Genomic DNA, 461373 nt, shown 5'->3' with positions numbered 1-461373 from the left:
GAGAAAGCTTCATAATATTTCATTCCTCCACCCCACACCAATCGAGAAGCATGCAGGCGATTATTTCAGCTGCTTCTACCATTTTATCAATTTCTATATACTCATTATTCTGATGTGCAGTCTTCGTTTCTCCCGGTCCAAATACAACGACTGGCATATTCGCAACTTGCGTGAATAATCCGCCGTCTGTCCCCCATGGGGAGGCTTCTACAAGGGGCTCTTCTCCTCGCACAATCGTAAAATTTTGCTTGAGCGTTTGCACAAGCGGATGCTCCTCCCCAAGAGATCCAGGTACCCATCTTGCACCAAACCACTCAATTTTAACAACATTCTCAGAAAACCAAGCATCTGCTTCGCTCAACGTATGAAACCAATTTTCAAACTCCTGCTTTGCCTCCTCAATCTTCTCATCCGGTGCTATACCGTATCTCCCTTCTAATACAAGCAGATCTGGTACGGATGAAGGCCAATTTCCACCTGCAATTCTGCCAATATTAATCGGAACCGGAATCGGAATAGATTGATAGAGAGGCTCTCGTATACGGTCATTTCTTACTTTTTCTAATTTTCTCACATGCTCAATGACAATTACACCCTTCTCAATCGCGCTTACTCCCTCATAGCGTGTACCGCCATGCGCAGACTGTCCCTTTACAGTTAGACGAAACCACATGGAGCCCTGCTGCTTCGGAAAAATTTTCATATTTGTAGGCTCTGGAATCAGAACGCCATCGGCTTTATATCCTCTTACAATCGCAGCAAGAGACCCTGCCCCTCCGCTTTCTTCCTCAATTACACTTTGAAAGCATATATCTCCCTTCAAACGAATGCCGCAGGCAATAATCGCTTCCATTGCCATAATAAGCGCAGTACTTCCTCCCTTCATATCGGTAGCACCGCGTCCATAGAGACGATTACCATCCACCTCTCCTCTATAAGGATTGTACTTCCACTGCCGTACATCTCCTTCTGGTACTACATCGATATGACCGTTTAAAATAATCGACTTCCCTCCGCCGCTTCCCTTTAATACCGCCGCGACATTCGGACTATCAAGGAAGCTGCTTCGAGGTGATACAAAATAGGGATGCTGCTCTAATTTACGAAAAGAGGGCTCCCAAATGTCAAGCTGCAGCCCTAGCTCCCTCAATTTCTCAATCATGATTGCTTGTGCGCTGCTTTCATTTCCTGAGACACTTTTTTCCTGAACGAGCCGTTTTAATAGACGTACCCCTTGTAGTTGGTGAGCTTGAATATAGTTTCGGACAATTTTTTTATACTGTTCCAAGCGCTTCACCTCATTTTAGTCGATTGTACCTAGAGAAGGACTAACAGAAAAAGAAGCTCCTGTATATGTTTGAACATCCGATATCGTATACGGAGACATCAGTTCTGTTACAAGCAGACCATTCTTCGTGACCTCCATAACAGCCATATCCGTAATAATTACATGAACACAGCCCTTTGAGGTAAGCGGCAGTGTACATTCCTTTACAATTTTCGGCTTTCCGTCTTTATCAACATGACTCATAACCACGATTACCCGCTTTGCCTTTTGCGCCAAATCCATCGCACCACCAATACCTGGAACACGGCGTCCTGGTACAATCCAGTTTGCCAAATCACCTGTTTCGCTCACCTGAAGCGAGCCAAGAATTGTAACATCAAGAAGCCCTCTCCGAATCATACCAAACGCCGTACAGCTGTCAAAATAGCTTGCACCTGGTATAACTGTTGTCGGAAAACCAGCAGCATTACATATATGCGCATCTTCCTCACCCTTTGCCGGACTCGGTCCTAAGCCAAGAATTCCATTTTCCGCGTGGAACATTACCTGAAGGTCAGCAGGTAAATGGTTTGGAACAAGGGAAGGAATACCGATTCCTAAGTTTACAATCATTCCATTATGAATTTCCTTTGCCGCTCTCTTTGCAATCCGATTGCGAACATCTACTCCCATGCCCACTTCCAGTTCACCCCTTCCGAAGGTACAACATAGTCTACGAATACACCTGGTGTTACAATCTCATCTGGAGCTAATGAGCCTAGCGGTACAATTTCCTCTGCTTCAGCGATTGTAATCGCTCCTGCCATCGCTACATGCGGATTCATATTTCGTGCACTTTTATCAAACACCAGATTCCCAAACGGATCTGCTTGCTTAGCATATACAATAGCTACTTCTGCTGTTAGAGCGGTCTCTACAAGGTAGCGGCATCCATCCACAACAACCGTTTGCTTATTTTCCTCCACTATTGTATCCATGCCAATATCAGTCAAGATTCCACCTAGCCCGACTCCGCCGGCACGGATCCGCTCCGCAAGGGTCCCTTGCGGACAAAATTCAATCTGTAGTTTGCCTTCATGAAGAAGCCGGCCTGCATTTGGATTCGAGCCGATATGAGAGGTAATAATAGAACTTATACGCTCGTTTGTGATTAGAGGACCAATACCGATTTCAGGGAATCCTGTATCATTTCCTATTAGATGCATGTCTCGTATTCCTTCTGCTAAAATAGCAGAAATAATTGTAGGGGGCGATCCAACCCCTCCAAACCCACCAAACATAAGTGTCATCCCATCATGAAATAGAGGCATCACTTGTTTTACAGTTGTTATCTTTCCAAACGGATTTTGTATCTCCATTACCGTATCCCTCCCATCACTTCCTGCAGACTCGCATACAACAGCTGCAGCAGTTCATCAATCTCCGCATGCATAACTGTCAGCGGCGGTGCAACAAGTACAGCTATCTCCTCCTTTCCATTTCTTCCTGCGACTGCCGGATATAAAAGCAACCCGTATTTTGCCGCTGCTCCAATAAGATTGGAACATGGAACAGAAAGCTCTAGTCCTAAGAGAAGCCCTTTTCCACGTACATCTATAATAATAGGAAACTCCTTTTTAAAGTCATGCAATTTTTCTAATAAGTATGCCCCTTTTTCAGCAGCATTTTCTACGAGATTATAACGTTCAATATACTCTATAACCGCCAGTGAAACTGCTGCTGATAGGGGATTCGCACTAAAAGTGTGCCCAGCCATTACAAGCTTTGACCCTTGCAAAATCGGCTCCATCACCCGATCACTCACCAATGTCGCTGCCATTGGTGCATATCCCGCTGTTAATCCTTTCCCAAGAGCAATGAGATCAGGAACCACTCCCCAATGTTCCATCGCAAACCACGCTCCGGTTCGACCAAGACCAGTCATGACCTCATCAGCTATAAATAAAATATCGTAGCGTTCACATATGTTTTTTATAATTTTGTAATAATCATCAGGCGGGGTAATCGCTCCGCCAGCTGCGCCAACAATTGGCTCGGCTACAAACGCGGCAATATGCTCGGAGCCAATTCTCTCTATTTCATCCTCTAACTGTGCGGCACACGCTGTTTGGCAGGAAGGCTGCTGCAAACCAAACGGACATCGAAAACAATATGGAGGTGGTAAAATGGGGTAGTCTTCAAGCAAAGGAGTAAATCTTTGGCGGCGCAGCGGATGACCTGACATCGAAAGCGCACCGATTGTAATACCATGATAGCTCATGTGACGTGATATAATTTTTTGCTTGCTTGTTATACCACGTTCTTGGTAATGCTGAATTGCGATCTTCATAGCCGTCTCCATCGCTTCCGTACCACTGTTTACAAAAAAGCTCCAATTCAAATCCCCCGGACTTTTATCGCTTAACGTTTTTGCTAACTGCTCCGCCGCTTCACTCGTAAATTGAGAGCGGTATACAAAGGATACTTTCTCAGCCTGTTTCGTCATCGCTTCAATTACTTCTTGCACACCATGACCAATACTTGCGGTAATCGCTCCAGAAGAACCGTCTAAATACCGTTTGCCGTTCGTATCATACAAATATATGCCGTTGCCGTGAGAAATAGTCGGATAAGGCTGTCCGACCAGCGGCTTAATTAAATGTTCACGCATCCATTCCTCTCCCCCTCACCCTTCTTCTATCATCTTATGAGGGAAATGTTTTTTTCTTTCATATAAAAAGCCTCCTAGGATCATGTTTTCATAGTCCTAGAGGGCTTTTGCTTTTTAATTCAACGTAATGTCTTCGCGTGTTGCTTCTGTTCCTAACGTACTCATAATATCCCTTTCTATCCAAGCACCGCACGTACTAGCTTGTGCTAAACCGCGGGTCACACCTGCACCGTCACCGCTAACGAACTATAAAAAATAAAAATATTTTAACGTTCGCTTTAAAAGCATTTTCTAACTATTTTTTATTAATACATACTTTTATAACAAAGAAAAACCGATTAACATGAAGTTAATCGGTCAATAGTGGTTGACGCTCTGCTCAGCAAGACATTAGCGAACCCAAGCTGCTCCGATGATAATTAAAAGGATAAACAATACAACGATTAACGCAAAACCGTATCCGTAACCGCCGCCGCCATAACCTCCGCCATAACCATAACCGTAACCATAACCTGGATAACCATATCCATAACCGTATCCGTACATAGTTTTTTCACTCCTTACATCATTTTGAATTGGTTTACATTCACAAAATATGTAAAACAAGCATAAAACGGTATGTGCATTCGCCTAGAAAAAGAAAAAATCTCTTTGAAAGCTAAAAATTTATCTCCTTATGTTTGTTAGCAGCAACTGGTATAACTGTAATAAGGATGTAATTACAGAGCTTTGTGCATATACATTTCATTCAAAAAGGAATTGTTACGTCAATAGAATTTATCGTAGAAATGAAGGGAAGTTTTGAGGGAAGACAAAGGCCAAAAACGAGCATAAGCCTCATCCATCTTCGCATATAGTGTAAAGACAAATTAGGAGGTGAAAAGGTTGCTCTCATCAGCAGCATATACATATGCATCGAAAGCATGGATGTATGACCAGCTTGCTCATTATTATAAGTACTCTAATCCACAAAAGCATATAGAGTTTTACATGAAACATTATAAAGAACTCCAAAAATTCATAGCTATATATGAGCAAGAACGATCTCAATCCGCCTCTCCAAGCATGCAGCCAGCAAAGATCCGCATCCTGCATGCTTCGCCGAATACGCCTGCAGTCGACATATACGTAAACGGCCAGCGTATTTTACAAAACATAGCTTTTAAGCAGCACAGCAGCTATATTTCACTGCCGCAAGGTCAATATCGCATTGATGTGTATCCGGTCAGTACACACTCTTCTCCTTTATTTTCGGCTATTATTCCAATCATGGGCGGCTACACTTACACAATCACAGCTGCTGGTAATATCACTAAGCTGCAACTTCTGTCTTTTGTCGACAGCACATATTTACCGTACGGAGAGGCAAAGATTCGGTTCATTCATCTCTCACCAGATGCGCCGGCAGTAGATCTTGCAATGCAGGACAGCGATATCCTGTTCCCGAACGTTCCGTTCAAACAAGCAACAGAATTCTTTCAGGTAAGTCCTGGCACCGCTCATTTAGATGTATGTGTGACGGGAATGAAGGATGCTATTTTATCGCTGTCTGATGTCAAAATTGAAGCAAACAAAATCTATAGCATATATGCGATTGGTTTCACCAACAAAGAACCAAAGCTGGAGGCGCTGTTTTTAACAAACTAATGTGCCTCCAGCGTATTTTTCTTAAATAGAATCATAAACTTTGTCCAATCATCTGTAGATTCACATTGTATTGAACCATTGTGCTTTTCCACAATCTGTTTACAAACGAATAATCCAATGCCTGTACCAAGCTGTTTTGTTGTGACAAACGGCTCAAAAATCGTTTCGAGCTTCTCGGAAGGAATCACAGGCCCGTTATTCCGAATCAAAATATGAATATAGTCTTTGGTTTGCGAAACATCAATGACAATCTGCCTTTTTCCCGAGATAGTTTGCAGCGCATCAATAGAATTCATAAGTATGTTTAAAAAAACTTGGCGAATCTCACTCCGATATCCATTGAAAGGAACTGGATCTTCTATATTTTCTTCGATTGAGACATTCGCATTTACGAGACTCGGGTAGAGAAAATGGATTGTATCATGAAACAAATCATTCAAAAAGAAATCTGTCTTTTCATCCCACATTTCTTTACGCGAAACGAGCAGAAATTGTGAAATCCGAAAGTTAAGCTGATCTAACTCATGCGAAATAATATCTAAATACGGCAGTTCTGGATTGTCTGCACATAATAATTTTACAAATCCCATAATTGATGTAAGCGGATTTCGAAATTCATGTACAAAGCTCGCTGACATCTGACCTAATATTGTAAGTCGTTCCTTATGGGTTTCCTTAATAAAGTGTTGTTTCTCCTCTAAATTCTTTCCGATAATCTCAGAATATATGAGCACTGTATAATAAATAAGATAATCAAAACAAAGATGAATTTTTGAAGCGACTGGCTGCAGTTCGCAAGCCTTCACATCCATCTTAAACATTGCTTCAAACAACTCATGGCGACCCACGTTTGTATTATACACGAAGTTCCCTATATTCTCGCCCGCCTGTGCCCGTTCCGTCGCAATCTTCTTGCATATTGAATGAATATCCTCAATTTGCTTTTCTTCCGTAATAAGAGAAATAATAAGAGATATAACTTGCTCCCCATTGATGATAATCTCTTTTTTGAAGGGATCGCTTTGAGACACAATAATTTTTTTATTCCAATTCTCTACAATTGTATCTTTATTTTTTACTAAGTATGTACAAAATTGCTGCTCAGCATAGCTCTTAATTGTAAACCCCCCCTTCTAAAAAGAAACAATACAATATATTTTGAATACTATCATAAAAATAACAGTTCGTTAAGACCTCTGCAATCTCTATATAAAGTTTAATATTTTATTATTAATTACTATATTTTCATATACATAAATAGAATCTTTTTTGTTAAACATACAAAAGCATTTATCATAAAGGAGAGTGAACATGATGACTCCAAAGAGTGTTGATGATTATATACAAGAAGGAATCTACGGGACAAAAGAAATTAAACGCGAAGAACGAGGTATGTTTTTAGGTACATTTCGGGAACGAATTGAACTAGCTCTTACGACCGGACAGGTCATAGCTTCCGATATATATTCACAAGTCGAGAACACCTTAAAAACCACGCCAGGTTTGGAAATGCTTCTCAACGGCGACATTGCTTACCTCCATCTTTCTAAATACATAAAGTTGGCAAATCAGTATAAAACGCCCTTTATGATTGTACAAAATGAGGAAAAAGAAACCTCAATAGGCTTATTACTTGCTCACAAAACATCTGTAGATAAAGAAGAAATTTTTATACAAGATAAGGCATTCCAGCAGGAAATGAAGCATTAGCTTCATTTCAATGCTATCGTTAGTATAGGCCGTAACAAAGGAAAAACCCCTGTTTATCACAGAGGTGATGAACCCATCTGTCTAATTAGTTTTACAGCCTGCGGTTGCTGCGGAGAAAATGAGGATGGCTGCTTTGTAATCTCTATTTGTTTAATGGAATGACCATCCATTTGCAGCACGCAGAATGTATATACATCAATCTGAATACTATCCCCTTGCCTAATATTGAAATATTCAGTCAAAATCCAACCCCCGATTGTATCTACATCACTATCATTAATGGCAAGACCAAACAATTCGTTTACTTCTGCAACAAGCACTTTTCCTTCCACGATTGTCCGGTAATCATTGATATGCTGAATTTCAGGCTGCTCATCTGTATCAAATTCATCTTGGATTTCTCCCACAATTTCCTCAAGTATGTCTTCAATAGTTACTAACCCAGATGTACCCCCATATTCGTCAACAAGAATGGCCATATGTGTTCTTTCTTTTTGCATTTTTAAAAATAAATCGCAGATTGGAATGGACTCAATAACCTGAATAATCGGCCGAACGTATTGCTGTACGCTCCTTTCGTTTCCTTTAGGGAAATCCGTAAACACATCCTTAAAGTTAATCATCCCGATGACATGGTCCTTATCGCCGTCAATAATAGGATAGCGCGTATATTTTTCGGTCGACATCATTCTCATTACATCCCTAAGCTGCTGCTCTTTTTCGATGGTCACCATCTCAGTACGCGGCACCATAATCTCCTTTGCCAAACGGTCGTCAAACTCAAAAATTTTGTTTACATACTTATATTCCGACTGATTAATCTCTCCATTCCTATAGCTTTCAGAAACAAGCATTCTTAATTCTTCTTCCGAGTGTGCTCCTTCATAATCAGCCTCTGGATTTAAACCAAACAAGCGCGTAATGCCTTGCACAGACCGATTTAACAGCCAGATAAAAGGATACACCATTCGGTAAAATAGTATGAGCGGCTTTGCTACTGCCAAGATAATGACTTCAGCTTTCTGAACTGCAAATGTTTTCGGTACCAGCTCTCCAACTACAACATGCAAAAAGGTAATGATGGTAAACGATAGAACTACCGACAGCACAGAGATGAATGAGGGAGGCACCTCTAATCTCGTAAAAATCGACTCGAGCAGCCGTTTCACGGCGGGTTCACCTAACCATCCAAGCCCTAAGGCAGTTGTAGTAATACCTAACTGGCAAACCGGTAAATACTTATCCAAATTCGATAGTACCATTTTCGCAGCTAGAGCCCGTCGGTTTCCCTCTGCCACTAAAAAATCAATGCGAGAGCCCCGTACTTTCACGATAGCAAATTCAGCTGCGACAAAAAATGCAGTCCCGGCAATTAAAACCGCAAGCATACTTATATTTAATATGTCCAAATACGTTTTCCCCACTTAGCTTTGTAAGTGAGGAAGCCACCTCCTACAATTTAATTTATATGAACATAGTAAAAGAAGGAAACTTGCTTCTATAAAGCTCGTATATTGCACAATTTCTATTTCGATGTTTATACACTATATGCATGAATAAATACAGATATTTCCTTTTATCATACCGAAAGTTACACTCTTCGTCAAATAAAGAAAGGATCGTATTTTCAGCTATGTTACCAGCAACTTTCGTCATTTCCCTACAATCACTGCATCCCCTTTACGTCTTTTAGGCGTTTTTTTCTTTCTTTGCCGATTCAACACTTCTTTTGTCACACAAGAAGGGAACGTATTATTTCGAGCGAAAACAAATATAACAAGAAAATCAAGGAGGGTGTCAAAATGGAATATAAAACTCCGATGATTGCAGAGAAAATGGGTGTCAGTTCGAAGGTTGTAATGCGAATTGTTCAACAATTGAATTTGGAAATAAAAAAGAACAAATTTGGTCATTACGTGTTCAATGAAGAAGATGTACAAAAAATTATGGCGAACTATTCTGCCAGTCAGGAAACTGCGGCAACAGTTAGCCCTTTCCAAGAAAGCCAGGTTTCCTCCAGTACTCGCGAGCAGTTCCATTCAGTAAATAAGCAAGAGATTTCCTCCAGTACGCCGGACTATGTTCATGTATTAAAGAAACAATTAGATGAAATGGACCACCGTCTCCTTCAAAACGAAGAACGCCTACGTCAAAAAGCTGACAGTGTTGTACAATATCAGCTGTTGCAGCACCGAAATGAAATTGAGGAATTACAGAAAAAGGTGGAAAGGCTCGAAGCTGCGTTGCAGCAGTTGGAGACACGAAAGCAGCCCCTAGCTGTCATACCTGAATACTCCGCCAATAAACCAAAGCGACGAAATGTGATTTTTAACATATTTGGATTATAGTGATATTAGGTGCAGCTCCAAAGAAAAGGATCCTCCTTCTTCTTTGTGCGAGCACCTTTTTCTTTTTTATTCGCTACATGAAATTTAAAGCATGTTACTTGCATCCTTTTCTTTACTTGCTACAATAGAAGTATCTACCTTTCAAAAGCTATGAGCCCTTCTTTACCTTCCATACATGTTTTATAGCTTGTAAGCTGTGTAAGGCCTATCGGCCCCCTCAGCACAATATACTCCATTGACCACTCTTGGAAGCTTTTGAAATATAGCTGCTTTTTATTTTGATTGCGTCAAATAATATCATTCGCTCTAGTAAACGTACGCTAAAAGGAAGACCAGCGCGGCAAATACTAGGGCGGCCAAAAAGGATAGGTGAGATGATGTATCGAAAACAATTTTATCTTCCCAGCGAAAAAGGATTTGTACAAGCAGTCATTCGAAATTACATAAAGGAAGATTTTGATGAGCTTATCGCTATTCAAAGTGAGAGTTTTCCACCGCCTTTTCCATCCGAATTATGGTGGAACAAAGAACAGCTAACAGAGCATGTCACGCGCTTCCCACAGGGTGCCCTTTGCATAGAAATAAATGGTACACTTGCAGGCTCTATGACAGGACTTATCGTGCAGTTAGATCGTCATGACACCCATCATACATGGGCAGAAATTACGGATAATGGCTATATCCGTAACCATAATCCAAATGGAAATTCGCTCTATGTAGTCGATATTTGCATTCGTCCTTCCTTCCGAAAACTCAAGCTTGGAAAGCATCTTATGCAGGCCATGTATGACGTTGTATTACACCTTAATTTAGAGCGTCTTGCGGGCGGTGGTCGTATGCCAGGTTATCATAAAGTCGCAAACGAACTAACACCAGAACAATATTTACAACAGGTTGTAAAAGGAGAATTATACGATCCTGTTATTACATTTTTACTTCACTGCGGCCGGACTCCGGTCGGAATAGCACAAAACTATCTTGAAGATGAGGAATCACAAAATTATGGAGCCATTATGGAGTGGCGCAATCCATTTTTCTCAATATAAAAACTAACTTTTAGGAAAAGACCTGCAAATATCATATTTGAGCATGATGCGTCTTTACATAGTGTTCTAAGGAAAGCAACAAAGCCCCAGAATGATTTTTCTGGGGCTTCGTTTTATGCCAGCATAGCAGCCATATCTTCCGCTGCCGTTGTAATCAGTTGCAGATTAAAGGATTCTTGTAAAACCTCTAGTACGCCTGGAGAAATAAACTCCGGCGCTTTCGGCCCGATACGGATATCTTGAATGCCGAGACTAAATAAACCAAGCAAAATAGCGACCGCTTTTTGTTCAAACCATGATAGAACAATACTAACTGGAAGATCATTTACTTCGCAATTGAACGCCTGAGCCAAAGCCCCGGCAATTTTGATTGTTGAAACCGAGTTATTGCACTGTCCTAAATCAATGTAACGCGGAATGTTTGTGCCTGGTACAACACCATAATCCACATCATTAAAACGGAACTTGCCGCATGATGTTGTTAAAATAACAGCTTCTGGCGGAAGCGATGTCGCAAGCTCGCGATAATACTCTCCCCCCTTGCCAGGAGCGTCACAGCCAGCAATTACGAAGAAACGATGAATTTTCCCTTCTTTTACCGCCTCTACAATCTCAGGGGCAATGGATAATACTGTTTCATGATGGAACCCTGTGAGTAATTTCTCATCTGATTCCATGTTTGCCTCTGGCAATTCCAACGCTTTTTCAATCAACGGCGTAAAATCGTCATTTTCAATTTTACGCACGCCTTCTAATCCTGCTAGATCATAAGAAAAGAAACGGTCTGCATATGTCCCTTTAATCGGCATTACACAATTTGTTGTCGCCAAAATAGCCCCTGGGAACTTCTCAAATAAACGGCGCTGATCATACCACGCCTTACCGATATTTCCCTTTAAATGCTCATATTTTTTCAGTTGCGGATACCCATGTGCCGGGAGCATTTCGGAATGCGTATAAATATTAATTCCTTTACCCTCTGTTTGCTTTAACAACTCCTCTAACGCAAACAAGTTATGCCCGGTCACAACAATAGCTTTTCCTTCTACCTTATTTTGCGTAATTTTTACAGGTTCAGGAATACCAAAGCGATCTGTATGAGCTTTATCAAGCAATTCCATCACGCGAATCGCCGACTGTCCAACCTTCATTGCCATGTCAATATGCTCTTGCTCATTAAAGTTTGAATTGGTAAGTGTCATATATAAAGCTTCATGCGTCGTTGCATCAACAAATTCATCTGTATATCCGAGCTGCGCTGCATGTGTACGATAAGCAGCAATTCCTTTTAAGCCAAATACAAGTATATCCTGTAAGCTTGCAATTGTTTCATCTTTGCCGCAAACTCCTATTATCTTACATCCACCTGTTGGCGTTTGTTCACACTGGTGACAAAACATAATTCCAGCTCCTCTCTATTCATCTTAACATCTTTAGAATAGAGGAAAACAGCTAAAGAAACTGTGATGGAAGTCACAGGAATGTGCGTTATTTCGTTACAAACAAGTGAACAAATTTCTTGTTTGTTGAGCAAATGCTCAATACGTTAGCATAATTCTTTTTTCACTCTCCTGTATCAGTTGCTGCGCTTGCGGTGTTGCATGAATCACATCTCGAAATTCCTTCAAAGAATATAAATACTTCATTCCTTGCCAAGCATGCAGGCGAACAGGAACCCCCATTAATGTTTCATGGAACGGGAACGGTTCATCGATTGGTTCAATTTGAAAACCAAGTGAACGTAAATACATGTACATTCGTTTTGTCACAACTGCAATATACCAATCTACCTTTTGTTCAAGCGCGTGAATAAATAAAATAACCGCAAGCCGCTTAAAGTGCCCCATTCCCCGAAAGTGTTTGGAAATACTAAGTTTCCCAATCTCAAATACCCTTTTTTTATTCAACTCTGTAACGAGCCTATTCTGCGAGAATGGATAAAAAAATTCAGAATTAGACTCTTCAGGCTTTTTGTAACGAGCACACTCTACTGTACCAATATAGCGCTCTCCCTCACCGATAAGTAAGTAACGAGACGGATTTAAGTTTCGTTCAACAAACATCAAATTGCGCTCCTCACAAAAATCTCCCCACAATTGCTCAAACACAAAATGCTCCCTTTTCGTTTGAACATGCCGAAACATATTTTTCCACCTTCCTCTTCTCTACATTAATCTATGCCCTATATTACATCCATATTTATCCTTGTTAGCGTTTTCATAACCTATCATATATAACTTAAACTATAAATTGCAATGAAAAAGCTAGCTATTTTATGAAATTTTAATTCTATTATTGATAGATTTTTACTTTCAAGATATACTTTTTACATTCATATATAAAGAAAAATACAATTATTTGACACTGACGTACTGCCTCACTATATTATTGCTTAAATCGTAGTATCCTTCTCACCCAAAAAGCAAGGCTGGTTATCTACGTCTAGAAATTCTTCAATTGCATTCGGGGAGAGATCACTGTGACATATACATTAACAACTTATTATGCGTATGGAGTTTATGTAATACGCGCTAAGCAAGAAAAGTGGCTGGAATGCTATTTTATTGGTCACCAAGGTGCTGATGTACTAATGGAATCAAACATGCTTGTGAAAATGGACGAGCGTATGCAAAGGCTTGACAAAGAAGTAGAGCGCTATGGGTGTTTTGAAACATTAGGTTTACAACCGCATCGCCTCCGATTCGTTAGAACGATTACTGAAACAGAGAAGGACGACTGGGATAAATGGCATTATCTCTACCGCGAATTAAAATGGAAAATAAAATCTATTCAGCCGCATCAAACTGCCATCGTTCAAGAATGTAAGAATGAGTTCTCCCATGTGCAACAACTCGCGGAACAGTTGCAAAAAAACTATCCTGTATCACCAGGAGAACGGAAGGCACTTCACTCTTTACTTGACGATATGTATTGCATGATTGCAGAATTTCATCTTGAAGAGGGGACTGACAAAGCACAATGGCTTGTTAAGCCTATAGAAGCTCATGCCTCGGCTCCTTTAAACAGGCATGACGCCATCACTCTTATTGAAGCAGATGATTCCAATCCAGAAAATGAGGGCATAGACACATGTTCCACATTATTAGTACAAGACACTTTAAGTAAACATGGACTAACTGAAAATAGTCACCAAGAAACGCAGCTTACTTATCGTGAAGAGCGGGAGGACAACGGTATGAAATCTGAAAACACAGTATTAATGAACCCGATTCAACATACAAAAGAAGAATATGCACCGCTTCTTCCAAATGTATATGAAAATAAGGATGTAATTGAATATTTCCGCCGCTTCTATCAGCTTTATAATGCTATCACACCGCTCGCACATACTGAAGATGCAACGGTACAACCATTACTTATGCAATTGCATATAGAGCTAGCTTGGATTAAAACAAAAATTCTCCGTTCATTAGGAATCCACGCCGTTCATAGTGAAAATAAAGTTGGAGAAATGGAATTCATTCGACTAAAAGAAGGAGTCTATGCCAATACATTTCAAACGCTGATGCTGCACTCCTTATTTGACAACTTCGGGAAAGCTGTCAAAGACTCCGCTGCCGTATTTGAAATACAAAAAAATGTAATGATTCGTATGATTCTTGAACTGTTTCGTGACGAGCCAACTTCATTCCAAACGGGGACTCAGGAGAATTAAAAGTTTGAAACAAAGCATGGTTGCATAATCAATCATGCTTTGTTTTTTATACTGTAACCTTCATGAATAAGATCATCCATCTTCAATTTACCAGATTATAGCTGCAACCAGTCACGAAACAAACGAATACATTCCCCTTTTCCAACGAGAAATTCCCCTCGTTGTTTAGTCTTGTGTGGATAGAATTGTAGAAATATACCGCAGCCGGCTTCAATTTTTTTTGCATGCACTTGACTTCCCGGATACACGCATATAACTTCATAAATAGCACGTCGTTGAAACACACGCTTTCCATCCTGCTCTTCTACATATTTAATTGACCAATACTTATACATTTGTTCTGTAGCCTTTGTGTTTCCCACAGGCTGAAAAATATTATACATCGGGCTGTATTTAACTTCCACAATAATAGAAGATTGATAACGCTTGACACCATGTTCTGTCCTGTAATAATCAATGCGAATGTCTGGTTTTTTTGTATCCTCTCCATTATAAAAATTGCTCCCCTTACTTAAAGCAACGATTGGATGAGTCTCAATTAGCTCATTAAAAACAACATGGAGCGTTACATCCCCTAATTCTAGTACTACGGTTGTTCCATCTTGCAGGCCATCAAGGTAAAAATATGATTGAATCTGTTCGCGGACAGGAGCAATAGGCCGAAATCCGATTTCCTCCAAAATAGAGATAATAGCAAAATATGAATAATATTCATATATCAGAAATGTCGGTTTATGCACAAATAAAAAGGTTAGTTCATTCGTGTGAGTACTGCTTTTTCTATAGACTGTTTCTAAAATCTTCAGCAACTGACGCCGAGGAGGAGTCAAAGTATCCGGTACTCTCGCTACTCCTTCATCAGAAATTCCGCTCCAAAAACGAGAATGAAGGGATGCCGACAACTCACGATGCATACCCCGAACAATTTCATATAAAACCTTGTACTCCTGACGCTTCATCAATACTTTTCTCATATCTGTATCCTTTAAAAGATTCATATTTCGATACTTTTGTTTATCTCGATCTGTGACAGAACCGTTTTTTTCAATTGCCTGCAAAATTGTTTGAATGGCCTGCTTTTCTCGTTTACTGCTCTCTTCCAATCTCCCGAGTTTCTCTAAATGATCCTGTAAAAAATGGAGCAGTTGATGTACAAGCTTCTCGAATTCCTTCAACTTTCTCTTCATATAGCGGTTTGATGCACTATTGCGATCTTCAAAAAAGCGGAGGTTGCAGTTTTTCACTTCTCCTCGTTCTGCAAGTAAAGCACTTTTTCGAGCAGTATACTTTGTTTGTTTGCGTATACGCTGCTCTGTTCGATATTCCTTTCCATACTGTACTTCGTGTTCAATTTGTGCATATAGCTGCTTAATTCGCGCTGTATGCTGGGAAAGCCAGCGTATTGTTTGCATATAGGAATGATCCTCAATCTCAGCAAGCGAAGAAAAGGTTTTTTTATAATGACCTCGATCCACAATAAGGCTGCTCAAAATAGACATGACCTTCTCCTGAATAAGCCGCATTCCATCGTCAGAAAAATTTTTGGGTGTAATATGAAAGGCGCCATAATAACAATTTCCTGCAACCATCACTTCAAAATGATACATACCACAACGCCACGGATATAGATAGTCTGTCTTTCCATGTTCATAAATTAAAACAGTCGTTTTTTCGGGTCCAATCTCATATTTCCATTCCTTTTCTCCTTTTTTCCCCTCATATACTTTATTCCAAGTAAACATAACCTTTTCTTTGCTGTTTTGGATAGAAAGGCGAATTGGCTTCAGCTCTTGTACTTCATAGATGCACCGCGAAATAAAACGCGGTGATTCGCAAAGCCGGTCAAGAAAAATGACATCTCCCTTTTCCCCTCCCCCAACCATAAGCTGCAGTACAAACGAAAGCTTTTCACCGGTGTCAATAATATCTGTCCCGTTATCGAACATAGCCATACAGCTCCAGCTCTCTTGCTTTTTCTTTTAAAAAGGAAATGCTATGAGTAAATGCTGATACTTCCTTTGCAAGCGGAGATTGAAAAAGAATAAGAAGCGAATTCCCTTTCCTGCTATCCTCTGTAAGAAGCGGGCCGATTACAGCTTCTATACCCCGCAGCTTAGTAAAAACTCGCTGCTTCAGCTGTAAATCAAATGCCTCCTCTCTGCTAATAAGAGGAGTTCCATCTTCATCCTTTGGAATGTTAGCTATATAGTTTGCAATTGCTGCCACAACCCGAAACGAGAGTCCTTTCGATGGGTCGTGCGCTTGCAGCGCTGCATGCAGAGCATCAAGAATTTCAAGCTCTTCCTCAGAAAATACAGAAAATACGTCTTCTTCCTTCCTCCACTGCTTACAGTACTCTAATGCTGAAACAGAGAGTATGCGTCCCTTTGTGAGCGGTTGTTCCCTCATCAAAGCGGCCTCTCGAAAAGGTATCTTCCGAAAAACCACAACAGGGACACGATCAAGAAGTCGATCAGATAATTCCTTCGTCGTTTCATCAAAATTAACTGTACCAATAAAAAGAAGATTTGAACCAATTTTGATAAATGGCGGAATTTCTCCCTTCTGCTCTCCTGCGTATAAAGAGAGCAATCGTTCCTCTTCGCGCAGCTCTAACAATGATAAAAACGGGGTAAACCAATGTTCAATATGTGACATGTTCATCTCATCAAAGACAATCATATACAGCTTCTCAGGATTTTTTTGCGCTTCTAACAATGCACTTACTAAGCCTGAATCACTCTCCATATAACCCCCGTTCGGATGAAGATAGCCAAGCAAATCCTGCGGCTCTTGAAAAGAAGAGGAAATTGGAATCCAAACAAGTTCTTTCCCATATTGCAAACCAAGCGCTTCTGCGTACAGCTTCACAATTTGTGATTTTCCAATCCCGGACATACCTGCAACAATCGTAATAGGACTGGTTTTTAAACAAATGTGGAGGTTGTATAAATCAGTATCCTCAACGTATAGCTTCCTTTGCAGCGCCTGCATTTTAACATACTGCAAAAATGCGATTTCTTTCTTGTGTCCCTTTTGTCTTTCACTGATTGGAGGTGAATCCGACGCAATCAATTTTTCTCCCGTTTCCGCAAGCTGTCTTTTTAGTAGGTTATATGTTTGTTCGCTTACAAAATATAAATGATTCTCAATAAGAATATCATTTTCACCTTGCCAATCGATTACATCACAGTATAATACCTCCCGTTTTTGTTCCGAATACATAATAGAACTAATAGATGACTTTAAGGATAAGTTTCCGTATAATCGACCTTCATACATTAAAAGCTCAGGTGCTCCAAAGTCGCTCGGATGCTTTCTAAGCGCAAACGACACATATCCCTTTGCGAGCTTTTTTTCAAGAACTTCTCTCGTTTGACCGGCTTCTAAATAGGGGATTGGGATAATGCGATAAGAGTCACACGGTTTTTCCGCCTTCACCTGCAGCAATTCAGCATACAAGGAACCGTTAAAATACCGAAGATGAAAAATAGCTACATGTTGCTGTTCCATTTCTTTTGTCAGGAGAGATAACAGCTTCTCATTACGCTTTATAGTGGATAGTCCCTCAAACAGCACACTTTGCTCTAGCAATGCCTCAGAAATAGCCTTGGGAATTGGCGATAAACACTTTACGAAAAAGCGGGGATTGTCTGCCTCTCGAGGCATTACGATACCGATGAACATCATATGCTGCAATCGCTTCACCAAACTTGGATGAAGAGCTTGCTGGAGCTTCACGTTTTTGCCCTCCTTTTTCAATGCTTTTATCATTGTATGAATGCTTTTGAAAAACTAGAATGAAACTCCACATACTCACATGCTTCACACTCTCAAAATTAAACTTTCCTCAGCTATAAGAATAAGCAACCCGCTTAGCGAGGACAGATAAACAAACAGCGCACAAAACGTACGGTTCTGGAAAAGCAAATTCATAAAAGCTTTCCGTGTGTTCTTCACCATGAAAGGTATTTTTTTCTTTTGCGGTAAAGGTTATTGAACTGCGAGAGGCTGGGCGTTAGAGCTGGACAACACCCGAAAGTTATACTTTCTAATCTAAAATAAAAACACCTGATGTGTGATCAGGTGTTATACAAGTTCTCTTATGCTCTTATGCTCTTATGCTGCTTTTCCTTCTCCATTGCATTGCGCGCAATGCGCATTTTGGTCACGGTATAACGAAGAGTGTCTTCAATATTTTCATCTTCGTTCAACTGGATTTTGGCAAGAGCGGCCACTGTATTAGCGAGATGCTCCACCGAATGACGCATTTGTGTATTTTGGTCAAAAAAGGCTTCCTGCAGCAATGTTTCTACAATCTCTTCTGCTAAACCTTGGATACGACGCAATTTCTCCTCCATATCTCCAACCCCCCGGACCAAATGTATACAAAATAAGCCTAATCAGAAGCTTTCTGCTTATATAATAGTATTCTGCTGCATTATTTATATTCCTGCTGCATCTAGAGCAATTTTTTACCATATAAAAAACCGTCTGTTCCCAAAAAAACAGGCGGTTTATCTATCTTTTTAACCAGTTTAAAATAAATATATAGGATTGATAATGAACCTGCCGGATAAAAGCTAGCAGGAGTAATACGCCAGCTGCAATCATACAGTAAAGCATCCCAAATTGAACAATGACTCGTAAAGTTGGAGAAAATAAAGCAACTTTTTCAATACCATATAGTGCTGAGAAGGTTAGAAGAAGTACTGGAATATGCGGTATTTCATAAGGCACTCCTTTTTTGCTAAGCCGCTTCATGACTATAAAGCCAATCGCTTCGCATAAAACTAAACAAACAACAGCACTTACAATCCCCCATACAGCTGACATCATACCCCTGCCTTTTCTTTAAGATTTTAAAATAAGCTGATAAAAGAGCACATCCTGCCATTCGTTGAACTTATAGCCGGCTTCACGGAGACAGCCGGCGAAGGTAAAGCCAAAATCCTCATGAAGCCTAATGCTAATATCATTTCCTTTTGTAATGCCCGCAACAATCATGTGAAAATCTTTTTCTGGTGCCAAGTCGAGAATTGTTTGCATAAGTTTACGAGCAATTCCTTTGCCGCGCGCATCTTTATGTACATAAACGGAAATTTCAGCCGTCGATTTGTACGCCTCTTTCTCACGAAACGCAGAAAGTGAGCAATAACCGAGTACATGTCCGTTTTCTTCTGCTACAAGAAGTGGATAGGTGTCTCCATATTTCTGAAACCATGCTTGTCTTTCCTCCAGCGTTTGCTCCTGCAAGTCAAAGGTAGCTGTTGTGTTCAAAATAGCATCATTATAAATGTCTAAAATACCTGGTACATCTTCTAGTACAGCGCAGCGAATATTCATTAGTTTTCCTCCGTTACGACAATTGTTTTTCAAAGCAATCGATTGTGATCCCTTTAGAGGTTTGCTTTTCTCCCGAAAACACAAACCCGAGTCCTTCCCAAAACCGTCTCGCTTTTTTATTTTGCTTCAGGATGCCAATCCCTAGACCCGTTATCCCTTTTTCTTTGAACATGCCTTCAATTAAAAAGTACGCATTTGTTCCATATCCATATCCCTGATAAGCGCCGTGAATCATAAGTAAATTAATCCAAGCATACCCGTCTCTTTTAGAACTTTCCATATAATCAAGCAAACCGATATAAGTGTCGTCTGCTTTAATGAAATATACATCATGATTGGGAACCAGACGAAAAAACTGCTTTTGCAAGTCTTCATCCGTACACGCAGGTTCCCCGTTTTCCCATTCGTTATAGGTAGGATTAGAATGAATGATTTCTCTCATTACATCTAAATAAGCTTCCGTAACGCGTTCCAGTGTGAACATATCATCTCTCCAAGCTTTCTCATAATATAAATGTATTACGCGGACAAGTATTTATGAAAAAAACCTTAAAGCAGCAGGCCGCTTTAAGGTTTTTTTTCATACTCTGGCATAAGCCTGTACGGTTGCTTTATGAAATGCTTCTGTATTATATTTATGCTCAATAAAAATTTGATGCCATACCATAAAGGTAAGAACCGTCCAAATTTTACGGCTGTAATCGCCTTTGCCAGCGCAATGTGCTTCTAGCAAGTCTAATACATATTGCTTATCAATTAGGTGTTCCGTTTCGCTATTTTTTATAATCGCAACAGCCCAATCATACATCTCATTTTTCAACCAATGACGAATTGGAACAGGGAAGCCAAGCTTTTTACGACCTAGTACGTGATCTGGTACAATTCCCTTTACTGCCTCGCGCAAAATAGCCTTCGTTGTGCCGTCGGCAATTTTAAGCTCAGTCGGAATTTCCGCAGCAACGGCAAATACTTCTTTATCAAGAAACGGAACGCGGAGCTCAAGGGAATGCGCCATCGTCATTTTGTCCGCCTTCAATAAGATATCGCCGCGCAGCCATGTGAACATATCAATATACTGCATTTTACTTACATCATCATACGTGCGGATTTCATTATACAATGGCTTTGTAATGTCTAAATAGCTAATCGCACTATTGTAATTCTTCATCAATTGCTGTTTCTCAGCTTCTGTAAAAATTTTGGCATTTCCGTAATAGCGTTGTTCGATTGGCGTACAGCCACGTTCCAGAAAGCTTTTTCCTTTAAAGCCTTCCTGAAGAGCTCCACTTAGCGCCTTGAGCACACGTTTTCCTGGTTCTGGAATGTAGGAAAACAGCTTTAAGGAATTTGGTTCGCGATAAATATTATAACCGCCAAACAATTCATCAGAGCCTTCTCCCGAAAGCACAACTGTTACATGTTTACGAGCTTCCCTAGCAACAAAATATAAAGGAACAGCTGCCGGATCCGCAAGCGGATCATCCATATGCCAGATAATTTTTGGGAATTCCTTCATATACTCTTCCGGTGTTACATTAACGCTATAATTTTTTACCTGCAGCTTTTCTGCTGTTTCCTTCGCTACATCTACTTCACTAAAGCCCTCGCGCTCGAATCCAACCGAAAATGTTAGCAGGTTCGGGTTAAACTCCTTCGCGATTGATGCGATAATAGAAGAATCGATTCCCCCTGACAAAAAGGAGCCAACCGGTACATCGCTGCGCATATGTACTTGAACCGAATTATACAGAACATCACGAATTTTTTGGATATGCTCATCCTTCGTCACATGAGATGCCTTAAAATGCGGCTTCCAATATTGATGGAAAGAAATAGGTTTTCCCGGCTTCTTTACAAAATAATGACCAGGTTCAACCTTACGAACATCGACGGTGAGCGTTTCTGGCTCAGGACCGTATTGATACGTAAAATAATGCTGCAGCGACGTCGGATTCACACCCTTATTGTGAAGCGCGTGTAAAATGCTCTTCTTCTCCGAAGCGAAATATACTGCATCCCCATCCTCGGCAAAATGAAGCGGCTTGATGCCAAAATGATCACGCGCACCAAAGAGCACCTTCTCTTCGCGATCCCAAATCATAAATGCATACATGCCTCGTAAATAATCCACACACTTTTCTTTCATATGTGCATACAGCGCAATAATAACCTCTGTATCACCGTGTGTAGCGAATGTTGCACCTTTTTCAAGAAGCATTTCCCGCAGTTCTAAATAATTGTAAATTTCCCCATTAAAAATAATGACGTATCGCTCATTTTCATATGTTAACGGTTGATGACTCGCTTCTAAATCAATGATGCTCAAACGCCGAAAGCCAAATTGCACGTATTCATCGCGGAAATATCCCTCATCATCCGGACCGCGGTGATAAATTATCGTATTCATATTTTCAAACTGCGTAATTTCTTCGTTGGAAAGTGCTTTAGGTTTCTCGTACAAACAACCTACAAAACCGCACATAGCTCTTACCCTTCTTTCTTTCAATTTCCATTATTTTTTCTATACTGCCACATTGACCTTATTAATACTAGCATAAGAATGACAAGACTGCGAGAAAAAGTATGATAAAAGCGTTTTCATTCCCAGGACAGCATCACCTTTGGGCAAATGTATCATATGATATTGCAGAGTCATTTTAGGGAGGTTATGATAATGAGCGAAAATAACAAAAATGAGCTCAATCGTTCTCAAGTAAAAAATTACTTAAAGCAAATTGACAGCTTTTTTGAGCAAACTCCTTTACGAGGTCTCATAGCGGAAATGAACCATTTGCTTCAAAAGGGAAATCGGCTGCTAACATTTCCTGTCGATTTATATGAATCGGGCGATTTTCTTGTGATTCAAGCTGAGTTGCCGGGCATAAACAAAAATCAAATTGTTGTAGAAATACAAGGTGATTATTTACGTATTTCCGTAAAAGATGATGTGCTAGAGGAGGAACAAAACGATACCGATAGCTATTACCGCCGTGAACGCTCCCTCACAGAAGCTACTCGTCTCATCAAGCTGCCGTACCATATTAACAAGAAAAATACAAAAGCATCTTATCAAAATGGGGTTTTAGAAATCCGTGCACCACGAGCACCATACACAAACGATATTTTATCGATCGAATAAACAAATATTAACTCTCCCAGAAAGGGACTGCATATATAATGCGTAATATACTGCCCAAGCTATCAAAATCTCCTTGCTAGGAGACACTTTTCTTCTAAAAAGGGAACCCTAAAAGCGCTTCAATGCTTAAGGTTCCCTTTTGTACGCTAACACAATCTCCTTACTGTTCTAACGGTCTTTCGTAATCCCCCCTCACGTCGCAATCTATTTGGCCATCCGTTTTTCCGGTTATATAGGAACTGTCATCCGATGCTAAAACTAAAAGCACATAGAGCGGGCAAGCTCATACAGCTATCTCGAACACTTCATATGAAAAACTGCTCTGAAAGGAGCCGTTCTATAGCCCATAACTTCCTGAAGCAGGCGGAACGCAACCGCCTGCTTCAGGAAGAAAATCGAAATAAATACAAAAACCCCCGCAGACAATTTTAAAGTCTTTGCGGGTTAGGATTACTTTTATTTCAAGAGGCTTTTGGGACAGCTCCTGCCAAATATATACTTATACTTTAAACTGTCTTACTACTTGTTGAAGTCCTTCGATTTGTTGCTGTAATGAGTGTACGGCTTGATCCCCTGTTTCTAACGTTTGTACTTGCTGATTGGATGCAGCAGCAATCTCATCAGAAATGAAAGAGACCTCTGAGGACGCAACAGCAATATCTTGTATGGAAGCAGCTACATCTGTAGCACCACTATTCATCTCATGTAAAGCCATTGAGATATTAGCAACTGTTTGATGAATATGATTCATCTCAGCACGAATGCTTTCAAAATTTATGCTCGTCTCCTTTGTCAAATCTACACCTTTTGTAACCGCTGCTCTTGTTATATCAATAGAACGAACCGCATCTTGTGTGTCCCGCTGTACATTTGCAATAAGACGAGAAATATCGTCCGCCGACCCTGTAGCTTGCTCAGCTAATTTTTTCACTTCATTAGCAACTACTGCAAAGCCGCGACCGCTCTCTCCTGCACGTGCCGCTTCAATACTTGCATTTAGGGCTAAAAGGTTAGTCTGTTCCGCTATATCCCGGATTGCATGTGTAATTTCCGTAATCTGTTGTGAATGAGTTTCCAGAACACTTACACATTGAGCTGTGTAGTCAATACTTTCATGAATCCTTCTCATTTGGTCAACTGTAGCTTCCATCAATTCGGTTCCAGTCTGACTGCTTACTGTTGCTGTTTGCGCTGCTTGTGCCACACTTTGAGAGCTTTCAGCAACTGTCTGTAAACTCGCTACAGTTTGCTCTATCGCTGCAGCGCTCATTTGGGAACGAGCTTTCTGTACATTTGCTTGTTGAGCCAACTGCTGCATATGCGCATAAATTGCTTGTCCGCCTGCTGCGATTTCTTGAGAAGTTGTTGAAAATGTATTAGCTGATTTTAATACGTGGGAAGTAGCTTCTTGTACTCGACTAATTAATTGACGTAATGTTTGCAAGAAGCTATTAAAGGACATTACGACTGTTGCAAGCTCATCCTGAGAGTGTATCTCGAGCTCCTTTGTCAGGTCACCTTTTCCGCTAGATAATTGTGTAATCTGTGCGTTTAAGAGTGTCAAAGGACGCATGATCGAACGAATAAGAACAAATCCAAGAGCGATAATGAAAACAATGACCACTCCAGTTACAATCAGCTGAACTTTTAACATCTTTTGTTGCTGCTGTGCTAGTTGATTTTGCCAAACCTGTACATCTTTATCAACATACTGTGTTAACTGCTCGATAGCCGGATATAAAGTTTGCTTTCGTATGCTGCGTTGTTGTTCGAAATGAATTTTCTTAGCCGTATCTATCTTCCCCGCCTTATAGGCCTCAACCATATTCTCGTATGCATCCATATAAGCAGTTAACGAGTTTTGTACAGTTTTAAGCTTTTCTTTTAAGCCTGGATCATCATTAAGGGACGGAATCATCCGCAATACATCTTCTGCTTCTTGCTTCTTTTTATCAATTTCCTGAAGATACTCTGAATCCCCCGTAACAAGATAGCCGCGTTCATCGTTAGAAAGCCCGGCCAACAAATAATTAAAATTTTTCATCAAAATCTGTGCTTGACGTCCATGATCCATCCGCTTATAAGATGTTGAACTTATTTTACTCGCATATAACATGCAGGCTAAACCTATGATCAATCCAATTGCAGCTAAGCCTATTAATGTAGAAATTCGTTGTTTAATGCCCCATTTCACCTTCATAATCCACCTCTCAAAAAATCAGAATATTAATTATACATATATATTAACATATGGTAATTAGGAATTATAAATGTTAACAGATTCTTTACAAAACAATTTATTCCATTATCGGCTCTGTCTTCATCGATATTTCTACTATTTATGAAGAATGACTGCCTACCAATACTTCTGTTAATTCCTATTTTGATAGGTAAAGCAATTTCAGTACATTATTTAATATCTTTTATATCATCATTCCTTCTAGTTTCTTCATTTTGCATGAAAGGATATATACATATACATACAGGAATTTCGTTGCAAACATACCTCGCTTATAAACAAACTATCAACTTTGTAAATGTTATTATGTAAACACGAAAGACCATAAAAAAGAGACTTCTCAAAAGTTCAATGAACTTATGAGAAGCCTCTTTGAAAATGGCTCATTTAGAAGTTTCGGCATTAAATTAGCATCAAAAATGTGAATTACTGCTTAAAAAGCTTGATATATCAAGGCTGCTCCCTCTAGAATGCAATACTATACATATAATACAGGCCGTATAGCATGCTAAGCACAGATGACATCGTCGCAACAGAAGATTGTACCGAACGGCGAGCAGCAGTCCATATAAATGGCAGCCCAAGAGCCGTTGTAAATAAAAGCATGCCGGCGATTGTTCCTACTCCAAAAATTAGAATAAACTGAAAGGCTTCTGCTGTCGTGTCCGCTGATGTTAAAGTTAACAAGACCATCGCCGCACTTCCGGCTAATCCGTGAATGGAGCCAATCGCAAACGACTTTGCATGAAAATGCTTCATTCCTTCGTGCTCATACACTCTTTGTTGTTTGCCTAGACGAAATCCATTGACACCTAGATATACCAGCATAATTCCAACAAAAAATTCTAGCAATGCAGCGGCCTGTTCAGGAATTTGCTGCTTTAAGCCAATCACAATCATACCGACCGCCAAAAGCGTTGCACTATGACCAAGCCCCCAAAATACTCCTGTCATAGAGGAACGCGATAGCTTTCTTGTTCGACTTGCAATGGTTGAAACAGCAATGATATGATCCGGCTCAGTTGCATGCTTTACTCCTAATATAAATCCTAATGCCAATATAGATAAAAAACCGCCACTCATGTACCAATCCTCCTGTGTTTCCCTAATACTTTCTTAAATCAAGCGGCACCTGCTGCCATTGACTTCTCACTAGATCCGTACATGCTTGAAACATGCGTTCAATTACCTGCGTATGATAAGCGAGTACACGAACAACAACACCACTTGTTTTCAAAGAAGACCATCCAATTCTTACCTCACTGCTGCAAGTCTTCAATATTTCCTCTAGTACCTTCACCCATTGCTCGGTAACAAATGGGGAAATGAGGACCCATGATCCGAAATGCGTATAGCCTTCCATTTGCATAAAGGAAGACATATCATGACCGTTAGGCTGTAAAAAGAGATGATCATATACTTGAAGCTTTTCATCCTCATAGATTTTAAGCTTGGAACGAACCCAATCATATTGGAAGGGTTCCCCTGTTGTGGACCAACCCGGCGTAATAATATCGCTATATAAAAGAGTTGCCCCGCTCTCCATATGCACCGTCGTTTCCTGCACAAATCGAGAGTTTTCATACGCGATAAGAGGGTCAGGCAAAAATTCGAGTATACTTCCTTTCTTTAAGAAGATGGAAGTCATCTGCCGAACCGGCTTGTCTGGTGTTCGATATACCTTTGTAGAAGCCTGCGTTGTGACCGTCAGTCTTGCATCCTCCTTTAAGGAAATGCTAGTCTTATAGGAATCGCCGTTTACATACCCGCCCCCTACATGAATGCAGTAAATCGTAGGGTGAGAGAAGTCAAGGTATATAGGCCGCGTCACTTTAAACGCCCCTTCGAACCAACAATCAGAAATGATGGTCTGCCCGTCCTTTTGGACCGCTTCTAAATACAGAGAACCAGTTTGTTCCATATTTACAGTCCTACAAGCAATGTTTGTTTTTTAACCCACTCGACTACCTCGTTCAATCCTGTTTCGTCCTTTAGATTCGTAAAGAAAAATGGCTTATTTCCGCGTGCTGCTCTCGTATCGCGTTCCATTACCTCTAAGCTAGCGCCGACATAAGGTGCAAGGTCGATTTTATTAATAATGAATAAATCGGATTTAATCATCCCTTGTCCACCCTTTCGAGGAATTTTCTCCCCTTGCGCAACATCGATAATATAAATGGAAAAATCCACAAGCTCCGGGCTAAACGTCGCAGCTAAATTATCACCACCGCTCTCTACAAAAATAATCTCTAAATCAGAGTGGCGTTCCTTTAATTCATCAATTGCGGCAAAGTTCATAGACGCATCCTCGCGAATCGCAGTATGCGGGCATCCTCCTGTTTCAACACCAATAATGCGATCCTCTGGAAGGATACCGTTTTTCATTAAAAACATCGCATCCTCCTTCGTATAAATATCGTTTGTTACAACGGCCATGCTGTGCTCCTTATGCATCGCTCTTGTCAGCTTTTCTACAAGCATTGTTTTACCGGCGCCTACAGGCCCGCCTACACCAATTCGTACTGGTTCCATCTCTCTCATCCTTTCTTATCTATCGTTATGACATGAACAGTCTGACAGGTAAATGTTCATGTCTCATCTGAGCAATCTCAAGCCCCGGTGACATCATACCGAGCTCTTCTGGATCGGCTTTTTCAATCATCTCTACAGCCTGGTTTATAAGAGGATGCATAAACAGCAGCAGCCTTTGTCCATCCGTTTGACCAAGCGGAATAGCTCGAACCGCGTTTTGAACCAGCGATTGTACAACCGAGTATACATATGCTGCGATTGTTTCTCTTTGGTTAATTTCCAGATGATACGAAACAAGCGCAAATGCAATTGCAGAATGGCCGTAGGCTTCTTTCTTTCTCATGCGCTTCTCGTACTCAGAAAGAAAAAAAGAATCTGAGTATAATGCACTACAAAGCTTTACCATCCGCTCTCCAATCCGGCGGTTGCCCTCTCTCGTCTCCCTCGCAAGTGCGAGCGCAGACAGCAAGGTATCAAGCTCCCACAATTTTTCTATATTTCCATTTCTTATATACTCATAAGCAAGACGGCATGCCAATCCATCTGTATATGTAACCTGCGTGTCAATATACGTATGAAGCGCATCCTGAAATGTTTTTGTATTGTGGATCCCTTGTTCATATATGTACGTCTCTAATCCAAAGGAATGCGAGAACGCACCTGACGGGAAATTCGAGTCACACAGCTGCAGCAAGGACAGCAGTCTGTTAATCATGCTTATGCCCAATGTGCCGGAACGCCTGTCTCACCTTTCTCTCCTCCCGACGATATGGAATGGTAAGCTGCTGCAATAGCTCCTCTACAAGATAATCATACTGCACAAGCATTTCTCCTTCTTCAAACTGCGCCGGCAGGTGACGATTGCCGAGTTGGTGAGCGATTTCTCCCATTTGTTGCAGCGAGGTTGGTGAGATGACAAGCAAATCATCCGCCAGCACGCTGATCACAATCATGTTCTTTTCGTCTTGATATAAAATGTCTCCATCTTGCAGCTCCTTTGCGTCCTTCAAGCGAATCCCAATCTCTTTTCCATGATCGGTTGTAACGCGCTGAATTCGTTTCACAAGATCACTGCTCTCCATGTATACCTTTTCCTTATGAGGAGCAAGCTTCTCTGCCGTGTCAATGTTTCCAACAATACGTTCGATAATCATACAATTCACCTCAAAATAAGAAATATCGCTGAGCCATCGGTACAACCTCCGCAGGCTCGCACGTAATCAACTCTCCATCTACCTTCACTTCATATGTTTGCGGATCTACATCAATATGAGGCATTTCACCATTGTGAATCATGTCCTTCTTCTGCAGCGTCCGAACACCGCTCACCGGTTGAACCATCTTTTTCAAGCCAAGCTTTTCCGGGACACCGCTTTGCATCGCTGCCTGCGATACGAACGTAATAGCCGTTTTATGAAGTGCTTGCCCGAAGCTTGCAAACATAGGGCGATACAAAACAGGCTGCGGCGTTGGAATAGAAGCGTTTGGATCTCCCATTAAACTGTTGGCAATCATTCCGCCTTTTACTACCATCTCTGGTTTCACTCCAAAAAAAGCAGGCTCCCACACAACTAAATCAGCAAGCTTGCCAACTTCTATCGAGCCAACATACTCCGAAATCCCATGCGCTAATGCCGGGTTAATTGTATATTTGGCAACGTAGCGTTTTGCCCGGAAATTATCTCCATTTCCTGTATCTCCTGCCAGCTTCCCACGCTGCTTTTTCATTTTATCTGCTGTTTGCCACGTACGGGAGATGACCTCTCCAACGCGCCCCATTGCCTGCGAGTCAGAGCTAATCATGCTAAATACGCCTAAATCATGCAAAATGTCTTCGGCAGCAATCGTTTCCTTACGAATACGAGAATCAGCAAAGGCAATATCCTCAGGAACGGCAGGGTCCAGATGGTGACATACCATAAGCATGTCTAAGTGCTCGTCAAGTGTATTTTTTGTATACGGGCGTGTTGGGTTTGTAGAGGAAGGCAGCACATTCGGAAAGCTCGCAGCCCTCATAATATCAGGCGCGTGCCCTCCCCCTGCTCCTTCCGTATGATATGTATGAATGACACGCCCATTAATCGCAGCAAGTGTATCTTCTAAAAACCCGCCTTCATTGAGCGTATCTGTATGAATCGCCACTTGAATATCGTACTTGTCTGCCACGCGTAAGCTTGCATCAATTGCTGCTGTTGTTGTACCCCAGTCTTCGTGAAGCTTTAGACCAATGGCACCCGCTTCAATTTGCTCAATAAGCGCATCCTCCGCCGAAGCATTCCCTTTTCCTAAGAAACCAATATTTATCGGGAATGCTTCTGCTGCCTCAAGCATCCGAAATATATTCCATGCACCTGGCGTACACGTCGTTGCCTTTGTACCAGTTGCCGGTCCCGTTCCGCCGCCGATCATCGTTGTAATCCCGGAGGAAAGTGCAGTATCAATTTGCTGCGGACAGATAAAATGAATGTGAGCATCAATGCCGCCTGCAGTCACAATCATTCCTTCAGCAGCAATAATTTCGGTAGAAGCGCCAATGATCATATCTACATAATCCATCAATAACGGATTACCCGCTTTTCCAATGGAAGCAATTTTCCCATCCTTTACCCCGATATCTGCCTTATAGATGCCTGTATAGTCGAGAATGACAGCATTTGTCAGTACAAGATCCATCGCTTCTTCACGTTTTGCAAGCGGATGCTGCCCCATTCCATCGCGAATCACCTTTCCGCCCCCGAACTTCACTTCATCTCCGTATACTGTATAATCCTTTTCAATCTCAATAAACAAATCGGTATCTGCTAGACGAATACAATCACCTGTTGTCGGACCAAACATATCCGCATATTGCTGTCGTGACATACGAAAGCTCATCCTTCTTCCTCCTTATCCAGTGCTCCGTTTACACCGTTATTTAAACCGTATACGTGTCGGGAGCCTGAAAACGGAACAAGCTCTACTTCCTTCGCATCTCCCGGCTCAAAACGAACAGCCGTCCCTGCCGGAATATTTAAATGCATACCATATGCCTTTTCCCGCTCAAATGCCAGCGCTGCATTGACCTCATAAAAGTGAAAATGTGAACCAACCTGTACAGGACGGTCACCCCGATTGGTTACAAACATCGTTAGCCCCTTCTTACCAGCGTTGCAAATAATCGGCTCTGCTTGTAATCTGTATTCTCCTGGTATCAAAACAATCCCTCCTATCGAATTGGATTATGAACGGTAACAAGCTTTGTCCCATCTGGAAATGTTGCCTCAACTTGAATATCCGAAATCATCTCAGGAATCCCTTCCATTACATCATCCCTCGTTAAAATGGTTGTACCGTAACGCATAAGGGAGGTAACCGATTGCCCATCACGTGCTCCCTCTAAAATTTCGTATGTAAGTATCGCGACAGCTTCCGGATAATTTAGCTTTAGCCCTCTTGCCTGCCGACGCCTTGCCAAATCTGCTGCTACAACAATTAACAATTTCTCCTGTTCACGAGCTGTCAGCCTCATGTGAACCACCCTTTCCATTTCTTGTTATACGACTATCCTCCCAAGAGGTTCTAGAACTGTTTTCTCATTGTCTTGAAAAAGCTTTTTTCAGAAGCATCTTCATCGTAAGGAGATGTACCAATACACGTTAGATTTTATAACATAATTCGATATTCCTATTATATATAATTTTCTGATAATTACAACTATATTTGGAAAAATCTTATAACAAACGCTAAAATCCCTAACAAATCTGATTGAAACCCATATTAATATTCGTTTTCTATCCCCTTCCTTCTTTAACAAAAAAAGAGACCCCTTATATCGGAGTCTCTTAAATCAACATATTTGTCATATTTTCTTACATGAATTATACAATCTTGGCAAGTGAACGTTACAGCTTATCGTAACAATCTTTTCATATCCCGAATGATATCCTCGTATGGAGTATTCGATACACCGCTATATTTCTTCATCACTTTCCCATTTTGATCAACTAAATAAAAGGAAGTGCCGTGCAGGACTTGGCTTGTTGTATCCGGCTTATCAACAAGCGTTTGAAAACTCTCTTTTGCAAACCGTTCGATCTCATCTTGTGAATAGCCTGTTAAAAGTGTCCAATTGCTTATATCTGTCGTATATTTTTGTATGAACGCCTTTAAAACTTCCGGCTTGTCCAAGGCTGGATCGACACTAAAAGAAACAAATTGAACATCCAACCTCTCCTCCTGCGCCATTTTTTGCAGACGTGCCATATTCGCTGTCATCGGCGGACAAACCGTTTCACAATTCGTAAATATAAAATCCGTAATCCATACCTTGCCCTTTAAATCTTTTAGACCATAAGGCTCCCCGTTTTGATTTATGTACTCAAAGTTCCCAACCTCCCAATTTAATGCCTTGGGGATTTTCGACCCTGTACCGCAGCCGGCCATTATAACAAAGCAAAGGAATATCACGGCTGTAAACTTCATCCGAGTTATTTTCATAATACGTAAGCTCCTTTCCAACACACTCCTCTTCATTGTAACAAACAGGCGCAAAAAGAAAAATGGAATCGCTCGTTTTGTTCACAAAACATACAAATTTATATAACAGCACAGAGAGTAAAATACCAGAAAAACGCTCCTCTTATGTATAACATATAAAACCTCCTGAACATTCTATATATAAAGACGTTTAGGAGGTTTTATCGTGAATTATTTACAAACACGCCTTTGCATAAGTTGTGCTGCTTTACTGGCGCTCACTGTATCTTATTTCCTGCAGTAGCCAACCTTTTATTTTTACAGTCACGCATAAAAATAAAAAAAGCGGGTGATGGCTCCGCTCTTTTTACACCTGCTGCTATGCATTTTTTTCGAGCGAATTGATTTCATATACTTTAGAGTAGTCCGCCCATGAAAGACAATTACGCAAATATTCTCGGAACGAATAAGAAAATCTCGGACTGCTATGCTTTTGAATTTTGGAGACAAACAATTGAAGACGTGACTGAATTTGGAATGTTAAAGGATGCTGTACTTCTAGCACGGGGATATCAACAATTTTAATACAATTTCCAGACGAATGAGTAAAGTAAAAGCTTTTCGTTATCACAATATCAATCCTTCTTTTGGGATTTATTTTTAGTATAAACGAATAGATTTAAAAAGTTTGTCTAATTTTCGGGAGAATTATGAATTTTCTTCAAATTTTATGGGACTTCTTCTCTTTATTGTATGCGCTTTCAAATATATTATAACAAAAAAAACAAAAAGTGCCTACTCATATAAGGCACTTTCTACCGAGTTCTCCATATCTCGCTTTAACCTGCGTTTATATACAAGCCTAGAGACAGAAATACTGATTTCATAAATAAACAAAAGCGGAATCGCTACAGAGAAATCTGAGATAAAATCCGGCGGCGTAATACTAACCGCAATGACAATTAAAACGAAATAAGCATATTTCCTCATCTTTTGAAGGGCAATCGGGTTTAATAAACCAATGCTTGTTAAAAACATAGCAATTACCGGCAATTCAAACAAAACCGCAAACGGAAGTGTCATATTTAAAACAAATTCAAAATACTTTTCTGTTGTAAACATCGATTGGAACATCTCTTCACCAAGACTGACTAGAAACTGCAGCACAAACGGCAAAATAACAAAGTAACCAAAGCAAAGTCCACCAACGAACAATATAAATAACCCCGGAACGTACAAAAGTGTCATGCGTCGCTCATTTGGAGATAATGCAGGCTTCACAAACAACCAAAGCTGCAGGGCAGCAACAGGAATTGTACAAACAATAGAAAAAACGCTGGCAATGATAAAATAAATCCATAAAATATCGCTAGGCCCGAGCACTGTAAGCTTCATCGGTAAATCCTTCACAATAAAGGAATAAATTTCCTTCGTATATATAAAGCCTACTGTCAAAAAAATAAAAAAGAACAGCATCGTAATGATAATACGTTTACGCAGTTCACTCAAATGGTCTACCAAACTCATCTCTTGATCATTCATTCTTTCCACCACACTTTTCGTTCCGCACTCACGTAAAAAAGATGCAAGAGAATTGTCTCACCTTACACCTTTTATGCAGCTTTTATTTTTTGTCCTTGCTGTCCCCTTCAAACACGTCATCACGCAAATCCTTTGTAGATTTCTTAAACTCCTTTAATGTTTCACCGAATGCCCGTCCAATCTCCGGAAGCTTTTTCGGTCCAAATACAACAAGGGCAATAATTAAAATTAAGATTAATCCCGGAAACCCAATGTTTGGCATGTTTTCTCCCCCTCAGTACGGCATGTTACTACTATTTATATTGTGACAAAAAAAGGTATAACCGTCAACGACAAGGACTATTTTGACACAAAAATGTGCTGAGTGAGATACTTAACGTTCAAACGTTCCCTTCACAACAGGAATACCGCCCTCTACCATCAACCTTCCTCTTGCAAATACCGAGGTAATTTGCAGTGTGTGTCTATCTAGCAGCACGACATCAGCATCCTTACCTTCCTTTACATAACCCTTTTCTGACAGCTTTAACATGTGAGCAGTGTTAGAAGTAATGACTTGCAACGCAGTTTCGAGGGAGACCCCCTCCTGCAACACTGCATCACGCACTTCTTGAAAAAGCGAAGATACACTTCCAACCTGCAGGCCAAGAAACTCTCCATCATCGCTAAACGCTGGCAAGCTTGCTTGACCGTCGGAAGAAAATGTGATGCAGCCAATCGGCACACCCCTCTCCAGCATGACCCGAAGCCCGCGCGAGCATTTCACTTCTCCTTCTTCCAAAAACTGCGGAATTGTACTCGTTGTAAAATCGACATAGCCGCCTCGTTTTGCATAGCTGATGCCCGCTTCAAATAATTCCGGATTACGGTTAATATGAGTTGGATGAAACTGACGAATTGGAATCTCTGTTTTATCGATAATCTCCTCAAGAAGCTGCAGCTGTGCCGCACCATCACCGACATGAATTTCCACTATACCAGCCTTTCCTGATAAAATGCCGCCATTTCGAGCTGCTGCTGCTACCTTTGCCAATTCTTCAAACGCAGGCTGCGAAGAACGGTGATCTGAAATGGCAATCTCTCCAACACCAATAATTTTATCAATCAAAATAATATCATCCTGAATGCGATTCGTTAGTGTTTGCACAGGTATGTGGTACGAGCCGGTATGAATATAGCACGTAATTCCTTCCTCCTCAAGCGCGCGTGCCTTTGCCAATAAGCTCTCCATCCGCCTTGTTGTTCCGTCTGTACCGAGCACGCCAACGATCGTTGTAATCCCTGAAGTTGTCGCATCTGTTAGCTGCAATTCCGGTGTACGCGTCTTAAAGCCGCCTTCACCGCCACCGCCGATAATATGAACGTGCGGATCAATAAACCCAGGTACAATATATGTATCTGAAGCATCTATGACCTGAACATCCACAAAATTATCAGGGACTGCAATAGTGTCCTGTATATATCCAATTTTATTACCTACAAGCAAAACATCTTTTTTTCCTATATAATGCGGAGCATACACTTCTCCATTTTGAAGCAATGTTAACACAATAGCCACTCTTCCTTCCGCAGTAATATGTACAACGAAAAACAAACGAGTTTGAAATCGAATGTATAACAGTTTTCCATTCGCTTGATATATGATATGGTAGAATTAATGTTTTTTCAAGAATGAGGCGAAGGAACCACTGCATTCCTTTATACGCCTCCTCGCATTCGAAAGGAATGATACGGATGGCAAATACACATACGTTTTCTAAAGGAGAGGAAGTCGCAAATTCGATTACACATGGAATTGGGGCGCTGCTGAGCATCGCTGCCCTCGTTCTGCTCATCGTATTCTCCTCCTTACATGGTACAGCCTGGCACGTTGTGAGCTTTACATTATTTGGAAGCACAATGGTTATTTTATACCTGTCGTCTACACTCGTCCATGCTCTTCCACATGGAAAAGCAAAGGATGTATTCGAAATACTTGACCATTCCTCTATTTATTTTTTCATCGCCGGCACATACACGCCATTTTTATTCATCGCGGTAAAGGGGTGGCTTGGATGGACGTTATTCGGGATTGTGTGGGGACTTGCGGTCGCTGGGACAGTTTTTAAATCTTTTTTTGTAAAGAAATTCCTTCATATCTCCACTTTACTATATGTATTAATGGGATGGCTGATTGTCTTTGCCTGGAAGCCCCTCGTACAAAGCGTTCCGCATAACGGAGTAGTTCTGCTTGTTATCGGAGGCGTTTTATATACCGTAGGCGCTATATTTTATGTTTGGCGAGGCTTTAAATTCCATCATGCAATTTGGCACTTATTTGTCGTTGCAGGCACGGCAATGCACTTTTTTTCTGTTTTGTTATATTTGCTATAAAAAATGGTGCTATCTCAAAACTCTTTCACATGAAGTAACCCCACAGAGTAATAGAAATATTCTCTGTGGGGTTTTTATATTGGCTTCTCTTCCTTCCTGAGACTACGGCACAGATAGATTTTTTACATATATGCGTAAAAAATCTATTTTTCCATTATATGACAATCCGACTATTTGCATGCTGTAAAGAACCTCTTATTTATAATTTAAGCAAAAAACTTATTTTTTAAACAAATATAAGTTTTTTGCTTGATTATTATTTGTGAAAAGGTTACTCTTAATACAATGGTACTCATTGGAAGATGGAGGTGAATACATGTCTCAGAAACAACGCATCGAACAGATTAAAGAATTACTTCATGCCCGCAACGAAATTAGCCTTGAGGAAATTATGGAGCAATTCCAAGTCTCGCGCGATACTGCAAGACGGGACTTAGTGAAACTTGAAGAAGATGGGGATATTGTGAGAATAAAAAGAGGCGCCATCCTCTCCTCCCAGCATTCTCGCGTTACTCATTATCGGGAGCGAGGTATATCCAAAGCAAAAGAACACATTGCTCAAAAAGCGTGTTCATTTATTCATGATCACGATACTATCCTCTTCGACACTTCCACTACTGTAGAGCTCACTGCTCGCTATATGAGGAACAGCGATGTGACCGCCATTACTAATTCAATCGATATTATTACAAGCTTGAGCGAGCGTCCAAACGTTACTGTTTATATGGTCGGAGGAAAATTCAATCCCCATAACCGGAATTTTGTTGGCCTGCATACTGTTGAAGAGCTAGCAAAATATCAAGCTAACACGTTATTTATTGGAGCATGCGGTATTGGAATAGGAGGTCTTACCTCTCCTGACGAAGATGAAGCCTATGTAAAAAAAGGCATGATTCAAGCATCCCAGCGAGTGATAGTGCTTACCGAACATACAAAATTTCAAAAAGTATTTCTTCATAAGGTGTGCGGGCTGGAGGAAATTGACATTGTCATAACTGATCAAGCTCCTCCTCCAGAAATAGAACAACAGCTGCACAATTATAATATTGAATTGATTGTAACAGACAAAAACATAAGAGGTGATTACCAATGAATGCAATTAAAGTAGGCTTAATTGGATACGGATTCTCTGGAGCAACCTTTCACGCTCCTCTTCTGCAAGCATTAACGGAATATGACATTGTCAAAGTTATGTCTCGTAATCCTAACAAGGTAGCAAAAGATTTAGGAGCAGTACAAGTAGTAGAAACTATAGAAGCTGTACTACAAGATGAAACGATTGAATTAGTTGTTATTACAACACCAAATACACTCCATTATGAAATGGCGAAACAAAGCTTGCTGGCCGGAAAAAATGTTGTAATTGAAAAACCAATGGTCATAGATCCCAAAGAAGCGGAAGAGCTGATTCAATTAGCAAACGAACGGCATCTCATGATAAGCGTATACCAAAACAGACGATGGGATAATGACTTCTTAACTATTAAACATTTAATTGCAGAGAACACACTCGGAGAGATTAATACATACGAAGCACACTTTGATCGATTCCGGCCGCACGTACAAGATCGATGGAGAGAGCAGGAGGGAAAAGGATCTGGGATGCTGTATGACTTAGGTTCCCACTTAATTGATCAGGCGCTGCACTTGTTTGGCAAACCGCAATTTGTACTGGCTGACGTATTTGCACAAAGAGACGGAGCACAAGCAGATGATTATTTCCACATCATTATGGGTTATGACAAGCTGCGGGTTCTTTTACACTCCGGCTCAATTGTCGCAGAACAGGGACCGAAGTTTAAAGTACATGGCAGTAAAGGCAGCTTTATTAAATACGGAATTGACGGACAAGAAGCTGCATTAAAAGAAGGCAAAAATCCAACAGCTGACGATTGGGGCAAAGACAAGCCTGAGTGGTACGGTACATTAGTAATCCACGAAGACGGACAAGAAGTTGTAACAAGATTGGAAACCCTTCCTGGTTCCTATACATCCTATTATAAACAAATATTTGAACATATTCGCCAAGGACAGCCATGCCCGGTTCGTGCAGGAGAAGGCTTGCAAACTATTCAAATCATTCATGCTGCACTTAAGAGCAGCGCGGAAAAACGGGCTATCTTTATCGACAAGTAAGGAGAAAACAATGGAAATCAATTCGATTGAAAACAAGCTAAAACTTATCCAAGCTCAAGAAGAGGAATTACAATTCACAACATTTACCAATGATACAGCTTTACAGCTAGGATTATTAATTATTGAATTAGCAAAAAAAGAAGGAAAGAGCATCGCGGTTGCTATTACAAGAGGGGGACAACAGCTTTTTTATCATGCAATGAACGGAACAAGTCCTGACCAAGAGCATTGGATTAAGCGAAAATCTCGAGTTGTCGCAAGACATTACCATAGTTCCTATTTCATGAGGCTCTATAATGAGTCTAAAAACCGTTCATACTTTGAAACGTATTCTATTAGTCCCGAGGAATATGCTGTTCATGGCGGATCCTTTCCGCTCACGATTAAACATGTCGGGGTGGTTGGTACGATTACAGTATCTGGGCTATCTCAAGAAGAAGACCACCAATTGATCGTGACTGGAATCCGAATGTTGCTTGAGCAAGGAAACTAGATGCCCCCCACCTGCGCTATACGTTGAGGAAGGGGACTTCTTTTGAAATTATGTTAAAAAAGAAAAGGCTGTCCCAAAAGATCACTAAGCATAATCTTTTGGGACAGCCTTGTTTTTTACGATAATTTAGACTGAATAATATTTTGTGTATAGCTAGCAAGTTCCTTTAAATCCATGTCTTTGTACTCTTCCTCATAAATCGGCTCAGAGATCGTAAGTGTAACACGAGCAGGACGAATTCTATTCCCATTTCCTTCTAAAATATTATACGTTCCATTAATCGTAACTGGTAAAATCGGAACACCCGACTTTGTTGCAAGGTGGAAGCTGCCTGTTTTAAACTCTGCCATTTTACCACTTTTGCTGCGAGTACCTTCCGGAAACACAACAAGTGAATGGCCTGCTTTTAAATTCTCTATCCCCTCTTTAATTGCCTGCAGCGATTGACGCCGGTCACTACGGTCCATAAATACACTATTCATGAGTTCCATCCAGTGCGCCGCAATCGGAATCTTCTTCATTTCTGCTTTCGAAATAAAACCAATTGGTTTGTTTAAATACCCCATTAACACTGGAATATCAAAATTACTTTGGTGGTTGGCAACTACAAGAACAGCTCGATCTTGCGGTATATGCTCTAATCCTTTTACTTCCACTGTAGAACCAGTAATGCGAACCATTCGTTTGCCAAACCAATCAGGCGTTTTATGTACGAGCCGATCCTTTTCCTCAGGTGCAATCGTTTCTGCTAGCTTCTGCATGCGAAATAATCTTGGTGCGGTTCGAAGAACAAGAATAAAAATATATACAGCAGAAAAAATAGTACGAATCATAGAAGACCCCCATCTAAAGTACATTCGTATTCATTATACAGGACAAGCCGAAGAAAAAGAAGAAGAGAAACAGAAAATGAGGGAATAGACAGAAAATAGAAGACAACAACAAACGTGAAGGCCCGCCTCATGAGCAGACCTCCATCGAATCGTATTATCTTATATCCCCTAACGCTTTTCATACACAACAAAGCGATAATGATATGGATTTTTTTCATCTGTTATTCCTGGTTCCTCCGATATCACTTTCCACTCGTTATCATTTATATTAGGAAAATAGGTGTCACCTTCAAATTCTTCATCAATATACGTAACATATAGTCTGTCCATCATCGGCATCACCTCTTTAAAAATTTCTGCCCCTCCAATGACAAACACTTCTTCAGTACCACTGCCCACTTTATAAATGTCCTCAATAGAATACAGCACCTCACATCCTGGCTGCTCATATTGCTCATTTCTCGTTATAATGATGTTTCTTCTTCCCGGCAACGGCTTGCCTATAGCTTCAAATGTTTTCCGTCCCATGATGATTGGATGCCCCATCGTTACTTTTTTGAAATAGGCTAGGTCCGCAGGGAGACGCCAAGGTAAATCATTATCTCTGCCGATTAATCTATTTTTGTCCATTGCGACAATACCGGAAAGCATAGTAGGTTTCCTCCCTTATACAATTTTTAGAGTATACAAATTATAACCAAACGAATTAAAATTTCCAAAAGTAAAGACCACTTTTACTCTTTACCTTGAAATAAAATCAACTATCTGTGTTTCTCGTTACATATGTTAACACCTTACAATATTATTCTCTATGCAGCAAAATTTAATCAAATCATCATATTGATTCATTCTACCTTTCAAGGTCATGTTCTTAAAACGATTGAAAAGCTTACACATTCCTTATTGTTACATATACGATTTTAGTAACGTATGATAAGATACAGGGAGCGTCGTCTACAATAAATATTCAATAGATTTCCTAACAATCATTGGATAAACATGCAACTAATACAACCGAACACAACAAGTACATTTTATAATTTAGAAAGGGGCCATTAAACATGTTTTCATTAATTGTTGCAATGGATCAGAATGGCGTCATAGGAAAAGACAATACCTTACCTTGGCATCTACCTAACGATTTAAAGCGAGTGAAGGAATTAACAACTAACAATGTTATTATTCTAGGCAGAAAGAACTTTGAGTCTATTGGAAAACCTTTACCTAACCGTTTGAATGTAGTATTAACGAGAGATAAAAGTTTAAAGATAGAGGGTTGTCAAGTAAGTCATTCTTTGGAAGAAGTAATTTCGGAATTTAAAAATGATTCGAGAGAGATTTTTATATTTGGAGGAACAGAGATTTATCAGCTTTTTCTTCCTTACGTTCATAAAATGTACATAACACAAATTCACCATGAGTTTGATGGTGATACATATTTCCCATCTTTCAACAAAGAAGAATGGACTACGGTTTATCAGGAGGAAGGACGGGTAGATGAAAGAAATATCTACCCTCATACTTTCTATGTACTCCATAAAGATTCATTGAATTAACAGCTAAAGAAGAATCTTTAGCTGTTTTTTACATCTTAGTGAAAAAGGATCTATACTAGTTCCTCCGTATACATATCACATGTTCTATAACATAAGACTTCGTTCAGCCTTTGAGATTGATGAGATAAAAAGATCTCTACAATTTAGAGATTAAGAGTCTATATGATTTAACATAAAAGCAGTCATGGAGAATCTCTGGTTTCTCAGCTGATCTTATCTTGCCAACCTGTGTTAAGCTTAAAGGCTAACTAGATTTTGGCTGGGATTGAGGCCATGCACATGATCAAAAAGATCGTCGTTTTATGGACCTTTCAAGCTAAATCCCTGTTACTGACATAGAACGTTTTCTGGAGACTATCAGAAAGCAGACGATACGCGACTACTTTCTTCTTGTACTGTTTGACTACATCAACGTGGTCGTTGTAAATGTACACAAATAACCTAACATCCTTTTTGCCTCTTTTCGTATCAATGACCACTGAAGTCCCTCTGTTCTCTGGATGTAAATACGATTGCTCATAACCTGGAAATATAGGGTACCGTTCTATAAATGCAGCTTCGTTAAAATAACGAATCACTTGAATTTTGTCTTCACCTTCCAAGCATTTTCCGTCAATGGTTACGATGACATTCGCTTCACTAAGTTTTGAATGTATTTCAAATTTGCTGATAAGCCATCCCACGGTACTGTTTGGAAGAGAACTCACTACTACTTTAATAATACCCATGAGAATGATCGGAACTAAAACAGCCCATGTCATATTTCATCATCTCCGTTACGTTCTAAATTAACATCATTATATTACGTTAAATATTTTTTAAAGTATCCGCGAATCTCGAAATACCTTCCCGAATTAAGTGAGTTTCTCCTCGGCCAAAGGTAAAGCGTACATACCCTTTTTCTGAACCAAAAATACTTCCTGGAACGAAGGCTACACCTTTTTCCATAGACTTTTCTAACAAGTCATACTCATTAATAGAACTCTTTAATTTACACCATAGGTGAATCCCGCCCTCAGGAATGAAGCAATCCATTTGATCAGCTAAATATTCTTTAATACTTGAGGTCATCTCATCTCTTCGTTGTTTAAGCTGCTTCCGAAGCATACCAATGTGCGGACTAAAATGTTCGGATCCTAGAAATTCATTTGCTACCCATTGCGGGAACACACTATGTCCAAAGTCAATCTGCTGTTTTGCATCTGCCAGACGCTGAATTACCTGTGAAGGACCGATAATCCAACCAATCCGCAAGCCAGATGCTACAATTTTTGATAAAGAGCTAATGTATAGAACGTTACCGTTGGAGTCCATAGACTTTAAAGTTGGATTTATCTCCTCATTGAAGGAAGTTAAACTATACGGATCATCTTCAATAATTGGAATACCGAACTCAGATGACAATTCTAACACCTGCTTTCGGCGTTCCAGCGAAAGGACAGTTCCTGTAGGATTTTGGTAATCCGGATTTAAGAAAAGCATTCGGATTCGATGCTTTTTGTGTAAGGATATAAGATCATCTGGGTTGATACCATGTTTATCCACAGGCAAAAGAAATGTTCTTAACCCAGCGGACTGAAATATCGGCAAGGAAAAACAATAAGATGGATCCTCAATCGCAACAGCATCTCCCGGCTTAAGCAAACATTGGACAATCAGGTGCAAAGCTTGTTGAGCGCCTGATGTAATTAAAACAGATGCAGGGTCAGTATCTATATTCTTATACTCCTTAACATGCAAGGAAATGGTTTCCCTTAACATCGCATTTCCTTGTGGATGATCGTAACCTAATTGTCCCTCAAAAGGCTTCTCAGAAAAAATCGTGCGGAACTGATTGCTTGGAAACAAATCTGGTGATAATTCACCGCTGGCTAAATTGATTAAATCGTTCTTTTGGGTTTCCTTACGAATTCGTTGCACCAAAGGTAAATTAGGAAGGAACGAGCCATCCTCCACATATCGCCCCCAGTTAGGTATACGTTTATGCGATAGCCCCCATATATCTGTACTTACCCGTGTTCCGCTTCCTTTCTTCCGCTTTATGACCCCAAGCGCTTGTAATTCTTCGTATGCAGCTACTACTGTGCTTCGGTTAACTTGTAACTCATTTGCTAAAGCACGCTCCGAAGGCAAAACACTGTCTGGCGGAAATTCCCCTGACGAAATTCCTTGTTCAATATAATCCACAATCTGTTTATAAATAGGTTTCTTATCTTCACGATTCGGCTTCCATTCCATATCGGTTTCATCCTTACTATCGTTTCTTCGCTAGCATTATTATAGTGAAATGGCTAGTACAAGTAAAATCTCGCCACATCTTACACACAGCTTTTATTGATGCCGATAAAAGCAGTAAAATGTTAAAAAGCACGTTATCAACTAAAATAGATGCAAGCCAAAGAACTGCTAATCTTTATAGCTCATCTATCCCTGCCTGTTGCTGCGTTGAAAGAAACTACAAAACCACAACTATATACCACGTGATTCCTACAATAAGAATCAAAAAAAGTATAAGATAGATAACGGACAAGTTTGTTACATTTCGTTTAACAGACTTGCCATAGTCTGTCTCCACATTTCTTGCAGCCATTATTGTACTTAAAAGCGATACAATGCTTATAATTACGACTAAGATAAGAGCAAATTTCATTAGCTCTCTCCTTTCTAAAGTTGGCAGCTAGTTGCCCGTAATTGTTTTTCATACCAATTATCATCATAGATTCCCAATCATATAAAACTTTATTTTAGCTATGTTTTCATCTATCTTCTATGCTTCAATAGCGACTTCAATTGCCTTTTGTAGACTAAAGATACATGTAGAGAAAACAATCATAGAACTTTCTTTTCTTCTTAATCATAATGATCGTACAAAAAAAGTAACCATCCAATTCAGTGATTTTCAAACCAACCACTTTATAAAAAAGATGGTGATCCTTATATTTTCATAAACATATCAATATCTACTGTTTAATCAGTACCTGTTAGTTAATGAATATACAAACCAGCACAAAAAGCTAGGGAATTCCATTCTCATCTGGAATTCTCTAGCTTAAAACAAATTCTCATACCTACAGCATTTAACAAATTCTTAATTAAGCAGTTTATTATAGAATAAACATCGCTGTACCAATAGTGATCACAGCACCGCCAATCATTGTATTTTTAGAAGGTCGCTCTTTTAAGATGATGAAACTGAGAATCATTGTAATAACAGCACTGAACTTATCAATTGGTGCTACGATAGAAACTTTTCCGACTGCGATTGCTGCAAAGTAGCATAACCATGAGAGCCCAGTCACAGCACCGGACAAAATGAGAAATAGGAAAGATTTTTTCGTAATGTTTTTCATTTCTGTATGTGTTCCCTGAAAGAAAACAATTGTCCAGATAAAAATAATAATTACTAAAGTCCGAATCAATGTGGCCGCATTAGAATCAACCTTTTCAATCCCGATTTTCGCTAATATAGTTGTGACAGCAGCAAATAACGCTGCTAGTAAGGCTAATATTATACTCACGTTTTGTTCACCCCTTTTTCCTTTTTATTAAGAAGTTCAGTTTTTTTTAATTCACAGAAGGTAATATAATTACGAACCTATATGTATGCAATGAATTCCCCTCACCGCCTGTCCTTCTGCGACCTTAACTTCCTCAGTCTTATTCCCCTTCTGAGGCCCCGTCGACAAAACCTGGATATGTGTGTTTTATTGGCAGAACCCCATAGCCATCAACCTAACAAAAATAAACTACCCCAAAACGATAAAATTAAGCAATTTGTGCAAAATCTTTGTTTTGGGGTAATTTTGAATTCTTAACTTGATGGACATGTGACACTACCCCTATATAGATGATTTTTTAAAAATTTTTCGAGGGGCAAGATGGTCTATACGAAAGGGTTTGAGTGGAAGAGTCGCCCCTCAAGGTTTTGATTTTTGCTATAATAACCACTATGTAGGTTTAATTTTTAATAAATAGGGAAGCTGAGTGGAAGAATCGCCCCTCAAGGTTTTGATTTTTGCTATAATAACCACTATGTAGGTTTAATTTTTAATAAATAGGGAAGCTGAGTGGAATATGGAAAATAACGTTTTTGAACAGATGGCAAAAAGATATGATACAGAAGAAAGAATTGAATTAGCTAAAGTTATAGTTAAGGAAGTAAGACCAGAATTACGAAATAGTAAATCAAAATCTTTAATAGACTATGGGAGTGGTACTGGTCTAATTAGTTTAGAATTATCAGATTTAGTAGATTCTATTTTATTGGTAGATTCATCAAAACAAATGTTGGAGGTTGCGAAAGCTAAAATTTCTCACAAAGGAATTACCAACTCAAAAGTACTTTATTCAGATTTTACTCAAGAAACTCCTGAACTTAAGGCAGACATAGTTTTAATGTCACTAGTCCTTCTTCATATTCCGGATACTAAAAAAATTTTACAAGAATTGTTCAACATTTTAAATAATGGTGGCAAGCTAATTATTATTGATTTTGACAAAAACGATAAAATAAATCATCCGAAAGTTCATAACGGTTTTTCGCATGAAGAACTGAAAAAAAGATTATCTGAGGTTGGATTTCAATCAATTGAAATTAAGACATTCTATCATGGCAATCGTATTTTTATGAATCAAGATGCCTCAATGTTTATATCCAGTAGTATAAAGTGATTTCTTGTTTTTTTATTTCTTAGTTCACATAATCTCTAAAAAGGAACCATTCATATCAAGGGTGTTGGCCTTTGACATTGTAAAATGTCATTGGTCTAGTTTATTCCCTGTTGATGTGACTGGTTCTTTTGACATTTTTGGTTAGTTAAACTTTCTATTGTTGATCGTTTCTTGATGTTATTTTTATTTTTTTGGATTAAGGTTTAGAAACGAAATTTCGCGGGGCGAAAATCGAGTTTCCTCTTTTCTTGATACGTTATAGCATATAACCTTTTATATTCACAGATACATAGATTGTATATAGCCTTATAAAGCCGTATAAGGCTTATACAAGGCTTTTAAGACATTATAGGGGACTATATATACTATATATACATCCCCTATACGCAAGAAATACGCTATCCTTTTATTAGAATCATTGATAAGGATGACGTTTTTTATGGATCTCTCACTTTCAGAGGAATTACATCTCTTCTCTCAGGAACTACGGCGGTTTTTATCACCTCAAACTCTTCAGAAAATCGCTAAAGAAGTAGGGTTTGTCCGTCGAACCAGCAAATACAGTGGACAGGACCTTGTGTCACTTACATCTTCTAGAGCATTGCTTCAAATATATTTTTTCTTCTTTCTCTAGATAGGATAAATTTCAGACAATTAACCTTGCCTATTCACTACTTTCTCTTCTTTCTTGCTATTCTCTAGTGGTGCAGGAGCGATACTTTGATCGTTTGCTGTCAAATCTATGCCATAATCCCTAGCGAAAACCATGTAGGTTTCAACAAGGACATTTTCCGTATTTTCATCCAGATTGAATACGCGTGCACCACGCAGTCTATTTCTTTCGGCACCTGGAAGTCCGTAGGCGCCAAATCCAACACTGCCAGCATAGCCGAGCATGATTCCGTAGTAATTACCCGCGTATGTATTCACATGGTCGTGTCCGCAAAAAACACCTTTAACGTCCCCCCTCGCCAAGATGGCCGAAAACATTCCGCTGTTAATCGGACCTGGGCACTCTTCCTCATTTCTTTCTCCTGTGATATTGTGTTTTTGCATGGCAATCGCATGATTCTCGTCCGTTCTTCCTTCTACACTCGCAAACCACATATATCGGTGTTCCCATAGGGGAATATGAATGAACATGAGTGAAGGAATTTTTCTTCCAAATTGTTTCTCCAGCCTTTTAGATGTTTCATAATACCAGCTCACTTGGTCAAAACGGAGCCAATCCCAGGTTGGATATCCTTGAAAATCCTGTCCCGCGATCGTATTCGGAGCATATCTTCCACTATCAAGCAACCATAGATTGAATGCCGGACTCTTGCCCTTGGAATCCTTAATAATTAGGTTCATGTTGCCGGTACCGGTAATGCCTTTTGCACCGGGTTGGTTCACGTTATATTTGTAAGACATATAGATTTCGAGCATAGCTGCCTCATCAAGACCACCAACTGGGGTAGAATCCTCATCATGGTTTCCGAAGGTAATAGCCCACTTTATACCCCGTTTTTCCATCGGCTGGGCGACGTTGTTAATGGCTTGTTTCATCTCAGCCGGCGTATCACAGCCCCCAGTAATATTGTCTCCGTTGAGCACAACAAAATCCGGTTTCTCTTTGTCAAGCACTGCTTCCATGAGCTGCACAGTCCGGCGATCAATGTTCTCATCATCTTGAGCATCATTAAACTGTACGATTTTGAACTTTCCATCCGGATTAAACTGGATTTTTGCATCATCATTTGCTTCGGTTATATTCTCATTTGTTTCGGCATGAGCTGTACTGCTGAATACATCTGTTGAAACTCCAGCAGATCCAATTGTTAACGCAAGTGCTCCCATTCCTCCTATTTTTATAAATTCCCGTCTGTTCAACTCTTTCCTTGAATCCTGATTGCTCATAAAAAACCCCCATTTCTTCCAATAAATGTTTCAAAAGTAAATCTATTAACAGATTAGCAAATAGACTTTGAGTATTTATTTCTTTTTTGTAAATGTATGGTTTTAATTTAGTAATTGTGAAACGGGAGATAGTAGGTTCTGACGCAAACATGACCTGTTAGGAACATAGAAGCTTAGCATCTGAATTACGAGGCCACCAAATCATTTATCAAAAGATAGGCAAGATAACGCACATTTTATAATAATATGGGGGAATTACTAATGATCTACGGATATTCTAGGGTAAGTACCTATGGACAGGCGAGGGATGGGAACAGCTTAACAAGCCAGCTTAGAATATTGGGAGGGTACAACTGTAATGAGATAGTACAAGAAGCACTTACAGGTAAAACTACAGATAGATCAAAGTGTAATGAATTACAGCGATACTTTGGTTGTAACTAAGCTTGACCATTTTGCTCGTACATTAATCAAGGGCGAAAAGATAGTTCTGATGCAAATCTCGAATTCCGTCAAAATATTAACAAAAACATAAGACCAATCCCGAACATTAAATCCTTTCATACCACTAATATTCGAGTTTGAGTTTTTCATCCCAAATAAAAATTGCCCGCGGAGCAGGCAATATTCATGTTGGGTTAGTTGTCTCAGTCCTTTTGCACCAGAACCCTTTTTCTGCTATTTTAAAGAGGCGATTTCCTCTTTTAACTTTGTAAATTCGGCTTCATATCTATTTTGGGCTTCAATTGCTTTTTTGTTTAGTTTCTTAATTTCTTTCTCGTAATTGTTTTTTGTTTCATCTGCATCTACTGTTTGTTGCTGAATGATTCGGTTTAACTCTAAAACTGTATTATTCAGTTCTTCTCTTTTCTCAACTTCTTTTGATAGTTCCTCTTGATGTTTAATTAACAGTTTTTGTTGCAACTCTAACATTTCATCTTGTTTTTCTAAGTCTTTTTGTTTAGAAATTTGTATCAGTTCATTTTTGTGGGTTTCAAGAGCAACAGATAACTGTTGTTCCAATCCGATTTTTTCACGTTCTAACTCCCCTATTTTTTGCAATTCTTTCTGTGCTGCATGTAATTGATTTTGTAAATCCGCTATCTTTTGTAGAGATTCCTGATTTTCTTTCGTTGCTACCTCTGCTTTAAGGCGCAGCTTCTTTTTATCAGCTTCTAACTTTGCTTTATCGGAACGGAGTTTCTCAATTGTTGCATTTAAGTTTTCAATAGAAGCTTTTTGCGTCCTTGTTAATTCTTCTAGACGTGCTTCATTCTCTTCTAATCCAAGAATTTGCTTTGCTTGAGAGTTCGCAATTTCTTCTTCAGAATTTAGTTTAGCTGACAGAGCATCTATCTTTCCTTGCAATTTCTTTTTATCCAGTTCAAAACTAAACGGATTTTGTTCTATTCTTTCTCTCGATGTTGTAATAACAGAAGTGAAAATATCCTGCAGCCGAAACATCAAGTTGTTTGTCATTTGGATTTGAGCGCCAAAGGTTTCAATGCTTTCTAATGAAGTAGCAAAATAGCGGGCTGTTAGTGTTTTCATCGCTTCATTAAAGTTAGCAACACTCTCTAACTCTATAATTTTATTAACCTTCGTTTGCTCCTCATCCGGTATACGTATTGATTTGTTATGTATGTCCTCTTTCTTTTTAAGCCTCTTTCCTTCTGCTGCTTCAACCGGAAACACTTTTGTTTCATCAGCCATGATTTTTCCCTCCTTGAAATTACCAATTCGTTGTACATTTTTATTTTATTCTTTTTTTATTAAGAAAACAAATGCATCGTACAACAAATTACTTAAATTACAAATGAGGAGAGAAAATATGAAAGTCAAATTTGGTACAGCACCAGATTCTTGGGGAGTATGGTTTCCGGAAAATGAAAAACAGACACCGTGGGAAAGATGCATAGATGAAATGGCTGCAGCTGGATATGCAGGGATTGAGTTCGGACCATGGGGATATCTTCCCAATGAATATGAGAGATTACATGAGGAACTTGAGAAAAGAAATCTTGAGCTGACCGCAACAATCCTTGTGGGGATCTTACATCCGATCGTAAGACAGAGGAACTGATTGCTTTACTGGATGAGATGGCTGGGCTTCAGTTACGGTTTGAAAGTGCAAAATATGTGGTTTTGATCGATGATTGCTATACCGATCTTTTTACCGGTGAATTGGTAAGACCACAATTCTTAAACGATGCTGAATGGGACAAGTTTATCACCAATATCCTAAAAATACGAGACCACGCGAAATTCAATTACGGCTTAGAAGTGGTTTTTCACCCTCATGCCCAAAGCCATATTGAAACGGAAGAGCAAATTGAAAGACTCTTGCATGATACGGATATTAATCTCTGTCTGGACACAGGTCATCACGCGTACGCGGATGGAGATCCGGTTGCCTTTATGAGAAAACATTACAAACGAATTCCGTATCTTCACTTGAAAAGCTGTGATCTAAAGGTAAGAGAGAAAATGCAAGAAGAGGGCTGGTCCTTTGCGAAAGCGGTCAGTGAGGATATCATGTGCGAGCCTGAACTAGGTGTGGTGGATATGAAAGCCTTCGTGAAAGTATTAGAAGATATCGATTTTACCGGTTGGGCCATCGTGGAACAGGATATGTATCCTGAGCCCTTCGAGAAACCATTCCCGATCGCGAAAAGCACAAGAGAATACTTAACAAGAATCGGCATGGGTTGATCATTGATTGTTTAAGAGACTGCTTGAGAGCCTGTTCGAGAGGCTCTCAGCAACTCTGAATCTAAAATTATAGCTGTATTAAAGAATAGTGTTGTTTTGTAAAGAGTCCTTATAAATTTGATAAGTGCTAGGAAGGAGTAGCAAGGAAAAATGATATTAAAAAAAGCACTAGATTTAACAAAGAGTATAAATGAATATCGTCGGAATATGAACGATTTATCAATAAATAAAGGACTCACTAATCCAAATGAAGGGCGTTGTTTAGTGCTAATTCTCTTATCCAGGTTTGATCGTAGCTAAAGCAAAAAAGATGTAAAATCATTTGCTTACTTAACAATAAAATCAAATGAGTTTCTTACTGCACCATTAATAATAATGGATAGTGAATGAACTCCCTCGTAATGTTTCCTGGTAGTCAAATCTTTAAAGGAATGTTTTCTTGAATAAGATTTGGTCTCTCCGCTTTTTATTTCCGTTTCCGTTATCTGAAATACTTTTTTGCTCCTATGCCCTTTAGATTTAACATAGTCGATTGCATATTCAACCCTTATTTTAGTGTGCTTTTCAGATTTGACCTGAAATGAGAAGCGAATCTCTTCTCCAATTGAAATACTATCAGGGCTACAAGCAAAATGACGTAATTGAATGGATTCATCATCCTTGTAACCAAAAATAGACAACACCCGTCTATTCCCTTTTTTCAACAAAGTACGGCAGGCATGCTTTACAATCCAGTCTGTATATTCATGCTTCCCATACCAACCCAAGGTAATTTGGATAACCAATTCCGGATGTGTTTTTGAGATGTCATTTAGATTATTGGCAACACTTTTGCGAACATAGAGTGATGAATCTGTCTTTAATTGCTCAAGTACAGGAAGAATTGGAGTGGGATCTTCCTTAAATTGCGGCAATGCTTGCCCCCAAGGAAGACTTGGTCTGCATCCCTCACTTGCAAGCCTTCGAACATGTTCATTAGGATGTTTCGCCCAAGCATTCATCTGACGCATCATCCTCTCTGGATCACGAATTAGGAATGGCCTTACAGCAAATTCAGCTGATGACCTCTGCGTAAACCGTTCCAAAGCTTTCATAGAAAGCTCCCAATGCTCCTGATTTTGCCCGTACACTTCCACAAAATCAGGAAAGAACAGGTAAGGAAATCCTATGCATTCCTCATCAACTTTAAATAGAACATTCAATGCCTCTTCGTATTTCTGGGGCAGGTACTTTCCAAGAGATAAACTTATCCGACGTATTCTAGTTTTTAGTTCCAAAATACCCCAATCATCACCTAAAACAGCGGCAACAAATCCCTCAATATCGAAAGCACTATATGCCTCCCTGACCTTCCTGCCAAATTGATAAAGAAATTCCTTATTATATATAGCTTTAAGCGGTTCTGCCATGTGTATTCCCTCCTATTAAGTTCAAGTATGTCATCTTTGTACATCTCCTAAAACAAGAAATCCCGCTAGTATACAAATATTTAAACATGGAACCAGGATCATCCCGATTCCTTTTAGGTTAGAGACCTATGTAGAAGTTCCGCCCTGTACCTATCAAACTAAAATCCTATCGAAATTTATCTTAACCCAATGTCGTGGTAAAATAATAGGTAACATATTATCTTAGTAAAGGGATGAACTAACATTAATCTACAAGAAAAGGTAAAAAAACTGCCCTTATCCCCTGGAGTTTATCTTATGAAAGATTCCCTTGGTCAGATCATTTATGTGGGAAAGGCAAAAAATTTAAAGAATAGAGTTCAATCTTATTTTCGAAACTCAAAAAGCCATTCTCCAAAGGTTAAAAAGCTTATAAACCACTTAAAGGATTTTGACTATATACTTACAGATACAGAATTTGAGGCTTTTATGCTGGAATGTAAATTAATCAAGGAATTAAAGCCCACATATAACAGGATGATGAAAAATCCACAGTCCTTTACCTATATAGCAATAAATATGGACGAGGATTATCGCGATATCGAGATTACTTATGGCCCCATTGAAAATGATGGCAAGCTTTATTTCGGTCCATTTACAAGCAAGAACACAGTAGAAAGAGCAATCCAAGGTGTAAAAGAATGCTTTAAAATAAATTGCAGTAATCCTTCTCGAAAGAATACCGCATGCTTGAATTATTCTTTAGGCTTGTGCATTGGTATGTGCCTTGGGGATTCTGCAGTGAAACAGTACAATAAAATAATAGACAAAATTATCGCCTTGCTTACAGGTACTGACATGAGTATTCTTGAAGAAATGAAGCAATTGATGTTAACTGCTTCTGAAAAGTATGATTTTGAAGCCGCCTCAAAATATAGGGACAATATAAGTGCGGTAAACTCCCTATTATCTAAAGAAAAAGTTATAGAATTCACCGAAGGAAACAATAATATTGTCATCATAGATTACTTAACCGATTCCACTATTAAACTTTTTCTCATTAAGAGGACCAATGTGCTTTTTAGTCACAAATATTCACTAGAAATCCAATATATTGAACAAATCGGTGAAAAAATAAAAACAAACATTTTAACTTATTTTAAAAGTAATAACCTAAATTCATCAATTGCTGTTAGCAGAAGTGAAATCGATGAAGCGCAGATTATTTATAGTTATTTACAAAGCAACAACTGCTCCTATCTAATCATTCCAGACAAATGGCTTGAATCTGAGAACCATTTCAACATAAATCTAGCACTTAATAAATTATTGAGAAATCAAAAAAAACACAGGTAAATAAAATGGGATCTATGCCAAAACATATTCTTGACTCATTCTAGGACAGAATTCCCTCTTCGCCGCACTCCAGAAGAATCCATTGTTTGTACCCTAACGGATTGTGCGCGAAATAATGTCTTCATTTTAGAGCAAACAACAAATTGATACAAAAAATTTAAAACCTTCCATTGGATAGATGGAAGGTTATTTGGCATGTCCATTTTTAGTATAACACCTGATGATACAATTAGTAGTCTGAATTTAAGGCATTGAAGTTAAAATTGGAGGAGCTGTCGCTGAACTTCGAAAAACGATTTTTGGACATAATACAATCTGTTTCTTTGTTTCCTTATTTTCTTCAATTCTTTGAATTAATAAATCTATCCCCTGACGTCCCATTTCTTCAATAGGCTGAGCCACTGAGGTAAGCAGAGGATCAATACTTCTGGATAAAATCGTATTATCGAACCCAATAATAGATAAATCATAAGGTACCCTTAGGCCGCGTTCCTTTGCCCCTTGCATGATACCGACTGCCAACAAATCATTACAAGCGAAAATAGCAGTTGGACGATTGATGAGACCCAATGTTTGTTTTGTAAGTTGTTTACCACTTACAGTAGAATCACAAACAAAAACCAAACTCTCATTATATTCTAAGCCTGCATCCTCTATGGCCTGCCGATACCCTTGTAGACGCTCTTTACTACTCCTTGTGTTCTCGGCAAAAACAGCAATGGTTCGGTGTCCTAGTAATAAAAGATGTTCAGTCACCTGGTAACCACCTAAAAAGTCATCAACACGTACACTGTCTGCAACAAGAGAAGGGATATCTTGGCCAATTAAGACAACGGGCAGTCTCTCATCCACTAATTCCTGCAAAATCGCATCATTTTCAAACCCGCCTGCCAAAATAAGCCCATCGAGATTTTTCTCTTTTAAACGAGTAATATACTTTACTTCCTTTTCTGAATCATTTTCCGTGTTACATATGACAACGGATAATCCCAATTCATGTCCACGCCGACAGACATTTCTTGCGACCTCTACAAATAGCGGGTTATCTAGATTTGGAATAAGCAATCCTACCGTATAAACGGATCTCTTTTTCAATACAATGGATGACCTACTGGACATGAATTGTAATCCTTCCAAGATTATCCAGGATGAACAAAAGCACCCTTATCATGCTTGACAAGGGTGCTTTAAATATATTTAATATCAAACCGCAACCGGAGCCTTAATTGTCGGATGCGGGTCATAACCAATAATTTCAATATCCTCTACATCAAAATCAAATACAGATTGAACATTTGCATTTAACTTTAATTGCGGCAGAGCTCGCGGCTCGCGCTCTAATTGCGTTTGGATTTGCTCCAAATGATTTGTGTAAATATGCGCATCGCCGATTGTGTGTATAAATTCGCCTACTTCTAGTTTACATTCATGTGCAACTAAATGTGTAAGCAGCGCATAGCTTGCAATATTAAATGGAATACCTAGGAAAATATCCCCGCTGCGTTGATACAGCTGACAGGAAAGCTTCCCGTCGGCCACATAAAACTGAAATAGCGTATGACACGGCGGAAGTGCCATCGTCGGTACGTCCTCAGGTGACCAAGCTGATACAATTAAGCGGCGGGAATCTGGATTTGTTTTGATCATTTCGATCACATCTTTAAGCTGATCAATTGTTTCGTCTGTTGACGTTTTCCACGCCCGCCATTGCTTTCCGTACACATCCCCTAAATGTCCATACTTTCTGGAAAACTCATCGTCTGTCAGAATATTAGTTTTGAACAACTCCATCTGCTCTTCATATTGAAGACGAAATGCCTCATCCTGCTGTGAGCGTAACCCAAAGTTAGTCATATCAGGTCCGCTGTACTCGCTGCTTTCCACCCATTTTCGGAAGGCCCATTCATTCCAGATGTTGTTATTGTGCTGCAGCAAATAACGAATATTTGTATCACCCTTAATAAACCAAAGAAGCTCGCTGACAATTAAACGAAATGGGATGCGCTTTGTCGTCAGCAGCGGGAATCCTTGTGATAAATCAAACCGCATTTGGTAACCAAAAATTGAATACGTTCCCGTTCCGGTTCGATCTTCCTTCTTCGTTCCCTTATCTAAAACATGTTGGCACATATGTAAATATTCTAAATCTGCGTGTCTCATCTTAACCCTTCTTCCTTTATTTTCCATATCATATCAAGCGAATAGTACATACCTATTCTATTTTCTTTTATGAAGTTTAGCAACATGCCTGGTGAATGAAGAAAGTAAAAAAGACAGCGTATCACACGCCGCCTCTCGATTCCGTCAGCTATCCCACAAACTTTTGCGTTACATAGCGGAAGAGCACAGATTTCCCAGCCCCGCCTGCAAGCCCGGCTGCGGTTCGTCCAGCTCCGGTTGTGTATAAAAATTTCCGCAAAAATGTTGGGCTCATCAAACAAAATGCCAGAAATCCGAAACCGACAATAAAGTCCTGCAGACCTTTTGCATCCCCAATATTGTTGAATGCGAGCCAAATGACCATAATTTGAAAGCTTTGTGTAAATACAATGGAGATCGCTTCACGCCACCAAATGCTCCAAATATTTAAATCCTCATTAAGAATAGACCAAGCAGCAAGCGGACTCATAATCAAAATAATGAGAAGCTCTGCTGTTCGAATAATATATTGAATGGCAAGAAGAAGAAAAAGCAGCGCCATTGCAAAGCCGGCGATTAGCACAGCCGTCGTCGCCCCTGGTACAACGATGAAGGTAGCAAATGTTTCAACCCGTAAGCCTTTATCCAAAAATATTTGCACGATGGCATTGTTAATAGGGAGAAGTACATCTTTTAATATAAATGGAGCAAGCACGGCAAGTGTTCCGCCTATAACCATGCGAACAATAACCTCTTGCATACGCCGCTGCTGGTAGCCGCCCATTTTCTCAATGATAAGCTTAAATATGTTATAAACGAAAAAAACACCGCCCAGCGTAACCGATAACACAAATATAATATCGTACGCTTCTGAAACATATTTATATTTCTCTAAATCCGTAGGAGCAAACAAATAGATTTTCAGCCAATCAAAAGCAGCATTCGCAATCTCATTCATAAGATTATAGATAAGCTCATTTAAGTACTCAATCGGACTTTTAAACATGCTGGTTTCCTCCCTTATGATGTTGTGCCCGATATAATACAATCATCGCTTAGACGGCGTTTCACCGATTACTGCTCCTGTATCAACGAGCCATTTGTTCTTCTTTACAAGTTCAAGCCGAATATAGCTCGTGCTCGTTGCTGCAGTCCCATTAATTGTAGTCGTTCGTTTTACTGCTGCAATTACCTCAGCCTGCTTTTCTTTCACAATACCGGAATACACGGAGATATTATGAATCTTCATCCGAATCTCTACTTTTGAATTCGCCGCCTTGCCCTCAGGAGGCAAAAATATTGATTTCCCGCGTGCTGTTGTGTAGTTAGCAATAAGAGTACGATCTGAATGCGGCCCGTAAAGCGCCTTACAAAATCCTTCTACGGTCTTAAGCAGCGTAGTGTCTATTTCCTTTTCTGCCGATAGCATCACGGTCTGCTTTGTATCTTGCAGCTGCCGCCTCGCTTCATCTCGATCTGCAAGGCTATTTAAATAGAGAGCAAGCAGCCAAACAATCCCGATTGTAAGAATAAGAGATAGAAAAAACAAGGATTTGATCCACCTCACTATTTTCCCTCCGCAGGTACGCGTCCGTACCCGTAAATTTTGCTGCGCCATGCAGGTACTGTTAAATCACTATATTGCACACCACTGCTATTACTGTTATACATTTTACCGTTCCCGACATAAATACCAACATGACTAATAAAAGCATGGTCGCTTGTTCCTGTGAAAAAGACAAGATCACCCGGTCGTAACTCCTGTTCACTTATCCTTCTTGTATACTTATATTGCTCCTGAGCTGTGCGGGGCAGGCGAACCCCGGCAGCAGCAAAAGCCCATCTCGTCAAACCGCTGCAATCAAAGCTTGTATTTGGAGTTTCTCCTCCCCACTGATACGGCCATCCTTCAAATTTAAGCGCTTCTGCCATGACTTCTTGAAACAAAGCATCTCCACCTGCAAGATTCGGCTGCGTCAGGCGGTTCCAATAGTTTATGACCTTTTGTGAGTACGTATAATCTCCATAGCAATACGGACTTCGCCAGCCGCAGCTGGCTGTTTTTGCATGTTCTCTCGCAAATTGCTTACGAAGCTCCTCCGTTCCCACCTTACCGTAATCATTGATATAATATAGCCAGCCAGGTCCATAGTTGTAGCTTTGAACAATGGTCGGTAAATCCGTAATTCCAAGCCCTGCTGCTACATTTAACATACGTTTCCAATGGATGACTCCTTGATGAATGCTCGCTGCCGGATCCGTAATTGCTCCCGGGGGCAGCCCTGCGGATTCGCTGCTCTGCATCACATCCGCTGCCGTGCCGCCGCTTTCCTGCATCATAACAGCAAGCAAAACCGGAACATACTTTTCATCTACACCCTCCATCTGCACATACGCCCGGACTACAGGCTCCCAGCGCGACACCTCAGGGGTTATATTGCTTTGCAGACTGTATGTTCCACTATCATGCGCTCCGCCAGAGAATATAAGAAACAACAAAAAAAAGAGAAATATACAAAAAACAAGAAACTCCCGCCAATACCTCACTCCCAGCAACGCCGTTTTCACGTACAAGCTAAAAGGCTCCCTTGTATCGTTCGGCATATTGCTTCGGGTCAATGAGCTGAAGCTCCTCCGGCGTCACATCAACCCGTATGTACACCCGATGATGACCGGCAACATAAATACCCTCTCCTTGCTTTCTGCGCGCGATAATCGCTTCCTCCTCTTCAGAAAGCCGAAGCACATCATGCTCCTTTAAATCACGAATATCATTATCCTGCAGACCTAGCAGCAGCATACTAATGCTGTTATTTAAAATAGCTTTTCCGACATTATGACTTCCCTCAACCGCCCCTAAGAAGTCGATTGGCTGCTGCGAAGCAACTAAAGCCTCTCCCCCATACTTTCGAATACGTTTGTATACATCCAGCAGAAAGAGGGCGCTTTTTGAATTCCGCATAAGGAGATGGGCTTCATCTACATACAGCTTCTTTGGTGTGAGCGTGTCACGCGTAATTTCTTCCCATAAGAATGAAAGAATATTAAACATTGCAACAGGCTGGCTATCGCCGTCCTGCTGTAGATCTTTAATATCAAAGCAGATTACACTGCTGTGTAAATTTACATTTGTAGCACCATTAAACAGCTTTGAGTTTGTACCCTCCGTATACATTCGCAAAACCTCGCGAAAATCCCGCAAGCTGTCATACTCCTTATCGCCAATAAGTTGATATAAATCTCCCACTGTCGGGAATTCATCAGCGCTGCGTCCTGCAAATATCGTTTGATCCGTAATACCATATTGCTGGTAAACAGCAAACAAAGCACGTTCTAGCATAGCGCTCTCGAGCACGGTCATATCCGGATAAATAAGCTTGCAAAATGTCTTTAATCTCTGCATCTTTAAAAATAGGACACTTCCTCTTATATCCTCATCTGTTGTGTCATGCAGAATATGAAATGGGTTAATAATATGCTCTGTATTATTACTGATCCGAATAACCTGGCCCCCAATTTGGTCAATGAGACGGGCAAATTCCCGCTCCGGATCTACAATATAAAAACGAGTATCCTCGCTTTCAAGCACCCACTGGCGCAGTAAATGCTTTTGCATAAAAAAGCTTTTGCCCATTCCTGTCGTACCGAGAATCAACATATTTCGTGATGGAAACACATCCCTATCATTCATATCAACAAGCACAACATTATCAGTATGCAGATTTTGTCCAATGATAACACCGCTTCTCATAAACAATTCACTTTCATCAAATGGAAGCATAGACGAAACAGCAGCTGTGTGCATATTTTGATACGTGTAATGAGGCAGCGTAATTTCTCCGATCGGTAGCACACTGCGAAACGCCTCAAGCATATTATCTCTTGCCGGTACAACAGACAGGCCCGTTTTCCAAATAATGCTTTGCAGCCGCTCTGTGACGCGATTTAATTCCTCTAAGCTGGCTGCTTGTAAATGAATATACGTGTGTACAAGAAAAATGGTCTTATGGTTATGGTGAAGCAGCGCATCAAGCATACTCTCCGCACTTATTTTCTTGCGCTCTGTTTCCTTACGGCGCACCGGCGACAGCGGCTGATTTAAACGTGCATCATACTCTTCAATAGACTGATTTAAATGCCGAATCATTTTCTCGCTTGAAATCGGAACGAGGTGTGTACTTACATTCATATTGCCAGAGAAGCGGTACAGCTTTGTAAGCCAGTTGCCCCTCACGCTGTTTGGATAATCAACAACTAGGAGTGTACGAGCATAGTTTCTTCCAAATTGCACATAATCCCGCGTTTCTTCAATGATTCCTGGTGCCCACTGATTTTTCAGTGCGCCATATGTCTCTATATACAATTCCAGCTCTGATGGCTGTCTATTCCTTTTCGAAAACACCACAAGCATTTCCCCCTGTTGTATAAGGATATAAGAGATGGTCGGCAAGCGGTCTATGCTGGGAGCCTTCATAATCATATAAAGTATGAAAATATCGAATTACGTCCAAGCTGTCCGTGTCTTCAACGCTCAGACCTATTTCCTCCAATCCGCTTTTCACATGCTTTTTCTTTTGTTCAAGCTGCATCATACTTTCTTCATATGCACGTTTGGTTGTTCCTTGGATTTGCTCCGACACTATGATATATCGCTGCCGCTGGATCATCGTTACGCTCGTTTCAATCCCCTTGGCATAAGCAATATAACCAGTAAGGAGTCTTTGTTTAATTGTAGACTCCCCGGTTCGTCTTGCTTCAAGTCCTCTTATATACCCCCCTAAGTCTACAGGCTGAGACATAATTGTTGTCTGTACCGGAAAGTACAAACTGCGCAAAAACAGCTCGTATCGCTCCATCGCTTCGTTCAGCTCACGATGGCTCATTAAATCAAGATTTAACGAAGATACACGAAGCAGCTGCACAAGACGAAAATCTTCCGTAATCACTACTCCGCCATCAATTCCCCGAACTGGAATTAACCGCTGCACAGATAATTCGCTCCGCTTCTGTTCTTCCTCCCTCTTCGGCCATTTGAACTTCATGGTATGCATCCTCCTTATAGTAATAGTACACCTTTGTTCGTATACTAAACCGAACAAAATCGCGGGCATGCTGCCAAAACGGGATATTCTCCCGTACCGGTCTTAAGTAAACAAGTACAGCTGAAACAATAAGGCAGATTGTTGAAATCGGAATTTTTACATAGATAGAAATAGGCATAAGCAAAACCGGAACTACAACAAGCAGCGCAGGAAGAAAACAAAGAAGATCCTTCACCGTTACATTTTGTACAACTTCAAAATCGCTTCTAACATTATCCGGGATAATATATTCCTGTTTTTCCTTCATAGCATCACCCAAGCAGCCCTAAAAACCATTTCATAATACCGCCCGTACTCATCACAATAGCTACGATAATAAACGTTTCTTTCATATTGTGCTTATACTCGCTTTTTTTGCCTGGCTGATTCGTAAGCTTATACATGACACCAAGCGTCATAATAGCTGCTGTTCCAATAGATGGTGAAACAATCATCAGAAAATTAATAATACCGTTCGCTACATTCTTTACAAGAACGGCCGGATCATCGCTTGCCGCGAAGACAGATTGCGGGAGACATAATATTGTGAAAGCAGTCAAAAGGATATATGTACGTTTGCGTCTATTCATCGCTTCGTCCCCTTTCTGAAATGTATCCTATGATTTAGGCACGTTTTTCCGATCTAAATACTCCTCCAGCGCCTGCGTCACAACGTGGTAAATGAAGCAATCGTTTAGGCTGCAATACACATCAAGCCGCTTTTTTAGTGCAGCTGGAATTTCCGCATTGAGCTTTTTCGTCTCCTCCTGCGCCATAGCTTCTCCCCTTTCCGGAAGAAATCTTCTTTCCTTCTTTTTTTCCACAATCTAATATATCGTCAGATTTTCAGAAACAAAACCAACCTGTTAGAGCTTTTGTTCTTCAAATTTTGACAAAAAAAATAGGACAAGCATGACAGGCTTGTCCTTTAAGATAACCATTGCGGCGGTTTATTTTTTCCCCAATACATATTGCCAAGATCATAATGCGTCGCATATTCGTCCTCAACACTATGATAATGAAAATTAAAATAGTATCCCTCTAACGGCGGACGATCCCGTCGAACGTGGAATCTGAGTAAATCCTTTCCTGTACGCTCATCGTACACATGGAAAATCTTTTCATTCTCCCCTCCCGCCGGCTTTTGCGACAGAGCCAAATGCTGCAGTGCGTCAGATGGAAGCATCTCTGCAAACGCTGATAATGTCTCTTCTATGCGCGGTAGAATTACTTCCTTAAACTCATCTTCTATAACGGGAGCAATTTTCGTTCCAAACTTCATAACCGACTGCCGCTCCGCTTCCTCCATTGCATATGTAACAAAAAGAGCTGGGGTAACTTGCTCATCACTTTGCTCATCGAGCAAAACTTCTGATGCTTGTCCAACAGCAGAACTGGAGGCTTGCTCAACATCCGGCCTGGAGGACTTATGCGCCTTGGCGTTATCAAGCAAAGCAGACGGCGGCGTAACAAGTCCAAATGTAAAGACAGTAATAAATGTGACTAAAGCTTTCTTCAGCCAATTTGGCATATGGTCCCCCTTTCTTCTGCATTTGCAGAAACTAGATATATTTTACTTTTATTATACAAAACTATCGCATTGAAAGCTGTTACATTTTGATTAAGCCCATGAATATTTTTTATGAAAAAGTCATAAAATTGTAATAGTTATACATTCTCATCTAGGAGGAATACATCTTGGATTTGGACACACTTTATTTTGGGGTGAGCATCATAACGATTGTGTATTTTCTATATGAAATGATTACACAACCATGAAGGGAAAGAGACAGGGGCTGCTCTTTCTTTTTTAATTTGCCAAAAATAAAAGCGTAACGGACAAACAAAGTCAATATAAGCCCGATCTATATAATACAAGAGTAGATACGAGAACATATCTCTGTGCCCCTTCTTCTGCCAACAACATTTTCTATCCTGACTCTAGATGAAGAATTCGCTTATCGTTATCCCCTTTCCAGTGATCCCTACGCAAACGAAAAAAAGCAGAAAATTGAAAGCTTCAATTTCCTGCCTTTATACCTCCAAAATGCCAAAATGAAATTTCGCACTTTTACGCCGATGCACTGAAAAACCAAACCGTTCAAATCTTGTACTGCGAAAATGATCCTTAAGCACAACGCGTTGCTTCGCAACACGCCGCGCTTCCAGTATTGCTTCTTCTGACAAATCGTCATATAAAGCAAAGTGCTTTAGGCCGCGGATGCCATCGGCTTCCAAAATACTTTCTTCAAACATTGGATCCATGTAAACGACATCAAAGGAGGCATCAGGACATTGACGCAAAAATGCTAAATGATTGCCTTGTACAACCTGAATACGCCGCATCGCCGCATTCATCTCCGGCATTCCTGAATCCCACTGCTCGAGTCCCTTTGCTACTAAATACGCCATATATTTGTTGTCTTCTACTCCCACAATTTTTCCTTCTTGCCCAACCGCATAGCTCGCCATAATACTATCCGATGCCATACCAAGCGTGCAGTCTAATAGCTTCATTCCTTCCTTTAGAGCAGCTGCCTGCAAAAATGGATCATGCTCACCTCGCATGAAGCGCTTTAACCGAAAACTAGATGAGTTCGGATGGAAAAAAAATGATTCTTCACCGCCGTAAGGATAAATCTCTAAACGATTTTTCCCGGCAACAAGCACATCATCTTGAAATCTCCTTTGTATATCTTGTACAGAATTGTCTTTTCGTGCGACAAATGGACTATCTAAATCGAGAGCAACACTTTTTGCATATTCTGTCATTTGTGAATTTGTTCTTCCTGCTGTTGTCACAATCATCGGATCACCCATAAAGAAAAAAGGGAGAAGCTCCCCCTTTTTAGCAATGCTTATCAAATGCATCCAGCAAATTGCTCATAATTCCTTCCATCGAGTTCCCTTCAATTTCATGACGATGAATAAAGTGCACAACCTCTTTTCCCTTAAGCAGCGCAATGGACGGAGAAGACGGTGGAATATCATCGAAGTATGATCTCATCATCGCAGTTGCTTCCTTATCCTGCCCGGCAAATACCGTAACAAGGTGATCTGGTTTTTTATCCGTACGCAGCAACGCTTGTGTCACAGATGGACGAGCCAATCCCGCTGCACAACCGCAGACAGAATTAATGACAACTAAAGTTGTTCCTGTCGCATTCTCGACATAGTTTTCTACCTCTTCTGCAGTTGTAAGTTCCTTAAATCCAGCTATTGTCAGTTCTTTGCGCATTGGCAAAACCATTTGTCGCATATATTCTTCGTAAGCATTCATCGTGTGTTCTCTCCTTTAAAAGTTACTCCGCTGTTATCATATCATGTACATATACAATAGGGAAGGGAAGGAAAGCAATCTATTTTCTTCCTTTATTACTACTACCGCATTCAAATTTATTCAGCGTTTCTGTATTCTGTCATTTGCTTCCATACGGATCCCTTCGCCTCTTCGCCGCCTTCGATACGCTCAATAGCAAGACGGGCTTGCATAGCGACCTCGAACTCCGGATCATTTTGTGCTTCTCTCAATGCCGGAAGTGCACTTTCATCTCCCGATTCGTATAAAAACATAGCCGCTCTCCAACGAACAAGCTTGCTCGTATCCTTAAGCGCTTCGATCATAACCGGTATGGCCTGCTCATCTCCGATATCGGACAAGCAATCTCCGGCTGTACGGCGCACCGTCACCGATTTATCCTTCATCGCCTCATATAAAAGCGGAAGCACACCTTCTCCTTTTATCATTCCTAAATATGCGACAGCGAGACGACGAATAGAAGGCTTTTCATCATGAAGTGCTTTCTGCAAAACAGGCAAGTCCTCTTCCTTTGGGTCCATTTGCTCAAGCGCTGCATAACGCTTTGTCCAGTCTTCCTCCTCCAGCATTTCCTCTGTCACTCGATAAGGGGTGCGTCGCTTAACGGTGATCTCCTCCGCGCCTCGCTGCTTCATTATGTCTTCTACTAATACGTTCACACGATCTTCCGGATAGGCTGCAGCTAATTCCTCTACAACCTCGCTGCCAATCTCAGAAAAATCACCGTAGCGTGTACTCTGTTCCACCCATTTCCGATCCATTACAACATTGGGAGCCGCCATTTGCAGCTTCATAATGGCACCTTTAAAGCGCTCTGGCAATGCGAAGCGCGCTTCATTTGTACCATCCGTTAGCTTCACCTGCATCGGAATGCCGTAAAACATTTGCACGTACACCTTTATTTCTCCAAAAGGCGCGGCTTCACCCTGGCTTTCACCAGCATCCGCTCCTTCCTCACCAAACACAGCCCGTACCTTCTGTAAAATTGCCTTCCAATCATACTTTGCATTTCTCTCCACCGCAAGAAAATCAGCTACATGATACACACCCTTTACGCCTTCAATATGCAGTATATGCTGCACCGTTTCCGGAGCCTGTGATGCATTATCCTTTGTATAGTTATTGCGCTTTCCTGCAGGCAATTCTTCATATAAAATCACCTTCATCGTATTCGGACTCGGTGTTGGTTCAATTGCCTTAATCTTCAAGTAAAATCTCTCCTTTGTTTATCTGTTTCTATTTATTGTAGCACGTTGCCAGTAATTGATACTACTGTCGTGCCTGCTCCTGCCTCCTCTCTAAAAACGTAACACTTTGCGCAAACACTTCCGTCCTATACACACGTTTTCCCTCAGCATTATCATAACGGCTCGTTCGAATTGACCCGGTAACTCCAATTAATGATCCTCTTTTACAATATGCAGCAACATGCTCTGCAGACTTATTCCAAACCGTGCAATCAATGAAATCAGCTTCCCGCTCTCCCATACTATTTCGAAACCCTCTCATAACTGCAATACACATTTTCACATACGGTGTTTTCTGTTTTGTGTAAGCTAGCTCTGGGTCCCTAGTCATTCTTCCAATTAGCATAACACGATTCATTACAGCCCCTCCTTTTTTCTTACATTGTAGAAAAATGAAGAAGGAGCGTAAAATGAACAAAATCTGCGTTTCAAAACGAGATTTCTCTGCTTCTTTCAGTTAACTTTTAGAAAAACGTTTAAGATAAAACGTAACTTTTAATATTGAAGAAATTTTTTCGTGTTAGAAATATTCCGTGTGTCCTTTACCATGAAAGGCGCCTTTTTTCTGTGGTGGTGAAGGTTATTTTGCGGAAGGGAGCAGGCCGGCAATCCAAAAGTTATACTTTCTTCCCTTTTCAAAAAAAGACCAATCCAAAGGTACATTGTGCCTTTGGATTGGTCTGCCTTATTCATTGCGGGCAAAGTAAGAAACAAGACGAAGAATTTCGAGGTACAACCAAACAAGTGTTGCCATGAGTGCAAATGCACCGTACCATTCCATATACTGCGGAGATCCGTAACGAGCACTGCTTTCAATAAAATCAAAGTCAAGCACGAGATTTAAAGCAGCAATCACAATGACAACAGCACTCACAATAATCGCAATTGTGCCGCCGTCATGCAAAAACGGAACCGGAACATGAAATAATTGCAAAATCATAACGATTAGGTACATAAAAAACACACCGAGCGTTGCAGACATCACACCTAAGCGAAACTTATCTGTTACCTTTATAACTCGCGTTGCATATAAAATAAGCATTGCCAGCATAATAGAGACCGTTAATAGCACTGCCTGCAAAATCACGTAATCTCCAAACTGCTGCGTATACAGCCCCGACACGGTTCCTAAAAACACACCCTCCACTGCAGCGTAGATTGGCGCAGTGATAAAGGAAGCACGCGGGGCAAATGATGTAATAAGCGCGAATACAAAAGCAATTACAACTGCACCGATTGCAACCCCAAGGTTCATTTTATTTTGCATGACCTGCACATAAGAGTATACAGATGTCCCTAACAGGAGCAAAAGCATGATCAGGGCTTTTCCTACCGTGCCTCCTACAGTCATAACGGAGCCGCCTGTATTCGCTTTACGAAACACATCATTTTTTAACATTGGATTATTTGTTCTCATATAATCTACCTCCTAGCAGGTTCTTACTCTCAGTGTAAAAGTTTTCCTCTTACATTGCAATATTAGCAACATTACGATTTCAAACCTTCCATAAGCTCTGAAAGCTCACTCCATCTCTCAATAGCAGCTTCTAGCTCTTGCTCTGCACGCTGCTGCTCATTCGAAAGCTGCTGTGCCCTCTCATAGTCCGCACCTGCTGCTTCAAGCTCTGCAGCAAGCTGCTCCAATGTCTCTTCTAGCTTTGCAATTCTTTCTTCGATTGTATCCCAGTCGCGCTGCTCTTGATAGGATAGCTTTCGCTTTTTCGGCTTCGGTGCTTCCTCCGATTTCTTTTCCTTTACCGCCGCCGCTTTTAAAAGGCTCTCACTTTGTTGTTTCTCTTCTAAATAATCGCTATAGCTTCCGAAAAATACACGAACATGTCCGTTTCCTGTAAATACGAACAGCTCCTGTGCGACCTTATCCAGAAAATAACGATCATGGGATACCGCAATTACAACACCAGGAAACTCATCTAAATAATCCTCTAGCACCGTTAACGTTTGCGTATCGAGGTCGTTTGTCGGCTCATCCAAAAGAAGGACGTTCGGCTCACCCATTAAAATACGCAGCAGATACAACCGTCTTCGCTCCCCGCCGGATAGCTTTGCAAGCGGTGTGCCATGCATATGAGGCGGAAACAAAAATCTCTCCAACATTTGAGAAGCAGAAATTAGCTTGCCGTCTGTAGTATGAATCACCTCAGCTATTTCCTTCACATACTCAATCATTCGTTGATTTAAATTCATATCCTCATTTTCCTGCGTATAATACGCAATTTTCACTGTCTGACCAATTTCAATGTCGCCGCTGTCAGGAGTGATTTTGCCAGTTAACATGTTTAATAAAGAAGATTTACCGCTTCCGTTTGGTCCAATAATACCGATACGGTCACCCGGCTTCACGATGCGGCTGAAGTGATCCAGAACAACCTTGTCGCCAAACCGCTTCGTAACATCCTGCAGCTCTAACACCTTTTTGCCAAGGCGGCTGCTGCCAATCGCGATATCAACATTTTGCTTAGCAGAAGGTCCTTCTTTCTTTTCTAGCTCTTCAAATCTTTGAATACGCGCCTTTTGCTTTGTTGTACGTGCCTTGGCACCGCGGCGCATCCAAGCAAGCTCACGCCGATAGAGATTTTGCCTCTTTTCCTCCTGTGCCATTTCTTGTTCTTCCCGCAGTGCCTTTGCCTCTATAAAGGCAGCATAATTTCCTTCATAGCTATAGATTTTACCTTTATCAAGCTCCAAAATACGATTTGTTACACGATCTAAAAAATAACGGTCATGCGTAACAATCAGCAGCGCACCTGTATAGCGTGCTAAATACTCCTCAAGCCACTCTACCGTTTCATGATCAAGATGGTTTGTCGGCTCGTCTAAAATGAGAAGATCAGGCATTTGAATAAAGCATTGCGCCATCGCAACTCGTTTTTTCTGTCCCCCTGAGAGCTCTCCAACTTTTGCAGAAAAATCAACAATGCCCAGCTTCGTCAACAACGCCTTTGCGTTTGCATTTGCGTCCCATGCATCCATCGCATCCATTTGCTGCTGCAAACGAAATAACTCTCCTTGCACTTTCTCATTCGTTGCATCCTTCTCTAACCTAAGAAGCACCGTCTCATACTCACGAAGCAAGCGAATTAACGGTGTGTCCCCGTAAAAAACCTGCTCAAGCACTGTTAAGCTCTCATCAAACTGCGGCTGCTGTGCCAAATAGCTAATTGTATATCCACGCGTATGCGTAATTTCTCCTCCATCTGCTTGCTCGACACCCGCAATAATCTTCAGCAGCGTTGATTTTCCCGTACCGTTTACACCGATAATGCCAATGCGTTGTCCTTCCGTCACACTAAATGACAAATCTTGAAACAACGGCTTTTCTCCATACGATTTGGATAAGCTTTCAACCGTTAACATTTTCATATCTTAACATTCCACTCTTTCATAAATTGTTCAATAAATTGCTCCATATAGAGATGGCGCTCCTCTGCTAATCGTTTCGCGCACTTCGTATTCATTAAATCCTTTAATTTCAATAACTTTTCATAAAAATGGTTCAATGATGGATCATTTGACTTACGGTATTGTTCTTTTGTCATTGCTTCACGCGGCGGAACCTTTGGGTCGTACATCAGCCGCCCCTTCGCTCCCCCATAGGCAAACGTACGCGCGATTCCGATTGCACCAAGAGCATCGAGACGGTCTGCATCTTGGACAATTTTCCCTTCCAGTGTCTCTACCTTGCCGCCGTGTCCCCCTTTATAAGACATATTCATAATAATATGTAAAATATGCTTCTGTTCCTCAGGAGAAACACATAAGTCTGCCAACCAGTTCTCTACCCGTTTTAGGCCGGCTTCTTCACTTTCATTCAACTTTTCATCAGCCACATCATGCAAAAGAGCAGCCATTTCAATAATAAAACAATCGCCGCCCTCTTCCTTGGCAATTGTCTGTGCCAGTTTATACACCCGTTCAATATGATACCAATCATGTCCGCTTGCATCGACTTCTAATATGCTTTTTACAAAAACTATAGTTTTTTCAATCATTTCGTTTCTTGTCATCATTCTTCACCTAGTCATTTATTTTACCATCTTTATGCGCAACACTGCTATCCCTTTAGGGCAATGTATCTTCATACTCTTATTACTTCCTATCATATTTTTCCAGAATCCTTCATCATTATCATCAATCAACACGAAAATGTCTCTTTATCTGCGAATGAAAAAAGAGAGATTCTGCGCCCCCTCTTTTTAAAAAGAATAATTGATATTTTTAAGGATGATAGTTTCTCTTACCGCACCAAGGCTTTTGTTCAGGCGCGCAATGCTTTTTCAATATCCCCTTTTAAATCCTCCGGAGATGCTTGCGGTGCATACCGCTCTAGAACTGTCCCGTTTCTGTCTATTAAAAATTTTGTGAAGTTCCATTTAATTGCCCGCGACCCGAGAAAACCCGGTGCTTGTTCGCCTAGGTAACGATACAAAGGATGCGCAGTTTCACCGTTTACGTCAATTTTAGCAAACATCGGAAAGGTCACACCATAATTCAATTCACAAAAGCTTGCAATCTCTTCATCAGTCCCCGGTTCCTGGCCCATGAATTGATTACACGGGAATCCAAGCACCTCTAAACCTTCTTCTTTATACTGCTCATATAATGCTTGCAAACCTTTGTACTGCGGCGTAAATCCACATTTGCTTGCCACATTCACGATGAGTAGCACTTTGCCTTTATATCGCTGCAGCGACTCTTCTACACCTTGAATTGTTTGAACAGTGAAATCATAGATAGACATTTGATCCCCCTTCCTTCATATTCTCATCATAATGTGAACAACATGGAAAGTCCAATGTTCAGCCATCGGAATGTTTGAAAAATTATCACACTTGATTGAATGGAAGAAAAGCACAATGTTCCAGAGAATACGAGAGCATATAAGGCGCAGCAGTTCGATATGAGATCCTGTTGATTACTGATACTTACAGAAGCTAAATAATGCAAACAAAGCCTTCAGCTTGTGAAATGAAGGCTTCATTTGCATTAATACTCACGATCTCGTCTTTTTTCTTCCCGGAAAAGATGATTGCTTCTTTTTTGGTGCTGGCGGCTTCTTTGTCACAAAGTTCCCTTTATAAATTTCCATCTTCTCAAACTCAATTCCAAGCTTCCTTGCAAACTGCAGCAACTTCTGCTCTTCGCCTGCCGTCACAACTGAAATAACCGTTCCTTCCTTGCCCATACGTCCAGTACGCCCAGAGCGGTGAATGTATTGATCAACTGTATTCGGAAAGTCTAAATGAATTACGTGCGTCACACCTTCTATATCTAAGCCGCGCGCCGCTACATCCGTCGCGAGCAGCACTTGAATCTTTCCATTACGAAAATCGCGCAGCGTAGCAGCCCGCTCTTGTTTGGTTGCCTCAGAATGAATTACACCGGCTGCTACCTTTCGAAATCGCAGCTTTGATGCCATTTCATCCAGACGAAACGGATCATTCAAAAAAGCAATTGCCTTTACGCCGTCCATGTGTACAATTTTACGTACATTCTCAAGTTTTTCTCGATACTCTCCAGAAATGTACAAATGCTTTACACGTTCTGCCGCTTCCAGTGCCTGCTTAATACGAACTACCTCTGGATTAACTGTAAATGCACGCGCTTTATCTTCAATCGCTTTTGGGACGGTTGCCGAGAAAAAAAGGAGCTGCCGGCTACGTACCGTTGATTTGATAATATCTGCCAATAAAGGAGACATCTCCTGCTTTATCATCTGATCAAATTCATCAAATACAACGGCTATAACCTCATGCATTTTCAGCTTCTTCATACGAATAAGCTCCTGCACCCGGCCGGGAGAGCCAGTAATCACTTGCGGATGCTTCTTCAGCTTCTCAACCTGCCGTTTTATATCAGCTCCCCCGATTAAAGAAGCTCCTGTAATTCCGCTGCCTTCTGTAAATTTTTGTACCTCGCTATGTATTTGCATGACAAGCTCGCGTGTTGGCGATAAGATAACAATTTGGGGATTTTGAATAGCAGGGTTTACCTTATGTAAAAGCGGAAGCAAATAAGCTAATGTTTTCCCCGTACCTGTCGGTGATTCGGCAATCACATCTTTCCCCTCTAAAATAAGCGGAATCACGCTTTTTTGTACATCAGTGTATTGCTGAAAGCCCGCTTTTTCCCATGCGGTTTGCAAAAAGGGCTGTAAATTTGTAATCATGCTACTTCTCCTTTAATTCAAATTTGTAAGAAGCTCTTGTAATCGCTCGAGCGTTTCGACCATATGATCCACTACTGCCGGCAAGTCCTCAGCATGCTCTTCCGTTATAATCTTTTGAAACAAAACCGTTGCAGTATTAGAGTAGAAAAGAGGCTCCTTATTGTACTCGTATGAAATGATTTGTGTAATACTTCGCTCTTTCCCCCAAATAAAGCGAAGCTGTGCATCGACCTGCTCTACAAACGGCTCTGGTGACGGAATAGGGAATAAAAACTGCAATTGCAGACCGCATCCAGGAGAAAATAATGTATCCTCTAGAATCTCTCCAGCCAAATTTTTCACGTCCGCCGTCAAGCTAAACAGAGCTGTTATATCATATTCTGCTTCCCTAAGCACAAATGAAATACTGTATGTACGGCTCATAGAAGCTAAATCCACAATATCTCTTCGATTTGTCACCAAAATAGCGCCTGCCAAATCTAAATCATATACCGCACCTTCCGCCACAACCTTCAAATTTTCAAATACAGTCGGATCAAACATATTTCTCCTCCGAAAAATGGAGCGCCTTTCAAACGAAAGGCGCTGTCAATAATCATTCTTCAGTGTACTCATTTTCACGAATAAAAGCAATATTAGAATAAGCCCCCTGCCAAATACCATAAATTTGCTGCCTAAATACGAAATTTAACTATTTTGTCAAGAGAAGCTGCCCAATTTGTAATGAGCTTTTAATGAATCTTTAATAAGTAAATACTGTTCAATTTCTTGTACTAGTTGAAACAATTGGGCTCTTGCCTCAAAAGCTTCCCATGTTTGCGGTAACGGCCTATTTTTAAATTCTTCTTTTAAAATTTTTAATTTGCTCAAGAATAATTGTGCAGTATTTCCAGGATGAATACATAAACTTAACTCTTCAATGAAATCCGCAATAAGATAACGCTGCTCATCCATCGTCCGAACCAATGTAACAATTGGCAATAAACGCTTAATAACCTCCAACTGTTTTTCTCGAATAGTAAAATAGCGGTAATAATAGTTTTCTGTCTGTGAAAGATGATTCTCTACATCCCGGAGAGCAAGGATCTTGGCTGTTGTTAATAGCTCCACAGCTTCTGTTACTTCGTTGCCTGTCCAAAGTTTCTCATTTGTTCGCAGGTACTCTACTATTTCTTCCAAAATCATTTTAAAATTTGTTTCCACTTGCTTTTGATACATTTTTAATTGTTTATCAAGACTTGGCATATATAAATTAACAAGCAGTGCGGTACCGATTCCAACGATAATTAAACCAATCTCGTTTAAGATAACACTCCATGTTATATGCTCGGTTGAATAAATGTGCAAAATAATAACCGAACTGGTAACAACTCCTTCATTTGCTTTTACAATAACGGTAGCCGGAATAAAGAATAGCAACATCAAACCAATAACAAGCGGATGATAGCCAATTCCTTCAAAAAAGACATAGGAGAAGGGAATTGCCAGCATACAAGCTATAAAACGTGCAGATGCACTCCTCAATGATTTTTTCTTTGAGTTTTGCACACAAAGAATGGTAATAATAGCGGCTGATACAAAAAAATTCAAATGACAAAGCTGTGCAATCATAATGGCTAACGATACAGCAACCCCCGTTTTAAATGTTCGATAACCAATTTTGTATTTCATCATGTTTACGTACTCCTACATTTTAAATTAATAAAGACAGCTGTTCTATTTATTGAAAATCTTTCTGATCTCCTCTGCAATTTCGTCATTTTTTACGAACAATTGTAAAATCAAAAAAACAACCCTTCATTATTCTGCTAGACTATTTTCCTAGTCTATAATAAAAACTACACAATCACACAAAAAACTACAAATTTTTAAACAAGCATGTTTTAAGAGCAATTTAAGTTTTAAAACACATATTTATATAAATCTACATAAAGAATTGGACATGGGTAAAAATTTTCCATGTTCAATTATCCACAAGAATTCTTACAGGTGAATATTATGAAGTTTTATTATTTTTTTATGGACTGCTTTATTATTTTTATTAAACTTTCCTATTTCGATATAACAGCGGCTGCTAGTGAGTTTTCTATTATGTTTACAACAGTTCTTGCCATATCTAAAAGACGGTCAATACGAGCCCTTCTACAGGGATTCCAACTGTACCGAGTATTGCCAATAATACACGAATGATACACCTGAAACACCGGCAATTCCTTTAGATGTCATCATGAGTACAAGTACTAAAGAAATTTGTGCTCCAATCGATAAATCAATACCATACAGCCGCTAAAGCTTGATATAAGATGGAACATCCAGGCATATTTTAAAAAGAGGTATGTGCCTATGTTTCATTTATTTTTCCAACAGCTATTTTTTCTTATACAGCATTATGGATGTTGCTTTTATTAAACGCAGTATGATAATTACTGGAACTGAAACGCTCATGTGCAACTTCCTTGAACTGCGAATAGATACAGCAAAAAACATCCGCTAGGTACGGATGTTACTTCTTTTTCAGCATGAATATCCATAAAAAGGTTAACGACTGCTTGAGTTCCTCCGGTAAGCCATGCAGGTGCTGCTCCTTTACCTCCCTCTTATATACTCCCTGTCCATCTAAAGAAACAAAGCCATTCTCTGTTGCAAGCTTCTTAAATTCCCATGGCATCATCGTGTTGCAAATTACAGCCTCACCGTACAAGCGGCGGTAGCTATTGATGCGCGGCATTGCAGTCGGACCTAAAATCGCAACGCAGGCATAACCGCCTGGCTTTAGCACCCGTCCTACTTCCATCCATGCTTGCTGCGGCTGCTCGGTCCACTCTAGGGAATTGATCGCCATTACAGCATCAAAGGCCTCCGTTTCAAATGGAAGTCCTGCCAGGTCGCCTTGCACAAACGATAGCTGCTTCGTTTCTCCACGCTCTTTTGCGATTTCAATCATTCGTTCCGATAAATCTATTCCGCATGCTATGTATCCTGCTTGGCTGAGTTTATATGTGCCATATCCATCCCCGCAACCAACATCAAGAACCGATGCCCCGCTTGGAACATGCTTTTGAAAAAACGGAAGAATGGTGCTTCTGCTCCCGCTATCCCACATATTTTGACTGCTTTGATTCCAGCTGCCGGCCCTTTCATCCCATTGCTGCCTAGCCGCACTATGCCAATTGAAATCGCTCATGGTTTCTCCCACCTTTTGCTTTTATCACTGCAATATTCTACATCATAAGAATAAATCCCTATTCAAAATTCCTGCAGCATTGTAATTGAGCGAAATATACCAGATAGGCAACATGCTCATACAGAAAAAAATGGAAGTTATCGTCTGCATATAAACGTGCATAATAAAAATACCTCTACTTGAAGGTGAGGGATTTCCATTGAGAAAACGCACACACCATTTTAAAAGCGGAGAGAAGCAGGAAGAATATGCCGTTGAACTAGCGCCGCAGCATGTGCAGCGCGGTGAAGAAGAGCAGGCGAATACAGGGGTTATCGTAGGATATATTGGACTGTTTCTAGCACTGTTTTCTATTGCACTGTATCCGATTGTTTTTGGTTCTCTTTCCATCATTATGGGACTATTAGCTGTTAACTACGGCTCCAAAACACTCGGCTATACAGCAATTGGCTTTGGCTCCTTTTCTGTATTGTTCAGTATTTTATATCCTCTTCTTTCATCCGTTTGGTAAACAAAAACACACCAAGCATATCGCTTGGTGTGTTTGTTGAGTCAATAGTCTTTCTAGCAAAAGGGACATAATTCGGGCTGCCTGAAAAACAAAATATCATATTATCTTGTGCATATCAAAAACAATATCTAAAGTAATTATTCAACTTTGTCAACAGACGTATGAAAAAACATATGAAGCATTCCAAATGCACGCGCTATTGTTTTCGTATTCCCTTCCCCTTGAAATGTTTTTTCAATTACTATGAAAAATACACGATTTTGCAGCTTTGTTTCGATCAATTCCAGCTTTTCCCCAGTACCCTCTTGCACGCAAGTAAAGTCTTTCCCGCTGCATATAATCCTCTCTTGTTTCTCCAAATAACGATTGTAATCCGCTTCGGTTGGACGCGTTAAAATTGTGACAGCAACAAGAAAAAGCGTGACGAAACCGACATACAAAAAAACCTTATTCATTCCATTTCTCCTTTGTCAGACGAAAAATAAAACTTGACCCAACAGTCAAGTTTCTAATCGACAATCCATTTCCATTCTTGGTCTTTTTTATCAAACAAAAGGACTCCCTGTTCAGCAGCCTCTTCTCGAAGCTGTACTACATTTTCAAAAATTTCGTCCATATTCTCATATGAACCTACAACGTACACCGGGATCTCCAGTCCTTGCTTTGATTCCTCTTTATGTACAAGATCAATCAGCAAGCCGTCTTCCGTTAACGGTATAAGCTGCTCCATTACTTCTCTTGCAATGGCCGGGTACATTTTAGTCTTTTGAAATAACATAAATTTTCTTTTTCCGAACAAACCCAGCTTGTACGGAACAATTTTGCTTAGTGCCGCTGCAAAATCAGGAAGTCTTCTGTAATATACTTTGTTGTACCAGCCATCATCGTGAGACAAGTATGCATACCTGTTTTTCAACAATGGAAAAAATGGTTTACCAATAGGTTCTTTTTTATGCGCTAAATATAAAAGCTCGGCAATTTCCGTCGGATCTAGTTCATCTAGGTCATGTATGTCATGAAAATCGACCCAGCAAAATTCCCCGAATTGCTCTACATCTGCCGAGATAAGCTTTGGAATATTCTCCTCTTCTACAAACTCCAAAAGAGTATGGTAATTTAAATCCGTCCATTCGAAGTCGTGCTTTAAAAGAAGAAGATTATGGAGAGGAGAAGGAATATTGCTCGCAAATTCCCTAAAGGTAATGCCAGATGTTAAAAAGCAATGATTACGTCGATCTCCGTTAATATAAATAATGTCTTTTCTTTGGTCAGATCCTCCAGACAAAGCACCTAGCCACCTTTGTGTAATATGTTTCAATTCATCTTCTTATTTTATCATGAAAATTTTTTGAAACATAGAAAAACTGCCGTAAAGAGTTGAATTTCCCTATTACGTTTTCATGATATTTATTACATTATGATTACAAAAAAAAAGCCTGTGAACTTCACAGGCACTGTTACATAAACTCATTTCCGTTTGTAGGCTGCGATTGTGTTCCAGTTGTTTGCGAGGCTTGATTTCCTTGCTGTGATGATGAGCTGCTTTGGCTGAACATCGTTTGTAACTTATCTAATGTTTGCGGAGCTAAGTCAATTACTTTCTCTGCAAGATGCGTTGTATTTTGCAAATGTAAAATGTTAATACCGTCACCATTTACAACAAGAAAAGCAACTGGAGTGATGGATACCCCTCCGGCACTTCCTCCGCCGAACGCAGCCTCAGGTTCACGCGTTCCGTTTCCATTAGCAGAAAAATCGCTTCCCCCCGCTCCAAAACCGAACGCTAGCTTTGAAACAGTCAATACGACACCACCGTCTGCTGTTTGCACCGGTTCTCCTATAATTGTATTTACATCCACCATTTCTTTTAAGTTTTCCATTGCCGCCTTCATAAGTCCCTGAATCGGATGTTCCATACGTAAACCCCTCCTTCTGTTCATTCTTCTCATAGTTTTTCCTAAAAAATTGGAAGTAAACATATATTTTACAATTGCTTCTTCACTTTTTATATCTCACAATTTCAAAAATATATAGAGTAAAGGGAATACAATATGCTGCGAAAGCTTACAGAACAAGACCATCAACAAGTATTCGCATTTCCAAAACAGGAGCCTTCCTAAAAAAAGAGAACCCGTAATCTTGGGTTCTCTCATCCATCCTTACTTCCCCTTCTCCTTAAACAATTCTCCAAGCGCTCCTAGGCTGCCCAAAGTTTCAACCGCATTAGACGGAATAAATACTTTATTAGCAGGACCTTTTGCGACTTCATTTAATGCCTCGAACGATTTATAAGCGAGAATTTGCTCTGTCAAGCCAGCTTCCTTTAAGAGACGAATCCTATTTTGCTCCGCTTGGGCAATCGCTTCAATCGCCCTTGCTTCACCAAGTGCCTCGAGCTCCTTCGCCTGACGAATCCCCTCTGCCTCACGAATACGCGCTTCTCGATCCCCCTCGGCGATCAGAATTTTACTTTGCTTATCCCCTTCTGCACGCAATACCATATCTTGTTTGGCGGCCTCTGCTTCTAGGATGATGGCGCGCTTGCTGCGCTCTGCTTTCATTTGCTTTTCCATGGCGGCCTGTACATCCTTCGGGGGGTTTATATCGACAACCTCTACGCGCTCAATACGAACGCCCCATTTTTCTGTTGCTTCGTCTAAGGCAATGCGAATCTCTGTAGAAATTTTTTCCCGTCCAGACAGCGTTTCATCAAGCTCCATATTACCGATGATTTGACGCATGGTAGCTGTCGTAATATTACGAACGCCGTTTACATAATTAGAAATACCATATGTTGCTTGTTCTGGATCAATCACTTGATAGAAAATAATCGTATCGATTTCCACTTGTACGTTATCCTTCGTGATAACCTTTTGCGGTGGAACATTCGTTTGTTGAATACGTAAATCGTGATACACACGCACGCGGTCGATAACGGGTACAAGAATATTTAATCCTGGATTCATTAAGCGATTAAACTTACCAAGACGCTCGACGACCCCAACCTGCTGCTGCGGAATAATTTTAACAGAGAGCGCCGCAAATACAACAACGACAATAATAAGTAATATGGATAGAATCATTCCAACCATTATGAATCACGTTCCCTTCTGACATATAATACAGTGCTTCGTCTCTCGACGACTTTTACTTTTTCTCCTTTACTGATAGATTCATCTGCTGTGGCACTCCATACATCACCGCCGATTTTCACAATGCCGTTTGACTGAGCTGTAATGTCCTGCATCACAACTGCTGTTTTTCCAACTAGGGCATCTACCGCATCCTTATATCCCCTTCCCGCCCGAAAATGCTGCGAAATGCGTTTCGAACCTAAGGTAAGCAGCAAGCTGACAATAGAAGCAGCAATAACTTGTACAAGCAGCGATTCTGGCGCGACAAGGGCTGCTGCTGCGCCGACGAGCGCACCTACACCAAGCCAAAGCAAGTAAAAGGTAAGTGTCAGCATTTCTGCAATAAATAGGCAGCCCGCAATCATAAGCCATACGACCCATCCTGCCAACCTACATCGCCCCTTTCCCTTCCAAAACTTTTCTCCCTTTTTTATGTATATGAATCTCACAAACAAGAAATTTACGAACAGTGAAAAATGTTATTCTATCGATTTAAGCCATGCTTCTTACTCGCGTATTAAGAAAATTGCCCTTTTTATCAACAAGTAAAACATTAATATTCTTCACATTTCGTCAAACTCCTCTATTTTTTTCTTTTTTTCGCAAAAAAAAAAAAACAAGCAACACCTCTTCGAAAAGGTATTGCTTGTTTTTTTATAATTTTAAGTATACACTCTGATCACTGGTAGGTTAGCGCGGAACCGCCTCCATATATTGCTTTTCCACTAAATGAATGTAAGACCTCTGTCTTTCCACTAAAAAAGGGCATTTTTCAATATTCGTCCACGTATAGGAAAGTACACACCCGTTATTTTCTCCATCATGCCCTAGCGAATGCTCCCATACATCCACAGAACTTTCCGGAAGTGTAACGTGATAGAAATGCCGCTTCTGATATTCATTTTTGTCCTTCATATATACAAGCTCTTCGGCAACAAGGTGTCCGAGAGAGACCTGCTGCAAACCAGATTCTTCCCGAATTTTGCGAAGCAACGCATACTCAAGTGTTTCCCCTTGTCTAACCGTTCCACCTGGTACCCGTACACCTGCTCCTGGGACGCCACGCTGTGTGCAGATGAGCAATTGTGTTTGCCCTTCCTTTTCTCGCGTAATGTAAGCATATACCTTCTTTTTGTACAATTCCTTCATCCCCTGCTTCTCCCCCTTTTGCATATGTGCCATTTACTGCTTCGGCATAACTTCCTCCAATGTAAGACTATGCTCATACAAATACGTCGCATGTGGATTCCCGACGTATCGGATGTGCCACGGCTCATATGTATAGCCGGTTACAGAGGTTTTGTTCTTCGGATATCGAATAATAAATCCGAATTCATGAGCATGACGAGCAAGCCATTGCCCTTCCTTCACCTTTTCGAAATCAGGCGTTACCTCAAACTTAACAGATTCTGCCGTAAGATCGACAGCTAGTCCGGTCTGATGCTCACTTGTTCCTGGTGAAGCACTAGATGCCGCAGCTGCAGCTTCCCCCTCTGTTCGTCTGTACATCGTATGCAAAGCCTTCTGCCGATCATAAGAGCGAAATGCAGATACAGCAAATAAATATATACCATCCTGCTTTGCTCCTTTAAATAAATTCTCCAAAGAGGCTGCCGCTTCCTTTCTCATCTTCATTTTTTCTTTATCTCCATCAAAAGAAAATCGTACCTTTGGAATCGTTAAATCCTTTGGAACATAAAAATCTGGGAGCCTTCTTTCTTTATTCACAAGAACGAGGATAGAATCAGGATTGTTGACTACATCTATTGTCCCTTGACGCTTTTCAACTGTAGACCAATAGCTTGGAAACAGCTGCTCTGATGCATCTTCATTAGAAGTATGGAAATAAATAGCAGGATTCTTCCACAGGGTAAGCGCAATTGCGGTTATAAGCAAAACTCCGGATATTGAAAATAGATAGTGCTTTCTCATGAATCCTCCTTGACTTTTGTTTACATAATAAAATTATTGTTCATTTAAAAACCTTCTCTTTTCTAAAATTCGGTTTTCTTAACACTATACCTTCCTATATATTTCCAATTAAAAAGACATTAAACACCAAGGTTCGATATTTCACTAAGAAAGCGCCCATAGCTCGCCTTTGCTTCTGCGAAAGAACACCCCCGCGCACAAGGCGCTTTTTTCCTTTTGTACCGAAGCTTATTCTGGAGTCTGGAGCAGACCGCAGGAGCTAAACAATTCTCCAAAACAGGAAGCTTTCTTATCTGCCCATAAAAAAAACGCAAACCGTTCGTTTGCGTTTACCCATTCACCTTCTCTGCTTTCCAATAATATTCACTGAACGCTTCAGCTAGCGCGTCGATGCTCCTGTTCAGTTCCTCCGCTGTGTTATCTACGCCGCCGACCTCAATTAAAATAGCCTGCCCTGATAAGTCTTGATTATAGATTCCGTTTCCTGTACTAAAATCCTTGTATACGACCCCTCTGCTAATATTCGGATATTTTTTACTCAAAATGTCATGAAGGGCACTTGCAACCTCAAGATTTTTCTTATAATTTTGATTGCCTGTCCCAATTACAAAGATTAGCTTTGCGTATGGCTTGTTATTTATCATTGCGGTTGTAACAGGTTTTCTAGCGCTGTCACGGTGTAAATCAAACATAAACTGTAAATCATGATTACTTGCCATCGCTTCCTTTACAATCTCTCTTGAAACCTTGTAAGAACTGTTAGAGTTCAATCCTCTGCTTACGAGCAGCTTCCCAACATCCGTTTTATCATTCGTCGTTCCGATTCCGTAATTTTCAAGCTGCTGCTTTAGTCGATCTCCATAAATCGAGATATTGGAAACAGAGCTGGATGCTTTGTTTGGATTCGGGTCCCCAGTCAGATTCAACTGCGGTAAATACGATTCCCAGCTATGCGTATGGTATATGAAAACAACTTTTTTATCACCCGTTGTTTGAGCAGGCGGTTTAATTGTCTCCGAAGTTTCTGTTTTTGGCTGCTGCGTACTCTCTCCCTTTCGTTCCTGCAGCAGTTCCTCTAGCGGGATGTTAGATTCAATTGGTAGATTTGAATAGTTTGTCCCTTCCCCGGCAATGATAATCTCCATGTCATATTTAGCAAGCCCAGGCAATTCTGTTCCGAGAAGACTTCTTACATCGTTAAAGCGAATATTTGTCGCAGTAGAAAGCAGTAATGATGACACGGAAAACTCTGCATTCAGGTTTCTATATTCCTGCGTAAAGTAATGATTTTCCATTCCAAATGCATACATATATCCCCCCATAGAGAGCTCACTCATCCAGTTGTATAGATAGGAGGACTTTGCTTGCTTGAGCGAAGTGACCATTACCCCTGTAAACAAAAAAGCAGTCAATACGCCAACGAAACAGAATGCTATAATTTTTATGAAGTTTGCTTTTTTCACATAAAAATAGCTCCGGCTCATCCTATCACCCTTTCGTTGACAATATATGTACAAGCTATTTGGAATAGAACACAGGCTGATAGATTAGCGATAAATAAAAAAAATCCCTTCTTACAAAGGAGATTTCCATTCAAAATGATAGAATAACTTAGAGCAATAAAAGGCCTAGAAAAAATATTCATTGAGTCCTTTTGAACGCTAGGAAGGAACGAATATAGAGCAAATCATGAACAAAACCATCGCTTAATAGCTAACATAGCTTCCTCTTCATCGTATCCTGATGTTCGTACCTCAGCCTCATCACCCGGACGGAGCATAATTGTACATAAACCAAGAATGCTTTTCATATCTACTATTCTTCCTTTTACAGATAATAGAGTATCCGATTCAAAGCTGCTTACAGTATGCACCAATCCCTGCAACTTTTCTACATCCAGTTCTGTTTGTACAATAAATGAAAAAACACGCATTTTATCGCCACCGCCTTTCCATCCCTCTCTCTACACCTCTATTATTCTACAAACAGGTTATGCTGTCTATTTCCTAAAACTCTTATCCCTGTGTTCTTTAAGGTAAACTACCTTCTCTTTCTGATCATAGACACCGCCATTGCCTTCCTGTTTTCCCTTTTGCATAAATGCACCGAGAGCAGAAGCACCTTTCCCAGTGTGTATATAAACTCCCAGTAACTATCCATGGCTCTCTCATTTTCTTTGACTCCTCCTATCGGTTAACCTTATGATGAAAGAAGAAAAATCAGGAGGTGTATTATACTTGAGTATTTTGCTATGGGTTCTTGTCATTGCTTGCTTCTTATTAGCGTTTGCTGCCCTCGTATATCCGGTCATTCCTGGTATACCTCTTCTCTGGGTCGGATTTTTGCTGTATCAGTTCGGTATAGACAGATCTGATCTAATCTTTTCCTTTTGGAGCCTGCAGGTACTGTTTACTATATTTTTATTTGCAGCCGATTTTCTCGCAAACAGCTACTTTTTAAAAAAATACGGCAGTACCAAATGGGGTGAGCGTGTTGGTATGATTTCCATTATCATCGGCTCTTTCTTTTTTCCGCCCTTTGGCTTACTGATTATCCCGTTTTTATCAGTATTTTTAACAGAGCTGTTACATAAAAAGGAAACAAAGGATGCTTTTCTCGTAGCATTGGCCACGGTCATCAGCTTCTTAAGCAGTGCTGTTGCAAAGGCGATTATACAGTTCATTATGATTGCCATCTTCCTTCTATACATATTTGTGTAAGAGAGCCCCCGTTCATAGACGGGGCTTTTTTGTGAATGTAATACACAATACCCGCGTATATATGTAAATTTATTGTGATAAGAAGCGCAAAGAGATACAACCTCTTTCCATAACTTCGAAAGGAGAGCATAGCTTATCGTTATCTGCTCCTTTGGTTAAAATATATATATCGCTATACTGCGACTCTCACTTCTCCTTTTCTATAAAAACCGGACAAGCGTCTGGAAAGTACGTGCGTTGTAAATTAAAAAGAATTGAAGGTGTGCTTCCATGAAACGAGCTTACCAAGCAGCAGAATTTCTACCCGCTATCAGGGAAATAGCAAAAGGACCACTCATAAAAGAACAACTGCTTCATCCTCGTTTTTTGCTTGATAAAGAAAAAGAGCTGGAAATCTATTATGCACCGTTTGATTATATAAATGCTCAGGCGAAGATTATGATTGTCGGCATCACGCCTGGCTGGACCCAAATGCAGCTTTCTTATGAAGCAATCATACATGCTTTAGAAAACGGCGAATCATTGGAGGATGGGGTAAAGCAGGTGAAACAGCACGCAAGCTTTGCAGGTTCCATGCGTATACATTTAACCTCCATGCTCGATACGCTTGGGCTCCCTGCCTGCCTAGGGATTCAAACAACAGCATCGCTGTTTGGAGAAGACAAAGCGCTTATGCATCCATGTTCTATGCTAAGATATCCCGTATTTATCTCTCAAAAAAACTATACAGGCCATAATCCGCTTATGATGCGTTCTGATATTTTAATGGAATGGATTTCCGCCATCTTTTTACCCGAACTGCGCTCCGTCCACCCTACTCTCATTATCCCGCTTGGAAAGGCGGTTTCTGATACCTTGCTCGCATTGTCAAAAGAACATGCAATTGATGAACAAACATGCCTGTTTGGCTTTCCCCATCCTTCAGGTGCAAACGGGCATCGTCATAAGCAGTTTCAAGAAGGAAAAGCAGCATTTTTAGAAAAGGTACAGCGCTGCTTTTCTAAATAGCTGTAGGATTGAAAAAGGATTTATCACCACCTCCTCACAGGTGGTCCTTGCTGCTTACCTGGAAATTTGTTAAAAATAGACATTCGCCCAACATATACCCAATGTCAAAACGGGCAAAACGACATACGTTATATTGTAGATGCAGGTAAGGAGGAAAAAACATGAGCTATAGCCACTATAACGGGTTTGCTTTAATCGTTGTGTTGTTTATTCTTTTAATTATTATTGGAGCAGTTTGCTATTGCTAACTCATGCACGCAGTAGCAGCATATGATGAAAAAGCGCCCGGCACGGGGGCTTTTTCCCATTCATCTTCAAACATAAGTGCTCTTTTTGAAAGAATGAAAAAGCCTCCCATACGGAGGCTTTAAAAATATCGCTTCTTCCAAAAAATAATTGCCGTTGTGCAAGACAATGCAGCTGCAATCACCATAATGAGCCCAAAGGCATGCTTGTATCCTGCAAATGGAACAGTGACATTCATCCCAAAAAAGCTCGCTACCATTGTTGGAAGCGATAAAATAATAGTAATGGACGTTAACAGCTTCATCACACTGTTCAAATTATTGGAAATCACAGAGCTGAATGTTGTCATCATACCATTTAAAATATTGCTGTAAATCTCAGCCATTTCAATGGCCTGCTTGTTCTCAATAAGTACATCTTCAAGTAAATCCTGATCATCCTCATACATCTTTAAATACTCGCTTCTACTTCGCATAAGTTTTTGGATCACGACTTTGTTTGATTTTAAAGAGGTTGTAAAATATACTAAGCTTTTCTCTAATCCTAACAGTGTAAAAATTTCTTTATTCTTCATTGACTTATTAAGCTCTTTTTCCAAATCCACTGTCTTGCGGCTAATTTGTTTCAGATAACGCAAGTAATAAGTAGAAATAATATATAAGAGCTGCAACGCAAAACGTGTCTTTTTAAAAGTATAAAATCCTTTGATGCGTTGGTTTGTAAATCGTTCAAAAATAGGATTTTCCTCCAAACAAATGGTAACAAAACATTCTGGCATAATGATCATACCAATTGGAATCGTATCATACGTTGAGTTGCCATCCTCGTCATGACGAACGGTCGGGATGTCTATAATAATAAGCGTCGTATCATCTTCTTTTTCAATACGGGAACGCTCTTCATCATCAAGCGGGTCTCGAATAAAATCAAGCTCTACATTTAATGTTTCAATTAAATATTGAATTTCCTCTTCCGTTGGATGAAGCACGTTAATCCAACAGCCCTTTTGAATAGAATTAACTTCCTGTAGTTTGCCGTTTTCTTCTGACAAATAAATGTTTAACATTCTGCTCACCCCAATTCTCCTGCGTGTCAGAATCGACCTACCTTATTGTAATATAGGATCGTTTCACGTACCATTTCAAGCATATGCAACAAATAAACAGATTTCAATAGAAAAATACACGTCACACATAAAAAATGCGTAGCCCTTGCACTTTTGTCACATATAAGACGGATGACACGTTTACTGCCTCACCTTGACGAACCTCCAACATATTTTTGCAGCATCCACAGATTAAATAATACCGAAAACGTATACCCAATATATGTAGAAATAATCGGTCCGACAAAATCGAAGTGCGCAACCAGAAGAACATTCAGTATCACTTTTAAAAACAAACCAATCAGCAGCCCAATCACTGTTTTTCGTTGCTGATTAATCCCTTGGAGCATCGCTGCAGAAACAGAAAACAAAGAAAATAAAATACATGCCGCTGCATAGTAACGCAGCATTTCACTTCCTAGCGCCGGATCATTGTCTAATCCAAACAAAATTGTATAAACAGGCTCTGCAAGCAAAATGAATCCGATTGCGGCAGGCAATGTTACAATTACTACAAATACATTCGTACGGGTAAAATGCTTGTAAAGCTGCTGTTGATTTCCTGCAGTAAACGCCTTCGTCATTTCAGGTATAAGCGACATACTAAATGCAGTTGCAAGTGATACAGGAATCAGCACCACCATTTGCACCAGACCAAGTATAGCATTCACTTTTTCTGCCTCGACTTGCGTATAACCAATATGCATAAGCAACTGATTTACCGTAAATGTATCCACTGTCTGATACATCGGAATGGCAAGGCCAACGATAACAAATGGAATAGAGGATGTAAAGAGTTCTTTATATAAGGAACGAAACGATTTCATTGTTGTCGGTATACTGTTTTTTTCCCTTTGCTTCAAATAACGTCTTCGCTTCAGATAAAAGGTAAGCAAGACAGAAATTCCTGCTGCCGCCCCGACAAACGCACCAAACGTAGCAGCCCCTACCGCCATACCAATGTCTCCATTATATAGCTTTAGCATTGCATAGCTGCCAATTAAAATCGTTAACACACGAAAGATTTGTTCCACAACGACGCTGGCCGCCGATGGCCCCATCGACTGAAAACCTTGAAAGAAGCCGCGCAGCAAGCTCATCACCGGAACAATGAGTAAAGCGGCACTGACAACTTGGATATTGTACGTAACGGCCTGCACGCTGTTTCCTGTCTGGTCTTTCGCATCAATAACAATATTAGCTAGCATAGGCGCCAATGCATATAAAAGCAAAAATGAAACAATCCCCATTGCAATCATCAATATAACACCGCTTCGTAATACCCGTTTTACTGTATGATAATCGTTCAATTGATCATACTTTGACACCATTTTAGAAACCGCAAGCGGTAAGCCCATCGTCGCAATACTGAGCATAATAGTGTAGGGACGATACGCATATGTATAAAGCACATAACCACTCGTCCCAACCATAGCTGTAAATGGAATTACATACACAAAGCCAAGCATTTTAGAAATAAGCGTTCCAATTGTTAAAAACAACGTTCCTCGTAAAAAAGGCGATCCTTTCATATTATCCTCCGACAGCTTTTTATACAAAGCTATGGACAACCGTTTCATTTTAGAACAAGCAAAAAGCCGCACAAGGCGGCTTTTATACAGCTTTTTTCTTTTTAAATAAGGAATAGAAAATGTACAATGCAATAAATAAAAGAGCACCTGTTATAAAGTATGGCATATAAGGAGCTGCATACTCCTCAATATGACGCCAGTTCGTACCGAGCTGCTCTCCTAAGTAAATGAAAAAAATAGACCATGGAATAACAGCTAGTACTGTGTAAAGCGTGAATTTGCCAAGCGGCATTTTTGCAAGACCAGCGGGAATCGAAATAGCATGGCGTACAACTGGAATAAAACGTGCTGAAAAAATAACACCAACACCGTAGCGCTGAAACCATTCTTCCGATTTATCGAGATGGCTCTTCTTAATTAATAAATATTTCCCATACTTCTCAACAATTGGACGTCCTCCATAATAACCGAGCCAATACAGAAAAATCTGCGCTAGTGTCCCGCCGATGGTCCCTGCGACGACTGCGCCAATAAAATTGATCTCATCCTTAGCTACTAAAAAGCCTGCATATGATAATACAATTTCACTTGGAATAACCTCAATCATGAGACCGAGAGCCACTCCGAAATAACCTAAGTCCATAAAAAAGTTTAATAATGTTTCTACAATATTTGAAAGCATGAAATTCCCCTCAATCTTACGTTCTTTCCTGTATCCATTTTCCATTATTCCATGAAATGCTCATCTTGCCAAGTCTTTCTTAATTTAATACCTACATTACGGTGCGTGAAATTACAAAAGAGATTTATAGTTTAAAATGCCCTATCAGGATGATGATGGGTACTTTTAAGCAGTTCCACCAGAATATAATGACAAAGAGAACTCCTTTTAGTGCCAAAAAGAATAGACTTGCCCTCTGAGGCTGTCTTTCCCCAAACGTTTTCTTGTTCATTTCACTAGATAAATCTGATTATTTTCATAAAGTGAAGCAAATTCCTGTATTGACAGTAAAAAAACGCAGCTTTTATATCTGCGCTTAATCCAACTCAATAAGGCGTTCTCTCAGAAAACGATTTCGGTTTTCAATATATTGTAAAATGATTTCTTGCTCTGTATCAAAAGTATCTATCTTGTCTTTCATATACGGGTCCTTTTGTACATACGGACGAAGAAGTGCATGAAGCTGCTCCACCTTAGGTTTCATATATGCAACGGTAAACTGTTCATCTAAAACTCTCTTCATCAAGGCTGCATACCGTTTTCGAAAAGCTGGTACATCAAGCAAACGAGCACTTAAGGTATTGTATCCTTGAATTCGGATATAATCATACTCCAGCACACGACCTTGTATATCACGTCCCCAAGTTGCATCATAATCCCATGGAATTATATAAAATAAGCCTGTCTCGCTATTTCTATAAAGTGCATAATTGTGTACAAAGCCATCAAAGTTTTGTGTACAAACAATTCCAGCAAGCCACTTTAAATAATGATCAACATCTACATACTTCACAATCTCTTTCTCATAATCGGCTCGGGAAATTGTATTTACTTTATACATAAAATCTATAAGATAGCCCTCACTTTGCGCATCTCCGCATTTCAATTCGTATCCGGCAGACAATGTCTCCTTCACATCTTGGTCCAATTCACTTAGCAACGAAAAATTCGCATCGTCATCTACCGCATAATGAATACAGCCTTTCGGCAAATTACGTTGCCGTAAGAACTGCTCATCTACTGATTCGAGCTGCAAATATACGCCATGAAATTTTCCATTTATTGTTAACAACACATGTTGGGATTTCGGAGATAGCGTTCCAATATCTTGAAAAAAATCAAGCGATAGCTTATTGCGAATAAGCGAAGCATCCTTGAATTCGGAATTTACATGGATTTCATTTACTCCATAAAACGATCTCGGTTTATGGAAAACAATATGGTAGGATTTTTTTTCAAACTCACGGATATGAGAGCCGCGATACACAATATAAATATTGTATTTCTTCTTCTCATACGTAAGCTTTCCCGGAACAGGTTCATCATCCCAAACGTCTCTTCGAAGTTCAACTAAATTCATAGGATGGATAAACACATCGTAAGAAGGCAGCATCTTCTTCCTCCCCTTTTAGTAACATCTATTCCTAATGTATGTGCCCTGCCGCCTCGTTGACACTATACCCATTCTTAATAGGTAGGAAACTATTTTCAAAGAATATTGAAACAACTTGTCATGGCTGTACATATCTTAATATTGAAAGTTTGCCAATCAATACATTCGACAGGCAACACTCATAACAAAAATCATTTATGGAGGATTTTAGATGAAATATTACAACAAACAAGACATCCAACGTGCAGTTGAACAAGTACAAGCTGCAGGTATGGGAGAATTTTTAAGCCAAGAGCCAGGCTCATCTAACAGTTCTGGCAACAAAAGCTCTAACAGATCAAACAAAAGTTCTGGCAACAAAAGTTCTGGTAAATCAAACAAAAGTTCTGGAGGAAAAGGCTCCAATCGTTCTTACTACCGTTCCCACAAATATTCTTACAAACGCTCCTACGGCCGCTCTTATAAACGCTCTTATAAACGCTCCTACGATCGATCCTACAAACGTTCTTACAAATATTCTTATAAACGCTCCTACGATCGATCCTACAAGCGTTCTTATAGTCATTCCTGCAAATGTTACTGCAAACATTATGACGATTACGATTACAAAGATTCCTATAAAAAATATTACAACCCTTATAACAAAGAGAATAGCACTCACTGGTACAACCCGCAGCAAAAGCAAAGCAATGACTGCGATTGCGGCTGCAAAAAGTCCAAAACTAATGACTACTTCTCATGGTAATACAAAAAGCTGCCGGGATTCCCGACAGCTTTTTATATTAAAATGCATTTTTTTCGCTATCTTTGTCTAGACCATCGTCTAGCTCAAATGGATTCTGCACGCTGTATACCGAATCCATTAATTCATAGAAGGCCGCTTCCTCCTGTACAACACCATTTATTTCAAGGGAATAGGGTTCAATCTCTTCTAAATGATAGTCGATGAGAAACTGAATCACCACCTGCTCTCGCTCCGTTCCCGCCGTAGAGCCGTGGAATTCAACGAGCTCTAATCCATCAGGCGCACGGCGATAATGCCATGACACCTGATGAAAATATTGCTCAAACGATTCACCAATAGAGTACAAAGGGTAATTGTATAAAGAGCCGTTTCTCACCGCATTGACAATATCAAGGTCTGTTGGAAATAGCCTGTGGCTAACAAGGGATAAGACAATGCCAACTGCTAGCAGTAAAGCGGCACCTGCTTTGCGTGTTCCCCCTGCGTCCTTTAGCAAGTATATTTCCGCTGCCTCATCCGCAATCCCTTTTGCTTTTAGCTTGTAAATGCGGCGGAGCGCATGTTGATAATACAGCTGATTAGCAAAGAAGCCCAAGCCAATAAAACCAACAAACACCAATAGCAAAGCAGCAAGTGTTGTGTTGATAATCGGAACCCCATAGTTCCAGCCTGTATAGTACGAAATAGCGTTCGCAGTTAATACAAAAAACAGAAACAACAGTGCTGTCTTGTACTGCCTTCGGTATCCTAGCCAAAGAATATTAAAAAAAGCAGCCCACCCATTCCAACTCCACTTTAGCTTTCTTGTCTGCTCTAATCCCCATTTGCGCTTATAGAACGGATATTGTTCGCCGACAAACAGCCCAAGCTCTCGTTCCAGCTCTTGTGCTCCCTTATATAGCTGCTGCAGGCATTGTTCACAGTTCAGCGAAGAACGGTCACACGGCTTTCCGCAATTAATACAAAACACCCTCATTCAACTCCTTTTTACTGCAGGTGTTTCTTATACATAAAGATAGATTATCTTAATATGCACGTTGCTTTGTCAAACTTCCCTCGTGCTCCAATAACCATTCTTTTCTCCAAAGGCCTCCCTCATACCCAACAAGCGCACCATTTTTCCCGATAATTCTGTGACAGGGAACAATAATTGAAATGGGATTTTTGCTGTTTGCACCGCCAATTGCTCTTACAGCCTTTGGATTTCCAATCTCATTAGCCATATCTAAGTACGAAGCAGTTTTTCCATATGGAACCGTTCGCAGGGCCGCCCACACCCGCTTTTGAAAATCAGTCCCGTTCGCACATAACGGAACTGTAAACACAGTTCGCTTCTTTTGAAAGTACTCCTCCAACTCCTCCATACATTGTGCAACAAGTGGATTCGTACAAGACAAACCTGGCTCATCCACAAAGAGAACAGATAGAATCCCAAGGTCATTTCCCTTTACTTCTATCCAACCTAACGGGCTTTCGTAATACGCAGAATATTCCATACTCTCACTCCATTTTCATTCATACTGCTATTGTAACACAAAACGAACAACAGAGTGGGTAGAGTGCAGCCCTGTATGACTCGCCTATGCAACAACGAAACTCATAAGAAGGCTTTTTCATTCAGACACATGAAGGCGAGTTAGCATGTGGAAATCAAGTAATATGTCTAACGAAATAACTCGTCTACCTCCTGTTTCAGCAGGCTGTACAGCGGAAAGTCCGGCACCCTTTTTCCAAGTACAGTTACTACGCTGCGATAATACCATTCTTGCTTGTCCTTTCCGCGATTAAATCGCCTCCAAACATTTTCTCCATTCGCTTCAAATTCGCGAACAGTAGCACGGATATTATGAAGCTTATCAGCACACATGACCATGCATGCTTCTAGCGAGATCGTATGGAGGTGGTCGATTGTATGCTGCTTTCTTTCCTCCCATTCCTTGCTTTTATCATGCTCGGAGCACTCTCGTACAATGTGAGCGATTTGTTGTCCGAATTTTCTTTCAATTTCCTCGAAAGAAAGGTTCGTATCCTCTATTGTGTCATGAAGCAAGCCCGCAGCAACTGTTTCTTCCGAACAGCCTGCTTGCAGCAAAAGAAGCGCCACTGTAAACGGATGAGTAATATACGGTGTTCCATTTCCTTTCCTCGTTTGTTTGCCATGCGCGACGGCAGCAGCTTCAACTACCAAACTAAACAAATCTAATATATACCTATTCATACTTTCACTCCCTTATAGTAGTAAACGAAAAGCCAACATTATTGCATGTTGGCAATGTCATTAGATTCATATATATGTACACCGCTTGTGTCTCGTAATGCAGCATTGTACATCCCCTTGGCCACCTGCTCAGCAGCAATCGGTCTATATTTCAGCAACGGACCCGTAAAGAGAAAGGGCATAATACCGAAAATCTTCTCTGCTATTCGTTCTCCTAATCGAACTTCCTCACGCTCTCCTAAAAGCAGAGAAGGGCGAAAAATATGGAGACCTTGCGGGGAAAGTTTCTTTAAGTCTTCTTCCACTCTTCCCTTTACTTGTGAGTAAAAAAGCATAGATCTCGGATTCGCTCCCATGGAGGAGATTGTTAAAAAGTTACGCACACCCTTTTGTTGAGACAATCGCGCAGCACTTATCGTATACTCATAATCGACCTTCCAAAAATTTTCCTTTGTTTTTGCTTTTCTGATGGTGGTTCCTAGACAACTGTACACATCATGTACGGAAAAAACGCTTTCGTACTGTTCTAGAACAGTAAAATCAACGAGTTGCTGCCGCAGTTTCTCATGCTCCCACTCTAATTTCTTTCTAACCAGTATCGTCACAGATTGATAATGAGAAGAAGCAAGCAGCAAGCTTGTCACCTCTTGTCCAACTAAACCGCTGGCTCCAAGTACTAAAGCAGCTCTTTTTTCCATGTTTTTACCTCTTTACGAATCAAATTGATACTTGAAGTATACTGTACGGAAAGAACAGGAAGCAACCTGCTTTTTAATAAAAGAGCCTTTCTTTTTTTGACATTTGAAAAGGAGCGCCCTTTTTATGAAAGGCACTCCTTTATTTTTACTGCGTCTCTTCATCCTGAAGAGGCGTAATCGTACCTGCATCTCCTAAGCTTTCGATTAAGTCTCTTAAAAACCAAACAACACAGCCTAAAGGGAACAATACAGCCAGCAAAATAGCAAAGGCTTCAAACCAATACTCCATATCCTCTCCCCCTTCTCCCTCCTTGTTTCACTATATGAAGAGGGAAAAGGCTTCTATGCTCATATTGAGGGAGATGCTATGAGAATTTCTGATAGACATACGGCGTCTCCGGTGCAGCAATTTTCTTGATAGATTGAATCGACACGATAGGGAGCAGTGTATCTATATAAACCGTATCTCCCAACGTACCCGTGATTTGGACCCACTCTCCTTGCTCCAATGAAGAAACGTTCTGTCCCGTAGCCATCATCCCGAGTACGGAAGCATCTGCAGTGCAGCATGTAATACCATAACGCGCAAGAATAATTGTATTTTGATTAAGATCTGGCTCACGATGTACAAAACCAACAAATGTAATTTGTTTCCCTTTAAAACCCATTACGTCTTTTCCAATGACATCCATAACAGAAATGTATTCTGTATCGTTCACAGTAATATGCTGTTCGCTAAGTAATTTTTTTTCTAGCTCCTCGTAATAGCCGGGAGGTGCTGTTTGCTGTAATAGCTGAGGATTCTCTTCTGCATCTGTCAACAAACTGCTTACGGCGTCATTTCCATCGGCTGGCTTTTGTGAAGACGTTGTCCCTGCTAAGGTTACCCCTCTCTTTGCAGCAACACTTCCATCTAATACAGCATTAGAAAAAAGAAACCCGCTTAAAATCGGAAAAAGGAACAAAGCATACATCAAACCTTTACTGAGCCTCGTTTTCTCCTCGTGATAATGCCCACAATCACAACTTTGCTGCCTTGGATGATTCCACACTTGAAACACACCTAACACAAAGGAAACTATAAGTGTAAAATAGGTAAATACACGCATCTTCGGAGCAATAAAATTCTCAATGTTTCCTGTTACAAGCAGTTTGAATAGAAGCATACCAAAGCCAATTAGCAAAAGGCCCCGTATGTACTGATGGAAGGATTCTTGATCGCTCGTTCTCATTCTCGCTCCTCCTTTCTATAATCTAGCAAATTGAACAACAGTGTATACAACAACAATTACAATAACGAAAAAAACTGCAACAAACCGCTTATTAAAATAAGCAAGCAGCATAAGGGTATTTTTAATGTCGAGCATAGGACCGAAGACAAGAAATGCAAGCAAGGATTGAGCTGAAAATGTATGATTAAACGAAGCTGCAATAAAAGCATCTGCTTCTGAGCAAAGCGACAGAACATACCCCAATCCCATCATAACAAACGGGGATAACACTTCATTGGAAGCAATCTGCTCAAGAAGCTGGCGATCAAGAAACACTTGGAATAAACTGGCGATAAAGGCTCCGATGAGCAAAAACTTTCCTGTGCTAAAAAATTCATCCGCAGCATGATGCAACATTTGCTTCCATCTACTTTCGGATGCTAAATGTCTATGCGCAGCCTCAGAAGTCTGGTCCTTCAACACGTTTTGATTACGATACAAACAGTATACAGCTAACCCGATGATAACTGCTGCAACAAAGGCTAGACCAAGCCGGTAGTATGCGATATATGGTGTTGCCCGAAATGCATAGTATGTCGATGCAAATACAACTGGGTTAAGAATAGGTGTGCTTACTAAAATAACCATACCAATATGCAGCGGCATCCCCTTTTGAATAAGACGTCTAACGACCGGAATGATTACGCATTCGCACATTGGAAATACAAGCCCGGCAAGCGCTGCTGGTATCACCGCCAAAAATGGATTGCGAGGCATTGCCTTTTTCAGTTGATCCTCCGTTATAAATGTTTGAATGATAGAAGAAACAAATACACCGATAAGCACGAATGGAGCAGCTTCAAGAAAAATACTTAAAAATATTGTATTCACATTCAGCCAGTTCTTTGGAACAATGTCCTTCATATGTGCTAAGCTAGTAAAGTCTACAAAGAAAAATAAAAATAAAAACAGAGCAATGAGTACAAAGCCAACTGTTTCCCGCAAAAAGCGCGACAAAATCATAATAATCCCCCTAACATAAAGGTTGCCTATACTAGCAATATATGCTTGTCCAAACACTCTATGACTTGCTTCTTTCTACGCTATAACAAATTGAAATCGTAATGATTTCGAACATTGCACATACACAGATTTCATAGTATACTTTAAATCGAAACTGTTACGATATAATTTAAATTAGAAACTAGTAATAGAAAGGAAGAATTATGATGAAAAAATATGCTATGCTCCTTTCTCTTCTTCTTGTCATCTCGGCTTTCTTCATGGGATGCAGTAAAGAGAGCGGCGCAGCAAAGCAGCAAAGCGGAACTATTACCGTTTATACAACTATTTTTCCACTAAAAGATTTTGCACAAAAAATTGGAGGCAGCTATGTAGATGTACAAGCTATTTACCCTTCAGGCGCAGACTCACATACATATGAGCCTTCGCAAAAGCAAACGGTCAGTATTGCAAAAGCAGATTTATTTGTATACAACGGAGCGGAATTAGAACCATTTGTAGACAAGCTTGAGACATCTCTTAAGAAAGAGAAGGTGAAAATTGTAAATGCATCCAAAGGTCTGCCGCTGATTACGGCGTCTGCAGAAGATGAGGATGAAGACCATGGTGAAGAGGAAGAACATGAAGCAGAAGAGCACCATCACGATCAGGATCCGCACGTTTGGCTTGATCCTTCTTTAGCTGCTCGTCAGGCAGAGGCTATTAAAAACGCACTTATAGAGTTACAGCCAGCACATAAAGACGAATTTGAAAAGAACTATGAAGTCCTCAAAAAACAACTAAACGATTTAGACAAAGAGTTCCAAGCTGCGGTAGACAACGCAAAAACGAAAGAGCTGCTAGTATCTCACGCAGCGTACGGCTACTGGGAACACCGCTATGGTATTAAACAAATCGCAGTTGCAGGCCTATCAGCTTCTGAGGAGCCTTCACAAAAAAAGCTGATAGAAATTGCAAAAATAGCAAAGGAACATCAATTACAGTATATTTTATTTGAAACATTTGCGACTCCAAAAGTAGCAGAGGTTGTACAGAAGGAAACAGGAACAAAAGTTCTCCGCTTAAACCATCTAGCAACTATTTCTGAGGAAGATGCACAGAAAAACAAAGACTATATTACGTTGATGAAAGAAAATTTAGAAACCTTAAAAATAGCTATGAACCCATAGAAACAAGGAGCGCTTTTCGGCGCTCCTTGTTGCATAAAGATTTAAAAAAAGGCTTACATTATGCGTAACAAAGCAAGGAGGTGCAAATGATGGCAAAGGGAAAAAAGAAACGAGCACGAAAGCAAGCGACAAATCATGTCCCAAAGGATACACCATCGCCAATGACGAAAAAAGAGCAGCGCGGTGTACAGGCATCCTTGGATTATGTAGAATGAGCCTTAAAAAATAGTATATATTTTTAAGCTGCTCGCTGCGAAAACACATTCGCAGCGAGCCCAACTAACTCTCATCTACCTTTATACCGTCTGCAACACAATCGTGAAAATGCTCCTCAAACCAGGCCTTATTTAATCCCTTCCCGATAAACACAATCTCGCTCTTCCGTTCCTCCTCCTGCTTCCACGGACGATCATAGGAAGCCGCAAATAACGTATGCACGCCTTGAAAAACAACACGTCTGTCCATTCCTTGTGCAGCTACAATTCCCTTATAACGATATAAATATTCCCCTAGCTCCGACACAACTGCAGTCATCCATTCGTTGAGCTTTACCATGTCCAACGGACGCTCTTCGCGCAGCACAAACGCCTGCACCCCCGTCAAGTGATCTTTAGAGCGATGAGGCTGTATGTCAAGAGTGTCACGTGTCCGAAATGTTTTTATACCAAATAACAAATCAAAATGGATTTCGCTATTTACAGTTGGCACAATCCGGGCGGTTGGGTTTAAGGATTGGATCCAGTGCTTGACTTCCTCAAGCTGCGGAATGGTCACTAAATCCTGTTTATTCAATATAATAAGATCGGCAAAAGCTATTTGCTCTTCCGCTTCAACGCCTTTCTCAAAATGCTGCTGAATATGATACGCATCCACCACCGTAACAATGCCATCTAGCTCGTACGATGACTGTATTGTTTCATCAAGAAAAAATGTTTGAATAATCGGTCCAGGATTTGCAAGACCTGTCGTTTCAATAAGTAATCCTTCAAACCCTGCTTCTCCCTCTTTCCTGCTTTGTAATAACTTTTTCAACGCTACAAGCAAGTCTTCCCGTACGGTGCAGCAGAGACAGCCATTCGTCATTTCCATAACTTCCTCTTCCACATTTACGATCAACTCATTATCAATCCCGATTTCCCCAATTTCATTCACAATAACAGCAAATCGATGGCCGTGACGCTCTGATAAAATGCGGTTTAGCAACGTTGTTTTTCCAGAACCGAGAAAGCCTGTTACAATCGTCACTGGAATTTTTTGCTTTATACCCAAATTCTTTACATCCCTTCTTTGCCTGTTCTATTTCGTTATTATAGCAAATCCCTGCCTTTGTTTCGATTTTGTTTGCACTCAAGCTTACACCGAAGTGTTTCAAGAATGAAAAACTGTCCCTTATATGAAGGAAGGGCATACCTTTTCTAAAAAATCACAAATTCCACCGAATCTTCAAAAGGTACTTCTTCCTATTTTCCATCATATACCTAATAATACAGGAGAAAATCGTCAATCCAAATGTAAAGGGGCTGCACAGCATGAAGAAATCCTATAATTATAAGGAAATTAAAGAGCTGTTGGAAAATGAAAAGCAAAAGCTGCTTCAACAGCTTCAGTGTCAAAACCTCACTCCAAAAGAACAACAGACCATCCACATGTCAATAGACAACTATGAATATATTTTAGAGCTAGTCGATATGAATCATTTTAACCGCGGCATGCAACGTCCCTCCCCAAGAAAACTAAAATAGCTTCTAAAAGAGTTTCATTCAACTCATCGATTTCTATGTCCTATTACATTTATCCTTATGTTCAGAGCGTTACAATCTTAAATGAGTTTACTTTGACTTCCACTTTAATACTTTCATAAAATTGAGATGGCAAGTCGCCATCTCTTGTCCAAAAGCAATTCATCCCCCACCTATCATTGAGCTGCGTCCTTCATCTGATTAATGAAGGGATGTTCTCGCCTATTTTCCAATAAAAATTCCCATTGAACTTTCAATGGGAATTCACAACTATTCAGCAAAGGCACTTAACATCCATACGTGCTTTTCCAGTGCCGTATGAATAGCTAGCAGCATGTCTGCTGTTGTTTCATCTTCTGCCTGCTGCGCCGCCTCCATTCCCTCTTTCAGGTCGGAAATTAAAGCTGTATAATCATTAATCAATGTACGTACCATATCTTCTGCCGTTTCATTCCCAGTGCTTTCCTGAACGGTAGATACCTCTAAATACTCTCGCATAGTCGCCAGCGGTGCACCCTTTAATGCGAGAGTACGCTCCGCCAATTCATCAATATATGTATTTGCCTCTGTATATAACTGTTCAAATTTATCATGCAACGTAAAAAACTGCGGTCCTTTCACATACCAGTGATAATTATGGAGCTTAACAGATAATACACTCCAGTTTGCTATTTGCTTGTTTAATGCCTGTATTACATTTGAATGACTCATTTTTCCATAACATCCTTTCATCTGTATTATACAGCCTATATAACTTTCTTAGTATAACATACCCCACCCAAAAAATACCTATGATAAAACACATATGTCGATAAGACTTTATATTTTACTTGAGTCAACTGACCCACTACCTACTCTCTTATGCTCCTTGAGGCGGGGTATCCTGCACGAAAAATCAGATGAAACCTACGATATACTCCTTTCCCCCCTACATGTCCGTCTATTTGTCCATACTCACTCATATGTATATAACAAACCCATAAGGGGGGAGGATTGTATGGATCAACAACAATGGAAAACGGCGAAGCGTATTGCCGCTACGTATATTGGTACAATTGTCGGTGCAGGATTTGCGACAGGACGCGAGATTGTTGAGTTTTTTACAGTACATGGTACGTACGGAACAATCGGTATTTTGGCAAGCGGCATCCTGTTTATTTGGCTCGGAACAAAGATGATGCTCCTTGCCGCCCGCATCGAAGCGTACTCAGCGCAGGAATTTAATAAATATTTATTCGGGGATGTATTCGGGAATATCGTGAATGCCACGCTCCTCCTATTTCTGCTTGGTACAACAAGCGTTATGCTTTCCGGTGCAGGTGCTGTATTCGAGGAGCAGCTTCGTTTGCCCCGACAGTTTGGGATTTTGCTTACTATTACAGCTTGCATTTTAATTTTAACAAGGGGACTGCAAGGTGTATTTGAGGTGAACTCCCTTGTTGTACCTATTATGATGATTTTCATTATCGGACTATACTCTACTACCTTTTTGCAAACATGGCCTACCCTTTTAACAGCTATTCCAGAGGAAAGCTGGAATTGGCGTTGGATCACCAGTCCGCTAACGTACGTTTCCTTAAATATTTCACTTTCGCAAAGCGTTCTTGTCCCGCTTGCGTACGAAATCAAAGATGAGAAGGTTATTACAATGGGAGGTGTACTTGGGGGTGCAGGCTTATTTCTTATCCTGTTATGCAGTCAATTTGCTATTTTATCCGTGGAGGAATTTTATCAATATAGCATACCAATGGCAGAAGTTGTACGGCGCCTAAACCCAACATTTCATTTTTTCTTCGTGCTTATTATCTTCGGGGAAGTATTTACAACGCTCATTGGCAATGTATTTGGTATGAGCAAGCAGGTGCATTCAATGACCGGCTGGAAAAGCTACAGTGTTGTACTAGTCATTTTATTTATGAGCTATTGTATCAGCTACATCGGCTATGGCCAGCTTCTTCATACACTCTATCCGCTTATCGGCTGGGTAAGCATTATTTTTCTGCCTCTCATTGCACTGCGAAATAAAACCAAACTGTGAGATAGTGACTCGAAAGGGGTACAGCATCCCATTTTGAGTCACCTCATGTATCACAGTAGGATTTTTAAAGCCCGGTAAAGTTAAAGGTGTTTGTAAGGTCTTCATACAGTAAAAATAGACTCCTGATTCAGTCACATTCCTCACATGTTTCCCAGTACATACCCATTTCTACCGCAAAATACGGCTTAAGCTGCACCTGCAGCATTCGGCTCGGCCATCGCTCGAATACAAACTGCAGTGTCTCCTCACCGTCTTCCTTAGAAGCAACGACTTGTTGCACGGCAAAACGCTGAATAGTCACAATTGGATGATGGTTTTGGTGCCAAACGATCCATACTTCCTGCTCATCATTATAACTAATTGAAATCGATCCTTTTCCGACATCCTCCATATCGCAAACGGAGGTACAAACCACATATTCTTTTTCTTGTTCGATTATAATATATCGATACCCTTTCGGATCAGCTTTCGGACTCATCCCGAAAAAGGACTGTAACACATCATGAACCATCTCTTTATCTCTCCATTTCTATACTAACTAATGAACACTTTGCATACAAGCCTCGCTATGTTGTCAAATCTATAACAAACTGTATACCACATAGTCTAATCCTTACAAACCATTCCTTCATTATATAGTAACCCATATACGATTATATAAAAAGAAAACGGAAATTCTATATAAAATAAAAGCAGCGGGGCCATGGGACCCGCTGCTTTTATTTTATACTTCTCTTCAATGTCCACGCCTCTAAAGAGGACACTTCTACTTGTCCTTCCTTTGCAAAGAAGCGGATACCTGTACTTTCTTCACTTGGGTAAATCCGGCTCGTCATAACCTGTTCGCCACCGTTCACAAACAATTCTACACTGGAGCGATCTATGAAGAGATGAAGCTGAATCTCCTCCATTCCGCTCATATCCAAAGAGGTGCGTCGTATACCTCCATCTCCCTTTCCAGATCGGCTTCGGTCGAAAATCAGCTTTCCTTCTTTTTTCTGGATTGCTACTACTGTCTCTTCTTCTTCGGAACAACGAATCTTCAGACCAAATTCCTCAGCTGTACAATCTAAAAGCGAAAATGACGTTATAAGTTCCAGCACATCACCGGACACCTCTGTTACTGATTGCTCTCCTGTTACGCGAAAGGCAGGAACAGAAATATGCTCGTTACGAAGCGCCTTCAGCTCTTCTACAGGCTTCATCACTAGTCTTCCGTTTTGTATATAAAGCTCGCGGGGCAGCGTCATCGCTCCAGCCCAGCCATCCTCCTGCGTAGGCATAGCGGTGCGCCACATATTCATCCAGCCGATAACAATGCGGCGTCCTTTGTCATCCAAGAACGTTTGCGGCGCATAAAAATCAAAGCCCTTATCCAATTCTTCAAACTCGCCGTGCGTAAGTACTCCCGTTTCATAGTTAAATGCGCCAAGCATATATCCAGACTGGCTATTATTGTGGTATCGATCTCCTTCTGCTTCCATTCCTTCCGGTGAAATAATTAACACATCCTGTCCATCAAGATGAAACAAATCTGGACATTCCCACATAAAGCCGAGTTTCCCTTCACTTTGTGCCACTACACTTACATACTCCCAGCTTCGTAAATCAGCGGAGCGATATAATACTACTTTTCCAAAATCCTCATATCGCGTCCCAAGCACCATATACCATACATCGTCATGCTTCCAAACCTTCGGATCACGAAAATGGGATGAGCCAACAGCAGGAGGCTCCGCTATAATAGGATTTCTTTCATCCTTCGTAAATGTCACACCGTCGGTACTCGTTGCTAAGCATTGCATTTGCTTGAGTTCACTCTTGTCTTCATTCATCCAAATATTCCCTGTGTAGATCAAGGTTAAAACACCATTATCATCCACTGCACTTCCTGAGAAGCAGCCATCCTGATCGTACGCTTCGCCTGGCGCAAGCGCCATCGGAAGGTGTTCCCAATGTACAAGATCTTTACTTGCCATATGTCCCCAATACATTGGACCCCACTCAGGACTAAATGGATGATGCTGATAAAACAAATGATATGTACCCTTCCACTGAATCAAGCCATTCGGGTCGTTCATCCAATAAGCAGGCGGCATTGGATGATACTGCAAACGATGATACGTTTTTTCAACCTCCTCTGCAGCCTTCTGTACAGCTTCATTAGCTTCTTGTAAACGTTGCTCATGAGATAACATATTCGCTTTCCCCCTTCTTCACTACACAGCATATTTCACAAACTGATGTTTCTTTCAATTTAACCTTACTACTGAAAAAAACTGAAAGTAGAATGCAAGATATAGACTAACGCGAGTAACAAGCCGTATGTATAACATAAAAACCTATGTGGTACCGCTAAACATGCGCAAACGCTTTCTTAAATACCCGCTTCAAAGCGAGGTTCTTTTCCATCCGTTCCCCTCGCATCGAAGCTATTATATAAGAAAACCTGATTCGATACAATCGAATCAGGTAAAAAATCCGCTATTTGTCAAATAAAAACTGTATCTTGCCGTCTCTCCATTCTAACCTCGCATCAAATGTCTTTTCACCCTTTTTGAATCCCTTTATTACATCGGTCTTCCCTTTCTCAAGAAGCTTTTTTACATTCGTCGCCGATAATTTTTTTCCTAGTATTTTTTTGGAAATTGTAAAGCTGCATTTTGTTTTTGCGTAATGAGAACAACCATAAAAATCGCCTTTATCAATAATATTTCCTCCGCACAATTTACAAGGCCCGACCGTCTTGCCAAGCGACGATTTCGATGCGGTTCGCTCAATCGCTGCCGTATCAATGCCAGCAAACGTCCACTGCACAGACATTTGCACAGCATCTTCAATAATTTTAGCGGAAAGCTTTTTTACTTGTTCCATAAAGCTTGCAGCAGACGCATTTCCTTCTCCAATTTCAGCAAGACGCTGCTCCCACTTTGCTGTCATTTCTGGAGATGCTAAAATTTTATTACCTATCGCTTCGATTAAAATCTTTCCTTTGTCCGTTGCATACACTTGATTTTTCTTTACCTCAATATACTTCCGGTCCTTTAGCATCGTGATAATGCCAGCCCGCGTCGCCTCCGTACCGAGCCCTTCCGTTTTCATCAGCACCTTCTCCAGCTCTTCATTATCAAGATGCCGGCCTGCTGTTTTCATAAGAGTAATCATTTGTCCCTCCGTATATCGCTTCGGAGGCTGTGTTTTCCCTTCTTTTACCTGTACATCACGAACTGTTCCCAATTCACCATTGTGCAAAGGCGGCAGAAGCTTTTCGTCGTCTTCATCCTTTATTCCTTCAGCAAACAACACCTTTCGCCAGCCCTCCTGGACTTGCTGTTTTCCCTTTGATAGGAAAGCGGCACGGCCATCTACCAATGTTGTAATGGTTGTATAATCAAAGATAGCAGCTTCATAATGAGCTGCAATGAGGCGCTTTGCTATTAAATCATATATTTTTTGTTCATCTCCGCTTAGTTTCGTTACATCAGGAACCTGTTCTGTCGGAATTACAGCATAATGGTCCGTTACCTTTTTTTCGTTTACATAGCGCTTATTATGAAGAATAGATGCAACCGGCGTTGGAAAAAAGCTCTTATAGGCATTTTGTTTGCTCAGTTTTTCCAATATATCCAAAAAATTGGCTGCTTCTTCTTTTGTCACAAAGGTCGAATCGCTGCGCGGGTACGAGATATAGCCCTTCGTATATAAGCTTTGTGCAAGATCGAGCGTCTTTTTTGGTGAAAATTTAAAAGCTCGGTTTGCTGTTGCCTGCAGAGCTGATAAGTTAAAGAGCTGCGGCGGCTGAAACTCCTTTCGTTCCGTTTGGGCCTCAGTAATTTCCGCATTCTTCCCGTAGCAAAATGCTGCAATTTTCTGTGCTAGCTCGGGATTGTCAAGGCGCGATTCTCCATCCTTATGCCACTTTCCTTCATACTCTTTTCCGTTCATAGAAAATGTTGCTATTACTTCCCAAAACGGCTTGGAGACAAAGTTTTCGATTTCCTTCTCGCGTTTCACCACAAGAGCAAGCGTAGGTGTTTGCACACGCCCAGCTGAAAATACATCCGAAATTCCCTTTTGCTTTAATAAAATCGTATAAACACGCGAGGCATTCATACCGATAAGCCAATCGGCACAAGCACGACTATATGCCTCAAAATATAAATTGCGCGTATCCTCCTCTCGCAGTAAATTCCGAAACCCCTCACGTACGGCATTTTCAGTCAGAGAGGAAATCCATAACCGCTTCATCGGCTTGGAAATACGTGCTGTTTGCAAAATAGTCCGGATAATGAGCTCACCCTCACGCCCAGCATCGCCTGCATGTATAATCTCCTTCACTTCTGGTCTTTTAACCAAATCCCTTATTGTAAAAAATTGCTTTGCTTTTGACTTGGTCACTTTATATTGAAACTTATTAGGAATAAGCGGTAAATTCTCTAGCGTCCATCGTTTCCAAGCTTCATTGTACTCCTCCGGGGACAACAGCTCGCAAATATGGCCAACAGCCCATGTAAAATAAGCACCATTTGGAAATAGCTCACACTTCCCTACTTCTATATAGCCGTCCCTTTTCCGAAACGAGAACGGCGCGGCCAGCTTCATTGCTTGGTCCGGTTTCTCCGCAATCACAACCTTCAATTCTGATATCTCCTTCCACATAGACAAGAAAGGCTGAAACAATCCACCTCTTACCTAACTTACGATCCATCTCCCCCGATAGAGCAGTGACGCAATCTTCTTCCTGCAGGTAAGCAAAATGTAGAATTTCGACGCCCTCGTGAGAAAAGTTATAGTTTCTTTTCTTCCAAAAAGAAATTTATGCTTTTTCTCTTTGTATCCTCATTTTATTATATCGTTTTCAAGACTAAGCTTCCAACTGTATAGCTGCAGCAACAATAAAAAACCCATCTCTGCTAAAAGAGACGGGCTGCTTGCTTCCTGGCATCTTACTATTTTCCTAGTTCATTTGCTTCTTTTTCATATATTTTATCAAAGCTTAGCATCACGCGCTGTGATGCTTTTAGTAAAGACTGATTCATCATCATATCAGACATTTCCTGTGTTATATCTACATTGGAGCTTTCGAGCATATAATTATGAACCTCTGCCGTCCCATTTGGTAATGCAGCAATATTGCTTCCTTGTACTGTAAAGGTACTATTCTCGTGCCTTTCAAGAGATGCAGCTGTTTCTTTGTTTACCATTTTTGTTTGCAGTACAGCGATTGCCTCATTTGTGTTCGCATCATACAATTGTCCGTTGCCTCTAACACCAATGCTCGTCCCCTGCGCAATCTGAATCGGGTTGTTATTGACATCAAGCACAAGTGCTCCTGACGTTGTTTGCAAATACCCGCTGTCATTCACGGAAAACTGCCCGTTTCTCGTTAAAAATGTTTGCTCGCCCTGCTGAACAACAAAGAAAGATGCTTCCTCAGCATTTGCATTTTTTAAATAAAAATCTGTACTGCTATTTGTAATCTTCATCGTTCCAGGCATTAAATTGACGTGATTTGCCTTAGGCGTTACAGCGTAATCCATCGTTCCAATCCATGTCCGTTGCATGGCATCATTGCGATATGTCTTTTCTGTCTCTAATACCTTGGATGTAAGCTTATCCGCTTTAAATCCTACCGTTTGTGTATTTGCAATATTATTGGCAGTTACATTTAAATGCTGCATATAATTAATTATTCCGCTAGAACCAATATACAGTCCGTTCATGTAAGGCGAATTCGGTTATAAGACAATCCGAACTCTTCTCTCCTCTCTCACTCATCTCTGCGTAAGTCAAATATTTCTCCCTGAAGCGGCGCATCCTTTGAAAGAACACGTTCAGCCAACCATTCTTTTGTTGGAATATGAATATGCTTTGTAATATTTTGCCCATTTGTTACAAATAAAATTGGCACATCCGAAGCTTCCGAAACGCTGAGCCAATCCCCAATGGACTCTGTTTCGTCTAATTTTGTCACAATTAAACAGTTTGCCTTAACTGGTTGAAATCGCGTTAAAACCGTTAACACATCTTTTTTCCTCATAGATGCAGAAAAAGTTAGGCATGCTATATCCGGATGTAAAATCTCCATATACTCCTGTACCTCTTCAACAGAATCCTCATCCATGTAATTACGCCCAGCAGTGTCAACGAGAATATGATCCACACGCTTGACATTTCGGAAATATTCCACCGCTTCCAAAAGCTCCTCTTTTCCTGCAGCAACACGAAGCTCGCTTTGCATCAGATCCGCATACCCTTGCAGCTGCTGAATGGCCCCGGAGCGAAATACATCGGTCGTAATAAAGCCGAAGCTTCGCTTCTTTTTATAAAACTGCCAGCCAAGCTTTGAAATAGTCGTTGTTTTTCCGACCCCTGTCGGTCCAAACAACACAATAATCTTGTTTTCATCCGCATCGAGCAAAGGGGCCGTTTTAAATTGCTTTGCCATTTCATGCAATAATCGGGTACGTACTTCCTGCTCAGTCAGCATTTGTACATCTGTTAGTTTTTCTTGCAATGCTTTCGTATACGTCTGTATAAGCTTATCATCTACATCATTTTCCTTCAGTAAATCAGAAAATTGTTCAATCATATCTGGAAGGAGGCCCTTCTTCTCCCCGTCATCCACGTCATCCGCCGGTCCGTTAATCATAGCAATGGCCGCCTTGAGCTCTTCAATATCCTTACTGCTTTGCTCCAGGCTTTGTTTTTGGATTTGCTTCTCCGCGTTTTGCTCTACCTCTGCCTTTTTCACAACGGTCTGTTCTACCTCGTCGTACATGGAAAATCCTGTTTTGAGCAGCTTCAATAATTCTTTTTTCTTGGCTGCCTCAGCAGCCGGGTCAAAGGAGGCAGTTCGGCTCTTCCGATGTAACTCACTCGTTTTCATTTCTAAATTCTTGAGCACATTCTGTATGCCTTCATCCCTCGGTTCCCGTGCCTCCGGTTTGAATGCATCCTCTTTAACGTTGCTCTCACTGTTGGCTTTTTCATCTTGATGCAGCACCATCACCTTTAATTCATATTCCTTCTTCCAAAAAAGCGGGAATTTTCGTTTTGTCTTTTGATCAATAATGTGGTAATACTGCTTACCATATTGCTCAAAAAGCTTCTGGTACAGTTCATCCTTGGAAGCTGCCCGTACAACCTCTAATTGTGTTAGCATTTGGTTGTCCAGTGTATGCAATATTCACACCTCCTTTTGGTCTATATCAAGCGCAGCTTTTTCATAGCATCGTTATTCGATAACCGCAATTTGTTCTACAATCGTTTCTGGGGAAAGCTCCGTGATCGCGAGAACCTTCATATCTAGCTGATAACGCTCAAGCAACCGGACAACACCGAAACGGAAATCCTTACGACGCGTGAGCAAAACAGGTTCTCGGCCCGTAAGACGCGCTTTTTTCATCACATGCTGCACCTGCTCCATTACACGCATCTCCTGATCCAAATCCCAGTTGAGCAAATATCCTTGATAGCCGTTGTTCATTACCTCTGTCCCAAGCTCAATGTTATCATTAAACAACGCACCATAAATTTTACCGTCATAGTTTTTCGCATTTTCGCAAATTACTTTAGAAATACATTCACGGACATAAGATGTCACGCCGTCCACGTGATTTTGATATACCTCCTTGCCATCAATAATGCCTTCCATAATCGTCGGCAGCTCACGTATGGAAATCCCTTCCTTCAACAGCTGCTTAATTACGTTTTGAATGAGAGATAAATCAATTTCCTTCTTCTTAATCTCATCTAGCAGCACTTCATGCTCTCTCTCCAGCGATTGAATCAAATCTTTTACGTGCTGGCGCTGAATGAGCTCATGTAGATTTTTACGAATCACAACATCTAAATGTGTAATCAGAATGCTTAACGGCTCGAGCACTTGGTAGTTTTTCAACTGCGCATCCTGTACCATATGCTCCATAATCCAATAGCCGTCTTCTCCAAATATCGGATCCTTTGTCGGCTCCGCGTCTAGATCCACCATAACATGCGGTGTTTTTAAAGCTAATAAATAACCGGATTTTAACACACCCTCCGCCGCCTTTGCGCCTTTGATTTTAATCACGTAACGACCTCGCGGCTTAAAGCTCGTATTATCCTTAAAGTTAATACCAGGAATGTTAATGCCCAAATCATTGATAATAGATTTACGCATTAGCACAACTTTATCACGGGCGGTTTCTCCGTCAATTTTTTGTTTAATGAGCGCGGCCAAATCAAGGCCGAGTTCGACAATAATTGGATATTTATCAGTAAAAACACCAAAAGAATCGTCTAGCTGGCCTGCGCCTGCCTCTGCTTCGTTTTTCATCATGTTTAGTTCTTCTTGTAGTTTTTCTTCTTTTTCCTGATTTAACCGTTTTTTATTACGGTATCCAAAGAAGATAATACCTATTCCAACCAATAAAAACGGAATGAGTGGCAGCGGTGTAAAAATGCCCATTACAATAAGCATCCCACCGAGCGCATATACAATAATCTCATGCGCCATTAATTCTTTAAAAATACCTTCGCTTAAGTTATCCTCAGAGCCGTCAAATACACGCGTGACAATGATACCTGTTGCAATCGCCAGCAATAATGAACCAATTTGCCCAACAATCCCATCGCCAACTGTCAACATTGTATAATGATAAGCTGCTTCCTGGAAACTCATTCCATTCTGCATCATTCCAATAATCAAACCAAAAATAACGTTAACAAAGACAATTACGATACTGAAGATAACGTCACCTTTAACAAACTTACCAGCACCATCCATCGCACCGTAAAATTCTGTTTCCATATTTAATTTTTTGCGTTTTTCCTTCGCTTCATCTTCGGCAATAATGCGTTGATTTAAATCTGCATCAATCGACATTTGCTTGCCGGGTAAGGAATCGAGTGTAAAACGTGCTGCTACCTCCGCAGTACGGGAAGCACCGTTTGCTACGATAAATTGGAAAATAATTAATACGATAAAAATAACAATTCCAATTAATATATTGCCACCAATTACAAATTTTCCAATTTGCTCGATAACATGCCCCGCTTCTCCATGGGTTAAAATAGCACGTGTGGTCGAAACGTTTACGGAAACACGAAAAATTCCTATTAACAACAGCATCGTCGGAAATGATTTCAACTCATCCCACTCTTTAATCGTTGTCGCTCTCATATATACAAGAACAGCTAGTCCAAGCAGAAAGACAAGGACTAGATCGAGAATAAATGGTGGGAGCGGAACAAGCAACGCCACAACAAACGATACAGCCAAAAAAATTGAAACATATGTTTTCGCAGAATTCAGACGAGACATATGAACTTCCTCCTACTCCACTCTTGTTGCACTGAATCTATATTTCTATTTGTTTTGTTCGAATTAAATATCTCATCACTTCAATAACAGCGACATATAAATCCTCAGGAATGTGCTCTCCCTCTTCTACATTATAATACAAAGCACGTGCGAGCGGTTTATTCTCTACCATTGGTATTTTATTCTCTTTCGCTAGCTGCCTCATATACATCGCAAGCTCGTCTTCTCCTTTTGCAAGAACAACCGGAGCTGCATCCTCATTTTTCCGATAGCGAAGAGCTACTGAGAGATGGGTCGGATTATTCAAGATGAAGGTTGCATCATCCATTTTTTTCGCCATTGCTCCTTGTATAATGGCGTACATAAAGCTTTTTTGCTTATGTTTTACCTCCGGGCTTCCCTCGTTATCTTTATGCTCCTGCTTAACCTCTTCCTTTTTCATCATGAGATTTTTATTATGCTCCCATCTTTGGTATACATAATCGACTATGCCTAAAACTAAGCTAATCATGAGAATGATCAAAAAGACTGACTTCGTTCCTTCAAATACTTCGATTAAGGAACCGACCCAGTTTGAGCCAATGCTCGCAACGTAGCCCTCTATCCCTCTTCTTAAAACAATATATGCTGCATATCCAAGTAAACCGGTATATAGCAACGATTTCAAAAGATCGACAAGACTTTTCTGGCTAAATAAATGAGTAAAATAATTTTTGGGATTAATACGAGAGGCTTTGGGCTTAATAATTTTTGCCGAGAATAAAAACCTCACCTGCACTAAATAATTCATAATGTGAAAAGCATATACAAGAATGACAATAGGCAATAAAATTTTCACAAGCAATGAGCCCATTAGAAAAAAAAATTGCTTTGGTTCTGTCGAGGCATCAATGCTGCTTAGCAAGATGCTAACTGCATTGGCAATCTCTATTGCCAGTCCATCACCCCAAAAGAGCAATACAGCAGCGAAAGCAAGAAGCGTAAATACATTATTTAGATCCTTGCTTTTCGCAATATTTCCTTCCTCACGCGCTTTTTTGATTTTTTGCGGGGTGGCTTTTTCTGTTTTATTATCCTTTGCCAAACGACTCCCCCCTTTTCAAACACTTACTTTGTTAGGAAAAAGTTAAATAAACGTGTATATTCCTCTAACAACATCTCTGTCAAGTTTTTAAACACGTATGCAAACATCGGTACACTTATCGCAATAAAAAGAATTCCTACTGTAATTTTTACAGCTGAGGCATTCATAAAAATATTGAGCTGCGGCGCGTTTTTTCCGATTAACATAAGCACAAAATTAATAATAAACAAGCTCCCCATAATAGGAAGCGCAATTTCTACTGCTGATGTCATCGCAAAGAGAAGCGTTGCCATCACGACTTTCAAAAAATCAGCTTGCAAGAGCGCCGCTGCTGTTGCTGTATAATCGAAAGACTTCATAATCGTTAAAACAAGATAATCTAATCCTCCAAGCGCTACGAAAATGGTCACAAAGAAAATATCAAGAAGCGTCGATATCAGAGTGGATTGAGACCCGGCATTATAATCCAGTAAACTTGCCTGCGCAAGGCCTAAATCGAGATCCATAATATGCCCAGCCATTTTCGGTATACTTAAGAAAAATTCAACAATTTTTGCGAGCGCAACTCCTATTAAAATTTGCGTCACTGCATAAGCAATTAACCCAGGTATCGTCTCAATTCCGGTAATGTCAATTTTATCGGCGACTGATATGGATAATGCCAGCCCGAATGTCACTTTTACCATTGCAGGAACGGCTTTTCCAGAAAAAACAGGCAAAAAATATAAAAATGAACCGATTCTACAAAAAGCCAGCAGCATTGCTGTCCATATATCCATACTAATCATATATTGCCCTCTTATTTCTATTAATTTTGTTATTGCAATAATGTTGGAATACGATCAAACAGCTCTGTAATGGCTGATGCAATTTCTTGAAACATCCACGGTCCAAGCACCACCAAAATAACGATAATACTAGCCATTTTTGGTAAAAACGTAAGTGTTTGCTCTTGAATTTGCATCATTGCCATGATAATGGAAATGATCACTACAACCACGGTACTCACCGCTGCAATCGGCAGCAGTACCTCAAAACCTTTATAGAAAAACGTTTGAAAAATATCAAAAATCGGTGATGTATTCATCGCGAAAGCGCACGGAAGGAATCCCCTTATTCCACAAGCAACCCTCTCCGTACTCCCTCCTCTCGTCTCAGATTCTCTTAATCACGCAAGCTAGGATACTGTTTTAAACATAATGTCGACAACTTTCGTATAACCGCCTACATAAATAAATACCAAAATCTTGAATGGCAAGCTAATCATCATTGGAGGCATCATCATCATCCCTAAATACATCAACACAGTACTAACAATTAAATCGATAAAGACAAAGGCCAAATAAATAAACATACCCGTCAACAAGCCCTTTTGAATTTGGGTTAAGGTGAAAGCCGGAACCATTGAAAATAAAGAAACTTCCTCTTTCTTTTCCGGCAATTCCTCATTCCGCACCTTGAGCATCATCTTTAAATCATGCTCGTACGTATGCTTTGCCATATATGTTTTTAATATAGGCTCGCTTTTCTCAATCACCTGTGCCGTTGTTAAATTTCCTGCCTGCAATGGATCCCAGACTTGTCCTTTTAACTCAGACAGCACGGGCTGCATGGTAAATAGTGATAAAAATAACGCAAAGCCGACAAGCACCTGGTTAGGCGGAAGACTCATTAATCCCATTCCTTGTCTTGTTATCCCAAGTACAATTGCAAAATACGTAAAATGTGTAAACATTAAAAAAATGGAGGAGGACAACGACAACAGTGTAACTAACAAAAACAGCTGCACACTCGAATTTGATGAAAACGAGCCATTTCCGGATAAGTCAAGCAGCCCATTTGTTGCATTCGTTGCGGCATATGCGCTTTTTCCAAAATAAAAAATATTTAACATGAAAGTCAACGTTGCAATATAGAAAATGCGAAAAATCATTGTTTTCGTTATATTGTCTTTTTTAATTTGCGGTTTCTGCATTTTGCGCTCCTTCCGCTTGTTTTTTTTCTTCTAAGCTCGTTTCTAAAATTGCCGAAAAACTTTTTTCATTTAACTGAATGGAATGAACACCATGATTGCTTAAAACTGTAAAAATGTGTTTTCCCTCTATTTCAAATAAAAAAGCGCTCGTTTGCTGATTCAAATAAACGCCGTCTTTTACACGAATAATGCCATTTTCGCCGTGTTTATATAATTGATGCTTTCGCGTTTTTTTCATCATGTAAAAGGCACCGAAGCCTAACACACCAAGAAACACTGAAATTTGCAGCAAAGTCGTTACATATGTCATATGCCCAGATTGTGCAGCCTCTACTGTATAGCTGCATCCTCCTTCCTAGTCCATGATTGCTTCGTCACATTAAATTGAAGCAAATCATTTCATAACACAGATTATCATATTGCGAAATGATAGCCAATCCGATTTTCTTTCCAAATTCGCCTTGCCACGCCTTTCTTTCCTTATCTTTCTTTACAGCTGCATTTTCTTTTTCAAATCCGTATTAACTTCAGAAATAATAATCCCAAAATTATTGTCTATCAATACAGCTTCTCCAATTCCTACCTTCTTCTCTCCTAAATAAATATCGACCTTATGTCCAGGTTTCTTCTCTACCTCAAGTATATCGCCAACCTTTAATTTCTGAACATCGCCTACTGTTACAGATTTTTTCCCTAGCTTAACAATCAGATCAACATATATATCAGAAACAGTTTCAAGCGTACCTTGCTTGTTTCCCTCTCCGCTAACTTCTTTTTTCGAATTAAAATCCACCAGTTCTACTGTTGATACAGTGTGCTTAAAGCGTTCGTCCATTATTTTCGCTCGTGGCCGAGCTTCCCCCTTTCATATGCGATAAGCACAGGGAGTGCCTGTGCCTATCGCATGCTTCGTTATTCTATAAACTCCTTAAATAAAAATGCCTTTCGGGTTCCTTCTCTTCCGATTAGACAATTAAATTTATGCTTGCCGCCTACATATCCTTTTAGCTTATCTGTTATCTTTACATTAAGCGGAACAATGTCGCCTTCCTCGATTTGCAGCAATTCATCAATCGTAACCTTTCGTTCACCTATTATAACGCGAACGGACTGTTTTACTTTCTTTAGTTCATGCTCTACCTCTTCCACATAATTCTTACGATTATGGGAGGAGTGCTCCACGATATTTTCCGATGTGAGCTTGTCCATAATAGGTTCCACAGATAGGAACGGAATACTGATACGAATTGTCGTGTTCCAATACTCTGTTTTAATATTCACGTTCATCAACGAAATTATGTCGCTTGCCGTTGTAATTTTCAAGGCGGTCGGCGTAGTTTCCGTCAACACCAGCTTCGGTTGAATAGGAGTTACCCCTTCAAATGCCTGCTTTAAGCTATCGTTTAATGCATTAAAAAAATTATTCAACGTAATAAACTCAAAATTTGTTAACGGCCGGCGCAACGTAAAATCCCGCTTTGGCTCTCCGCCAAGCCAACATTCATGAAGATAAATAATAAACGCTAAATCCACATCGACAACAATCTGCCCTAAAGAAGGATCTCCTAAATCCAGAACACAATATAAATAATAGTCCTTTGGCATCTTTTCAACGTACTCGCTCATAAACGGAACTTGTTCTACTGTGGACGGTTCCAGTTCGATCGGGAGACGCAACCGTGCGGACAATGACTGTGTAACCTGTTTTCCGAAATTGGTTGCAATTGTTTGCAGGCTCCGTAAATGCTCGATTCCGAACTTCTCCGGTCTATTAAAGTCATACTCCTGAAATTTCCCCTGCTCCTCCAGTTCTTCTTCATAATTCGGGATTTCATCCCCCTCCTGCATCGCTCTTAGCAGGGCATCTATTTGTTCTTGACTTAGCTTCTCGCCGCCGCTCATGGACATCCCCCCTCACTTCCATCTACATCATATAACGTTTTTTATTTTTGACTGGTTAAGTCTGTGATTTCCACATACATTTTCCCGCTTTTTGTTAAAATTCTACCCGTACCAATTTCTTGATTTTCAAGCATAATCCGAACAACATTTTTACGGGAATTCTCGAGCCGATACAACGTCCCTTTTGTAATACTAAGCAAATCATCAATTTGTTTTCGTGTGCTTCCTAACTCAAAATAAATAGTTAAAGGAATGTTTTCATTTATTTTCATAAATAACATCTCCCTGCAATGTAAACAATGGATAAAAAGAACTTATCCTACATTCACATTTAAGATTTTTTGGATATAACGCCTAGTTTCGCCAAATGGAGGTACACCGCCATACTTTTTCACATTTCCTGGTCCTGCATTATAGGCCGCAAGCGCCATAACAAGATCACCGTGATAACGTGATAAGTGGCCGCTAAGCTCCTGCACACCAGCTTCAATATTTTGTCTTGGATCGTACGCATTTGTAACACCATGCGCTTGTAAATTAGCTGGCATAAGCTGCATCAAGCCCTTCGCCCCAGCTGACGACACAGCTTTCGGGTTGAAGTTTGATTCTGTTTCAATTATTTTTTGAATCAATGCAGCCGGAACTTTATATTTTCGGCTCATTTCTTCAATAATATCTATATACGCGCCTTTATACTTTGCCTGAATCGGCTGAACAGTATAGTTGCCCATAATATTCCATGCATCATTACTTCCTGTTGCAGCGCTGCTTTTGTTCGCAGGTTCAATAATAGAAGAAAAGCGACGTGCCCATTCGTTATTTGTGATAGTTGCAGCCAGTTGATCTCCAACCTGCTTTACTGATGAACTCTCCTGTGTTGCGGCTGCCTGCTCATTCTCTAACTGCTGCAAAAAGCTGCTCGGTTCACCTGCAGTTTGCGCAACAAACGAACGCGCATTACTCATAATAGCCTCAAACTGCGCTTTTTTATATGACAACACTTGTTTTACAATATTATTTATCATATCCTCACCTTTTAAACGGAGATATGTTTATCTTAAGTTGTTTTATAATAGTTTTCAAGATAATACGTATAGGAATATTTAAAAATCTCTTCCTAACAATATAAAAATTAAATGAAAATTAAATAAAAATCTATTAAAAAACAAAAAAACGCCCTATATCGTACTATTTTACTATACGAAACTTAATGAGTACTAATTGACATTGCCCCTGCTACCGCCTACAATAAGGGTGTAAGTTGATTTTGCTAATGTTTTTCATAAAATCGCTTTTACTTATTATAAAAATATAAAAAATAAAAAACATTGGCAATCAATTATAAAATATAAAAATAGTGGGGGGCCACAATTATGAGAATTAATACTAATATCTCTAGTATGAAAGCACAAGAATCCTTACGTCAAAACCAAGCTCAAATGGACAAAGCAATGAACCGTCTTTCCAGCGGTAAGCGCATCAACTCTGCTTCTGACGATGCTGCAGGTCTTGCTATCGCAACTCGTATGCGCGCAAAAGAAAGTGCATTAAACGTAGGTTCTCGTAACACGCAAGATGCTATGTCTTTAGTCCAAACTGCAGAATCTGGATTGAGCTCTATTTCTAATATCTTAGTTCGTATGAAAGATCTTGCAACTCAAGCTGCCAACGATACTAATAACGCTGGTGATAGAACTGCACTGAATTCCGAATTTACAAAATTACAGGCAGAAATTACGCATATTGCTACTAATACTAACTTCAACGGAAAAACGTTGCTTGATGGTTCAGGCGGCACTCTAAAAATTCAGCTTTCTGATAAAGCTAACGATACATTGGATTTGGATTTGACTACAATTAACTCTTCATTAACTACACTTGCAATTGACGCAAGCGCTATTGACACTCAAGGTAATGCTACATCAGCAATTACTGCTATTGACAATGCTATTAATACGGTAGCTGGCTACAGAGCTGACCTTGGTGCTACATTAAACCGTTTAGACTACAACGTAGAAAACGTAAACAACCAAGCAACAGCAATGGCAGCTTCTGCTTCTCAAATTGAAGATGCAGACATGGCAAAAGAAATGTCTGAAATGACAAAATTCAAAATCTTATCTGAAGCAGGCATCAGCATGCTGTCTCAAGCAAACCAAACACCACAGGCAGTGAGCAAGCTTCTTCAATAATAACTACTCGCTCGCTTTATAGATTGAAGAAAAACGCCCTGCATAGCAGGGCGTTTTTCTTATTTCCTTTTCCATACTAGTCAATCCATTATCTAGTGTGTTGACAGCATCAATATTCATTTTTTACAATTATATTAATATACAGTATAACTGCTTTACTATTCTAAACAATTCAAGAGAATCATTGTTAAATAACGGGGGCGCTATGTGATGAAAATAGATTCTATTGTATCGGTTGCCATAACAAAGGCACAGCAATGCTTGCTCCAACACGATGCATATATGGCGCAGTCTATGCATCGTATGGATCGCCAAACAAGCGACGCTAATGATCTTATTTTTACTGTAGGTTCACACGAACTGCAAAAGCAGCATTCTGTTCTGCAAGGAAATCCTCCTGCTCCAATAACGGATACAGCACTCAGTGCCATCACAAGCACACTACTCAATATGCGTGATATTCTTGTACAAGCAATTGCTGAAGCAAATGATACACAAAAACAAAGCATACCATTAAACGAAGAAGATTCGCAGCACACAAAAAAGCTTACTTTTGACCATGTGCATAGTACGCTGTTGGCTGGCCATTCTAAATCGGAGGAAACGTCTTCCTATCATGGGACAAATGCTGTTAATTCCAAAAATTCTGCAGTCGATCCTGTGAGTATGGCGTACGCTGCTGTGAGCAATATTAATGCTGCCCTTCAACAAATCTCAAAAAGCCGGATGACCTTACATAGCATGCATGAACAGACGGACATTTTATCAGCACTGCCATCTTCTTCGATTTCAGATGCTGGTGCTGCAAAAGAACGAAGTGAACAGACGAAGGTGCAAATTTTAGATGAAGCAGCTAACAGCATGCATTCGCAAGCCCATCAAAATCCGATTGCACTCTATTCTCTTTTTCAATAGTGGCAGCTTCCGCTGTCACTATTATTCTGAAACAGAAAGCACCTGTCCGGAACGATCCACAACTATTTTTAGGTTTCGTTCACTTGCACCGTTATATAGTCCAAGTTTGCTTAATTCACGCTTGCATGTACTAATAAAATGCGATAGTCCACGCAATTGATCTACATCTGAGCTTTCAATAAAACTATTAATGTAATCCGTCATATTGCGAATATCCTTAAGCAGCTCCACCTTCTCCTGCTTGAGCTTTTCATTTTCTGCACGAAGCATATTCAACTCTGTTTTTAGAGCTTCTACATCTTGATGAATTTTTGTTCGTTCCGCAGACATGCTTGACAGCTCGTAAATCCCTTCAATCAGTTGATAAAGCTGCCTTTCTCCCTCTGTATTATGATCACATAGAGCCTGGAAGTTATTGATCATTCCTGATAAGAGCTGCACTAGATTTTTTTTATGGTTCGCACCTTCGTCCTGTTGTTCCTGTTGTTGCATCGGTACTTCTTGTAGCTTCTTAGGCGCTTCCTCTTTCTTAGTTTCAAACGGAACGAGTATCTCTTGTGTACGTTTTCGTCCTGGTTTTTGCTTCCACGTTGTTTCAAGAGAAATTTGTCCATTGCGCAATTTATAATATGTATTTTGTAACTGGCTTTTCGTTTTTGGAAAAACGTTTAAATGGTCCTTGCTTAAGGATGTAGATATAAGAGCAACGCTCGCGCCGATTTCCTGAAAAATACGATAACATTCTAGCAGCAACTCCAGCTCAGATTGCAGCCATAAAATATCAGACTTCAGATATGCCTCTTCTCCCCCCGCTCTTTGTACATCCATGCGGAATAGAGACATTTTATTATATAAGTTAATTAAATCATCATAATTCAGTTCATATTCTGTGCTCAGCTGTTTCAAGCTCTTTTCTGTTTTTTCATGATTAGGCCGCCCGGAAATAAGTTTTTCCAACGCAAGAACGATATCTGAAATCGAATGCTGATCTATAAACATAATGCCGCTCCTTTTCTCTTAATTTTTATAATTTTGAATATTTTCATACGAAACACAACTATTTTAAGATGTCTATACATTCCTTTACGACAGGAATTATGAAAACTACTATACTTTTAATTTTATACTATAAAAACCTGAAAAAACTAGGAAACACCATTTCAATTTATCTATTTTACATAAAATTCAATTTGTGTGTATTTTAACTTATTTTTTCTTAATACGTCAAATATTTTAGGGTTTTTGTTATTTTTTTATCTTTTGAATAATATTAATTTATATATAGAGATCATACGTACTTTATATGATAAAAAAACCCTTTCTTTATGTCGCATTTCATAAAGAAAGGGCTGATTTTTATTTTTTGAAAATAAGGTTGTCCACAAGGTCGATTAACTTTTGAATATCAGGCTTACTTACCTGCGCATCAGCACCTACCGCTTCCCCTTTATGGTACAATTCACTTGTAATAAGAGAAGAGAAAATGATAACCGGAAGCTTTTGCATAACAGGATGTTCCTTAATTACCTTTGTTAAATGGTGACCATCCATTTTCGGCATTTCAATATCTGTAATGAGCAGGCTAATATAGTTAAACATGCTCTCTCCCTGCTCCTTGGCAAGCTTTTCGATTTGGGATAGAGCCTCTGCGCCGTTACTGAAAAATTGCAGCTTTGTATATCCGGCGGTAGTTAACGTTTCTTCTAAAAATTGACGGAGCATGGCTGAATCTTCTGCAATATAGATAACTTTCGATGCACGTTCTGGATTCACTTCAACATTGTTCACCTTTTTCATATATCCAGAGTCACTAATTTCGCAAACAATTTTTTCATAATCGAGCAATAAAATAATTTTTCCGTCCAGCTTTACAATACCAGATGTTGTTTCTTCGAGTCCCATGGATAAAGAAGCCGGCTCATCAATTTGCTCCCATGAAATACGTTGGATTCTATACACTTCATCTACTCGGAAAATGACCTTCATTTGGTTCAACTCTGAAATGATAAACTTCGTATCTTCAATCGGCTTTCTTGATTTCAGTTGTAAAGAATGTGCCAAGTTAATAACAGGAAGAATTTCACCGCGTACCTGTACCACCCCTTCTACAGAAGGATGAGATTGCGGCACAACTGTCACAGGCATCGGATTAATAATTTCGCGCACCTTCATTACATTAATACTGAACAAATTATCACCAATTGTATATGTCACAATTTCCAATTCGTTCGTGCCACTCTCCAACAAAATACTTTGTCTCTCTGTCATAGTTCTATCTTCCCCTTTCAGTCAGTTACACAGATTATACAAACTTGCCTTCTACTCGCTTTATTTATATCGATCATTAATAATTGTAATGATTTCATCGAGCAGGATTTCCTGCGCCTTATACATTTCTAATTCAGATGCTTCCCAAAGTGTATTCATCTGCTTTTCAACTTCTTCTCTGAAATTTGGATCCATCTCATAAAGCAATAAGTCCTTTGTTTCTTGATCTACCCCCAGTAGAGCAAGAGCGTACATTTCTGCATTTCGTACTGTTTTTACCAATGTCGTGATGATTTCAGGTGCAATATGTTTAATTTTTTCAATATTTACTTCTTTATCAGAAAATAAGAGCTCGTACTGAATATAAGCAATATTCTCTTTTATGACCTTAAAATACGTATTATTTTTTTTGTCATTTGTAAAATATCCCGCAGGATCAGAGATGATGCTTTCTACTCTCCTGATTAAATCCGGCAAACTTACGGCAGATAAAATGGTTCGCTGCTCTACTCCTTGCGGTGAGATGAACGTAATGCGATATTTGTTCATTTTAGCATTGCTCATCGTTCAGACGGGAATTCCTTTTCCCTTCTCTCCCTTCGCGCCTATGTTTTGCGATTGCCTACTGTGATAGCAACTCAATATTACTTAACCAAAAGGCTAGCTGCTTATCATTTATGTGGGGTAGCTGAATAAAAAATTCCTTGCATTTCATTTCATCCTCGAATGCTTGATATTTCCATTCTGATTGTGAGTTTGAGATGCCGATAAAGTAAAATTGATGTATTTTTCCGATAACCGCTTTTTGCTCACCGAACTCATACGGCGGAACCCGCTTAATTTCAAATTCATTCGGCAAATAGATATGCCGCTCCCGCTCAAATGCAAGTATTTGATCTGCCAGCTGTCGCTTATCCTGGAAAAAAGGCAAGTTATAAATTCTTTCCTCTCTTGCAGTCATATTTTTAAATCCTTCCTTGAGTATTTGTTTATCTTTTATCATATGGACTGCAACCACGTTTTATGAATTGAAAAGGGAACGTGGAACGTTCCCTATTTTAATCCTGTTAACGGATCAGGTTGATAACGTCATTTAACACCTCATCTGCAACCTTTACAGATTTAGAATTTCCTTGAAATCCTTTTTGATATATCATTAAGTCTACAAACTCTGCCGCTAAATCAACGTTAGACGCTTCAGTCATGCCGCCGCGTACAATTCCCGCACCATTTTGGCCAGATGTGCTGAGTACAACAGTTCCCGCAGCAGGAGCTGCATTATAATTACCGCTGCCCATCTTTAGCAGCCCCTTTTCATTCGGAAATGTTGCGACTGCAAGCTGTCCGATAGAGCGGAATGTACCATCAGAGTATTGAACTGTAACATAGCCATCATTTGTGATTGTGTAATCTGCCGATTTTACAGTATCATCTCCCTCAACAAGCGGTTCACCCATCTTGATTTGAATTGGCTGAGGTGTGCCAGTAGTATCAGTTTTTCCATCTGCACCAGCAGGATAAGCCAGCACATATTTCCCTTCATCGTTCACAAGATAGGAATCCTCGGAAAGTCTGAACGTTCCTTTACGTGTATATTCATTCTTTACTCCAGCAGTTTTAGGGTCGTCCCCTTGTGCATCACTAAGGACGAAGAAACCACTTCCTTCTAGCGCAACATCTGTCTTGCCATTCGTAACTACCAAAGAACCTCCTGCATAGTCTGTGCTAACACCGCTCAGTTTTACGCCGCTTCCGATGCTAGTTGGGCTTGTGCTAGCATATTGTTCATTCCCCTGTGATCCTGTTGCGTTTTTATATAGCAAATCATCAAATATCGCCTTTTGCTTCTTGTAGCCTACCGTTTGTGCGTTAGCGATGTTATTGGATGTCACACTTAGCCCTTCTTGAAACGCCTTCATTCCTGTTACACCTGTGTAAAAAGATTGAATCATGTCTTTCCACTCTCCCTATATAAATCCATTATTTATTTTTGCTCTGAAACGCTAGTCACCTGCTGCATTGGAATTACACTATCCCCTACAAGCAATTCGACAACACCTGATGAGACGCGAACTTGATCAACAACTCCCGTCACGGCATTCCCGCTTGCATCTGTTCCTTGTACCTGCTTGCCAAGAAACTTCATACCGCTATCGAGCGCAGTCGATTGTGCAGCAGCTGTAAATGATTCTACTGCCTTTGACATGTTCTGTACCTGCTCAATAAGTGTAAGCTGCGACATTTGGCTCATCATCTCGTTCGTATCCATCGCACTCATAGGATCCTGATATTGCAGACTTGTTAAAAACAGCTTCAAAAAATCATCTTTCCCCAGTGCACCTGCTGCTGTCGCAGCAGGTGATGCAGAGCTTGCGGATGTCACCGCAGCCGCTTTGTTTACTAAACTACTTAAAGAAGCAGGGCTTACTGCATTAGCCATTTCCTATCCCCTCCAATAGCTGTATAAATGGGTCTTCTTGCTTTTCTTGCTCTTGGTACTGTTGTTGCAGCGTATATGCACGCTCACGCTGCCCGCCGCGCTGCTCCTGCTGCTTTTGCTCTCTTTCTGTATACGTAATTTCAATCTGAATATCTTGTTCCTTCAGCTTTGTTTTTATATCCTCAAAAATAATATCCAGCTGCTGTTTATTTTCCTCTTTACTCGTATGCACATGAACATGAATGGAATCCTGCTGCTTCTTCAAATACACCTCAACAGTGCCAAGCTTTTCTGGATTTAACTGTAAAAAGATACGCTCATTTTTCACAACAAATTTTTGGATTTCCTCTACTTTTTGCTGTAATTTTTTATTTAAATCCGAAAATAAAACATTTTCATGCTTTATAGATTCATGTCCTTGTACTCGCGCTGCTTTTGATGTATGCTCTAACACTCCAGATAAGGATTCTGTAAAAGAGTGGGATAATGTTTCTTCTTTTTTCTTAACCTTTATACTAGCCTCATCTATTATTTTTTCCGTTCTTTCGTTCATAAGTATCTCTTTACTATACGGGAAAAGATTTACTTGTTCAGTTTGAACTTGAGAATCTGAAACATCAGCTGTCCACTGACTGAGCATTTGCCCTATACTTGTATTACCATTAACTGTAAGATGTCCAGCGCTAACGCTTTCCAACCATGTGACTAGCTTTTGTGTCTCCTCCAATGGAAGCTCCTGCAATTGAATGTTTCCGTAGTGAGAAAGCAATTGTCCAAGTATTTGTGAAAGCTCCTCAAAAGAAGCAGGGTTTCTTTGCAGTTGCTGCAAGGCAAGCACCTGATCTGATAAGGTTAAGAGCAATGCTGTTGTTTCTTTCGCTTCATCCTCGGGCGGGGGATTTTTGTCTACCTTTCGCTGCGATATTATCATGCGTTCTGATGGAGAAAACACGGTTGGTTTTATAGCTTCAACCGCTTCGTTCTTTCCTTTCTCCATCATGCCCTCTCCTAAGAAACTCTGCAAATTGGGCGAAATTTGCCCCCGCTGGATCGCTGCTGCTTCACCATTGGCAACAGAGATACCTTTCATCTCTTGCAACAGCTGCGTTGGTTTCGCCTGCTTAACCGCATCTCCTAAGACTCCCTCTTCGGATTCATTTTCTAAAGGGCGTCTCTGCTGATGAGACAGGACTGGTCCCAGCTTGCTCTCTCCCATTTCAACACCTGCAATCAGCTCCGATTTGATTTTCCCTATCGAGCTGTCCTCTAAAGGATTCTCTAGATTCGACGGGACAGACTGCAGCTTTCCCTCTGCCGCTTTATCCAGAGTGAAGATGAAACGATTCGTATTTTGGGACAATACTGTCCCTTTCATCTCTTGAAGCAGCATGGCCGTTTTTACAGGCTGCTTCAGCGACTCGCTGTCTTCCTGTTTTATTTCCTCCACTGGAACTTTTTCTAATGAATTTTGTAGATTATTTTGTATTTTTTCTGAAAAAGAGGAATTGTCTTGTTGTATCCTCTCTCCTTTCTGATGAGTCGGCCATCTTCTAGGTATAGCTTCCTCGATCTGTAAAGGATTTACCATTGTATTAGGTCACCTGCCTGACTATGTTACAATCATCGATTTGCAATGCACATTTTCAAATCTAAAAGAGCTTTTTCTTCCCGCTTGTCCTCTTCCTTTCGACACTGCTGTTGCTGTTCCTGAAACATAGTATCAATCGTTCGCTCTTTTTCTTTTATATTCTCTAGCATATATTCATTTCGTTTTATAAATTCATCAATTTTTTGAATTTTTTTATTAAATTCCTCCATTTTTTCTGGAGAAAAGGTAGTAGCTGATAGAAAACCGGCAGCAACACTCCCTGTTTCACCTATCAGCTTGCTGCGCGATTGAAATACGTGAATTTCATATAGTTTCTTTTGTTCCACATGCTTTCGTTCCTGAAGCAACAGGCTAATTTCTAGCATCAGCCTTTCTTTTTCATTATCAATTTGTAATTTAATAGTTTTATATTGTTGGATATTCAAATTCCTATCATATCCTCCTTCAACTATATCGTAATATACCTCTATTATATATTATTTTTCTAAAAAGTTCGTGTTAAATATTCGTATTTCTCAATAACGGAAAAAATTACAAAAACGAATAAGAAAATAAAAAAGTGATTTAACTAAAAACTATACTAGCTAAAACATTTTAGTCATAACAAAAACACATCCTTACTGAAATGACTACTCTGTAATCCCCTTCATCAGCTCGAGTGTTTCTGTGAAACTATATACATCAGAACGTCCTTGTTTTAGAAACTGGTTAATAAAATCAATATTTCTCTTCGCATCAAAAATATGCCGGTTTTCTTCATTTTCTTGAATCGTTCCAAGCTTAAAGTACAGCTCATTTTCTTTATAAATCGACATACTTCTTCGTATTTCATTTGCTTTTCTCCAATGTTCCTTGCTCACAATTTCCTCCATTATACGACTAACTGAATCAAGCACAGAAATAGCAGGATAATGATTTAAAGTAGCAAGATCGCGTTTTAGTACAATATGTCCATCTAGAATACCGCGTGCTAAGTCAGGAACGGGACCGTTCATATCATCACCGTCTACGAGAACTGTATAAATACCGGTAATCGATCCTTTATCCGTTTTCCCTGAACGTTCAAGCAGCTTTTTCATATAGCTTTCCATAAGCAATGTTTTACCGCCAATCGGCAGCTCTTTAATCGCAATATCAACGCTTCGCCGTGCGTCGGCAAAACGGGTTACGGAATCCATCATAAGAAGGACATTATTTCCTTCATCTCGGAAATATTCTGCAATAGAGGTGGCCAGCTTCGCGCAGCGGAGCTGCATTAAGTGACTTTCATCCGACGTGGCAACAACTACAACGCTTTTTCTCATTCCTTCTTCCCCAAGCTCACGGCGAATAAAGTCCTTTACCTCACGACCGCGTTCTCCCACAAGTGCGATTACGTTAACATCTGCCTTTGCATTTTTTGCGATCATGCCAAGCAAAGTCGATTTCCCGACACCCGATCCTGCAAAAATTCCGATTTTTTGCCCAAGGCCAATAGTTAGCATCGCATCAATAGATTTGATACCGGTCTCAAATACATCTGTAATCTCCTGTCGCTCAAATGCATGGATTGGCGGTGAGTCGAGGTGTATTTTCTGATATGGGATGGTCCCTGGCTCTATATTCATTACCTCTCCATTTGCATTTAACACCTTGCCAAGCATATGATAAGCTCGTGGTACTTTCACTGCTTCATCCACAACTGTAACCGCATCGCCGTAATTTACTTTTTCCGTCTGATTGAATGGAAGAAGCATATTGTTTTCCTTCTCAATGGCAATCACTTCACACATCACCTTTTTATCGCCAACAATACAAATGTCCCCAATTTTTGCCTTTGGACCTTTTGAAATAAAAAATTGCTCCTGTACGCTATGAACTTTCCCTTTTTCTAAATATAAAGGTAAAGAAATAAATTCATCCCACTTTTTTCTTTCTGCAGCAAAATATAAGTTCATTCCTCTCGCCCCTTTAAATCCCTCTCATATTCAAGCCGCTCTTTTAGTTGATCGAAAATGGGTCCAAATCGATATTCAAAATAACCTTTGTCCTCTTCTATCACAAATTCCCCAAATACAAGGGAAAAATCAAATTTCCACTCTATAAGTTCAAGAAGCCACATTTCCTTTGTTTCATCTTTTTCCTTTTTTAACTCCTCATATGTTTCAGGATGAACGGAAACATGCAGCTTCTCAAATGCCATCGGAAGCGTTTGAACAACTCCTTTTAAAAGGGAAATCATTGACAATTGCCTCGTGTCAATCGCTTGCTGTACAACCTTTTCCGCAAGTGCAAGAGATTGGTCCCAAAGCAGCTCATTCATTTGATAATATAGCTCTTTCTTTTCCTTCTCAAATTGCTGCTGCTGCTCCTTCATATAGGCTTCAAATTGCTGCTGCATGAGAGCGAGCCGTTCTGTTTCCTGCTGCACATATAGCTCTTTCTCTGCCAAAGCTGCTGCTTCCTTTTCTAGCCGAGCCGCTTCCTGCAAAAGACGCATCCTCTCCTGCGCATATGCTTGCGCATCTGGAAACAGCTCATCAAATATAGCTAATTCCTCTTCCTGCTTAGATTCCTCCTGATCCATTTCCTCCTCATACGTCAGCACATAGCTATCATTAGAAAAAGAAACAGAATTCTTTAGAATTCTGTTTTTAGATAAGGACATCTTCTTCACCTCTTTGAATCACAATTTTCCCTTCTTTTTCAAGACGCTTTACCGTGCTTGTAATCGCCTGCTGCGCTTTTTCTGCATCTGTTACCTTTAATGGTCCGAGCGTGTCTAGTTCTTCAAGGATCATATCCCTACGAGAACTTGACATACACGTAAATATCTTTTCCTTCATTTCTTCCTTCGAATTTTTTAGTGCTTTAGCAAGAAGTAAATTATCTTTGATTTCTTCAAGCACTCTTCGCAGCGCCAAATCATCAAGACGAAGCAAGTCCTCAAATACAAACATATTTTCTTTAATTTTCTCTGATAAATCATAATCCGTTTCATCAAGCTTTTCAAATACTATCTTTTCAATACCGCGTGATACGTTGTTTAAAATATTCACAATTGTTTTTAAGCCGTCTGTTTTATTTGTAGCGCTAAATGACATATTCATCATCTTCGATTTTAATAATTCACCAATTTGGTTGATAAGTCCGCTATCCACCTGCTCTAGCTTGGCAATACGCATCACCGTTTCCACCATTTTACGTTCCGGCAGTTTCTCAATAAGGCGCGATGCGAGCTGCGGCTTAATATGCGATGCAACGATAGCAATTGTTTGAGGTGTTTCCTCATTAAGGATCGTCAATAATGAATCAATGTCGTCAATCGTATTTAAAAAGTCAAATGGATTATCTTTCGCAAATGACATATCCTCCAGCATCTGAAATATTTCACTCTCAGGCATATTGCGAAAAATCCGTTTGATATAATCTCGGTCTGTTGCCCCCAGCATAAGCTCTCTTGTGTGCATTTCCAGTAAAAAGTGCTGTAAAACTGACTCGAGCGTATCAGGCTGATGCGCTCGAAGCCTTATGATTTCTCTTGCCAATGTCTCTTTTTCTTCATCGTTCAATAATTCGATTACTTGTGCTGCAACATCCTCATCTAAGAAGCGAATGAGGATGGCAGCTTTTTCTTTAGAAGAAATACTGTCTGTGGTAGATTGTGACATACTCTCCCCTCACTCTCGCTATCCATTTAACCATTTTTTCAAAACCTTTGCTGCTTCTTCCGTGTTCTCTCTTACTGTTTGCTGGACTTGTTCGTCTAGTGGAACAAAGTCCTCCGATACCTCTAAAATACTCGAAGCAGCTTCTCTATGTGCAGGAAGCTCCTCTACATTATCAGGTGGGAAGCTTTCTTCTTCTTCTACTTCTTCCTCTACTTCTTCCTGCTTTTTCTTACGTTTTCTGATCATAAATATTGTCAAGCCGACACCTGCTAACAATACCGGCACGCCAATTCCTAAAATCAGCCACCAATTTAGACCGCTGCTTGCCTGTTCTGTCTCATCTGTCTCATCTGCTTCAGTTGTATCAAATGGAACCTGCATAATGCTTACTTGTCCATTTGCGAATGTACCGTCCGGGTTCATTTGTAAACCAGCCGCAGTTGCAATAGCTTGCTTAAAGGCATTCATATCAACATTCGCCTTCATAAGCGCTTTTTCATCCACCCAGACTACTACGTTTGTATTCGCCAATTCCGGATGCTTTTTAATTGTTTCTACAGTTTTATCAATTTCGTAATTTTCTGTTTTAGAGCCATTATTTTGATCATACAGTTCATTACCCTCGATCGTACCATCTGCATTATAATTTGGAACCTCGGTATTGGTAGCAACTCCGGCCTCCGTAGCTGCACCGTTGTCTACTGCTACAGATCGTTCTGTTGACTCTTGCTTACTGCGAAGCACTCCTTCTTTTCCATATGTTTCTGTTTGGCGCGTAACCTCATCGTAATTCACATCTACCTTTGTATTGACATGGAAATTGTTCAGCTTGAAGATATTAACAAGAGTGGATTCAATATCACTCTTGATTTTCCCTTCTATTTGCTGCGACATTTCCAGTTCTTTCTCATACGACGATGATGTGACCGCATTATCTGCTCCAACTCCCTGAGAGATAACGCCTTTCTTGCTATCAATAATACTTACGTTCGCCGTCTCCACACCTGATACAGCTGAACTCACCATATATTGAATACCAAGAACTTGCTGCTCCGTTAACGCTTGATTACGGCGTACCCCAACTGTAACAGCAGCAGATCCTTTCGATTCGGTAGAATCAAAAATACTTTCCTTCTCAGGCAGCGTAATCTGTACATTTGCTGTTTCAATCGCATCAAAATTTTTCACAATATCCTGCTCAAGCTGCTTACGGATTCCGACGATTTGTTTCATCTTCTTATCTTGCTCGCTTGCACCAAGAGAGCTCTGTAACAAAATATCTTCCCCGCTCATACCTCCGCTTGGAAGTCCCATTCCAGTCAATTCACTACGCACCCATGCCGCATCCTGCTTCGGAACAGTAATTGAACCATCTTGTTGAACGTTATAATTTACGCCCATTTTAGATAATTCTACTAAAATTTCCTGCTTATCTTCGTCAGTTAAGTTTTGGTACAAAACAGTATTATTATCAGGCAGGGTAAAGTATAAAGAGACACTTGTAAGGACTGCAAGCAAAACTGCTGCAATGACCATCTTATGCCATGGCTTGAGTACATGAAGCATTCCTTTTAGTTTATTCATTTAGAACACATCCGTCCGTTATACTAAATTTGCATGTTCATCAGTTGCTTATAGTTCTCGATTATGTGATCCCTTACTACAGCAGCTGTTTTCATTTGGCTTTCTGCTTTTTGCTGTTGAATTAATACATCATGCACTTCGCCTTCTCCCTTTGTTAAGAGATTATATACAGCGGTTTGTGCGGCATTTTGCTTTTCATCCATACCTTGAAGCAAATCGATAAATGCCTTTCCCTCTGTCGCCTTTGCTGTTTTTAGCGACTCTGTTTGTGTGGATGGCTGCATGATTGGTGTAAAAAGAGAACGAGTTGATAAATTTGTGTTAATATTCATATCCGCACACTCCATTTCTTGATTTCAGATTATGCTCTTCCAATTTCTAATGCTTTTTCAATCATTTTGTTATTTGTATTGAGTACATTCGTATTTGACTCATACATTTTTTGAGCAACCATCATATTTGTCATTTCTGCCGTCAAATCAATGTTCGGCATACGTACATATCCATCTTTATTAGCATCAGGGTGTGAAGGATTATACACAAGCTTTTCTGATGCATCTGTCTTAATATTAGAAATTTGAACGCCCGCCCCTGTTTCACTGCTCAGCATATCGCCAAAAGACCTTTTGGATTCAAGCGCAATTGTACGTCGTGCATATGGTGCCTGATCCGGGCCGTTTGTTGTATTCATGTTCACAATATTATTAGAAGTGACTTCCATCCACTTTTTAGCTGCTGTTAATCCCGAACCGCTGATATTAATAGCATTAAACATAAACTTTCCTCTCCCTAGCCTTATTTCCCTCTTGCAGAATTATTGATGCTAGACTGCGTATTTAACGCGTTGACTGATACTGCATACAACTGATTTGCTTTAATCAGTTCAATCATCTCTGATGTTACGTCAACACCGTTACCATCTCGATTTGTACTTCCTACTTTTGTAATTACCTTAAAAGATGTATTTGTTGCATTTGGGAACGGCAAATGATTCGGCTGTGTCCGAAACACAGCTGTCCCATTAGCTACAGGTCGCAATCTAATTGTGCCTCCCTCTAACTGCTCTAAAAAAGACACATCCTGCGCTTTATAATTTGGGGTATTTGCATTCGCAATATTATTCGAAACAACATTACGCTTGGCAGCTACATAATTCATGTAATGATTGATTTTCCCAATAAAATTTTCCATCTCGTATCCCTTCTTTATTGTACTAACAAGAGAATAATTTCTTATATTTATTTATTATACTTTCCGGATTATTTTCCCGCAATCTATGAATCTAGCTATTTCTCGATGGATTTATAAAAAAGAAAAAAGAGGTGATAGGATGCTTCACTCCATCACTATCACCTCATATTTTAAGGCATTTTTTCATTTCTGTCTGCATAAATCGTATCAATTTTATAAATGAAAGTATTAGCAATTTTATGTACTGACTGCCATAATAACCCTCATTTAAAAAAACAAAGCGAAAATATTATAGAAAAGGCAAGCTTGCAGGCTCACCTTTCCTTTTTAGTATTTTTCGTAGTGTGAATTAGCCTTCATCTGTCCGCTGTTTGTCAGGATTATTTCTTCTAATACTTCCTGCTTTTTTCGAATAACCTCTTGTGCTTTTTGAATATAAGAAGCCATTCTATTTGCTGCGGCGTCCCTTTCAGTCCCCTTTAAAGTCATTAACCAGCTGTTCACTTCTCTCATGCTTCTTTGCAGTTCCTCGGTTGACACGATAATTTCAAATGAAGGATTAAAACAGGCTAAAAACGCATTGTATGGATTATCATCCTTCATTTCCGAGCACTCCCCGATAGCCTTCAATGAGTTGATTTAATACATAGATAATCGAGTCAATTTCCTTTCCTTCCCTCGTTATCTTCATTTTAGCTATTTCTTTGAGCACCCACTCATATAACGAAGATAGGCTTTTATATAAATCCTCGCTTGCATCTGGATTCAACTGCAGTTGCAGCTCCTCAAAAATATTTTCAAGCTTTTCTAAACTCTCGTCTGCTTCTTTAAAACGAAAATCGGTGAAAAGCTCTTCTAATTTTTTTAATTCCACAATACAACGTTCATATACAAAAATTGTATTTTTAATTGGATTACTTGTCATGATGCTATTTTGCATATATCTTTGCCACGCTTGCATCATTGATCCTCCTATACTTTATTAATCATCACTGTCTGACTTTGTTAAAGCTTTAATAGATGCCAATTGAGTATTTAACAAGGACATTTGCTGTTCAAACAGTGCATATTTCGCCACAATCGCTTCTTGCTTCGCTTGATTCTGCGCATCAATGTCCTCAAGTTTTTGGCTAATATCAGATAATTGCTCGTCAATACCCTTTAATTTTGTTGTCGCCAGTCCTGTTTCCCCAAATATTTTGTCTAATTCTGTATTCATTGTTTTGGCAATCCCGTTCGTTCCAAAGAAAAATTCCTTTGCCGCATCCGGATCGTTTTTAAATGCTTCCTCAAGCTTCTTTGTATCGACTGATAAATGGCCTGATTTGTCTACTTGAATTCCGTACTGATACAAATATTGTCCAGCATTCGACTTAAACATTACCATATTGTTCAGCGCTTTTGAGGTTGCAAGCGCAATGCTGCTCGCTTGCATATACGTACCTTCAGCAGTATAACTTGCTAATTTAGTTGCTGCCGCATTAAATGAGTTAACCATCTCTTTAACCTTCGCAACAGAGTCATCAACGGATCCTGCTTCCACCGTTACCATAACATCTGAAGTTGTCACATTCTCAAGCTTCAGCGTCACGCCCGGTATTACACCGTCAATCGTGTTAGAAGAACTTGTAAGCATATTTGTGCGTCCTGCATCATTGATATAGTATTGTGCATCTTGGGCAGATGTTATTTCATTACTAAATGTAGTGCCTGTCGCGTCTAATAGTCCAAGTTTATTGATTAGTACGTCCTGATCACCGCCAAGTGTAATGTCTCCATTTGCGCCTGTTTGCGTGGAAGCCATAAATAACCTTCCGCCCACCGTATACATGGTCGCCCCATACGAGCTATCCGCGTTTACCTTATCAATTAGCTGCTTATACGTCATACCGTCCGTAATAAGTACATCCTTGCCATTAATCTGGATAGTAGCTGTTGAGCCGGCAGCTAATATAGGCGTGTTTACGTCTGATATGATGCTCCCTGAAATTTGATGCCGCGTTGCTAACTGCTTTACACTTATACTGTATGTCCCGCCAACAGCATCTGCACTTGCAGTTGCTGTTACAAACCCGCTTTGCGATACGGCCGTCGCCTTATTGCTTCCTTTAAACGATGACATCTCCTTCATAAACGTCACAAAGGCATTAAAATCTTCCTTAAACCCGCTGTATGCCGTTTTTTCATTATTTAGACGCGTTTGTACAGTTTTCAGTGGTGACTTTTTTAGTTCAAGTGTTTGCATCTCCAAAGCAACAAGGTTTGACGTATCAACTAAATTATTATTTAAGTTCCAAATTTGCGTATTGCCATTATAGCTTGTGATGGTTCCTGCCATACTATCCTCCCCTTACTGGCCGTATATTTCTGTCCGCCATTACATATAATTTAAAATGCTTACCTTATTCACCATGGCTGTTGCCTGCATCATTGCTTGATATGTCGTATTCATACGAGCTAAATCAGATACAGCTTCTACCACATCAACATCTTCTACCGAGGATCGGCGCTCCTCAAGCCCAAGCTTTTGCTCATTCAAAATATCGGTAAGAGATTGCAGTGTGCTGAGTGTTGCTCCAACTCCCGAAATGGAATTTATGATGTTATCGTTGTTTTGTTGGTTTTCTGTGAAAGACATCCTCAAGCCTTCTGTATCTCCAGCCCGCAATTGGTCACGAATTTCTGTCAGAGTGCTAATAACGGGTGTGATTATTTTGTCTCCGCTTTGGAATACGGAAACAGAGTAGCTATCACTTATTTTCCATGATATATCTCCTGAGCCGCCCTGAAATGTTCCTTCTTCCGTAAAGGGTTGTGTTGAATATTCATTTCCGCTGAATATATAATTGCCATCGTGCTGCATATTGCCAAGATGGATCACTTGCTTAATTAAACCGTCTATCTCTGTTGCAGCCGCATTCAAATTTTCCTGTGAGTTGGTACCATTTAAGGATTGCGTCATTAGTACATTGACTCGGTCAAGCACTTTCTGAACACCTTTTAACGCCACCTCGGTTGTATCCAGAACTGCCTGTGCACTGCCTATATCCTTCTTCATTTTCTCAATGCCTCGAATCGAGTGTTGAAACGCTAATACTTGACTTGCCGCCATTGGCTCCTCGCTCATGCGAACATATTTCTTTCCAGAGGAAACCTGCTGCTGATGATACGCAACCTTTGTCTGTGTTTTTCCTAACTCCTGCTTCGTCCAGTTTGCCTGCTGATACGTGGCGATTCTCATACATACTTACCTCTTTCTCAAATTAAATTAGGGCAAAGAGCGAATCGTACATCTCATCTAACGTACGAATAGCCTTTGAATTCGCTGCAAAATAATTTTGATACATCATCAAATTAACCATTTCTTCATCCATATTCACACCTTCAATCGAAGTCAGTTTCTGCTGCAAGTCAGTGAGCAAATCGTTGTGCACAGCTTGATAGGAAGTTGCTAGATTTACATCTGCTGCTATACCCACAACAAATCCGTCCAAATACTTCGAATACGTTAAACCCTCCCCATTTGGAAGCACTTCGTCTGCAATCCCTGCTACCGTATTAGCTGCATCTGCCGTTACAGTAAAAAGACCCATATTACTTTCAATATCCGGGTTCACCTGAATATCTCCCGCTCCGTTTCCTGTTAAAAAAGCAGGCTGGATTACTTCATTTATCCGATTCATCAGTGACGTTGCAAAAAAGTCTAACTTCTCCTTATATCCAGGAATCGCTGTTTGCGATAGCTCAAGAGCAGCTTGTATTGTACCCTGTCCCATTTCCACATCAGTACCATTTAGCTGAAGCTTTGATTCTCCATTTGCTGTTACAAGCGCTAGGTTATAGAAATCGTTACCTGAGACAACAGGCTTACCATCGATTTTTACGGTCGCAACATTTGCATTTGGTGACTCATACGAAATATCAATTTTTACATATTTGGACATTTCAGAAAGCAACTGATCTCGTTTATCCAATAAGCTATTTGACGTAGTCAGGCCTGACTGTACGATTTGTTTATTCGTTTCTGCGAGCAAATCAGAAAGACTATTAAACTTATCAACATTTCTCTGCAAATCTTCCATAACACCGCTTTGCAAAGAAGTTAACCCATCAGTGATACGGTTCAGCTGCGTTGTAAATTTTGTCGTATTTGAAACAAGCGTATTATAAAGCGTTCGCTGATTCGGGGTTTTTGCAACATCACTCCATGACTGGAGGAAACCATCCATCAATGCAGAAAGGGAGCTATCTCCAGTACCTCCAAGCAAGGATTCTACATCGGCTAGATTCATCGCTTTATATTCATAGTACGAAGAAGTAGATATCGCGCTATTATATTGCTCGCGCTTTACTGTATCCGTTACTCGTTCAATTCCCGCAACATTTACACCATATCCAATCAACTGCAATGAATCCATGCCCTTGCTTGGAGCTAACTGCTGCAGATTGACTTTTTGGCGCACATATCCTTCCGTCTGCATATTTGCTATATTTTGCTTCGTTGTTGCAATCCCTGATTGTCCAGCTATCAATCCCGATAATGAAGTACCATAGTCACTTAGCCTCATCATTTTTGGTGCCCTGGCACCTGTCCCCCCTCTTTTTGCAATTACAGCAGCTCGTTCATAAACAGCTGTGAATTATGCATTTTTTCCATGTTCATTTCTGCTACAAAATCAATCATGCTTTCTGTGGTTTTCATGATAATCTCCAAATAATACTGATTTTGAAGCAGTGTCTTTTTTGTTTTTTCTTCGATTTGTTGAATTCTCTCTAATAGGACCATTGTCTTGTCTCGCTCTTCTTCTGTAAACAATGGAACCACAGAACGGATCTTGACTTCTTGAATGTGGTGCTCCTGACAAAACGTATGCAGTGCCTTCTCCAAGGACAGCTTTAGCTCTTTGAGCTCCTCTAGCTTCTTCAATTGCTCCACATGCAAAGGCTGCATTTCTCGCAATTTCCTGTTCTTTAGCAATTCATAAATTTGTTTACCCGATTCATGCACCGACGCATAGCAATTGTAAATAGATACTAACGTTTCATATAGCATCTTATACACGCACGTTTCCTCCTCTCTTAAGGCTACAGCACAAGATTTAAAATTAACCCGTGGATTTCGCCGATCTTGTTCAACATTTCTAAATGGCCCGTTTTTGTATTAATGAGCCCCATAATGTCTTCCAAATCCTTCACTCCATCTTCAACCTGCTTCACAATCGTCATTTTCTGAGGATAACCGAAGCGCGGATGACGTGATAATACATCTTTATATTGCATTACGTTATCTACATAAAAATTCAAAAAAGATGTAATAACACTTTTATATTCAGTAATATTTTCAAGAGTCAATTCTGATTCAATTTTCGTTTTGATTTTTCCAATGGTTTCAACAAACTGATTCATTTTTTCTAATATTTTTTCTTTTTTTTCGTCCGTCTGCAAATTCGTATGAAAATCCTTCACAACCTTTGTAGTTGATTCCCTCGAAGAGGCAGAAGAAGAGGACATATGATACAATTGATTTAGAGAAACCGAACGTAGCATAAGTTATCACCTGTTCTGTCTATATTTATTTTCATAAATAAGGGTAAGCTTATATATAAAAACATAAATAAAATTCCTATACAAGCAAGCGCGACAATTCAAAGCATGTTTGTTATTATTAGTATACCAGTTCGGTAATTAAAAAAAAATGCCTTTCTGTATTTCACAATTTTCTAGTGCATCTCTGTGTGCAACATGGTAACATTTATTGTCTTTATTGGTAAAATACTTAATAAAGCCCTGCCAGTTCCCCTTTTTTATATAAGTATTATACAAGCGGTTATGTACTTTTTTCTATTTTTTTATTGCAAATATGTTAAAATTCTATCGAGGTGTTTTAGAGATGAACATATTTATTTGCGGGTCGAGCCGTTTATCTACACTTGATCAAAAAGAAATTCAAAAATGGTTATCACAATATGCACGGAAGCATCATATCTACCTTTTATGTTATAAATCGCTTGAAAAAGAAATACTCCGTTTTTTTGTAGAAAATGAGCACCTAGCTTCCAATTTGTTTTTATACACGATTCAGCCATTGCATATGTTATCAAGCAGCTTTCAACAAATTACAGAATTTTTAGTCGAGCACGGCACTACATACACCTCCTTCGGATATTCGCATGATGCTATTTATCGCTCAGACTATATTTTGTATATAAAATCCATTTTAGCTGACATGGATTTAGTGCTATGCTTTTATAACGGTGATACGCATATTTCCGTCATACCTATTGATGTAGCTAAAGAGAACGGAATTGATGCCGTTATCTATGACTTGCCTGGCAAGGATAAAGAATTAGCAAACCGCGTGCTTGAGGATAAGCTTCGTATTGTATAATATCTCTTGGGCGCTGCCTATCAGACGTATAAATAATATAAGGGAGGGGGCGTGAGATGTCTTCACTGCAGCGTGAAACATCTTGTACAGCTTATTATGAATGAACAAGACTATACCATTTTTTTAAACCGCTTTAAAATACAATTTGGCATTGACCTTTCACTTTATAAACAAGAACGTATGAAGCGACGAATCGACTCTTTCGTATCAAAAAATGGCTGCGGTACATATATAGAACTTTTGGCGATGATTCAACAAAAAAAAATGCTGGATGAATTCATTGACTACTTAACAATTAATGTATCCGGCTTTTTTCGCAATCAGATTCGTTGGGATATATTAGAAAAAAAATTTCTTCCTGGCTTGATTGCACGCAATCCAGGAAAATTAAAAATTTGGAGTGCAGCATGCTCATCGGGAGAAGAGCCGTACACACTATCCATGATTTTGTCACGATTGCTGCCAAAGCATCGATACGACATACTGGCTACCGATATTGATGCACATATTATTGAAAAAGCATTGCAGGGGAAATACGATGCTCATGCGATCAATGAGGTGCCTCCACACCTAGTTACCGCGCATTTTTCAAAAGAAGGAAACTATTACCTTCTTCATGATGATATCAAACAAAATGTTCGCTTTAAGCAGCACGATTTACTCCTTCAGCCATACGAACATCATTTCGATTTGATTGTATGCCGCAATGTAATGATTTACTTTACAGAACAAGCAAAGGATCTAGTATATAAGAAATTTAGTCATGCATTACGAAAAGAGGGTATTCTTTTTGTCGGTAGTACAGAACAAGTGCTGGCTCCCGAGAAATATCACTTTCGAGTTGCAGATACATTTTTTTATGAGAAACAATAAAGAATACACCTCTTCTTGTCACGATATACAAAAAGGCTAGGATCATCCCTAGCCTTTTTATTATAGGCGTTACTAGAGCTGTAGGAAGTATGTAGTACGAGCTCTACGAAACAGAAAAATAAATGATTACAAATACAAGAAGAAACAATGCTGTGATTAAAAGCAGCATTGTTTTTTCATCTTTAAGACGAGGCAAGATCTGCTTGGAATAAAATGCAGCGATTTGCGATGCAATAATGCTCATCCGTAACGAATCCCATTGCTCAGCAGAGATTTCCGCATTTCCAGTTAACAAAAGATTTTTCTTCTGTATATCAGCATACACAGTCAGCTTTTCGATAATAGAATTTATATCTGTTATATATGCTGCCATTACTGCAATCGAGGCATGAATAGATGCTAATTCTTCTCTTATGCCCGCTCCAAGCGCTGCTGCGTTTAAAAGACGCGTTTGAAATTCTAGATGACGTTTGGCAGACACTTCAATCCAAACAGTAGTATAGCTGCCATCAAGCAACGGAATCTCCTTATAATGGGCAGCTTGAGCAACTCGCTGTAGTTCGTTCAAAAAGGGTTCAACTGGCTTGTTTTGCAGCGCTGCATCACGTGCCTGCTGCAGAAGGTTAAGCATAGTGCGCAGTTGGGCTTGTGCTGTTTGCAACAGCAGCAATCCCTCCTGCGCATTACGAATTGTGATTTCCGCCTGATTTCCCTTTTGTACAGTGTATGCATGAATAGAAAATGCCACATCCCGAACTGCTTTTGTTTTGCTGGTACGCTTACCTGTCTCCGTCTCTGAAGGCACAGCCTTCGCTTCATTGCCTTTCATGCGCCCAGCTGGTTTGATTATCGGAGCATTCCGTTCAATTTTCATATAGTCTTCCCTCCTAAAATGAACATGACTACATAAACAAAAAACCGCGCTTTTTTAGGGAATACATCATCCCAGCACGGCGAATCACTCGCTCCATTCCTTATTGCTTCGCAGCACCGATATAAGTAACAACGCTCCTGCTGCATAAAACAACAAAGACGACTGCTTGCTCTGTTGAACAGGTCCTTCCTTCGTTTCTTTCTTAGGTGGTAAGGGCGGCGTTCCCTCTTTTTTTGCTTCCTTCTGTACAACTGGTGTTGTAACCACCTTGGCTACTTGTGGAGCTGCTTGCTCCACAACAGGAGTGTTAGGCATTTTTTCTGATTCACTGCCTATTGGCGTCGGTGCTGGTGCGGCAGGAGGCTGCTCTACAGGAGAAGCGGGAGGAATTTCTTCCTTTATGTCCTGCAGCGGCTCCTTACCCATAACTACAATCTTGCTTCCAGTTCGTTCTGCTGTCACGTTGCCCATATAATCTTTCATCTCTAAAACAAGTTCATACTCTCCTTCAGTTACCGTAGCTATATCAAACACACCTATCCATTCCGATGTTTGAACATTATACAGCAAGGGCATAACGATATGCTCCTCATTCGGAGAGCTTTTTAATTCTTCTTGCTTTATCTCTTCTTTTGTTTCGCTGCCTCCAGCGCTCTCTCCATCCGCTGTTTCACTTTGTATGTCTGTTTGTTGTTTCAGAAGCTTTGCTGTTACTGCATGGATGCCCGATGCATCGTCAAATGCTTGTACGTGTACAGCCAACAAACCTTCTTGTTTCACACTGGAAGCATCTTGAAACGGTTCATTATTGTATAAAAGCGTATAAGCTTTGAGACGCGGCGCTTCCTCGTCCTGTAAAGGATTGGAATTGTTCAAAGCAAAAGAGACAGCATTTTGTGTTTTATACAACGTATCGCTAAAGCTCCACAGCTCTAACGTCCAATCTCCAGTCACATCATACGGCGTTGCTGTGTACTGTGCAATCCAGCCTTTCTTTTCCTCGCTATAGAAGAACCGAAGCAACCGCTCCTGCTGAATTTCCCCGCTCTCATTTACCGGCGAACGAAGCCACCCATACACCTCTGTTACAGAAGGTGCGATAGCCTCAAAAACTGCATGAAAATTAACCGTTTCACCAACTTGTATTGCTGGTTCACTTGCTGTTACTTGCACAGTCCAAGATGCAGCAGGTAAAGAAGGTGCCTCGGAAGGAACTGTTACCATATGAGGGACTTCTAAAGCTGATTCTGCTTGGGCCTGCAAGGGCATACCAACAGTCAAATAAGCGGAAATAACCGCTCCTGTAAAAGTTTTCATTTGTCAATCCTTCCTCCTTCCTTTCCATTACATCTAGCAGCAAGGTTATGCAATGCGATATTCCTCTCTCATTGTACACACTTCTCGCACTGTTTCATAGAGTAAAAGATTGTATATAAAAAGCGAAAAGAGCGGAAGAAAATGTCTACTTCCCGCTCACAACGCTTCAATGATCCGAATTCCAAAAAAACCGTCTACATTTACCAATTCTCCGTATGCAATTAATACTCCATTTGCATATATCTGAACGGGTTCATCAATCGCTTCATCAAGCAATTCTACTTCGTTTGGTCTCATACTTAATACTTCATCAATCATTTTAGTTGTACTACCGAACATAAACTCAATTTGCACTTCTACCCCTGATAATAAAGAGGAATTCGTTGCTTGAGGCGCATGAGGCTGCTGCTCCGTCATAATATTTTCAAATTGAAAAATACCATCTGACGATACATTTTGAACTTCGGAAGCCTCCTCCACATCCGATACAGATACAGAGTCCACCTCATACGGATCCTCCTCGGCACCAGTCACCTGCAGCAGACGCTTCACAATTTCTTTTCCTTCTGGAATAGAGAAAAATTGATACATAGTGGAACTAATAAAGTTGCCAATTTCTAAATGAAAGGCGATTTGAATTAACTCATCTGATTCACTTGAACCGCCTATATGTTTTAACTCTTCACTAAGGGAAACAACCTTAACCGTAGGCGGCGTGATATCCACCTTCTCCTGGAACATTTCGGAAAGGGCAGTGGCAGCATGCCCCATCATTTGGTTCATAACTTCCTTTACCCCGCTTATCTCTAACTCATCAAGCTCTTTATCAGGGTTCACCTGCCCCGTTCCCATCATCATTAAGTCAACCATTGTGAGTGCGACTTCCTTTGAAATGACAAATACATTTTCATGATGAAATCCTTCTGTAAAATCGACATTTAATACGAGGTACGGAAACGAAACACCTTCATACTTTCGAGCATTAATGACCTCAACATTCGGCACGCTGATAGTGACAGTTTGGTTTAATAAAGAGGATAACACAGTTGATGCGGACCCAATTGAGATATTAGAAATTTCCCCCAATATATCCTTTTCTTCCTGCGTCAACGGTTCCACAGCTGGAGGTGCCGGCACTTCAGCCTGCAGCGGTTCGGACATCTTTATTAATTTTTTGGCCATTTGTCGTGCATTCTCCATCGGCACAATTTGCACAAGTTTTGAGTTGACTAACGTACCAATTTGCAGATCAAACGAAACCGTCACAATAGAAGTCTGATGGGAATGAGCAATCTTCTCTATTTCTTCCACTAAATTGACAACCTTAATGCTCGGAGGCGTCATATCAACTGTATCCTGAAAAAAGTCTGACATAGAGGTGGCAGCAAACCCCATCATCTGATTCATTGCCTCTTGTACAGCACTCAAATCAAGCTCTGTAAGTTCCTGGTTCGGGTCAACCTCACCCGTCCCCATCATCATTAAATCGGCCATCGCTAATGCAACCTCTCGCTTTAAAACGAGCAGGTTTTCCATTTCCAACCCTTTTATAAATTGAATGTTTAACACAACATGCGGTATTGTCATCTCACTTGTGTCGAATAAGTCAACAACCTCAACATGAGGAGCCGTAATGCTGACAGGTTTATTCAATAAGGTTGACAAAACGGTTGAAGCAGAGCCAAACGCTATATTAGCAATTTCTCCAATAATATCTATTTCTTGCTGCGTCAGCGTATCAGATATGATCTCATCCTTCATCGTAGCGTTACCTTCCTGCACATGATTTTCTGCCATACCCATATCCTCTCCATTCTAATGAAAACCCCGCCTCTTTTGTACAGGGCGGGATGACGTTCTTCCCTCCAAATAGGCAAGGACATTTAAGGTGAGGTAATCTAGAATCCCTCTGGGTTCAAAATAAGAACAACTCTACCGTCGCCTAAAATAGTTGCTCCGGAAAAGTACTTAGAGCTGTTCGCAAAAAAATCACCCAGTGATTTTAACACAATTTCCCGCTGTCCAATAATATTGTTTACGATAAGGCCATAGCTGCGGCGATTATTTCTGACAATTAATAAAGGAACCATTTTATCCGAAGAGTTCTTAAATAAAGAAGCAGCTTCTCGTTCTCCAAAAATGCTCGCCAAATCGAGGATCTCAATAATTTGGTTGCGATAATTAAGTACATTTCGCCCCTGCAATACTTGAATATCTTCGTGCTGAACACGAATGGCCTCTACAATATTTCCTAGAGGAACTGCATATCTTGTATCATTTGTTTTTACCAGCATAGACTGAATAATAGATAAAGTAAGCGGCAATTCGATTCGGAATGTACTGCCCTTACCTTCTTCTGACTCAATCATTAAATGACCGCCGAGCGAATTAATGGTATGTTTTACAACATCTAGCCCGACACCTCTTCCAGATAAATCCGATACAGCCTCCGCTGTACTAAAACCTGAAGCTAAAATCAACTCATATACTTCGCGATCGGACAACTTTGCCGCTTCAGCATCTGTAATAATACCGCGATCAATTGCTTTACGCATTACCTTTTCCTTATTGATTCCGCGCCCATCATCAGATACTTCAATGACAATATTATTGCCGCTGTGGAATGCCTCTAACCGAATGAGACCGGTTTCGCTTTTGCCGCTTCTTTTTCTTTCTTCTATAGTTTCTAGCCCATGATCAACAGAATTTCGGAGAAGGTGCACTAAAGGATCTGCAATTTCATCAATTACAATTTTATCGACCTCAGTATCCTCACCGGTAATCTGCAAATCAATTTTTTTCCCTAAGTCTTTTGCTAGAGAACGAACCATTCGCGGAAATCTGTTAAAGACCGTCTCAATAGGAACCATTCGCATGTTTAGAAGCAAATTTTGGATATCCTTCGAAATATCTCCAAGACGGTTTAAATGCTCAAGCAGTTCTTTATTGTTGATAGACTCTGCTAGCTCATTAATCCTTCCTCGCTCGATTACACTTTCTTCAAACATATTCATAAGATTTTCGATTTTTTCTAACTGGACACGAATAGAACGGCTTTCAACCTTTGCTCCTTTTACATTTTTAGGGGCTTGTTCCTTTTTTGCCGCTGCTCCGGTATTTTCAAGAGAAGCAGTTTGTTGCTCTTCCTTCTCCTGCTCTGCCTCTTCAAGTTTAATGCTCTCAATATCCGATATATTCATGATAGTTGCAGAAATTACCTCGTCTGATTCTTCGGTGAGCAAATCAACAATAAACGTATATCCGAAGTCATCTGCTTCAATTTTTGCGATTTCGGGATGTGTACACACAACTTGTCCAATTCCTGATAGAGCTTCTATACACATTACTGCACGAACAGCCTTGAGCATTGCCTGTTCGTTAATCGCAATACTTACGCGATGAGAGTAAGCAGCATTCGGTTGTTTTATTTGCTCAGATTTAGCTTCATGAGCGGTCGGCATTTCCTTATCGCCATTCATAATTGCCTCTAGCTTCTCAATGGTTCCGTCTACATTAAGACTTCCAACTCCGCCTTGCTGTACATCCCCTACCATTTTCTCCAAATTATCAATACATTCAAATATAACATCGATAACATCGCCTGTAACCATCAGCTTCTCAGTACGGATGCCATCGAGCACATTTTCCATTTTATGCGTTAAATTCGCAATATCTGTAAATCCCATTGTTGCAGACATACCTTTAAATGTATGTGCAGAACGAAAAATCTCATTTACTACACCCAAATCCTTGGGGTTATTTTCCAAATTCAATACGTTTTCATTCAGGGCCTGCAAATGTTCTTGTGCTTCCTCCAAGAAAATGTCTAACAATTCATTTGCCATATAAATCCCCCCTTCTTCTATTTTTGCACTGTATACAAATTGTTTATTTCAGTATTTTGAAGGGTATAAACAACAGACTTTACTACATACAGGCGGGAGGTATTCTGCAGTCCCTGCCATCAACATTTGTTCAAACACTGCACCCCCGCTCTGATTGAAAACAACCTGCAAAGTCCATTTCTATTTCACTTATTTTTCTATTGTTTTTTTATTATTGGTTGGAAACCTTCGTTAAAGCTTCTACAACACGATCAGCTTGAAATGGTTTTACAATAAAATCCTTTGCACCGTTTTTAATCGCATCAAGCACCATTCCTTGTTGTCCCATCGCCGAACAGATTACAACCTTTGCACTCGGATCGATTTTTATAATCTCCTTTAATGCCTCTAGTCCATCCATTTCTGGCATTGTAATATCAAGTGTAACAATATCAGGACGCAATTCCTTATATTTTTGGATTGCATCTCTCCCGTTCTCAGCCTCGCCAACAACCTCAAATTGTGTATGACCCTTTAATAAATTTTTAATCATCGTTCTCATAAACATCGCATCATCTACTACTAAAATTTTATGTGCCATCTAATACTCGCTCCTTATTTACTAAATTTAAAAAACAATTGAGGAATACCAGTTAATAGAACTCCTCATTTTTTGGAAAAATAACACTCCACTCAAGTATCGTGTATAGTAAAAATAAGAAAATCGGACACGGCAGGTGCAACTAAGGATTAGGATTATATACTAGCCGCCACTGCAGACGAAAGCAGGCTGTTAGTATGCTCCTATAAATGATTATACGTTTCCTATTATATCGTGACAATGAGAGTATATAACCATTCTTTATTCCTCAATTATTGTTATTGCTACGGAAGGAAATAGGGCATACGTACTATATTCATCTTGAACTACTGCAAAATATCCTTTTCTTTATTTTTCATTTTTCAAAAATAAAACATTGTATTTCCTTAATAATTCATTATTATACAATTTCTTTTCTTATTAGAAAACCCGTTCTCCATATCCTAAAATAATTTTTTTATTTTTTGTTTATATTTTAGCAAATTCTTCTAAACAAAAGTATTTTATTTTGTGTCCAACATGTTCCCCGCAGGCTTACATTTTTCCTACCCGATATAAGAATATGACAAACAGCACCGGGAATACAATTCCTTGAGTATATATTCTTGGAGGGAGGAACAGGTGTGGGAAAACGCGCATGGATTAGCTTGCCTATTATTATTATATTGCTCGCCGGCATAGCTGCATCATTTTTATTTATGAACACAAAAGTGGATTCTTCAACAGTAGATACTGGCAAACGCATTGGTGCTTATACAAAGCCTGCCGTTGTTCGGGTTCTTGACTATGCGGTTGTAAGTTGGGATTATTCGAATGTAGATAACTATGATGTGTATGAGTATCTGATCCAGCAAGAGGGGATTTCCGTTTTGGGTGGTTCCGGCTCTGGAGCCATTATAAGTTCAAATGGCTATATCGTAACAAATGCTCACGTCGTTGATGCAACAAGAAAGAGTGACGAGGAAATTGTAACTACAGCTTTAGTAAATATGGCCTATGATATTGCAGAGCTGTATGGCTATAACGTTGATAGCGTTATCAACTATTTGTACGGCACCCTCTATTATAACTCTGTTGAGAAAGTGCAAAAGGTAATTTTACCAAGCGGAGAAGAATATAATAGCGACGTTAAATCCTTTGGGGCTCCCTTTTATGAAGAAGGGAAAGATGTTGCAGTTCTCAAAATTGATGCAAAAAATTTACCAACGCTTCAGCTTGGGGATTCCGATGCGGTAGAGCTGCAGGATAATATATGGGTTATTGGCTATCCGGGTCTTGCGGATCTTATGGGAACCTCTGAAGAATCACAGCTTATATCCACGATAAACGGTGGGCAAGTTTCCGCAAAAGATAAGAAGTTCGGGCAAGGAAGCCCACTGATTCAAATTAATGCTGCAGCCCTGCCTGGAAATAGCGGCGGCCCAGTTGTTAATACAGACGGGAAAATTATCGGCCTACTCACGGGCGGTCCAACTGAGCAACTTAACTTTATTGTGCCGGCCTCTACGGTACAAGAATTTATTGCGCAGTCTGGTGCCAAAACTGCTCCCGGTCCTGTAGACACTCTGTATAAAGAGGGATTAGAATTTTTCTGGGCTGGTTATTATGAGGAAGCGTTGGATCGCTTCCAAAAAGTTCAGCAACTATATGATAAGCATTCTGAGATCAAGCATCTCATTAGTGACTCACAAGCAAAAATGAGCCAAAGTAAAACCTATTGGCCAAAGTACAAAACCTATTTCTATGTATATGACGGCGTTGCTGCGGTCATTATTATCTTTCTCATTATTTTTGCATTTGTCCTCAAACCGAAACAAGTACCGCAAACACCAGCGTCCTCCGAACAGCAGACGGAAAAAGGAACAGAATAAAAAAAGCGGGATGTCTTGTGCAAGACATCCCGCTTTTTTAACAGGTAAGAAAACATAACTTTTTGCGATGGCACTATCTAGCTCCCACGGTCTGCTCACTGTGGAGAAACCCTCCCCTCCGCCCACCGAGGCAAAAAGCGCCTCAATGTGCGAAGAACTGTCTCCTTTGGGAGCATAGCAGACCATGTCCACTGTTCTTAATGACCAGATACGCCGCTCACACCGTGACCTGTATTCGATTTTACAAGAATTTCATCAAATTTCTCCTGACTTGCTTTTTTACTTGATAATACCGTACCTAAATACGCTGCAGCAAATCCAAGAGGAATAGAGATAATTCCTGGGTTTGTAAGCTGAATTAGCGGCTCGCCAACAAGAATTGCCTTTCCTGCCACTGGGTCCCATACATTGGGACTCAGTGCTACAATAATGATGGCAGAAATGAGACCTACAAGCATGCCAGAAACCGCTCCTGCTGTATTAAAACGTTTCCAATAAATCGTAAACAAAATAACAGGTAAATTAGCACTTGCTGCTACTGCAAACGCGAGAGCAACTAGAAACGCGACGTTTAATGTCTGAGCAAAAAGTGCTAATATAATAGATAAAACAGCAACACCTATAGAAGCATAACGAGCCATTACAACCTGCTCTTTTTCAGATGCTTTACCGCGTCGTATAATTTCATTATAGAAATCATGTGCAAACGCCGATGCAGCTGTTAATACAAGGCCTGCTACTACCGCAAGAATCGTGGCGAATGCAATAGCAGAAACAAACGCGAATAGGAAGTCTCCGCCTAACTCTTGCGCCAATAACGGAGCCGCCATGTTTCCTGCCGGGTTTGCCTTTACAATTGCTGCATTCCCTACAAATGCTGCCGCACCGAAGCCAAGGAACATCGTCATAACATAGAAGGCACCGATTAACCACGTAGCATACACAACAGATTGACGCGCTGTTTTAGCGTCTTTCACGGTAAAGAATCGAACGAGAATATGCGGCAATCCAGCAGTTCCAAGTACAAGTGCCATGTTCAAAGAAAGCGTGTCGATACCGTTTTTGTATTTCACGCCTGGGTTCAAAAACGCTTCTTTTAATGGAGTTGCCGTTTTCATTTGAGCAAACATCTCCGTAAGGCTGAAGCCAAATTTCGCGAATACAATAATGGAAATCACAAGCGTTCCACCCATAAGCAACACAGCTTTTACAATTTGTACCCAGCTCGTTGCTGTCATCCCTCCAAAAATAACATAGACAGTCATTAACGTTCCTACAATTAACACAGCAGTAGTATACTCTAGTCCTAATAATAGCTTAATAAGTGCACCTGCTCCTACAAGCTGTGCAATCATGTAGAAAATGGAGATCGTCATCGTATTCAAGGCCGCAACGCCGCGTACTTTTCTTTCATCGAATCGTGCTGCAATCATGTCAGCTAGTGTATATTTTCCAAGATTTCGGAGAGGCTCCGCTACTAAGTATAGAACAACAAGATATGCAACAAGAAAGCCGATGCTGTAAAAGAAGCCATCAAATCCAGCTAGTGCGATTGTGCCTGCAATTCCAAGGAATGATGCAGCAGACATATAATCACCTGCAATAGCTAATCCGTTTTGCCAGCCTGTCAAGCCTCCGCCAGCTGTATAAAACTCGCTTGCATTCTTTGTTTTCTTCGATGCGAAGTATGTAATTATGAGTGTACCAAGCACAATTGCTAAGAATAGTACAAAAGCTGTAACGTTCACAATTAGCCCCTCCCCTTATTCATCTTTTGTAAAATGTTGTTGGATAGCTTATCGAACGACTGAGCCTTTTTGCTGTAAAGGATACAAAGTGTCCATGTCATAACGAATTGGGCAAATGCGAAAACCCAAGCCCATGTAATCTCTCCAATAGCGGGCGTGTTCAAAATTGTAGAATAAGACGTCATAATTGGAAGGATAAAATAAAATGTGAAGAAGAAGATAGTCATTGGAATAATAAATTTCTTTTTCGCTTGCAGCAGCTGTTTAAACTCAGAGGATTGTACTATCTGCGTGTAATCGGTTCCACTTTTCTGTGAGCGAGCAACATTTTCTTGTTTAACCTCCATTGTTACACTCTCCTTTCAAATCATATAACGTTATGATCGTGACACATGCATGAGACAGATGAAACGGCACCTCCTTAATCCTAATGAATAAAACGCTTACAAATTTCCAAATATTGAAAACATCCGGAAATCTATGTTTAATTTTATTAAATATATCCTCACATGGAAAGTATTTTAAATAGACATTTTTCGACAATTACACAAATTTTCTAAAATCCCCTAGGAAGCAAAATATATTTTTTCTTGATGTTTCATTGGCATGCCATTGATTTAAAGCACATATTCTGTAAAGCACGGTTATTCTATAGTAGAAACAACTAGACAAGGCCTAAGCCTGCCCTATTTTTCCCATAAAAAAACGCCGCTTTTTTCAGCGACGTGAAGGAGCGCTTCCTACATACAGCTATTTATTTTTAAAAATTGGCTCCTTTCTCAAAAGAACGGCTGCTTATGTGCTGTTGAAATATATTTTGCTGATCTACAATATGCTCTACAGAAAATACAATCACTTCTCCTCTATGCACCTCACCTATAATTAACCCGATATTCTTATGATGTACCGCAAAATTGCACTGGTTTTCTCGCGGAAGAACGCGCTCAACGACCGATAGGACTGCTTCATAAATTGGCGTACGATCTTGCACTTCTTTCCCTAGCTTTGTTGAGAGTTTAACAATTACTTCTTTTCCATTTATCATCGTTCGATACATACCTGTATCCTCCCTTTAGAGTAATAACCAGTCTTACTTTTTTAGCCAAGAAGATATTGTACCCGCGTATACAAAAACAGGCCAGCTTCATTTTGAAGCATTTGCTTCTTTCAACATTATTTACATGCAAGCAATCTCCAAGGGCTGCCTAACCCTTTTCAAAAACCTGTTTCCTACTATCTATATTCCATTTTAACCATAAAAAACCCTTGTTTATCACTCACGAAACTTGCAGCAGAAATAAAATTTTCAAATAGGAGACCTAAAATATATACTCTGGCTTTATTTCTTTTCTCTAGCATTTCTGCTTTGTATCAAAATCAAACATGAAGTCACATATCTACCTTCATCATTCTGCAAAACGTCCCGTTCTGCTTGTGCTAGGTGATATGCATAAATGTCTCTATTGAATAATGGATACGGTTGGTTGGATAGATGGTAGAACAAATGCGAGCGAAGCGCTTTGAATGTCCTTGTCAAAACATAAAACATGCTAGGCGATTGTCTAGCCGACATTCATCGCCCACTTACCACTGGGCTACGCCCATCACGTGCTTGAAGTGAAGATCTTCTGTCAGAAAGTGATAAATAAAACGCTTACTTGACTATATTCTGCTGACTGGTGTATAGTTAATAATGTCATAAGACAGGATAATTCTGAATATTGTAGTTTCTTATTAAAGGTTGCAATGGTTCAAGTTCTGAAATGACAGTAACAGTTTTTAGGAGGAAATGTAACATGCAAGGAAAAGTAAAATGGTTTAACAACGAAAAAGGTTATGGCTTCATTGAAGCAGAAGGTGCTGGAGACGTATTCGTACACTTCTCTGCGATTCAAGGAGAAGGTTTTAAATCTCTAGAGGAAGGTCAAGAGGTTTCTTTCGACATCGTAGAAGGTAATCGCGGACCGCAAGCTGCTAACGTTGTGAAATTATAATATGTTTAAATATAAAGAGCCTGCTCCATTGCAGGCTCTTTTTTTGTATATCTCCGTATGCCGCGTTCAACAATATAGACGATGTACCTATCGACCACGATTCATATGCATTTCACCATACAAAACTGTATCCAATTTTCTAAGATTAAAAAACACCTCCTATGCGCAAGCTACATGTAGTAACTCATAGGAGGTGTTTTATTCTATGGCACAAGATATACGAGGTACGGGAGACCCGCATCACGCCTCTCATAATGGCTTTAACGGTTTCGAAGATGTAGGAATGCGAGTAGCATCCGCGCAAAAAATGGTCGGCTCTGCCACTATGAGCATGGATCCCGCTCAGCTGCAGTATGCGGCAAAAACAGTGGAGGAAGCACGCCGTCAGCTTACGCGCATGAAGGAAGTAGCAACTGATCTCGACGACGCCTTTATTTCAAAGCAGGAAGAAATGCTCGAGCAGTGTGAACACCAATTAAACGAAGCAATGCGATAAGCAGCAAAAAAACCGCCGACACTGGCGGTTTTTCATGTTTCACGATAACTTTTTACCGTACTCCTTCAGCTTTTCCCCAACGGTACATTGCTTAATACAAAACGATTGTGCATATCGCGGACCGTTCTCCTTCCGAAAATGGCTATTCAGAAAGCAGCCGTCGCAATACGTGTCAAGCAAATGATGAACCTCTCCAATCCACTGCTTTCGATTTAACGACTTACTCACTCTTTCACTCCTCCACCGCCGCATGGCTATCAATAACAATTCCCTGCAGTGCCTGCGATGCCAGCTGATGTGCTTCTTTGTTCGCCTTTCTTGAAACCGGCTCATATGAAAAGCGCAGCTGCATATCCTTTGCCTTTTGTTCTACACGGTCAAGATAGCGATTTAAATTTTCCTCATAGCACGGCCACTCGCCGGATAGCTGCTTTAACACAACCTGCGAATCTCCCTTTAGCGCTACTCCCTGATACCGCACCCCAAGCTCCTCCAAAAGCTGCATGCCGTATAATAGGGCAGCATATTCAGCCTCATTGTTATTCTCTAGACCTGTTAATTGCTCATTACGGCGCATGCGATATGTTTTTCCATCCTTAACGTAATATATGCTAACTCCAACACCCGTTTCCCTTGTTTGTAAATCATATCCTCCATCAAAATACATCACAATATCGTGAGGCTCTTCCTCTACCTTTCTCGCTAGCTTTTCCGCCTCTTTCTTCGTCCAATGCGTTCCGATTTCGTCGTAAAAATGCAATTCCTTGGCTCTTCCCGTCTTTTCAAAATCATTTGCAAAATGTAATGCCTCCTCTAACCGAAGAAAATCCGTCGTTAGAACCGTCTCACTTCCATTCTTCACCTTATACGTCCACTCAATTTTATATTTCATGAACCTTCTCCTTTATTTCGAAATAAGTATTTTAACAAAAAAAGGACCTATTTCCTTTATTTTATAATAACTTTTTCATTTCATGCATGCGGGATTGAAGAACCCCTGCTCTCTATACTTTCTTTAATTATGCAAATTACTGAACAAATGTAAAAAACTACGGATCTTTATTATATCACAAACATGATAAACCTCTCGATTTATGCCAGTAAACATGATACAGTTATAATCGCATAAAGCTTCGTTGCAGCTTTTTGGCAAAATAATTATATTTTCCTAGTGTGAAAATGGGGGGAAAGCTTTGATTGAAGTATATATTGATGGGGCCTCAAAAGGAAACCCGGGACCATCCGGAGCTGGTGTTTTTATAAAAGGGATTCCACAACCGGTACAATTGTCTATTCCACTCGGAGTTATGAGCAATCACGAAGCAGAATGCCGTTCGCTGCTCATTGCTTTGCAGTATTGTCTCGAGCATCACTTGAAGGTTGTATCCTTTCGCACTGATTCGCAGCTTGTAGAACGGGCACTTGAAAAGCGATATGTAAAAAATAAAACATTTCTGCCGCTGCTAGAAGAAGCATTTCGGCTCGTTGAACAGTTTGATTTATTTTTCATTAAGTGGATTCCAAGCAGCCAGAATAAAGTAGCAGATGAGTTGGCACGTAGAGCAATTCTGCAAAATAAACAGGGGTGATCGATATGTTACACAAGGAATGGATTGCTCACGTATCGCTTTTGTTTACCGCTCTTATATGGGGTGCTACGTTCGTCATTGTACAGCATGCCATATCACTCGTACAACCGTTTACATTTAATGCTATCCGTTTCCTCATTGCCGGGCTTATCTTACTTATTGTTCAAATGGTATATGCCAGACGAACAAATGTCTCTATCTCACGCAAAAGCATTGCATCCGGTGCACTCATCGGTTTTTTCTTATTTGGAGGCTATTTATTCCAAACATTCGGCTTACTGTATACTACCTCATCAAAGGCTGGTTTTTTAACAGGGCTGAGCATTGTGATGATTCCCGTTTTTTCATATATATTTTTGAAGCAAAAAACAGGGATATTTGCCTTAATTGGTATCCTTGCGGCAACAGCTGGACTATTCTTACTAACAGCGGTGAATTCCTTTCGTTTCAATCAGGGTGACGTCCTCGTACTATGCTGCGCAGTTTCCTTCGCGCTTCATATACTCATAAACGGAGCTTATTCACATACGCTTTCACCGCTCTTTTTAAGCACTGTGCAAGTATTAACAGTAGGAGTTCTCTCTACAATTTGTGCGTTTGTATTTGAGGATTGGGAACATGCGCTATCTAACGATTTATGGAAAAATGGTTCATTTCTATTTGCGCTCTTTATAACATCCATCTTTGCGACCGCCCTTGCTTTTTTTATTCAAACAGCAGCACAAAAAATCATCTCACCGACTAAGGTAGCGATAATTTTAGTAATGGAGCCAGTATTTGCTGCTTTAACAGCGGTAATCGTAGACAACGAACGGCTATCTGTCACAACAATAATCGGCTGCGCTTGCATCTTTCTCGGTATGATCTTAGTAGAACTGCCGAACAAACAAAAAGAAAAAAACGCACAGGCCGCGTAAACTCATGACTCGAGCTTACGCACATATGCTTGTGCGCTTTTTTCATCCTCAATACGATCTCGTCTCAATCCTTCTAGCAGGGCAATAAAATAACTGCCGTCAAAATCACGCTGATGCTTTAGCGTTGCCTCAATCGCTACCTTCACAATTTTGTCCGAAGTGCCTGTATATTTTTGTCCGAACGCAATAAATCCGAGCGCTTCCTCTGAAAGCTTAAATCCTTTTGTTTGCAGGTAGAAAAGATAGTCTTGTACTATGTTCATAATGCTGCTCCTCTAGAAATTTCATTCTTATTCTATCATACCTTGTTTAAGGAGCGCTGAAAATAGAAAAGAGACTATACTACTAAATAGCAAAACGGTGCGTATTCATGTTGCTTACCGGCGTACGAACGGATCCCGCCACTCCATCGCTCTATATACCGTTTGTATACGCTGTTCATTCCAATCAAGCAGCGCTTCATCTAGAGAACAAACAACTGGTACTTCACAATGTATCGCTGCAAGCTGAAGCGATAGCTGAAGGCTTTCTAAATCATTCTCTATTTTTGTTTGCTGCGCTTTTGTAAGGTGTGCTAGATTTTGTAATACACCCTCTGTTGTACCGAATTGCTGAATAAGCTTATACGCAGTTTTTTCCCCAATTCCTTTTACACCGGGATAATTGTCGCTTGTGTCACCCATGAAGGCTTTGACATGGACAATTTGCCACGGCTCTATGCCTTTCTCCTCAAAAATCATTTCTGGTGTATAATATTTATAATTGCCTATTCCCTTTTGCAACAGCATAATGGTAACCCTCTCGCTAGCGAGCTGCAGAAGGTCAGTATCACCTGTTAAAATCATTACCTCCGCTTCAGATGCATACTGCTTTGCAAGCGTTCCAATGCAATCATCTGCCTCGTAGCCTTTTAATCCTATATTTGGTATACCTAGCATCGCTGACGCTTCCTTCACCAAATCAAATTGCGGAATGAGTTCATCCGGGGGGGCTGCCCTGTTTGCTTTGTAATGCTCATACGATTCCGTTCGGAAGGTTGTACTTCCCATATCCCAGCAAGCAACCGCATGAGTCGGCTGCACAGCTTGAACAGCTGCAGTTACATGCTTTACAAAACCATTCACACCATTCGTCGGGACACCGCTCGCTGTCTCCATATATCGGCCATATACACTTGTCGCATAAAAGGAACGGAATAAAAGCGCCATCCCATCTATTAATAGTACCTTTTTCATTCTTCTCGTCTCTCCCACAAAAAATAAAAACCTCACGCGTAATTACGTAAGGTTAGGAAACCCCGCTTGTGCCGTTGCTTGAGTATGTCCGTAAACCCGCTCTCGCAGGGGGATGCTCTCACAAGTGCCTTCATCTTCCTTTTAACAAGGCATGATGGCAGCACTTAAATATCGAACTTCCGTATTTACACCGTTGGTTTAAGACATAAATAAGCTACGTACACGGCAGGATGTTTCTTTTAATTGCTATAGTAACATACTCGCTTCGTAATGTAAAACCGTTTTCAAAGCGCTTGTTTAACTCTGTGTAACTTATTGTAATACAAAGATGGCGCATGCGCAACAGCCTAATTCACTTTATCTTTTGCGTTTTTTCTACAATATTTTTATCGTATGAAATCCAATCGCTCCAGCTTCCCGCATAGAGCTTTACATCGTGAAAGCCAGCCATCTTAAGCGCGAGCACATTCGGGCATGCTGTTACACCCGATCCACAGTATACAATTGTTTCCTTTTTCTTATCAAACGTGCAAAAGCGCATTTCTTGTTCTTTTTGACTGCGAAATAACCCGTCTGCAGTCATACCTTCCATCCAAAAACTGTTTACAGCTGTTGGGATATGTCCGGCCTTATGGTCAATCGGCTCCTCAATCCCTGCATAACGGTTCGGTTCACGTGAATCAATTAATAAGAAATCTGCACCCATTTCAATTTTATTCTTAACATCTGTCATGCTAACAAGCATATCTGGCTGCGGATGCGGGAGGAATGTTTTTTTTGTAAAAACAGGGACGAAATCTGTTGTCGGCAATCCAGCTTGCTTCCAAGCTGTAAAGCCGCCGTTTAAAACATATACCTTTTCATGGCCGAGATACATGAGTAACCACCAAAGACGGGAAGCCATGGCTCCATTTTGACTGTCATATGCAATTACGGTTGTATGCTTGTCAATTCCAGCTGCACCTAGTTTCTTTGAAAACTGCTCGATCTCAGGCAGCGGATGACGCCCGCCGTGCACGCCGACTTCACCTGACAGGTCCTCGTTTAAGTCAAAATACTGAGCATGCGGAATATGCTCTTTTTCATATTGTTTTCTTCCCCAAGAAGGATCACCTAATTGAAAACGGCAATCAATAATGCGAATCGTTTCATCATTGTAATGCTCAGCCAACCAGCTAATCTCCGCTATTCCATTCATCCCGTTTCCCTCCGTTTATGAATGTTTTAAACGACTTACATACTCTTCGACCATCTCTGGCGTTACATATTTGCGAGTCGGCACAATACCATATTTCCCCGCAAGCTCGTTGATTTGCTGCGTCACACCATTAATGCCGTCTGTCGAAAACGGCTTGCCGTTTGTGCAAAGCGCAACAGCTGCTTCAATAGCTGCTTCACGCTGCGTCTCAAGCCGCAAAAATGTTGTAACAATTTCATGTTGTTTCTTTGAGTGAGCTGTAATTGCTTTATGTACTTCTGCCATTTCTTCCACCTCTTCATAAAATCAATAGAAAGACAATTTCCGATGCACTTATGCATAGGAGAGCACTTGCTAACGCAATGCAGCATATGAATTTGATTACGTTCTGTACAAATGCTCCCCATCGTTGTCCTTGACCTATTGTTTCCTTATTCTACTTCATCCTTACACAAAGATGTATTACAGGACAGATAGCTCCTGCTTCACATCCTCTATTGAGCATTGTACTGCATGCTTTACCGATTTGTATACTGAAACATCAATTTGCTCGGATAGCGCAGACAACACACCCGCATAATATTGCATCGCCTGCTCCTCCATATTTCGTTTGGCATGCCCCCACGCACGTCGCCATTCATTTTCGTAGTGACGACCAAGCAGTTGCTGCTCTGCTTCTATATAGGACGAAACAAGCGGCTCTAACACCTTTTTCATTTCTTCCTGCATACGAGCCTTATCATTATGCTCGAAAAAGCTTTTTGCATTTTTAAAAATGCTCCACGCTTTTTTGAACTGCTGTAAATCAAGCTCAGTAAATGGCTCAATATGCATAGCAGACGTATAGGAAACGCCTTCGATTGGAACGAATGGAAGCTCTTCATTATATAATAAGCATTTTTTTTGCAGCTCCCCTTGAGAAAAAAGAAGCTTTTCATTCATCCATTTTTCAAGGCGAAGCGAGGTTGCTCGCATTTCCTGCAGCAAATCGTGCTTAAGAAAATCAGTTAACTCGCTCGTGCATTCAAGCAGCCTTTGCTTCATATCGCCTCCGTCAGTGCGGAGAACAGCCGGGTTAAAGATTTCGGTAAACACATCTTGATAACGAAAAAAGACACGCTGCTTAACATAAAACAACAATTCACGCACTTCCTTTTCAAGTGCTTTCTCCACCGTTAAGACACTATAAGCAGACATTTCCTTTGAAATATGCAGCCGCTCTTCTTCATAACGTTTTTTCTTTGCTTCCTTTTGTTCGTTCCCTTCAAGAGCGTTAGCAATAATATTTGCGAGCAAGCTGTTTGCTCCTTCTACGGAAGCTTTAAGCGATGTTAAAGATACAGTCATTAAATCGCGCAGTGTGAAGGACGTGAACGCCGATTCAAATGCCGACATACCCGATTGCTGCAAAATACCATACTGACCCTCCAGAGCAGAACATCCCTTCTTTTCATCGAGCGCAAACAAGCTCGATAAAGCAAACAGACGCGGATGACGAATACCATACTGCAGCAGCTGATCGGCGATGTAATGCTTGACCGTTTGCAGCTCCTCTGCGGACTTTGCAAGATCGGCAGCATTAATTAAGAAAAACATTTTATCCATCGCAAAGGAATCCTTTACACGGCCGAGTTGAATTAAGAATTCGCGGTCGGCTTTGGAAAATACATGATTGTAATATGTTACAAACAAAATGGCATCAGCATTTTTAATATACTGAAACGCGACATCTGTATGGCGAGCATTCACAGAATCTGCCCCCGGTGTATCAACAAGTGTGATACCCTTCCGCGTAAACTCACAATCGTAATAGAGCTCCATATATTCGACAAAGCACGATTTTTCTTCATTTGCCACGTATTCGCTAAATTCTTCAAACGTGGTGCGTATCATTTGACCAAGCTGATCTTGAAACGCGCTATATCCCCTTTGCAGCGCCCGCAGAAAGCTAAATGTTGTTTTTTGGCGTCCGCTCGGAGACGAATGCTGCAGCAATTCCTCAATGCGTGTAACCCCTTCTTCAATTGTTGCTGCATGTTTTCCAAATAGCTTATAAATCTCCTGTAAATCTTGCAGAAGCGTTTCCTTCGACTTAAGCTGTATCAACACCATACCATGTGGATATTCAGCAGTGGTCGGCAAAATTTTATTAATCGTTGCCGTTGTTGGATTAGGTGAAACAGGAAGCACCTTCTCACCGAGCAGCGCGTTAGCAAACGACGACTTCCCGGCACTAAAAGCACCGAACAATGCTACAGTAAATCGCTTCGTTTCAATCCGGTTTCGTTTTTCAACAATTTCATCATATACATGACGAAGTGTGCTAATTGGTCGAATAGCTTCCTCCGCACGCTTCACAGAAGCAAGAATTGTCTGAATGCGTTCTTCCGCTGTAATCTCTGTATCCACTACAGATAGTTCTTGCTCTGCTTCAGCATGCGGCTCCACCTCTTCAAATACCATCGGTTTATCAGCTGTAATTTCCTGTTCCCTGCTCATTATGTCCTTGAGCCGAATATTTGAATGCACCTCTATATTTCCGTTCCAAACGTTATCCAGCAGCTGTTCATATTGTTTTATATCCTCATCAGTAACAGCAGCTTGCTCCCACGCCGCCTTATACTGCTCGTATTGCTGAATATCTTTATGCAGCTTCGTTAATTCCTGCTGCACATGCTCCCTTATCAATGGGAGCTGCCCTTCAAAAAATGTATTCGCTGCATCACGATATATCTTCTTCAATGCTTGCGCCACATCATTGGTGTAATTTAATACATAATCGCCGGTCAATCCGGCTCCTTGTTTTACAGCAGACGTTAACAACGCCGGCTCAAACGAAACCTGTAACTGATACACCTCTTGCGCCAAGGTCTCTGAATATAAGTTCTCCATTTTCAAAAATGACAGTATCTGCTCTTTTACATGAAAATCAAGCTGCGTCTCTACAATTCCTTTCAGCTTCTCATAAAATGCATGTAAGCGGTCTTCCTTTTCTTTTTTTGTTTTCGATTTCGAAAAGAAAAACCCAACCTTAAAGCTGGACAGCTCTGTCTCCAAATAGCGCTCCGCCAAATCCCGCACTTCATACGGCATTAAATATGCGTTGTGCAAAATCTGCTCGATTTCCTTTGTAAAAGCATTTCTAACAGCGGATTCCTTTCGCTCTGCCTCTTCCCTCTCTGCATACAATCGCTGTAAATTAGCATTAATCTCCGCACGCGAGGACGGTCCTTCAGACAACGAACGTCGAAGCGGTTCCGTTTCTTCCTCCGCTCGTTTGACGATAAAGCGTACATGCTCCTTAAGCAAATACTCTGTTTCGTTTTGCATACTTTCTTGCATATACATTGTTCTTTGTGCAACAAGCGATTCTAACAGCTTCTTAAGCTCGGGCAGCTCATTCTCAGCGTGGTCCTGCCTACGCAGCGATGTATAGTAAATCCCGTCCGTCTCAATATTCCAATTAGCAAAAGCCTCCCCCACGCTCTGGCGATATGAAGCAAACGAAAGCTCTTCTTCCTTATGTTTGTCAATTTGATTCACAATTAAGTAAACACGCTTGTTTCGCTGCTTTAATTCCTTTACGAACTGCAGATTCACTTCTGACTGTACATGATTATAGTCCATCATATAGAAGATTACATCTGCTAAATGAAGAGTGGATTCAGTTGCAAGCTTGTGTGCATCATCGGTGGAATCGATTCCCGGTGTATCGACGAGTATGACTCCTTCCGGCAGCGGAGCATCATGCCGATAAATATGTACACCGATTACTTCGTCACCGTTTTTGCATAGCTGCTTTAACTGTGTATCCGTATACATCCCTTCATACGAATGCTTCTCTCCTGATTGGAGCGTTATTACAACACGGTCTCTTCCCTTTTGGATTTGAACAACGTTCGCACTCGTCGGAATTGGACTTGTCGGCAGCAGCTCCTGACCGTACAAATAATTCATCATCGTTGACTTGCCGGCAGAAAAATGCCCGCAAAATGCAATCATAAACTCCTGCTCTCCGTACTTCCGAATAACATCTAGCAGCTTCATGCTATGCTGGACATCTCCCTTTTCTTTCCACGTTTCGTACAGAAAAAGAAGCGGCTGCAATGAACTGACAGGCAAAATTTCAATCATCTTCCACGTTCCCCTTTATCCAAAGATGTAACCATTCTTATCTTACTAAATTTTCACTCTCTTCACAGTATAAAAATAAAAAATCCCTTTCATTTTGCTCATATGAAAGGGATTTTTATAATACTACATTCATTATGCTTCTCCTGCCGCCTTATTTAATACTACTTTCGCTAATACTGTATACAAAGCAATTGTACCTGCTATAAAAGCATATACCATCGTTTTCACCACACCTATCTTGATAATGATTATCATCTTTATTTGCATTGTAGCACGGTAGAGAATGATTATCAATATACATTTATGGAATAAATCGCGAAATATTTTGAAATGAATGTTTATAGTTTGTTAACTCCTGCAGTGCCCGCTCTTCCTCACGAATGCGGATTGAGAGCACAAGCACATTCAGCATACTGCACACAATGGCAGTCATATAAGCTTGAAACAAAAGCGGAACGAGCAAAAACTCCAGCATGACGACTATGTAATTCGGATGGCGCATAAACTTATACGGTCCCTTTGGAACAAGCTCGCTATCAGGCAAAACGAGGATCTTTGTATTCCAGTATATCCCAAGAGAGGTGATCGCCCAAATCCGAAGGAGCTGTGTACCGATAAAAAGAATGAGCAGTACAGGCCACATAGGAGAAGGTGTTTTTTTGAAAAAGACAACCTCTACAAATATTGAGGCTAAAAATGACACATGAAGCAGCACAATATACTTATAATGCCTCCTCCCAAACTCAAGCGCTCCTCTCCTTTTCATCTGCCGTTCATTTCGCCTTGCCAACAGCAGCTCCGAGAGACGCTGCACAACTAAAAATACAAAAAAAGAAAAAAATGTCACTGTATGCCCTCCCAGCGCACAAGTATTAGCTCAGAGCTAAACCCTGGGCCTAAGGCGGCAATCATCCCTATTTCCCCCGCCTGCCTCACACGCTGCATATATTGTTCTAGCACATAGAAGACAGTAGCCGATGACATATTGCCGTTTTTCTTTAATACATCGAGTGACACCTCTGTTTTCTGTACAGACATATTCAACGCCTCTTGATATGCTTCCAACACTTTCTTGCCTCCTGGATGCGCGATGAAATGTGCGATATCAGAAAGTGTTAGTCCCTGCTTAGTTAAAAATGGCTCTATATTCGGTCTAAGCCACGTTTTAATTAATGTCGGGATATGTTTTGAAAACACAACATACAAGCCTTCATTTTTCACATCCCACCCCATAACATCCTCCGAATCTTTTAATAAAGTAGACTGAGCATCTAGGTAAGCCGGCAAAACAGGAAGGAGAGATAAGGAGCATACGTCCGCCTCGTCTCCCGCAACAAGAATGCAGGCGGCCCCGTCCGCAAACAGCGATGTTCCAATGAGGTTGCTTTTCGATACATCATGGCGCTGAAAAGTAAGACTGCAAAGCTCTACTGCAAGAACAATTACCTTCGCGTGCGGAAACGCTTTACAATACTCAAGCGCCCGCGCCAAACCGGAAGCACCGCCAGCACAGCCGAGACCCCAAATCGGAATACGCTTCGTATGCGGGGAAAACGACAGCATATTCATAATTTTCACGTCAATTGTAGGTGTAGCTAGACCCGTAGATGAAATAAAGAAAAAAGCATCTACTTCCTTCTCCTTCACATATCGACGCAAAAATGTATGATTTTGCAAGCACGCCTGTATGGCCTTTACCCCCAGCAAAGCAGCGCATTCTATATAAGCATTATTTTTCTCTTCCCAAGAATGCTCATGCTCAAACCATGACAAATCTTTAGCAAAATGCCTCGTCTCAATTTGACCATTTTGAAACACCTGCAGCAGCCGGTGAATATCTTGAAATGCCCCGTTAAACATCTCTTTTGCAAAGGTAACTACTGTTTCCTGCGTCATACTGTATGGCGGCTTACAAATTCCGACTGAAACAATTTTCGGCACAAATTCCCACTCCATGTTGTCTAATTGTCTATAACTTCCCCGCCATTTGCTAAACTATGCATTGATATGAAAAAAGCCCCTTTACATAAGGGGCTTCCATTTGAACTGCCTTGTTTGAAAGGAGTGGTTTCAAACTGTTGTGCATTTTTATTATAACGCACTCTCCTCATGTTAACAGTAAAAAAAATTGGAAATGCCGCTAGGTGAAGATGGATTTCTTTCTTCCTCTCCTTCTATAATGGAGAAAGCAACTGGCAAGGAGTGATAAAGTGGGTATCGAGGCAAATGAAACAAAACGAATCCAGACGCTAGATGTGATTCGAGGATTTGCGGTATTTGGCATTTTTCTTGTAAATTGGCCCTCAATCGTTGGAATCGAAACACTTGATGGAACAAAAACATATATGGGGGCTGATGCATTTGTTCGGCTTATATACGACCTATTCATTCAAACAAAGTTTTATACGATCTTTTCCTTTCTCTTTGGTCTTGGCTTCTTCATCTTTATAACGAATGCTATAGAAAAAACACAGCAGCCGAGGTTTCTCTTCTTCCGCCGTCTTGTCTTTTTATTTCTATTCGGCACCTTGCATTATGTTTTGCTGTGGAGCGGAGATATTCTTCATAGCTATGCCCTCTCAGGACTACTTCTCCTATTTTTTTACAAACGGAATCCTAAAACAATTTTGATTTGGGCTATTTTGCTGCTGGCGCTATTTCAACTTCTCATGCTTCTTGTATTTGCTTTTATTGATACTTCTATTAGTACGGTACATGAAATAAAAGGAGTAAATCCTCTTCAGGATTGGACAGAGCAGACTGCAAACAGATGGAAGCGATTTTCAGGAGACAATATAGCATTAAATCTGCTCTATGTACCTGAAACATTAGGACTGTTTCTGCTCGGATTGTTTGCTGGTAAGATTCGCTTATTTTATCGAGCTAAAGAATGGGATCAGCCGCTTCGCAGGCTGCAGATCATTGCAATTCTCCTCACTCTGCCAAGCTGGTATATGATCGTACGCTATTACGCTTACACAGACGCATACAATTCTGCAAAGATTTATATCTATGTGCTGCTGAGCGGAAAAACGTTGTTCATCTTCTATATAGTTACTCTTGCACGGCTTATGCAGCATAGAACTTGGCAGCAGATTCTTCAGCCTCTTCAATACACGGGGCGCATGGCATTTACAAACTATCTTACACAAACGATTTGTACCGTCGTCTTATTTGGAGCTTTTGTTCCTAATAGCCCTAAGCTATCACTGCTCACAGGCCTCGTATTCTGTATAGCATTGTATAGTCTGCAAATCCTTTGGAGCAAATGGTGGCTGTCCCGCTTTCGACATGGACCTTTTGAATACGTATGGCGTCTCGGTATATACGGAAAAAAAGCAATGCACAAGAAAAAATGACTGTATGAAAAAATCACCGGAAGCTAATCGGTGATTTTTTCATTCTTCACAAAAACGGCCTCTTATCCCTTTGTAAAAGTATTCTTCCCAAGATAATCGGTACACATTTTAAACATCCCATTTTAGCGATCTTTGTTTTTTTAACTCATAGCTGAATTCCTTTAAATACAAAAGGGAAACCTACCTCTGCACTCAAAAAAGCAAAAGAGAGGTAGGTTTAACATGAAGCAACACAATATTCCACTAACATCAGCTGAAATGTCATGCTTATGGAGTACCTATGTCGCTGATAGTATGTCCATTTGTATACTCAAGTATTTCCGAGAAATCATTGAAGACAAAGAAATTAGACAGGTTGTGGAACACGCCTTAGACTTATCTCAACAACATATTAAAACTATACAAGGCATTTTTACACAGGAAAACATACCTGTTCCTCAAGGTTTCACGGATGAAGACGTTAACCTAAAAGCAAAACGTCTATTTTCAGACTCCTTCTGTCTGCACTATGTGAAAAAAATGACTAAAGCAGGGCTCATGGTTAACTCGTCTGTTTTGCCTAGCATTTACCGAAATGACATTCTTTCTTTTTATTCAAAAATGCTTACGTCCATTGTTGAATTAAACGCAGAAACAATTCAGATGCTATTAGAGAAAGGACTCGCTTCTCGTCCTCCTCAAATTCCAAAACCAAAGCAAGTTGCATTCATTCACAAGCAAGCATTTCTGTTTGATTTTCTAGGGAAGAACCGCCCACTTACTGGACTCGAAGTTACAAACCTTTGCAACAATCTTGAGACTTCCGTACTTGTAGCAGCATTAGGAACTGCATTCGCCCAAACAGCGAGTTCTGAAAAGGTTCGTGAGTATATGCTAAGAGGAAGAGACATAGCAAAGAAACATATTGATGTGTTCAGTTCTTATTTGAAGAACGCTGACCTCCCTGCTCCTGCGTCACATGGTCATGAAATAGAAGATACAACAGAAGCCCCTTTTTCAGATAAATTAATGATGTTCCACTTTTCCTTCATGAGTGATACTGGTATAGGCAACTACGGAATGTCCATTTCCCAAAGTCAAAGAAGCGACTTAGTTATAGACTTTTCACGTTTATTAATCGAAACCCTAAAATACGCAGAAGACGGAGCAAACATAATGATTAGCGAAGGTTGGCTTGAACAACCTCCAATGGCTGCAGACAGAGAGAAGCTAGCAAGAGAAAAATAAAAAGGGAAGGTTTCCCCTTCCCATGTCACCAGAGTCGCAACAAGCCTTACTGTAATTAAGTTTGATGCCTAGTATTTTTAGAATCTTTAGTTTAACATCTCTTCTTTACCTAATCACAGCTATTTTAATGACAGTAAAAAGAAATCATTACTTAACGAAAACACAGTAATCTCCGTTTATTAGCATCACTAATTTTTCATCAACATATTATCATTTTTTCCATAACAAAACGTTGGATACTCACAGTGAAAATTCCTCCCCAGGAATTACTAAGCGATTTCAGCCTTTTTCCCCGCCACTTTACTTTGCTTTACAGCTTTGGCAGGAACAAGATTGAAGACTGCATTTAATACAACTGCCGTTAAGCTTCCTAGCACAATGCCGTTGTCCGTCAAAATACGAACACTTTCCGGAAGCTGTGAAAATAAAGTTGGAACAACAGTAATCCCTAATCCCATTCCGACTGAACAAGCTACGATTAACAGGTTTTCCTGCTTAGCGAAATCTGCCTTGCCGAGCATTTTCATGCCATATGCCATGACCATACCGAACATCGCAAGCATAGCTCCTCCAAGAACTGGGGTTGGGATAATCGTTGTCAGAGCAGCGATTTTTGGAATAAAACCTAGCACGATAAGCATACCGCCGCACGTATAAATAACCACGCGGTTTTTCATGCCTGATAATTGTACAAGGCCAACGTTTTGCGAATATGTTGTATACGGAAAAGCGTTAAATAAGCCGCCTAAAATAATCGCAATTCCTTCCGCACGATATCCTTTTGATAAATCCTTTTCTTCTAGCCGTTTGCCGCAAATATCAGATAAGGCAAAATATACACCTGTTGCCTCTACAATTCCGACGCAAGCAACAAGAATCATTGTTAGAATCGGTGTTAATTCAAAGGTTGGTGTACCAAAATAAAAGATCTTCGGAAGATGCATCCAATCCGCCTGTGTGACTGCCTGAAAATTCACTTTTCCCATAAAGGAAGCTGCGATGGTACCAAAAATAAGTCCAAGTAAAATAGCAATCGCGCGAATAAATCCTGTAAACAGACGGTACACGAAAATGATAAATACAAGAACGCCAAATGAAAGAGCTAAATTTTCTAAGCTGCCGAAATCCTTGCTTCCCACGCCGCCTGCCATATCATTAATGGCAACCGGAACAAGCGTGACGCCAATGATTGTAACAACCGAGCCTGTTACAACTGGCGGAAACAATTTGATCAGCTTTCCAAAAAAGCCAGCCAATAACACGATAAATAAACCAGCTGCGATAATCGAGCCGTACACGGCAGAAACGCCATACTGCTTGCCGACCGCAATCATTGGCCCTACTGCAGTAAATGTACAGCCAAGTACAACAGGGAGACCGATACCGAAAAAGCGATTGCTTAAAGCTTGCAGAATAGTCGCAATCCCACACATAAGCAAGTCGATAGATACAAGATATGTTAGCTCTGTTTGACTTAAGCCAAGCGCCCCGCCTACAATAAGCGGAACAACAACAGCACCAGCATACATAGCCAGCATATGTTGAATTCCAAGTGAGAAGATTTGAAATGGATGTTGCTTCATAACGTTGTTCCTCCTGCTGTATATTCTAAAAATGTAACTTCTCCACCCTCAAGCGCTGCGATTCTCGCTAGCGATTCAACACGGACGCCAGCTGCTTCAAGCTTATTTCGCCCTTCCTGAAACGATTTTTCAATCACAATACCGATACCAACTACAGAAGCTCCCGCTTGCTGTACAAGCTCCAGTAATCCGAGCGCCGCCTGTCCATTTGCTAAAAAGTCATCAATAATTAGGACACGGTCATCCTTAGACAAATGCTCCTTTGATATCGACACCTCGTTTGTTTCCTGCTTTGTAAAGGAGTACACCTGAGCTACATGAACGTGATCTGTCAGCGTGAGCGATTTTCGTTTTCTTGCAAACACAACTTTAACCCCCAGCTCTAGGGCCGTCGTTAGCGCTGGAGCAATACCTGATGACTCAAGTGTTACAATCTTTGTGACGTGATCATCCTGAAAACGGCCGGCAAATTCTTTGCCGATTTGAACCATCAAAAGCGGATCTATTTGATGATTTAAAAAGGCATCCACCTTTAAAACACCCTCTGACAATACTTTTCCTTCTTCTCGTATTTTCTCTTCCAATACCTTCATGCTGTTTCCTCCCTTTGCTGCACATAAAAAAGCTCCAAAAGCACCCATCTATAAGTGAGGGAATACTTTTGGAGCTCCAGCAAATCATACATGTAAATACATAAAGTGCTATCTATAATCCATCCTCACTCATAGTCAAGTCATTTACGGTGACTAGGTAGAAACTTGCAGACCATATTTCTGCGATTATATGAGTTTCGTTATGTAATTTTATACTCGGATTATACATGCATTTTTTACTTTTGAAAAGGATTTTTCAAACAAAAAGCGTACAATTAGAAAAAAATATGATTTTTTGTTCGCCTTAAATACTAAACATGAATTTCCAAACCCCATTTAAGACCACAAAAGAAAGTTTTTCCGAATTTTCTTATCTTTCCTTTCTAACTACAAGGAGGGAATGCATGATACGTTGGTTAATTACCTGAAAAGCAGCTTATCCCCACCGGTTCTTCACATTTTTTCACAATTCCAATAATAGAAAGTTCTTTTCTTATGATATATTGTAAATGCTTTTATATTTATCTTCTAAGTATGTTGCTAGATAAACTGCATTCAATCCTTCCCCTGTTACATCCTGTAAGATCTCAAGGGGCTTCTTTAGTTTTCCGTACTGATGAATGTGCTCTGTCAACCATCTGCGAATAGGTGCGATATTTCCGTCAAGCAACAATTGGTCGAAGTTCGGAATATCCTTCAACATTGCATGTTTAAACTGCGCCGCATACATGTAACCGAGCGCATATGACGGAAAGTACCCGAAATCTCCTCCGGACCAATGCACATCCTGCAGAACGCCGGTCGCATCACTCTGCGGACGAATCCCTAGATACTCTTCCATCTTCTCATTCCAGACGCGCGGCAAATCCTTCACTTCTAAGCTGCCGTCAAACAAGTTTTTTTCTATTTCGTACCGAACCATAATGTGAAGTGCATATGTTAATTCATCTGCCTCGATGCGAATCAATGATGGCTTCGCTTCGTTAATCGCATCATAAAACTCGTCAAGCGTTACCTCATCAAATTGTCCATTTGCATATCGCTTCAGTACATCGTAGTTCTTTTTCCAAAACTGTTTATTGCGACCAATGAAATTCTCAAAGAATAACGATTGTGATTCATGAATACCCATAGATGTTCCGTCACATAGCGGTGTGCCAATTAAGTTCTTTGAAATATTTTGCTCGTATACAGCATGACCGCATTCATGAATAGTTCCAAATACAGCTGTACGGAAATCAGACTCATCATATTTTGTTGTGATGCGTACGTCACCTGGATTCAATGTAATCGCAAACGGATGCACTGTTTCATCTAAACGCCCTGCGTCAAAGTTATAATCGAGCTGCCGCAGCAACTCAAGACTGAGAGCACGCTGCTGCTCCTTTGGAAAATGCTTCGTTAACGGCTCCGTTTTAAGCCGCTTGCCAGATGAGGAAATTTGCTTAACGAGCGGCACAATACGCTCACGCAATTCACCAAATACACGATCCAGCACATCTACAGTCATTCCCGGCTCATACATATCAAGGAGCACATTATAGCGATTTTCCTCATAACCCCAATAGGAAATGAACTTCTTTTTATACGCGACAATTTCCTCTAGATACGGCCGAAACATCTCGAAATTCGATTCTGCCTTTGCCGTTTCCCATATGCTCTCAGACTTCGCTTGCAGCTTCACGTATGCTGTATATTCTGCTTCCGGAATTTTTGTATTGCGGTCATATTCTTTCCGGCATTCCTCTACCGTTTTCTTCGTCTTTTCAGAAAGCTTCCCATCCGCTGCCAAACGTTCCAACTTCTCTAAATAGCCCGCCATCTCATCGGATATAGACATGTTAAATACATCGGTCGACAGCTGGCTGATTACCTCTGAACGCTGCTCTACACCGTCTTTTGGAGCTCCAGTGCGCAAATCCCAAAACATTACATTCAGCGCTTCTTCATAATTCATCATCTTTTTTACATAATCCAAAAATCTTTTCTCCGCTTCATATGTAACAATTGTCATGCCTAAACCTCCTCTTCCCTTCTTGTCTAACACACTCTTATTGTTGCAGTTAGCGGATGATTTCACCTTGCACAGGCAAAGAGCTGAATACAGCATCCGCCACCTTCGGGTCCTCACCCTCTGTCAAGAAAATAGAGACATAGCCGTTGTCCTCGCTCGTACGGATCAAGCGGCCGATACCTTGACGCAAACGTAAAATCATGTAAGGCAAGTCCACCTGCGCAAATGAATCAGATGCATGCTTTCGCTTTGCCTCAAATACCGGATCGTTCGGAGGAAACGGCAGCGACCAAATCATGACATGTGACAGTGACGCTCCCGGAATATCGAGACCTTCCCATAAATGAACGGCGCAAAGAACTGTTTCTTCTTCATTTTGAAATTGTGACACAAGACGGCTAATTTCTTGATCTCCTTCATATAAAAACGGTATTTGTAAGTCCGTTCCTTGCATGCACTGTTTAAATTCCGCAAGCTCTTGCTTTGTTCGGAATAAAATGAGCGTTCGCCCCTGCAGCCTTTCGATTTCTCCAAGTGTATATGCAACCTTTTTCTCAAACAATTCATCTATACTGTACGTCGGCAAATATACCTTCATTTGCTCTTCATAATCAAACGGCGATGCCACAGAAAATGAAAGATAATCCTGTACTCCTAGGCTGCTTGCTATAAACGAAAACGATCCATTCTCCGATAATGTAGCAGATGAAAAAATGAATGGAATTTGCTTAGAAAATACCTTTTCCCGAAGCACTTCCTCTACCGCACGCGGCATAATAACGAGCGTAAGTACTCCGTCTCCCTCTTCCGCCCAGGAAATTACATTTCTCTCATGCAAAAACAGCTTCAAGGAATGATCTAAAATATCGAGATGCTCGTCCGCAATCTTTAAATCATATTCTTCAATTGTATACAGTTCACTTTCAAACACGAGCGCATCACCAATTTCCTGCACTTTTCGGTAGAGGCGCTCTCCCTCTTTGCGCACCTCATTTGTGATGGCAATTTCCAATCGATCTGATCCCGGCACTTCCTTGGCAGCATCCTTAATTGCATGAAAAAACTGCTCCGATTGCCAAATCGCATCTTCGATTAGCTGAGCAAACTCCTCACGAATATCATTTTGAAGCAGTCTAGATAGCAATTCCTCCATCATACTTTGCTTCAATCGATATGTAAGCGCCTTTTGTGCTGCATACTCTACCAAATGCCCTTCATCAAATACAACACAGCTGCCTTCTGGCAAGAGAGGAAGCTGCCCCTCGCGCTTTCGTGCCTCGTATGTCCATACATGCTCCATATAAAAATCTTGTGAGCAAATAATAATATCCGCAGCTTTTCGGTAATGCTCACGAGATAATGTTTGTCCACAGCGGTGACGCTTCTCGCACGCAAAGCAATCTTGAAAATAGTCCCACGAAATTTGTGACCACTGTTCATCGCTTAAGGATGGATATTCCTTGCGGTCGCCATAATGATGAAATGTTTGCAGCGTGCCATGATCAAAAACAAATTCAGGCAGCTCATAATATAAGTCCTCAATCTCCTCAGACGCAGCACCGCTCATCACATCATCTAGCTTCTTCAAGCACAAATAATTGTCCATTGATTTTGCAAGACGAACATCAACCTGTAGATCAAGCGCGCGGGAAAGCTTTGCAATATCTCCCTCTTCTTTTACGAGCTGTTCAATTAAAGTTTCGTCCGCACAGGCAATAATAGCCGGTTTTCCTGTATAGCGTGCGTAACAAATCGCATATAGCAGGTACACAATCGTTTTTCCCGTTCCAACCCCTGCTTCAGAAAACATAACCTTTTTCTCTCGAAACGCGCGGTCCAGCTGAAATGCCATAAAAATTTGCTCGTCGCGCAGTTCAAAGCCGGCATCCGGTAATATGTCATAAAACACGTCACCGATCCATTCATTCAATTTGTCATAAAAATTATCTTGCTTTCCTACTTCAAACGGCAGTTTTTCTCTCGTCAAAATATTCTCCTCCAGCACACGATAACTGCAAAAACGTAAAAAGTTTTCCGAAAAGGAAAACTTTTTACTCCATCATCGCTTTTAAGTAATTCGTATCAATTAATGTTTTATGAGACAGCGCCAACAAGTATTGTTCTTGTGCCGCCCGCAAGCCATCGACTGCCATACTAGCAGATTCATCATTTTCAAGCATATGGTACGTCCGGTGAATCGCTCTTTGAATAATATCAAACTCCGGAAAATTCCTTGTCATCTTCCGATCCTCCTTTAGAGCAGTTTACATAATAAATAGTATATGTGCTCTAAAGAATGTTTATTCATGCTACTTCAGCACTCGTCCCATTTCCCTGCTACAACTGCGGACGCGGTGGTCTTTTGCCAAAATATTGATAATAGTCTGTTCGAATAAATCCGTTAAATAGTTTTCTTTTTTTGGAAGCTTCGGCTCCGTACCACTTTTCAAACTCTGGATAGCTCGTGAGTACATAAATTGACCAAGTATCCATTGCGCGGAATACTGTGCCCATTTCTGCATATAGCTTTTCAACCAGCGGCTTTTCACTTAAACGCTCTCCATATGGAGGATTCGTTACAACATAGCCGTATTCCTCTTTTGTCGTAAAATCTTTTACCTGCATTTGTTTAAATGTAACTAAGTCAGCAAGACCAATTTCCTCTGCATTATCCTTTGCGATTTGTACCATACGGTGATCAATGTCAGAACCAATAATATGAAGCTTTTGGTCGTAGCGTGCCAAATCCTCCGCTTCCTCTCGGGCACGGCGCCATCTATCTCTCCCAATCCACTCCCAGCCATCGGATGCAAATTCACGATTAAAGCCTGGCGCAATATTCTGACCGATAAGAGCCGCTTCAAGCGCAATTGTGCCAGACCCGCAAAACGGGTCAACGAATGGACGGTCTGGCTTCCAGTTTGTCAACATAACAAGCGACGCTGCTAATGTTTCCTTTAGCGGAGCCTCTCCTTGTGCTACACGATAGCCTCGTTTATGAAGGCCGGCACCGCTTGTATCAAGCGTAATCGTTGCAATATCCTTTAAAAGAGCTACTTCAATACGATATAACGGTCCTGTTTCTTCAAACCATGTTGTACGTTTGTATGTACTGCGCAGCTTCTCTACCACCGCTTTTTTCACAATGCTCTGACAGTCTGGGACGCTAAATAGCTTCGATTTTATCGACTTTCCAATGACAGGAAATTCCGCATTTTCCGGTATGTACTGTCCCCAGTTCAGCGCTTTTGTTTTCTCAAATAGTTCGTCAAATGTAGTGGCTTTAAATTCCCCAACTTGAATTTTCACTCGGTCTGCTGTTCGCAGCCATAGATTCGTACGGCAAATGGCATCTGCATCTGCCTGAAAGGTCACCTTTCCGTTATCAACTTGACACTCGTAACCAAGATTCCGCACTTCCTTTGCAACAAGCGCCTCAAGTCCCATCGCCGCCGTCGCAATCAATGTTAATTTGCCCATTTTCATTCTCCTAACAACAGTAGCTTTCTTTACCATTTTAACTCGCTAGTATGAAAGTCATACAGTTTTATGTACAAGCAAAAAGCTCCCCTTCACAAAGGAGAGCTGTTTTCTTTAGTTACTGGTTCATAACGTTCTGTAAGCCATGTTCTGTACCATCGTACTGCAAGTGGCTCCCGCCTCGTACTCCGGTGGCGATTATCTATCTACAGACAACTTGCCTGTCCTTTCCCCTCGTTCATTTCCTTAGGAAAGGTGCCCCTACCATAATTTGGGTTTCTCGCTCGTGGGGTTTACCGCGTTCCACTCCCGGCATTTCTTTCGGGACTCCGTCACTGTGGCACTTTCAAAGTATTCAAACCATATCCCGCAGGACTTAGGTTCTTTCCCTGCCGTTAGCCTTTTCAGACTACCCTAGCTTATGACTTCGCTAGGCACGAACACTACGACCATCTCAGGCCGTGCGAGCATGGACTTTCCTCTACAACACACGTTGCAGCAATCACCCAAACGTTACGATACATCTGAGTATAATAAAAAACGACGCATGATGCAATATTTTATATGTAAGTTTTCACAGATTGTACCGATATTCATTTATTCATATAGCTTACTTCCAAATACAGCCTTTTCCAAATTGGATAATCTTTTTAAAATATCCGTATTTGCGCTTGTGTAGATTGGCTGCTGCATTGATGGAGCAGGCTGCTTTGTCTTTTGCTCATCCATCATTCGCTTTAAACGAGCATTTTCCTGTTGCAATCCCTCAATTTCCTTATGAAAGGTTTCATAATCCTTAATAATCAAATCTAAAAACTTATCAACTTCCTCCTGTTGATAACCACGAAGACCTGTTTTAAACTCTTTTTCTAAAATATCCTTTGCTGTTAATTTCAGTTTATCGGAAAGCATTTCCTTCACCTCAAATCTTTACCATAACTTTCAACACTTAAATTTTTTCACAAAAGACGGTATTTTGTCAATACGAACTACAAATGCATTACTCTCTGCTCCACTGTTCCTCATCCATTAAAAGCTGCAAATCAGAAAAACCGATAGGGTAATACGCATATTCTCCCTGCTCTACTCTTCTTTTTGCTAACTCAACCAAAAATTTTGGACTTCCTTCTTTTTCTTCATCGTATACAGCTAGTAAAGCATCACTTTTTTCAATCAAAAACAGATTTTTCAAACGAAATTGCTGTGGACTTTCATACTTTCGCTTCGTAATACTATCAACATGATCAGCTTGCGCTAGAATGAACTCATAGTACTCCTTGTTGGCTTCATTCCACTTTTCTTCTTGTTCAAGAAACGGAGTAAACACCGCCAGCTTTAAATCCGGATACTCCATCTGCAGTTCAAATACAACCTCGGCTGCCCATAGCTCTACGCCAAGCTGTCCGCTGATCAGCACCCACTCTAAGCCTTCCTCCAAAAAAGCAGTCAATTGCCTCAAGATAGCTTTTTTTATGTAAGACACGGCAGGATGATCCTTGGAGAATATTCCTATTTCAAACGGTTTATATCCTGTCACTGTTACAATACGCATTACATCACCCATTTGTAGCATATCATAAAAATCGGAAACATGCGGAGCCCTCGAAAATGCATATTGCAATGCAGCTGCTGTTCCGCAATACTGCTGTCACCGCAAAAGCTAAGCCCTGTTTCAAAAGAATACGCATCCTCATTTTATAAAAAAAGAACCGGCACCATAACCGGTTCTTACAACTTATTTTTTAAACATTCCGCCAACCATTGGGTTTGCATTCGCAGCTGCAGGTCCTGCCGCAGCTCCTGCTACCATCCCAGGCATTCCAGGACCCATCATTCCAGGACCCATCATTCCAGGAGCTCCCATTGGACCTGTCATTGCGCCGGCCACCATCGGCGATGGATAACCGCCGTAAGGACCAGGACCATAAGGGGAAGGGCCTGTCATTGCACCGGCTACTTGCGGCACGGGACCATATCCTGGAACATCAGTTTGGGAAACAGTGTTCAACACAGATTGCGTTTGTGGGAAATAGTGTTGATTTTGAATCATTTGATGGTTAACCAAAGTGTTGTGTGTTGGATGAATGTGTGGAACTACTGTTGTAGAAAATGTGTGTGTATCACAATATTTTGTTGGATGCACCACTGGAGGTGCTGTAAAAACCGGACCTGTTGCTGCTGGCGCCACAAAATTAGGTCCTCCAAAACAAGGCTTACAAAACATAGTTTTTCTCCTCTCCATCATTGAGAATGAATTTACACTTTACAATATGACAGAGGAGTGGTACATGACTATTACAAATACCTATTTCATGAGAAAATCGTGTACAAAACATGCTTAAAGCTCGTAAATACTAAAAAAGTTAACGTAATCATCGCAAAGAACATATACAGAATTGCCTTTTTCACGGTCTCCCTCTCCATACTTCATAATAATACAAACAAAGTCATTCCTAATTTTAAAACCTATCGAAAGGAGAGACAACCATTTTATAGCACATAAATAAATTCTTATTTTTCAGAATATTTATTCCGCATCTTATAAAGAAAGAAAAATATAAAAAGCAACATGGCCTGCTTTTACTCCCGTAGTAAAACAACCCTCGCACAAAACGCGCAGTTCGGAGGAGGTTTATTTTACGCAAGGGAGCAGACGGCGGAAGCAGGACAGACAACCCAGCTCTCAAAAGAAATACTTTCTTATCTTCTGAGAAAGCGCCTGCAACCGTCTTTGCTTCTGTAGAAGAAACTTCTCCGACATACAAGGTGGTCCTGTTTGCCTTTTGCGGGGGAGGTGATTCTGAAGACGAGAGCGGGTCGTGGAAGCTAGACAATACCCTTAACAGTGATACTTGTTTATCTTCCAAAAAATCCTCCAACTTGTTTAACGAGCCCTGTGACCTGATTCATCGCGTTCATCACTTGCCCTGCAGTATTCATCATTTTGTTAATATCATAGTTGCCATCTGCTGTTTTAAATTGCGACATCACGCCTGCAGCTTGCCCTTTTGACTGCTTTTTATAGTTTTGTTTGTTTGTTGCCGGATACATCGTATACGGATTCATTTGCGGCAGAATAGGAGACTGCGCTGGGTAAAAGGGTGGCTGGCTCATCCCATTCATAAAGGAAAGCTGAAATGGCTGAAAATAATTGGACTGTGTTCCGTAATACGGCTCAAACGGATACATATTGTACATCATGTACGGATTTCGTACGTCTGTATGCATAGGTTGGTTTGGAAACAATAGAATCCCCTCCTCTTTATCGATGTCTACACATTAGAATATGAAGAAACAAGGGTAGATGTGTAGCCGCAATTCCCTTACAATCTGTCTATTCTTGTCGGAAGTTTAAATTTTTAGAAATCGGTGAAACCGCTTTTTTTTATGCTACGATAAAGATGTAAAAAGTGATTTCTTCTCAAGGGGGAAATGGGGATGACATTAGGGGAATTGCGCACGATCTTTGTTGGGATGAGGCAATATGAGCCAGAGGATTCAAATGAATTACTCGATTTTGTGCAGCAACGCTATTTAATGGGAGAAATTTGCATTTTACAGTATCGAAATTTAATTCGTGAACTTGAAGCAATTGGTGCAAGAAAGCCAGATTACCTTGTAGAAGAGGGCATTGTGCAAAAAAACGCTTAATTGAGAGGGAAACCTCTCATTTTTCATTCTTAAAGTATAAAATAAAAAAGCAGCAAGTACCGCGTCCTGCTGCTTTTTACATATGTCTGTGCGTTAAAATACCACATAGCACATACTCTATAGCTTTATGTCTTTCCTTAAAACGTCTTGGCTTTGCAGTTCCAAAACACTCCACAGCATTTACTTTTATATTCTCGTATACCTGCTCGATTTGTAAAAGATGTATGTGCTTAGGTCGTTCCTCCTTAACCCAAGATTCCGCTGCGAGCTTCCACTCCTCTAGCACCCGATCCACCTTTTCTACAAAGGGCAGAATTTCCTCCTGAAAATCTGCATCCTTTGTTTCCTGAGCAAATACTCGATATGTCTGCTCATTCCAATACAGCAGCTGTTTCGTCAGTTCTACCAGCATATATTACCTCTATTCTATATTATATGACTGCCAGCGTCTCTAGCTTATGCAGCCAGCTCCCCTTCTCTAAATGATGCTCAAGCTTAGAATCCAAATGCGTCAAATGCATGTTCACAACCTCTATATCATCCATTACCTCATCCTCTTTATATTTAACAGCATGATTCACACGTAGCGTTACATTCATTTCCAGCAAATCAAGAGCGCTCAGCAGACGATCCATCCCATTCAAAACGTCATCCATCGGAACTATCTTCATTATAAAACCTCCTTCATTGCTTTCATGTTCGTCTATTTCGACGCCCCTATTTTCCCTCCCTTCCTGTCTGACAAAACTAGTTTTCATTCGGCAAAGAAAGCGTTTTTTCTCCTTCATTAAAAAAATTTTTGTACATCGACCAATACATGCAGCTGCCTTTGCTTTACCACAAACCAGTCCGTTATATCAAACGGCTGTTTAGGCGGTTCAAAGGAAAATAAACTCTCCAAATCTACATCTGCATGGTACCAATCGCTCCCCTCATGTCTTTGGTGCGGAATTACTGGAAATACATCACGTAAATAAGGGGTATCCTGCTCCTTAGCAAAAGGGAAATATTGCTCATAGTCCATACGCGAACCTGTATGGACGGTTTCATCAGAAAATCGCTGAAATTCCTCTTGATACTTTGGATGAAACAAAAGCCACGCTAACTGCTTCCCAAGTTCAACACGTTTTGAAAGCCTTTCAAAGCTATGTACAGAAAAACCGTATAATCTCCCGCGAATGGTCGGAAACAGCACAGCACTAAAATGAAATAGTTCCTGCACCTTAAAAAGGAGCGAATGAAACACGTGCTTTTGAAAAAATGGATATTCGATAACAGGCTGCTGAATCATATTTTGCTCATTTATAATAAGTGCTGTCATAAGCCGGCTGCCGTCCTGCCCGCACCAATAGCGTTCCCACTCAGCCTCCATAAAGACAGATACAGAAAAAGCTCGCAGGAGATGAAACAGTGGTTTTCCAGCCTGTTTGCTCTTTTCATATACTAACAGCTGCGGGTAAGCATCAGAAAAAATATACCAGTTCGCACGTTCATATGTTAAAAATAATTGCTTTCGCATCTGTTCAGTTAATATTTTCGGATAATACTTTCCTTCTAAATCTGTCATATTCCACCCTGCATTACGTGATACCATACTTGCTAAGAAAGACCAACGAATCTCACAATTCCGCAAATAATACTCCTTATATGCATGTGTGCGTGAAATATTATCTCTGTTTTCAAGAATAGTGCCTCTCTTTATTTCTTTAATCAACCTTTTTTCTTGCTCTGTATATACTATTTCTTGCCTTCGCTTGCTTATTTGCTCATATTTCGCTCGAATGATCTCCATTTTTCCCACCTCATTTCTATTCTTTACCTTTTCTATGAAAACTTTATAGTCTATTCTCCTATTTTTTTTGATATAATCACCTTTGTAAGTGATTTTTGTCTGGAGTGAGTACATGATGTCCATCCGTTATCCGAACGGTAAGCCCTATGCAAGCGAACAGGAGATTCATAATCCCTACGTAAAGAAACATACTTATAGTAACAGAGGAATGTCCTTGGAAGAAGAACTGAACGAAACAAACGAATACTATTCCGTAAACGGTATTGCCTGTATACATAAAAAACCGACCCCGCTGCAGATCGTAAGGGTAGATTATCCACAGCGAAGCGCAGCAGTAGTACGAGAAGCATATTTTAAACAGCCTTCTACGACAGACTACAATGGTGTATACAAAGGGAAGTATATCGATTTTGAAGCAAAGGAAACAAAAAACAAAACGAGTTTCCCCCTGCAAAATTTGCATCTGCATCAAATCGAACATATGAAACAAATACTGCGGCACGGGGGCATTGCCTTTGTAATTATTAAGTTCACATTTCATAATGAAATCTATTTCCTTGATGCAAAGCATATGATTGAATACTGGGACAGGCAAATGAATGGTGGACGAAAGTCAGTAACAAAGCAGGAAATTGAAACGCAAGGATACCTAATTAAGTACGGTTATCGCCCGCCAATCGATTACCTTCACGTACTAGACACGCTGTATTTTTCGTGATAAAGTCAACAATAAGGCTCATTTTTCGACATTTCTTGGAAAGGTGAAAGGTAGGAGAAAGAATAATGTCAGACACATATCGTTCTCGCGAAGAACGAAAACAAGCAGAAAGAAAAAAACAAGAAGGACAAACATCGGAAAAACCGAAGAAATCGGGAAAACCGAAGAAAAAAGGGTCGTTCTTGAAAAAGTTTTTAATCGCCTGCTTGCTTACCGGCATTGTCGTTCTCGGAGCCGGGGTTTCCACTTTCTTTGCCATGGTAAAGGATGCTCCGAAGATCGACGAGTCGAAATTAGCAGACCCGCTCTCGACAAAATTTTATGATCGAAACAATGTTTTTCTTCATGAATATGGTTCACAAAAACGCACAAAAATTACGTACGACCAAATTCCAAAAGTGTTGGAGGATGCCTTTTTAGCAACCGAGGATTCGCGCTTTTACGAACACCATGGCATTGACATAAAGCGTACAGCTAAAGCTATTTTCGAAAACGTAACAGAGGGATTCGGTTCTCAGGGAGGCAGTACAATTACACAGCAAGTTATCAAAAATTACTTCCTGTCACCAAAAAAGACCCTTGAGCGTAAAGTACAAGAATGGTATTTAGCTTATAAACTTGAGCAAAAATACTCTAAGCATGAGATTTTAGAAATGTATATGAACAAAATCTTCCTTGGTAACCAAGCATACGGTGTAGCCGCAGCAGCCAAGGCATATTATGGTATTGACAACCTGAAGGATTTAACACTCCCTCAGGCAGCAATGCTCGCAGGCCTTCCACAAGGTCCAAGTATATACGACCCGTCTAATCCTGAAAATGCAGAAAATGCCAAAAAACGACGTGATATCGTTTTAGCTGCTATGTATAAGCAAAACTTTATTACAAAGCAGCAAATGGATGATGCAATGAAGGTGCCTGTAACAGAAGGCGTGCTTCCGCGCCAGAATAACCCAATGCCATATCAAGCATTTCTTGATGCAGCCGTTAAGGAAGTAGAAAGTCAACTCAAGGATGTTGATATTAGCACAGACGGCTTACAAATCTACACAACGCTTGATACGAAACAACAAGATTATGCTGATAAACTACTGGATACAGAGGACATTATTAACTACCCGAATGATCGTTTTCAAGCAGCATTTGTATTTATGGATACAAATACAGGAGAAGTACGCGCGATTGGCAGCGGCCGCAAAGAGTATAAAGCGACGTTCCGCGGCAGCAACTTCGCGATTGATATGAATCGACAGCCCGGTTCAACATTTAAACCAATTTTTGATTACGGTCCGGCAATTGAAAATTTCAAGTGGGCTACTTCTCACATCGTAATGGATGCACCAACAACATATTCAAACGGAACGCCGATTAAAAACTGGAATAATGACTACAAAGGAGCTATATCCATTCGTACAGCCCTGCAATGGTCATACAATATTCCGGCATTAAATACGTTGAAGGAAGTTGGATTAGAAAAGGCTCGAACATTTGCAGAAGGACTCGGCATTACATTTGACAAAGGGGTTGTATACGAATCATATGCGATTGGAAGTAATGCAGTGAATCCGCTGGAGATGGCCGGAGCATATGGCGCGTTTGCAAATGATGGTGTGTATACAAAGCCCCACTTTATTCGTAAAATCGTATTTCCAGATGGCAAAGAAATGAGCTTTGAGCCAAAGCCGCAGCGCGCAATGAGTGACTATACGGCTTATATGGTGACTGATATGCTTCGCACAGTTGTAGACTCTGGTACAGGTACGGCTGCTAATATTCCAAACCTTGACGTGGCTGGAAAGACGGGAACAACAAACTTTGAAGACAACGTAATCGCGAAGTATGGCTATCCAGGCAACGCAACAAGCGACAGTTGGTTTGTCGGCTACACGCCGCAATATACGATGTCTGTTTGGACCGGCTACACCAAAAATGGCCCAGGAAATTATATGGTTGGTAACACGCAGAACATAGCAAAATATATTTTCAAAGAAATGATGAGGCAATTCGGAGACGATACTTCCGCATTTGCACAGCCATCAAGTGTTGTCCGCAGGGATGACAACGAGCTTTATGTAAAGGGCGAAATGAGCGACTATGTTCCAGTAAAAGTAGATACACCAAGCGGATTACAAGCGAAATATAATCAAGCGAAAAACGAGATTACTCTGTCGTGGTCATACCCGCAGGATAAAATACAGAATGCAACCTTTAATGTGAATTATTCACTTAATGGCGGGCAAAGTACTCCAATTAAAACAAATACAAAGGATGTCACACTTACACTGGGTAATGCAAAGGCTGGAGGACGCTACACATTCTCTGTTACTGCAACATCAAGAGGAAAAACTAGCAGCGCAGCTACTATAACAGTTGTTGTTCCAAGTGCTGCCGTTTCCAATAAAAAGCAGGAAGAAGCTACTACGCCAAACAATAATGCTTCTAACAACGAGAATACCGGCACTAACAATGGAAATAACGGGAATACTGGAAACACTGAGACTGGTAACAACAATGGAAGCAACACCAATAATGATAATACAAACGGTAACAGTACAAATCCACCGGCAACACAAGAACAGCCTACTATTAATGAAGAAGACGTAGGAATTCCCAAAGTTCCTTAATAAAAAAACATCTCCTTACAAGGGAGATGTTTTTTTTATAGCTATTTGCTTAAAAAACTGCTTTTCAGCTTCCTCATACAGCTCAGACAGTTGGACAAACGAATGATAATGATTAGGTTCCTCCAAAATAAATAAAATTCGTTCTCCCGCGTTTATAGGCTTTACTTGTAGATGGCGTACGTTTTGCCCTATACCCTGTAGAGACGAGATCCCCACTCCATTCATCCAATGCAGAATGGATAAAAAATGAGCTATAAAATGAACCATCGGCTCGCCTGCTTCTTCTCGTTTACGCTGGCGGAAGAGAAGGCTAATCTCCTCTTTTTTCTCCTTCCAAAGAGAAAGTACGGCTGGAATTGCTTCTTCTGGATTTTCCCAAGGCCTGTACACTTCTAGTAACTGAACAGCAGCAATATCATACACAAAATAAGCCTGGCGCATGACATCTGTAAAAGGAGATTTCTTATTATACGTTATTTCTCTTTCTCCATTTCTGAAAAAGGGCCGCAGGAAAAATGAATCTGGAATCGTTATCTGCTCCATCATCATTTATTCTTCTCCTTCATGCGTTTCTTCCCCTCACGACATAATTCCAAAAGCGGACAAATCTCACATTGCGGACGTTGTGCTTTGCAATGATAACGACCGAAGAAAATCATACGATGATGCGTAACACTCCATTCCTCCATCGGTACCTTCTTCATTAACGCTTTTTCCACCTCTAATACGGAATCCTTCCAACGACAGAATCCGAGACGCTTACTAACGCGCTCAACATGTGTATCAACCGCAATGGCTGGTACACCAAAAGCAACGGATACAACAACGTTCGCCGTCTTTCTTCCAACACCTGGAAGATTTGTTAACTCATCCCTGTCACGCGGAACCTCTCCACCGTACTCATCTATAAGCAAGCGACACAGCTTTTGAATGTTTTTTGCTTTGTTTCGATATAAGCCAATAGAGCGAATGTCGTTTTGGAGTTCTTCAAGCGAGACACCCAAATAGTCCTCGGGTGTTTTATATTTTTGAAACAAATCTTTTGTAACTTTATTGACAAGCGCATCTGTGCACTGTGCTGATAAAGAAACAGCAATAACCAATTCAAATGGATTGGAATGTATCAGTTCACAATGCGCGTCTGGAAACATCTCTCCCATTGTGTCAAGACAATAACGAATTTGTTTAACTGTTAGCATTTCTTTCACTCCTGGTGCAAGTCCGTTCTTTTACTGCTCGAGCCAATTATAAAATGGAACTTTCCCTGTATACTTCGTTTCCTGCCGTACGTGCGCGTTATTGCGCGTTTGATGAGCTCTAAACTTTTGTCCATATTGCTGTGCCTGTTCGACTGTTTTAATACCGTTTTTTTTCCATTCAAATAAAATACGATCGATATACCGAAAATTGAGCTTACCACTAAGCACAGCTTCACGCAGAGCGGTCTGAATGATAACCGGTGTGTGGTGGTCTTGATCCTGCCACATTGCTAACGTCTCGCATTCAAACGGTGATAGCGGACGACCAAACTCTTTTTCAAATATGCTATACAAGCTGCTTTCTAGCTGCTGCTGCATTTCCAGCTCTTCTGAGATTGTTTCCTTCATAAGCAATTGCAAAATTTTCTCCCATAGTGGTTGTAATGAATAACTCTCACATAGGGCCCCATCTTTTTGGCTTCCTTCAATCGTCAAAAAGCCGTTTTGTACAAGAGCACGAAGCACTTCCATGCATTGTACCGATGAAATCGTCATTCGGTCCGCAATTTCATCCGGGGTTGGAAATGTCTTTCCTGATTCTAAAAATGTATGAACATGAAGAAGAACCATAAATTCTATTTCATTTAATCCAAGCTTTTGATAATGAATCATGAGAAGCTTCGGAATGGCAATGCTGCCTTGCTCAAACCATTGAATCATAACTTTCTTTTTCATCCACCTAACACCTCGCCTTCTAGTATACCACATTCGACTATATTTGCCCGGGCCGGGAAGCTTCTCTTCCTTTATACCTCTTTTCTAAAACACAAAATCTCTCCATTACAGCTGCTTTGAAACATCCTCTTTTTATCTTGCTTCTTAAGGGAAAGAGGATAAAAAGACCTTCCCTGCAGATGGAAACGAAATAAGTACCATCTTAGGAAAGGCCGTATGATTCATTGTATTACGGATATAGACGATTGAGCAGACGCGGGAATGGAATCGTTTCGCGCACATGCTCTGTGCCTGAAACCCAAGCAACGGTACGCTCTAATCCAAGTCCAAACCCTGAATGAGGTACAGAGCCGTATTTACGAAGGTCCATGTACCACTTGTACGTCTCTTCACTTAGACCATGCTCATCTAATCTTTGCTTTAAAAAATCATAGTCATCAATACGCTGCGAGCCGCCAATTAGCTCACCGTAGCCTTCTGGTGCAATTAAATCTGCACACAATACAACATCCGGGCGGTTTGGATCCGGCTTCATGTAGAATGCTTTAATTTTTGCCGGGTAGTGCGTAATGAATACCGGTTTTTCAAAGCTTTCTGCAATCGCCGTTTCATGCGGCGCACCAAAATCATCGCCCCACTCAATGTCGTTGTAGCCTTTATCATGAAGCAATTTAATTGCATCATCATACGTAATGCGCGGAAACGGTGCTTTCACATTCTCCAGCTTAGCAATATCTCTTCCTAATGTTTTCAGTTCTAATGAACAATTCTTCAGAACAGATTGCACAAGATAGGATACGTAATTTTCCTGCATACGCAGGTTATCCTCATGATCCATAAAGGCCATTTCCGGCTCAATCATCCAAAACTCAATTAAGTGACGGCGCGTTTTTGATTTTTCCGCACGAAATGTCGGTCCAAATGAAAATACTTTTCCAAACGCCATTGCTGCAGCTTCCATATACAGCTGACCGCTTTGTGATAAATACGCATCCTCATCAAAGTATTTCGTATGAAAAAGCTCTGTTGTTCCCTCAGGTGCACTGCCAGTCAAAATAGGCGGGTCTATCTTTACAAATCCATTTTCATGGAAAAATTCATACGTAGCGCGAATAATCTCATGGCGGATTCGTAATACAGCATGCTGACGCTTAGAACGAATCCAAAGATGGCGATTGTCCATCAAAAATTCCGTACCGTGCTCCTTAGGTGTAATTGGATAATCAGTCGCAGCATGAATCACTTCCACATTTTGAACTGCAAGCTCATATCCAAATGGAGAACGCTCATCTTCACGTACAACACCTGTTACGTATAAAGAACTTTCCTGCGTGAGCGCCTTTGCTTTTTGGAATATCTCTTCTCCTACCTCTTCTTTTACGACAACTCCTTGAATAAAACCTGAACCATCACGAAGCTGTAAAAAGGCTATTTTCCCGCTAGAACGCTTATTAGCAAGCCAAACTCCAATTGTCACTTCTTGATTTACATATTTATTTACTTCGGCAATCGTTATTTTCACTTCTATAGTCCCTCCAACAGAACTCTCAGTCCAAATCTTCTCTCTATTATACAAAATGATTCCCTTTTCTGTAAAGAAAAGGGAATTTTATATTAGCGATTCATTTTCTTTTCCATAAATGCTTGAATACGCTCTAATGCTTTTTCTAATTGTTCAAGCGATGTTGCATAGGATAAACGAACGTTATTAGGCGCACCAAAACCTGAGCCAGGTACAAGCGCAACCTTTTCCTCTTCCAAGAGAGCTTTTGTCCACTCGTCTACTGTTTCGTAGCCCGCTAACGCAGCTGCCTCTTTCGCATTCGGGAATAAGTAAAATGCCCCTTGTGGTTTAATGCAAGAAAATCCAGGAATTTGGATCAATTTATCATAAACAATATTTAAACGGCTTTCAAATGCTTGACGCATTTCTTCTACTGCATCCTGCGGCTGCTGATAAGCTGCAATCGTCGCATATTGTGCAATGGAAGTCGGGTTGGACGTGCTGTGGCTTGCTAAATTTGTCATTGCTTTAATCAAAGTTTTATTTCCAACTGCATAGCCGATGCGCCATCCTGTCATAGAGTGCGATTTAGATACACCATTAATAATTACTGTAAGCTCCTTTAATTCTGGGGAAAGCTGCGCGATTGAAACGTGCTTTGCATCTCCATAAATAAGTTTTTCATAAATCTCATCGGAAACAATAACTAGATTGTGCTCTAGGCATACCTCTCCAAGCGCTTTTAGTTCATCCTCAGTATAAATCATGCCTGTTGGATTGCTCGGTGAGTTAATGATAACCGCTTTTGTTTTCTCCGTAACAGCTGCTCTTAACTGCTCCGGTGTAATCTTAAACTCATTCTCCTCCTTGCCTTCTACAAAGACAGGCACACCTTCTGCAAGCTTAACCTGCTCCGGATAGCTTACCCAGTATGGCGTAGGAATGATCACTTCGTCCCCTTCGTCAAGAATAACCTGGAACAATGTGTACAGCGCATGCTTTGCCCCGTTGCAGACAATTACTTCAGCAGGCTCATACGATAGCTGTTGATCACGCTCTAATTTAGAAATGATTTCCTTTTTCAAAGTAGCTAAGCCGCCTGTAGGCGTATACTTTGTATGTCCTGTTAACATTGCCTGATAAGCCGCATCTATGATGTGCTGCGGCGTATTAAAATCCGGTTCGCCTGCGCCAAGACCGATTACATCGTAGCCTTGTGCTTTCAATTCCTGTGCTTTTGCTGTAATTTCTAATGTTGTAGATGGTGTTAAAGCAGATACACGTTTTGCCAATTTCATGATTCAGTTCCCCCAACATCTATTTTTGAAGTGTGTATAAGCGTAAAACTCTCCCAGTCTTCAAGTCAACATAACAAAAACTATAACGGCCCTCTACATCTACATATGTAATTTCCCAAAACGAAACGTTTTTTTCAGCACCCATCTTCATTTTGACGATCTCCTTCGGTTTTTCGTTGCTTCCGACTACCTCTGAATCCTTCATTATGCTCTGCAGGGCTTGCTGCGCTGAAATTGCATCCTTTTGTTTGACCATTAACATTTTTTCATCATCTTCTTCTGGCACAAGTACAATCCACTGCTTCCCATTCTCATCAGAGCCTTCTACAACGTTGTAAGACAGCTTTTCCTTATAGCCATGATAATAGTCTGTTCTTGTAATGCTGACCAAATTCGCCTTTTTCTTTGCCATTTCGATTGCGCGAGCTTCGCCATGGGTCATTCCATTCATCGCTTCCTTATAAATATACAAACCCAAGAGGAGAAGCAGGACGAGCAACGCAACGACTCCGAGTAGCCACTTTCTCATTGTATCACTACGTTCTATATATAGTAAATACAGCTATTTCTTTCTCTTTCTCATCGAGAGCCAGCCCGAACATTAAATCCTTTTCCTTAAGAGTTCGGTTAAGACTGTCTACAATTTTATACAAATCGCTTGTATATTGAAGACGCGTTGTAGCAAGCACCTCAATCTTCTTATCCATCTTGACTCCTCCGTTACACAAAATTTCTAATCATAGAAGCGAGCAACGAGGTTACAATAAAGGTACATTCTTTATAACCCCTGCTGCATTACCACTTATTATAGCAGGTCATTACACGGGAAAAAAGGTTTAGACTCATATCGTCTCGCCTTTTTATCGCACAATATTTGATGAATGAACGAAATGGAAAATCGTACAATAAAATTTCTTCTAACCCACATGAACGCCTGCGGATTTCTCTGCAGGTTTTTTTATACTTTAAGAAAGCATAAATTTCCAGCTAGAAGCTGATTCAACGCAACAGGAAATTTTAGGAATAAAGTATCAGTGCACTACGCCTCTGTCTTCGCCTAAAGGCTCGCCAATCGGCGAGTTTTCTTTATTAAAACAGAGATTAACCTATCCGTTCTCCATCAACTCCAACAAATTCTGTAATGGCTGCTCGTATAGAGGAACCTCAGGAATAGATGTAATAAATCGTTTTCCGTAAAAGGTAGTTGTGATGCGGCGGTCTAGCACAAAGAACGTACCTGTATCACTATTTGTACGGATTAGTCTGCCAAAGCCTTGCTTAAATCGAAGAATAGCCTGTGGCAGCGCTAATTCCATAAAGGCATTGCCTCCATCTTTCTCTATTTGTTCTGCCTTCGCCGCCATAATAGGATGATCCGGCGGAACAAATGGAAGGCGGACCATTACAAGACAGCTTAAACTTTCTCCAGGTATATCAATTCCCTCCCAAAAGCTGCTTGTGCCAAACAAAATCGATTTCTCGAACTGTTGAAATTGCTTCGTCATTCGCATACGGCTGCTGCTCACCCCTTGCGCAAGAAGCGCAAATTCCTCCAACGCTCCCGTTTCTTTGATTGCTGCATGCGTTTGCCTCAGCATCTCATAAGAGGTAAACAAAACGAGCATACGGCCGTTTGTCACTTTGGCAATTTTCGTAATATGGCTGGCAACCGCCTCTACATACTCATCCTGCGGTACACGTTTTATATACGGTAAGTCAGTCGGAATCATCATCCGAACTTGCTGGTCATATTGAAACGGAGAGGAAACAACCATAGTAGATGGGCAAAAATCGGAGAGCCCAAGCGCTCGGATTATATAGTCAAACGTATGATTAACCGTTAACGTTGCAGACGTAAGAACAACACTTTTCTTTTTCGCAAAGAATTGATCTGCTAGCAGATCGCTTACATCAATTGGCTGCTTATATATAACGGTAGAGTGAATACTCCCCTTCGTTTCTGCTTCGAACCATGTTACACCATCCTGCTGCTCCTGCAGCAGCAAATGAAGCAGCGTCTGTCTCATCATGTCAAGCGAGTCGACAAGCACGGTAAATTGCTGCACGATCGCATGTTCTGCAAACTTCTCACTCTTTTGCACTTGCCCTTGTAACAGAACATGCAGCTCTGCCAGCATATGTATTAAACGGTCTGCCCCTTCTGTAATAGCGTTCCAAAGCTTTCCCTTTTCTGTCTTTCGTTCGTATCGGTACAGAACCCTCACATTACTATCAGCCTGTTTGCTTTTGTTCTTTTCGAAAATGAAGGAACGAAGCAAACGAAATAACTCATCACTTTCCCACTTTACTTCTTTTAACAAATGATGAGCTTTCTTCCACCCCGCGTCCAATGTATCTTCTAGTATGTCACGTGTTTTTGAAAGGATATCGTCTGTTTCAAGTGTACCCATTCTTGACAACCAAAGCTGAAACTGCATACATGAAAACTGTTCACCAAGCATATGGCTCGCTGCTTCTTCAATATGATGCGCCTCATCCAGCACCACATATCCGTATGAAGACAATAGAGAATCTTCATTCGTTACATCCTGAAGCAGTAGTGCATGGTTTGTAATAATGAGATCGGCAAACAACACGCGGTGCTTCGCCTGCTGATAAAAACAACGGCTGCTCCATGGGTTGCTCGTTCCAGTGCTATCTCCACCGCTGCAAATTCGTTCCCATAGCAGTTTTCCGCCAGTCGGCAAATTCAGTTCATCTACATCTCCCGTTTCTGTTTCGAGGAGCCATATTAAAATTTTTGCCTTCGTTAACACAGTATCATAATTTTGGTCTTGCTCTTCTAGTGCATGTTCAAATTTATGTAAACATATATAATGCTTTCTCCCTTTCATTACGGCTGCTTGAAAGGAAAAAGGAAGCATCTCTCTCAAAACCGGGATGTCCTTTTCTATAATTTGCTGCTGCAGCTGTACTGTTTGTGTGCTAATGACAACAGGCTGTTCTGCTTTTCTAGCATGAAACAAGCTCGGCATTAAATAGGCAAGCGTTTTTCCTGTTCCTGTACCTGCCTCAATTAAAGAAATGCGTGCCGAAGAAAAGGCATCGTACACTTCCTCGGCCATTTGCATTTGTCCTTCTCTATATTCCAGTCCATATTGATAGCCATTTTCTTTCAGCATCGTTTTCCATGCAGAAAACTCCATAGGGCCAGCTTCTTCCGCAGGTGCTTCATAGCTGCGTTTACGGAGCGCAATATTACGGTAAATGTCGTACTCCTCTTTTTGAGAGCCGCTTACCAGTTTATCCAGAATGAGAGCGGACAATAATTCTCCGATATGACTCTTAAAGGAGCGGCTGAGATCATATAATGACTGAAGCGTAACAAGCGGCAAGGCAGCTAACTTATTGCGCAGCAGCAAAAATAACTCTGCTGTTACCATGGCATCACTATCGGCTCGATGCGGATTTTCATGTTCAAGCGCAAAAAGCTTGGCTAAGTCACCCAACTTATGGCTTTCAGCAGTCGGAAGCAAAATGCGCGCAAGTTCTACTGTATCAATAGAAGGACATGCAACTGAAGAAAAGCCAGCTAGCTTCATTTCCTCCTGTAAAAATCCCCAATCAAAATGAACATTATGAGCAACGAAGCAGGAGTTTTCTAAAAGCTCTGCAATCATCGGAGCCACGTCTTGAAAAGACGGAGCATTTCGAACTAGGTCATCGTCAATTCCCGTTAGCTCAGTAATGAAAGCGGGAATTGGCTTACCTGGGTTCACAAACGTTGAAAAGATTTCTGTGACCTCTCCGTTCTCGATGACAACAGCTGCCATTTGCGTAATTTTATCAACGCCGCCTTTGAATATGTTTCCTGTCGTTTCAATATCTACCACAACATAGCGGTTATACATAACGAACACCTCTTTACCTTTCCCAACACCAAGACATGGTTACTGTTACTATACCACGTTTCCATCAATCTTACTGAAACAAAAGAAAAATCCCCGATTCTTGGGGATTTTTCTTTTTCGTAAAACATCAGGATTTATAAGATTCCACGTATTGTTTAGCTCTCATAGCCTACTCGCTGCAAGGAAAAGCCCTTCCGCCTAAATGAAGCAAGGATGCCTCCCTTGTGAAATAAACCGTGTCTGCTTTTCTTATTTAACAGTTGCAGCTGGTTCCTGCCCTAGCATTTCCACAATCTGATTCCGTTCATCCAAAACAGCGATTTTCGGCTTGTGTTCGTGTATCTGCTCCTCTGGTACAAATCCGTAGCAAATGATAATAACCTTATCTCCAGGCTGTACAAGACGTGCCGCTGCACCGTTTAAGCAAATTACACCGCTGCCGCGTTCCCCTTTAATAATGTATGTCTCAAAACGCGCGCCGTTATTATTGTTTACAATTTGCACCTTTTCATTTTCTACAACGCCGACTGCATCCATTAAATCTTCATCAATCGTGATGCTGCCTACGTAGTTTAAATTTGCTTCCGTTACGGTTGCACGGTGCAATTTTGCTCTCATCATCATGCGATACATAGCTGCTCCCCCTTATTCTACTGTCAGTACAAGATTGTCAATCAGTCTTGCTTTCGAAAACTTCACTGCGATCGCTACTATCACCGTTCCCCGTAGCAGATCCAGCTCCTCAAGCTCCGGATACGAATATATGCTCACATAATCAATTTCACCGTCTGTATGTGTTACAATCTGCTTCTCTACGATAGAGCGAACCACCGAAGGATTTCGCTCGCCGTTTGCAATCGCCTGCTCTGCAAGCTGCAATGCTTTATACAGATGCGGCGCTTGCGTACGCTCTGCTTCGGATAAGTAAACGTTACGAGAACTTTTTGCCAGTCCGTCTTCTTCTCGTACCGTGTGAACTGGAACAATGGTCACCGGAATATTATAATCCGAAACAAGCCCCTGTACAACAGCCACTTGCTGGGCATCCTTCAGACCGAAATAAGCTCGGTGCGGCATAGTAATATTGAACAGCTTTAAAAGCACCGTTGCTACACCATCAAAGTGCCCAGGTCGCTTTTGTCCGCATAGCACATCCGTACGGGATATCACCGTAATATTTGTTGTCCGCTTCGATGGATACATCTCCGTAACGCTCGGATAAAACAAATAGTCGGCCCCTGCCTCCTTCGCCACGCGTTCATCACGTTCTATATCGCGCGGATATCGATCAAAATCCTCGTTTGGGCCAAATTGCAGAGGGTTTACAAATACACTTAAAACAACAATATCATTTTCTTCTCTTGCTTGTTGGAGCAGCGCTGCATGCCCCTCATGTAAATACCCCATTGTTGGAACAAATCCAATTGTTTTTCCTGTTTCGCGCAGCTTCAGTACCGTTTGCTGCATTTCTGTAATATGTGAAATTATTTGCATGAAATACTTCCTCCGTACAGTGCAAGCAGTTCTTCTTCCTTCATTGTGAAAGATTGTTCCTCACTTGGAAATTGTCTTGTTTTTACCTCTTTCGTATATTGCGAAATCCCGCGTACAATTTCATCCTGAACAGATGCAAATTGCTTTACAAACTTTGGTACGCGGCCTACGCCATATGTGATAACATCATGATAGACGAGAACTTGCCCGTCTGTGGCATTGCCTGCGCCGATACCGATTGTCGGAATGTTCAACTGCATGGATACTTCCGCTGCCAGCTGCTTCGGCACACATTCTAACACAAGCGCAATTGCCCCCGCTTGTTCGCATTTTTTCGCGTCCTCCAGCAGCTTGCGAGCACTTTCCGCATCCTTGCCCTGTACTTTGTAGCCGCCTAATACACCAACTGACTGCGGCGTTAAACCGAGATGTGCAACAACAGGCACACCGGCACGCGTAAGAAGGCCTATGATGTCAACCACCTCATCTGCCCCCTCAACCTTTACTGCATGCGCGCCGCCTTCTTGCATAATGCGTCTCGCATTTTTCATCGCTTCTTCCTTAGAAACGTGATAAGACATAAATGGCATATCCGTTACAACAAATGTTTGGGTAGCGCCACGGCGAACCGCTTTTGTATGATGAATCATATCCTCAACTGTAACCGGTATTGTAGAATCGTATCCGAGTACAACCATACCAAGCGAGTCCCCGACTAAAATCATATCCACACCGGCTTGCTCCGCCAGCTTAGCGGACGGATAATCATACGCCGTTACCATTACAATTGGTTCATCATGCTGCTTCATTTGCAAAAAATCCTTAGAACTTTTCATCATTCTCCTCCTCATTTGCAGGAAGAAGGAAAGTGCCATCCGAAAAACCCTCTTTCCAATAAAGAAAGAAGGATATGCGACAGCTGTTCTCATCCTTCTGTCCCAGTCCTAGTTTGCGGATCAAGGCAGAATCCTTTTTCTTACGTGTAATATGGCGGTGCAGTTCTTTCGATACTGCCCTTGTTCAGTAACCATTATAGCAAACTTCCTTTTTCGGTACTAGATTTCAATATCGGCAGAGTGAATATAATGAATGACACCATTTCGGTCCTCTAGCATTAACACTCCATCATCGGTAATCCCTTTTGCTGTTCCAGTAATGGAATTCGTCATGGTTCGGGCTGTAATTTCCTTTCCAATACTTACCGCATAGCTCTCCCATAGCAGCTTAATAATTCCGAATCCTTCTGCTATATATTGCTTATATAGCTTTTCTAGCTGCAAAAAAATCGTCTGCATTAATTCCGCTCGTTTTTGTTCTTGTCCTGTTTCGATAAATAGAGACGTGGCAATCTGGCGGATATCTGCTGCAAAATGCTCTCGATGCTGATTTACGTTCATGCCAATCCCGATAATCACAGCATGAATCTTATCCGGATCTGCCTGCAGCTCCGTTAAAATACCAACTGCTTTTTTACCGCCAATTAAAATGTCATTCGGCCATTTAATGCCGACAGAAAGATCCGTGCATTTTTCAATAGCCTGTGCAATGCTGACAGCTGCCAAGAGCGTGAGCTGGGGAGCTTTCTGCATCGGAATATCAGGACGCAAAATAATGCTCATCCAAATGCCAGTTCCCTTTGGAGAATGCCATGTACGGCTTAAACGACCTCGTCCTGCTGTTTGCTCTTCCGCTACAACAACAGTACCCTCAGGAGCTCCTTCATAGACGAGGCGAGCAGCAATCTTTTGTGTAGACTCCACCGTCTCCTCAAAATGAATATTCCTTCCAATACAATCTGTTTGTAATCCAAGGTGGATTTCGTTTTCGGTTACTTTATCCGGCTTACGGGCAATTCGGTATCCAAGTCGGCGCACTGCCTCAAGCTCGTAGCCTTCCTTCCGAAGATCCTCCATATGCTTCCATACTGCCGTTCGGGAACAGCCTAATTCATCGCTAATCATTTGTCCGGACACAAACTCTCCATCCGACTTAGAAAAAATTTCAAGCAATTGTTTTCTTATAGAAGATTGCATTGTTTCAGCCACTCCTTCATGCTTTCCTTTGAATTAGCAAGCCTGCCGCATACAACCTCACGCTCCATTTGCTCAAGGATAGCAGCAAGCCAAGGACCTCCTTGTTTGCCTGTCCATTGCAGCAAATCTGTACCGGTCACCGCTAAATCCTTTCGACTGTGAATGGGCAGCTTTTTATATAGGCTATGTACATACTCGATATTAGGCTGCTTCCCTTTTAAAGCAGACACGACGCGCTCTGTCATCACAGATATTTCTTCTCCGCTTCGATATAGAAGCATGTCATTCCATTCAGTTTTCTCCCGCTCCGTTAAACAACGGAGAATAGACGTAATCATATGAATTTTTTTGTTAGACAGCTTCCACTTTCTAAGCAAAGCTTCCGCATTCTCAGCCTTCACAGAATGCAAGAGCAATGCCCACGCCTCCGCGCTTGATTGAATGGCGCTCCAATTATATGCAGCAGCGCTCGCTAGCTGCTCTCGTTTTTGTTCAAAATAAGGTAAATATGCATATAAGCCCGTTTCTGCCAGAAGCAAGAGCGCCTGTCGGACGCCATTTCCAAGCAACAGCTTTTCAAACTCAACAGCAATACGTTCAATTGCAATATATACAAGCAGCTCTGTATGTTCCTGTATGGCTCGCTTTGTGTCATCCGACAAATTAAAGCCAAGCGTACTTACAAAGCGAACACCGCGCATCATACGAAGCGCGTCTTCCCTAAATCGTTCATGAGGATTTCCGACAGTCTCAATTTGTTTACGATGTATCGCTTCTTGCCCCCGAAACGGGTCAATCATATCACCGTTTGCCGTCATAGCAATCGCATTCATCGTAAAATCCCTTCGCTTTAAGTCTTCCTCAAGGGACCGTACAAATGAGACATGGCTCGGCCGGCGAAAATCGTCATATCCAGCCTCAATTCGAAACGTCGTGACCTCATAAGGAATGTCTTCATACAACACGAGCACAGTTCCATGCTCTAGACCAATTGGAACATGATGAGGAAATATCCCCATGACTTCATCTGGAAGCGCTGATGTCGCAATATCTACATCACTAATTGGCTTTCCAATGATAAAGTCCCGCACGCTTCCTCCTACAAAGTATGCTTCAAAGCCGTGCTTCTCCAGCTTCTCTATAATGGCAGCAGCATGTTTAAACGATTGCATTTCGCTCAGTCCCTAGCAGTTTATAGTACAAATCTTCGTACTGGGAAACAATTTGGCCCGAACGGAAGCGCTTCTTCGCCATATCCATTGAACGTGCTACCATCTCTGCATGTAATGCTGGATTTGTTAAAATACGAAGAGCTTTTTCCGCAACGTCCTGCACATCTCCCACTCTACAGATAAATCCTGTTTCGCCATCTTGAATCACCTCAGGAATACCGCCCACATCCGTACCGATGCATGGTACGCCGCAAAACATTGCCTCAAGCAGCACAAGACCAAAGCTTTCCTTTTCAGAAAGCAGCAGCAACATGTCGCTCATGGACAAGAGCTCTTCTACATTATCCTGCTTTCCTAAAAACAACACATCTCCTTCGAGACGGAGCTGCTTCACAAGCTTTGTCATCCCGCACAATTCTGGTCCATCTCCTACTAGCAGCAACTTGGAGGGGGCTTTTTCCCGAATGAGTGCAAACGATTGAATAACATCTTCTACCCGCTTCACTTTACGGAAATTTGAAATATGGATAATAACCTTCTCCTCTGATCCAATGCCATATTCATTTCGTAACTGTGACATATCACGTTTGTAATATACGCGTTCATCTACAAAATTATATACTGTTTCAATCTCTTTATCGGGCTTAATTAAATCATAGGTCTCCTGTACAAGCGAATCAGAAACAGCCGTTACGATATCTGACTTTTCAATTCCGAACCGAATTAAGCTATTTAAAGATGTATCGTAGCCAAGAATTGTGATATCTGTGCCATGTAGAGTAGTAACAATTTTCAAGTGATCTCCCGTCATTTGTTTTGCTAAATATGCACATACAGCATGTGGAATTGCATAATGCACATGAAGCAAGTCAAGCTTCTCTCTCTCTGCCACCTCAGCCATTTTATTTGCAAGAGCCAGATCATAAGGAGGGTATTGGAACACAGAATATTGATTCACTGCGACCTCATGAAAGTAAATATTCGGGTAAACACGATTCAGCCGAAATGGCATGCCTGAGGTAATAAAATGAATTTCATGTCCGCGTTCCGCTAACAGCTTCCCTAATTCCGTCCCGACAACACCCGAACCTCCGACAGAAGGATAACATGTAATTCCAATTTTCAACTTCATTCTATCCCTCCTAGTAAGCCATGTCTGATGATAAGCGGCTTTTTACTCATAAAGCCTTCCGCATACATCGTGCCCACTTCTTTTCCAAATAATTTATCACGTGCAACGACCGTTTCGAGATACCCTTCCGTCAGCGGAGTGCTAACACCATTCTCCCCTTTTACAAATTGACTTTTATATGCTTGTAAGGAATGGATTTTTTTATCCATTTCTTCGCTTATATCCACGCAAAAGGACGGTTGATGAAATCCATTGATCATGTAATAATGCAGCGCTTGCACACGGTGTACTTCACGTTCTGGCATATACTTGCGGATACTTGCTGAAAATACTGCCTCCTCTACAAGATGAGCGCAGTTTGTATGATCCGGATGACGATCCTCCCAATATGGTGCAAATACAAGCTGCGGCTTATACAAGCGAATAACCTCTATCAATTTTTGGATACGTTCCTCCTGCATATACAATCCCCTATCCGGCATATGCAAATTGATGCGCTGGACGGCCCCTAATATACGGGCCGCTTCCTCCGCTTCTTTTCTTCTTCCCTCTACAGTGCCGTTAGAGGACAATTCAGCCTCTGTCAAATCGCAAATACCGACTTTATATCCAAGTCGCGCATACTTGGCGATTGTACCAGCCATCCCGATTTCTACGTCATCCGCATGTGCGCCAAAGGCTAATATATGTAAATTGCTCATGGTGCTTCCCTCATTTTCTTAACTTTCGATAATCTAAATCTCCCCGTTCTAAAGCATGCATTAATAGTTCAGCACTTGCCATGTTTGTAGCGAGCGGAATCGAGTATACATCACATAACCGAAGCAATGCATTGACATCCGGTTCATGCGGTTGCGCCGTAAGCGGATCGCGGAAAAAAATAACCATATCCATATCATTTTTTGCGATCATGGCACCGATCTCCTGGTCACCGCCTAGCGGACCAGATTGATAGCGTGTTACCGCCATTTCCGTCGCCTCCATAATCCGAAGACCTGTCGTTCCTGTTGCAAATAATTCATGCTGCTCTAGTATTGGTTTATATGCATACGCAAACGAAACCATATCTTGTTTTTTCTTATCGTGAGCAATTAAAGCAATTTTCATATCCGTCTCCCCTTTAATATTGTATTTATTTCCCCTTTTAATCTACGATATGTTCTAATCCGTACACAAGTCCGTCTACCTTCATAACCGTTTCAACAGCAAGCTGTACACCAGACATGAAGGAAACGCGGTTAAACGAATCATGACGGACTGTAAGCATTTGGCCGTCACCGCCAAATAGTACTTCTTGATGGGCAATTAGCCCCGGCAAGCGGACGCTGTGAATATGAATGCCATCTACCTCTGCGCCTCTTGCGCCTTGCAGTTGCTCTGATTCGTTCGGATGACCTTGCTTTTTCGGCTCGCGAACAGAGCGGATTAAGTCTACTGTTTTCACCGCAGTTCCTGATGGAGCATCAAGCTTTTGGTCATGATGAAGCTCAATGATTTCAACATCCTGAAAATACTTTGCCGCCATTTGTGCAAACTTCATCATCAAAATGGCCCCAACAGCAAAATTCGGAGCAATAATCGTTCCTACACCTTTCTCCTTAGCTGCTGTCTCGAGATCGCGAAGCTCCTGCTCTGTAAAGCCTGTCGTTCCAATAACCGAACGTACGCCATGCTCTAAAGCGATATATACATGATTTTTTCCGATTTCTGGTGTCGTTAAATCAAGCAGCACATCCACCTGTACCTCTGATAAACATACGTTTAAGTCCTCGTAGATCGGGGCAGTCAAGGACGGAAGGCCATCGATGTCAGAAATCATTTTCCCGCCATTTGTGCGATCTACAGCCGCGACAAGCTGAAAGTGCGGAGTCCGTTCAATCAGACGAAGCGCCTCCTGTCCCATTCTTCCTCTTGGTCCAGCTACTGCAATACGAATTGTATTCATTGTTGTTCCTCTCCCTCTTCCTTGCGTGTCCAACGATTTTTGTCACGCGTTTGAAATTTATCCATCACTACATTATGAGCCGTTTCAAGGTCAATGTTCAAGCTGTTTGCCATACAAATCATAACAAAAAGTACATCTCCCAGCTCTTCCTCGACTGTTCGCTCTTTTTCTGTCGATTTTTTCGGCTTTTCTCCATAGTAATGGTTGATTTCCCTTGCTAATTCCCCCATCTCTTCTGTTAATCTTGCCATCATCGCAAGCGGACTGAAATAGCCCTCTTTAAATTGGCTAATATATTCATCCACCTCTCGCTGCATCTCCTGCATCGTCTTATGTCCCATTTTGTTCACCTCAATTTTCTTCCTGCTTTCATGTTAGCCAATTCTGCTACATTTGACAAATTTCTTTTCACTTGTACATAATTTTCCACTGATAAACAGATAAACTATAGTATTATGATATTGTACTATGAAACAGGGGGAATAGCATGAGCTTCGGTTTAAAAATCAGTAATATTATCTTTATTATCATCGGCTCCGCCATCTTCTCATTTGGCGTTGTCAATATTAATATTGAAAATCATTTGGCAGAAGGCGGGTTTACAGGGATTACACTGCTGCTGTACTTTTTATTTCAATGGGATCCTTCTTATACAAACCTGCTTTTAAATATCCCGCTCTTTTTTGCCGGATGGAAGCTGCTTGGCCGCACAACATTTCTGTATACATTAATTGGAACGTTCAGCGTTTCTGTCTTTCTTTGGATTTTTCAAAGATATGAGCTATTTAATCTTCACTTAAACCTACAAAAGGATATGACGCTGGCCGCACTGTTTGCAGGTTTGTTTATCGGAGTAGGGCTTGGGATTATTTTTCGTTACGGCGGTACAACAGGCGGCGTTGATATTATCGCACGACTCGCGCATAAATACGCAGGATGGAGTATGGGAAAAACTATGTTTTTGTTCGATGCGGTTGTAATTTCCGTCTCGGTCATTACATATCTCTCCTATCGCCAAGGAATGTACACACTTGTCGCAGTATTTATTGGTGCGCGCGTAATTGATTTTATGCAGGAAGGGGCTTACGCCGCGAAAGGAGCGACAATCATTTCAGAGAAAAATGAAGAAATTGCAGAGAAGATTTTATCAAAAATGGATCGCGGTGCTACATTTTTACGGGGAATTGGGACTTATACGAAGACGGAGCGGCACGTATTATACTGCGTAGTGGCAAGAAATGAGCTCATCAAGCTAAAAAGTATTATTACATCAGTCGATCCGCATGCCTTCGTTGCTGTTAATGATGTGCATGACGTCATTGGAGAAGGATTTACGCTTGATGAAAATAAAAATCCTCTCCATAATTAAGGAGAGGGAAAGAGATCTGCATACTTATTTGGTTATATATGCTGAGATTAGGCTCTCGATGGACGATGGACAATTACAAACTGCGCTCTTTAAGAAGGAGCCGACAAAAAAGCTACCGAATCATCGGTAGCTTTTTTGTTTAATCATCGCTTCGCTGCATACCTGTGTAGATAAGAAGCAAGCGCAGCAATTCGAAGACAGCAACAGCTGCTGCTGCTACGTATGTAAGAGCTGCCGCGTTCAATACTTTGCGCGCCTGTGCTTCCTCACTGTGGGATACAATGCTGAGGGAAGAAATTTGCTTCATTGCGCGGCTTGACGCATCAAACTCTACAGGCAGCGTAATAATCTGAAATAGCACCCCGGCTGCCATGAGAACAATTCCAAGAAGAAGCATGTTAGAAAGACCTGCAAACATGCCAATCATAACAAAAATCCAAGACATATTAGAACCGAAGCTAGCGACGGGTACAAGCGTATGACGAACGCGCATAAAACTATAATTTTTCGCGTCCTGAATCGCATGGCCGACCTCATGAGCTGCTACCGCTGTTCCTGCAACTGACTGACCGTAGTAATTATTTGTAGATAGGCGAACTGTTTTCGTGCGCGGATCATAATGATCTGATAAATGTCCTGGTGTTTCCTCCACCGCTACGTCGTACAATCCGTTAGCATCCAATATTCTTCGGGCAACCTGCGCACCTGTCATCCCAGATGTAGAGTATACTTGCGAATATTTGCTATAAGCGCTGCGAACTCTCATTTGTGCATACAGTGGAATGAGTAAAATGATGATGAAGTAGATTAGGTAAAGCATCGTCATCCTCCAATTTTGAAAAGCTTCCATCTTCGCTTTACGGTCTACATAAGCAAGAAATGAAAGCCACACAATGGTATTATCCTATTTTTATTTTATTTTGCCGCTATTTTCTTGTCAACGAAAAACCCCGGATATCCTACCCATTCTTAGACTTCATCCGATTTTTCCGCTTTTCTTGTTCCCCTTTATATTTTCTCCAGGCAACGTAAGTTAATGTAAAAATAATAATACCTCCTGTAGAAATCATAACCCAAATTAGCGAGGGGGTTGCTTCATCCTTGTTTGGATTCTGAAATGCTGTTTCTAAATCTTGGCGAATCACCTGCATTTGCTTTTGTCCGCTTTCGTTTTTCGTCATCATGTTCCGAAACTCATCTAAATAAGACAGATGAGCGTTCAGGCGCTGCAGCTCTTCCTTCGGCAAGTCTACCACTAAGCTCGGATAAATAATATCAAATTCATATAAAAATGTATTAAGCGTTCTTTGGAACTGCTCGTCATCTTTTTTCTTCACTGCTGTTTCCATTTCCGAAAACGCACCCATAACTGCATGCTCACGGCTGAGCCATAATGGCTGAAATTTTGAAGATTCCGCATCGATCACAAGTCGAAGCGCTATCACATCATCCTCTTTTTCCTTTTGAGTCATCGTTTCTTCCTTCATAGCCTGCACCGCTTTATCATAAGCCATAGAAATAACGCGAATGTGCTCCGCCGAAAAATCATCCTCTTTATTATTTAAATTCGCGAACTCGGTTGAGAAATACGTCAAAACTTGTTCTGCTTTCGTATATTCCTCCTGCTTCACGAGCTGCAGCGATTCGTCAAGCAGCCGATTTAATTCGTTCCAGTCGGCAGCATAAATACGAGCCGGTGCGACCAAGAAAAAAAATGATATTAGAAAGGTAATGATTTTTTTCATTCCTGTCCCCCCTACACCTTCTAGTTACAATGTATGAAGGGGTGGACAAGAAAATACCAAAAATGATATCTCCCTTACTGCAGAGGTAGCTTGAAACGCTTCGCCCGCAAACAGAAGAAATAGGCAGCAGCAATACAAAGTACGCTCAGCCAAAATGTAAAATAGCCGATAGGCTGATAATACTGGTCTAATACGCCATATCTAGGCATTTGCTTGTAGACATAATCAATGACCACATCATGCAGCGTCCAAACAGACGCTGCAGCAAGATGCCAACGCTTCATTCGATAAAAAGGAGCATACAGCACTCCTTGTATCGCCATTGCAGCGTGTGAAAACATGAGCATATATCCTGTCCAATCCAGGGTTCCTTCCGCCAAAAGCAGCAGGATATTCATGCCGACAGCCCATATCCCATACTTTAATAGCGTTACAATTGCAAAAGCCTCCAGCAGTCCCCAATTCACTCTAAGTAAAAAAGCAATTAAGACGAATGAAAAAAATAAACTGGCAGTGGGACTGTCCGGTACAAATAGAAGGAATCTCGGTTCAGTTTCCACTAACTGATATCCATACCATAAATATCCATAAATTGTTCCAAGTACATTTATAATGAGAAGGAGGAGCAAAAAAGATCGACTGCGTAATAAATGATACAAATACATCACATGTTTTCCCTCAGCTTTCATACAAATACATATATACCTATCATACCAAATTTTTTTCTCATAAAGAAAACTCGCCGATTGACGAGCCTTTAGCCGAAGACAGAGGTGCAGCTGCACTTATACTTTATTCCTAAAGTTCCCTAATACGCCGAATTAACTTCTAGTTGCACATTTATACTCTTAAATTATTAAGAAAAGCCGACTACAACCCGCAGTCGGCTTCCCCGCTATTTCTTATTGTATTGAGCAATATATTCAGACAGCTTTTTCAGTTCCTCATCCGTGCCTTTAAATACGCCTTTTGGCATTGCCCCTTTACCGTTCTTAGCGATTTTAGCGATTTCTTCCGGCGTTAATGAAAGATTTTGCAGCGTTGGAGCTGCCGCTCCACCTTGCAAATTATCGCCGTGACACGTTAAGCACGTATTTGTCTGTAGTAGCTTGTAGCCTTCTGCCTCTTTATCAACAGCTACCGTTTTCACAATCGCACCTTGCTTTTTCGCAGCTTCCCAGTCATGATTCACAACAGACTCCCATGTTAAGAATACGATAGACGCAAGTGCAAGGAGCATAAAGCCGGTTGCGAGCGGACGCTTAACAGGTCTTCTCTCCGGTCCACGATCGATAAATGGTGCCAGCAGTAATCCGCCAGCGGCAATTCCCGGCATAATAAACGCCCCAATAATTGTATATGGACCAGATGCATATGAATACTTCAGCAATTGATACAAAAATAGGAAGTACCAGTCTGGAAGCGGTATGTAGCCCGTATCTGTCGGATCTGCAATACGTTCAAGTGGAGACGGGTGAGCAACCGTCAAGCTTAAATAGCCAATTAAAAATACAGCTCCAACCATCCATTCCTTCAATAGGAAGTTTGGCCAAAATGCTTCTGTTTTTCCCGGATATTCCGAATAATCCTTCGGAATATTTGAATGCCGGACAGCCTGTACACGCGAATCTCCGACAAACTTCATCCCTTTGCCCCGATGCATAATCTCCCTCCTTTAATACGGTTCCTATAACTCTAGCAATCTTTTATAGAGGACCGGAAATACCTTGTTTACGAATAATTAAGAAGTGTGCGGCCATAAGACCTAGTAGTGCGCCAGGCAAGAAGAAGACGTGAATAGCAAAGAAGCGAGTTAAAGTCTGAGCGCCGACAATTTCAGAATGCCCTGCAAGCAATGTTTTGATTTGCTTTCCAATGAGCGGTGTTTGTTCCGCAATTTGCAGACCTACTTTTGTTGCAAACAATGCCTTCATATCCCAAGGCAGGAGGTATCCTGTGAAGCCAAGTCCCATCATAACACCGAAAATTAAAACCCCGATAATCCAGTTTAATTCACGAGGCTTCTTATAGGAACCTGTAAAAAATACGCGAAGGGTATGCAAAAACATCATTACAATAACAAGACTCGCTCCCCAGTGATGCATGCCGCGCACAATTTGTCCGTACGCTACCTCGTTTTGAAGGTAATACACAGACTCCCAAGCGTTTTTAATATCCGGCACATAGTACATTGTCAAAAACATACCAGATAAAATTTGGATAACCGTAACGAAAAAAGTAAGTCCTCCAAAGCAGTATACAAAGGCAGAAAAATGGTGCGCAGGATTTACGTGCTCAGGTACCTCATGGTCTGCAATATCACGCCATAACGGTGTGATTTCAAGACGCTCATCCACCCAGTCATAAATTTTATTTAACATCTATTTTGCACCTCCCCGCGGCTTCGCTTTACCTAGATACAGTGTGCCATCCTTTACTTCTGATTCATACACATCAAGCGGTGCAAGCGGCGGCGTCCCAGCAATATTCTTGCCGTCCTTTTCATATCGTCCCGCATGACAAGGACAATAGAATTGGTTTGGATGCGCCTTATCTCCGTTCCAGTTCACCGTACACCCTAAATGTTTACAAATCGGAGAAAGCGCTACGATGTCGCCGCTTTCATTTTTAAATACCCAAGCTGATTTCGGCTCGTCAGATTTGTGCCACCCATCCACTTGCTTCACCTTGTAATCGAAACGCTTCGGCTCTGTTGTAATGTCCTTAACTTGCGCAACGGCTACCTTATCTGTGCCCGCTTCCTTCTTCAAAACAGGATCAAGCGCAAAACGCGCCATCGGCATAATAATACCCGCTGCCATAAACCCACCTACACCTGTTAACGTATAGTTGAGAAACTGGCGTCTTGAAACCCTATGTTCTTTCTCGCTCATGAAAATTTCCCCCCTCTATCAAAAGTTATACCCCTTAGGATAATACAAGAAACAATGGAAAAACTAGGACACTATCATGATATAATAAGCACTCTCATTGGTCAATATCATACTACTCATAATGATGCAAACAATCAATTTATTCTGTATTTTCCCATTTTTCAGTCAAAATCGACATGATTTCACGAATTTGTGATTGAATGACTTCGCGCTTTGCCTTGTCATCAAGTTGTTCGAGGGGGATTGCAGGCAGCCAAAACAGGTTGCCGTCTAAAGAAGCATGCTTCCATTCGTAATCACTTGTTACATACACAATGTGGCGCATCCCATTTTGCTTGGCGAGATCAGCCCATTCTTGCAGACGACTCTCTTCTTCTTTTTTTCCAGCCATATAAGTAAACGGAGGAAATAAGAGAAGCCGTCCTCTATATTCTCTCTCTAGTGCTTCAGCAAAAATAGAGATGAACTCCCCTTTTTGCACAACGCTTTGCATATTGCTTCCGAAAGAAAGCGGAATGAGTGGAATAATGGCCGTATCAACATATTCCTTTGCCTGTTCGTATAGCTGTATATCTTTAACAGTCCAATTCATATACAACCTCCTCCAAATTACTTCCTTCTTCTATTAAATCATAGAATTACAGGAAAAAAAAAGAAAAACCCTTGAGAATCAAAGGTTTTTCTTTTCGACTCATCATAATCTTGACAAAATTATGACAATATCATCAATTTCATTATAGTCTCTTCAACTGCTCCGTTAGCTGCAAAAAGGCAGCTTCATTTTGCGCATCAAGCGCCTCGTCAATTAAGGCCATCAGCCTGTCGCGTTGAAACTTGGACACGCTCTCCTCCAAAAATCGTTCTGCCAAAAGACGATCCTTCTCGTTCACTTCCATGCTTTTCGGGACATATGGATTTTCTTCCAGTACAGCAACATAGTTTGCATTTTGAAAAGAACTTTTAAAATTGAGTTGAATATATATGTCCTCGTCCCGATTTAGCCGAATGTCATGAAAGGACTTTTCTGCATCCGTTGTCATAACATTTTGTTTATAAAAATGAAACGGGGCTTCTTTTACGCAGCTCGTAGACATGACCAATCCGCGCGGGCAATATTTCGCATGCTCTACGAAATGCACCTTTCTCATGAGCTGGTCATGGCTCATCAAATAGTTCAAAATCCATACACATTCTCGCTGCTTAAGCTGATAATTGCTTAGAAACCATTTGACGAAATCTTTTTTTTCATTCACAGAAACAGGGGTATTCATCGCGCGCCGTCCCTCCTCTGTCTTTCTTTTCTTTACCTTTTTACCCTCTTTCCCCTTTACATTCAAGAAACAAGACCGAGTTTCCTTCCTGATTACTGGAAATCCTCTAAATTATATAGTAATTCCTCAATGTGTACTTGCGTCGGGTCTAGTTGCAACAAACGCTGAAATATTTCCTTCGCTTCTTGACGAAGCCCTTCCTCCAGCAAAAAGTAACCGTACTCTTCCAAAAAGGAAGAATCATCCTTAAAAGAAGTATATGCATCACGATAATGGTTTAATGCATCTGAATAGAGCTCGAGCTGTTTTTTTGCGTATGCTGTCTCCCATATTAGCTGCGGGTCATCTTCTCCATATTTCATCGCATCTGCTGCTACCTCAATTACTTCTTCATACTTTTCCTGCTGCTTAAACACATGAATAAGTTGTAAAACTGCCTGCAGATGAGACGGATCTATCGCAACAGCTTGTTCAAGTTCTATCTGTGCTTCATCTATTCTGCCGAGCTTGGCTGCTGCTTCTGCCACTTGGACATGCAAGTCAGCAGAGTATTCATCTGTTTTCAATCCCTCTCTCAGCATATCATAGCTTTCCTGAAGCATCCCCTCTTTATCGTAGCACTCCGCCAAATACAAATAAAGCGACGCATATTCCGGATCCTCTTGCTTTACCTCTAAAAAAGCAGCAATCGCTCTTTCATATAAGGCAGCCTGATAAAGTGTAAATGCATAGCCAAACAACGAATGAATATCACGCTGCTCCTGCAAGCCCGATTCATAATAGAGAACAGCTTCCTCCCATTGTCCGAGTGCGCTTAAACATTCTGCCAATCGAAGTGAAATATTGACTCCAGCCATATCATCATGCTCAGCAAGCACTTCTCTATAATAGGGAATGGCCTCCGCATAATTGCCACGGCTGCTATACAATTCCCCCAACCCGAACGCAACGACAGGTTCATCAGGCATCAAACGGCGTGCGGTTAACAGCTTCTGCTCTGCAACCTCTTCTAAACCTTGCATTTGATATAAATCGGCAAGCGTTAATAGCGCCTGCACGTACAAATCATCATCTTCCGTAACTTCATCGAGGACCTCAATAGCCTCATCTTCTCTGTCCAAATCGATATACAGCTCAGCTAAAAACAACGCAAGCTCACTGTCGGTTTCATAGCGCATGCGTAATTCCTCAGTCACCTTAAGCGCTTGTTCTACAAAGCCTAATGTATGATAATAACGAGCGATATTATATTTTTCTTCATCTGTACCTTCCTGAACACAAGCATCGAGCAGTTCCAAACCTTCCTCAATCTTTCCTTGTTCTATGTAATCAACAGCCTGATTTAACTTATTCATCGTATATAGTACTCCTTTTCCGCAATACTCCCATTCTTATTATGATAAACAATCGAGAAGAATAGAGCAACTGTAAAAGACGTTGGCCATTATTGCCTCGTATGCACACACAATACACCATAGAAAAGGGAGCTGGCAGCGTACACTTTAACTTAAGATCGTAAAAAAAGCAGATACAGTCCGACCTTGTTCCTGCGAAAGAACAACCCGCGCACAAACGCGTGCTCCAGGCGAAATTTATTCATTGAAGCTTCCCGTGTGCTCTCCGTCACACAAGGCACTTTTTTCCTTTTGCGAAGGAGGCTATTCTGAAGATTCGAGCAGGCCGCAAGAGCTAGACAACACCCAGAAGTTATACTTTCTCTAAAAAAAGAATCCCCCAAAAGGGAGATTCTTACTGTTTCAATTCGTTCAACTGTTCAAAGAAATTTGGATAGGATACAGCTGCCGCTTCGCTATTTTCGATAACTGTTTCTCCATCAGCCAAGCATGCTGCCACCGCAAGCATCATGCCGATACGATGATCGCCGTGGCTGTTTACCTCAGCGCCAGAAAGGTCTGATTTGCCGTATACAATCATGCCGTCTTCTGTTGCTTCCACGTTTGCGCCCATTTTGCGCAGTTCATGCACAACCGTATCAATGCGGTTTGTTTCCTTTACCTTTAATTCTGCCGCATCTTTAATGACCGTTACCCCTTGCGCTTGCGTTGCTGCCAAAGCAAGAATCGGAATTTCGTCGATTAGACGCGGAATCACATCCCCACCAATTTCCGTTCCTTGTAATTGAGACGTTTCTATTGTCACATCACCGAACGGCTCGAACTCTTCGTTCTGGATGTTTTCAATGGTAATAGATGCACCCATTGCTTGTAACACATCTAAAATACCTGTTCTTGTCGGATTCAGCCCGACCTTCTTCAATGTAATTTTGCTGTTTGGCACAATCGCACCCGCTACTAGGAAAAACGCAGCTGAGGAAATATCGCCTGGCACCTCAATATGAACTGCCTGCAGCTCCTGCTGTCCCTGTAAGGAGACAGTGCAGCCCTCTGTTTGTACACTGCAGCCAAAAGCGCGCAACATTCGCTCTGTATGATCGCGTGACTGCAACGGCTCTGTTACAGAGGTAACGCCTTCTCCTTTTAAACCAGCTAAAAGTACTGCTGATTTTACCTGCGCACTTGCAACAGGAGAATCATAATGCATTCCCTTCACTTGCCCGCCGCGAATGCTAATTGGCGTAAATTGACCGCCGTCTCTTCCATCGATTCGCGCTCCCATCTGCTTTAGGGGCTCTGTCACACGTTTCATTGGACGTTTGCCAATTGAACTATCTCCTACTAAGCAGGAATGAAACGGGGTATTTGCCAAAATGCCCATCATTAAGCGAATCGTCGTACCTGAGTTGCCGACATCCAGTACTTCCTTCGGCTCCTGCAAACCATCAATTCCATTTCCATGTACTTCAACATAATCACCATTTTGTTCAATTGTTACGCCGAGTTTTTGAAAGCATGAAATCGTGCTTAGGCAATCTTCACCTGGCAAAAATCCATTAATTGTTGTCTTTCCTTTTGCAATTGCTCCGAACATAACCGCTCGATGGGAAATAGACTTATCCCCCGGCACCTGTAACGTTCCGCGCAATCCTTGCTCTGCTTTCGTCAATTTTGTCATCATTGTCACTCCTACATCGTGGTATAGGTTTCGTATCCATGCTGCTCAAGACACAGCTTCGCGTTTGCCCTGTCTGCTTCTGTTTGAAAGCTAAGCCGCAGTACGCCGTATACGTCCTCACGCGTCTCAAGAATTCTAATATTCGTAATGCTTATGTTTTTAATAGCCAGCAAGGTTGTAACATGCGAGACGACACCTGTACGATCGAGTATATCCACATATAAATCATAAAAGGATGGAATGGCACCCCTTGAGCGAATCGGAAGTGCATCGCGAAATTGCTTTGCGCTGCGGAAATAATCGTATAGCTGTTCCTCATTTCCTTGTTCGACCATGCTGCGCACCTGGCGCATTTCCTCCATCCATTCATCGAGGAACAAGAGAATATTCTCCTTGTTATGGGTGATAATATCACGCCACATAAACGGGCTGCTGGACGCAATACGCGTAATATCACGAAATCCGCCTGCTGCAAGTCCGTTAACAAGTTCATCCCTCTCAGCATGCTGCTTTACCTGGCGTACGAGACTTGCTGCAATTACATGCGGAAAATGGCTCACAATACCCGTTAACATATCGTGCTGCATCGCATCCATCGTTAAAAATCGCGCTTTCGTCCCCTTGAGCCATTCCTTCAATCGCTCAACTTTCTCATTCTGCGTATCTGCAAACGGAGTGAGAATATAAAAGGCATTTTCGAATAGATGAGCCTTTGCACTTCCAGCACCGGTTTTATGAGAACCGGCCATCGGATGTCCGCCGATAAATGTGATTCCCTTCTCATGCAGTGTTTGCGCACGCTCCATAATTCTTTTCTTTGTACTTCCTACGTCAGTGACAATCACATTTTTCTTTAAGGAGCATTGCCCTAGCTGCACGAGAAGCTTTTCCGTTTCTTGTACAGGAGCGGCAAGCAGGATCAAATCTGCCTGCTCTGCTTCCTCCACAAACTTATCTGTAATTTCATCAATAATATTCAATGATTTTGCGAGCCTGCAATGCTCCTTGTTAACATCCTGTCCGATAATGATCACATCATGCTCCTGTTTGATAGCAAGCGCTACCGAGCCGCCGATGAGACCGACACCGACAAGCAAAACGCGCTGTTTCACGAAACTGTCTCCTCACGGCTGCTGTTTAAAAAAGAAAGCAATAACTGCATCAATTGCTCGTTATCTTCTCGTTTTCCAACAGTTACGCGAACACCTCTTCCAAGCCCTAGACCTGCGCCTGAACGAACAATAAAGCCTCTTTGCATCAAATACTCAAACACATCGTCACCTGTTTTGCCAATCTCCATAAACACAAAGTTTCCTTGAGATGGATAATACGGAATTTCATGTGCTTCGCAAAACTTGTAATATTGCTGACGCCCTTCTTCATTTACTTTCACACAATATTCTAAAAACTCCTTATCGTCCAATGCCGCAATAGCCGCTGCCTGTGCAACTGTGGATGTATTAAACGGCAGTCTTGTTACTTCAATTTTTTGAATGAGGTCTGCATGACCCACCGCATAACCCATACGAAGCGCAGCAATACCGTATGCTTTCGAGAATGTGCGCAGCACCATTAGGTTTTCATAGCGAGGAAGGAGCGCCAATGTATTCGGGTAATCTGCTGCCGTTGCGTATTCATAGTACGCCTCATCCATAATAACCAGCGCTGTTTTTGGTACGCGCTCTAAAAAGGAGACAACATCTGCCTCATTTACGTATGTTCCTGTCGGATTGTTCGGATTACAAATCCACACGATTCGCGTATTTTCATCTACTTGTCCAAGCATGGATTCTAAATCATGAGTGCCATCTTTCAGTGGTACTTCACGAATTTGCGCATTTTCAATCACCGCGTGGTGGCGATATTGCGAAAATGTTGGCGATGCCATAACAACATTTGTTGTCGCATCCAAAAGCGCCCGGCTAACAATTTGAATCACTTCATCCAACCCGCTTCCGAACAACAATTGATTTCGCTCTACTCCGACATGCTCTGCAACCCTTTGCCTTAATACTGTTGCAGCACCATCTGGGTATAACGCAAACTGTGAGGAAAGAGCAGCCAACGCCTCCGCAACCTTCGGAGAGCAGCCAAATGGATTTTCATTTGATGCAAGCTTTACGATCGTTTCCAATCCATATTGCTTTTTCACTTCTTCAATCGTTCTTCCAGGCGAATAAGCTTTTAACGATAATAGCTGTTGTTTTACGTTCATAGAAACTCCCTCGCTTCCTATCAATCAATTTTGTAAATCAGGACGCAGCTGAACAGCCTTTTCCTTATATACGTGTATAACTTCTTGCTGTGTTAGCGTCGTTTCTGCCGTCATCATAATGCGAATGCATTTCTGAAGCGCTCCAGGTACGTCGATTTCTTGCATGCACATAACAGGCACATACATCCACCCTTCTATTTTACGCAGGGCTGCTGCCGGAAAACACGCATTTATATCCGTAGTAGCAGAAATAAGTACAGACACAACATCGGTAGGAGAAAGATTATTTTTCTCGATCATTTCTCTAAACAGCCGCTCCGTCGCCTCTAAGATGACCTTTGTTTCATTATGCTCAACCGTTGTCGCACCGCGGATCGCACGCATCACAGTGACCACTCCCTATTCATAAACTCCTCAATTGTCGATGCAATGAGTTCATCGGACACTGGTACAACTTCTACTTTGCCAATCTCCTTCATAAGTACCATACGGATTACACCGCTATTAGCTTTTTTATCCTTTTTCATCAGTTCAATCAGACGCTCTGTCGATAGGCCAGCCGGAAGCTTAGGGAAGCCGTAGGAGCGGAATGTTTGTACAAATGACTCATATTGTAAATCCTTATGATACACGCGTTCGCTCAGTAAAATCGCATATAACATACCGATGGCTACGGCATCACCGTGCGTCACCGTTCCGTATCCTAGCTCAGCTTCAATCGCATGCCCAAGCGTATGACCAAAATTCAAATAAGCTCGCATGCCCTTTTCGGTCTCATCCTGCGAAACGACCGCGGCCTTTACGCCGATAGCTTTTTCTAATGCGTAAATCAGCTTATCTCCGCGCAGATCTTCCAATGTGCGAACCTCTCTGCAAAGCCAATGATACAGCTCTGCATCCCAAATGAGCGCATGCTTTAGCATTTCAGCAAAGCCGGAACGCCATTCCTGTACTGGAAGCGAATCTAAAAATGAAATATTGTATAAAACAGCTTCCGGCTGATGAAACGCTCCAATCATATTTTTTCCGAGCGGATGATTAACAGCTACTTTCCCGCCAACCGCACTGTCATGAGCAAGCAGGGTTGTCGGTACTTGGATAAACCGAATGCCGCGCATAAACGTCGCAGCAACAAACCCAGCTAAATCACCAATCATTCCCCCGCCAAGTGCAATTACAAGAGAATGCCGATCAAGTCCGATTTCGAGAGCGCATGTTTGGGCCTTGTAATAGTTTTCAAAGGATTTTTCCTTTTCCCCACTCGGAACGACAAATGAATATACAGACAAATCGAAACGAATTGCCGATTTAACGTCTTCTAAGTAACGAGAAGCAACCGCTTCGTCTGAGATGATAAGCACAGAGGAGACGGCCGGCTTCATCGCCGCCATCGTTTCCTCCAGCTTTTCCAAGGTGTTTTGTCCTAAATACAGCGGATATTGCTTCGATTTCGTTGCAATATGTACGCGTCTCATTAAAACTCCCTCGCATATCTTTTATGCTTTTCAATGTTTTCTTTCAATAAATCAATACGGTCCTGACCAAATTGCTCCACTAAGGCACACGCAAGCTCCCAAGCAACAACTGCTTCCGCAACTACACTAGCCGCAGGAACCGCGCAGCTATCAGAGCGCTCAATGCTCGCTTGGAATGCCTCTTTCGTGTCAATATCCACGCTTTGCAATGGCTTGTACAGAGTAGGAATTGGCTTCATCACACCACGTACCACAATTGGCATCCCCGTTGTCATTCCGCCTTCTAATCCACCTGCATTATTTGTTTTACGTGAAAAACCAACTTGCTCATCCCATGTAATCTCATCATGTACAACACTTCCAGGCTTATGAGCCGCTTCGAAGCCGATGCCAATTTCCACGCCTTTAAAAGCATTAATGCTCATGACTGCTGCCGCCAACTTCGCATCCAGTTTGCGGTCATAGTGTACGTAGCTGCCCACGCCAACTGGCATGCCTTCCACAACTACCTCCACAATACCACCGATGGAATCGCCGTTTTTCTTCGCATCATCAATCGCCTGCATCATCTTCACTGCTGCTTCTTCATCTAGGCAGCGTACAGGTGATGCTTCTGTAACTTTCTTTAACTCATCAATAGATGCATAGGAAGTCTTTTCAGCTGTTATACCGCCGATTTCAATAACATGCCCTGCAACCTTTACCCCGAGCTCCTCCAAAATACGTTTTGCTACAGCACCAGCTGCGACACGTACTGTCGTTTCGCGCGCCGAGGAACGCTCAAGGACATTTCTCATATCGCGATGACCGTATTTAATCGCGCCATTTAAATCAGCATGACCTGGGCGAGGTCTTGTAATTTGGCGTTTCACTTCACCTTCTTCTTCTTGCTCTAATGGAGCTGCCCCCATAATCTTTGTCCAATGCTTAAAGTCACGGTTTTCTACCGCAAGCGCAATTGGTGATCCAAGTGTCACGCCGTGACGCACGCCGCTTAGGATTTGTGCTTCATCCTTTTCAATTTGCATCCTTCTTCCACGACCGTGACCTTTTTGTCTTCGTGCTAATTCCTCGTTGATGTGTTCAGCCAGTAGCGGCAATCCGGCTGGCACGCCTTCTATTATTGTTGTTAGTTGCGGTCCATGTGACTCTCCCGCTGTTAAGTAGCGCATGGCGATACCTCCTTATGCAGTATTTATGTATCAATATAACACATCGTCTTCTCTTTCGTAACTAGTTCAAACAAAAAAGACATGAGCCCGTTGTAGTGAGCCCCTGTCTTTTTACGCTAAAGCGTTTTCAATTCCAATTAGTAAATCCATTGGTTTAGTAATTTTGTATAGGAAACAAGCTCCTCTTCTTTGAAGAAGATAGCAATCTCACGTTCAGCACTTTCAGGAGAGTCTGATCCATGAATAATATTTTTGTTCACTGCTACACCGAAATCGCCGCGAATCGTGCCCGGAGCCGCGTCCTTCGGATTTGTTTTGCCCATCATTTGACGTGCAGTTGCAATGACACCTTCACCTTGCCAAACCATAGCAAATACAGGACCAGATGTGATGAAATCTACAAGTTCACCAAAAAATGGACGCTCTGTATGCTCTGCATAATGTTGGCTCGCTGTTTCCTTAGAAACTTGCATAAGCTTCGCGCCGACAAGCTGATATCCCTTCTTTTCAAAACGAGCAACAATATCGCCGATTAATGCGCGCTGCACACCGTCAGGCTTTACCATTAAAAACGTTTTTTCCATGAAATTCTCTCCATTTCTACATCAATTATGTATAGTACCATCCCAATGACCATAGTATCATTACTTTCTTAATTTATCAACAGTTTCGAAATGGAGGAATTCTCATACAATTTAATTATTTCAAAAAAAATACATTTTTAAAACTTTCTTTTTCCAATATACTTCGCAATATTATGCAGTGCTGCTTTCGCCTGCCCTCTCGGCAATGGCTTAATTACTTCTAATGCTTTTTGCAAATATCTTTCACTAAATACAAAGGATTTCTCAATTGCATCGCTATCTTTAATAGAAGCGATAATCCCCTTCATCTCATCCATGTCGATTCCTGCATGAACCTTCACAATACGATCGCGGAGAGAAGGAATTTCCATCGCATATAATACCGGGAGTGTAATGTTTCCTTGCAAGAGATCGCCCCCTGCCGGTTTTCCGAGCTTCTCCTCTGTCGACACAAAATCAAGAATATCATCAATAATCTGATACGACATTCCAACAAAATAACCGAACCAAAACAAGCGTTTTACGGTATCGCGGGACGCTCCTGATGAAATTGCTCCGAGCTCGCAGCTTGCTGCGATGAGCAAGGCTGTTTTTCTTTTAATCCGTCTTAAATATGTGCGCAGGCTCTGATCAAAATTATATTTATCACGAATTTGCTCAATCTCTCCCTTGCACAGCTCTACCATCGCTTTGGATAAAGCCTGATGCACCTCAGGAATTTCAATATTTGTAATACAACGAAGCGACTTGGCAAACAGATAATCTCCTGTATACATAGCAATGCGGTCTCCCCATCTCGCATTTACCGTCGGACTGCCGCGCCTCACAAGAGCTGCATCAATCACATCATCATGAACGAGAGAAGCCATATGAATCAGCTCAAGAGCAACTGCTGCATGCTTAATAGTATCTAATTGATAATTACCAAACTTCCCTGACAGCAGCACAAAAACAGGACGGATCCGCTTACCGCCTGCCTGAATCAGCTGCATTGCTGCATCCTGCAGCAGCTCCTGTTCGGACGATACGACTGCCTTTAATTCCTGCTCAATTTTTTCAATATCCGACCTTAAAAAAGAGTACGTTACTTGTAACTTCATCCTGTTCACCTTGACTTCAAAACTTCTTTGGTTTATACCCTAAATGCATTGCCGCAACCCCAAACGTGAACGGCTTCACTTGCACTCGCTCTAATCCTGCCTGTTCAAACATCCTTGCTAATTCCTGCATTCCTGGAAACGTGCTTGCCGACTCCTGAAGCCAAGAATATTCCTTATAGCTTTTCGCTAGCATTTTCCCTAATATCGGCATGATATAGCGGAAATATAAAACATAAAGCTGACGTACACCGAACATCGTAGGCTGCGATGTTTCCAAGCACACGACCTTCCCCCCCGGCTTTACAACCCTTGTCATCTCCCGTAATACATGCATATAGTCCGGAACGTTGCGTAATCCAAAGCCAATTGTTACGTAATCAAACGTATTGTCCTCAAAAGGAAGCTGCATTGCATTTCCATGAACAAGCTTCACTTGATCTAAATTAAGCGCCTTAATTTTCTCCTCCCCAATAGAGAGCATGTTTTGACTAAAATCAAGGCCGTATACCTTTCCATCTTTACCAACCGCCTTAGCAAGCGCAATCGTCCAATCACACGTTCCGCAGCAAACATCCAATGCTGCCTCTCCTTGCTTTACATCCATCACCTGCATCGTATATTGGCGCCATGCTTTGTGGCGTTGAAAGCTAATCACGGAGTTCATTACATCATATCGTTTATAAATCTTCTCAAACACATCGTGCACTCGTTCTTCTTTCGATTGTTGCATGCTTTCTACCCTTCTTCCAGTGGATTTCTGTCAAAAGCCTACTGTTATATATTCAACATTTTCATGGTTCTTATCAGCTTTTCATGACCTTCCGCCAGTTCATACAGCTCTTTCTTCGCATTTTTGATACAAGACTCGTATGCTTCACTCAATTTTTCGCCCGGCAACATCCGCAACAAAATGGAACGTACGGGTGTCTCCTCCTGCTTTTGATGCATAACGTATTCACGCTCCATTCGCTTGAGCACTGCAGCTGTCGCAACAAATGGTTTCCATAACGGTACATGGAAATGATCACACGCTTTTTGAAGAAGTGCCGATTCAATAATAGACACGCTCTCTACAACATCCGCTAGTGTCTTTTCCTCTTCTCGATACAGTACAATCTTCTCCTCGTTGATTTCTTCAATGCCCGCTGCTAATGTCCGAATCAAAGCGATATTATGTCGTTCCGACAACAGATAGTAATACAATCCGCTGTAATAATCCCCGGCCAACGCGGTTATCTGCCGTTTTGTATGAGAGTCTGCCGATCCCGTATTATTTGAAACGTTCTCATGAGTATCGAGAGCGATTTGTACAAGCATAATCGTTAAGGCATAATGCTGAATCTCGTCTATATGTAAGTTTGCACTTTGCAACAGAGAGTATAAAAGCAACAATTTATCTTCATCTACAAACGGAAGGTCAATGTGACGCATTACATAAGGATGCCGCAATTTTTCCTCCAAGCGTTCTTTTATTTCCTTAATGCATTCATAGATGTCATCCACACTCATCACCCTTGTCCTTCAAAGTCCATACATAACATAATCCATAAAACCTATTATAACACATACATATCGTTTTCCTATTAAAAAAAGAAAAGCAGCCTCCTGCTTTTCTATTAGTTGGATTTGATAAGGGATAGCACTTCAGCTCTTGCTGCAGAGTCTGTTTCCAGTATACCTCGAACCGCAGACGTCACCGTTTTCGCTCCTGGTTTCTTTACGCCGCGCATCGTCATACACATATGCTCCGCCTCTACCACAACCATTACACCGTGCGGGTCAAGTACCTCTAAAATAGAGTCAGCTACAGTAGACGTAATTCTCTCCTGAAGTTGTGGTCTTCGCGCTACTGTATCCACTGTACGAGCTAATTTACTTAATCCTGTTACGCGTCCGCCCTTTGGGATATATGCCACGTGGGCTACCCCATAGAACGGAACTAAGTGGTGCTCACACATAGAAAAGAACGGAATATCTTTCACGAGAACGAGCTCTTCATGCTCTTCTCCGAACACTTTATGCAAATGCAGCTTTGGGTCCTCATGCATGCCTGCAAATACTTCAGCATACATCTTGGCAACGCGCTTCGGTGTCTCTAATACACCTTCACGATTCGGGTCATCGCCAATCGCCTCAAGAATGAGACGAACTGCATACTCAATTTGCTCTAAATTCACTTTTGCCATCCGCTAAAATCCTCCCAGACTAAAACCTATTTATGAACACATTCTAGCATACAAACGTTTAAAAAAGCAAAAAGAGTACAAATCACGCTGCCAAAAACCTCTACAGACTTACAAAAATTATTTTACAAACAGAAGCTAACCAATCTAAATAAAAAGAATGGTTTTGCTTATTACAATTATAATCTGTTTACAATACTGTGAATCCGAAATCTCCTCTATCAATACAAACTGCTCCTTCTACGCGGCTATTACATTTTGAATGAGACTACATTCCCTATGACAGCTGCACCATATTGCGAGCTGGAACAAGTTGCGGGAGCTAGACAATTCTTCAAAATTCTATTTTCTTACTTCTCTAACAAAAAAAGAACCTCCTGCTTCTTTCGAAGCAGGAGGTTCTTTTTTGTATTAAGGTGCTCACTTTTAGAAGTTATAACTGCTGATTCTTTGTATGTATTGCATTCGCTTTATCCAGCCATTTCCTTCTGGGCACCTTCTCTTTTACGCTTCTTGTACTGCGTCTTTCAATGCTTTGCCTGGTTTAAAAGCAGGTACCTTGCTAGCTGCAATTTCAATCTCATCGCCAGTTTGAGGATTGCGCCCTTTGCGAGCAGCACGTTCACGAACCTCAAAGTTACCGAATCCGATTAATTGTACCTTATCACCATTTTTTAATGCATCTAAGATTGAATCGAAAACAGCATCAACAGCTTTCGTTGCATCCTTCTTTGAAAGTTCACTTGCTTCCGCAACTGCATTAATTAAATCTGTCTTATTCATGCCATTCACCTCCTCCCAAAGGGACCACCGTATGAATATTAATAAAGTGAGTCTTATTTTCATTTGTAGGCAAATTCTGCAAGTTCTATACTACAAAGATGCAGATAATTCTTTATCAACGCCTATATTATATGATTCTTCCTTAGAATTCAATATTTTTAAAGAAAATGTTGCCAAGAAAACAGGAAAAAAATCGAAATCAACGCAAATTCTGCTGCATCTTGGGATATACCCGCTCTTTCGAAAGCTGCATTATATTTGGTTTATAACAGAAAAAGGGATTTCAACATATTTTCTCCAAAAATATGTTATTTCAAAAAAAAGAAAAAGGCTCCCAAAAGAGGAGCCCTGTTTTATAAAATAATGGCAATCAGACCACCAGAACCTTCATTGATAATACGCTCGAGCGTTTCTTTAAGCTTGTAGCGAGCATTCTCCGGCATGAGGGACAGCTTCGCCTGAATCCCTTCACGCACAATAGAGCTAAGTGAACGTCCAAAAATATCAGAGCTCCAAATAGAAAGCGGGTCATCCTCAAAGTCTTGCATTAAATAACGAACCAGCTCTTCACTTTGCTTCTCTGTTCCGATGATCGGCTCAAAGGTTGACTCTACATCTACTTTAATCATATGGATGGATGGTGCAACAGCTTTTAGCTTCACACCAAAACGAGAACCGTGACGAATAATTTCTGGCTCATCGAGGCTCATATCCGCCAAAGCCGGCGCCGCGATGCCATATCCAGTTTGTTTGACCATACGTAAGGCATCAGCCACTTGATCATATTCCGTCTTCGCGTGGGCAAAATCAAGCATTAGCTTTAACAAGTGATCCTTGCCCCGAATTTCAACACCGACAATTTCCTTCAAAATTTGATCATATAGCTCATCCGGCGCATATAGATCAATTTCTGCCACTCCTTGCCCCATATCAATACCAGCAAGGCTCGCGTGGTCAATAAAATCATATCCGCCAAATTGCGATACAACACGATCCACATCGCGCAGACGCTTAATGTCCTTGACTGTTTCCTGAACCGCTTCTTGATAACTTTGACGCAGCCAATGGTTTTCATTTAGCACCATAACCCAGCTCGGCAAGTTCACATTCACTTCGAGTACAGGGAATTCATATAACGCCTCGCGTAGTACATTGAAAACATCGCCGTCTCTCATTCCTTCTACACTCATCGCCAAAACAGGAATGTCATATTGTTCAATCAAGCTTTGTCTTAGCTGTTCAGTGTCTGGATGATACGGCTGCACCGTATTAATAATCATGATGAAAGGCTTTCCTACCTCTTTCAACTCATTCACAACGCGCTCTTCTGCATCCAAATAATCACGGCGCGGAATCTCACCAATTGTTCCATCTGTTGTGATAACAACACCGATTGTAGAATGCTCCTGAATCACTTTACGAGTTCCGATCTCTGCCGCCTCATGAAATGGAATTGGTTCTTCATACCATGGTGTACTAATCATACGCGGGCCATTTTCATCCTCATATCCCTTTGCTCCGGGCACTGTATAGCCGACACAATCGACAAGGCGGATATTAACAGCTAAGCCCTCCTCGACATGAATGGACACCGCTTGATTTGGAACAAATTTTGGCTCAGTTGTCATAATTGTTCTGCCTGCCGCGCTTTGTGGCAGCTCATCTTGCGCTCTTTGACGATCGCCTTCACTTTCAATGTTCGGAATCACAACGAGCTCCATGAACTTTTTAATGAAAGTGGACTTTCCTGTACGAACGGCACCTACTACCCCTAGATAAATATCACCGCCTGTACGCTCGGCAATATCTTTGAAAATATCGACCTTTTCCAAGTGATCCCCTCCCCAAGAGTTGTTGGAAATGAAATTGCGATCATTCTAGTAGTTAGGACATTACATACTTATGATGTTGTCCGAGTTGTATGACTATTTTAAAAGAAATTTTTTCTTCGTTGTGAAGTCAGAAGAAGTAAAAAAACCCTTCTTTTAGAACGTATTCCTAAATCGAAGGGTTCATGACTTATTGCACGAAAAAAACAGGCTGTTTGTCCTCTACGGTGTAGGGCAGAGAATACGCCGGTACAAAAGGTGCTTCCTTTGTCAGCAAAAAACGAATATCGCTGCCCGGCTGCACTTTGTCTCCCTCCTTCCGCAGCGCTTCATATAAATCCACACTGTAATCTACATAAATCTCTCCTTGCCCATCAATCACTAAAGGCAAGTTTTTGCCAGAGTATGGACTCACAACATACGGTTCTTCCTCATACCCTAGCTTTTTGTAATCTAGTGTATAGACACCGTTTGCAAGGACCTTTTGAAATGGCGGATATTGATGCTGATCGCGGTACATTTGAAGCTTTAACTTTACATCACGAATCTTTTCAGTCACGCGCAAATCGATAAGTTTTACCGTGGGCTTCGTTTCCACATCAATGAGCACATACTGATAGATACCGCCATTTTCAAACGAATTGCCGGGCGGCTCCTGCATAAAGCGAGGCATTAATTTAGCAAACTCAATGGGGTACTTTTGATACAGAGGCGTGCTCATATCGCGCGTTTTAATCGGAAGCAGGCCTCCGCTTTCCTTCTGAAAGGAGTCTACCGCTGACTGTACGGCCGCAAGCTGGTCAGCATACGGCACTTGGTTTTGCTGTAATTTTTCCTGTGGATACAAGCATCCTGTTAGCACACTTACAACACATAGCATCATGATTATAACTGCATTGTTTTTCATATACACCCGTCCTTTATTCACTTACCGGACCGCTAAATACAACAATAAAAATAATAAATCCTGACACAATCATCAATACATACGCAAGAAAGGCTGTAACCCCTTTCAAAATCTTGTTCTGGATTTTATAACGGCTCAGTAAAATAAACGTAACTGAAATAAACATAAATGCGATTGCCCCAAGCGCAAACCACATTTTTATTAACCCAACAGACATACATACACCCCTTTATGTAATGACACTCTAGTACTATAGCTCTTTTTTATTTTAGCAAATTATGTATCCAAAGAAAAAGTAAAAATACAGGATCTATACGAAAAGAGCCTGTGTCCCTTCCCCGCTGCAAGAGGCACAATAAGAAACGGAAGCAAAGAGGGGCATCCTCGCTTCCGTTGACCAAATATCTCCCATTACCAACCCATGTTCCCGTTATACACAGTATCATATGCTATATGAAATACGGATGGTTCCCGCTTTTATGAAAGTTGTGCTATTTATTTTTAAATAAATTACTTAAAGAGCTTAAATCAGTTGGAATGTTATTATTTACGATGGCCTTTACAATTTGCTCTTCCTTCTCTTTTGATACTGGACGCCCAGCAAGCAAAGCGACTTGCTGAATGAGCTGGCGCAGTACCTTTTCATCCTTTAAATTCGCGTTTTGCACAGAAGCAGCCAGCTTAAAAATATCATCTTTATTTACTTTTGTTTGCTTTTCAATGTTATCAAAAAAATTGTTGCTGCCGTTCATGAAATCCACCCTCTCCTGTAATCTACAATCTATCGTATGCAAGAGCGGAGAATTGGTGAAAACACCCAATAAAAAACCTCATTGATTAGCAAAGACAAAGGCGCAGTTTCGCTTGCGTTTTCCCACCACGTCGAATGGCTTCTCATCTAAAGATTTACACTTCAAAAAAGCATAAAAAAAGAGAGCAGTGAGCTCTCTTCGTTATGATAAGTCAGGAATAGCTTCCATTTCATGCTTTCGGACACGCCCCATAAGCGATTCAACCGCCTCCTTGACGTCCTTTCCATTAAATAACACTTCATGAAGAGCTGTTGTAATCGGCATTTCCACATCCATTTTACCAGCAAGCTGGTAGGCTGCTTTTGTTGTGCGTACTCCTTCTACAACCATTCCCATATTCGCCAGTACATCCTCTAGCGACTGCCCCTTACCAAGCATATGTCCAGTCCGCCAGTTTCGGCTATGTACACTTGTACATGTAACGATTAAATCCCCCATACCAGTTAAGCCGGCAAACGTTAATGGGTTTGCTCCCATCGTTCTTCCCAAACGGGCAATTTCCGTCAAGCCGCGTGTCATAAGTGCTGCTTTTGCATTATCCCCAAGTCCCAAACCATCCGTAATACCTGCAGCCAACGCGATAATATTCTTCAGTGCTCCGCCAAGTTCTACGCCGATAATATCCGGATTCGTATATACACGAAAATAGCTGTTCATAAATAGATCCTGCACAGTCTCTGCTGCTTCCATATGCTTAGATGCTGACGTAACAGTAGTCGGATGACGTAATCCGACCTCTTCTGCATGGCTCGGACCAGAGAGAACAACAACAGAAGCAATGAGATGAGCAGGAATTTCCTCTTCAATCACCTCAGAAATGCGTTTAGACGAGTCCGGTTCAATCCCCTTGCTTGCATGAATAAATGTTACAGGACTGGACAGCATCGGCTTGATTTGCCGTAATACATCACGATATGCCTTTGTCGGCACAACAAGCAAAATATTTTCAGCGCCATGCAAGGCGTCCTCTAAGGAAGAATATGCACAGATTCCGTCCGGCAACTCGATCCCCGGTAAATAACGACTGTTCATACGAGTTTCATTAATCTCCTGCATAAGCTCCTCACGATGCCCCCACAGGCGAACCTCATGACCATTATCTGCCAGCACCATCGCCAAAGCCGTTCCCCAACTGCCAGCCCCTGCTACTGCAATAACTGCCATACAATCCCATCCTCTCCCATTAATCTCTAGCTCTTGCCAGAATCTTAATCGGTGTTCCTACAAAGTTAAATGCATCACGAATACGATTAATTAAAAAACGTTCATAGGAAAAATGCAATAATTCTGGATCATTTACGAACACAACAAAAGTTGGCGGCTTTACCGCTACTTGCGTTGTATAATAAATTTTCAAACGCTTGCCGTTATGCATCGGCGTCGGATTTCTCGCTACCGCATCCATGATGATATCATTTAGGATATTCGTTTGTACACGTAAATTATGGCTTTCGCTAGCCGCTTGAATCATCGGCAGCAGTGTATGTGTACGTTTCTTCGTTTTAGCGGACAAGAAGACAATCGGCGCGTAATCTAAAAATTGAAAATGCGCACGAATGTTTTCTTCGAATTCCTTCATCGTTTTCTCATCCTTCTCAACCGCATCCCACTTATTTACAACGATTACAACAGCTCGTCCTGCTTGATGTGCGTAGCCTGCAATTTTTTTATCCTGCTCAATAATACCTTGCTCGCCGTCTAATACTACAAGAACGACATCAGAACGCTCTATCGCTTTTAGCGCGCGCAATACACTATATTTTTCGGTACTCTCATATACTTTCCCTTTTTTTCTCATACCTGCTGTATCAATAATTACATAGTCCTGCCCGTCTTTTCGATACGGTGTATCAATTGCATCTCGCGTCGTTCCTTCAATATCGCTGACAATCACGCGTTCTTCACCGAGCAAAGCATTTACAAGCGATGATTTTCCAACGTTCGGACGTCCGATTAAAGAGAAACGGATCACGCCCTCGTCATAATCCTCACCTTCATATTTCGGAAAATGCTTTGCGACTTCATCAAGTAAGTCACCTAGTCCAAGACCATGCGCGCCGGAAATCGGAAACGGCTCCCCAAAGCCGAGCGAATAAAAATCATAAATATCCTCTCTCATCTCAGGATTATCAATTTTGTTCACCGCGAGTACAACGGGCTTTTTAGATCTGTATAAAATTTTTGCTACCTCTTCATCAGCTGACGTAACACCGTCTCGGCCGTTTGTTAAAAAAATGATGACATCCGCTTCATCAATCGCAATTTCCGCCTGCTGACGAATTTGTGATAAAAACGGTTCATCACCGATATCAATTCCGCCCGTATCAATAATATTGAATTCGTGCGTAAGCCACTCACCAGAGCTATAAATGCGATCGCGTGTTACACCTGGAATATCCTCCACAATCGAAACCCGTTCCCCGACAATGCGATTAAAAATCGTAGACTTACCAACGTTCGGACGTCCGACGATGGCAACTGTTGGTTTTGGCATATTACTTTCATCCTTTCTCTTACTAGTACGTATGTAAAAACCCCCTCTTTGCGCAAGAAGGGGGTATCAACAATATTTCCTATCTTTCAAGCATTACACATTATATCATATGTTAGAAGTGTTTCACAATAATATATACGTTCTCCTGCAACCTGTGCGCAATTCCATCAAGGATAGCCTCTAGGTTCGTTGCAACAAACTCCATTTCCTCTGTGGAGTTACATGTGAATAAAGGTGCTCCGCCTGCAAATTTACTTGCATCTGTCGTAATAACAGCAAGGATACATTTTTCCAATATCATGACGACGCATGCCCTCCTTTTGGCGCTTCAGAAGACAAGCGAATGGCATTTTCAAGCGTTGGAACATTACCGATAACCTTTATCGCTTTTTCCACATCCTGCTCCTGCGGAAGAACAAATACTCCAATTCGACCGTCGTTTAAATCACGCTTCGCAAGCGGCACAAGGGCCGGTGTGCCCGAGTCACGTACAACCCCGAGCCCGACAGCGACATCATGCAAAATCGCCTGCCGTTGTCCAAGGTTTGAAAGCGTAATATTCGCATCCATTGACTTTGGCTTTAATACAAATCCCATACCATACTGTATAATCTCCTTCTGTCTTGCCGGTAAACCGATGTTCATAATATAGATATTATCAATGTACAAACCGGCTCCTTCGAACCGAAGCGGGACGTGTTCAATCTCGACAATATCCTTCAGCCTGCTTCCAGACATGAGCGCTTTTGCAGCAAAGAAGGAAATAATACCTGCAATAATACCCGCAATAGGAGACCTAAAGCCAAAATATGCAAACGTTGTAACGAAGGACGCCATCATCGCCAAATAGTTGCGGCTCTCAAACACGAGCGCGATTCCTTCTATGTAGGTGCTGCCGCGCGGAACAAGCTCAAAGCCGTCAAGTTGCTGTAAGGTATTGCGTTCCATATTGCGCACATCGCGAAATTGCGAAGCAGCGAGTGTTAAAAACGTAAGCGCTGAAAAGTCCTTTTTTATAATAGAAGGAATGGCAACTGCTCCTAAAATGGCTGCAATAAATCCCATCGCGATATGAACAATTTTGCCATGCAAACGGGTTGGATATTGCCTTGTGTCGGTCTTTAGCATAATTAAACGTGTGATGATTCCTACAAGGATACCAAGTAAAATCGGAAACGTATAATGATTCATAGTCTAGCCTTGTCTCTCCCTTACTTGTTTTTGTTTGAATGGCTCCATAAACGATAATCCTTTCAAAGCTATAGACAGTACGCATAGTAAAAAAACAGTACATGCAACCGTATCTAGAAACAGCATAGATCCAAATTCATTATGGAAGCCATAGGGTTCTAAAACAACCGTGAGTAAAATCTCACCTTGTACAGCACCAACACAAAGCACAAAAATACGTTCTGTCGGCAAACGAATTAACACATAGGATACATATGCGAGCAATATGCTAAGAAACCATGTACGGTTCATAATAATCCAGACAGGATCATACAATTCAACAAGATGAACAATTGCATATACCATTCCTACTATTGTCGAACATACAGCATAATACAGCTTCGTCCAAATCGAATAACCGCTAATACCTATGATACCAATAGCCAGCAGGAAAAACGCTCCTATCCAGATGCGGAATTCCCCAAATGTTACCGCTGTTTGTGAAATAACTATCATGAACAAAATAGCCGCTGCGCTAATGAGACGCACTGTGCTTTTTTTCATAAAAAATGTAACAAAAATCCAACCGAGCCAAGAAAAGAAATAAAAATAGTGCCCTTCCACGCTACTACCTCCTATCATTTCCATTATAGGTGCTTTTTATGAAAAATAATCCTTCTTATGAGATTGCATAGTTCATCCCGAAACAGAAACACTTACAATAAGGAGGTGGAGAGGATGGGCAAAGACCGCCAAGAAAAGAAAATGAGAGAATCACGCCGCGTTCAATCCGACCGTGACCAAAACCTGCAATATCCAGGAGCTACCGGTCTGGATACACCAGAGCTCGCACGCGACCAAAATAAGCACTAAGAAAAGCGGACACGGTCGCTTTTCTCCTGTAGTAAAACAACCCGCGCACAAAACGTGTGGTTCGGGCGGAGTTTATTCACAGAAGTATTCCGTGTGCTCTTCACCCTCAAAGCCGCTTTTTCCTTTGCATGAGGAAGACTATTTTACGGTGAGGAGCAGACCGCGGGAGCTAGACATCAAAAAAGCGCGACATAACATTTTGTTATGTCGCGCTTTTTCTGCTGTAAACAGCAGTATTAATACCTCGTTCCGTCAGCCAATGATGCGTATAACCGCTAAGCACAAGCGGGACATGCTGTAATTCCTCAACAGTGTTTGCCCCAAGCGCTGTCATAATAAATACTAAATCCTCATGCAGCGCGGTCATTTCTTGTATTAAGGCTTCTACGCCATGATGTGCGAGTATACGTAAGAACTGACCGGCAAACGCCACAGCCGAAGCTCCAAGTGCAATAGCCTTTGCTGCATCTAAAGCGGTTTGCAAGCCGCCCGAACCAATTAATGATACACCACCGACGCTCGCAGCCTCCGCTAACGATGCTGCAGTAGGAATACCCCAATCATTAAAATAAGATAGAACACGCTGGCGCCGTTCGTTTTCAATACCGGCAAAATTTGTTCCACCAAAGCCGCCTACATCAATAATGGTTACACCTGCGCTTCGCAGCTTTTGTACCGTTTCTTTGCTCATACCAAAGCCAACCTCTTTTACAATAACAGGAACAGCGCACTCCTTAACAATTTTCTCGATGCGTCTGAGCGCACCTGTGAAATCACGATCTCCTTCTGGCATCGTCAGCTCTTGAATGGCATTTAAATGAATTTGCAAAGCATTTGCTTCAATCATCTCAACGGCATGCTTTGCCTGCTCAACTGTTGCTTCGCTTCCTAAATTTGCGAAAACGATTCCATTCGGATTTGCCTTTCTTACAATTTTATAAGAAAGCTCCTCCCGTTCATCTCGTAAGGCTGCCATTTGCGAACCGACCGCCATTGCCAAGCCATGATGCTTTGCAGCCAACGCCAAACCTTCGTTAATGCGCTCCGTTTCTGCTCCTCCACCACCCGTCATGGCATTGATAAAAATAGGCGAACTTAAGGAAAGTTCGCCTATTCTCGTCTGTAACGAGACATGTTCACATGACGTGTTCGGTAAGCTTTGATGAACGAAAGAAACATCCGAAAAGCCATGCGAGCGGGATTGCCCGGTAGAAAGCGCAAATTGAATATGATCTATCTTCCGCTGCGCTCTTGTCACAACCATCACCCGTTTATTTTCGTAATTTTTTTAACTGTTCACCGATAATGTCGCCCAATTGGAATGTGGACGATTCTGTTGTCGGTTGGTACTTGCTGTAATCCTCCTGCACTTCCGGTTCTGCGGATGCATCTTTAATACTTAAGGAAATACGCTTATTTTGCGGACTCACTTCAAGTACCTTTACTTTTACAATTTGTCCAATTTCAAGCGCTTCACTTGGATTCTTTACATGGCGATTGGCGATTTGGGACACGTGTACCAAACCTTCGATAGAAGGAAGCACTTCTACAAACGCCCCAAAGCTAACAAGACGCTTAACCTTTCCTTCTAAAATATCGCCAACCTTCACTTCATTTGCTACATTTTCCCAAGGACCAGGCTGAGCAGCTTTAATAGAAAGCGATACACGCTGCGTGCTTGGATCTACTGATAATACCTTTACTCTAACGGTTTGTCCTTCTGTTAATACGTCAGATGCCTTTTCAACACGATCATGAGAGATTTGCGAGATATGCACTAATCCATCTACACCGCCAACGTTGACAAATGCTCCAAAATCAGTCAGACGCTGCACAGTTCCTTCTAGCACTTCCCCTTCTTTTAATAAATGCAGCGCTTCCTTCTTCTTAGCTTCCATCGCTTCCTCTACTACTGCTTTGTGGGAAAGAATTACGCGATTTTTCTCCCGCTCTAATTCTACGATTTTCACATCTAATGTTTTTCCTTTATAATCCGTAAAATCTTCTACATAATGCGTTTCTACAAGGGACGCTGGGATAAATCCGCGAACGCCAAGGTCTACAACAAGACCGCCGTTTACGATATCCTTTACCGTTACGTCGAATGCTTCACCCGCTTGGAATTTTTCTTGCAGTTCTTTCCAGGCCCGCTCTGCATCAACAGCGCGCTTCGATAAAACAAGATCATCATCTTCCAGCTTGATAACTTGCAGCTCTAGAGTTTGGCCTTCCTGTACAACATCGCTTGCTTTCTCAATGTGCACATTTGCCAGCTCACTGATTGGAATCACGCCTTCTGTTTTGTAGCCTGCATCTACAAGTACTTGCTTATCTTCGACTTTTGTAACCTGAGCTGTGACAATATCGCCGACTTGCAGCGCCTTTGCTTCTACAACCTCTTCATTCATCTTTTCAACCATGGAAATACCTCCCTACTAAAATGAATTGCGTATTTATGTATATACGAAATGGAAAGAATAAGTTTCCATTTGCATGTTGGAAAAATATTTAGAAAATACCTTCTTTTACTAACTTCTAACAAATCTGAGAATTTGTCAAGTAAATTGTCTTCTTATAAAAATAAGGAAAGAGGTACCCGCTCTTTCCTTATTGTGCTAATTTCAAAGATACAATATCCATAATCTTCTCAACGACTTGTTCAATTGATAAAGACGTTGTATCTAATTCAATCGCATCCTCTGCTTTTTGCAGCGGTGCAAACTCCCGCTCAGAATCTAACTTGTCGCGCAGAGCAATTTCTTCCTTCAGCTTTTCTAAATCTGACGAAAAGCCTTTTTCGGTATTTTCTAGATAGCGTCGCTGCGCGCGCTCTTCAACAGAAGCTAAAAGGAAAACTTTCACTTCTGCATGCGGCAGGACGTGCGTCCCGATATCACGGCCATCCATCACAACACCGCCGTTTTCACCGAGAGCTCGCTGTCTCTTTACCATCTCTTCCCGAACAAGACGGTGCTTCGCAGGAATAGAGACAGTATTTGTTACCTCAGGAGAACGAATCGCATCCGTAACATCATTGCCATTTAAAAGTACATGCTGCCCATCTCCTCGATTCTCGAAGCGAATTTCAATTGCATCGAGCACGTCCATCACAGAGCCTTCGTCATTTACATCAATGCCACGATCTAAAGCAGCATATGTTAAAGCACGATACATTGCTCCTGTATCAATATATACGTAGGAAAGGGCTTTTGCGATAATTTTTGCAACCGTACTTTTACCTGCAGCTGCTGGCCCGTCAATTGCAATAGAGATTTTTTGATTCATAGTAACACCTCGTAGTTTCAACTGAAAAGAAATAGAGAAAAGCAGGAATCTGGCCTGCTTTTGTGATTTTTCCCGCGAAAGTCTTCATTTATTGTAACACAACCGTACAGAGAATCAAATGAAAACTACTTTCCTGTTTCCAAACTTTTTGTAACCGTTCCCTTTGTGACGCCCTCGTAGTATACAACCTTTGATAAATATGGTGCAATGCGCGGCTGCATCAGCAGCACCTGTGCCAACAAAAGAAGAAGAAACTGTATCATCACAAGTTTGATAATAAAACGCTCCACTCTTTTCAAACATACCCCACCTTGTCCTTTTTCACAGTTTAGAACAAGTGCGCATGATTTATACTACCGCCGCCGTTTGGCAATCTCTCCAGCAATGGCTTCCCCGTGAAACCGTCCGTTCTCAATAAATATTTCGTTAGCGTTATTTCCTGCCGCGATGACACCTGCAATGAAAATACCTGGCACATTCGTCTCCATCGTATCGGGGTTATGGAGCGGACGACCGGTCTCCTTATCGATTCCTACCCCCATGTTCGTTAAAAAACCGTGGTCAGGATGATATCCCGTCATTGCAAAAACAAAATCGTTCGCAATCGTTTTCTCTTCACCGTTCACTTCATATGTGAGCGTATGCTCTGTTATCCTCTTCACATGTGCGTGAAACTCCATCGTAATCGTTCCCTGGCGAACGAGAGCCTCGAATTCCGGTAAAATCCAAGGCTTAATGCTTGATGAAAAGACATCGCCTCGATAAAGCACCGTGACGCGCGCGCCTGCTTTTACAAGTTCAAGTGCCGCATCCACACTTGAGTTTTTACCGCCAATAACAGCTACATCCTGATCAAAGTATGGGTGAGCCTCCTTAAAATAATGGGACACTTTCGCTAAATCCTCACCTGGTACGTTCATATAATTAGGATGGTCATAATAGCCTGTCGCTATGATAACATATTGAGAACAATACTCTGCTGCCTCTCCGTCTTGCTTCGTTGTACGTATAACAAATGAATGATCCGCCTGCTTCTCTACATGCTCAACCCGCTCGAAAGCCTGTACACGCACCTGCTTCCGCTTTACAACCTCCCGATAATAAGCAAGCGCCTGATTACGAACAGGCTTTCGATTCTCTGTTATAAAAGGAACACCGCCTATTTCGAGCCTCTCACTCGTTGAGAAAAAAGTCTGATGGGTTGGATAATGGTAAATGGCATTGACGATATTGCCTTTTTCAATGACTAATGCATCAATTCCAATGTGCTGCAAAGAAATCGCTGCTGCTAAGCCGCATGGACCTCCGCCCACAATAATCACATTCTCTTTTTGCATACTGCTTCACTCCCCAACATTCCGTTTCGATAACCACCTATATAATATATAAAAAGAAAAAACCTACCATCAGAAGTAGGCACCCATTTGTATTGTATGCTTTTCTGCACTGTTTGTCACCTGAGCGATACGTACATGCGATATACATCTTTTAAAAATTGTGAGAATGTTATGCCTTGTTTCTTCAATACGTTTTCAGGATCGATTTTGCGTGCTGGGTCCAGTCGTTTATGCGACACAATATCTGTTTTGGGGTTCAGACCGTATACCTGGCATAGATATGCATGATACCAAGCAAATCTTGTATATGCGTCCCAAAAGCTAATATTCCCTCCGTAGCAAAGCTCTACGCCAATCGCAGCACTGTTTGCGTTATATCCGTACAGCTCATTATCAGTCGGGACGCTATATCTCACATGATACGCAACTTCGTCAATCGGAATCATCTCAATAATACGTTGATCGTCAACGAAGGTATGTGCAGACGACTTTGGCATCGTTTCCTGAAAATAGTCACGGTTCCCAATAGCGTTGCTCCCAGGATTTCCTGTATCATGCGCTACAATAAAACGGACCTTTGACAAACGGATGCCGGGTCTAGAGTTGCCATAGCTAATGTAGATTCGTTCTATCGGAAATCTCATTTTATCATCTCCATGCATGGTATCTCCCTACATATGTATTCAAACCGTTCGTCCTAATAGAAGCAAAATCAACCTTACCGATGAAGCAAATACCTGTTAGTACAGGCATCAGCACAATCCATTGCTTCAGTCTTTCTGTGAAGAAAACTTGCCGATTGGCGAAGGCCGAGGCATAGTTGCACTTACACTTCATTCCTAAAATTTCCTGCTTCGTCGAATTCGCTTCTGGCTGGAATTTTATACACCTAAAGTATAAACGAGTATAAACGAAAAAATGTCCGAAACAACAAATACTGTCGTTTTGGACATTTTTTCGTTTATACCCAGCCTCTGAAGCGGCTCGCTTCTGCCATCTTGCGAACACCGACCATATAGGCGGCAAGACGCATGTTCACCTTGCGTACTTGAGACATTTCATATACAGAGCTGAACGACTTCACCATCACCTTTTCCAGACGTTCCTCTACTTCCTCTTCCGTCCAGTAGTAACCCTGATTATTTTGCACCCATTCAAAATACGATACCGTCACGCCGCCCGCACTAGCTAATACGTCAGGCACAAGCAAGACGCCGCGCTCCGTTAAAATGTTTGTCGCTTGCAGCGTAGTCGGACCGTTTGCTGCTTCCACAATAATTTTTGCTTTAATACGAGGTGCATTGTCTTCTGTAATTTGGTTTTCGATTGCTGCTGGTACGAGAATATCACAATCAAGTTCAAGCAGCTCTTTATTTGTAATTGTGTTTGTAAATAGCTTTGTTACCGTTCCAAAGCTATCGCGACGGTCAAGCAAATAATCAATATCAAGCCCGTTGGGATCATGAAGGGCTCCGTACGCATCAGAAATCCCAATTACCTTTGCTCCAGCATCATGCATAAATTTTGCAAGAAAGCTGCCTGCATTTCCAAAGCCTTGCACCACGACACGCGCGCCCTCAATGTTAATACCTTTTCGCCTAGCTGCTTCGCGAATGCAAATCGTAACTCCCTTTGCAGTAGCAGTCTCACGTCCGTGCGATCCTCCAAGCACAAGCGGCTTGCCCGTGATGAAGCCTGGTGAGTTAAACTCGTCAATGCGGCTGTATTCATCCATCATCCACGCCATAATTTGCGAGTTTGTGAATACGTCAGGCGCCGGAATATCCTTTGTCGGGCCGACGATTTGACTAATCGCTCTTACATACCCGCGGCTTAAACGCTCTAATTCACGGAACGACATATCACGCGGATCGCAAACAATACCTCCCTTTCCACCGCCGTAAGGCAAATCAACGATGCCGCACTTTAAGCTCATCCAAATTGATAAGGCTTTCACTTCTTTTTCCGTCACATTCGGATGAAAGCGAATGCCCCCCTTTGTCGGTCCCACCGCATCATTATGCTGCGCGCGGTAGCCTGTAAATATTTTAACTGTGTCATCATCCATACGAACTGGGATCTTTACTGTCATCATACGGATGGGTTCCTTTAATAATTCATACACTTCTTGCGGATACCCTAGCTTTTCTAACGCTTGTTGGATAACAATTTGTGTAGATTTCAATACATCTAAGTGTTCAACCCTTTGTTGTGAGTGATCTCCCTTTTCGGCTACCATAATCAGTAACACCCCCTGTACACATTTCTTAAGTAGGTCTCTATTTCTTAGTATATACACCCTGAAGACAGGAATGCAAACCTAAGTGCCCATGCACAAGCTTGCCATCTCAGATTCGTAAACGCTTAGAAACATGGCCATAGTTATAGTAGGTTTTCCCGTAACCAAAAAGCATCATGCATAGTTTCTAACAAAAAAACCTCAACTTTGCCTTAGTTGAGGTTTTGTTTTGCTACGAAATAATGGTGCAATTGAGCCAACGCACGCTCTGCCATCAGTTCCTTCCCATATTCCGTTAACCGATAAATGGTGATTGTCGCGGAATTTCCAAACTCTGCCAAAACAGCAATTAAGTTCTCATGAGAGAGCGAAGCAGCTGGCTCTTCAAGCAATAAGTAGAAACGATCTTGAAAGGAATACAGCTTTCCGTTTTCAACTCCAAGCGGATATAAACGCTCTGCCAAGGAAATGACGTCCTCGAACGAAGCAAACTCATATAAAATATCCTCGCTCTCATCAAGCGTTACCTGCATTTCAATAAAGTCATCGCTAAAATCTTCATCTAAATCTGCCTCTTGATGCTCCTTTGTCACGATGACAACCATGCCTTGCGCCTGAAGTGAAAATACTTCTACGGCAATCGGCCCGTCTGCCTCAAATCCGAGCTCTTTATTTGCCTCATGCATCATATCACGAAACAACTGCTGTACCTTCGGTGCGTTTTGCCATAAATCTTCTTTCGTAAGCCCTCGTTCCAACAAATCGTCGAACGTAAGGAAAATCTTGATTTTATTGTAGTTCAAACGTTCCAGTCTCATCTCTTACCCTCCTTGCTTCAACCGTTACACCTAATTTTTATTATATGAAGGATAAATCGGATGGTTCATAGGATGAGGCTATGCCCTCACCATCCATTGATCCCAATCTTCTTTCGTTGTTCCCACAAGATATTCCTCTAACGCCTCTCTTTCTTGCTGGGGCAAGAGAGAAAAAGCAGTTCCTCCGAGTCCTATGGATAAATAATCATACTCCTCTCGCAAGCGATTGGCAAGTTTTATTGTCGGGACGACATATTTTGTCAATGTACAGGACATAAATAAAAATTTAGGCCTTACTTCTTCAATGACAGCATGAATATCCTTTTCATCAATGCTCGTCCCAAGATATATTACCTGATAGCCTTTACGGCGTAAATAAATCGTAAAAATTAAAAGTCCAAGTTCATGGGAGTCTCCCGGTCCGCACACAGCAACTACTTTCGGCAGTACAGCATTAGAAGGTAAATTATGGTAAATCATACCGATTCGTGAACGAAGAAAGGACGTAGCATAATGCTCATGCGCACTTGTAATGATCCCTTGCACCCAAAGATCCCCAATTCGCACCAAAACCTCTCGTAAAATATCCATTGTTACCTTTTCAACAGAAAATAAACTAAACGCTTCATTCAAATATTCATGTGCCTTCATCTCATCAAAGTTTAGCAGTGCATGCAAAATCATCTCAATTAACGACTCTGCCTTATTGTCCTCCCGTTCGGAAAACACTTGGGTATTCAACTGATTATTTTCAAGTAAACTTACCGCCTGTCCAATCGTAAATCCTTCATTTACCTTTGCAATCAGCCACTTTAATATTTTCACATGTTCCTCTGTATAAAGACGATGTCCTGCTTCATTGCGTTTTGGAGCAATAATTTGATAACGTCTTTCCCATGCGCGCAACGTGCCCGGCTGAATACCAAGCATATTCGAAATCGCCTTAATGTTGTATTTCCCTTTTGAAGTTGGCATACCCTTTTCCCACCTTAAACAGTAAATCTATACTTCTTTCCTTTTTAATGAGAGTAAATGAGTTTGCGCGGGAGCTCGAAAACGCAGCGGAACAAATGTTGTACCGTAGCCGTTGCTGACAAGCAGCAATGTGTGTGCATATGAATAAGTTCCCCCCCGCATATATTTGTCTGAAGGCAGCAAATAGATTTGTCCCCCGTGTGTATGACCGCTTAACACAAGTGAAATACGCTCCTTCTCTGTAAACTTTTGAACGATATCCGGATTATGGCTGACAAGAATGCGAAACCCCTCTTCCTCACAATCTTCCAGCGCCCATTCTAAACGATCTTTGCCTAGCGATACGTCATCCACGCCGAGCAGCCAAAGCTTTTCTCTCTCCTCTGACTCAAATAGGACAGCTGTGTTATCTAGACTTTTCACCTTATGATCAAGCAAAAGTGCATCTAAATCATGACGTTCTGTTTCGTAATCATTATTGCCCCAGACAAAATAAACAGGACCAAGCTCACTAAGCAGACGAAGGTTATGAGATACCCTTGTAAGCGGCACTCCTTTTTCTGTTAAATCGCCTCCTATCACTACAAAATCCACTTTTCCCTTCACCTCACGAATCCATGTACCTGAAAGCTTTCGCTTATGAATATCTGAAATAAAAAAAATATGAACTTCTCCGAAGCTCTGGGGGAAATCAGGAAAACAGTATTCTTGATATATGACTTGACTTACATGTGCTTCCTTATACATAAAAGCAATCAAAGCAAGACATGCAATGATAATGAGCATCAAAATAACAATCATTGTATACTCCTTATATTCTTATTGTACAATTACTGATATGTAACCTATACAAATCATAACATATTGTATATGACTTAAAAAAACAATGTTTGGACATGCCAAAAAAGAAGACTATCATGGGATGAGCGGCTCATAAAAACCGCAATACATACTGAATTTACCTATACCATAATAAAGGGAGGCTATACCTCAAAAGTTTGAGGAAGCCTCGCGCTTTACCTTACACCCCCTCCTCAAGACTGTGCTCTTCTTCATCTTTCCGGCGCAGATATAAGCCCATCACAAAGTCTACAAGAAAATGGGCGAAAATTGTAACAACAAGGTTCCCTGTATATGCAAACAAGTAGCCGAAGGCAATGCTAATGACTAAAACAAAACAAAATAAAAACGGCTTGGTTATATAGCGCACGTGCAAAACAGCAAACATCACGCTTGCAGCTATCAACCCAAAGTGCGTTTGCAAAATGCCGCGAAATAATAGCTCCTCGCAGGTACCAATCAGGAGTGTAACCCCTAGCAGATGCGGAATGGATAAACCGCGAAACATTCGTTCATTAATCCCTCCATCATCAAACCAGGACTCAGGAAACACATGCATTGCGGCGTAATCAATTAAAATAATAACAAAAGCTGCTCCTCCTCCAAGCAAGAATATAGACACGGGCTCCCACTGCCACATGGCCAAAAATGATGCTGCATCATCAAACAGCCAATACGATAAAACAATGCACACGAACAAGATAAGGACTTGTGTAATATACAAATTAAGCCGCAGCTCGCGGTCAGACATATTTTTAATTTTCTCCTGCTGACTTTTCATACAGCTTCTGTTTCTCCAATACCAAGTATTTGTTTCAGTTCCTCACGCCACCCTGCATAAGGAATCGCACCGCTATTGCCTTTCTTTTCATACATATTAAACATCAGTCCGCAAACATCACAGCATTGCTTAGGATTACTGTCTTTTTCATAGCCGAAAAACCGAAGCAGCGATTCTCTCCGGCATTCGCTTCCCCGCAGCCAGTTCCGCATCACTTGCAGCTTTTCATACTTTTTATTAAGCCTTTCTATTACAATCTCATGAAATAGAGCAGAGGCATGGGCAGGAATAGCCTCTAGTATAAGCTCTCTGCCTTTCACCGCTCCAATTTGCTCAAGGTGATATTGCAAAAATCTCCAGTGCTGCTCTGCAAAACCCGCAACATTTCGTGCTATATATTCCGCATCAGAGAGTGCAAGCACTGGCCGCCGAACCAGCTCCTCCTTAAACAAAGAAAGACAATACGCTATACTTCTCTCATCTGGAAGCTCCTCTTGAATAAGAGAGAGCGGTAATTCATGATCAACAGCACAAAATAATAAAATAGCAATGCTCTCTCTCCCATCTCGTCCTGCCCTTCCGATTTCCTGCAAATATGACTCTAAATTAGAAGGATAATGAAAATGAATTACATAGCGAACATCGGGTTTATTAATTCCCATTCCAAAGGCGCTTGTACAAGCGATAATAGAAAGCTGTCCTTTCATAAACTGCTGCTGAATAAGCATGCGCTCCTCCTGCTCCATACCGCCATGGTAATAAGCTACTCCTTCTATTCCTGCTGCACGCAGCGATTGCGCAAGCGCCTCAGCCCAGCTGCGGCTCGAGCAGTAAATAATACCGGGGCCTTGCAGCTGCCCAGCATATGAAAGCACCTTTTCTTTCTTTTCATCAAGGGTCTCTACTTGCTCTACTTGTAAGGAAATATTGGGACGATCTACAGAATGAAGGTGAAATAAGGGATTCGTCAGATGAAGACTATCGGCAATATCCTCTAGTATCTCCTTTGTCGCTGTCGCTGTTAGCGCAAGTACAGCAGGATTCCCAATTTCTCGAATGACATAATCAAGCTTTTTATAGTCCGGTCGAAAGTCATAGCCCCATTGCGAAATACAATGCGCTTCATCTACAACAAATAGAGCGACATTCATCTGTTTGAGGGCATGGAGAAAAGAACGGACCTGAAGCATTTCTGGAGACGCAAAAATAAATTTATAAAAGCTAAGATTTCGAATGGCCTCTTTCTTTTCTTCCATGGTCCGAAAGCTGTTAAATGCGATAACACGCTTTTCCCCAATCAGCCGCAATTGATTGACCTGATCCTCCATTAAGGATAGCAAAGGTGATACAACCAATACCGCCCCATGCATCACATATCCTGGAATTTGGTAACAAACTGACTTTCCGCCGCCGGTCGGCAGCATTGCTACCACATGCATACCGCGCAACAGGTCCTCAATAATTTCCTTCTGTCCTATGCGAAAGGCATCGTAACCAAATTTTTCGTATAACACATCCTCAAGCCTCATGTGTTCCCCCCGTCCTTGCTAGCACAAGTCTAATATCAAAATAGCTTACATCATCACCTGCATACTCCTTCAGCTCTCGCAGCCTTCTTGTATTCATGCGTTGAATGATTTCCATAATCCTTAACATTTTATCTTCTGTCAGAAAGGATTCAATTGGAAAATCCGGCTCATGCAGCGCAATCTCTACGATATGATCCTCAATAGTGCTTCGCTTTAAGCCGCGTATGCGAATTGTCTCTTCCATTGTTTTTCCTTGCTTCCACAACTCATACGTTTTAATGGTCGATAAGCTTAGTACAGCGACTCTTTTTTCTTTATAGGATGCCATTTGCGCAAGCAACGGATATCGTTCTTCCTCCTCAAGTCCAAGCTTTGCAAGCCTATGCAGAGCACTGAGAAAAAGGAAATGAACGCGAAGAGGATCTTCATCCAATATATCCGCAATCTGCTCTTCCGTATATCCAATTCGATTATAGCCACTGAGCCGTAATACAAATACAGTACAGTCTGCTTCTGGCAAAGCAGACAGCGCACTCATACACTCGTTATACAAAGCGTTTGCCAACTGCGCACGCGAAACTGGAGCCGATAAAAAAAACTTTTTTACCCATGACGTCACTTCTATATCCTGCTGAATAGGAAGAAAAGAAGAACTGTTTCTCTGCAAATGTGATAGGCTTTGCATAACAAGTGAAAGACGCTTCCAAAGCACCTCACCCGTATCTCCATACCGCAAGCCATCCAAATGCATAGGAAAAGGAACAAGGGCACCGTACTGCACTAGCCTGTCCTCTCCTTTTGCAGTTACAGCGTACGTATTTTCCTGTATTTGTTCAATACAATCCTCGTTTAAAAGAAGCTCGATTTGCTCATCATAAGCGTGTCGGTTCAGTTTCTTGTGTACACCAAACAAAAATGACAGACGGTATATCGCACCGTCTTGCAGTGTTTGGGACGAACGCTTTCCTTTCAGCAGGTGGTAAATAGAAGATGCTGTGCGTTCCCCTTTTACTCGCTGTAACCCGCATAAAATCGTATATAGCAACTGCAAGAAACTTCACTCCCTCTTTTGCTATCATATGTATTGTAACAAAAGAGCACGGGAACAGTCATTTATGAATCATCTTGCTTCGCCCTGTAAAAAGAAAAATATGTATTTGCATGTGTATTTCTTTCAAATAATTCACGAATTTGATTGACACAGCTAATTGATAAGCATTATCATTATACTTTTATATTGAAAATTCCGAAGAACCGTTTTAAAATAAGGGTAGAATTTTTTTTCATTAGCACAACACTACCTAATGAATATCTTATGTTATATACATATTATCGGGAGGTATACAAAAATGCCAAAGTACACTATTGTTGATAAAGAAACTTGTATTGCTTGCGGCGCTTGTGGAGCAGCGGCACCAGACATTTATGATTACGATGATGAGGGCATCGCGTACGTAACTCTTGACGACAACCAAGGGATCGTAGAAATTCCAGATGTATTAATTGATGACATGATGGATGCATTTGAAGGATGCCCAACAGATTCCATCAAAGTTGCAGACGAGCCATTTGACGGCGACGCTCTAAAATTTGAATAGTCGCATGAAGAACGTTATTCCTCTGGAATAGCGTTTTTGATTTAAACAAGCATATACGGAGGAGCAAATAAAAAACCTCTGCTTAGCCCCGATAGGCAAAAAAACGCGCACAAAACGAGCAGTTCGCGGTTCGGGCGAAGCCGATTCACCGAAGCTTTGCTTGGGGGCTAGACATTGCTTCAAAAATTGAGTTATAATTTCTTATCTTCTGAAAAAGAACAGGTCCAGCGGTCTGTTCTTTTCGGCTTCTGACATCTAAGTACAATCCTTCAAATAATCCCGCTTGCAGCGGAAAGAAGTTATGTTCCTTGTTGGAGGAAATGCCATGAAAAAACAACAAAAACAGACTATATACGAAGTAATGAAAAAAAGTCTTCGAAAGGAATACTTTTATTTAAAACGAGACTTATTGCTTTACTGTCAAGTTGATTTCGGGAAAATGTCTAAGCATTTTCATTATGCAGCCTTTGATGCAGACGGCATCAGCATTTATGAATACGATAAAACACTTGAGAACCGGATAAAGCTTATTACACGTCATCCTTGGTCTAGCTGGAGAAATGTAAAAGTGGACCATTATTTAACAAAATCACAGTTTATATTTCAAGGCGATCCAAATTGGATTTTATATATTATGCATAAAGGGAAAGAAGCACAGCAGCTCATTGAGGCATATACCACGCTTCCCGTCGAAGAACTGCCGCGGCCGGCATGGCGGAAAATCCCTGGCTACCGCTCGAAAACAAAACGAAATATATATATAGCCTCTCTATTTTACAGCATACTGCTTTCGTTCTTGTTTAAACTTATTCTTCCTTATAAAGCAGAGATTGCCATGTTCTCCCTTTCAATTGGGGCAATGCTTCTTGGGCTTCTTTGCCTAACCATCGGACTCATTGAACCGACAATTGTTTTGCCAAAGCTAGAACCGAAAACAAGGAAAAAAGTGCTGTATATTTACAGCTATTTATGTCTCACCGGCTTTATCTCTATTTTTATCTTTTGGTAAAGAACCATTAACTATCATAAAAAAGAAGCGGTTTCCGCTTCTTTTTTTATCCCCTCTTGGTTATATACACTATGTACGAAAGAAGAAAAACAAACTATTCTACTTAATTAATCGTGAGCTTTTGAGACGGATAAATGACGTCGCGACTCAACTGGTTAACCCGCTTTAGCTCTTCAACCGTCATACCGAATTTCTTTGCAATTGTAGTTAACGTGTCTCCCCTCTGCACAACATAGGAAGAGGATGAAACACTCTCATGCGGCGGCTCTCCAAGTACGATTAGCGGATTGATAGCATTTGTTTTACCAAAGTTCCACGAACCTTTATGAACTTCAAAATGCAAATGTGCACCGCGTGATTGGCCTGTATTTCCCACCTGTCCAATCGGCTGACCTGCTGTAACCTGCTGTCCCTCTCGTACGAGACGCTGTTTCATATGTGCATACACTGCTTCATAGCCGTTGCTGTGCCGAATAAATATCACATTGCCATAAGAGCTGGAATAATACGACTTTGTCACCTTTCCATCGCCTGCAGACACAATTGTCGTTCCTGCTTCGGCAGCTACATCAATTCCATAGTGCCTGCCGTTTCGGGTTCCAAAATAATCGCTAATTACCCCGGACACAGGCCATGTCCATTGTTCTTCTGCTTCTGCACCCCGCGCATATAAGGAGCCGAATGCCAGCAGCAAAAACAAGCACTTCCTATACCCTTTCATTCCTCACCCTCCGTTTTATCTTAAGATTCACCTTATCTATTGTGCATAGCCTAGAGAAAAAGTATGCATGAAAAATAGAAAGGATAGTAGGTTATCAATTTTCCTGTATTTCTATCACGAAAGAAGGAAAGTCTACCTGTAAGGAGAGAGGCCAGACTTGGTCCGCCTTTACTTGCGTAATAAAACAACCCGCGTACAAAACGCGGGGCTTTCGCGAAGCTTATTTATAGAATATTCCCTTATATCCTTACCACGGAAGGCGCTTTTAGCCTTCTGAAAGTTTATTTTACGGCAGAAGGAGGCAGCATCCAAAATGTTATTATCTTCTTATTCCTCTCAAACAAAATGTCTGCCGCTTTGCGGCAGACACACCTTACTAATATTTGCACAGACAACCGCTATTCTGACGATTCTGCTTCCGTCTTTTCTGGTTTGTCTCGGAATACAATCGCGCTTCTTACGTATTCCACATCCTGTACACCAGAGCGGGCATTGACCACTCTAGCTATCGCAAACAAGTAGTCGGACAAACGATTCACATACACCAAAACATGGTCATTGATTTCCTCCGTTTGTTTGAGCGCTACAATGCAGCGCTCTGCTCTGCGCGTCACAGTTCGCGCTACATGAATCGCCGCTGCTGCAGGAGTTCCTCCTGGCAAAATAAAACGTTCGAGCGGCGGCGCCTCTGCAACGTATGCATCAATACGCTCCTCCAGAAACGTAATCATTTCCCCTGTTGCTTTATACGGGATTTTATTTTGTACGATTGCTAAGTCTCCTCCACAATCAAATAATTCGTGCTGCACTTTCTCAAGCTCCCGATACAAGTCTGCAAACTTCGCATCCGTCAGCATCGTCATCGCTTGACCAATGAAGGAATTTGCCTCATCAATAGTTCCGTACGCCTCAACACGAAGATGGTGCTTGTCAACACGGCCTCCGATTAGGCTTGTTTTTCCTTCATCACCTGTTTTGGTATATAATTTCACACTAGTTCCCCTCCCTAGAGTTGGCTCACATGCCCCAAATTAGAACGACCGCTTTGGAAGAAACACAGAAAATATCGTCCCCTCATTCACAACACTTGAAACTGAAATTTCCCCTCCATGCGCTTCGACAATATTTTTAGCGATAGCTAGGCCGAGACCTGTACCTCCATCTGAACTGCGTGTTCTTGCCTTATCACCTTTATAAAAACGCTCAAAAACAAAAGGAATATCTTCCTCTGGTATACCGATACCGGAATCCCTCACTTCAAATACAAGACCATCAGCCCGTTCATGCACAATGAGAGAAACATTTCCCCTCGCGCTTGTATGACGTACAGCGTTGTCAATTAGGTTTGTTAGTACCTGCTCCATGCGATCTCCATCAAACTTATACTTTTCAACATCTGTTACAAACTGCGCATAAAGCCGTACATCCTTTTCTGCAGCCATCCCTTGAAATTTACGAATCATTTTCTCCACAAACGGAACGATTTCCACTTCTGACACATACAATTCGACACGTCCGCTTTCCATCCTAGCAAGATCAAGCAGTTCGTTTACAAGGCGGCCGAGGCGGACAGATTCATCGTAAATAATTTGGATAAACTCCTTCACTTCTTCCTTCGTAGTTACGATATCATCTAAAATGGCCTCGCTGTACCCTTGAAGCATTGCCATAGGTGTACGGAGTTCATGCGACACATTTGCGATAAAGTCCTTGTGCATCTTTTCCAGCCGACGTTCCTCCGTCATATCACGAAGTACAGCCACTGCACCGCGAACTTTCGTTTGATTATAAAGCGGGGTCATGAGCACCACATAGTTCCCTTTTTGTAAATGCAGTTCAATTGCCTTCTCACGTTCATCATGACCTACTTCATGAAATAGCTGTACCAGCGCCGGAGGAAGCTTCTCTTGTTCGCTTGTCCCATTCTCTTCATTCCATAGCTTCAAAAAATGCTCGGCCGGCGGGTTCACGACAACTACCTCGCCTTCTTGGTTCAGTGTAATGACTCCGTCTGCCATACTTGTCAAAATACCAGATAACTGTTCCTTTTCCTGCTTCAAGGCATTGATATTAAACTTTAGCTGCTTTCCCATTTGATTCAAAGCAGTTGCCAGCTCACCAATTTCATCCTGCGAAACCGCAGGCGCCTTCATTTGAAACTTCCCTCGGGCAATTTCAAACGCAACCTCCCTCATTTGGCGCAGCGGAGCAGTAATACGAGTAGATAGAAAAAAGGCAAAAAACGTCGTTAAAATAATTGCAATTCCAGCTGATAAAAAGATAAAATCCATTGATTTTGCAACAGCCTGCTGCGATACTTGGAGCGACTGATAAACAAATGCAGCCCCTCCCCCGTTCTTCATCGGAACCCCGACAATCATAATTTCGCCGTTTGAAGCATCATCCGCATCTGCACGGGGGACGTACATCTTTTTCCGCACTTTTTTTTGTTCTGTAAATACCTTTGCCAAATCCTGATCTGCTTTTAAATCCTCTACCGTAAGATTCACAAGCCCTTTTGCTTTTGGAGAATACGAAGCTGTCGTCCCATCCTTTACGACGATAATACGGGAGAGCGGATCGACAAATTGATAGGCAACCGTTTCAACCGTTTGCTCATTCATCCCATCTTCAATCATTTCCGAGATGCGTGTTGCCACATTTGTCAGTCTTGTTTCGCTCGTGGTTTCATAATAATTTTCAAAAAACTGCAGCAGCAAAATTGCCACAAAGCCGAGCACAACCGAAACAAGCAGTAAAATAGTAACCCAAAGCTTTCCTACCACACTTCTCCAAAGCATTACTCGTTCACGACCTCAAATTTATACCCCACTCCCCAAACTGTTACAATCATTCTCGCAGCGTTTGGAGACTTTTTATTAAGTTTTTCACGCAACCGCTTGACATGCGTATCAACTGTACGTAAATCGCCAAAAAATTCATATTGCCATACTTCCTTCAAAAGCTGCTCGCGGTCAAATACTTTATCCGGAGATTTCGCCAAAAATAAAAGTAATTCATATTCCTTCGGTGTTAGATTTACCTCCTGCCCGTCTGCCATCACGCGATGGGCATCATTATCGATTGTAAGATGCGGAAAAACGATAATATCCTTGGTTGTTGTTTCCTTCGTAAAAAATGTTGTAGAAGCCGAACGGCGCAACAAGGCTTTCACCCGAAGTACAACCTCACGCGGACTAAACGGCTTTACAATATAATCATCTGTACCTACTTCAAAGCCTTGTACGCGATTCACTTCTTCTCCCTTTGCCGTCAACATAATAATCGGAGTTGCTTTCTTTTCCCTAATTTCCCGACATACCTCAAGACCATCTTTTCCAGGCATCATTAAATCAAGCAAAATTAAATCATAGTCAAACTGCAGCGCCTTCGATAACGCAGTCTCACCATTATCGGCTTCATCAATTGTATAGTTTTCTCGCTCTAAATACATTTTTAATAAACGACGAATACGTTCTTCATCATCTACAACTAAAATTTTAATATCGTTTTGCATATTAGTTACCGTTTCTAGGATAAGCCTAGAAAACGGACTCACCTTCCTTTCTCGTCTATTACACTAAATTTCACTATTCTGTTGCTTCTTATGCCTTTTCTTCTTCATCATAACAGCAAAAACCTATCATAACCTATTTAAGAGTTTGACAATTTTATAAACAATTATAACTGCTCACAACAATATCTCACGAAACACACTTAAAATTGCCATACTTTTCTTGAAATTAAAAAGAATGTAGCATATATGTAGAAAGTTTTTGAACGGTATATAAAAAGAAGCGTTTCCGCTTCTTTATTTATGCGTATGAATGCAGACCCGCAATAACGAGATTCACCGCTACAAGATTAAACATAATAATCGCAAAACCAACAACGGCCAGCCATGCAGACTTTTCCCCGTGCCACCCCTTTGAAAGACGCAAATGCAAAAATGCAGCGTAAAACAACCATGTAATAAGCGCCCATACCTCTTTCGGATCCCATCCCCAAAAACGCGTCCATGCTATCTGCGCCCAAATCATCGCAAAAATAAGAGCGCCAAGCGTAAAGACCGGAAATCCAATTGCAACTGATCGGTAGCCGATTTCGTCAAGCAAATCATTGCTGACACGTTGTACAAACGGCTGAAGAAATGCCGCAATACGCTTGCGAAATAATAAACGGAGTACTGCATATATACCGATTCCAAACAATAGAGACCAAATGACCGTGTTCAATTTTTTGGCGTTTACAACGGCAGGGGTGTGAAGAGCAGGGTCAAGTTTTCCTGGTGTCTGCAGCACACCTTCATAAGGACCAACAAGCGCAGGCAACTGATATACCACCTCAGTTTTTTGGTCATTTTTATCCGTGTATTCAAACTTCGCTTCATACTTATTGATAGAAAATGCTGTTGTCGCACTAACAAAACCAAGCGTACATACAAGAAAAAATAACACCGCTTCAAGCCAAAATGTTTGCTTGCTTCGTCTTGATTGATCTACGTTTTTAATTAAGTAAATCAGCCCCCCCACAAAGCTAATTGCCAAAATGGCTTCTCCAAGTGCCGCTGTCGTCACGTGAATATATAGCCATTTGCTCTTTAACGATGGAATAAGCGGCGTAACTTCACGAGGAAACATACTCGCATAGGCGATTACTAAAATAGCAATCGGCAATGCAAACAAGCCAAGAATGCTTGTACGATAAATAAAATACATAACAATAAAAGCTAACACAAGCCCCATACCAAAAAATGTCGTAAATTCAAACAGATTACTCACAGGAGCGTGCTTTGCTGCAATCCAACGTGTGATAAAATAGACAAGTTGAGCAAGAAATCCTGCGATTGTAATAGAAATTCCAATGTTTGCCCACCGCTTCCCCTTCTCCCGAATACTGCCGCCGAAAAAAACGGTTGCCACGAGATATAGAATAAAGGCAGCAAAAAGAAAGTTACTGCTAATTTGTGCCATGCATCTCCCACCCTTAACTGATTTTTTCCATCAGTACTTTATCCTCCGGCTGCGGAACAGCGGTGCCTGACAGAACCTTCTCAATTTCATTGCGAAATCCGTACCAATTTTTGTTTGTATGTCCAGCTATCCACCACTCACCGTCGATGCGCTGAATCCAAATACGGCGATGATTCCAATACATCCCTTGAATAACCCCAATCATGAAAATAGTTCCGCCAAGAGCGAGAATCCAAAGTGTTAAATCCTTACGAACAGTAAGTGCAGTTGCATTTCTTGTCTCAATGCCAGCGAATGTCATTTTATACTTATTTGTACCTGCTGGTTCAATATTTTGCCGAATCGCAACAAAGCTTACTTCTCCATCTGGTGTTGCTGGAGTAAACATTTTGAATACGAACGCTGGGTTATTCGGCACCTTCGTTTTCGTGCTCGGTTTTCCCTCTTCATCAAAGTAAAAATCAGGAAAATAGCTTAGCAGCTCCACTCGGTACCCGTTCCCCAGGTCATACTTCTCCTCTGGATTCGCAAGATTCACTTCAATTGGACCGCGTTTCTCATGGGTTGTCTTATCTTCCAAATGAAGAAACATCTTACTTAGCTCTCCCTCTTTATAATCCGTTTGATACAAAGCAAAGCTATCAAATTTCAGAGGATAATTCACTCGAATCTTGTAATCTGTTACCTTTTTCAGCTTAGGCTCTTGACCGGCAACCGCAGTCCCTACCGCTTCATACAGCACGGCATTCGTTTGATAGTTTTTCGGCAGCATGCTGTTGCCAACACGGTTAATCGCCTCGTCAAACACTTTATCCTCTTTTTCTTTGCTGTACACTTCTTTAATAAATTTTTCATTTTTCAAATAGTACTTACCATCTGTACCCGGTATTTCCTTTGTTTCACCCTCGCGCAGCCAAATGGACTCGTCTACATACATACCAGGCACAAAGCGAAGCATAGCACCAAATAAAAAGATAATGAGACCAATATGATTCACATAAGGCCCCCAACGAGAAAAGCGGCCTTTTTCCGCCAATATATTGCCATTTTCCGTTCGCACATTATAGCGCCGTTTGATCAAATTTTCTTGAATCACAATAATGTCTTCGGGTGCTGCAGAAGAAACACCAAACAAACGCTGCCGCTTCAAAAAACTTTGATGGCGCGTTACCCCCTGATTTTTCAATGCTTTATACAGCGGTATAACCCGATCAAGACTGCATATGACAAGCGAAATTCCGATGGATGCAAGCAAGATCATATACCACCAGGAGCTGTACAAATTATTAAATCCAAGATCGTAATACAGCTTACCGAGAACACCATATTTATCCTCATAGTACTCACCCGGTGTAACAGTTGGAGGCAAATACATTTGCTGCGGAAACACAGTGCCGATTGAGGATGCCACGAGCGTAATAACAATCAGCCAAATCCCAACCTTTACAGAAGAAAAAAAGCTCCATACTTTGTCTACAATCGTTCTGTTATATGTAATAGAACGCCTCGCGCTTCCCTCATATTTCATATCTAGTAAGCTTGCAGACTCCTCGTGTTGAAACGGCTTCCCGCACGCCTCGCAAAAAAAGGTGCCGACAGGATTGACATGGCCGCATTCACATTTTACGTGTTCCATTCCCTCACCCCTTATGTCTACTTGAAACATGCTTTACTCAGGAACAATCTCCTTTACATATTCTTCAAGCTGCTCCTTTGTCTGCGTGCCTGTAATCTGCTTTACTACTTTACCGCTCGCATCGATTAAAAAAGTCGTAGGAAGCGGACCTACCCCGTATGTATTTAATATCTCCTGTCCTTTATCAATCGCGATCGGAAACGTCAAACCATATTGATTCACAAAGTTTTTCACAGCAATTTCCGTCTCATCAGCATTTAACGCAATCATTTCAATTCCCTTATCTTTATAGGAAGCATACAACTCATTCATATATGGCATTTCCTTTTCGCACGGTTTACACCATGTTCCCCAAAAGTTTAGCAATACTCCTTTTCCCTTTAAGCCGGAAAGTGAGATTTTGGTCCCATTCATATCGGTGACAAGAAAATCCGGAGCCTTCTTACCGACCTCTACCTTTTCTGTCTCCGTTAGGAAGTTTTGATACAGAGTAAACGCAAGCGCACCAACAAGAATGAGTAAAATAACGGTACGAAATACAAGTCTGTTTTTCTTCATCCTCTTCTCTCCCTCTAGGCTAGATAGCCGGAATAAGCCGAGTTGCTTATCTCGGCTTTGTTAGGGCAACTGCACGAAGCTGCTTCACCTCATGCGGAGACAGTGCACGTGCTTCTCCAGGCCGAAGCGATCCAAGCCCTAAAAAAGCATAGCGCTCCCGCTTTAGCTTCACAACCTTGCAGCCAACCGCTTCAAACATTCTTCTAACTTGCCGATTGCGCCCTTCATGAATGGCAATTTCGACAACAGCCGTTTCCTTGCGGCGGTCTCCAGAGATCAGCTTCACGCGTGCGGGCGCTGTTTTACCGTCTTCCAGTATTACGCCTCTTTGAAGCATGCGAATTTTCTCACCCGTCAGCACGCCCTTCACTTTTGCTACATATACCTTCTCAACCTCATACTTCGGATGCATAAGTGCATTCGCGAACTCCCCATCATTGGTCAAGAGAAGGAGGCCAGACGTATCATAATCCAATCGGCCAATCGGAAAAATACGCTGCTTAATGTCTGGAAAGAAATCGGTTACAACCTTTCTTCCTTTATCATCGCTTACAGCAGAGATTACGCCGGTCGGTTTATATAATAAAAAGTATACAGGTTCTTCCTTCTCAATCGGCACACCGAGCACTTCAACCTCATCCTGCCTGCCTACCTTTATTCCTAATTCTGTCACCACTTGGCCGTTGACTTTTACCTTACCCTCAAGAATGAGTTCTTCTGCTTTTCTTCGGGAAGCAATTCCGGCTTGTGCGATTACCTTTTGCAATCTTTCCATTTTGTTTTCCACCTCAAGTTCATCTTACCCTTATGTAATAGGGAATACAAGTTAACAACTTCCAACTGCCGGTATTTTCACAATAATTTGTTAACAAATTGTTCACTTTTTGTCCTACAAATATTATGCAAAAAAACCGCTATTTTACCCCTTTTCCTCATAACGGCACTAATTTCATTATAATAAAATTTTGTCGAAAAAGAAAACATTCTCCAAAAAGAAAAAAACCGCTGATCATCAGCGGAACATAAGTGAAACAAATATAATAGAGCAAACAATACCAATCAAATCGGCAAATAGTCCAACCTTCAGCGCATCTCCCATTTTTCGGATGCCAACCGCCCCGAAATAAACGGTCAAAACGTAAAAGGTTGTATCCGTACTCCCTTGCATAACAGCAGCCAAGCGACCAAGAAAGGAGTCAGGACCATATGTTGCAATTAAATCAGTCGTAATGCTGAGTCCGGCAGATCCGGAAATCGGGCGAATAAGAGCAAGTGGAACAATTTCTGCCGGCACTCCGATTTTATCCAAAAGAGGCTTCATTACGCCGACCATCGCATCCAATGCTCCTGAAGCGCGAAAAATGGAAATGGAAACGAGCATACCGACCATAAAGGGCAAGATAGAGACAGCGATACCGAGCCCTTCTTTTCCCCCCTCGACAAACGTTTCATATGTTGGAACCTTTTTGACAGTACCGTACAAAAGAATAAAGGCAATCATGCATGGTATGAGCCAAAGAGAAATAGTGTTTACGATACTCATCGTTTATTCCCCTCCTTTTTCGTGCGCCTTCTGTAAAAATAACGGTCAATGCAAATTGCACCAATCATGGACAGCAATTGAGCAATAAAGGTTACAAGCACAATGTCTGTTGGATTAGCCGAATTGTACGTCATTCGAATGGAAATGACCGTTGTTGGAATAAGGGTAATGGCTGACGTATTTAGAGCAAGAAACGTAATCATAGAACGGCTCACCGAATCCTTGCCGCCATTTAATTCCTTCAAATGCTCCATTGCCTTAATACCGAGTGGTGTTGCCGCATTACCGAGTCCAAAGAAATTCGCCATCATGTTTGACAAAATAAATCCCATTGCCGGATGATCCTTTGGAACTTCAGGAAACAGCTTTTTAATCAGCGGCAAAAATAGAGCAACAAGCTTTTTTAATAAACCTGCCTCCTCTGCAATCCGCATCAGTCCAAGCCAAAAAATCAGTACACTTAATAAACCGATGCAAATCGTAACCGCCATTTTTGCACCATCAAATACAGCTTTATTTACAGCCTCCATTGTACCGTTTATCATCGCATACAACACGCCAATAATCGTCATCGCAACCCAAATAAGATTAACCATCGTATGTAACACCTAACATGGAAGAAAACACTTCCCGAAAATCTTCCCAAAATAGTCCCGTCGCAGGCAGCAGCCTCTTCTTGCTATAAAACACATTTCGCTCTCCGATCGGCTCTCCCTTTAACAAAAATACTGCTTTTCCAACCACGCTGCCGTCTGTTTGTGTTTGTGCCCTCGATTCCAGCTCGATACTAACGGTTACGTCCTGCTTCTCCTCCTTTTTCAATGGATAGGAGAAGGCATTTTTTAAATACACATGCTGTTTGTAAGATTTGCCCTTTACATCAGCAATACTGCCCTCCTGCATAATCGTCGTCATCGTATACTGCTTAAAGCCCTCGTTAAATAAATACATGTGATCCTTCCAATCACTAGGTGCATCTAATGTAACGACAATTAAATCCAAACCATCCTTTGAAGCTGTGGTCACGAGCGTTCGTCCTGCTTTTTTCGTAAATCCTGTTTTCCCTCCGGTCGCATACTCATACATGGAGGTAAGCAGTCTATGCTTGTTATTCCAAGGGTAATCCCACGCCTCAGATTGATATCTTTTCGTACCAAATATCTTTCGAAAGATCTCATTTTGCATTGCATACCGTGTTAATAATGCCATATCATAGGCGGAGGAATAATGATTTCCATCCCCATCTAAACCGCTTGGATTAGAAAAATGTGTATTCTTCATCCCAATTTCCTGCGCTTTCTCATTCATTAAATAGACAAATCCATCCACACTTCCGCCAACATGCTCAGCAATCGCTTGTGCTGCATCATTACCAGATCGAAGCATAAGACCATATACTAAATCCTCAAGCTTCACCTTTTGCCCCGCCTTTAGATAAATAGCAGAACCCTCTGCTCGTACTGCTGTATTGCTAATGGAAACCGTCTCCTTCATTTTTCCTGACTCTACCGCCAAAAGAGCCGTCATAATTTTTGTAATACTGGCTATTTTCTCCGGCTCATTTGCCTGCTTACTGTATAAAATGCGTCCAGTTTTCTGTTCAATCAAAACAGCGTTACGTGCACTCACACCTTGAAAGCCGGCATATGTATGCTGAGGAAGAAGCAAGACACATAAAAAGGCAGCACAAAGAACGGAAAGAGCTGTCTTTATCCATATATGCATCGTTTCCACATCCTTTCCTATTCCGGTTTTGTACAAGTGTATGCTTTGTCCTAGGAATTATGATTGAAAAGCCGGAGGAAGGGGAAAAGAAGACTCATGCAGAAACCGCCTAAGAAAGGTGCAAGCATCCCAATGAGCCCTGATAAGCAAACTACCAGCGAATAAAACGCGCGGTTTTGGCAAAGCTGATTCATTAAAGCTCACCGTATGTTCTCCCGCGCATAAGGAGCTTTTTGTCTTTTGCAGGGAAGGTCATTTGACTGCGATAGCTGGACGTTGGAGCTAAACAATACCCCCAAAAGTTATATTTTCGTATCCTCTAAGAAAAAAACTTCGCCCGACTACGGGGCGAAGCTTTTAAAATGGCTGCCATTGCAGCTTCCGCGCTTTTTGAAACCGTTCCTCTACATTATTCCAGTCCACAACGTTCCACCAGTTGCGAATATACTCCTCTTTTCTGTTTTGGTATTGCAAGTAGTACGCATGCTCCCAAACATCCAAAACAAGCAGCGGAATCGTATCCCATTGCGTAAACAATTGATGCAATGTGCTTTGTAAAATTTCCAGCCTGCCCGAACGCGGGCTCCAAACGAGAATAGCCCAGCCTGATCCCTCCACCTTATTGGCTGCTTCTGTAAAGTGAGTTTGAAACCGATCAAAGCTGCCGAAATCCTGTTCAAGCTGCGACAGCAGGGTTCCTTTCGGTGCTCCGCCGCCGCCTTTTTTCATATTGCTCCAAAAAATAGTATGCAAATAATGACCAGATCCGTGAAATGCTGCTTCACGCTCCCAATGCTTTAGTAAATCATAATCACCCGTATTGCGAGCCTTTTGCATCATTTTCTCGGCTTTATTCAAGCCATTTACGTAGCTGCGATGATGCTTGTCGTGATGCAGCATCATAATTTCTTTTGCAATATAAGGCTCTAATGCGTTGTATGGATAGGGAAGCGGCGGAAGAACGTGTCCTCCGATTGGAACAGGCTCCCTTTCATAGCTCCTTTCGTATGCGGCATACTCCTCATAATGCCCTGTTGTCAACACCTCTTGCAAATGATGCTGAATATGTTCCACATCATCGCTAATTTGATAGACAAACTCCACATCATAATCGGCATTCTGTCCTTTGAGCTGATCAAGCAGCATTTGAATTCGATACTCTAATATATGAACGTCATAGATTTCCATCGCCCGGCTATCCAATACGTGCAGTACGCTTTCACACCAATGCTCCACCTCGTGAAAATAGTGGTCGAATAGTTCTCGCTGCATCATGGAGACACCTCCGTTTCATTGCTCTACCTTCTAAATGTATTCCAACTATGGGCTCACTATGCCGCCGACAAAAAGCAGAGCAATGAAAAAAAGCAGCGTATTCGCTGCTTTTACTGTGACTGAATCATTTTCGTTTGATAATCTGTTTCGTAGTATTCTAGTTCCTCGCGCATCGCTTGGAATTTACCCTCGAGCGATTTCATGAGCTGCTGTACGGAAGATGGAGGTGTCATAGTAAACGCAATCGCATTTTTTCCCGTATAAGCAGAACGACTATTTTCATACCAATAGTCGTTTTTCGGTGTAAAAAACTCACATACGACCTGATGATAAATTTTGTACAGCATGCGCTCAGCCGCTCCTTTACGAAACGGAGTGCTTTTTAATAGAACACGGCACGCATCTAAGCCCTCTTCGCAAAAAACCAGTAAACGGCGCATGCCGGCAAGAAGGCCTTCGTAATATTCCTTATTCCCATTTTCAGACTCTTCGAGTAAGGATATAATCGTATGATGATTCATATACTCCGTCATAACGGAGACAACATCTTGCAAAAAGGCTTCTACCTGCTTTGTTTGATTTTCTACTACAGAATTGGACATGCTATATTCCCCCTTTTCCTTCTTGTACTTTATGTTTATGCTGTTTTGTTTTCTTCCTTGACTTCAGCGCTGCCGTTTTTGCGGCATTGCGCAGCAATTCCTTTTAACCTTTCGACAGCGTTTGCGTCAAAGTACGGGGCAAATTCTTCTACTGTATTAATATATACACGCTTTCGAGAAGTCATCTCCGGATCATGCAGCAAACAGGCGAGCGCGGCTATATCCTTAAATGCTATATCTTCGTTTTCGATTTGAAATACTGGATTTCCTGCAAACGGCGTAAATTGTTGCAGCTGCTCCTCAAAATAACGAACGTATAGGACGTGCAGCGTCCGTTCTTCTCCATTGGTTATGTAGGTTACTTCTGAGCGATTGAAATAATCCTCCGATGTATTTGGTTGCGCTTTCACCAATTCGTATCCGCTATATTGTTTTATAATCATCGTCTCACCCCTCTTTTTACTCTCCTACTCGTATATTATCATAAATTATTTTCTAATTTTCTAAAAAAATTTTAAAAAAACAAAAAGGGATTTATCTACTATATTTCAGCTATGAAGAGGGAGGAATTTCGGCTATGTCATATAAACAAAAAAGAGAAGCCTATATGACCTCTACTTTCTCTTCCCAACCTGTACAACAAAAGTCCGATGATATTCCCTGCCATTCACGTAGAAGGTACCCCACATTTTATATAACCCTTCCTCAGGAAATGTAACCGACAGCAAGAGTTCCTTCTCCCGATCCTGTGCCATTGTGTACACGAGTGAACGTTTCGATTCGTTTACAAATAGGAAGGAAGACAATTCTCCACTTTTCGAGCGAAAACGCAGCGCTCCTTCCTTACGCGGAAATTGAAAGGTTAACGTTTCCTTTTTCCCCGCTTGTAGTGCATTAAAAACAAGAGATGTTTCATACGGCCCAATTTCTGTTGTTAACAAGGAATCCGGCTGTAAAACCTGCTCTTTTTTGCTGTCCTGCTCACTTTCTTTGCCGATTATTACCCTTGTATCCGCAAAGGATTGCTGCATATTTTTATTTTTTTTATACAAAAAGATAGCATATTCTCCTTTCTTCCTAAAGATGTAAGAAAACGTAAACGCTCCTTTTCCAAGAAAGGCAGGTTGAATTTCTGTATACTCCTTCATGTCAGGAGGCACAATCACGGCCCGTACTTCATTTTGTTCTTCGTCATTCAAGCCTCGCAAGCCTTCCCCTTTGTCGTCTCGAATAATAAAGGAAACCTTTGTTTTTTTGTTTACAGCCGCATTATCAACGTCCCATTCTACCCCGCCCTTTATCAGAGAGACTGTACGTTCTGTTCCGATCCACCCTTGCTTATGTACGTATGCTGCAACAAGAAGAACAAGAAATAAAACCATCATTCCGAGCGTTATGTTTCTCATGCACTATCACCCGACTGTTTTTTCTTCTATTGTAACATTGTTCCGTTTATTTCCAAATAAAAAAGCATAAAACATGTTTATGCTTTTTGGGATAATGCTTTTATTTTTTCAAGACGTTCTTGCTCCGATAAACGCGGGCAGGTGTAGCAGGGACCCTTGCTACTTCCTGTTTTATAGTTCAAACAGCACGTTTTTCGAATAAGTACTGGTTTGTCCTCTATAGGGTGCTTCATGCAAGAAAAGGACACGCACAGCGGATTTTGAACACGTGCTCCGAACCACTCCGCAGGTGCTCTCCGCAAGTAAGCAAAATCATCCGCAATCCGCTCTTGTATAATCGGATCACTTTCCTCGCGGATCCATTGCTCATACATCGTATGGATATAATATGCAATATGCGACCACATTACAGAAGAGGAAACTCCTGTCTCCCGTTCGAAAGACTCAATCATGACAGAAAGATGCTCTTGGAATAACGCCTGCAGCAATTGCTCCCGCCACACATCACGACTTTGCTTGCTTCGCTTCGCCAGCAACATCGGGGCGTATGTGAAAATGTGAGTGGTGGAACAGGAAAATGACATTTGCGATAGCGACAGCCGCACCTCAGTATTTCGACGGCTCATGGCCTCTAGCACCGCTATGTACGCACAGTATCGTTTGACAAATAGCGAAGCTGCTGTTCTTATATCAGGGGCGTGGAACATACTCTGTATTGTTTGTAAAGAAGCCTCAAGCTCTGTTCCGCCAATCAGCTGCTTTCCCTCTAGGTGAACGCTCATAGCTTCTGCAGTACGAATGCGATATTTATTCCATAACTCCTCCATAACGACCCCTTCTTTTCCGTTCATATTTTCTTTTATCCTACCAACAATGATAATCATTGTCAATTAAAAAAAGAAAAAGCAAGGCTCTGCTCCTTGCTTTTTACTGCTTTCCTTCCTCCTCATACGCAACAAGAGCAACTCGCTTTCCTAACTTTTTCTCAAAATCCTCCTCAATTTGCTTCAGACGCATATGCATATCATCAGTGATATGTGCAACTGTAAAGTTCGATGTCTGTTTCTTCATGTTTAATCCTCCATTATCACTAGGCTATTTATTGCGATGAGTATACTCTTGCTTTTGTCCAACTGTCTCTCGTCCAATCAGCTCATCAAAGGAAAAGGCTCCTAACGCTCCTTGCGCAATTTCTCCGGTTGCACTAACTGTTCCTGTTGGGCTAATATCAACCTCTTCTATTTGGTCCTCCCTGCTCTTTACACTGTTGACTGTTTCGTTGCTTTTCTTTGTCAATTCAGCCACACGTACCCTCTCTTTCCTCAGATGATTTATTCCAATGACAAGGGACAATAAAGCATGAGCCAGTATAAGACTTCGTCATCTCCCCACTAGTTTGCTCGATTCTATCCACTTATATGAAGCAATTCTTCCAAAGTTTGATTTTTGCAGCAAACGTGCATACTACAATCGTTCAAGCAATTCTATCCACAGCTTTCTTATCGTTTTCTTTTCAGTACTATTGTATAATTCGTAGTATATCTATTACATACACTTAGGGGGATAATTCATGAGCATTCATATCGAAGCAAAGCAAGGTGAAATTGCAGAAACAATTTTGCTTCCAGGCGATCCACTGCGCGCCAAATATATTGCAGAAACTTTTTTAGAGGATGCAAAGTGCTATAACAATGTGCGCGGCATGCTCGGCTTTACAGGGACTTATAAAGGAAACCGTATCTCTGTCCAAGGTACAGGAATGGGAGTTCCTTCTATTTCCATCTATGTAAACGAACTCATTCAAAGCTATGGTGTAAAGAACTTGATTCGCGTTGGTACATGCGGCGGCATTCAAAAGAATGTGAAGGTACGGGATGTCATTCTTGCGATGACCGCGTGCACAGATTCTAACATAAACCGCTTAACCTTCCCCGGCTTTGATTTTGCGCCATGTGCCAATTTCGATTTACTAAGAAAAGCGTACGAGACAGGCATCAAAAAAGGCTTACACGTACGTGTCGGAAATGTATTGACAGCAGACGTATTTTATCGTGAAAGTATGGAGATGGTAAAAAAGCTTGGTGATTATGGTGTATTAGCTGTAGAAATGGAAACGACAGCTTTATACACATTAGCAGCAAAGCATGGTGTGAACGCATTATCTGTATTAACAGTAAGCGACCATATTTTTACCGGGGAAGAAACAACAGCTGAGGAGCGTCAGACAACATTTAACGATATGATTACAATTGCACTTGATGCAGCTGTGCAATAATAAGACAAGCGGAGCTTGCCAATTCAATGGCAGGCTCCGCTTTTTGACATGCTTTCTACCTGCAAACAGCACAAAACTCGAATGATAACAAACTCTAGAGAAACTTCTGATTTTTCGGTCAGCCTATTCATCCATTTGCTATAATAAAGCAAACAAGGAAGGCAACTGAGGTGAAGACATGAAACGAGAAAGCATTGTGTGGAAGCTGTTTTTATTAACAACTGGGTTGTTCACCATTACCTTTCTGCTCTTTTTTCTCGGACAATCACTTTTTTTAGAGAAGTTTTATATACAGAAGAAAACAGAGTATGTGCAACAAGCGGTTGAAGAATTTGTCACTGATTACGAACATAGCAAGCGGGACTTTACCACAGTCAAAAATCTTAAGCAAAGGTTTTACGAACAAACGAACGCACAGCTTCTCTTGCTTGACCAAAACGGTATTGTGCAAGATGAAGATTACTATTACATGGAAATCGCAGAGCTTAATACAAACAAAACATTCTACATTCCATTAAACAACATCTTAAACGGAGAAGCATATTCATCATTTATGAACCTCTCTCTCCAAGAACATGACCCTGTCTTTGTAAAAGGCGTTTTGAAGGACAACGTGATTATACCGGCAACCATAGGAACGAAAGATCGTGAATGGCGCAGCGACAGTATCATTGAGAATTTGAAAACCTTTGGCATTCGTTGGGATGCAATCAAGCATGATCTTTCCTCTCAGCAATTTATAGTTAACGCCGAAGGGCATATCACAAAATTACATCTTCCATCGCAAGCAGATTTACATTTTACTAATAATGTTGATTCACTTATGCAAGCGGTACAAAGATGGGAGCTTGCAATGCAGCTCGGCGAAGCAGATCAACGGAAGCTGACTACGTACTCATTTCCGGAAAATGATAAGGTTCGAAATCAAGTATTTGTAAGACCTATTATGCAAAGCGGACATATTCAGGAATTTGCCTTTGTTATGACATCGCTGCAACCCGTTGATGAAGCGATGGACGTACTGAAGGATTATTATTTGTATGCCTTTATCATTGTGTTTTTCATTATTATTTTACTTTCATTCTATTTTTCTAAAATGATTGCACATCCTCTCTTGGAAATTCATAACGTAACCAAAAAGATGGCGGACCTCGATTTCAGTCAAAAGCTTCCTATTGTGTCTAATGATGAAATTGGGATCCTATCCCAGAGCATTAATACGCTTTCTGTTAATTTAAAGGACCGAATCGACAAGCTAAGAGTCGCCAATGAACAGCTTGAGCAGGAAGTAAAAAAGGAACGGCAGCTTGAGCAAACACGCAAGGAATTTATCTCAGGAGTTTCGCATGAACTAAAAACTCCGCTTAGTGTGATCCGCAGCTTTGCAGAAGGAATAAAAGACAAGGTAAGCCCGAACACAGACTATTACACAGACGTCATCTTAGAGGAAGTCGATAATATGAATACATTAATTCTTGATATGCTAGAGCTTGCAAAGCTTGGGTCGGGGACATATAAGCTGAAAATGGCTCCCTTTTCTATCGGCGATCTATTAAAGCAGATATACGCAAAACTTTCGTTTAGCATGAGCAGCAAACATCTGCAGGTGCAGCTTGAAGCAGACCGAACTCTCATCGTACAAGCAAATCGAAACAAAATCGAACAGGTAGTGGTCAATCTGCTAAGCAACGCAATTCGCCATACTCCTGCTGGGCAATGCATTACAATTGGTGCGTATGATCGCGGTTCTGAAGTAGAGGTCGTCATTCATAATACCGGCGCCCCGATTCCAGAGGACAGTTTAGAGAGGATATGGGATAGGTTTTATCGTCTTGATGCATCCCGCAGCCGGCATACAGGAGGAACTGGACTCGGGCTGTCAATTACTAAGCATATATTAGAGCTGCATAAAGCTCCCTTCGGCGCACAAAATCTAGGAGACGGAGTCACCTTTTATTTTCGTTTACAGAAATCAGAACACCTGTCATGACAATTTTTTTGCATTTCACGAAAAGTTCACACGAAATACACATTTCCTCGTTATATTGAAAAGCAGGGATTCTTCCCTCTTCACTTACTTGTTCCAGGAGGAAGGTGTCATACGTGAAACAAATGGGTCAACCAATTCAAGATCAGCAGCAATTGCATCAAATGAAGCAAATCCTTTTACAATCGTCCAAACGCGACGCTTTGTTGTTTATTTTAGCTGTAAACTCCGGTTTAAAAGTAAGTGAGATTTTGCAGCTAAAGGTATCAGATGTCATGGACGAAAAAGGACATGTGCGCAGATCAATTTTATTTCAAAACGATAGAACGACAAAACATAAATGGTTCGCGATTAACTCGGAGCTGCAAGAAGCAATCTTAGATTATATGACAGAACGAAAGAATTATAAGGAGAGTGAGCCGCTCCTAAAGTCACAAAAAGGAATGGGAGCGATCACACGGCAGCATGCATGGTTTATTCTGAACAAGGCGGCAAAAGACGCCGGTTTGGAGGGGGTGAGTGCCCATACGCTGCGAAAAACATGGGGCTATTGCGCTTATAAAGCAGGTGTGGATATCGCCTTTTTACAGCATTTTTTTGATCATAGTACGCCTGCAAAAACATTAAAATATATCGGCATTGCCTAAGAAAAGCAGACATTTTCCCCGAAAGGTAGCCCAACACTCAAAAACTATGCTTTCTTAATTCTTTAAAACAAGGAGCAGCTTACTGCTCCTTACTTTTTTTGATAGGACATACAGAAGAGACCGCATCGTTTCCTTCCTTCTCAAGCTGTCTCATCACGCTAACAACAAGCTTACGATCATCACGAATATCCTGGATAATTCCTTTTCTCAACAAATGCTCGTACAAGCTTGAAAATGTACAACTATCTCCTGTTTTATGCAGAACATGGAGTATTTCATGATAAAGCTGTTCCTGTTTGCTCATCGTATCTCCCTTCATTTTTTCACAAAATCTATTGACATTATCAGTGATAATGATTATCATTTTTAACAGAGGGATTGAATAATGTTATATACAGAGCAACATCCCTGTATGCATATGAAAAAACGCTGCGCATCCCCCCTGTTTGTACAGCGTTTTTTCTTCTGCCATTCACTGTCTTCTCCTTCACTCGAATAAACGCATTTGCTCAGGATCCTTCGCCCCCTCCTCTACTCCTAACAGCTTCATCAGCTGCTTCGCATTATCAGCAGCGTCGCCGCCAGAGTTATTGTTAAATAAAACATATATTTGCTTCGTCTGTGTTTGTAACCATCGCAAGCGTTCTGCCCATTCTAGTAACTCCTCATGATTGTACCGGTATAAACAGCGGACTGCTCTCCAATTTGGCAGACCTGTATTGCCCCATCCATAGATGTTACGCCCGTGCAAACGAATGAGTGCTGCCTCACGACTGGTCGCATGCAAAACTATTGGCACAGAACCAACTCCCGCTTGCGGTTCGTCACAAATCGTATGAATCCACTTCTCCTGCTCTAAAAACGCAAGCGTTCTGTCACGCATTTGCGGGTCAAACCATGACTGATGACGAAACTCAATAGAGCACGGAACACCATTCATACGCTCCTTCGTATAACGCAGCAATTCTACATGCTTTTTCTGGCAGTCAAACCAAGGCGGGTATTGAAATAATACCATACGCAGTTTTCCTGCCTCTTGTAGAGGTACAATGGACTGCTTAAAGATTGTAAACATCTCTTCTGAGTCCGAAAAAGGAATGTCCCCTCGCATATGCCCCGTCATGCCTTGATAAGCCTTAACTACAAACGAAAAATCATCCGGCGTTTCTTCAATCCACTTATCATAATTGCGAATCGGCTGCATCGCGTAAAAGGAACTGTCTACCTCGACAACCGAAAAATGACGACTGTATGTACGCAGCTTTTGCTTTGCTGCTTGTTTGTCGGGATATAAAGATTCATGGTCACCCCAGCCAGTTAATCCTATTGAAATCATATCAAAACAATCCTTTTCAGCATTTTCTTTATCTTACCAAACAAAGACACTATTTCATACTTCTATCCAAAACGAGCATGCTAATACAACAAATCCCAAGAATTTGTAAACCTATTATGAATTTTACTAACAAAACAACACTACTATTGTTAAGAATTTGTAAAGAATCCGATAAAATGTTTTAGTTTTCGACATTTTTTTGATACAATCCCAATTGTGTGTCTTATATATTACTTTTGGTGGAGGTAACAAGGATGGTTTTCAAAGCAAAGAAAGATAAGTTTTCTGAGATGCTTTCAAATATTTCAGAAAACATAAAAGAAAGTGCACAATTTTTAGTGGATCACAAGATTAAAAATGCAAGTGATCTAAAGGAATTATCCATGCGCATGAAAGAATACGAAACAAAAGGCGACTCTTATATGCATGAGCTGATTATGGAGTTAAATAAAGCCTTTATTACACCAATCGAACGTGAAGATATTTTACAATTGGCAATGAGTATGGATGATGTGTTAGATGGCCTAGAGCACTCAGCTGCTTTATTCGATATGTACTCTATTACACAAGCAGATGAATATATGTTGAAATTTGTAGACGCAATTCACGCGTGCGCGAACGAAATCGCAACTGCTATCGAACTTCTATCTAATAAAAAATTGCTCGATATTCGTACAAATGCTATTAAAATTAAGGATCATGAGTCCACTTGCGATGACATTTTAAGACACTCTATTAAGCATCTGTTCTCAAGAGAAAAGGATCCAATTAAAATCATTCAATATAAAGAAATCTACGAGAACCTTGAAGAAATTGCTGACAGCTGCCAAGGTGTTGCAAATGTATTAGAAACAATCATTATGAAAAACGCGTAAGGGGTACTGGCATAACAATGGATACACTTTTAATTTTAACTATTTTAGTTGTCATTGGTGCATTAGCCTTTGATTTCATCAACGGCTTTCATGATACAGCAAATGCGATTGCCACTTCTGTTTCTACAAAAGCATTAAAGCCGCGGCAAGCTATTATATTAGCAGCTGTCATGAACTTCGTCGGCGCCATGACGTTCACAGGTGTAGCAAAAACGATTACAAAGGACATTGTTGATCCATTTAAGCTAGAAAATGGTTCAGTGGTAATACTAGCTGCCTTAATCGCAGCCATTGCATGGAACTTAATCACATGGTACTACGGTATTCCAAGCAGCTCTTCCCATGCAATTATCGGCTCTATCGCAGGTGCAGCCATTGCTGCTGCAGGATTTGGCGCGCTTAATTATCAGGGCTTTCTAAAGATTATTCAGTCTCTTATTATCTCTCCTGTCTTGGCATTTGTTGTTGGATATATTGTATATTCAATTTTCAAACTTATTTTTAAAAACTATAACTTAACGAAAACAAATAAGGGCTTTCGTATCTTCCAAATTTTCACGGCCGCTTTACAATCCTATACACACGGTACGAACGACGCCCAAAAAGCAATGGGGATTATTACAATGGCCCTGATCGCTAATAAGTACCATACTACAACAGATATCCCAATGTGGGTTCAAGTTGCCTGTGCGCTCGCGATGGGTCTTGGTACATCTGTCGGCGGTTGGAAGATCATTAAAACTGTTGGCGGCCGTATTATGAAAATTCGTCCTGTAAATGGTGCCGCTGCGGACTTAACATCAGCTGCTATTATTTTTGGCGCTACGTATATTCACTTGCCGGTAAGTACAACACACGTAATTACATCCTCTATTTTAGGGGTTGGCGCTTCTCACCGCGTAAAAGGCGTAAAATGGGGAACAGCGCAGCGTATGTTAATTACATGGTTCATTACTCTGCCAATTTCTGCTACACTCGCAGCTATTATGTACTTACTTTTAAATTTAATTTTCTGATAAGAAAAGTGGACACGTCCCTCCCATGTCTCCCATAGCAAAACAACCCGCGCACAAAACGCGCGGTTCGGGCGGAGCTGATTCCCAGAAGTATTCGGTGTGTTCTTCACCGCTAAAGACGCTTTTTGCCAATACACTGGGGGAGGAGCTAGACAGCATCCCAAAGGTTATACTTTCCTAACCTAATAGAAAAAGAATCATCCACTGCTGGATGATTCTTTTTCTTGTAAAGCGATTCCTTCACATAAACAATCAACGATAAATAATTGAGACAGCTTGGCGCCAGCAAATGTTTCTGCGCCGGTCGTAAATAACACATAATCCGCAGCTTGGGTAACGACAGAATCGGCATAGTGCGTAATAGCAAGAATAACAGCCCCGTTCCGTTTCGCTTCCTGCAGTGCCTGCGCCATCTCTGTTTCGTTTCCAGTAATTGAGATAGCGATGACTACATCCCCTTCCGCCAATGCACCCGCAGTCATTCGTTGTGCATGATAATCTGTTGCAGCATCCGCGTGCTTGCGCGCCATCCAAAATCGATATTTCATATCAACAGCAGTGACTCCTGATAAGCCTGTTCCAAATATATGTACAGAGCGGGCGTGAAATAAAGCATTCACCGCGTCGGCTAAGACTTCACGATTTAAAAAGCGGGAGCTATCCTCCAAACTTTCCGCGTAGCCATGCAGCAGCCTTTGTACCACATCCGACTTTTCTTCCCCTCCGTGCCCCGCCTCATCAGATGGCTCTTTTGCTAATGCAAGCTTAAACTCCTGATACCCCTTATATCCAAGCTTTCGGCAAAAACGTAAGATAGTTGCTTCTCCCACATCTGCTGCCTCGGCAAGCTCTGTTACTGAAAAATAAATAGTTTGTTTTCCATGCTGCAATATCGCATTTGCGACCTTTTGTTCCGATTTCGTAAAAGAAGGATACAAAGTGTGAATTTTGCTTTTTATCATGACATTGCTCTCATCCATGTTCCTGTTCGCTGCTACTAAAAACATAAACAAATAAAACCATTGGTTGATGCTAGATCATTTCCCGCTTCTGTGAACCCGACCTCGCCTTTTAAATGATTACTCTTTGCTTTTGTATGTTTTTATAGCAGGATTCACCGCCTTTCTTTTTTGGATTCATATTTCCAGCTTCATTTTCATTGCTGCCGCTTCAGCGATGTTTCTAATTTCTAATCTGTTTAAAATCCTTGATGATTGCTGCATACTACAAAGTGTTTCACGTCTACATCCATACTAATTCCAGCGTTTGTATTGATCTGAGAAGAAGATGCTGTAACTTCACATCAGACAGATATAAACAGCCTTCCTGTTCTGTAGCCCCCGTTTACATTTTTGTGCTGTTTTTTAGGAAAACCATAAAAATAGCCATATCAAAACTTTTCCTTAGGGTGCGGAATGTGAGTTATGAGCAACTTCACCAAAAAAATTATAACAAGTTACAACACAACATGCACTGAAAATCCTTTCTTCTTCTTTATCAAACAAAGTGTATAATAATTTTATACCCTATACATAAGGAGCTGTGCGTCTTGGAATACATCATATTACTTATTGTTGGATTTATTGCAGGGACAATCGGAAGCCTTGTAGGCCTAGGCGGAGGAATTGTAATTGTTCCCTTACTTGTCGGCTTAGGAGCCTTATTACACCTTCCAAATGTGTCCCCGCAGCTTGCAGTGGGAACATCTATCGTGACAGTCGTATTTACAGGGCTGTCCTCTACGCTCACCTATATGAAGCACAAGCGTGTAGATTATAAAAGCGGATTTCTGTTTTTTATCGGGAGCGGGCCGGGAAGCATGGTCGGCTCATGGGCAAACAAATTTTTTAATCATGATTCCTTCTCTCTGTACTTCGGAATATTTATGATTGCAATTTCTGTTTTACTTATGCTAAAGGAAAAAATGAAGCCTGTTCCGTTCTCAAAGAAACGTGTGATTATGAGAACCTTTACCACAGAAGAGGGAAAAACAGCACAATACGGCTTCCATCCTGTTGCAGCTGTTATTCTTTCTTTTCTCATTGGCTTTATATCCGGTTTATTTGGAGTTGGCGGCGGCTCGCTGCTCGTACCTGCGATGCTGCTTCTATTCGCATTTCCCCCTCATATCGCAGTTGCAACGTCCATGCTTGTCGTCTTTCTATCAGCAGTAACAGGATCTATTACCCATATTCTGCTCGGAAATGTCATTTGGCTATATGCACTTCTTCTCGTTCCAGGGGCATGGGCCGGAGGACGGTTTGGCGCCTACATCAATATGAAATTAAGCGGAAAAACTGTCGTAAACATTTTGCGGGCTGTACTCATTATTATCGGAGCACGCATGATCTATCAATCCCTTTTTTGAACTATCGGCTTCCTGTCTCCTTATAAGAGGCGTTCCAAAGAGACAAAAAGTGATTGAATGCAAACGAATGCAACCAATCGTTTTATTGACGAAAGCAGCTTGTTCTTCATTCAGATAGATGTGAAACTTGCACGCTTTATAAGCTAACATTGTGTTCTGCCCTTATTGACATATCCATTATACCAAACTTACGTTCGTTAAGAAAGCCGAAATGGTAAAAACATACAATTTTTATGCATATCTTTAAAATATTGTGAGAAAGATGAAATGGCTGCCAAGAAATCAAAGGCTTGGAAATTCCTATCCAAGGCCCTGTCTTAATGATACTGTGCCTCTCTCAAACAATCTGAATAATTGAGATAGCAAACCGCCATCTCTTGTCCGAAGGCGATTCATCCCCTTCCTGCCTATTCACTAAGATTTTCCCCTCACGTTCCTGTCCAGCAAGGGGAATTCCTTCGGTCGAAGGAAGGGTGCCCTCGCCTATTTTTTTGATATAAGCGAAAAGACGCGTCGGTCACGCGTCTTTTCTTTAGAAGATACAATATTTATAATTTCGAGAGTATGGCCAACTTCCGCCTATCTACTCATTGCAAAGGAGCCAACCAATTCCTGAAACAAAGATGCTCTGTCTATGAAAATTTTCTACTAGCCCAAAAACAAGGCATGTCCAATATTTTCATATACTTTTATAGAATGACTGTCTAAGAAAACCGCTTTTCTGTCATGTAAGAATAATAGAGAGTGCTCATACAAAAATGATACCAGCAATTACGAAACTGCTTTCTAATGAAGCAGCTGCCATCCCATTAAATCATGGTGTACCTGCCGTGCCCGTTTGTCGTTATGGTCATACAATTCACCATAGCTGTCCGTGTCCTGATTGTACGCCATTGTATAGATAATACGGCCGTCTATTTCTACTGATAAGACAACGCCGCCCTTCATTTCCTCTACTCGAATAATCGCATCAGCAGGCATTTTGATATCGCCCATTTTTTGTTCTAGCATGGTTCGTCCCCCTTAGCTCTATTAGGTCCGCATTGCGGTTTTGCTCGCTACCAAGTATACTAACAAACAGAACAACAAAAATAAAGAAAAACCTTATCGACGGGAGAATTTGTCTGTTTTTAACGCTGTTATAATCCTCTCCTAACCGCAAAACGGAAAGATACCGTCTATGAAAATTGTTAAAGAGGTGCTGATATTGATTATACATAAAGGAGAAGTGTTATTTCATCAGGGGCAAGAAGGACCTCTCTACTTTATAAAAAGCGGTCTATTAAAAGTTGTTCGTCTGCAAGAAGATGGTACACCTTTTTTATTTAACATTATTGGTCCAGGTGAAACAATTCCCCATCACTCCTTGCTTTCACCAAAAGAATACCATGGTACTGCCATTGCTCTTGTGAAAACAGAGGTAGAGCCTCTCCAAACTAGTTTGTGGTATGAACAGCTGCGCAGCAACCCGCAACGCTATGCAGATATTGCGCTTCAGCTTCAAGAAAAGCTGCGTATGATGCAGCTGCGCATCGATCAGCTAACGACCATATCTCCGAAGGAACGGCTCATGCGTCTTGAGGAATGGTTTTCCACTTATTTGACCGAGATTCCAATTTATGAAATTTTAACACAAACAGAAATTGCACAGCTTATCGGTTTGCGCCGTGAAACAGTAAACCGGCTGCTGCGGGAACAAAAAAAAGCTAACAAAGAAGCATAAGCCCTTTGCTAGCTTTTTTGCACTTTAAGAAAGTATAAATTTCCAGCTAGAAGTGAATTCGACGCAGCAGGAAATTTTAAAAATAAAGTATAAGTGCAACTGCGCCTCTGTCTTCGCCTAACAGCTCGCCAGTCAGCGAGTTTTCTTTATCTATTCTAAAGATGCTGCAGGACCGAAGAATTCAAAGTGAATGTTCTCTGGTGCAACGTTCCACTCTTTTAAAATAGTATTCATTTGCTTCATAAACGGGATAGGTCCACAGAAATAAAATTCTGCTTCGTTAGACGGTAATACAGATTGCAGCCATTCTAGATCAATGAATCCTTCTTTTTGGAAGCTTTGCTGTTGTCTGTCTTCCTCTGTCGGTGCGGAGTACACTGTATATGCTGTTACATTGCTGTACTGACGAGCAGCCTGCTCAACATATTCCTTCATAGCATGTACCCTTCCATTTAGTGCTCCATGGATAAATGTAACGGAGCGATCCGGATACTTCTCAATCATTGTATTTAACATACTCATAAGCGGAGTAAAGCCAACACCGCCGCTCAGCAGCACAACAGGCAAACTTGTATTTGTCTGCAGCACAAAGTCTCCAGCTGGCGCACTTAACAGCAGTACATCCTCCTCTTTCACTTCATCATGCAAATAATTCGATACGACTCCAGATATACCATTGCTTTCTTCTCTTTTTACACTAATACGGTAATACTCTTTATCAGGAGCATCTGATAAGCTGTATTGGCGAATATATGTATGTTCCTGTCCAGGAATTTCTACCTTTACACTGACATATTGTCCTGGTTCAAACGAAGCAAGTGCTCTTCCATCCGTTGGTTGTAAGTAGAAAGAAGTAATCACTTCACTTTCCTTTACCTTTTTCGCAACAGTGAAGCTGCGAAATCCCTTCCAACCACCTGTTTGCCGCTCTGCTTGTTCATACATCTCCGCTTCTACCTGGATAAATACATCCGCAATTACACCGTAAGCTTCCGCCCAAGCATCAAGCACCTCCTGTGGTGCTCCTACTACTTCTTCAATCGCCCATAATAAGTTTTGTCCAACAATCGGATAGTGTTCCGCTTTAACCCCTAAGCTGCGATGCTTATGAGCAATTTGCTTTACAACCGGAAGAATCGTTTCAAGCTTATCGATATGAACTGCTGCTGCGTATACTGCATTCGCTAATGCCTCTGGCTGCCGTCCTTTCTTTTGATTTGCATGGTTAAAAATATTTAATAATTCTGGATGCTGAGTAAACAGCCTCTCATAAAAACGCTTCGTAATCTCCACACCGCGCTCCTGCAAAAGGGGCACAGTCGCTTTTATCGTTTGGATTGTTTTTTCACTCAACAAGGCCTTTGTTGCCATTTCGTTCCACCCCTGTATACATTTCTCTTCTTTCACACTTTATTATAGGGGATATGTGTAAAACAAGTTGTGATTGTAATCACTATACGCATGGTGATTTTGTGACAATCATGCGACAGTTGGGAGAATATAAGTCATTTAAAAGGTTGGATTCAACGATTTAATAACGCAGCGATAACTTAACAGCAACCAAAATGATACAATAAAATGAACAGCCAAAGAATAAAAAAAGACATGCTGCCGCATGCTTTTATTGTGAAACTGCTCGAATTGCCTCTTCTACTATTTTTACGTTTTCCTGCTTCTCAAACTCTGTATAATGCCATATATTCGTTTCAAGGCTGTATTGATTCACTAAAATATCTAAATCATGATAAATACGGTGCCCGTATACAACAAGCTGGATATTGCTTTTATCCATTCCTAGCTTAAGCGTTTCATAGGCGCGTGTTGCATCATGCTGCAGCCTTGTATCCTGAAGCTGTTTTGGGAAATCCTTTAATGCGGGCTCCTGCTCCTGAAACCACTGCTTCAGCTTCTTCCAATCACCCTCTGTATATGTATCGGCTTTACCGAAGTTCAAGAATGCATTTAAACTTTCATGTGTATCCCGAATGAACTGCAGTGACGCCCCCTTCTCGTCTACCTCCTGTTCTCCTAAAACGCTTGCTGCACTAATAGGACGATTTCCGTAATAAATAAACAACTCCTTTAATGCAACGTATCCTATTGCCATACACGCCAAGATTCCTAGTACAACCATCACCCGTTTCATTGTATCCACTCCTACTCATTTCACCCTCTGACTTACCACACGGCAAGTATATACGGTGTTCTTTGCTAATGTTTATAACGGCAGCACTGCATGAATGTTACATATATTACCAAAATAAGAAGATGTTGTAACATTCGATATAAATAAAAGCTTTTCCTTTCAAAATTGTTCTTGTAATTTCGACACTTTTTCCATATTACACTTATGATTTATCCATTTTTAACCAATACTAAATATGAAATTGTATGTAAGGAGGTGTTAGCTTGAGACTGCATTTGATTGTCATCGGACTTCTTTCATTTTTCGCTTCCATTCTCATTTTCTATATATTCGGAAGCCTTTTATCGATTGAATGGCTGCAGTACGATACGAACCATCCACTGCTTTCAGCTGAATTCTGGACGTCGCTTCTATTTGCACTCATCATTGGATTTTTAATGGTTCGAAAGTACAGCTCTAGACTGCAGTAGAAAGGCGCAAGCGCCCTGCTCAGCTAGCGCAGGCAAACAACCCGCCCACAAAACGCGCGGTTCGGGTAAAGCTGATGTACAGAAGCTCTCCGTATGCTCTTCAGCACTAAAGGCGCTTTTTACCTTTATGTGAAGGAAGTTATCTTACAAAAGGGAACAAGACAGAACCTAAGAAGCTATACGTTCCTGTCAAAAAAAGAAACCTTACCTGGCGGTAAGGTTTCTTTTCTATAATCTTGTCCTGCAACATTCCTGATACCCGCCATTGGCGGCCTGTGCCCTTCCGCATTTGACACAAACTACAAAACGAGAATGCTTTCCAAATATACTTCCCTTGTTAAACAGCAACGCTTCCGATTGCTTTAAAGAACGGGTGTGTGAAACATATAAAAATAATGTCACTATACTGGCGACAAGCAACAGAACTGATAGCAGCATTTCCGTCACCTCTTTAGTTTTGTTTAATCCCCTTTTGGGATTACATACTACATTCTGTAAAGGCGCAGTATATTCCTTCTGTTTGTTTTCTATATATTATTACATTATTAGCCAAAAAAACAAAAAAATTGACATATATGCAGCTTGATTTCGTTTTAGTAGTTCAATGCTGCCTTACAGAACATACAATTTTATATAAAAATATGGTCTAGGCTTTATCATCATACTAAAACTAGACAACGAAACAAAAATTAGACTTAATTCCGCAAAAAAAGCCTCCGTTCAACGGAAGGCTTTTGATACCTATCTACACTCATAATAGTCAATGTTATCAAGATCAATCCCTGTATATACCCATCTATATTGATTTCGTCTCCAGCGGTAGCCAGCGACAGACGTACGTCCGACAAACACTGGATAAAACCAGAAGCTTCTGCCGTTTCGCAGCCAAATATACGTATAACGATACAAGCAGCCTCTTATACCACCTGGATCAACTGCATATGCCATAAACTGCGGCTTTTGCGGTGTATACGAAGGAGGAGGACTTTGCGGTGATCCTTGCTGGGCTCCTTGTCCCTGCCCTGGCGGATACGGAGGGTAGCCTCCACCTCCCTGCCCCGGTGGATACGGAGGATAGCCTCCACCTCCCTGCCCCGGTGGATACGGAGGATAGCTCCCACCTCCCTGCCCCGGTGGATATATTCCTGGAAGAAACGGCGGATAGGAACCAGAAGGAGTCAAGGGCGAAATTTGTGGTTGCGGTCGTAGCGGCTGTAGCGGTCTGTCTCCGTAAGAAAAATACGGATCATAATACATAAGTCTTCACCTCTTTTAGAATCGGCAATCTCTACCTTTTGTAAATGTATGTAAAGAGAACTTGCCTGTTTCTGGCTTCTCGCATAAAAGGGCTCGACCTAGTTTTTCTCCCCCCTACTTGGTTAACTGATGGCGAAATGCATAAATTACCGCCTGCGTACGGTCACTTACGTTCAATTTATTTAAAATATTACTCACATGTGTTTTCACTGTTTTTAACGCAATAAACAGTTCATCAGCAATTTCTTGATTTGATTTTCCCTCAGCAATGAGCAACAGAATTTCCCGCTCACGCTCCGTCAACTCCTCATGCGGCTTGTACTCCTGCTTTTGGCGCATTTTGGACATCATTTTTCCTGTTACCTTCGGCTCGAGCACAGTTTCTCCTCTGTACGTTGCTCGCAGTGCATCAGCAATATCGCTCGCTCGCGATGTTTTCAGCATATAGCTTGCTGCCCCCGCTTCAATAACAGGATACAGCTTTTCATCATCTAAAAAACTCGTCACGACAACGATTTTAGCAGTGGGCCACTCTTGTATAATACGCTTTGTTGCCTCCACGCCATCCATTTCATCCATCACTAAATCCATTAAGATAATATCGGGACGAAGCGCCAGCGCCAGCTCAACTCCTCGCTTTCCATTTTCCGCCTCTCCTACAACCTCGATATCTGGCTGCGTAGACAAATAAGCAGCCACCCCCATACGAACCATCTCATGATCATCTACAAGCAATACTCGAATCATCGTCTATCCCTCCTCCCGCGCAATAATGGGAATCTTCACTTCCAATTGCGTTCCTTTGTGTGGAAAGCTAAGAATTTTAAATGTACCTCCAATTTCCTGCGAACGCTCTTGCATGGACTGCAAGCCATATGAACCCGCTTTACGCTGCGAAACATCAAATCCAATACCATCATCCATCATCTTTAAAATTGCATACTGCCCAAACCGCCGAAAACGAAGCTCCATTTTATTCGCCTTGCTATGACGAAGCGTATTGGATAGCGCTTCCTGTACAATACGAAATAAATGATCCTCTACTCCTTTTTCTAAATCAATTTGTTCAATATGCCAGGATAGGTGGATATGCTGCTTGCGCGAAAGCTCTGTTAACAGTTCTTCTATCCCATCCTTCAGCTTCTTTCCTTCAAGCTGTACAGGACGTAAATGCAGCAAAAGGGCACGCATTTCCGTTTGTGCATTTATCACCATTTGCTCTACAAGCTGCAGCTGCTTGCTTACCGCTTCCGAATTTCGATCATTCTGTGCATTCACCGCAGACATCATCATAGACATAGCAAACAGCTGCTGACTGACAGAATCATGCAGGTCGCGCGCCAATCGCTGCCGCTCCTCGGAAATCGTCGCCTGCTTCATTTCCTCGCTCCATTCAGCCCGCTCATTTGTCAGCTTTTGAAATAATCCAGCCTGCTCCTCTAAACGATGAGAGAGCGCCACAATACGCTTGCCAATAGAGCTTAGTTCATCTTCCGCAGTAAAGAGAGCCTCCTTCGGATAACTTCCACGTTCAATCTCCAGCAAAACGGCGGAAATTTCATTTAAGCGACGCTTTGTATATTGTTCAATCGAGTAGCCGACCACAGCACCGAACAAGCCGCTTCCGCCAATTACAAACAAAATCATTGGAACAGATGCAGCCTCCCGCTCTACTAAAAATTCATATACTGGCTGATTGCTTTTCCAAGCATATACAATCGTTGCAAAAAGCGAGACGCCGAGACAAGACAAAATCGAATAGTTAAAATATGTCCATGGAAAACTAGATGGTTTCCCTATCATACATACCTCACCTCCGTATCACCAACAAGAAGCGAAGAGATGATTTTTACTCGTCTCGGAGCCTCCCTGTACTGCTCTGTTTGAAAGATGAGATTTCGGTTCCATCCCTTTTCCTCATGACCGCACGCAGAAATGCGGCCAAGCAGCATAGAATGGTTCAAGGATAGCTCAATATCGTACGGTACATACAAACGGATATTGCCGACAAGACCGTGGATCACAATGACTGTTTCCCCCTCAGGAATCATTGCTGTCGTTAAATCAATTTGGACATCACCTACTCCATAGCGGATATTAATATCCTCAAGCTCGTAGACACGATCCATTACCCTGTAATTTCCGACAAACATATTTTTTAAAAACGGTTCGAACCGCAGCACTGCAGAGCTAGGGCCTGGGGCTTCCTTTGTCTCAATTTGCAGCACGGTCGGCCGCCTTCTGCTTTGAAGCAGTTCATAACCCATATAAATAATTCCGCTTGCAAGCAGCAGCTGAAACGCAGCAGAAGAGAACACATGTATAATAAAAATAAGGGCACCGATGGATAGAAGAATGGTTCCTCGTTTTCGTTTTCCTTTACTGCGGTAATTCCGGCCCACTAGGATCATCACAATTGAAAAAACAAGGGCAACCGGTGCAAACTTGTGTGTAATGATATCAAGGAGAAGTCCAATTCCAAACAAAATGGCGGCAATCGCGACAATTTCCGTTTTCAGCAGCTTCCGTTTCATACCGCTCTCCCCCTTTCCCTGTTGTGCTAAAGAAAACTTGGCTAACGCCAAGCCTTGTAAAAGTTGGAGGTAGCCTAGTTGTACTTATACTTTATACTTAAAATTTCCCACTATGTCGAATTACTTCCCAGTTAGGAAATTTATGCTTTCTTAAAGAATGAAACAGAAGAAAAGGAATTGTTATGCAATTCCTTTTCTTCTCTACTATATCATAAGCTGCTAGACAATGTATGTTATGAATGAGCAGATTCTTTCAATTCTTTTTCAAGCTTAGCAATTCTGTAATCAAACGTGTCTCGCTCATATGCCTCATTTACTCGAAGCTCCAGTTCGCGCATATACTCTTCAATCTCTTCAAAGCGCATAAACGGGTTGTCTTTAGACATTTTGCCAAGCGTATCATGAATGCGGCGGTTGGCATGCGCCATATTCTCACGTGCCATAAGTTCCATCCGCTTTGTATGCATTTCCTTCAGCTTATTTTTCATCTCAGCAAGCTGGCGCTGTAATTCTTCAACCTGCTCTGCGGTTTTCGTATGTGCATCCGCCAAACGTGATGCTTGCCCTTCATAATATTCCGCTTCCTTCCATGCTCTCGCCTCTAAATCAGCTGCGCCCGCTTGACGCGCGATATCCGCCTGCTGCTTCCGTTTTTCTGCCATGTATGTCGCCTGCTCCTTCTCGCGAAGAAAATTTGTCTTCAGCATGCTATGACGTTCAATTAGCTGTTCAATTTTTTTCGTCTCTCGTTCGCCATCGCGTAAGTATTGATTGAGGAGAGCAATTGGATTTTGACGCTCCTTCTCATCAAGCGCACTGTGGAGATCCGCCATTACAATATTACGAATTCGTTGGAATAAGGATTGTTTCATACATATCTCTTCCCTTCTCTTAATAATGTTTCATTACATGTTCCCATTCATCTTCAAAATTACGAAACGATTTGTACGTATCTTCACGTTTTCCGCCGCAGCGTTTACTCTTACAATTGCGATACCCGTAATATAGCAAAGCAATCGCTCCGACCCCAATAATAGCCGGAAAATTCCCAAGGACAACGGACAAACCGATTAACCCAATAATGCCCCAGAAAAATTTTCCTAGCAGCGAATCTGCTTTCAGGAATGACTTAAAGCTCCAATACGCAATGGCTGCTCCAATTAATAAGCCTACAATATGACCGAGCGTGGCAAGCGCAATGATAACGAGCACTCCTGCTGCTAAAAAGGTGAGAAATTTTTTCATACCTTATTGCCTCCCTTCGTTTTGATACTCTTATCCTATCTGAAACGAAGCACCCCTATAACGAACTAGAGAACGGTTTTCACTCAGACTTTAGACCGATTTCACTCTCGGACTCGCAAAGTTTTCTATTGCACCGCTCCCAAAACCGTTGTAACGTAAAGGAGACAATTCTATCGTGAGGTGGGCATAATGAAATTCTCTTCTGAAGCAAAGACGTTGTCACTTCTAATACATAACTACCAGTTTCCAGAACTAAACGGTAAAAATAGTTCATCTGAATTTGACTATGATGCAAATTGGTTAAATGTGATGCTAACATTAAGAGAGGGAAACTCGACTTTCGTACAAATCGATCCATTTTTGCTGACAACAGAAGTCGAAGAAATCATGCACTGGCTCCAATCTCTCCCAAATCCATCTGTACCGGTACTCTCTTTTACAGAACCAAGCTTTGAGCTGGAATTTCTCGGCAAACACTCCTCGCAGCTTCATATCCGCATTACACTCTGTTCAGAGCTTCTTCCGCCCTGGTCAAACAATAAAACCAGGTATGCAGCAGAATTTGCTACTACAGCCGAGGAAATTCAAGAATGCGTTCGCTCCTTATATACGCAGCTTCTCAACTACCCCGTGCGCTCTTAATAAAAAAAATCCCCGTGATACCGGGGATTTTTTTAAGAAGCTTGTACTTCCCTTATATATTCTTGTCCTTTTGCTCTGTTATATTGCCCTTCCCATTTGGACATAATAACAGCTGCAAGTGAGTTTCCGACTACATTTACAGCCGTACGCGCCATATCCATGATACGGTCGATACCCGCGATAAATGCCAAGCCTTCTGCCGGAATACCGACGGAGCCTAACGTCGCTAATAAAACAACGAACGATACACCTGGTACACCCGCAATTCCTTTAGAAGTAACCATCAGTACAAGCAACAATGTGATTTGCTGAGATAATGACATATCAATTCCATACATTTGCGCTAAAAACATAGCCGCAATCGCTTGGTATAACGTAGAGCCATCAAGATTAAAAGAATAGCCTGTCGGAATAACGAATGATGTAACTGCCTTTGGACATCCAAATTTCTCCATTTTTTCAATAATTTTCGGCAACACTGTCTCAGAGCTTGCAGTGGAGTATGCCAAAATGAGCTCGTCCTTTAGAAGCTTAATAAATTGAAAAATATTCACGCCTACTAGCTTCGCAACAAGCCCTAACACGATGATTACAAAAAAGAACATCGCGCCGTAAACGACTAACACTAATTTTCCAAGAGGAATAAGCGATGCAACACCGAATTTTGAGACTGTAACACCAATTAACGCAAATACGCCAAATGGCGCGAATTTCATAATTTGATTTGTTGCATAAAACATCGCATCCGCTGTTCCTTGGAAAAACTGCAGTACCGGCTTTCCTTTTTCGCCAATTGCTGCGATTCCTAAACCGAACATAACGGAAAAGAAAATAATCGCAAGCATGTCGCCTTTTGCTAGCGAATCAATAATATTCGTCGGCACAATATTCACAAATGTGTCTATAAACGAATGACTTTCAACCTGCTCTGTTGTGTCCACATACGCAGAAATATCAGATTTTTGCAGGTTCTTCATGTCTACGCCAGCACCAGGCTGAAGCACATTTGCAAAAAGTAATCCAATCACAATAGCCAAGGTTGTAATTGCTTCAAAATAAAGCAAGGTTTTGCCGCCAAGTTGTCCCAGCTTCTTCATGTCACCTACGCCTGCAACACCTACAACAATACTGGATACAACAATCGGTACAACAATCATCTTAATTAAACGAATAAAAATATCACCAATTGGTTTTAAATACTGAACAACTGCCGGGTTGCCATAAAATATTGCTCCAACCGCAATTCCGGCGATCAAACCAATCACAATTTGCCAAGCTAGTCCTAATTTCTTTTTCTGCATGGCGATACCCCCTTCTTGGAAAACTTTTATCTATGCATTACTTGCAAAAAGAGCGAACAATTCGTTTCTTAACACTTTTACTGTACTTTTCTATGTTGTTTCTACACCGATAATCATAATAACAAAAAATTAGCAATATCGCAATCTATCGATTATATTCCAGAATATTTTTATCATTCAAACAAAATATTTTTTCTGCCTTTCTTTCTTCACCTGAACAGTTTTATATAAACTGCCTCCACAAATAATCATTTTTCAAGAATAATATCCTCTATGGCGTATAATGTGGCAGGAAAGCCATTTTCTTTTCATTTAGCTTTTTATCAGAATATAAAATAATCTAATAAAAATACATACACTATTAGTGATATACTTTTTATCAAGATAACGTTATATATTGTGATTTCTATTACAAAATAACTTAACCTCTTATTTTTTACACAAATTCCCTCTATTTCATGTAACTTCATTACACTTCCATAAAAAAACTAATATTATATTAAAATTTTTTACATTATAGTGAAAGTAATAGATTCTCTCCTCATTCTATGGTATAAAAATACGGTAGAGAAAGGAGAAAACAACTATGAATAAACATACTGTTTTCAGCGTACTAGCGACTGGAGCCTTTTTACTTGCTCCAACAGCTTCTATATATGCAGAAACCAACCAAGATAAATTAAATAGCATTGAATCGCAATTAAACGGAACATCTCAACAGCTAGAAAATAAGCAGCAGGAAAAACAGCAAATTGAACAGGAAATTGCAGCACTTCAGCAGAAAATAGATGAATTGAATGCAGCAATTACTACAACAGAGCAGGAACTAGCGACAATTGAACAACAGATTCAGGAAACAGAAGCTTTAATTGAAGAGAAAAATCGCCATATCGCTTATTTACAAGTGCAAATTGAAAAACGGCAGGCTGTCATTGATCAGCGTCTGCGCACGCTGCAGGAGCAGCCGCGCAGCACCTTAATTACAGAGTTGATTATTAACTCTAAAAACCTAGCGGATTTATTGGAGAATATGTATTCAGTGTCGCTTATATTAGATTCTGATAATGATATTTTACAAGAGCAGGCACGCGATAAAGAAACTGTAGAGAATGAGCAGAGAGTGGTAAAAGAAAAGGAAGCAGAATTGCAGAAGCAAAAAGAAATACAACTGCAAAAGCAGCAGCAGCAGGCCGCCGATAAACAGCAGCAGGAAGTACTTATGAATGACATGCATACAAAGCTGTCGCAAACAATGGAAGAAATCGAAAGCACAGAAGAAACAAAAGCGATTTTAGAAGCGCAAAGACAAGCGACCCAGCAGCTTGTGGAAGCGGACAAACGTGCAGCTGAAGAGGCAGCACAGGCAGCGCAGGCTGCAGAGAATGCAAGAAAGGCAGCTGCACCTTCTTCTGGAACATCGATTCAAAATAGTGCAGCAGCAATCAATCCAGGCGGTTTCATCAAACCTGCAGCAGGTGCTTTCACATCAGGTTTCGGCCAACGCTGGGGTAAACTGCATGCAGGTGTGGATATTGCGGCACCTGGAACAGTGCCGGTTATGGCAGCCGCAGATGGTGTTGTGATCCGGGCGTATTATTCGCAAAGCTACGGGAATGTTGTGTTTATTTCGCACCGCATCAAAGGACAAACCTACACAACTGTATATGCACACTTAAGCAGCTATTCTGTCGGAACAGGACAAACAGTGAAGCAAGGCCAGCAAATTGGAATTATGGGCAATACAGGTGCATCGCAAGGCCAGCATCTTCACTTTGAATTGCATGTGGGAGAATGGAACCAATCGAAGAGTAATGCAGTAAATCCAATGCCGTACTTATAGTAACACAAATACAGCCTATTTTCTTGCTAGACATCTTCGAAAAACCTATGCTTTCCTCATGGAAAAAGGACCCAAGTTGAACATTTCAACCAAGGTCCTTTTTTCATTCATTTACATCCCCTAACTAAATGTTCGGCTGCTTGCTAGGAAAAAACATAACCCCTCAAGGCTTGTCTCATTTCTAGTGGATAAAACTCGAGTTGGTCAAACGGCAGCCAGTCCCCTAAACAAAGAACTATAATAATGATAGTACATCCCTTATAAACCTTCTAAAAACTGCTGCTGTTTTTCTACAGATCCTATATATTCCGGTTTTAGCACTTCCTGCAGCAATACATTCCGTGCTGCTTTGCTGTGAACAGAAGCTTTCACTCTTATCCGGCATTCATATAAAAAATCTAAATACTGCTCATACTCTTCTCCATATGCAGCCGACAGGTCATCCCGAATTTTTTTTGCCAACTTCGGACTAGCACCGCCAGTAGAAACAGCAATCATTAACCTGCCGCGCTCAAATGCAGCCGGAAGATGCACATTTCCTGCATTCGGGTCCGTAATGACGTTTACGAGCTGATTCTCGTCCGCTTCCGCTGCAATTCGGGCGTTAAGCTCCGCATCATCCGTCGCTGCAATAACAAGAAGCGCCCCGACAAGATCTGATTTTTCATATGTCTTCGCAAGCCACGTAATGCGCCCCTCTTCTGCCAGTTTTTGCACCTTCCCATCAGCCTCGGGACTAACGACTGTTACACGTGCTCCTTCCCTAACAAGCGGCCCGATTTTAAAAAGGGCTACCTTACCGCCGCCAACGACAACAACGCATTTATTCTGTATATGCAGCGCAAGTGGGTACATACTCTTCTCCCTCCATTGCTTCCTGTACGCGCGCGGCAAGAACCTTGCGCAAATTCGGATGATAGCCTAGATAATCACATAATATAAGTTCTTCTCGACTTAGCTTCTTAATCTTTCGTTCCATTGTTTTCATCAGAATACCTGTAAACAATAAGTATGGCACAACAAACACCTGTTTATGACCTGATGCAAGCGCCATCTCCAGCCCTTGCTCAAATGTTGGCTCCGCTGCTGCCAAAAAGCAAATATCGACCTTCTGAAACGGATATGTATGCTGTAATCGTAAAGCTATTTCCTTCATATCACGTTTTACATCCGGATCACTGCTGCCTCGTCCAACGAGCAATACCATCGCATCCTCAGCAACACGTCCCTTACCAATTCGCTCCATCAAAATCGATACAATTTCATCGTGTACGCCAAATGGATCACCATACGTTAAGGTTACATCAGGATAATACTGCTTTACTTTTGCTAATTCATTCGGGATATCCTCTTTCGCATGTGCGGCAGTGAGCAATAAAACCGGCACCGCCGCAATATGTGTTGCACCTCTTTCCACACATGCTCGGAAGCCAGCTTCAATGGACGGCTCCGCTAATTCCAAAAAGCATACCTCCTGAATCGGTACATCTACGTCAGCCATTGCTTGAGAGACAAAGAAGCGCGCTTCTTCGCACGCTTCCTTCACCCTGCTGCCGTGGCAAATGTATAATACTGCCTGCATTTACAACGCCCCGCTTGCATAGTAATTTTTGGATGACTGTTGTTCAAACCATTGAATCTTGTCCCGGTAACGAACGACCTCGCCAACAATAATCATGCTCGGATTTTGTACTTCTTCCTTTTGCGCGATGGTGACAATCGTTCCTAATGTTCCCGTTACTGTACGCTGTGATACAGTTGTACCCCATTCAACAAGTGCGACCGGTGTCTGCTCACTTTTTCCATGTTGCAATAGCTTGCCGCAAATATACGGAAGATTGCTTACACCCATGTAAATCGCTAGCGTATCAATTCCCTTCGCTAGACTCTCCCATTTTGTATCCTCTTCCTGGCCCTCGCGGCGGTGACCCGTAACGATGGCAAAGCTAGCGCCGGCATCACGATGGGTGACTGGAATACCAGCGTAGGCAGGGGCGGCAATACCAGACGTAATGCCGGGAACGATTTCAAACACAATGCCATTTTCGGCTAACGTCTCCGCTTCCTCAGCGCCGCGTCCAAATACAAACGGATCTCCACCCTTGAGCCGTGTTACCGTTTTTCCTTTTTTCGCATGCTTTACAAGGTGAGCGTTGATCGTTTCCTGCTGCATAATGTGGTAGTTGGGAAGCTTGCCGCAAAAAATCAACTCCGCATCCGGCTTTGCATGAGACAACAGCTCCTCATTTACGAGCCTATCATATAAAATGACATCAGCCTGCTGAATGCACTTGAGTCCCTTCACCGAAATCAAGTCCGGATCACCCGGTCCTGCTCCAACAATGTACACCTTTCCCACTTTGCCACCTCCACAGTCTATTCTCCTGTCCGTAAATGACAAAGCCTGCCCCTTTACGAATTGTCTTCTTCTCATAAAGAGAAATATCTTCAATGTCAGGAAGCTTGAGAAAATATTTCTCAAGCTCCACTCGACAAGATCGCATGAAGGAAATACAATTAATTTTCCCGTTTGCTGCATTATATAGGTTTGTGCTGATTGCTATTTTTTATAGTTACACAAAAAGGTTTGCGAACTCGTCGTTATGCCAAAAGAGTTCATATACCTCTTTCACGATTGGTCTGGGTCAATACCCGTAAGCGGATTTCCAACAATGATTCTTGTATAAAATCCCCTTAAATAAATTGTTTATTTTTCAAATATTGAATAACTTGCTCCGCACATTCTTCGATCGAATGTAAGTGTGTGGAAACAACAATTTCAGGATTTTCTGGCTCTTCATACGGAGAATCGATACCTGTAAATTGTTTAATCTCGCCGTTACGCGCCTTTTTATATAAGCCTTTTGGATCGCGCTTTTCGCACTCTTCAATTGGGCAGCTTACAAATACTTCAATAAACTCGTCCGCCTCTAAAATATTACGCACCTGCGCACGATCCGCACGGAACGGAGAAATAAAAGCTGTTAGCACGATTGTGCCGCTGTCTACAAACAGCTTCGCTACTTCGCCAATGCGGCGAATATTTTCTGTACGTGCCTCTTCAGAAAAGCCTAAATCTTTATTTAAGCCGTGACGAATATTGTCTCCATCTAATACATAGTTGCCAATTTTTTCTTGGAATAGCTTACGCGCCACCGCATTGGCAAGCGTAGACTTGCCGGATGCGGATAAACCTGTAAACCAAAGAACAAAGCTATGATTGCCTTTTTGCTCGCGACGCTCCTGCTTGGAAACAGATGCCTCATGCCATGTAATGTTCGTACTCATTGCTTCTCCCCCTCAAGCGTTCACTGGCTGCTCTTGCATGCCGCGAATTAATACTTCTACCACTTCTTTACGGCTGAATGTGCTTGGCGGAAGCTGACCGCTGCGAAGCAATTCACGCACCTTTGTTCCAGATAAAATCACACGATCTTCAGCGCCATGCGGACATGTTTTCGAAGAAGCCATACCTTCGCATTTTGTGCAGTAGAAGCTATGCTCGAAGAATAACGGCTGAATTCCGAGCTCCTCTGCTGTGAAGTTAGAGAAGATATGCTGTGCATCATATGTGCCATAATAGTTGCCGACTCCTGCATGGTCACGGCCAACGATAAAGTGTGTACAGCCAAAGTTTTTTCGAACCATTGCGTGGAAAATTGCTTCGCGCGGTCCTGCATAACGCATTGCTGCAGGGAACACAGCTAAAAATACACGGTCCTCTGGATAGTAGTTCTTTAAGAGTACTTGGTAGCTTTCCATACGTACGTCAGCTGGAATATCATCAGATTTTGTTTCGCCTACAAGCGGATTTAAGAATAAGCCGTCTACGATTTCAAGCGCTGCTTTTTGAATGTATTCATGCGCGCGGTGAACCGGGTTACGTGTTTGGAATCCAACTACAGTTTTCCAACCAAGATCCTGGAATTTTTGACGTGTTTCAGCTGGATCTAAGCGGTACTCAGCAAATTGATCCTTCTCTGTACGTTTTACTAAAGTAATCGCTCCGCCTACATATACAGACGGGCGCTCCAGCATTTTCTTTACGCCTGGATGGGCAAGGTCTGTTGTGCGGTATACATTTTCCGCTTCTTTTTGTTTGTCTGGCACATAAATATCGCCAACTGTAAGTACGCCGTATGTTACGCCATCTTGTACTAGGCGCACCTCTTCACCTGCTGTAAGCTCATTTGCTTTTTCTTCTGTTACAGGAAGCGCGATTGGAATACTCCAAACTGTTCCATCAGCAAGACGCATACGTTCTACAACGGAATTGTAGTCTTCTTGATTTAAAAAGCCTGTTAGCGGGCTATATGCACCAACTGCGATTAACTCTAGGTCGCTAAGCGCGATATTGTCTAATTCGATTTCCTTTTGAATGTGCGCTGTGCTGTATGTTTCGTCTACGCGATTGATAAGAACACCGCCATGTGCTGCAATAGTTGTCATCTTGAAATTCCTCCTACTTCTTGTTTCGTATGTTTTAATAAGCTAATGACTCCAAGTGTTGCGATAATTCCTGCCCCAACAATAAAGATAGAATACAAATCGCTTTCTAGCAACAGTTTAATGCATGTATAGGAAACTAAAAGCGATAAAAACGGGGCAACAAACCAAACCTTGAGCATTTGCGAAACAACGCGTTTTTGAAAGACTTTCTTGCCATGCTGCGCGGAGCCCATGCCGATAATAGAAGAAGATGTAATTTGTGCAATCGGCAATGGAATTCCGAATAAAGCCGCTGTAATAACGAGAACCGAGCTGGTAGCAGACACAGAAATCCCCTCGATCAAAGAAACAGATGTAATTTTCTTCCCGTTTGTTTCTAATACTCTGCTTCCTAAAAGCAGTGCACCGAGGGCCACAAAAATACCGCCTAGAAGCAGTCCTGTTTCCACGGGAACCAAATGCGCTCCCACTAGCGGAGCAACTGCATTTGCTACGTTCTTCATCCCAGCCGAGTAAGCCTCGAAAAAACCTGTCACAATAACAAGAATTGTAAAAATCGGTTTCCATTTTCCTTTTTCCAAATCAGGATACTTGGAATTTAGTTTATGAATGAACTTTCCAGCAACATAAGTGATACTAAATGCTACGACAGGAGTGATAATCCAAAAGGCAACGATAAACAAAAGTTTCCCCACATATAATGCGTGGTATGCAATCCCAACTCCTGCAACAGCACCTATTGTAATCTCACTTGTAGAAAGCGGAATGCCAAGAATATTTGCCGTAAATAAGGCAATTGTTGCTGCAAGTAATGTAATAATAACGATTTTTACGGTAAAGATGTCTTCAGGGATAATGCCCGAGCTAATCGTTTTCGTAACCTTTTGTCCCCCAAAGACAGAACCAGCAATGATAGCAGCGCCGCATATGAGCAGCGCTACCCATTTCTTCTTGATGGCTCCTGAAGCATATGCTACCCCCATTGAGGCTGCTGCTCCGCTTGCCCCTATATTCATCGCGAATAATAACGCTGCACAAAATGCGAGAGCTACCATGTTTTCCCTTCTCCTTTACATCTTACTGATGAAGTCCGCATTCTGTTTTACCTGTACCTGCCCAACGTCCGGAGCGATCGCTGGCGCCGCCCTCTGAAGGACGAGTGCACACCTCACAGCCAATGCTCGGATAGCCGATATCATGAAGCGGATTGTACGGAAGATCATGCTTGTATACGTAACGCCATACTTCCTTCCATGTCCAGTGAATCAGCGGACATATTTTAATGGAATGAAAACGGCGGTCAAGATTTACAAATTGTACATTTTGACGCGTTGGCGATTGCTCGCGGCGCAATCCGGAAATCCATGCTTTTCCTTGTGCAAGCGCCTTTTCAAGCGGAACAATCTTTCGAATATTACAGCATGCATTGGGATTAGACTGCCACAACGCCGCACCATGCTCTGCCGCCTGCTCTTCAAGCGTAAGCTCTGGCTTTTGCATTACAATCTCAAGTCTTGGGAATCGTTCTTTTACTCTTTCAATTAATTCATATGTTTCTTTAAAGTGCAGGTCCGTATCTAAAAATACAACCTTCGCATCAGGCTTCACTTGGTCAATTAAATGAAGAAGAATCATCCCCTCAACGCCAAAGCTGCATGCATACACTACATCGTCTCCATAATGATCATACGCCCAACGTAAAACTGAAAGCGCGCCTTTTGCTCCATCGTCCTCATTGAAATCAATTGATGGTGCATCCCATGTCTCATATGTTAACATTTTCTTTCCCCCTTTTTTAATGATATCCCATTTCACTGCTATGTTAGGAAGGAGTTGTTTCGTTCCACTGCCGCAGTGACATTTTCAAAAATACATCTTATCCGTTGCATGAAAAAAATCTTTCCATTCCGAAAAGACTCTCCAGGCGGCTTGATCTTACCTCACAAAACGGGATTTCATTTTGACGGATTAGCACCTTGCATCATGCAGGTTGCTGGGCTTCGTCGGGCCGTGTCCCTTTGCCTCTCTGGATAAGTAATTAATTTGTATTGTATCACAATTATGGGCAATTGCAATCCTACTTTTCTTATATGAATTATATTTTTAAGGAATTTTTGAAAATATGAAAATATGATAAATGCAGTAAGTACCCGATTCGTATTTTGTTTATTGACATAAAAATACAGGAATTTCACTATTTCTTAAGAAAAAATCTACCATAAGAGTCTTCTTGTCATTAATTTTCCCCGTTTTCGTAAAACAATACTTTCTCTTACAATATAAAAGGATAATTCCGAGTAAATGAATAGGTAACTTGCTTATTGCCGTATGAGGCAAAGATAGCTATGGGAGATTTGCTTACAAAAACAGGCGAACAACGTACTGTTGTCCGCCTGCTTTTCAGTTATTCTCATCTTGCTTTCATACAAGCTCGCTTGCACGAATACGATCCTTTTGCACAAGATCTTCTAATGTTTCCCGCTCTACAACAACCTGCGCTTTACCATCCTTTACAAATACAACAGCAGGGCGCGCGATGCGGTTATAGTTATTTGCCATCGAATATCCGTACGCCCCTGTGCAGGAAATCGCAAGTAAATCACGTGATGCCGCTTCTGGAAGCTTTATATCCCAAAGCAGCATATCGCCGCTCTCACAGCACTTCCCGGCAATCGATACAACTTCCTCTGGCTCTTCATTCGCTCGATTTGCCAAAATTGCCTCATACTTCGCACCGTACAATGCAGGGCGAATGTTATCTGTCATTCCCCCATCCACGGCCACGTATTTGCGAATGCCTGGGATGTCCTTAATGGAACCGATTGTATACAGAGTTGTGCCAGCATCACCGACAATGCTGCGACCCGGCTCAATCCAAATTTCCGGCAGAGGATAATTGCGCTTCGTAAACTGCTCGCGCACCGCATCCGTCATCTCTTTAATATATTGTACAGCTGGAAGAGGTGTGTCACCTTCTGTATAGCGAATGCCAAAGCCGCCGCCAAGATTTAAAATTGGCATTGTATGTCCTGTTTCAGAACGAACATCGTCTACAAAGGCTGCTAATACTTCAACAGCACGAACAAATCCATCTGTTTCAAAAATTTGAGAACCGATATGAGAATGGATTCCAAGTACATTGTAGTACGGCTTCGATACCGCATGCTTTACCGCCTGCAGCGCCTGCCCGCTAGAAACGCCAAAGCCAAATTTTGAATCATCCTGGCCTGTCGTAATATATTCATGCGTATGTGCCTCAACACCAGGCGTTACACGAAGCAAAATATTCACCTTTTGCTCACGGTCTTTTGCTAAATCATGCAGAACCTCCAGCTCAAAGAAGTTATCTACAACGAAGCAGCCAATATTTGCTTCAAGTGCCATTACCAGCTCTTCTTCTGTCTTATTGTTACCGTGAAAATGAATGCGTTCTGCAGGAAAGCCTGCTTGCAGCGCCGTATACAATTCTCCTCCAGATACAACATCTAAAGACATATTTTCCTCTGCAGCTAAACGGCTCATTTCCATGCACAAAAACGCCTTGCTTGCGTATGCTACTTGATAGGAAAAGCCGCTTTCCTGAAACGCACGGTTATAAGCACGACATTTTTCCCGAATTAATGCTTCATCATATACATAAAGCGGTGTGCCGTATGTTTTTGCCAATTCCGTCGTGTCACAGCCTCCGATTTCTAAATGTCCTTTGTCGTTAATTCTGCTTGTGCCGTGCAAATACATCTAAATTTCCCCCTTATCTATACGTTCTGCAACCCATATCCATTTCTCCAAAGAAAAAGGAAACAGTGAAGCTAAGAACACGATCCGTTTCATTTGTATAAACAAAAAACGCGCCGAACTTCTATGTTCACACGCGCTTCTTACAGAAAATGACAACTTAAACTATGCATCCTACATATTTTCATATAAGAAACCGCATCAGCATCTCTAATAGCTCCCCACAAGATGAACTTGTGACAGTTCTACACTTATTCAGTGCAGACCCAGCAGCAAAACATGGCAGCTGTTTTGCCGCTTCGGCAGTTATCCCTTTCGTGCTGTGTTCTTTAATCCTGCACGATTTCGCACAGCCTACTCTTGATTTCTGCAGCCTCTATTTGCGAGAACAGATGAGGCTGTTGTATTTATTTTTGATGATATTAAAGATAGCAGAGGAAAATGCACATTGTCAAATATTTTTTCAATATTCCATTCACATTTATGTAGAAAAATGAAATATTATGCATTCTTCCTAGAAGCAGGCACAAAAGTCTCTCTCTTTCTTACACTGGCTTTCGACATGCTAGCTTTGTGTTATCAGGCAAGCGCTTTACATTCGTGTTTTTCACTTCCCAGTCCCCTTGCTCATTATCAAACGTAATCGTTACCTTCTCAAAAGGAGGCTCCGGTTTTCCATATGGCTTCTGTTCATACGTAATCACCTCAATAGAAGATCGAAATAAGTACGTACCACTGTAAAGCTTCTTCATCTCTGCAATTTTCGGACAGTCATACTTCTTTTGCACTCCATAATGCTTTTGAATCTCCTCATTGATTTGTGGAAATAGCACAGAATAAAAAGCATCCTCAAGCATAGGAAGTGATGGGGCATTTGCCGATGCTGCCGAACTGCTATATAAGAAAAAGCATAAGATTGCAACACATATTCGTTTATTCATTGTCTTCCTCCAAATCTTCACATATGTAACTATTGTGCCCAATCCATATTTTTTCATAGAAGTGTACAAAAACATCCACAACACCTAATTGTTTTTATATAATAATTAACGTAGTAGAAGCTAAGGAAAGCAGAACGCTGAGAATAGAGCATGTCCCTGCTTACATATATATGTATAGATAATAAAAAAGCCATTTGACAGTCTCATCGGAGAGGAGCTTGAATTATGAATGAATTATTGAAGAAGGTGCGCTTTACTCTTTTAGCGGTCATCCTTCTTTGGATAAAAACCTATGTTGTGTATAAGCTTGCGTTTGATATAAGCATCGAGAATCCGTTTGAGGAAATCATTCTATTTATAAATTCAGTCAGCACGCTTCTATTGTTTCTTGGAGTTGCCCTATTAGCAAATACATACCGAAACGCTTATGTCATGCTCATTAGCTTTCTTTTGTCTGTATTGTTATTTTCAAATGCAGTATTTTATGGCTTCTTCAATGATTTTGTAACGTTGCCTGTCATATTTCAAACGAATAACATGGCAGATCTTGGAACAAGCATCCGTGAATTGATGACATACAAAACATTATTCATGTTTTTCGATCTCTTTATTTTGTTATTCATTTCCCGAAAGTTCCCGCGCTTTGCCGATGTCTCTCCTCTCACGAAAAAAGAGAAATCTATTTATTTCTTTTGGGCAGCCGCATTGTTTTTATTTCATGTAACAGTGGCTGAAGTCTATAAGCCGCAGTTATTTGCCCGTTCGTTTGATAGAAAGATGATTGTCAAAAATCTCGGCCTATACACGTACCATCTATATGATATTGTCCTGCAATCCAGATCATCAGCACAGCGAGTGTTTGCAAGCAGCAATAAGTTTGCGGAAATTGAAAACTATGTAAAAGTAAAGGACAAAGGAGCCAATTTAGACGTATTCGGTGCTGCTAAGGGGAGAAATGTAATTTTAATTTCCATGGAGTCTACGCAAAGCTTTGTCATCAATCGAAAAGTAAATGGTGAGGAAATTACTCCATTTCTAAACAAATTTATCAAAGAAAGCTATTATTTTGACCAGTTTTATCACCAAACAGGTCAAGGCAAAACATCGGATGCCGAGTTTATTATTGAAAATTCGCTTTATCCGCTTGATCGCGGCTCCGTATTTTTTACACATTTTAATAATGAATATACAGCAACGCCTGAAATATTAAAGGACTACGGGTACTTTTCAGCTGTGTTCCATTCTAACGATAAAACATTTTGGAATCGCGACCTTATGTACCCGTCACTTGGATATGATCGATATTACAATCAACACGATTTCGTTGGCACGCAGCAAAATTCTGTCGGCTGGGGACTAAAGGATAAGGACTTCTTTGAACAATCCATCGCGTATTTAAAGTCGATGCCGCAGCCATTTTATACAAAGTTTATTACACTAACAAATCATTTTCCATTTACACTTGACCCGAAAGATCGGCTCATTGAGGAGTATGATTCAGAGAGTGAGATTGTAAATCGATATTTGCCAACCGTACGGTACACAGATGAAGCAATTAAATATTTTATACAGCGCCTGAAGGAAGAGGGATTATATGACAATACGGTGATTGTTATTTATGGAGATCATTATGGTATTTCTGAAAATCATAATGCGGCTGTGGCACAGCTTCTTGGCAAAACTGAAATCACACCTGTTGATTCGATACAACTGCAACGCGTTCCTCTTATTATCCATGTTCCAGGGCAGTCTGGACAGGTGATTTCCAAAGTGTCTGGACAAATTGACGTAAAGCCGACTCTCCTTCATCTTCTTGGTATTTCAACAACAAAGAGTACGGAGTTTGGAACAGATTTATTTATTACAGAAAAAGATCCGATTGTTGTTATGCGCGACGGCAGTTTCATCACAAATGATTACGTATATACGAAAAATGTTTGCTATCAGAAACAGACAGGCGAGCTAATTGAAGAACAACTATGTGAACCATATGAACAAAAAGCCAAACTGGAGCTGAGGAATTCAGATAAGCTTATTTACGGAGATTTACTTCGCTTCGACCCTAGCAACAAACGAAATACAGGAACGATGACAACAACATTCGAGGAATAAATATCTTCTTGCACTGCTTGTCATGAGGTGACGGAAATAGGAAGCATCCCTGTTCCGTCACCTCTTTTTCACCTTGCACAGGATTCCTATTTTTACGTTTTGCTTTCAGCGATATGCATAAAGCAGACAAATCAACAGACAAATCAAATACGTTTTTTCCATCTCGGGAATTTTATGGTATGCACTTCTAAAAGTGTGTTATGATAAATTGGATACTGTCATACACTAAATAAGAAAATTAAAAAGAAAGCAAGGGATCACACATTGTACAGAGCAGCCATTCCGAATTTATTTACGCTCGGAAATTTATACAGCGGTTTTTTATCCATTGGCTACGCCTCTATCGGACATTACAGATCAGCTGCCATTCTCGTGTTAATTGGAATGATGCTTGATAGTCTCGACGGACGGATTGCCCGCTTGCTGCGAGTTGATTCTCCTCTCGGAAAAGAACTTGATTCTCTCGCAGATGTAGTGACATTTGGAGCAGCACCTGCTCTCTTAGTGTACTACACCTCTTTTTCACAATACGGCGTTGCTGGATTGTACATAGCCGGGCTATTTCCCCTATTTGGTGCTTACCGCTTGGCAAGGTTTAACGTAACACCGACTGCAACATCTTTAAAATATTTCACGGGTGTTCCGATTACAGCGGCAGGAGGAATTATAGCGTTTCTTACGTTATTTTCCCACGTAATTCCAAACATTGTACTCATTCTCATTTTTATCATCTTTGCTATCTTGATGGTAAGCCGCATTCAAATTCCAAGCCTAAAAGATGTACCGATTCCAAAATACAGCATTATCGTCACGCTATTTTTGATTGCGGTTATCTTCACGCTGTATAAACGAGAGGCAAATCGCATGCCGGAGTTTTTGTTCATTGCGATTCCTCTCTACATTCTTTACATGTTATCGCAGTTTTTGCGGCGCAGGCATTTTGAAAATAAAAGCAACAAAAAATAACCCCCTCAGGCGAGGGGATTATTTTTTGTTGCTTCTTTTACATCGCTTTTATTTCGCTTTTTCGTAAGCGTATCTTTTTCTGTACCATAATGGTAATTGGTCAGCTTACCTGTGTCTCTGTACTGCTCGTTTTGACTCATAGATATAGCCCCCTTCGTGATACTTCGCTTTTAGTTTGAACCAAAACCGATATTTCACGAGTAGCATTATATTCCTACGATTGCAATACAGGTGACTCAAGAGGCTTCATAATACGTTTGCGCTTTTCAAACGTTGCAACCTCCGTAAAGCCATGACGAATCAATGTTTCAACATTTTGCGCGACATAGCTGCCAATATCATCTGGGTAATGAGAATCAGAAGAAACTGTAATCGGGACCTGGTACTTCGACAAAACGCTTAAAAAGAGCGGACTTGGACACATTTCCTGCACTGGATAACGATAATACAAGCCTGCATTAATTTCTGTCGCTACATTCGTTTCCAGTAATGCCTTCGCAATACGCTCATAATAAGGGAGCAGTGTGTTTTCATCTGGACGATAGTTAAACACCTTCATGTTATCAAGATGCGCAACAAAATCGAATAATCCAGAGCGGATCGCACTTTCAACATTCGCAAAATGCTTCTCATACAAAGAAGGCAAATCTTTGCCGATAAAACGATCTTGTGTATCCGGATTATCGAAGCCCCAACCATCGATAAAATGAACAGAACCGATAACGTAATCCCAATTGCCAAGCGCCAATAGCTCAGCCAGCTCTGCCTCGCCGTCCACAAAATAGTCAGCTTCCAGTCCAAGACGAAGCATAATCCCTTTCTCCGCCCAGCGTGCCTTCGCATCTTCAATGGCTGCTGTAAAATGATGAATAGATTCCATCATTACTTGATCAAGCCATTCCTTTTGCAAACGCCCAAGGTCTGTATCGCTAATATCAACATGGCGGTAATAATACTCTCTAGCCTCGCGGAAGCGGTATAAATGATCAACAATCCCAACTTCCTTCAAGCCCTTTCTCAATGCTTCTTCTAAATATAAATCAATCCAAAACGGCGAAAATGCCCCCTGCTCAAGCCTTGTTTGCAGCAGCTCCTTAGATTGCAGCAGCCACTCAAGAGAATGCTTTGGCGCTTCTACCGGCATAAAATGCTGCAATGCCCTGTTCGTGCGATCCAACCAGCGCAGCGAATACGGTCCTTCCTCTAAATGAAGATGATAATCGACCTTCATCCGGTCCTCCTCCTCTCCTTACAAGCTCTCGATTTCTTTTCGATCTGCTGTCTTAGACAGCTTTCCTTGCCTGCGCTCTAGCTCTTTCTTTACATCCTCAAGCGTAACGCCCTTCTCAGCAAGGAGAACAAGGCAATGATAGGTTAAATCGGCAATCTCATAGATAAGCTCTTCTTTATCATTATTTTTGGCTGCAATAATGACCTCAGTAGCTTCTTCGCCTACCTTTTTTAAAATTTTATCTTCACCTTTTGCAAACAAGTAGTTTGTGTACGACTCAGCTACCGGATTGTTTTTCCGATCCACAATATTTTCGTATAATGCACGCAATACGTCTGTCATTTTCTTTTCCTCCTACAGCACCTTCGTAAAGAAACAAGTGCGGCTTCCTGTATGACATGCCGGTCCGATTTGATCCACGCGCACAAGCAGCGTATCTTGATCGCAATCTAGGTACATTTCTTTCACATGCTGAAAATGCCCGGACGTTTCTCCTTTGTTCCACAGTTTATTGCGGGAACGGGAGAAAAACCATGTTGTTTTTGTTTCTAATGTTTTTGCATAGGATTCCTCGTTCATATAACCAAGCATTAACACATCATTTGTTGTATCATCAATAATAACGGCAGGCAATAGACCCTTGGAAAAATCCGGCTTCATCGTCTCACCTCAATGCGCGCCTTGGCGAGCTCTTCCTTCGTTTCTGCAATCGTTGTTTCACCGTAATGATAAATTGACGCGGCTAACGCTGCATCCACTGATGTTTCCTGAAATACCTCTACAATATGACCATTGTTGCCGCAGCCGCCGGATGCAATGACTGGAATCGTAACCGCCTGACAAACCGCTTCCGTTAATTCTAAATCATAGCCCTGCTTCGTACCATCCGCATCCATGCTTGTCAGCAAAATCTCACCCGCACCAAGCTCTTCCGCCTTTTTCGCCCACTCTAGTACGTCAAGACCTGTATCGATACGGCCGCCGCTTACAAATACATTCCACTTACCGTCAGCGACACGCTTTGCATCAATCGCTACCACGATGCATTGCGCTCCGAAATGCTTAGCACCCTCTGCAATCAACTGTGGATTACGAACTGCCGCTGAGTTTAAGGAAATTTTGTCCGCACCAGCGCGCAGTAGGTTATACATCTCTTCAACTGAACCGATGCCGCCGCCGACTGTTAGCGGAATAAACACTTCAGCTGCTGTGCGCTCTACAACATCAATCATCGTTTTGCGGCCTTCATGCGTTGCTGTAATATCTAAAAATACCAGCTCGTCCGCTCCTGCACGGTTGTAAATCGCAGCAATCTCGACCGGATCCCCAACGTCTGCCAGCCCAACGAAGTTTACGCCCTTTACAACGCGGCCGTTTTTCACATCTAAACACGGGATAATGCGTTTCGTTAACATACTGCCACCGCCTGCAGCGCTTCTTCTAGCGCGAATTTCCCTTCGTATAAAGCTTTACCAGTAATAACGCCGTATAGGTTCATTTCATTTAAATTTTTGATATCTTCTAGAGAGCTTACACCGCCAGATGCAACGATATCAACATTTACTGCTTCCTGCAAAGCCTTCAGCTGTTCAAGGTTTGGACCTGTAAGCGTTCCGTCCCGGGAAATATCAGTAAAAATAATTGTCTTTACTCCCATTTCCTCCATTTGCTTCGCAAGCGTAATGTAATGAACATCGGATACATCAAGCCAGCCTCTTGTCGCTACCAATTCATCCTTTGCATCGATACCGACAACGATGCGCTCTCCGTACTTATCAAGTGCTTCTTGTAAAAATGCTGGATTTAAAAGAGCTGCTGTTCCGATAATGACGCGGGATACGCCAACGGATAATAATGCCTCAATTGTCTCCATTGAACGAATGCCGCCGCCAACCTGGATAGGGATCTTTAACGTACGTGCAATGCTTTCAATTACAGGTAAATTCGTTGGAGTGCCGTCTAACGCACCGTCTAAGTCGACGAGGTGAAGAAATGGGGCACCTAATTTTTCAAATACAATTGCCTGCTCAAGCGGATTTTCGTTTACAACCGTCTCCTGCTGAAACTGTCCTTGATATAAACGAACACAACGGCCATTTTTTAAGTCAATTGCTGGGAAGATGAGCATGTTTCGACCAACTCCTTAAAGTTTTGTAGCATTTTTAATCCAACGTCGCTGCTTTTTTCCGGATGGAATTGCGCGCCGTAAATATTTCCTTTTGAAACAACACCTGGTACAAATACGCCATAGTCGCTTCCAGCAGCTATCACGTCATTTGCTGTGTCCGCATAAAAGGAGTGGACGTAATATACATATGGATTTCCTGTAAGACCTTGCAATAATGGTGACTCTTGTTTCTTCTCTAGTGCGTTCCAGCCCATGTGCGGAATTTTGCGGCCAGCAGGCAGCTTGCGTACCGTACCTGGGAGCAAACCAAGACCTGTTGTAAATTCAATTTCCTCACTTGCTTCAAATAAGAGCTGCATTCCTAAACAAATTCCTAGCACTGGCTTGCCAGAGGCAGCTTGTTCTTTAATAAGGGAGATCAATCCGCGCTCCTCTAGCTCCTTCATCGCTTTTGGAAACGCACCAACACCCGGCAAAATGATTCCGTCGCTTTGACGAATTGTTTGCGGACTATCCGTAATTTCACATGTTACCCCGATATGCTCAAGCGCTTTGGAGACGCTGCGCAAATTCCCCATTCCATAATCAATAATGGCGATCATATTACAACATTCCCTTCGTTGAATTGATGCCTACAATCTTTTCATTAATCTCTACCGCTTCAGATAAGGCACGGCCAAAGGCTTTAAACAACGCTTCAATTTTATGGTGCGTGTTTTTTCCATACAACACGCGCGCGTGAAGCGTGATACCTGCATTAAAGCTAACCGCACGGAAAAACTCCTCTGTTAATTCCGTATCGTACGTTCCAAGACGGTCATTTGTAAGCTCTGCATCAAACACTAAAAACGGACGTGCGCTAATATCTAATGAAACGAAACCAAGCGCTTCATCCATTGGAACATAAGAAGTGCCGTAGCGATTAATTTGCTTTTTATCACCAAGCGCCTCCTTGATGCACATTCCAATAACTATGCCAACATCCTCCACTGTGTGATGAGAGTCAATATGCAAATCTCCATTTGCTCGCACCTTCAGACCGATACGTCCATGTCTTGCAAACGCCGTAAGCATATGGTCAAAAAAGCCAACTCCCGTATCAATACTTACTTCCGCTGGATTATCTAAATCAACGGACACGGTAATGTCTGTCTCTGATGTTACGCGTGAAAGCTCTGCTTTACGTGTCATCCGTCTACTCCTCCTTTTCCTCAAAGCGGATTGAAATCGCGCGCGCATGAGCCTGCAAGCCTTCTTTTTCCGCCAAGGTAACAATTTGATCCTTTACTTGCTCTAATGCTTCTCTTGTATATGATAAAAAGCTGGATTTTTTCACAAAATCATCCACGGACAGCGGTGAGAAAAAGCGTGCCGTTCCGCTCGTTGGCAGCACATGGTTTGGACCAGCAAAATAGTCGCCAAGCGGCTCCGGCGCATAAGGTCCAACAAAAATAGATCCTGCATGCCAAATATCAGCAAGTGCCATCATTGGCTCATGAATATGAAGCTCCAAATGCTCAGGAGCAATTTCATTGGATACAGCAAAGGCTTCCTGCAGTGAATCCACTACAACAATGGCACCGTTCGCCTCAACAGAAGCTCTTGCAATATCTGCGCGTGGCAGCTCCTGCAATTGCCGCTCAACCTCTTGCTTCACCTGCTGGGCAAGCTCCTTGCTTGTTGTAATCAGAATAGCTGTTGCATTTGTATCATGCTCTGCCTGAGACAATAAATCAGCCGCAATAAATGCTGCGTTTCCTGTTTCATCAGCAATAACGACAATTTCAGACGGCCCCGCAATCATATCAATGTTCACCGCACCAAACACAGCACGCTTTGCTAATGCTACATACATATTGCCTGGCCCAACAATCTTATCAACGCGCGGAATAGATTCCGTACCATACGCGAGCGCTGCGACTGCTTGCGCGCCGCCGATGCTGTAAATTTCATCTACACCTGCAATATGGGCAGCTGCCAAAATATACGGGTTTACGCCGCCCTTCCCCGGAGGCGTCACCATCACAATACGCTTTACTCCTGCAATTTTCGCAGGGAGTACATTCATTAATACCGACGAAGGATACGCTGCTGTTCCGCCTGGCACGTACACACCGACTGTATGAAGGGGTCTAATCAATTGCCCGCGAATAATACCATTTGTATCTGCATCGACAAAGCCTTGTCGCTTTTGCTTCTCATGGTACGAAACGATATTGCGCTTTGCCCCCTCTAATGCCTCTAAAAAAGAAGGCTCAACAGATTGCACCGCTTGTTTTACCGCCTCTGCGGATACACGAAACGATTCCAGCTCTACTCCATCGAATCGACTCGTATATTCGCGCAGCGCCTCATCCTTACGTACCTTGACATCAGCGACAATACGCTCTACCGCTTCTGCCGCTGTTTTTTCCACTCGTCCTGCTTCTTCCCGAAGCACAGTCATATCATCTAAAATACTGGAAATATTTCCGTATAAGATTTTCAAGCTGCCTCCTCCTTACACCCTTGTTGAAAGATGCTCTTCAATTTGCGTAATAATTGAAAACATCTCGTCTTTTTTCATTTTTAAGGAAGCTTTATTTGCAATGAGACGCGCCGAAATATCACAAATATCTTCAAATACAATTAAGCCATTTTCCCGTAGTGTTGCACCTGTTTCGACAATATCAACAATGGCATCCGCAAGACCAAGAAGCGGCGCGATTTCTACAGAGCCTTCTATTTTAATAATCTCCACATCCTCGCCCTTGCGGCGGAAATGTGCGGAGGCAACGTTCGGGTATTTTGTTGCAATTGTTTTCTTTTTATAGCTATTGGGATTGTAGGAAGGAATCGATGCCACGCTAAACTTGCAACGACCAATTCCTAAGTCAACCATTTCGTATAGCTCCTTTTCATTCTCCATTAACACGTCTTTTCCGACGATGCCAATGTCAGCAACTCCATGCTCAACATACGTAAGCACATCGACTGCCTTTACGAGAATAAAGGAGACGTTTGCGTTATGACTGTGAAAGACAAGCTTTCTTCCTTTATCTTTTAATTCTGAGCAATCAATACCGATTCTCTCAAGAAGTGGAACGATCTGCTTCTCCAATCTCCCTTTTGTCAACGCGATTTGAATGTGGCGCATGAAGTTTCTCCCTCCTTTTCAAGCTCCCATTTTTCTTTCCAAGCATACTCCATAAGCTTGCCGCCCGATGTATCAACGACAGTGGCAATACGGTTCTCTCTTGCAAAGCTAAACGTCTCCTGCAGCGAAGACATCATGGATAGCTCAGTCTTTACACCATCCTTAATGTATAAAGCACGAAGCCGTTCTGCTTCTCCAATTGTTTCTAGTGAATAATGGATAAGCACCTCTGTTGGCTCTTCCTTCGAAGGTGGATTCTGCTCCTTCAGCACCCGCACAATTTGATCCACCTCAAGAGCAAGTCCAGTCGCAGGAAGCGGCTCCCCAAAGTGTTCCATCAACTCGTCATAACGCCCGCCGTTTAAAATTTCGTCTCCGATTTCATGGGCGTAGCCGCGGAAAATGACTCCTGTATAGTAATGAAGATTTTGAATCATGCCTAGGTCTACGGATATGTAATGACCGTATCCTAATCGTTCTACCGTTTCATATATATCGCGAACGCGCTGAATCGCCTCTTTCATTTCTGTATTAGCAGCCAAACTCTCTGCTTCATCAATCACGTCTAAACCGCCAAATAAACGCGGCAAACGCTGAAGCAGCCGAACAGTTTCATCCTCTTGATCGAATTGCTTCTGCTCTAAAAATTGAGAGAGCCCCATGTAGCTCTTATTTTCGATATATTCACGCAAAATCGCCTCATCTTCCTCTGTTAAGGAAAGCTTTTTGACGATAGATTTGTAGAGTTTTACTTGACCGATCTCGATTTTAAATTGTGTGAGACCTACTGCCTGCAACGCTGTAATCGCGCTCACAATACATTCTATCTCAGCACGCAAATTATCAATGCCGATAATTTCAATCCCAGTCTGCGTTAATTCATTGTACTTTCCTGTCATGCTTTTGTTCGCACGAAAAATATTTCCACTATATGTGAGCTTAAGCGGCGGCTTCATCATCGTAGAGCCTACTACACGGGCAATCGGAATCGTCATGTCAGGACGAAGCACTAAAATGCGACCGTGATGATCGAAAAATTTGTACATTTTTTCTTCATCAATTGGGCGATTACGGAAGGAAAACACATCATAAAACTCAATTGTCGGTGTACGCACCTCTTCATAGCCACGCGATATAAACACACGACGCAGGCGCTGTTCAATTTCTTCCTTTAATGTGCACTCTTCAAATAAAACGTCCCTCGTTCCGCTTGGATTTGCTCGTTTCCACTTTGTCATAAAAACACCCCTTATCTTTCGAAACGAAAGTTGCTACCTAAAAGATACAGAGGAACGAAAGGTATGTCAAATAGTTTCGAGCCGAAAGAAAGGAAAGAATGCCGGAATCTGTCCGATAGAAAAGCAGAATCGATCCATTAAATCCCATCTAAAAACATCCTACACACAAAATATTTGGTTCGATAAAAACTACTTATACAAACTTCACTTGTGTTCCTTACTATCAAAGGTACTTTTTATCTTTACACGGACGGGAATCCTTCACCAGATAGATTGAGACTTACAAAGAAAAACCTTCAATTGGCATGTGCCGCATTGAAGGTTTTTCACACTTTATACGCGTTGTTCGTACAGAGCGATTTCTTTCTCATATTGAAGAGTAACCGCGATGTCGTCCAAGCCTTTTAAGAGCTTTTCGCGCCAAACTGGTTCAATAGAGAAGGAGAAAACTTCATCTCCTGCTGTAACAGTCTGTTCTTCTAGGTTTACCTCAATCTCAACATCAGCTGCAAGAGAAGCAAGCTTCTTACGTGCAGGTTCGTCAAGAACAACCGGAAGAATTCTGTTTTTTGTACAGTTCATATAGAAAATATCGGCAAAGCTTCCAGCAATAATGACTGAAAAACCATAGTCAGCCAGCGCCCATGGTGCGTGCTCACGAGAAGAGCCGCATCCGAAATTTTCTCCAGAGACGAGAATCGTAGCACCTTTTCGTTGATTTAACGGAAATTCTGGATTATCGCTGCGATCATCCAAATAGCGCCACTCATCAAATAAAAACTGGCCAAAGCCTGTACGTTCAATGCGCTTTAAATATTGCTTCGGGATAATTTGATCCGTATCAATATTATCATTCATTAATGCTACTACAGTTCCCTTATGCGTAAGAAACGGCTGCATGGTGCTCCTCCTTTCGAATGTCAACGAAACGTCCGTATACAGCAGCTGCTGCCGCCATTGCTGGGCTGACTAGATGCGTACGTGCTCCTTTTCCTTGACGTCCTTCAAAGTTACGATTGGAAGTAGATGCACAATGCTCACCTGCCGGCACTTGGTCAGGATTCATTCCAAGGCACATAGAGCAGCCTGCTTCGCGCCATTCAAATCCGGCTTCGATAAACACTTCATGAAGTCCTTTTTTCATCGCTTCATTACGCACTTGCTTCGAACCAGGAACAACGAGTGCGCGCACGCCTTCTTTTACCTTTTTTCCTTTAATATAGGAAGCTGCTTCCTCTAGGTCAGAAAGGCGGGAGTTTGTACAGGAACCGATAAATACGTGCTGCACTTCAATATCCTCAACCTTTTGGCCCGGTTTAAGTCCCATATATTCGTAAGCACGCTCGTCATTCACATCAGCAGCTGGCGGAAGCACTGCGTCTACACTCACTCCCATGCCCGGGTTTGTTCCCCAAGTCACGTACGGAGCAAGCTCAGATACATCCACAGTTATGTGACGGTCATAGACAGCATCTTCATCCGTAAAGAGTGTTTTCCAGTCCTCTACAGCCTTTTCGAAATTCTCTGGAGCGTACGGACGGCCTTTTACGTAAGCAAATGTCGTTTCGTCAGGTGCAATCAATCCTGCTTTTGCCCCGCCTTCAATCGCCATGTTGCAAAGTGTCATCCGCTCTTCCATCGTCATATTTTCAATTGCTTCTCCGTAGAATTCGATCACATGTCCCGTTCCCATAGAAACACCGTACGTCGCAAGCAAATGCAAAATAATATCCTTAGAGTATACACCTTTAGCAAGCTTGCCCTTTAGCTCTACACCCATAGACTTCGGCTTCTTTTGCCAAAGCGTTTGTGTAGCTAATACGTGCTCAACCTCACTTGTACCAATTCCAAACGCTAGAGCGCCAAACGCGCCGTGTGTAGATGTATGGCTATCTCCACAAACGATTGTTTTGCCCGGCTGTGTTAATCCAAGCTCAGGACCGATTACGTGGACAATCCCTTGGCGCTCGTCATCCATGCCGGCAAGCGTCACGCCAAATTCCTGACAGTTCGCGCTTAACGTATCCATTTGCTTCTTCGCAATCTCATCTGTAATGTTCCATACATCCTTTGTCGGAACGTTATGGTCCATTGTAGCAAAAGTTAGGTCCGGTCTTCTTACCTTGCGGCCTGCAAGACGCAGTCCTTCAAATGCTTGCGGAGATGTTACTTCATGGACAAGGTGAAGATCGATATAGATGAGTTCAGACCCGCCTTCAGTTCTCGCTACAACGTGACGTTCCCATAATTTATCGAACAATGTTTTTGCCATTATCTTCCCCTCCCTACTGGCGCTTGCTCCTCCATCGCCTCTAGTACAGCATCAGTAAATGATACAGTTGTTTCTGTTCCACCTAAATCACCTGTACGACGGCCTGACTTTAATACGGAGGAAATTGCGTTCTCAATCGCCTTTGCTTCTTCGCGTAAACCGAACGATTGCTCAAGCATCATCGATACCGAACGAAGCATTGCAATTGGATTTGCTTTACTTTGTCCTGCAATATCAGGAGCTGAACCGTGAATCGGCTCATATAACGATAATCCTGTTTCTGAATGGCTTGCAGACGGAAGCATACCTAGCGAGCCAGCTAAAACTGATGCCTCATCGCTTAAAATATCACCAAAGAGATTTTCGGTTACGATAACATCAAAACGGCCCGGACGGACAATCAGCTCCATAGCTGCTGCATCTACAAGAAGATGCTCAAGCTGTACATCAGGATAACGACCTGATACTTCCTCGGCAACTTCTCTCCATAGCTTACTTGATTCTAGCACATTCGCTTTATCAATTGAAGTAACCTTTTTACGACGTGTTTGAGCAAGCTGAAATGCATACTCTACAATTCTTTCAATTTCTTTTCTTGTATACGTAAGCGTGTCCGTAGCCTGCTCAGCTGTACGTTCCTTCGGCTGAGAAAAATAAATGCCGCCCGTTAATTCCCGCACGACTACAAAGTGTACATCCTTCGCTGATTCTTCCTTAAGTGGGGATAAATGAGCTACCGCTTCATCAACCTCTACAGGACGGACGTTTGCATATAATCCAAGCGCCTTACGCAAAGCGAGAAGACCCTTTTCTGGACGCTCTGGTGCATTGTCCCATTTCGGACCACCAACTGCCCCTAATAAAACTGCATCGCTAGCTAAACAAGACTCTAACGTTTTAGCAGGAAACGGTTGACCATACTGGTCGATTGCCGCTCCGCCAAATGCTTCGTCTTGTAAATGGAAGCGATGCCCGTAGAGACGTTCTGTTAATGCAAGTACCTTTTTGGCACTTTCCATAATTTCCGGACCAATCCCGTCTCCGGCTAAACAAACGATTGTTTTTTCCATACATGCTCACTCCTTACGATTTGACGACAGCTACCAATCTTTTCAGTTTGCCCGCCGCATGAAGTACGCTCACATGGAAGCTCCCAGCATGTCCTGCGCTATCTTGAATCTGAAAAATCATTTTTCGTTTTATACCGATTCAACGTGGATAGGCGCAAATGCGTTCGTACCGCAGCGAATTACTTCTTTAACCGCCTGCGCCAAGAACAGATTATCCGTTCTTGGCGCATCTTCGGCGGAAATTGAACGCCCGGAAACAGCTGCTTTAACAATACAGCTGTTTCATGAAGCGTGTGTAATACTTCTTTGCAGGATTAAACCCCCATTTTTACCTTTGGTTTTACGAATGGCATCATAGCACGAAGCTCGCGGCCTACTACTTCAATTTGGTGTTTGTTGTCCGCTTCGTTGATAGCGTTGAAGTTTGGACGTCCAGATTTATGTTCTTGGATCCATCCTTTTGCAAATGTTCCATCTTGAATATCTTTTAAAACTTCTTTCATTGCAGCTTTCGTTTCATCTGTTACAATGCGGTGGCCTGTTACGAAATCGCCCCATTGAGCTGTATCAGAGATAGAGTAGCGCATGTTTTCTAATCCGCCCTCATACATAAGATCTACGATCAATTTCAATTCGTGTAAGCACTCAAAGTATGCAACCTCTGGTTGGTAGCCAGCTTCTACAAGCGTTTCAAAGCCCGCTTTTACAAGAGCTGTTGTACCGCCGCAAAGTACTGCTTGCTCACCGAAAAGATCTGTTTCTGTTTCTTCTTTAAATGTTGTTTCCAATACACCTGCACGAGTAGATCCGATTCCGTCTGCATAAGATAATGCTTTTTCGCGTGCTGTGCCTGTTGCATCTTGGTATACAGCGAATAGGGCAGGAACTGCTCCACCTTCTACGAATGTACGGCGTACAAGATGTCCTGGACCTTTTGGAGCTACTAAGAATACATCTACATCTGCAGGAGGCTTGATTTCGCCGAAGTGAACGTTAAAGCCGTGTGCAAATACAAGCGCGTTGCCAGCTTCTAAGTTTGGTGCGATTTCTTTGTTATATACGTCTGCTTGCAGCTCATCTGGAAGCAAGATCATGATTACTTCTGCTTCTTTTGCAGCCTCTGCTACTGTTTTTACTTCAAAGCCGTCTTGAGTTGCAATATTCCAAGATCTGCCTTGACGAAGACCGATGATTACGTCAAAGCCGTTGTCACGAAGGTTTTGCGCATGCGCATGACCTTGGGAACCGTATCCTACGATTGCGATTGTTTTTCCTTTTAATACGTTAGTTTGTACTGCGTCTTGATAATAAACTTTTGCCATGTTAGTGGGCCTCCTAATAATTAGTTAATGAGCATTGCTTGTTGTTTTTCTTGCTTTTTCATGCTGCGAGTAAATGCTGTAACGCCTGTACGGGCGATTTCTTTTAGACCATATGGGCGCAGCAATTCAATTAAAGCTTCTACTTTGTCTTGTGTCCCCGTTACCTGTACAACGACAGAGTCTTTGCCTACGTCAATAATAGACGCGCGGAACGGTTCAACTAAGCTATATATTTCGGAGCGTGTCGCAACCGTAGTCGCTACCTTAATTAAGGCAAGCTCACGGGCGATCATCGATTCATCCGTAATATCTGTTACTTTGAGTACATCAATTTGTTTGTTCAGCTGCTTAGTCAGCTGCTCCATTTGCTGTAGATCATCGACATGTACGACAATTGTCATGCGCGATACATCAGGAAATTCGGTATGACCTACGGAGATGCTTTCAATGTTAAACTGTCTTCTCGACATAACACCAGTAATGCGGTTTAGCACTCCGCTTTGGTTGCGGACTGTAGCTGTTACAATGCGCTTCATCCTTCTATTCCCTCCATTTCATGAACACCTTTGCCCGGCGCAACCATCGGCATAACCTTCTCCGACTGGACAACGCGGCAATCGATGAGAACCGGACCCGGATAGTCCATCGCTTCACGCAATTGCTGCTTTAACAGCGCAGGGTCTTCAATGCGCACACCGTGAATGCCGTATGCAGCCGCAAGCGCAATGAAATCAGGCTGGCTATGAAGCAGGGAATGCGAGTAGCGCTTTTGGTAGAAGGACTCTTGCCATTGGCGTACCATGCCGAGAGCTTCGTTATTGACGATTAACACTTTAACAGGCAGGTTATGCTCTTTCACAACACTTAACTCCTGAAGCGTCATCTGGAAACCAGCATCTCCAACAACCGCAACGACAAGCTCATCTGGCTTTCCGAACTGCGCACCAATTGCGGCAGGGAAGCCAAATCCCATCGTTCCTAAGCCGCCGGATGTTACCCATTTATCCGGGTTTTTGAAAGGATAATATTGTGCTGTCCACATTTGATGCTGTCCAACGTCCGTTGTGATAACCGCATTTCCTTCTGTTACTTCGTATAATGCTGCAATGGCTGCCTGCGGCTTAATTGCTTCAGCAGTGTCCTTATAAGAAAATGGATATTTTTCTTTTCGTGTTTGCTGCAGCACGAGCCACTCCATATGGTTTGTCTTAGAGCCGCTCTTTTCAAGCAGCGCCTCTAATGCAAGCTTTGCTGTTCCAACAATCGGAATTTGCGTTGGGACATTTTTGCTAATTTCAGCCGGATCGATATCAATATGTGCAACAACAGCATTTTGAGCGAAATGCGCTAAATTTCCTGTCAAGCGATCATCGAAACGCGCGCCGATATTAATCAGCAGGTCACACTCGTATAGTGCCATGTTTGCCGCATACGATCCGTGCATACCACCCATTCCAAGGAAGAGCGGGTCTTCCGGCGGAAATCCGCCTAAGCCAAGCAGCGTGTGCACAACCGGAATTTGATACATACGAGCAAAACGAGTTAACTCTTCAGAAGCCCTTGCATGCAACACACCGGCTCCTGCCAAAATCACAGGCTTTTCTGACTTTTCCAAAGCTTTAAGTAACTTGGAAATTTGCAAACGGTTTGGCTCATAATTTGGCTGATACCCTGGTAAGTTAATAGCAACCTTCTCAGGGATTTCTCCTGCATCCACTACCATATTTTTCGGCAAGTCGATTACGACTGGACCTGGGCGTCCAGTAGACGCGATATGAAACGCTTCTTTGATAATACGAGGTAAGTCAGACACCTTACGCACCTGATAGTTGTGCTTTGTAATTGGTGTTGTTAAGCCGATGATGTCCGCCTCCTGAAATGCATCTGTTCCGATTACCGTTGTTGCCACCTGTCCTGTAAAAACAACGAGCGGTAAGGAATCCATCATCGCATCTGTTAAACCAGTCAATATGTTCGTAGCACCAGGGCCGCTTGTCACAACAACTACCCCTGGCTTTCCTGTAACACGGGCATAGCCTTCGGCAGCGTGAATCGCTCCTTGTTCGTGACGCGTTAAAATGTGCGGAATTTCAAAGTCATATAAAGCATCATAAAGCGGAAGAACCGCTCCTCCCGGATACCCAAAGATCACTTCTACTTTCTCCTCTTTCAGCGCCTCAAGCAGAAGCGCTGCCCCTGTAGCCATTTTTTCTTGAGTTTGCTGGGACATCGTTCTCAGGCCTCCTTACACTAAATTTTTCCATCAAAAAAATCTCCCGCCCATACTTCAGCTATGCTGAAGGGACGAAAGATTTTCGTGGTACCACCCTTCTTCGCAGGATTATGCTCCTGCCTCAACGACTCCTCTTGGAATCAAGCCTATAACGCAGCTACCGTCCAAGCCTACATAGATTCAGCTTGGCGCTCAGGGGCGATGTTCATCGGGACGAACCGTCGGTTTTCACCAGCCACCGACTCTCTGTGAGGCTTCGTCTTCAACTACTCCTCCCCGTCAACGCTTTATACTTTTAAGATGCCGCCTGTGTTCGCTGATGTAACGAGCTTCGCATAACGTGCCAAGTACCCGCTTTTCACCTTCGGTTCAGGAGCAACGAATTGACTTTTACGTGTTTCCAATTCTTCCTCTGAAATATCTAAATGGATGTTTCTTTCTAATAAATCAATGATAATTGTGTCGCCGTTATTGACATATGCAATAGGACCGCCCTCTGCCGCTTCCGGTGATACGTGACCAATTGCAATTCCGCGTGTCGCACCAGAAAAACGTCCATCTGTGATCAATGCTACCTTTTTGCCTAATCCTTTTCCGACAATAGCAGATGTAGGAGCAAGCATTTCCGGCATACCAGGACCGCCTTTTGGTCCTTCATAGCGAATTACAACAACGTGACCTTCTCTTACAGTTCCGTTATGAATCGCCTCTACAGCTTCATCGTGAGAATCAAAGCAAATTGCTTCTCCAACAAATTTTGTAATAGATGGGTCAACAGCACCTACTTTGATTACACTGCCGTTTGGCGCAATGTTTCCGAATAGCATGGATAGCCCGCCTGTTTGGCTATACGGATTTTCTTTGGAACGGATTACATCATTATTAAGAATAGAAGCATGTTCTACATTTTCATACAACGATTTTCCTGTAATCGTAATACGTTCTGGGTGGATTGCACCCGGAATAGCAGCAAGTTCTTTAATGATTGCAGATACACCGCCTGCTAAGTGTACATCATGCATGGAATAATCAGAAGCTGGGCTGATTTTTGCCAAGTATGGTACGCGTTTTGCTACTTCATTGATACGATTTAAATCATAATCGATACCCGCTTCGTTGGCAATCGCCAAAAGATGTAATACTGTATTTGTAGAGCCGCCCATCGCCATATCAAGGGCAAATGCATCATCAAGTGCTTCCTCTGTAATAATATCGCGAGGCTTAATATCGTTCTTAATTAAGTCCATAAGATGGAATGCCGCTTTATAAATTAATTCATGTCTTTCTTTGCTTGTAGCAACAAGCGTTCCATTACCTGGAAGCGCAACTCCAAGCATTTCCATGATTGTGTTCATCGAGTTTGCTGTGAACATTCCGGAACAAGAGCCGCATGTAGGGCAAGCAGCCTGTTCCATGGCAATGAGGTCTTCTACACTCATTTTTCCAGACTTTACTGCTCCTACACCTTCAAACATCGATACGAGGTTGAGCGGCTTTCCGTCTTTAGATACGCCTGCCTCCATCGGTCCTCCGGATACAAAAACAGCTGGTACGTTTGTACGAACGGATGCCATTAACATACCTGGCGTGATTTTATCACAGTTAGGCATATAAAATACGCCATCAAACCAGTGAGCATTAATAACTGTTTCAGCCGCATCCGCAATGATTTCACGGCTTGGCAAGGAATAGCGCATGCCAATGTGCCCCATCGCGATGCCGTCATCTACTCCAATTGTATTGAATTCAAACGGTACGCCGCCTGCTTCGCGAATCGCAGCTTTTACAACGTCCGCTAACTCTCTTAAATGGATATGTCCAGGAACGATATCGATATAGGAGTTACAGATCGCGATAAACGGTTTATCGAAATCTTCCTCCTTTACGCCCGCTGCATAAAGCAAACTGCGGTGCGGAGCACGATCGATTCCTTTTTTAATCATATTACTGCGCAAAGGTATCTCCTCCATTAACCAACTTAATCTGCTGTATAAATTTTTTCTCCATCTTCTACTACAAGTTTTCGGAATTCCTCAAGGAGACGGTTTGTGTGAACGCCTGGCTTTCCATCGCCAATCGTACGACCGTCCACCTTCGTTACGGCGATAACCTCAGCAGCCGTTCCTGTTAGGAATACTTCATCTGCTACATAGACATCATGTCGTGTAAACAATTCTTCACGTACATCGTAGCCAAGTTTTTTACCGATTTCCATAATCGCATTGCGCGTAATTCCTTCTAACGCACCAGCGGAGCTTGGAGGAGTAATGAGCTTGTTGCCTTTGACAAGGAATACATTATCTCCTGATCCTTCTGCAACGTATCCTTGTTCATTGAGCATAAGAGCTTCCATTACACCAGCCAATTTCGCCTCTATTTTCACAAGTATATTGTTCAAGTAGTTTAAAGACTTCACTTGCGGGCTTAATACATCCGGACGATTCCGTCTCGTTGCCACTGTGATGATTGGAATACCCGTTTCATAAAATTCAGCTGGGAAAAGCGCCAATTGTTCTGCAATAATGACAACAGTAGCAACCGGGCAAGAAGCCGGATCTAATCCGAGGTTTCCTGCTCCGCGAGATACAACCAAGCGGATATACCCGTCTGATAATTGGTTTTTACGAATAGTTTCAGCTACAAGCTCTGTCAGTTCTTCTAATGTATATGGAATTTCCAGCAAAATGGATTTTGCGGATTCAAATAATCGAACGAGATGCTCTTTTAGGCGAAAGACGTTGCCGCTGTAGATGCGGATTCCTTCAAAAACGCCGTCGCCGTATAAGTATCCATGATCGTAAACTGATACTTTTGCTTCATGCTTTGGAACGAATTCTCCGTTTAAAAAAATCCACTGTTCGTTCACTTCGAATCCCCCTATGTGCTTTCAAATTATCTTTGTATGTTACCTAGTTTACGACTCCTTTGCCAAGAAATCAAAATAATTTTTAGAATTTTTTAATAATGAATATTTAAAACAAGCCCAAAACACTGTTATATCAATGTTGTTAGCGTTTACAGAAAAATTAAAAAATTTTTTCGACAAATTTTGCATTTCAAAATATTTTTGTACTAGCACGAATTTATGAAAAGATTTCTCACGGATTTTAAACAATAAAATGATTTTCCTTTCGTTAGTATGCCATATATAACAAGACCTGTACCTTCCATATAGCGGAAAAAATACAAATCGACATAGTAGTCATATTTAAGAAAAAGAGCTCATATTTCTATTTTCAAAAAGTTGTATTCCCTAAACAGCTGAGGAGGATGCGAAAAATGGCGATTTTGCAAATTAAAGGCACAAAACAGGAAATTAAAAAAATGCTGGATCTGTTTGATTTCATGGATACGACCGATCCTTGTCGGGCAGAACATTGTGTAGAGCTTCGTCTCCAAAAAGAAAACGGAACATATGAAGCCGACAGGCTGCCTATTTCCGCACATGCAGATGCAAACGCCGACGAAGCTGACCGCTTCATTACAGAAATGCTCACTGGCGTTTATAACGATTAAGCTCTACTTCGCTTTATTGTGTTGGAATCCACTCCTTGCATAATTCTGTATGAAGTGGAACATATTACAGAATGTACAACATAGCAGGAGGTGAACAACATGGCAAAAATCGGAGTAGAGTATTCATTAACAGATGTACAGCAAGCCCTTGAGCAAAAAGGGCATCAAATTATTCAGCTTCGTTCCGAGCAAGATGCACAAGGCTGCGACTGCTGCGTCATTACCGGAATGGATTCAAACATAATGGGGATGAGCGATCGTTCAATTGATGGATCTGTTATCGAGGCAAGCGGTTTAACAGCAGAGGAAATTTGTCAGCAGGTAGAAAACAGAATACAATAGTCCTCTTAGGCTGCTGTACTTCTCTTCAGCAAAAAACCTCCTTGTTCATGTGGAACAAGGAGGTTTTTATATAAAACGGGAAAGTAACAATCGCTTAGTACTCTTATGAAAGCCCTGCCTCTCTTTCATTGTGCGGTTCCAATGACCGCTCCCTTTGAAAGCTAGCATGCGAAAATTTCATAGGATGCCCTGTCCGGCTCACGAACACAAGGCCGAATGGCAAAAAGCTGTTAAAGTTGTTGACTTATTATACAAAGCCCGATCTTTATACAGTTTTCTTATCAAGTGCAGACAAGCATTGCTTTTCTCTTTTCCATACTAGCTAGTGAATACTGCTACTTATGACTGAGACACAGATTATAATTATACATGATAAACCATCACAAAAGCAACATGTAAATTTTTTACATATTGCTCACAAAAAATAGAAAAGGTAATAAAGATCCATCAAAAATATTATAACGAAAGACGCTAACAAACAGACACAACGAAGGCACCAGCAGAAATGAAGCGTCCCGGTGCCTTCAAGGCTTATATATATGTTTTCTTACCAAATAGCTTTCGCATGCGTTCTTTGAGGAAATAAATGATAATCGCGCTAGTCAATAGAATTAACCCAACGGTAAATTGCTTTACATTAATCATGTGGTTTACCTCCTCGTCTACATCATTCCACATAAAGTACCGATATCATACATACTTTCTACTTGAAGAAAAGCAGAACGAAAGGACGAGGAGAAAAAATAACCAATGATGAAATAGATGAATATACCGATTTTCAGTTGTGAAATACAACTTAAGGCACATACACACGAACTGAAGCCCTTGAAATCAATAAAAGATGGCCTGCGCCATCTTTTATTGATTTTGATTTTGACTTTGATTTTGACTCTGATTTTGGTTTTGGTTCATCATGTTTTGAACTGATTTCAGCGCTTGCGGCGCCGCATCCATTGCTTTTTCAATAAGGTGTGTACCGCTATGCAGGTGCATAACCTGAACTCCCTTAGAACCAACTACTAAAAACGCAACCGGCGATATCGAGACACCCGCCCCGCTTCCGCCGCCAAATGCGAACCGAACGTCAGTTGTAGGCTTTTCTCCTGCTGCAGTGCGTGTTTTTTTCACGCCGTCCCCGAAGTCGCTTCCTCCCGCCCCAAAGCCAAATGCCACTTTGGAAACAGTCAAAACAACGCTTCCGTCATTTGTGGAAACGGGCTTGCCCATAATTGTATTTACATCGATCATTTGCTTTAAATTTTCCATAGCGGTTCTCATTAAGTCTTCAATTGGATGGTTTGTCATGAAAATCCTCCTGCCTTCTTTCGGTGTCTCTCATATGGTTTCCAAAAACAACATAACCATACCAAAATTTTTTATGTCGGTTTTTTGTAAATGAAAGTCGGTTATCTAGGCCATAATAAGAGAGCCTTCTTATCTAGGAAGTAGGAAGGCAATGGACTCAAGGAGGAATCGCTATGGCAGATTATGAACGCAACAACCGCAGATTGCTTCGCGATTTTCGAACCGAAGATGAAGAGTATGCCGCAGAAGTGGCACCTGCCCGTATCCGTAACGAAAACCGAGAAACAGACTCGACAGCAGGCGGTACTATTGTCGGCTTTATCGCCTTAGCACTTGCTGTTATGTCTTTCTTCACATATCCTGTTATTTTCGGTATCGGAGCCGTATTGCTTGGTATGTACGCACGAGCGCGCGGCGCGAGAACAACAGGAAACTTTGCGATTATTTTAGGTGCCATCGCAGCAGTGCTTGCATTAGTATTTAGAGTTGCATTAGCCACGTTTTTCTTAACCCTGTTCTAACAAAAAACCAGGAGGGGCTGCACCTTCCTGGTTTTTTTATTTATTGAAACGAGCCGCCATGCAGAATCTTATTCATGTCTGGATCCATTCATGCTGTACGAATAAGAAGCTGACTAGCTCAAAGAAGAGACAATCCTCCATCTACAATAATGGTCTGTCCGCGAATCATGCTTGCAGCCGGCGTGCATAAAAAATAAACGGTCTCTGCCAAATCATTCGGCTCGACGATGCGGCCTGCTGGATTTCGGTTTGCAGCCTCCTCTAGCAGCTGCTCACGATTTGGAAAGTGCTTTAGTGCATCCGTATCAACCGCTCCCCCGGAAACAGCATTTACGACAATTCCTTTCGGTGCTAATTCTACTGCTAAATAACGCGTTAATGCTTCCACCGCCGCTTTTGACACACCTACTGCTACGTAATTCGGAAGCGCCCGAATCGAACCGAGGCTCGACATCGCTACAATAGAGCCTCCGCCATTCTTCTCCATCAACTTTGCCGCTTCCTGCGCCGCGAATAAATATGCTTTACTATTAATTTCCTGCGTCCAATCCCAATGGCTCTCCTCAATCTCCATGAGCGGTCGGATCACGCCAGAGGCCGCGTTATTAATAAAGACATCCAGCCTCCCAAACTGCTGCTCCGTTTCTTGAAATAAACTACGAATTTGCTCTATTTCCTTTACATTTGCTTTCACCAGATGAACCGCTACATGATACTCCTGCTCAATCTCTGCCTTGGTTTGTTCGGCATCACTTTTCTTGCGCATATAATTCAGGACTAAATCATATCCTTCGCGCGCAAATCGCTTTGCAATTGCTTTCCCGATCCCTCTCGTTCCTCCTGTGATAAGTGCTACTTTTTTTGTCATAAGCTGTTCCTCCTGATCGAACTAATGATGTCCAAATTTTACCGCCCTCTTCGGATTCGGTCAATGCTTACGTTTTGCTTTCACATATATTTGACATCCCTATTCTAAAGCAGGAAACATATAATGAAATGGATTACTGCAAAACCTACACAAATTTTTCTCATGTTGACAGGACCCAATATAAAAGAGGTGAGCACGCTCACCCCTTTTGATCATGGATCTCCTTCGACTTGCTGCCTTTACGAGAACGGTATTCTTTTCCTTTGTTATCGTCTCCTGTGACAAAATCAGCTCCTAGCTGCATTTGGTTATGTCCAGCTTCCGGAGAGCCTTGATTGTTGCTGCCTTTGCTTCCATTTCTGCTCGTCATTATGATTCCTTCCTTTCTTCGTATGTATGATTATTGTGTCTCGGTCCGTATAGAATTACTCATCCAGGAGGGTGCTTTGCCCGCATTTCCTCTGCCTCTTCTGCACAAATAGACAAATGACAGTTCATATATGTATATTAGGCTCTCCTTCAATCCTGCTGCATATCCTCGCCTTTTACATAAGCCGCTGGAAAATCAAAATCATCGTTTCCATTTCCTCTTCTGTTAAAGAAGCAAATTTCTTACGGAAGTAGTCCTCCCGTTTTTGTTCCATCTCTTCAACAAGCTGCTTCCCCTTTTCGGTAATCTCCAAATACACGACCCGCCGATCGAGCTCAGATCGAAAACGGGTGAGCAGCTCTTTTGTAATTAGCTTTTCAGATACAGCTGTAATATGACTATTGGACACGTTCAACTCACCTGCCACACGCGATACCATTTCCCTATTTTGACGCTTTAGAATGCGCAGTACAACAAATTCATTCCATGGAATATAGGATTCGAATATCTTTCCTATATCACTGCGAAACGAACGAAACGTTGCAATCATTTGTACAGATAAATCATTCATTAGCCGTTCACGCTTTTCCACTCTATCCTCTCCCGACCTTAATGATATATTAGATATATGATTAACCATATAATATTCTCTTGTACATGTCATTTCTTTTTATCACATATAGTATGGGATACCATAAATTTGGCAATACATGATAACAGGTTGCTTTCATTACACGCTTTACCTTTGAAGGGCAGAATTATCGCGCCCTTCTTTTTTTATGCAAACTATTTGTTTTCGATTTTTGTTATTTACTGAGTGGCAAATCAGACTTTATCCTTTCAAACTGATACAATAAAAGGAAGCACAACATAAGGAGGCAGATGTATGAGGCTAACAGAATGGTTCACAAAAGGAATGACCTTTGAAGAATATGTGAGCAGCATGACTGTTAACAAAGAAGAGCTTGTGCATATTTACAACAAAGTGCATATAGGTGATGAAGCACTCCATGCATGGGAACAAGGAAAGGAAAAAAACTGGAACGTGATTGTATTAACAGCAGATTGGTGCGGAGATGCCATGCTTTGCGTACCGATTGTAAAGCGCTTATGTGAGGCAGCGCAATTCAATATGCGTTTTCTTGTTCGAGATGACAATCTAGAGCTTATGGATCAATACTTGACGAACGGTACATCACGTGCGATTCCTATTTTTATTTTCATTGACGAGCAAGGAGACGAAAAAGCAGTTTGGGGACCGCGCTCTCCCGAGGTACAAAGCTTAGTAGAGGAATTCCGCTCCTCTTTGCCGCAAAAGGATGATGCTGCGTTTGAGGAGAAGCAAAAGGCAATGTATGCATCGCTTCGCCAAAAGCTCGCTTCGGATGAATCCGTTTGGGAAACGGTTATCAGCAGCGTAACAAGGCGAGTTCTTCCTGCTTTGGAGTGATAAAAAAGGGCGGGCTCGCCCGCCCTTTTTTATAGAAGATACTATCTACACAGCCGCGCAGCGGGCCAAAGGATAATGATAATGAACAAGAGACATAAGAAAAATGCGCAGCCCAGTGAGTAGGAAGCATATCTAGTTCTAGTGTACAAGTCGCAGTTTTTAGAGGAGAAACCGTCCATAGACTCAGCTAAAAAACTAAGCGGCAGCTTAGTGTTCGCAGGAAGAATCCCCCATTTCAAGACGTTAGCCTAAATGGGGATGAGAGTTTAAAATGCGTTACCTGTAAATATTGTAAATCAAAAAAGCAAGCAATCCTCCCTCTAACTGTACAACTTATATCCATGCTCCATGGCAACAGCGTCCCAAGAGCTCGTAAAGTCTTGAATAATAACCATCGTTCCAATGTGCACTCGCTCAAATAATTCACGCACATCTTCATTGTACATACGAATGCATCCGTTCGATACGTGATGTCCGATTGTCGATGCATTGCTATTCCCGTGTATAGCGTATGTCGTGCCGTTCGTACCGTATATATCGAGACCAATCCACCGATCACCCAGCGGGTTACGAGGGTCACCGCCCGGAATATTAAATTTATAAAATGGACGATTCTTAATTTTATTTACAACAGGAAACTTGCCTGTCGGCGTTGGTGTCGAGCTTTTACCTGTGGCTACTGTAAACTTCTTTACAAGATGTCCGTTCTCAAACAGCGCAAGCTCATTCGCTGCGCGATTGATAATGATTAACTGCTCTGGAACAGGCGTCATATATCGCCGCAGCGCCTCCTCATCGGACTGCAGAGAATAGGCACGGGATGGCAATTCCGAAGCGGTCGTATACACCGATATAGCTTTCGGCTTCATCGTCATGCTATAAGCCATAACAGCTGCGAGCAAAACGATACACATACTCCCAAAAAGCAGCCAGCCGCGCCGCATCGTTTTGTTAGGAGCTTCTTCCACCTTCACGTCCCCCTTTAAAAAGAGATACTTTTATTCTATATCTACGCATTCTAAAGAGGTGATGAAAAATTACCAAAAATTCCTTTCTTTTTCCTGATCATTCTTTATTTTTTGACATTTTTTAATATCCTTATATATTGCCTCGTTTGTTGCTGCAGAAGATCCGTACAGCTAAACATTAAAACAGCAGCGGTTCCGCTGCTGTTTAACTTAAATTATGCTTTTCTGAAATGAACTTTTTCTTTTTCCAAGGTTTTATCACAGAGATACATATAATAAACATAGTAATTACAACCTGAAGAATTACAGCATATTGTCTTATGGAATGATTGTGTATAAAAACTGGATTACTTAAAGCTATACTTTTCTCAGTCTCAAGAATTGCCATATTCGCCATCATCAATTTATCAACAATAAATATCCCAATCAACGTTTGGAGAATAAATAGAATCCATTTCACAGTTAGCCATCTATGCTTAAAAAATCCCCAGTTTGTAAAAATTCCATACAAAAAGCCTAGGAACAAAGTCCCGACTGCTCCAATTCTAATGATATTATCACTAATGATGACTAAGCTTCTATAGGTTTCAAATGTTTCATCATAGGTTGCGAATTTCACCCCCAAATTTAAAGCTAATGAACTCATTATTCCGCCAAAGAATAGTGCCACTAACAGAATATGAATGATTTTCATCCATTTCAAACCAACTGAACCTATTTTTTTCAATTTACTGATCCCCCCTAATTAAACACTCAGTGTCATTCTCATAGCACTTTGTAGTTTAACAAGGAAACCATTGTTTCAACATGAGCTACAGACTCAATTATCTCTAAGTCTAAAGTCTTAATAGTCTTATTTGATACCCTTTCATGCATCTAAATATTGTTAAAAAAATATCTCTGCATTTTATAGAGCTGTTGGACTACATATTCGTTCTAATGAAGAATATAATATTCCTTCCTAATAGTGTTTTATTCGGACACTGGGATAAGGATATGCTATAATAATATGTATTTTTACGCAAGGAAGGAAAACTATGGAACATACAACAACCATTCAACAAAAACTCAAACAATTTCTTATCTTATTTCTCCCTGTATTCGTTACACAGCTCTCATTGTTTATGATGAGCTTTTTTGACACAACGATGTCAGGGCACGCCAGCTCCACCGATCTAGCAGGCGTGGCTATCGGCACAAGCATTTGGGTTCCCGTTAGCACCGGTATTGGAGGCATTTTATTATCAGTCACACCAATTGTTGCGCAGCTAACAGGGGCTAAAAAGAGAGAGGAAGTCGCACCGCTTGTTATACAAGCAATTTACCTCGCTATCGCAGCAAGTATTATTATTATTATCGTCGGCCTTTTCGCCGTTCCGTTAGTTTTAGAAGGGATGAAACTTGAACCGGAAGTGCGCCGTATTGCCAAGGAATTTTTAGCAATGCTTGCATTCGGTATTCCCTCCATGCTCGTCTATAACGTGCTTCGCTCCTTTATAGATGCACTCGGTCAAACGCGCGTGACGATGCTGATTACGCTATTATCGCTGCCTATTAACATCTTGCTAAACTATGTGTTCATATTCGGAACATTCGGTGCACCGCGCTTAGGCGGTATCGGGGCCGGTATTGCATCCGCCGTAACATATTGGTGCATTCTCGCCATCGCTATTTTCATTATCCATACGAAGCGGCCTTTTGCCACATATGAGATTTTTAAGCGTCTATACCGTATCTCATTGGCAGCATGGAAGGAATTACTCAAGCTCGGCGTGCCAATCGGCTTTGCCATTTTCTTTGAAACAAGCATATTCGCCGCCGTCACACTGCTTATGAGCACCTTTGATACCGCAACGATTGCAGCACATCAGGCGGCTATTAACTTTGCTTCTATGCTCTATATGACACCGCTTAGCCTATCTATGGCAATGACAATTGCGGTCGGCTTTGAGGTCGGTGCAATGCGATATCGCGATGCGCGACAATACAGCCTTATTGGCATTGGCATTGCGCTCTGCTTTGCCGCCGCCTACTCAATCATCATCTTTTTATTCAGCGAACAAGTGGCATCGCTTTATACAAAAGATGCACACGTCTTACAATTGGCGCAGCAATTCTTATTCTTTGCTATTCTGTTCCAAGTATCAGATGCCATCGCTACACCTGTACAAGGCGCATTACGCGGATATAAGGACGTAAACACCGCGCTGATTATGACGCTCGTCGCCTACTGGGTCATCGGCTTACCGTCCGGCTATATCCTTGCAACCTATACCGCGCTTGGCGCAAAAGGCTATTGGGTCGGCTTAATTTCCGGGCTCGCATGCGGGGCATTGTTTTTATCCTTCCGACTTGTACACGTGCAGCGGATGAAGCAAAAAGAAATAAAAGCTGCATAAATATCAATGAAGCTCGCTGCCTTAGCGAGCTTTTTTTCATGAATTCTTCCTTTTTCGAACAAACTAATAAAAAAAACGCAGGTGATATGATGCATACAGTATGGAAAGGAAACCTCTCATTTGGTCTTGTTAATATCGGTGTAAAGCTGCACAGCGCCGTTGAAGAAAAAGATGTAAAGCTGATCAGTCTCCACAAAGACTGCCTCGTCCCCATCCAGCATGAAAAAGTTGCTCCCGGCTGCGACGATGATCATATTGAAGCGGATGATATCATCAAAGCGTACGAATACCGCCCTAATGAATATGTACTCGTTAGCAATGAAGAGCTAGAAGCTTTGAAAAAAGAATATGAGGTCAAATCCGTTAATATTATCTCCTTCGTTCAATTAGAAGAAATCGACCCGGTGTATTTCGACCGCTCGTATTTCATTTCGCCAATGGATGGCTCAGAAAAAGCCTATGCCTTACTGAGACAAGCGCTTGAGAGAACCGGGAAAATCGGCATCGTCAGTATTTCGCTTCGCAGCCGGCGGCATCTCGCTGTCATTCGTGTTCACGAGCATTGCCTCATCCTAGAAACCATTCACTATCCAGACGAAGTACGCACCACCGATATGGTACCAAACATCCCGGCGGACGACCAAATCACCATTCAAACAAAGGAGCTCATCGCTGCTACTACGCTCATCAATCAGCTCACCGTTCCATTTGCACCAGAAGACTATACGGATGAATATCGCACAGCCCTTTTGGATCTCATCGAATCCAAAATCGAACAGCGTGACGTCCAAAGCAGGCCGATCCTAAGCCCCAAAAGCGAACGCATCGCAACCATTATCGAAGCGCTCAACGCCAGCATTGAGCAAACAAAGCCCGCTTCCAAAACCATTCACAAAACAAAGAAAGTCACTAGTTAAAGCGGCTCTGTTTGGAGCCGCTTTAACTTATAAAAAATTCATAAGCCGAACAAATGAAAAAAGACTGTACATATATACAGTCTACATCAAGTCGGATGAATCATCATAATCATACCGAAAGCCATCCTTATACTTATCCATATCCAAACCGTCCGTATTCATACTCCGTTGCGAACCGTTCTTCCAGCTCAATTTATGCAGCAAGTTTTCATACAGCGTAATCTCCTCATAATCCGTGCTGTTCAAAGCTGCTACTCGTAATGCCTGTGCAATAACTGCTTTATCATTTTCATCAAGCATCATTCCACATAACCTCCAGCCTCATACTTTTTACCTTTCTACCTTTTGCCAGTTTCTTCATTTTTATGCATCATTCAGAAAAGCACAAGTGCCCCATTTTGCTCGCAAATGGAGATCATTTTCTAAGCGATGAGCCGCCTTTTGTCTCATGAATCCCGGGGCTTTCTCTCATCGAGCAGATCACTGAAGCTAGACAATGGCAAAGGTATATTTTCTTAATTCTTTGCAAAGGCTATCCGAATGCAAATAGCTAGCCCTCTCTCATCTATTTGTTAGTGCTGTCGGGTCTCCACACAAATTGAGAAGGCAGTCTTCTTAGCTAAAAACGATAAAATGGGGGATGTGATTGATGCAGAAGGGCACCTTTGTCCCTTTTTCTTTTTGACTTTGGAAATATTTAAAGGTTTATCTTGACGCAAAGCAGGATGATGGGTAGAATATAAATCAAATGATGATTATGAAAACCGTTACATAACATAGCTGCACTTGCAGGCATGAGACCTTGATCACAAAATTTATGGGGCTGTAGTTTAATGGGAGAATAGCGCAATGGCATTGCGTTGGTGAGGGTTCGATTCCCTTCGGCTCCATCCCTTTTACCTGGCGCAAACACACATTGTATAAATCTTATATTTTAATCAAGGCACGCTTCTTATTCTGTAATTTAGAATAAGAAGCGTGCTTTGTTATATTCTTAAATTTTTTAACGTAACTAGAAGCATAAAAACTATAAAAGGAGCTAGAAGTACTAAATAATAATTGACTTCCGTTCCAATCTGCCACAATAAACCCTTTATACTTGTATATAGAAACCTGTTTTTCTTATTTATTAACAAATTTGTTTTCCAATAAATCTGAAGACACCGAGCAATAAGTCGGTGTCTTCATTTTAATTTTCATATACTTTTTATAAGCACGATAATTATTTCATGCTTAATTAGTAGCGCGCCGTAACCATTTTCTTTCTTGTATAGAACTCTACGCCGTCTGTGCCGTTCGCATGAAGATCGCCGTAGAAGGAATCCTTCCAGCCAGAGAATGGGAAGAAGGCCATCGGTGCTGGAACACCAACGTTTACGCCCAGCATCCCTGCTTCAATCGTTTCACGGAACTGACGAACGCTTGCAGCAGAGTCTGTATAAATACAAGCTCCGTTTGCAAAGCGGGAGTTGTTTGCAATTTCAATAGCTTCCTCTAATGATTTCACACGGATTACAGATAAAACTGGCGCAAAAATTTCATCCTGCCAGATTTTCATTTCTTGTGTGACTTCATCGAAAATCGTTGGGCCTACAAAATAGCCGTTTCCTTTCACCGCTTCGTCATTTCTTCCATCACGGATCAAACGAGCACCTTCTTGAATTCCAGATTCGATATAGCCAAGCGTACGCTCCTTATGGCCCTCACGGATCACTGGCCCTAAAAATACGTTTTCTTCCAGTCCGTTTCCGATTTGCATTTTATTTGCTTCTTCTACTAAACGTGCGATTAATGCATCCGCAATTTCTTCTTGCACCGTTACAACTGCCGCTGCCATACAACGCTCACCCGCAGAACCGAATGCTGCGCCGATAATTTGAGTTGTTGCCACATCCAAGTCTGCATCGTTTAGTACGATGGAGTGGTTTTTCGCGCCAGCCAGCGCTTGTACGCGCTTACCATTTTCAGAGCCTTTTTTGTACACATATTCTGCAACAGGCTGAGAGCCTACGAAGGAAATCGCTTTGACAAGCTTGTGCTCCAATAAGCCGTTTACAACATCATGCGCACCGTTTACGATGTTTAATACACCCTTTGGAAGACCTGCTTGCTCAAACAATTCCGCAAGACGGGCTGCTAAAAGCGGTGTACGCTCAGATGGCTTTAGTACAAATGTGTTGCCGCATGCGATCGCAAGCGGGAACATCCAGCAAGGCACCATCATTGGAAAGTTAAACGGTGTAATCCCGCCGATTACGCCGATTGGATAGCGGTACATACCAGACTCAATGCCTGTTGCGATGTCAGGAAGCTGACGGCCCATCATTAATGTTGGCGCACCTGCCGCAAATTCTACACATTCAATCCCGCGTTGTACTTCCCCGTATGCCTCTTTATAGCTTTTTCCATTTTCAATCGTGACAAGTCTCGCAAGCTCTTCCCAGTTTTCTACTAATAGCTGCTGATATTTAAATAGAATACGAGCACGTCTTGGAACTGCTACCTTGGACCACTTTTTAAATGCTTCGTTCGCTGCTTGCACTGCTTTGTCTACATCTTCTTTTGTAGAAAGAGGAACTGTCGCAATTACTTCACCTGTTGCTGGATTATAAACTGGCTCTGTTGCAGATGTAGATGCATCTACCCATTCGCCTCCGATATAGTTTTTTAATGTTTGTATTGTTGTTGCTGTCATTGTCGATCCTTCTTTCTTAATTTTAATTAAGTTTTAAATGATTAAACTAAACCAGTTAGGCTGTAAACTCCGATGATAAAGAAACTAGCTATTGTTTTAATAACAGTAACTGCAAAGATATCCCGATAGGACTGTTTATGCGTTAATCCAGTTACAGCAAGAATTGTAATAACTGCCCCATTATGAGGTAAGGAATCCATTCCGCCAGATGCCATAGCGATTACGCGGTGCATGACTTCAGGAGGAATATTATACTGCATAGCAGCTTCCATGTATTTTTCTCCCATTGCACTAAGAGCAATACCCATTCCGCCAGATGCCGAACCAGTAATCCCCGCTAGTACGTTTGTTGTTACTGCACCATTTACTAGAGGGTTTGTAAAGGTATTGGAGATCCCATCACGCACTACTCCAAATCCAGGAAGGGAAGCAATTACCCCGCCAAACCCATATTCAGAACCAGTGTTCATAGCCGCTAGCAATGCTCCGCCAATACTCGCGTTAATTCCTGCTTGGAATCCAGAAACTACACCTTTCCAGTTATATGCAATTGTCGCTATAATCCCTAGTATTAAAGCAAGCTCTACTGACCAAATCCCAATTACCTTAGAAAGATCAACTGCTCCAAATTCCTTTAAGCCAATTTTAGAAAAATCAAATCCATTAGGATACCATTTAGGGATGGAAACTGTAAAGAATTTATTAGCTACTCCTACAAGAACAAGCGGGACAAACGCTAATACTTGACGCAACCCACTTGCTTCAGTAGCTGTATTCACTGCTGAAGAGTTAACAGCTTCAGCAGCAGTAGCAGCAATTTCTCCGCTGGCATCACCAAAACCGTAGTATCCCTCACCTACTGCTTGTGCTTTTTTACGTCGATTTTCTAAGTAAATCATTCCTAGAACAAAGACAAAGATCGCTCCAATAATCCCTAATGTTGGTGCTGCATAAATATCAGTCTTAAAAACTGTTGTAGGAATAACATTTTGAATTTGCGGAGTTCCCGGCATCGCATCCATTGTGAAGGATAATGCCCCTAAAGCAAGCGTACCCGGAATAAGCCGTTTAGGTATATTTGCCTCCCGGAAAAGATTCGCTGCGAATGGATAAACTGCAAATGCTACAACAAATAAACTAACACCACTATAAGTCAAAATAGCACACATTAAGACAATTGCTAGAATAGCTCGCTTTGCTCCAACGACCTTTACTATTGTTTTAGCGATGGAATCAGCGACTCCTGACATTTCAACGACCTTTCCAAAAACAGCTCCTAATAGAAAGACAGGAAAGTAGAGTTTTATAAAGCCAACCATTTTTTCCATAAAAATACTTGAGAAGAATGGTAAAGCATAGTTAGGCTCCGTTAATATGACTGCAAGCAGCGCACAAAGCGGCGCGAACAGAATAACAGAGAATCCCCGATAGGCAATGAACATAAGAAGTCCTAAAGCTAATATAATAATGAGTAAATCCATTGCTTGTTTCCCCCTTATTTGGCTTATATACTACTTAACTAATTGCTGTCTTACTGAAAAATCATACTCGTAACAAATATAATAAAGATTTAGAATCTCCTCATGTGTAGGTACCCTAGGATTGTTTGCCGGGCTGCCGCTTGCTATTGCATCCGTAGCCATCTTAGAAACGACAAGATCGAATTTGGCCTTATCAATTCCCCATGACTTTAAATTCGGGATACGCAAGTCATTGCATAATTGCTTAATTTCATTAATAAGCTCGTTCACTAGCTCCTTCTCCGAAAGCCCATCTATATTTTTCAATACCGTTCTTGCTATTTTAGCCAGCCTCTCAGAAGCATCTTCCTTTGTAAATTCAAGCACTGCAGGAAGAAGCATTGCATTGGACACACCATGCGGCACATGGAACATTGCACCAATTGGACGGGACATTCCATGTACTAATGTAACAGAAGCATTAGAAAATGCTATACCTGCCATCATAGAACCGAGCGCCATTTTATCCCTCGCCTCAAGATCCTCTCCGTTTTCATACGCATCGCGAAGACTTCCGATAATGAGTTCAATAGCTCTTAATGCGAGCGTATCTGTTACGAGCTGCGCACGGCGGGAGATAAACGCTTCCATTGCATGACATAAAGCATCGATACCTGTTGCGGCCGTTACTGATGGCGGACAAGAAATTGTAAGCATCGGGTCAACAATTGCAACCGTCGGCAGCAGCTCTGGCTGCTTTAGCATCATCTTTATATCATGCTTCGTATCTGTAATAACCGTTACACTTGTCACTTCTGATCCTGTCCCTGCAGTAGTTGGAGCAACAATTAGCGGTAATGGCTTTTTAGAAAATAGCTTTTTGCCCCCGTAATAATCTCGGATATGTCCGCCGTTTGTCATAATAACGGCTACCGCCTTTGCTGTGTCAATACAACTTCCACCGCCGACTGCGACAATCACCTCGCAATTTTCCTCCTGGCATATAGCAACCGCTTCATCCACATGAATATCTGTAGGCTCAGAGTTCACTCCTAAATACTTCGCATATGGAATATCTTCATTTTTCAAATACGTTTCACAAAGGCTTACGTTCCCGATTTTCTCCATAATCGGATCACTGATGATTAATACCTTTTTTCCGAGGCCCTTTACTTGTTTACCGATTTCAGCAAAAGAATCTTTGCCATATAAAACTTGGTTTGGCATGAGTAATTGATGAACTGTCATTCCTAACATCCCCTTTCATTCTATTCATGCAAGTTTCCATCCCCTGCGACTATGTCATGAAGCAGATTGTATGCCGATTTTGTTGTAAGCGCTTTTAAAGAATTCCTGACTGTTACCTCTAAATACATCAGAGATAAGAACATCTATCTGATCCTCTGCAATGTATGTACCCCAGCTTCTCCTTAGGCACCATGACAGAAACCCTCTAGCAGCAGGTTCATATTAAAGTTTGCTATCCATATGACTAGTAATCTATTTTCTTATATACACCAATGGATATCCTTGGTGATTATATCCAAATAAAGGTTTTCTCGGAATACGTACAAATTTATATGAGGAGAGGAATACCTTGCATAAAGCATCCTCTCCTGCAGATGATTAAACTGTTACTTTTCCATAACGTTTAACACGAAGCAACGCTTGTTCCGCATGGCCTGCAAAATTCTCTAATTGGCAAAGCCGAGCTGCGTACTCACCGATAAAGGCACTGGCTTCTTCCGTAACCTTTTGGTATGTACACGTTTTCAAAAACTTACCTACCCAAAGTCCTCCTGTATAACGTGCTGCACCTTTTGTTGGAAGTGTATGATTTGTACCAATTACTTTATCACCATACGCTACATTCGTTTCCGGTCCCAGGAAAAGACATCCATAATTTGTCATGTTCTTCAAGAAGTAATCAGGATCTTTTGTTAAAATTTCAACATGCTCAAAAGCTAATTTATCAGCTTCAATTAACGCTTCCTCTTCATTCTCTACAAGAATAATAGTACCATAATCTTCCCAAGATACGCGTGCCACATCTGCAGTTGGAAGAGTTTGTAATTGACGTTCAATTTCCGCTACCGTTTCTTGTGCCAGCTTTTCAGATGTGGTAATTAAAGCACCTGGTGATGTTGGTCCATGTTCTCCCTGACCTAAAATATCAGTTGCGATCATTTCTGCGTCAGCCGTTTCATCTGCAATTACTAATGTCTCTGTCGGACCCGCAAAAAGGTCGATGCCGACGCGACCATATAATTGACGTTTCGCTTCTGCTACAAATGCATTTCCCGGACCTACAAGCATGTCAACAGCCTGGATGGTTTCTGTACCGACTGCCATCGCTGCCATCGCTTGAACACCACCGAGGATATAGATTTCATCTGCTCCTGCCAGATGCATTGCTGCTACAGTTGCTGCAGGAATTTTTCCTTGAATAGGAGGAGTACAAGCGATTACACGTTTTACTCCTGCCACTTTCGCCGTAAGAACACTCATATGTGCGGATGCAACCATCGGATAACGGCCGCCTGGAATATAACATCCGACACTGTTCACTGGAATATTTTTATGGCCAAGAATGACACCTGGTAATGTTTCCACTTCAATATCAATCATTGATTTTCGTTGCTCTTCAGCAAAACGTCTTACATTGCTTTGGGCAAACTTAATGTCTTCAATCGTTTGCTCCGGTACACTGCCTACAATCTCTTCGATTTGTTCTGGAGTTAGTCTGAAGCTTTCCGGTGACCACTTATCAAACTGTTCAGATAAAGCTCTTACCGCTGCATCGCCTTCTGCTTCAATACGCTTAATAATTTTACTTACTGTTTCGGATACCTTTGCATCGTTTTCTGCAATTTCCACCTGACTTTTCCCTTGCTTTAAATACTTAGCCACAATAAATCCCCCTTGTTTATAGTTGCATACGTATGCAAAAATAACGTAGAGCAAGAAATTGCATACGTATGCAAAAATATTTTACACAACCTGCATACGCATGCAAAATGACATGCACAAAAGGGTTTGCATACGTATGCAAATGTTTGGAACGAAAAAAGATATAATTTATATCTTTTTGTGTTTAACATAAACCTTACCCTTATTGGATCTTTAGCTTCCAATAATGTAAGTTGTTCTGTCTGTTAATAGAATAGTCGATAGTTCATAATGTTGTCAATCTTTTTTTGAAAGTGCTTACAGATCCCCTTTCAATTAGTTTGCCGGGGAATAATACAGAAACCGGCCCCTCATTTTCTCCAGCAATCTCATTTAATAGAATTTGAATACTGGCTTCAATCATCTCATCCGTTGGCTGCTGCCATGTCGTTAACGAATAGCCGGGCCAAGAAGCCATTAGAATATCATCAAATCCTAAAACTGACACATCTTTAGGAACGGTTAGCCCTAGAGACTTGACTGCATCAATTGCTCCCAGCGCCATAATATCATTGGCACAAAAAATGGCATCCAGTTGATAATCTCCCTTTAATAATTGTAATGCCGCTTGATAGCCTCCTTCATATGTGTAATTTCCTACCTCGACTATAGGTTCTATTCCTTCTTGATCAAGCGCCTCCCGAAACCCCCTTTCACGGTCACGGCTTGTTGATGTATTCGTATGCCCCGCAATATAAGCAACTCGCCGATGCCCTTGTTCAAATAAATATTTCCCTATCTCCTTACCTGCAGAGTAGTTATCACAGCAGACAACATGTCCATAAAAATCTTTAACATATCGATTAAACAAGAGAACAGGTATATGATTTTCAAAAAAATGTGAAACGACTTTGGAAGATAATAAGGCATCCGTAACAATTATGCCTTCTACATTATATTCGAGGAATTGTGATATATCCTCTTGCTGCAGCTCGTCTCTTTCAGCATAGACAAACAGAACATGGTAGCCTCTTTTACGCAAACCTCTTGTAAATTTCTCCAAAACTTCTGGATAGAATGGATTTTGAATATCCCTCATCACAAGACCAATTATATTTGTTTTATTCGTAATCAACCCTCGTGCCAGAGCATTTGGGCGGTATCCTAGTTCCTTAGCCGTCTCTAGTACACGGCGGCGTGTCTTAGCGGATACATTTGCACCGGGGGTAAATACCCTTGATACAGTTGATTGCGACACACCCGCCAGCCTGGCAACTTCTATCGCATTGACTTGTTTTTTCTTCAAAATGGCACCTCCTAACAAATTCATATTATTTTAAAATTGACCTGAAGTCTATCTGTATTTTAATCGTTTGAATACATTTCTGATGCAAAAAACCTATACCTGCTGAATCAAAATGGACAGACCGTCTTTGTGAATTCTGTTAGACGGCTCCGCATCCGTTCCTTTTCATCCCTCCTCGATTAAGACAAATTCCTTTTTACTATCTCTTTTTATTTTCAAACCTCGCTCCTCCCTTTCTTTTATACTTTCCTGTTACTGAGTAAGTCCTCAAATAGTATTTGCTTATCAAATCCAATAAGCCAGGGACAGATTTGAACTGTCCCCAGCTTTTTATTTTCAGGACTGCGGTTGTTTTTCGGGCGTATTTGCTTGTTTCTTTTTTTTGTAAAGAGAAGATATCAGTTCTATACCTAATAAAAAAATAAAAAGAAAGGCTACAAATAATTCAGTAATCTCCATAACACGAAAGGGACTAAAAGCATTATACAGTGCCGTGCGTAGATCAAATCCTTGAAGGATATCCAAGCCTAAAGAAAGAGCCATTAAAGCTCCCGTCATCAAAATAATAATACCAAGGATTTTCATTATTACCACCCTCCAACCTATAGTCTCTTCTATTCCTAAACCGCTATACAAAAATAAGATACGTAATACTCTGCCCCTCCTATCATGCTTGAAGAATAGGAATTCTGGTGAAAATACGTTCAAAGTTGCATAAGTAAATCGCATACTGGGGAAATTTACAAATAAAAGAAAGGAAAGGTAGCTTGCCATCATGTCTGAATTTTTTAAAGAGCAAAAGCAACAGAATAACAGCAAAAATCAGTCTAGCAGCGGGCTGCCAGAATCTATCAGTTATTCCTTGTCGGCTAATCTCGCGGTGATTAAGCAGAAAACAGGGGACAGCTCCGATATAGTCATTCGGCTTTTGAAAATGGGCATCCATGCTGAGATTAAGGCTGCAATTGTGTATATTGCAGGTCTTGTCGACGAGCAGACCATTAATGATTTTTTAATCGAACCAATGATGAACAATTCTAATTTGCAAGAAAAGCTCACCAGGCAAACAACCCTTGAAATCATTGCTGAAGAGGGGATTGCGCTCGGCGATATAAAATTACTCAGTGATTGGAATACACTGTTCTCATCTTTCATGTCAGGGGAAACGATCATTTTTGTAGATGGAATCAACAGAGTGCTAAGTGCCGGTGCCAAAGGCGGAGAGAAACGCTCTATCCAGGAGCCGGTCACACAGCAATCAGTCCGGGGATCCAGAGAAAGCTTTACAGAGTCGCTCGGGACAAATACCGCTATGGTGCGCCGAATTATAAAAAGTCCAGATTTATGGATCGAATCCATGAAAATCGGCAGAGTTACAAAAACAGACGTTGCCATCATGTATATAAACGGAATTGCCAATGATAAAATCGTCGAGGAGGTTCGCACACGCTTAAAAAGAATCGACATAGACAGCATTCTTGAATCAGGTTATATTGAGCAGCTGATTGAAGACCAAACGATGACAACATTTCCAACGCTCTATCATACGGAACGGCCGGACACCGTTGCGGGCAATCTTCTTGAAGGCAGGATTGCTATTTTTGTGGATGGAACTCCCTTTGCGCTGCTGGCACCGGCTGTATTTATCCAATTTTTTCAGGCTGTCGATGATTATTATGCCCGTTTTGATATCGCAACAGCGCTGCGCTTTTTACGAATCTTAATTTTTTTTATATCTCTGATCGCACCTGCCTCCTATATTGCTGCCACAACCTTTCACCAGGAGATGATCCCGACGCAGCTATTGGTTGTGGTTGCAGCGCAGCGGGAAGCCGTTCCGTTTCCAGCAGTTGTAGAAGCTCTTATCATGGAAGTAACATTTGAAATTTTGCGGGAAGCAGGGGTCCGAATGCCAAAAGCAATCGGCTCGGCAGTATCCATCGTCGGAGCTCTTGTAATCGGCCAAGCCACAGTACAGGCCGGAATTGTTTCGCCGGCCATGGTTATTATCGTGGCCATCACCGCGATTGCCAGCTTTGCTACTCCTGCATTTGCAATTGCGATTTCTGCTCGCTTAATTCGTTTTTTGTTTATGCTTGCTGCAGCAACATTCGGCTTCTATGGCATCATTCTCGGGATTATTATGATGACCGTTCATCTATGCAGCCTGCGCTCGTTCGGCATCCCGTATATGACGCCATTTGCGCCATTAACCCCGTCGAATCTGCACGATACAGTCATCCGGGCGCCGTGGTGGACATTTAAACAAAGACCAAAATTAATGAGCGGGGAAAACGTGGTTCGCGAAGGGAACAACCAAAGACCACAGCCTCCTAAAAATCGCGGGATGGCGAATCACAGCGCTGAAAAAGGTGATCAGAATGAATCATAAATGGTATTTTCTTTGCTTGATGGTGGTTGGCATCGTGTTCATTTCAGGCTGCTGGAGCAAAAAGGAATTACCTGAACTGGCGTTAGTCGCAGCCATCGGCATTGATAAAAATAAAGAGGGAAAGTATGTCGGAACCTACCAAATTATTAGTCCGGGGAATGTGGCAAGCGGATTGCAGGGCGGCGGGGGCGGGCAGAATCCACCCGTTAACGTCTACTCCGCGACCGGAGACAATGTACTTGAAATAAGCCGCCGCGTCTCAAGAAAAGTCTCTCGCATTATGTATTACGCCCATGCGAATCTAATCGTAATTAGCGATGAATTGGCAAAAGAAGAAGGAATCAACACTATTTTTGATGCACTGGATCGCGGCGCTGAATTTCGGGAAACAGCAACAGTGGTCATTGCCCATCATTCAAAAGCAGGAGATATTGTAAAAACATTAACGAATATTGATAAAATTCCGGCTAACAAAGTAATTAAAACGTTAAAATTTACGCAAAAACAGTGGGGAGAACATATGAATATTAAGATTCAAGATGTGGTGAGGGGCATCACATCCCCCGGAAAAGAGCCGGTAATCTCCGGATTTCGCTTGCTTGGCAGTGTCGAACAGGCAACAAAGCAGGAGCATATTCAAATAAGCGCTCCTAAAGAAATCCTTGAGGCTGATGGCCTGGCTATTTTTAAAGATGGAAAATTGGTCGATTGGTTTCATGGAAAAACAGCAAGAGGGGTAGGATGGATACTAAATAAAGCCAAAAGAACATCTATAAGTATTAGTTGGGAAGGAAAAAAAGAGGCAATTGCTTATGAGGTAATCCGTCAAAATACAAAAACCTCATCCAGCATGAAAAGCGGCCAGCCTCAAATTTCAATTCAAGTCCGTACAGAAGGAGATATCGGCGAGGCAGCAGTACCTATTCAGCTAAACGACCCGCACGTATTACTAAAGGTGGAACAAGCTCTAGAAAAAGAAATCAAGAAGGAGATAGAGGAATCTATTAAACGTGCTCAGAAGAAAAAATCGGATATTTTTGGATTTGGTGAAGCGATATACCAGTCCCAACCAAAAATATGGAACAAACTGAAACAAGATTGGAATGATAGGTATTTTCCTGAATTAAAGGTGAATGTAACTGTTGATGCTTTCATACGCCGCACCGGTCTGAGAAACAAGTCCTATTTTTCTGATATAAAAAATATTCGTTAAGTAGAAGGGGCGTGACAAAGCAGTGGAAAAAGCAAAAATCAGTGCAGTCCAGCTGTTTATTCTAATGGTATTGTTTGAGCTTGGCAGTGCTTTGCTCGTTCCTCTTGCAATTGAGGCGAAACAGGATGCGTGGCTTGCCATTCTGCTTGGGATGACAGGAGGACTTTTTTTATTTTTAATCTATTATGGTCTTTACCGCTATTATCCTAATGTCTTGCCGACGGAATATGTGCAGAAAATAATCGGGAAGGTTTTCGGACGGGTCCTTGCTTTTCTTTACATGATATATTTTGCTTATGTCGCTGCAAGAGTAATGCGAGACTTTGGAGAAATGCTATTAACATTCGCCTATGAGGAAACCCCATTATTTATTGTGAACGCATTATTAGTAATGGTTGTTACGTACACGGTCCGTAAAGGAATTGAGGTGCTGGCAAGAACAGGAGAAATACTTTTTTTGTTAATGTATCTGCTTGCCGTTACCGGTTTTATTCTTGTTCTTGTGTCCCGTTTGGTTGATCTACATAATTTGAAACCTGTATTGGAAAAAGGCATATTGCCGGTTATAAAGGTTGTATGGACTCAAACCTTATACTTTCCATTCGGAGAAGCAGTTGTATTTGCTATGCTTTTGCCTTATTTGAATGAGCCTAAAAGGGCAAAAATCACAGGCTTATGCGCATTAGCCTTAAGCGGCATCAACTTGGCAATTGTATTGGTTATCAATATTAGTGTTAGCGGCGTTGATCTCGTTTCACGCTCGCAATTCCCCCTCCTTAGTACAATACAGACAATCCAAGTAGCAGAGTTTTTAGAACGCCTGGATGTTTTTTTTATGATCACCTTGATTATTGGCGGCTTCTTTAAAATCAGCATATTTATCTATGCAGTTGTAACTGGCACCGCAGACTTATTGAACATTAAAGAATCCTCACGGCTGGCTTATCCAATTGGCCTTGTTGTTTTATTTTTATCAGTCACGATGGCAAGGAGCTTTTCCGAACATATTCAGGAGGGAATAAAAGTTGTTCCGCTTCTTCTGCATCTTCCGTTTCAAGTGGGCATCCCTCTTTTACTTCTTGTTATTGCTTTTTTTAAAAACAGGAAGAAACATAAGTGAACAGACAGGAAATGCCTTTCTAAACCGGATACTTTTGATTCGTTTCGCTAACCATCATACCAAATATCACATTGGAGCCATTGTAGGAAAAAGGGGCTTTTGAGACAGCCCCTATTGCTTTTGTTTGTCACACTGAGGCTTCACTTGCAAGCCTTTTTCTATATACAATCTTGGAAATCGTGACACTTAATTCATACAGAAGCAGCAAAGGAACAATAACCAAAATATCCGATATAAAATCAGGCGGTGTAATCAAGACGGATACAACAATAAGGGCAAAATAAGAGAGTTTCCTCGCTTTAGCCAGCCTCACCGGATTGAGGATTCCCAATCTTGTTAAAAACATCACCACCAAGGGCATCTCAAATAGAAAACCGAACGGTAAACTTAAGTGAAGCATGAACCGAAAATATTTATCTACTGTAAACATCGTTTCAAACTGCCCTGCAGACAGTTTTGTTAAAAACCCTAATACAATCGGAAACAGAATAAAATATCCAAAAGAGATTCCAACTATAAACAGAATAAATAGACCCGGGATAAAGCCTAAAGTCACCCTGCGCTCTTCCTTTGTCAACGCCGGCGCTACAAACCGCCATGTCTGATAGGCAGCTACAGGAATCGTGGCCGCTATGGCAAATACCCCTGATATAATCATGTACACCCATAAAATATCACTCGGACCTAAGAGGGCTAGCTTTCCGTCAAGGTTCCTAACTAGCCACCCATAAATATCCTGTACGAAAATAAAAGTGATAATGATAAAAATAATGAATGCAACTAAGGTTTTAATGATTCGTTGACGAAGTTCCTCTAAATGTTCAATAAGATGTAAATCCTTGTTTTCCACTTTAGATACCTCCTGTTTTTATATAAGACAAAAGAAGTAGACGAGTCCCCCCGTCTACCCATTCATTATCAAATTGCGGATTTCTCCTGCTTCTTTTCAACAGCTGTTAATTCAGGCTTTTTCTCTTCTTTTTTCTCTTCCTCTTTATCTCCATCGGATACTAACCCCTTGGCTGCACTCTTGAATTCAGTTAACGTGCGGCCAAAAGCCCGTCCGATTTCCGGTAGCTTGGAAGGTCCGAAAATAATCAAAGCAATTACAAGGACTAAAATCAAACCAGGAATCCCTATATTTTGGAACATTTAGATAAACCTCCTGTTTTATATAATATTTTTTAAGCTTCGTTTTCTTATAGGAAAATAATCAAACAATTTATAATTCGCTTGCTGACAACAAAAGTCACATCTGAGATTTTTACTTGTTTTAGCTTTATCTGAGATTGACTGAATGTGAGGAATATGAATCTTCTTTAAAGCTTCCTTTACATGTTTTGAACAAACAAAAACCATCAGAAGTGCTCCTTTCATGCGAAATGAACTAAGGTGTAAACAGGCTGCTTCGTTTACACCTTGTTCTATAAAGAAGACTGGCTGTCTTATTTTTTAGCTGCAGTTGCTATTACTTATTGAAGCTTCCGCCTTGTACAGCTACTAGACAGGAACGTCCAAAACTATAGCCAGGGTATGGATTCCATGTCTCAGGATGCTGTACATCCAGGAACAAAGTACGCTCATCAGGTGTTAACCATGGACCAGTTACTTCGCAGCCCTTTGGACCTGATGCGAACTGGTGCGGAACACCATAGCTTTTGCCATCTGTTGGGACCAGGAATACACCGCAGTTTTTATAAGCTGCATACACATTATCTTCTGTCGCACTGAAATCCTCTACGACCCAAAGATTTCCTTTGCTATCAAAGTGAAGGTTGTCAGGACAAGTAATACCGCTTTGTTGTCCGCCAGCAACAAATACTTCAAACGTAAATGAATCGCTGCCATGGTCTCCATTCTCAGGAGCAAATCGTACAATTTGACCATGGAAATTGCCGTGTCCTGAGTTATTAGTTAACGATAAAAAGACAGTTCCGTCATGCGGGTGAATTTCCACATCCTCTGGACGGTCTAATTTAGTTCCACCTACAACACGAGCCGCTGCACGCGCGTTTGTTAAGACGTCAGCTTGATCGGCAAATTTGCTTTGCAGAGCTGGGTTGCTTGCATAATCAAGTGCAACCCATTTTTGTTCACCCAGATTTGCTACATATAATGTTCCGTTCTCTAAAATATCAAAGTTCGCTTCACGATTAGCTGGATTAAATTTCTTATTACTGATGAATTTATAGAAGCATTCATCACCTTTATCGTCACCCATGTAAACGACAACTCTACCGTCTTTTGTTAAGCCCATTGCTGCATTTTCATGCGCAAAACGGCCAAGTGCCGTATGCTTTCGTACAGGTTTTTTCGGATCGAACGGATCGACTTCTACAACCCAGCCATAGTGAGTATTATCAAAGTTAGGCCAGCCATAAGAGCTGCCATATTCCGTGTTTTCCTCACAGGATAAAGCTGTATTCCATAAAGTACGTCCGCCGCTGCAGTTTCCAAGTGAACCAAAAACTGTTGTAGCGCCATTTACAGCTTTGCTTCCACGAGCAGGACCAGTTAATTCAATAGGAGTTGTACCATCGACACGACGGTTATATGTATCGTCTAGCACTAGCTTCCATTCGCCATTTTCTTTCTTTACGCGAATCACAGAACCACCAACTGCTTCTTTCTCCATTTCTAGCAGTTTAGGATAGCTCGAAAGGTTTTCTTTCTTAAAAGTAGCTTCGTCAATTCCCAGCATCTTCATGTAGTTTCCTGGCTCAGGAAATTCATGATTGACCCAGATTAAGCCCTCTTCTGAATTGTTTCCGCCTTCTAAACTATCGATAGGGAAGTAAACAGTCAGGTCCGCTGCATCCCCGAATCTTTCACCTTTAGAGTTAATTACATCTCCATAAGAGGCAATAATATTATACTTGTATCCTTCGGGCAGCACTAATTCATCTTCCCATGTACGATTAATTGGAGTGAATGGAGCTGTAAGCGGCTTGCCTGTCCCTGAAGGTTGTCCAGCCATTAAATGATTTGCTGTCATAGCACTCGTTTTTACTGCACCAATCCCTGATGCTGCAGCAACTAATGCCGCAGCACTACTTCCAGCATATGTTAAAAATAAACGACGATCCATTAAGTATTCTCTCCTTTAAAACTAAAATATATTATGTCCATCAACTTACGACTCTGATTATATTGGAATAATAGGACAATGTTAATGAACTGATTGTAAACAATTGTAAAACAATTGTGAATGGTTTAATTTTTTGTAAACTTTGTTAATATTAAACTCTATATATCTCCTGTTTCTCTATAAAACAAATAAGTAGACGAGTTTCCCCGTCTACTTATTCATTATAAAACTGCTGATTTCTCCTGCTTCTTTTCAACCGTCGTTAGTGCAGGCTTTTTTTCTGCCTCTTTATCTCCATCGGATACTAACCCCTTGGTCGCATTCTTAAATTCTGTTAACGTGCGGCCAAAAGCTCTTCCGATTTCAGGCAGCTTGGAAGGTCCAAAAATAACCAAAGCAATCACAAGGAGCAAAATCAAGCCTGGAATTCCAATATTTGAAAACATTTAAATCAACTCCTGCAGTTGAATCATTTGACTCATTAAAAATGAGACGCATTAATTGGTTACCTTTTCTTGTTTTTTCTCCATTTGTTTTTCGTGAGCACGTCCATGTGCACGATGTCGATCTTCTTCTACTTCACTCGAAATCTTAATACCTTGTGGAATCTCGTTAGCTGCAACTTCCTGCAGTCCCATGCCGTCTTTTTTGTAAATAAATGAAGCTCTCGTCGAAATAGCCGCACCAGGCTCTGTCACAAATGGAACAACACGGTAATCAGCCTGCCATTGCTCCGGTGTGACGGTACAACGGACATAACCGCGATAGTTGTTAAAGAATTTGATGTTTGGATTACGGCTTAGGATGCGGTCCGTATCCGCCCGCTTATCCGAGCCGTTTCCGCCGGATGTAATGGAGGTTCCAACAAACTCTGCCCCAATGATTTTAGAATTTGGATCGTTAAAATTCGTCATGATATTTGATGCCCAGTTGGCATGCACATCTCCAGTAAGGACGATCATGTTGTTGATGTTCTTGCTGCTTGCAAAATCTGTAATACGCTGGCGTGCAGCCGGATAGCCATCCCACGAATCCATGCTGTAAGTTGGTGTTGTGTCTGTTCCAAACTTCCGCTGTGCGAAGAAAATTTGCTGCGCGAGTACATTCCAATGAGATTTCGAATTGCCGAGGTTTCCAAGCAGCCAAGCTTCCTGCTCCTTTCCTAAAGTGGTGCGGGCCGGATTTAGAGACTCCGGCGTATGCGCCTTCGTTCCGTCGCCGTTTGCCTGATCATCACGGTATTGACGTGTATCGAGCACAAAGAAATCAGCCAAATTGCCATAAGAGAAAGAGCGGTATAATTGCATATCTGCTCCATGCGGCAAAGAAGTTGTCCGGAGCGGCATATGCTCGTAATATGCCTGATAAGCAGCTGCGCGGCGCTTGATAAACGCTTCAACGGACTGGCCTTTTTCAGGAATGACATTGGCATAGTTATTTTCAACCTCATGATCATCCCACGTTACAATCCATGGAAACGCCGCATGAGCAGCCTTCAAATTCGCATCTGAGCGATATTGAGCATGACGGTTTCGGTAATCTTCAAGCGTAACAATTTCCGGACCGCTATGAGTACGGACATTGCCCGTTTCGGCTATGTATTCATTGGGGCCGTACTCATAAATATAGTCGCCTAAATGGAAAACAAGGTCGAGTTCCTCTTTTGCCATGTGCTCATAAGCTGTATAATAGCCATGCTCATACTGCTGACAGGAAGCGAAGGCAAATGTCATGCTGGCAATGTTTGCATCATTTGCTGGAAGTGTTTTCGTTCTTCCGACTGGGCTCAGTTCATAACCGCATTTAAAACGGTAGTAATACACTTGATTCGCTTCTAATCCATCTACCTCGACATGAACGGAATGGGCAAGCTCAGGTCTCGCCAGCTCAGTCCCCCGCTGCACGATTTGGTGAAAGTGTTCATCCCTTGCAATCTCCCATTTGACCGCTACTGTATGCTGCGGCATTCCTCCGCCGTTAAGCGGGTCTGGTGCTAGTCTTGTCCACAAAACAACACTGTCGGAAAGCGGATCGCCGGAGGCAACTCCAAGCGTAAACGGATAGTTTTGAAAACTTGGGGCAGTGTTAACACTAGATGCCTCCACTCCAATCGACTGGGCGATCGTCAATCCAAGCGAAAGTCCAGCAATTTTACCAGCCCCTTGAAAGAAGCTGCGGCGATCAAACTTATTATTTTGGAAGCTTTCTTTATTCAATTTTTTAATCAACTCATTTAACGGCTGCTCATTCAGCATGGATGTTTCCCCTCTCTGGATAAAAATCTCATAATAAGCTATACCTGCGCTTCGTTAATCTAGTAAAGTAAACTTGAACGAGAAAGCAGCAAATTCAGCAGCTCCTCCTAACTTTTAACAAACTCTATCATGAACTAGATTTCCTTCTCTTACGTTACTGCTCCATCCTACTCCTCCTTAATTTCTACAATTACTGACATTATAAAAAAGGGGTGTTAACCAAATGTTAAAGAACCGTTGTGGTTATGTTAGAAATTATGTATTTTTTGTAAATTATTGGAATCCATTACTTCCCAGGGTTTAGTTAAAATAGATACACTAGATTAACACAACAGCATTAACGCTATACTAAGTTTTATGAATTTATTCTTTTTTCATGAGACCGGATTCCGTATACAAACAACTCCTCTGCCCCATGTTTACGAGAAAAAAATAAAACCAATCAAATGCTGATTGGTTTTAGATCTTTTTAGAGATTCGTATTCTTTTTCTTTCTTTATTTTTTATGTGCGTTTTCAAATGGAAACTTACGTCTTACGCCCACCACATGTCGCCGGCAGACTCGCGGATTAAAACGTCATTTAAGTTTTTCACAGCACGCGCAAAGCCTTCGTCAATGGACATAATTGCATCTTCATGCTCAATGCTGACAACGTAGTCATAGTTATACATACGAAGCGCACTCATCATATCAGACCACTCCTGCATGCTGTGCCCGCAGCCAACGCTTCGGAACGTCCATGCGCGTGATTGTACATTGCCGTATGGCTGCATGTCTGTCAATCCATACATATTAACATTATCTTGATCGATATACGTGTCTTTTGCGTGGAAGTGGTGAATAGCGCCGGCTTTACCGAGAATTTTAATTGCAGCAACCGGGTCGATTCCTTGCCACCACATATGGCTTGGGTCAAGGTTTGCACCAATCGCATCACATGTTGCCTCGCGCAGCTTCAGCAGTGTGTACGGCGTATGAACAAGGAATCCGCCGTGCAGCTCAAGACCGATTTTCACATTATGCTGCTGGGCAAGCTCGCCGATTTCCTTCCAGTACGGGATTAATTTATTTTCCCATTGCCATGTTAATATATCACCGTACTCCAGCGGCCATGGCACAACCGGCCAGTTCGGCTGCTTCGCTTCCTCGCTGTCGCCTGCAGTGCCGGAAAAGGCATTGACAACTGGTACCCCAAGAAGAGACGCCAGTTTAATCGTTTTGCGCAAAACAGAATCTGATTCTTCTGCAAAAGCTTTGTCCGGTGTGAGCGGATTTCCATGACAGCTAAATGCACTGATCGTCAAACCGCGTGATGTTACGGCTTCTAAGTAGTTCTTTCGTTTTTGCTCATCTTCTAAAAGCTCATCAAGCGGGCAATGTGCATTCCCCGGATAGCAGCCTGTGCCGATCTCAACTGCATCAAGCCCGGAAGCCTTTACATGATCGAGCATCTCTTCAAAGGATTTATTCGCAAATAAAACCGTAAAGACACCTAGCTTCATTTCACCATCGCTCCTTCCTTTTGTAAGGAAACAATTTGTTTCGTTTCCTGTGACTCAAGCGCTGCCAAAATAATTTCCAGTGATTTCATACCTTCTTCGCCGGTGATAAGCGGTTCTTTATTTTCAAGAATGCTTTCTACAAAATGGTCGATTACATGTGAGGTTGTCTGGCCGCCTTCCTCATTCGTTTGAATTTTAGCAAGCTTATGGTTAACAACAGTACCGTTTCGATATTGTTCAATGAGTGAATATTCCGGATCATCTTCTAAACGAAGAATACCCTTTTCCCCATAAATAACGGTTGAATTGTCGCCGCCTGCTACATATGCCCAGCTTGCTGCGAGCGTTCCGATGATACCGCTTTCTGTACGTAAAACACAAACTGCATTGTCATCCACATCTGTATTTTGTTTTGCATTCGTCTCAATGAATGCCCCTACTTCCGTAAACTCTCCAAGCAAATAACGCATTAAATCTGCTTTATGGACGCCGAGGTCACCCATTGCACCAATAAATGCCTGCTCTTTATTAAAAAACCAGCTCGTTGCACCATCTACACTCCATGCTTCTGGTCCTGGATGGCCAAATGTCGTTCTAAAGCTGTAAATTTTCCCAAGCTTGCCGCTATCAATAATTTCCTTTGCTGTTTGGTGGGAGGCAACAAAACGTTGGTTATGTGCGATCATCAGCTTTTTACCATTTGCTTTCGCCGCTTCGATCATCGCCTCTGCCTCTTCTTTTGATGTAGCCATTGGCTTTTCGCAAAGAACATGTTTTCCCGCATTGAGCGCTGCAATTGATACTGGCGCATGTAAATAGTTTGGAAGGCAAACGCTGATTGCATCGATATCAGCAAGCTCCAATACTTCTTTATAATCTGTAAATGCTTTGGCACCATACTGTGCAGCCATGCTCTCAGCACGCTCTGCAACAATATCGCAAACCGCAACAATCTCTACTTCTTTATTTGCATGATACTCCGGCAAATGACGATATTTCGCAATACTTCCGCAGCCGATAACTCCAACTTTTAATGTACTCATCTTTGTTCCTCCTCATTTTCCCTCTTCATTTTGGCGTATATTTCTTACTCGAGCGTTGCATACCCATGCATGTCCAATTCTCTTTTTATTTATTCACAAGATGCGGCAGCTTTGTTTTCAAGTAATTGATGCTGATTTCAATGCTTTCAAACGGTGTACGACGGCTTCTATCCTGCTCAACCACCCACCACTGAACACCAGCTTCGTCTCCTAGGTTTAATACTGCTTCAATATCAACTCCGCCTGTTCCAAGCTCCGCAAAGAATTGCTCCTCATCTGTTGTCATATCCTTCAAATGAACGAGCGGTGTTCTATTTTTATAACGGTTAATCCACTGAACCGGTTGCTCTCCTGCCTTCGTCAACCAGTATACATCGAGCTCCGTTTTTACATTCTCTGCATTCGTATCATCAAAAATAGTCTCCAGTGCCGTTCTGCCATCAGACAAACGCTCCAATTCAAAATCATGATTATGATAGCAAAGAGTAATACCTTCACGCCGGCATGCTTCACCAGCTTCGTCTAATATTGAAACAAGCGCTTTATAATCCCCTTCACTTCGACGATCCGGCATTAAGTAAGGGCATACAACATATGCACTTCCTAATACTTTTTGATCTTCAATCACCTGAGCCAAATTATTTTCTAATTGCTCAAGAGGTACATGGCTGGATGCTGCCTTAAGACCAAGCTCATCCAATAACGCTCTTACTTCCTTCGCAGTTAATCCGCCATACCCGGCAAATTCAACACCATCAAAGCCAAGCTCGGCAACCTTTTTCAAAGTACCTGCAAAATCTTGCTGGCTCTCTTCACGCAATGTAAACATTTGTACAGCCACTGGAATTTTTTTCATCTTATATCCTCATTTCTACTATTTAGTATCATTCATTCCTTATTTACGAAAAGCCCCTAGCTGTTTATTTCATTTCATTACTCTTCTTTTAGACATACCATTCACTATAGATTCATTGAAAAATAGCTGCGTCCTATCAGAAAGCGCTATCAATGATAAGCAAAAAAATAGATTATATGATTCTTGCTTTATCTAATTTGAAACAACCTTCCTTATAGCATGTCATTTCACAATAGGCACACTTACAAAATCAGCCCCCAATCCTCCCACAAATCCCCTCTCTCTTGATGTATCTTATATATTACTTATTTGATTCCATCATACATAATGTACCTTAAAATGAACATAAACGATATAATTAAAACATCTACTATCTTACTATTTTACTTAAAAAGGGGAAGCTTATGACGACGAACATTTTCTTTTGCGGTTATTCCTATCATACACAGCAATTTCACTCCGAGCATAAATCCGGGTTCCCCGCGTACCTGTTCCGCCTGCAAACGGAAGGAGCCTGCGAAGTGACTGTGAAGGGAAAACGACTGGATTTCAAGAAAGGAGATCTCCTGCTAATCAAACCCGGAGATCATTATGAACTGCTTGTGGAAGAGGGCCAAAACAGCGGGGACTATCACTTAGCCTGCGAAGGTGCTTGGGTTGAGGAATGGTGGAACCGTTCCGTCAAGCCGAATGTCTCCCGAATCGATCTTGACGAAAAGCTGCTATCCTTATGGCGTCATATCATTATCGAAAAACGCCGGCCGCCGTCCAGGGAAAATGAAGAGCTTACGGAATATTTGCTGCGGTCACTCTGTTTATCTCTAGAGCGAGCCATCAATGAAACCGCCCCCTCCTTCAGCTATCCGTATACGGTCACGCGGATGATGCGATACATTGAAGAGCATGCCACAACCGTATTTAAGGTTGAAGACGTAGCGCAGCATGCCGGACTCAGCGTCTCTCGATCCGTTCACCTGTTTAAAAAAAGCGTCGGGAAAACCATGATGGAATACGCGCAGGAAATCCGGCTCTCGGCTGCAATTGAGCGGATGAAATACACCACAATGACGCTCGAGCAAATTGCTGAAGACTGCGGATTTGGCGCCTATCCTTATTTTCACAAGGTATTTAAGAAAAAGTACGGCGTAGCCCCTGGGGCGTATAGACGTCTAAATCTAGAGTAAACTCCTCACTGGCGCAAGAGGGTTTCCGTTAGCCGAAGACAAGGGATTCTATATCTGCCTCCTGCGAGGCAAAATGAAATATCAAGCCGTTCAACAGGCTTCTCATAGGATAGCTCACCCTTCTCGTAATGACGCAAAGGTACAGACCTTTTTCACTGCGGGAAGTGTGGGCTGCTTTTCTTTTTTCGCTCTATATATGCTTCCCAGTTCTTGTCCACAGGTAAAATACACCTCTGGAAAAATAAGCGCTCATCCCTCGCTGCTTTACAATAGCAATATTTGATTATTTTTTCGACTATTGGGAATTATATCTTTTATACATAATAGAAAGAGGTCTTGAATTTGGTCGGTATTTTATTAGCTCTTATCCCGGCCCTATGTTGGGGCAGCATAGTTCTGGTTAGTGTAAAGCTTGGCGGAGATGCTTTCAGCCAAACGTTCGGAATAACCGTCGGGGCGTTACTGTTTTCGATTGTTTTATATTTTACTGTCCACCCGCCGCTCAACACTTTGACCTTTATCATTGGAATTCTCTCCGGTATGTTTTGGGCGGTCGGTCAACGGAACCAGCTTTGGACTGTTAAGTACCTAGGGGTTTCAAAAACAGTTCCTCTTTCTACTGGCATGCAATTAGTGGGGGCATCCCTCGTTGGGGTCACTGTTTTTAAAGAATGGACAACCCGTAACGTGATCATAATTGGCACTATCGCAATTCTTCTCATAATCATCGGGGTAATCTTTACTACCGTAAGAGATAAGAAAGATAAGGATAATAATAAAGCAGTGAAAAAAGGTTATATCCTATTATTGATTTCTACAGCAGGGTATTTAGCCTATGTCGTTATTGTGCGATGGTTCAACTTGAATGGCTGGTCAGTCATCCTTCCTCAAGCAGTAGGAATGCTGATTGGAGCGTTTCTTCTAACCTTCCGCCACAAACCATTTAATAAGTATACGCTTCGAAATATTGTTACCGGAATACTGTGGGGGACGGGAAACCTTGGTCTTTTGTTATCTATTCCTAAAATAGGCGTGGCTACCAGCTTCTCGCTATCACAAACCGGGATTATTATTTCAACTCTTGGGGGGATTTTTCTCCTTCATGAGAAAAAATCTAAACGGCAAATCGTGTTTGTCATCGTTGGCTGTGTTCTCGTGATTGCAGGAGGAATTTTGTTAGGGTTCACTAAAAAATAGGAGGGTGTTTCATGTATCCAGATTTAAAAGAAAAAGTGGTTGTGATTACTGGTGCCTCAACAGGCCTTGGCAAAGCGATGGCTTATCGTTTTGGGCAGGAAGAGGCTAAAGTTGTCATTAATTATTTTAAGGATGATCCTGCTATTAAAGATATGATTGCCCAGATAAAAGGTTTTGGCGGAGATGCAATTGCAATTCAAGGAGATGTGACAAAAGAGGAAGATGTAAAACATCTCGTTCAAGAGGCAGTTTCACATTTTGGAAGACTCGATATCATGATTAATAATGCCGGAGTTGAAAATGAGGTCCCGTCGGAGGATTTATCTCTTAAAGATTGGAACCGAGTTATCGCTACAAACCTTACAGGTGCCTTTCTCGGCTGCCGGGAGGCCATTGATTATATGCTTGAGAACAATATAAAAGGCTCCATTATCAATATGTCGAGCGTTCATGAGGTAATTCCCTGGCCGCACTTCGTTCATTATGCAGCAAGTAAAGGCGGGATGAAATTAATGTCTGAAACGCTCGCACTGGAGTTTGCCCCGAAAGGAATCCGTGTGAACTGTATTGGGCCAGGTGCTATTGATACCCCAATTAATGCGGAAAAATTTTCAGATCCAAAACTAAAAGCCGGGGTCGAAAGTCTTATTCCAATGGGATATATCGGAAAACCTGAACAAATTGCATCTGTTGCTGCATGGCTTTCCTCTAGCGAAGCCAGTTACGTTACTGGAATTACTGTATACGCTGATGGAGGCATGACAAAATTTCCGGGTTTCCAAGCAGGAAAGGGGTAATACTCCTTTGGCAAGAAAAAAATTAGTTAAACATAGTTAGTAAGAACTGGGGAGACTTGACTTTTTTGTCAAGTTTTTTCGTTGTATTCGTTTTGATTATAGTCTTGTTAATTAAGGCTGTTGATTTTTTGTACATGATCAATTAACAATTCACGTGAAAGTTCTCCATTCACGAAAAAATGCCGGGCGATTGCCCAGCCTGCATTCATCCCCTGCTTACCGCCGGGCTTTTCCTGTTATACCCAGGAAGTTTTGTTAAATTTTGTTTACCATTTCCCATTTTCTCTATATAATCAAAATCAGGTTACAAAAGAAAAACGGTTTCACAGCCATGGGGGATTCGGGATGATAAAAAGAAGTATTTTTTATGTAGCAGGAATGATGGTTGCCTGCATAGGTGTAGGCTTGGTGATCAAATCAAACATTGGTGCGGGGCCTTGGGATGCCTTTTATGCGGGAACTTCCGAAAGAGTAGGACTCTCTATCGGAACATGCGTGATTATCGGGCAAATCATATTTTTATTGATCAACAGTTTGCTGATAAAAAAACGGCCAGCTTTTGAATCCGCTATCACCGTTGTTTTATGGGGACTCATTCTAGATTTTTGTATGGAGTTTTTGCTTAAAAATGTCTATCTTGCCAATTTATCTTTACTATCAAGGTGGTTGTTTTTCTTGGCAGGAGTAGTCTTCATTGGGATAGGAATCGGTGTCTATCTAACATCTAAGTTTCCCTCTATGCCATATGATGGAACGATGTTAGCCATTGTCGAACGATTCCGTTTAAAAATAAATCTTTCAAGAACGCTCCTCGAGGGAATAGGGTTACTTGCCGCTTATCTCATAGGCGGGCCTGTTGGGTTGGGCAGCATTGTGTTCGTGCTTTTCCTAGGTGCCTTTATTCAAATTTGCAATCGCGGGGCCGAAAAACTTCTTCTAAAAGCATAAGGATTCCAAAGCTTACATGTTTCATATATATGAAAATGCATGGCAGACTGAAGCTACATACAGAACCAGACTGTATCGTTGAAGCGATAGAAGCTCAAATACAAGGGCTTCAAACCAAAATGGAAGAAATCGAAGCGGGGCAAAGGACTAAATCACGGTTTATCGAAATCAATGAATTAACCAAAATTACTTTTGAAAATATGCTCGATCAATACAAACTCCAAATAGACTTCTTAAAGAAAGTAGTTAAGACTATAAAAGGCTAAATGCGGACCTGTGTGCGGTGAAGCAGGGCCTGATGTCTGGCTAATAGATGCTGATAGTAAATAAGGTTCGTTTATTTCATTCTAACTTAATACTAATTATGTAAAAAACACCATTCAGAACATAAAAAAGATCTGCATGGTGTTTTTATAATGACTGAGGCTATGGCGAAGTCTGTCAGTCTCATTGTTTATCTAACAAATCATCCATACACATCGAAATCAGCTTATCTTGATGCACAGTTAGCCAATCCGCTCTTCTAACGGCCTCATATATATACTTTTGGACAGTAGCAGCCGAATCAATTCCGTCCCAATAACGACCGAGAAAATGGAGAAAAACATCGAGTCTCCGAAGCTGGATAAGGAGCGGTATCATCTGTATTTCTGGTTCCGTCAGCTTCATCACGCTGCCATACCCTGCTAGAAAGGCAGCAATTTTTGTCCAGATTATTGCTTCATTCTGACCGGGGCGAATGAAATCAGCTAAGCAAACAGCCAGTTCCATCCCCCGCAAATCATGTGTAACAAATTCAAAATCTAGTACCGCTGAGACCTTGCCGTCTTCGTTTATTAGGATATTGGATGCGTTCAAGTCCCCGTGAACGAGCTGATGCGGCAGCTGCTTCAGCATGGGAACACTCTTCTGGAACGCTGCAAGCTGCTTGGAAATATGGAGAAGTTCGGAAGTTTGCTCCGTAAAATCAGCCGGAGGTCTCGTGCAAAAGCGTATCACCTCTTGCAGCGAACAACGTGGATGGGTGTTCTCAATTTCATAGTACGGCCTGTAAACCGGGCGTTGCTTCATTTGTATCCCCGCAAAAGAACGGGTCAATTGACCGGTTGCCCGCCCAAACGAATAAAGCTGAGCCGGCTCATCAAGGGTTGGATTCACACCATCTAAAAAGCGGAATAACCCGGCAATCTTGCCGTCCCGCGTTCTCACGATCGTATCTCCTTCTGGCGTTTCAATTGGCTCCGGTATGCCAAATGCAAGAGGCAGCTCCTTTAAAGCAAGCAACACGCTATGTTCATACTGCACCTTATCCTCATCCTGATGGGTTTCATAAATGCGAAGCACATAACGCTCATCGTGCATCTCCACAAATCGAGTCGTATTGTTTACGCCAGCCCCCCCTATCCATGTCCTCCAGCTTCCCTTAGGGAAAAAACGGGCAAGAATTTCATCTATATATGCTTGCTCTTGTTTCATATGGTCCCGCTTCCTTTACATGTTTTTACAATCCTATATTTGAAGCAAGTCTATCATTTTACCGAAAAAAATACTACCCATGTATATACTTTCCCATCTCGCAGGAAACAAAGCGGCAAAAATGGAATATTTACTTGTTTACTAGTTTAACGAATGGAACGAGGTGACCTTGAAAATGGAAATCCGCCAGTTGACCGTGCAAGAATTTACTGAACGTATGGAACTATCTAAGTATGCTTTTCAATATGAACTAACTGAAAAGGAAATGGCTGAAGCAAGATCCCGATTTAAACCAGAAGAAGCATGGGGATTGTTTATTCAAGATCGATTAGCTGCGCAATTAACGCTCATCCCGCTGGAAACCTATCTAAACGGCAAAGTATTCTCTATGGGAGGCATTGCCGGTGTTTCCACCTGGCCAGAGCTGCGCCGGCAAGGATTGGTCGCGAGCTTGCTTACACATACACTAGAACAGATGAAGGAGAACGGGCAAACTCTTTCTTTTCTCGTACCGTTTGCATTTGAGTTTTACCGCAAATACGGCTGGGAAACCTATATCGACTATAAGCGGTATGAGATAGAAACAGCACTGTTTCCAAAAAGAAAAGAAACAGGAGGCTATATCGAGCGGCATACAGGGAATATCGAGCTGCTGAGCGGAATATACGAGGAATATGCTTCCCGCTATAATGGAACGCTGCGACGCACGAAGGAATGGTGGGAAACCTCGGTATTCCGCCGCAAAAAGGGGCATGCAGCTGTTTATTTTCAAGCAACCGGAACACCTAGCGGCTATGTGCTCTATCAGGTGAAGCAGCGGGAGCTGACAGTTCATGAATTCGTCTTTCTTGACGAAGAAGCGAGGCAGGGACTTTGGACATTTTTAGCTAACCATGACTCAATGGCAGACAAGGCTGTCTTGACTGCACCCGTTGATGATGCGCTTCCTTTTTTGCTGCCGAATCCGCGAATTAAGCAGGAGACCGTACCTTATTTTATGGCGCGGATTGTGGATGTGAAATCATTTTTGGAGCAATATCGCTTTCAGCCATCTAGCACTGCTGCGGAATGGATACTGGAAGTAAAAGATGAATATGCACCGTGGAATAATGGCCATTGGCACATAACAGTAAATAAAGATGGACACGCTGCCGTAAATAGACAGGAATATCAACTAAAAGAGAGTTTGGCTGCTCTAAGCTGTGATATTCAGACACTGACCGCTATGATGATCGGCTATCAAAGGCCGAAAGCTCTGCAGCGCTACGGCAGATTAATCGGAACCGATGAGCAAATGGTACAGCTGGAAGCGATCATCCCTGTTACCACAACCTATTTGCTCGATTTTTTCTAAAAATCAATATCAGGCGAATGAAATCTATCATTCGCCTGATATAAATTTCATAACAAAACCTTTTTGCCGCTCCTTGCACTTTCTAATGCACCAAATACCATCGCCATGCTTTTAATATTATCGCTGCAATCCGTTTCTGCCAGCCGGCCCTGCTCAAGCGAGGCAAACATTTCATCCAAGCAGCCCCAATGACCTTCCTGCCCCTCCCAATTGCTTGGGACCTCCACCCTTTTCACCGGATTTAGAAATTCAGCCGGGCGGGATGGATCTATAACCTCACAGACCGGCAGATTCATGCCATCCCAAAGGGCAGTCCCTCGGCTTCCAGTTACACGCCAGTCCGCCTCCCATGAGGTATTGAAACCTTCAGCACACCAAGAGCCGCGATAGGAAAAAACCGAGCCGTCATTCATCTCAAAAATACAGATTGCAGATGCATTCCCTTTATACCAGGAGCCTGGAGGATTAAATTCGTGACAATAGACGGAAACTGGATCCGCACCCGTAATAAAACGAGCCTGGTCAAATGTATGTATGGCCATATCCACAATAAGCGGGCTATCCATCATATCCCGAAATCCTCCAAAATGCGGACCAAGGAAGAAATCCGCATGGATGGAACCGACTGTGCCAATAGCTTCACTTGATAATAGATCCCGAAATGCACGGATTTGCTTCAAATATCTGCGGTTTTGCATAACCGCATACTTTTTCTCTGTTTTTTCAGCTACCTGCAGCACTTCTTTTGCATCTTCCATCGACTCTGCCATTGGCTTTTCCCCAAATACATTACATCCTGCTTCCAATGCTGTCGTCACAACCTGCTTATGCGCTGCAGGAATGGTAATATCAAACAGAAGATTTGCATCCGTTTCCGCAAGAGCCTGTGCTACATCAGAGAACACAGGAACCTGTAAGCCCCGTTTCTCAGCCATTGATTTGGCTGCATCCACATTCACATCAACAAGTCCTGTAATTTCGGCATTTTCCCGCTCTGCCGCGTAATCGAGCCAAGTATTTGACATACTGCCGCATCCGGCTACAACAATTTTATGTTTCATCACAAAATTCTCCCCCTATCACACAATGCTGCCCTATTTACAAGCCTCGTTAAGACTTCTTCATACAGGTGTCCTTATCCTTTATCTCGCTTTAGTATCGCTAGCCATTATTACATAGCACAGCATCTAAAGAGATAGCCCCTGAAACATCCGAAAGGTTCCGAATATTTCAGGGGCTATCTCTTATTACAACAACAGGAAACAAGAAGAGAAGAGGCATTCCCCTCTTCCCTTTTTTACATTCTAGTGTTGGAACGGCTGATGGAATCCGCCTTGCATTTGCGTCATTGGTGTCATGTGTGCCATTGGCATCATCGGCTGTGATGTAAGCTGTTGTTCCATTTGGTTGCACATGGCAATTATTTGCTGGCAGCGTTGGACCGCCATCTCATGTCCTTGCAAACTTTGCTGGATCGTTTGAACGGCCTGACGCTCGCGCTGCGCCATTTGCTCAAGCATCATTGCATTTTGCTGTTCGTTTTGCATCATCTGGCGGTACATTTGACTCGCTTGCTGCGTTTGTTGAATCATTTGCTGCGCAATCATACGACATTGGTTCAGCTGCTGCATCCCATGCTGCATTGTGTGCATATAAAGACCTCCCTGGTTGTAAAGTCATCTTTAGAGTTGCCTAAGCATGTTGGAATATACCGCTGCCTTCTGTGCAAGGTATTCATGTTTTACATAATACTGCAAGTTCCATACAGTTTCATCCAATGATGGATAATGAGTGGATACAGATTATTTTCGGATCCGATTAGGAATATTAAGAAAGGAATTTTCCGCAAGAATAATGGAGGGCTGAACATGAAACATCTCATGGCATTACTCGTGAAATTTGCTGCTGTCGGCACGGTTTTGTTTTCCATTCTGGGTGCATTCGAACACGCATCGCTCACTAGAATACTTCTCATCACAATCATTACAGCTGCAGCAACCTACGTTTTAGGGGATTTATTCCTCCTGCCGCGGCTTGGGAATATGAAGGCACTCATGGCAGACTTCGGGCTTTCCTTCGTCACCGTTTGGGTGCTCAACTACGTGTTCATTGGTCCAGCACGATTCCTTACACTCGCCACCTTCTTCGCTGCACTTGGAATCACAGCTGCCGAAATTCTGTTCCACATGTTTATGAAAAGATTTGTATTCGATCAAAGGGAAGAAGCAGAGCCTAGAAATATGAATCTCCAATATGCAACAGAGTTTGCGGAAGAACAAAACGACTTTAAGACAACCAACAAGCTAATAAATAAAGAAGCAACAATGCCTACACGTACAAATACGCAATACACAGTAGAGTTTGCAGGGGAACAAAATGACGCTAAGATAAACGCCAAACCAATCAATCAGGAAACGACAGAGCCTAGACATATGAATCATCAATATATAACAGAATTTGCGGAAGAACAAAATGATGTTAAGACAAATGCCAAACGAATAAATGAGGAAAATAACGAGTAAGAGATGCTTTGGTCCGGTTCTGTACAGAACCGGACCAAAGCTTTTAAACAGAAAAGGCAGGAAACAGAGTCCCTGCCCAATCATACCGCGCACTACTTCCCTTGATTTATATTCCCTTGCTTTGTGGATGGTTTTTCTGAAGCAGCAGCCTTAGAAAATTCATTGCTTGCCATATTTTCAACAGCTTGGCCTGCTGTCGTTGTAAAGTTCAGCTTATGCTCTGGAATTCGTTGATTATTCATCATGATAGCCCCCTTTTCCTCCTTATTTTTTTCTTATCCTATCGATACATACCTTACACTTTTTGTCTGAGCATAGCAGACGGGCGGATCTGCTTACTCTGCAGGCGCATGCTCCACGGCAATTTGGTACGCAGCCAAAATTGCTTCACTTTCCGAAGGGTCAGAAATCCCTACTAGGTACTGGTCCCCTTCCTCTCCCTCAATCTTCATTACGATTGTTTCATCCTCAGCTGCTAGAAGCGCATAGGATTCATCATTCATATCAAACAATGCTTCAACAGCAAAATCCTTCCGATTGCCCCGGTCATCTTCAACCGTAATATAATCTCTCGGTTCATCACGCATCATAGTCCTCACCTCACTAAAAGTTCTTACGCATACTATTCCCTTCACCTCGAAAGGTTATCAGGCGAGGAACCGGCAGCAGGCAATCAGCAAATAGAAAATCAGGTATACAGGAAGAAAAACAGCAGACAATATAAAGGAATTCACGGATGAAAGAAGGAAAGCAGATGGCAAAAATGAACGGAAGCAATTCAAGTCAATCGATAAACAAAAGAGATAAGGATGTAGAGGGCGGTCCAATTCGCGGCCGTCTCAGCAGCGATAACGCATTTAGCGAAAGCGGGTTAGAGAATGCGGAGCGGCTGGGTGAGGCTATGAAGAAGGGAAAGTCTAAATAAGCGGGTTTACAGTAACACTTTCATGGGGGACACAAGAAGTTAAAGTGTTCCCTTGTTTCTCTAACATCACATCCTAAAAATCCCGCACCTCAATTAAGAAAACCTTCTCTGCAAACCCGCCGCGCTCCTCAGCCTTTTTCTCCCGAATGCGCTCCACCTCTTCTATGCCAGCACCATGGCACTTCGCCAATGCATGCATAATTTCCAACAAATCGGCTAGTTCTTCGAGCGCGCTTTCGTCATCAGATGCCTGCAGGTACTCCGTCAGCTCCTCCTGACTTTTCTTCTTCAATTCCTGTATGTATTCACTTCTTCTAATATTCTTGTTGTACATGTTTTTCCTGCCTGCTCAATGACCGCCGGAATGTGATCTCGTACGAGTTTATTGTAAATTGGCATAGTGTTTGCCCCTTCCACTAGTCTATTTTCTAGTTCTATCATACCAAAAATCCCATTCCGTACGTATTATCATATATACTAAATATTTTTACATCTGCCTTCATATTCTTATACAGAGATGATTCCCATGCTAAACAAACTCGTGATGATTGCAATTCTTTCTCTCCTCTTTGCCCTCACCTGCAAAGCCTATCAGCAGTATACGTGCTATCCGTCCTCTGTTACTGAAGACGGGGCAAAGGAATGCCAGAGTAACATATGAAAAGAGGCACAGCTATTTGGAAAATAGAAACGCGGCAGATCAATTGGCAGCTTGTGTTCTCCATCGAGGATACGACCTGTTTTGAAGATGTTGTAATCCCTAACCGCTATGATATGCCGCACCAAACAACTGCTGTTATCTAAGCGTGTGCCTTCCCTTTTTTTCACACAGTGATGACAACTTTTCCTTGAGCGTGTCCTTCTTCAAAATATCTGAGAGCTTCGGGTACTTCACTCAATTTATAACGTCTATCAATAACTGGTTTTACTTTGCCGGCTTCAAGAAGTTCTTTCATATAAATCAGATCCTTTTGGTTTGCTCTTTGCAGCATGTTGCCCATTTTCTTACTCCCGGTCATTGAAATCCAAGGCCCTAGGACCAGGGCTTGAAACATTTGAGCCTCGGAACCTCCGACATGAACAAAAATTCCATTGGGACTTAATGCCCGCTTATAAGCTGAAATTGGTTGATGTCCATTAACAGCTAGAATCAGGTCATAGCTCTGCATTTTTTGGGTAAAATCTTCCTTTGTATAGTCAATGGCATGGTCTGCTCCAATCGATCGCAAGATGTCTAAATTTCTTGTGCTGCACACACCAGTTACCTCAGCCCCGAATGATTTGGCGATCTGTACTGCGAAAGTCCCCACACCACCAGAGGCGCCATGAATCAATACCTTCTGTCCCGGCTGAATCTTGCCCTTATCCCGTAGACCCTGTAAGGCTGTGACTCCCGCCATAGGTACCGCAGCAGCTTCCTCAAAGGACATATTGGCTGGTTTTAATGCTAGTGCATTTTCGGGAACAGCTGCATATTCGGCAAAACCGCCCCAGCCAGAGCCAGATAGGTCTCCAAATACATCATCGCCTGGTTGAAACTGCTTAACATCTTTGCCGACTGCTTCAACCCGGCCTGCTATGTCACCTCCGGGTATCGAGTATTTTGGTTTTAGAAGACCGAAAACAAAGCGGGCTAGGAATGGTTCTCCTTTCAAAAGAACCAGGTTGCCATAATTCACGGATGCTGCATGAATTTTTACCAGTACTTGATTGTCCTTAGGAATAGGTTTTTCCACCTCTGTTAATTCAAGAACATCAGGTGGACCATATTTGTTATAAAATATAGCTTTCATAAGCATTCCTCCACCACTCATTCTCATCTGTTCATGATAGCACGCCCTCCTTTATAGCCTATTGTAAAAAAACAGGAAAGATGCCGTGGACTTTTTACTGCTTTTCACATATACTTTAGATAGTTAGATAATTATCTAAATATCTAAGGGGTTGTTTTCGATGAATGAGACATTCAAGGCTCTTTCGGACCCGACGCGAAGGCAAATTCTTGATTTGCTGAAGGTGAGGGACCGCACGGCTGGAGAGCTGGCTGAGCATTTTAACATTACCAAGCCGAGCTTGTCGCATCATTTGAACATCTTGAAGAGCGCTGATCTCGTGCAGGATGAACGACAAGGGCAGTTTATCTATTATTCGCTGAATACGACAGTGCTGCAAGATGTGATGAAGTGGCTGCTTGATGTTTCGCATAAAACCGGGAGAGAGGATGAGGAGTAAATGAAAAGCCGTGTATATACGGTCATTCTTGCTTTGCTTACAGTGGCGATAGGAGCATGGGGCTATTTCAATCTGCCGGAGACAGTGCCGATGCATTGGAATTGGCAAGGAGAAATAGACGGCTACGGCAGCAAGTATAGCGTCATTTTCGGAGTTCCGCTTATTGCGGTTGTATTATATGTGCTGCGGACCATCACTCCAAAAATAGATCCGCGCAAGGAGAATTATACTAAGTTTCGAGGCAGCTACGATACAATGATCCATGCTATCTTAACCTTTTTCGTTATCATGTACGGTATGATCATCCTAAATGGTGCAGGCTATGAGGTACCGATCGACTTTGTGATGCCGCTATTGATCGGCATACTATTCATTATAGTTGGCAACTATACGCAGCGTGTAAAATCCAACTATTTTATCGGAATCCGCACGCCGTGGGCGCTGCAAAATGATGAGATATGGCGCTACACAAACCGGCTCGGCGCTAAAATGTTCGTACTTGCCGGCATTCTGATGATCATTGCTGCCTTTCTTCCAACTATGTGGAAAATTTCCTTATTTATTGTTGCGGTCATCAGCACGGCAGGTGTTCCGTTTGTCGCCTCCTATCTGTATTACAAAAAACTTTCAAATTAAAAGCGGCTCGGGCAGCCGCTTTTTTACGTTTTCCCCTTTTTCATTGAGCAAACACATCTGATAGCGCTATGCACTGCTTTTCTGTTTCTGTGCATGCAAATTACCTGTTTATACGGCATACATTAATAACCCCAGCGCTACCAGGTCCGCCAGTGCATGTGCCGTCCACGAGGCATAGATATTTCTTGTTTTTGCGAAAATGATTCCGTATATAATGCTGTCCACAACAATTGCAAGCATATCCATCCCGACGATGCTCCACGGCCCGCTGGAGAAATGGACAACCGCAAAGATTACGGAGGAAATCGCAATAGCTGCCGGCAGCCCGATAAAGCGGCTAAATCGCTGCTGGAACAAAACGCGGAATGTGATTTCCTCTCCAAATGTCGCCACAAGGATTGTTAGAATGACCTTTGGCTCTAATGCAGCATCTACTGGCAATCTGCTTTGAATATGTGCGAGCATCTCTGGCATCCATAGCTTCCAGCAAAAAAAGAAAGCCAGTTGCAAAGCAACTCCGACGAGTATGATGAGGGGCGCCATTCGTATAAGATCCCACAGCATATTCTCAGGCTGAAAACCGATCTCTGCCATCGTCCGCCGTCTAATCCGCCGTTCAACAAATACATATACAATCACGACAAGTGCCGCTAGCCCCTTCAATGCAGGAAAGAACAAAGCGCATATAAGCAATATGCCAGCAAGAACGGCAGCCTCTATAACGGTTCGCTTTTCCTGCTTTTCTACAGTTTCTTGAATCAGTTTCTGTTCCGTTATCATTGTATCCCTTCTATCGCATTTCTTTTATATATTAGTGTAATATATTACAAGAAAAAAAACATCCACCTTAAGATAGATATTGACTCGATCTTTTTGCATACACCCCGTCGCTATGCCGTGCTAAGCTTCATATGCCCATCTGCTCCCTCAATATAAAAAGTCCCGTTCTTTACCAGAATGGGACCTTACGGATATTTTTCATTTCAGAAGTTATAGATTTCTCAATCTTTATTGTCTTCTCCCCTATCATTCAACCGTTCCTCTAAATCTCTTATTATTTTTTCAACAAACTTCGGGATTCTCACACCGCTTTCTTGTAGATTCTCAATAATGGAGATCGCTTCGTTTGCTGCATAAAACCAAATAGTGAGAGTTCGAATCATTCCTGATTCATTGAATACACCTAAGGCAGCATCACTTGATATAATTACATTTGCACCTTCAAACAGGATTTTGTCGAATAGATGGGCAACAATAATTGCGATAAATATAAGTGCTTTTTTGAAAATTCCTTTCCAGCCAATCCTGCTTGATACTTTGCCCAATAGAATCCCTTTGGTAAAGCCTGTGAAATAATCAATAAGCACTAGCACACACAAAATCTTTAAGCTTTCGTCCCAAGTGCCAAATAACCATGAGCCAAATTCCCCTAACCATGTTAAAGCTGGCACAAAACTGATGCCTTGCAAATACACACACTTTCTCCCTCCTTGACCAAGAGATGAAAGAAACATAGATAACGATTATAATTACCTCATAAGCAAAACAAAGGAGAACCCCTTCGTTTTGTTGAGCATCCTGCATACGAGAATCCCATTACATCATTGGTTTTTGTTTAAGAACCCCAACTATGACAGCGGTTACAAAAGATCCAGTTAGAATTGCTATGAGATATAAAAATGGATTTCCTGTTACAATCGGGATTACCAATATACCGCCGTGAGGAGCCGGCAATCCAATATGAAATAACATTGCTAGCAATCCAGCTATTGCTGAACCAATGATGCAGCCCGGAACAATGCAAACTGGATTTTTTATAGCGAATGGAATAGCGCCTTCTGTAATAAAGGATGCTCCCATGATGTAGCATATTTTTCCTGCCCTCCGTTCCTCCCTGGTAAATTTTGCAGGAAAGAATGTTGTTGCGAGAGCAAGGCCTAACGGAGGCACCATGCCGCCTGCCATAATGGCTGCTTGCGGGGCATAGTTACCGGTATGGAGCATGGTAATACCAAAGGTAAATGCGATTTTGTTAATGGGGCCGCCCATATCAATTGCCATCATCCCGCCAAGGAGTAATCCTAGAAGTATAAGATGATCTGTTCCTAAGTCCTGAAGCCAAATCATAAATGCATCATTTATTCCCTTTACCGGGTTAATCGTGACATACATCATGATGAGACACGTAAATATCAGCCCAAACAAAGGATATAGCAACACTGGTCTTAAGGTATTTACCGCTTGCGGAAGCTTGCTGCTTAATTGTCTAAGTCCTATAATTGTGTATCCGGCAAGAAAACCAGCAATTATGCTCCCTATAAAGCCTTGACCGCTTATCAATGCGATGAAGCCGCCAACCAAACCTACAATTAAACCTGATCGCCCTGCGATACTCATCGCAATAAAGCCTGACAGTACCGGGATAATAAACTGAACGGCTTGATTCGCATTCGCTGTAATGGAAATCAATTTTTCAGTAAATCCCTCCTGCGGTGAATGGGGATAGTTCAATATCGTCAAACGAAACATATAAGAAAAAGCAAGTAAAATACCGGTACATACAATAAATGGAAGGGTACGGGAAACGCCATTCATGAGATGCTGATACATGTTGAGGTACATACTTGCTTTCCCCTTCGAACTCCTTTTAACTAGCCCAATTCTTTTCATATAATCCTCCTCTAAGGTGGTCGGTTTTCAGATGAAATGTATATGAGATCTCCTTGACTGAGTCCATATATGGTTTCAGTCATTGGTCCATCACATCGTGCAAAAGAGACCTTTTTACATAATATTTTTTACTTATGGAGAAGTTCTTTTTCGAAATGCAAAAAGTTACTTTTCTTTACGAACTCGGATCTTTGTTTGGATTTTTCCTTACTTTCCTACCAATACAGACATATTGACAAAAGCTATATTCTATGATAATAAAATAATGGTTAGCACTCACACCATTAGAGTGCTAATCGATGAGGCATCGGGCTTTACAGTTTAGTATGAATTTGTAAATGGAAGGGAGAAATTTTATATGGAAAAAAAGCAGTTTCAAGCAGAATCTAAAAGACTGTTAGACATGATGATTCACTCCATTTATTCTCAAAAGGAGATCTTTTTACGAGAATTAATTTCGAATGCCAGCGATGCGATCGATAAAATCTATTACAAAGCATTAACCGATGAAAGCTTACAGTTTGATAAGGACAGTTACTACATAAAAGTAGTTGCGGATAAAGACGACAGAACATTAAAAATCTCGGATACTGGTATCGGGATGACAAAGGAAGAGCTTGAGCATAACCTTGGAACGATTGCCAAGAGCGGCTCTTTAGCATTTAAAAATGAAAATGAATTGAAGGATGGGTATGATATCATCGGCCAATTCGGGGTTGGGTTTTATTCCGCTTTTATGGTTGCTGACGTTGTGACTGTTATCAGCAAGGCTTTAGGCAGCGATGAAGCGTATAAGTGGGAGTCTACAGGTGCAGATGGATACACGATTGCGCCGTGTGAGAAGGATTCAGTTGGTACAGAGATTATTCTAAAGCTGAAAGAGAATTCAGAGGATGAAAACTATGATGAGTATTTAGAAGAGTATCGATTAAAAGCGATCATAAAAAAATACTCTGACTTCATTCGCTACCCAATTAAAATGGATGTGACCGGAAGAAGACGTAAAGAAGGCAGCGACAATGAGTTCGAAGAGTATCGCGAAGAACAGACAATCAATAGCATGGTTCCGATTTGGAGAAAAAACAAAAAAGAACTCACTTCTGAAGATTATGAGAAATTTTATGCGGAGAAGCATTACGGTTTTGATAAGCCAATCAAACATATCCATATCAGTGTCGACGGCGCTGTAAGATACAATGCGATTTTATTCATCCCGGAGAAAATTCCGTTTGACTATTATACAAAGGAATATGAAAAGGGATTGGAGCTGTATTCCAATGGCGTATTGATTATGAACAAATGCGCAGATCTCCTTCCCGACTATTTCAGCTTTGTCAAAGGAATGGTCGACTCGGAGGATTTGTCTCTGAACATTTCAAGAGAAATGCTGCAGCATGACCGACAGTTGAAGCTTATTGCTAAAAATATTAAGAGTAAAATCAAAAATCAGCTGCAAAGCTTATTAAAAGATGAGCGCGAAAAGTATGAAGAATTTTACAACTCCTTTGGCAGACAATTAAAATTTGGCGTATATAGCGATTTCGGCACCAATAAAGACGTCTTGCAGGACTTATTGATGTTCTACTCTTCTAAGGAGAAAAAGCTGGTAACCTTAGATGAATATGTATCGAGAATGCCTGAGGATCAAAAATACATTTACTATGCTTCCGGGGAATCCTATGAAAGAATCGAAAAGCTGCCGCAGACTGAGCTCGTGCTCGAGAAAGGCTATGAGATTTTATATTTCACTGATGACATTGATGAATTCGCAATCAAGATGCTCATGACATACAAGGAGAAGGAATTCAAATCTGTCTCCAGCGGCGACCTAGGAATTGAAGCAGAGGAAACTGGACAGGATACAGATGCGCAGCAGAATGAAAACAAAGAGCTCTTTGATTATATGAAAGACATTTTAGCAGGCAAGGTAAAGGATGTACGGGTATCCAAGCGATTGAAGACGCATCCTGTATGTTTATCCACAGAGGGCGAAGTCACAATCGAAATGGAAAAAATACTAAAATCCATGCCAAACAACCAAAATGTCCAAGCAGATAAGGTACTGGAAATTAATCCAAATCATGAGGTATTCCAATCGTTAAAGGATGCCTTTGCGAATAATAAAGAGAAGCTCGCTTTATATACAAGCCTGCTATATAATCAAGCTCTTCTCATTGAAGGATTGCCAATCCATGATCCGGTAGAGTTTACAAACGATATCTGCAAGATTATGGTGTAATATTCAAGAGAAATTACTCATTAACTGTATCAAGGAAAAAAGCAGTGTCTTATCATGACGAGACACTGCTTTTTTCCGATTGTAGAGAAAGTGATAGCATGTAAACATAGATAGGGCATATCCTTCGTATTTTAGACAGAGAACGATTCATAAACATTCCCTTCTGTAAGCTGCTTTAATAGCTCTCTCAAAGCAAACGAATGATAGGAATCTTTTTTTGTAATAATCCCTAGTTCCCAAATTAGAGTCGGACTTCTTAATGGAACAATCCTAATATTAGGGTTATTTTGTTTATAGTAGATAGACTTAGGAAGAATGGCAATCCCTAGTTGCGAAGCCACAAGCTCAATGATCAAATCCCATTGGGAACTTTGATAGGAGACGGCGGGTGTAAAACCAGAGGCTACACATTCTCGTCTAATGTAGTCATGTAACGCAAATTCACGTGAAAAAAGGATAAATTTTTCATCCTTTAGTTGATGTAAAGATATAGCATGCTGCTGTGCTAGATTGTGATCTTTATGAATATATAAAACGAATTCATCTTTTACAAAAGGGCTAATATTAAATTTAGTTTCGTCGCTCGGTAAGACGACAATCCCTACATCTATTTGCCCCTCCTCCACTAAATCCTCTATAAGCTTTGCCCCAAGCTCCACTAGTTCTAAGACTACCTTTGGGTACTGTTCATTGAAATTTCTAGCGATAGACGGGAAAAACAAGGTTCCTATCAAGGGAGGGATCCCAATTTTAATTTCGCCCGCTTCTATGTTTATTAATTCATCTAAAAGTGTTGTTAATTCAGACAAGGATGACAATATCTTTATTCCTTGCTGATACACAATTTTACCGGCGTCGGTTAATTTTAATTGACGTCTAGAACGATCGAATAATTCGACATGAAGCTCCTCTTCCAGCTTCTTAACTGCTTTGCTTAATGCAGGCTGAGATAAATAGGAATGTGATGCAGCTTTCGTAAAACTTTTGTAGTTTGCTACTTCAATAAAGAATTTTAAATCTCTTAACTCCATTTCTATCTCCTATTTTATTCGAATTAGTTATACAAAGTATTCTTTTTATTCATTTTACTTATAGAAACATCGAATGTAAACTCTTACATATAACAAAAAAAGTTTTAATTGCCATAAAAAGGTAATCTATTCATCACAAATGTGATTCACATCGCTCATTACTACCTCTTATTTCCGCTTAAGCAACTATGAGTTCTTGATTGTAAAACAAACATACTTGAAGTGCAGATCTGTTAGAAATCACATATTTAAAAATAAAATTCCGACTACTCAATTATGATTCGAAAGGGAGATCCTTAATGAAGAAAAGCAAAGTTATGAATTCTTTTAGCGAAGCCATTCAAGATATTCAGGATGGGGCCACTTTGATTGTTGGAGGATTTGGGCTTTCCGGCATTCCAGAGAAACTAATTCATGCGCTAAAAGAGCGAGGAACAAAGGATTTAACAGTTGTAAGCAATAACTGCGGAGTCGATGATTGGGGACTTGGTCTTCTGTTAGCTAACAACCAAATCAAAAAAATGGTGTCCTCCTATGTGGGAGAGAATAAAATTTTTGAACAGCAGTTCCTAAGCGGAGAATTAGAAGTCGAGTTGGTTCCTCAAGGTACGTTAGCTGAACGAATTCGTGCAGGCGGAGCTGGAATTCCCGGTTTTTACACAGCAACAGGGGTAGGAACTCCTATTGCCGAGGGAAAAGAACACAAAGAGTTTAACGGTAGGACATATATTTTGGAGGAGGGAATTGTAGGAGATTTTGCTTTTGTAAAGGCATGGAAGGCCGATAAGCTAGGAAACCTCATATACCGAAAAACAGCAAGAAATTTCAATCCCCTAGCTGCAATGGCAGGGAAAACTACCATCGCAGAAGTAGAGGAAATTGTGGAAGCGGGAGAACTGGACCCTGATGAAATTCATACTCCTGGGATTTATGTTCAACGTGTCTTACTTGGTTCAAATTATAACAAAAGAATTGAGCGCCGTACGGTTAGGGCACTTTAAGTTTTTTTAACAACAAGCATATTTCTAGTTCTTATAGATTGCCAATTTGTAATGAAATTGGAAAAGGGGGACTTTCAATGCTTTTGAGAGAGTTATTAGCTTTAAGAAAAAGTATCAATGGCTATCGCCAGGATATGTATGAATTAGCGGAAAAGAAAGGCTTCTCCGATCCAGAGGTTATAGAAATAAGTCAACTATTAGACCGAAAAATTACGATGTGGCAAAAACGCATATATGAGATTCATCCTTTACAAAGAGAAAATCCGCTTCAGTAGATGACAAACCTAGACATACCAGTCGCAGCAGCTTAATTGAGTTCAATATTAAAAATGAATGTAAGTGGAGGAAAACGTATGAACGACATTCGCTTAAAAATTGTAAAACGTGCTGTCCAAGAAATTCAAGATGGAATGAATGTTAATCTAGGTATAGGAATGCCAACACTTGTAGCAAATGAAATTCCAAATGATTTTAATGTACTGCTCCAATCAGAAAATGGGCTGCTGGGAATAGGTCCTTATCCTGTGGAAGGACAGGAAGATCCTGACTTGATTAATGCAGGAAAAGAAACAATCACTACAGTTCCTGGAGCCTCCTTCTTTGATAGTGCAGAATCCTTTGCCATGATTCGAGGGGGACATATTGACCTTGCTATTCTTGGTGGAATGGAGGTTTCTGAAGGAGGAGATTTGGCAAACTGGATGATTCCCGGAAAAATGATTAAAGGCATGGGCGGAGCTATGGATCTTGTGAATGGAGCAAAACGAGTTGTTGTAATTATGGAACATGTCAACAAACACGGAGAATCTAAAATCAAAAAAGAATGTACTCTTCCATTAACAGGAAAGCAAGTCGTACACCGTTTAATTACAGACCTAGCCGTCTTTGACTTTACAGCTGCTGGCATGGTTCTTATAGAAACGCAAGAGGGAGTTACAGTGGAGGAAGTAAAGGAAAAAACGGAAGCATCGTTTACTGTTTCGCCAGGGTTGTTACTAACAAATTAATTCATATACATGTAAAACAGGAGCAAACAGCAAGCAGTTTGAAACAAAGTTTAAGGTTGATTAATTGCTAAGTAATGAAGGAGGGATTCTAGATGCTGCAAAAAGGCTTAAAAAATGTAGTGGCTGCAGAAACTGCCATAAGCTTAGTTGATGGAGAACAAGGAAGATTAATTTACAGGGGCTATGATGCGAAAGAATTAGCTTTAAACTTTTCCTTCGAGGAAATAGCATACTTAATATGGTATGGATACCTACCGAACGATACTGAGAAACAAAGTATTTCTGAGTTATTAAAAAACCATCGCGCGTTACCTCCACACGTATATAAATTAATTCAACTGCTTCCATGTAACATGGAAATAATGAGCCAAATTCGCACAGCTGTATCCGCTTTAGGAACAGAAGAATTCGGGTGGAAGCCTACTGTTGAGCAGGCTATTCGGCTAACAGCATTGATTCCTACGATTACAGCTATGATTTATCGAAAAATAAACGGTGAAGAGCTGATTCAACCAAACATGGAGTTAGGTCATGTTGAAAACTATTTATATATGTTAACAGGAAAACGCTCTTCTCCCTCTCATACAAAAGCGCTTGAAGCTTATATGATTTTAACAATGGAGCACGGAATGAACGCTTCTACATTTGCAGCAAGGGTAGTAGCCTCTACAGAATCCGACATGGTTTCTGCGGTAACAGGAGCTATCGGAGCTATGAAAGGACCTTTGCACGGCGGCGCCCCTACAGGAGTAATTGATATGTTAAATGAGATTACGGATAAGAAAAAAGCAGAAACATGGATTCGGCAAAAGCTAGAGAAAAAGGAATATCTCATGGGATTTGGACACCGTGTCTACAGAACACGAGACCCGCGGGCGGAAGCGCTTAGTGAAATCACAAAACGTATTGGGGCAGATGATCCATGGCTTGAACTAGCCGGTTATGTTGAAAAACTTGCTGTTCAATTGCTTGATGAGTATAAACCTGGAAGAAGGCTCAATACGAATGTCGAATTTTATGCTGCTGCTGTTATGAGAGCTATTAATATGTCCTCTTCCTTGTTTACACCTACCTTTACTGTCAGTAGAATGGTTGGCTGGACGGCACATACAATCGAGCAGTCTATGGACAATACTATTTTTCGTCCAGAAGCAAAATATATTGGCAAGCAACCAACGGAGCATGAAACCTCTCTTAAAGAGTAAAAAAGCTTTGAACTACATTTCATAAGTAGTGCCTAAGCATGAGATTCAAATAATCAGGAGTGACAAAGCCTTGAATATAGTAGGAGAGGTATTTAAGAAACGATTGTATCGAGATTGGGAAAATGACAAAATTAATTTAATCTTATTTATTAATATTCATGAAGGAATCATGATAAAAGGCGATCGTGTTAACACAATTCCAATGCTTATTGAAGATGAAATAATAGATTATAAGATTGGTGACAAAATTAAAATAAAGGGAAAAGTTGAATTCCGTCGCATTATGACTCCGTCGGGAAAACTGAGCTTTTCTTCCCTTCCCATTATTATTCCGCATTCCCACTATCAATTGGGCTACGAGTAAAACCACGGTGAGATAGAAAAATATTCTCTCCGTGGTTTTACGTTTATCATCTATAACAATTTGATGGTTGTCTCAACAAAGATTTTAAATTGAAATAGTCCCCTTCCATTTACAGATAGCCCTCCAATTACATTTGCTACAATTGAAGCATTCTTTAGACAGCATCTGAATTATAACTAAAAAACTAAAGAGCTCCTTTTTGCTTAAACACGAAAGTTTGAATTACAGCAATATTTATGCCGCCTTAGCCATTTTGATAGTAATAGTTTTTACTATTTATTCAAGCAATTTTAAAAAGCAATCTGTTTAACATAATTTCGAAAGGGTTCTCCCATAACTTTAGTAAAGCCCTCCCGTGGTCATTCTGATACATTGTTACCATGGGAGGGCTTATTTTAGAATTGCAAAGATTATTAGATTCCTTTTACCTCTGTGTGCTTTCTCATAGACATACCTTCTACTGGCTGCTTACAACATTCAGCTGCCATGAAACACCATATTTATCGGTTAACCACCCAAATTTTTTACTAAATGGATAAGCTGACAAAGGCATTAATATCGTGCCGCCTTGAGATAATTTATCAAAAACACGATCGATTTCTTCTTCCGTTTCACACGCTGCATACAACGACATGGAAGGAGTAAATGTAAAATCATGCTTTATGCTGCTATCCATACACATAAACTCTTGACCGTTAATTGAGAATACGGCTTGTAACACCGTTCCCTCAGCCCCATCCTCATTCGCTCCATAGCGAGCAATACTAACAATCCTTGAATTATCAAATAAAGAAGTATACAAATTCATTGCTTCTTCAGCTTTACCGTCAAACATGAGAAACGTTGTGATTTTAGGCATACTTAGACTCCCTAGTAATTGGTAGAATTGATATTTCACCCGCTGCCATATTAGTTATGATCAGCAGCTGTTGAAATTTGCCATAGTACACCAAATTTGTCTGTTACCTGCCCATATAATGGGCTCCAGAACGTTTGTTGAAGCGGAAATTTGACTTGACCGCCGTCTTGCAATTTTTCAAATACTTCTTTTGTTTTTTCCACGTCATTCGTCATAAGCGCAATTGTTACATTCGTTCCAACTACATATTCTTGGCCTGGGAATGTGTCAGAAAGCATCAAATCAGTATCCCCAACTTTTAAATGGGCATTTAAAACAAGTTCTTTTACAGCAGCAGGAGTTGGAGATTCTGGATTTTCAGGCATGTCGCCAAAGGTTTGTACATTGAGCACTTTTGCATCAAGTGCATGTTCATAAAATCTCACAGCTTCTTGTCCATTTCCATTCAAAACTAGGTAAGGATGCATACCTAAAATCATTTCACACACCTCTTTAACATTATTATTTTTACTGCCTATCCCTATCTTTACTTTCAATCAAAGCTTCGCTAAGTACTCTGCAAGCTGGTCGAAGGTTCCGGCAAATCCTTGCCGGATGCCGTCATGCATTGCCTTAAAGGTTTCGTGTTCTTCTTCTGCCGCATTTACCGGGACACCTTGCATCACAAGTATCGTCCTGCCATCCTGCTCAGAAAGCGTTAACGTATTTTGAATTTCGAGAGGCCACGTTGCGCTAAATGGAGCACGAATCGTATTGCCCTCTTCATCAGAGAAAGAGCTGGTAAAAATGAGCTTCTCCGGCACATCGATTTCATGATAGACAAACTTGCCCCACATTTCATGTCCATCAGGGGATTTCTGACTATAGTGAAAAACTCCACCTGGGCGAAGGTCAAAACTGGAAAGATTCATCATGAAACCTTTTGGACCCCACCAATGATTCAGGTGCTCAGGCTCGGTCCATGCCTTACCTACAAGCTCACGCGGCGCATCAAAGGTGCACGTAATCACCAGCTTACTCTCCTCTACTCCTGTTGTGATACTGTTTTCTTTCACAACTCTTCCCCCTCATTTGGATATTTCTCAATTCCATCAACATGAAACCCCAAAAACATCCGACAAGACTATCCCTTGCAGTATCCAAAGGGAGGAGCATCTCCTTATGTAATGAAGCAGTTCTGTTAGCTCCTATGTCCTTTTTTACAAAACAGAACAAATGTTCTATTTCCATTATATACATAATAAACTATGATTTCAATATCAAAACAAAAATTTTGATATGTATAACATAAAAAGGAACATGCTCTTGAACCGGACATAGTATGACCCGAATATTTGAGCATATATCCTTCTTATCAATCACAGGCTTGTCCAAACAAGGCGCCTAAAGCCCCCGCTTCAAGCGGGCCCGGGTGTATAAGTAGAGGAACTTGTATTACTGAATACTCTGCGGAAAGCTTGAAGAGGATCATACTATGTGCCCGCATTTGCTCCAAAATAGGCTTTTCATAGTTTACAAGGGACAAATGGCCTTGCTACGATGAATACAAAAAATGTAACGCGGATTAATTCCAATGACCCTGTTGCGTTTGCTATTACCGTCTCGCAAACGATCCGGCCTGCGACTCATAAGGAAAACCAGCCGGGAGCAGCTAATCGAACAAATTTGGGGTCTCGGTTCAGATACTGAGGATCGTACGTTGGATTTACATATCCGTAATCTACGCGATAAACTGCGGAAATCCTCCTTTCCGATTGATGATTATTTAAAAGCTGTCTATGGCATCGGCTACCGTTGGACAGAAGTATGAAACAAACACAGATAAGCTATTGAAAAGAGACACGCGGAACTGGCTATTGCAATGGGTCCAAGAGAATACCTGCCGTAATTCCATAACAAAAATAGGGTAGCCAAAGAATATTTTGACTATCCCCAAACTATTAAAAAACAAAATTGTCAATACATGTCCGATCCTGCCTACAGTATATGCCCATTAATTGCAACAGGCTTTCCGGTCTGGGCTGACTTCAAAGCAGCGACCGTAACCTCTTGGTTACGGTATGCATCCTGGTAATCAGAAAGAATCCTAGAAGTATCTCCAGTTCTCACCGCATGAATAAAGGCTTCATTTTCCCGCACATACGGGTCAATCGTATCCTTCCATATCGTTTTCACGCCTTCTGCACTTTTCTCTAATCCATTACGGTCGATACATAATATACCTTTGCTATGATAAAAGTCCAATCCTACTTTATTATCACCGCTTGGAAGGACACTTGTATTAGAAAGATTAGCTATTACACCATTTTCCATTTTAAGTGTCACTGTCCCGACATCAGGAACTGTTACATGATCATAAACTTGACCTACTGAGCGATTGCCATACACTGCATACACTTCTTCCACTTCTCCTGCGGTATATCTTAAAAGGTCGACCAAGTGGGTCGTCTGTTCGATAAACTGTCCGCCTGACATTGCTTGATTCCGCCACCAAGCGACCGTTGGCATGGAATCCATCCAACCGCCTGTTACCATGCCGAGAGTGCTTTCCTGCAATTCCTGCTTCAATATTCTAACTGAATCAAGGTAACGGAAGTGATAGCCGACAGATGTAATAACGGTTTGTTTTTGAAGCTTGGACAATATTTGCTGCGGGGTTTCCAAGTCTACACTAAGAGGCTTTTCAACTAAGAACGGAAGCCCTCTATCGATTAAGTGTGCCTCAATTTCTCCATGAGCAAATGGAGGCACACAAATATAGACTGCATCCAAATTCTCTCCATCGAGCATCTCAACAACATTCTCATATCCCTTTGCTTGATCAAACTGTGCTGCATACGCTTCGGCCTTCGCCTGATTTGTACCGCAAATCCGCAATACGTACTTCCTCCATCGAGCATAGAATCTTAGCATGTACACCACTGAACCAGCCTGTTCCTACTATTCCGATATTAAGCATGATTTACTTCCTCTCATTAACTAAATACAAATATACCTTTCTACATATATAAGTTTCGCTCGATTCACTATATATACCTCTTTTGAAATTGGTTCTAGAGCAAAAACAGCTTAATAAGAATACAGAACAGCGGTATCCTGTTATCGTTAGGATTCTTATCCAAAGCATATTAAGAGATTTTTTTTGCACCAGAACCAACTAATTATACGTTTGGCAATACATGCTTTATTCTAAAAAGGATAGCTCTCTAAATAAAGTTTAGTAACTTTACCATCTGTTTCTAGATAACCATTATTTAATTCAATTCGTTGTTCTCCTTTTTGCCCTACAAATGCTTTTATACGATCTTCAACTGTATTATTATTTGAAAACATATTAGCTATTCTAATGATCGTTTCAACACTTTCAGCATCCTCTTGGTCAGTTGTTAATTCAAGAAATACTGTATTTCCATTGATCCCCAACACACCCGTTATTCCTTTATTGTTTTCAAAAGAAATTCCATTTTCTTTAAAGCTTATATCGAATTTTAATTCTTCTAACAGCATGATTAAATCTTTACTCACCTTAACTAAACTAGTGTTTACTTCATCTAGCGTTTCTACATTTTTTCCGACAGCATCTTTTATTTCCTTAACAGAAGCAGTTAGTTCATCACTTATGTTAGACATTTTTTCAATTGATTCCTGTGAACAACCTGTACTTACAATAAGTACAACCCCAAAAAGTAAGAAAGAAAAAAATAATTTATACATTGATCTCGCATTGTTTTTCAGGTACATGATCTTCGCTCCTTATCGTTTAAATCTGCCTTCGCTGTTCAGTTAACTGCTTAAATACCTTATCTATTCTTTACGTAAACGAGTATCTAACCAGAAAGTACCGAACGGCAGCAGCGACGCCATAAAAGCCCAAAGTACACGCATGAAGGACCAACGGTGTCTAAACCATACAACAAGTAACATTAGGGAAAACAGTACAAACAATACGCCGTGTGCCATGCCGAAAATCTGCACAAAGATAGGAAGATCGGCAAAATACTTAAGCGGCATAGCGATAAAAAGTAAAACTAAATAAGAAACCCCTTCAATAATACCAATGTGACGCAGTAATCTAATGGATGAGTTCCGCATATGACTAAAACCCTCTTTCGTTAAAAAATTACCTTACATATGAAATGCCATATAATCATCTTAACCATTGTTCAACAATCATGTGCTTAATTTAACAGAATGCATATTAAATTTTTGAGCTATCGATACAATACTTTTATGAAAATAAGTTCTAGTAAGAAATTGATTTTACACTGTAAATCTCCCTTATACTAGATGATTTGGATTATATCTTGATCCCTGCTTTGCACACCTTCGTCAAAAATGAGCTTTGTTCTAAAACAATACGATATTTCTTTTGTCGAAACCGGGATAGACACTGGCAGCTTAAAAGTAAATGGCAGTTTATTCGATTCGTCAGAATGAATAAGCTTTGACGTCAAAATGACCGTTGTATCAATTACTTTTTCTAAACCTGCAGATTGATCAATCATAATCAAGTCACAGTCAATTCGTTTGATTTGTTGTTCAATGGTACCACCTTTAATTAAGAAATATCCGTTAATCTGTTCACCTGGCCTATACGTTTCTTTGGATAGGATAAGATCTATTTGTGCTGAACCTATTCCTAGAAGAGACATGGATTTCCTTAAGATCAATGCATTTTCCTCCCCAATTAATTTATTTGAGATTTATATAATTTTAAGCAATGCGCTTTTCAAATTGTGTCCTATCTTTCAGAAGTTCTTCCTTATTTTTCTCATTGAATTCTAAATAAATTTCTCCCTTTTCATGACATCATCCCTCCCCTCTCTTATGATCAAAATAAGAGATTTTATCTGATTTTTGATTTTACGCGATCGTTTCACTGCTATTGAATCCGTTTGATTCAATGAGAAGAGCTAGCTTAGTATATTCCTTTGCCGTAACATTGAGTACATGCTGTTTCTGCTTTTTATTTTTCCATGTGCTTACCTCTCCCCTTAGATTACCAAACAAAAAAACCTTTACCATTTTTCGGTAAAGGTTTTTTGTAAAAAAATAAAGACCTTTACCGACAGAACAGGTAAAGGTCTTGCTAACAACGTTATGTTGCCAACAAAGCCGAGAGTATAAAACTCCGAATTGACGACTTTGCTGTAAAAGCTACTCCCCTTTAGGAGAATGATTCAACTATTTTTATTAATCATAAAATAACTTTCATAAATCTGTCAATTATTATTTTTATACTTTCTATTTGTCTCTCTTTGATTTTATAAAAGGTGAAATTTATTATTTTATTGCAAAAACATAGTATAACTCCCAGTAAGTCGCTTCAGATTAATATATCCTTGGCTTTACAATATTTCCGATACCTCCATAATTCAACCTACTCGTTAATGAAGGGGCTCTCGCCTATTCTTTGATAAAAATGAACATTCTTCCTGCCCTGCATATACTTATAATGAACCCATCTTTGTTGTTGTAAGGGCCCCTGCTTCATTGGCAAATTGAATATACTCTTTTAAATCGGCATAGTCCGCAGGCAATCCTTTCTCATGAAAACAATACAAAATAGCTGCCAAAAAGGCATCTCCTGCCCCGGTTGTATCCACTGCATTTACTTGTATTCCCGAAACACATATTCTGTTTCCGCTGTGTACTGCACACGCCCCTTCTCCCCCCATCGTAATAAAAAGAAAAGGTATGTTCCATTTAGAAATTCTTCTCAGCCCTTCATCGATTGTTTTCGTTTCCGTCAAGAAAAGCAATTCATCTTCCGCCATTTTAACGATGTCAGCTTGTTTCAGAAAGGAACAAATCGTTTCCCGGCATTTTTCTTCGCTTTCCCACCGTTTTAAACGGATGTTTGTATCGAACGCTACCATAGTTTTATATTCTCTGGCATAATGTAAAGCTTGTTCTGTAGTTCTTCGTGCTGTTTCATGAAAAAGTGTCCCAGAGCCAAAGTAAAATATTTTCCCTGTTTTAAATAATTCTTTCTCCAATTCTTCTCCGGTTAGCCATTCATCAGGAGTTTGGTTTATGTATGAATGAAAATACCTGTCACCATTATCATTTAGGTGTATGTATACACAGCAAACCCTTTTTTTAGGCGTAAAGATACAATAGCCAATATCGACCTGCTCTTTTTTTAGTTCCTCCTCAACAAAAACACTGGTTTCATCCGTGCCTAGTTTACATAAATAATAAGAAGGAATCCCTAATCGCCTCGTTCTCACTGCCACGTTGACCGTAGCTCCCCCTAAAAATTGTTGATAGTTTGTATTAGTCTGATCTTGGGAGATGAAATCAACAAACGCCTCCCCTAGTGAAATGACTCCTTGCTTATCCAATATAACACCCCGTTCAGTTATTTAATCTCCATGAAACTCTGAGTATCATGCTATCACCTATTTGTTATAATAAGTATTACCCATTCAGCATTATAAACGAAGCTTCTTCTTTATCGTTTTAGTCAAGAAAGACCCTTTTCTTAATTTTGTGAAAGGCAAAACCTAGAATAGACGGGAGATGAATTGGCCTTTTGTGCAGAATGTGTTTCTTAATTATGAAAAAATTCAGGAGACATGCCGCAGCTTGAATATACTTTAATAAATTTTTAACCGTTTAGAATTATACTCTATCATTTTCACCTTAAACATCTCTTCAAGTTCTAGCTTTATGTTTTAACGGACTTAAAAAACGGAGGAATTTCTATGAATGATATAAGTAATCTTGCTTTGTTCGTAATTCTTTGCTTTGTCTTGCTTCCCATATTCATATCATATCGGCAAAATCTAGGGTTGGGAAAGGATATCCTTTTATCTTCTTTACGTGGATTTATTCAATTGCTTGTATTAGGTTTTCTTATTTCGTATATTTTTTCGTTTAATAATCCTTTTACAGTTATTACATACATTTTCTTAATGATTGTTATAGCTTCATTGAGTATTTCCAAAAAAGGGTATCATTTTAAAAAGACACTGTTCATTGTTTTCTTATCCATTGCATGTTCTGTTAGTATTCCACTTAGCTTATGTCTAATATTCGCAATTATTCCATTCGATGCCCAGCATCTTATCCCTCTTGGAGGCATGTTTTCCGGCTCTGCCATGGTCACCTGCGCTGTTGTTTTAGAGGTTATGTCAAAAAAACAGCACATGGAAGGAATCGAAATAAGAAAAAACGCAGTTAAAATTGCAATGGTGCCTACCATTGAAGCGCTAAAAACTATGGGGCTGGTTCAAATGCCAGGGACGATGACGGGAATGATTCTAGCAGGAGTTGATCCTTTTAAAGCAGTAAAATACCAAATTTTTATTGTATTTACCCTCTTAATCGTCTCGTCTTTATCAGCCATTTTAATAAGTCTTTTAAACTACAAAACTTTTTTTAAACAGTTTAGCAAAGAGAGTGTCTACCCTGAACTTACCAGAGAATCAAAATAGTTTTTTTCATATCGTTTTAATCCAGATTGTAATAAGTGTAGCTTTTATCTTGGATATACTAACCAAAGGAATGGAGGCCTGTTGAGGAATTAGCGGAAGACGGAAAAATATCTTTCCGGCCTTCTCCTTCGCCCTCACCAAATAATTGTTTCCACCACTCCGCAAAGTTATACTTTTAGATAAAAAAGTATAGTAGGCATATTCAATCCTTACTATCTTTTCTTAGTCTTAATATTTGTGTGCCCTTAATGAATTTAGGAGGCTTTATGGACAATGTTTGCAGAATTTATCCTTTACCGAAAGTCCCCCGCTTCAATGAGTACCAGCGAGTAAGCGGGGGAAGCATTCAAAATAAGACTTGCACTATCAGATTTCTTCCACAGGCAAATCAGACCATATCCTTTACTATCGCCTCTTCAAAATCTCATTCATTTTAGCTTGCGTTGCAGCATCCGCCTTCCCGGTTGCCTTCAGCTTATATTTTTGCTGAAACTTTAACACAGCCGTTTTTGTGCCATTTCCGAATATACCATCTATTTTCCCTGAATATAAACCTACTTTCCTCAAATCCTGCTGCAGCTGCACGACATTCGCTCCCCTTGATCCAACCTGTACAGCTGGATATGTTACGGCAGTAGATTTGACTGCAGCAGGCGATTTGGCAGCTGTTTGTTTCCATACGGAATCCATTTTTTCTTTCGTAAAGGTGTCATAATTCCCAGTTTGGGGAAGTTTTTGTGCTTTTTGAAATGCAAGAATAGCAGCTTGTGTTCCTTTGCCGTAAATTCCATCAATTTTCCCTTTATATAATCCTAATTTTTGTAAGCTCTGTTGTAACGCGGTAACACTGGCCCCTCGTTGTCCCATTTTAACGAGCACATCGTTTTTCCTTGGTGCTGCTTGAGGTACAGCTGGCTTTGATACGACAGGCGGTACAACTGGCGCAGCCACGGCAGGCGGTGCCGGTTTGGCTTCTGCCGGTGCTGGAGGTGGTGCTAGAGCAGGTGTTGCTTCCGGCGGAGTCAGCCTGAGCATTTGACCGATATAAATCATGTCGGATGTTAAATTGTTATAAGTCTTTAGCTGTGCTGCAGTTAACCCAAATTTCGCTCCGATTTTAGATAATGTATCTCCCGGCATGACCACATAGGAGGTTACATTCTCTTCAGCCACAGGCTTTGTATCTTCGGCCGTTCCATGTGAGGTCATCCAGGAGTGATATTGGTTCCAAACCGTAGCATCCTCCTGCCCTAAGCTCCAGCTGCCTGTGCCCTTTAGGTTATACTTATGAAGCAAATTCATCTTGGCGCTGATCGACTGTTCATTTTCAAACCATATATGATAGGTTCCGGGCTGCAGGACTTTTCCTCCGACTACTGTGGCGGGATCACCTTCTTTAATTGTGATGATCGCTTTCGGTGATTTTGACGCTTCGTCAAATACAACTTGTCCATTGTATCGTTTCACCATTTCAACTACCTTGCTATTAGAAATCCCGTAGCCGCCTGCCGCATTTCCTTCCATCCAATAGCGTCCGTAAAAAGGGATTCCAAGAACAATTTGATTAGGAGAAAGACCTTGGCTTAGCGCATACTGAATGGACTTCTCTACCCAGTCATAGCTTGCTACAGGGCCCTCTGGACTGCCCTCATAGCTTTGATCATAGGTCATAATCATGAGATAGCTTGCGTATTTCGCCAAGCTCTGATAATCATAGGAGCCGTGCCACCCTTTTGTCCAGCCGTAAGGGTTTGCCGCAACAGCAACTGATACTTCCTTTTCCTTCGGCAGCTTCTCCCGTAATAGCCGTACTAAATCTGTATAATTATCCCGATCCGCCTCTGTTACATTTTCAATGTCGACTTGCACACCATCCAAGTTGTATTTCACAATTGCATCCGCAATTTGTGAAGCTAATTGCTCCCGATTTTGCAATGCTGCGCGGCCCAGGTTTCGATCCCAATGGTTACTTAAAAAAGGTACGACCTTAATTCCTTTTTCATGCATTTGATTAATAAAATTTGGATCCAGCTGCCCTGTCAGCTTTAATGACCCATCGGCATTCAAATCAAAATAGCTTGGTGAAACTAAATCTAAGTTTCCCTGTGTTTTTTCAATTTGGGCTAAATAGCTAGCTGTGTTCCCGAAATATAAATACGACATGGTAAAGTCGGCACTATGGGCTTTGGCCTTTTGCATAGGGAACACCGAGACGAGCGTCATCCCCGCCATGACGGAAACAGTCGCAATACGCAGCGCAGGGAATTTTTCCCGAACATACTGCATTGCTTGTTTGCGAAGCTCCTCTGTTTTTGTTTTTACAAGCGTTCCCAATTCCTCTGCAAACTCTTGTGAATAATTAGGAAGAGCCTCTTCTATATATAGGATGACTTCGTATTGATCTCCCACCCTTTTCAATTCAAAATCCTGAAATATCTCCAAATGGACTGCCTCCCTTCTAGGTATTAGTATGCTGAAGAAGGGCTAGGTACTTTCCATAACAAAAAATGGAAATCACTGCAAGAAATGCTGAAGAATGCGAAGAACGCCCATTTGAGCAACGAGCGTTCCTTTGCATCCAATATAATATTTAGATATCTTCTATTGCTGCCCTAACAATATCCTTATATGTCAGCTTGTAAAATTCCTTTAAATACTCTACTTTTCCTACCTGACCGAATTGTTCCCGTACACCAATCCGTTTGATTGAAACAGGGCAATGCTCAGATAGCGTCTCAGCCACAGCGCTGCCTAACCCTCCAATGACATTGTGGTTTTCAGCCGTAATGACTCTGCCGGTTTCCTTCACGGCCCAAACAAGCAGGTCTACATCTATTGGTTTTATGGAGTACATATCAATAACAGTTGCTTCAATCCCTTCATTAGCTAGTGCTTGAGCTGCCAATAATGCCTCAGCGACCATAATACCGGAGGCAATAATCGCCACATCCTTGCCTCTTCGCAAAATCTTTCCTTTTCCATCATCAAATGTCTCGTGGGGATTATAGAGCTGTACCGCCTTCTTCCTTATCGTGCGAATATAATGAATTCCTTTACTCTGATATGCTTTCCTCAATAATGCCTGAAGCATCGTGTAATCACTTGCTTCCCATACATAAGCATGAGGAATTAATCGAACAAGGCCAAGATCTTCAAATGACATATGAGTTCCGCCGTTATGCTCCGCTGTTACACCAGAGTCGGAGCCTAGAATTTTGACATTCAAGCGGGCGTACGCACAGGAAACGAATAGTTGGTCAAAAGCACGTCTTGTGGCAAATTGGGCAAATGTATGAACAAAGGGAATATGTCCCGCAAGAGACAAGCCCGCTGCGACTCCCATCATATTCGCTTCCATAATGCCGCAATTGATAATCTGATTAGGAATGAGATTTAGTAACTTTTGTGTAGAAATTGCACTCATCAAATCGGCTTCTAAGGCTATGACACGGGGATCCTGCTTCGCTAGCTCTAAAATCGTTTCAGCATAGGCTTGCCGCATTTCTTTTTCATCTAATGTAAAGTTCCGATGCTGAATACTCATTTTTTCACCCCTTTGCTATGCACACGCCCTTCTAGCTCTTTCATGGCATTTTCAATAGCTAATACATCATTTTGATCAGGCCGAATATGGTGATTGTCTGCTTTGCTTTCTAAATAAGGTACACCTTGCCCTTTAATTGTATCTAGCACAATCGCAAGCGGGGCTTCCATCTGGCTTTTTCCCTCTAGAATGGCGCGCTCTATTTCTTCCATATTTCTCCCATCGACTCGTTTCGCCCAAAATCCAAAGGCTGCAAACTTTTCTACAAAATCCTTTGGATCGCAAATCTCCTTTGTCAAACCATCTAATTGCTTCTTATTGTCATCCACCAGCACAACGAGGCGATGCAGCTTATGATGAGCTGAAAACTGCACGGCTTCCCAGCACTGCCCTTCGTTTAACTCTCCGTCACCAACAATGCAATATGTATAGGCTTGACGGTCACATAGCTTATTCGAGAGCGCAACGCCAGCAGCAACCGAGATTCCTTGCCCTAATGATCCGGTCGTCATTTCAACTCCCGGAGTTAAGTTCCGATCAGGATGGGACGGCAGGGATGTACCGTTTTGATTTAACGTAAATAAAAGCTCTTTTTGAAAATACCCCTTTAGGGCAAGGGTGGCATATAATGCCGGTCCCCCATGCCCTTTAGAGAGGATAAATCGGTCCCGATTCTCCATATCGGGACCTGTATTCATAACCTTTCCATACAGAACAGCTAATGCTTCCACAATTGATAGGCTTCCTCCGTAATGACCGAAACCAAGATGATATAATTGCTTTAAAGTCCAAAGCCGGATTTCATCACGGAAGCGTTCTAGATCGGCAGATTGCATTATAGCTGTTCCTTAACTGATGATTTTTTGAAAAGGTTCCATACAACCGCAAGTAAAACAGCTACGATTACTGTAATAATGAGCCCAGCCGATCCTAAATATTTTGCTACATTGCCTAAGAAAATTCCAACCGCGCCAAAGTCAGAATCCGAGAAGGTAGTGTTTGCAAAGCCTAAATCTCCGAGAACAGGCAGTAAAAAGACCGGCAGGAATGTAATAAATAAGCCATTTACAAAGGCACCGATGCTTGCGCCCCGAATTCCGCCTGTCGCATTACCGAACACTCCTGCTGTTGCACCAGTAAAGAAATGAGGCACTACGCCTGGAAGGATAATAACCGCTCCAAACCATCCAAGGAGAAACATCCCAACAATGCCGCCGAGGAAGCTGCAGAAGAACCCAATGATAACCGCATTTGGAGCGTACGGGAAAACGATTGGACAATCTAAAGCCGGCTTGGCATTTGGAACAATCTTCGTTGAAATTCCTTTAAAAGCAGGAACGATTTCAGCTAAAACAAGACGAACGCCGGAAAGGATAATGAAAACACCCGCGGCAAAGGTAACCGCTTGGATAACAGAGAAAACAAGGAAATGAGTGCCGCCGCTTAGCTTACCTTCAATATAGCTTTGACCTGCAAATAAAGCCACGATGACATAGATGACCGTCATTGTTACAGAAATACTCACTGAGCTATCGCGAAGAAATCCTAATCCCTTTGGAAAACCAATTTTTTCTGTCGAACGGGAATTTTTACCTACCCATTTTCCAATGAGTCCGGAAAGAGCATACCCAAGCGTACTAAAATGACCAAACCCAACTTGATCATTTCCAATAATTTTCCGCATAAAAGGCTGTGCAATTGCGGGGAAGATTGCCATGACGAGCCCTAACGCTAAAGACCCAATCACAATTAAAGTTGCTCCATTCAAACCAGCAACAGCTAAGATAACGGCAATCATGCAGGCCATGTACAATGTGTGATGGCCGGTTAAGAAAATATATTTAAGAGGAGTAAAGCGGGCAATGAGGATATTCGCAAACATTCCAAAAAACATAATAAGAGCTGTGGTGGATCCAAATTTCGTAAGAGCCATCGCAACGATCGCTTCATTATTCGGCACAACACCATTTACATGAAATGCATGCTGGAACATGAGTCCGAACGGCTGTAAGGCGCCTACTAAAATGCCAGCACCCGCAGCAATCACAATAAAGCCAAGAAATGACTTTGTCGTCCCTTTAATGATGTCGCTGGCTGACTTTTTCTGAACTACCAAACCGATAAAAGAAATGAGGGAAATTAATACCGCTGGCTGACTGAGAACATCCATAATAAACTTCAAAAGCGCATTCCCCATGATGTATTCACTCCTTTTCAAGTATGCCTAACTCGCTGAGCTTCTCCTGCAGCTTTAATCTCAATTCCTCTAAATCTATAATACTGTTCAAAACGACCTTTGGCTCAAGGTGGCTTGCCCCTTCCGCAATATCCTTTCCCATTACGAAAAAATCAGCTTGATCGGGAGCAGCTGAACTGAGGTCTGAATGCTCTACCTCCACTCCGGAAACGCCGAGTTCCTTTAAAATATCTTCAATATTCATCTCCAGCATAAAGCTGCTCCCTAAGCCGGAGCCGCATACCGCTAAAATCTTCATTATAAGCCCCCTTATTACCTGGAATATTTCTCAATTAAAGAGAGAATCTCTTCATGTCTTTTCATTGTTTGTAATGCTTGCAAAGCGGACGGGTTGCTAAGCAGTCTCGTGAGCTGAGCTAAAGCCTTTAGATGAGAGGCTGCATCTACTGCCGCAAGACAAATGATTAATTCAACCTTATGTTCCTCTTTATCTAAGAAATACGTAGGCTGCTCTAGCTTAAGTAAACTCATACCGACCCGATGAGCTCCTTGTTCAGGACGAGCGTGAGGAATGGCAATACCCGGTCCAATAATGACATAAGGTCCAAATGCTTCAATATTTTGGATCATCGCGTGGATATAATCCACCGATATATGCTGCTCCTTGAGAAGAGGAGCTGCTGCTTTGTGAATCGCTTCCTTCCATCCGAGCTCTTCCTCGCTAAACTGAATCATTCTTTCTGTAAGAAGCTCCTTTAGCACTAGACCTCCCCCCTATCTTGCATCCCGTTACAAAAAGCGAGCATCACCTCCCTGATGCAATTCTCTTCTACATGGATCTGTACTCCCTTTGGGACGAATCCTAACTTGGTCCCTTACAAGCATCTTATGTTAAAACGCTTACATTTAGGATACATTTGTTTAGAATGGACTGAATTTTAGTCCTATTCATAGTCTTAAAATAATGTAGATTCTACCTGAAAAATAAGCCAACTTAGCTCCCTTCACTCCACTTTACAAAATATTGCAAAAAGAAATTGAGGAATTCATGAACATATGGTAACAAGAAAAACAGGTGGTACCGGGAATCCGTAAAAGATTCTCGGTACCACCTGTTTTTCTTTGGCACAGATTTCCTTGCAAACTATTATGAAAGTAAACAGCACATAGAAACTACTAAGTTAACAACCTTCCCTAAACCCGATAAGTCTTATTACTGATCCAAAGGCATGCCCTTCTTGCTCCATCTTCCTGACCAATGTAAGATATTCAACGCAATAACACAGCCGAATGACACCATACACCAGAAACAAACCGCATGAATCCAGAAGAACTCTGCATAAGTCAAATACGCTGAAAAGATTAGTCCTGCAATAAGAAGAATTCCAAGCATGGCCTGGGCTGTCTTATCAGAGAAAAATGGAGGCTTAAACAATAAGCCAAGCACAGCCAAATAGTACAAAATCCCTATAAAGGAAACTGGCATAGGACCAATTTGTGCATATTCGCTGCTGTTAACCGTTTGACAGTCTCCCGCTGGGCAGACGAATTCCCCTGCCTTCTTGGCAAAGTAAAGATAAACCGAGACGGCCCACCCGATGCCCGCAGCCGCTTGGCTAAACAATCTCGCCATCCCGTTCATCCTTTCTTCAGCTCATCCAGCATCTCTAGGAATGTTTCTTCCTCGAACCCATTCATCCGCTGAATAACCTTCCCGTTTTCATCGACAAGATAGAACACAGGAAAGACTTTGATTTTTAAATCCTTTTGTATTTGTTCATCGGCATAAACAATCGGGAACGGAAAATTATGGCCCTCCTTCACCTGCTTGTATTCTTCCTTTCCTCCTTTACCAATCATGACGAATGGAAGCTTTTCTAGAACATCTTTATTCTTCTCCAAGGTAGGATAACTGCTTTGACAAACCTCGCAATCGATCCGGGCAATCATAACCATATAACGCTTTCCTTTCCATGACTCCAGGCTAAAGGATGCCCCTTCCACTTCTTCTCCTGCTGCCTCGGGAAACATTTCCCCTTCCTTGATACCTCCCAAGTCCATAAAAACCTGAGCCACTACGCCTGGATTGTTCAACCCCCATATACCCACAATCGGGATGATCGCCATAAAAAGCAATATTACCCACTTTCTCATTCCTTTCATAAAGACACCCCCTCATTCTGCTCCTCCATTTGTCTTCGATGAAAATTAGCGTAATGCCCATTTTTCATAAGCAGCTCATGATGTGACCCCATCTCTGCAATTTGGCCGCCGTCCATTACAATAATTACATCGGCATCCAAAACAGTGCTCAAACGATGTGCGATGACAATACGCGTGCAGCAAAGCTGAGCCAGATTATCCTGAATACGCTGTTCCGTCGTAACATCGAGCGAACTTGTCGCTTCATCCAGCAGCAGGATCACAGGCTGATGCGTTAAAGCCCGTGCCAAGGCAATGCGCTGCTTTTGACCGCCGGATATATTGCTTCCCGTCTCCGACAGCATCGTTCCGTATTGCATCGGCATTCGTATGATATCTTCGTGTATTTCCGCCAATTCTGCAGCTTCCCGAACTTTCTCGGGCGGCAGGTCAGGATTATGAAGAGCAATATTTTCATAGATTGAACGATTGAAGACAGTGGTATGCTGCATGACCACACCCATTTGCCTTCTTAACATTGTCTTATCCAGATTATCCAAGTTCTCATGATCAAACCAAATACTACCTTCAGTTGGGCGGTACAGTCCTAATAACAGACAGGCCAAAGTACTTTTACCAGAGCCGGAAGACCCAACAATCGCAACCTTTTGGCCAGCTTGAATATGAAGAGATACGTTGCGGATTACCTTCGGGCTGAAGCGATTGTATCGAAAGCTGACATTCTCCAGCCGGATTTCTCCGCTCAAGCGATGTGTTTTCCCTTCGTTCTCCTCATCCTGCTCGACAGGAGCACCGACAATATCCATAATTCGATTGAAATAAGTGCCCATAACCGCCATTTGTGTTCCAGTCGTTACCAGGGAATAAAGAGGAACCAAAAATCCGATAGCAAGCGAATAAAAGCCGAACATTGTCCCCACTGTCATATTTTGCTGGAGTACTTGCCAGCTCCCCACCCATAGAAGGAATAATGGAGCCGCATATTTGAGTCCTGAGTTGACTGTTTCGATATAAGCTGCGAGAAATCCGCGTTTCTCAGCGGCTTTGATCTGCTCCTGAAACAGTCCCGTCCACCGCTCATAGACAAGCTTTTCCACACCTTCTGATTTCACGGCCAAAATCCCGTGAATTGTCTCAGTCAAATAACTGGCTGCCGCTGTTTGACGGAGAATTTCTTCCTGGGTCAGACGCTTAATCCTCGGATTGCTAACTAGGAGCACGATAATCTGCAGCATTCCGATCAACACAACATAACCTGTTAAAACAGGTGAATATTTCAGCATATAGAATAAAAACATAATGACCAACCCGCCATCCAACGCCATGGTGATGGTTCGGGAAGAAAGAATCTCGCGTATCATCATATTACTGTTTGCACGCAAAATCAGGTCACCGCTTGTTCTTAACTGGAAGAAGTGATAAGGCAAGTGCAGCAAGCGATTAAAGAACCGGCTCATTAAGCGCACATCCAAGCGGTTCTGCAGCTGAACGAGGATCCTCCCGCGAATCAAGGAAATAATCGTATATACTGCTATTAAACAAATCATTCCTGCCAGAATCTGTCCCATAAAGGTAGGATCCTTAGGAAGAATGACATGATCCAGCAGATAGCGTGTACCCATAGGAGTTATCAATGCCAGCAGCTGAATCCACAGCGTCCAAACCAGGATAGAAGTAACCAGCCAGGACTCACTTTTAAGAAACTGAATATATTGGGTCCAAACCGGCTTCTTTTTCCACCTGACAAACGAAGAATCAGGCCGCAGCAGAAGGACTGTGCCTGAAAAGTCCTTCTCCAGCTCTTTTAAAGTAAGAGTGAGACGCCCGATTGCCGGATCGATAACATGCGCCTGATCCCCCTTAATTTTCTCCAACACTACAAAATGATCTTTCCTCCAATGCAAAATAGCGGGCAAAGGCAATTGCTCCAATTGTTCAATTGCCGCTTTATGTCCGCTGCTCGCCATCCCTAAAGATTGTGCGATGTCGCGGAGAGCCCGTAAATTCGTGCCGTCCCGGCCTCCGCCTCCCCTGTCTCGAAGCTCAGTCAAGGGCACTTCGCTCCTATAGTAGGAAAAAACCATAGCTAGGCAGCACAAACCGCATTCTGACTGTTCCATTTGTTCAATGAACGGAACCTTGGAACGTCTGGAAATACGGATAGTGTCTCTGGAAACGGATGTTATATTCTCCATTGTCATACTCGCCTCTTCTCTCCTGAAATGGGTGCTCCGAGCGTCAAAACTGAAGGAATGCCGGCTGGGTCAGCAAGTCTCAGCAAGCCGTAGCCGATTCCTGCCAATCCTGTCATCAAGCCCGGTGTCTCCAGCCCCTGAGGAATACCGCATACCCACCCTTTTCTCTCGGCCTCCTCTAGGATATAAGTTCCGTGGGCGAAAGCCTTCATGCTCCATGCCTCCTGTCCGAGAACCTCTCCTGCGAGGAGTAACGCATCTAAATTTCCTAAATCTCCATGACAGAGGCAATGGCCTGTGCCAAATCCATCACGCAGGGTGGTATCCAAAGCAACACGAATCTCCTCCAGAACCTTGTCTTCCGGATACAATCGATAGGACATAAGCCTCCCCATCGCAATCCCGGCCGCTCCGTGGCACCATTTGACCGCTCCAGAACCCGCCGAGCTCCTCAATTCTTCTGGACGTACATCCTTCCAATTTCCCGTTTCGCGTTCAAATAAAGACCTTTCAAATTCCAATGACTGCGACGCTGCCTCCAAGAATCTCTCATTGCCGCTTGCATGGCCCAACTCCGTTAGAGCCCAGGAGAAACCGGCTGCTCCGTGCGCTAGACCGCCTATCGGAACGTATCCTTCCTTTTCAAACGTCCATCCGATTCCTGATTCCATCTTCTTAGAATTGGCAAGCAAATGATTACCCGCTTTCTCAGCTATGCCCAGCGCCTCTTTATCTCCTGTCAGCTGGTACATCCTAAGTGCCGCCACGATTGCTCCTGCTGAGCCGGCCAGCAGGTCATAAAGGGTATCTTTTTCAATAAGCGGCTCCATGTTTTTAAGCAGCTTTAAGGCCTTATCCATTAGTTTTGGTTCCTTCCACAACACGGCTAAATGGCTCAGCACATAAGATCCGGCTGCTAATCCGTTAAAAGCGGAAATAGATGGGGTAGCCACATCATGCTCCCACAAACGCTCGGCTGTTTTGACAGCTGCACGGGCCGCTTTTTCAAATGCTGGATCTCCGCTTTCTCTAGATAAATAGGCGAAAAACAGCGCCATTCCAAGCACGCCGTCATAAAGACCAGCATCCATTGGGCTGAAAAGCCACTGATGCCATTCGTCAGTACTAAGCCCAATCCAGCATATGTCGCTCCCATCCTCTCCCCACACAGCCTTTTCCAGCAAAGTCCCCCCGATTCCAACTGCAGCGGCAAGGAATTGATCCCGAGAGGCCAAATATTCAGGCATTGTCGAAGCAGCCCGCAAAGGTACCAAGGAGGATGAAGTCTCCGTTTTTACCATTGTCGTCATTGACATACGGATAAAATGAGTTTGCTTCTCACAATCTTCCGGGCTGAAGCTTTGCAATCGCTCCAAAACCAGTTCCAAAGCCGTCTTCTGGTAGAAGTCACAAATTTGCTTCCCATGTCCGTCCCAAAGGTCCCGGGAATTCGCTCGGCTATGAAAGATAGGAATGTCTCCTCGCAGCATGTCTGCCGTTTCCGACGGAACCAGCCTGGTCATAGACGGTTGATGTTCTACAATCCGCCACATAAAATCAAATAATTGAACACGGGAAAGTCCATCATCCAAATAGTTCGGGTGCAAGCTGGCATCGAGCATTGTTGCATAATTGTGCGTATGGCGGACCACCGCACGGACGGGATCATCGGCAAATGAGGTCAAGGGACCGTCTTCCTTCATAAGCTCCTCGCGATATTCGATGAACAGCCTATAAACCTGTTGAAATCCAGCAATAATGTCCTCAATGTACGCGTCAGTGCTCACTTCTTTCCCATTCAGCTTCGGACGATTATTGCTGCCTTTGAGAAAACTTTTTACTTTCACCAGCTTCATTTGATCTGTCCCGATATTTTCATAACGGTAGACCGGCCGAGGCAGTTCTTGGCCTGCCCGCCCGCCGATGGCACTTATCTCCAATCCGCGAAATGATCCGGATTTAAATACTGAAACCGGCAGCATACCGGTTCTGAGGACAGAGTGGTTGAGGATCCGTGCAGCCATATGCAGTGCACTCGTTTGATTCTCCTGCAACGGCATCACATTTTGAAACAAGGCTTCGACGTCGACTAGGAACGGGTGCTCTCCGCAGGCCAGCACGTTTTCCAAGTGAAAATCTGTCGCATAAAGCAGATGAAGCATCGCTAAATAGCCCCCCATCCGCTGATAGAAACGACTGATTTCTTCCAGCGCTGTACATCCATCAGGCTTTGTATACTCCTCCCATCCATAATCGGAACGAGACAGAATTTCCAGAGAGCGAAAACCAGGACGGAATCCCTTGTCATTTATCCAATGGAGAAGCTGCTGGAAGTGAATATCTACGGACAAGGATCGAGGCTTATATACAAGGCGGTCTCCTGAAGCAAAGCAGAACATCATAACACACCGTCCGCTATTATGGCGGTCTCCTGCCTTAGTATCTATATCAATCAGCTTACGGAAATCTCCGCTGAATGTATGTGTGATATGATCCCAATCTTCTAAAAAATGCCCAAGTGCCTCTAGGAATGCACCAACCAAATTCTTTGTTCCCTCCGTTAACAGACGGGCCAGCATCGGATATTTTTGCAGGAGCTGATATATATCGTGCTTTTCATTCAAATTTTCACACACAAATGATTGGAATCTGTCTTCAGGCGTCTCTCCATACAACCTTTCATCAATTCTGGCTGCATGCATCTCGTAAATTAACATTCGTCCGGCCATTGAATGGACATGCTGGTGTATAGCCTTTATTAAAACGTTTACCATATCCACGGTTTTAAAAGGCAATTGGGACTGCTGCTTCTCCCATTCTCCGCACTTATTCAATACCTGCTTCTCACCCCAGGCCATAAACGGGAGCATAAAGGGATAAAATGGAGATTGAGATTGATCGATTTTCCAATCTGCTTCTGTTAAAGAGCTTTCCGCAGAAAGAATATCCTCCAAAGTCCTAAACCATTCGTTCTCATCATGGCCAACCGGCTGATCCATACCGCTCAGAATTTCTTGAAAGGTATGATAATCAAGGCCGTCTTGCTTCAATCGATATAATAATAGTTCTGAAGTCAATCCCGTACGGCTGCACCATTGGCGAACACGCTCTTCTCCATGCTGCCTTTGGATATTGGGGCTGATTTTCCGTTCTGTCAAATACAATGCGCGATTCCAACTAAGAAGATTTGTATCAGAAGATTGCATTACCATCATTCATCACTCTTTTCTGCGTCTATAGTTATCGAGAACATGGGGATTCTCTTGTATTCATTCTTCTTTCTAGCAACCGCAGCCAAATATCATAAAATCACATTCTCATATCGTCGTGTAAAAGTAACCGCAGCGCATACCTCCTGCTGCTCATGGAAGGGAGTAATTCTTGCAGTTCTATCATCCTTCATTCCTCCCATTTCCTATTTAAAAGCCGGATAGCTTCCAGCCACCCGGCTTCCTATGTCTAATAATTAATTACGAAAGGAGGATAATCTTGTCACCCTCCCGCTCCTACTAACAAGCGCAGCCAAATGTCATATTTTCGCAGTCCAAAGTTACGGAGCAAATCCACCCGCAAGGTCTGCCGCCTGCTACCTGCTCCAATTCTTCATCGCTCATGGAAGGGAGCAATGCTTCAAGTTCTTGCTTTTTAAGTTCTGCCATCTCAGTTCCTCCTAATTTTTCATTTGAAAGCCGGCCGGCTGTTCAGTCATGCAGTATTTTCCTGCATCTGAAATTGATTATAGAGTGCTCTTCTAAATAAAGGGAGGATGATTTATCATCACCCCCCTCTTGTTTCATCTTAGCCGAAAATTCATTCCCGAGAACTTCCCGAAAATTCCTCAATAAATTCCCGGGAATTCCTTTCATCCTGCTGTAGTAAAGTGTACCTGAATCCTCTATAATATCTGGTTAGAGGGAATTATTAGAAAATTTTAACTATCTGTTTATTTCACTGCAATACCAGCAAATACGATTTTTGGGGTATGTAAAAAAGAAAGTAATTCGAAAGGGGGCTTTTATGCTTCTATTTTATATCAGTATGTTTATCATTTTGTGGACGATCGGCACTATTTTACTGGTAAACAATTATAAAAATGAATATACCCGCTGGATCAGCGTCTTGCTGATTATCGGAGGCTTTGCCAGCTTTTCTCTTGTGGTTAACCAAACCTTACTTCCCTTTCTGCGAGAACTGGAGATCAATCCGCTTCTTCTCGAATCTATCCGCATTATAACAATTGTGCTTTGGGGAATTGAGTATCATTTTCTGCCTTACCTATTCTTAATGAGCGGAGTCGTCTTCACAGGTTATTTATCCCGCAAGTTACAAAACTGGCTGTCGCTGCTCCTGTTGGTACCAATCGCTCTTTATATCACTCATATCCCTTCATTCTATCCAGAGGCTAGATTTGGAGATGCCCTATTCAGACTTTTATCAGGGGGGTACTTTTTGGGAGGTCTCCTTTTTTATATCATCAGTTATATAAGGGAAAGCAATCCCATCTATAAAGGAAACCGATTCAGAACGAACCTAGTGATGATTAGCATCTCCTTCGTCTACTTCTCAGATTATTATTGTTTGAATTATTTCTTGATTGGTAAAGACAGCTTGACAATCTCAAGCAATAACCTATGGCAGCTTAATTTTCTAATCACAACCTGGCTCATTCTATGCTTTATATATTTTGGTTTGAAATATGGATTTATGGGTATTAAACTGCGGATCGAGCAGCAAAAATTGGATTTTTCCATGCGATCACTCACGCAAGGAACCGCGATTCTTAATCATACACTGAAAAATGAAGTACAAAAGATCAATTACCTGAGCGAAAAAATTAGAGATTCCGTTACCAATGACCGCAAAGACGAAGTAATACAAGACGTCACCAGCATACTAAAGGTCACAGATCATATGCTGGACATGGTGACCCGAATGAAGGAAAAAGCCGATGAAATTGTATTGAAAGAACAGCCGCTGCAGCTTAGTAAACTAATGGAGGAACAACTTTCTTCGATCTCTGTGATGATGCAAGAAAAGAATATTTTACTTCAGAGGAATTATCAGCTTGATCCTGAGATTATTTGCGACCCTAGCCATATCCGTGAAACCTTCAGTAACATCTGTATGAATGCTATTGAATCGATGGAAGCCGGAAAGGGGATTCTGGACATCGCCCTGGCTGAATCGAAGCGAGATGTTGTGATCTGGATCAAAGACAATGGAGCGGGTATCTCCAAGGAAAATGTGGCTAGAGTGTTCGATCCTTTTTTCACTACAAAAAAGGGGCCCTTCCATTACGGATTGGGGCTCAGTTATTGCTACGGCGTCATGCAAAAGCATGAAGGCAGCCTGCGGATTGTGAAAAGCGAACCAGGAGAAGGCACCCTTATGGAGCTCCGCTTCCCTCGAAAGCGGGTTCTGCATTGGGAAATAGAAAACAAAGTAAGCCCCCTCCCTAAGGGGATGACAGAATTTCACCCTCCCACACATTGAGCGATTATCGTATACTAAATTCCAAATTGATTCCAATAAGGAAACCGTGCTATATAACTGGAGGGAGAACAGATGGAGAGCATCATTAGAGTCATGCTGGTCGAAGATGATGAATTTTGGCGGCAGCAGCTTTATTCAGATCTAAACAAAGAAGAAGATATCAGTGTGGTCAAGGTAGCCGCTACCAAGCAAGAGGCTTTGGAAGCTGTTCGGATGATGGAGCTCGATGTGATCTTAATGGATATCAATTTGACAGAAAATCAGTTAGATGGCCTAGAGGCTACTAAAGATATTTCATTGTACAAAGGATCGAAAATTAAAATCATCATGCTCACATCCCTTACGGATAAGGATGTGATTATAAAATCCTTCCAAAACGGGGCTATCAATTATATCACTAAGTCTAATCTTCAGGATATCGTAAAGGCTATACGAGAAGCCTATGCTAATAAACCTTCTATTCATTCAGATGCCGCCCCTATTATGCGGAACGAAATCCAGTTGATGCTCCTTACACCGACTGAACGGGAAATCTATGAACTGCGGGAAAAAGGATACAATAAAACACAAATGTCAGAGATGCTTCATAAATCGGTGAATACGATTAAAACCCAGCTGAGAAGCATCCGGAACAAGCTGTTTAAATAACAAACAGACTCTTTAGCCGACTTGTTAATGAGAGTATACATCTTCTTCCTTGTTAATTCTTGAAAATCAATAGTGAAATAAACAAAAGCCGATTTCCTTAGCGTAAGGAAAATCGGCTTTTGTTTGTGTCTTGCTCAACTGTCGCCCTGTTACTTACTACGTTCTTTTATTTGTTGTACAATCATATTTTTAAAGTCTTCAAATGGAGCACTTTCCGATTGTTGCTCTCCGTATTTTCTAACATTTACCGCATTTTCTTTCACTTCATTATCCCCTAGCACCAGCATGTATGGGATCTTTTGTATCTGTGCTTCTCTTATTTTGTACCCTAGCTTTTCATTACTTTTGTCAACTTTCACTCTTATTCCTAATTGCTTCAGTTTCGACTGAATCTTTAAGCAGTAGTCCAAGTGAACTTGTGAGACAGGGATAATTTGTACTTGTATCGGTGCAAGCCAAACAGGAAAAGCACCCGCAAAATGTTCGATTAAAATACCAAAAAAACGATCAATGGATCCAAAAATAGCACGATGAATCACAACAGGACGAACCTTTTCATTATTTTCATTGATATAAGTCAAATCAAATTTCTCCGGCATCTGAAAATCAAGTTGGATTGTTGCACATTGATGGCTCCGTTTTAATGCATCTTTAATATGAAAATCAATTTTTGGCCCATAAAATGCTCCATCACCTTCGTTCAAGTGGTATTTAATGCCTAAGTTTTCAAGTACATTCTTTAATGCTCCTTCAGAAAGTTCCCAAAGGTTGTCATCACCTAATGAATCCTCTGGACGAGTCGAAAGCTCCACAGAGTATTCGAAACCAAAAGTGCGATACACTTGATTAACTAGATCAAACACCTGTTTAATTTCACTTTCAATTTGATCCTCTCGCACAAAGATATGGGCATCGTCCTGACAAAATGTACGAACCCGAAGCATTCCATTTAAAGCACCGCTATATTCATGCCGATGAACTTGACCAAACTCTGCTAAACGAATAGGTAAATCTCGATAGGAGTAAAGATTATTTTTAAAAATCAGCATATGCCCCGGACAATTCATTGGCTTCATCGCAAATCTTGTATGATCGACTTCGGAAAAATACATGTTTTCATGGTAATGATCCCAGTGGCCCGACCGCTCCCATAATCTTTGGTTCATCATAAATGGAGTACGAACTTCATCATAACCGGCACTGCTTTGAAGTTCACGAGAAAAATTTTCCAACTCATTTCTAATAATTTGTCCTTTCGGTAAATAAAACGGCATTCCCGGTGCTTCCTCAGAAAACATAAACAACTCTAATTGTTTTCCTAACTTCCGGTGATCTCGTTTTGCAGCTTCCTCTAAGAAATTTAGATATTCATTTAAATCCTTTTTCCTTTTAAAGGCCACTCCATAAACTCGTTGAAGAACTTCGTTTTGACTATCGCCTCGCCAGTAAGCACCTGATACACGAGTTAATTTGAATGCTTTGATTAAACCTGTAGATGGAAGGTGAGGACCACGGCAAAGATCAATAAATTCTCCTTGTTGATAAAGAGTTATTCTTTCATTTTTGGGAATGGCCTTTAGTATTTCTACCTTGAATGGCTCACCTTTTTCTTCAAATAATTTTTCAGCTTCTTCATAAGAAACTTCAATTCGTTTGATTTCTAAATTCTCGTTTATGATATTTTCCATCTCTTTTTCAATAGCAAGCAGGTCATCGGAAGTCAAGCTGTGTCCTAGTTTCAAATCATAGTAAAATCCATCTTCAATGACTGGTCCTATACCCAATTTCACATTACTATAAAGCCTTTTCACGGCTTGTGCCAATACATGCGCTGATGAGTGCCTTAAAACCTGCAATCCTTCTTCTGAATCTAAAGTTAAAACAGAGAGCTTCGCATCCTTTCCTAACTCGTAGCTTAAATCTACCAGTTGTTCATCTACTTTCCCTGCAACTGCATTTTTTCCTAAGCTTGAGCTAATGGACTCTGCCACACTTTCTACTGTAATGCCTTTCGGAAACTCCTTTACTTTTCCATCTGGAAATTGAACTTGAACTAATTTTTCACTCATAACAATAAACACTCCTTTAAAATAATAAATAAAAACGCACTCATCCCTCAGCAAGGGACGAGTGCGTTATACCCGTGGTTCCACCCAATTTCCCATAAGTTAAAAAGATAACTTACGGCTTTGGTGCTGTAACGCAGCATGGACGATATCGGATACTAAAGTTCCCCGATATAGCTCAAAGGTGGTAAATTATTTTCCTAAGCTAGGAAGGTCGCAGCTTTTCCTTCCCTCTCTGAAAACCGTAAAAATAATTCGTGTCCTTTTCATCGCAATAATTTTATATTTATGATTGTAGAATAAAAAAACGCACTCATCCCTCAGCAAGGGACGAGTGCGTTATACCCGTGGTTCCACCCAATTTCCCGTAAGTTCCAAAAGATACCTTACGGCTTTGGTGCTGTAACGCAGCATGGACGGTATTGGATACTAAAGTTCCCCAATACAGCTCGAAGGTGGTAAATTATTTTCCTAAGTTAGGAAGATCGCAGCTTTTTCTTCCCTCTCTGAAAACCGTAAAAATAATTCGTGTCCTCTTCATCGCAATAATTTTATATGAATGATTGTAGAATAAAAAACGCACTCATCCCTCAGTAAGGGACGAGTGCGTTATACCCGTGGTTCCACCCATTTTCCCATAAGTTAAAAAGATAACTTACGGCTTTGGTGCTGTAACGTAGCATAGACGGTATTGGATACTAAAGTTCCCCAATACAGCTCAAAGGTGGTAAGCTACTTTCCTGCGTTAGGAAGATCTCAGCTTTTCTTCCCTCTCTGGAAACCGTAAAAAGTAACTCATGTCCTTATCAGTGCTTTTTTTAAATTCAAACAGTTGATTTAAATTATTTTACATTATATAGAAAATTACCATAAATAGCAACACCTTATTTTAAAACTTTTTTGTTAGGAGTACCATCTCCATTGCTAGAATCATTTCTGCACCTCTGAATCGTGCATTAGCTCCTCGTACATCTTACTTTTTTGATCAAGGAACAATTTTGTTTCCCTGCTATTTTTATAGAAGGAATTCCAACCCCTCTCTTCAAGAATGGTTTTCCATGTATGCGTTTTAACCATTTTCCTAATGGCTTCATCCCAATAAGCAATTTCTTCTTCCGTCATATTTGGAGGACCCATTACTCCTCTCCAGTGTTGAAATACTAAATCAATCCCTTGTTCTTTCCAGGTTGGAACTTCTGGCAGTTGTTTCAGCCTTTTAGGAGAAGATACAGCTAAAATATTCACTTTTCCTGCTTTGTATTGTTTTTCCGCCTCTGACAAGGCCAATGTCGCCACATCAATCTGCTTATCAATTAAAGCATTTACAACCTTCTCTTTATTTTCATAGACGAAAAACTCAAGTTCTGCAGGATTTATTTCAAATGCTTTACTTACTTGCACAAAAGATAAATGATCGTCATTGCCTAAGCCAGGGGCAACACCAATTTTAACCAATTCCTTGTCTTTCTTCAGCTTTTCCATTAATTCTTTTGCATTGTCTATACTAGCATCTTTTGATACGACAACTACTTCCCATTCGGCTGCTAAGGTAGCAATTGGGGTGAAATCTTTATATGTTAGCTTACTATGACCTAATATATGATTGGTTATGAGTAGGCTCGAATTCATAGCAAGTACATGACCGCTTTGCTGCTTTGTATACTTCCATCCTACATCACCGCTGCCTCCCACTTTGTTCGTAATAACAATTGGTTTCGTAAAGATTTTCTCCTCTTTTAAAGTTCTTTGCATCGCCCGCGCAGTCAAATCCCACCCCGCGCCTACAACATTAGGTGCAACTAATTCCACTTGTTCTATGTCTATTTTGTTAGTGCCGGGGGACTTTTCTAGAGAACAGCCTGCTATCGTCCCAACAAACAGCCATATGAATGGTAATAATCTTTTTTTCATGACTTCTATCACTCCGTTGTTTGTGCCTTGCACCTCGCTTCATCTAACTGCTTAGAGAAAAGATAATTGTCTAAAGCAGTTACAGGCATATGTACGTTTGTTTTCCATAAAAAATGGACTGTGCAGTTTCAAATAAGAAATATTCATGTGAGGCAATATTTACGTTCTGGGCGCCCGATAATGCCATATTCATACTCTACTGTGCATTCATTAATTGAAACTAAATATTCTAAATATCTTCTTGCTGTTGTTCTTGAAGCACCCATCTGTTCTCCCATTTCTTCTATTGTAATTCCGCCTTCTAAATCCCGTATAATTTCTTTTACCTTTTGCAGCGTTAACGGATCAACACCTGTAGGTAAGTTTTTCTGACTGACATCCTTTGTTTGTGTCGTACCAAAAAACATATCAATGAATGGTTGATTAACTTCACTGCAACTGCTTAATAGTTGCTTCTTTTTCTTATAATTTTCAATAGCGCAAATAAACTTTTCCAGCGTAACCGGTTTAATAAGATAATTGCATATCCCGTTTCGAATTGCTTTTTCTAACATACCGTTTTCACTAGCTGCTGTAACCATAATCACATCAACATTTGGAAAGCCGGAGTGAATCTTCGGCAATAAATCTGTACCAAGCCCATCTGGAAGATAAATGTCTAATAGAAGCAAATCAATTTCTTCTTTTTCTAAAAGTTCTATTGTTTCTTTCGCATTCAATGCTTTCCCTACAATTTTTACATCCTTTATTTTTGATAAAAATCCTTCCTGAATCTGGGCTACTCGGAAATCGTCTTCTGCAATTGCGACCTTCAACATGTACATCCGCTCCTATTTTTATAGATTCTCGTCCAATTTCTTAGGAAGATAGATTGTAAAAATGGCTCCTCCCCCCTTTGCGTTATTGATTTCAATAGAACCTTGCAGGGAGTCTAGCATTTTTTTAACATTTGCCAGCCCGTAACCACGATTGCTTCCTTTAGTGGAAAAACCTTTTTTGAAAATAGCATCTATTTTTTCAACCGGCACACCTATTCCATTGTCTACCAGTTCAAAGACAACATCATGACCAATATCAGTGACAAAAAAAGAGACGCGTTTTTCCGATTGATTACTAACAGCATCAAATGCATTGTCAATAATATTGCCAATGATGGTAATAAGATGCGAGATTTCAATATGATCTGGCAATGGGTTAAGCATACTATCGCTTTCAATATTAAACTGGATTTTCCTCTCAGATGCTGTCCCAAGCTTTCCTAATAAAATAGCCTGTACTTTTGCATCAAGAATCTGATTAAATAAAATATGATTCTGACTTTGATGAACGCTGGATTCCTGTTGAATGAATTCAAAAGCCTCCGCATAATGACCTAATTGAAGTAAGCCTGATAACACAAACAGCTTATTTGTAAATTCATGAGTTTGAGCACGTAAATCTTCTGAGTATTTTCTCACCTCAGAGATAGTATCAATTAATTTTTGCAACTCCGTTTTATCCCGGAAACTGCACACAACGCCAACGGTTTGGTTATTTTCCACTATAGGTGCCATATTTAGAATAAACACTTTATCTTTAAGCGGCATTTCTTGATTGTTTTCCACTATCCCCGTTTCCAGTACCCTCATCATACTAGAATTCGGAAGAACTTCAGCAATATGCCGATGCAGATAGTCGTTGTCTAAATCCAGCATATCCTTCGCAGAAGTATTCGCCATGGTAATGCGGCCCTTTTGATCAATAGCAAGGATTCCTTCTTTTATGGCTAGCAGTATAGCATTACGTTCTCGATATAATGAAGCGATTTCATTCGGCTCTAAACCCAATGTATCTTTTCTGATGCTTCGCGCTAAAAATATCCCCCCAATAATTCCAGCTAGTAAAACAGCCAACGAGAACAGAATAATTTCTTTGACTCTATTCAATATATTGGATTGGATATCCTTTTTCAAAAATTCTACTGTAACGACTCCTACTACTTGATCATAGTCCCCATAATTAACAATGATTGGCGCTTTTCCCATTAAGGCAGGACCAGCAGTTCCTGTTCCTTCCAACGTATAGTATCCTCCAAAACTGAGTGCTTGATAGTTGTAAATGTCGGCCCGTTTTCTGCCTATCCAATTGGGATCAGAGTGTGAATAGACAACTCCATGACGATCTTCCACAACAACATTATCTGCGCCTGCTTGCTCACGAACCTGTTCAGCAATCGGCTGGATGTAACTTTTAGGGTCATCGGTTTGAAATGCTTCTTTTATCTTCGGCATAAAAGAAATAGATTTGGCTGTCTGCAGAGCCAGCTGCTCAACTTGGCGTTTCGTGTCAACAGACTGAATATAAGCAAATATGCCTGCCAGAACAACAATGATAAATAAAATCAGTGTAATAATTAAACTAAGGATCTTCGTTTGTAACGAGACTTTAAGCGATTTATTCATATTTGCATCCTTTAAAGAAAAATTATTTAAATTGATAGAAACATTATATCTATAACGAACTCTGCTGTACAAATGACTTTTAAGACAAAGGCACGCGGCAACCGTCTTTGAGACAATAAAGAATTTCGTGTATATAAAGTACATAAAGTACAAAATTTCCATTATATTGAGATTCATTTCACGAAAGAATATAATCAGCTTACACACATTGAATACGCTTTCAAAAATAGCTTGTGATGATATTTTTGAAAGCATTTCAATAAGATAAGGAGGTTGATATTTTTATGAAGACCAATGCCAGCGTGAAGCAGAAGGATTTAACGATGTCTCAATCCATTGAGCGCGCAAAGGCACGACGTATCACAGGCAATATCTTCAAAGGCTCGATTGGAAATCTGATTGAATGGTATGACTGGTACGTCTATTCCGCTTTCGCCGTGTATTTCTCAGCAGAGTTCTTCCCCAAGGGAGACCCAACTAGCCAACTGCTCAACACGGCAGCAATCTTCGCCGTCGGCTTCCTAATGCGTCCGATAGGGAGCCTGCTGATGGGCCGCTACGCCGATCGTCATGGTCGCCGTGCCGCTCTGACGCTTTCCATCACCGTCATGGCCGGTGGTTCTCTGATCATTGCCTGTACTCCAAATTATAGCACTATTGGTATACTAGCTCCTATTATTCTAGTTCTCGCACGCCTGCTCCAAGGGTTGTCATTAGGTGGAGAGTATGGAACCTCGGCAACATACCTATCCGAGATGGCCAGCAGCGGTCGCCGCGGCTTCTACTCGAGCTTCCAGTACGTGACACTTGTTGCCGGACAGATGGTGGCACTAGGTGTTCAAATCATCCTCCAGCAAATACTCAGCGAACCTGATATGAAGTCCTGGGGCTGGCGTATTCCCTTCGTCATCGGAGCAATGGGAGCATTGGTCGTATTGTGGCTGCGCCGCACGATGGACGAATCGGAACAGTTCTCAAAAGTGGGCTCTGAAAGCCGGGAGGGCGCTGGGACCATTCGGACCCTGATGAAACACCCCAAAGCAGTGCTGACAGTGATCGGACTAACGCTCGGTGGAACCGTCGCCTTCTATACCTACACAACGTATTTACAGAAGTTCATGGTGAATACTGTGGGTCTTCACAAGGAGGTCGTCAGCTGGATTAACTTTATTGCCCTGCTGGTATTCATCGTGCTTCAACCCCTCGCCGGCATGTTGTCTGACCGAATTGGCCGGCGCCCATTATTGATTAGTTTCGGTATCCTTGGAACGTTGCTGACAGTGCCGCTGTTCCTGATTATGGAGCAAACGAAGTACCCTATCGTTGCTTTCTTGCTCATGATGGCGGGTCTCATTATTGTCACCGGCTACACTTCTATCAATGCGATCGTGAAAGCTGAGCTCTTCCCGACCGAAATCCGTGCCCTCGGCGTAGGATTACCTTACGCACTCACCGTCGCGGTGTTCGGCGGGACGGCGGAGTTCATCGCGTTATGGATGAAGAGTATTGGAGCCGAGTCGCTCTTCTATTTCTACGTAGCTGCCTGCATTGCTGTGAGCTTCATCACCTACTGGCGTATGGATGAATCTTCGAAGGCCTCCCACATCGAAGCTGAGCTGGAAGCTAAAAATGCGCCAGCTGTCCGAGAAACCGGCTCACGGCACTCTTAAGTATCATGAGCGCCCAAAGTACACAAGCCATGGACTTCTTCTGTGCCTATCCCATTAGCATTACAGATAGGTATGAACGAAGGAAAGTAAAAAAGTGAAGACACTCTCTTACTCTACGGATTTTAGGAAAGTATTACACACGTGGGATATAGAAGTGGCATTTGACAAAGGAATAACTCAACAGTAACATAAACAAATGCATTTCGTTGCATGAAAAACCCTTATATTTGTATGATATGCACCATAGAGAAACCCCCGGGTAATCTATGAATGTATCTTAGGGGGCATTTTATTATGAGGAAACAGAAAACTGATTCATTTGAGACAAAGCTACAAGCAATTCGTATGTGGATGGAGGGAAAAATGAAAAGAGAGTGCAATTAAAATTAAATAAACTGACACCTGTGGAATACAGGTGTCAATTTATTTCCTAACCCAGGGGGTTTTTACCCTGTCTATTATTTAAGGGCTTGACCAGTAGAGTATAAGGGCTTTTTTAACTGCCAATATTGAGAATTATATAAACCAAAAGTGTACCGTACACTATAAAAGCTCCACACCATCATTTTGAGATATATTGAACTACTTTCTTGTATTGTAAGAAACATTACAACTTTCTACCAACTGATATATCAAAAATCTCTCATTCGGATTATGCTCATATAAGCCCGGCAATCTGATTTCCTCCTTCAGTTCAAAGGAAGTATTGTTTTCTAAAAAATAGATATAATCCTCTGATGTATAATATAAAATCAGCTCTACCTCTCGTTCTGATTTTTCGACTGAACGCAGTATATGATTAATAACCTTCATAAAAATTTGAATGGAAAACGGATTGAAAAAATAAAATCGATTGTCTAGCGGGTGAATCTCGTACTCCTCAGCCAGACAGCACTGGAAATGAATTTTATCTTTACTATTTTTCATTTTCTTCAAATAGCGATTACGATTCTCCACCGCCTCCTGGTAGAAGCCTTCGTTCATTTCAATCCCTACAACAGCTGCATCAAATACATAATTCATATAAAAGTTTAAACGACCTTTTCCGCACCCAAAATCAACAATACGATCGCTGCTTGTTAATTCGTATGTCTTACACAATGTTTCTAATGCACTGTATGGCGTTGCTTCATAGCGATGATAATGCAAGGACTGGTTGAATCCCTTTTGGTCTCCTCTTGTTTTGATATTCAGTAAAGCATCATAAAACTCTTCCTTCATAATTGACTCCTATTCAAGCGATATATAGATTCCCCGAACAATTCCGTAACGAATTCTTACTGTAAACGTACATGAATGTCTTATTTTATTATAGCAAATGAATGACGTTTTTCGTATCCAACTGTACTTTCAATCATCCGCATTGCGTACATATAAAATGGTAAAGCAAAGGAGGATTACAGATGGGCTACTACATTACAGTTGAACAAAGCGGCAATATTGAGCGGACTGTTAATCTTTTTGTTGAGGATATCGGTCCTAGAGATGGAAAGCCAGTCCTATTTATACACGGATGGCCGGCCAACCATAAAATGTTTGAATATCAGTACAACGAACTTCCGAAGATGGGCTTCCGTTGTATTGGGGTTGATTTACGCGGATTCGGGAAATCAGATCGCCCATGGGAGGGATATTCATACGACCGATTGGCAGATGACATCCGTATGGTTGTAGATACGCTGCAATTAAAGGACTTCATCCTTGTTGGGCACTCGATGGGAGGAGCCATTTCCGTACGGTATATGGCAAGGCATGCGGGACATAACGTATCGAAATTAGTGCTTTTGGGGGCTGCGGCACCTTGTTTTACCAAGCGGCCAGATTTCCCGTATGGCTTACCAAAAGAAGCAGTGAATGCATTAATCGACAGTACGTACACAGACCGTCCTAAAATGCTGGAGGACTTCGGGGATATGTTTTTTGCATGTTACCTAACGGAGCGTTTTAAGAACTGGTTTCATGGGTTAGGGCTAGAAGCTGATGGTCACGCCACAGCAATGTGCGCCATTTCCCTCCGAGATGAGGATTTACGGGAGGATTTAGGTAAAATTCATGTCCCTACAGGAATTCTCCATGGTGTACAGGATAAAATTTGTCCATTTGAGCTAGCAAAATTGATGCATGCTGGAATCAAAGACTCGGAGCTGATCCCCTTTCAGCATAGCGGTCATGGACTATTCTATTGTGAGCTAAAGCGGTTTAATCATGAGCTTGTTTGTTTTATTAGTTAACTTATGCAGCCTGCGCCTTTAATCGACGCAGGCTTTTTGATTATGTATAAATTTATATATACCCATACCATAGCGTACAGCTTTGAATATCATATATGAGAGAGATGTATGTTTTGCTTTACTTGTACAACCCTCTCCATCCTGCATAATAGCAACATCCGAACAAGCCTCCAATTCTTGAGGCATTCCCCCCTTTCTCATAAATGAAAAGGGGGATTTACATTCAACATACAGTTTTAGGATAACTAATTTCAAAACAGGTAAAAACGAGGAGTATCATGAGCACAACAGAATTTCATAATCTAAAAAAGCTCTCCTATAAAAATGCAAGAACATATATCAAAACGGGAGATATCCTTTTTTGCAGCGGTAATTATATCATTAGTAAATTAATCAAACAGTTTTCTCATTCTATGTTTAGTCATGTTGGTTTCATCTTCATTTGGAATGAGCGTATTCTTGTGATGGAAAGTGTAGAAGACGATGGTGTAAGAATTGTTCCGCTTTCTCATTATCTCTATAACTACGAAAACAGCAAAAAGCCCTATGACGGAACACTCTATTTAGGCCGGCATCAGTCATTAGAGGCTCCCGAATTTGACCAGACAAGCATCAATAAAATGCTTGGAAAAGCAGTGGATTTACTAAACCTCAGTTATGACAAGGGAGAAATCATAAAAATTCTCTTACGTATCATTTTAGGCGCAGCGAAACACATAGATAATGACACGTATATTTGTTCTGAATTTGTTGATGTTTGTTTTAAAGAAATAGGAATTGAGCTTCCGCATTCTTCCACTGGATTCATTTATCCTGAACATATTGCCGCAGACCCTAATGTAAAGCCGTTATTTCAAATATATCCATAGCAAAAACAGCTCCTCAACAATTAGGAGCTATTTTTTTATTAAATAATGTTTGCCTGCCGTTTATAAGCTTCATCGGAGGCTGATGGTCTATAATCTATCAGTACAATCCCTTGTTTCGAGGAATGAGATTTCACTACTGTTCCATCCTCAATTGTAACATTGCTTCCAATGACAGCTCCTTCGATATATACATGATCTCCTACGACTGCGTTCGGAAGGATCACGCAATCCTTTATAACAGAATGCTTACCGACTCTTATCCCGCAAGAAAGAACAGAGTTTTGTACTTTCCCGGCAATGTTACAGCCTTCACTAACTAACGAACGCATAATGCTCCCTGTTTCACTTAGAAATAATGGAGGATAATTTTGTTCCCTCGTATAGATATTCCAATTCGTGTAGCATAAAAAAATATTCTTTTCTTCTGATAACAGATCTATATTAGATTGCCAATAGCTTTGCAGGGTACCTACATCTCTCCAATATCCTTTAAATTGAAATGCAAATATATTCATAGATGCCTCAATCATGGCAGGGATAATATCCTTCCCAAAATCGACCGGGGCATCTAAATAGCTGTCCTGTTCTAAAAACGTTTGTAAAGCCTCCCGTTTAAAGATATAGATTCCCATGGATGCTTGATTGGATTTTGGATTAGCTGGTTTTTCTTCGAATTCTATAATCCTGCTATCTGCATCACTTGTTAAGATTCCAAAACGGCTCGCCTCGCTCCAAGGAACGTTTACGACAGAAATGGTAGCATCGGCGTTTGTTTGGATATGCTGCTCAAGCATCTCATTATAATTCATTTTGTAGATGTGATCGCCTGAAATAATTAAGATATGCTCAGGATCCTGTTCCTCGATATATTTGCGATTATGAAAAACAGCATTTGCGGTTCCTTCATACCATCTTGCTCGATCCTGACATTGGAAGGGAGGTAAAATGGACAATCCACCATCTTTTCTGTCTAAATCCCAATGGTATCCATTTCCTATATAGTTTTGCAGTGCATGAGGCTGATATTGAGTGAGGACTCCCACTGTGTTGATGTTTGAGTTCTTGCAATTGCTTAAAGCAAAATCAATGATTCTATATTTTCCGCCAAACGGCACAGCCGGCTTTGCGATGTCTTGGGTTAATGTTTTCAAGCGCGAGCCCCTGCCGCCTGCTAATAACATGGCGATGCATTGTTTTTTTGCCAAGGTATCATCTCCTTATAAAGTATGAATGATTATATAATTACAAAATAAGCATCAAAATAAAGTTTTATGTTTCGAAATTGTGACTATTTTATAAATCTTTTTTATATTGAGGAAGTAATATCTATAATTTATTATGTAAGAATGGTATTTCACTAGCGGGCGGTCAATGATAGTATGGGAGTGTAGAAATAAAATCACGATTTATACGTAAATGTTTAGCATTATTAAGGAAGGAGAAGTACATTTTGTTGAAACAAGTATTGTTTGATCTATAGTCTAAACTCTTGTCCAGTTGAAAATTTTTATGATTGGCTGAAAAATTATTTATGCCAACTACGGCAGCTAAAGGAAATTTGATGAGAAAGCAGCGGGTGATATAAAGTTTGGAGAGTATTAATAAGTTAATTCAGGAATTTAGCGGGATACCGATTATCGGAGATTTAATAAGCTATATCCTCAGTCTGCATCCTATTTTACGATACTTACTTTTAGGTATCCTAATACTTATGTTCTTAAACAAGTTTATGATGGAGCATTTTGAAATAAATTTGCTAAATAGATACATTATCCCAATGATAAAGTCTATCTATGGTACTTTTAATAATACATACCGCAACAAGTCCAGCCAAAGTAAACAAACAGAAGCATTCCTCGAACCAATTTCGAAAAATTTTTCAATTGGTAATAAAAAAACATCTTTTATCATATGTGACGGAACTGGTGAACATGCCTATGATAAAAATGATATAGTTATCACCTTTGATAATACTATGCTAGAATTACCTCAGGATTTATATGAGCTGCGTCAAGCTATCGAAAAACGGGAAACAGAGAAAAAGGCAAAAGGCTTAAAGCATATGTATAATACAAATCAAGTTTCTCTAAAGGCAGTTTCTATTAATAAAACTGATTTCGTTGAAGATATGTATATTGTACTAAATTTCAAGCTATCAGATTACTATAATTTTCAAGCTACAATTGGGAGTATTGACAAACAACTGCCTGATAGTAACCAAACCGTTAGAGAGAAATACATACATGCTATTCCTAATATTAAAGAACCACATGGCGTACTAGCAAATGGTGTCGGAGTTGTTCTAACTGTAGTGACCAAAGATAATAAATTGATCCTAACCAGAAGAAAATCTGACACTGGGATAAGACCGAACGAAATAGATGTAAGCATTGTTGAAGCTATAGACCCTAACGAAGATATAAATCCGCTAACGAAACGAATAGATATATATAAATCTGCGATTAGGGGCGCAAAACAAGAATTAGGGCTTACAGTAACCGAGGAGATGATAAAATTTCTAGGAATTGGTGTAGACATGGATTATTATCAATGGAACATTCTAGGAACAATTTCTACTCCATTAACTGGAGAAGAATTTAAACACCATATTACTACAGGAATACATGGATCAAATGAACTTGATGATTTTATAATAATTGATTTAAATCCAGGTACTATCGCTAGGCTATTAAGAGATGAGAAGATGTGGGGAACTGCTGTCATTTCTCTGTACTGGGCTGGACTTTATCACCTTAAAGATACAGTCAGCAAAATCAAATTTGATAATATTTTACACGCCACGTTTAAGGCAAAAAAGACACATTGAATATATAGTTTCTCTAGAATGAATGGTGCAAGATGTCCTTAAAGATTACAGTGAAAATTTTTATTTGAATAGGCGGAGAGAGGAAGCTCCTCTCTCCGCCTATTTCTTACTTTACACTACGACTTCCTTTTATTTTTTCATACCTGTATAAATGTGAATCGCATCCCGTAAAAATACGGCTGTTCCAGGTTGGTTTTTATCATAGTACGCTGTAAATCGCTCATCATCTACATACATTTGCGCAAGAGCTGCATGTGCTTCCTTCGTGTAGCTGTCCCAGTAGCAGCTGAGCCATTGGCGATGTAAATCTGCCGCTTTTTGCGCTAATTCTCCCGCAGGGTCGCCCGTTGCAAACGCCTCGCTTAGTGCAGCCATGACATCAGCAGCCAATTTTTCTACTTTTGCATACTGCTCCTCTGTCATTTCTTTTAACTTTTGATTTGATTTGTCAACTTGCTCATCCCCATATTTTGCTCGAATCTCTTTCCCATATTTCCTTTCATTGTCATCAATCATTTTTTGCTTAAAGCCTTCAAACTTTTCCTTGTCACTCATAGTCGCTCCTCCTTCCGCTGCGGCTATCGTTTTATCAACGTTTGCAATTAACCGATCTAATTGCGCTCGTTTTTCCAGGAGCTGCTCACGATGTTCTTTCAGTGCACGGGTGCTATCAAAGGATGGAGACGTTACGATCTTTTTGATATTTTCCAAACTGACACCCAGCTCTCTGTAAAACAGGATTTGCTGGAGCCGATCGACCTCTGCCTCCCCATAAATGCGGTATCCCGATGAATTGATTCTTGCCGGCTTTAGAATCCCGATTTCATCGTAATATCGCAGCGTCCTCGTACTCACACCCGCGATTTGGCCTAATCTTTGCACTGTGTATTCCATCTTCTCACCTCCTGTTATCAACACTATATACCTTGACGTAACGTCAAGGTGAATAGGTTTTTGAAAAATAATTTTAGAAAATGAGCCAAAAACAAATAAGACTGATGTAAAGGATATATCCTATATTCTTTACATCAGTCCCTTATTTCTTATACAGCAGCCTCTTCTTCACCAAACTGACTGTTATACAAGTCCGCATAAAATCCGTTCTGCGCTAGCAGCTCATGATGATTTCCCTGCTCAATGACAGTGCCTTGATTCATTACTAAAATTAGGTCTGCATCCTTAATCGTGGATAGACGATGAGCAATGACAAAGCTCGTACGTCCTTGCATGAGTCTGGTCATTGCTTTTTGAATATGCACTTCTGTCCGGGTGTCAACGCTGCTTGTTGCCTCGTCTAAAATCATAATTGCAGGGTCTGCCAAAATGGCTCGAGCAATTGTAAGCAATTGTCGCTGCCCTTGCGAAATATTGGATGCATCTTCATTGAGCACAGTATCGTAGCCATTTGGCAGCGTCCGAATGAAATGATCGGCATACGCCGCTTTTGCTGCCTCTTGTATCTCCGTATCTGTTGCACCGAGGCGGCCGTACGCAATATTCTCTCGAATGCTGCCGTTAAACAGCCAAGTATCCTGCAGCACCATTCCAAACATTGACCGCAGGTTTTCGCGTGATAAATTGCGCGTGTCTACACCATCAATCGCAATAGCACCGCCCTTTAACTCGTAAAAGCGCATGAGTAAATTGATGAGTGTTGTTTTGCCGGCACCGGTCGGACCTACAATTGCTACAATTTGACCCGGCTTTACATCGAGATTCATATCTTCAATAAGCAATGCATCCCCTTTATAGCCAAAGTCCACATGCTCAAATACTACATGCCCTTTCACTGCCGGCATATTTGTAGGATTCGCTGCTTCCTTTACCTCCTCTTGTTCATCAAGCAATTCAAAGACACGCTCTGCCGCGGCAATGGTCGATTGAATAATATTGGCGATGTTTGCTGTTTGGGTAATCGGCTGCGAAAACTGTCTGGAGTATTGAATAAATGCTTGAATATCGCCAATTGCGATGAAGCCCTTTGTCACGTAAATTCCGCCGACAATACAGATTAATACATATCCGAGGTTGCTGACAAACATCATAAACGGCATGATGATGCCAGAGATAAATTGAGCACGCCAGCCGGCATCATATAGTTTGTCATTGATCTCATCGAAGGTCGCTTTCACCTTTTCCTCATGTCCAAACGCCTTGATAATCTGATGTCCAGTATACATCTCTTCAATATGCCCATTTAATTGTCCCAGTGATTTCTGTTGATTGGCAAAGTACTTTTGTGAACGCATCATAATCGGTTTTAGGACGAAAACGGAGAGTACAATAGACGCAATACTGATTAAAGTAAGCATCGGACTAATGGTTAACATCATAATGATAATTCCGATAATCGTCACAATTGATGTAATAAATTGTGTAATGCTTTGCTGAAGTGTGCTGCCAATCGTATCAATATCATTCGTTACCCGGCTCAGCGTGTCGCCATGAGGGTGTTCATCATAGTATTTCAGCGGCAGCCGTGATAGCTTTTCACTGACCTCCGTCCGTAAATCGTACACAACCTTTTGCGAAACATCGGACATAATATATTGCTGCAGGTAGCTAAATAGCGAACTGATAATATACAGTCCAACTAATAGGAGCAGCACACTTTGAATGTAATCAAAATCAATGGCTGCACCCGGGAGCCCTTTCCATTTCATCATAGCGCCTTCAAATAATTTTGTCGTGACATTTCCCATAAGCTTCGGACCAACAATTAAAAAAATCGTGCTAAGGATCGCCGTGAGGAATACGACTATCAAGTGCAGCTGCCGCGGCCTCAAATATGTAAGCAAGCGGCGAAGCGTTCCTTTAAAATCTTTGACTTTAGCGCCTTGCACCATCATATTGCCGCCGGGTCCAAAGCCTGGCCTAAAACCGCCGCCCGGATGGCCGCCTGGGCGCGGATGTTTGTCTGACGTACTCATGCGCTTTCCTCCTCTGACAATTGGGATGCAACGATTTCACGATATACCGCACATCGTTCGAGCAATTGTTCATGTGTGCCGATATCTTCTATTTCGCCTTCATCTAACACGATAATTTGATCGGCATGTAGTACAGTGCTTACACGCTGGGCAACAATTAATACTGTCGCATCAGCTGTTTCCGTCTTTAAGGCGCTGCGCAGTTTTGCGTCCGTTTTAAAATCAAGCGCTGAAAAGCTGTCATCAAAAATGTATAGCTTCGACTTGCGAACAAGGGCCCGTGCAATCGACAAACGCTGCTTTTGACCTCCTGAGAGGTTTGTGCCGCCCTGCGCAATAATAGATTCATAGCCAGCCTCCATTTGTTCAATAAAACCGGCGGCCTGTGCAATTTGCGCAGCATGCGCAATTTCCTCGTCTGTTGCATCCTCCTTGCCGTAGCGAATATTTTCACGAATGCTTCCTGAAAATAGCACTGCTTTTTGCGGAACAAAACCAATTTTAGATCGCAGCTCCGACTGCTTCATTTGCTGGATATTCACACCGCCTATACGAATCTCCCCTGCGTCAATATCATAAAAACGCGGAATTAAGTTCACAAGCGTGGACTTACCAGCCCCTGTCCCGCCGATAATAGCCGTTACTTGGCCAGGCTTTGCGCAAAATGAAATATCTGATAACGCCGGCATTTGTGCACCAGGGTAGCGGAATGTAACGCGGTCAAATTCGAGATCACCTCGGTTTTCATCAACTGTTGTTGTAACATCTGCATCGACAATACTCGGCTCCATTTCAAGCACTTCGTTGATGCGTGCTGCTGATGCGGCAGCGCGAGGCACCATCACAAACATCATCGAAGCCATAATGAGCGCGAACATAATTTGGATCACATACTGCATAAACGCCATTAAATCGCCAACCTGCATATTGCCGGTATCAATGCGGAGCCCGCCAAACCAGAGAATGGCGACCGTTGTTAAATTGAAAATTAACATCATTGCCGGCATCATAAATGCCATAATTTTATTAACTCGAATGGAAACACTCATGAAATCATAATTTGCTTTTTCAAAACGCTTTTGCTCGTACGGATCGCGATTAAAGGCTCGCACAACCCGAACTCCCATTAGGCCTTCACGCAGAATTAAATTGAGTACATCAAGCTTGGTTTGCATCACTTTAAAAAGCGGGAGCCCTTTGTACATAACGGAGAAAATCGTCAGAGCCAAAATCGGGATAATCGCTACAATAACAAGCGACAGCTTTGCATCCTTTGTTACCGCCATAATCACTCCGCCAATAAACATAATCGGTGCACTGAGCACCATCCGCATGAGCATGACAAGCACTTGCTGAACTTGCGTAATATCATTGGTCGTTCGGGTAATAAGAGAAGCAGTTCCCACCTGATCAAACTCCTGAAGTGAAAATTCCTCAACACGTGAAAAAACTCGCTTGCGCAGCTGTTTGCCGAACCCCATTGCAGCTTTCGAAGAGAAATAGCTGGCAAACACGGAACAAACCGCTCCAACAGCCGCAATAAGAAGCATAAAGGCGCCAATTTTTAAAATATAGTTCGTATCTCCTTTTACAACACCGGTATCAATAATATCTGACATTAATGTCGGCAAATAGAGGTCAGACATGGACTGGATAAAGACGAGCACAAGTACTCCCGCAATCATCCCGGCAAACGGCTGTAAATGACGAAATAGTTTTAACAACGGTTATCCTCTCCGTTCTCTATCGTTTCTGCTTCTGTCATCAGCTCATACATTCGCTGATGGATTCCTAATAATGTGCTGATGGATTCCTCTGGCAATTGCGATAGGACACCCATCATTTTTTGATATACTCCACTTGGATCGTCATACATCAGTTGGATTTGCCTCATGCCGGCCTCTGTTAACTCAAGCTGTACCTCACGGCGATTTTCTTCGGGGATGCTCCGTTTCAAAAAGCCCAGTGTCACTAATCCATCGATACTTGCACTCAGCGTGCTTTTCGGAAACAGCAGCCGCTCACCTAGATGCTTTTGCGAAATCACTTGCGAGGGAAGAATGGTTTGCAAAATCAAAAACTGCGGCATGCTTAGGCCGCTGTTTTTGATGCTCGCCTGCCCCCATCGCCCAAAACGCCGTTGAATCCTCCAAAAGGATCGCAGCACTTTAATGGTTTGCTCTAATTGCGGGTTATTCTGGCTCATAATGTCCCCCCTTCGTGTTCGTTTTTAAACTGTTCTAAAACGGAAAATTAACTTTATTGACTAATTATATATCTGTTATCCAAAATATGTAAAGCGAGAAATAACGACAATATATTTTGACTGTTTGCCTTTCCAGCATTCCTGCAGTTCCAGGAAAATACAGATTTAAAACGATAAGGAAATCTAAATAAGAAACAGCCAAATTTCCGGCTTACAGCACTGAGAAATTTGGCTTTAGTTACTTCAATAAACGCAATCAATGACTATGGAAAAACATTATAATAGACCAGACCCCAAAATATTCAAACTAGATGTCCTAGGATTCTATTTCCCCGCTTCGATAATGTCCATCTGCTTTAATGTTTCAAGTGTAATATTTTTTGCTTGCGTTCCAGTGCCGTTGATATTCACAGCAAACACCCAGGTATCCTTTTTTGTATCAACGAAACCAACATACCATCCCAGCCCAAGATCCGAAAGCCTTGTCCCGGTTTTTCCATGAAGCGTGTAGCCATCCTTTTCATCCTGTATCATCATCCGTTTAACCGTTTTTTGATGTTTTTCTTCAAACGGAAGCTCTTCCTTGACTAATCTTTCCATAAAGTTTATTTGCTCAAGCGCTGAAATTTTCAGGCTGCTGTCCAGCCAAAATGAATCGATTCCGCCCGTTATATCTTGATTCCCATATTCTAGTATTCTAACATTCTCTTGCATTCTTGTTTCTCCAATGTCCCTTGCCATATCCTGATAAAACCAAATAGCAGACTCCCTCATAGCAGAAGCTAATGAGTGATCACGGTTCCAGCTTTCGAACTCTCTTACCACTCCATCCCAGCGTTTGACTTCATACTCATCTCTTACAGCTGCTGTTTGCAGCCCAATTAAGGCATTCGGTACTTTAAAGGTAGATTCGGGAGTGAACCTTTTGGAGCTTCTCTCTTTGTTATACACATAAACTTTATCCTTTTTGAGATTTTTGAGCACCATCGTGCCCTCTTTTCCGTTAAAAAGCTCTTCAATTTTCAGTTCCTTTGTTTGCTCCTGTTCTGCTTCTGTGACCGGGGTCGTTCCTATGAAAGCTAGCACAACTAAGAATAATAAAGTGACAGCAGCCTTAACACTCTTCATTTTTACAGCCTCCCTATTAAAAACATAATCTTCATAAATAGTAATTATTTTACATTCTGTATTATACATTGCAAACCTTTGAATGGATAGATTTCCCTTCTATATAGTCTTAATATTCAATTATTTTTACATGCATTTTAGCACTAGCCTGCAGTGTTCGTTTAAATTATTGCACTACACGGCATACCTTGTCTGAAGCACATTCACCGCCCCGCCTAAAGCTGTCACTTTTAAAGAAGGGGATTCTTTGCATTTTTGATAGAATGAAATGAATAAAAATATAAAAGCACTCAAGACAGAATATGTTACGATATATAATAGGGAAGCTGGCGGAAATCCAACATAGTCCCCGCTGCTGGGAATATTGAAATAGAGTTGCCCGGAAAGGAAGACAACCGGGCAAGGAGATCTGATAATTCCAATTTCTTCGGCAGGAAGAAAGGGATTTTATAAGCATGCTGATAGAATTTCATGCATTCTATCAGTATGCTTATTCGAAAACCTTAGCTCCAATCGTTAAGGTTTTTTGTATTACATAATCCTTTTATGTAAGAAAAGCACATAAGCTAATATAAGAAGCTTGTACATTGAAAAATAAAACAAGATTAGGTGGTGTTTATACTTTGTTTACTCATGAAGAAAGAGATGCGATTTATAAAGTAATAGAAACAAGAAGAGATATTCGAAGCTTTCTCCCTGACGCGGTACCGCAAGAAGCAGTAGCACGTATATTAGAAGCTGCGCATCATGCACCTTCTGTTGGATTTATGCAGCCTTGGAATTTTATTTTAATTGAATCAGATGAAATAAAAAACCGCTTAGCTTGGGCTGCAGATAAAGAAAGGCGGGCGCTCGCGATCCATTATGAACAAGATGAGCGGGCAGCAAAATTTTTAAACCTTAAGATTGAGGGAATGAAAGAGGCTCCTTTAACGATCTGTGTTACATGCGATCCTTCTCGGGGCGGCTCACATGTACTCGGCCGCAATTCGATTCCCGAAACCGACATCATGTCAACCGCTTGCGCTATTCAAAATATGTGGCTGGCAGCCTGCGCTGAAGGATTGGCAATGGGCTGGGTGAGCTTTTATAAAAAGTCAGATATTCGGGATATTTTAGAAATTCCCCCTCATATTGATCCAGTAGCCTTAGTTTCCATCGGATATACAGACACATACCCTACAGCCCCTATTTTAGAAACAGCGAACTGGGAGAAAAGACGGGCATTAGAAAAGCTGATATTTCATGAAAAATGGGGACAGTAAAGCACGAAAAGCGGATACGGTTCCAAAAGTTATACTTTCTTATATTCTCAAGAAAAAATCGGGTATCTCAAGGCTGGAGATACCCGATTTCTTCTATTTGTATGATGCAAACCAAGAGCCAATAATCGGATAGCGGAATGGACGGTCATCCAGCGCACGGATGATGCCGATAATCGGAGCAATTAACGCCATGAGTCCGAACACGATAAGAAACGGTATGCCAATCAATATCCATGAGAAGAATATCGAAATCGAAATTAAGACACCGATGACAAGATGAAAGACCAATGCCTGCAGCGACAAGCTTTTCACCTCTCGATTTGATGTGAGAAAATATACGATAATGGGAACTAACACAGGTGCAAACCACGTACTCGCATGAACAAGGATCTTAAGTCCCTTCTGTTCCATTTGTAATGAACTCCTTTTTGTTTATATTTTGTTATACTGTATTGCCATTATACACCAGTTCACATCTCAAGTTCATAAGACCTAAGACTGATTTTTCGTCAATCACTGGGTGATTTTCCCCTCTCTTTCTGTCCAAACTAAAATGCAATCAGAACTGGATTTGTACAAGCAAAAACTAGATTTTGTGCATGTCGTATCTCACGAAGTGCGGAATCCGCTTACTGTAATTAAAGCATACTGCTCCATAATGTTGGATCAGGAAATGGATTCGAGTGAAGAGAATCTCAGTAAAATTAGAGATATAAGGGATTATGTAGATGTGATTGACAATGAAATGAATCATATTATTCATACAGAGCAAATGCTTTCCAATGATTTTCTTTGGAAAAAAGAAATTATTAAGCCGTTACCTGTGATTCGAGAGGTCAGTGAATGTATGACTATTAAAGCACGTACACAAAATCTCAAACTTCAACATACCTTGGACTTAAACGGCAGTGAAAAGACGTATACGAATAAGATCGGTTTAAAACTGATTTTATCGAACCTCTTGAGCAATGCCATTAAATACAGTTATGAACAATCAATTGTTACACTTTCTGTTTTAGCTGCTCAAGATAAGATTATCATCAAGGTGAAAGACCAAGGGATAGGAATGACTGAAGAACAAAAAAAGCAGCTATTTAAAAAATACGGGAAATTCAATCCTCATAAGAAAGGTTTAGGAATAGGTCTTTACATGGTAAAGGAACTTGTGGATCATTTTGAAGGATTCATTTGGATAGATAGCCGGCTCGGTGAAGGAACAGAGGCTATAATGGAATTACCATTTATCAATGATTCCATCCAGAAGGTCTAGTAATGTCATAAATCCCTTTAAGTACAAAAAAGAAGCTGATCTAAAAGTACCGTTACATAACTTTTAGATCAGCCCCTTTTGCTTCGTCATCAGATTAATGATGCTCTGCAGGCGTCTTTGCATGCTGAATATGACTTGTAATCCAAGCGATTCCAGCAGCACAAACGAGATATCCTAACAAAATCCAAACTTGCGTTTGCAGCTGCTCCCAATCCCCTAACGAAATTACATCCTGCAATCCGCGCAGTGAATGCGCCATTGGAAGGGATTGTCCGATTGTCCGAAGCAGCGGCGTGCTTAATTCTCCTGGGAATGTTCCTCCGCATGTAGCCAATTGAAGAACTAGCAATGTGACCGCCGCAAATTTGCCGACAATTCCAAATACCGTTACGAGCATGAAAATAAATGTCATAAACGTAAAGGAAATGATTACACTTGATAGAATGAACATCGGTACGCTTGCCACATGCAAGTCAAAGCCGAACAAAACAACCATATCGACAATCAATGCTTGGATGAGCCCGACTGCGTAAACTAAGCCCAATTTATTCACAAAATGGACAGTTCCGTTCACCTGAAGATCTTGTCTTCTTCCAAGCGGAAGAATATTGGATGCCATAATTCCGCCTACGTAAAATGCCAAGGAAAGGAAATACGGCGCAATTCCAACACCGTAATTCGGTACATCGGAAACATTTGATTTTACGAGCTGCACAGGTTCTGAGAACATCGATGTTAAGGAGTCATCATTATGAAGCTGAGACGTTTTCTGAGCTGCATCACTTAATTTCATTGCCAGCTCCGTTGAACCATCTGTCAGCTGGCTGAGTCCATCGTTCAATTTCCCCGCTCCACTACTTAACTGATTGCCGCCGTTTTCAAGCTCCGCAATGCCGGCATGCAAGGATGAGAATCCTTCACTCCACTTCGTAAAGCCATCCGATAATTGCGTTGTTCCATCAGACAGTTGCTTCGCTCCGTTGGCCGCTTCGTTCATCTTGCTGCCGAATTGCTGCATGCCAGCTTCAATACGCGCTTGCCCTTCAGCTATTTCCTTTGCCCCTTGCGCAAGCTGAGCTTGACCGCTGCTTAATTTACTTGTCGCATCGGCCAGCCCATTGGAAATGGAAACAATTTTCTGAAGCTCGGCATCCTGCTGAGCCTCTGGATGCTCCTTCATGTATTTCTCCAGCTGTTCCTTTAACATGCTCGCCGCACTAGCAGCCTGAACCTGTCCCTCAGCCAGCTTCGCATTTCCATCAGACCATGTTTTCGTTCCTTGCGTTAATTGATTCATTCCTGCTTCTAGCTTCTGATGACCGCCGGAAAGCTGTTCCATGCCTTGGTATAAGGCATGCGATCCTTCCTTTATCCCTTGCATTCCTTGGTCCAATTTTGGCTGGCTGCTTGCAAGCTGATCGCTTCCTGCTTTGAGCTGCTTTGTCCCGCCCTGCAGCTTCTGAATTCCATTGAACAGCTCGACCGCTCCATTTTTCGCATCAGTAGTCCCTTCATTCAGTTTTCCTGCACCAACACTGGCATCTCCGAGGCCTTGCGCCAGCTCTTGAAATTTCGAAAATACCCCGTCAGCATACGACTTTGTAATGCTGTTTGCGATTTTTGTTTTCATTTCCTCTACCGCTGTTGTACTAATTTGAGACGCTACATAGTTTTTCCCCGGATTTACTTTATAAAGAAGCTGCGCAGGCTGCGGATGCTCATCCATTAGCGTACCAACCTTTTGCGAAAAGTCTTTCGGGATCGTAATGACCATGTAGTACTTTCCGTCTGCTAATCCGTTATTTGCCTCCGCCGAAGAAACAAACCGGAAATCTAACTCCTTGTTTTTCTTTAACTCCTGCACAAAGTCATCTCCAGCACGGATCGGTTTCTCGTCCATCATGGAGCCTTGATCCGAGTTCACCACCGCAACAGGAAGCTGATCCAGTCTTCCATACGGGTTCCAATATCCAGCTAAAAAGAAACCTGCGTAAATGAGCGGAACGATAAGCAGGAAGATCAAAGCAATTCTCCCATGCTTATGCTTCCACATTAACTTTAAGTCTCTTGAAATTAATTGAATACCTTTCATTGCTGCTCCTTCCCCTAACTTATATCAAAATTCACCTTTCTATCATAAATTCTTCAGATTATAATGTATAATATATATTTCATTATAAAAGCATAACTTTAAAGCTATAGATATAGAAAGGGAGAAGCACAATGGAATTGTTACAACTCCAATATTTTCAAACTGTTGCTCGGCTTGAGCATATGACAAAGGCGGCCGAAGAACTGCAAATTGCACAGCCTTCCCTTAGCAAGACGATCTCCCGCCTAGAAGAAGATCTTGGTGTTCCCTTGTTTGACCGGCAAAACCGGCAAATTCGGCTGAACGCTTTCGGCAAGCTTTTCTTAGATCGGGTGAACAGAGCGTTTATGGAATTAAATGAAGGAAGACGGGAGCTTTCAGAATTAGCTAAGCGCAATCAAAACACAATCACGCTGGCTGTGTCAATACCAAGAGTACTTCCTGAATTATTAAGTGCTTTTTTGGAGCAGCATCCTAACATTCGATTTCAACAGTTTTTAGAATCGACTTCTTCTATGGAGCAGCAGCTCGAAAATGCGGAGATTGACTTTTGTATCTCCTCCGTCTCGATTGAAGGTCCTGACCTTGTATGGGAACCATTAGTAACGGAAGAAATTTTTTTAATTGTCCCGCCCGATCATCGGCTTGCAAAGAAGAGCGCAATCTCGCTTCATGAGGTAAAGGATGAATTCTTTATTAGTATGAATACAGGATATGGATTTCGAAATTTGACCGACGAATTTTGCAAGGAAGCTGGATTTCTGCCGCAAATCGCCTTTGAAGGCGATGAACCAGGCGTGATACGCGAGCTCGTCCAGCAAGGACTAGGAGTCGCTTTCGTTCCCGGTATTTCATGGGTCAATAACACCAATCCCTTCCCTCATCGGCTCCGTATTACAGAGCCGCCATGCCAAAGAACGATTGGGCTAGGCTGGTCGAAGAGACGGTACCTATCCCCTGCAGCCCGGCAATTCCGTCAATTCGTGATTGCCTATTTTTCCAGTATTTCTGAGCGGCTTGAAGAGTTAACTGACAACAAGCAAAGTGAAGTGTAGATTCAATACATAACATACATAAACTTGGCCAGAATACCTCATGGACAACTACTTGAGAAATGAGGGGTAACCGTGAAGGAAATTTTACAGCAAGTGAAAGAAGAACTAGAAAAAGCATATAGTCATCCAGAGTCTCATGATTTAGATCGCTGCATCGAGCAGCTTCAATCAGCAAAGGAGCAGTATGGCGATAAAGGCACCATGATTGAAGATGTCATTCGATCTTTGACACAAGCAAGAAATGCAAAGATCCAGCTGGAGAATGCTGGAGACATTGCTTCATCCGCAGCCTTCGGAGAAGCCCATAATGCGCTGGATCAAGCAATTGCGTCCTATACGAGAACGAATAATGATCCGTTTTAAAGCAATATCAAAAACAGGCTGTAGAGAAATCCTCTCTACAGCCTGTTTAATATCATACACTATACTTCATCCACTAAAGTCTCTACCCCAAAATGGTCCGATACAACTGGTCGGTTTATACCATTAAAAACCACTTGTGAATACGCTACCTGACAAGGCTGATTCGTCAAAATCAAATCAATTCGCAAATCCTGCTTATTCTGATCCCAGCCGGCAATCTTTCCTTGTACTGTCACACCGCTATCCTTTTCCTTCGCAAGGCTATATGTATCATACAAACTATGCTGCATAAGATACTCATACCCCTCGCCTTTTACGCCTGCATGGTTATTAAAATCTCCCATGAGGAAAAATCTTTCTTCCCCCTGTACATGCTCAAGGAGGGATTTTGCTTGGTGCACAAACGGTTCTTCTTCATCGTGCCACCAGCCAAGGTGACAGGAGTAGAAGGAAATCAGCTCATTCTCATAACGTATGCTTGCGCCAACAATCTTTCTTGTTTTCCACTTTGTAATGTCTTGACTTTGTGAAACAAAAAATGAGTGCGTCCCTTCGATCGGGTGCTTTGTGAGAATTGCAAGCCCTTCTTCATATGTCTTGTAACCGAAGTGAGAAAGATCCCATACATACTCATAATCGGTGACACCAAGCTTTTGCAGCTCCTCTAGTAAAACGATGACATAATTACCGCTTTTGACATTTGCACGTATCACTTGTCCATCAATAGGCTGGCTTACTTCCTGCAGTGCAATCACATCATAAGAGTTTTCTTGAATAGCCTTCGCAAGAGCCTCAATTTTCTCGAGCTGGTTCTCTTCCTGCCATGCATGACAATTTAACGTTAATAATTTCATCCTTTACGCCCCTAATCGATCTTGAATGTCGGACTTTAATACATCCGCCTTTGGTCCGTAGATAGCCTGTACTCCCTTATCCTTCAGAATAAGTCCAAGCGCTCCGTTTTGCTTCCACTGCTGCTCCGCAGCAACTTTATCAATATGTTTAACAGTTACACGTAAACGAGTCATACAAGCATCTACATCTTCAATATTTTCTTTTCCGCCGAGTAAACCAATAATTGTAGAAGCAAGAGAATCATCTGCAGCATTCCCAGCTTTGCCCTCCTGCGGCGTTGCGTTAGCCTCTTCCTCGATATAGTTTCCAGCGCGGCCAGGAGTTGCAAAATTAAATTTTTTAATAAGAAAGCTTGCTACAAAGAAGTTTAACGCAAAGAACACTGCGCAAGCAACTAAAAAGCTTACCAGATCTAACCATAAACCAGCCTTAAGGCTCATTGGCATACGGGTTAACAGCTCAATAAACCCAAAGGAATGGATGCGAATATGAACAAGATCAACAATTGCAAATGCGAGTCCCGTCATAATTGCATACACAATATACAGAACAGGAGCAACAAACATAAACATAAACTCAATTGGCTCTGTAACACCTGTTAAAAATACAGCTAATCCTGCAGAAAGAAACATTGATTTATATTTCGCGCGCTTTTCTTTATCCACATTCAAGTACATTGCTAATGCAATCGCCGGTAATGCTACAGTGGATAGAATCATTTGCCCTACCTTAAAGCGAGCTGGAGTAACATCATGTAATAACTGGTTATATCCCGCTGTATCGCCTGCTGCAAGCAGGTTATTTAAGTCCGCAACCCAAGCGAGCCATAACGGATCCTGCCCCGATACGATACTTCCTGCATTAGATCCTGTTAAGATTTTGTACGTACCGCCTAGGTCTGTGTAGTTCATTGGAATCGTTAACATATGATGCAAACCAAATGGCAATAATAAGCGCTCCAGCGTACCGTAAATAAACGGAGCAATAAATGGCGCTGTATCGCGAGAAGATGCAATCCAGTTCCCAAAATCATTTAATACCCCTTGAACAAACGGCCATACGATAGATAATAGGAGTGCTGCTGCAACAGAACCGCCAATTACCACAAACGGCACAAAGCGCTTACCGTTAAAGAAGGAAAGAGATTGCGGCAGTTTATCAAAGTTATAATACTTATTAAATAAGCTTGCTCCTAAGAAACCGGAAATAATTCCTACGAATACTCCCATATTTAATGCCGGCGCCCCAAGGACAGATGTGAAATAATCCTTTACTACTAGCTGAGTTCCAAATAAAGAAGAAACTGCTGCATTAGAATCCGCTAACATGTCGCTATTTACAGCAAAAATAGCTCCTGTAATACGGTTAATCAATATAAATGCAATTAAGCCGGCAAACGCGCCGCCTGCACGCTCCTTTGCCCAAGATCCTCCGATCGCAACAGCAAATAAAATATGCAAATTACCAATCAAGCCCCAGCCAATATCCTCGACCACATGTGCAATCGATTCCACAATAGACATGCTGCCACTCATCATACCGATTAACTTCCCAATCGAAACCATCAGCCCTGCAGCTGGCATCACTGCTACTACTACAATTAAAGCCTTTCCAAATTTCTGCCAAAAGTCAAACGAAGCAAATTTCATTTCTACTAACCTCCAACTTTACATATCTTCTAAACATCATTTAGCGACACTTTCCGAAAGGCAAACGTTTGCATGGATGTATTGTAATAAAAGTCCTGTCATAAATCAACCCTATATCTGTTTTTTATTACATAATCTTGAAAAGGTACAAGAAAAGCATACACAGTCCGTACTGCAACTCTATTTTTTGGACCTCCCTCCATTTGCACTCCCTTCGGTTTGTACAAACAATTGCTGCTAGCTCAAGAAATGATAAGACTTTTTATCTTAAAAAATATTTTTTATTGCGCAAACGATTGCCATCAACTCAGTACATATGATAACCTTTGTGATATATAGATAGGGAGGACCTTTTTATGCAAAAAAAATGGTGGAAAGAAGCAGTAGCTTATCAGATTTATCCGCGCAGCTTTATGGATAGCAATGGGGATGGAATTGGTGATTTACAAGGAATTATTTCTAAATTAGATTATTTACAGAATTTTGGAATCGATGTCATTTGGATTTGTCCGATCTACAAGTCTCCGAACGAAGATAACGGATATGATATTTCTGATTACCAAGATATCATGGAGGATTTTGGAACCATGGAGGATTTCGATCAGCTGTTGGAAGAAGCTCATAAACGAGGAATGAAGATCATTATGGATCTTGTGATCAACCATACATCAGCTGATCACCCATGGTTTATTGAGTCCCGTTCCAGCAAGAATAACCCAAAACGGGACTACTACATCTGGGCAGATCCGAAAGAGGATGGCACAGAGCCAAATAACTGGGAAAGTATTTTCAGCGGCTCTGCTTGGGAGTATGATGAGCAAACAGGTCAATACTATATGCATATTTTCGCAACCAGACAGCCTGATTTAAACTGGGAAAACCCTAAGGTTCGTCAAGACTTATATGCGATGGTTAATTGGTGGCTCGATAAAGGGATCGACGGCTTCCGTGTCGATGCCATTTCTCACATTAAGAAGGTACCAGGCTTTCCTGACATGCCGAATCCCGAGAAGAAGCGTTATGTCCCTTCATTTGACGGGCATATGAATCGTGAAGGCATTCATGTATTTCTAGAAGAATTGAAGCGGGAAACATTTGATAAATATGATATTATGACTGTCGGTGAAGCGAATGGCGTAACGACCGAGGATGCAGATCTTTGGGTAGGCGAAGATAAGGGCAAATTTAATATGGTATTCCAATTTGAGCATTTGGAGCTTTGGGGAAGGGATGTAAATAACACGATTGATCTTCCAGCTCTTAAGAAAACGTTCACAACGTGGCAAAAGGGACTTGAAGGTGTCGGCTGGAATGCGCTATTCCTAGAAAACCATGATCAGCCTCGCTCCATTTCCACCTGGGGAAATGATACAACTTATTGGGATCAGTCCGCAAAAGCCCTTGCGACGATGTATTTCTTAATGCAAGGAACGCCGTTTATTTATCAAGGCCAAGAAATTGGTATGACGAATGTTCAATTTGAGTCTATTGACGATTATAACGATGTTGCTATTAAAAACTTGTATAAATTTGAATTAGAAAATGGGAAAACACATGATGAAGTAATGGAAATCATTTGGAAGCGCGGGCGTGATAATTCAAGAACACCTATGCAATGGAACGATCAGCCAAATGGCGGGTTTACGACTGGAACTCCATGGCTTAAAGTAAATCCAAATTATACGGAGATCAACGTACAAGGTGCGCTGGAGAATCCTGCTTCCATTTATCATTATTACAAAAAGCTCATTCAGCTGCGCAAAGACAATCCTGTCCTTGTATACGGCACCTATGATGTGCTATTAGAGGAAGACACGCAAATTTATGCGTATACAAGAACATGGGAAGATGAAACGATACTCATCCTGACAAATATCTCCGATCAAGAGGCGAGCTTTCTCTTGCCTACCGATGTAACGCACACATCTGCGGAGCTATTAATAAGCAACTACGACGTGAAGGATACAAATATTCAAAGCGTCTTGCTCAAACCTTATGAAGCCAGAGTTTATAGACTCGTATAAAGAAAACTCGTCGATTGGCGAGCCTTTAGGCGAAGATAGAGACGTAGTTGCACTTATACTTTATTCCTAAAATTTCCCACTACGTCGAATTAACTTCTAGCTGGAAATTTATGATTTCTTAAAGTATAACAGAAAATAAGAAACAAAGAGGTCTTGGTTTGCGGTCAAGGCCTCTTTGTAATATGCGATACTTATGGCTTAAGAACAACTTTAATACAATCATCTGTTCTTGTATCGAAGACCTCGTATCCACGTTTCGCTTCACTAAGAGGCAGAACATGTGTCACGACATCACCAATATCCACCTTACCCTCCGTTATCAAATGGTAAAGATGAGGCATATACGGAATCACCGGCGCCTGTCCTGTTCTGAGGTTTACGTTGCGCTGGAATATATCTCCGAGCGGAAAAGCATTGTACCGGCCACCGTATGCGCCTGTTATTTGAATCGTTCCCGCTTTCCGCACCGCTTGAGTCGCAATCACAATACCGCCCATCGCTCCTCCGTGGAGCTTCATGCCAGCTGCTAAAAATTCAAGCGGTGTCATCTTCCCGCTCATTCCTGTACAATCTATTACAACGTCGGCGCCTCCCTCGGTCATGTCCCTCAAATATTCTCCAACGTTTTCTTCTTGTTCAAAATTAACGGTCTCTACCTTATTTGTCCGTTTTGCGTGCTTTAATCGATAATCGATATAATCAACCGCAATGATCCGTTTTGCACCCTTCAGCCAAGCAAATTTTTGAGCAAGCAAGCCAACAGGTCCGCTGCCAAGAATAATGACTGTGTCCCCGTCTTTGACGCCTGCATTATCTACACTCCAGTATGCCGTCGACGCGGCATCGGCCAGCAACACGAGCTTTTCATCCTCTACCTCGCAGTTCTCCGGCAGCTTAAAAGGAGTGAAATTTCCATAAGGAACCCTCATATATTCCGCTTGTCCGCCAGCATAGCCGCCAGTTGTCTCAGAGTAGCCAAAAAATCCCCCCATTTCTCCATGAGGATTCGAATTGTCACACTGGCTTGTCAGGTCATGGGTGCAATACCAGCAGTGCCCGCAGCTGACGTTGAACGGGATAATAACACGATCTCCCTTCTTTAGCTTCGTTACCTCCGGGCCTACTTCTTCAACAATTCCCATCGGTTCATGGCCAATAACATAGTCTGTAGGGAGGTTTGGGATCATGCCATGAAGCAAATGCAAATCGGAGCCGCAAATCGCCGAAGTTGTAACCTTGATAATAATATCGTCTGCATTTTTTATTTTCGGATCTTTGACTTCTGTAATTCCTACATTTTTAATTCCTTGATACGTCACGGCTTTCATGCCTTCTCCTCCTTTTTATTTATTCGGTGTTGCGAACATTCCAAGCCGGTCTGTATCATTAGGGAATAGATTCATTTCAGCAATCCCTACCGCCACCTCCGCTGACTTTAAATCAAGCTCAATTTGCTTGCCTACATCGTGAGGATACAGCCAGCCTTTATTCATCATTAATTCTGTTACCTCTCCGTACAAATCAATAGATTGTTCCATTTGTTTATGTAATGCCTTTCTCAGCTCCGGGCTGGCTGTTTCAGTAATTGCAAATGCATAGTTTCTGATCCCGTTCTTGATAGAAAGCAAAAAATCCAAAGCGAAGGATGCATCAGCCGTCTTTGCCATTCCTTCCGAATACTTTGGATCCAAATAATCCTCATTCATTTTCTTCCCTCCACTAGTGCAGTGTTGTTCGTGCCTGTAAATATAACTCTTTCAACTCTTGAATCGCTTTAATCGACTGTTGTACATCCTTTTCCATCAGTTCCTTTAGATCATTATCAAAACAAAGCCCTTGTATTAGTTTCGATTTCACTAAGCAATTAATTTTAAAATTGAGGATTTCATGGGTATCCATCGTTTCATGGAATGCTAATCCATCATGCTTCATCGGTTCACCTCCCGGCTCCTGCTATCTCTCATGAAAATACTTTCCCCTTATAGCCTTGTCTTTTATTCAAAACATGTTTTTTATTAAAATACAGTAAATGAAATTATAAAAGGTTGGTCTAGAGATTGAAGCAAAAACAACCATAATGAATAATATAAACGCAAATACATCAGCATAAGTATATAGATGATAAAATAGGGGTGAACCAGGATGACAAAGCTCTTCGGGCTTCATGAAGCATTAGAAGTGCATGAATTATTAACCTTCAAAAATCTTTCTTTAACAAAATCCATTGCAATGAGCGGATTGGCACAGGATACAGAGTTAAAAGCGCTTCTCACCGCAACTGCTGCTGCTGGGAAAAAGCATATTCATGACTTACAAAAATTTCTAACAGATACGGAGGCGTTGCAATGAGTATTTTTTCTCGGTTGATGCGTACGGATGGAACCGAAGAAATGACGGGAATAGCAGGAATAACAGATCAGATGATTGCGATGGACTTGTTAATCTCAATTAAATCAGAGGTTAGAAATCTTGCTGCGGTGATTACTGAAACAGCCACCCCTGAATTGCGAGAAGTATTGCGAGACCAATTGAATACAGCTATCAAAACACATGATAAAGTAAGCAAATATATGGCCTCTAAAGGGCTCTATCATCCGTATAACTTCAAGGAGCAAGTACAGGTTGATTTACAGGCCGCCCAAACAGCCCTTCACCCGCCTACCTCGTAATGAACGACCCTGCCGCTTCTGTAATACATAAAAACTTAAAGCTAAAATTGCTATGATAGATATTGCCTCAGGCCAACATCCTTATAAACAAAGGGTTGGTCTTTTTATGGTTTCGTCACCGATTCCCTATTTGTATAAAAGGCTAATTTGCGTTATCTTAAAGACATAACTCTACTTAAAGGTGTGTTTCATTTGCGGATTAATAAGTATATTAGTGAGTCAGGCATTACTTCTCGGCGGGAAGCCGACAAGTGGATTGCCAGTAAAAGGGTAACAATCAATGGGGTTGTTGCGGAGCTGGGCAGTCAGGTTGAACCCGGCGATGATGTTCGTGTCGACAATAAACCGATTATCGCGGAGCAGCAGCATGTCTATATCGCTCTCAACAAACCGGTCGGCATTACGAGTACGACCGAACGGCATGTGAAAGGCAATATTGTTGATTTCGTCAATCATCCATTGCGAATTTTTCATATTGGGCGGCTTGATAAAGAGTCAGAAGGCTTAATTCTCCTCACCAACGACGGCGACATTGTAAACGAAATTTTACGGGCTGAAAATAGGCACGAAAAAGAATATATCGTAACCGTCGATCGCCCTATCACCCCTTCCTTCGTAAAGGCGATGTCGGAAGGCGTGGAGATTCTAGATACAGTAACGCTTCCATGTAAAGTAACAAAAATGTCCAAGTATGTGTTTAAGATTATTTTAACCCAAGGCCTGAATCGTCAAATTCGCCGTATGTGTGCAGCGCTCGGCTACAAGGTGCGCAAGCTGCAGCGAGTTCGCATTATGAATATTCACTTAGGTAATCTGCCGGTAGGACAATGGCGCGACTTAACCAAGAGTGAATTGAACCAGTTGTTCAAGGAATTGCATTATAAGCCGAAGCAAAGATAAAAAAGGATGCTATACAAGAATCATTCAAAAGGGCCAAACCCCAGAAGCTGCATTACGTACTTCTCGGGTTCGGCCCTTTTAAAATCGGTTTGGAAATTGCTTGATGATACATGGTCAATCCAAAGCTTCCTGACATCATCTTTTAGCTTCACTGCTGCTTGGCTTACACATTGCGTTTGAATACATTCGTTTCCTTTCGCCTCTATCTGCACGGGCGAAAGGAGCAGAGCACAAGACATACATAGCCTCGGGAGCTGTTTTTTCGTAGGTAAATCCTCCTTTTTATTCTTTAGTTTGTATGTTTTATCCTATTTCATTCTTTTTAACAAACAGAATGAAATGAACAAATAGGATACAAACTATGGAAAATGATAAAAAGGAGTTTATACGATGGATAAAAAGGGTGTAACACAGAAAACAAGCCGCAATGTACGTATGAATAAACAGAAAACGCCAGATATGATCGCAAGTATTGATGAGATGAAAAAAGAGCATAAACCAGAGTATGTCAATATTTATTGGGATGAGTGGAGATAAGGATCTCAAAGAATTCAAAACACCTCATAAATGGGTGTAAATTATGATCTGCAATTAATGCTTGAACTCTCCCCCCGCTTAGGCTAACGCCTTAAAGCGGGGTATTCTTCCTGCGAACACCAAGCTATCACTCGGTTTTTAGCAGGCTCTACGGACAGTGCCCACCCTGAAAACTGCGACCTGTATACTGAGCTGGACACGCTCCCTGCTCTGCTTGCTTTTCGCTGCTTCTGTCAGCGTAACACATGTTTCAAACCGCAAAAACTGAAATTCATCTCCCGTCTATTTCGAGGCCACTGAAAAAGTATGTGCTTTCGGCAAATAAAGAAATTTTTATCAATATATGTAAAATAAAAACAAGCTAACCATCTGCATATAGTAGGTGATCAGCTTGTTTTTCTCTTTAAGTGAACTTTTTCAGTGCCCTCCCTATTTCTAGGCTTTGCCCTTCACGAAGTCGAGAAAGGAATCTTCTTTCGGTAACATATGAATAAACTGCATCCCTAATACATAGACAGAGGCTTCCAAAACAGTTTCATGTATGTCTATCTATTAGAGATATAACCTATGAAGGAAAATGATTCTAGTGGTTTTACATATAAAACATCTTTTATTTTTTGAATCGAACCATCATTACTCCCCTTCCAACATCGAACAAAGAACTTGCAGAATTGCGACGATACTATTAAAAATTAAGTCACTTTAACTAGGACTAATGCCGGTTTCCATCCCTACCCTCCTTTCATTTAATATAGTAGTTGTTTCAGAGAGGAGGAAATGAAATTGCGCGAGCATCGTGAAAAACCTTATATCGAGAAAGCCAGTCAAAGCATGAATGAAGCTGCGGAACGCTTAGATGTTGCCTTTTTTCAACTTGATAAAGCAATCGCTCAATTCGAGAAAGAGGGAGATTTTGCAAGGGCAAATGCAGCTAGAGGAGCTCAAAATATCCTTCAAGCAACAATCACATATATTTTGCAGGCTTTGTCTTTTATAGACGAGCGATAAATCACTGCTCAACCATCCTCCGTTTGGATGGTTTTTTTGAATAAAAAGAAGTGACACGATAGAATACGCACTTATCTATAGATGAATGCCGTGACAAGTTATATGAGACATGCATATCCATAACGTAGACTTTTGTAAAATAGAAGTGAGGGCAAAAATATGAAAATTCTCTTTCTGGAAAGCCACCCCATATGGATGTATGGCCTGCCTAATGGGTTGCAAGAAATTGGACATACAGTCATGATTTCTGGGCCGATAAGCAGGGAAAATATTTATGAAATGATAGATATGTTTCAACCGGATTTGATTCTATCGATGGGGTGGACACCAGAGCACTCAAAAGAAAAACAGCCGTGGATACAAGAAGCTGTCAAACAGGCGAATATACCACTTGTATATTGGGCAACTGAAGATCCCCTGCATACGCTGCGCTTTACATTACCTCTCATTAGCACAATACAGCCGGACTTTGTTTTTACAGTTACACCTTCGTTATGCGAAATTTATGAAAAATTAGGCGTAAAGGCATCCCATTTGGACTTTTCCTATCATGAAAGCATCCATCGCCGTATTACACCGTTACCTCAATATCGCTGTGATATAGCTGTTGTGGCCAATGCTTATCCTGATTTTCTTGAAAAAAATCCAGATGTATTCCGTTCTTCTTCTCTACAAACACTCATTGCTCCTCTTATTCAAAGAGGAATCCGCGTAGATTTCTGGGGACGTAACTGGGATAAAATGGGCAAATATCTCGGAAAGGATATCCCTCGTGATTGGATTCACGGCTATCTCGATTATACAGAAGCATACAAAGTCTATAGTTCAGCAAAAATAGTGATTGGCTTGCAGAACTGTGAAGACCAGCTTACGCAGCGTACCTATGAAATTCTTGGTTCGGGCGGATTTTTATTAACATCAGATACACCTGCGGTTCGGGCAAAATTCCGGCCAGGCTACGATCTCATTGTTTCTTCCTCTCCTGAGGAGACAATGGAACAAGTTCAATATTATTTGAGGAATTACGAAAAAAGAGAGAGAGTTCAGCGACACGGACAACAAGCTGTAAAAAAAGATTCCTACCGATATAGGGCGGAACACATGCTTGAGGTGTTGAAAAGCAGAGGAATTATAAAGAATATATCAAAATCGATTGGGCAAGTAATCTATTACACCGATATTCTTAAAGAAAAATACGAGCTTCACCATGTTACTTCAGGTGAAACATTATGGCACATTTCTCGGATGTATAACGTTTCCGTACAACATCTCATAGAGATTAATAACTTTAGGTCAGATCGAATATATGCGGGACAAATTATTAAAATTAGGAACAAGCAGTTTAAAAATATTCAACAGGATACCCCTAGATATAGATGGTAAGCCTTACAAGAAAGAGGCAGGATCTATTGATTCCAGATCAGCACTTTTAGGGTAAATCTATATTTCATAAATCCTATAGGAAAGAGTAATATATTTGCGGCATCTGCGAAATCACTTACTGGAGCTATGTATTTAAACATATATAACCTAAAATAACAAACAGAGTCACACATAATTGGCGAGGACTATAGCGTTGCTTCATATTGAACTCCCCCGCTTACCGCTGGGCTGTGCCGTAACGCGCTTGAAGCGGGGGCTTTTGTCAGAAAATGATAAAAGCTAAGAAGAACTATTGAATCGGTTCAACGAATTTCTCTCCATTATAAAACAAATAATCCGTATAAATCCCAATTCCCTGTGTCCTATATGCAGCAGCTTCCTCTGGGTTGTTAATCGTGTGAGCATAGATGAGGATGCCTTTCTTTCCTAAGGCCGTGCGCATCTCATCCTTTAGCCGAAAAGGAAACGCGGCAACGGCTGTAATATGGTTGCGTGCACACCAGTCCGCCAACTGCTCTGGAGATTGAATATTAATATGATGATACAATGTATAAATTACATGTTTGAAATCATGATAGGACTGAATGTAACTAAGCATAGCCGGGTCATAGATTTGCGGAATAATGCGATCCAGGAGTTTCGGGTCCATCCGCTTTGCTGCATTCACTAAGTAGGAGAACGTCCGGCGAACTTGATTTTCATCTCTTTCCTTTGTATCAGTAATGATGTATAAATCCGGATGCTTCTTCATTACCATTAAAATGCTTTCCCATGACGCAGGCTTATACTTACCATGAATCTTTAGCGACATAAAGGTTTCAAATGAAATTGGTCCCTCAATAGGCGGATAGTTCTGCCCTAAATATTGATAGTGCTCTGGTGTCCAATCATGACGAGCTACTAAACGACCGTCTGACGTCATATTTAAATCAATTTCAAAGATGCGGAATCCTCGCTTATAGTTGACAAGAAAAGCATCAAGGGAGTTTGTTACATAGTGCCCATCTATGGAGCCAAGGCCGTGAACGACGACTGGCAGATCATGTAAAACAGAAGGGGCAGGCTCTTTTCTTGAACTGCTTGTCTCCCTCCGCGCTGCGGCCTGCAGAGATAGATGATTGCTAAGCTCGTCTGATGAAGCTATGCCATTGTATCCGTCAGCTAATGTCGGACTATTGAATGGGATTGCAGCATATATCTCCTCACTTTGTATAAGGCTGACTAGAAAAAAGCCGGCTAATAGAATTATGAATAGCAGGAAGGGCTTCATATTCAACCGCACAAGAAAGCTTAGACTACTTTGTTTTTAGCAGCAAAACCAATCCTGCGCGAACCTCCTTTCCTAGCAGTGCAACCGTTGTTATGTCAAAAATACGACTTACAACAAAGTTTCCCCCTTTTCCCCATGGCTGATTCCCGCTTCTTTCTTCATTATTTTTCCTTTTAATCCAAAAATCAGAATTATAACTAGTGCAACATTTAGAATTCTTATCATTTTGATTGGTATAGATACCATAATCAACCGTATCAAAAGGCAAAACACAAAGGTCATACTAAGAAAAAAGGGGGATGAAAATGATTCAAACGGATCTATATGTAGACCAAATTAAGAAACATGCTGTTCGTTTTACTGATGCATCTGAGTTAGAGCCGTTGATTCAAGCTGCGAGTAACGCCAAATATGTACTGCTTGGGGAAGCTTCCCATGGAACGTCGGAATTTTATACTGTTCGAGCAGCTATCACAAAACAACTCATTGAAAAACATGGCTTTTCTTTTATCGCTGTAGAAGGAGATTGGCCATCTTGCTATGAAGTGAACCGCTATGTGAAAGGAAATGCAACAGAATACAAAAATGCAACAGAAGCATTACAAGCCTTTAATCGTTGGCCAAGCTGGATGTGGGCGAATGCGGAAATCGTGGAACTTGTAGACTGGCTCTACTCCTATAATCAAAAACAAACGACGGAGCATAAAAAGATCGGCTTCTACGGCATGGATGTGTATAGTCTGTGGGAATCGATGGAAGCTATGATTCAGTACTTAGAAAGGATTCAATCTCCTGATGTCGAAAAGGCCAAACAGGCATTTGAGTGCTTTGAGCCGTTTCATCGAAAAGCAGAAATGTATGGAGTTTCCGCTGCTTTATACGGAGAGGATTGCATGGAAGAGGCCGTAGCACTTCTTCAGACGATTCAACAAAACAAACACACTTATAACAGCGATTCTGAAGCTTCACTGAATATGCAAATCAATGCGCTCGTAACAGCAAATGCAGAAGCGTATTATCACGCAATGGTCACCCATGATGATAAATCATGGAATATTCGAGACCGACATATGGTAGAAGCTCTTGACTATATCGGAAATTATTACGGCGCAGAGGCAAAAGGAATCGTTTGGGAGCACAACACCCATATCGGCGACGCCCGGGCTACCGATATGGCAAGACAAGGATTGGAAAATGTCGGACAGCTCACTCGTGAAAAATATGGGCAAGAGCAGATTTATTCCATTGGTTTTGGCACTCATCACGGCACCGTAATCGCCGCAAGAAGCTGGGGAGATCCGCTTGAGAAAATGGTGGTTCCGAAAGCAAAACGAGGCAGCTGGGAGGATGCCCTCCATCAGGCTGGCGCTTTTAATAAATATATCATGTTCACAAAAGAAAACCGCGAGGCATTCCAGCGTACAATCGGGCATCGCGCTATCGGGGTCGTGTATCATCCTGAAATGGAGCACCTTGGCAATTATGTTCCTTCTCGTCTATCGGACAGATACGATGCCTTTATTCACATAGAAGAAACGAAAGCATTGTCGCCATTAACCCTGCAAGAGCTAATTACCACGTAAGAAAAAATCAAAACAAGAAAAAGACAAATCTTGTATCGATTTGTCTTTTTCTTGTTTTACCGTTTCTCTTCTGCAGCCTTGCCGATTACTCATAGTTCTCCGGAGCTGCAAAGGGACTTGTACAAACATATGTAACAATTTCAAAAGCTTTCATAGTAATTTTAAAGTATTTTTCAGTACAATAGAAATCAAGGACATTGCTTAAAGAGATTACGAGACTGACATAATGGAAATATCAGTCTCTTTATCTGATAAGCGTCCATATTAATCTTATTATTAAAAAAATTCTACCACCATTTAAATCCATCTTGCTCCAACAGCTGGCGAGAAGCTTCTGGTCCCATAGAACCTGCATTATATGGATGAAGCGGAACAAGATTTTCAGCAAATGCTTCCAGAACAGGCTGTACCCATTTCCAAGATAACTCGACTTCATGCCAATGTGCAAAGAAGGTTGCATCGCCGCGTAAAGCATCGAAAATTAACAATTCATACGCTTCAGGAACCTCGTCTAGGTTGGCAGAGAAATCAATCGTAATAGGCTCCAGCTTTCCATCGTTCAATGGGTTTTTGCTGTTTAACTGCAACGAAACGCGCGAATCAGGATTTACTTCAATAACTAAAAGATTCGGAGCGGCTTCATTGTCTTCATGTGCATACAAATCCTTCAACGGATTTTTGAATTCAATGACAATCTTTGTAGACTTCTCACGCATTCTTTTTCCTGTGCGGATATAGAATGGAACTCCCTTCCAGAACTCATCATCAATCCATAAACGCGCAGCTATGAATGTGTCGTTTGTGGAGGAAGCATCTATACCAGGCTCTTCCGTATATCCAACAACCGGTTCCGCCTGAATTTCTCCAAATGTATATTGACCGCGTACGACTTCCGTAATGACATCTTCCTTTTCCAACAAGCGAAGAGCATCCATTACTTTTCTCTTCTCATTGCGAATGTCTGTTGCACTAATCCGCTTTGGCAGCTGCATCGCTGTCATCATGAGCATTTGCAGCATGTGATTTTGGAACATATCGCGAATCGCTCCAGCCTGATCATAGTATCCGGCTCTCGTTTCTACACCGACGGTTTCACTAGCCGTGATTTGAACGTTAGCGATGTACTCATTATTCCACAGCGCTTGAAGTACAGGGTTAGCAAAGCCTAAAGCTTCCAGGTTTTGGACCATTGGCTTTCCAAGGTAATGGTCAATGCGATAAATTTCATCTTCTTCAAACGCACGGCTTAACTTTGTGTTTAGCTCTTGTGCTGATTTCAAATCATGCCCAAACGGCTTCTCAATAATCAGGCGTTTCCAGCCTTTTGTAGACCCTAGACCGCTTGCGTGGATATTCGATGAAATGATATCAAAGAACTCTGGCGCAACGGATAAGTAAAATAGGCGATTCTCTGGAATATTTAACTCCGCTTCACGTCGCTGGATGACTTCAAGCAGCTGTTTGTATCCTTCTGTATCCCCTACATCTAGAGGATGATAGTGGAACGCACGGAGAAACTTCTCCATCTTAGCTGAATCAGCTAACGGGCGTCTAGAAAAGCTTTCTAATGATTGTTCTACAGATGATTGAAATATCTCATTAGACCATTCTCTTCTTCCTAAACCAATCACGGAAAATGAGTCTGGCAGTTTGCCGTCTAAAAATAAATTGTATAGAGCTGGATAAATTTTTCGTTTTGCTAGATCCCCTGTTGCTCCAAATAAAACAAAAGTCATAGAATTCACGCTTCATTCCTCCACTATTTGCCTCGTTTGTCCACATTACATACGACAAACTTCTTCGCTATGATGATAAAATTATTTTAAGTCCTATCATATCATATTACGGCTAATTTTTCTTGTTTTTGACAACTTTGGACTGTTTGCAGATCCTCCTTAAGGAAAACGGACATGCCCTGATTCACCTGCGAAGGGGACAGTTCTCCACCCACCGGGGCACCTTTCGCCCCAGCAGGCAGCAACCTTTCTCCACACCAAGCAGGGCATGGGAATAGCCGGAGTATCTTCATTCTTACATTACTTCAACTGTTTCAATGATTGACTATCCACTTTGCTCTAATGGAAAAGCCTTATTCTGAGACTTGGTCAATTTTGATGCATCGTTATTGTTTCCGTCCTGCAGAGCGATACTCACTTCACTTAGCCTCGTATAACCACATCGGGGACAGATATTCTCGCTGGCGATAGCTAAGCATCTCTCACAAATTTTTCGATGACTCTTTTTCACATGTACATGTACCATCAATCCCCATCCCTTTCTAATGTGTTTTATCCAGGTCAAAATATAGAACCGTCAGGAAATGAACATGCAAGCTAGAAGGCTGGCTAGACAATGTAATTGCCGCTCATGCCTTCCTTCTGGTACAAATCTAATCATACGATGCAGTTCATCCCTCCCTATATGAAAAATCAATCCCATAAATGTTAGTATAATTTGTGTGACTGAATTTTTAAAGTATACAGTTTTTTGTAAGGGCATACATTTTTGATATAACGAATTAAATTCCCAAAACGGCGTGTTTTTTACCAATAATTACCTTTATAAGGACTAAAAACCTATATAAACATTAACATTTAATGGAAATACGTGTTGCGTCTTACATTTGCGGGATACTATAATAGTGTAAATTAACAAAGGTGAGGATGCAGAATGACGAACAATAATCATACATATTGCACAATAGTTCTCTTTGGAGCAACAGGAGATTTAGCAAAACGAAAATTATTCCCTTCTATTTACAATCTTTATAGAAAAGGGCTGCTCTCTCAGCATTTTGCTGTAGTTGGCGTAGCAAGACGCGAGTGGAGTGACGAGGTGTTTCGTGAGAATGTGGCTGCCTCTATTAAAGAATCGAACATAACCGCCGAGCATGATCTAGATGACTTTTTAACCCATTTCCGGTACTTATCGTTTGATGTTACAAACGCCGCTTCCTATCAGGGGTTAAATGAACTGCTGCGCAATGTGGAGGAGGAATTTACAATTCCGGGAAACCGAATGTTCTATATGGCTATGGCGCCTGAATTTTTCGGAACAATTGGTTCATATTTGAAATCAGAAGGAGTTACGAATACAAAGGGCTGGACCCGATTAATTATCGAAAAACCGTTCGGTAAGGATTTGGCATCCGCGCAAAAGCTAAATGATGAAATTCGCCATGCATTTGAAGAAGATGAAATTTATCGAATTGATCATTATTTAGGAAAAGAAATGGTACAGAATATCGGCGTCATTCGTTTCGCTAATGCAATCTTTGAATCATTATGGAATAACAGGCATATTTCCAACATTCAAATTACCTCCAGTGAATCGCTGGGCGTAGAAGACCGCGGCGGCTATTATGATACCTCGGGGGCTTTGCGGGATATGGTGCAGAACCATATGCTGCAAATGGTTGCGCTGCTTGCGATGGAGCCGCCGATTCGTTTATCTACAGAAGAGGTGCGAAGCGAAAAAATTAAAGCATTACGTTCCCTTCGTTCCATAACGGTAGAAGAAGTTGATCAATATTTTGTACGCGGGCAATACGGCCCGGGAACAATCGGAGGAACAGAGGTTCCGGGTTATCGCAGCGAGGAAAAAGTCGACCCGAACTCCAAAACGGAAACATTCGTTGCAGGAAAGCTGTTGATCGACAACCACCGCTGGGCCGGGGTACCTATTTATATTCGGACGGGAAAACGAATGAAGGAGAAATCAACCGAAATCGTTGTTCAGTTTAAGGATCTGCCGATGAATTTATACAATAAATCCGAGGAACAGCTCCATCCAAACCTGCTTATTATTCACATTCAACCGGATGAAGGCATTTCGATTGTTTTAAACGGAAAACGAATCGGTGCTTCTGAAGAGACAACGCCAGTGAAGCTGGATTACTGTAATAACTGCGGGGATGGAATCAATACACCCGAAGCATATGAAAAGCTGTTATATGATGCGATCCAAGGGGATGCGACAAACTTTACGCATTGGGATGAAGTCGCCCTATCCTGGCAATTTGTTGATGTAATTTCTAAAGCATGGCAAACAGCTGCAGTCAGCTTCCCGAACTATGAATCAGGCTCCATGGGGCCGAAAGCCGCTGATGAACTGCTAGCGAAGGATGGCTTTTCTTGGTGGCCTGTTTCCAAAAGCAGTAAGTAAAGAAATCTAACTATAAAAAGCGGGGGTGGACTTTATGGTCAACCCCCGCTTTTTATTTCTAATCCTTTGATTTTAGTGACGATGACTTCCTTTTGATGAATTCGTAATTACCATCTCTTCCCTCGGAACGTAAAAATACTGAATCCACACTCCATCTAAAAATTCATCCCGTGTATCGAGCAAGATATCAATATCCTTATCTGTTTTCACAATTTCATCATGCTTTGTTGGCGTATCTAATTTTATACCATAATGAGCGTGGTCTCCGTGCATTTGTGTGACATATACACGAATCATTTTTCCTTCTGCCTCTTCACTTTCCAGTATTTTTTTCAACATTTTAGCAGCATTTCGGTTAATTTTACATTTCATAGACAATTCCCCTATTCTCATGATTCGCTATTATGTATGGCATCATTGAGTTAGAAACAAAAAGCGTACAAATTGCAACGATTCTTACATCCCCCTACGTTAGTATAATGCAGGGCTAAGAAAAATCAAAATATCACGCAGAAACGCCTTACCCCGCTAATGTATTGCGCTTTTCCGCTTTAAATTTCACTGGAATATCCGATATGAGAAAAACACTTACTAAAATAACCAGCAGTCCTAGGAGCATACTAAGGGAAATCGTTTCATGCAAGAAAAGCACACCCCAAACCATGCCAAACAAAGGGATAAGAAAGGTAACACTCAAGGTTTTTGTTGGCCCTACACTTTTTATAAGATAAAAGTATAGAAGGTAGGCGATCGCTGTACAAAACAGTGCAAGTCCAAGAACAGAAAAAATGACAATGCCTGATATAGCGGCACTAGAAGCTGGTGCGGATAGAAGCGTAAAGGGAAGCAGCAGCACAGATGCACCTATTTGCTGTCCTGCCGCAAGCGATAGCGGTGAAACACCCGTAAAGGCTCTTTTGGCATACACCCCTGCGAAACCGTAGGATACAGTAGACAAGATAGCTAAACAGATAGAAAGGAAAACATCCTTTGTAAAAGTAATAGGACTCCATCCTACTAAAATTACCACTCCAACAACGCCTGTACAAATCCCAAGCCATTTTCGCATCGTTAATGCTTCCTTCATCCATCCCCAAACAACCAGCGCAGTAAACAACGGTGTTAAGGAATTCAAAATCGATCCCATAGAGGCATTCAAATGTAATTGCGCGGAGGCGATTAAAGTAAACGGAATGGCTGCATTTAACGCACCAATGATGAGATATTGCTTCCACCATCGCCCTAAATCAGCCGATCGCTTCGTAAACCATATAAAAAGGAGTAAGGCGATTCCAGCTATGGTTACGCGGCCTTGGATAGTCAAAAACGGACCGATTACAGGGGATGCAATTCGGATAAAGAGAAACGAAGCTCCCCACAGTGCTGCCAGTCCGAGCATAGCTCCGATATCTTTTATTTTCATGCTGCGGCTCCTCTGCGATGTTTTGATCAGTATGCAATGTGTAATTACTATACTAGTCTTTTTATTAGAATCAAAAAACTGTTAAATCTGGAAATCAGGCTCCCCATGAATGTCATTCTTCCTCGCTTATAAGCCCTTATTCGACATATTACAAATCCATTTCATCTAATATCTTCTTCAATTGAAGAAGTTCAGTCTTAGAAAGGGTAACACCTTTCCCCATTTTTCCATAATCCTCCGACCAATCCCGGATATCATACTTCGGTTCTCTCCCGTTCCAGCTTATTAACGTAAGCTCCTTTTTCCAGCCCTTTGATCCTTCTGACAACACACCAAACTTTTCCTGAATTTCAAACTTAATCTCTGCCATTTCTTGCACCTCCGTTTATTTCATTCTCTCATCCATTATAAACGCTGCTTCCAGCTACAACAAATCCATCTAAGCCATCATATAAGCATATTAAGACTATTGTCCTACAAAAAACAGCAGCTCGAAATCCTCGAACTGCTTTCATCCTTCTTACTAAGGAAACACTGTTTCTAAACACCAACAGGTAAAAATATACGTACTGTTGTCCCATGTCCTTCCTTGCTTTCAAACTCCATCCTTCCCCCGTGTTCTTCCATAATTTTAAAGCATACCATGAGCCCTAGGCCTGTTCCCTTCTCCTTATTGGAATAAAACGGTTCTCCCAGCTTTTTGATTCGTTCATTTGAGATCCCATGCCCATCATCTGTAACTTGGATCAAAATTTCATCCTCCTGAAGCCCCGTACGGACATGAATTGTTCCTCCATTCGGCATAGCTTCGATCGCATTTTGAAATACATTAATTAATACCTGTTTGATTTTATTCTCATCACAACGAATCATGGGGATTGGATTTACTAATGATGCTGCGATATTTACCTTATTCATAATTGCCTGTGCTTCAATGATCGGTAAGGTATGGCGAATAATAGAGTTGATATTTTTTTCGATAAAGTGAGTAGCGTGCGGCTTTGCCAGCAGCAAAAATTCAGTTACAATTAATTCAATTCTCTCTAATTCCGACAACATAAGATCCACGAACTGCTCCTGAATGTTTCCTCGGAAAAATTGGATGAACCCTTTAATCGATGTAAGCGGATTCCGAATTTCGTGTGCAATAGATGCCGCAAGCTGACCAATTGCCGAGAGCTTTTCAGACCTGCTTAATAATTCCTCCGTCCTTTTTCGCTCACTAATATCTCTTGCAATAGCCGTCATTCCGATAATGTTTCCCTTTCCGTCCTTTAACGGTGAAAACGTAATACTAACATCAATAAGCGAACCATCCTTTTTCCTTCGAATGGTCTCAAGCCCTACTACCTCCTTGCCGGCTTGAATGCTTTCCCTAACTCTCTGAAGCTCTTCTATTCGATCTTCTGGCAGCATCGGGCAAAACAGCCCCTTTACCTCATCAGGCTCCCATCCAAATACATTTTTCACCGCTGCATTAGCATCTTGCATAACACCGTCAAGCGAGAGAAGAGAAAGCGAGTCAGCGCTATGATGAAAGAACGACTCTAGCAGCTCCTTTGTTTGTCGCAGCTCCTCCTCTTTTCCTTTCTGTTGTGTAATATCCTTGGCAATTCCATATACTCCGACAATCTTGTCTTGTACAATAATAGGGAGATTCGTAATCTTTAAGAATACAGGATGTCCTTCCTTATGGATTGCTACCATTTCATAGTTTTGCGCCTCTCCCTCCAGCGTCTTCTGAATGTGCTCCAACGTCTGTTCTACATAATCTGGCGCTATAAAAGGCACAAGAGATTGCACTTCATCCTCCTGTTCTAGGCCAAGCATTTCTTGCATAGAAGCATTTAAACTTGTAATTCGGCCCGCTACATCCATAGAATAAATTCCGCTAGGATTATGCTCGAACAACGACTTATATTTTTGCTCACTCTCCTCGATACGAAGCGCTTCCTTCTTCTTCTCTGTAATATCTCTCCCAATCACGAGAGTGCCGTCTTTTATTCCGCTAAATCCAAACAGAGGCACCTTCATAAAATCAAACGTAAGCTCTTCCCCGGCTTGATTTGTCAAACTCCATTCCATACGGGCAGCCTCTCCCGTTTCCCGCGCCTGATGAGCCTTGATTTGACAATTCTCCAAAAGTTCCTTTTGCTTTGGAAAGATTTTCGCTAGCTCTTCATTTGACTTTCCTTTGTATGAAATACTGCCCAATGAAGGGAATTTTTGTAATGCAGCTTTATTAACATCCAGCCATCTTCCATCCTGATCCTTAAAAACAACAATATCTGGGAGTGCGTCAATCAGCGCTCGGAAGCGTCTTTCTTGCTCTGTTACAAGCTGTTCCTCACTCCGGCTTCGCTCCACAGCAAGTCCAGCCAAATAAGCGCACATTTCTATCACTTCCAATTCAAAATCGGTAGGGGAAGAGGGTTCTTTATGATACAGTGCAAATGATCCAATAACCTCTCCATCTATAAAAATGGGAATCGACCAGCATGCATGAAGGCCTAACCCCAATGCCCGGGATCTATACTGATGCCATAGCGGGCTAGAAGCAATATTAGAAACTATCACCTTCTCCTTTCGATACATAGCTGTACCGCAGGAGCCTGTGTTAGGCCCAATTTCAGCATTTAGCAAGGACTGGCTAAAGGAGCTCGGCAAATTCGGAGCCATGGAAGTTTCAATTTTCTTTCCACTCTTATCTAATAATAAAATGGAACAATATGTAACCCTGCTAAGCTGTTGTTCTATCTCTGTTGAAAGCACCCGTAAAATATGGCATAATGATTCCCGCTTAACAATCAATTCCAATATCAATTTTTTCATGTACAACAGGGACTGCACTTGCTTTTGCTCTGTTATATCCTGAAGCTGCATCACAATAAAAGCTTCGCCCTGTTCTTTTATAGGAGAAGCATAAAGCCGCACATACCTTACCTTTCCTTTTCCAATCCACTTCGTTTCGATGGAGACAGATGAGGAAATGACTTCTATCCCTTCGTTGAGATAGTGCATACACAGCTTGCGTTCGTCTGGATGTATAGCCTCATAAATCGAGCTGTGACCTGTAACAGCTTCCCTTGCATCAAGCCAATCATCCATAAGAGGACTTTGGTAGACAATCGTTCCTTTTGTATCTAGTACAACAAGGGGAATAGGAATTTTGTTATAATACATCTGAAATGAATCACTCACTGCCCCTGTTCTTTCCATTTTCACGTTCCTCCACAATCCAATTTGATGCATCTTTCCCTTATGACTACTATCATAGAAAACAAAAATAGCAATGGTAAAGACAAATTTTTATTTTTTTAGAATAAAAAGGGAAAACTGGACAGCCATTTTCTAAGCATACTCTAGACTGCTTGTTTTATATTTGTATATCACTTTTGCCCTCTGTAACAAACAGGCAATCTAATTTCAAACATGCTTCCTACGCCTAGCTGACTTTCGATATGAATCGTACCGCCATGCTCTTCAATAATTTTGAAGCTCACCATCAAGCCCAAGCCTGTCCCATCTTTCTTCGTAGTAAAAAAAGGATCTCCAAGAAGCTGCAGGTTTTCTTCAGAAATGCCGGAGCCATTATCAATGAAACGAATATGGACTTCATCTTGTTCCTTCTTGCATTCAATTTTCACCAATCCGCTATGGTCCATTGCTTCCATCGCATTTTTAATAAAATTGATGCATACTTGCTTAAATTGATTTTCACTGCAATAAATGAGCAGCTCTTCCGAGTCAAATTCCGTAATCAATTGTATGTTTGTATATAACGCCTGTGCTTCAAAAAGCGGCAAAATTTGCTTTATTATCGCACGAGCATCTTGAGTGCGGTATTGTGTGAACTGCGGCTTAGAGAGTACAAGAAACTCATTGAGAATTAACTCTATTCTAGCTAACTCAGAATTCATAATATTTACATACGCTTCTTTAAACTCTCCTCCCTTCATTAACTGAAGAAAGCCCTTTAATGCTGTTAACGGGTTCCGAATTTCATGTGCAATTCCTGCTGCAAATTCCCCTACTGAATTTACCTTCTCTGTTCTTCTAAGTGTTTCCTCATTTTTTTTATGTTTCGTAATATCTAATATGTATCCATAAAAATGAGTAATTACTCCATCTTCATCTCTCACAATGGTTGTATAATCATAAATCCAAACAACTTCCCCATTGCTTTTAACAATGCGGTATTCTTGTTCGAACATATCTAGATCACTTGCACTGTAATTCGCAACCTCGCTCGAAACCCGAGCTAAATCGTCCTTAAAAACGATATCCGCATACTTGATACGGCTTAACAAAAATTCCTCCTTTTTATATCCGAAATTCCCCTCTATATTTGATGATACATATTCAACGGGCCAGTCCTGAGCATTTTTCCACTTAAATACTACTACTGGTCCTTGTAAAAAGATTTTATGTTCATCAAGAGACAAAGCACTATCATTTTGCATACACAATTACCCCAATACATTTTTAGTTATCCACTAGATATAGGTACGTTTGTTTATATAGTATACATCATATCATTTCGGAGAAACATTTCGTAGGTAAAAGGAGTTTTTTCTCTCATTCATTGTAACTTCTGGTTTGTTTTATGATGAGACAGCTAGTAATGTTTGAATTCATTTTACCCCGGTCGCTTAAAATAGCTGTAAGAAGGGTGTTAGAAGAAAATTACAGAACATGCACATTTTTAATGTCAGAATATTCATTCCTTTCTGTTATAATGGTTAGGAAAAGGGGATGATAACAAGATGAACAAAAGCACAACAGAAAAGGGTTTTTATGGAGAATTCGGCGGCAGCTTTATTCCTGAAGATTTACAGCAGGTTATGGATATTCTTGAGGAGCAGTTTTACCGTTACAAAGATGATCCTGATTTTATAGAGGAGCTGCGTTACTATTTAACAGAATATGTTGGCCGAGAAAACCCTCTGACATATGCAAAACACCTGAGCGAGAGCATAGGCGGAGCAAAAATTTATTTAAAGCGTGAAGATTTAAATCATACGGGGGCTCATAAAATCAACAATGCAATCGGTCAAATCCTGCTTGCCAAGCGGATGGGAGCAAAGCGGATTATTGCTGAAACAGGCGCAGGACAGCACGGTGTTGCGACGGCCACTGCCTGTGCGATGTTCGGTATGGATTGCACGATTTATATGGGCAAGCTGGACACAGAGCGCCAAGCATTAAATGTATTTCGTATGGAACTCCTCAGTGCAAAGGTTGTTGCGGTAGATAAAGGGCAAGGCCGATTAAAGGATGCTGTGGACGAAGCATTAGGTGACCTGGTACAAAACTATCAACATACCTTTTATTTATTGGGATCAGCGGTTGGCCCGCATCCGTACCCAACAATCGTCAAACATTTTCAAGCCGTAATCAGTGAGGAGTCGAAGCGGCAAATTATAGCAAAGGAAGGAAAATTGCCTAGTGCTGTTGTAGCTTGCGCTGGCGGAGGAAGCAACGCAATTGGTGCCTTTGCCCATTACATAGATGAACCAGGCGTTAGACTCATTGGAGTCGAACCAGCAGAAGCTCCCTCCCTAACTGAAGGAGTACCAGCAGTCATTCACGGCTTTAAATGCTTAACTCTATTGGATGAGGAAGGGAATCCGAAACCAACTTACTCGATCGCAGCAGGCCTGGACTACCCTGGAATCGGTCCAGAGCATAGCTATTTGAAAACAAGCGGCCGAGCTGAATATGTAACCGTATCGGGACAAGAAGCATTAGAAGCGTTTCAAACATTATCAAAGCTAGAAGGGATTATCCCTGCCCTAGAAAGCTCTCACGCGGTAGCTTATGCGATGAAGCTTGCTCCTCAATTACAAAAAGACGATATAATCATCGTCAACCTCTCAGGCAGAGGAGATAAAGATGTGGAACAAGTATTCACGATGCTACATGCCTAGGTAACAAAAGGATGTTTACCAATACGAGAGGTAAGCTGTAAATCTGGTACCTTCTCAGTTGCAAACATGGACGGATATATACTCCGTCCATGCTTTTATACACCTATTTTATTTTAGAAAAAGTCTAAGACCCTCGATCGACTGCTGCTGTTTTTCATGAAAGCTGCTTCGTTTTTCGATTTGCTTGCTGTTCATGCCTGTATTCACTGCCCGGCCTGTTTGATCGCCGCCAACAGCATGCTGCTGCTTCGTGTTTGTGCTTTCAACCGCGGCATTCGTACCAGCTGCGCTATATACACCGCCGCCGCTCGCTACTTGGGTAGCTGCTGCATCAGCATCCCCGCTGCAGTGAATCTGGTTATTGATAACAAACACAATTTCATCATTATCATGATAGCCTGCATGCTTGTTCTGAGGCTGAAACTGCTTGCCCTCCATGCCTTCGTTTCTCGCTCTTCCTTGTCCGCCTACGCTTTGCTGCTGCTCCGTATTTGATGAATCGATTGCAGCGTTATTTCCAGCCGTGCTGCTGCGCCCCGCTCCGCTTGCAAGTTGCGTCGTATTCGGTGCATTTGTAAACTGATTGTTAATTACAACAGCAATCTTCATTTTTCCATTTACATCGTATTCTGTAACAGTTCGCTTTCCTTGTGTTTCATTACTAATATACACTTTCTTCTCCGCCATTTTTATATTCCCGCCTCCTTTCAGCTATGCTATATTCTATTAAAATGCAATAGATTTGATTGCACGCTTGTCCACAGAAATAAAAAATAGAAGGAATTGCTTCTATTTTTTCATAGAAACAATTCCTTTTATTTTTGTTCTTTCACTTGTCAGCCAAGTTAAATTGTACAAAGGCTCTTTCTGACCTTCGTTCTGTCTCTCTATACTTCTTTTGCGTTCATCGTTTCGCGCAGCCGTTCCATACCAGGATCAGCCTGGGGTGTCGCATGAAACGGATTTGCCGGCTGCTTTGGCAAAGTTGGGTCAGCATCAATTCTAACCCCCATTTGGCGCCCTGAATCTGGAAACGAATCATTAATCGGACCTTCAAAACGTCCGTCTGGATTCGATGCTTGGCCATGTGCATTTGTCATGTACAATCCCCCTTCTTCTCTACGTTCTGCTATTTTTATTCCTTTTATACAGTTTTTATGTAGGATTTATTTTCTATGATGATAAAACAGCTATAAATCATTTTTATCCCTGCTGCATGCATGAGAAGAATAGCTTTCGTTCAACCTAAAATTGTACTTTTAACGAGAATTTCCCCTTCTCGAGCGCGTAACAGAAGCAGCCTAGCAGTAGAATAGGGAGGTTCATTTATCCGAAAGTTGATACAAACCGCAATATAGGAGCATAACTGATGACAGAAGAACACAACCATTTCAACGAGGAGTATGCACAGGAGATTTCACCGGGCAGCCGCCAAGATGTTCGAAAGGAAGAAGGAAGCAAGATTCCCCCCCTCTTTATAGGCTTAGCTGTGTTCGTCTTCGCCCTGCTTCTTCTCCTTTCTTATTTACGCTAAAGAATGATTACTTCACAAGGAGGATGCACGTACATGATGAAGGATAAACATTTACAAACAAATGCACCAAAGGAAGAAACAGTCGGGGTTACATCTGCATTGGACACAAAGCATCCTGGCAAAACAGAGCAGCTGTATCCGGGTGATTCTGTTAATGAGCATAAGCGTCTAGAAATTGCCAACATGTTTCTGGCTAAAAAAGAGTTAGGGCAACAAAACGAAAATTCATGATTCGCGGGCATAGTAGAGACATCGCTAACTATTTGTCATGTATCGATACATTGCAATAGCCTAGGATGTCTCCATATTATTTGATTTTATTATCTATAAGCTACTGAAGTCTCTTTCATCATCTAATACCATCCTTCGCTTCAATATCCTTGTTTTTCCAAATTATATTTTGTGATAGAATGCCCTTATACAGTTAAAAAAACAGCTGTAAAAATGAAATGAGTATGGAGAGAAACAATGACGAACTACAGCATTTTATTCTTAGACATTGATGGAACGATTCTTACGCCAGATGATACGATCGAGGAGTCTACAAAACAAGCGGTGGCCCAACTGCAGCAAAAGGGACTGGAGGTATTTCTCGCAACAGGAAGACCGCTGCATGAAATCGCAGACATTGGAGAAGAGCTCAATATCAACTCCTTCATTGGCTATAATGGGGCTTTTGCAATCTATAATGGAGAATCTATCTTTTGCAAACCAATGAACGAAGATATAGTAAAACACTTTTTAGCCATTGCCAAAGCACATGGTCATGAAGCGGTTCTGTATACAAGTGAGAAGAATGCTTTTACTTCCTTAGATGCTCCTATTACGAAGGAGTTTATGAGAAAGTTTCATTTACATAAAAATGACCGCATTACACCTGACATCCTTGATCAGGTTTTAGGCATCACTCTGATAAACATAGGTGAAAATGAACATACCCTATATGAAGAGGATGCTTCAATTCATTTATCACAGGTAAATATCGAAGGCTTTCGCCACAGCTATGACGTGATAAGAGAAACTGTAAATAAAGGATTGGCTGTTCAAATGATTCTAGAGCGTCTCGGCATTCCTAAAGAAAGCGCAATTGCTTTTGGTGACGGTATGAATGATAAAGAAATGCTGCGTTCCGTAGGAGAAGGTTTTGCGATGGGAAATGCGCATCCTGATTTATTTGCGTATGCGAAGCATACGACGACGAGCGTAACCGATTCAGGAATTTATAATGGATTGAAATCGCTGGGACTATTAAAATAAATACCATTTCGTTTTCTTATGTAAATACCGTCCACATTGCTCCCGCTGCTAATGGCTGCTGCATTCCTGCCCTGACCTGTTCACAGCTTTGCAATTGGACGATAAATTGAGCTAGTTGGATTTGAACCAACGAATGGCAGATTTAGTCCGCCCGCCTTACCGCTTGGCTATAGCCCCATGATTAAAATAGTACTATAGTACCGGGCAGGAAGAATGTCAGCATTCCTTCTGTCCCTTTCTATAGAGTGCTATCATATCGACCTTCGTAAGCCGTGTTCTGTTCATCTTGTGCTGCAAGCGGACAATATCCTCGCACGAAGATGGAGAATCATCTATCTCGCAGCACGATTGCTGCGGTGTCTGTCGGTTCCAATTCCCTTCAGACACTTCCCCTACCATCGTTTGGGTTTCTCGCTCGTGGGGTTTACCTCGTTCCACCTCCGACGTTTCCATCAGAGCTTCGTCACTGTGGCACTTTCAAGGTAGTCAAACCATATCCTAATCGGACTTAGGTTTTTTCCCTGCCGTCAGTCAAATATTTGACTGCCCTGGCTTACGGTTTCGCCAGGCACGAACACTACAAGCATCTCAGCTTGTGCGAGCACGGACTTTCCTCACAGGCCATCTAAAAGCCTGCGCGATTCTCTCGAGTACGATATGATGTTCTATATTATTTCATAAAGGCATCATTGTTGCGAATGCATTGCCTTATCTTTCGTTTGTATCACCTCTGTGGTACATCCTTATGATAATCCATAAAACAAAATAAATAAATGTATATTTATTTCCATATTTTCTAGTGCTTGTATCCTATCGACAATCATAATCATAAAGAGCAACTGTTTTTGAATCCTGCAGCATAGGTCCCTATATCGGCAGCCCGCTCGGATTTTTTCCTTTCAATATAACCTTTGCTGCACGTTGCCCTGATACGACAGCTCCCTCCATCGTAGAAAAGTATGGCTGCATCGTATAATCCCCTGCAAGCACAAGCCCTGGTACAGGTGTATTTTGCTCTGGGCGCATCCAATTATGTCCCGGTTCAAGCGAGTGAAAATCATAATCGTGATTAATCTTACGATAGTCTATAACCGCGTCAGAAATATCCATCCCTAAATCCTTTGCGTCCTTGATTACAATCTCGAGTGTCTCCTCCGGCGTGAGCGGAAGAAACTTTTCTGGGTCGGCGAGAATGATGGACAGACGGCCGGGCACATGACGAAAGGTTGTACGTGATTGCTCCGCAAAGCTTGCCATTGATGTTTTCGGCCCAAAGGTTGTAATATCCTTCGGTAAGGATGGACGGCTTAAATCAATTTGAAATACAGCAGCTGGCATCATCGGCAGCTGCTGCATAGGCTGAAACCATGGATGTTCTCCAAAAGAAGGCTTCAGAAGCTGCTTCGCGGAGTTTAACGTTGTCGCGAGAACAATATGTCTCCCTGTAAACTCATCACCATTCTCCATTTTCACACCCGTCACTCTTCCGTTTTCCACAAGCAATTGCTGCACTTTTGCTTTTGTTTTCACAACGCCGCCCCGTTTTTCAATCGCTTCTGCCATCGGCTGACACATAACATCTGTCATGCCGCCAAGATAAGCACCTATTCGCATTTTATAAAATTTCGGAATCCCGGGCGCAAACAGCCCAAAAAACACATAGGCAGAATACCGCTCTGGAGGTAAAAAATAAATACCTGTACTAAGCGGTACGACCATGTAATGAAATGCATCCTCGCTCACACCATATTTTCTAGCGTAATCCCTAACACTGTATGTATCCAACTCCTTCGGTTTTAGGAGATAATCCTTAAAACCATTTACAAAAAACGGAAGCAATGATAGCTTATCACGCATAGAAATGATTTCATTGTTTCCTAATAAGCCTTTTATTGTCTTCACTGGTCCAAACATTGGTGCAAGTCCAAGCGTCACTAGCTTTTCCCGATGCTTGACGCGAATTTCAACCTTATCTTCCCAAGTAAAAATGTCATTTAGACGAATTCCTGCTTTTCGCAGCACTTTCGGCATTGCAGAGTAATAACCGATGTAACGATGAAATCCTGATTCGACTTTCATGCCATTTTCCAGATAAGACGACGTACGTCCTCCTACCACATGCTCTGCCTCTAGGAGAAGTACCTTTCTCTTCGCGTACGTAAGTTCTAAGCCGCATGTCAGACCAGCTAATCCCGCCCCGACAACAATGATATCAAATTGCTCTCTCATTATATCACCTCTTTTGTATATTCCTCCTTTTTCACCAAAACTAATCTGGATATACATAAGCGGCAATATTTTTTCTGATCATCCATACATAACAAAAACCCCTGTTTTGCATGATACAAAACAGGGGTTTTAGAGCCTAGCGACGTCCTACTCTCACAGGGGGAAACCCCCAACTACCATCGGCGCTGAAGAGCTTAACTTCCGTGTTCGGTATGGGAACGGGTGTGACCTCTTCGCCATCATCACTAGACCTATTTTTTTTGAAGGATATTCCCTCAAAACTAGATAACATGCTGTGCTGTGTAATTATGATTAAGCCCTCGATCGATTAGTATCTGTCAGCTGCACGTGTCGCCACGCTTACACCTCAGACCTATCAACCTGATCATCTTTCAGGGATCTTACTAGCTTGACGCTATGGGAAATCTCATCTTGAGGGGGGCTTCATGCTTAGATGCTTTCAGCACTTATCCCGTCCGCACATAGCTACCCAGCGATGCCCTTGGCAGAACAACTGGTACACCAGCGGTGCGTCCATCCCGGTCCTCTCGTACTAAGGACAGCTCCTCTCAAATTTCCTGCGCCCGCGACGGATAGGGACCGAACTGTCTCACGACGTTCTGAACCCAGCTCGCGTACCGCTTTAATGGGCGAACAGCCCAACCCTTGGGACCGACTACAGCCCCAGGATGCGATGAGCCGACATCGAGGTGCCAAACCTCCCCGTCGATGTGGACTCTTGGGGGAGATAAGCCTGTTATCCCCGGGGTAGCTTTTATCCGTTGAGCGATGGCCCTTCCATGCGGAACCACCGGATCACTAAGCCCGACTTTCGTCCCTGCTCGACTTGTAGGTCTCGCAGTCAAGCTCCCTTATGCCTTTACACTCTTCGAATGATTTCCAACCATTCTGAGGGAACCTTTGGGCGCCTCCGTTACACTTTAGGAGGCGACCGCCCCAGTCAAACTGCCCACCTGACACTGTCTCCCGCCCCGATAAGGGGCGCGGGTTAGAACTTCAATACAGCCAGAGCGGTATCCCACAGGCGCCTCCACCGAAGCTGGCGCTCCGGCTTCCCAGGCTCCCGCCTATTCTGTACAAGCTGTACCAAAATTCAATATCAGGCTACAGTAAAGCTCCACGGGGTCTTTCCGTCCTGTCGCGGGTAACCTGCATCTTCACAGGTACTATAATTTCACCGAGTCTCTGGTTGAGACAGTGCCCAAGTCGTTACACCTTTCGTGCGGGTCGGAACTTACCCGACAAGGAATTTCGCTACCTTAGGACCGTTATAGTTACGGCCGCCGTTTACTGGGGCTTCGATTCAAAGCTTCGCCTGGAGCTAACCTCTCCTCTTAACCTTCCAGCACCGGGCAGGTGTCAGCCCCTATACTTCGCCTTGCGGCTTCGCAGAGACCTGTGTTTTTGCTAAACAGTCGCTTGGGCCTATTCACTGCGGCTCTCCTTACGAAGAGCACCCCTTCTCCCGAAGTTACGGGGTCATTTTGCCGAGTTCCTTAACCAGAGTTCTCTCGCTCACCTTAGGATTCTCTCCTCGCCTACCTGTGTCGGTTTGCGGTACGGGCACCATTTACCATCGCTAGAAGCTTTTCTTGGCAGCGTAGAATCAGGGAGTTCGCCCATAAAGGGCTTCCCCATCACAGCTCAGCCTTTACGGTAAGCGGATTTGCCTGCTTACCAGCCTAACTGCTTAGACATGCACAACCAGCGGCATGCATCCCCTATCTTTCTGCGTCCCTCCATCGCTCAAACGGTAAAGAGGTGGTACAGGAATATCAACCTGTTGTCCATCGCCTACGCCTTTCGGCCTCGGCTTAGGTCCCGACTAACCCTGAGCGGACGAGCCTTCCTCAGGAAACCTTAGGCATTCGGTGGATAGGATTCTCACCTATCTTTCGCTACTCATACCGGCATTCTCACTTCTAAGCGCTCCACCAGTCCTTCCGATCTGGCTTCACCGCCCTTAGAACGCTCCCCTACCACTGATACCAAAAGGTATCAATCCGCAGCTTCGGTAGTATGTTTAGCCCCGGTACATTTTCGGCGCAGAGTCACTCGACTAGTGAGCTATTACGCACTCTTTAAATGGTGGCTGCTTCTAAGCCAACATCCTAGTTGTCTAAGCAACTCCACATCCTTTTCCACTTAACATACATTTTGGGACCTTAGCTGGCGGTCTGGGCTGTTTCCCTTTTGACTACGGATCTTATCACTCGCAGTCTGACTCCCAAGGATAAGTCATTGGCATTCGGAGTTTGACTGAATTCGGTAACCCGATGGGGGCCCCTAGTCCAATCAGTGCTCTACCTCCAAGACTCTCACACTTGAGGCTAGCCCTAAAGCTATTTCGGGGAGAACCAGCTATCTCCGGGTTCGATTGGAATTTCTCCGCTACCCACACCTCATCCCCGCACTTTTCAACGTGCGTGGGTTCGGGCCTCCAGTAGGTGTTACCCTACCTTCACCCTGGACATGGGTAGATCACCCGGTTTCGGGTCTACGACCACGTACTACGGCGCCCTATTCAGACTCGCTTTCGCTGCGGCTCCGCTTTTTCAGCTTAACCTTGCACGGGATCGTAACTCGCCGGTTCATTCTACAAAAGGCACGCCATCACCCATGAACGGGCTCTGACTACTTGTAGGCACACGGTTTCAGGATCTCTTTCACTCCCCTTCCGGGGTGCTTTTCACCTTTCCCTCACGGTACTGGTTCACTATCGGTCACTAGGGAGTATTTAGCCTTGGGAGATGGTCCTCCCGGATTCCGACGGAATTTCACGTGTTCCGCCGTACTCAGGATCCGCTCAAGAGGGAACGAAGTTTCGACTACAGGGTTGTTACCTTCTATGACAGGCCTTTCCAGACCGTTTCATCTACCCCGTTCCTTTGTAACTCCATATAGAGCGTCCTACAACCCCAAGAGGCAAGCCTCTTGGTTTGGGCTATCTTCCGTTTCGCTCGCCGCTACTTAGGAAATCGCGTTTGCTTTCTCTTCCTCCGGGTACTTAGATGTTTCAGTTCCCCGGGTATGCCATCAACACCCTATGGATTCAGGTGAAGATACCATCCCATTACAGATGGTGGGTTTCCCCATTCGGAAATCTCCGGATCAAAGCTTACTTACAGCTCCCCGAAGCATATCGGTGTTAGTCCCGTCCTTCATCGGCTCCTAGTGCCAAGGCATCCACCGTGCGCCCTTTCTAACTTAATCATTAAAAAGTTTACACTTTGTTTTTACTATAGCACAGTATTTGTTATCTAGTTTTCAAAGAACATCATTTGAAGGATAGTTCCTTCAAAACTGAACAAAACATCTAAAACGTCTTTTACTTATCACGAACTGCATTCGTGAAAGTCTCCATAGAAAGGAGGTGATCCAGCCGCACCTTCCGATACGGCTACCTTGTTACGACTTCACCCCAATCATCTGTCCCACCTTAGGCGGCTGGCTCCCGTAAGGGTTACCCCACCGACTTCGGGTGTTACAAACTCTCGTGGTGTGACGGGCGGTGTGTACAAGGCCCGGGAACGTATTCACCGCGGCATGCTGATCCGCGATTACTAGCGATTCCAGCTTCATGCAGGCGAGTTGCAGCCTGCAATCCGAACTGAGAACGGTTTTATGAGATTAGCTCCACCTCGCGGTCTCGCGACTCTTTGTACCGTCCATTGTAGCACGTGTGTAGCCCAGGTCATAAGGGGCATGATGATTTGACGTCATCCCCACCTTCCTCCGGTTTGTCACCGGCAGTCACCTTAGAGTGCCCAACTAAATGCTGGCAACTAAGATCAAGGGTTGCGCTCGTTGCGGGACTTAACCCAACATCTCACGACACGAGCTGACGACAACCATGCACCACCTGTCACTCTGCCCCCGAAGGGGAAGCCCTATCTCTAGGGTTGTCAGAGGATGTCAAGACCTGGTAAGGTTCTTCGCGTTGCTTCGAATTAAACCACATGCTCCACCGCTTGTGCGGGCCCCCGTCAATTCCTTTGAGTTTCAGTCTTGCGACCGTACTCCCCAGGCGGAGTGCTTAATGCGTTAACTTCAGCACTAAAGGGCGGAAACCCTCTAACACTTAGCACTCATCGTTTACGGCGTGGACTACCAGGGTATCTAATCCTGTTTGCTCCCCACGCTTTCGCGCCTCAGCGTCAGTTACAGACCAGAAAGCCGCCTTCGCCACTGGTGTTCCTCCACATCTCTACGCATTTCACCGCTACACGTGGAATTCCGCTTTCCTCTTCTGCACTCAAGTTTCCCAGTTTCCAATGACCCTCCACGGTTGAGCCGTGGGCTTTCACATCAGACTTAAGAAACCGCCTGCGCGCGCTTTACGCCCAATAATTCCGGATAACGCTCGCCACCTACGTATTACCGCGGCTGCTGGCACGTAGTTAGCCGTGGCTTTCTCGTTAAGTACCGTCAAGGTACGAGCAGTTACTCTCGCACTTGTTCTTCCTTAACAACAGAGCTTTACGACCCGAAGGCCTTCATCGCTCACGCGGCGTTGCTCGGTCAGGCTTTCGCCCATTGCCGAAGATTCCCTACTGCTGCCTCCCGTAGGAGTCTGGGCCGTGTCTCAGTCCCAGTGTGGCCGATCACCCTCTCAGGTCGGCTACGCATCGTCGCCTTGGTGAGCCGTTACCTCACCAACTAGCTAATGCGCCGCGGGTCCATCTGTAAGCGACAGCCAAAGGCCGCCTTTCCATTTCACATCATGCGATGCGAAAAAGTATCCGGTATTAGCTTCGGTTTCCCGAAGTTATCCCAGTCTTACAGGCAGGTTACCCACGTGTTACTCACCCGTCCGCCGCTAGGTTCCGAAGAACCTCGCTCGACTTGCATGTATTAGGCACGCCGCCAGCGTTCATCCTGAGCCAGGATCAAACTCTCCATAAAAGTGTTTGTCTAGCTTCATAGAAATAAAACATTGACGTTTTATGTTTTGTTCAGTTTTCAAAGAACTATTTATCGCTCAAGGCGACTTTCTTAATATAACATCTCAACTTCTTCATGTCAACCATGTTTTTTATTTCATTCGCACAAACAACATCTGTTTAATGCGGGTTTACAATATATCATGATGTGACTATCTCGTCAACATCCTTTTATATTTTTTGTACATCATCAGAAAATCATCTATTACACCTACCGCTATTCGCTTCGTTATCAGCGGCGGAAAGATAATATAGCATACGTTATGGAACCTCTGCAATATTTTTATGCGGTGAAAAATATTCCTTATTCACCTGGTTTTTCAGAGTCTGTTTCAGACTATAAGTATGACGCAACAATACTTTCCCTTAATTAAATAGCGTCCTGATCTTTTTTATATCATATATGCGTATGGATCTTTGTAATTAGAGCACTATACTACATATAAATGATAAACCACTCTAAGCACACCGGAAGTACGTAAAAACTGAAGTATCCGCGAAAGGAAGGTCACTGGTTTTTGTTCGGAATAAAACTCGGGATTGCCTCCATAAAGATAAACCTCCAATATGAATTGAAAATGAACTATTACGAAAAAACAAAAAAATATACACGTCCCTAATGAATTTCGTATACACAAAAAACGCCTGACCATATGATCAGACGTTAGAAAGAATTTATTAAAAATTGAAAAATATTTATCTAGAAAATTCTTTATTATTCGTGCGGGTAACAGCGGCAGCTGTTGTTCCCTCACAATTGGAAGACAGTAGATATTTTTTTGATACGGTGCAGGTCGAGTCTCCTTTTACTAAGCTTGCAGGGAAGTACTCTTTTTTAACTGACCATTCTCCATTAACCATCTCTAGTAATCTTGTAATCGCCATCTTTCCGATTTCTTCTTCTTTTTGCTGCAAGTGTGCGAAGGTCCAGCCGGTTACATTATTTTTTGGCTCATCAAAGCAGAGAATTGAGATATCTTCTGGTACACGCAAACCTAATTGTTCTACAACCCTTTTTGCCAGCACTGCAATGCTGTATTCAAGAGCGAATAAAGCAGTGATGTCGGGATGCTTCTTCAGATAGTTTTTAATTACTTCAACATCTTGTTCAGGTGTTGCTTCTGGAACCGGAAGCGTGCTTTTTATTTCTGTACACCACAATTCTCGGTTTACCATTGTATTTCGTTCAGCATATGCTTGAACAATCCCGTCAAATCGTTCTTCAATCGTCGTTGTTTTGATTGTTCTTGGGGAAAGAACACCGATTTGTTCATGACCTAATTCAAATAAATGCTGTATCCCTATTTTAGCAGCTTGCACATTATCGGTGGAAACCGCTGTGGCAGCAACCCCTTTAAATGAGCGGTCGATCAAGACAAGTGGAAATTGATTGACTACCATTTTTAAAATTTCTGAGCTGTAGTGCTCAGCCTGCGCTGGGTAAATAATCAGGCCATCCACTCCAAAATCGAGCAGCTCTTTGATGATCTTCTCCTCCTTTTCTGGAGAACCAAATGATTGTTTTAAGATGAGCAAACATTGGCTATCTGAGGCAGTTTCAATCCCAGATATGAGCTTGGAACTATAACTATCATCAAAATTTGTTGCGATTAAGCCAAATAATGGTTTTAGATTCTTCGTATTTCGAGGCTCTTTAGCCGATTCCTCACTTTTAGAAACAAATGTCCCCTTACCTCGCTGTCGATATACAATTCCATCCTCCACCAGCTTTTCCAACGCCTTTTTACTCGTAATTCTACTGACTTGAAAAGAATCGGACAGTTCTTTTTCAGAGGGAACACGATCACCAATATTATATTTTCCATCCATGATAGCCTTCTTCAATGATAGATATACTTGCTCATATAAAGCTGTCATAATAACCACCCTCAACTCTATAACATCTATACCATCAGGAAGACCTAATGGCATGTATCTACACAACATCTCATTCAGATCGTGTCTTAATTTTAAATATATCATATCATTTCAATTCCACGAAGAGGAGTTAAAAATAGTAAGGAACAGTAGATAAATTTCTACCGCTCGTAGTGCCGGCGATTGGTCTTTTGTTTCATGCGGGAGTTTTGCAACACCTTCAAAAAAGCAATTTAATATCTCTTCTTAAAATTAGAACTGCAAAATTCCATGCATATACGCCCTGGCATGAGCTGCGGCAATCCCCCCGCCGCCAATAATTCCTATATTGATTATATTGGACATCTCGTTTCCTCCCGCCTCATTTTTCTACTTAACTAAATGAATCAATCCAAACCGAAGCATCATGATGCTCCAGTTTGGATTCCACTTCGACCGCTTTAATCCTGTAGTCCACAGAAGTACATCAATCTTATGACTGCCCGAATCCATTAACATTCCGCTTCAGAGGATTAATATTTCCGTGTATTACCTTAACCAAGCTTTCTATCGATCTTTAAAAAATGAGATATTAATCATTTCAAGCTAGCGTAGATTGTTCTTCAAAAGAAACCGCTTTACCAGTTTTGGCAGATTCATAGATAGCCTCCAAGATTTGCGTTACAACATATGCTTGCTCTGGTTTTACGAGCGGCTCTGTATCATTCAGGATACTATCTATCCACAATCGTGCTTCTAAATCAGCATCTGTTTCAGAGTTTCCATCGTAGAATGCTACGCCTCCTGCATCAAGATCAACATTTTTTGTGTAGAGTTTACCAAAGCTTTCCCCGTTTATTCTAAGCCCTTCCTTCATATCGGCTCCACCCTCTGTTCCGCTTAGTGAACATTTTGCTTCATCGACATCTAAAGTATTGAGAGCCCAACTCGCTTCTAAAACAATGGTTGCGCCATTTTCCATCGTGATAAATCCAAATGCAGAATCTTCAACTGTAAACTTCTCCGGATCCCACGGTCCCCACGCATTGGCTGCATCTCTCTTTTGACTTAATTTATGATAAGTAGTGCCCAGAACCATTTTTGGCTTATAGTTGTTCATCATCCATAAGGTTAAGTCCAGGGCATGTGTACCAATATCGATTAACGGGCCTCCTCCTTGTTTTTCCTCGTCAAGAAAAACACCCCAAGTTGGAACAGCACGACGGCGAATGGCATGAGCTTTAGCGTAATAAATCTCACCAAGATCACCACGTTCGCATACTTTATATAGATGCTGGCTATCTGGGCGGAAGCGATTATTATAACCAATGGTAAGTTTTTTTCCAGAACGTTTTGCTGCTTCAAGCATAAGACGAGCTTCCGCTGATGTTTTCGCCATTGGTTTTTCGCACATTACATGTTTCCCTGCATCAAGGGCCGCCACAGAGATCTCAGCATGTGAATCATTTGGTGTCAGTACATGAACCACTTCGATTGACTGATCCTCAAGCAGCTCTCTATAATCCTCATAAACTTTCGCATTTTTAACACCGTATTCTGTTGCAGCTTTTTCAGCTCTTTCAATTAGTACATCACAAAAGGCAACAAGTTCTACTGTTTTAAGTTTGGATAAACTAGGCAAATGCTTCCCATTGGCAATGCCGCCGCAACCGATAATAGCTGCTTTCACTGTTTTAGACATCTGTTTTCCCTCCAATAATCTCGTATTATTTAAAATAAATAGCAAGATGTTCTTTTGCCTTTACAATTCCCTTACGTTCAGCTTCTATAGAACCCCAATAGCGGTGATCCTCTAATTCAATACTGATCGGGCCTTTGTAGCCAACCTTTTCTAAGCGTACTGCAACTTTTCCCCAATCCACATCACCCTGCCCTGGAATTGTGTAACGCCATGAACCTTCTGAAAAATCATATTTCGAACCAAAAGAAGCAGGAATGACACCGCATTCATATAATTCATCATGTAAAATTTCAGTATCCTTTCCATGACTGTAATTTACCCTTTCCCCGAATTCATGCAAGAACCTTACATAATCTATGCTTAGTCTAACGAGATGGGATGGGTCATAATTTATTCCAAAATGCTTTGAAGGAATGACATTGAACATCGCTCTGAGCATTTCAGGTGTACAACCTAAAGTTGGATAATAAGGTGCAGGCCCAGGCCATCCTTCGAGTGCTATGTATATATTCTCTTGCTCTGCATGCTTCACAATACTAGGAAATGTCTCTTTCCAAATTTCAAATGCTTTGTTACGCGGCAAAGTGATATCTTCTGGAACAAGGCACATAAACATGACCTTGCCGCCCAGCCCGGAAACTTCCGTCATTTGGTTCTTGATTGCTTCCACTGCCTCCGATCGGCTCTTTTCATCCGCGCTTAATAGCTGCGTATGACCAACTGCGCCTACAGCATCAATGGATCCAACTTCAAGCCCAGCTTTTTCTAAGGTATTTTTAACTTCTGCGTTATAAAAAGGAACATCTATTACATCAATACCGATACTAGAGGCCCAGCTTGCAACAGACTCTATTCCATCTGCACCAATTTTTGGTGATATTCTCATTCCTATTTTTCGATTCATAACATGAACACCTCCTATAAGATTAGCTTCTTAAAAGCCATAATTTTTATTAACTTTATCCTTTCGATGCTCCGCCGAGGCTGAAGCCTTGAGACATAAAGCGCTGCGAGAATATATAAAGAACGACTGCCGGCATTGTATAAATCAATGAAAAGGCTGCCAGCTTTCCATATTCAACAAGACCATGATTTCCAAAAAACTGATAAATCGTTACAGAGGCAGGAAATTTTTCAGGTGTTTGAATTAAAATGTACGGAACGAAAAAGTTGCCCCAGCTTCCGGAAAACGTAAAAATTGCTACTGTACAAATCCCGGGAATCATTAACGGAGCGACAATTTTCCGCAGCCCTTCCCAGACGGATGCTCCATCTATCCAGGCTGACTCCTCCAGCTCCAACGGAACGGCGTCCATAAAGTTTTTCATCATCCAAATTGCATATGGCAAACCAGATGCTGTTAGAAACAATACCGTTCCTATAATAGAGTCCTGAAGGTTCATAAAAATGAAAAGCTGATAAACAGGAACCATCACTGCTGTAATTGGTAAAGAGGTCATAAACAAGATCGTGTACATAAACGGCTTTTTAAATTTCAAAGTATAGCGCGAAAGGGGATAAGCTGCCAGTCCCGCGACAACGACAACGAGTACAGCCTGCCCAAATGATAAAAATAACCCAACTCCAAAAGAACGAACAATGGCAGGATCAGACAAAATAGAGGCAAAATTCGCTCCTGTCAACGAATCGGGTGTTTTTAACGACTGTTGGGCGTTAGGATCAATAGAAGCAACTAACACCCACAGAAGCGGAAGTAAAAACAGAACCCCTATAATAGTTAAAATAATATATGAGATAATTTGTTCCCGCTTAAAACGATTCATCTTTACTCCCCTCCTTAAACCTTTATCTTCATGGATCGCATATAAATCAAGCTTGCAATAATTCCAATTAATAACAAGATGAGAGAAATAGCAGTACCGTAACCAAGCTGATAGTTTACAAATGCCTGATTGTACATAAAGATTGGAAGAGTCTGAGTAGCATTCCCTGGTCCTCCGCCTGTCATCGCATAAATCAATGTAAACACACCTAAGGTTTGCAATGTAACTAGGATCATATTTGTAACAATAGAACCCTTTACCATTGGAAGAACAATTTTCAATAGCACCTGAAAACGGGAAGCTCCATCAACAACTGCCGCTTCTTCCACACTTTTTGGCACATCGTCTAACGCGGCCTGAAACACAAGCATCGAGAAGGCAGTCCCATGCCATATGTTCGCGATAACTACACTGACCATAGGAAACGTGTAAAGCCATGTGACAGGTTTTAGCCCCATATGCTGTAAAATCATATTTAATGTTCCATTATCACCTAAAAAGGCTACCCAACAGAATGCTACAATAATTTCCGGAGTTACCCATCCTGCAATTACAATAATTCCAATGATCCGACGAAACGCTTTATTTTTTTCCTTCATTAATAAGGCTAAAATGAACCCTAATGCCTGCTGACCAATAACGGCAGAGAAAAGCAGGAAGATAATCGTATTTACCACGCTAATTCGGAAATTTGGATCCTCAAACATGGAAAGAAAATTTTGGAATCCGATAAACTCGATACTCTTCGCCTCTGTCCCCGTTAATGTGAGGTTTGTAAAAGAAAAATAAAATGTCAGCAGGATAGGTCCGACAACAAAAATAAGCAATAATATCCAAGCAGGCAGTAAAAAGAGAATAGATCGGAATTGCGTATAATCTTTTTTCACACTCTCCTCTATTTGAACCGCTGGTGATACAACCGGATTTGTACTCACTATATACACCCCATTCCCGTCACCGTGAATAATTGCTTCCTTTCCAATCTGAATTAGAAAGGAAGCCGGACTATCTTATTTTTCAATCACATTCTCTTTTCCAACAATGTTGGTTACATTTTTCTGATACTGTTCAGCTGCCTGTTCTGGAGTCAGCTTGTTTGTTACAACATCCTCCACAAGAGACTGAATTTGCGTTGATACGTTCGGATACTTATCAACAGCCGGTCTGAACTGTGCTGTTTTTAACATTTCTGTTGCTTCTTTAAACATAGGGAGTTTTTGGTATTCAGGCTCCTGCGCAACATCATCACGAGGAGTTAAACTGCGATCCTTAAGTAGAAGTTTGAGATTATTTTCTTTGCTAGATGCAAATTTAATAAATTCCCAAGCCAGCTCCTTATTATCAGCATTCTTTGGAATAGAAAGTGCCCATCCTCCGGACATCGTTACCGCTCCAGGAGCATCTCCCTTTTCTGTTGGCATTGGCGCAAATCCCATAGTTTCAAGCGCCTCAGGCCATGGTGCAGGACCGTCTTCACGCCAGTTACCTGTTTGCCATATTCCATCAAGTCCAATGGCAAGCTTTCCTTTCGGCATTAATTGCTGATAAGCAACCGTGCCTCCCTGTCCGTTTAACACTTGAGAAAGATTAGGTCCGAGCTTCTGCTCGTACACTTCATCAATAAACTTAAAGGCATTGACAAGCCCTTCACTTTTTACAATCCATTTTTTAGATTCGTTATCATATAGAGGAGTTTTCGTGCCGTATAAAAGCATTTCAAATGTTTGCATGGATGTTGCTTCGCCGGTAGCCTTTCCTGAGTTCATCCAAATCGGAACCACGTCTGGAAACTTCGCTTTAATCGTTTTGGCAGCTGTTAAAATGTCATCCCAAGTTTTCGGTTCCCACGGCACAGGGAGCCCCGCCTTTTTAAATAAATCCTTGTTGTACCAAAGCCCGCGTGAATCCGTATTATAAGGTACCCCATACACCTTACCATCCTGTGCAATCACACCGTTTTTCACATTTTCTGTAAAATTGCCCCACTCATCCCAGCTCTTCACTTTATCATCTAAAGATTCCAAATATCCGGCGCTTGCATCGGAATTCACCATAAACGTATCCTCGGTCACAATATCCGGTGCTGTGTTTTTGGATTTAAGCATCAGCGCAATCTTTGCAAAATAGTCCCCTTCTGAAACATTAAGAGGGGTAAGCTTAATCTCGGCATTAGGATGATCTTTTTTAAACTCAGGAATGACCTCTTCCTTCAACCACTCAGTCAAACCAGCATTGGCTCCTCCGCCAGAGCGAAAAGAAATACTGATTTCATCCTTCTTGCTTCCTCCTGCACTACCACTAGAGGAAGCGCTTTCATTAGAACAAGCAACATTGAACAATACACTACTCGTAATGAGTGAAACAGCAGCCACCTTTTTATACTTACTTACTCCCATTAAAACATCTCCTCTTCTCTAAAATATGAAAAGTGCAAAATTAAAATTTTTACAAAGGAAACGCTTTCAAAACGAGTGAAAAAAGAAAAACCCTAAAACTTCTTTCATCTGTCATTGAATATTTTATAAGTTAGCAGCTAAATAGTATGTTATCACCTCTTTTACAACAATTAACAAGATTGGTATATTGATACTATAATAGATATACATGTTATAAGTCAATATACTATTTATTATTAATTATTTGAATTTTACAAAAATTTATTAGGGGTAGCGTCAGGAAAATGCGGATTTACAGGAAGATGACATCATTTATGTGACAGACTTGGCTCGGGTCACTCGAAGTACACAAGACTTATTCGAATTAATCAATTACATACGGAGTAAAAACGCAAATTTAAGATCATTAAAGGAGACCTAGCTGGATTTATCAGAATATAGAAAGCTATCAGAAGGGAACAAATAGTCCTTCCTAATTCCATTAAAGAGCCATTTAATTGAATAAAAGATTGCATAAAAACTCCGTCCTCTATCTTGGTTGATATTACGAATAAAACATACAAAACAACTACGAATTTTATGTGAAGCAGATGTAAGTAAAATAGGCATTGCGCAAAATGAAAAAAGGAAATCAAAATGACTTCCTTTTTTCATTTGAATCTAAATCTATGTTGTATTTTAGTAAATATCTTTCCTTGATAATTGCTTGATGATGTAGTTCATGACCGGCAATTATGTACGCCAGTGCACGTGCAGTAGTTGGATGGTTTAAAACTGTTCCCGTACGTATCCATGCATCGTTGGAAAGACAGGCGATCAATGAAGAGGTGCATTGTCGTACAATCGAAAAATCTGAAAGTATGTCTTGGAAATCAAGTCGGCTGAAATCTGCATTAGTCATATATAAATCTTTATCAAATGGGGTAAATGAAAGAGTATCTCCACGAGCAACTACAAGAACGTGAGAACTCAGTACGCGTTCAACATCTGCCATGTGACCGAGTACCTCTTTCAAACTCCATTTTTTCGCTTCGTATTGGTACTCTGCTTGTTCACTAGATACACCTCTTAGTAAATTAATAGTTGTCTCTTGTTGCTTCTTTAGAATATCAAGTAATCCTTCGTCAGGAACAAGTGTTATGTACCTCTCAAAAAACGGATGGTATTCATTCTTTTTCGGACGTTTAAGCATTATAACCGCCTCCATACTAGTTATATCTTTATATTAATTCATCTTTATAGATGTATTTACTAACGATAACCAAATTTTATGTATAATAGGCAGGGAAAAATATTTTTTTCAACAAACGGACGCATTTCTCTCATAAAAAAAGTGCCTTTTAATAGGGTCAGGTTGAAACAATATGGAGTATTTCTTTAAGTAAATTGAAGATATGACACACGTTAAATTAATCTAACCAAGAAGATAAGATATTCAAAAGATAGAAATTGCGAAACTAAAGGTTTCAAAAAGGCCCGTAATTATTTAATATCATATAAGTATTTTTTTCTAATCACAATTTCTGCTATTGCTAAATTGAAAATCCAGCAAAGCCATACAGCAATCGTATATGAAAGACCGTAGGAGAGCTCTAATCCGTTATGTGTAATTGCGACAATGATATAAATAATCATATTAGCAAAGGATAGAAAGAAACTTCGGGTGATCCATTGACTATGCCGCAAGACATCTTTTCTTTTTATATATATAAAACCGAATATTGTTGTGATAAGCCATAGTGTATTTAAGATAAGAAACCCTATTGTACTTGGCCAGCCACCTGTCGCAAAGAACGAAACGTATAAACCGGGAATAAAGTTTAACACAATAGATAAAACGTAGACTCGACCATTCCATCGATGAAATGTTAAGGATTTTAAACGTAATCGTTTAATTATTCCGAGAGGTCCTGTAAGGAGTGCAATTATCGCAAGAATAATATGAACTCGTATCATCAATATCCATAGTATTTGATTAGAAAGAAGTTCATCTTTTTTTGATAGGAATCCCTGAAAACTTGGATCAACTACAAAATTCTTTGATAGTGTATGCATTACCCACATTACTGAAATAATTGATAAAATCGTAATTAGGAATTTGTGTTGCTTCATATACCTATCCTCCTCAGTTTTATAAAAGTATAGAAGGATTAGTCATTATAATGAGTGCAAAGAGTATGCAAACGAATAATGCCCAACTAAACATACTTAAAACTTTAAAATTCTTCTTCAAAAGATCCTCTGGTTTTTCTGAATCCTTGATTTGTCTAAGTTTTTTCAAAATCATGCCCATAAAAGCACTAATAAACAGTAAAGTGCTGCAGGATACTACTATCCAAATTATTGAGGGGAAAGCAGAATATATAACAATCATTAAGCCTCCAGATACTAGTAGGAGGATGAGTGAATAATGACCTGCTCGTGTATACGATTGAATAAAATTAATGCGAAGTACCAGGTTGTCTCTTGGAATATTTGGCGTTTTTTTTATTTGCCAAGGTAATGTAAGGTAACTCCCAAGAAGTACCGCACTAATTACATGAACAAGTAATAATAGAGAATACATAAGCTTATTCCTTGTGAGACCGCCAGCCAGAAATGAACACTTTTTGCTCGATAAGCGTGAACATGTTCCTGGAAATTAGCGTACTATCCTGGACGCTTGACACGGAGTCTCTACGTACAGGATTCTTTTGCAAAGCCGCATCCTGTAAGGAAATTTGCAAGGCCATTCAGGCTATCATGTACGCCTCTCCATGTAAAGCAGGTGCTTTGAACTGGAAAAAAGTGTTCAGCCTTATCAAGCAGTGAAGTGTTCAATTCTACTAAGCAGTCACATTCCTTTCGTTTTGTTTTAATAGAGAATAAATAATAAAAAGAAAAGGACTTCTTTATTTTAATTGAAACAAGGTTCTTGACCTTTATTTGACCAAACTGTTCCTCTACGTTCAACCTCAAATATCTTCTCGATATAGTGAGCAATTTTGGGGCCAAGTTTTTGTTCAATTGTGTAAATGGCAATATCTATACCTGAAGTTACACCACCACTGGATACTAAGTTTCCATCATCTACTATACGAGCATATACTGGCCTAGCCCCCATAGCCGGCAACACATCCATGCCCATATGATGTGTAACAGCATGTCGGCCATTTAATAGTCCCATCATCCCTAAAAGGGTAGAACCTCCGCATACTGTGGTTAAGGTAATATTAGGGTTTTGCGCCGCTTTTTGTAACAAAGTTTTTAGCTCCGTTTCAGAAGCTTTCTTTAATTTGGTTACTATCGAATTGGGACCATCACCATACATATCTCCAGCTCCACCCGGAACTAAAATAACACCTTCAGCGTTCGGATCAATTACTCCTGTGGCTTCAATTTCTACGTCATTAACGCCACTTTTGACTAGTCTTTTCCCTTCAGCTGTTACCAACTCTACTATTACATTTTCAGGTGAAAAAATTGCTGCAGCTGCAAAAACCTCAAAAGGAGCAATTGCATCCATTAAATCGAATCCATCAAATAAAACAATTTGAAATTTCATATTATATACACATCCTCTTTTTTTATTATCAGACCGAACCGTCCGGTCCGATAATTATATTATATAGTATACTGTTTGGTTGTACATAATGAAATTGTGAATTATTAATGAAAAAAAACCCAATAACTTAGAAAGTGGGGGTCATTCAAGAAGAATAGTAATTCAATAAAGCTTTAATTTGTTCAATGCAATAAAAAATATGGTCATTATTAAATGATAAACGACTTGCCATTATAGCGCCTTCCATAGAAGACATAAGAAATGAAGCCAGAGAAAGAGAGTTTATATCTTTACGGAATTCGTTATTACGCATTCCATCCTCAATAATTGATTGCAAAAACAGAAGTGTTTGGTTATAACTTTCAGAAGCAACCTTTTGAAGCTCTGGGTAGGTATTATCGGCTTCAATAGCAGTATTTAGTAATGGGCAACCGCCTTCAATAGGAGGATTATTGACAGCGTCTTGGTAAATGTATGATATTGCTATTATTTTATCAGTAGCCGTATTCGCTTGTTCACTTGCTTGAACAATATGGTTCCAAATTATTTCTCCTGCTTTTTCAAATGTAGCAAGAGCAATTGCCTCTTTGTTAGTAAACCTACGGTAAATTGCTCCTTTTGGTAAAGAAGATGCTTCCATAATATCCTGAATGGAAGTTTGGCTAAATCCTTTTGTATTAAAAAGGCGTAAAGCAGTCATTATAATTTGATCGCGTACTTCATCATTCTTGCTCATTTTGTTGTTTCCTCCAAGTTCCTCTTTATAACGTTTAATATTATAACTCAAAAAATTTAAAAACTAAACTAACGAGTAGTTCTCCTTTAATAAATGATCTTCAACAAGCGGTACTTTAATGGAGCAACGAAAAAGGCCTAATTTCTTAATTGCACTGCTGAGAAAGATGAACTTTTTAATATTAGAATTTCCTTAACGTTGTAAATCCGTATTTTTCTGATACTACCCTTTATTGTATTAGAAACTCTTAAAAACATTACAGAAAAAGATGGAGATTACCAATGAATGAAACAACTTGGTTGAATGGGCCCCTTACTCCTACTAAGAACAAAGAGTTTTATGATTATACATATCTAAGCGGCTGTATAAAAAGATCGTCAGCAAAATGCTTTCTAGCTATGTTTCTTGAAAAATCAACTTAAAAAATATGCATTCATTTTCCCTGCTGCATTGTTGATTCTTCAAATCTTCTACCATGCTGCCATCTTCAATGGTATGATAAGGATGTACGTAACGGAAAAGGGAGGTGTATCTGATGAAGCAATATGATGTGACTGAGGGTACTGGGATTTTGAAAATATACCTCGAAAATATAAGCACCAATCGTGTACTGGTTGCTATTCCTCAAAAAGAGTGGTCATTTTTGCTTCGCTATGATATTGGAACACACGATGAGGTTAAGTACGAATATAACGAGATGCTTCGGTCCCTTTGCCGTCGGGGGTTACAGTACCATTTGGCACAAGAATTAGCAGATGTAATTAACAAAGCGGTTAATAATGAGAACACACCGTATGATAATGTTATTAGATGGTGAGACAGATAATATTACTTATTGCTACCTAAAAATATAACTGGGTTGCAGAGGTACATCTTTTAAATAAGATAAGCATTCACTAAGTGGTAAAACAGCTTTTGTTCTCCTTCTTAACTTAGTTACACTCATCATGTAAGCAAAAGATATCGTGAATGATTCTCTTGGACCGCCCTCACTGCGAGTTCGAACGCTAAGCATTCTGGTAATGCTGTACATACTTATTCTTGCTAAGCTTCGCCTAAATCATACCACACAAAAAATCCCTTCTGCGCGGATGCAGAAGGGATTTAAATTTGCCTAGCGACGTCCTACTCTCACAGGGGGAAACCCCCAACTACCATCGGCGCTGAAGAGCTTAACTTCCGTGTTCGGTATGGGAACGGGTGTGGCCTCTTCGCCATCATCACTAGACCTATTTTGTTTGAAGGATATTCCCTCAAAACTAGATAACATGCTGTGCTGTGTAATTATGATTAAGCCCTCGATCGATTAGTATCTGTCAGCTGCACGTGTCGCCACGCTTACACCTCAGACCTATCAACCTGATCATCTTTCAGGGATCTTACTAGCTTGACGCTATGGGAAATCTCATCTTGAGGGGGGCTTCATGCTTAGATGCTTTCAGCACTTATCCCGTCCGCACATAGCTACCCAGCGATGCCCTTGGCAGAACAACTGGTACACCAGCGGTGCGTCCATCCCGGTCCTCTCGTACTAAGGACAGCTCCTCTCAAATTTCCTGCGCCCGCGACGGATAGGGACCGAACTGTCTCACGACGTTCTGAACCCAGCTCGCGTACCGCTTTAATGGGCGAACAGCCCAACCCTTGGGACCGACTACAGCCCCAGGATGCGATGAGCCGACATCGAGGTGCCAAACCTCCCCGTCGATGTGGACTCTTGGGGGAGATAAGCCTGTTATCCCCGGGGTAGCTTTTATCCGTTGAGCGATGGCCCTTCCATGCGGAACCACCGGATCACTAAGCCCGACTTTCGTCCCTGCTCGACTTGTAGGTCTCGCAGTCAAGCTCCCTTATGCCTTTACACTCTTCGAATGATTTCCAACCATTCTGAGGGAACCTTTGGGCGCCTCCGTTACACTTTAGGAGGCGACCGCCCCAGTCAAACTGCCCACCTGACACTGTCTCCCGCCCCGATGAGGGGCGCGGGTTAGAACTTCAATACAGCCAGAGCGGTATCCCACAGGCGCCTCCACCGAAGCTGGCGCTCCGGCTTCCCAGGCTCCCGCCTATTCTGTACAAGCTGTACCAAAATTCAATATCAGGCTACAGTAAAGCTCCACGGGGTCTTTCCGTCCTGTCGCGGGTAACCTGCATCTTCACAGGTACTATAATTTCACCGAGTCTCTGGTTGAGACAGTGCCCAAGTCGTTACACCTTTCGTGCGGGTCGGAACTTACCCGACAAGGAATTTCGCTACCTTAGGACCGTTATAGTTACGGCCGCCGTTTACTGGGGCTTCGATTCAAAGCTTCGCCTGGAGCTAACCTCTCCTCTTAACCTTCCAGCACCGGGCAGGTGTCAGCCCCTATACTTCGCCTTGCGGCTTCGCAGAGACCTGTGTTTTTGCTAAACAGTCGCTTGGGCCTATTCACTGCGGCTCTCCTTACGAAGAGCACCCCTTCTCCCGAAGTTACGGGGTCATTTTGCCGAGTTCCTTAACCAGAGTTCTCTCGCTCACCTTAGGATTCTCTCCTCGCCTACCTGTGTCGGTTTGCGGTACGGGCACCATTTACCATCGCTAGAAGCTTTTCTTGGCAGCGTAGAATCAGGGAGTTCGCCCATAAAGGGCTTCCCCATCACAGCTCAGCCTTTACGG

General features: G+C 41.5%; 468 protein-coding genes, 2 tRNA genes, 5 rRNA genes, 4 other RNA genes, 10 pseudogenes, 4 riboswitches and 4 other annotated features (2 of these 497 cut by a window edge). Of the genes and pseudogenes, 111 read left to right on the top strand and 378 right to left on the bottom strand.

Going from position 1 to position 461373, the window contains the following annotated elements; genetic code table 11:
- The 6 genes and pseudogenes from ablB to AC6HZ4_RS12445 form a co-directional block, all read right to left on the bottom strand.
- A protein-coding gene (ablB, locus tag AC6HZ4_RS12470; protein ID WP_497495341.1) for a putative beta-lysine N-acetyltransferase crosses the window boundary here: on the bottom strand, window positions 1–23 show its 5' end (the start). It extends 823 nt beyond the left edge of the window; only the first 23 of its 846 coding nucleotides appear in the window; the start codon lies at window positions 21–23; its stop codon lies beyond the left edge, outside the window.
- Window positions 20–1288 (bottom strand): peptidase, encoded by a 1269-nt coding sequence (locus AC6HZ4_RS12465; RefSeq protein ID WP_497495340.1) that lies wholly within the window; start codon window positions 1286–1288, stop codon window positions 20–22. The genes ablB and AC6HZ4_RS12465 overlap by 4 nt, the downstream gene beginning before the upstream one ends.
- A gap of 15 nt (window positions 1289–1303) precedes the next feature.
- A complete protein-coding gene (locus tag AC6HZ4_RS12460; protein ID WP_497495339.1) occupies window positions 1304–1966 on the bottom strand; it encodes a 3-oxoacid CoA-transferase subunit B in 663 nt (220 codons plus the stop codon).
- Complete coding sequence (locus AC6HZ4_RS12455; protein ID WP_497495695.1) at window positions 1951–2598, bottom strand: CoA transferase subunit A; 648 nt, start codon at window positions 2596–2598, stop codon at window positions 1951–1953. The genes AC6HZ4_RS12460 and AC6HZ4_RS12455 overlap by 16 nt, the downstream gene beginning before the upstream one ends.
- A gap of 47 nt (window positions 2599–2645) precedes the next feature.
- On the bottom strand, window positions 2646–3938 hold the full coding sequence (locus AC6HZ4_RS12450) for an aspartate aminotransferase family protein (protein ID WP_497495337.1): 1293 nt from the start codon (window positions 3936–3938) through the stop codon (window positions 2646–2648).
- A gap of 390 nt (window positions 3939–4328) precedes the next feature.
- Window positions 4329–4409 (bottom strand): annotated as a pseudogene (locus AC6HZ4_RS12445) (YjcZ family sporulation protein); the annotation flags it as partial.
- A 456-nt stretch (window positions 4410–4865) separates the two neighbouring features.
- Between AC6HZ4_RS12445 and AC6HZ4_RS12440 the strand changes: the two are divergent.
- Complete coding sequence (locus AC6HZ4_RS12440) at window positions 4866–5585, top strand: DUF4397 domain-containing protein (protein ID WP_497495694.1); 720 nt, start codon at window positions 4866–4868, stop codon at window positions 5583–5585.
- On the opposite strand, the gene AC6HZ4_RS12435 is transcribed toward AC6HZ4_RS12440, so the two are convergent.
- A complete protein-coding gene (locus AC6HZ4_RS12435) occupies window positions 5582–6703 on the bottom strand; it encodes a histidine kinase N-terminal domain-containing protein (RefSeq protein ID WP_497495693.1) in 1122 nt (373 codons plus the stop codon). The two genes, AC6HZ4_RS12440 and AC6HZ4_RS12435, sit on opposite strands and share 4 nt — an antisense overlap.
- A 196-nt stretch (window positions 6704–6899) precedes the next feature.
- Between AC6HZ4_RS12435 and AC6HZ4_RS12430 the strand changes: the two genes are divergently transcribed.
- Window positions 6900–7295: a YueI family protein gene (locus AC6HZ4_RS12430; protein WP_497495692.1), complete on the top strand. Its 396-nt coding sequence runs from the start codon at window positions 6900–6902 to the stop codon at window positions 7293–7295.
- Between the two features lie 56 nt (window positions 7296–7351).
- On the opposite strand, the gene AC6HZ4_RS12425 is transcribed toward AC6HZ4_RS12430, so the two are convergent.
- Entirely contained in the window at window positions 7352–8704 is a 1353-nt protein-coding gene (locus tag AC6HZ4_RS12425; protein ID WP_497495336.1) for a hemolysin family protein, read from the bottom strand.
- Between the two features lie 393 nt (window positions 8705–9097).
- On the opposite strand from AC6HZ4_RS12425, the gene AC6HZ4_RS12420 reads away from it, so the two are divergent.
- Window positions 9098–9643 carry a chromosome segregation protein gene (locus tag AC6HZ4_RS12420; protein WP_497495335.1) on the top strand — a complete coding sequence of 182 codons (546 nt, stop codon included), beginning with the start codon at window positions 9098–9100 and terminating at the stop codon, window positions 9641–9643.
- 377 nt (window positions 9644–10020) lie between these two features.
- Complete coding sequence (locus AC6HZ4_RS12415) at window positions 10021–10689, top strand: GNAT family N-acetyltransferase (protein ID WP_497495691.1); 669 nt, start codon at window positions 10021–10023, stop codon at window positions 10687–10689.
- 113 nt (window positions 10690–10802) lie between these two features.
- Here the strand turns inward: AC6HZ4_RS12415 and hcp are convergent, their stop codons facing one another.
- Window positions 10803–12089: a hydroxylamine reductase gene (gene hcp, locus AC6HZ4_RS12410; RefSeq protein ID WP_497495334.1), complete on the bottom strand. Its 1287-nt coding sequence runs from the start codon at window positions 12087–12089 to the stop codon at window positions 10803–10805.
- 138 nt (window positions 12090–12227) lie between these two features.
- Window positions 12228–12833 (bottom strand): hypothetical protein, encoded by a 606-nt coding sequence (locus AC6HZ4_RS12405; protein WP_497495333.1) that lies wholly within the window; start codon window positions 12831–12833, stop codon window positions 12228–12230.
- A gap of 335 nt (window positions 12834–13168) precedes the next feature.
- Here AC6HZ4_RS12405 and AC6HZ4_RS12400 point away from each other — a divergent pair, with 335 nt between their 5' ends.
- A complete protein-coding gene (locus tag AC6HZ4_RS12400) occupies window positions 13169–14365 on the top strand; it encodes a hypothetical protein (protein WP_497495332.1) in 1197 nt (398 codons plus the stop codon).
- A gap of 95 nt (window positions 14366–14460) precedes the next feature.
- On the opposite strand, the gene AC6HZ4_RS12395 is transcribed toward AC6HZ4_RS12400, so the two are convergent.
- The 7 genes from AC6HZ4_RS12395 to asnB all read right to left on the bottom strand — a co-directional run bounded on the left by AC6HZ4_RS12395 (window position 14461) and on the right by asnB (window position 22193).
- Window positions 14461–16317, bottom strand: coding sequence for a hypothetical protein (locus AC6HZ4_RS12395; RefSeq protein WP_497495330.1), 1857 nt, complete (start codon window positions 16315–16317; stop codon window positions 14461–14463).
- On the bottom strand, window positions 16301–18106 hold the full coding sequence (locus AC6HZ4_RS12390) for a DUF8727 domain-containing protein (RefSeq protein ID WP_497495329.1): 1806 nt from the start codon (window positions 18104–18106) through the stop codon (window positions 16301–16303). The genes AC6HZ4_RS12395 and AC6HZ4_RS12390 overlap by 17 nt, the downstream gene beginning before the upstream one ends.
- 362 nt (window positions 18107–18468) lie before the next feature.
- Window positions 18469–18726 (bottom strand): LemA domain protein, encoded by a 258-nt coding sequence (locus AC6HZ4_RS12385; protein ID WP_497495328.1) that lies wholly within the window; start codon window positions 18724–18726, stop codon window positions 18469–18471.
- A 160-nt stretch (window positions 18727–18886) separates the two neighbouring features.
- On the bottom strand, window positions 18887–19204 hold the full coding sequence (locus AC6HZ4_RS12380) for a hypothetical protein (RefSeq protein ID WP_497495327.1): 318 nt from the start codon (window positions 19202–19204) through the stop codon (window positions 18887–18889).
- 15 nt (window positions 19205–19219) lie between these two features.
- The gene (locus AC6HZ4_RS12375; protein ID WP_497495325.1) at window positions 19220–19711 is read right to left on the bottom strand and encodes a GNAT family N-acetyltransferase; all 492 of its coding nucleotides are present in this window, start codon (window positions 19709–19711) and stop codon (window positions 19220–19222) included.
- 13 nt (window positions 19712–19724) lie between these two features.
- Window positions 19725–20195 carry a GNAT family N-acetyltransferase gene (locus AC6HZ4_RS12370; protein ID WP_497495324.1) on the bottom strand — a complete coding sequence of 157 codons (471 nt, stop codon included), beginning with the start codon at window positions 20193–20195 and terminating at the stop codon, window positions 19725–19727.
- A gap of 96 nt (window positions 20196–20291) precedes the next feature.
- Window positions 20292–22193 (bottom strand): asparagine synthase (glutamine-hydrolyzing), encoded by a 1902-nt coding sequence (gene asnB, locus AC6HZ4_RS12365; RefSeq protein ID WP_497495323.1) that lies wholly within the window; start codon window positions 22191–22193, stop codon window positions 20292–20294.
- Between the two features lie 192 nt (window positions 22194–22385).
- Between asnB and AC6HZ4_RS12360 the strand changes: the two genes are divergently transcribed.
- On the top strand, window positions 22386–22850 hold the full coding sequence (locus tag AC6HZ4_RS12360) for an Hsp20/alpha crystallin family protein (RefSeq protein WP_497495322.1): 465 nt from the start codon (window positions 22386–22388) through the stop codon (window positions 22848–22850).
- A gap of 499 nt (window positions 22851–23349) precedes the next feature.
- Here AC6HZ4_RS12360 and AC6HZ4_RS12355 read toward each other — a convergent pair whose 3' ends face one another.
- The 14 genes from AC6HZ4_RS12355 to iadA form a co-directional block, all read right to left on the bottom strand.
- Window positions 23350–25050, bottom strand: coding sequence for a methyl-accepting chemotaxis protein (locus AC6HZ4_RS12355; RefSeq protein WP_497495321.1), 1701 nt, complete (start codon window positions 25048–25050; stop codon window positions 23350–23352).
- Between the two features lie 504 nt (window positions 25051–25554).
- Window positions 25555–26172 (bottom strand): HupE/UreJ family protein, encoded by a 618-nt coding sequence (locus tag AC6HZ4_RS12350; protein WP_497495319.1) that lies wholly within the window; start codon window positions 26170–26172, stop codon window positions 25555–25557.
- 22 nt (window positions 26173–26194) lie between these two features.
- A complete protein-coding gene (locus tag AC6HZ4_RS12345; protein WP_497495318.1) occupies window positions 26195–27010 on the bottom strand; it encodes an urease accessory protein UreD in 816 nt (271 codons plus the stop codon).
- Window positions 27011–27012: 2 nt separating this feature from the next.
- Window positions 27013–27621, bottom strand: coding sequence for an urease accessory protein UreG (gene ureG, locus AC6HZ4_RS12340; RefSeq protein ID WP_497495316.1), 609 nt, complete (start codon window positions 27619–27621; stop codon window positions 27013–27015).
- Window positions 27622–27646: 25 nt separating this feature from the next.
- The gene (locus tag AC6HZ4_RS12335) at window positions 27647–28336 is read right to left on the bottom strand and encodes an urease accessory protein UreF (RefSeq protein WP_497495314.1); all 690 of its coding nucleotides are present in this window, start codon (window positions 28334–28336) and stop codon (window positions 27647–27649) included.
- Entirely contained in the window at window positions 28329–28775 is a 447-nt protein-coding gene (ureE, locus tag AC6HZ4_RS12330) for an urease accessory protein UreE (protein ID WP_497495312.1), read from the bottom strand. The genes AC6HZ4_RS12335 and ureE overlap by 8 nt, the downstream gene beginning before the upstream one ends.
- 10 nt (window positions 28776–28785) lie before the next feature.
- Window positions 28786–30495: an urease subunit alpha gene (ureC, locus tag AC6HZ4_RS12325; RefSeq protein WP_497495311.1), complete on the bottom strand. Its 1710-nt coding sequence runs from the start codon at window positions 30493–30495 to the stop codon at window positions 28786–28788.
- Window positions 30492–30815 (bottom strand): urease subunit beta, encoded by a 324-nt coding sequence (locus AC6HZ4_RS12320; RefSeq protein ID WP_497495310.1) that lies wholly within the window; start codon window positions 30813–30815, stop codon window positions 30492–30494. The genes ureC and AC6HZ4_RS12320 overlap by 4 nt, the downstream gene beginning before the upstream one ends.
- 11 nt (window positions 30816–30826) lie before the next feature.
- Window positions 30827–31129, bottom strand: coding sequence for an urease subunit gamma (locus tag AC6HZ4_RS12315; RefSeq protein WP_497495309.1), 303 nt, complete (start codon window positions 31127–31129; stop codon window positions 30827–30829).
- A 380-nt stretch (window positions 31130–31509) separates the two neighbouring features.
- Window positions 31510–32097 (bottom strand): SCO family protein, encoded by a 588-nt coding sequence (locus tag AC6HZ4_RS12310; RefSeq protein WP_497495308.1) that lies wholly within the window; start codon window positions 32095–32097, stop codon window positions 31510–31512.
- A 358-nt stretch (window positions 32098–32455) separates the two neighbouring features.
- Window positions 32456–32707 carry a DUF2535 family protein gene (locus AC6HZ4_RS12305; protein ID WP_497495307.1) on the bottom strand — a complete coding sequence of 84 codons (252 nt, stop codon included), beginning with the start codon at window positions 32705–32707 and terminating at the stop codon, window positions 32456–32458.
- Window positions 32708–32871: 164 nt separating this feature from the next.
- Window positions 32872–33630 (bottom strand): twin-arginine translocase subunit TatC, encoded by a 759-nt coding sequence (gene tatC, locus AC6HZ4_RS12300; RefSeq protein ID WP_497495306.1) that lies wholly within the window; start codon window positions 33628–33630, stop codon window positions 32872–32874.
- A gap of 70 nt (window positions 33631–33700) precedes the next feature.
- Window positions 33701–33880 carry a twin-arginine translocase TatA/TatE family subunit gene (locus AC6HZ4_RS12295; RefSeq protein ID WP_497495305.1) on the bottom strand — a complete coding sequence of 60 codons (180 nt, stop codon included), beginning with the start codon at window positions 33878–33880 and terminating at the stop codon, window positions 33701–33703.
- Window positions 33881–33991: 111 nt separating this feature from the next.
- Window positions 33992–35167 (bottom strand): beta-aspartyl-peptidase, encoded by a 1176-nt coding sequence (gene iadA, locus AC6HZ4_RS12290; protein ID WP_497495690.1) that lies wholly within the window; start codon window positions 35165–35167, stop codon window positions 33992–33994.
- A gap of 185 nt (window positions 35168–35352) precedes the next feature.
- Here iadA and trhA point away from each other — a divergent pair, with 185 nt between their 5' ends.
- The 4 genes from trhA (at window position 35353) to AC6HZ4_RS12270 (ending at window position 38620) form a co-directional block, all read left to right on the top strand.
- A complete protein-coding gene (trhA, locus tag AC6HZ4_RS12285; protein ID WP_497495303.1) occupies window positions 35353–35991 on the top strand; it encodes a PAQR family membrane homeostasis protein TrhA in 639 nt (212 codons plus the stop codon).
- Between the two features lie 316 nt (window positions 35992–36307).
- Entirely contained in the window at window positions 36308–37084 is a 777-nt protein-coding gene (locus AC6HZ4_RS12280) for a DeoR/GlpR family DNA-binding transcription regulator (protein ID WP_497495302.1), read from the top strand.
- Complete coding sequence (locus tag AC6HZ4_RS12275; protein ID WP_497495301.1) at window positions 37081–38127, top strand: oxidoreductase; 1047 nt, start codon at window positions 37081–37083, stop codon at window positions 38125–38127. Before AC6HZ4_RS12280 ends, AC6HZ4_RS12275 begins: the two co-directional genes overlap by 4 nt.
- 10 nt (window positions 38128–38137) lie before the next feature.
- Entirely contained in the window at window positions 38138–38620 is a 483-nt protein-coding gene (locus AC6HZ4_RS12270) for a heme-degrading domain-containing protein (RefSeq protein WP_497495300.1), read from the top strand.
- A gap of 116 nt (window positions 38621–38736) precedes the next feature.
- On the opposite strand, the gene AC6HZ4_RS12265 is transcribed toward AC6HZ4_RS12270, so the two are convergent.
- Window positions 38737–39453 (bottom strand): lysophospholipid acyltransferase family protein, encoded by a 717-nt coding sequence (locus tag AC6HZ4_RS12265; RefSeq protein WP_497495298.1) that lies wholly within the window; start codon window positions 39451–39453, stop codon window positions 38737–38739.
- 168 nt (window positions 39454–39621) lie between these two features.
- Window positions 39622–40104, bottom strand: coding sequence for a dihydrofolate reductase (locus tag AC6HZ4_RS12260; RefSeq protein WP_497495296.1), 483 nt, complete (start codon window positions 40102–40104; stop codon window positions 39622–39624).
- Window positions 40105–40514: 410 nt separating this feature from the next.
- Between AC6HZ4_RS12260 and AC6HZ4_RS12255 the strand changes: the two genes are divergently transcribed.
- Complete coding sequence (locus AC6HZ4_RS12255) at window positions 40515–41009, top strand: dihydrofolate reductase (protein ID WP_497495294.1); 495 nt, start codon at window positions 40515–40517, stop codon at window positions 41007–41009.
- Between the two features lie 311 nt (window positions 41010–41320).
- On the opposite strand, the gene AC6HZ4_RS12250 is transcribed toward AC6HZ4_RS12255, so the two are convergent.
- The 4 genes from AC6HZ4_RS12250 to AC6HZ4_RS12235 form a co-directional block, all read right to left on the bottom strand.
- Window positions 41321–41770, bottom strand: coding sequence for a YfmQ family protein (locus AC6HZ4_RS12250; protein ID WP_497495293.1), 450 nt, complete (start codon window positions 41768–41770; stop codon window positions 41321–41323).
- A 46-nt stretch (window positions 41771–41816) separates the two neighbouring features.
- Window positions 41817–43247 carry a MocR-like pyridoxine biosynthesis transcription factor PdxR gene (pdxR, locus tag AC6HZ4_RS12245; RefSeq protein WP_497495292.1) on the bottom strand — a complete coding sequence of 477 codons (1431 nt, stop codon included), beginning with the start codon at window positions 43245–43247 and terminating at the stop codon, window positions 41817–41819.
- 217 nt (window positions 43248–43464) lie between these two features.
- Window positions 43465–43659, bottom strand: coding sequence for a hypothetical protein (locus AC6HZ4_RS12240; RefSeq protein ID WP_497495290.1), 195 nt, complete (start codon window positions 43657–43659; stop codon window positions 43465–43467).
- A gap of 454 nt (window positions 43660–44113) precedes the next feature.
- Window positions 44114–44527, bottom strand: coding sequence for an EamA family transporter (locus tag AC6HZ4_RS12235; RefSeq protein ID WP_497495289.1), 414 nt, complete (start codon window positions 44525–44527; stop codon window positions 44114–44116).
- A gap of 556 nt (window positions 44528–45083) precedes the next feature.
- On the opposite strand from AC6HZ4_RS12235, the gene AC6HZ4_RS12230 reads away from it, so the two are divergent.
- Both AC6HZ4_RS12230 and AC6HZ4_RS12225 read left to right on the top strand, forming a co-directional pair.
- Complete coding sequence (locus AC6HZ4_RS12230) at window positions 45084–45680, top strand: class I SAM-dependent methyltransferase (RefSeq protein ID WP_497495288.1); 597 nt, start codon at window positions 45084–45086, stop codon at window positions 45678–45680.
- Between the two features lie 439 nt (window positions 45681–46119).
- Window positions 46120–46266: pseudogene (locus tag AC6HZ4_RS12225) on the top strand (IS4 family transposase); the annotation flags it as partial.
- A 68-nt stretch (window positions 46267–46334) separates the two neighbouring features.
- Here the strand turns inward: AC6HZ4_RS12225 and AC6HZ4_RS12220 are convergent.
- Both AC6HZ4_RS12220 and AC6HZ4_RS12215 read right to left on the bottom strand, forming a co-directional pair.
- Window positions 46335–47579 (bottom strand): metallophosphoesterase family protein, encoded by a 1245-nt coding sequence (locus AC6HZ4_RS12220; RefSeq protein WP_497495287.1) that lies wholly within the window; start codon window positions 47577–47579, stop codon window positions 46335–46337.
- Window positions 47580–48257: 678 nt separating this feature from the next.
- Window positions 48258–49292 carry a hypothetical protein gene (locus tag AC6HZ4_RS12215; protein WP_497495286.1) on the bottom strand — a complete coding sequence of 345 codons (1035 nt, stop codon included), beginning with the start codon at window positions 49290–49292 and terminating at the stop codon, window positions 48258–48260.
- A 118-nt stretch (window positions 49293–49410) separates the two neighbouring features.
- Between AC6HZ4_RS12215 and AC6HZ4_RS12210 the strand changes: the two genes are divergently transcribed.
- Window positions 49411–49662 carry a hypothetical protein gene (locus tag AC6HZ4_RS12210; protein WP_497495285.1) on the top strand — a complete coding sequence of 84 codons (252 nt, stop codon included), beginning with the start codon at window positions 49411–49413 and terminating at the stop codon, window positions 49660–49662.
- 17 nt (window positions 49663–49679) lie between these two features.
- Entirely contained in the window at window positions 49680–50291 is a 612-nt protein-coding gene (locus tag AC6HZ4_RS12205; protein ID WP_497495284.1) for a sugar phosphate isomerase/epimerase family protein, read from the top strand.
- A gap of 326 nt (window positions 50292–50617) precedes the next feature.
- Here the strand turns inward: AC6HZ4_RS12205 and AC6HZ4_RS12200 are convergent, their stop codons facing one another.
- On the bottom strand, window positions 50618–51700 hold the full coding sequence (locus tag AC6HZ4_RS12200) for a DNA alkylation repair protein (protein WP_497495283.1): 1083 nt from the start codon (window positions 51698–51700) through the stop codon (window positions 50618–50620).
- A 243-nt stretch (window positions 51701–51943) separates the two neighbouring features.
- Here AC6HZ4_RS12200 and AC6HZ4_RS12195 point away from each other — a divergent pair, with 243 nt between their 5' ends.
- Window positions 51944–53035: a GIY-YIG nuclease family protein gene (locus AC6HZ4_RS12195; protein ID WP_497495689.1), complete on the top strand. Its 1092-nt coding sequence runs from the start codon at window positions 51944–51946 to the stop codon at window positions 53033–53035.
- A 243-nt stretch (window positions 53036–53278) separates the two neighbouring features.
- Here AC6HZ4_RS12195 and AC6HZ4_RS12190 read toward each other — a convergent pair whose 3' ends face one another.
- The 24 genes and pseudogenes from AC6HZ4_RS12190 to AC6HZ4_RS12075 all read right to left on the bottom strand — a co-directional run bounded on the left by AC6HZ4_RS12190 (window position 53279) and on the right by AC6HZ4_RS12075 (window position 74192).
- Complete coding sequence (locus AC6HZ4_RS12190; RefSeq protein ID WP_497495282.1) at window positions 53279–54154, bottom strand: substrate-binding domain-containing protein; 876 nt, start codon at window positions 54152–54154, stop codon at window positions 53279–53281.
- Window positions 54155–54238: 84 nt separating this feature from the next.
- Entirely contained in the window at window positions 54239–55195 is a 957-nt protein-coding gene (locus tag AC6HZ4_RS12185; RefSeq protein WP_497495281.1) for a thymidylate synthase, read from the bottom strand.
- A 148-nt stretch (window positions 55196–55343) separates the two neighbouring features.
- On the bottom strand, window positions 55344–56180 hold the full coding sequence (locus AC6HZ4_RS12180) for a conjugal transfer protein TrbL family protein (RefSeq protein WP_497495280.1): 837 nt from the start codon (window positions 56178–56180) through the stop codon (window positions 55344–55346).
- Between the two features lie 42 nt (window positions 56181–56222).
- On the bottom strand, window positions 56223–56741 hold the full coding sequence (locus AC6HZ4_RS12175) for a YddI family membrane protein (protein ID WP_497495279.1): 519 nt from the start codon (window positions 56739–56741) through the stop codon (window positions 56223–56225).
- A complete protein-coding gene (locus AC6HZ4_RS12170) occupies window positions 56741–57742 on the bottom strand; it encodes a bifunctional lytic transglycosylase/C40 family peptidase (protein WP_497495688.1) in 1002 nt (333 codons plus the stop codon). Before AC6HZ4_RS12170 ends, AC6HZ4_RS12175 begins: the two co-directional genes overlap by 1 nt.
- Window positions 57743–57749: 7 nt before the next feature.
- On the bottom strand, window positions 57750–59579 hold the full coding sequence (locus AC6HZ4_RS12165) for a VirB4 family type IV secretion system protein (RefSeq protein WP_497495278.1): 1830 nt from the start codon (window positions 59577–59579) through the stop codon (window positions 57750–57752).
- Window positions 59557–60216: a TraC-like domain-containing protein gene (locus tag AC6HZ4_RS12160; protein ID WP_497495277.1), complete on the bottom strand. Its 660-nt coding sequence runs from the start codon at window positions 60214–60216 to the stop codon at window positions 59557–59559. Before AC6HZ4_RS12160 ends, AC6HZ4_RS12165 begins: the two co-directional genes overlap by 23 nt.
- Window positions 60131–60523, bottom strand: a complete 393-nt coding sequence (locus AC6HZ4_RS12155; RefSeq protein ID WP_497495276.1) for a PrgI-related protein — start codon at window positions 60521–60523, stop codon at window positions 60131–60133. The genes AC6HZ4_RS12160 and AC6HZ4_RS12155 overlap by 86 nt, the downstream gene beginning before the upstream one ends.
- 4 nt (window positions 60524–60527) lie before the next feature.
- On the bottom strand, window positions 60528–60845 hold the full coding sequence (locus AC6HZ4_RS12150) for a TrbC/VirB2 family protein (protein WP_497495274.1): 318 nt from the start codon (window positions 60843–60845) through the stop codon (window positions 60528–60530).
- A gap of 27 nt (window positions 60846–60872) precedes the next feature.
- The gene (locus AC6HZ4_RS12145; RefSeq protein WP_497495273.1) at window positions 60873–61031 is read right to left on the bottom strand and encodes a hypothetical protein; all 159 of its coding nucleotides are present in this window, start codon (window positions 61029–61031) and stop codon (window positions 60873–60875) included.
- Between the two features lie 152 nt (window positions 61032–61183).
- The gene (locus tag AC6HZ4_RS12140) at window positions 61184–61786 is read right to left on the bottom strand and encodes a YpjP family protein (protein WP_497495272.1); all 603 of its coding nucleotides are present in this window, start codon (window positions 61784–61786) and stop codon (window positions 61184–61186) included.
- Window positions 61787–62289: 503 nt separating this feature from the next.
- Window positions 62290–63063: a class I SAM-dependent methyltransferase gene (locus AC6HZ4_RS12135; RefSeq protein WP_497495271.1), complete on the bottom strand. Its 774-nt coding sequence runs from the start codon at window positions 63061–63063 to the stop codon at window positions 62290–62292.
- A 40-nt stretch (window positions 63064–63103) separates the two neighbouring features.
- Window positions 63104–63535 (bottom strand): BrxA/BrxB family bacilliredoxin, encoded by a 432-nt coding sequence (locus AC6HZ4_RS12130; RefSeq protein ID WP_497495270.1) that lies wholly within the window; start codon window positions 63533–63535, stop codon window positions 63104–63106.
- A 116-nt stretch (window positions 63536–63651) separates the two neighbouring features.
- Window positions 63652–64782 carry a conserved virulence factor C family protein gene (locus AC6HZ4_RS12125; RefSeq protein WP_497495269.1) on the bottom strand — a complete coding sequence of 377 codons (1131 nt, stop codon included), beginning with the start codon at window positions 64780–64782 and terminating at the stop codon, window positions 63652–63654.
- 61 nt (window positions 64783–64843) lie between these two features.
- On the bottom strand, window positions 64844–65179 hold the full coding sequence (ssb, locus tag AC6HZ4_RS12120) for a single-stranded DNA-binding protein (RefSeq protein ID WP_497495268.1): 336 nt from the start codon (window positions 65177–65179) through the stop codon (window positions 64844–64846).
- Between the two features lie 327 nt (window positions 65180–65506).
- Complete coding sequence (locus AC6HZ4_RS12115; protein WP_497495267.1) at window positions 65507–66238, bottom strand: Bax inhibitor-1/YccA family protein; 732 nt, start codon at window positions 66236–66238, stop codon at window positions 65507–65509.
- A gap of 71 nt (window positions 66239–66309) precedes the next feature.
- Window positions 66310–68202 carry an ABC-F family ATP-binding cassette domain-containing protein gene (locus AC6HZ4_RS12110; protein ID WP_497495265.1) on the bottom strand — a complete coding sequence of 631 codons (1893 nt, stop codon included), beginning with the start codon at window positions 68200–68202 and terminating at the stop codon, window positions 66310–66312.
- Window positions 68199–68846, bottom strand: a complete 648-nt coding sequence (locus tag AC6HZ4_RS12105) for an HD domain-containing protein (protein ID WP_497495687.1) — start codon at window positions 68844–68846, stop codon at window positions 68199–68201. The genes AC6HZ4_RS12110 and AC6HZ4_RS12105 overlap by 4 nt, the downstream gene beginning before the upstream one ends.
- Window positions 68847–69097: 251 nt before the next feature.
- The gene (locus tag AC6HZ4_RS12100; RefSeq protein ID WP_497495264.1) at window positions 69098–69580 is read right to left on the bottom strand and encodes a glutathione peroxidase; all 483 of its coding nucleotides are present in this window, start codon (window positions 69578–69580) and stop codon (window positions 69098–69100) included.
- A gap of 252 nt (window positions 69581–69832) precedes the next feature.
- A complete protein-coding gene (locus AC6HZ4_RS12095) occupies window positions 69833–71008 on the bottom strand; it encodes a DEAD/DEAH box helicase (protein WP_497495262.1) in 1176 nt (391 codons plus the stop codon).
- Between the two features lie 12 nt (window positions 71009–71020).
- Entirely contained in the window at window positions 71021–71551 is a 531-nt protein-coding gene (locus AC6HZ4_RS12090; protein ID WP_497495261.1) for a hypothetical protein, read from the bottom strand.
- A 156-nt stretch (window positions 71552–71707) separates the two neighbouring features.
- Entirely contained in the window at window positions 71708–72679 is a 972-nt protein-coding gene (locus AC6HZ4_RS12085; protein ID WP_497495686.1) for an aromatic acid exporter family protein, read from the bottom strand.
- Window positions 72680–73059: 380 nt separating this feature from the next.
- Window positions 73060–73294 (bottom strand): annotated as a pseudogene (locus AC6HZ4_RS12080) (cation:dicarboxylate symporter family transporter); the annotation flags it as partial.
- Window positions 73295–73511: 217 nt separating this feature from the next.
- A complete protein-coding gene (locus AC6HZ4_RS12075) occupies window positions 73512–74192 on the bottom strand; it encodes a class I SAM-dependent methyltransferase (RefSeq protein ID WP_497495260.1) in 681 nt (226 codons plus the stop codon).
- Between the two features lie 199 nt (window positions 74193–74391).
- Between AC6HZ4_RS12075 and AC6HZ4_RS12070 the strand changes: the two genes are divergently transcribed.
- A complete protein-coding gene (locus AC6HZ4_RS12070; protein ID WP_497495258.1) occupies window positions 74392–74703 on the top strand; it encodes a permease in 312 nt (103 codons plus the stop codon).
- Between the two features lie 137 nt (window positions 74704–74840).
- On the opposite strand, the gene AC6HZ4_RS12065 is transcribed toward AC6HZ4_RS12070, so the two are convergent.
- The 9 genes from AC6HZ4_RS12065 to AC6HZ4_RS12025 form a co-directional block, all read right to left on the bottom strand.
- Window positions 74841–75158, bottom strand: a complete 318-nt coding sequence (locus AC6HZ4_RS12065) for a hypothetical protein (protein WP_497495257.1) — start codon at window positions 75156–75158, stop codon at window positions 74841–74843.
- A gap of 53 nt (window positions 75159–75211) precedes the next feature.
- Window positions 75212–75988, bottom strand: coding sequence for an oxalate:formate antiporter (locus tag AC6HZ4_RS12060; RefSeq protein ID WP_497495256.1), 777 nt, complete (start codon window positions 75986–75988; stop codon window positions 75212–75214).
- 172 nt (window positions 75989–76160) lie between these two features.
- Window positions 76161–76619 (bottom strand): GerW family sporulation protein, encoded by a 459-nt coding sequence (ytfJ, locus tag AC6HZ4_RS12055; RefSeq protein WP_497495255.1) that lies wholly within the window; start codon window positions 76617–76619, stop codon window positions 76161–76163.
- A gap of 243 nt (window positions 76620–76862) precedes the next feature.
- Window positions 76863–77795, bottom strand: coding sequence for an SPFH domain-containing protein (locus tag AC6HZ4_RS12050; protein WP_497495254.1), 933 nt, complete (start codon window positions 77793–77795; stop codon window positions 76863–76865).
- Window positions 77795–78226 (bottom strand): NfeD family protein, encoded by a 432-nt coding sequence (locus AC6HZ4_RS12045; protein WP_497495253.1) that lies wholly within the window; start codon window positions 78224–78226, stop codon window positions 77795–77797. Before AC6HZ4_RS12045 ends, AC6HZ4_RS12050 begins: the two co-directional genes overlap by 1 nt.
- A gap of 301 nt (window positions 78227–78527) precedes the next feature.
- Complete coding sequence (locus tag AC6HZ4_RS12040) at window positions 78528–78986, bottom strand: NUDIX domain-containing protein (RefSeq protein WP_497495252.1); 459 nt, start codon at window positions 78984–78986, stop codon at window positions 78528–78530.
- Between the two features lie 33 nt (window positions 78987–79019).
- The gene (locus AC6HZ4_RS12035) at window positions 79020–79769 is read right to left on the bottom strand and encodes a M15 family metallopeptidase (protein ID WP_497495251.1); all 750 of its coding nucleotides are present in this window, start codon (window positions 79767–79769) and stop codon (window positions 79020–79022) included.
- A 329-nt stretch (window positions 79770–80098) separates the two neighbouring features.
- Entirely contained in the window at window positions 80099–81253 is a 1155-nt protein-coding gene (spoIIP, locus tag AC6HZ4_RS12030) for a stage II sporulation protein P (protein WP_497495250.1), read from the bottom strand.
- Window positions 81254–81456: 203 nt separating this feature from the next.
- Window positions 81457–81702, bottom strand: a complete 246-nt coding sequence (locus tag AC6HZ4_RS12025; protein WP_497495249.1) for an HPr family phosphocarrier protein — start codon at window positions 81700–81702, stop codon at window positions 81457–81459.
- Window positions 81703–82006: 304 nt separating this feature from the next.
- Between AC6HZ4_RS12025 and AC6HZ4_RS12020 the strand changes: the two genes are divergently transcribed.
- The 3 genes from AC6HZ4_RS12020 to AC6HZ4_RS12010 all read left to right on the top strand — a co-directional run bounded on the left by AC6HZ4_RS12020 (window position 82007) and on the right by AC6HZ4_RS12010 (window position 83745).
- Complete coding sequence (locus AC6HZ4_RS12020) at window positions 82007–82489, top strand: DUF456 domain-containing protein (RefSeq protein WP_497495248.1); 483 nt, start codon at window positions 82007–82009, stop codon at window positions 82487–82489.
- Between the two features lie 270 nt (window positions 82490–82759).
- Window positions 82760–83497 carry a uracil-DNA glycosylase family protein gene (locus AC6HZ4_RS12015; RefSeq protein WP_497495247.1) on the top strand — a complete coding sequence of 246 codons (738 nt, stop codon included), beginning with the start codon at window positions 82760–82762 and terminating at the stop codon, window positions 83495–83497.
- Between the two features lie 161 nt (window positions 83498–83658).
- The gene (locus tag AC6HZ4_RS12010) at window positions 83659–83745 is read left to right on the top strand and encodes a YjcZ family sporulation protein (RefSeq protein ID WP_497495685.1); all 87 of its coding nucleotides are present in this window, start codon (window positions 83659–83661) and stop codon (window positions 83743–83745) included.
- Window positions 83746–83864: 119 nt separating this feature from the next.
- Here AC6HZ4_RS12010 and AC6HZ4_RS12005 read toward each other — a convergent pair whose 3' ends face one another.
- The 4 genes from AC6HZ4_RS12005 to AC6HZ4_RS11990 all read right to left on the bottom strand — a co-directional run bounded on the left by AC6HZ4_RS12005 (window position 83865) and on the right by AC6HZ4_RS11990 (window position 88494).
- Window positions 83865–84809, bottom strand: a complete 945-nt coding sequence (locus AC6HZ4_RS12005; protein ID WP_497495684.1) for a magnesium transporter CorA family protein — start codon at window positions 84807–84809, stop codon at window positions 83865–83867.
- A gap of 188 nt (window positions 84810–84997) precedes the next feature.
- Entirely contained in the window at window positions 84998–86380 is a 1383-nt protein-coding gene (locus AC6HZ4_RS12000; protein WP_497495246.1) for a putative polysaccharide biosynthesis protein, read from the bottom strand.
- A gap of 82 nt (window positions 86381–86462) precedes the next feature.
- A complete protein-coding gene (gene uptA / locus AC6HZ4_RS11995; RefSeq protein ID WP_497495245.1) occupies window positions 86463–87062 on the bottom strand; it encodes an undecaprenyl phosphate transporter UptA in 600 nt (199 codons plus the stop codon).
- Window positions 87063–87417: 355 nt separating this feature from the next.
- A complete protein-coding gene (locus AC6HZ4_RS11990; protein WP_497495244.1) occupies window positions 87418–88494 on the bottom strand; it encodes a CotH kinase family protein in 1077 nt (358 codons plus the stop codon).
- 211 nt (window positions 88495–88705) lie between these two features.
- Between AC6HZ4_RS11990 and AC6HZ4_RS11985 the strand changes: the two genes are divergently transcribed.
- Entirely contained in the window at window positions 88706–89239 is a 534-nt protein-coding gene (locus AC6HZ4_RS11985) for a CotG/ExsB N-terminal domain-containing protein (RefSeq protein WP_497495243.1), read from the top strand.
- Window positions 89240–89276: 37 nt separating this feature from the next.
- Here AC6HZ4_RS11985 and AC6HZ4_RS11980 read toward each other — a convergent pair whose 3' ends face one another.
- From AC6HZ4_RS11980 to AC6HZ4_RS11950, 7 genes are all read right to left on the bottom strand, one after another.
- Window positions 89277–90209: a DUF2628 domain-containing protein gene (locus AC6HZ4_RS11980; protein WP_497495242.1), complete on the bottom strand. Its 933-nt coding sequence runs from the start codon at window positions 90207–90209 to the stop codon at window positions 89277–89279.
- 55 nt (window positions 90210–90264) lie between these two features.
- Entirely contained in the window at window positions 90265–90735 is a 471-nt protein-coding gene (locus AC6HZ4_RS11975) for a methylated-DNA--[protein]-cysteine S-methyltransferase (protein WP_497495241.1), read from the bottom strand.
- A gap of 167 nt (window positions 90736–90902) precedes the next feature.
- Window positions 90903–91457: an HD domain-containing protein gene (locus AC6HZ4_RS11970; RefSeq protein ID WP_497495240.1), complete on the bottom strand. Its 555-nt coding sequence runs from the start codon at window positions 91455–91457 to the stop codon at window positions 90903–90905.
- Window positions 91458–91495: 38 nt separating this feature from the next.
- Window positions 91496–92155 (bottom strand): oxidoreductase, encoded by a 660-nt coding sequence (locus AC6HZ4_RS11965; protein ID WP_497495239.1) that lies wholly within the window; start codon window positions 92153–92155, stop codon window positions 91496–91498.
- Between the two features lie 145 nt (window positions 92156–92300).
- The gene (locus AC6HZ4_RS11960; protein WP_497495238.1) at window positions 92301–92444 is read right to left on the bottom strand and encodes a hypothetical protein; all 144 of its coding nucleotides are present in this window, start codon (window positions 92442–92444) and stop codon (window positions 92301–92303) included.
- 76 nt (window positions 92445–92520) lie between these two features.
- The gene (locus AC6HZ4_RS11955) at window positions 92521–93387 is read right to left on the bottom strand and encodes a TIGR03943 family putative permease subunit (protein WP_497495237.1); all 867 of its coding nucleotides are present in this window, start codon (window positions 93385–93387) and stop codon (window positions 92521–92523) included.
- 15 nt (window positions 93388–93402) lie between these two features.
- Window positions 93403–94389, bottom strand: a complete 987-nt coding sequence (locus tag AC6HZ4_RS11950; RefSeq protein WP_497495235.1) for a permease — start codon at window positions 94387–94389, stop codon at window positions 93403–93405.
- A 206-nt stretch (window positions 94390–94595) separates the two neighbouring features.
- On the opposite strand from AC6HZ4_RS11950, the gene AC6HZ4_RS11945 reads away from it, so the two are divergent.
- Complete coding sequence (locus tag AC6HZ4_RS11945; protein ID WP_497495683.1) at window positions 94596–95558, top strand: metal ABC transporter substrate-binding protein; 963 nt, start codon at window positions 94596–94598, stop codon at window positions 95556–95558.
- An 86-nt stretch (window positions 95559–95644) separates the two neighbouring features.
- Window positions 95645–95773 (top strand): hypothetical protein, encoded by a 129-nt coding sequence (locus tag AC6HZ4_RS11940; protein WP_497495234.1) that lies wholly within the window; start codon window positions 95645–95647, stop codon window positions 95771–95773.
- A 64-nt stretch (window positions 95774–95837) separates the two neighbouring features.
- Here the strand turns inward: AC6HZ4_RS11940 and AC6HZ4_RS11935 are convergent, their stop codons facing one another.
- On the bottom strand, window positions 95838–96821 hold the full coding sequence (locus tag AC6HZ4_RS11935; RefSeq protein WP_497495682.1) for a CobW family GTP-binding protein: 984 nt from the start codon (window positions 96819–96821) through the stop codon (window positions 95838–95840).
- A gap of 266 nt (window positions 96822–97087) precedes the next feature.
- Between AC6HZ4_RS11935 and AC6HZ4_RS11930 the strand changes: the two genes are divergently transcribed.
- A complete protein-coding gene (locus AC6HZ4_RS11930) occupies window positions 97088–97300 on the top strand; it encodes a DUF3896 family protein (RefSeq protein ID WP_497495232.1) in 213 nt (70 codons plus the stop codon).
- Window positions 97301–97567: 267 nt separating this feature from the next.
- Here AC6HZ4_RS11930 and AC6HZ4_RS11925 read toward each other — a convergent pair whose 3' ends face one another.
- A complete protein-coding gene (locus AC6HZ4_RS11925) occupies window positions 97568–98008 on the bottom strand; it encodes a Dps family protein (protein ID WP_497495230.1) in 441 nt (146 codons plus the stop codon).
- A 286-nt stretch (window positions 98009–98294) separates the two neighbouring features.
- Here AC6HZ4_RS11925 and AC6HZ4_RS11920 point away from each other — a divergent pair, with 286 nt between their 5' ends.
- Window positions 98295–99335 carry a YkvI family membrane protein gene (locus AC6HZ4_RS11920; protein WP_497495229.1) on the top strand — a complete coding sequence of 347 codons (1041 nt, stop codon included), beginning with the start codon at window positions 98295–98297 and terminating at the stop codon, window positions 99333–99335.
- 127 nt (window positions 99336–99462) lie between these two features.
- Here the strand turns inward: AC6HZ4_RS11920 and AC6HZ4_RS11915 are convergent, their stop codons facing one another.
- From AC6HZ4_RS11915 to AC6HZ4_RS11845, 15 genes are all read right to left on the bottom strand, one after another.
- A complete protein-coding gene (locus AC6HZ4_RS11915; protein WP_497495228.1) occupies window positions 99463–99846 on the bottom strand; it encodes a DUF3979 family protein in 384 nt (127 codons plus the stop codon).
- Between the two features lie 208 nt (window positions 99847–100054).
- Complete coding sequence (locus AC6HZ4_RS11910; protein WP_497495226.1) at window positions 100055–101533, bottom strand: glycoside hydrolase family 32 protein; 1479 nt, start codon at window positions 101531–101533, stop codon at window positions 100055–100057.
- 286 nt (window positions 101534–101819) lie between these two features.
- Window positions 101820–103973: a DNA topoisomerase III gene (locus AC6HZ4_RS11905; protein ID WP_497495224.1), complete on the bottom strand. Its 2154-nt coding sequence runs from the start codon at window positions 103971–103973 to the stop codon at window positions 101820–101822.
- Window positions 103974–104284: 311 nt separating this feature from the next.
- Window positions 104285–105058, bottom strand: a complete 774-nt coding sequence (locus AC6HZ4_RS11900; RefSeq protein ID WP_497495222.1) for a flagellar hook-basal body complex protein — start codon at window positions 105056–105058, stop codon at window positions 104285–104287.
- 47 nt (window positions 105059–105105) lie between these two features.
- Window positions 105106–106521, bottom strand: coding sequence for a hypothetical protein (locus AC6HZ4_RS11895; protein WP_497495220.1), 1416 nt, complete (start codon window positions 106519–106521; stop codon window positions 105106–105108).
- A gap of 51 nt (window positions 106522–106572) precedes the next feature.
- Window positions 106573–108642 (bottom strand): flagellar biosynthesis protein FlhA, encoded by a 2070-nt coding sequence (locus tag AC6HZ4_RS11890; protein ID WP_497495219.1) that lies wholly within the window; start codon window positions 108640–108642, stop codon window positions 106573–106575.
- 37 nt (window positions 108643–108679) lie between these two features.
- On the bottom strand, window positions 108680–109726 hold the full coding sequence (locus AC6HZ4_RS11885; protein ID WP_497495218.1) for an EscU/YscU/HrcU family type III secretion system export apparatus switch protein: 1047 nt from the start codon (window positions 109724–109726) through the stop codon (window positions 108680–108682).
- A gap of 23 nt (window positions 109727–109749) precedes the next feature.
- Entirely contained in the window at window positions 109750–110511 is a 762-nt protein-coding gene (locus tag AC6HZ4_RS11880) for a flagellar biosynthetic protein FliR (RefSeq protein ID WP_497495681.1), read from the bottom strand.
- 32 nt (window positions 110512–110543) lie between these two features.
- Entirely contained in the window at window positions 110544–110813 is a 270-nt protein-coding gene (locus AC6HZ4_RS11875) for a flagellar biosynthetic protein FliQ (protein WP_497495217.1), read from the bottom strand.
- A gap of 90 nt (window positions 110814–110903) precedes the next feature.
- Complete coding sequence (locus tag AC6HZ4_RS11870; protein WP_497495216.1) at window positions 110904–111701, bottom strand: EscR/YscR/HrcR family type III secretion system export apparatus protein; 798 nt, start codon at window positions 111699–111701, stop codon at window positions 110904–110906.
- Entirely contained in the window at window positions 111682–112011 is a 330-nt protein-coding gene (locus AC6HZ4_RS11865; protein ID WP_497495215.1) for a flagellar motor switch protein FliN, read from the bottom strand. The genes AC6HZ4_RS11870 and AC6HZ4_RS11865 overlap by 20 nt, the downstream gene beginning before the upstream one ends.
- 180 nt (window positions 112012–112191) lie before the next feature.
- On the bottom strand, window positions 112192–112536 hold the full coding sequence (locus AC6HZ4_RS11860) for a FliM/FliN family flagellar motor switch protein (protein WP_497495214.1): 345 nt from the start codon (window positions 112534–112536) through the stop codon (window positions 112192–112194).
- Between the two features lie 77 nt (window positions 112537–112613).
- Complete coding sequence (fliM, locus tag AC6HZ4_RS11855) at window positions 112614–113603, bottom strand: flagellar motor switch protein FliM (protein ID WP_497495213.1); 990 nt, start codon at window positions 113601–113603, stop codon at window positions 112614–112616.
- A gap of 41 nt (window positions 113604–113644) precedes the next feature.
- Window positions 113645–113875 (bottom strand): flagellar motor switch protein FliN, encoded by a 231-nt coding sequence (locus AC6HZ4_RS11850; protein WP_497495212.1) that lies wholly within the window; start codon window positions 113873–113875, stop codon window positions 113645–113647.
- Between the two features lie 42 nt (window positions 113876–113917).
- Window positions 113918–114628 (bottom strand): lytic transglycosylase domain-containing protein, encoded by a 711-nt coding sequence (locus AC6HZ4_RS11845; RefSeq protein WP_497495211.1) that lies wholly within the window; start codon window positions 114626–114628, stop codon window positions 113918–113920.
- A 348-nt stretch (window positions 114629–114976) separates the two neighbouring features.
- Here AC6HZ4_RS11845 and AC6HZ4_RS11840 point away from each other — a divergent pair, with 348 nt between their 5' ends.
- A complete protein-coding gene (locus AC6HZ4_RS11840; protein WP_497495210.1) occupies window positions 114977–115795 on the top strand; it encodes a flagellin N-terminal helical domain-containing protein in 819 nt (272 codons plus the stop codon).
- Between the two features lie 207 nt (window positions 115796–116002).
- Window positions 116003–116710, top strand: coding sequence for a flagellin family protein (locus AC6HZ4_RS11835; protein WP_497495209.1), 708 nt, complete (start codon window positions 116003–116005; stop codon window positions 116708–116710).
- A 21-nt stretch (window positions 116711–116731) separates the two neighbouring features.
- On the opposite strand, the gene AC6HZ4_RS11830 is transcribed toward AC6HZ4_RS11835, so the two are convergent.
- The 22 genes from AC6HZ4_RS11830 to AC6HZ4_RS11725 all read right to left on the bottom strand — a co-directional run bounded on the left by AC6HZ4_RS11830 (window position 116732) and on the right by AC6HZ4_RS11725 (window position 134999).
- Window positions 116732–117709, bottom strand: a complete 978-nt coding sequence (locus AC6HZ4_RS11830) for a DNA-binding domain-containing protein (protein WP_497495208.1) — start codon at window positions 117707–117709, stop codon at window positions 116732–116734.
- Between the two features lie 357 nt (window positions 117710–118066).
- Window positions 118067–118978, bottom strand: coding sequence for a chemotaxis protein (locus AC6HZ4_RS11825; protein WP_497495207.1), 912 nt, complete (start codon window positions 118976–118978; stop codon window positions 118067–118069).
- 60 nt (window positions 118979–119038) lie between these two features.
- A complete protein-coding gene (locus AC6HZ4_RS11820; RefSeq protein ID WP_497495205.1) occupies window positions 119039–119527 on the bottom strand; it encodes a FliG C-terminal domain-containing protein in 489 nt (162 codons plus the stop codon).
- Window positions 119528–119600: 73 nt separating this feature from the next.
- A complete protein-coding gene (locus tag AC6HZ4_RS11815; protein WP_497495680.1) occupies window positions 119601–119939 on the bottom strand; it encodes a DUF3964 family protein in 339 nt (112 codons plus the stop codon).
- 106 nt (window positions 119940–120045) lie between these two features.
- Complete coding sequence (locus AC6HZ4_RS11810; RefSeq protein WP_497495204.1) at window positions 120046–120930, bottom strand: flagellar hook-basal body protein; 885 nt, start codon at window positions 120928–120930, stop codon at window positions 120046–120048.
- 32 nt (window positions 120931–120962) lie between these two features.
- Window positions 120963–121418, bottom strand: a complete 456-nt coding sequence (locus AC6HZ4_RS11805) for a flagellar hook capping FlgD N-terminal domain-containing protein (protein WP_497495202.1) — start codon at window positions 121416–121418, stop codon at window positions 120963–120965.
- Entirely contained in the window at window positions 121411–123006 is a 1596-nt protein-coding gene (gene fliK / locus AC6HZ4_RS11800; RefSeq protein WP_497495200.1) for a flagellar hook-length control protein FliK, read from the bottom strand. The genes AC6HZ4_RS11805 and fliK overlap by 8 nt, the downstream gene beginning before the upstream one ends.
- A gap of 32 nt (window positions 123007–123038) precedes the next feature.
- On the bottom strand, window positions 123039–123452 hold the full coding sequence (locus AC6HZ4_RS11795; RefSeq protein ID WP_497495199.1) for a cytoplasmic protein: 414 nt from the start codon (window positions 123450–123452) through the stop codon (window positions 123039–123041).
- A 204-nt stretch (window positions 123453–123656) separates the two neighbouring features.
- Complete coding sequence (locus AC6HZ4_RS11790) at window positions 123657–124964, bottom strand: flagellar protein export ATPase FliI (RefSeq protein WP_497495197.1); 1308 nt, start codon at window positions 124962–124964, stop codon at window positions 123657–123659.
- Entirely contained in the window at window positions 124961–125674 is a 714-nt protein-coding gene (locus AC6HZ4_RS11785) for a FliH/SctL family protein (protein ID WP_497495195.1), read from the bottom strand. Before AC6HZ4_RS11785 ends, AC6HZ4_RS11790 begins: the two co-directional genes overlap by 4 nt.
- Window positions 125661–126677 (bottom strand): flagellar motor switch protein FliG, encoded by a 1017-nt coding sequence (gene fliG / locus AC6HZ4_RS11780; RefSeq protein WP_497495193.1) that lies wholly within the window; start codon window positions 126675–126677, stop codon window positions 125661–125663. The genes AC6HZ4_RS11785 and fliG overlap by 14 nt, the downstream gene beginning before the upstream one ends.
- A gap of 18 nt (window positions 126678–126695) precedes the next feature.
- Window positions 126696–128261: a flagellar basal-body MS-ring/collar protein FliF gene (gene fliF / locus AC6HZ4_RS11775; RefSeq protein ID WP_497495191.1), complete on the bottom strand. Its 1566-nt coding sequence runs from the start codon at window positions 128259–128261 to the stop codon at window positions 126696–126698.
- Between the two features lie 23 nt (window positions 128262–128284).
- The gene (gene fliE, locus AC6HZ4_RS11770) at window positions 128285–128545 is read right to left on the bottom strand and encodes a flagellar hook-basal body complex protein FliE (protein WP_497495679.1); all 261 of its coding nucleotides are present in this window, start codon (window positions 128543–128545) and stop codon (window positions 128285–128287) included.
- A 77-nt stretch (window positions 128546–128622) separates the two neighbouring features.
- A complete protein-coding gene (gene flgC, locus AC6HZ4_RS11765) occupies window positions 128623–129036 on the bottom strand; it encodes a flagellar basal body rod protein FlgC (RefSeq protein ID WP_497495189.1) in 414 nt (137 codons plus the stop codon).
- 20 nt (window positions 129037–129056) lie between these two features.
- Complete coding sequence (gene flgB, locus AC6HZ4_RS11760; RefSeq protein ID WP_497495187.1) at window positions 129057–129452, bottom strand: flagellar basal body rod protein FlgB; 396 nt, start codon at window positions 129450–129452, stop codon at window positions 129057–129059.
- A gap of 327 nt (window positions 129453–129779) precedes the next feature.
- On the bottom strand, window positions 129780–130055 hold the full coding sequence (locus tag AC6HZ4_RS11755; protein WP_497495185.1) for a flagellar biosynthesis protein FlgG: 276 nt from the start codon (window positions 130053–130055) through the stop codon (window positions 129780–129782).
- On the bottom strand, window positions 130045–130413 hold the full coding sequence (locus AC6HZ4_RS11750; RefSeq protein ID WP_497495678.1) for a flagellar export chaperone FliS: 369 nt from the start codon (window positions 130411–130413) through the stop codon (window positions 130045–130047). The genes AC6HZ4_RS11755 and AC6HZ4_RS11750 overlap by 11 nt, the downstream gene beginning before the upstream one ends.
- A gap of 21 nt (window positions 130414–130434) precedes the next feature.
- The gene (locus tag AC6HZ4_RS11745) at window positions 130435–131790 is read right to left on the bottom strand and encodes a flagellar hook-associated protein 2 (protein ID WP_497495183.1); all 1356 of its coding nucleotides are present in this window, start codon (window positions 131788–131790) and stop codon (window positions 130435–130437) included.
- A 39-nt stretch (window positions 131791–131829) separates the two neighbouring features.
- Entirely contained in the window at window positions 131830–132693 is an 864-nt protein-coding gene (locus AC6HZ4_RS11740) for a flagellar hook-associated protein 3 (RefSeq protein WP_497495182.1), read from the bottom strand.
- A 22-nt stretch (window positions 132694–132715) separates the two neighbouring features.
- On the bottom strand, window positions 132716–134023 hold the full coding sequence (flgK, locus tag AC6HZ4_RS11735) for a flagellar hook-associated protein FlgK (protein ID WP_497495181.1): 1308 nt from the start codon (window positions 134021–134023) through the stop codon (window positions 132716–132718).
- Window positions 134024–134061: 38 nt separating this feature from the next.
- Window positions 134062–134514: a hypothetical protein gene (locus tag AC6HZ4_RS11730; protein ID WP_497495180.1), complete on the bottom strand. Its 453-nt coding sequence runs from the start codon at window positions 134512–134514 to the stop codon at window positions 134062–134064.
- Window positions 134515–134537: 23 nt separating this feature from the next.
- Complete coding sequence (locus AC6HZ4_RS11725; RefSeq protein ID WP_497495179.1) at window positions 134538–134999, bottom strand: DUF327 family protein; 462 nt, start codon at window positions 134997–134999, stop codon at window positions 134538–134540.
- A 343-nt stretch (window positions 135000–135342) separates the two neighbouring features.
- On the opposite strand from AC6HZ4_RS11725, the gene AC6HZ4_RS11720 reads away from it, so the two are divergent.
- Together AC6HZ4_RS11720 and AC6HZ4_RS11715 are read left to right on the top strand one after the other, a co-directional pair.
- Window positions 135343–135840, top strand: a complete 498-nt coding sequence (locus AC6HZ4_RS11720) for a flagellar motor switch protein FliG (protein WP_497495178.1) — start codon at window positions 135343–135345, stop codon at window positions 135838–135840.
- Between the two features lie 96 nt (window positions 135841–135936).
- Window positions 135937–136713 (top strand): CheR family methyltransferase, encoded by a 777-nt coding sequence (locus AC6HZ4_RS11715; protein ID WP_497495677.1) that lies wholly within the window; start codon window positions 135937–135939, stop codon window positions 136711–136713.
- Between the two features lie 103 nt (window positions 136714–136816).
- Here the strand turns inward: AC6HZ4_RS11715 and AC6HZ4_RS11710 are convergent, their stop codons facing one another.
- The 5 genes from AC6HZ4_RS11710 to AC6HZ4_RS11690 all read right to left on the bottom strand — a co-directional run bounded on the left by AC6HZ4_RS11710 (window position 136817) and on the right by AC6HZ4_RS11690 (window position 143329).
- On the bottom strand, window positions 136817–137587 hold the full coding sequence (locus AC6HZ4_RS11710) for a flagellin family protein (protein WP_497495177.1): 771 nt from the start codon (window positions 137585–137587) through the stop codon (window positions 136817–136819).
- A gap of 84 nt (window positions 137588–137671) precedes the next feature.
- Entirely contained in the window at window positions 137672–138904 is a 1233-nt protein-coding gene (locus tag AC6HZ4_RS11705) for a hypothetical protein (protein ID WP_497495176.1), read from the bottom strand.
- 156 nt (window positions 138905–139060) lie between these two features.
- The gene (locus AC6HZ4_RS11700) at window positions 139061–140701 is read right to left on the bottom strand and encodes a flagellar motor switch protein (RefSeq protein WP_497495175.1); all 1641 of its coding nucleotides are present in this window, start codon (window positions 140699–140701) and stop codon (window positions 139061–139063) included.
- Window positions 140702–140802: 101 nt separating this feature from the next.
- Window positions 140803–142749, bottom strand: a complete 1947-nt coding sequence (locus AC6HZ4_RS11695; RefSeq protein WP_497495174.1) for a chemotaxis protein CheW — start codon at window positions 142747–142749, stop codon at window positions 140803–140805.
- Between the two features lie 211 nt (window positions 142750–142960).
- Complete coding sequence (locus AC6HZ4_RS11690) at window positions 142961–143329, bottom strand: response regulator (RefSeq protein WP_497495173.1); 369 nt, start codon at window positions 143327–143329, stop codon at window positions 142961–142963.
- Window positions 143330–143952: 623 nt separating this feature from the next.
- Here AC6HZ4_RS11690 and AC6HZ4_RS11685 point away from each other — a divergent pair.
- Window positions 143953–145200 carry a S1C family serine protease gene (locus tag AC6HZ4_RS11685; protein WP_497495172.1) on the top strand — a complete coding sequence of 416 codons (1248 nt, stop codon included), beginning with the start codon at window positions 143953–143955 and terminating at the stop codon, window positions 145198–145200.
- A gap of 197 nt (window positions 145201–145397) precedes the next feature.
- Here AC6HZ4_RS11685 and AC6HZ4_RS11680 read toward each other — a convergent pair whose 3' ends face one another.
- The 3 genes from AC6HZ4_RS11680 to AC6HZ4_RS11670 form a co-directional block, all read right to left on the bottom strand.
- A complete protein-coding gene (locus tag AC6HZ4_RS11680; protein ID WP_497495171.1) occupies window positions 145398–146948 on the bottom strand; it encodes a solute symporter family protein in 1551 nt (516 codons plus the stop codon).
- A gap of 2 nt (window positions 146949–146950) precedes the next feature.
- Entirely contained in the window at window positions 146951–147295 is a 345-nt protein-coding gene (locus AC6HZ4_RS11675; protein ID WP_497495170.1) for a DUF485 domain-containing protein, read from the bottom strand.
- Window positions 147296–147708: 413 nt separating this feature from the next.
- Window positions 147709–148005, bottom strand: a complete 297-nt coding sequence (locus AC6HZ4_RS11670; protein WP_497495169.1) for a cytoplasmic protein — start codon at window positions 148003–148005, stop codon at window positions 147709–147711.
- 739 nt (window positions 148006–148744) lie between these two features.
- On the opposite strand from AC6HZ4_RS11670, the gene cspD reads away from it, so the two are divergent.
- Together cspD and AC6HZ4_RS11660 are read left to right on the top strand one after the other, a co-directional pair.
- Entirely contained in the window at window positions 148745–148942 is a 198-nt protein-coding gene (gene cspD / locus AC6HZ4_RS11665; RefSeq protein ID WP_497495168.1) for a cold-shock protein CspD, read from the top strand.
- A 205-nt stretch (window positions 148943–149147) separates the two neighbouring features.
- A complete protein-coding gene (locus tag AC6HZ4_RS11660) occupies window positions 149148–149438 on the top strand; it encodes a DUF2564 family protein (protein WP_497495166.1) in 291 nt (96 codons plus the stop codon).
- Between the two features lie 39 nt (window positions 149439–149477).
- On the opposite strand, the gene AC6HZ4_RS11655 is transcribed toward AC6HZ4_RS11660, so the two are convergent.
- Window positions 149478–149666: a zinc-finger domain-containing protein gene (locus AC6HZ4_RS11655; RefSeq protein ID WP_497495165.1), complete on the bottom strand. Its 189-nt coding sequence runs from the start codon at window positions 149664–149666 to the stop codon at window positions 149478–149480.
- A 4-nt stretch (window positions 149667–149670) separates the two neighbouring features.
- The gene (locus tag AC6HZ4_RS11650; protein ID WP_497495164.1) at window positions 149671–150330 is read right to left on the bottom strand and encodes a ribonuclease H family protein; all 660 of its coding nucleotides are present in this window, start codon (window positions 150328–150330) and stop codon (window positions 149671–149673) included.
- A gap of 301 nt (window positions 150331–150631) precedes the next feature.
- Here AC6HZ4_RS11650 and AC6HZ4_RS11645 point away from each other — a divergent pair, with 301 nt between their 5' ends.
- Entirely contained in the window at window positions 150632–151027 is a 396-nt protein-coding gene (locus AC6HZ4_RS11645; protein WP_497495163.1) for a reverse transcriptase-like protein, read from the top strand.
- Window positions 151028–151032: 5 nt separating this feature from the next.
- The gene (locus AC6HZ4_RS11640) at window positions 151033–151944 is read left to right on the top strand and encodes a DMT family transporter (protein WP_497495162.1); all 912 of its coding nucleotides are present in this window, start codon (window positions 151033–151035) and stop codon (window positions 151942–151944) included.
- Between the two features lie 2 nt (window positions 151945–151946).
- On the opposite strand, the gene AC6HZ4_RS11635 is transcribed toward AC6HZ4_RS11640, so the two are convergent.
- The 9 genes from AC6HZ4_RS11635 to AC6HZ4_RS11595 all read right to left on the bottom strand — a co-directional run bounded on the left by AC6HZ4_RS11635 (window position 151947) and on the right by AC6HZ4_RS11595 (window position 160452).
- Complete coding sequence (locus tag AC6HZ4_RS11635; RefSeq protein ID WP_497495161.1) at window positions 151947–152207, bottom strand: DUF6123 family protein; 261 nt, start codon at window positions 152205–152207, stop codon at window positions 151947–151949.
- 114 nt (window positions 152208–152321) lie between these two features.
- Window positions 152322–153179, bottom strand: coding sequence for a 5'-3' exonuclease (locus tag AC6HZ4_RS11630; protein WP_497495160.1), 858 nt, complete (start codon window positions 153177–153179; stop codon window positions 152322–152324).
- 55 nt (window positions 153180–153234) lie between these two features.
- Window positions 153235–153414: non-coding RNA, 6S RNA (gene ssrS, locus AC6HZ4_RS11625), on the bottom strand.
- 117 nt (window positions 153415–153531) lie between these two features.
- Entirely contained in the window at window positions 153532–154377 is an 846-nt protein-coding gene (locus AC6HZ4_RS11620; RefSeq protein ID WP_497495159.1) for a sulfurtransferase, read from the bottom strand.
- A 15-nt stretch (window positions 154378–154392) separates the two neighbouring features.
- A complete protein-coding gene (locus AC6HZ4_RS11615) occupies window positions 154393–154662 on the bottom strand; it encodes a YpbS family protein (protein WP_497495158.1) in 270 nt (89 codons plus the stop codon).
- A 177-nt stretch (window positions 154663–154839) separates the two neighbouring features.
- Window positions 154840–158511, bottom strand: coding sequence for a dynamin family protein (locus AC6HZ4_RS11610; protein ID WP_497495157.1), 3672 nt, complete (start codon window positions 158509–158511; stop codon window positions 154840–154842).
- A gap of 132 nt (window positions 158512–158643) precedes the next feature.
- Window positions 158644–158766, bottom strand: a complete 123-nt coding sequence (locus AC6HZ4_RS11605) for a hypothetical protein (RefSeq protein ID WP_497495855.1) — start codon at window positions 158764–158766, stop codon at window positions 158644–158646.
- Between the two features lie 46 nt (window positions 158767–158812).
- The gene (locus tag AC6HZ4_RS11600; RefSeq protein ID WP_497495155.1) at window positions 158813–159358 is read right to left on the bottom strand and encodes an isoprenylcysteine carboxyl methyltransferase family protein; all 546 of its coding nucleotides are present in this window, start codon (window positions 159356–159358) and stop codon (window positions 158813–158815) included.
- Window positions 159355–160452: a type III polyketide synthase gene (locus tag AC6HZ4_RS11595; RefSeq protein WP_497495154.1), complete on the bottom strand. Its 1098-nt coding sequence runs from the start codon at window positions 160450–160452 to the stop codon at window positions 159355–159357. The genes AC6HZ4_RS11600 and AC6HZ4_RS11595 overlap by 4 nt, the downstream gene beginning before the upstream one ends.
- A 269-nt stretch (window positions 160453–160721) precedes the next feature.
- Here AC6HZ4_RS11595 and AC6HZ4_RS11590 point away from each other — a divergent pair, with 269 nt between their 5' ends.
- The gene (locus AC6HZ4_RS11590) at window positions 160722–161870 is read left to right on the top strand and encodes a DUF418 domain-containing protein (protein WP_497495152.1); all 1149 of its coding nucleotides are present in this window, start codon (window positions 160722–160724) and stop codon (window positions 161868–161870) included.
- A 222-nt stretch (window positions 161871–162092) separates the two neighbouring features.
- Complete coding sequence (locus AC6HZ4_RS11585; protein ID WP_497495151.1) at window positions 162093–163097, top strand: DUF3231 family protein; 1005 nt, start codon at window positions 162093–162095, stop codon at window positions 163095–163097.
- 269 nt (window positions 163098–163366) lie between these two features.
- Here the strand turns inward: AC6HZ4_RS11585 and pbuX are convergent, their stop codons facing one another.
- The 11 genes from pbuX to AC6HZ4_RS11530 form a co-directional block, all read right to left on the bottom strand.
- Window positions 163367–164680 carry a xanthine permease PbuX gene (pbuX, locus tag AC6HZ4_RS11580; protein WP_497495150.1) on the bottom strand — a complete coding sequence of 438 codons (1314 nt, stop codon included), beginning with the start codon at window positions 164678–164680 and terminating at the stop codon, window positions 163367–163369.
- Window positions 164677–165273 carry a xanthine phosphoribosyltransferase gene (locus AC6HZ4_RS11575; RefSeq protein ID WP_497495149.1) on the bottom strand — a complete coding sequence of 199 codons (597 nt, stop codon included), beginning with the start codon at window positions 165271–165273 and terminating at the stop codon, window positions 164677–164679. Before AC6HZ4_RS11575 ends, pbuX begins: the two co-directional genes overlap by 4 nt.
- Window positions 165274–165385: 112 nt before the next feature.
- Window positions 165386–165487, bottom strand: a riboswitch (purine riboswitch).
- A 279-nt stretch (window positions 165488–165766) separates the two neighbouring features.
- Window positions 165767–167287, bottom strand: coding sequence for a carboxypeptidase M32 (locus AC6HZ4_RS11570; protein WP_497495148.1), 1521 nt, complete (start codon window positions 167285–167287; stop codon window positions 165767–165769).
- Between the two features lie 49 nt (window positions 167288–167336).
- Window positions 167337–169277, bottom strand: a complete 1941-nt coding sequence (locus tag AC6HZ4_RS11565; RefSeq protein WP_497495676.1) for an ATP-dependent DNA helicase — start codon at window positions 169275–169277, stop codon at window positions 167337–167339.
- 61 nt (window positions 169278–169338) lie between these two features.
- Window positions 169339–169527 carry a DUF3921 family protein gene (locus AC6HZ4_RS11560; protein ID WP_497495146.1) on the bottom strand — a complete coding sequence of 63 codons (189 nt, stop codon included), beginning with the start codon at window positions 169525–169527 and terminating at the stop codon, window positions 169339–169341.
- Between the two features lie 97 nt (window positions 169528–169624).
- On the bottom strand, window positions 169625–170767 hold the full coding sequence (locus tag AC6HZ4_RS11555; RefSeq protein WP_497495144.1) for a THUMP domain-containing class I SAM-dependent RNA methyltransferase: 1143 nt from the start codon (window positions 170765–170767) through the stop codon (window positions 169625–169627).
- Window positions 170768–170901: 134 nt separating this feature from the next.
- An RNA gene (gene rnpB, locus AC6HZ4_RS11550) (RNase P RNA component class B) lies at window positions 170902–171281 on the bottom strand.
- Between the two features lie 83 nt (window positions 171282–171364).
- Complete coding sequence (gene gpsB / locus AC6HZ4_RS11545; RefSeq protein WP_497495143.1) at window positions 171365–171679, bottom strand: cell division regulator GpsB; 315 nt, start codon at window positions 171677–171679, stop codon at window positions 171365–171367.
- Between the two features lie 88 nt (window positions 171680–171767).
- The gene (locus AC6HZ4_RS11540; protein ID WP_497495142.1) at window positions 171768–172319 is read right to left on the bottom strand and encodes an SLOG family protein; all 552 of its coding nucleotides are present in this window, start codon (window positions 172317–172319) and stop codon (window positions 171768–171770) included.
- A gap of 183 nt (window positions 172320–172502) precedes the next feature.
- The gene (locus AC6HZ4_RS11535; protein ID WP_497495141.1) at window positions 172503–172955 is read right to left on the bottom strand and encodes a CotD family spore coat protein; all 453 of its coding nucleotides are present in this window, start codon (window positions 172953–172955) and stop codon (window positions 172503–172505) included.
- A gap of 668 nt (window positions 172956–173623) precedes the next feature.
- Window positions 173624–173995, bottom strand: a complete 372-nt coding sequence (locus AC6HZ4_RS11530) for a YppG family protein (protein ID WP_497495675.1) — start codon at window positions 173993–173995, stop codon at window positions 173624–173626.
- 210 nt (window positions 173996–174205) lie between these two features.
- Between AC6HZ4_RS11530 and AC6HZ4_RS11525 the strand changes: the two genes are divergently transcribed.
- A complete protein-coding gene (locus tag AC6HZ4_RS11525; RefSeq protein WP_497495140.1) occupies window positions 174206–174418 on the top strand; it encodes a YppF family protein in 213 nt (70 codons plus the stop codon).
- Between the two features lie 76 nt (window positions 174419–174494).
- Here AC6HZ4_RS11525 and AC6HZ4_RS11520 read toward each other — a convergent pair whose 3' ends face one another.
- The 3 genes from AC6HZ4_RS11520 to AC6HZ4_RS11510 all read right to left on the bottom strand — a co-directional run bounded on the left by AC6HZ4_RS11520 (window position 174495) and on the right by AC6HZ4_RS11510 (window position 176210).
- Complete coding sequence (locus AC6HZ4_RS11520; RefSeq protein WP_497495139.1) at window positions 174495–174830, bottom strand: YppE family protein; 336 nt, start codon at window positions 174828–174830, stop codon at window positions 174495–174497.
- Between the two features lie 19 nt (window positions 174831–174849).
- Window positions 174850–175089 carry a hypothetical protein gene (locus tag AC6HZ4_RS11515; protein WP_497495138.1) on the bottom strand — a complete coding sequence of 80 codons (240 nt, stop codon included), beginning with the start codon at window positions 175087–175089 and terminating at the stop codon, window positions 174850–174852.
- A 116-nt stretch (window positions 175090–175205) separates the two neighbouring features.
- Entirely contained in the window at window positions 175206–176210 is a 1005-nt protein-coding gene (locus tag AC6HZ4_RS11510) for a DUF2515 domain-containing protein (RefSeq protein WP_497495137.1), read from the bottom strand.
- A 115-nt stretch (window positions 176211–176325) separates the two neighbouring features.
- Between AC6HZ4_RS11510 and recU the strand changes: the two genes are divergently transcribed.
- Window positions 176326–176928: a Holliday junction resolvase RecU gene (gene recU / locus AC6HZ4_RS11505; RefSeq protein ID WP_497495674.1), complete on the top strand. Its 603-nt coding sequence runs from the start codon at window positions 176326–176328 to the stop codon at window positions 176926–176928.
- Window positions 176929–176993: 65 nt separating this feature from the next.
- The gene (locus AC6HZ4_RS11500) at window positions 176994–179552 is read left to right on the top strand and encodes a PBP1A family penicillin-binding protein (RefSeq protein ID WP_497495136.1); all 2559 of its coding nucleotides are present in this window, start codon (window positions 176994–176996) and stop codon (window positions 179550–179552) included.
- A gap of 15 nt (window positions 179553–179567) precedes the next feature.
- On the opposite strand, the gene AC6HZ4_RS11495 is transcribed toward AC6HZ4_RS11500, so the two are convergent.
- From AC6HZ4_RS11495 to AC6HZ4_RS11410, 18 genes are all read right to left on the bottom strand, one after another.
- Entirely contained in the window at window positions 179568–180101 is a 534-nt protein-coding gene (locus tag AC6HZ4_RS11495) for a YpoC family protein (RefSeq protein WP_497495135.1), read from the bottom strand.
- The gene (gene nth, locus AC6HZ4_RS11490) at window positions 180098–180751 is read right to left on the bottom strand and encodes an endonuclease III (RefSeq protein WP_497495133.1); all 654 of its coding nucleotides are present in this window, start codon (window positions 180749–180751) and stop codon (window positions 180098–180100) included. Before nth ends, AC6HZ4_RS11495 begins: the two co-directional genes overlap by 4 nt.
- A 30-nt stretch (window positions 180752–180781) precedes the next feature.
- Entirely contained in the window at window positions 180782–181486 is a 705-nt protein-coding gene (locus AC6HZ4_RS11485) for a DnaD domain protein (protein ID WP_497495131.1), read from the bottom strand.
- Between the two features lie 229 nt (window positions 181487–181715).
- Window positions 181716–183008 (bottom strand): asparagine--tRNA ligase, encoded by a 1293-nt coding sequence (asnS, locus tag AC6HZ4_RS11480; protein ID WP_497495130.1) that lies wholly within the window; start codon window positions 183006–183008, stop codon window positions 181716–181718.
- Window positions 183009–183100: 92 nt separating this feature from the next.
- Window positions 183101–184288, bottom strand: coding sequence for a pyridoxal phosphate-dependent aminotransferase (locus AC6HZ4_RS11475; RefSeq protein WP_497495129.1), 1188 nt, complete (start codon window positions 184286–184288; stop codon window positions 183101–183103).
- 19 nt (window positions 184289–184307) lie between these two features.
- Window positions 184308–184817: a cell wall elongation regulator TseB-like domain-containing protein gene (locus AC6HZ4_RS11470; RefSeq protein WP_497495128.1), complete on the bottom strand. Its 510-nt coding sequence runs from the start codon at window positions 184815–184817 to the stop codon at window positions 184308–184310.
- 7 nt (window positions 184818–184824) lie between these two features.
- Entirely contained in the window at window positions 184825–184995 is a 171-nt protein-coding gene (locus tag AC6HZ4_RS11465; protein WP_497495127.1) for a YpmA family protein, read from the bottom strand.
- A 399-nt stretch (window positions 184996–185394) separates the two neighbouring features.
- Window positions 185395–188160, bottom strand: coding sequence for an ATP-dependent DNA helicase DinG (gene dinG, locus AC6HZ4_RS11460; RefSeq protein ID WP_497495126.1), 2766 nt, complete (start codon window positions 188158–188160; stop codon window positions 185395–185397).
- A 249-nt stretch (window positions 188161–188409) separates the two neighbouring features.
- Complete coding sequence (gene panD / locus AC6HZ4_RS11455; protein WP_497495124.1) at window positions 188410–188793, bottom strand: aspartate 1-decarboxylase; 384 nt, start codon at window positions 188791–188793, stop codon at window positions 188410–188412.
- 12 nt (window positions 188794–188805) lie between these two features.
- Complete coding sequence (gene panC, locus AC6HZ4_RS11450; protein WP_497495122.1) at window positions 188806–189654, bottom strand: pantoate--beta-alanine ligase; 849 nt, start codon at window positions 189652–189654, stop codon at window positions 188806–188808.
- Window positions 189645–190490, bottom strand: a complete 846-nt coding sequence (gene panB / locus AC6HZ4_RS11445) for a 3-methyl-2-oxobutanoate hydroxymethyltransferase (protein ID WP_497495673.1) — start codon at window positions 190488–190490, stop codon at window positions 189645–189647. The genes panC and panB overlap by 10 nt, the downstream gene beginning before the upstream one ends.
- Window positions 190491–190709: 219 nt before the next feature.
- Entirely contained in the window at window positions 190710–191687 is a 978-nt protein-coding gene (locus AC6HZ4_RS11440; protein ID WP_497495121.1) for a biotin--[acetyl-CoA-carboxylase] ligase, read from the bottom strand.
- The gene (locus tag AC6HZ4_RS11435; protein ID WP_497495120.1) at window positions 191672–192859 is read right to left on the bottom strand and encodes a CCA tRNA nucleotidyltransferase; all 1188 of its coding nucleotides are present in this window, start codon (window positions 192857–192859) and stop codon (window positions 191672–191674) included. Before AC6HZ4_RS11435 ends, AC6HZ4_RS11440 begins: the two co-directional genes overlap by 16 nt.
- Window positions 192846–193991 (bottom strand): N-acetyl-alpha-D-glucosaminyl L-malate synthase BshA, encoded by a 1146-nt coding sequence (gene bshA / locus AC6HZ4_RS11430; protein WP_497495118.1) that lies wholly within the window; start codon window positions 193989–193991, stop codon window positions 192846–192848. The genes AC6HZ4_RS11435 and bshA overlap by 14 nt, the downstream gene beginning before the upstream one ends.
- Window positions 193988–194692: a bacillithiol biosynthesis deacetylase BshB1 gene (bshB1, locus tag AC6HZ4_RS11425; RefSeq protein ID WP_497495117.1), complete on the bottom strand. Its 705-nt coding sequence runs from the start codon at window positions 194690–194692 to the stop codon at window positions 193988–193990. The genes bshA and bshB1 overlap by 4 nt, the downstream gene beginning before the upstream one ends.
- Before the next feature lie 10 nt (window positions 194693–194702).
- A complete protein-coding gene (locus AC6HZ4_RS11420) occupies window positions 194703–195098 on the bottom strand; it encodes a methylglyoxal synthase (RefSeq protein ID WP_497495116.1) in 396 nt (131 codons plus the stop codon).
- Between the two features lie 37 nt (window positions 195099–195135).
- The gene (gene dapB, locus AC6HZ4_RS11415; RefSeq protein WP_497495115.1) at window positions 195136–195936 is read right to left on the bottom strand and encodes a 4-hydroxy-tetrahydrodipicolinate reductase; all 801 of its coding nucleotides are present in this window, start codon (window positions 195934–195936) and stop codon (window positions 195136–195138) included.
- Complete coding sequence (locus AC6HZ4_RS11410; protein ID WP_497495672.1) at window positions 195933–196277, bottom strand: nucleotide pyrophosphohydrolase; 345 nt, start codon at window positions 196275–196277, stop codon at window positions 195933–195935. The genes dapB and AC6HZ4_RS11410 overlap by 4 nt, the downstream gene beginning before the upstream one ends.
- A 146-nt stretch (window positions 196278–196423) precedes the next feature.
- Between AC6HZ4_RS11410 and AC6HZ4_RS11405 the strand changes: the two genes are divergently transcribed.
- Window positions 196424–197305 (top strand): YitT family protein, encoded by an 882-nt coding sequence (locus tag AC6HZ4_RS11405; RefSeq protein WP_497495114.1) that lies wholly within the window; start codon window positions 196424–196426, stop codon window positions 197303–197305.
- Between the two features lie 139 nt (window positions 197306–197444).
- Here the strand turns inward: AC6HZ4_RS11405 and AC6HZ4_RS11400 are convergent, their stop codons facing one another.
- The 21 genes from AC6HZ4_RS11400 to AC6HZ4_RS11300 all read right to left on the bottom strand — a co-directional run bounded on the left by AC6HZ4_RS11400 (window position 197445) and on the right by AC6HZ4_RS11300 (window position 215760).
- Window positions 197445–198155: a zinc metallopeptidase gene (locus AC6HZ4_RS11400; protein ID WP_497495671.1), complete on the bottom strand. Its 711-nt coding sequence runs from the start codon at window positions 198153–198155 to the stop codon at window positions 197445–197447.
- Between the two features lie 109 nt (window positions 198156–198264).
- Window positions 198265–199050: a sporulation protein YpjB gene (gene ypjB, locus AC6HZ4_RS11395; protein WP_497495113.1), complete on the bottom strand. Its 786-nt coding sequence runs from the start codon at window positions 199048–199050 to the stop codon at window positions 198265–198267.
- Window positions 199051–199124: 74 nt separating this feature from the next.
- Window positions 199125–199718 carry a lipoprotein heptaprenylglyceryl N-acetyltransferase LhaT gene (gene lhaT / locus AC6HZ4_RS11390; protein ID WP_497495112.1) on the bottom strand — a complete coding sequence of 198 codons (594 nt, stop codon included), beginning with the start codon at window positions 199716–199718 and terminating at the stop codon, window positions 199125–199127.
- 227 nt (window positions 199719–199945) lie between these two features.
- Entirely contained in the window at window positions 199946–200713 is a 768-nt protein-coding gene (locus AC6HZ4_RS11385; RefSeq protein ID WP_497495111.1) for a c-type cytochrome, read from the bottom strand.
- A 43-nt stretch (window positions 200714–200756) separates the two neighbouring features.
- On the bottom strand, window positions 200757–201431 hold the full coding sequence (gene qcrB, locus AC6HZ4_RS11380; protein ID WP_129728145.1) for a menaquinol-cytochrome c reductase cytochrome b subunit: 675 nt from the start codon (window positions 201429–201431) through the stop codon (window positions 200757–200759).
- Window positions 201432–201944 (bottom strand): QcrA and Rieske domain-containing protein, encoded by a 513-nt coding sequence (locus AC6HZ4_RS11375; protein ID WP_497495109.1) that lies wholly within the window; start codon window positions 201942–201944, stop codon window positions 201432–201434.
- A 139-nt stretch (window positions 201945–202083) separates the two neighbouring features.
- Window positions 202084–202536, bottom strand: a complete 453-nt coding sequence (locus AC6HZ4_RS11370) for a YpiF family protein (RefSeq protein ID WP_497495108.1) — start codon at window positions 202534–202536, stop codon at window positions 202084–202086.
- A 142-nt stretch (window positions 202537–202678) separates the two neighbouring features.
- Entirely contained in the window at window positions 202679–203215 is a 537-nt protein-coding gene (locus AC6HZ4_RS11365; RefSeq protein ID WP_497495107.1) for a ReoY family proteolytic degradation factor, read from the bottom strand.
- Between the two features lie 92 nt (window positions 203216–203307).
- Entirely contained in the window at window positions 203308–204570 is a 1263-nt protein-coding gene (locus AC6HZ4_RS11360; protein ID WP_497495106.1) for a tetratricopeptide repeat protein, read from the bottom strand.
- 394 nt (window positions 204571–204964) lie between these two features.
- Window positions 204965–206251 carry a 3-phosphoshikimate 1-carboxyvinyltransferase gene (gene aroA / locus AC6HZ4_RS11355; RefSeq protein ID WP_497495105.1) on the bottom strand — a complete coding sequence of 429 codons (1287 nt, stop codon included), beginning with the start codon at window positions 206249–206251 and terminating at the stop codon, window positions 204965–204967.
- 8 nt (window positions 206252–206259) lie between these two features.
- Window positions 206260–207360 carry a prephenate dehydrogenase gene (locus AC6HZ4_RS11350; protein ID WP_497495104.1) on the bottom strand — a complete coding sequence of 367 codons (1101 nt, stop codon included), beginning with the start codon at window positions 207358–207360 and terminating at the stop codon, window positions 206260–206262.
- Window positions 207357–208463: a histidinol-phosphate transaminase gene (gene hisC / locus AC6HZ4_RS11345; protein ID WP_497495103.1), complete on the bottom strand. Its 1107-nt coding sequence runs from the start codon at window positions 208461–208463 to the stop codon at window positions 207357–207359. The genes AC6HZ4_RS11350 and hisC overlap by 4 nt, the downstream gene beginning before the upstream one ends.
- 24 nt (window positions 208464–208487) lie before the next feature.
- A complete protein-coding gene (gene aroH / locus AC6HZ4_RS11340) occupies window positions 208488–208850 on the bottom strand; it encodes a chorismate mutase (protein ID WP_497495101.1) in 363 nt (120 codons plus the stop codon).
- A complete protein-coding gene (aroB, locus tag AC6HZ4_RS11335; protein ID WP_497495100.1) occupies window positions 208847–209938 on the bottom strand; it encodes a 3-dehydroquinate synthase in 1092 nt (363 codons plus the stop codon). Before aroB ends, aroH begins: the two co-directional genes overlap by 4 nt.
- Window positions 209938–211110 (bottom strand): chorismate synthase, encoded by a 1173-nt coding sequence (aroC, locus tag AC6HZ4_RS11330; protein WP_497495099.1) that lies wholly within the window; start codon window positions 211108–211110, stop codon window positions 209938–209940. The genes aroB and aroC overlap by 1 nt, the downstream gene beginning before the upstream one ends.
- 137 nt (window positions 211111–211247) lie before the next feature.
- The gene (gene ndk / locus AC6HZ4_RS11325; RefSeq protein WP_497495098.1) at window positions 211248–211694 is read right to left on the bottom strand and encodes a nucleoside-diphosphate kinase; all 447 of its coding nucleotides are present in this window, start codon (window positions 211692–211694) and stop codon (window positions 211248–211250) included.
- Between the two features lie 137 nt (window positions 211695–211831).
- A complete protein-coding gene (gene hepT / locus AC6HZ4_RS11320) occupies window positions 211832–212794 on the bottom strand; it encodes a heptaprenyl diphosphate synthase component II (protein WP_497495097.1) in 963 nt (320 codons plus the stop codon).
- Window positions 212795–212810: 16 nt separating this feature from the next.
- Window positions 212811–213524: a demethylmenaquinone methyltransferase gene (locus AC6HZ4_RS11315; protein ID WP_497495096.1), complete on the bottom strand. Its 714-nt coding sequence runs from the start codon at window positions 213522–213524 to the stop codon at window positions 212811–212813.
- Between the two features lie 44 nt (window positions 213525–213568).
- Window positions 213569–214297, bottom strand: a complete 729-nt coding sequence (locus AC6HZ4_RS11310; RefSeq protein WP_497495095.1) for a heptaprenyl diphosphate synthase component 1 — start codon at window positions 214295–214297, stop codon at window positions 213569–213571.
- Between the two features lie 113 nt (window positions 214298–214410).
- Entirely contained in the window at window positions 214411–214980 is a 570-nt protein-coding gene (folE, locus tag AC6HZ4_RS11305) for a GTP cyclohydrolase I FolE (protein ID WP_497495094.1), read from the bottom strand.
- A gap of 501 nt (window positions 214981–215481) precedes the next feature.
- Window positions 215482–215760 (bottom strand): HU family DNA-binding protein, encoded by a 279-nt coding sequence (locus tag AC6HZ4_RS11300; protein WP_497495093.1) that lies wholly within the window; start codon window positions 215758–215760, stop codon window positions 215482–215484.
- A gap of 31 nt (window positions 215761–215791) precedes the next feature.
- Here AC6HZ4_RS11300 and AC6HZ4_RS11295 point away from each other — a divergent pair, with 31 nt between their 5' ends.
- Window positions 215792–216124, top strand: a complete 333-nt coding sequence (locus AC6HZ4_RS11295; RefSeq protein WP_497495092.1) for a hypothetical protein — start codon at window positions 215792–215794, stop codon at window positions 216122–216124.
- Here AC6HZ4_RS11295 and spoIVA read toward each other — a convergent pair.
- The 9 genes from spoIVA to AC6HZ4_RS11250 form a co-directional block, all read right to left on the bottom strand.
- Complete coding sequence (gene spoIVA / locus AC6HZ4_RS11290; protein ID WP_497495091.1) at window positions 216114–217592, bottom strand: stage IV sporulation protein A; 1479 nt, start codon at window positions 217590–217592, stop codon at window positions 216114–216116. The two genes, AC6HZ4_RS11295 and spoIVA, sit on opposite strands and share 11 nt — an antisense overlap.
- A gap of 187 nt (window positions 217593–217779) precedes the next feature.
- Window positions 217780–218496, bottom strand: coding sequence for a YphF family lipoprotein (locus AC6HZ4_RS11285; RefSeq protein ID WP_497495090.1), 717 nt, complete (start codon window positions 218494–218496; stop codon window positions 217780–217782).
- Between the two features lie 13 nt (window positions 218497–218509).
- Entirely contained in the window at window positions 218510–218713 is a 204-nt protein-coding gene (locus AC6HZ4_RS11280) for a DUF2768 domain-containing protein (protein ID WP_497495089.1), read from the bottom strand.
- A 274-nt stretch (window positions 218714–218987) separates the two neighbouring features.
- Window positions 218988–219248, bottom strand: coding sequence for a stage VI sporulation protein F (locus AC6HZ4_RS11275; RefSeq protein WP_497495088.1), 261 nt, complete (start codon window positions 219246–219248; stop codon window positions 218988–218990).
- Between the two features lie 201 nt (window positions 219249–219449).
- Window positions 219450–220472, bottom strand: coding sequence for an NAD(P)H-dependent glycerol-3-phosphate dehydrogenase (locus AC6HZ4_RS11270; protein ID WP_497495087.1), 1023 nt, complete (start codon window positions 220470–220472; stop codon window positions 219450–219452).
- Window positions 220473–220491: 19 nt separating this feature from the next.
- Window positions 220492–221802, bottom strand: coding sequence for a ribosome biogenesis GTPase Der (gene der, locus AC6HZ4_RS11265; protein WP_497495086.1), 1311 nt, complete (start codon window positions 221800–221802; stop codon window positions 220492–220494).
- Window positions 221803–221914: 112 nt separating this feature from the next.
- Window positions 221915–222103: a capping complex subunit for YIEGIA gene (locus tag AC6HZ4_RS11260; protein WP_497495085.1), complete on the bottom strand. Its 189-nt coding sequence runs from the start codon at window positions 222101–222103 to the stop codon at window positions 221915–221917.
- On the bottom strand, window positions 222100–222993 hold the full coding sequence (locus tag AC6HZ4_RS11255) for a YIEGIA family protein (RefSeq protein ID WP_497495084.1): 894 nt from the start codon (window positions 222991–222993) through the stop codon (window positions 222100–222102). The genes AC6HZ4_RS11260 and AC6HZ4_RS11255 overlap by 4 nt, the downstream gene beginning before the upstream one ends.
- A gap of 3 nt (window positions 222994–222996) precedes the next feature.
- A complete protein-coding gene (locus tag AC6HZ4_RS11250) occupies window positions 222997–223596 on the bottom strand; it encodes a YphA family membrane protein (RefSeq protein ID WP_497495082.1) in 600 nt (199 codons plus the stop codon).
- A 114-nt stretch (window positions 223597–223710) separates the two neighbouring features.
- On the opposite strand from AC6HZ4_RS11250, the gene AC6HZ4_RS11245 reads away from it, so the two are divergent.
- Entirely contained in the window at window positions 223711–223845 is a 135-nt protein-coding gene (locus AC6HZ4_RS11245; RefSeq protein ID WP_497495081.1) for a YpzI family protein, read from the top strand.
- A gap of 202 nt (window positions 223846–224047) precedes the next feature.
- On the opposite strand, the gene fni is transcribed toward AC6HZ4_RS11245, so the two are convergent.
- The 14 genes from fni to AC6HZ4_RS11175 form a co-directional block, all read right to left on the bottom strand.
- On the bottom strand, window positions 224048–225103 hold the full coding sequence (gene fni / locus AC6HZ4_RS11240) for a type 2 isopentenyl-diphosphate Delta-isomerase (protein WP_497495079.1): 1056 nt from the start codon (window positions 225101–225103) through the stop codon (window positions 224048–224050).
- Window positions 225104–225116: 13 nt separating this feature from the next.
- A complete protein-coding gene (gene rpsA, locus AC6HZ4_RS11235; protein ID WP_497495078.1) occupies window positions 225117–226265 on the bottom strand; it encodes a 30S ribosomal protein S1 in 1149 nt (382 codons plus the stop codon).
- 187 nt (window positions 226266–226452) lie between these two features.
- Window positions 226453–227130 (bottom strand): (d)CMP kinase, encoded by a 678-nt coding sequence (cmk, locus tag AC6HZ4_RS11230; protein ID WP_497495077.1) that lies wholly within the window; start codon window positions 227128–227130, stop codon window positions 226453–226455.
- Window positions 227131–227255: 125 nt separating this feature from the next.
- Entirely contained in the window at window positions 227256–227420 is a 165-nt protein-coding gene (locus tag AC6HZ4_RS11225; RefSeq protein WP_497495670.1) for a DUF5359 family protein, read from the bottom strand.
- A 63-nt stretch (window positions 227421–227483) separates the two neighbouring features.
- The gene (locus AC6HZ4_RS11220) at window positions 227484–228467 is read right to left on the bottom strand and encodes a YpdA family putative bacillithiol disulfide reductase (RefSeq protein WP_497495076.1); all 984 of its coding nucleotides are present in this window, start codon (window positions 228465–228467) and stop codon (window positions 227484–227486) included.
- Between the two features lie 116 nt (window positions 228468–228583).
- Window positions 228584–229111 carry a peptidoglycan recognition protein family protein gene (locus AC6HZ4_RS11215; RefSeq protein ID WP_497495075.1) on the bottom strand — a complete coding sequence of 176 codons (528 nt, stop codon included), beginning with the start codon at window positions 229109–229111 and terminating at the stop codon, window positions 228584–228586.
- Between the two features lie 4 nt (window positions 229112–229115).
- Complete coding sequence (locus AC6HZ4_RS11210; protein ID WP_497495074.1) at window positions 229116–229304, bottom strand: hypothetical protein; 189 nt, start codon at window positions 229302–229304, stop codon at window positions 229116–229118.
- Window positions 229305–229428: 124 nt separating this feature from the next.
- Window positions 229429–230706, bottom strand: coding sequence for a Glu/Leu/Phe/Val family dehydrogenase (locus AC6HZ4_RS11205; RefSeq protein WP_497495072.1), 1278 nt, complete (start codon window positions 230704–230706; stop codon window positions 229429–229431).
- A 212-nt stretch (window positions 230707–230918) separates the two neighbouring features.
- Window positions 230919–231524, bottom strand: coding sequence for a genetic competence negative regulator (locus tag AC6HZ4_RS11200; RefSeq protein ID WP_497495071.1), 606 nt, complete (start codon window positions 231522–231524; stop codon window positions 230919–230921).
- 78 nt (window positions 231525–231602) lie between these two features.
- The gene (locus AC6HZ4_RS11195) at window positions 231603–232499 is read right to left on the bottom strand and encodes a MerR family transcriptional regulator (protein WP_497495070.1); all 897 of its coding nucleotides are present in this window, start codon (window positions 232497–232499) and stop codon (window positions 231603–231605) included.
- Window positions 232500–232526: 27 nt separating this feature from the next.
- Window positions 232527–233300, bottom strand: a complete 774-nt coding sequence (locus tag AC6HZ4_RS11190) for a metallophosphoesterase (RefSeq protein WP_497495069.1) — start codon at window positions 233298–233300, stop codon at window positions 232527–232529.
- Window positions 233301–233520: 220 nt separating this feature from the next.
- Window positions 233521–234120 (bottom strand): CPBP family intramembrane glutamic endopeptidase, encoded by a 600-nt coding sequence (locus AC6HZ4_RS11185; RefSeq protein WP_497495068.1) that lies wholly within the window; start codon window positions 234118–234120, stop codon window positions 233521–233523.
- Entirely contained in the window at window positions 234117–235649 is a 1533-nt protein-coding gene (locus tag AC6HZ4_RS11180; protein WP_497495067.1) for a RecQ family ATP-dependent DNA helicase, read from the bottom strand. The genes AC6HZ4_RS11185 and AC6HZ4_RS11180 overlap by 4 nt, the downstream gene beginning before the upstream one ends.
- Complete coding sequence (locus AC6HZ4_RS11175) at window positions 235639–236700, bottom strand: YpbB family protein (RefSeq protein WP_497495066.1); 1062 nt, start codon at window positions 236698–236700, stop codon at window positions 235639–235641. Before AC6HZ4_RS11175 ends, AC6HZ4_RS11180 begins: the two co-directional genes overlap by 11 nt.
- A gap of 298 nt (window positions 236701–236998) precedes the next feature.
- Between AC6HZ4_RS11175 and AC6HZ4_RS11170 the strand changes: the two genes are divergently transcribed.
- Both AC6HZ4_RS11170 and AC6HZ4_RS11165 read left to right on the top strand, forming a co-directional pair.
- Window positions 236999–237247 (top strand): ferredoxin, encoded by a 249-nt coding sequence (locus AC6HZ4_RS11170; RefSeq protein ID WP_497495065.1) that lies wholly within the window; start codon window positions 236999–237001, stop codon window positions 237245–237247.
- A gap of 325 nt (window positions 237248–237572) precedes the next feature.
- Complete coding sequence (locus tag AC6HZ4_RS11165; RefSeq protein WP_497495064.1) at window positions 237573–238256, top strand: hypothetical protein; 684 nt, start codon at window positions 237573–237575, stop codon at window positions 238254–238256.
- A 103-nt stretch (window positions 238257–238359) separates the two neighbouring features.
- On the opposite strand, the gene AC6HZ4_RS11160 is transcribed toward AC6HZ4_RS11165, so the two are convergent.
- The 18 genes from AC6HZ4_RS11160 to AC6HZ4_RS11075 form a co-directional block, all read right to left on the bottom strand.
- On the bottom strand, window positions 238360–238977 hold the full coding sequence (locus tag AC6HZ4_RS11160) for a peptidoglycan DD-metalloendopeptidase family protein (protein ID WP_497495063.1): 618 nt from the start codon (window positions 238975–238977) through the stop codon (window positions 238360–238362).
- Window positions 238978–239375: 398 nt separating this feature from the next.
- Complete coding sequence (locus AC6HZ4_RS11155; protein WP_497495062.1) at window positions 239376–239969, bottom strand: cob(I)yrinic acid a,c-diamide adenosyltransferase; 594 nt, start codon at window positions 239967–239969, stop codon at window positions 239376–239378.
- A 39-nt stretch (window positions 239970–240008) separates the two neighbouring features.
- The gene (locus AC6HZ4_RS11150) at window positions 240009–241778 is read right to left on the bottom strand and encodes an ATP-binding protein (RefSeq protein WP_497495061.1); all 1770 of its coding nucleotides are present in this window, start codon (window positions 241776–241778) and stop codon (window positions 240009–240011) included.
- Entirely contained in the window at window positions 241778–242494 is a 717-nt protein-coding gene (locus AC6HZ4_RS11145; RefSeq protein WP_497495669.1) for a response regulator transcription factor, read from the bottom strand. The genes AC6HZ4_RS11150 and AC6HZ4_RS11145 overlap by 1 nt, the downstream gene beginning before the upstream one ends.
- A gap of 298 nt (window positions 242495–242792) precedes the next feature.
- On the bottom strand, window positions 242793–243950 hold the full coding sequence (gene ccsB, locus AC6HZ4_RS11140) for a c-type cytochrome biogenesis protein CcsB (RefSeq protein WP_497495060.1): 1158 nt from the start codon (window positions 243948–243950) through the stop codon (window positions 242793–242795).
- 13 nt (window positions 243951–243963) lie between these two features.
- Window positions 243964–245586: a cytochrome c biogenesis ResB family protein gene (locus AC6HZ4_RS11135; protein WP_497495059.1), complete on the bottom strand. Its 1623-nt coding sequence runs from the start codon at window positions 245584–245586 to the stop codon at window positions 243964–243966.
- Window positions 245587–245619: 33 nt separating this feature from the next.
- The gene (gene resA, locus AC6HZ4_RS11130; RefSeq protein WP_497495057.1) at window positions 245620–246144 is read right to left on the bottom strand and encodes a thiol-disulfide oxidoreductase ResA; all 525 of its coding nucleotides are present in this window, start codon (window positions 246142–246144) and stop codon (window positions 245620–245622) included.
- Window positions 246145–246190: 46 nt separating this feature from the next.
- Window positions 246191–246919, bottom strand: coding sequence for a 23S rRNA pseudouridine(2605) synthase RluB (rluB, locus tag AC6HZ4_RS11125; RefSeq protein ID WP_497495055.1), 729 nt, complete (start codon window positions 246917–246919; stop codon window positions 246191–246193).
- Window positions 246920–247156: 237 nt separating this feature from the next.
- Window positions 247157–247687, bottom strand: coding sequence for a spore maturation protein (locus tag AC6HZ4_RS11120; RefSeq protein ID WP_497495054.1), 531 nt, complete (start codon window positions 247685–247687; stop codon window positions 247157–247159).
- Window positions 247684–248283: a nucleoside recognition domain-containing protein gene (locus AC6HZ4_RS11115; RefSeq protein ID WP_497495053.1), complete on the bottom strand. Its 600-nt coding sequence runs from the start codon at window positions 248281–248283 to the stop codon at window positions 247684–247686. Before AC6HZ4_RS11115 ends, AC6HZ4_RS11120 begins: the two co-directional genes overlap by 4 nt.
- Window positions 248276–249400, bottom strand: a complete 1125-nt coding sequence (locus AC6HZ4_RS11110; protein ID WP_497495668.1) for a D-alanyl-D-alanine carboxypeptidase family protein — start codon at window positions 249398–249400, stop codon at window positions 248276–248278. The genes AC6HZ4_RS11115 and AC6HZ4_RS11110 overlap by 8 nt, the downstream gene beginning before the upstream one ends.
- Before the next feature lie 369 nt (window positions 249401–249769).
- Window positions 249770–250687 carry a superoxide dismutase gene (locus tag AC6HZ4_RS11105; protein ID WP_497495052.1) on the bottom strand — a complete coding sequence of 306 codons (918 nt, stop codon included), beginning with the start codon at window positions 250685–250687 and terminating at the stop codon, window positions 249770–249772.
- A 110-nt stretch (window positions 250688–250797) separates the two neighbouring features.
- Complete coding sequence (locus AC6HZ4_RS11100) at window positions 250798–251289, bottom strand: YpuI family protein (protein ID WP_497495051.1); 492 nt, start codon at window positions 251287–251289, stop codon at window positions 250798–250800.
- A gap of 35 nt (window positions 251290–251324) precedes the next feature.
- A complete protein-coding gene (locus tag AC6HZ4_RS11095) occupies window positions 251325–251732 on the bottom strand; it encodes a hypothetical protein (protein ID WP_497495050.1) in 408 nt (135 codons plus the stop codon).
- A 171-nt stretch (window positions 251733–251903) separates the two neighbouring features.
- Window positions 251904–252695: a DUF8832 domain-containing protein gene (locus AC6HZ4_RS11090; protein ID WP_497495049.1), complete on the bottom strand. Its 792-nt coding sequence runs from the start codon at window positions 252693–252695 to the stop codon at window positions 251904–251906.
- 77 nt (window positions 252696–252772) lie between these two features.
- Window positions 252773–253546: an IucA/IucC family C-terminal-domain containing protein gene (locus tag AC6HZ4_RS11085; protein WP_497495048.1), complete on the bottom strand. Its 774-nt coding sequence runs from the start codon at window positions 253544–253546 to the stop codon at window positions 252773–252775.
- A 76-nt stretch (window positions 253547–253622) separates the two neighbouring features.
- Entirely contained in the window at window positions 253623–253766 is a 144-nt protein-coding gene (locus tag AC6HZ4_RS11080; protein ID WP_497495046.1) for a hypothetical protein, read from the bottom strand.
- Between the two features lie 24 nt (window positions 253767–253790).
- A complete protein-coding gene (locus AC6HZ4_RS11075) occupies window positions 253791–254000 on the bottom strand; it encodes a hypothetical protein (protein WP_497495045.1) in 210 nt (69 codons plus the stop codon).
- A 265-nt stretch (window positions 254001–254265) separates the two neighbouring features.
- Here AC6HZ4_RS11075 and deoD point away from each other — a divergent pair, with 265 nt between their 5' ends.
- The 3 genes from deoD to AC6HZ4_RS11060 all read left to right on the top strand — a co-directional run bounded on the left by deoD (window position 254266) and on the right by AC6HZ4_RS11060 (window position 257604).
- Window positions 254266–254970 carry a purine-nucleoside phosphorylase gene (gene deoD / locus AC6HZ4_RS11070; RefSeq protein ID WP_497495044.1) on the top strand — a complete coding sequence of 235 codons (705 nt, stop codon included), beginning with the start codon at window positions 254266–254268 and terminating at the stop codon, window positions 254968–254970.
- A 178-nt stretch (window positions 254971–255148) separates the two neighbouring features.
- Window positions 255149–256960 (top strand): sensor histidine kinase, encoded by a 1812-nt coding sequence (locus AC6HZ4_RS11065; RefSeq protein ID WP_497495043.1) that lies wholly within the window; start codon window positions 255149–255151, stop codon window positions 256958–256960.
- A gap of 113 nt (window positions 256961–257073) precedes the next feature.
- A complete protein-coding gene (locus tag AC6HZ4_RS11060) occupies window positions 257074–257604 on the top strand; it encodes a tyrosine-type recombinase/integrase (protein ID WP_497495042.1) in 531 nt (176 codons plus the stop codon).
- A gap of 79 nt (window positions 257605–257683) precedes the next feature.
- On the opposite strand, the gene AC6HZ4_RS11055 is transcribed toward AC6HZ4_RS11060, so the two are convergent.
- Entirely contained in the window at window positions 257684–257908 is a 225-nt protein-coding gene (locus AC6HZ4_RS11055; protein ID WP_497495041.1) for a hypothetical protein, read from the bottom strand.
- 183 nt (window positions 257909–258091) lie between these two features.
- Window positions 258092–258940: a DUF72 domain-containing protein gene (locus AC6HZ4_RS11050; protein WP_497495040.1), complete on the bottom strand. Its 849-nt coding sequence runs from the start codon at window positions 258938–258940 to the stop codon at window positions 258092–258094.
- A 254-nt stretch (window positions 258941–259194) separates the two neighbouring features.
- Here AC6HZ4_RS11050 and AC6HZ4_RS11045 point away from each other — a divergent pair, with 254 nt between their 5' ends.
- A complete protein-coding gene (locus tag AC6HZ4_RS11045; protein ID WP_497495039.1) occupies window positions 259195–259815 on the top strand; it encodes a DUF47 domain-containing protein in 621 nt (206 codons plus the stop codon).
- 17 nt (window positions 259816–259832) lie between these two features.
- Entirely contained in the window at window positions 259833–260831 is a 999-nt protein-coding gene (locus AC6HZ4_RS11040; protein ID WP_497495038.1) for an inorganic phosphate transporter, read from the top strand.
- 197 nt (window positions 260832–261028) lie between these two features.
- Here the strand turns inward: AC6HZ4_RS11040 and AC6HZ4_RS11035 are convergent, their stop codons facing one another.
- The gene (locus tag AC6HZ4_RS11035) at window positions 261029–261793 is read right to left on the bottom strand and encodes a MurR/RpiR family transcriptional regulator (RefSeq protein ID WP_497495037.1); all 765 of its coding nucleotides are present in this window, start codon (window positions 261791–261793) and stop codon (window positions 261029–261031) included.
- A gap of 587 nt (window positions 261794–262380) precedes the next feature.
- Between AC6HZ4_RS11035 and AC6HZ4_RS11030 the strand changes: the two genes are divergently transcribed.
- The gene (locus AC6HZ4_RS11030; protein ID WP_497495036.1) at window positions 262381–263199 is read left to right on the top strand and encodes a sulfite exporter TauE/SafE family protein; all 819 of its coding nucleotides are present in this window, start codon (window positions 262381–262383) and stop codon (window positions 263197–263199) included.
- 10 nt (window positions 263200–263209) lie between these two features.
- Here AC6HZ4_RS11030 and AC6HZ4_RS11025 read toward each other — a convergent pair.
- Window positions 263210–263349: pseudogene (locus AC6HZ4_RS11025) on the bottom strand (helix-turn-helix domain-containing protein); the annotation flags it as partial.
- A gap of 636 nt (window positions 263350–263985) precedes the next feature.
- Window positions 263986–264210, bottom strand: a complete 225-nt coding sequence (locus tag AC6HZ4_RS11020; RefSeq protein ID WP_497495035.1) for a hypothetical protein — start codon at window positions 264208–264210, stop codon at window positions 263986–263988.
- Between the two features lie 196 nt (window positions 264211–264406).
- Here AC6HZ4_RS11020 and AC6HZ4_RS11015 point away from each other — a divergent pair, with 196 nt between their 5' ends.
- The gene (locus tag AC6HZ4_RS11015) at window positions 264407–264922 is read left to right on the top strand and encodes a Crp/Fnr family transcriptional regulator (protein ID WP_497495034.1); all 516 of its coding nucleotides are present in this window, start codon (window positions 264407–264409) and stop codon (window positions 264920–264922) included.
- A gap of 150 nt (window positions 264923–265072) precedes the next feature.
- Here AC6HZ4_RS11015 and hmpA read toward each other — a convergent pair whose 3' ends face one another.
- Window positions 265073–266278, bottom strand: coding sequence for an NO-inducible flavohemoprotein (hmpA, locus tag AC6HZ4_RS11010; RefSeq protein WP_497495667.1), 1206 nt, complete (start codon window positions 266276–266278; stop codon window positions 265073–265075).
- A gap of 265 nt (window positions 266279–266543) precedes the next feature.
- Window positions 266544–267068 (bottom strand): hypothetical protein, encoded by a 525-nt coding sequence (locus AC6HZ4_RS11005; RefSeq protein WP_497495033.1) that lies wholly within the window; start codon window positions 267066–267068, stop codon window positions 266544–266546.
- 263 nt (window positions 267069–267331) lie between these two features.
- On the opposite strand from AC6HZ4_RS11005, the gene AC6HZ4_RS11000 reads away from it, so the two are divergent.
- A complete protein-coding gene (locus AC6HZ4_RS11000) occupies window positions 267332–267538 on the top strand; it encodes a hypothetical protein (protein ID WP_497495032.1) in 207 nt (68 codons plus the stop codon).
- A 741-nt stretch (window positions 267539–268279) separates the two neighbouring features.
- On the opposite strand, the gene AC6HZ4_RS10995 is transcribed toward AC6HZ4_RS11000, so the two are convergent.
- The 6 genes from AC6HZ4_RS10995 to AC6HZ4_RS10970 form a co-directional block, all read right to left on the bottom strand.
- Window positions 268280–268795, bottom strand: a complete 516-nt coding sequence (locus tag AC6HZ4_RS10995; protein ID WP_497495031.1) for a transporter — start codon at window positions 268793–268795, stop codon at window positions 268280–268282.
- Window positions 268796–268909: 114 nt separating this feature from the next.
- A complete protein-coding gene (locus AC6HZ4_RS10990; protein WP_497495030.1) occupies window positions 268910–269542 on the bottom strand; it encodes a response regulator in 633 nt (210 codons plus the stop codon).
- Window positions 269543–269545: 3 nt separating this feature from the next.
- Window positions 269546–270595, bottom strand: coding sequence for a sensor histidine kinase (locus AC6HZ4_RS10985; RefSeq protein WP_497495666.1), 1050 nt, complete (start codon window positions 270593–270595; stop codon window positions 269546–269548).
- Window positions 270595–271329: a cell wall-active antibiotics response protein LiaF gene (gene liaF, locus AC6HZ4_RS10980; protein ID WP_497495029.1), complete on the bottom strand. Its 735-nt coding sequence runs from the start codon at window positions 271327–271329 to the stop codon at window positions 270595–270597. Before liaF ends, AC6HZ4_RS10985 begins: the two co-directional genes overlap by 1 nt.
- 233 nt (window positions 271330–271562) lie before the next feature.
- Window positions 271563–272201 (bottom strand): PspA/IM30 family protein, encoded by a 639-nt coding sequence (locus tag AC6HZ4_RS10975; protein WP_497495028.1) that lies wholly within the window; start codon window positions 272199–272201, stop codon window positions 271563–271565.
- Between the two features lie 19 nt (window positions 272202–272220).
- Entirely contained in the window at window positions 272221–272574 is a 354-nt protein-coding gene (locus tag AC6HZ4_RS10970; protein ID WP_497495027.1) for a lmo0954 family membrane protein, read from the bottom strand.
- Window positions 272575–272763: 189 nt separating this feature from the next.
- Here AC6HZ4_RS10970 and AC6HZ4_RS10965 point away from each other — a divergent pair, with 189 nt between their 5' ends.
- Entirely contained in the window at window positions 272764–273216 is a 453-nt protein-coding gene (locus AC6HZ4_RS10965; protein WP_497495026.1) for a WapI family immunity protein, read from the top strand.
- Window positions 273217–273248: 32 nt separating this feature from the next.
- On the opposite strand, the gene gltP is transcribed toward AC6HZ4_RS10965, so the two are convergent.
- A complete protein-coding gene (gene gltP / locus AC6HZ4_RS10960; protein WP_497495025.1) occupies window positions 273249–274517 on the bottom strand; it encodes a glutamate/aspartate:proton symporter GltP in 1269 nt (422 codons plus the stop codon).
- Window positions 274518–275103: 586 nt separating this feature from the next.
- Here gltP and AC6HZ4_RS10955 point away from each other — a divergent pair.
- Window positions 275104–276357 carry a murein hydrolase activator EnvC family protein gene (locus AC6HZ4_RS10955; protein WP_497495024.1) on the top strand — a complete coding sequence of 418 codons (1254 nt, stop codon included), beginning with the start codon at window positions 275104–275106 and terminating at the stop codon, window positions 276355–276357.
- 258 nt (window positions 276358–276615) lie between these two features.
- Here the strand turns inward: AC6HZ4_RS10955 and AC6HZ4_RS10950 are convergent, their stop codons facing one another.
- The 10 genes and pseudogenes from AC6HZ4_RS10950 to AC6HZ4_RS10905 form a co-directional block, all read right to left on the bottom strand.
- Window positions 276616–277212 (bottom strand): NAD(P)-binding protein, encoded by a 597-nt coding sequence (locus tag AC6HZ4_RS10950; protein WP_497495023.1) that lies wholly within the window; start codon window positions 277210–277212, stop codon window positions 276616–276618.
- The gene (locus AC6HZ4_RS10945) at window positions 277181–277939 is read right to left on the bottom strand and encodes a sirohydrochlorin chelatase (RefSeq protein ID WP_497495022.1); all 759 of its coding nucleotides are present in this window, start codon (window positions 277937–277939) and stop codon (window positions 277181–277183) included. The genes AC6HZ4_RS10950 and AC6HZ4_RS10945 overlap by 32 nt, the downstream gene beginning before the upstream one ends.
- The gene (cobA, locus tag AC6HZ4_RS10940; protein ID WP_497495021.1) at window positions 277940–278716 is read right to left on the bottom strand and encodes a uroporphyrinogen-III C-methyltransferase; all 777 of its coding nucleotides are present in this window, start codon (window positions 278714–278716) and stop codon (window positions 277940–277942) included. It abuts the gene before it with no gap.
- Between the two features lie 31 nt (window positions 278717–278747).
- Window positions 278748–278846: pseudogene (locus tag AC6HZ4_RS10935) on the bottom strand (DUF3906 family protein); the annotation flags it as partial.
- A 205-nt stretch (window positions 278847–279051) separates the two neighbouring features.
- Window positions 279052–279645: an adenylyl-sulfate kinase gene (gene cysC / locus AC6HZ4_RS10930; RefSeq protein WP_497495020.1), complete on the bottom strand. Its 594-nt coding sequence runs from the start codon at window positions 279643–279645 to the stop codon at window positions 279052–279054.
- 12 nt (window positions 279646–279657) lie between these two features.
- Entirely contained in the window at window positions 279658–280806 is a 1149-nt protein-coding gene (sat, locus tag AC6HZ4_RS10925) for a sulfate adenylyltransferase (RefSeq protein WP_497495018.1), read from the bottom strand.
- On the bottom strand, window positions 280803–281861 hold the full coding sequence (gene cysP / locus AC6HZ4_RS10920) for a sulfate permease (RefSeq protein WP_497495017.1): 1059 nt from the start codon (window positions 281859–281861) through the stop codon (window positions 280803–280805). Before cysP ends, sat begins: the two co-directional genes overlap by 4 nt.
- Window positions 281862–281883: 22 nt before the next feature.
- Window positions 281884–282585, bottom strand: coding sequence for a phosphoadenylyl-sulfate reductase (locus AC6HZ4_RS10915; protein WP_497495016.1), 702 nt, complete (start codon window positions 282583–282585; stop codon window positions 281884–281886).
- A gap of 153 nt (window positions 282586–282738) precedes the next feature.
- A riboswitch (SAM riboswitch) is annotated at window positions 282739–282843 on the bottom strand.
- A gap of 384 nt (window positions 282844–283227) precedes the next feature.
- Window positions 283228–284544: a diaminopimelate decarboxylase gene (gene lysA, locus AC6HZ4_RS10910; RefSeq protein ID WP_497495015.1), complete on the bottom strand. Its 1317-nt coding sequence runs from the start codon at window positions 284542–284544 to the stop codon at window positions 283228–283230.
- A gap of 203 nt (window positions 284545–284747) precedes the next feature.
- A riboswitch (Lysine riboswitch) is annotated at window positions 284748–284928 on the bottom strand.
- 158 nt (window positions 284929–285086) lie between these two features.
- Window positions 285087–285482 (bottom strand): DUF3888 domain-containing protein, encoded by a 396-nt coding sequence (locus tag AC6HZ4_RS10905; protein WP_497495014.1) that lies wholly within the window; start codon window positions 285480–285482, stop codon window positions 285087–285089.
- Between the two features lie 225 nt (window positions 285483–285707).
- Here AC6HZ4_RS10905 and AC6HZ4_RS10900 point away from each other — a divergent pair, with 225 nt between their 5' ends.
- Together AC6HZ4_RS10900 and pssA are read left to right on the top strand one after the other, a co-directional pair.
- The gene (locus tag AC6HZ4_RS10900) at window positions 285708–287594 is read left to right on the top strand and encodes an LTA synthase family protein (protein WP_497495013.1); all 1887 of its coding nucleotides are present in this window, start codon (window positions 285708–285710) and stop codon (window positions 287592–287594) included.
- A gap of 264 nt (window positions 287595–287858) precedes the next feature.
- Complete coding sequence (gene pssA / locus AC6HZ4_RS10895) at window positions 287859–288560, top strand: CDP-diacylglycerol--serine O-phosphatidyltransferase (RefSeq protein WP_497495011.1); 702 nt, start codon at window positions 287859–287861, stop codon at window positions 288558–288560.
- Between the two features lie 5 nt (window positions 288561–288565).
- Here the strand turns inward: pssA and AC6HZ4_RS10890 are convergent, their stop codons facing one another.
- The 19 genes from AC6HZ4_RS10890 to ilvE form a co-directional block, all read right to left on the bottom strand.
- A complete protein-coding gene (locus AC6HZ4_RS10890) occupies window positions 288566–288700 on the bottom strand; it encodes a hypothetical protein (protein ID WP_497495010.1) in 135 nt (44 codons plus the stop codon).
- A gap of 74 nt (window positions 288701–288774) precedes the next feature.
- Entirely contained in the window at window positions 288775–289791 is a 1017-nt protein-coding gene (locus AC6HZ4_RS10885; protein ID WP_497495008.1) for a histidinol phosphate phosphatase domain-containing protein, read from the bottom strand.
- A gap of 18 nt (window positions 289792–289809) precedes the next feature.
- Entirely contained in the window at window positions 289810–290133 is a 324-nt protein-coding gene (locus tag AC6HZ4_RS10880; RefSeq protein ID WP_497495007.1) for a phosphoribosyl-ATP diphosphatase, read from the bottom strand.
- Between the two features lie 12 nt (window positions 290134–290145).
- Window positions 290146–290451 carry a phosphoribosyl-AMP cyclohydrolase gene (gene hisI / locus AC6HZ4_RS10875; protein WP_379948055.1) on the bottom strand — a complete coding sequence of 102 codons (306 nt, stop codon included), beginning with the start codon at window positions 290449–290451 and terminating at the stop codon, window positions 290146–290148.
- The gene (gene hisF / locus AC6HZ4_RS10870; RefSeq protein ID WP_497495006.1) at window positions 290448–291206 is read right to left on the bottom strand and encodes an imidazole glycerol phosphate synthase subunit HisF; all 759 of its coding nucleotides are present in this window, start codon (window positions 291204–291206) and stop codon (window positions 290448–290450) included. Before hisF ends, hisI begins: the two co-directional genes overlap by 4 nt.
- The gene (gene hisA, locus AC6HZ4_RS10865; RefSeq protein ID WP_497495005.1) at window positions 291200–291919 is read right to left on the bottom strand and encodes a 1-(5-phosphoribosyl)-5-[(5-phosphoribosylamino)methylideneamino]imidazole-4-carboxamide isomerase; all 720 of its coding nucleotides are present in this window, start codon (window positions 291917–291919) and stop codon (window positions 291200–291202) included. Before hisA ends, hisF begins: the two co-directional genes overlap by 7 nt.
- A complete protein-coding gene (hisH, locus tag AC6HZ4_RS10860) occupies window positions 291892–292521 on the bottom strand; it encodes an imidazole glycerol phosphate synthase subunit HisH (RefSeq protein ID WP_497495004.1) in 630 nt (209 codons plus the stop codon). The genes hisA and hisH overlap by 28 nt, the downstream gene beginning before the upstream one ends.
- A gap of 1 nt (window position 292522) precedes the next feature.
- Window positions 292523–293110, bottom strand: a complete 588-nt coding sequence (gene hisB / locus AC6HZ4_RS10855; protein WP_497495003.1) for an imidazoleglycerol-phosphate dehydratase HisB — start codon at window positions 293108–293110, stop codon at window positions 292523–292525.
- A gap of 4 nt (window positions 293111–293114) precedes the next feature.
- The gene (gene hisD / locus AC6HZ4_RS10850) at window positions 293115–294407 is read right to left on the bottom strand and encodes a histidinol dehydrogenase (protein ID WP_497495002.1); all 1293 of its coding nucleotides are present in this window, start codon (window positions 294405–294407) and stop codon (window positions 293115–293117) included.
- 12 nt (window positions 294408–294419) lie between these two features.
- On the bottom strand, window positions 294420–295055 hold the full coding sequence (hisG, locus tag AC6HZ4_RS10845; protein ID WP_497495001.1) for an ATP phosphoribosyltransferase: 636 nt from the start codon (window positions 295053–295055) through the stop codon (window positions 294420–294422).
- The gene (locus AC6HZ4_RS10840; RefSeq protein ID WP_497495000.1) at window positions 295031–296293 is read right to left on the bottom strand and encodes an ATP phosphoribosyltransferase regulatory subunit; all 1263 of its coding nucleotides are present in this window, start codon (window positions 296291–296293) and stop codon (window positions 295031–295033) included. Before AC6HZ4_RS10840 ends, hisG begins: the two co-directional genes overlap by 25 nt.
- A 333-nt stretch (window positions 296294–296626) precedes the next feature.
- Window positions 296627–297193 (bottom strand): 3-isopropylmalate dehydratase small subunit, encoded by a 567-nt coding sequence (gene leuD / locus AC6HZ4_RS10835; RefSeq protein WP_497494998.1) that lies wholly within the window; start codon window positions 297191–297193, stop codon window positions 296627–296629.
- A complete protein-coding gene (gene leuC / locus AC6HZ4_RS10830) occupies window positions 297171–298565 on the bottom strand; it encodes a 3-isopropylmalate dehydratase large subunit (RefSeq protein ID WP_497494997.1) in 1395 nt (464 codons plus the stop codon). The genes leuD and leuC overlap by 23 nt, the downstream gene beginning before the upstream one ends.
- Window positions 298565–299635 carry a 3-isopropylmalate dehydrogenase gene (gene leuB / locus AC6HZ4_RS10825; protein ID WP_497494995.1) on the bottom strand — a complete coding sequence of 357 codons (1071 nt, stop codon included), beginning with the start codon at window positions 299633–299635 and terminating at the stop codon, window positions 298565–298567. The genes leuC and leuB overlap by 1 nt, the downstream gene beginning before the upstream one ends.
- 314 nt (window positions 299636–299949) lie before the next feature.
- Window positions 299950–300957 carry a ketol-acid reductoisomerase gene (gene ilvC, locus AC6HZ4_RS10820; protein WP_497494993.1) on the bottom strand — a complete coding sequence of 336 codons (1008 nt, stop codon included), beginning with the start codon at window positions 300955–300957 and terminating at the stop codon, window positions 299950–299952.
- Window positions 300958–300977: 20 nt separating this feature from the next.
- The gene (gene ilvN / locus AC6HZ4_RS10815; protein ID WP_129729134.1) at window positions 300978–301493 is read right to left on the bottom strand and encodes an acetolactate synthase small subunit; all 516 of its coding nucleotides are present in this window, start codon (window positions 301491–301493) and stop codon (window positions 300978–300980) included.
- Window positions 301490–303187, bottom strand: a complete 1698-nt coding sequence (gene ilvB / locus AC6HZ4_RS10810; RefSeq protein WP_497494992.1) for an acetolactate synthase large subunit — start codon at window positions 303185–303187, stop codon at window positions 301490–301492. The genes ilvN and ilvB overlap by 4 nt, the downstream gene beginning before the upstream one ends.
- Window positions 303188–303254: 67 nt before the next feature.
- Window positions 303255–303482: a binding site (T-box leader), on the bottom strand.
- A complete protein-coding gene (gene ilvD / locus AC6HZ4_RS10805; RefSeq protein WP_497494991.1) occupies window positions 303478–305145 on the bottom strand; it encodes a dihydroxy-acid dehydratase in 1668 nt (555 codons plus the stop codon). Its footprint overlaps the feature before it by 5 nt.
- Before the next feature lie 23 nt (window positions 305146–305168).
- Window positions 305169–306056, bottom strand: a complete 888-nt coding sequence (ilvE, locus tag AC6HZ4_RS10800; RefSeq protein WP_497494990.1) for a branched-chain-amino-acid transaminase — start codon at window positions 306054–306056, stop codon at window positions 305169–305171.
- A gap of 413 nt (window positions 306057–306469) precedes the next feature.
- Between ilvE and AC6HZ4_RS10795 the strand changes: the two genes are divergently transcribed.
- Together AC6HZ4_RS10795 and AC6HZ4_RS10790 are read left to right on the top strand one after the other, a co-directional pair.
- Window positions 306470–306706 (top strand): DUF3911 family protein, encoded by a 237-nt coding sequence (locus tag AC6HZ4_RS10795; protein WP_497494989.1) that lies wholly within the window; start codon window positions 306470–306472, stop codon window positions 306704–306706.
- A 99-nt stretch (window positions 306707–306805) separates the two neighbouring features.
- Complete coding sequence (locus AC6HZ4_RS10790) at window positions 306806–307048, top strand: YkuS family protein (protein WP_497494988.1); 243 nt, start codon at window positions 306806–306808, stop codon at window positions 307046–307048.
- Between the two features lie 531 nt (window positions 307049–307579).
- On the opposite strand, the gene AC6HZ4_RS10785 is transcribed toward AC6HZ4_RS10790, so the two are convergent.
- Complete coding sequence (locus tag AC6HZ4_RS10785; protein ID WP_497494987.1) at window positions 307580–307693, bottom strand: phosphoribosyl-ATP pyrophosphatase; 114 nt, start codon at window positions 307691–307693, stop codon at window positions 307580–307582.
- Window positions 307694–307906: 213 nt separating this feature from the next.
- The gene (ytfJ, locus tag AC6HZ4_RS10780) at window positions 307907–308353 is read right to left on the bottom strand and encodes a GerW family sporulation protein (protein ID WP_497494986.1); all 447 of its coding nucleotides are present in this window, start codon (window positions 308351–308353) and stop codon (window positions 307907–307909) included.
- A gap of 173 nt (window positions 308354–308526) precedes the next feature.
- Between ytfJ (AC6HZ4_RS10780) and AC6HZ4_RS10775 the strand changes: the two genes are divergently transcribed.
- Window positions 308527–308874, top strand: a complete 348-nt coding sequence (locus AC6HZ4_RS10775; protein WP_497494985.1) for an imidazole glycerol phosphate synthase — start codon at window positions 308527–308529, stop codon at window positions 308872–308874.
- A 118-nt stretch (window positions 308875–308992) separates the two neighbouring features.
- On the opposite strand, the gene fabL is transcribed toward AC6HZ4_RS10775, so the two are convergent.
- The 3 genes from fabL to AC6HZ4_RS10760 all read right to left on the bottom strand — a co-directional run bounded on the left by fabL (window position 308993) and on the right by AC6HZ4_RS10760 (window position 310683).
- Window positions 308993–309742: an enoyl-[acyl-carrier-protein] reductase FabL gene (fabL, locus tag AC6HZ4_RS10770; protein ID WP_497494984.1), complete on the bottom strand. Its 750-nt coding sequence runs from the start codon at window positions 309740–309742 to the stop codon at window positions 308993–308995.
- Between the two features lie 199 nt (window positions 309743–309941).
- Window positions 309942–310112, bottom strand: a complete 171-nt coding sequence (locus tag AC6HZ4_RS10765) for an imidazoleglycerol-phosphate dehydratase (RefSeq protein WP_497494983.1) — start codon at window positions 310110–310112, stop codon at window positions 309942–309944.
- A 175-nt stretch (window positions 310113–310287) separates the two neighbouring features.
- Window positions 310288–310683, bottom strand: a complete 396-nt coding sequence (locus AC6HZ4_RS10760; protein ID WP_497495665.1) for a MarR family winged helix-turn-helix transcriptional regulator — start codon at window positions 310681–310683, stop codon at window positions 310288–310290.
- Between the two features lie 315 nt (window positions 310684–310998).
- Between AC6HZ4_RS10760 and AC6HZ4_RS10755 the strand changes: the two genes are divergently transcribed.
- Window positions 310999–311562, top strand: coding sequence for a thioredoxin family protein (locus AC6HZ4_RS10755; RefSeq protein ID WP_497494981.1), 564 nt, complete (start codon window positions 310999–311001; stop codon window positions 311560–311562).
- A 320-nt stretch (window positions 311563–311882) separates the two neighbouring features.
- Here the strand turns inward: AC6HZ4_RS10755 and AC6HZ4_RS10750 are convergent, their stop codons facing one another.
- Window positions 311883–312530 carry a L,D-transpeptidase gene (locus AC6HZ4_RS10750; RefSeq protein ID WP_497494980.1) on the bottom strand — a complete coding sequence of 216 codons (648 nt, stop codon included), beginning with the start codon at window positions 312528–312530 and terminating at the stop codon, window positions 311883–311885.
- Window positions 312531–312735: 205 nt separating this feature from the next.
- The gene (locus tag AC6HZ4_RS10745) at window positions 312736–313257 is read right to left on the bottom strand and encodes a DUF2269 domain-containing protein (RefSeq protein WP_497494979.1); all 522 of its coding nucleotides are present in this window, start codon (window positions 313255–313257) and stop codon (window positions 312736–312738) included.
- 286 nt (window positions 313258–313543) lie between these two features.
- Here AC6HZ4_RS10745 and AC6HZ4_RS10740 point away from each other — a divergent pair, with 286 nt between their 5' ends.
- Both AC6HZ4_RS10740 and ku read left to right on the top strand, forming a co-directional pair.
- On the top strand, window positions 313544–314929 hold the full coding sequence (locus tag AC6HZ4_RS10740) for an MATE family efflux transporter (RefSeq protein WP_497495664.1): 1386 nt from the start codon (window positions 313544–313546) through the stop codon (window positions 314927–314929).
- A gap of 89 nt (window positions 314930–315018) precedes the next feature.
- Window positions 315019–315846, top strand: a complete 828-nt coding sequence (ku, locus tag AC6HZ4_RS10735; protein ID WP_497495663.1) for a non-homologous end joining protein Ku — start codon at window positions 315019–315021, stop codon at window positions 315844–315846.
- Between the two features lie 81 nt (window positions 315847–315927).
- Here ku and AC6HZ4_RS10730 read toward each other — a convergent pair whose 3' ends face one another.
- On the bottom strand, window positions 315928–316149 hold the full coding sequence (locus tag AC6HZ4_RS10730) for a hypothetical protein (protein WP_497494978.1): 222 nt from the start codon (window positions 316147–316149) through the stop codon (window positions 315928–315930).
- 516 nt (window positions 316150–316665) lie between these two features.
- Between AC6HZ4_RS10730 and AC6HZ4_RS10725 the strand changes: the two genes are divergently transcribed.
- Window positions 316666–316736: transfer RNA gene (locus tag AC6HZ4_RS10725), tRNA-Ala, on the top strand.
- Between the two features lie 347 nt (window positions 316737–317083).
- Here the strand turns inward: AC6HZ4_RS10725 and AC6HZ4_RS10720 are convergent.
- The 6 genes from AC6HZ4_RS10720 to AC6HZ4_RS10695 all read right to left on the bottom strand — a co-directional run bounded on the left by AC6HZ4_RS10720 (window position 317084) and on the right by AC6HZ4_RS10695 (window position 324781).
- The gene (locus AC6HZ4_RS10720) at window positions 317084–318541 is read right to left on the bottom strand and encodes a CoA-acylating methylmalonate-semialdehyde dehydrogenase (protein WP_497494977.1); all 1458 of its coding nucleotides are present in this window, start codon (window positions 318539–318541) and stop codon (window positions 317084–317086) included.
- A gap of 41 nt (window positions 318542–318582) precedes the next feature.
- Entirely contained in the window at window positions 318583–320022 is a 1440-nt protein-coding gene (locus AC6HZ4_RS10715; protein WP_497494976.1) for a GntP family permease, read from the bottom strand.
- A 30-nt stretch (window positions 320023–320052) separates the two neighbouring features.
- On the bottom strand, window positions 320053–321249 hold the full coding sequence (locus tag AC6HZ4_RS10710; RefSeq protein WP_497494975.1) for an iron-containing alcohol dehydrogenase: 1197 nt from the start codon (window positions 321247–321249) through the stop codon (window positions 320053–320055).
- A gap of 378 nt (window positions 321250–321627) precedes the next feature.
- Entirely contained in the window at window positions 321628–322911 is a 1284-nt protein-coding gene (hisD, locus tag AC6HZ4_RS10705; RefSeq protein ID WP_497494974.1) for a histidinol dehydrogenase, read from the bottom strand.
- Between the two features lie 265 nt (window positions 322912–323176).
- Window positions 323177–324196 carry a LacI family DNA-binding transcriptional regulator gene (locus AC6HZ4_RS10700; protein ID WP_497494973.1) on the bottom strand — a complete coding sequence of 340 codons (1020 nt, stop codon included), beginning with the start codon at window positions 324194–324196 and terminating at the stop codon, window positions 323177–323179.
- A 336-nt stretch (window positions 324197–324532) separates the two neighbouring features.
- Window positions 324533–324781: a YczF family membrane protein gene (locus AC6HZ4_RS10695; protein ID WP_497494972.1), complete on the bottom strand. Its 249-nt coding sequence runs from the start codon at window positions 324779–324781 to the stop codon at window positions 324533–324535.
- Between the two features lie 190 nt (window positions 324782–324971).
- On the opposite strand from AC6HZ4_RS10695, the gene AC6HZ4_RS10690 reads away from it, so the two are divergent.
- Genes AC6HZ4_RS10690 through AC6HZ4_RS10680 form a run of 3 tightly spaced genes read left to right on the top strand, consistent with a single transcriptional unit; the run spans window position 324972 to window position 328921 of the window.
- Window positions 324972–326588: a spore germination protein gene (locus tag AC6HZ4_RS10690; protein WP_497494971.1), complete on the top strand. Its 1617-nt coding sequence runs from the start codon at window positions 324972–324974 to the stop codon at window positions 326586–326588.
- Window positions 326578–327801 (top strand): Ger(x)C family spore germination protein, encoded by a 1224-nt coding sequence (locus AC6HZ4_RS10685; protein WP_497494970.1) that lies wholly within the window; start codon window positions 326578–326580, stop codon window positions 327799–327801. The genes AC6HZ4_RS10690 and AC6HZ4_RS10685 overlap by 11 nt, the downstream gene beginning before the upstream one ends.
- 22 nt (window positions 327802–327823) lie before the next feature.
- Window positions 327824–328921: a GerAB/ArcD/ProY family transporter gene (locus tag AC6HZ4_RS10680; RefSeq protein ID WP_497494969.1), complete on the top strand. Its 1098-nt coding sequence runs from the start codon at window positions 327824–327826 to the stop codon at window positions 328919–328921.
- A 127-nt stretch (window positions 328922–329048) separates the two neighbouring features.
- Here the strand turns inward: AC6HZ4_RS10680 and tatC (AC6HZ4_RS10675) are convergent, their stop codons facing one another.
- The 8 genes from tatC (AC6HZ4_RS10675) to AC6HZ4_RS10640 form a co-directional block, all read right to left on the bottom strand.
- Window positions 329049–329771 carry a twin-arginine translocase subunit TatC gene (gene tatC / locus AC6HZ4_RS10675; protein ID WP_497494968.1) on the bottom strand — a complete coding sequence of 241 codons (723 nt, stop codon included), beginning with the start codon at window positions 329769–329771 and terminating at the stop codon, window positions 329049–329051.
- 68 nt (window positions 329772–329839) lie between these two features.
- The gene (locus AC6HZ4_RS10670; RefSeq protein ID WP_497494966.1) at window positions 329840–330073 is read right to left on the bottom strand and encodes a twin-arginine translocase TatA/TatE family subunit; all 234 of its coding nucleotides are present in this window, start codon (window positions 330071–330073) and stop codon (window positions 329840–329842) included.
- 316 nt (window positions 330074–330389) lie between these two features.
- Complete coding sequence (locus AC6HZ4_RS10665) at window positions 330390–332009, bottom strand: PhoX family protein (protein WP_497494964.1); 1620 nt, start codon at window positions 332007–332009, stop codon at window positions 330390–330392.
- Window positions 332010–332230: 221 nt separating this feature from the next.
- Entirely contained in the window at window positions 332231–332455 is a 225-nt protein-coding gene (locus tag AC6HZ4_RS10660; protein WP_497494963.1) for a twin-arginine translocase TatA/TatE family subunit, read from the bottom strand.
- A gap of 51 nt (window positions 332456–332506) precedes the next feature.
- Window positions 332507–334264 (bottom strand): alkaline phosphatase PhoD, encoded by a 1758-nt coding sequence (gene phoD / locus AC6HZ4_RS10655; protein ID WP_497494961.1) that lies wholly within the window; start codon window positions 334262–334264, stop codon window positions 332507–332509.
- A gap of 534 nt (window positions 334265–334798) precedes the next feature.
- Window positions 334799–335767, bottom strand: a complete 969-nt coding sequence (locus AC6HZ4_RS10650) for a sugar phosphate isomerase/epimerase family protein (RefSeq protein ID WP_497494960.1) — start codon at window positions 335765–335767, stop codon at window positions 334799–334801.
- A complete protein-coding gene (locus AC6HZ4_RS10645; RefSeq protein WP_497494959.1) occupies window positions 335764–336810 on the bottom strand; it encodes a Gfo/Idh/MocA family protein in 1047 nt (348 codons plus the stop codon). Before AC6HZ4_RS10645 ends, AC6HZ4_RS10650 begins: the two co-directional genes overlap by 4 nt.
- Before the next feature lie 85 nt (window positions 336811–336895).
- The gene (locus tag AC6HZ4_RS10640; protein WP_497494958.1) at window positions 336896–337666 is read right to left on the bottom strand and encodes a sugar phosphate isomerase/epimerase family protein; all 771 of its coding nucleotides are present in this window, start codon (window positions 337664–337666) and stop codon (window positions 336896–336898) included.
- 404 nt (window positions 337667–338070) lie between these two features.
- Between AC6HZ4_RS10640 and AC6HZ4_RS10635 the strand changes: the two genes are divergently transcribed.
- From AC6HZ4_RS10635 to AC6HZ4_RS10615, 5 genes are all read left to right on the top strand, one after another.
- The gene (locus AC6HZ4_RS10635; RefSeq protein WP_497494957.1) at window positions 338071–338850 is read left to right on the top strand and encodes an AraC family transcriptional regulator; all 780 of its coding nucleotides are present in this window, start codon (window positions 338071–338073) and stop codon (window positions 338848–338850) included.
- A 342-nt stretch (window positions 338851–339192) separates the two neighbouring features.
- A complete protein-coding gene (locus AC6HZ4_RS10630; RefSeq protein WP_497494956.1) occupies window positions 339193–340047 on the top strand; it encodes a GRP family sugar transporter in 855 nt (284 codons plus the stop codon).
- A gap of 11 nt (window positions 340048–340058) precedes the next feature.
- A complete protein-coding gene (locus AC6HZ4_RS10625; RefSeq protein ID WP_497494955.1) occupies window positions 340059–340844 on the top strand; it encodes a glucose-1-dehydrogenase in 786 nt (261 codons plus the stop codon).
- Between the two features lie 345 nt (window positions 340845–341189).
- Window positions 341190–341792: a YczE/YyaS/YitT family protein gene (locus tag AC6HZ4_RS10620; protein WP_497494954.1), complete on the top strand. Its 603-nt coding sequence runs from the start codon at window positions 341190–341192 to the stop codon at window positions 341790–341792.
- A 29-nt stretch (window positions 341793–341821) separates the two neighbouring features.
- Window positions 341822–342058, top strand: a complete 237-nt coding sequence (locus AC6HZ4_RS10615) for a hypothetical protein (protein WP_497494953.1) — start codon at window positions 341822–341824, stop codon at window positions 342056–342058.
- 181 nt (window positions 342059–342239) lie between these two features.
- Here AC6HZ4_RS10615 and AC6HZ4_RS10610 read toward each other — a convergent pair whose 3' ends face one another.
- On the bottom strand, window positions 342240–343268 hold the full coding sequence (locus AC6HZ4_RS10610) for a phosphotransferase (RefSeq protein WP_497494951.1): 1029 nt from the start codon (window positions 343266–343268) through the stop codon (window positions 342240–342242).
- A gap of 175 nt (window positions 343269–343443) precedes the next feature.
- On the opposite strand from AC6HZ4_RS10610, the gene AC6HZ4_RS10605 reads away from it, so the two are divergent.
- A complete protein-coding gene (locus AC6HZ4_RS10605; protein WP_497494950.1) occupies window positions 343444–344622 on the top strand; it encodes a GNAT family N-acetyltransferase in 1179 nt (392 codons plus the stop codon).
- Window positions 344623–344669: 47 nt separating this feature from the next.
- Here AC6HZ4_RS10605 and AC6HZ4_RS10600 read toward each other — a convergent pair whose 3' ends face one another.
- The gene (locus AC6HZ4_RS10600; RefSeq protein WP_497494948.1) at window positions 344670–345686 is read right to left on the bottom strand and encodes a Gfo/Idh/MocA family protein; all 1017 of its coding nucleotides are present in this window, start codon (window positions 345684–345686) and stop codon (window positions 344670–344672) included.
- Window positions 345687–345926: 240 nt separating this feature from the next.
- A complete protein-coding gene (locus AC6HZ4_RS10595) occupies window positions 345927–346274 on the bottom strand; it encodes a hypothetical protein (protein ID WP_497494947.1) in 348 nt (115 codons plus the stop codon).
- 216 nt (window positions 346275–346490) lie between these two features.
- On the opposite strand from AC6HZ4_RS10595, the gene AC6HZ4_RS10590 reads away from it, so the two are divergent.
- Complete coding sequence (locus AC6HZ4_RS10590; RefSeq protein ID WP_497494946.1) at window positions 346491–347144, top strand: YndM family protein; 654 nt, start codon at window positions 346491–346493, stop codon at window positions 347142–347144.
- Window positions 347145–347236: 92 nt separating this feature from the next.
- Here AC6HZ4_RS10590 and AC6HZ4_RS10585 read toward each other — a convergent pair whose 3' ends face one another.
- Together AC6HZ4_RS10585 and AC6HZ4_RS10580 are read right to left on the bottom strand one after the other, a co-directional pair.
- The gene (locus AC6HZ4_RS10585) at window positions 347237–347389 is read right to left on the bottom strand and encodes a hypothetical protein (protein WP_497494945.1); all 153 of its coding nucleotides are present in this window, start codon (window positions 347387–347389) and stop codon (window positions 347237–347239) included.
- A 90-nt stretch (window positions 347390–347479) separates the two neighbouring features.
- A complete protein-coding gene (locus AC6HZ4_RS10580) occupies window positions 347480–347734 on the bottom strand; it encodes a DUF1292 domain-containing protein (protein ID WP_497494944.1) in 255 nt (84 codons plus the stop codon).
- Window positions 347735–347898: 164 nt separating this feature from the next.
- Here AC6HZ4_RS10580 and AC6HZ4_RS10575 point away from each other — a divergent pair, with 164 nt between their 5' ends.
- Window positions 347899–348069 carry a hypothetical protein gene (locus AC6HZ4_RS10575; RefSeq protein ID WP_497494943.1) on the top strand — a complete coding sequence of 57 codons (171 nt, stop codon included), beginning with the start codon at window positions 347899–347901 and terminating at the stop codon, window positions 348067–348069.
- 73 nt (window positions 348070–348142) lie between these two features.
- On the opposite strand, the pseudogene AC6HZ4_RS10570 reads toward AC6HZ4_RS10575, so the two are convergent.
- Window positions 348143–348468, bottom strand: a pseudogene (locus AC6HZ4_RS10570) (nucleoside triphosphate pyrophosphohydrolase).
- Between the two features lie 258 nt (window positions 348469–348726).
- Here AC6HZ4_RS10570 and AC6HZ4_RS10565 point away from each other — a divergent pair.
- Window positions 348727–348873: a hypothetical protein gene (locus tag AC6HZ4_RS10565; RefSeq protein ID WP_497494942.1), complete on the top strand. Its 147-nt coding sequence runs from the start codon at window positions 348727–348729 to the stop codon at window positions 348871–348873.
- 20 nt (window positions 348874–348893) lie between these two features.
- Here AC6HZ4_RS10565 and AC6HZ4_RS10560 read toward each other — a convergent pair whose 3' ends face one another.
- Entirely contained in the window at window positions 348894–349862 is a 969-nt protein-coding gene (locus tag AC6HZ4_RS10560) for an NAD(P)-dependent alcohol dehydrogenase (RefSeq protein WP_497494940.1), read from the bottom strand.
- 160 nt (window positions 349863–350022) lie between these two features.
- Here AC6HZ4_RS10560 and AC6HZ4_RS10555 point away from each other — a divergent pair, with 160 nt between their 5' ends.
- Together AC6HZ4_RS10555 and AC6HZ4_RS10550 are read left to right on the top strand one after the other, a co-directional pair.
- Window positions 350023–350301 carry an autorepressor SdpR family transcription factor gene (locus AC6HZ4_RS10555; RefSeq protein ID WP_497494938.1) on the top strand — a complete coding sequence of 93 codons (279 nt, stop codon included), beginning with the start codon at window positions 350023–350025 and terminating at the stop codon, window positions 350299–350301.
- Window positions 350302–350937: an SdpI family protein gene (locus AC6HZ4_RS10550; protein WP_497494937.1), complete on the top strand. Its 636-nt coding sequence runs from the start codon at window positions 350302–350304 to the stop codon at window positions 350935–350937.
- Window positions 350938–351045: 108 nt separating this feature from the next.
- Here AC6HZ4_RS10550 and AC6HZ4_RS10545 read toward each other — a convergent pair whose 3' ends face one another.
- From AC6HZ4_RS10545 to AC6HZ4_RS10535, 3 genes are all read right to left on the bottom strand, one after another.
- Window positions 351046–351717 carry a CPBP family intramembrane glutamic endopeptidase gene (locus AC6HZ4_RS10545; RefSeq protein WP_497494935.1) on the bottom strand — a complete coding sequence of 224 codons (672 nt, stop codon included), beginning with the start codon at window positions 351715–351717 and terminating at the stop codon, window positions 351046–351048.
- 221 nt (window positions 351718–351938) lie between these two features.
- The gene (locus tag AC6HZ4_RS10540) at window positions 351939–352412 is read right to left on the bottom strand and encodes a phage holin family protein (protein WP_497494934.1); all 474 of its coding nucleotides are present in this window, start codon (window positions 352410–352412) and stop codon (window positions 351939–351941) included.
- 121 nt (window positions 352413–352533) lie between these two features.
- Window positions 352534–353607 (bottom strand): PTS fructose transporter subunit IIC, encoded by a 1074-nt coding sequence (locus AC6HZ4_RS10535; protein ID WP_497494933.1) that lies wholly within the window; start codon window positions 353605–353607, stop codon window positions 352534–352536.
- A gap of 358 nt (window positions 353608–353965) precedes the next feature.
- Between AC6HZ4_RS10535 and htpG the strand changes: the two genes are divergently transcribed.
- Window positions 353966–355846: a molecular chaperone HtpG gene (gene htpG / locus AC6HZ4_RS10530; RefSeq protein ID WP_497494932.1), complete on the top strand. Its 1881-nt coding sequence runs from the start codon at window positions 353966–353968 to the stop codon at window positions 355844–355846.
- 131 nt (window positions 355847–355977) lie between these two features.
- Here the strand turns inward: htpG and AC6HZ4_RS10525 are convergent, their stop codons facing one another.
- Window positions 355978–356877: a LysR family transcriptional regulator gene (locus tag AC6HZ4_RS10525; RefSeq protein WP_497494931.1), complete on the bottom strand. Its 900-nt coding sequence runs from the start codon at window positions 356875–356877 to the stop codon at window positions 355978–355980.
- A gap of 299 nt (window positions 356878–357176) precedes the next feature.
- Between AC6HZ4_RS10525 and AC6HZ4_RS10520 the strand changes: the two genes are divergently transcribed.
- The 5 genes from AC6HZ4_RS10520 to AC6HZ4_RS10500 all read left to right on the top strand — a co-directional run bounded on the left by AC6HZ4_RS10520 (window position 357177) and on the right by AC6HZ4_RS10500 (window position 360454).
- A complete protein-coding gene (locus tag AC6HZ4_RS10520) occupies window positions 357177–357878 on the top strand; it encodes a CoA transferase subunit A (RefSeq protein WP_497494930.1) in 702 nt (233 codons plus the stop codon).
- A 77-nt stretch (window positions 357879–357955) separates the two neighbouring features.
- Window positions 357956–358153, top strand: coding sequence for a Spo0E family sporulation regulatory protein-aspartic acid phosphatase (locus AC6HZ4_RS10515; protein WP_497494929.1), 198 nt, complete (start codon window positions 357956–357958; stop codon window positions 358151–358153).
- A 78-nt stretch (window positions 358154–358231) separates the two neighbouring features.
- Window positions 358232–358885: a CoA transferase subunit B gene (locus AC6HZ4_RS10510; protein WP_497494928.1), complete on the top strand. Its 654-nt coding sequence runs from the start codon at window positions 358232–358234 to the stop codon at window positions 358883–358885.
- A gap of 92 nt (window positions 358886–358977) precedes the next feature.
- Window positions 358978–360090 carry a citrate synthase gene (locus AC6HZ4_RS10505; RefSeq protein ID WP_497494927.1) on the top strand — a complete coding sequence of 371 codons (1113 nt, stop codon included), beginning with the start codon at window positions 358978–358980 and terminating at the stop codon, window positions 360088–360090.
- Between the two features lie 70 nt (window positions 360091–360160).
- Entirely contained in the window at window positions 360161–360454 is a 294-nt protein-coding gene (locus AC6HZ4_RS10500) for a hypothetical protein (RefSeq protein ID WP_497494926.1), read from the top strand.
- A 457-nt stretch (window positions 360455–360911) separates the two neighbouring features.
- Here the strand turns inward: AC6HZ4_RS10500 and AC6HZ4_RS10495 are convergent, their stop codons facing one another.
- The 3 genes from AC6HZ4_RS10495 to AC6HZ4_RS10485 are packed head-to-tail and all read right to left on the bottom strand — an operon-like array spanning window position 360912 to window position 362368.
- Window positions 360912–361313 carry a VOC family protein gene (locus AC6HZ4_RS10495; protein ID WP_497494925.1) on the bottom strand — a complete coding sequence of 134 codons (402 nt, stop codon included), beginning with the start codon at window positions 361311–361313 and terminating at the stop codon, window positions 360912–360914.
- Between the two features lie 50 nt (window positions 361314–361363).
- Window positions 361364–361792, bottom strand: coding sequence for a VOC family protein (locus AC6HZ4_RS10490; RefSeq protein ID WP_497494924.1), 429 nt, complete (start codon window positions 361790–361792; stop codon window positions 361364–361366).
- Between the two features lie 57 nt (window positions 361793–361849).
- Entirely contained in the window at window positions 361850–362368 is a 519-nt protein-coding gene (locus tag AC6HZ4_RS10485) for an SRPBCC family protein (protein WP_497494923.1), read from the bottom strand.
- 466 nt (window positions 362369–362834) lie between these two features.
- Between AC6HZ4_RS10485 and AC6HZ4_RS10480 the strand changes: the two are divergent.
- Window positions 362835–362963 (top strand): annotated as a pseudogene (locus tag AC6HZ4_RS10480) (cell wall-binding repeat-containing protein); the annotation flags it as partial.
- Window positions 362953–363123, top strand: a pseudogene (locus AC6HZ4_RS10475) (winged helix-turn-helix domain-containing protein); the annotation flags it as partial. The pseudogenes AC6HZ4_RS10480 and AC6HZ4_RS10475, both read left to right, overlap by 11 nt.
- 167 nt (window positions 363124–363290) lie before the next feature.
- Here the strand turns inward: AC6HZ4_RS10475 and AC6HZ4_RS10470 are convergent.
- The 5 genes from AC6HZ4_RS10470 to AC6HZ4_RS10450 all read right to left on the bottom strand — a co-directional run bounded on the left by AC6HZ4_RS10470 (window position 363291) and on the right by AC6HZ4_RS10450 (window position 367660).
- Window positions 363291–364190: a Gfo/Idh/MocA family protein gene (locus AC6HZ4_RS10470; RefSeq protein WP_497494922.1), complete on the bottom strand. Its 900-nt coding sequence runs from the start codon at window positions 364188–364190 to the stop codon at window positions 363291–363293.
- A 312-nt stretch (window positions 364191–364502) separates the two neighbouring features.
- Window positions 364503–365054, bottom strand: coding sequence for a hypothetical protein (locus AC6HZ4_RS10465; protein ID WP_497494920.1), 552 nt, complete (start codon window positions 365052–365054; stop codon window positions 364503–364505).
- 63 nt (window positions 365055–365117) lie between these two features.
- Entirely contained in the window at window positions 365118–365405 is a 288-nt protein-coding gene (locus tag AC6HZ4_RS10460) for a DUF3817 domain-containing protein (protein WP_497494919.1), read from the bottom strand.
- A 191-nt stretch (window positions 365406–365596) separates the two neighbouring features.
- Window positions 365597–365983 (bottom strand): sporulation protein, encoded by a 387-nt coding sequence (locus tag AC6HZ4_RS10455; protein WP_497494918.1) that lies wholly within the window; start codon window positions 365981–365983, stop codon window positions 365597–365599.
- Window positions 365984–366763: 780 nt separating this feature from the next.
- The gene (locus AC6HZ4_RS10450) at window positions 366764–367660 is read right to left on the bottom strand and encodes a carbohydrate kinase family protein (protein ID WP_497494917.1); all 897 of its coding nucleotides are present in this window, start codon (window positions 367658–367660) and stop codon (window positions 366764–366766) included.
- Window positions 367661–368023: 363 nt separating this feature from the next.
- On the opposite strand from AC6HZ4_RS10450, the gene AC6HZ4_RS10445 reads away from it, so the two are divergent.
- Window positions 368024–368755: an ABC transporter permease gene (locus AC6HZ4_RS10445; protein WP_497494915.1), complete on the top strand. Its 732-nt coding sequence runs from the start codon at window positions 368024–368026 to the stop codon at window positions 368753–368755.
- A gap of 61 nt (window positions 368756–368816) precedes the next feature.
- Here AC6HZ4_RS10445 and AC6HZ4_RS10440 read toward each other — a convergent pair.
- The 12 genes and pseudogenes from AC6HZ4_RS10440 to AC6HZ4_RS10385 form a co-directional block, all read right to left on the bottom strand.
- Window positions 368817–368921: pseudogene (locus AC6HZ4_RS10440) on the bottom strand (hypothetical protein); the annotation flags it as partial.
- A 239-nt stretch (window positions 368922–369160) separates the two neighbouring features.
- Window positions 369161–371197: a peptidoglycan-binding protein gene (locus AC6HZ4_RS10435; protein ID WP_497494914.1), complete on the bottom strand. Its 2037-nt coding sequence runs from the start codon at window positions 371195–371197 to the stop codon at window positions 369161–369163.
- 148 nt (window positions 371198–371345) lie between these two features.
- Window positions 371346–372299: a transketolase family protein gene (locus tag AC6HZ4_RS10430; protein WP_497494913.1), complete on the bottom strand. Its 954-nt coding sequence runs from the start codon at window positions 372297–372299 to the stop codon at window positions 371346–371348.
- Complete coding sequence (locus tag AC6HZ4_RS10425; protein WP_497494911.1) at window positions 372296–373135, bottom strand: transketolase; 840 nt, start codon at window positions 373133–373135, stop codon at window positions 372296–372298. Before AC6HZ4_RS10425 ends, AC6HZ4_RS10430 begins: the two co-directional genes overlap by 4 nt.
- Window positions 373135–374496 (bottom strand): PTS ascorbate transporter subunit IIC, encoded by a 1362-nt coding sequence (gene ulaA / locus AC6HZ4_RS10420; RefSeq protein ID WP_497494910.1) that lies wholly within the window; start codon window positions 374494–374496, stop codon window positions 373135–373137. The genes AC6HZ4_RS10425 and ulaA overlap by 1 nt, the downstream gene beginning before the upstream one ends.
- Before the next feature lie 7 nt (window positions 374497–374503).
- Complete coding sequence (locus AC6HZ4_RS10415) at window positions 374504–374794, bottom strand: PTS sugar transporter subunit IIB (RefSeq protein WP_497494909.1); 291 nt, start codon at window positions 374792–374794, stop codon at window positions 374504–374506.
- Between the two features lie 14 nt (window positions 374795–374808).
- On the bottom strand, window positions 374809–375258 hold the full coding sequence (locus AC6HZ4_RS10410) for a PTS sugar transporter subunit IIA (RefSeq protein ID WP_497494908.1): 450 nt from the start codon (window positions 375256–375258) through the stop codon (window positions 374809–374811).
- Window positions 375259–375709: 451 nt separating this feature from the next.
- A complete protein-coding gene (locus AC6HZ4_RS10405) occupies window positions 375710–376129 on the bottom strand; it encodes a vitamin K epoxide reductase family protein (RefSeq protein ID WP_497494907.1) in 420 nt (139 codons plus the stop codon).
- A gap of 5 nt (window positions 376130–376134) precedes the next feature.
- A complete protein-coding gene (locus AC6HZ4_RS10400; protein WP_497494906.1) occupies window positions 376135–376659 on the bottom strand; it encodes a TlpA family protein disulfide reductase in 525 nt (174 codons plus the stop codon).
- Window positions 376656–378854, bottom strand: coding sequence for a peptidase domain-containing ABC transporter (locus AC6HZ4_RS10395; protein ID WP_497494904.1), 2199 nt, complete (start codon window positions 378852–378854; stop codon window positions 376656–376658). Before AC6HZ4_RS10395 ends, AC6HZ4_RS10400 begins: the two co-directional genes overlap by 4 nt.
- Before the next feature lie 2 nt (window positions 378855–378856).
- Window positions 378857–382069 carry a type 2 lanthipeptide synthetase LanM family protein gene (locus AC6HZ4_RS10390; RefSeq protein WP_497494903.1) on the bottom strand — a complete coding sequence of 1071 codons (3213 nt, stop codon included), beginning with the start codon at window positions 382067–382069 and terminating at the stop codon, window positions 378857–378859.
- A gap of 294 nt (window positions 382070–382363) precedes the next feature.
- Entirely contained in the window at window positions 382364–382513 is a 150-nt protein-coding gene (locus AC6HZ4_RS10385) for a type A2 lanthipeptide (RefSeq protein ID WP_497494902.1), read from the bottom strand.
- A gap of 379 nt (window positions 382514–382892) precedes the next feature.
- Between AC6HZ4_RS10385 and AC6HZ4_RS10380 the strand changes: the two genes are divergently transcribed.
- Both AC6HZ4_RS10380 and AC6HZ4_RS10375 read left to right on the top strand, forming a co-directional pair.
- A complete protein-coding gene (locus tag AC6HZ4_RS10380; protein ID WP_497494901.1) occupies window positions 382893–384347 on the top strand; it encodes a sensor histidine kinase in 1455 nt (484 codons plus the stop codon).
- A gap of 72 nt (window positions 384348–384419) precedes the next feature.
- Entirely contained in the window at window positions 384420–384995 is a 576-nt protein-coding gene (locus AC6HZ4_RS10375; protein WP_497494900.1) for a response regulator, read from the top strand.
- A gap of 149 nt (window positions 384996–385144) precedes the next feature.
- Here the strand turns inward: AC6HZ4_RS10375 and thrS are convergent, their stop codons facing one another.
- The 4 genes from thrS to AC6HZ4_RS10355 all read right to left on the bottom strand — a co-directional run bounded on the left by thrS (window position 385145) and on the right by AC6HZ4_RS10355 (window position 391413).
- Complete coding sequence (thrS, locus tag AC6HZ4_RS10370) at window positions 385145–387064, bottom strand: threonine--tRNA ligase (protein ID WP_497494899.1); 1920 nt, start codon at window positions 387062–387064, stop codon at window positions 385145–385147.
- 50 nt (window positions 387065–387114) lie between these two features.
- Window positions 387115–387340, bottom strand: a binding site (T-box leader).
- A 44-nt stretch (window positions 387341–387384) separates the two neighbouring features.
- Window positions 387385–387611 (bottom strand) — a binding site (T-box leader).
- A gap of 43 nt (window positions 387612–387654) precedes the next feature.
- Window positions 387655–387880, bottom strand: a binding site (T-box leader).
- 111 nt (window positions 387881–387991) lie between these two features.
- Window positions 387992–388972: a tripartite tricarboxylate transporter substrate binding protein gene (locus AC6HZ4_RS10365; RefSeq protein ID WP_497494898.1), complete on the bottom strand. Its 981-nt coding sequence runs from the start codon at window positions 388970–388972 to the stop codon at window positions 387992–387994.
- 143 nt (window positions 388973–389115) lie between these two features.
- A complete protein-coding gene (locus AC6HZ4_RS10360; RefSeq protein ID WP_497494897.1) occupies window positions 389116–389790 on the bottom strand; it encodes a response regulator in 675 nt (224 codons plus the stop codon).
- A gap of 18 nt (window positions 389791–389808) precedes the next feature.
- On the bottom strand, window positions 389809–391413 hold the full coding sequence (locus AC6HZ4_RS10355) for an ATP-binding protein (protein ID WP_497494896.1): 1605 nt from the start codon (window positions 391411–391413) through the stop codon (window positions 389809–389811).
- Between the two features lie 323 nt (window positions 391414–391736).
- On the opposite strand from AC6HZ4_RS10355, the gene AC6HZ4_RS10350 reads away from it, so the two are divergent.
- Window positions 391737–393083: an MFS transporter gene (locus AC6HZ4_RS10350; RefSeq protein WP_497495662.1), complete on the top strand. Its 1347-nt coding sequence runs from the start codon at window positions 391737–391739 to the stop codon at window positions 393081–393083.
- A gap of 582 nt (window positions 393084–393665) precedes the next feature.
- Here the strand turns inward: AC6HZ4_RS10350 and AC6HZ4_RS10345 are convergent.
- Window positions 393666–394304 carry a methyltransferase gene (locus tag AC6HZ4_RS10345; RefSeq protein WP_497494895.1) on the bottom strand — a complete coding sequence of 213 codons (639 nt, stop codon included), beginning with the start codon at window positions 394302–394304 and terminating at the stop codon, window positions 393666–393668.
- A 182-nt stretch (window positions 394305–394486) separates the two neighbouring features.
- Here AC6HZ4_RS10345 and AC6HZ4_RS10340 point away from each other — a divergent pair, with 182 nt between their 5' ends.
- On the top strand, window positions 394487–395314 hold the full coding sequence (locus AC6HZ4_RS10340; RefSeq protein WP_497494894.1) for an alpha/beta fold hydrolase: 828 nt from the start codon (window positions 394487–394489) through the stop codon (window positions 395312–395314).
- 278 nt (window positions 395315–395592) lie between these two features.
- Complete coding sequence (locus AC6HZ4_RS10335; RefSeq protein ID WP_497494893.1) at window positions 395593–396183, top strand: YiiX/YebB-like N1pC/P60 family cysteine hydrolase; 591 nt, start codon at window positions 395593–395595, stop codon at window positions 396181–396183.
- Between the two features lie 38 nt (window positions 396184–396221).
- Here AC6HZ4_RS10335 and AC6HZ4_RS10330 read toward each other — a convergent pair whose 3' ends face one another.
- Entirely contained in the window at window positions 396222–397388 is a 1167-nt protein-coding gene (locus tag AC6HZ4_RS10330) for a glucose-1-phosphate adenylyltransferase (protein WP_497494892.1), read from the bottom strand.
- A gap of 383 nt (window positions 397389–397771) precedes the next feature.
- Between AC6HZ4_RS10330 and AC6HZ4_RS10325 the strand changes: the two genes are divergently transcribed.
- Window positions 397772–399010 carry a hypothetical protein gene (locus AC6HZ4_RS10325; RefSeq protein WP_497494891.1) on the top strand — a complete coding sequence of 413 codons (1239 nt, stop codon included), beginning with the start codon at window positions 397772–397774 and terminating at the stop codon, window positions 399008–399010.
- A 129-nt stretch (window positions 399011–399139) separates the two neighbouring features.
- On the opposite strand, the gene AC6HZ4_RS10320 is transcribed toward AC6HZ4_RS10325, so the two are convergent.
- From AC6HZ4_RS10320 to blaOXA, 5 genes are all read right to left on the bottom strand, one after another.
- On the bottom strand, window positions 399140–399904 hold the full coding sequence (locus tag AC6HZ4_RS10320; protein ID WP_497494890.1) for a MerR family transcriptional regulator: 765 nt from the start codon (window positions 399902–399904) through the stop codon (window positions 399140–399142).
- Window positions 399905–400053: 149 nt separating this feature from the next.
- Window positions 400054–401940 carry an ABC transporter ATP-binding protein gene (locus tag AC6HZ4_RS10315; RefSeq protein ID WP_497494889.1) on the bottom strand — a complete coding sequence of 629 codons (1887 nt, stop codon included), beginning with the start codon at window positions 401938–401940 and terminating at the stop codon, window positions 400054–400056.
- Window positions 401937–403664: an ABC transporter ATP-binding protein gene (locus AC6HZ4_RS10310; protein ID WP_497494888.1), complete on the bottom strand. Its 1728-nt coding sequence runs from the start codon at window positions 403662–403664 to the stop codon at window positions 401937–401939. Before AC6HZ4_RS10310 ends, AC6HZ4_RS10315 begins: the two co-directional genes overlap by 4 nt.
- Entirely contained in the window at window positions 403658–404146 is a 489-nt protein-coding gene (locus AC6HZ4_RS10305) for a MarR family winged helix-turn-helix transcriptional regulator (protein ID WP_497494887.1), read from the bottom strand. The genes AC6HZ4_RS10310 and AC6HZ4_RS10305 overlap by 7 nt, the downstream gene beginning before the upstream one ends.
- Before the next feature lie 324 nt (window positions 404147–404470).
- Complete coding sequence (gene blaOXA, locus AC6HZ4_RS10300; protein ID WP_497494886.1) at window positions 404471–405274, bottom strand: class D beta-lactamase; 804 nt, start codon at window positions 405272–405274, stop codon at window positions 404471–404473.
- A gap of 285 nt (window positions 405275–405559) precedes the next feature.
- Window positions 405560–405705: riboswitch (cobalamin riboswitch) on the top strand.
- Window positions 405706–405897: 192 nt separating this feature from the next.
- Between blaOXA and bluB the strand changes: the two genes are divergently transcribed.
- Entirely contained in the window at window positions 405898–406539 is a 642-nt protein-coding gene (gene bluB / locus AC6HZ4_RS10295; protein ID WP_497494885.1) for a 5,6-dimethylbenzimidazole synthase, read from the top strand.
- A 93-nt stretch (window positions 406540–406632) separates the two neighbouring features.
- Here bluB and AC6HZ4_RS10290 read toward each other — a convergent pair whose 3' ends face one another.
- Complete coding sequence (locus tag AC6HZ4_RS10290; protein ID WP_497494884.1) at window positions 406633–406950, bottom strand: magnetosome magnetite crystal formation protein family; 318 nt, start codon at window positions 406948–406950, stop codon at window positions 406633–406635.
- A 160-nt stretch (window positions 406951–407110) separates the two neighbouring features.
- On the opposite strand from AC6HZ4_RS10290, the gene AC6HZ4_RS10285 reads away from it, so the two are divergent.
- Complete coding sequence (locus AC6HZ4_RS10285; protein ID WP_497494883.1) at window positions 407111–407809, top strand: sensor histidine kinase; 699 nt, start codon at window positions 407111–407113, stop codon at window positions 407807–407809.
- Between the two features lie 94 nt (window positions 407810–407903).
- On the opposite strand, the gene AC6HZ4_RS10280 is transcribed toward AC6HZ4_RS10285, so the two are convergent.
- Complete coding sequence (locus AC6HZ4_RS10280; RefSeq protein ID WP_497494882.1) at window positions 407904–409901, bottom strand: YhgE/Pip family protein; 1998 nt, start codon at window positions 409899–409901, stop codon at window positions 407904–407906.
- Between the two features lie 131 nt (window positions 409902–410032).
- Between AC6HZ4_RS10280 and AC6HZ4_RS10275 the strand changes: the two genes are divergently transcribed.
- Together AC6HZ4_RS10275 and AC6HZ4_RS10270 are read left to right on the top strand one after the other, a co-directional pair.
- Complete coding sequence (locus AC6HZ4_RS10275) at window positions 410033–410956, top strand: LysR family transcriptional regulator (protein WP_497494881.1); 924 nt, start codon at window positions 410033–410035, stop codon at window positions 410954–410956.
- 72 nt (window positions 410957–411028) lie between these two features.
- Window positions 411029–411319: a hypothetical protein gene (locus AC6HZ4_RS10270; RefSeq protein ID WP_497494880.1), complete on the top strand. Its 291-nt coding sequence runs from the start codon at window positions 411029–411031 to the stop codon at window positions 411317–411319.
- Between the two features lie 59 nt (window positions 411320–411378).
- Here AC6HZ4_RS10270 and AC6HZ4_RS10265 read toward each other — a convergent pair whose 3' ends face one another.
- Both AC6HZ4_RS10265 and AC6HZ4_RS10260 read right to left on the bottom strand, forming a co-directional pair.
- Window positions 411379–412173, bottom strand: coding sequence for an endonuclease/exonuclease/phosphatase family protein (locus AC6HZ4_RS10265; RefSeq protein ID WP_497494879.1), 795 nt, complete (start codon window positions 412171–412173; stop codon window positions 411379–411381).
- Between the two features lie 3 nt (window positions 412174–412176).
- Window positions 412177–413823: a PTS transporter subunit IIBC gene (locus AC6HZ4_RS10260; protein WP_497494878.1), complete on the bottom strand. Its 1647-nt coding sequence runs from the start codon at window positions 413821–413823 to the stop codon at window positions 412177–412179.
- 356 nt (window positions 413824–414179) lie between these two features.
- On the opposite strand from AC6HZ4_RS10260, the gene AC6HZ4_RS10255 reads away from it, so the two are divergent.
- Complete coding sequence (locus tag AC6HZ4_RS10255; RefSeq protein WP_497494877.1) at window positions 414180–415847, top strand: glycoside hydrolase family 13 protein; 1668 nt, start codon at window positions 414180–414182, stop codon at window positions 415845–415847.
- Window positions 415848–416038: 191 nt separating this feature from the next.
- Here the strand turns inward: AC6HZ4_RS10255 and AC6HZ4_RS10250 are convergent, their stop codons facing one another.
- From AC6HZ4_RS10250 to AC6HZ4_RS10240, 3 genes are read right to left on the bottom strand one after another with little or no spacing between them, the layout of a single operon-like run.
- The gene (locus AC6HZ4_RS10250; RefSeq protein ID WP_497494876.1) at window positions 416039–417175 is read right to left on the bottom strand and encodes a zinc-dependent alcohol dehydrogenase; all 1137 of its coding nucleotides are present in this window, start codon (window positions 417173–417175) and stop codon (window positions 416039–416041) included.
- 15 nt (window positions 417176–417190) lie between these two features.
- Window positions 417191–417553 (bottom strand): spore coat protein, encoded by a 363-nt coding sequence (locus AC6HZ4_RS10245; RefSeq protein ID WP_497494875.1) that lies wholly within the window; start codon window positions 417551–417553, stop codon window positions 417191–417193.
- A 13-nt stretch (window positions 417554–417566) separates the two neighbouring features.
- Window positions 417567–417779: a spore coat protein gene (locus AC6HZ4_RS10240; protein WP_497494874.1), complete on the bottom strand. Its 213-nt coding sequence runs from the start codon at window positions 417777–417779 to the stop codon at window positions 417567–417569.
- 210 nt (window positions 417780–417989) lie between these two features.
- Here AC6HZ4_RS10240 and AC6HZ4_RS10235 point away from each other — a divergent pair, with 210 nt between their 5' ends.
- The 6 genes from AC6HZ4_RS10235 (at window position 417990) to AC6HZ4_RS10210 (ending at window position 422344) form a co-directional block, all read left to right on the top strand.
- Window positions 417990–418196 carry a hypothetical protein gene (locus AC6HZ4_RS10235; RefSeq protein WP_497494873.1) on the top strand — a complete coding sequence of 69 codons (207 nt, stop codon included), beginning with the start codon at window positions 417990–417992 and terminating at the stop codon, window positions 418194–418196.
- Complete coding sequence (locus AC6HZ4_RS10230) at window positions 418193–418516, top strand: spore coat protein (RefSeq protein WP_497494872.1); 324 nt, start codon at window positions 418193–418195, stop codon at window positions 418514–418516. Before AC6HZ4_RS10235 ends, AC6HZ4_RS10230 begins: the two co-directional genes overlap by 4 nt.
- Before the next feature lie 192 nt (window positions 418517–418708).
- Window positions 418709–419416 carry a 23S rRNA pseudouridine(2604) synthase RluF gene (rluF, locus tag AC6HZ4_RS10225; protein ID WP_497494870.1) on the top strand — a complete coding sequence of 236 codons (708 nt, stop codon included), beginning with the start codon at window positions 418709–418711 and terminating at the stop codon, window positions 419414–419416.
- 390 nt (window positions 419417–419806) lie between these two features.
- On the top strand, window positions 419807–419953 hold the full coding sequence (locus AC6HZ4_RS10220) for a hypothetical protein (protein WP_497494869.1): 147 nt from the start codon (window positions 419807–419809) through the stop codon (window positions 419951–419953).
- A 783-nt stretch (window positions 419954–420736) separates the two neighbouring features.
- Complete coding sequence (locus tag AC6HZ4_RS10215; protein ID WP_497494868.1) at window positions 420737–420961, top strand: hypothetical protein; 225 nt, start codon at window positions 420737–420739, stop codon at window positions 420959–420961.
- A 159-nt stretch (window positions 420962–421120) separates the two neighbouring features.
- Window positions 421121–422344: a DUF3880 domain-containing protein gene (locus AC6HZ4_RS10210; RefSeq protein ID WP_497494867.1), complete on the top strand. Its 1224-nt coding sequence runs from the start codon at window positions 421121–421123 to the stop codon at window positions 422342–422344.
- A gap of 289 nt (window positions 422345–422633) precedes the next feature.
- Here AC6HZ4_RS10210 and AC6HZ4_RS10205 read toward each other — a convergent pair whose 3' ends face one another.
- The gene (locus AC6HZ4_RS10205; protein ID WP_497494866.1) at window positions 422634–423614 is read right to left on the bottom strand and encodes a phosphatidylinositol-specific phospholipase C/glycerophosphodiester phosphodiesterase family protein; all 981 of its coding nucleotides are present in this window, start codon (window positions 423612–423614) and stop codon (window positions 422634–422636) included.
- Window positions 423615–423919: 305 nt separating this feature from the next.
- On the opposite strand from AC6HZ4_RS10205, the gene AC6HZ4_RS10200 reads away from it, so the two are divergent.
- A complete protein-coding gene (locus AC6HZ4_RS10200; RefSeq protein ID WP_497494865.1) occupies window positions 423920–425197 on the top strand; it encodes an erythromycin esterase family protein in 1278 nt (425 codons plus the stop codon).
- A 287-nt stretch (window positions 425198–425484) separates the two neighbouring features.
- Here AC6HZ4_RS10200 and zwf (AC6HZ4_RS10195) read toward each other — a convergent pair whose 3' ends face one another.
- Complete coding sequence (gene zwf / locus AC6HZ4_RS10195; RefSeq protein WP_497494864.1) at window positions 425485–426942, bottom strand: glucose-6-phosphate dehydrogenase; 1458 nt, start codon at window positions 426940–426942, stop codon at window positions 425485–425487.
- A 925-nt stretch (window positions 426943–427867) separates the two neighbouring features.
- On the opposite strand from zwf (AC6HZ4_RS10195), the gene zwf (AC6HZ4_RS10190) reads away from it, so the two are divergent.
- On the top strand, window positions 427868–429361 hold the full coding sequence (gene zwf / locus AC6HZ4_RS10190) for a glucose-6-phosphate dehydrogenase (protein WP_497494863.1): 1494 nt from the start codon (window positions 427868–427870) through the stop codon (window positions 429359–429361).
- Window positions 429362–429433: 72 nt separating this feature from the next.
- Here zwf (AC6HZ4_RS10190) and AC6HZ4_RS10185 read toward each other — a convergent pair whose 3' ends face one another.
- From AC6HZ4_RS10185 to AC6HZ4_RS10165, 5 genes are all read right to left on the bottom strand, one after another.
- Window positions 429434–429733, bottom strand: coding sequence for an iron-sulfur cluster assembly accessory protein (locus AC6HZ4_RS10185; protein WP_497494862.1), 300 nt, complete (start codon window positions 429731–429733; stop codon window positions 429434–429436).
- A 148-nt stretch (window positions 429734–429881) separates the two neighbouring features.
- Window positions 429882–430784 carry a DMT family transporter gene (locus AC6HZ4_RS10180; protein ID WP_497494861.1) on the bottom strand — a complete coding sequence of 301 codons (903 nt, stop codon included), beginning with the start codon at window positions 430782–430784 and terminating at the stop codon, window positions 429882–429884.
- A 148-nt stretch (window positions 430785–430932) separates the two neighbouring features.
- On the bottom strand, window positions 430933–431154 hold the full coding sequence (locus AC6HZ4_RS10175; RefSeq protein WP_497494860.1) for a YdbC family protein: 222 nt from the start codon (window positions 431152–431154) through the stop codon (window positions 430933–430935).
- Between the two features lie 170 nt (window positions 431155–431324).
- The gene (locus AC6HZ4_RS10170) at window positions 431325–434003 is read right to left on the bottom strand and encodes a PAS domain S-box protein (RefSeq protein ID WP_497494859.1); all 2679 of its coding nucleotides are present in this window, start codon (window positions 434001–434003) and stop codon (window positions 431325–431327) included.
- A gap of 170 nt (window positions 434004–434173) precedes the next feature.
- Complete coding sequence (locus AC6HZ4_RS10165; RefSeq protein WP_497494858.1) at window positions 434174–435247, bottom strand: ATP-binding protein; 1074 nt, start codon at window positions 435245–435247, stop codon at window positions 434174–434176.
- Between the two features lie 303 nt (window positions 435248–435550).
- On the opposite strand from AC6HZ4_RS10165, the gene trpB reads away from it, so the two are divergent.
- Window positions 435551–436714, top strand: coding sequence for a tryptophan synthase subunit beta (trpB, locus tag AC6HZ4_RS10160; protein WP_497494857.1), 1164 nt, complete (start codon window positions 435551–435553; stop codon window positions 436712–436714).
- Between the two features lie 108 nt (window positions 436715–436822).
- Here trpB and AC6HZ4_RS10155 read toward each other — a convergent pair whose 3' ends face one another.
- Both AC6HZ4_RS10155 and AC6HZ4_RS10150 read right to left on the bottom strand, forming a co-directional pair.
- The gene (locus AC6HZ4_RS10155; protein WP_497494856.1) at window positions 436823–437401 is read right to left on the bottom strand and encodes a hypothetical protein; all 579 of its coding nucleotides are present in this window, start codon (window positions 437399–437401) and stop codon (window positions 436823–436825) included.
- Between the two features lie 200 nt (window positions 437402–437601).
- Window positions 437602–437814 (bottom strand): hypothetical protein, encoded by a 213-nt coding sequence (locus AC6HZ4_RS10150; protein ID WP_497494855.1) that lies wholly within the window; start codon window positions 437812–437814, stop codon window positions 437602–437604.
- A gap of 269 nt (window positions 437815–438083) precedes the next feature.
- Between AC6HZ4_RS10150 and AC6HZ4_RS10145 the strand changes: the two genes are divergently transcribed.
- The 3 genes from AC6HZ4_RS10145 (at window position 438084) to AC6HZ4_RS10135 (ending at window position 439505) form a co-directional block, all read left to right on the top strand.
- Entirely contained in the window at window positions 438084–438248 is a 165-nt protein-coding gene (locus AC6HZ4_RS10145; RefSeq protein WP_497494854.1) for a hypothetical protein, read from the top strand.
- Window positions 438249–438281: 33 nt separating this feature from the next.
- Window positions 438282–438479: a hypothetical protein gene (locus AC6HZ4_RS10140; RefSeq protein ID WP_497494853.1), complete on the top strand. Its 198-nt coding sequence runs from the start codon at window positions 438282–438284 to the stop codon at window positions 438477–438479.
- Window positions 438480–438716: 237 nt separating this feature from the next.
- On the top strand, window positions 438717–439505 hold the full coding sequence (locus AC6HZ4_RS10135; RefSeq protein WP_497494852.1) for an HAD family hydrolase: 789 nt from the start codon (window positions 438717–438719) through the stop codon (window positions 439503–439505).
- 20 nt (window positions 439506–439525) lie between these two features.
- Here the strand turns inward: AC6HZ4_RS10135 and ffs are convergent.
- The 13 genes from ffs to AC6HZ4_RS10070 all read right to left on the bottom strand — a co-directional run bounded on the left by ffs (window position 439526) and on the right by AC6HZ4_RS10070 (window position 454437).
- Window positions 439526–439611, bottom strand: an RNA gene (gene ffs, locus AC6HZ4_RS10130) — signal recognition particle sRNA small type.
- Window positions 439612–439683: transfer RNA gene (locus AC6HZ4_RS10125), tRNA-Leu, on the bottom strand. It abuts the RNA gene before it with no gap.
- Window positions 439684–439768: 85 nt separating this feature from the next.
- Window positions 439769–440158: RNase P RNA component class B (gene rnpB / locus AC6HZ4_RS10120), an RNA gene on the bottom strand.
- Window positions 440159–440372: 214 nt separating this feature from the next.
- Window positions 440373–441734, bottom strand: coding sequence for a hydroxysqualene dehydroxylase (locus AC6HZ4_RS10115; protein WP_497494851.1), 1362 nt, complete (start codon window positions 441732–441734; stop codon window positions 440373–440375).
- A 134-nt stretch (window positions 441735–441868) separates the two neighbouring features.
- Window positions 441869–441984, bottom strand: a 5S ribosomal RNA gene (gene rrf / locus AC6HZ4_RS10110).
- A gap of 58 nt (window positions 441985–442042) precedes the next feature.
- A 23S ribosomal RNA gene (locus AC6HZ4_RS10105) occupies window positions 442043–444968 on the bottom strand.
- A 153-nt stretch (window positions 444969–445121) separates the two neighbouring features.
- A 16S ribosomal RNA gene (locus tag AC6HZ4_RS10100) occupies window positions 445122–446660 on the bottom strand.
- The 16S, 23S and 5S rRNA genes sit together here, the layout of an rRNA operon.
- 734 nt (window positions 446661–447394) lie before the next feature.
- Window positions 447395–448576, bottom strand: coding sequence for a GntR family transcriptional regulator (locus AC6HZ4_RS10095; RefSeq protein WP_497494850.1), 1182 nt, complete (start codon window positions 448574–448576; stop codon window positions 447395–447397).
- Window positions 448577–449156: 580 nt separating this feature from the next.
- Window positions 449157–450257 carry a Gfo/Idh/MocA family protein gene (locus AC6HZ4_RS10090; RefSeq protein ID WP_497494849.1) on the bottom strand — a complete coding sequence of 367 codons (1101 nt, stop codon included), beginning with the start codon at window positions 450255–450257 and terminating at the stop codon, window positions 449157–449159.
- A gap of 25 nt (window positions 450258–450282) precedes the next feature.
- Complete coding sequence (locus AC6HZ4_RS10085; RefSeq protein WP_497494848.1) at window positions 450283–451161, bottom strand: sugar phosphate isomerase/epimerase family protein; 879 nt, start codon at window positions 451159–451161, stop codon at window positions 450283–450285.
- Between the two features lie 55 nt (window positions 451162–451216).
- Complete coding sequence (locus tag AC6HZ4_RS10080; protein WP_497494847.1) at window positions 451217–452041, bottom strand: carbohydrate ABC transporter permease; 825 nt, start codon at window positions 452039–452041, stop codon at window positions 451217–451219.
- Window positions 452042–452055: 14 nt separating this feature from the next.
- Window positions 452056–452940, bottom strand: coding sequence for a carbohydrate ABC transporter permease (locus AC6HZ4_RS10075; RefSeq protein WP_497495661.1), 885 nt, complete (start codon window positions 452938–452940; stop codon window positions 452056–452058).
- Between the two features lie 111 nt (window positions 452941–453051).
- Window positions 453052–454437 carry an ABC transporter substrate-binding protein gene (locus AC6HZ4_RS10070; protein ID WP_497494846.1) on the bottom strand — a complete coding sequence of 462 codons (1386 nt, stop codon included), beginning with the start codon at window positions 454435–454437 and terminating at the stop codon, window positions 453052–453054.
- Window positions 454438–454726: 289 nt separating this feature from the next.
- Here AC6HZ4_RS10070 and AC6HZ4_RS10065 point away from each other — a divergent pair.
- Window positions 454727–454855, top strand: a pseudogene (locus AC6HZ4_RS10065) (recombinase family protein); the annotation flags it as partial.
- 213 nt (window positions 454856–455068) lie between these two features.
- Here AC6HZ4_RS10065 and AC6HZ4_RS10060 read toward each other — a convergent pair.
- From AC6HZ4_RS10060 to AC6HZ4_RS10045, 4 genes are all read right to left on the bottom strand, one after another.
- Complete coding sequence (locus AC6HZ4_RS10060; RefSeq protein WP_497494845.1) at window positions 455069–455629, bottom strand: DinB family protein; 561 nt, start codon at window positions 455627–455629, stop codon at window positions 455069–455071.
- A gap of 290 nt (window positions 455630–455919) precedes the next feature.
- The gene (locus AC6HZ4_RS10055; protein WP_497494844.1) at window positions 455920–456549 is read right to left on the bottom strand and encodes a DUF2306 domain-containing protein; all 630 of its coding nucleotides are present in this window, start codon (window positions 456547–456549) and stop codon (window positions 455920–455922) included.
- A 784-nt stretch (window positions 456550–457333) separates the two neighbouring features.
- Window positions 457334–457981 carry a DJ-1/PfpI family protein gene (locus tag AC6HZ4_RS10050; RefSeq protein WP_497494843.1) on the bottom strand — a complete coding sequence of 216 codons (648 nt, stop codon included), beginning with the start codon at window positions 457979–457981 and terminating at the stop codon, window positions 457334–457336.
- A 145-nt stretch (window positions 457982–458126) separates the two neighbouring features.
- Window positions 458127–458717, bottom strand: a complete 591-nt coding sequence (locus AC6HZ4_RS10045; protein WP_497494842.1) for a TetR/AcrR family transcriptional regulator — start codon at window positions 458715–458717, stop codon at window positions 458127–458129.
- A gap of 535 nt (window positions 458718–459252) precedes the next feature.
- Between AC6HZ4_RS10045 and AC6HZ4_RS10040 the strand changes: the two genes are divergently transcribed.
- A complete protein-coding gene (locus AC6HZ4_RS10040; RefSeq protein WP_497494841.1) occupies window positions 459253–459534 on the top strand; it encodes a YueH family protein in 282 nt (93 codons plus the stop codon).
- 295 nt (window positions 459535–459829) lie between these two features.
- Here AC6HZ4_RS10040 and rrf (AC6HZ4_RS10035) read toward each other — a convergent pair.
- Both rrf (AC6HZ4_RS10035) and AC6HZ4_RS10030 read right to left on the bottom strand, forming a co-directional pair.
- Window positions 459830–459945, bottom strand: a 5S ribosomal RNA gene (gene rrf / locus AC6HZ4_RS10035).
- Between the two features lie 58 nt (window positions 459946–460003).
- A 23S ribosomal RNA gene (locus AC6HZ4_RS10030) occupies window positions 460004–461373 on the bottom strand; it runs 1556 nt beyond the window's last position.

The sequence above is a fragment of the Ectobacillus sp. OTK genome (assembly GCF_059698935.1).
Note: the sequence above shows the minus strand (reverse complement) of the source record. Positions and strands in the feature narration are given on the sequence as shown.

What these genes read in the sequence shown, in the direction of transcription:
- AC6HZ4_RS12455 (WP_497495695.1), bottom strand. Translation starts at nt 2,598, where the DNA reads ATGCCTCTATTTCATGATGGGATGACACTTATGTTTGGTGGGTTTGGA.
- AC6HZ4_RS12450 (WP_497495337.1), bottom strand. Translation starts at nt 3,938, where the DNA reads ATGCGTGAACATTTAATTAAGCCGCTGGTCGGACAGCCTTATCCGACT.
- AC6HZ4_RS12440 (WP_497495694.1), top strand. Translation starts at nt 4,866, where the DNA reads ATGTATGACCAGCTTGCTCATTATTATAAGTACTCTAATCCACAAAAG.
- AC6HZ4_RS12430 (WP_497495692.1), top strand. Translation starts at nt 6,900, where the DNA reads ATGACTCCAAAGAGTGTTGATGATTATATACAAGAAGGAATCTACGGG.
- AC6HZ4_RS12420 (WP_497495335.1), top strand. Translation starts at nt 9,098, where the DNA reads ATGGAATATAAAACTCCGATGATTGCAGAGAAAATGGGTGTCAGTTCG.
- AC6HZ4_RS12415 (WP_497495691.1), top strand. Translation starts at nt 10,021, where the DNA reads ATGTATCGAAAACAATTTTATCTTCCCAGCGAAAAAGGATTTGTACAA.
- hcp (WP_497495334.1), bottom strand. Translation starts at nt 12,089, where the DNA reads ATGTTTTGTCACCAGTGTGAACAAACGCCAACAGGTGGATGTAAGATA.
- AC6HZ4_RS12405 (WP_497495333.1), bottom strand. Translation starts at nt 12,833, where the DNA reads ATGTTTCGGCATGTTCAAACGAAAAGGGAGCATTTTGTGTTTGAGCAA.
- AC6HZ4_RS12395 (WP_497495330.1), bottom strand. Translation starts at nt 16,317, where the DNA reads ATGGCTATGTTCGATAACGGGACAGATATTATTGACACCGGTGAAAAG.
- AC6HZ4_RS12385 (WP_497495328.1), bottom strand. Translation starts at nt 18,726, where the DNA reads ATGGAGGAGAAATTGCGTCGTATCCAAGGTTTAGCAGAAGAGATTGTA.
- AC6HZ4_RS12380 (WP_497495327.1), bottom strand. Translation starts at nt 19,204, where the DNA reads ATGATGTCAGCTGTATGGGGGATTGTAAGTGCTGTTGTTTGTTTAGTT.
- AC6HZ4_RS12375 (WP_497495325.1), bottom strand. Translation starts at nt 19,711, where the DNA reads ATGAATATTCGCTGCGCTGTACTAGAAGATGTACCAGGTATTTTAGAC.
- AC6HZ4_RS12370 (WP_497495324.1), bottom strand. Translation starts at nt 20,195, where the DNA reads ATGTTCACACTGGAACGCGTTACGGAAGCTTATTTAGATGTAATGAGA.
- asnB (WP_497495323.1), bottom strand. Translation starts at nt 22,193, where the DNA reads ATGTGCGGTTTTGTAGGTTGTTTGTACGAGAAACCTAAAGCACTTTCC.
- AC6HZ4_RS12360 (WP_497495322.1), top strand. Translation starts at nt 22,386, where the DNA reads ATGAGCGAAAATAACAAAAATGAGCTCAATCGTTCTCAAGTAAAAAAT.
- AC6HZ4_RS12355 (WP_497495321.1), bottom strand. Translation starts at nt 25,050, where the DNA reads ATGAAGGTGAAATGGGGCATTAAACAACGAATTTCTACATTAATAGGC.
- AC6HZ4_RS12350 (WP_497495319.1), bottom strand. Translation starts at nt 26,172, where the DNA reads ATGAGTGGCGGTTTTTTATCTATATTGGCATTAGGATTTATATTAGGA.
- AC6HZ4_RS12345 (WP_497495318.1), bottom strand. Translation starts at nt 27,010, where the DNA reads ATGGAACAAACTGGTTCTCTGTATTTAGAAGCGGTCCAAAAGGACGGG.
- ureG (WP_497495316.1), bottom strand. Translation starts at nt 27,621, where the DNA reads ATGGAACCAGTACGAATTGGTGTAGGCGGGCCTGTAGGCGCCGGTAAA.
- AC6HZ4_RS12335 (WP_497495314.1), bottom strand. Translation starts at nt 28,336, where the DNA reads ATGATTAACAGACTGCTGTCCTTGCTGCAGCTGTGTGACTCGAATTTC.
- ureE (WP_497495312.1), bottom strand. Translation starts at nt 28,775, where the DNA reads ATGATTATCGAACGTATTGTTGGAAACATTGACACGGCAGAGAAGCTT.
- ureC (WP_497495311.1), bottom strand. Translation starts at nt 30,495, where the DNA reads ATGAGCTTTCGTATGTCACGACAGCAATATGCGGATATGTTTGGTCCG.
- AC6HZ4_RS12315 (WP_497495309.1), bottom strand. Translation starts at nt 31,129, where the DNA reads ATGAGGCTGACAGCTCGTGAACAGGAGAAATTGTTAATTGTTGTAGCA.
- AC6HZ4_RS12310 (WP_497495308.1), bottom strand. Translation starts at nt 32,097, where the DNA reads ATGAAAATAACTCGGATGAAGTTTACAGCCGTGATATTCCTTTGCTTT.
- AC6HZ4_RS12295 (WP_497495305.1), bottom strand. Translation starts at nt 33,880, where the DNA reads ATGCCAAACATTGGGTTTCCGGGATTAATCTTAATTTTAATTATTGCC.
- trhA (WP_497495303.1), top strand. Translation starts at nt 35,353, where the DNA reads ATGGCAAATACACATACGTTTTCTAAAGGAGAGGAAGTCGCAAATTCG.
- AC6HZ4_RS12280 (WP_497495302.1), top strand. Translation starts at nt 36,308, where the DNA reads ATGTCTCAGAAACAACGCATCGAACAGATTAAAGAATTACTTCATGCC.
- AC6HZ4_RS12275 (WP_497495301.1), top strand. Translation starts at nt 37,081, where the DNA reads ATGAATGCAATTAAAGTAGGCTTAATTGGATACGGATTCTCTGGAGCA.
- AC6HZ4_RS12270 (WP_497495300.1), top strand. Translation starts at nt 38,138, where the DNA reads ATGGAAATCAATTCGATTGAAAACAAGCTAAAACTTATCCAAGCTCAA.
- AC6HZ4_RS12265 (WP_497495298.1), bottom strand. Translation starts at nt 39,453, where the DNA reads ATGATTCGTACTATTTTTTCTGCTGTATATATTTTTATTCTTGTTCTT.
- AC6HZ4_RS12260 (WP_497495296.1), bottom strand. Translation starts at nt 40,104, where the DNA reads ATGCTTTCCGGTATTGTCGCAATGGACAAAAATAGATTAATCGGCAGA.
- AC6HZ4_RS12255 (WP_497495294.1), top strand. Translation starts at nt 40,515, where the DNA reads ATGTTTTCATTAATTGTTGCAATGGATCAGAATGGCGTCATAGGAAAA.
- AC6HZ4_RS12250 (WP_497495293.1), bottom strand. Translation starts at nt 41,770, where the DNA reads ATGACATGGGCTGTTTTAGTTCCGATCATTCTCATGGGTATTATTAAA.
- pdxR (WP_497495292.1), bottom strand. Translation starts at nt 43,247, where the DNA reads ATGGAATGGAAGCCGAATCGTGAAGATAAGAAACCTATTTATAAACAG.
- AC6HZ4_RS12240 (WP_497495290.1), bottom strand. Translation starts at nt 43,659, where the DNA reads ATGAAATTTGCTCTTATCTTAGTCGTAATTATAAGCATTGTATCGCTT.
- AC6HZ4_RS12230 (WP_497495288.1), top strand. Translation starts at nt 45,084, where the DNA reads ATGGAAAATAACGTTTTTGAACAGATGGCAAAAAGATATGATACAGAA.
- AC6HZ4_RS12220 (WP_497495287.1), bottom strand. Translation starts at nt 47,579, where the DNA reads ATGAGCAATCAGGATTCAAGGAAAGAGTTGAACAGACGGGAATTTATA.
- AC6HZ4_RS12215 (WP_497495286.1), bottom strand. Translation starts at nt 49,292, where the DNA reads ATGGCTGATGAAACAAAAGTGTTTCCGGTTGAAGCAGCAGAAGGAAAG.
- AC6HZ4_RS12210 (WP_497495285.1), top strand. Translation starts at nt 49,411, where the DNA reads ATGAAAGTCAAATTTGGTACAGCACCAGATTCTTGGGGAGTATGGTTT.
- AC6HZ4_RS12205 (WP_497495284.1), top strand. Translation starts at nt 49,680, where the DNA reads ATGGCTGGGCTTCAGTTACGGTTTGAAAGTGCAAAATATGTGGTTTTG.
- AC6HZ4_RS12200 (WP_497495283.1), bottom strand. Translation starts at nt 51,700, where the DNA reads ATGGCAGAACCGCTTAAAGCTATATATAATAAGGAATTTCTTTATCAA.
- AC6HZ4_RS12190 (WP_497495282.1), bottom strand. Translation starts at nt 54,154, where the DNA reads ATGTCCAGTAGGTCATCCATTGTATTGAAAAAGAGATCCGTTTATACG.
- AC6HZ4_RS12185 (WP_497495281.1), bottom strand. Translation starts at nt 55,195, where the DNA reads ATGAGACACGCAGATTTAGAATATTTACATATGTGCCAACATGTTTTA.
- AC6HZ4_RS12180 (WP_497495280.1), bottom strand. Translation starts at nt 56,180, where the DNA reads ATGTTTAAAAGTCCGATTGAGTACTTAAATGAGCTTATCTATAATCTT.
- AC6HZ4_RS12160 (WP_497495277.1), bottom strand. Translation starts at nt 60,216, where the DNA reads ATGAAGTTCAAATGGCCGAAGAGGGAGGAAGAACAGAAGCGGAGCGAA.
- AC6HZ4_RS12155 (WP_497495276.1), bottom strand. Translation starts at nt 60,523, where the DNA reads ATGAAGGAAAAACAGGAATATATTATCCCGGATAATGTTAGAAGCGAT.
- AC6HZ4_RS12150 (WP_497495274.1), bottom strand. Translation starts at nt 60,845, where the DNA reads ATGAATAGACGCAAACGTACATATATCCTTTTGACTGCTTTCACAATA.
- AC6HZ4_RS12145 (WP_497495273.1), bottom strand. Translation starts at nt 61,031, where the DNA reads ATGGCGCAGGAGGAGACGAAAAAGCTCAATGCGGAAATTCCAGCTGCA.
- AC6HZ4_RS12140 (WP_497495272.1), bottom strand. Translation starts at nt 61,786, where the DNA reads ATGCCAAATTGGCTGAAGAAAGCTTTAGTCACATTTATTACTGTCTTT.
- AC6HZ4_RS12135 (WP_497495271.1), bottom strand. Translation starts at nt 63,063, where the DNA reads ATGATTGTGACAACAGCAGGAAGAACAAATTCACAAATGACAGAATAT.
- AC6HZ4_RS12130 (WP_497495270.1), bottom strand. Translation starts at nt 63,535, where the DNA reads ATGAATGCTTACGAAGAATATATGCGACAAATGGTTTTGCCAATGCGC.
- ssb (WP_497495268.1), bottom strand. Translation starts at nt 65,179, where the DNA reads ATGAATCGTGTTATGCTAATTGGAAGAATGACTAGGGACCCAGAGCTA.
- AC6HZ4_RS12115 (WP_497495267.1), bottom strand. Translation starts at nt 66,238, where the DNA reads ATGAGAACAAATAATCCAATGTTAAAAAATGATGTGTTTCGTAAAGCG.
- AC6HZ4_RS12110 (WP_497495265.1), bottom strand. Translation starts at nt 68,202, where the DNA reads ATGAAAATGTTAACGGTTGAAAGCTTATCCAAATCGTATGGAGAAAAG.
- AC6HZ4_RS12105 (WP_497495687.1), bottom strand. Translation starts at nt 68,846, where the DNA reads ATGACAAGAAACGAAATGATTGAAAAAACTATAGTTTTTGTAAAAAGC.
- AC6HZ4_RS12100 (WP_497495264.1), bottom strand. Translation starts at nt 69,580, where the DNA reads ATGTCTATCTATGATTTCACTGTTCAAACAATTCAAGGTGTAGAAGAG.
- AC6HZ4_RS12095 (WP_497495262.1), bottom strand. Translation starts at nt 71,008, where the DNA reads ATGATTACAAATTTACAGCCCTTTTTGCAAACCGCATGGGAAAAAGCG.
- AC6HZ4_RS12090 (WP_497495261.1), bottom strand. Translation starts at nt 71,551, where the DNA reads ATGTTTGATCCGACTGTATTTGAAAATTTGAAGGTTGTGGCGGAAGGT.
- AC6HZ4_RS12085 (WP_497495686.1), bottom strand. Translation starts at nt 72,679, where the DNA reads ATGAAATACAAAATTGGTTATCGAACATTTAAAACGGGGGTTGCTGTA.
- AC6HZ4_RS12075 (WP_497495260.1), bottom strand. Translation starts at nt 74,192, where the DNA reads ATGAGCGATTTCAATTGGCATAGTGCGGCTAGGCAGCAATGGGATGAA.
- AC6HZ4_RS12065 (WP_497495257.1), bottom strand. Translation starts at nt 75,158, where the DNA reads ATGAATAAGGTTTTTTTGTATGTCGGTTTCGTCACGCTTTTTCTTGTT.
- ytfJ (WP_497495255.1), bottom strand. Translation starts at nt 76,619, where the DNA reads ATGGAACATCCGATTCAGGGACTTATGAAGGCGGCAATGGAAAACTTA.
- AC6HZ4_RS12050 (WP_497495254.1), bottom strand. Translation starts at nt 77,795, where the DNA reads ATGGTTGGAATGATTCTATCCATATTACTTATTATTGTCGTTGTTGTA.
- AC6HZ4_RS12040 (WP_497495252.1), bottom strand. Translation starts at nt 78,986, where the DNA reads ATGAAGGAATTGTACAAAAAGAAGGTATATGCTTACATTACGCGAGAA.
- AC6HZ4_RS12035 (WP_497495251.1), bottom strand. Translation starts at nt 79,769, where the DNA reads ATGAGAAAGCACTATCTATTTTCAATATCCGGAGTTTTGCTTATAACC.
- spoIIP (WP_497495250.1), bottom strand. Translation starts at nt 81,253, where the DNA reads ATGAGCCGGAGCTATTTTTATGTGAAAAAAGCAAACTTCATAAAAATT.
- AC6HZ4_RS12025 (WP_497495249.1), bottom strand. Translation starts at nt 81,702, where the DNA reads ATGCGTGTTTTTTCATTTATTGTACAAACAGAACTGGATGTAGAAAAG.
- AC6HZ4_RS12015 (WP_497495247.1), top strand. Translation starts at nt 82,760, where the DNA reads ATGAAACGAGCTTACCAAGCAGCAGAATTTCTACCCGCTATCAGGGAA.
- AC6HZ4_RS12010 (WP_497495685.1), top strand. Translation starts at nt 83,659, where the DNA reads ATGAGCTATAGCCACTATAACGGGTTTGCTTTAATCGTTGTGTTGTTT.
- AC6HZ4_RS12005 (WP_497495684.1), bottom strand. Translation starts at nt 84,809, where the DNA reads ATGTTAAACATTTATTTGTCAGAAGAAAACGGCAAACTACAGGAAGTT.
- AC6HZ4_RS12000 (WP_497495246.1), bottom strand. Translation starts at nt 86,380, where the DNA reads ATGAAAGGATCGCCTTTTTTACGAGGAACGTTGTTTTTAACAATTGGA.
- uptA (WP_497495245.1), bottom strand. Translation starts at nt 87,062, where the DNA reads ATGCTTTCAAATATTGTAGAAACATTATTAAACTTTTTTATGGACTTA.
- AC6HZ4_RS11990 (WP_497495244.1), bottom strand. Translation starts at nt 88,494, where the DNA reads ATGCTGCCTTCTTACGATGTGTTTATCCATCCTATGAATTTAGTTGAA.
- AC6HZ4_RS11985 (WP_497495243.1), top strand. Translation starts at nt 88,706, where the DNA reads ATGAAATATTACAACAAACAAGACATCCAACGTGCAGTTGAACAAGTA.
- AC6HZ4_RS11975 (WP_497495241.1), bottom strand. Translation starts at nt 90,735, where the DNA reads ATGGAATATTCTGCGTATTACGAAAGCCCGTTAGGTTGGATAGAAGTA.
- AC6HZ4_RS11970 (WP_497495240.1), bottom strand. Translation starts at nt 91,457, where the DNA reads ATGAATAGGTATATATTAGATTTGTTTAGTTTGGTAGTTGAAGCTGCT.
- AC6HZ4_RS11965 (WP_497495239.1), bottom strand. Translation starts at nt 92,155, where the DNA reads ATGGAAAAAAGAGCTGCTTTAGTACTTGGAGCCAGCGGTTTAGTTGGA.
- AC6HZ4_RS11960 (WP_497495238.1), bottom strand. Translation starts at nt 92,444, where the DNA reads ATGGAGTATTGGTTTGAAGCCTTTGCTATTTTGCTGGCTGTATTGTTC.
- AC6HZ4_RS11955 (WP_497495237.1), bottom strand. Translation starts at nt 93,387, where the DNA reads ATGAGAACGAGCGATCAAGAATCCTTCCATCAGTACATACGGGGCCTT.
- AC6HZ4_RS11950 (WP_497495235.1), bottom strand. Translation starts at nt 94,389, where the DNA reads ATGATTTTGTCGCGCTTTTTGCGGGAAACAGTTGGCTTTGTACTCATT.
- AC6HZ4_RS11945 (WP_497495683.1), top strand. Translation starts at nt 94,596, where the DNA reads ATGAAAAAATATGCTATGCTCCTTTCTCTTCTTCTTGTCATCTCGGCT.
- AC6HZ4_RS11940 (WP_497495234.1), top strand. Translation starts at nt 95,645, where the DNA reads ATGATGGCAAAGGGAAAAAAGAAACGAGCACGAAAGCAAGCGACAAAT.
- AC6HZ4_RS11930 (WP_497495232.1), top strand. Translation starts at nt 97,088, where the DNA reads ATGAAGAAATCCTATAATTATAAGGAAATTAAAGAGCTGTTGGAAAAT.
- AC6HZ4_RS11925 (WP_497495230.1), bottom strand. Translation starts at nt 98,008, where the DNA reads ATGAGTCATTCAAATGTAATACAGGCATTAAACAAGCAAATAGCAAAC.
- AC6HZ4_RS11920 (WP_497495229.1), top strand. Translation starts at nt 98,295, where the DNA reads ATGGATCAACAACAATGGAAAACGGCGAAGCGTATTGCCGCTACGTAT.
- AC6HZ4_RS11915 (WP_497495228.1), bottom strand. Translation starts at nt 99,846, where the DNA reads ATGGTTCATGATGTGTTACAGTCCTTTTTCGGGATGAGTCCGAAAGCT.
- AC6HZ4_RS11910 (WP_497495226.1), bottom strand. Translation starts at nt 101,533, where the DNA reads ATGTTATCTCATGAGCAACGTTTACAAGAAGCTAATGAAGCTGTACAG.
- AC6HZ4_RS11900 (WP_497495222.1), bottom strand. Translation starts at nt 105,058, where the DNA reads ATGAACGGACTGTATATTGGTTCTAGCGGAATAATTAATTATATGCAG.
- AC6HZ4_RS11890 (WP_497495219.1), bottom strand. Translation starts at nt 108,642, where the DNA reads ATGTCTCGTCTGAATTCTGCGAAAACATATGTTTCAATTTTTTTGGCT.
- AC6HZ4_RS11875 (WP_497495217.1), bottom strand. Translation starts at nt 110,813, where the DNA reads ATGAATACATCACCGATTTTTGATATTTTTCAAACGTTTTTCTATAAA.
- AC6HZ4_RS11870 (WP_497495216.1), bottom strand. Translation starts at nt 111,701, where the DNA reads ATGCAGAAACCGCAAATTAAAAAAGACAATATAACGAAAACAATGATT.
- AC6HZ4_RS11865 (WP_497495215.1), bottom strand. Translation starts at nt 112,011, where the DNA reads ATGACATATGTAACGACTTTGCTGCAAATTTCAGTGTTTCTTGGTGTG.
- AC6HZ4_RS11860 (WP_497495214.1), bottom strand. Translation starts at nt 112,536, where the DNA reads ATGGACGAACGCTTTAAGCACACTGTATCAACAGTAGAACTGGTGGAT.
- fliM (WP_497495213.1), bottom strand. Translation starts at nt 113,603, where the DNA reads ATGAGCGGCGGCGAGAAGCTAAGTCAAGAACAAATAGATGCCCTGCTA.
- AC6HZ4_RS11850 (WP_497495212.1), bottom strand. Translation starts at nt 113,875, where the DNA reads ATGAAAATAAATGAAAACATTCCTTTAACTATTTATTTTGAGTTAGGA.
- AC6HZ4_RS11845 (WP_497495211.1), bottom strand. Translation starts at nt 114,628, where the DNA reads ATGATAAATAATATTGTAAAACAAGTGTTGTCATATAAAAAAGCGCAG.
- AC6HZ4_RS11840 (WP_497495210.1), top strand. Translation starts at nt 114,977, where the DNA reads ATGAGAATTAATACTAATATCTCTAGTATGAAAGCACAAGAATCCTTA.
- AC6HZ4_RS11830 (WP_497495208.1), bottom strand. Translation starts at nt 117,709, where the DNA reads ATGTTTATAGATCAGCATTCGATTTCAGATATCGTTCTTGCGTTGGAA.
- AC6HZ4_RS11825 (WP_497495207.1), bottom strand. Translation starts at nt 118,978, where the DNA reads ATGACAGAGAGACAAAGTATTTTGTTGGAGAGTGGCACGAACGAATTG.
- AC6HZ4_RS11820 (WP_497495205.1), bottom strand. Translation starts at nt 119,527, where the DNA reads ATGAACAAATATCGCATTACGTTCATCTCACCGCAAGGAGTAGAGCAG.
- AC6HZ4_RS11815 (WP_497495680.1), bottom strand. Translation starts at nt 119,939, where the DNA reads ATGACTGCAAGAGAGGAAAGAATTTATAACTTGCCTTTTTTCCAGGAT.
- AC6HZ4_RS11810 (WP_497495204.1), bottom strand. Translation starts at nt 120,930, where the DNA reads ATGATTCAATCTTTTTACACAGGTGTAACAGGAATGAAGGCGTTTCAA.
- AC6HZ4_RS11805 (WP_497495202.1), bottom strand. Translation starts at nt 121,418, where the DNA reads ATGGCTAATGCAGTAAGCCCTGCTTCTTTAAGTAGTTTAGTAAACAAA.
- fliK (WP_497495200.1), bottom strand. Translation starts at nt 123,006, where the DNA reads ATGGTAAATCCTTTACAGATCGAGGAAGCTATACCTAGAAGATGGCCG.
- AC6HZ4_RS11790 (WP_497495197.1), bottom strand. Translation starts at nt 124,964, where the DNA reads ATGAACTTATATTTTGCTGCAGAAAGAAAAAAGTGGGATGAATTTATT.
- AC6HZ4_RS11785 (WP_497495195.1), bottom strand. Translation starts at nt 125,674, where the DNA reads ATGTCCTTATCTAAAAACAGAATTCTAAAGAATTCTGTTTCTTTTTCT.
- fliG (WP_497495193.1), bottom strand. Translation starts at nt 126,677, where the DNA reads ATGTCACAATCTACCACAGACAGTATTTCTTCTAAAGAAAAAGCTGCC.
- fliF (WP_497495191.1), bottom strand. Translation starts at nt 128,261, where the DNA reads ATGAATAAACTAAAAGGAATGCTTCATGTACTCAAGCCATGGCATAAG.
- fliE (WP_497495679.1), bottom strand. Translation starts at nt 128,545, where the DNA reads ATGCAGCCATCCACACAAACAGAGTCGCTAAAAACAGCAAAGGCGACA.
- flgC (WP_497495189.1), bottom strand. Translation starts at nt 129,036, where the DNA reads ATGTTTAATGCTATTAATATCAGCGGTTCGGGATTAACAGCAGCTAAA.
- flgB (WP_497495187.1), bottom strand. Translation starts at nt 129,452, where the DNA reads ATGGAAAATTTTATTGGGAAAATCAATCATTACATGAATTATGTAGCT.
- AC6HZ4_RS11755 (WP_497495185.1), bottom strand. Translation starts at nt 130,055, where the DNA reads ATGAAGGATGATAATCCATACAATGCGTTTTTAGCCTGTTTTAATCCT.
- AC6HZ4_RS11750 (WP_497495678.1), bottom strand. Translation starts at nt 130,413, where the DNA reads ATGCAAGCGTGGCAAAGATATATGCAAAATAGCATCATGACAAGTAAT.
- AC6HZ4_RS11745 (WP_497495183.1), bottom strand. Translation starts at nt 131,790, where the DNA reads ATGGCAGGAACCATCACAAGCTATAATGGCAATACGCAAATTTGGAAC.
- AC6HZ4_RS11740 (WP_497495182.1), bottom strand. Translation starts at nt 132,693, where the DNA reads ATGAGAATCGCCACGTATCAGCAGGCAAACTGGACGAAGCAGGAGTTA.
- flgK (WP_497495181.1), bottom strand. Translation starts at nt 134,023, where the DNA reads ATGATGAGGCTAAGTGACTATGGTACTTCATTATCGGGATTGATAGCT.
- AC6HZ4_RS11725 (WP_497495179.1), bottom strand. Translation starts at nt 134,999, where the DNA reads ATGCTACGTTCGGTTTCTCTAAATCAATTGTATCATATGTCCTCTTCT.
- AC6HZ4_RS11720 (WP_497495178.1), top strand. Translation starts at nt 135,343, where the DNA reads ATGAACATATTTATTTGCGGGTCGAGCCGTTTATCTACACTTGATCAA.
- AC6HZ4_RS11715 (WP_497495677.1), top strand. Translation starts at nt 135,937, where the DNA reads ATGAATGAACAAGACTATACCATTTTTTTAAACCGCTTTAAAATACAA.
- AC6HZ4_RS11710 (WP_497495177.1), bottom strand. Translation starts at nt 137,587, where the DNA reads ATGAAAATTGAACGGAATGCTCCGATAATCAAACCAGCTGGGCGCATG.
- AC6HZ4_RS11705 (WP_497495176.1), bottom strand. Translation starts at nt 138,904, where the DNA reads ATGAAAACTTTTACAGGAGCGGTTATTTCCGCTTATTTGACTGTTGGT.
- AC6HZ4_RS11700 (WP_497495175.1), bottom strand. Translation starts at nt 140,701, where the DNA reads ATGGCAGAAAATCATGTGCAGGAAGGTAACGCTACGATGAAGGATGAG.
- AC6HZ4_RS11695 (WP_497495174.1), bottom strand. Translation starts at nt 142,749, where the DNA reads ATGGCAAATGAATTGTTAGACATTTTCTTGGAGGAAGCACAAGAACAT.
- AC6HZ4_RS11690 (WP_497495173.1), bottom strand. Translation starts at nt 143,329, where the DNA reads ATGGCACATAAAATTTTAGTAGTAGATGATGCGATGTTTATGAGAACG.
- AC6HZ4_RS11675 (WP_497495170.1), bottom strand. Translation starts at nt 147,295, where the DNA reads ATGGAGGTTAAACAAGAAAATGTTGCTCGCTCACAGAAAAGTGGAACC.
- AC6HZ4_RS11670 (WP_497495169.1), bottom strand. Translation starts at nt 148,005, where the DNA reads ATGTATCGAACGATGATAAATGGAAAAGAAGTAATTGTTAAACTCTCA.
- cspD (WP_497495168.1), top strand. Translation starts at nt 148,745, where the DNA reads ATGCAAGGAAAAGTAAAATGGTTTAACAACGAAAAAGGTTATGGCTTC.
- AC6HZ4_RS11660 (WP_497495166.1), top strand. Translation starts at nt 149,148, where the DNA reads ATGGCACAAGATATACGAGGTACGGGAGACCCGCATCACGCCTCTCAT.
- AC6HZ4_RS11650 (WP_497495164.1), bottom strand. Translation starts at nt 150,330, where the DNA reads ATGAAATATAAAATTGAGTGGACGTATAAGGTGAAGAATGGAAGTGAG.
- AC6HZ4_RS11640 (WP_497495162.1), top strand. Translation starts at nt 151,033, where the DNA reads ATGTTACACAAGGAATGGATTGCTCACGTATCGCTTTTGTTTACCGCT.
- AC6HZ4_RS11635 (WP_497495161.1), bottom strand. Translation starts at nt 152,207, where the DNA reads ATGAACATAGTACAAGACTATCTTTTCTACCTGCAAACAAAAGGATTT.
- AC6HZ4_RS11630 (WP_497495160.1), bottom strand. Translation starts at nt 153,179, where the DNA reads ATGAAAAAGGTACTATTAATAGATGGGATGGCGCTTTTATTCCGTTCC.
- AC6HZ4_RS11620 (WP_497495159.1), bottom strand. Translation starts at nt 154,377, where the DNA reads ATGAATGGAATAGCGGAGATTAGCTGGTTGGCTGAGCATTACAATGAT.
- AC6HZ4_RS11615 (WP_497495158.1), bottom strand. Translation starts at nt 154,662, where the DNA reads ATGGCAGAAGTACATAAAGCAATTACAGCTCACTCAAAGAAACAACAT.
- AC6HZ4_RS11610 (WP_497495157.1), bottom strand. Translation starts at nt 158,511, where the DNA reads ATGATTGAAATTTTGCCTGTCAGTTCATTGCAGCCGCTTCTTTTTCTG.
- AC6HZ4_RS11605 (WP_497495855.1), bottom strand. Translation starts at nt 158,766, where the DNA reads ATGATAATCATTATCAAGATAGGTGTGGTGAAAACGATGGTATATGCT.
- AC6HZ4_RS11585 (WP_497495151.1), top strand. Translation starts at nt 162,093, where the DNA reads ATGAAGCAACACAATATTCCACTAACATCAGCTGAAATGTCATGCTTA.
- pbuX (WP_497495150.1), bottom strand. Translation starts at nt 164,680, where the DNA reads ATGAAGCAACATCCATTTCAAATCTTCTCACTTGGAATTCAACATATG.
- AC6HZ4_RS11575 (WP_497495149.1), bottom strand. Translation starts at nt 165,273, where the DNA reads ATGAAGGTATTGGAAGAGAAAATACGAGAAGAAGGAAAAGTATTGTCA.
- AC6HZ4_RS11570 (WP_497495148.1), bottom strand. Translation starts at nt 167,287, where the DNA reads ATGACAATTGTTACATATGAAGCGGAGAAAAGATTTTTGGATTATGTA.
- AC6HZ4_RS11560 (WP_497495146.1), bottom strand. Translation starts at nt 169,527, where the DNA reads ATGACAAGGAATTTTCCGGAGTTTGATATTATTCAAAGAGCGATTCAC.
- AC6HZ4_RS11555 (WP_497495144.1), bottom strand. Translation starts at nt 170,767, where the DNA reads ATGGGCAAATTAACATTGATTGCGACGGCGGCGATGGGACTTGAGGCG.
- gpsB (WP_497495143.1), bottom strand. Translation starts at nt 171,679, where the DNA reads ATGCTTTCCGATAAACTGAAATTAACAGCAAAGGATATTTTAGAAAAA.
- AC6HZ4_RS11540 (WP_497495142.1), bottom strand. Translation starts at nt 172,319, where the DNA reads ATGCGTATTGTAACAGTGACAGGATATAAACCGTTTGAAATAGGAATA.
- AC6HZ4_RS11530 (WP_497495675.1), bottom strand. Translation starts at nt 173,995, where the DNA reads ATGCATACAGACGTACGAAATCCGTACATGATGTACAATATGTATCCG.
- AC6HZ4_RS11525 (WP_497495140.1), top strand. Translation starts at nt 174,206, where the DNA reads ATGACATTAGGGGAATTGCGCACGATCTTTGTTGGGATGAGGCAATAT.
- AC6HZ4_RS11520 (WP_497495139.1), bottom strand. Translation starts at nt 174,830, where the DNA reads ATGCTGGTAGAACTGACGAAACAGCTGCTGTATTGGAATGAGCAGACA.
- AC6HZ4_RS11515 (WP_497495138.1), bottom strand. Translation starts at nt 175,089, where the DNA reads ATGAAGATAGTTCCGATGGATGACGTTTTGAATGGGATGGATCGTCTG.
- AC6HZ4_RS11510 (WP_497495137.1), bottom strand. Translation starts at nt 176,210, where the DNA reads ATGGAGATCATTCGAGCGAAATATGAGCAAATAAGCAAGCGAAGGCAA.
- recU (WP_497495674.1), top strand. Translation starts at nt 176,326, where the DNA reads ATGTCCATCCGTTATCCGAACGGTAAGCCCTATGCAAGCGAACAGGAG.
- AC6HZ4_RS11500 (WP_497495136.1), top strand. Translation starts at nt 176,994, where the DNA reads ATGTCAGACACATATCGTTCTCGCGAAGAACGAAAACAAGCAGAAAGA.
- AC6HZ4_RS11495 (WP_497495135.1), bottom strand. Translation starts at nt 180,101, where the DNA reads ATGATGATGGAGCAGATAACGATTCCAGATTCATTTTTCCTGCGGCCC.
- nth (WP_497495133.1), bottom strand. Translation starts at nt 180,751, where the DNA reads ATGCTAACAGTTAAACAAATTCGTTATTGTCTTGACACAATGGGAGAG.
- AC6HZ4_RS11485 (WP_497495131.1), bottom strand. Translation starts at nt 181,486, where the DNA reads ATGAAAAAGAAAGTTATGATTCAATGGTTTGAGCAAGGCAGCATTGCC.
- AC6HZ4_RS11475 (WP_497495129.1), bottom strand. Translation starts at nt 184,288, where the DNA reads ATGAAATTGGCAAAACGTGTATCTGCTTTAACACCATCTACAACATTA.
- AC6HZ4_RS11470 (WP_497495128.1), bottom strand. Translation starts at nt 184,817, where the DNA reads ATGAGAAAGTGGCTACTCGGAGTCGTTGCGTTGCTCGTCCTGCTTCTC.
- AC6HZ4_RS11465 (WP_497495127.1), bottom strand. Translation starts at nt 184,995, where the DNA reads ATGGATAAGAAGATTGAGGTGCTTGCTACAACGCGTCTTCAATATACA.
- dinG (WP_497495126.1), bottom strand. Translation starts at nt 188,160, where the DNA reads ATGTATAACCGCTATGTTGTGGTAGATATTGAAACGACAGGAAACATA.
- panD (WP_497495124.1), bottom strand. Translation starts at nt 188,793, where the DNA reads ATGTATCGCATGATGATGAGAGCAAAATTGCACCGTGCAACCGTAACG.
- panC (WP_497495122.1), bottom strand. Translation starts at nt 189,654, where the DNA reads ATGCAAATAATTTCACATATTACAGAAATGCAGCAAACGGTACTGAAG.
- panB (WP_497495673.1), bottom strand. Translation starts at nt 190,490, where the DNA reads ATGAAAAGTTCTAAGGATTTTTTGCAAATGAAGCAGCATGATGAACCA.
- AC6HZ4_RS11440 (WP_497495121.1), bottom strand. Translation starts at nt 191,687, where the DNA reads ATGCAATCTTCTATAAGAAAACAATTGCTTGAAATTTTTTCTAAGTCG.
- AC6HZ4_RS11435 (WP_497495120.1), bottom strand. Translation starts at nt 192,859, where the DNA reads ATGCAATCGTTTAAACATGCTGCTGCCATTATAGAGAAGCTGGAGAAG.
- bshA (WP_497495118.1), bottom strand. Translation starts at nt 193,991, where the DNA reads ATGAAGTTGAAAATTGGAATTACATGTTATCCTTCTGTCGGAGGTTCG.
- bshB1 (WP_497495117.1), bottom strand. Translation starts at nt 194,692, where the DNA reads ATGAGCAATTTACATATATTAGCCTTTGGCGCACATGCGGATGACGTA.
- AC6HZ4_RS11420 (WP_497495116.1), bottom strand. Translation starts at nt 195,098, where the DNA reads ATGAAAATTGCTTTAATTGCTCACGATAAGAAAAAACAAGATATGGTT.
- dapB (WP_497495115.1), bottom strand. Translation starts at nt 195,936, where the DNA reads ATGAATACAATTCGTATTGCAGTAGCTGGACCAAGAGGAAGAATGGGA.
- AC6HZ4_RS11410 (WP_497495672.1), bottom strand. Translation starts at nt 196,277, where the DNA reads ATGGGACATAAGACGATGCAGGAGATGCAGCGAGAGGTGGATGAATAT.
- AC6HZ4_RS11405 (WP_497495114.1), top strand. Translation starts at nt 196,424, where the DNA reads ATGAGCTTCGGTTTAAAAATCAGTAATATTATCTTTATTATCATCGGC.
- AC6HZ4_RS11400 (WP_497495671.1), bottom strand. Translation starts at nt 198,155, where the DNA reads ATGGAAGCTTTTCAAAATTGGAGGATGACGATGCTTTACCTAATCTAC.
- ypjB (WP_497495113.1), bottom strand. Translation starts at nt 199,050, where the DNA reads ATGAAAAAAATCATTACCTTTCTAATATCATTTTTTTTCTTGGTCGCA.
- AC6HZ4_RS11385 (WP_497495111.1), bottom strand. Translation starts at nt 200,713, where the DNA reads ATGCATCGGGGCAAAGGGATGAAGTTTGTCGGAGATTCGCGTGTACAG.
- qcrB (WP_129728145.1), bottom strand. Translation starts at nt 201,431, where the DNA reads ATGTTAAATAAAATTTATGACTGGGTGGATGAGCGTCTTGAAATCACA.
- AC6HZ4_RS11375 (WP_497495109.1), bottom strand. Translation starts at nt 201,944, where the DNA reads ATGAGCGAGAAAGAACATAGGGTTTCAAGACGCCAGTTTCTCAACTAT.
- AC6HZ4_RS11370 (WP_497495108.1), bottom strand. Translation starts at nt 202,536, where the DNA reads ATGAATTGGACTGTTAAAGATATACAGCTATACGAACAGGCAAAGGAA.
- AC6HZ4_RS11365 (WP_497495107.1), bottom strand. Translation starts at nt 203,215, where the DNA reads ATGAATACCCCTGTTTCTGTGAATGAAAAAAAAGATTTCGTCAAATGG.
- AC6HZ4_RS11360 (WP_497495106.1), bottom strand. Translation starts at nt 204,570, where the DNA reads ATGAATAAGTTAAATCAGGCTGTTGATTACATAGAACAAGGAAAGATT.
- aroA (WP_497495105.1), bottom strand. Translation starts at nt 206,251, where the DNA reads ATGATGACAAAATTGACGAAAGCAGAGCAAGGATTGCGCGGAACGTTA.
- hisC (WP_497495103.1), bottom strand. Translation starts at nt 208,463, where the DNA reads ATGAACGTAAAACAACAGCTATTATCGTTAAAAGCTTATTCGCCTGGA.
- aroB (WP_497495100.1), bottom strand. Translation starts at nt 209,938, where the DNA reads ATGAGACGCGTACATATTGCAACGAAATCGAAGCAATATCCGCTGTAT.
- aroC (WP_497495099.1), bottom strand. Translation starts at nt 211,110, where the DNA reads ATGCGCTACTTAACAGCGGGAGAGTCACATGGACCGCAACTAACAACA.
- ndk (WP_497495098.1), bottom strand. Translation starts at nt 211,694, where the DNA reads ATGGAAAAAACGTTTTTAATGGTAAAGCCTGACGGTGTGCAGCGCGCA.
- hepT (WP_497495097.1), bottom strand. Translation starts at nt 212,794, where the DNA reads ATGAAGTTACAAGTAACGTACTCTTTTTTAAGGTCGGATATTGAAAAA.
- AC6HZ4_RS11315 (WP_497495096.1), bottom strand. Translation starts at nt 213,524, where the DNA reads ATGCAACAATCGAAAGAAGAACGAGTGCACGATGTGTTTGAGAAGATT.
- folE (WP_497495094.1), bottom strand. Translation starts at nt 214,980, where the DNA reads ATGGCAAAAGTGAATTTAGAGCAAATTGAGTATGCAGTTCGTCTCATT.
- AC6HZ4_RS11300 (WP_497495093.1), bottom strand. Translation starts at nt 215,760, where the DNA reads ATGAATAAGACAGATTTAATTAATGCAGTTGCGGAAGCAAGTGAACTT.
- AC6HZ4_RS11295 (WP_497495092.1), top strand. Translation starts at nt 215,792, where the DNA reads ATGAATATTAATAAAGTGAGTCTTATTTTCATTTGTAGGCAAATTCTG.
- AC6HZ4_RS11285 (WP_497495090.1), bottom strand. Translation starts at nt 218,496, where the DNA reads ATGAAAAACAATGCAGTTATAATCATGATGCTATGTGTTGTAAGTGTG.
- AC6HZ4_RS11280 (WP_497495089.1), bottom strand. Translation starts at nt 218,713, where the DNA reads ATGTCTGTTGGGTTAATAAAAATGTGGTTTGCGCTTGGGGCAATCGCA.
- AC6HZ4_RS11275 (WP_497495088.1), bottom strand. Translation starts at nt 219,248, where the DNA reads ATGAACGGCAGCAACAATTTTTTTGATAACATTGAAAAGCAAACAAAA.
- AC6HZ4_RS11270 (WP_497495087.1), bottom strand. Translation starts at nt 220,472, where the DNA reads ATGGCAGTTATTGCAGTAGCAGGGGCTGGCAGTTGGGGAACGGCTTTG.
- der (WP_497495086.1), bottom strand. Translation starts at nt 221,802, where the DNA reads ATGCCAAAACCAACAGTTGCCATCGTCGGACGTCCGAACGTTGGTAAG.
- AC6HZ4_RS11260 (WP_497495085.1), bottom strand. Translation starts at nt 222,103, where the DNA reads ATGATATTGGAAAAATGTATCCTTGCTGTTATTACGACAGATGCAAGT.
- AC6HZ4_RS11255 (WP_497495084.1), bottom strand. Translation starts at nt 222,993, where the DNA reads ATGAATCATTATACGTTTCCGATTTTACTTGGTATCCTTGTAGGAATC.
- AC6HZ4_RS11245 (WP_497495081.1), top strand. Translation starts at nt 223,711, where the DNA reads ATGGGCAAAGACCGCCAAGAAAAGAAAATGAGAGAATCACGCCGCGTT.
- rpsA (WP_497495078.1), bottom strand. Translation starts at nt 226,265, where the DNA reads ATGGTTGAAAAGATGAATGAAGAGGTTGTAGAAGCAAAGGCGCTGCAA.
- cmk (WP_497495077.1), bottom strand. Translation starts at nt 227,130, where the DNA reads ATGAATCAAAAAATCTCTATTGCAATTGACGGGCCAGCAGCTGCAGGT.
- AC6HZ4_RS11220 (WP_497495076.1), bottom strand. Translation starts at nt 228,467, where the DNA reads ATGCAAAAAGAGAATGTGATTATTGTGGGCGGAGGTCCATGCGGCTTA.
- AC6HZ4_RS11215 (WP_497495075.1), bottom strand. Translation starts at nt 229,111, where the DNA reads ATGAGATTTCCGATAGAACGAATCTACATTAGCTATGGCAACTCTAGA.
- AC6HZ4_RS11210 (WP_497495074.1), bottom strand. Translation starts at nt 229,304, where the DNA reads ATGAAGTGTAAGTGCAACTATGCCTCGGCCTTCGCCAATCGGCAAGTT.
- AC6HZ4_RS11205 (WP_497495072.1), bottom strand. Translation starts at nt 230,706, where the DNA reads ATGGTAGCCGAAAAGGGAGATCACTCACAACAAAGGGTTGAACACTTA.
- AC6HZ4_RS11200 (WP_497495071.1), bottom strand. Translation starts at nt 231,524, where the DNA reads ATGAGACTGGAACGTTTGAACTACAATAAAATCAAGATTTTCCTTACG.
- AC6HZ4_RS11195 (WP_497495070.1), bottom strand. Translation starts at nt 232,499, where the DNA reads ATGCCAACTTCAAAAGGGAAATACAACATTAAGGCGATTTCGAATATG.
- AC6HZ4_RS11190 (WP_497495069.1), bottom strand. Translation starts at nt 233,300, where the DNA reads ATGATTGTTATTTTGATGCTCATTATCATTGCATGTCTTGCTTTGATT.
- AC6HZ4_RS11185 (WP_497495068.1), bottom strand. Translation starts at nt 234,120, where the DNA reads ATGAAAAGTCAGCAGGAGAAAATTAAAAATATGTCTGACCGCGAGCTG.
- AC6HZ4_RS11180 (WP_497495067.1), bottom strand. Translation starts at nt 235,649, where the DNA reads ATGAGGCTTGAGGATGTGTTATACGAAAAATTTGGTTACGATGCCTTT.
- AC6HZ4_RS11170 (WP_497495065.1), top strand. Translation starts at nt 236,999, where the DNA reads ATGCCAAAGTACACTATTGTTGATAAAGAAACTTGTATTGCTTGCGGC.
- AC6HZ4_RS11165 (WP_497495064.1), top strand. Translation starts at nt 237,573, where the DNA reads ATGAAAAAACAACAAAAACAGACTATATACGAAGTAATGAAAAAAAGT.
- AC6HZ4_RS11160 (WP_497495063.1), bottom strand. Translation starts at nt 238,977, where the DNA reads ATGAAAGGGTATAGGAAGTGCTTGTTTTTGCTGCTGGCATTCGGCTCC.
- AC6HZ4_RS11150 (WP_497495061.1), bottom strand. Translation starts at nt 241,778, where the DNA reads ATGCTTTGGAGAAGTGTGGTAGGAAAGCTTTGGGTTACTATTTTACTG.
- AC6HZ4_RS11145 (WP_497495669.1), bottom strand. Translation starts at nt 242,494, where the DNA reads ATGCAAAACGATATTAAAATTTTAGTTGTAGATGATGAAGAACGTATT.
- ccsB (WP_497495060.1), bottom strand. Translation starts at nt 243,950, where the DNA reads ATGGCACAAATTAGCAGTAACTTTCTTTTTGCTGCCTTTATTCTATAT.
- AC6HZ4_RS11135 (WP_497495059.1), bottom strand. Translation starts at nt 245,586, where the DNA reads ATGGAACACGTAAAATGTGAATGCGGCCATGTCAATCCTGTCGGCACC.
- resA (WP_497495057.1), bottom strand. Translation starts at nt 246,144, where the DNA reads ATGAAGAAAAACAGACTTGTATTTCGTACCGTTATTTTACTCATTCTT.
- rluB (WP_497495055.1), bottom strand. Translation starts at nt 246,919, where the DNA reads ATGGAAAGATTGCAAAAGGTAATCGCACAAGCCGGAATTGCTTCCCGA.
- AC6HZ4_RS11120 (WP_497495054.1), bottom strand. Translation starts at nt 247,687, where the DNA reads ATGAGTATCGTAAACACTATTTCTCTTTGGCTCATACCATGCATGATT.
- AC6HZ4_RS11115 (WP_497495053.1), bottom strand. Translation starts at nt 248,283, where the DNA reads ATGGTTAATCTTATTTGGGTTGCGATGACGATTATTGGCGTGTTGTAT.
- AC6HZ4_RS11105 (WP_497495052.1), bottom strand. Translation starts at nt 250,687, where the DNA reads ATGATGCAGCGAGAACTATTCGACCACTATTTTCACGAGGTGGAGCAT.
- AC6HZ4_RS11100 (WP_497495051.1), bottom strand. Translation starts at nt 251,289, where the DNA reads ATGTCCAATTCTGTAGTAGAAAATCAAACAAAGCAGGTAGAAGCCTTT.
- AC6HZ4_RS11095 (WP_497495050.1), bottom strand. Translation starts at nt 251,732, where the DNA reads ATGATTATAAAACAATATAGCGGATACGAATTGGTGAAAGCGCAACCA.
- AC6HZ4_RS11090 (WP_497495049.1), bottom strand. Translation starts at nt 252,695, where the DNA reads ATGAGAAACATAACGCTCGGAATGATGGTTTTATTTCTTGTTCTTCTT.
- AC6HZ4_RS11085 (WP_497495048.1), bottom strand. Translation starts at nt 253,546, where the DNA reads ATGAACGGAAAAGAAGGGGTCGTTATGGAGGAGTTATGGAATAAATAT.
- AC6HZ4_RS11080 (WP_497495046.1), bottom strand. Translation starts at nt 253,766, where the DNA reads ATGAAGAAACAGACATCGAACTTTACAGTTGCACATATCACTGATGAT.
- deoD (WP_497495044.1), top strand. Translation starts at nt 254,266, where the DNA reads ATGAGCATTCATATCGAAGCAAAGCAAGGTGAAATTGCAGAAACAATT.
- AC6HZ4_RS11065 (WP_497495043.1), top strand. Translation starts at nt 255,149, where the DNA reads ATGAAACGAGAAAGCATTGTGTGGAAGCTGTTTTTATTAACAACTGGG.
- AC6HZ4_RS11055 (WP_497495041.1), bottom strand. Translation starts at nt 257,908, where the DNA reads ATGAGCAAACAGGAACAGCTTTATCATGAAATACTCCATGTTCTGCAT.
- AC6HZ4_RS11050 (WP_497495040.1), bottom strand. Translation starts at nt 258,940, where the DNA reads ATGATTTCAATAGGATTAACTGGCTGGGGTGACCATGAATCTTTATAT.
- AC6HZ4_RS11045 (WP_497495039.1), top strand. Translation starts at nt 259,195, where the DNA reads ATGGTTTTCAAAGCAAAGAAAGATAAGTTTTCTGAGATGCTTTCAAAT.
- AC6HZ4_RS11040 (WP_497495038.1), top strand. Translation starts at nt 259,833, where the DNA reads ATGGATACACTTTTAATTTTAACTATTTTAGTTGTCATTGGTGCATTA.
- AC6HZ4_RS11035 (WP_497495037.1), bottom strand. Translation starts at nt 261,793, where the DNA reads ATGATAAAAAGCAAAATTCACACTTTGTATCCTTCTTTTACGAAATCG.
- AC6HZ4_RS11020 (WP_497495035.1), bottom strand. Translation starts at nt 264,210, where the DNA reads ATGCTAGAACAAAAAATGGGCGATATCAAAATGCCTGCTGATGCGATT.
- AC6HZ4_RS11005 (WP_497495033.1), bottom strand. Translation starts at nt 267,068, where the DNA reads ATGAAACGGGTGATGGTTGTACTAGGAATCTTGGCGTGTATGGCAATA.
- AC6HZ4_RS10995 (WP_497495031.1), bottom strand. Translation starts at nt 268,795, where the DNA reads ATGTATTATGATCCGTATTTTTCTTACGGAGACAGACCGCTACAGCCG.
- AC6HZ4_RS10990 (WP_497495030.1), bottom strand. Translation starts at nt 269,542, where the DNA reads ATGATTCGAGTATTGCTTGTAGATGATCATGAGATGGTTCGTATGGGG.
- liaF (WP_497495029.1), bottom strand. Translation starts at nt 271,329, where the DNA reads ATGAAACGGAAGCTGCTGAAAACGGAAATTGTCGCGATTGCCGCCATT.
- AC6HZ4_RS10975 (WP_497495028.1), bottom strand. Translation starts at nt 272,201, where the DNA reads ATGAAACAATCCTTATTCCAACGAATTCGTAATATTGTAATGGCGGAT.
- AC6HZ4_RS10970 (WP_497495027.1), bottom strand. Translation starts at nt 272,574, where the DNA reads ATGAAAAAATTTCTCACCTTTTTAGCAGCAGGAGTGCTCGTTATCATT.
- AC6HZ4_RS10965 (WP_497495026.1), top strand. Translation starts at nt 272,764, where the DNA reads ATGAAATTCTCTTCTGAAGCAAAGACGTTGTCACTTCTAATACATAAC.
- gltP (WP_497495025.1), bottom strand. Translation starts at nt 274,517, where the DNA reads ATGCAGAAAAAGAAATTAGGACTAGCTTGGCAAATTGTGATTGGTTTG.
- AC6HZ4_RS10955 (WP_497495024.1), top strand. Translation starts at nt 275,104, where the DNA reads ATGAATAAACATACTGTTTTCAGCGTACTAGCGACTGGAGCCTTTTTA.
- AC6HZ4_RS10950 (WP_497495023.1), bottom strand. Translation starts at nt 277,212, where the DNA reads ATGTACCCACTTGCGCTGCATATACAGAATAAATGCGTTGTTGTCGTT.
- AC6HZ4_RS10945 (WP_497495022.1), bottom strand. Translation starts at nt 277,939, where the DNA reads ATGCAGGCAGTATTATACATTTGCCACGGCAGCAGGGTGAAGGAAGCG.
- cysC (WP_497495020.1), bottom strand. Translation starts at nt 279,645, where the DNA reads ATGAGTACGAACATTACATGGCATGAGGCATCTGTTTCCAAGCAGGAG.
- sat (WP_497495018.1), bottom strand. Translation starts at nt 280,806, where the DNA reads ATGACAACTATTGCAGCACATGGCGGTGTTCTTATCAATCGCGTAGAC.
- cysP (WP_497495017.1), bottom strand. Translation starts at nt 281,861, where the DNA reads ATGGTAGCTCTCGCATTTTGTGCAGCGTTATTATTCGCGATGAATATA.
- AC6HZ4_RS10915 (WP_497495016.1), bottom strand. Translation starts at nt 282,585, where the DNA reads ATGTTAACATATGAGACATGGGATGCACCATCAATTGATTTCAATGAG.
- lysA (WP_497495015.1), bottom strand. Translation starts at nt 284,544, where the DNA reads ATGTATTTGCACGGCACAAGCAGAATTAACGACAAAGGACATTTAGAA.
- AC6HZ4_RS10905 (WP_497495014.1), bottom strand. Translation starts at nt 285,482, where the DNA reads ATGAATAAACGAATATGTGTTGCAATCTTATGCTTTTTCTTATATAGC.
- AC6HZ4_RS10900 (WP_497495013.1), top strand. Translation starts at nt 285,708, where the DNA reads ATGAATGAATTATTGAAGAAGGTGCGCTTTACTCTTTTAGCGGTCATC.
- AC6HZ4_RS10890 (WP_497495010.1), bottom strand. Translation starts at nt 288,700, where the DNA reads ATGAGTCAAAACGAGCAGTACAGAGACACAGGTAAGCTGACCAATTAC.
- AC6HZ4_RS10885 (WP_497495008.1), bottom strand. Translation starts at nt 289,791, where the DNA reads ATGAAGGTCGATTATCATCTTCATTTAGAGGAAGGACCGTATTCGCTG.
- AC6HZ4_RS10880 (WP_497495007.1), bottom strand. Translation starts at nt 290,133, where the DNA reads ATGACAGACGTATTGCGTGCATTATACGAAAATATTGTGGATCGGAAA.
- hisI (WP_379948055.1), bottom strand. Translation starts at nt 290,451, where the DNA reads ATGAAGCCGGATTTTTCCAAGGGTCTATTGCCTGCCGTTATTATTGAT.
- hisF (WP_497495006.1), bottom strand. Translation starts at nt 291,206, where the DNA reads ATGTTAACGAAACGCATTATCCCGTGTTTAGATGTGAAAAACGGCCGC.
- hisA (WP_497495005.1), bottom strand. Translation starts at nt 291,919, where the DNA reads ATGCTCATCTTCCCAGCAATTGACTTAAAAAATGGCCGTTGTGTTCGT.
- hisH (WP_497495004.1), bottom strand. Translation starts at nt 292,521, where the DNA reads ATGATCGCCATTATTGATTATGGAATGGGGAATTTGCGCAGCGTCTCC.
- hisB (WP_497495003.1), bottom strand. Translation starts at nt 293,110, where the DNA reads ATGACACGTAAAGCAGAGCTTTCACGCGTAACATCAGAGACAGACATT.
- hisG (WP_497495001.1), bottom strand. Translation starts at nt 295,055, where the DNA reads ATGCGCCACATTCAAATCGCGTTGACAAAAGGGAGATTGGAGAAGCAG.
- AC6HZ4_RS10840 (WP_497495000.1), bottom strand. Translation starts at nt 296,293, where the DNA reads ATGACAAAGTGGAAACGAGCAAATCCAAGCGGAACGAGGGACGTTTTA.
- leuD (WP_497494998.1), bottom strand. Translation starts at nt 297,193, where the DNA reads ATGCAGCCGTTTCTTACGCATAAGGGAACTGTAGTAGCATTAATGAAT.
- leuC (WP_497494997.1), bottom strand. Translation starts at nt 298,565, where the DNA reads ATGGCAAAAACATTGTTCGATAAATTATGGGAACGTCACGTTGTAGCG.
- leuB (WP_497494995.1), bottom strand. Translation starts at nt 299,635, where the DNA reads ATGGAAAAAACAATCGTTTGTTTAGCCGGAGACGGGATTGGTCCGGAA.
- ilvC (WP_497494993.1), bottom strand. Translation starts at nt 300,957, where the DNA reads ATGGCAAAAGTTTATTATCAAGACGCAGTACAAACTAACGTATTAAAA.
- ilvN (WP_129729134.1), bottom strand. Translation starts at nt 301,493, where the DNA reads ATGAAGCGCATTGTAACAGCTACAGTCCGCAACCAAAGCGGAGTGCTA.
- ilvB (WP_497494992.1), bottom strand. Translation starts at nt 303,187, where the DNA reads ATGTCCCAGCAAACTCAAGAAAAAATGGCTACAGGGGCAGCGCTTCTG.
- AC6HZ4_RS10795 (WP_497494989.1), top strand. Translation starts at nt 306,470, where the DNA reads ATGGCGATTTTGCAAATTAAAGGCACAAAACAGGAAATTAAAAAAATG.
- AC6HZ4_RS10790 (WP_497494988.1), top strand. Translation starts at nt 306,806, where the DNA reads ATGGCAAAAATCGGAGTAGAGTATTCATTAACAGATGTACAGCAAGCC.
- AC6HZ4_RS10785 (WP_497494987.1), bottom strand. Translation starts at nt 307,693, where the DNA reads ATGATTAATGTAAAGCAATTTACCGTTGGGTTAATTCTATTGACTAGC.
- ytfJ (WP_497494986.1), bottom strand. Translation starts at nt 308,353, where the DNA reads ATGACAAACCATCCAATTGAAGACTTAATGAGAACCGCTATGGAAAAT.
- AC6HZ4_RS10775 (WP_497494985.1), top strand. Translation starts at nt 308,527, where the DNA reads ATGGCAGATTATGAACGCAACAACCGCAGATTGCTTCGCGATTTTCGA.
- fabL (WP_497494984.1), bottom strand. Translation starts at nt 309,742, where the DNA reads ATGACAAAAAAAGTAGCACTTATCACAGGAGGAACGAGAGGGATCGGG.
- AC6HZ4_RS10765 (WP_497494983.1), bottom strand. Translation starts at nt 310,112, where the DNA reads ATGACGAGCAGAAATGGAAGCAAAGGCAGCAACAATCAAGGCTCTCCG.
- AC6HZ4_RS10760 (WP_497495665.1), bottom strand. Translation starts at nt 310,683, where the DNA reads ATGAATGATTTATCTGTACAAATGATTGCAACGTTTCGTTCGTTTCGC.
- AC6HZ4_RS10755 (WP_497494981.1), top strand. Translation starts at nt 310,999, where the DNA reads ATGAGGCTAACAGAATGGTTCACAAAAGGAATGACCTTTGAAGAATAT.
- ku (WP_497495663.1), top strand. Translation starts at nt 315,019, where the DNA reads ATGCATACAGTATGGAAAGGAAACCTCTCATTTGGTCTTGTTAATATC.
- AC6HZ4_RS10730 (WP_497494978.1), bottom strand. Translation starts at nt 316,149, where the DNA reads ATGATGCTTGATGAAAATGATAAAGCAGTTATTGCACAGGCATTACGA.
- AC6HZ4_RS10720 (WP_497494977.1), bottom strand. Translation starts at nt 318,541, where the DNA reads ATGACAGCAACAACAATACAAACATTAAAAAACTATATCGGAGGCGAA.
- AC6HZ4_RS10715 (WP_497494976.1), bottom strand. Translation starts at nt 320,022, where the DNA reads ATGGATTTACTCATTATTATATTAGCTTTAGGACTTCTTATGTTCATT.
- AC6HZ4_RS10710 (WP_497494975.1), bottom strand. Translation starts at nt 321,249, where the DNA reads ATGACAGTTCATCAATTACTCATGCCAAACCAAGTTTTATATGGCAAA.
- AC6HZ4_RS10695 (WP_497494972.1), bottom strand. Translation starts at nt 324,781, where the DNA reads ATGAAAATCCTTGGTATTATTATTTTGATGACGGGAGCTTTAATGGCT.
- AC6HZ4_RS10690 (WP_497494971.1), top strand. Translation starts at nt 324,972, where the DNA reads ATGTCTGAATTTTTTAAAGAGCAAAAGCAACAGAATAACAGCAAAAAT.
- AC6HZ4_RS10685 (WP_497494970.1), top strand. Translation starts at nt 326,578, where the DNA reads ATGAATCATAAATGGTATTTTCTTTGCTTGATGGTGGTTGGCATCGTG.
- AC6HZ4_RS10670 (WP_497494966.1), bottom strand. Translation starts at nt 330,073, where the DNA reads ATGTTCCAAAATATAGGGATTCCTGGTTTGATTTTAGTCCTTGTAATT.
- AC6HZ4_RS10665 (WP_497494964.1), bottom strand. Translation starts at nt 332,009, where the DNA reads ATGGATCGTCGTTTATTTTTAACATATGCTGGAAGTAGTGCTGCGGCA.
- AC6HZ4_RS10660 (WP_497494963.1), bottom strand. Translation starts at nt 332,455, where the DNA reads ATGTTTTCAAATATTGGAATTCCAGGCTTGATTTTGCTCCTTGTGATT.
- phoD (WP_497494961.1), bottom strand. Translation starts at nt 334,264, where the DNA reads ATGCTGAATGAGCAGCCGTTAAATGAGTTGATTAAAAAATTGAATAAA.
- AC6HZ4_RS10650 (WP_497494960.1), bottom strand. Translation starts at nt 335,767, where the DNA reads ATGAAGCTAGGTGTCTTTACGGTTTTATTTGCGAATAAATCCTTTGAA.
- AC6HZ4_RS10645 (WP_497494959.1), bottom strand. Translation starts at nt 336,810, where the DNA reads ATGAGTACATTAAAAGTTGGAGTTATCGGCTGCGGAAGTATTGCGAAA.
- AC6HZ4_RS10640 (WP_497494958.1), bottom strand. Translation starts at nt 337,666, where the DNA reads ATGAAAAAAATTCCAGTGGCTGTACAAATGTTTACATTGCGTGAAGAG.
- AC6HZ4_RS10635 (WP_497494957.1), top strand. Translation starts at nt 338,071, where the DNA reads ATGACGACGAACATTTTCTTTTGCGGTTATTCCTATCATACACAGCAA.
- AC6HZ4_RS10625 (WP_497494955.1), top strand. Translation starts at nt 340,059, where the DNA reads ATGTATCCAGATTTAAAAGAAAAAGTGGTTGTGATTACTGGTGCCTCA.
- AC6HZ4_RS10620 (WP_497494954.1), top strand. Translation starts at nt 341,190, where the DNA reads ATGATAAAAAGAAGTATTTTTTATGTAGCAGGAATGATGGTTGCCTGC.
- AC6HZ4_RS10615 (WP_497494953.1), top strand. Translation starts at nt 341,822, where the DNA reads ATGAAAATGCATGGCAGACTGAAGCTACATACAGAACCAGACTGTATC.
- AC6HZ4_RS10610 (WP_497494951.1), bottom strand. Translation starts at nt 343,268, where the DNA reads ATGAAACAAGAGCAAGCATATATAGATGAAATTCTTGCCCGTTTTTTC.
- AC6HZ4_RS10605 (WP_497494950.1), top strand. Translation starts at nt 343,444, where the DNA reads ATGGAAATCCGCCAGTTGACCGTGCAAGAATTTACTGAACGTATGGAA.
- AC6HZ4_RS10595 (WP_497494947.1), bottom strand. Translation starts at nt 346,274, where the DNA reads ATGCACACAATGCAGCATGGGATGCAGCAGCTGAACCAATGTCGTATG.
- AC6HZ4_RS10590 (WP_497494946.1), top strand. Translation starts at nt 346,491, where the DNA reads ATGAAACATCTCATGGCATTACTCGTGAAATTTGCTGCTGTCGGCACG.
- AC6HZ4_RS10585 (WP_497494945.1), bottom strand. Translation starts at nt 347,389, where the DNA reads ATGATGAATAATCAACGAATTCCAGAGCATAAGCTGAACTTTACAACG.
- AC6HZ4_RS10580 (WP_497494944.1), bottom strand. Translation starts at nt 347,734, where the DNA reads ATGATGCGTGATGAACCGAGAGATTATATTACGGTTGAAGATGACCGG.
- AC6HZ4_RS10575 (WP_497494943.1), top strand. Translation starts at nt 347,899, where the DNA reads ATGGCAAAAATGAACGGAAGCAATTCAAGTCAATCGATAAACAAAAGA.
- AC6HZ4_RS10565 (WP_497494942.1), top strand. Translation starts at nt 348,727, where the DNA reads ATGAAAAGAGGCACAGCTATTTGGAAAATAGAAACGCGGCAGATCAAT.
- AC6HZ4_RS10560 (WP_497494940.1), bottom strand. Translation starts at nt 349,862, where the DNA reads ATGAAAGCTATATTTTATAACAAATATGGTCCACCTGATGTTCTTGAA.
- AC6HZ4_RS10555 (WP_497494938.1), top strand. Translation starts at nt 350,023, where the DNA reads ATGAATGAGACATTCAAGGCTCTTTCGGACCCGACGCGAAGGCAAATT.
- AC6HZ4_RS10550 (WP_497494937.1), top strand. Translation starts at nt 350,302, where the DNA reads ATGAAAAGCCGTGTATATACGGTCATTCTTGCTTTGCTTACAGTGGCG.
- AC6HZ4_RS10545 (WP_497494935.1), bottom strand. Translation starts at nt 351,717, where the DNA reads ATGATAACGGAACAGAAACTGATTCAAGAAACTGTAGAAAAGCAGGAA.
- AC6HZ4_RS10535 (WP_497494933.1), bottom strand. Translation starts at nt 353,607, where the DNA reads ATGAAAAGAATTGGGCTAGTTAAAAGGAGTTCGAAGGGGAAAGCAAGT.
- htpG (WP_497494932.1), top strand. Translation starts at nt 353,966, where the DNA reads ATGGAAAAAAAGCAGTTTCAAGCAGAATCTAAAAGACTGTTAGACATG.
- AC6HZ4_RS10525 (WP_497494931.1), bottom strand. Translation starts at nt 356,877, where the DNA reads ATGGAGTTAAGAGATTTAAAATTCTTTATTGAAGTAGCAAACTACAAA.
- AC6HZ4_RS10520 (WP_497494930.1), top strand. Translation starts at nt 357,177, where the DNA reads ATGAAGAAAAGCAAAGTTATGAATTCTTTTAGCGAAGCCATTCAAGAT.
- AC6HZ4_RS10515 (WP_497494929.1), top strand. Translation starts at nt 357,956, where the DNA reads ATGCTTTTGAGAGAGTTATTAGCTTTAAGAAAAAGTATCAATGGCTAT.
- AC6HZ4_RS10510 (WP_497494928.1), top strand. Translation starts at nt 358,232, where the DNA reads ATGAACGACATTCGCTTAAAAATTGTAAAACGTGCTGTCCAAGAAATT.
- AC6HZ4_RS10505 (WP_497494927.1), top strand. Translation starts at nt 358,978, where the DNA reads ATGCTGCAAAAAGGCTTAAAAAATGTAGTGGCTGCAGAAACTGCCATA.
- AC6HZ4_RS10495 (WP_497494925.1), bottom strand. Translation starts at nt 361,313, where the DNA reads ATGCCTAAAATCACAACGTTTCTCATGTTTGACGGTAAAGCTGAAGAA.
- AC6HZ4_RS10490 (WP_497494924.1), bottom strand. Translation starts at nt 361,792, where the DNA reads ATGATTTTAGGTATGCATCCTTACCTAGTTTTGAATGGAAATGGACAA.
- AC6HZ4_RS10465 (WP_497494920.1), bottom strand. Translation starts at nt 365,054, where the DNA reads ATGTACCTGAAAAACAATGCGAGATCAATGTATAAATTATTTTTTTCT.
- AC6HZ4_RS10460 (WP_497494919.1), bottom strand. Translation starts at nt 365,405, where the DNA reads ATGCGGAACTCATCCATTAGATTACTGCGTCACATTGGTATTATTGAA.
- AC6HZ4_RS10445 (WP_497494915.1), top strand. Translation starts at nt 368,024, where the DNA reads ATGAATGATATAAGTAATCTTGCTTTGTTCGTAATTCTTTGCTTTGTC.
- AC6HZ4_RS10430 (WP_497494913.1), bottom strand. Translation starts at nt 372,299, where the DNA reads ATGAGTATTCAGCATCGGAACTTTACATTAGATGAAAAAGAAATGCGG.
- AC6HZ4_RS10425 (WP_497494911.1), bottom strand. Translation starts at nt 373,135, where the DNA reads ATGCAATCTGCCGATCTAGAACGCTTCCGTGATGAAATCCGGCTTTGG.
- ulaA (WP_497494910.1), bottom strand. Translation starts at nt 374,496, where the DNA reads ATGGGGAATGCGCTTTTGAAGTTTATTATGGATGTTCTCAGTCAGCCA.
- AC6HZ4_RS10415 (WP_497494909.1), bottom strand. Translation starts at nt 374,794, where the DNA reads ATGAAGATTTTAGCGGTATGCGGCTCCGGCTTAGGGAGCAGCTTTATG.
- AC6HZ4_RS10405 (WP_497494907.1), bottom strand. Translation starts at nt 376,129, where the DNA reads ATGGCGAGATTGTTTAGCCAAGCGGCTGCGGGCATCGGGTGGGCCGTC.
- AC6HZ4_RS10400 (WP_497494906.1), bottom strand. Translation starts at nt 376,659, where the DNA reads ATGAAAGGAATGAGAAAGTGGGTAATATTGCTTTTTATGGCGATCATC.
- AC6HZ4_RS10395 (WP_497494904.1), bottom strand. Translation starts at nt 378,854, where the DNA reads ATGGAGAATATAACATCCGTTTCCAGAGACACTATCCGTATTTCCAGA.
- AC6HZ4_RS10390 (WP_497494903.1), bottom strand. Translation starts at nt 382,069, where the DNA reads ATGATGGTAATGCAATCTTCTGATACAAATCTTCTTAGTTGGAATCGC.
- AC6HZ4_RS10385 (WP_497494902.1), bottom strand. Translation starts at nt 382,513, where the DNA reads ATGGCAGAACTTAAAAAGCAAGAACTTGAAGCATTGCTCCCTTCCATG.
- AC6HZ4_RS10380 (WP_497494901.1), top strand. Translation starts at nt 382,893, where the DNA reads ATGTTTATCATTTTGTGGACGATCGGCACTATTTTACTGGTAAACAAT.
- AC6HZ4_RS10375 (WP_497494900.1), top strand. Translation starts at nt 384,420, where the DNA reads ATGGAGAGCATCATTAGAGTCATGCTGGTCGAAGATGATGAATTTTGG.
- thrS (WP_497494899.1), bottom strand. Translation starts at nt 387,064, where the DNA reads ATGAGTGAAAAATTAGTTCAAGTTCAATTTCCAGATGGAAAAGTAAAG.
- AC6HZ4_RS10365 (WP_497494898.1), bottom strand. Translation starts at nt 388,972, where the DNA reads ATGAAAAAAAGATTATTACCATTCATATGGCTGTTTGTTGGGACGATA.
- AC6HZ4_RS10360 (WP_497494897.1), bottom strand. Translation starts at nt 389,790, where the DNA reads ATGTTGAAGGTCGCAATTGCAGAAGACGATTTCCGAGTAGCCCAGATT.
- AC6HZ4_RS10355 (WP_497494896.1), bottom strand. Translation starts at nt 391,413, where the DNA reads ATGAATAAATCGCTTAAAGTCTCGTTACAAACGAAGATCCTTAGTTTA.
- AC6HZ4_RS10350 (WP_497495662.1), top strand. Translation starts at nt 391,737, where the DNA reads ATGTCTCAATCCATTGAGCGCGCAAAGGCACGACGTATCACAGGCAAT.
- AC6HZ4_RS10345 (WP_497494895.1), bottom strand. Translation starts at nt 394,304, where the DNA reads ATGAAGGAAGAGTTTTATGATGCTTTACTGAATATCAAAACAAGAGGA.
- AC6HZ4_RS10340 (WP_497494894.1), top strand. Translation starts at nt 394,487, where the DNA reads ATGGGCTACTACATTACAGTTGAACAAAGCGGCAATATTGAGCGGACT.
- AC6HZ4_RS10335 (WP_497494893.1), top strand. Translation starts at nt 395,593, where the DNA reads ATGAGCACAACAGAATTTCATAATCTAAAAAAGCTCTCCTATAAAAAT.
- AC6HZ4_RS10320 (WP_497494890.1), bottom strand. Translation starts at nt 399,904, where the DNA reads ATGGAATACACAGTGCAAAGATTAGGCCAAATCGCGGGTGTGAGTACG.
- AC6HZ4_RS10315 (WP_497494889.1), bottom strand. Translation starts at nt 401,940, where the DNA reads ATGAGTACGTCAGACAAACATCCGCGCCCAGGCGGCCATCCGGGCGGC.
- AC6HZ4_RS10305 (WP_497494887.1), bottom strand. Translation starts at nt 404,146, where the DNA reads ATGAGCCAGAATAACCCGCAATTAGAGCAAACCATTAAAGTGCTGCGA.
- blaOXA (WP_497494886.1), bottom strand. Translation starts at nt 405,274, where the DNA reads ATGAAGAGTGTTAAGGCTGCTGTCACTTTATTATTCTTAGTTGTGCTA.
- AC6HZ4_RS10290 (WP_497494884.1), bottom strand. Translation starts at nt 406,950, where the DNA reads ATGGAACAGAAGGGACTTAAGATCCTTGTTCATGCGAGTACGTGGTTT.
- AC6HZ4_RS10280 (WP_497494882.1), bottom strand. Translation starts at nt 409,901, where the DNA reads ATGAAAGGTATTCAATTAATTTCAAGAGACTTAAAGTTAATGTGGAAG.
- AC6HZ4_RS10275 (WP_497494881.1), top strand. Translation starts at nt 410,033, where the DNA reads ATGGAATTGTTACAACTCCAATATTTTCAAACTGTTGCTCGGCTTGAG.
- AC6HZ4_RS10265 (WP_497494879.1), bottom strand. Translation starts at nt 412,173, where the DNA reads ATGAAATTATTAACGTTAAATTGTCATGCATGGCAGGAAGAGAACCAG.
- AC6HZ4_RS10260 (WP_497494878.1), bottom strand. Translation starts at nt 413,823, where the DNA reads ATGAAATTTGCTTCGTTTGACTTTTGGCAGAAATTTGGAAAGGCTTTA.
- AC6HZ4_RS10255 (WP_497494877.1), top strand. Translation starts at nt 414,180, where the DNA reads ATGCAAAAAAAATGGTGGAAAGAAGCAGTAGCTTATCAGATTTATCCG.
- AC6HZ4_RS10250 (WP_497494876.1), bottom strand. Translation starts at nt 417,175, where the DNA reads ATGAAAGCCGTGACGTATCAAGGAATTAAAAATGTAGGAATTACAGAA.
- AC6HZ4_RS10245 (WP_497494875.1), bottom strand. Translation starts at nt 417,553, where the DNA reads ATGAATGAGGATTATTTGGATCCAAAGTATTCGGAAGGAATGGCAAAG.
- AC6HZ4_RS10240 (WP_497494874.1), bottom strand. Translation starts at nt 417,779, where the DNA reads ATGAAGCATGATGGATTAGCATTCCATGAAACGATGGATACCCATGAA.
- AC6HZ4_RS10235 (WP_497494873.1), top strand. Translation starts at nt 417,990, where the DNA reads ATGACAAAGCTCTTCGGGCTTCATGAAGCATTAGAAGTGCATGAATTA.
- AC6HZ4_RS10230 (WP_497494872.1), top strand. Translation starts at nt 418,193, where the DNA reads ATGAGTATTTTTTCTCGGTTGATGCGTACGGATGGAACCGAAGAAATG.
- AC6HZ4_RS10220 (WP_497494869.1), top strand. Translation starts at nt 419,807, where the DNA reads ATGGATAAAAAGGGTGTAACACAGAAAACAAGCCGCAATGTACGTATG.
- AC6HZ4_RS10210 (WP_497494867.1), top strand. Translation starts at nt 421,121, where the DNA reads ATGAAAATTCTCTTTCTGGAAAGCCACCCCATATGGATGTATGGCCTG.
- AC6HZ4_RS10205 (WP_497494866.1), bottom strand. Translation starts at nt 423,614, where the DNA reads ATGAAGCCCTTCCTGCTATTCATAATTCTATTAGCCGGCTTTTTTCTA.
- AC6HZ4_RS10200 (WP_497494865.1), top strand. Translation starts at nt 423,920, where the DNA reads ATGATTCAAACGGATCTATATGTAGACCAAATTAAGAAACATGCTGTT.
- zwf (WP_497494863.1), top strand. Translation starts at nt 427,868, where the DNA reads ATGACGAACAATAATCATACATATTGCACAATAGTTCTCTTTGGAGCA.
- AC6HZ4_RS10185 (WP_497494862.1), bottom strand. Translation starts at nt 429,733, where the DNA reads ATGAAATGTAAAATTAACCGAAATGCTGCTAAAATGTTGAAAAAAATA.
- AC6HZ4_RS10180 (WP_497494861.1), bottom strand. Translation starts at nt 430,784, where the DNA reads ATGAAAATAAAAGATATCGGAGCTATGCTCGGACTGGCAGCACTGTGG.
- AC6HZ4_RS10175 (WP_497494860.1), bottom strand. Translation starts at nt 431,154, where the DNA reads ATGGCAGAGATTAAGTTTGAAATTCAGGAAAAGTTTGGTGTGTTGTCA.
- AC6HZ4_RS10170 (WP_497494859.1), bottom strand. Translation starts at nt 434,003, where the DNA reads ATGGAAAGAACAGGGGCAGTGAGTGATTCATTTCAGATGTATTATAAC.
- AC6HZ4_RS10165 (WP_497494858.1), bottom strand. Translation starts at nt 435,247, where the DNA reads ATGCAAAATGATAGTGCTTTGTCTCTTGATGAACATAAAATCTTTTTA.
- trpB (WP_497494857.1), top strand. Translation starts at nt 435,551, where the DNA reads ATGAACAAAAGCACAACAGAAAAGGGTTTTTATGGAGAATTCGGCGGC.
- AC6HZ4_RS10155 (WP_497494856.1), bottom strand. Translation starts at nt 437,401, where the DNA reads ATGGCGGAGAAGAAAGTGTATATTAGTAATGAAACACAAGGAAAGCGA.
- AC6HZ4_RS10150 (WP_497494855.1), bottom strand. Translation starts at nt 437,814, where the DNA reads ATGACAAATGCACATGGCCAAGCATCGAATCCAGACGGACGTTTTGAA.
- AC6HZ4_RS10145 (WP_497494854.1), top strand. Translation starts at nt 438,084, where the DNA reads ATGACAGAAGAACACAACCATTTCAACGAGGAGTATGCACAGGAGATT.
- AC6HZ4_RS10140 (WP_497494853.1), top strand. Translation starts at nt 438,282, where the DNA reads ATGATGAAGGATAAACATTTACAAACAAATGCACCAAAGGAAGAAACA.
- AC6HZ4_RS10135 (WP_497494852.1), top strand. Translation starts at nt 438,717, where the DNA reads ATGACGAACTACAGCATTTTATTCTTAGACATTGATGGAACGATTCTT.
- AC6HZ4_RS10115 (WP_497494851.1), bottom strand. Translation starts at nt 441,734, where the DNA reads ATGAGAGAGCAATTTGATATCATTGTTGTCGGGGCGGGATTAGCTGGT.
- AC6HZ4_RS10095 (WP_497494850.1), bottom strand. Translation starts at nt 448,576, where the DNA reads ATGACAGCTTTATATGAGCAAGTATATCTATCATTGAAGAAGGCTATC.
- AC6HZ4_RS10090 (WP_497494849.1), bottom strand. Translation starts at nt 450,257, where the DNA reads ATGTCTAAAACAGTGAAAGCAGCTATTATCGGTTGCGGCGGCATTGCC.
- AC6HZ4_RS10085 (WP_497494848.1), bottom strand. Translation starts at nt 451,161, where the DNA reads ATGAATCGAAAAATAGGAATGAGAATATCACCAAAAATTGGTGCAGAT.
- AC6HZ4_RS10080 (WP_497494847.1), bottom strand. Translation starts at nt 452,041, where the DNA reads ATGAATCGTTTTAAGCGGGAACAAATTATCTCATATATTATTTTAACT.
- AC6HZ4_RS10070 (WP_497494846.1), bottom strand. Translation starts at nt 454,437, where the DNA reads ATGGGAGTAAGTAAGTATAAAAAGGTGGCTGCTGTTTCACTCATTACG.
- AC6HZ4_RS10060 (WP_497494845.1), bottom strand. Translation starts at nt 455,629, where the DNA reads ATGCTTAAACGTCCGAAAAAGAATGAATACCATCCGTTTTTTGAGAGG.
- AC6HZ4_RS10055 (WP_497494844.1), bottom strand. Translation starts at nt 456,549, where the DNA reads ATGAAGCAACACAAATTCCTAATTACGATTTTATCAATTATTTCAGTA.
- AC6HZ4_RS10050 (WP_497494843.1), bottom strand. Translation starts at nt 457,981, where the DNA reads ATGAAATTTCAAATTGTTTTATTTGATGGATTCGATTTAATGGATGCA.
- AC6HZ4_RS10045 (WP_497494842.1), bottom strand. Translation starts at nt 458,717, where the DNA reads ATGAGCAAGAATGATGAAGTACGCGATCAAATTATAATGACTGCTTTA.
- AC6HZ4_RS10040 (WP_497494841.1), top strand. Translation starts at nt 459,253, where the DNA reads ATGAAGCAATATGATGTGACTGAGGGTACTGGGATTTTGAAAATATAC.